441 protein-coding genes, 2 pseudogenes and 1 riboswitch (2 of these 444 running past the window's edge) are annotated in these 461,373 nt (G+C 47.6%); of the genes and pseudogenes, 258 read left to right on the top strand and 185 right to left on the bottom strand.

What is annotated here, in order from left to right:
- Together GCE9029_RS16745 and GCE9029_RS16740 are read left to right on the top strand one after the other, a co-directional pair.
- Positions 1 to 4,475: the final stretch of a hypothetical protein gene (locus GCE9029_RS16745; protein ID WP_231870136.1), read on the top strand. It extends 9,943 nt beyond the left edge of the window; 4,475 of the gene's 14,418 nt are visible here — the last part of the coding sequence; its start codon lies off the left edge, out of view; it ends in the stop codon at positions 4,473 to 4,475.
- Entirely contained in the window at positions 4,476 to 4,922 is a 447-nt protein-coding gene (locus GCE9029_RS16740; protein WP_062664932.1) for an SMI1/KNR4 family protein, read from the top strand.
- 221 nt (positions 4,923 to 5,143) lie between these two features.
- Here the strand turns inward: GCE9029_RS16740 and GCE9029_RS16735 are convergent.
- Positions 5,144 to 5,620, bottom strand: a pseudogene (locus GCE9029_RS16735) (alpha-amylase family glycosyl hydrolase); the annotation flags it as partial.
- A gap of 460 nt (positions 5,621 to 6,080) precedes the next feature.
- On the opposite strand from GCE9029_RS16735, the gene GCE9029_RS16730 reads away from it, so the two are divergent.
- The 29 genes and pseudogenes from GCE9029_RS16730 to GCE9029_RS27125 form a co-directional block, all read left to right on the top strand.
- Positions 6,081 to 6,608 carry a tetratricopeptide repeat protein gene (locus GCE9029_RS16730; protein ID WP_062664929.1) on the top strand — a complete coding sequence of 176 codons (528 nt, stop codon included), beginning with the start codon at positions 6,081 to 6,083 and terminating at the stop codon, positions 6,606 to 6,608.
- Between the two features lie 12 nt (positions 6,609 to 6,620).
- Positions 6,621 to 7,757: a tetratricopeptide repeat protein gene (locus tag GCE9029_RS16725; RefSeq protein WP_062664927.1), complete on the top strand. Its 1,137-nt coding sequence runs from the start codon at positions 6,621 to 6,623 to the stop codon at positions 7,755 to 7,757.
- On the top strand, positions 7,750 to 8,013 hold the full coding sequence (locus tag GCE9029_RS16720; protein WP_046302783.1) for a flagellar biosynthetic protein FliQ: 264 nt from the start codon (positions 7,750 to 7,752) through the stop codon (positions 8,011 to 8,013). Before GCE9029_RS16725 ends, GCE9029_RS16720 begins: the two co-directional genes overlap by 8 nt.
- Positions 8,010 to 8,792, top strand: a complete 783-nt coding sequence (locus tag GCE9029_RS16715; protein WP_231870135.1) for a flagellar biosynthetic protein FliR — start codon at positions 8,010 to 8,012, stop codon at positions 8,790 to 8,792. The genes GCE9029_RS16720 and GCE9029_RS16715 overlap by 4 nt, the downstream gene beginning before the upstream one ends.
- A gap of 25 nt (positions 8,793 to 8,817) precedes the next feature.
- Positions 8,818 to 9,876 (top strand): EscU/YscU/HrcU family type III secretion system export apparatus switch protein, encoded by a 1,059-nt coding sequence (locus GCE9029_RS16710; protein WP_062664924.1) that lies wholly within the window; start codon positions 8,818 to 8,820, stop codon positions 9,874 to 9,876.
- Positions 9,877 to 9,890: 14 nt separating this feature from the next.
- Positions 9,891 to 11,912 carry a flagellar biosynthesis protein FlhA gene (locus tag GCE9029_RS16705; RefSeq protein WP_062664921.1) on the top strand — a complete coding sequence of 674 codons (2,022 nt, stop codon included), beginning with the start codon at positions 9,891 to 9,893 and terminating at the stop codon, positions 11,910 to 11,912.
- A complete protein-coding gene (locus tag GCE9029_RS16700; protein ID WP_062664919.1) occupies positions 11,912 to 12,586 on the top strand; it encodes a flagellar hook-basal body complex protein in 675 nt (224 codons plus the stop codon). Before GCE9029_RS16705 ends, GCE9029_RS16700 begins: the two co-directional genes overlap by 1 nt.
- A 1-nt stretch (position 12,587) precedes the next feature.
- Complete coding sequence (locus GCE9029_RS16695; protein ID WP_062664917.1) at positions 12,588 to 13,349, top strand: flagellar hook-basal body protein; 762 nt, start codon at positions 12,588 to 12,590, stop codon at positions 13,347 to 13,349.
- Positions 13,350 to 14,036 carry a flagellar basal body P-ring formation chaperone FlgA gene (gene flgA / locus GCE9029_RS16690; protein ID WP_062664915.1) on the top strand — a complete coding sequence of 229 codons (687 nt, stop codon included), beginning with the start codon at positions 13,350 to 13,352 and terminating at the stop codon, positions 14,034 to 14,036.
- A 2-nt stretch (positions 14,037 to 14,038) separates the two neighbouring features.
- On the top strand, positions 14,039 to 14,602 hold the full coding sequence (locus tag GCE9029_RS16685; protein ID WP_062664913.1) for a flagellar basal body L-ring protein FlgH: 564 nt from the start codon (positions 14,039 to 14,041) through the stop codon (positions 14,600 to 14,602).
- Positions 14,603 to 14,605: 3 nt separating this feature from the next.
- The gene (gene flgI / locus GCE9029_RS16680; RefSeq protein ID WP_062664911.1) at positions 14,606 to 15,730 is read left to right on the top strand and encodes a flagellar basal body P-ring protein FlgI; all 1,125 of its coding nucleotides are present in this window, start codon (positions 14,606 to 14,608) and stop codon (positions 15,728 to 15,730) included.
- A 12-nt stretch (positions 15,731 to 15,742) separates the two neighbouring features.
- Positions 15,743 to 16,060, top strand: coding sequence for a hypothetical protein (locus GCE9029_RS16675; RefSeq protein ID WP_046302792.1), 318 nt, complete (start codon positions 15,743 to 15,745; stop codon positions 16,058 to 16,060).
- Positions 16,060 to 16,473 (top strand): flagellar basal body rod protein FlgC, encoded by a 414-nt coding sequence (locus GCE9029_RS16670; protein ID WP_046302793.1) that lies wholly within the window; start codon positions 16,060 to 16,062, stop codon positions 16,471 to 16,473. The genes GCE9029_RS16675 and GCE9029_RS16670 overlap by 1 nt, the downstream gene beginning before the upstream one ends.
- On the top strand, positions 16,473 to 16,739 hold the full coding sequence (gene fliE / locus GCE9029_RS16665) for a flagellar hook-basal body complex protein FliE (RefSeq protein ID WP_046302794.1): 267 nt from the start codon (positions 16,473 to 16,475) through the stop codon (positions 16,737 to 16,739). Before GCE9029_RS16670 ends, fliE begins: the two co-directional genes overlap by 1 nt.
- A gap of 2 nt (positions 16,740 to 16,741) precedes the next feature.
- Complete coding sequence (gene fliF / locus GCE9029_RS16660) at positions 16,742 to 18,115, top strand: flagellar basal-body MS-ring/collar protein FliF (RefSeq protein WP_062664909.1); 1,374 nt, start codon at positions 16,742 to 16,744, stop codon at positions 18,113 to 18,115.
- Positions 18,093 to 18,473 carry a hypothetical protein gene (locus tag GCE9029_RS16655; protein ID WP_062664907.1) on the top strand — a complete coding sequence of 127 codons (381 nt, stop codon included), beginning with the start codon at positions 18,093 to 18,095 and terminating at the stop codon, positions 18,471 to 18,473. The genes fliF and GCE9029_RS16655 overlap by 23 nt, the downstream gene beginning before the upstream one ends.
- Complete coding sequence (locus tag GCE9029_RS16650; protein WP_062664905.1) at positions 18,466 to 19,134, top strand: hypothetical protein; 669 nt, start codon at positions 18,466 to 18,468, stop codon at positions 19,132 to 19,134. The genes GCE9029_RS16655 and GCE9029_RS16650 overlap by 8 nt, the downstream gene beginning before the upstream one ends.
- Entirely contained in the window at positions 19,124 to 20,443 is a 1,320-nt protein-coding gene (locus GCE9029_RS16645; protein ID WP_062664902.1) for a FliI/YscN family ATPase, read from the top strand. The genes GCE9029_RS16650 and GCE9029_RS16645 overlap by 11 nt, the downstream gene beginning before the upstream one ends.
- Positions 20,444 to 20,477: 34 nt before the next feature.
- A complete protein-coding gene (locus GCE9029_RS16640; RefSeq protein ID WP_197475374.1) occupies positions 20,478 to 20,849 on the top strand; it encodes a hypothetical protein in 372 nt (123 codons plus the stop codon).
- Positions 20,836 to 21,576 carry a hypothetical protein gene (locus GCE9029_RS16635; protein WP_062664898.1) on the top strand — a complete coding sequence of 247 codons (741 nt, stop codon included), beginning with the start codon at positions 20,836 to 20,838 and terminating at the stop codon, positions 21,574 to 21,576. The genes GCE9029_RS16640 and GCE9029_RS16635 overlap by 14 nt, the downstream gene beginning before the upstream one ends.
- Positions 21,554 to 21,982, top strand: a complete 429-nt coding sequence (locus tag GCE9029_RS16630; RefSeq protein ID WP_062664896.1) for a flagellar hook assembly protein FlgD — start codon at positions 21,554 to 21,556, stop codon at positions 21,980 to 21,982. The genes GCE9029_RS16635 and GCE9029_RS16630 overlap by 23 nt, the downstream gene beginning before the upstream one ends.
- Before the next feature lie 9 nt (positions 21,983 to 21,991).
- Positions 21,992 to 23,134: a flagellar hook-basal body complex protein gene (locus GCE9029_RS16625; protein ID WP_062664894.1), complete on the top strand. Its 1,143-nt coding sequence runs from the start codon at positions 21,992 to 21,994 to the stop codon at positions 23,132 to 23,134.
- On the top strand, positions 23,134 to 23,856 hold the full coding sequence (locus GCE9029_RS16620; protein ID WP_062664891.1) for a hypothetical protein: 723 nt from the start codon (positions 23,134 to 23,136) through the stop codon (positions 23,854 to 23,856). The genes GCE9029_RS16625 and GCE9029_RS16620 overlap by 1 nt, the downstream gene beginning before the upstream one ends.
- A complete protein-coding gene (locus tag GCE9029_RS16615) occupies positions 23,834 to 24,082 on the top strand; it encodes a FliM/FliN family flagellar motor switch protein (RefSeq protein WP_062664890.1) in 249 nt (82 codons plus the stop codon). Before GCE9029_RS16620 ends, GCE9029_RS16615 begins: the two co-directional genes overlap by 23 nt.
- Positions 24,082 to 24,375 carry a hypothetical protein gene (locus tag GCE9029_RS16610; protein WP_062664887.1) on the top strand — a complete coding sequence of 98 codons (294 nt, stop codon included), beginning with the start codon at positions 24,082 to 24,084 and terminating at the stop codon, positions 24,373 to 24,375. The genes GCE9029_RS16615 and GCE9029_RS16610 overlap by 1 nt, the downstream gene beginning before the upstream one ends.
- Positions 24,376 to 24,387: 12 nt before the next feature.
- The gene (locus tag GCE9029_RS16605) at positions 24,388 to 25,032 is read left to right on the top strand and encodes a flagellar type III secretion system pore protein FliP (RefSeq protein ID WP_231870134.1); all 645 of its coding nucleotides are present in this window, start codon (positions 24,388 to 24,390) and stop codon (positions 25,030 to 25,032) included.
- A gap of 14 nt (positions 25,033 to 25,046) precedes the next feature.
- Positions 25,047 to 25,622 (top strand): sigma-70 family RNA polymerase sigma factor, encoded by a 576-nt coding sequence (locus GCE9029_RS16600; RefSeq protein ID WP_157487823.1) that lies wholly within the window; start codon positions 25,047 to 25,049, stop codon positions 25,620 to 25,622.
- Complete coding sequence (locus GCE9029_RS16595) at positions 25,615 to 26,223, top strand: tetratricopeptide repeat protein (RefSeq protein ID WP_062664883.1); 609 nt, start codon at positions 25,615 to 25,617, stop codon at positions 26,221 to 26,223. The genes GCE9029_RS16600 and GCE9029_RS16595 overlap by 8 nt, the downstream gene beginning before the upstream one ends.
- 159 nt (positions 26,224 to 26,382) lie before the next feature.
- Positions 26,383 to 26,655, top strand: a pseudogene (locus GCE9029_RS27125) (DUF6531 domain-containing protein); the annotation flags it as partial.
- 387 nt (positions 26,656 to 27,042) lie between these two features.
- Here the strand turns inward: GCE9029_RS27125 and GCE9029_RS26795 are convergent.
- From GCE9029_RS26795 to GCE9029_RS26775, 5 genes are all read right to left on the bottom strand, one after another.
- Positions 27,043 to 27,309, bottom strand: coding sequence for a hypothetical protein (locus tag GCE9029_RS26795; RefSeq protein WP_231870133.1), 267 nt, complete (start codon positions 27,307 to 27,309; stop codon positions 27,043 to 27,045).
- Between the two features lie 390 nt (positions 27,310 to 27,699).
- Complete coding sequence (locus GCE9029_RS26790) at positions 27,700 to 28,008, bottom strand: hypothetical protein (protein WP_231870132.1); 309 nt, start codon at positions 28,006 to 28,008, stop codon at positions 27,700 to 27,702.
- 321 nt (positions 28,009 to 28,329) lie between these two features.
- Positions 28,330 to 29,280 (bottom strand): hypothetical protein, encoded by a 951-nt coding sequence (locus GCE9029_RS27050; RefSeq protein ID WP_231870131.1) that lies wholly within the window; start codon positions 29,278 to 29,280, stop codon positions 28,330 to 28,332.
- Between the two features lie 24 nt (positions 29,281 to 29,304).
- On the bottom strand, positions 29,305 to 29,985 hold the full coding sequence (locus GCE9029_RS27045) for a hypothetical protein (protein ID WP_231870130.1): 681 nt from the start codon (positions 29,983 to 29,985) through the stop codon (positions 29,305 to 29,307).
- 183 nt (positions 29,986 to 30,168) lie between these two features.
- Complete coding sequence (locus tag GCE9029_RS26775; protein ID WP_231870129.1) at positions 30,169 to 30,630, bottom strand: hypothetical protein; 462 nt, start codon at positions 30,628 to 30,630, stop codon at positions 30,169 to 30,171.
- Here GCE9029_RS26775 and GCE9029_RS16590 point away from each other — a divergent pair.
- A complete protein-coding gene (locus tag GCE9029_RS16590) occupies positions 30,625 to 41,274 on the top strand; it encodes a hypothetical protein (RefSeq protein ID WP_231870128.1) in 10,650 nt (3,549 codons plus the stop codon). The two genes, GCE9029_RS26775 and GCE9029_RS16590, sit on opposite strands and share 6 nt — an antisense overlap.
- A 4-nt stretch (positions 41,275 to 41,278) precedes the next feature.
- Positions 41,279 to 41,695 carry an immunity 70 family protein gene (locus GCE9029_RS16585; RefSeq protein WP_062664878.1) on the top strand — a complete coding sequence of 139 codons (417 nt, stop codon included), beginning with the start codon at positions 41,279 to 41,281 and terminating at the stop codon, positions 41,693 to 41,695.
- A gap of 654 nt (positions 41,696 to 42,349) precedes the next feature.
- Here the strand turns inward: GCE9029_RS16585 and GCE9029_RS16580 are convergent.
- Complete coding sequence (locus tag GCE9029_RS16580) at positions 42,350 to 42,838, bottom strand: luciferase domain-containing protein (protein WP_062664876.1); 489 nt, start codon at positions 42,836 to 42,838, stop codon at positions 42,350 to 42,352.
- 86 nt (positions 42,839 to 42,924) lie between these two features.
- On the opposite strand from GCE9029_RS16580, the gene GCE9029_RS16575 reads away from it, so the two are divergent.
- From GCE9029_RS16575 to GCE9029_RS16545, 7 genes are all read left to right on the top strand, one after another.
- Positions 42,925 to 43,800: a LysR family transcriptional regulator gene (locus GCE9029_RS16575; protein ID WP_062664874.1), complete on the top strand. Its 876-nt coding sequence runs from the start codon at positions 42,925 to 42,927 to the stop codon at positions 43,798 to 43,800.
- A 355-nt stretch (positions 43,801 to 44,155) separates the two neighbouring features.
- Positions 44,156 to 45,790, top strand: coding sequence for an ABC transporter substrate-binding protein (locus GCE9029_RS16570; protein WP_062664872.1), 1,635 nt, complete (start codon positions 44,156 to 44,158; stop codon positions 45,788 to 45,790).
- Positions 45,791 to 45,825: 35 nt separating this feature from the next.
- Positions 45,826 to 46,800 (top strand): ABC transporter permease, encoded by a 975-nt coding sequence (locus GCE9029_RS16565; RefSeq protein ID WP_062664869.1) that lies wholly within the window; start codon positions 45,826 to 45,828, stop codon positions 46,798 to 46,800.
- A gap of 23 nt (positions 46,801 to 46,823) precedes the next feature.
- On the top strand, positions 46,824 to 47,783 hold the full coding sequence (locus GCE9029_RS16560; RefSeq protein ID WP_438356875.1) for an ABC transporter permease: 960 nt from the start codon (positions 46,824 to 46,826) through the stop codon (positions 47,781 to 47,783).
- Complete coding sequence (locus GCE9029_RS16555) at positions 47,783 to 48,736, top strand: ABC transporter ATP-binding protein (protein WP_062664865.1); 954 nt, start codon at positions 47,783 to 47,785, stop codon at positions 48,734 to 48,736. Before GCE9029_RS16560 ends, GCE9029_RS16555 begins: the two co-directional genes overlap by 1 nt.
- A gap of 13 nt (positions 48,737 to 48,749) precedes the next feature.
- A complete protein-coding gene (locus GCE9029_RS16550; RefSeq protein ID WP_062664863.1) occupies positions 48,750 to 49,718 on the top strand; it encodes an ABC transporter ATP-binding protein in 969 nt (322 codons plus the stop codon).
- A 117-nt stretch (positions 49,719 to 49,835) separates the two neighbouring features.
- Positions 49,836 to 53,294: a 1,3-beta-D-glucan phosphorylase, GH149 family gene (locus tag GCE9029_RS16545; protein WP_062664862.1), complete on the top strand. Its 3,459-nt coding sequence runs from the start codon at positions 49,836 to 49,838 to the stop codon at positions 53,292 to 53,294.
- 63 nt (positions 53,295 to 53,357) lie between these two features.
- On the opposite strand, the gene GCE9029_RS16540 is transcribed toward GCE9029_RS16545, so the two are convergent.
- On the bottom strand, positions 53,358 to 54,380 hold the full coding sequence (locus GCE9029_RS16540; RefSeq protein ID WP_062664860.1) for a LacI family DNA-binding transcriptional regulator: 1,023 nt from the start codon (positions 54,378 to 54,380) through the stop codon (positions 53,358 to 53,360).
- Positions 54,381 to 54,669: 289 nt separating this feature from the next.
- Entirely contained in the window at positions 54,670 to 55,152 is a 483-nt protein-coding gene (locus tag GCE9029_RS16535; RefSeq protein ID WP_197475373.1) for a 2-thiouracil desulfurase family protein, read from the bottom strand.
- A gap of 197 nt (positions 55,153 to 55,349) precedes the next feature.
- Between GCE9029_RS16535 and GCE9029_RS16530 the strand changes: the two genes are divergently transcribed.
- A complete protein-coding gene (locus tag GCE9029_RS16530) occupies positions 55,350 to 56,237 on the top strand; it encodes an alpha/beta fold hydrolase (protein ID WP_062664858.1) in 888 nt (295 codons plus the stop codon).
- Positions 56,238 to 56,257: 20 nt separating this feature from the next.
- Here GCE9029_RS16530 and speB read toward each other — a convergent pair whose 3' ends face one another.
- A complete protein-coding gene (gene speB, locus GCE9029_RS16525) occupies positions 56,258 to 57,172 on the bottom strand; it encodes an agmatinase (RefSeq protein WP_062665752.1) in 915 nt (304 codons plus the stop codon).
- Positions 57,173 to 57,421: 249 nt separating this feature from the next.
- Here speB and GCE9029_RS16520 point away from each other — a divergent pair, with 249 nt between their 5' ends.
- From GCE9029_RS16520 to GCE9029_RS16505, 4 genes are all read left to right on the top strand, one after another.
- Complete coding sequence (locus tag GCE9029_RS16520; RefSeq protein ID WP_062664856.1) at positions 57,422 to 58,549, top strand: patatin-like phospholipase family protein; 1,128 nt, start codon at positions 57,422 to 57,424, stop codon at positions 58,547 to 58,549.
- 132 nt (positions 58,550 to 58,681) lie between these two features.
- Complete coding sequence (locus GCE9029_RS16515) at positions 58,682 to 59,092, top strand: DUF1330 domain-containing protein (protein ID WP_062664854.1); 411 nt, start codon at positions 58,682 to 58,684, stop codon at positions 59,090 to 59,092.
- A 15-nt stretch (positions 59,093 to 59,107) separates the two neighbouring features.
- Positions 59,108 to 59,623 (top strand): GNAT family N-acetyltransferase, encoded by a 516-nt coding sequence (locus tag GCE9029_RS16510; protein ID WP_062664852.1) that lies wholly within the window; start codon positions 59,108 to 59,110, stop codon positions 59,621 to 59,623.
- A gap of 15 nt (positions 59,624 to 59,638) precedes the next feature.
- Positions 59,639 to 60,235, top strand: a complete 597-nt coding sequence (locus GCE9029_RS16505) for an HAD-IB family hydrolase (protein ID WP_231870127.1) — start codon at positions 59,639 to 59,641, stop codon at positions 60,233 to 60,235.
- A 5-nt stretch (positions 60,236 to 60,240) separates the two neighbouring features.
- Here the strand turns inward: GCE9029_RS16505 and GCE9029_RS16500 are convergent, their stop codons facing one another.
- Together GCE9029_RS16500 and GCE9029_RS16495 are read right to left on the bottom strand one after the other, a co-directional pair.
- Entirely contained in the window at positions 60,241 to 62,220 is a 1,980-nt protein-coding gene (locus GCE9029_RS16500; RefSeq protein WP_231870162.1) for an EAL domain-containing protein, read from the bottom strand.
- A 261-nt stretch (positions 62,221 to 62,481) separates the two neighbouring features.
- A complete protein-coding gene (locus GCE9029_RS16495) occupies positions 62,482 to 64,116 on the bottom strand; it encodes a methyl-accepting chemotaxis protein (RefSeq protein WP_062664848.1) in 1,635 nt (544 codons plus the stop codon).
- Between the two features lie 481 nt (positions 64,117 to 64,597).
- Here GCE9029_RS16495 and GCE9029_RS16490 point away from each other — a divergent pair, with 481 nt between their 5' ends.
- From GCE9029_RS16490 to GCE9029_RS16470, 5 genes are all read left to right on the top strand, one after another.
- On the top strand, positions 64,598 to 64,933 hold the full coding sequence (locus tag GCE9029_RS16490; protein WP_062664846.1) for a zinc ribbon domain-containing protein YjdM: 336 nt from the start codon (positions 64,598 to 64,600) through the stop codon (positions 64,931 to 64,933).
- A gap of 211 nt (positions 64,934 to 65,144) precedes the next feature.
- A complete protein-coding gene (locus GCE9029_RS16485; protein ID WP_062664844.1) occupies positions 65,145 to 66,497 on the top strand; it encodes an ABC1 kinase family protein in 1,353 nt (450 codons plus the stop codon).
- A gap of 100 nt (positions 66,498 to 66,597) precedes the next feature.
- Positions 66,598 to 67,233, top strand: a complete 636-nt coding sequence (locus GCE9029_RS16480; protein WP_062664842.1) for a YdcF family protein — start codon at positions 66,598 to 66,600, stop codon at positions 67,231 to 67,233.
- 146 nt (positions 67,234 to 67,379) lie between these two features.
- Positions 67,380 to 68,159, top strand: a complete 780-nt coding sequence (locus GCE9029_RS16475; protein WP_062664840.1) for a DUF1266 domain-containing protein — start codon at positions 67,380 to 67,382, stop codon at positions 68,157 to 68,159.
- Positions 68,156 to 70,939, top strand: a complete 2,784-nt coding sequence (locus GCE9029_RS16470; protein ID WP_062664838.1) for a J domain-containing protein — start codon at positions 68,156 to 68,158, stop codon at positions 70,937 to 70,939. The genes GCE9029_RS16475 and GCE9029_RS16470 overlap by 4 nt, the downstream gene beginning before the upstream one ends.
- A gap of 59 nt (positions 70,940 to 70,998) precedes the next feature.
- On the opposite strand, the gene gepA is transcribed toward GCE9029_RS16470, so the two are convergent.
- The 3 genes from gepA to GCE9029_RS16455 form a co-directional block, all read right to left on the bottom strand.
- The gene (gepA, locus tag GCE9029_RS16465; RefSeq protein WP_062664835.1) at positions 70,999 to 73,533 is read right to left on the bottom strand and encodes a phosphodiesterase GepA; all 2,535 of its coding nucleotides are present in this window, start codon (positions 73,531 to 73,533) and stop codon (positions 70,999 to 71,001) included.
- A 333-nt stretch (positions 73,534 to 73,866) separates the two neighbouring features.
- Positions 73,867 to 75,546 carry an Hsp70 family protein gene (locus GCE9029_RS16460; RefSeq protein ID WP_062664833.1) on the bottom strand — a complete coding sequence of 560 codons (1,680 nt, stop codon included), beginning with the start codon at positions 75,544 to 75,546 and terminating at the stop codon, positions 73,867 to 73,869.
- Positions 75,547 to 75,640: 94 nt separating this feature from the next.
- Positions 75,641 to 78,619: a methyl-accepting chemotaxis protein gene (locus tag GCE9029_RS16455; protein WP_231870126.1), complete on the bottom strand. Its 2,979-nt coding sequence runs from the start codon at positions 78,617 to 78,619 to the stop codon at positions 75,641 to 75,643.
- A 164-nt stretch (positions 78,620 to 78,783) separates the two neighbouring features.
- Here GCE9029_RS16455 and GCE9029_RS16450 point away from each other — a divergent pair, with 164 nt between their 5' ends.
- The 6 genes from GCE9029_RS16450 (at position 78,784) to GCE9029_RS16425 (ending at position 88,877) form a co-directional block, all read left to right on the top strand.
- Complete coding sequence (locus tag GCE9029_RS16450; protein WP_231870125.1) at positions 78,784 to 79,194, top strand: hypothetical protein; 411 nt, start codon at positions 78,784 to 78,786, stop codon at positions 79,192 to 79,194.
- Between the two features lie 452 nt (positions 79,195 to 79,646).
- A complete protein-coding gene (locus tag GCE9029_RS16445; RefSeq protein ID WP_062664829.1) occupies positions 79,647 to 81,104 on the top strand; it encodes a circularly permuted type 2 ATP-grasp protein in 1,458 nt (485 codons plus the stop codon).
- On the top strand, positions 81,104 to 82,048 hold the full coding sequence (locus GCE9029_RS16440) for an alpha-E domain-containing protein (RefSeq protein ID WP_062664827.1): 945 nt from the start codon (positions 81,104 to 81,106) through the stop codon (positions 82,046 to 82,048). Before GCE9029_RS16445 ends, GCE9029_RS16440 begins: the two co-directional genes overlap by 1 nt.
- Positions 82,045 to 85,362, top strand: coding sequence for a transglutaminase family protein (locus GCE9029_RS16435; protein ID WP_062664826.1), 3,318 nt, complete (start codon positions 82,045 to 82,047; stop codon positions 85,360 to 85,362). The genes GCE9029_RS16440 and GCE9029_RS16435 overlap by 4 nt, the downstream gene beginning before the upstream one ends.
- 69 nt (positions 85,363 to 85,431) lie before the next feature.
- Positions 85,432 to 87,999 (top strand): circularly permuted type 2 ATP-grasp protein, encoded by a 2,568-nt coding sequence (locus GCE9029_RS16430; RefSeq protein ID WP_082804366.1) that lies wholly within the window; start codon positions 85,432 to 85,434, stop codon positions 87,997 to 87,999.
- A complete protein-coding gene (locus GCE9029_RS16425; RefSeq protein WP_062664824.1) occupies positions 87,996 to 88,877 on the top strand; it encodes a transglutaminase family protein in 882 nt (293 codons plus the stop codon). The genes GCE9029_RS16430 and GCE9029_RS16425 overlap by 4 nt, the downstream gene beginning before the upstream one ends.
- Positions 88,878 to 88,888: 11 nt before the next feature.
- On the opposite strand, the gene GCE9029_RS16420 is transcribed toward GCE9029_RS16425, so the two are convergent.
- The 12 genes from GCE9029_RS16420 to GCE9029_RS16365 form a co-directional block, all read right to left on the bottom strand.
- Complete coding sequence (locus tag GCE9029_RS16420) at positions 88,889 to 89,395, bottom strand: DUF2199 domain-containing protein (protein WP_062664822.1); 507 nt, start codon at positions 89,393 to 89,395, stop codon at positions 88,889 to 88,891.
- 198 nt (positions 89,396 to 89,593) lie between these two features.
- Positions 89,594 to 90,625, bottom strand: coding sequence for a YeiH family protein (locus GCE9029_RS16415; RefSeq protein ID WP_062664820.1), 1,032 nt, complete (start codon positions 90,623 to 90,625; stop codon positions 89,594 to 89,596).
- 14 nt (positions 90,626 to 90,639) lie between these two features.
- Positions 90,640 to 91,653, bottom strand: a complete 1,014-nt coding sequence (locus GCE9029_RS16410) for an Ldh family oxidoreductase (protein WP_062664818.1) — start codon at positions 91,651 to 91,653, stop codon at positions 90,640 to 90,642.
- Between the two features lie 96 nt (positions 91,654 to 91,749).
- Positions 91,750 to 92,919, bottom strand: a complete 1,170-nt coding sequence (locus GCE9029_RS16405) for a UxaA family hydrolase (RefSeq protein WP_002541226.1) — start codon at positions 92,917 to 92,919, stop codon at positions 91,750 to 91,752.
- Between the two features lie 2 nt (positions 92,920 to 92,921).
- On the bottom strand, positions 92,922 to 93,209 hold the full coding sequence (locus GCE9029_RS16400) for a UxaA family hydrolase (RefSeq protein WP_062664816.1): 288 nt from the start codon (positions 93,207 to 93,209) through the stop codon (positions 92,922 to 92,924).
- A gap of 107 nt (positions 93,210 to 93,316) precedes the next feature.
- A complete protein-coding gene (locus GCE9029_RS16395; RefSeq protein WP_062664812.1) occupies positions 93,317 to 94,324 on the bottom strand; it encodes an alcohol dehydrogenase catalytic domain-containing protein in 1,008 nt (335 codons plus the stop codon).
- A gap of 23 nt (positions 94,325 to 94,347) precedes the next feature.
- The gene (locus GCE9029_RS16390) at positions 94,348 to 95,124 is read right to left on the bottom strand and encodes an SDR family NAD(P)-dependent oxidoreductase (protein ID WP_046304665.1); all 777 of its coding nucleotides are present in this window, start codon (positions 95,122 to 95,124) and stop codon (positions 94,348 to 94,350) included.
- Positions 95,125 to 95,145: 21 nt separating this feature from the next.
- Entirely contained in the window at positions 95,146 to 96,450 is a 1,305-nt protein-coding gene (gene hisD, locus GCE9029_RS16385; protein WP_062664810.1) for a histidinol dehydrogenase, read from the bottom strand.
- Between the two features lie 86 nt (positions 96,451 to 96,536).
- Positions 96,537 to 97,847 carry a TRAP transporter large permease gene (locus GCE9029_RS16380; protein ID WP_062664808.1) on the bottom strand — a complete coding sequence of 437 codons (1,311 nt, stop codon included), beginning with the start codon at positions 97,845 to 97,847 and terminating at the stop codon, positions 96,537 to 96,539.
- Positions 97,848 to 97,855: 8 nt separating this feature from the next.
- A complete protein-coding gene (locus tag GCE9029_RS16375) occupies positions 97,856 to 98,368 on the bottom strand; it encodes a TRAP transporter small permease (protein WP_062664806.1) in 513 nt (170 codons plus the stop codon).
- A 90-nt stretch (positions 98,369 to 98,458) separates the two neighbouring features.
- Positions 98,459 to 99,613, bottom strand: a complete 1,155-nt coding sequence (locus GCE9029_RS16370) for a TRAP transporter substrate-binding protein (protein ID WP_062664804.1) — start codon at positions 99,611 to 99,613, stop codon at positions 98,459 to 98,461.
- Positions 99,614 to 99,635: 22 nt separating this feature from the next.
- Entirely contained in the window at positions 99,636 to 99,905 is a 270-nt protein-coding gene (locus GCE9029_RS16365) for a hypothetical protein (protein ID WP_231870124.1), read from the bottom strand.
- A 181-nt stretch (positions 99,906 to 100,086) separates the two neighbouring features.
- Here GCE9029_RS16365 and GCE9029_RS16360 point away from each other — a divergent pair, with 181 nt between their 5' ends.
- Positions 100,087 to 101,151, top strand: coding sequence for a LacI family DNA-binding transcriptional regulator (locus GCE9029_RS16360; protein WP_062664800.1), 1,065 nt, complete (start codon positions 100,087 to 100,089; stop codon positions 101,149 to 101,151).
- A gap of 33 nt (positions 101,152 to 101,184) precedes the next feature.
- On the opposite strand, the gene GCE9029_RS16355 is transcribed toward GCE9029_RS16360, so the two are convergent.
- The 4 genes from GCE9029_RS16355 to GCE9029_RS16340 form a co-directional block, all read right to left on the bottom strand.
- Positions 101,185 to 101,721 carry a hypothetical protein gene (locus GCE9029_RS16355; RefSeq protein ID WP_062664798.1) on the bottom strand — a complete coding sequence of 179 codons (537 nt, stop codon included), beginning with the start codon at positions 101,719 to 101,721 and terminating at the stop codon, positions 101,185 to 101,187.
- A gap of 5 nt (positions 101,722 to 101,726) precedes the next feature.
- Entirely contained in the window at positions 101,727 to 103,841 is a 2,115-nt protein-coding gene (locus GCE9029_RS16350) for an LruC domain-containing protein (protein ID WP_062665744.1), read from the bottom strand.
- A 215-nt stretch (positions 103,842 to 104,056) separates the two neighbouring features.
- A complete protein-coding gene (locus GCE9029_RS16345) occupies positions 104,057 to 104,359 on the bottom strand; it encodes a DUF1330 domain-containing protein (protein ID WP_062664796.1) in 303 nt (100 codons plus the stop codon).
- 159 nt (positions 104,360 to 104,518) lie between these two features.
- Positions 104,519 to 105,418 (bottom strand): LysR family transcriptional regulator, encoded by a 900-nt coding sequence (locus tag GCE9029_RS16340; RefSeq protein WP_062665742.1) that lies wholly within the window; start codon positions 105,416 to 105,418, stop codon positions 104,519 to 104,521.
- Positions 105,419 to 105,634: 216 nt separating this feature from the next.
- Here GCE9029_RS16340 and GCE9029_RS16335 point away from each other — a divergent pair, with 216 nt between their 5' ends.
- Entirely contained in the window at positions 105,635 to 106,432 is a 798-nt protein-coding gene (locus tag GCE9029_RS16335) for an SDR family NAD(P)-dependent oxidoreductase (protein ID WP_062664794.1), read from the top strand.
- 58 nt (positions 106,433 to 106,490) lie between these two features.
- Here the strand turns inward: GCE9029_RS16335 and GCE9029_RS16330 are convergent, their stop codons facing one another.
- From GCE9029_RS16330 to GCE9029_RS16315, 4 genes are read right to left on the bottom strand one after another with little or no spacing between them, the layout of a single operon-like run.
- Positions 106,491 to 107,597, bottom strand: coding sequence for an ABC transporter permease (locus GCE9029_RS16330; protein WP_062664792.1), 1,107 nt, complete (start codon positions 107,595 to 107,597; stop codon positions 106,491 to 106,493).
- Entirely contained in the window at positions 107,594 to 108,763 is a 1,170-nt protein-coding gene (locus tag GCE9029_RS16325; RefSeq protein WP_062664791.1) for an ABC transporter permease, read from the bottom strand. Before GCE9029_RS16325 ends, GCE9029_RS16330 begins: the two co-directional genes overlap by 4 nt.
- 5 nt (positions 108,764 to 108,768) lie before the next feature.
- Positions 108,769 to 109,758 (bottom strand): HlyD family secretion protein, encoded by a 990-nt coding sequence (locus GCE9029_RS16320; protein WP_062664790.1) that lies wholly within the window; start codon positions 109,756 to 109,758, stop codon positions 108,769 to 108,771.
- 6 nt (positions 109,759 to 109,764) lie between these two features.
- Positions 109,765 to 111,198, bottom strand: coding sequence for a TolC family protein (locus GCE9029_RS16315; protein WP_062664789.1), 1,434 nt, complete (start codon positions 111,196 to 111,198; stop codon positions 109,765 to 109,767).
- 823 nt (positions 111,199 to 112,021) lie between these two features.
- Between GCE9029_RS16315 and GCE9029_RS16310 the strand changes: the two genes are divergently transcribed.
- Entirely contained in the window at positions 112,022 to 113,389 is a 1,368-nt protein-coding gene (locus GCE9029_RS16310) for a diguanylate cyclase domain-containing protein (protein WP_197475371.1), read from the top strand.
- A 54-nt stretch (positions 113,390 to 113,443) separates the two neighbouring features.
- On the opposite strand, the gene GCE9029_RS16305 is transcribed toward GCE9029_RS16310, so the two are convergent.
- The 3 genes from GCE9029_RS16305 to GCE9029_RS16295 form a co-directional block, all read right to left on the bottom strand.
- Positions 113,444 to 115,360 carry a BCCT family transporter gene (locus GCE9029_RS16305; RefSeq protein WP_062664787.1) on the bottom strand — a complete coding sequence of 639 codons (1,917 nt, stop codon included), beginning with the start codon at positions 115,358 to 115,360 and terminating at the stop codon, positions 113,444 to 113,446.
- 290 nt (positions 115,361 to 115,650) lie between these two features.
- Positions 115,651 to 116,307 carry a 3,4-dihydroxy-2-butanone-4-phosphate synthase gene (ribB, locus tag GCE9029_RS16300; RefSeq protein ID WP_062664785.1) on the bottom strand — a complete coding sequence of 219 codons (657 nt, stop codon included), beginning with the start codon at positions 116,305 to 116,307 and terminating at the stop codon, positions 115,651 to 115,653.
- A 164-nt stretch (positions 116,308 to 116,471) separates the two neighbouring features.
- A riboswitch (FMN riboswitch) is annotated at positions 116,472 to 116,633 on the bottom strand.
- 82 nt (positions 116,634 to 116,715) lie between these two features.
- Entirely contained in the window at positions 116,716 to 117,714 is a 999-nt protein-coding gene (locus GCE9029_RS16295) for an AraC family transcriptional regulator (RefSeq protein WP_062664783.1), read from the bottom strand.
- A 128-nt stretch (positions 117,715 to 117,842) separates the two neighbouring features.
- Between GCE9029_RS16295 and GCE9029_RS16290 the strand changes: the two genes are divergently transcribed.
- From GCE9029_RS16290 to GCE9029_RS16280, 3 genes are all read left to right on the top strand, one after another.
- The gene (locus tag GCE9029_RS16290) at positions 117,843 to 118,202 is read left to right on the top strand and encodes an MFS transporter (protein ID WP_062664781.1); all 360 of its coding nucleotides are present in this window, start codon (positions 117,843 to 117,845) and stop codon (positions 118,200 to 118,202) included.
- Positions 118,195 to 119,418, top strand: coding sequence for an HlyD family secretion protein (locus GCE9029_RS16285; protein WP_062664779.1), 1,224 nt, complete (start codon positions 118,195 to 118,197; stop codon positions 119,416 to 119,418). The genes GCE9029_RS16290 and GCE9029_RS16285 overlap by 8 nt, the downstream gene beginning before the upstream one ends.
- Before the next feature lie 294 nt (positions 119,419 to 119,712).
- Positions 119,713 to 120,078, top strand: coding sequence for a DUF4870 family protein (locus GCE9029_RS16280; protein WP_062664777.1), 366 nt, complete (start codon positions 119,713 to 119,715; stop codon positions 120,076 to 120,078).
- Positions 120,079 to 120,125: 47 nt separating this feature from the next.
- Here GCE9029_RS16280 and clcA read toward each other — a convergent pair whose 3' ends face one another.
- On the bottom strand, positions 120,126 to 121,535 hold the full coding sequence (gene clcA / locus GCE9029_RS16275) for a H(+)/Cl(-) exchange transporter ClcA (RefSeq protein ID WP_062664775.1): 1,410 nt from the start codon (positions 121,533 to 121,535) through the stop codon (positions 120,126 to 120,128).
- Between the two features lie 253 nt (positions 121,536 to 121,788).
- On the opposite strand from clcA, the gene GCE9029_RS16270 reads away from it, so the two are divergent.
- From GCE9029_RS16270 to GCE9029_RS16215, 12 genes are all read left to right on the top strand, one after another.
- A complete protein-coding gene (locus tag GCE9029_RS16270) occupies positions 121,789 to 123,000 on the top strand; it encodes a cation:proton antiporter (RefSeq protein WP_062664773.1) in 1,212 nt (403 codons plus the stop codon).
- A gap of 329 nt (positions 123,001 to 123,329) precedes the next feature.
- Positions 123,330 to 123,941, top strand: coding sequence for a transcriptional regulator BetI (gene betI, locus GCE9029_RS16265; RefSeq protein WP_062664771.1), 612 nt, complete (start codon positions 123,330 to 123,332; stop codon positions 123,939 to 123,941).
- Positions 123,942 to 125,402: a betaine-aldehyde dehydrogenase gene (gene betB, locus GCE9029_RS16260; protein ID WP_062664769.1), complete on the top strand. Its 1,461-nt coding sequence runs from the start codon at positions 123,942 to 123,944 to the stop codon at positions 125,400 to 125,402.
- A 25-nt stretch (positions 125,403 to 125,427) separates the two neighbouring features.
- On the top strand, positions 125,428 to 127,110 hold the full coding sequence (betA, locus tag GCE9029_RS16255; protein WP_062665739.1) for a choline dehydrogenase: 1,683 nt from the start codon (positions 125,428 to 125,430) through the stop codon (positions 127,108 to 127,110).
- Between the two features lie 120 nt (positions 127,111 to 127,230).
- The gene (locus GCE9029_RS16250; protein WP_062665737.1) at positions 127,231 to 128,181 is read left to right on the top strand and encodes a choline ABC transporter substrate-binding protein; all 951 of its coding nucleotides are present in this window, start codon (positions 127,231 to 127,233) and stop codon (positions 128,179 to 128,181) included.
- A gap of 89 nt (positions 128,182 to 128,270) precedes the next feature.
- Positions 128,271 to 129,119, top strand: a complete 849-nt coding sequence (choW, locus tag GCE9029_RS16245; protein ID WP_062664767.1) for a choline ABC transporter permease subunit — start codon at positions 128,271 to 128,273, stop codon at positions 129,117 to 129,119.
- 2 nt (positions 129,120 to 129,121) lie between these two features.
- A complete protein-coding gene (gene choV / locus GCE9029_RS16240; protein WP_062664765.1) occupies positions 129,122 to 130,312 on the top strand; it encodes a choline ABC transporter ATP-binding protein in 1,191 nt (396 codons plus the stop codon).
- Positions 130,313 to 130,639: 327 nt separating this feature from the next.
- On the top strand, positions 130,640 to 131,617 hold the full coding sequence (locus tag GCE9029_RS16235; RefSeq protein ID WP_062664763.1) for a hypothetical protein: 978 nt from the start codon (positions 130,640 to 130,642) through the stop codon (positions 131,615 to 131,617).
- A gap of 69 nt (positions 131,618 to 131,686) precedes the next feature.
- The gene (locus GCE9029_RS16230) at positions 131,687 to 133,459 is read left to right on the top strand and encodes a hypothetical protein (protein ID WP_062664761.1); all 1,773 of its coding nucleotides are present in this window, start codon (positions 131,687 to 131,689) and stop codon (positions 133,457 to 133,459) included.
- A 127-nt stretch (positions 133,460 to 133,586) separates the two neighbouring features.
- Entirely contained in the window at positions 133,587 to 134,771 is a 1,185-nt protein-coding gene (locus GCE9029_RS16225; RefSeq protein WP_062664759.1) for a MerR family transcriptional regulator, read from the top strand.
- 3 nt (positions 134,772 to 134,774) lie between these two features.
- Positions 134,775 to 135,311, top strand: a complete 537-nt coding sequence (locus GCE9029_RS16220; protein WP_062664757.1) for a GNAT family N-acetyltransferase — start codon at positions 134,775 to 134,777, stop codon at positions 135,309 to 135,311.
- A gap of 175 nt (positions 135,312 to 135,486) precedes the next feature.
- On the top strand, positions 135,487 to 137,085 hold the full coding sequence (locus GCE9029_RS16215; protein WP_062664755.1) for a methyl-accepting chemotaxis protein: 1,599 nt from the start codon (positions 135,487 to 135,489) through the stop codon (positions 137,083 to 137,085).
- 67 nt (positions 137,086 to 137,152) lie between these two features.
- On the opposite strand, the gene GCE9029_RS26545 is transcribed toward GCE9029_RS16215, so the two are convergent.
- Genes GCE9029_RS26545 through GCE9029_RS26360 form a run of 3 tightly spaced genes read right to left on the bottom strand, consistent with a single transcriptional unit; the run spans position 137,153 to position 140,004 of the window.
- Complete coding sequence (locus tag GCE9029_RS26545; RefSeq protein WP_062664753.1) at positions 137,153 to 137,854, bottom strand: beta/alpha barrel domain-containing protein; 702 nt, start codon at positions 137,852 to 137,854, stop codon at positions 137,153 to 137,155.
- Positions 137,844 to 138,872: a 4-hydroxythreonine-4-phosphate dehydrogenase PdxA gene (pdxA, locus tag GCE9029_RS26540; RefSeq protein WP_062664751.1), complete on the bottom strand. Its 1,029-nt coding sequence runs from the start codon at positions 138,870 to 138,872 to the stop codon at positions 137,844 to 137,846. The genes GCE9029_RS26545 and pdxA overlap by 11 nt, the downstream gene beginning before the upstream one ends.
- Positions 138,859 to 140,004, bottom strand: coding sequence for a four-carbon acid sugar kinase family protein (locus tag GCE9029_RS26360; RefSeq protein WP_063856912.1), 1,146 nt, complete (start codon positions 140,002 to 140,004; stop codon positions 138,859 to 138,861). Before GCE9029_RS26360 ends, pdxA begins: the two co-directional genes overlap by 14 nt.
- 146 nt (positions 140,005 to 140,150) lie before the next feature.
- Here GCE9029_RS26360 and GCE9029_RS16195 point away from each other — a divergent pair, with 146 nt between their 5' ends.
- From GCE9029_RS16195 to GCE9029_RS16165, 7 genes are all read left to right on the top strand, one after another.
- On the top strand, positions 140,151 to 141,029 hold the full coding sequence (locus GCE9029_RS16195; RefSeq protein WP_062664747.1) for a LysR substrate-binding domain-containing protein: 879 nt from the start codon (positions 140,151 to 140,153) through the stop codon (positions 141,027 to 141,029).
- Between the two features lie 142 nt (positions 141,030 to 141,171).
- A complete protein-coding gene (locus GCE9029_RS16190; protein WP_062664745.1) occupies positions 141,172 to 141,612 on the top strand; it encodes a hypothetical protein in 441 nt (146 codons plus the stop codon).
- Positions 141,613 to 142,155: 543 nt separating this feature from the next.
- Complete coding sequence (locus GCE9029_RS16185; protein ID WP_062665736.1) at positions 142,156 to 142,497, top strand: GFA family protein; 342 nt, start codon at positions 142,156 to 142,158, stop codon at positions 142,495 to 142,497.
- A gap of 314 nt (positions 142,498 to 142,811) precedes the next feature.
- Entirely contained in the window at positions 142,812 to 143,093 is a 282-nt protein-coding gene (gene bufA2 / locus GCE9029_RS16180; RefSeq protein ID WP_062664744.1) for a BufA2 family periplasmic bufferin-type metallophore, read from the top strand.
- Between the two features lie 22 nt (positions 143,094 to 143,115).
- A complete protein-coding gene (gene bufB / locus GCE9029_RS16175) occupies positions 143,116 to 143,943 on the top strand; it encodes an MNIO family bufferin maturase (protein WP_062664742.1) in 828 nt (275 codons plus the stop codon).
- A complete protein-coding gene (locus GCE9029_RS16170; RefSeq protein ID WP_062664741.1) occupies positions 143,940 to 144,704 on the top strand; it encodes an HvfC/BufC N-terminal domain-containing protein in 765 nt (254 codons plus the stop codon). The genes bufB and GCE9029_RS16170 overlap by 4 nt, the downstream gene beginning before the upstream one ends.
- Before the next feature lie 122 nt (positions 144,705 to 144,826).
- Positions 144,827 to 145,348 carry a GNAT family N-acetyltransferase gene (locus GCE9029_RS16165; RefSeq protein ID WP_082804365.1) on the top strand — a complete coding sequence of 174 codons (522 nt, stop codon included), beginning with the start codon at positions 144,827 to 144,829 and terminating at the stop codon, positions 145,346 to 145,348.
- 6 nt (positions 145,349 to 145,354) lie between these two features.
- Here the strand turns inward: GCE9029_RS16165 and GCE9029_RS16160 are convergent, their stop codons facing one another.
- Positions 145,355 to 145,810, bottom strand: coding sequence for an Lrp/AsnC family transcriptional regulator (locus tag GCE9029_RS16160; protein WP_002538050.1), 456 nt, complete (start codon positions 145,808 to 145,810; stop codon positions 145,355 to 145,357).
- Positions 145,811 to 145,956: 146 nt separating this feature from the next.
- On the opposite strand from GCE9029_RS16160, the gene GCE9029_RS16155 reads away from it, so the two are divergent.
- Complete coding sequence (locus tag GCE9029_RS16155) at positions 145,957 to 146,934, top strand: DMT family transporter (protein WP_062664739.1); 978 nt, start codon at positions 145,957 to 145,959, stop codon at positions 146,932 to 146,934.
- A gap of 8 nt (positions 146,935 to 146,942) precedes the next feature.
- Here the strand turns inward: GCE9029_RS16155 and GCE9029_RS16150 are convergent, their stop codons facing one another.
- The 9 genes from GCE9029_RS16150 to GCE9029_RS16115 form a co-directional block, all read right to left on the bottom strand.
- On the bottom strand, positions 146,943 to 147,305 hold the full coding sequence (locus GCE9029_RS16150; protein ID WP_062664736.1) for a hypothetical protein: 363 nt from the start codon (positions 147,303 to 147,305) through the stop codon (positions 146,943 to 146,945).
- Positions 147,302 to 147,817 (bottom strand): GNAT family N-acetyltransferase, encoded by a 516-nt coding sequence (locus GCE9029_RS16145; RefSeq protein WP_062664735.1) that lies wholly within the window; start codon positions 147,815 to 147,817, stop codon positions 147,302 to 147,304. The genes GCE9029_RS16150 and GCE9029_RS16145 overlap by 4 nt, the downstream gene beginning before the upstream one ends.
- Before the next feature lie 89 nt (positions 147,818 to 147,906).
- Positions 147,907 to 148,446 carry an outer membrane beta-barrel protein gene (locus tag GCE9029_RS16140; protein WP_062664732.1) on the bottom strand — a complete coding sequence of 180 codons (540 nt, stop codon included), beginning with the start codon at positions 148,444 to 148,446 and terminating at the stop codon, positions 147,907 to 147,909.
- 314 nt (positions 148,447 to 148,760) lie between these two features.
- Positions 148,761 to 150,146, bottom strand: coding sequence for an ABC transporter ATP-binding protein (locus tag GCE9029_RS16135; protein WP_062664730.1), 1,386 nt, complete (start codon positions 150,144 to 150,146; stop codon positions 148,761 to 148,763).
- Complete coding sequence (locus tag GCE9029_RS16130; protein WP_062664728.1) at positions 150,121 to 150,930, bottom strand: ABC transporter permease; 810 nt, start codon at positions 150,928 to 150,930, stop codon at positions 150,121 to 150,123. Before GCE9029_RS16130 ends, GCE9029_RS16135 begins: the two co-directional genes overlap by 26 nt.
- Entirely contained in the window at positions 150,927 to 151,862 is a 936-nt protein-coding gene (locus GCE9029_RS16125; RefSeq protein WP_062664726.1) for an ABC transporter permease, read from the bottom strand. Before GCE9029_RS16125 ends, GCE9029_RS16130 begins: the two co-directional genes overlap by 4 nt.
- A gap of 2 nt (positions 151,863 to 151,864) precedes the next feature.
- Positions 151,865 to 153,451 (bottom strand): ABC transporter substrate-binding protein, encoded by a 1,587-nt coding sequence (locus GCE9029_RS16120; RefSeq protein ID WP_062664724.1) that lies wholly within the window; start codon positions 153,449 to 153,451, stop codon positions 151,865 to 151,867.
- A 73-nt stretch (positions 153,452 to 153,524) separates the two neighbouring features.
- On the bottom strand, positions 153,525 to 153,833 hold the full coding sequence (locus GCE9029_RS26355; protein WP_157487822.1) for a DUF2607 family protein: 309 nt from the start codon (positions 153,831 to 153,833) through the stop codon (positions 153,525 to 153,527).
- Between the two features lie 230 nt (positions 153,834 to 154,063).
- Positions 154,064 to 154,873, bottom strand: coding sequence for a sulfite exporter TauE/SafE family protein (locus GCE9029_RS16115; protein WP_062664722.1), 810 nt, complete (start codon positions 154,871 to 154,873; stop codon positions 154,064 to 154,066).
- Between the two features lie 249 nt (positions 154,874 to 155,122).
- On the opposite strand from GCE9029_RS16115, the gene GCE9029_RS16110 reads away from it, so the two are divergent.
- The 4 genes from GCE9029_RS16110 (at position 155,123) to katG (ending at position 160,324) form a co-directional block, all read left to right on the top strand.
- A complete protein-coding gene (locus GCE9029_RS16110; RefSeq protein ID WP_046304760.1) occupies positions 155,123 to 156,097 on the top strand; it encodes a DUF1852 domain-containing protein in 975 nt (324 codons plus the stop codon).
- 45 nt (positions 156,098 to 156,142) lie between these two features.
- Positions 156,143 to 157,171, top strand: a complete 1,029-nt coding sequence (locus GCE9029_RS16105; RefSeq protein ID WP_062664720.1) for a methionine synthase — start codon at positions 156,143 to 156,145, stop codon at positions 157,169 to 157,171.
- A 319-nt stretch (positions 157,172 to 157,490) separates the two neighbouring features.
- A complete protein-coding gene (locus GCE9029_RS16100; RefSeq protein ID WP_062664717.1) occupies positions 157,491 to 157,823 on the top strand; it encodes a PepSY domain-containing protein in 333 nt (110 codons plus the stop codon).
- Between the two features lie 323 nt (positions 157,824 to 158,146).
- The gene (katG, locus tag GCE9029_RS16095; RefSeq protein ID WP_062664711.1) at positions 158,147 to 160,324 is read left to right on the top strand and encodes a catalase/peroxidase HPI; all 2,178 of its coding nucleotides are present in this window, start codon (positions 158,147 to 158,149) and stop codon (positions 160,322 to 160,324) included.
- A 93-nt stretch (positions 160,325 to 160,417) separates the two neighbouring features.
- On the opposite strand, the gene GCE9029_RS16090 is transcribed toward katG, so the two are convergent.
- On the bottom strand, positions 160,418 to 161,347 hold the full coding sequence (locus tag GCE9029_RS16090; protein ID WP_062664709.1) for a DMT family transporter: 930 nt from the start codon (positions 161,345 to 161,347) through the stop codon (positions 160,418 to 160,420).
- A gap of 149 nt (positions 161,348 to 161,496) precedes the next feature.
- Between GCE9029_RS16090 and GCE9029_RS16085 the strand changes: the two genes are divergently transcribed.
- Positions 161,497 to 162,402: a LysR family transcriptional regulator gene (locus tag GCE9029_RS16085; protein ID WP_062664707.1), complete on the top strand. Its 906-nt coding sequence runs from the start codon at positions 161,497 to 161,499 to the stop codon at positions 162,400 to 162,402.
- Positions 162,403 to 162,529: 127 nt separating this feature from the next.
- Here GCE9029_RS16085 and GCE9029_RS16080 read toward each other — a convergent pair whose 3' ends face one another.
- Positions 162,530 to 163,024 (bottom strand): ABZJ_00895 family protein, encoded by a 495-nt coding sequence (locus GCE9029_RS16080; protein WP_157487821.1) that lies wholly within the window; start codon positions 163,022 to 163,024, stop codon positions 162,530 to 162,532.
- A 275-nt stretch (positions 163,025 to 163,299) separates the two neighbouring features.
- Between GCE9029_RS16080 and GCE9029_RS16070 the strand changes: the two genes are divergently transcribed.
- Positions 163,300 to 164,052: a hypothetical protein gene (locus tag GCE9029_RS16070; protein WP_062664701.1), complete on the top strand. Its 753-nt coding sequence runs from the start codon at positions 163,300 to 163,302 to the stop codon at positions 164,050 to 164,052.
- A gap of 290 nt (positions 164,053 to 164,342) precedes the next feature.
- On the opposite strand, the gene GCE9029_RS16065 is transcribed toward GCE9029_RS16070, so the two are convergent.
- From GCE9029_RS16065 to GCE9029_RS16050, 4 genes are all read right to left on the bottom strand, one after another.
- On the bottom strand, positions 164,343 to 166,175 hold the full coding sequence (locus tag GCE9029_RS16065) for an ATP-dependent nuclease (protein ID WP_197475370.1): 1,833 nt from the start codon (positions 166,173 to 166,175) through the stop codon (positions 164,343 to 164,345).
- A gap of 480 nt (positions 166,176 to 166,655) precedes the next feature.
- Positions 166,656 to 167,186, bottom strand: a complete 531-nt coding sequence (locus GCE9029_RS16060; RefSeq protein ID WP_062664699.1) for a hypothetical protein — start codon at positions 167,184 to 167,186, stop codon at positions 166,656 to 166,658.
- A 117-nt stretch (positions 167,187 to 167,303) separates the two neighbouring features.
- Complete coding sequence (locus GCE9029_RS16055; RefSeq protein ID WP_157487820.1) at positions 167,304 to 167,645, bottom strand: hypothetical protein; 342 nt, start codon at positions 167,643 to 167,645, stop codon at positions 167,304 to 167,306.
- Positions 167,646 to 168,174: 529 nt separating this feature from the next.
- Positions 168,175 to 168,570 (bottom strand): hypothetical protein, encoded by a 396-nt coding sequence (locus GCE9029_RS16050; protein ID WP_062664695.1) that lies wholly within the window; start codon positions 168,568 to 168,570, stop codon positions 168,175 to 168,177.
- Between the two features lie 301 nt (positions 168,571 to 168,871).
- Here GCE9029_RS16050 and GCE9029_RS16045 point away from each other — a divergent pair, with 301 nt between their 5' ends.
- Positions 168,872 to 169,276, top strand: coding sequence for an MAPEG family protein (locus tag GCE9029_RS16045; protein ID WP_062664693.1), 405 nt, complete (start codon positions 168,872 to 168,874; stop codon positions 169,274 to 169,276).
- Entirely contained in the window at positions 169,267 to 169,830 is a 564-nt protein-coding gene (locus GCE9029_RS16040) for a hypothetical protein (RefSeq protein ID WP_062664691.1), read from the top strand. The genes GCE9029_RS16045 and GCE9029_RS16040 overlap by 10 nt, the downstream gene beginning before the upstream one ends.
- A gap of 461 nt (positions 169,831 to 170,291) precedes the next feature.
- Here the strand turns inward: GCE9029_RS16040 and GCE9029_RS16030 are convergent, their stop codons facing one another.
- Both GCE9029_RS16030 and GCE9029_RS16025 read right to left on the bottom strand, forming a co-directional pair.
- A complete protein-coding gene (locus GCE9029_RS16030) occupies positions 170,292 to 170,894 on the bottom strand; it encodes a hypothetical protein (RefSeq protein ID WP_062664687.1) in 603 nt (200 codons plus the stop codon).
- 283 nt (positions 170,895 to 171,177) lie between these two features.
- A complete protein-coding gene (locus GCE9029_RS16025; RefSeq protein WP_062664685.1) occupies positions 171,178 to 171,873 on the bottom strand; it encodes an NUDIX domain-containing protein in 696 nt (231 codons plus the stop codon).
- Between the two features lie 204 nt (positions 171,874 to 172,077).
- On the opposite strand from GCE9029_RS16025, the gene prs reads away from it, so the two are divergent.
- Both prs and GCE9029_RS16015 read left to right on the top strand, forming a co-directional pair.
- Complete coding sequence (gene prs, locus GCE9029_RS16020; RefSeq protein WP_062664683.1) at positions 172,078 to 172,932, top strand: ribose-phosphate diphosphokinase; 855 nt, start codon at positions 172,078 to 172,080, stop codon at positions 172,930 to 172,932.
- Positions 172,933 to 172,942: 10 nt separating this feature from the next.
- Positions 172,943 to 174,538 carry a nicotinate phosphoribosyltransferase gene (locus GCE9029_RS16015; protein ID WP_062664681.1) on the top strand — a complete coding sequence of 532 codons (1,596 nt, stop codon included), beginning with the start codon at positions 172,943 to 172,945 and terminating at the stop codon, positions 174,536 to 174,538.
- Between the two features lie 61 nt (positions 174,539 to 174,599).
- Here GCE9029_RS16015 and GCE9029_RS16010 read toward each other — a convergent pair whose 3' ends face one another.
- Positions 174,600 to 175,526, bottom strand: a complete 927-nt coding sequence (locus GCE9029_RS16010; RefSeq protein ID WP_062664679.1) for a LysR substrate-binding domain-containing protein — start codon at positions 175,524 to 175,526, stop codon at positions 174,600 to 174,602.
- Between the two features lie 142 nt (positions 175,527 to 175,668).
- Between GCE9029_RS16010 and GCE9029_RS16005 the strand changes: the two genes are divergently transcribed.
- Positions 175,669 to 176,562 (top strand): DMT family transporter, encoded by an 894-nt coding sequence (locus GCE9029_RS16005; protein WP_062664677.1) that lies wholly within the window; start codon positions 175,669 to 175,671, stop codon positions 176,560 to 176,562.
- Positions 176,563 to 176,653: 91 nt separating this feature from the next.
- Here the strand turns inward: GCE9029_RS16005 and GCE9029_RS16000 are convergent, their stop codons facing one another.
- Positions 176,654 to 178,060: an alkaline phosphatase D family protein gene (locus tag GCE9029_RS16000; protein WP_062664675.1), complete on the bottom strand. Its 1,407-nt coding sequence runs from the start codon at positions 178,058 to 178,060 to the stop codon at positions 176,654 to 176,656.
- A 325-nt stretch (positions 178,061 to 178,385) separates the two neighbouring features.
- Here GCE9029_RS16000 and GCE9029_RS15995 point away from each other — a divergent pair, with 325 nt between their 5' ends.
- Complete coding sequence (locus GCE9029_RS15995) at positions 178,386 to 179,825, top strand: glutathione synthase (protein ID WP_062664674.1); 1,440 nt, start codon at positions 178,386 to 178,388, stop codon at positions 179,823 to 179,825.
- A 73-nt stretch (positions 179,826 to 179,898) separates the two neighbouring features.
- Here GCE9029_RS15995 and GCE9029_RS26940 read toward each other — a convergent pair whose 3' ends face one another.
- The 6 genes from GCE9029_RS26940 to GCE9029_RS15965 form a co-directional block, all read right to left on the bottom strand.
- Complete coding sequence (locus GCE9029_RS26940) at positions 179,899 to 182,250, bottom strand: calcium-binding protein (RefSeq protein ID WP_062664672.1); 2,352 nt, start codon at positions 182,248 to 182,250, stop codon at positions 179,899 to 179,901.
- Positions 182,251 to 182,789: 539 nt separating this feature from the next.
- Complete coding sequence (locus GCE9029_RS15985) at positions 182,790 to 183,227, bottom strand: GNAT family N-acetyltransferase (RefSeq protein ID WP_062664670.1); 438 nt, start codon at positions 183,225 to 183,227, stop codon at positions 182,790 to 182,792.
- Between the two features lie 38 nt (positions 183,228 to 183,265).
- Positions 183,266 to 183,781 carry a GNAT family N-acetyltransferase gene (locus GCE9029_RS15980; protein WP_062664669.1) on the bottom strand — a complete coding sequence of 172 codons (516 nt, stop codon included), beginning with the start codon at positions 183,779 to 183,781 and terminating at the stop codon, positions 183,266 to 183,268.
- Between the two features lie 400 nt (positions 183,782 to 184,181).
- Positions 184,182 to 184,583 (bottom strand): phosphate-starvation-inducible protein PsiE, encoded by a 402-nt coding sequence (locus tag GCE9029_RS15975; RefSeq protein WP_062664667.1) that lies wholly within the window; start codon positions 184,581 to 184,583, stop codon positions 184,182 to 184,184.
- 127 nt (positions 184,584 to 184,710) lie between these two features.
- Positions 184,711 to 185,625: a M14 family metallopeptidase gene (locus GCE9029_RS15970; RefSeq protein WP_062664665.1), complete on the bottom strand. Its 915-nt coding sequence runs from the start codon at positions 185,623 to 185,625 to the stop codon at positions 184,711 to 184,713.
- Between the two features lie 95 nt (positions 185,626 to 185,720).
- Positions 185,721 to 186,605 (bottom strand): LysR family transcriptional regulator, encoded by an 885-nt coding sequence (locus tag GCE9029_RS15965; protein WP_062664664.1) that lies wholly within the window; start codon positions 186,603 to 186,605, stop codon positions 185,721 to 185,723.
- Between the two features lie 262 nt (positions 186,606 to 186,867).
- Here GCE9029_RS15965 and GCE9029_RS15960 point away from each other — a divergent pair, with 262 nt between their 5' ends.
- Complete coding sequence (locus GCE9029_RS15960; RefSeq protein ID WP_062665730.1) at positions 186,868 to 187,578, top strand: cation efflux transmembrane domain-containing protein; 711 nt, start codon at positions 186,868 to 186,870, stop codon at positions 187,576 to 187,578.
- 33 nt (positions 187,579 to 187,611) lie between these two features.
- Here the strand turns inward: GCE9029_RS15960 and GCE9029_RS15955 are convergent, their stop codons facing one another.
- Complete coding sequence (locus tag GCE9029_RS15955; RefSeq protein ID WP_062664662.1) at positions 187,612 to 189,030, bottom strand: sensor histidine kinase; 1,419 nt, start codon at positions 189,028 to 189,030, stop codon at positions 187,612 to 187,614.
- Complete coding sequence (locus GCE9029_RS15950) at positions 189,008 to 189,688, bottom strand: response regulator transcription factor (RefSeq protein ID WP_062665728.1); 681 nt, start codon at positions 189,686 to 189,688, stop codon at positions 189,008 to 189,010. The genes GCE9029_RS15955 and GCE9029_RS15950 overlap by 23 nt, the downstream gene beginning before the upstream one ends.
- A gap of 429 nt (positions 189,689 to 190,117) precedes the next feature.
- Between GCE9029_RS15950 and GCE9029_RS15945 the strand changes: the two genes are divergently transcribed.
- The 4 genes from GCE9029_RS15945 (at position 190,118) to GCE9029_RS15930 (ending at position 192,466) form a co-directional block, all read left to right on the top strand.
- Positions 190,118 to 190,603, top strand: a complete 486-nt coding sequence (locus GCE9029_RS15945; protein ID WP_062665726.1) for a GlcG/HbpS family heme-binding protein — start codon at positions 190,118 to 190,120, stop codon at positions 190,601 to 190,603.
- Between the two features lie 190 nt (positions 190,604 to 190,793).
- On the top strand, positions 190,794 to 191,660 hold the full coding sequence (locus GCE9029_RS15940; protein WP_062664660.1) for an AraC family transcriptional regulator: 867 nt from the start codon (positions 190,794 to 190,796) through the stop codon (positions 191,658 to 191,660).
- Positions 191,657 to 191,893 carry a hypothetical protein gene (locus tag GCE9029_RS15935; RefSeq protein ID WP_231870123.1) on the top strand — a complete coding sequence of 79 codons (237 nt, stop codon included), beginning with the start codon at positions 191,657 to 191,659 and terminating at the stop codon, positions 191,891 to 191,893. The genes GCE9029_RS15940 and GCE9029_RS15935 overlap by 4 nt, the downstream gene beginning before the upstream one ends.
- Before the next feature lie 111 nt (positions 191,894 to 192,004).
- Entirely contained in the window at positions 192,005 to 192,466 is a 462-nt protein-coding gene (locus GCE9029_RS15930) for a methyltransferase family protein (RefSeq protein WP_062664658.1), read from the top strand.
- 4 nt (positions 192,467 to 192,470) lie between these two features.
- On the opposite strand, the gene glcF is transcribed toward GCE9029_RS15930, so the two are convergent.
- The 4 genes from glcF to GCE9029_RS15910 form a co-directional block, all read right to left on the bottom strand.
- Positions 192,471 to 193,694 (bottom strand): glycolate oxidase subunit GlcF, encoded by a 1,224-nt coding sequence (gene glcF / locus GCE9029_RS15925; protein ID WP_062664656.1) that lies wholly within the window; start codon positions 193,692 to 193,694, stop codon positions 192,471 to 192,473.
- Entirely contained in the window at positions 193,694 to 194,788 is a 1,095-nt protein-coding gene (gene glcE, locus GCE9029_RS15920; protein WP_062664654.1) for a glycolate oxidase subunit GlcE, read from the bottom strand. Before glcE ends, glcF begins: the two co-directional genes overlap by 1 nt.
- Positions 194,781 to 196,223 carry an FAD-linked oxidase C-terminal domain-containing protein gene (locus tag GCE9029_RS15915; RefSeq protein ID WP_062665722.1) on the bottom strand — a complete coding sequence of 481 codons (1,443 nt, stop codon included), beginning with the start codon at positions 196,221 to 196,223 and terminating at the stop codon, positions 194,781 to 194,783. The genes glcE and GCE9029_RS15915 overlap by 8 nt, the downstream gene beginning before the upstream one ends.
- A gap of 123 nt (positions 196,224 to 196,346) precedes the next feature.
- A complete protein-coding gene (locus tag GCE9029_RS15910) occupies positions 196,347 to 197,249 on the bottom strand; it encodes a LysR family transcriptional regulator (RefSeq protein WP_231870122.1) in 903 nt (300 codons plus the stop codon).
- 81 nt (positions 197,250 to 197,330) lie between these two features.
- On the opposite strand from GCE9029_RS15910, the gene GCE9029_RS15905 reads away from it, so the two are divergent.
- The 3 genes from GCE9029_RS15905 (at position 197,331) to GCE9029_RS15895 (ending at position 199,561) form a co-directional block, all read left to right on the top strand.
- Positions 197,331 to 197,927, top strand: coding sequence for a glutathione S-transferase family protein (locus tag GCE9029_RS15905; RefSeq protein WP_062664652.1), 597 nt, complete (start codon positions 197,331 to 197,333; stop codon positions 197,925 to 197,927).
- The gene (locus tag GCE9029_RS15900) at positions 197,924 to 198,337 is read left to right on the top strand and encodes a VOC family protein (protein ID WP_306455700.1); all 414 of its coding nucleotides are present in this window, start codon (positions 197,924 to 197,926) and stop codon (positions 198,335 to 198,337) included. Before GCE9029_RS15905 ends, GCE9029_RS15900 begins: the two co-directional genes overlap by 4 nt.
- Before the next feature lie 63 nt (positions 198,338 to 198,400).
- On the top strand, positions 198,401 to 199,561 hold the full coding sequence (locus GCE9029_RS15895) for an AAA family ATPase (RefSeq protein WP_062664648.1): 1,161 nt from the start codon (positions 198,401 to 198,403) through the stop codon (positions 199,559 to 199,561).
- Between the two features lie 429 nt (positions 199,562 to 199,990).
- Here the strand turns inward: GCE9029_RS15895 and GCE9029_RS15890 are convergent, their stop codons facing one another.
- Positions 199,991 to 203,083: an efflux RND transporter permease subunit gene (locus tag GCE9029_RS15890; RefSeq protein ID WP_062664646.1), complete on the bottom strand. Its 3,093-nt coding sequence runs from the start codon at positions 203,081 to 203,083 to the stop codon at positions 199,991 to 199,993.
- Positions 203,084 to 203,089: 6 nt separating this feature from the next.
- A complete protein-coding gene (locus tag GCE9029_RS15885; RefSeq protein WP_062665717.1) occupies positions 203,090 to 204,181 on the bottom strand; it encodes an efflux RND transporter periplasmic adaptor subunit in 1,092 nt (363 codons plus the stop codon).
- A gap of 143 nt (positions 204,182 to 204,324) precedes the next feature.
- Between GCE9029_RS15885 and GCE9029_RS15880 the strand changes: the two genes are divergently transcribed.
- A complete protein-coding gene (locus GCE9029_RS15880) occupies positions 204,325 to 204,948 on the top strand; it encodes a TetR/AcrR family transcriptional regulator (protein ID WP_062664644.1) in 624 nt (207 codons plus the stop codon).
- Between the two features lie 35 nt (positions 204,949 to 204,983).
- Here GCE9029_RS15880 and dgt read toward each other — a convergent pair whose 3' ends face one another.
- Positions 204,984 to 206,444, bottom strand: coding sequence for a dGTPase (gene dgt / locus GCE9029_RS15875; protein ID WP_062664643.1), 1,461 nt, complete (start codon positions 206,442 to 206,444; stop codon positions 204,984 to 204,986).
- Between the two features lie 420 nt (positions 206,445 to 206,864).
- On the opposite strand from dgt, the gene gloA2 reads away from it, so the two are divergent.
- Both gloA2 and GCE9029_RS15865 read left to right on the top strand, forming a co-directional pair.
- Complete coding sequence (gene gloA2, locus GCE9029_RS15870; RefSeq protein WP_157487819.1) at positions 206,865 to 207,254, top strand: SMU1112c/YaeR family gloxylase I-like metalloprotein; 390 nt, start codon at positions 206,865 to 206,867, stop codon at positions 207,252 to 207,254.
- A 206-nt stretch (positions 207,255 to 207,460) separates the two neighbouring features.
- A complete protein-coding gene (locus tag GCE9029_RS15865; RefSeq protein ID WP_231870120.1) occupies positions 207,461 to 207,691 on the top strand; it encodes a hypothetical protein in 231 nt (76 codons plus the stop codon).
- 24 nt (positions 207,692 to 207,715) lie between these two features.
- Here the strand turns inward: GCE9029_RS15865 and GCE9029_RS15860 are convergent, their stop codons facing one another.
- A complete protein-coding gene (locus GCE9029_RS15860; RefSeq protein WP_082804390.1) occupies positions 207,716 to 208,213 on the bottom strand; it encodes a leucine-rich repeat domain-containing protein in 498 nt (165 codons plus the stop codon).
- A gap of 630 nt (positions 208,214 to 208,843) precedes the next feature.
- Here GCE9029_RS15860 and GCE9029_RS15855 point away from each other — a divergent pair.
- Positions 208,844 to 210,961 (top strand): EAL domain-containing protein, encoded by a 2,118-nt coding sequence (locus GCE9029_RS15855; RefSeq protein ID WP_062664639.1) that lies wholly within the window; start codon positions 208,844 to 208,846, stop codon positions 210,959 to 210,961.
- A 49-nt stretch (positions 210,962 to 211,010) separates the two neighbouring features.
- On the opposite strand, the gene dctP is transcribed toward GCE9029_RS15855, so the two are convergent.
- On the bottom strand, positions 211,011 to 212,036 hold the full coding sequence (dctP, locus tag GCE9029_RS15850) for a TRAP transporter substrate-binding protein DctP (RefSeq protein ID WP_157487818.1): 1,026 nt from the start codon (positions 212,034 to 212,036) through the stop codon (positions 211,011 to 211,013).
- Positions 212,037 to 212,392: 356 nt separating this feature from the next.
- On the opposite strand from dctP, the gene GCE9029_RS15845 reads away from it, so the two are divergent.
- The 17 genes from GCE9029_RS15845 to phnP all read left to right on the top strand — a co-directional run bounded on the left by GCE9029_RS15845 (position 212,393) and on the right by phnP (position 227,590).
- A complete protein-coding gene (locus GCE9029_RS15845) occupies positions 212,393 to 214,936 on the top strand; it encodes an Ig-like domain-containing protein (protein WP_062664637.1) in 2,544 nt (847 codons plus the stop codon).
- A 121-nt stretch (positions 214,937 to 215,057) separates the two neighbouring features.
- Entirely contained in the window at positions 215,058 to 215,627 is a 570-nt protein-coding gene (locus tag GCE9029_RS15840) for a hypothetical protein (protein WP_062664635.1), read from the top strand.
- 92 nt (positions 215,628 to 215,719) lie between these two features.
- Positions 215,720 to 216,031: a hypothetical protein gene (locus GCE9029_RS15835; RefSeq protein ID WP_062664633.1), complete on the top strand. Its 312-nt coding sequence runs from the start codon at positions 215,720 to 215,722 to the stop codon at positions 216,029 to 216,031.
- A gap of 231 nt (positions 216,032 to 216,262) precedes the next feature.
- Positions 216,263 to 217,096 (top strand): phosphonate ABC transporter ATP-binding protein, encoded by an 834-nt coding sequence (phnC, locus tag GCE9029_RS15830; protein ID WP_062664631.1) that lies wholly within the window; start codon positions 216,263 to 216,265, stop codon positions 217,094 to 217,096.
- Between the two features lie 27 nt (positions 217,097 to 217,123).
- Complete coding sequence (gene phnD, locus GCE9029_RS15825) at positions 217,124 to 218,119, top strand: phosphonate ABC transporter substrate-binding protein (RefSeq protein WP_062664629.1); 996 nt, start codon at positions 217,124 to 217,126, stop codon at positions 218,117 to 218,119.
- Between the two features lie 73 nt (positions 218,120 to 218,192).
- Complete coding sequence (phnE, locus tag GCE9029_RS15820) at positions 218,193 to 218,981, top strand: phosphonate ABC transporter, permease protein PhnE (RefSeq protein WP_002536190.1); 789 nt, start codon at positions 218,193 to 218,195, stop codon at positions 218,979 to 218,981.
- A 64-nt stretch (positions 218,982 to 219,045) separates the two neighbouring features.
- Positions 219,046 to 219,741, top strand: coding sequence for a phosphonate metabolism transcriptional regulator PhnF (phnF, locus tag GCE9029_RS15815; RefSeq protein WP_062664626.1), 696 nt, complete (start codon positions 219,046 to 219,048; stop codon positions 219,739 to 219,741).
- Positions 219,742 to 220,194, top strand: a complete 453-nt coding sequence (phnG, locus tag GCE9029_RS15810; RefSeq protein ID WP_062664624.1) for a phosphonate C-P lyase system protein PhnG — start codon at positions 219,742 to 219,744, stop codon at positions 220,192 to 220,194. It begins immediately after the preceding gene.
- Positions 220,191 to 220,799 (top strand): phosphonate C-P lyase system protein PhnH, encoded by a 609-nt coding sequence (gene phnH, locus GCE9029_RS15805; RefSeq protein WP_062664622.1) that lies wholly within the window; start codon positions 220,191 to 220,193, stop codon positions 220,797 to 220,799. Before phnG ends, phnH begins: the two co-directional genes overlap by 4 nt.
- The gene (locus GCE9029_RS15800; protein ID WP_062664620.1) at positions 220,790 to 221,890 is read left to right on the top strand and encodes a carbon-phosphorus lyase complex subunit; all 1,101 of its coding nucleotides are present in this window, start codon (positions 220,790 to 220,792) and stop codon (positions 221,888 to 221,890) included. The genes phnH and GCE9029_RS15800 overlap by 10 nt, the downstream gene beginning before the upstream one ends.
- Entirely contained in the window at positions 221,887 to 222,783 is an 897-nt protein-coding gene (locus GCE9029_RS15795) for an alpha-D-ribose 1-methylphosphonate 5-phosphate C-P-lyase PhnJ (RefSeq protein WP_062664618.1), read from the top strand. The genes GCE9029_RS15800 and GCE9029_RS15795 overlap by 4 nt, the downstream gene beginning before the upstream one ends.
- Before the next feature lie 17 nt (positions 222,784 to 222,800).
- A complete protein-coding gene (phnK, locus tag GCE9029_RS15790; protein WP_197475397.1) occupies positions 222,801 to 223,586 on the top strand; it encodes a phosphonate C-P lyase system protein PhnK in 786 nt (261 codons plus the stop codon).
- Between the two features lie 8 nt (positions 223,587 to 223,594).
- Complete coding sequence (gene phnL, locus GCE9029_RS15785; RefSeq protein ID WP_197475369.1) at positions 223,595 to 224,317, top strand: phosphonate C-P lyase system protein PhnL; 723 nt, start codon at positions 223,595 to 223,597, stop codon at positions 224,315 to 224,317.
- Between the two features lie 15 nt (positions 224,318 to 224,332).
- Positions 224,333 to 225,469, top strand: a complete 1,137-nt coding sequence (gene phnM, locus GCE9029_RS15780; protein WP_062664614.1) for an alpha-D-ribose 1-methylphosphonate 5-triphosphate diphosphatase — start codon at positions 224,333 to 224,335, stop codon at positions 225,467 to 225,469.
- 14 nt (positions 225,470 to 225,483) lie between these two features.
- A complete protein-coding gene (gene phnN, locus GCE9029_RS15775) occupies positions 225,484 to 226,059 on the top strand; it encodes a ribose 1,5-bisphosphokinase (RefSeq protein WP_062664612.1) in 576 nt (191 codons plus the stop codon).
- Positions 226,052 to 226,714, top strand: coding sequence for a DapH/DapD/GlmU-related protein (locus GCE9029_RS15770; RefSeq protein WP_062664609.1), 663 nt, complete (start codon positions 226,052 to 226,054; stop codon positions 226,712 to 226,714). Before phnN ends, GCE9029_RS15770 begins: the two co-directional genes overlap by 8 nt.
- Positions 226,715 to 226,831: 117 nt before the next feature.
- On the top strand, positions 226,832 to 227,590 hold the full coding sequence (gene phnP, locus GCE9029_RS15765; protein WP_062664607.1) for a phosphonate metabolism protein PhnP: 759 nt from the start codon (positions 226,832 to 226,834) through the stop codon (positions 227,588 to 227,590).
- Positions 227,591 to 227,621: 31 nt separating this feature from the next.
- On the opposite strand, the gene catB is transcribed toward phnP, so the two are convergent.
- Positions 227,622 to 228,251, bottom strand: a complete 630-nt coding sequence (catB, locus tag GCE9029_RS15760; protein WP_062664605.1) for a type B chloramphenicol O-acetyltransferase — start codon at positions 228,249 to 228,251, stop codon at positions 227,622 to 227,624.
- A gap of 133 nt (positions 228,252 to 228,384) precedes the next feature.
- Here catB and GCE9029_RS15755 point away from each other — a divergent pair, with 133 nt between their 5' ends.
- Positions 228,385 to 228,960, top strand: a complete 576-nt coding sequence (locus tag GCE9029_RS15755; RefSeq protein ID WP_062664603.1) for a redoxin domain-containing protein — start codon at positions 228,385 to 228,387, stop codon at positions 228,958 to 228,960.
- Between the two features lie 49 nt (positions 228,961 to 229,009).
- Here GCE9029_RS15755 and GCE9029_RS15750 read toward each other — a convergent pair whose 3' ends face one another.
- On the bottom strand, positions 229,010 to 229,831 hold the full coding sequence (locus GCE9029_RS15750; protein WP_062664601.1) for a c-type cytochrome: 822 nt from the start codon (positions 229,829 to 229,831) through the stop codon (positions 229,010 to 229,012).
- Positions 229,832 to 230,072: 241 nt separating this feature from the next.
- The gene (locus GCE9029_RS15745) at positions 230,073 to 231,038 is read right to left on the bottom strand and encodes a hypothetical protein (protein ID WP_062664599.1); all 966 of its coding nucleotides are present in this window, start codon (positions 231,036 to 231,038) and stop codon (positions 230,073 to 230,075) included.
- A 146-nt stretch (positions 231,039 to 231,184) separates the two neighbouring features.
- Between GCE9029_RS15745 and GCE9029_RS15740 the strand changes: the two genes are divergently transcribed.
- Together GCE9029_RS15740 and GCE9029_RS15735 are read left to right on the top strand one after the other, a co-directional pair.
- Entirely contained in the window at positions 231,185 to 231,658 is a 474-nt protein-coding gene (locus tag GCE9029_RS15740) for an Lrp/AsnC family transcriptional regulator (protein WP_062664597.1), read from the top strand.
- A 33-nt stretch (positions 231,659 to 231,691) separates the two neighbouring features.
- On the top strand, positions 231,692 to 232,591 hold the full coding sequence (locus GCE9029_RS15735) for a pyridoxal-phosphate dependent enzyme (protein WP_062664595.1): 900 nt from the start codon (positions 231,692 to 231,694) through the stop codon (positions 232,589 to 232,591).
- Between the two features lie 48 nt (positions 232,592 to 232,639).
- Here GCE9029_RS15735 and GCE9029_RS15730 read toward each other — a convergent pair whose 3' ends face one another.
- On the bottom strand, positions 232,640 to 233,293 hold the full coding sequence (locus GCE9029_RS15730) for a heme-binding beta-barrel domain-containing protein (RefSeq protein ID WP_062664593.1): 654 nt from the start codon (positions 233,291 to 233,293) through the stop codon (positions 232,640 to 232,642).
- Positions 233,294 to 233,722: 429 nt separating this feature from the next.
- On the opposite strand from GCE9029_RS15730, the gene GCE9029_RS15725 reads away from it, so the two are divergent.
- Positions 233,723 to 234,355, top strand: a complete 633-nt coding sequence (locus tag GCE9029_RS15725) for a flavin reductase family protein (RefSeq protein WP_062664591.1) — start codon at positions 233,723 to 233,725, stop codon at positions 234,353 to 234,355.
- 62 nt (positions 234,356 to 234,417) lie between these two features.
- Here GCE9029_RS15725 and GCE9029_RS15720 read toward each other — a convergent pair whose 3' ends face one another.
- Together GCE9029_RS15720 and GCE9029_RS15715 are read right to left on the bottom strand one after the other, a co-directional pair.
- A complete protein-coding gene (locus GCE9029_RS15720) occupies positions 234,418 to 235,758 on the bottom strand; it encodes a calcium-binding protein (protein WP_062664589.1) in 1,341 nt (446 codons plus the stop codon).
- Positions 235,759 to 236,193: 435 nt separating this feature from the next.
- Complete coding sequence (locus GCE9029_RS15715; RefSeq protein ID WP_062664587.1) at positions 236,194 to 236,499, bottom strand: hypothetical protein; 306 nt, start codon at positions 236,497 to 236,499, stop codon at positions 236,194 to 236,196.
- Positions 236,500 to 236,891: 392 nt separating this feature from the next.
- Here GCE9029_RS15715 and GCE9029_RS15710 point away from each other — a divergent pair, with 392 nt between their 5' ends.
- The 4 genes from GCE9029_RS15710 (at position 236,892) to GCE9029_RS15695 (ending at position 239,363) form a co-directional block, all read left to right on the top strand.
- Positions 236,892 to 237,482 (top strand): TetR/AcrR family transcriptional regulator, encoded by a 591-nt coding sequence (locus tag GCE9029_RS15710; RefSeq protein WP_062664585.1) that lies wholly within the window; start codon positions 236,892 to 236,894, stop codon positions 237,480 to 237,482.
- Positions 237,483 to 237,565: 83 nt separating this feature from the next.
- Positions 237,566 to 238,420 carry an alpha/beta hydrolase gene (locus tag GCE9029_RS15705; protein ID WP_062664583.1) on the top strand — a complete coding sequence of 285 codons (855 nt, stop codon included), beginning with the start codon at positions 237,566 to 237,568 and terminating at the stop codon, positions 238,418 to 238,420.
- A 24-nt stretch (positions 238,421 to 238,444) separates the two neighbouring features.
- The gene (locus GCE9029_RS15700) at positions 238,445 to 238,828 is read left to right on the top strand and encodes an MAPEG family protein (RefSeq protein WP_062664581.1); all 384 of its coding nucleotides are present in this window, start codon (positions 238,445 to 238,447) and stop codon (positions 238,826 to 238,828) included.
- Positions 238,829 to 238,889: 61 nt separating this feature from the next.
- The gene (locus tag GCE9029_RS15695) at positions 238,890 to 239,363 is read left to right on the top strand and encodes an NYN domain-containing protein (protein ID WP_062664579.1); all 474 of its coding nucleotides are present in this window, start codon (positions 238,890 to 238,892) and stop codon (positions 239,361 to 239,363) included.
- Here GCE9029_RS15695 and GCE9029_RS15690 read toward each other — a convergent pair.
- The 5 genes from GCE9029_RS15690 to GCE9029_RS15670 form a co-directional block, all read right to left on the bottom strand.
- Positions 239,358 to 239,861 (bottom strand): GNAT family N-acetyltransferase, encoded by a 504-nt coding sequence (locus GCE9029_RS15690; protein WP_062664577.1) that lies wholly within the window; start codon positions 239,859 to 239,861, stop codon positions 239,358 to 239,360. The genes GCE9029_RS15695 and GCE9029_RS15690 overlap by 6 nt on opposite strands.
- Positions 239,862 to 239,934: 73 nt before the next feature.
- On the bottom strand, positions 239,935 to 240,414 hold the full coding sequence (locus tag GCE9029_RS15685) for a hypothetical protein (RefSeq protein ID WP_062664571.1): 480 nt from the start codon (positions 240,412 to 240,414) through the stop codon (positions 239,935 to 239,937).
- A gap of 4 nt (positions 240,415 to 240,418) precedes the next feature.
- Entirely contained in the window at positions 240,419 to 242,104 is a 1,686-nt protein-coding gene (locus GCE9029_RS15680; RefSeq protein WP_062664570.1) for an LruC domain-containing protein, read from the bottom strand.
- A gap of 196 nt (positions 242,105 to 242,300) precedes the next feature.
- Complete coding sequence (locus GCE9029_RS15675) at positions 242,301 to 243,644, bottom strand: TldD/PmbA family protein (protein WP_062664569.1); 1,344 nt, start codon at positions 243,642 to 243,644, stop codon at positions 242,301 to 242,303.
- Positions 243,644 to 245,029: a TldD/PmbA family protein gene (locus GCE9029_RS15670; protein WP_062664568.1), complete on the bottom strand. Its 1,386-nt coding sequence runs from the start codon at positions 245,027 to 245,029 to the stop codon at positions 243,644 to 243,646. Before GCE9029_RS15670 ends, GCE9029_RS15675 begins: the two co-directional genes overlap by 1 nt.
- Positions 245,030 to 245,283: 254 nt before the next feature.
- On the opposite strand from GCE9029_RS15670, the gene GCE9029_RS15665 reads away from it, so the two are divergent.
- On the top strand, positions 245,284 to 246,270 hold the full coding sequence (locus GCE9029_RS15665; RefSeq protein WP_062664567.1) for a CobW family GTP-binding protein: 987 nt from the start codon (positions 245,284 to 245,286) through the stop codon (positions 246,268 to 246,270).
- Between the two features lie 52 nt (positions 246,271 to 246,322).
- Complete coding sequence (locus tag GCE9029_RS15660) at positions 246,323 to 246,727, top strand: DUF1801 domain-containing protein (RefSeq protein ID WP_231870117.1); 405 nt, start codon at positions 246,323 to 246,325, stop codon at positions 246,725 to 246,727.
- An 11-nt stretch (positions 246,728 to 246,738) separates the two neighbouring features.
- Here the strand turns inward: GCE9029_RS15660 and GCE9029_RS15655 are convergent, their stop codons facing one another.
- On the bottom strand, positions 246,739 to 247,020 hold the full coding sequence (locus GCE9029_RS15655; protein ID WP_062664566.1) for a hypothetical protein: 282 nt from the start codon (positions 247,018 to 247,020) through the stop codon (positions 246,739 to 246,741).
- Between the two features lie 555 nt (positions 247,021 to 247,575).
- On the opposite strand from GCE9029_RS15655, the gene GCE9029_RS15650 reads away from it, so the two are divergent.
- The 4 genes from GCE9029_RS15650 to GCE9029_RS15635 all read left to right on the top strand — a co-directional run bounded on the left by GCE9029_RS15650 (position 247,576) and on the right by GCE9029_RS15635 (position 251,619).
- Positions 247,576 to 248,916, top strand: coding sequence for a cytochrome ubiquinol oxidase subunit I (locus GCE9029_RS15650; RefSeq protein WP_062664564.1), 1,341 nt, complete (start codon positions 247,576 to 247,578; stop codon positions 248,914 to 248,916).
- Complete coding sequence (locus tag GCE9029_RS15645; RefSeq protein ID WP_062664562.1) at positions 248,913 to 249,905, top strand: cytochrome d ubiquinol oxidase subunit II; 993 nt, start codon at positions 248,913 to 248,915, stop codon at positions 249,903 to 249,905. Before GCE9029_RS15650 ends, GCE9029_RS15645 begins: the two co-directional genes overlap by 4 nt.
- Positions 249,906 to 250,013: 108 nt before the next feature.
- Entirely contained in the window at positions 250,014 to 250,439 is a 426-nt protein-coding gene (locus GCE9029_RS15640; RefSeq protein ID WP_062664559.1) for a GFA family protein, read from the top strand.
- 163 nt (positions 250,440 to 250,602) lie between these two features.
- Positions 250,603 to 251,619, top strand: a complete 1,017-nt coding sequence (locus GCE9029_RS15635; protein WP_062664558.1) for a serine protease — start codon at positions 250,603 to 250,605, stop codon at positions 251,617 to 251,619.
- A 59-nt stretch (positions 251,620 to 251,678) separates the two neighbouring features.
- Here the strand turns inward: GCE9029_RS15635 and GCE9029_RS15630 are convergent, their stop codons facing one another.
- The 4 genes from GCE9029_RS15630 to dgcN form a co-directional block, all read right to left on the bottom strand.
- A complete protein-coding gene (locus GCE9029_RS15630; RefSeq protein WP_062664556.1) occupies positions 251,679 to 252,143 on the bottom strand; it encodes a GNAT family N-acetyltransferase in 465 nt (154 codons plus the stop codon).
- A 234-nt stretch (positions 252,144 to 252,377) separates the two neighbouring features.
- Positions 252,378 to 253,511, bottom strand: a complete 1,134-nt coding sequence (locus GCE9029_RS15625) for an acyl-CoA desaturase (protein ID WP_062664554.1) — start codon at positions 253,509 to 253,511, stop codon at positions 252,378 to 252,380.
- A gap of 201 nt (positions 253,512 to 253,712) precedes the next feature.
- Positions 253,713 to 254,648 carry an N-acetyl-D-Glu racemase DgcA gene (dgcA, locus tag GCE9029_RS15620; RefSeq protein ID WP_062664552.1) on the bottom strand — a complete coding sequence of 312 codons (936 nt, stop codon included), beginning with the start codon at positions 254,646 to 254,648 and terminating at the stop codon, positions 253,713 to 253,715.
- Position 254,649: 1 nt separating this feature from the next.
- Complete coding sequence (dgcN, locus tag GCE9029_RS15615) at positions 254,650 to 255,663, bottom strand: N-acetyltransferase DgcN (RefSeq protein ID WP_062664550.1); 1,014 nt, start codon at positions 255,661 to 255,663, stop codon at positions 254,650 to 254,652.
- A gap of 217 nt (positions 255,664 to 255,880) precedes the next feature.
- On the opposite strand from dgcN, the gene GCE9029_RS15610 reads away from it, so the two are divergent.
- The 6 genes from GCE9029_RS15610 to GCE9029_RS15585 all read left to right on the top strand — a co-directional run bounded on the left by GCE9029_RS15610 (position 255,881) and on the right by GCE9029_RS15585 (position 263,009).
- On the top strand, positions 255,881 to 256,774 hold the full coding sequence (locus tag GCE9029_RS15610) for a LysR substrate-binding domain-containing protein (RefSeq protein ID WP_062665710.1): 894 nt from the start codon (positions 255,881 to 255,883) through the stop codon (positions 256,772 to 256,774).
- Positions 256,775 to 256,997: 223 nt separating this feature from the next.
- Positions 256,998 to 258,581, top strand: coding sequence for a hypothetical protein (locus GCE9029_RS15605; RefSeq protein ID WP_062664548.1), 1,584 nt, complete (start codon positions 256,998 to 257,000; stop codon positions 258,579 to 258,581).
- Between the two features lie 159 nt (positions 258,582 to 258,740).
- Entirely contained in the window at positions 258,741 to 260,570 is a 1,830-nt protein-coding gene (locus GCE9029_RS15600) for a hybrid-cluster NAD(P)-dependent oxidoreductase (protein WP_062664546.1), read from the top strand.
- A gap of 121 nt (positions 260,571 to 260,691) precedes the next feature.
- The gene (locus tag GCE9029_RS15595; RefSeq protein ID WP_063856896.1) at positions 260,692 to 261,366 is read left to right on the top strand and encodes a hypothetical protein; all 675 of its coding nucleotides are present in this window, start codon (positions 260,692 to 260,694) and stop codon (positions 261,364 to 261,366) included.
- A 204-nt stretch (positions 261,367 to 261,570) separates the two neighbouring features.
- Positions 261,571 to 262,578 carry a response regulator gene (locus GCE9029_RS15590; protein WP_062665708.1) on the top strand — a complete coding sequence of 336 codons (1,008 nt, stop codon included), beginning with the start codon at positions 261,571 to 261,573 and terminating at the stop codon, positions 262,576 to 262,578.
- A 2-nt stretch (positions 262,579 to 262,580) separates the two neighbouring features.
- Positions 262,581 to 263,009 carry a PAS domain-containing protein gene (locus tag GCE9029_RS15585; protein ID WP_002536101.1) on the top strand — a complete coding sequence of 143 codons (429 nt, stop codon included), beginning with the start codon at positions 262,581 to 262,583 and terminating at the stop codon, positions 263,007 to 263,009.
- Between the two features lie 73 nt (positions 263,010 to 263,082).
- Here GCE9029_RS15585 and GCE9029_RS15580 read toward each other — a convergent pair whose 3' ends face one another.
- Positions 263,083 to 263,892, bottom strand: coding sequence for a M48 family metallopeptidase (locus GCE9029_RS15580; protein ID WP_062664544.1), 810 nt, complete (start codon positions 263,890 to 263,892; stop codon positions 263,083 to 263,085).
- Positions 263,893 to 264,082: 190 nt separating this feature from the next.
- Between GCE9029_RS15580 and GCE9029_RS15575 the strand changes: the two genes are divergently transcribed.
- From GCE9029_RS15575 to GCE9029_RS15565, 3 genes are all read left to right on the top strand, one after another.
- Positions 264,083 to 264,511, top strand: coding sequence for a hotdog fold thioesterase (locus GCE9029_RS15575; protein WP_062664542.1), 429 nt, complete (start codon positions 264,083 to 264,085; stop codon positions 264,509 to 264,511).
- A gap of 2 nt (positions 264,512 to 264,513) precedes the next feature.
- Positions 264,514 to 264,744 (top strand): DUF3389 family protein, encoded by a 231-nt coding sequence (locus tag GCE9029_RS15570; RefSeq protein WP_062664540.1) that lies wholly within the window; start codon positions 264,514 to 264,516, stop codon positions 264,742 to 264,744.
- 133 nt (positions 264,745 to 264,877) lie between these two features.
- Positions 264,878 to 265,231, top strand: coding sequence for a hypothetical protein (locus GCE9029_RS15565; RefSeq protein ID WP_062664537.1), 354 nt, complete (start codon positions 264,878 to 264,880; stop codon positions 265,229 to 265,231).
- 48 nt (positions 265,232 to 265,279) lie between these two features.
- Here the strand turns inward: GCE9029_RS15565 and GCE9029_RS15560 are convergent, their stop codons facing one another.
- The 3 genes from GCE9029_RS15560 to GCE9029_RS15550 all read right to left on the bottom strand — a co-directional run bounded on the left by GCE9029_RS15560 (position 265,280) and on the right by GCE9029_RS15550 (position 267,442).
- Positions 265,280 to 266,095: a DUF2797 domain-containing protein gene (locus GCE9029_RS15560; protein WP_062664535.1), complete on the bottom strand. Its 816-nt coding sequence runs from the start codon at positions 266,093 to 266,095 to the stop codon at positions 265,280 to 265,282.
- A 97-nt stretch (positions 266,096 to 266,192) separates the two neighbouring features.
- Positions 266,193 to 266,495: a hypothetical protein gene (locus GCE9029_RS15555; protein WP_062664532.1), complete on the bottom strand. Its 303-nt coding sequence runs from the start codon at positions 266,493 to 266,495 to the stop codon at positions 266,193 to 266,195.
- Positions 266,496 to 266,620: 125 nt separating this feature from the next.
- Entirely contained in the window at positions 266,621 to 267,442 is an 822-nt protein-coding gene (locus tag GCE9029_RS15550) for an endonuclease/exonuclease/phosphatase family protein (RefSeq protein ID WP_062664530.1), read from the bottom strand.
- A 656-nt stretch (positions 267,443 to 268,098) separates the two neighbouring features.
- Between GCE9029_RS15550 and nrdD the strand changes: the two genes are divergently transcribed.
- The 4 genes from nrdD to GCE9029_RS15525 all read left to right on the top strand — a co-directional run bounded on the left by nrdD (position 268,099) and on the right by GCE9029_RS15525 (position 272,748).
- A complete protein-coding gene (gene nrdD / locus GCE9029_RS15540; protein WP_062664525.1) occupies positions 268,099 to 270,219 on the top strand; it encodes an anaerobic ribonucleoside-triphosphate reductase in 2,121 nt (706 codons plus the stop codon).
- A 10-nt stretch (positions 270,220 to 270,229) separates the two neighbouring features.
- Complete coding sequence (nrdG, locus tag GCE9029_RS15535) at positions 270,230 to 270,694, top strand: anaerobic ribonucleoside-triphosphate reductase-activating protein (protein WP_062664523.1); 465 nt, start codon at positions 270,230 to 270,232, stop codon at positions 270,692 to 270,694.
- A 200-nt stretch (positions 270,695 to 270,894) separates the two neighbouring features.
- Positions 270,895 to 271,428: an ATP-dependent zinc protease family protein gene (locus GCE9029_RS15530; RefSeq protein ID WP_062664520.1), complete on the top strand. Its 534-nt coding sequence runs from the start codon at positions 270,895 to 270,897 to the stop codon at positions 271,426 to 271,428.
- Positions 271,429 to 271,563: 135 nt separating this feature from the next.
- Positions 271,564 to 272,748: an amino acid aminotransferase gene (locus GCE9029_RS15525; protein ID WP_062664518.1), complete on the top strand. Its 1,185-nt coding sequence runs from the start codon at positions 271,564 to 271,566 to the stop codon at positions 272,746 to 272,748.
- A 74-nt stretch (positions 272,749 to 272,822) separates the two neighbouring features.
- Here GCE9029_RS15525 and GCE9029_RS15520 read toward each other — a convergent pair whose 3' ends face one another.
- Positions 272,823 to 273,404 (bottom strand): YceI family protein, encoded by a 582-nt coding sequence (locus GCE9029_RS15520; protein WP_062664516.1) that lies wholly within the window; start codon positions 273,402 to 273,404, stop codon positions 272,823 to 272,825.
- A 263-nt stretch (positions 273,405 to 273,667) separates the two neighbouring features.
- On the opposite strand from GCE9029_RS15520, the gene GCE9029_RS15515 reads away from it, so the two are divergent.
- Positions 273,668 to 274,030 carry a RidA family protein gene (locus GCE9029_RS15515; RefSeq protein WP_062664514.1) on the top strand — a complete coding sequence of 121 codons (363 nt, stop codon included), beginning with the start codon at positions 273,668 to 273,670 and terminating at the stop codon, positions 274,028 to 274,030.
- Positions 274,031 to 274,096: 66 nt separating this feature from the next.
- Here GCE9029_RS15515 and GCE9029_RS15510 read toward each other — a convergent pair whose 3' ends face one another.
- On the bottom strand, positions 274,097 to 276,019 hold the full coding sequence (locus GCE9029_RS15510) for a methyl-accepting chemotaxis protein (protein ID WP_062664512.1): 1,923 nt from the start codon (positions 276,017 to 276,019) through the stop codon (positions 274,097 to 274,099).
- A gap of 158 nt (positions 276,020 to 276,177) precedes the next feature.
- On the opposite strand from GCE9029_RS15510, the gene GCE9029_RS15505 reads away from it, so the two are divergent.
- A complete protein-coding gene (locus GCE9029_RS15505) occupies positions 276,178 to 276,651 on the top strand; it encodes an OsmC family protein (protein ID WP_082804362.1) in 474 nt (157 codons plus the stop codon).
- Here GCE9029_RS15505 and GCE9029_RS15500 read toward each other — a convergent pair.
- Entirely contained in the window at positions 276,648 to 277,589 is a 942-nt protein-coding gene (locus tag GCE9029_RS15500; RefSeq protein WP_062664510.1) for a Dyp-type peroxidase, read from the bottom strand. The genes GCE9029_RS15505 and GCE9029_RS15500 overlap by 4 nt on opposite strands.
- A 225-nt stretch (positions 277,590 to 277,814) precedes the next feature.
- Between GCE9029_RS15500 and GCE9029_RS15495 the strand changes: the two genes are divergently transcribed.
- The 4 genes from GCE9029_RS15495 (at position 277,815) to GCE9029_RS15480 (ending at position 280,300) form a co-directional block, all read left to right on the top strand.
- Entirely contained in the window at positions 277,815 to 278,255 is a 441-nt protein-coding gene (locus GCE9029_RS15495; RefSeq protein WP_062664509.1) for a hypothetical protein, read from the top strand.
- Positions 278,256 to 278,629: 374 nt separating this feature from the next.
- Positions 278,630 to 279,094: a DUF695 domain-containing protein gene (locus GCE9029_RS15490; RefSeq protein ID WP_062664507.1), complete on the top strand. Its 465-nt coding sequence runs from the start codon at positions 278,630 to 278,632 to the stop codon at positions 279,092 to 279,094.
- A gap of 241 nt (positions 279,095 to 279,335) precedes the next feature.
- Positions 279,336 to 279,674 carry a hypothetical protein gene (locus GCE9029_RS15485; RefSeq protein WP_231870116.1) on the top strand — a complete coding sequence of 113 codons (339 nt, stop codon included), beginning with the start codon at positions 279,336 to 279,338 and terminating at the stop codon, positions 279,672 to 279,674.
- Between the two features lie 134 nt (positions 279,675 to 279,808).
- Positions 279,809 to 280,300, top strand: a complete 492-nt coding sequence (locus tag GCE9029_RS15480; protein WP_062664502.1) for a hypothetical protein — start codon at positions 279,809 to 279,811, stop codon at positions 280,298 to 280,300.
- A gap of 588 nt (positions 280,301 to 280,888) precedes the next feature.
- Here GCE9029_RS15480 and ylqF read toward each other — a convergent pair.
- Together ylqF and GCE9029_RS15465 are read right to left on the bottom strand one after the other, a co-directional pair.
- Positions 280,889 to 281,833 carry a ribosome biogenesis GTPase YlqF gene (ylqF, locus tag GCE9029_RS15470; protein ID WP_062664498.1) on the bottom strand — a complete coding sequence of 315 codons (945 nt, stop codon included), beginning with the start codon at positions 281,831 to 281,833 and terminating at the stop codon, positions 280,889 to 280,891.
- A gap of 147 nt (positions 281,834 to 281,980) precedes the next feature.
- A complete protein-coding gene (locus tag GCE9029_RS15465; RefSeq protein WP_231870115.1) occupies positions 281,981 to 282,745 on the bottom strand; it encodes an EAL domain-containing protein in 765 nt (254 codons plus the stop codon).
- A gap of 431 nt (positions 282,746 to 283,176) precedes the next feature.
- On the opposite strand from GCE9029_RS15465, the gene phhA reads away from it, so the two are divergent.
- Complete coding sequence (gene phhA, locus GCE9029_RS15460; RefSeq protein ID WP_062664494.1) at positions 283,177 to 283,965, top strand: phenylalanine 4-monooxygenase; 789 nt, start codon at positions 283,177 to 283,179, stop codon at positions 283,963 to 283,965.
- A gap of 16 nt (positions 283,966 to 283,981) precedes the next feature.
- Positions 283,982 to 284,323 (top strand): 4a-hydroxytetrahydrobiopterin dehydratase, encoded by a 342-nt coding sequence (locus GCE9029_RS15455; protein ID WP_062664492.1) that lies wholly within the window; start codon positions 283,982 to 283,984, stop codon positions 284,321 to 284,323.
- A gap of 56 nt (positions 284,324 to 284,379) precedes the next feature.
- Here GCE9029_RS15455 and GCE9029_RS15450 read toward each other — a convergent pair whose 3' ends face one another.
- Positions 284,380 to 284,826: a DUF4174 domain-containing protein gene (locus tag GCE9029_RS15450; protein WP_062664490.1), complete on the bottom strand. Its 447-nt coding sequence runs from the start codon at positions 284,824 to 284,826 to the stop codon at positions 284,380 to 284,382.
- 324 nt (positions 284,827 to 285,150) lie between these two features.
- Between GCE9029_RS15450 and urtA the strand changes: the two genes are divergently transcribed.
- From urtA to ureG, 13 genes are all read left to right on the top strand, one after another.
- Positions 285,151 to 286,446 (top strand): urea ABC transporter substrate-binding protein, encoded by a 1,296-nt coding sequence (urtA, locus tag GCE9029_RS15445; protein ID WP_062664488.1) that lies wholly within the window; start codon positions 285,151 to 285,153, stop codon positions 286,444 to 286,446.
- Between the two features lie 157 nt (positions 286,447 to 286,603).
- Complete coding sequence (urtB, locus tag GCE9029_RS15440; RefSeq protein WP_062665702.1) at positions 286,604 to 288,247, top strand: urea ABC transporter permease subunit UrtB; 1,644 nt, start codon at positions 286,604 to 286,606, stop codon at positions 288,245 to 288,247.
- Positions 288,248 to 289,327 carry an urea ABC transporter permease subunit UrtC gene (gene urtC, locus GCE9029_RS15435; RefSeq protein ID WP_197475368.1) on the top strand — a complete coding sequence of 360 codons (1,080 nt, stop codon included), beginning with the start codon at positions 288,248 to 288,250 and terminating at the stop codon, positions 289,325 to 289,327. It begins immediately after the preceding gene.
- Positions 289,324 to 290,217, top strand: coding sequence for an urea ABC transporter ATP-binding protein UrtD (gene urtD, locus GCE9029_RS15430; protein ID WP_062664485.1), 894 nt, complete (start codon positions 289,324 to 289,326; stop codon positions 290,215 to 290,217). Before urtC ends, urtD begins: the two co-directional genes overlap by 4 nt.
- An 11-nt stretch (positions 290,218 to 290,228) precedes the next feature.
- Positions 290,229 to 290,924, top strand: a complete 696-nt coding sequence (gene urtE, locus GCE9029_RS15425; RefSeq protein WP_062664483.1) for an urea ABC transporter ATP-binding subunit UrtE — start codon at positions 290,229 to 290,231, stop codon at positions 290,922 to 290,924.
- 10 nt (positions 290,925 to 290,934) lie between these two features.
- Positions 290,935 to 291,810 (top strand): urease accessory protein UreD, encoded by an 876-nt coding sequence (locus tag GCE9029_RS15420; protein WP_062664481.1) that lies wholly within the window; start codon positions 290,935 to 290,937, stop codon positions 291,808 to 291,810.
- A gap of 42 nt (positions 291,811 to 291,852) precedes the next feature.
- Positions 291,853 to 292,155, top strand: coding sequence for an urease subunit gamma (gene ureA, locus GCE9029_RS15415; RefSeq protein WP_002536054.1), 303 nt, complete (start codon positions 291,853 to 291,855; stop codon positions 292,153 to 292,155).
- A 9-nt stretch (positions 292,156 to 292,164) separates the two neighbouring features.
- Entirely contained in the window at positions 292,165 to 292,521 is a 357-nt protein-coding gene (locus GCE9029_RS15410) for an urease subunit beta (RefSeq protein WP_062664479.1), read from the top strand.
- A 1-nt stretch (position 292,522) separates the two neighbouring features.
- Positions 292,523 to 294,229, top strand: coding sequence for an urease subunit alpha (gene ureC, locus GCE9029_RS15405; protein ID WP_062664477.1), 1,707 nt, complete (start codon positions 292,523 to 292,525; stop codon positions 294,227 to 294,229).
- Positions 294,230 to 294,237: 8 nt separating this feature from the next.
- Entirely contained in the window at positions 294,238 to 294,705 is a 468-nt protein-coding gene (gene ureE / locus GCE9029_RS15400; protein WP_062664474.1) for an urease accessory protein UreE, read from the top strand.
- Between the two features lie 37 nt (positions 294,706 to 294,742).
- Positions 294,743 to 294,934: a hypothetical protein gene (locus GCE9029_RS15395; protein ID WP_062664472.1), complete on the top strand. Its 192-nt coding sequence runs from the start codon at positions 294,743 to 294,745 to the stop codon at positions 294,932 to 294,934.
- A 2-nt stretch (positions 294,935 to 294,936) separates the two neighbouring features.
- Entirely contained in the window at positions 294,937 to 295,605 is a 669-nt protein-coding gene (locus GCE9029_RS15390; protein ID WP_062664470.1) for an urease accessory protein UreF, read from the top strand.
- 11 nt (positions 295,606 to 295,616) lie between these two features.
- Positions 295,617 to 296,237 (top strand): urease accessory protein UreG, encoded by a 621-nt coding sequence (ureG, locus tag GCE9029_RS15385; protein ID WP_062664468.1) that lies wholly within the window; start codon positions 295,617 to 295,619, stop codon positions 296,235 to 296,237.
- Between the two features lie 24 nt (positions 296,238 to 296,261).
- Here ureG and GCE9029_RS15380 read toward each other — a convergent pair whose 3' ends face one another.
- On the bottom strand, positions 296,262 to 296,789 hold the full coding sequence (locus GCE9029_RS15380; protein ID WP_062664466.1) for an NADPH-dependent FMN reductase: 528 nt from the start codon (positions 296,787 to 296,789) through the stop codon (positions 296,262 to 296,264).
- A 200-nt stretch (positions 296,790 to 296,989) separates the two neighbouring features.
- Between GCE9029_RS15380 and GCE9029_RS15375 the strand changes: the two genes are divergently transcribed.
- Positions 296,990 to 297,886 (top strand): LysR family transcriptional regulator, encoded by an 897-nt coding sequence (locus GCE9029_RS15375; RefSeq protein WP_062664464.1) that lies wholly within the window; start codon positions 296,990 to 296,992, stop codon positions 297,884 to 297,886.
- Positions 297,887 to 297,939: 53 nt separating this feature from the next.
- On the opposite strand, the gene GCE9029_RS15370 is transcribed toward GCE9029_RS15375, so the two are convergent.
- The 3 genes from GCE9029_RS15370 to GCE9029_RS26935 form a co-directional block, all read right to left on the bottom strand.
- The gene (locus tag GCE9029_RS15370) at positions 297,940 to 298,890 is read right to left on the bottom strand and encodes a TDT family transporter (protein ID WP_062664462.1); all 951 of its coding nucleotides are present in this window, start codon (positions 298,888 to 298,890) and stop codon (positions 297,940 to 297,942) included.
- Positions 298,891 to 299,470: 580 nt separating this feature from the next.
- Positions 299,471 to 299,902 carry an RNA-binding S4 domain-containing protein gene (locus GCE9029_RS15365; RefSeq protein WP_062664460.1) on the bottom strand — a complete coding sequence of 144 codons (432 nt, stop codon included), beginning with the start codon at positions 299,900 to 299,902 and terminating at the stop codon, positions 299,471 to 299,473.
- Between the two features lie 456 nt (positions 299,903 to 300,358).
- Positions 300,359 to 300,481 carry a hypothetical protein gene (locus tag GCE9029_RS26935; RefSeq protein ID WP_269449277.1) on the bottom strand — a complete coding sequence of 41 codons (123 nt, stop codon included), beginning with the start codon at positions 300,479 to 300,481 and terminating at the stop codon, positions 300,359 to 300,361.
- Positions 300,482 to 300,691: 210 nt separating this feature from the next.
- Between GCE9029_RS26935 and GCE9029_RS15360 the strand changes: the two genes are divergently transcribed.
- From GCE9029_RS15360 to GCE9029_RS15335, 6 genes are all read left to right on the top strand, one after another.
- The gene (locus GCE9029_RS15360) at positions 300,692 to 300,991 is read left to right on the top strand and encodes a DUF6916 family protein (protein WP_062664458.1); all 300 of its coding nucleotides are present in this window, start codon (positions 300,692 to 300,694) and stop codon (positions 300,989 to 300,991) included.
- A gap of 123 nt (positions 300,992 to 301,114) precedes the next feature.
- Complete coding sequence (modA, locus tag GCE9029_RS15355; protein ID WP_062664456.1) at positions 301,115 to 301,885, top strand: molybdate ABC transporter substrate-binding protein; 771 nt, start codon at positions 301,115 to 301,117, stop codon at positions 301,883 to 301,885.
- A gap of 6 nt (positions 301,886 to 301,891) precedes the next feature.
- Complete coding sequence (gene modB, locus GCE9029_RS15350) at positions 301,892 to 302,584, top strand: molybdate ABC transporter permease subunit (RefSeq protein WP_062664455.1); 693 nt, start codon at positions 301,892 to 301,894, stop codon at positions 302,582 to 302,584.
- Positions 302,581 to 303,687 carry a molybdenum ABC transporter ATP-binding protein ModC gene (gene modC / locus GCE9029_RS15345; RefSeq protein ID WP_062664454.1) on the top strand — a complete coding sequence of 369 codons (1,107 nt, stop codon included), beginning with the start codon at positions 302,581 to 302,583 and terminating at the stop codon, positions 303,685 to 303,687. Before modB ends, modC begins: the two co-directional genes overlap by 4 nt.
- Before the next feature lie 249 nt (positions 303,688 to 303,936).
- Positions 303,937 to 304,368: a hypothetical protein gene (locus tag GCE9029_RS15340; RefSeq protein ID WP_062664452.1), complete on the top strand. Its 432-nt coding sequence runs from the start codon at positions 303,937 to 303,939 to the stop codon at positions 304,366 to 304,368.
- Positions 304,369 to 304,675: 307 nt separating this feature from the next.
- On the top strand, positions 304,676 to 306,211 hold the full coding sequence (locus GCE9029_RS15335) for a BCCT family transporter (protein WP_062664450.1): 1,536 nt from the start codon (positions 304,676 to 304,678) through the stop codon (positions 306,209 to 306,211).
- 18 nt (positions 306,212 to 306,229) lie between these two features.
- Here the strand turns inward: GCE9029_RS15335 and GCE9029_RS15330 are convergent, their stop codons facing one another.
- The 4 genes from GCE9029_RS15330 to GCE9029_RS15315 are packed head-to-tail and all read right to left on the bottom strand — an operon-like array spanning position 306,230 to position 310,561.
- Positions 306,230 to 306,838, bottom strand: a complete 609-nt coding sequence (locus GCE9029_RS15330; RefSeq protein WP_062664448.1) for a nucleotidyltransferase family protein — start codon at positions 306,836 to 306,838, stop codon at positions 306,230 to 306,232.
- A 2-nt stretch (positions 306,839 to 306,840) separates the two neighbouring features.
- On the bottom strand, positions 306,841 to 307,863 hold the full coding sequence (locus tag GCE9029_RS15325; RefSeq protein ID WP_062664446.1) for an XdhC family protein: 1,023 nt from the start codon (positions 307,861 to 307,863) through the stop codon (positions 306,841 to 306,843).
- 24 nt (positions 307,864 to 307,887) lie between these two features.
- On the bottom strand, positions 307,888 to 310,092 hold the full coding sequence (locus tag GCE9029_RS15320; protein ID WP_062664444.1) for a xanthine dehydrogenase family protein molybdopterin-binding subunit: 2,205 nt from the start codon (positions 310,090 to 310,092) through the stop codon (positions 307,888 to 307,890).
- A gap of 4 nt (positions 310,093 to 310,096) precedes the next feature.
- Entirely contained in the window at positions 310,097 to 310,561 is a 465-nt protein-coding gene (locus tag GCE9029_RS15315; RefSeq protein ID WP_062664442.1) for a (2Fe-2S)-binding protein, read from the bottom strand.
- Between the two features lie 226 nt (positions 310,562 to 310,787).
- On the opposite strand from GCE9029_RS15315, the gene GCE9029_RS15310 reads away from it, so the two are divergent.
- Positions 310,788 to 311,675, top strand: coding sequence for an AraC family transcriptional regulator (locus GCE9029_RS15310; protein ID WP_062664440.1), 888 nt, complete (start codon positions 310,788 to 310,790; stop codon positions 311,673 to 311,675).
- A 44-nt stretch (positions 311,676 to 311,719) separates the two neighbouring features.
- On the opposite strand, the gene GCE9029_RS15305 is transcribed toward GCE9029_RS15310, so the two are convergent.
- Entirely contained in the window at positions 311,720 to 312,271 is a 552-nt protein-coding gene (locus GCE9029_RS15305) for a hypothetical protein (protein ID WP_062664439.1), read from the bottom strand.
- Between the two features lie 199 nt (positions 312,272 to 312,470).
- Here GCE9029_RS15305 and GCE9029_RS15300 point away from each other — a divergent pair, with 199 nt between their 5' ends.
- The 3 genes from GCE9029_RS15300 (at position 312,471) to GCE9029_RS15290 (ending at position 317,031) form a co-directional block, all read left to right on the top strand.
- Complete coding sequence (locus tag GCE9029_RS15300) at positions 312,471 to 313,940, top strand: cobyric acid synthase (protein WP_062665700.1); 1,470 nt, start codon at positions 312,471 to 312,473, stop codon at positions 313,938 to 313,940.
- Between the two features lie 173 nt (positions 313,941 to 314,113).
- Positions 314,114 to 315,178, top strand: a complete 1,065-nt coding sequence (aroG, locus tag GCE9029_RS15295) for a 3-deoxy-7-phosphoheptulonate synthase AroG (protein ID WP_062664438.1) — start codon at positions 314,114 to 314,116, stop codon at positions 315,176 to 315,178.
- 401 nt (positions 315,179 to 315,579) lie between these two features.
- A complete protein-coding gene (locus tag GCE9029_RS15290; RefSeq protein WP_062664437.1) occupies positions 315,580 to 317,031 on the top strand; it encodes an MFS transporter in 1,452 nt (483 codons plus the stop codon).
- 63 nt (positions 317,032 to 317,094) lie between these two features.
- On the opposite strand, the gene GCE9029_RS15285 is transcribed toward GCE9029_RS15290, so the two are convergent.
- The 5 genes from GCE9029_RS15285 to folM form a co-directional block, all read right to left on the bottom strand.
- A complete protein-coding gene (locus tag GCE9029_RS15285) occupies positions 317,095 to 318,243 on the bottom strand; it encodes an amidohydrolase (protein ID WP_062664436.1) in 1,149 nt (382 codons plus the stop codon).
- Positions 318,244 to 318,426: 183 nt separating this feature from the next.
- Positions 318,427 to 318,996 (bottom strand): YceI family protein, encoded by a 570-nt coding sequence (locus GCE9029_RS15280; RefSeq protein ID WP_062664434.1) that lies wholly within the window; start codon positions 318,994 to 318,996, stop codon positions 318,427 to 318,429.
- Positions 318,993 to 319,532 carry a cytochrome b gene (locus GCE9029_RS15275; RefSeq protein ID WP_062664432.1) on the bottom strand — a complete coding sequence of 180 codons (540 nt, stop codon included), beginning with the start codon at positions 319,530 to 319,532 and terminating at the stop codon, positions 318,993 to 318,995. Before GCE9029_RS15275 ends, GCE9029_RS15280 begins: the two co-directional genes overlap by 4 nt.
- Positions 319,533 to 319,655: 123 nt before the next feature.
- On the bottom strand, positions 319,656 to 320,018 hold the full coding sequence (folX, locus tag GCE9029_RS15270) for a dihydroneopterin triphosphate 2'-epimerase (protein WP_062664429.1): 363 nt from the start codon (positions 320,016 to 320,018) through the stop codon (positions 319,656 to 319,658).
- A 17-nt stretch (positions 320,019 to 320,035) separates the two neighbouring features.
- Positions 320,036 to 320,749: a dihydromonapterin reductase gene (folM, locus tag GCE9029_RS15265; protein ID WP_062664427.1), complete on the bottom strand. Its 714-nt coding sequence runs from the start codon at positions 320,747 to 320,749 to the stop codon at positions 320,036 to 320,038.
- A gap of 138 nt (positions 320,750 to 320,887) precedes the next feature.
- Here folM and GCE9029_RS15260 point away from each other — a divergent pair, with 138 nt between their 5' ends.
- On the top strand, positions 320,888 to 321,592 hold the full coding sequence (locus GCE9029_RS15260) for an SDR family NAD(P)-dependent oxidoreductase (protein ID WP_062664425.1): 705 nt from the start codon (positions 320,888 to 320,890) through the stop codon (positions 321,590 to 321,592).
- Here the strand turns inward: GCE9029_RS15260 and GCE9029_RS15255 are convergent, their stop codons facing one another.
- Both GCE9029_RS15255 and GCE9029_RS15250 read right to left on the bottom strand, forming a co-directional pair.
- The gene (locus GCE9029_RS15255) at positions 321,593 to 322,135 is read right to left on the bottom strand and encodes a C40 family peptidase (protein ID WP_231870114.1); all 543 of its coding nucleotides are present in this window, start codon (positions 322,133 to 322,135) and stop codon (positions 321,593 to 321,595) included. It abuts the gene before it with no gap.
- A gap of 148 nt (positions 322,136 to 322,283) precedes the next feature.
- Complete coding sequence (locus GCE9029_RS15250) at positions 322,284 to 323,150, bottom strand: LysR substrate-binding domain-containing protein (RefSeq protein ID WP_062664420.1); 867 nt, start codon at positions 323,148 to 323,150, stop codon at positions 322,284 to 322,286.
- 116 nt (positions 323,151 to 323,266) lie between these two features.
- Here GCE9029_RS15250 and GCE9029_RS15245 point away from each other — a divergent pair, with 116 nt between their 5' ends.
- Complete coding sequence (locus GCE9029_RS15245) at positions 323,267 to 323,512, top strand: DUF1127 domain-containing protein (RefSeq protein WP_062664418.1); 246 nt, start codon at positions 323,267 to 323,269, stop codon at positions 323,510 to 323,512.
- Between the two features lie 762 nt (positions 323,513 to 324,274).
- Here GCE9029_RS15245 and GCE9029_RS15240 read toward each other — a convergent pair.
- On the bottom strand, positions 324,275 to 326,272 hold the full coding sequence (locus tag GCE9029_RS15240) for an exoribonuclease II (RefSeq protein WP_062664416.1): 1,998 nt from the start codon (positions 326,270 to 326,272) through the stop codon (positions 324,275 to 324,277).
- A 237-nt stretch (positions 326,273 to 326,509) separates the two neighbouring features.
- Here GCE9029_RS15240 and GCE9029_RS15235 point away from each other — a divergent pair, with 237 nt between their 5' ends.
- From GCE9029_RS15235 to GCE9029_RS15215, 5 genes are all read left to right on the top strand, one after another.
- The gene (locus GCE9029_RS15235; RefSeq protein ID WP_062664414.1) at positions 326,510 to 328,174 is read left to right on the top strand and encodes a GGDEF domain-containing protein; all 1,665 of its coding nucleotides are present in this window, start codon (positions 326,510 to 326,512) and stop codon (positions 328,172 to 328,174) included.
- A 303-nt stretch (positions 328,175 to 328,477) separates the two neighbouring features.
- Positions 328,478 to 330,349, top strand: coding sequence for a DEAD/DEAH box helicase (locus tag GCE9029_RS15230; protein ID WP_062664412.1), 1,872 nt, complete (start codon positions 328,478 to 328,480; stop codon positions 330,347 to 330,349).
- A 363-nt stretch (positions 330,350 to 330,712) separates the two neighbouring features.
- Positions 330,713 to 331,378, top strand: a complete 666-nt coding sequence (locus GCE9029_RS15225) for a cupin domain-containing protein (RefSeq protein ID WP_062664410.1) — start codon at positions 330,713 to 330,715, stop codon at positions 331,376 to 331,378.
- Between the two features lie 209 nt (positions 331,379 to 331,587).
- Positions 331,588 to 333,174 carry a sensor domain-containing diguanylate cyclase gene (locus tag GCE9029_RS15220; protein WP_197475367.1) on the top strand — a complete coding sequence of 529 codons (1,587 nt, stop codon included), beginning with the start codon at positions 331,588 to 331,590 and terminating at the stop codon, positions 333,172 to 333,174.
- 250 nt (positions 333,175 to 333,424) lie between these two features.
- Entirely contained in the window at positions 333,425 to 334,093 is a 669-nt protein-coding gene (locus GCE9029_RS15215; RefSeq protein WP_062664405.1) for a methyltransferase domain-containing protein, read from the top strand.
- Positions 334,094 to 334,132: 39 nt separating this feature from the next.
- Here GCE9029_RS15215 and GCE9029_RS15210 read toward each other — a convergent pair whose 3' ends face one another.
- Complete coding sequence (locus GCE9029_RS15210) at positions 334,133 to 334,339, bottom strand: DUF3283 family protein (RefSeq protein ID WP_062664403.1); 207 nt, start codon at positions 334,337 to 334,339, stop codon at positions 334,133 to 334,135.
- A gap of 88 nt (positions 334,340 to 334,427) precedes the next feature.
- Here GCE9029_RS15210 and GCE9029_RS15205 point away from each other — a divergent pair, with 88 nt between their 5' ends.
- Positions 334,428 to 334,868, top strand: a complete 441-nt coding sequence (locus tag GCE9029_RS15205; protein ID WP_231870113.1) for an XRE family transcriptional regulator — start codon at positions 334,428 to 334,430, stop codon at positions 334,866 to 334,868.
- Between the two features lie 64 nt (positions 334,869 to 334,932).
- Here GCE9029_RS15205 and GCE9029_RS15200 read toward each other — a convergent pair whose 3' ends face one another.
- Genes GCE9029_RS15200 through pdsR form a run of 4 tightly spaced genes read right to left on the bottom strand, consistent with a single transcriptional unit; the run spans position 334,933 to position 339,168 of the window.
- Complete coding sequence (locus GCE9029_RS15200; RefSeq protein ID WP_062664399.1) at positions 334,933 to 335,601, bottom strand: glutathione S-transferase family protein; 669 nt, start codon at positions 335,599 to 335,601, stop codon at positions 334,933 to 334,935.
- A 14-nt stretch (positions 335,602 to 335,615) separates the two neighbouring features.
- Positions 335,616 to 336,239, bottom strand: coding sequence for a glutathione S-transferase family protein (locus GCE9029_RS15195; RefSeq protein WP_062664396.1), 624 nt, complete (start codon positions 336,237 to 336,239; stop codon positions 335,616 to 335,618).
- Positions 336,240 to 336,274: 35 nt separating this feature from the next.
- On the bottom strand, positions 336,275 to 338,476 hold the full coding sequence (gene pdsS / locus GCE9029_RS15190) for a proteobacterial dedicated sortase system histidine kinase (RefSeq protein ID WP_062664394.1): 2,202 nt from the start codon (positions 338,474 to 338,476) through the stop codon (positions 336,275 to 336,277).
- Positions 338,473 to 339,168: a proteobacterial dedicated sortase system response regulator gene (gene pdsR / locus GCE9029_RS15185; RefSeq protein ID WP_062664392.1), complete on the bottom strand. Its 696-nt coding sequence runs from the start codon at positions 339,166 to 339,168 to the stop codon at positions 338,473 to 338,475. The genes pdsS and pdsR overlap by 4 nt, the downstream gene beginning before the upstream one ends.
- A 224-nt stretch (positions 339,169 to 339,392) precedes the next feature.
- Here pdsR and pdsO point away from each other — a divergent pair, with 224 nt between their 5' ends.
- Together pdsO and GCE9029_RS15175 are read left to right on the top strand one after the other, a co-directional pair.
- On the top strand, positions 339,393 to 340,121 hold the full coding sequence (gene pdsO, locus GCE9029_RS15180; RefSeq protein WP_062664390.1) for a sortase-associated OmpA-like protein PdsO: 729 nt from the start codon (positions 339,393 to 339,395) through the stop codon (positions 340,119 to 340,121).
- A 12-nt stretch (positions 340,122 to 340,133) separates the two neighbouring features.
- A complete protein-coding gene (locus GCE9029_RS15175; RefSeq protein ID WP_062664388.1) occupies positions 340,134 to 340,583 on the top strand; it encodes a GNAT family N-acetyltransferase in 450 nt (149 codons plus the stop codon).
- A 1-nt stretch (position 340,584) separates the two neighbouring features.
- Here GCE9029_RS15175 and GCE9029_RS15170 read toward each other — a convergent pair whose 3' ends face one another.
- From GCE9029_RS15170 to GCE9029_RS15155, 4 genes are all read right to left on the bottom strand, one after another.
- Positions 340,585 to 341,067, bottom strand: coding sequence for a methylated-DNA--[protein]-cysteine S-methyltransferase (locus tag GCE9029_RS15170; protein ID WP_062664386.1), 483 nt, complete (start codon positions 341,065 to 341,067; stop codon positions 340,585 to 340,587).
- Positions 341,068 to 341,076: 9 nt separating this feature from the next.
- On the bottom strand, positions 341,077 to 342,363 hold the full coding sequence (locus GCE9029_RS15165) for a bifunctional transcriptional activator/DNA repair enzyme AdaA (protein WP_062664384.1): 1,287 nt from the start codon (positions 342,361 to 342,363) through the stop codon (positions 341,077 to 341,079).
- 151 nt (positions 342,364 to 342,514) lie between these two features.
- Positions 342,515 to 342,937, bottom strand: a complete 423-nt coding sequence (locus GCE9029_RS15160; RefSeq protein ID WP_062664382.1) for a DUF3010 family protein — start codon at positions 342,935 to 342,937, stop codon at positions 342,515 to 342,517.
- 104 nt (positions 342,938 to 343,041) lie between these two features.
- On the bottom strand, positions 343,042 to 344,196 hold the full coding sequence (locus GCE9029_RS15155) for an HD-GYP domain-containing protein (RefSeq protein ID WP_062664380.1): 1,155 nt from the start codon (positions 344,194 to 344,196) through the stop codon (positions 343,042 to 343,044).
- Positions 344,197 to 344,697: 501 nt separating this feature from the next.
- Here GCE9029_RS15155 and GCE9029_RS15150 point away from each other — a divergent pair.
- Positions 344,698 to 345,219: an NUDIX domain-containing protein gene (locus GCE9029_RS15150; RefSeq protein ID WP_062664372.1), complete on the top strand. Its 522-nt coding sequence runs from the start codon at positions 344,698 to 344,700 to the stop codon at positions 345,217 to 345,219.
- 55 nt (positions 345,220 to 345,274) lie between these two features.
- On the opposite strand, the gene GCE9029_RS15145 is transcribed toward GCE9029_RS15150, so the two are convergent.
- Positions 345,275 to 346,177 (bottom strand): lipid A deacylase LpxR family protein, encoded by a 903-nt coding sequence (locus GCE9029_RS15145; protein WP_062664370.1) that lies wholly within the window; start codon positions 346,175 to 346,177, stop codon positions 345,275 to 345,277.
- Positions 346,178 to 346,264: 87 nt separating this feature from the next.
- Between GCE9029_RS15145 and GCE9029_RS15140 the strand changes: the two genes are divergently transcribed.
- The 3 genes from GCE9029_RS15140 (at position 346,265) to viaA (ending at position 350,518) form a co-directional block, all read left to right on the top strand.
- The gene (locus GCE9029_RS15140; protein WP_062664368.1) at positions 346,265 to 347,113 is read left to right on the top strand and encodes a sulfurtransferase; all 849 of its coding nucleotides are present in this window, start codon (positions 346,265 to 346,267) and stop codon (positions 347,111 to 347,113) included.
- Positions 347,114 to 347,425: 312 nt separating this feature from the next.
- Positions 347,426 to 349,060 (top strand): AAA family ATPase, encoded by a 1,635-nt coding sequence (locus tag GCE9029_RS15135; protein ID WP_197475395.1) that lies wholly within the window; start codon positions 347,426 to 347,428, stop codon positions 349,058 to 349,060.
- A gap of 9 nt (positions 349,061 to 349,069) precedes the next feature.
- Complete coding sequence (gene viaA / locus GCE9029_RS15130) at positions 349,070 to 350,518, top strand: ATPase RavA stimulator ViaA (RefSeq protein ID WP_062664364.1); 1,449 nt, start codon at positions 349,070 to 349,072, stop codon at positions 350,516 to 350,518.
- A 73-nt stretch (positions 350,519 to 350,591) separates the two neighbouring features.
- On the opposite strand, the gene GCE9029_RS15125 is transcribed toward viaA, so the two are convergent.
- The 4 genes from GCE9029_RS15125 to GCE9029_RS15110 all read right to left on the bottom strand — a co-directional run bounded on the left by GCE9029_RS15125 (position 350,592) and on the right by GCE9029_RS15110 (position 354,067).
- The gene (locus tag GCE9029_RS15125) at positions 350,592 to 351,215 is read right to left on the bottom strand and encodes a LysE family translocator (RefSeq protein WP_231870112.1); all 624 of its coding nucleotides are present in this window, start codon (positions 351,213 to 351,215) and stop codon (positions 350,592 to 350,594) included.
- A 162-nt stretch (positions 351,216 to 351,377) separates the two neighbouring features.
- Complete coding sequence (locus tag GCE9029_RS15120) at positions 351,378 to 352,172, bottom strand: ABC transporter ATP-binding protein (RefSeq protein WP_062664363.1); 795 nt, start codon at positions 352,170 to 352,172, stop codon at positions 351,378 to 351,380.
- On the bottom strand, positions 352,169 to 353,080 hold the full coding sequence (locus GCE9029_RS15115; RefSeq protein WP_062664361.1) for an ABC transporter permease: 912 nt from the start codon (positions 353,078 to 353,080) through the stop codon (positions 352,169 to 352,171). The genes GCE9029_RS15120 and GCE9029_RS15115 overlap by 4 nt, the downstream gene beginning before the upstream one ends.
- An 18-nt stretch (positions 353,081 to 353,098) precedes the next feature.
- Positions 353,099 to 354,067 carry an ABC transporter substrate binding protein gene (locus GCE9029_RS15110; RefSeq protein WP_062664358.1) on the bottom strand — a complete coding sequence of 323 codons (969 nt, stop codon included), beginning with the start codon at positions 354,065 to 354,067 and terminating at the stop codon, positions 353,099 to 353,101.
- 751 nt (positions 354,068 to 354,818) lie between these two features.
- Here GCE9029_RS15110 and nhaD point away from each other — a divergent pair.
- The 3 genes from nhaD (at position 354,819) to GCE9029_RS15095 (ending at position 357,168) form a co-directional block, all read left to right on the top strand.
- Positions 354,819 to 356,246 (top strand): sodium:proton antiporter NhaD, encoded by a 1,428-nt coding sequence (nhaD, locus tag GCE9029_RS15105; protein ID WP_062664356.1) that lies wholly within the window; start codon positions 354,819 to 354,821, stop codon positions 356,244 to 356,246.
- 113 nt (positions 356,247 to 356,359) lie between these two features.
- Complete coding sequence (locus tag GCE9029_RS15100) at positions 356,360 to 356,818, top strand: dCMP deaminase family protein (protein ID WP_062664354.1); 459 nt, start codon at positions 356,360 to 356,362, stop codon at positions 356,816 to 356,818.
- 71 nt (positions 356,819 to 356,889) lie between these two features.
- Entirely contained in the window at positions 356,890 to 357,168 is a 279-nt protein-coding gene (locus GCE9029_RS15095) for a peptidylprolyl isomerase (RefSeq protein WP_046306610.1), read from the top strand.
- Between the two features lie 93 nt (positions 357,169 to 357,261).
- Here GCE9029_RS15095 and GCE9029_RS15090 read toward each other — a convergent pair whose 3' ends face one another.
- The 3 genes from GCE9029_RS15090 to GCE9029_RS15080 form a co-directional block, all read right to left on the bottom strand.
- Positions 357,262 to 359,115, bottom strand: coding sequence for a 5'-nucleotidase C-terminal domain-containing protein (locus GCE9029_RS15090; protein WP_062664352.1), 1,854 nt, complete (start codon positions 359,113 to 359,115; stop codon positions 357,262 to 357,264).
- 356 nt (positions 359,116 to 359,471) lie between these two features.
- Entirely contained in the window at positions 359,472 to 359,906 is a 435-nt protein-coding gene (locus GCE9029_RS15085; RefSeq protein WP_062664349.1) for a DUF3069 domain-containing protein, read from the bottom strand.
- 114 nt (positions 359,907 to 360,020) lie between these two features.
- Positions 360,021 to 360,431, bottom strand: a complete 411-nt coding sequence (locus tag GCE9029_RS15080; RefSeq protein WP_062664347.1) for a bactofilin family protein — start codon at positions 360,429 to 360,431, stop codon at positions 360,021 to 360,023.
- A 273-nt stretch (positions 360,432 to 360,704) separates the two neighbouring features.
- On the opposite strand from GCE9029_RS15080, the gene GCE9029_RS15075 reads away from it, so the two are divergent.
- From GCE9029_RS15075 to GCE9029_RS15065, 3 genes are read left to right on the top strand one after another with little or no spacing between them, the layout of a single operon-like run.
- On the top strand, positions 360,705 to 361,343 hold the full coding sequence (locus GCE9029_RS15075; protein ID WP_062664345.1) for a YceH family protein: 639 nt from the start codon (positions 360,705 to 360,707) through the stop codon (positions 361,341 to 361,343).
- A 14-nt stretch (positions 361,344 to 361,357) separates the two neighbouring features.
- Positions 361,358 to 361,669 carry a GIY-YIG nuclease family protein gene (locus GCE9029_RS15070; protein WP_062664343.1) on the top strand — a complete coding sequence of 104 codons (312 nt, stop codon included), beginning with the start codon at positions 361,358 to 361,360 and terminating at the stop codon, positions 361,667 to 361,669.
- 13 nt (positions 361,670 to 361,682) lie between these two features.
- Entirely contained in the window at positions 361,683 to 362,231 is a 549-nt protein-coding gene (locus tag GCE9029_RS15065) for a YaeQ family protein (protein ID WP_062664341.1), read from the top strand.
- Between the two features lie 35 nt (positions 362,232 to 362,266).
- Here GCE9029_RS15065 and GCE9029_RS15060 read toward each other — a convergent pair whose 3' ends face one another.
- Entirely contained in the window at positions 362,267 to 364,348 is a 2,082-nt protein-coding gene (locus GCE9029_RS15060) for a putative bifunctional diguanylate cyclase/phosphodiesterase (RefSeq protein ID WP_231870111.1), read from the bottom strand.
- A gap of 678 nt (positions 364,349 to 365,026) precedes the next feature.
- Between GCE9029_RS15060 and GCE9029_RS15055 the strand changes: the two genes are divergently transcribed.
- The 13 genes from GCE9029_RS15055 to GCE9029_RS14995 all read left to right on the top strand — a co-directional run bounded on the left by GCE9029_RS15055 (position 365,027) and on the right by GCE9029_RS14995 (position 377,319).
- Positions 365,027 to 366,550, top strand: coding sequence for an EAL domain-containing protein (locus tag GCE9029_RS15055; RefSeq protein WP_062664339.1), 1,524 nt, complete (start codon positions 365,027 to 365,029; stop codon positions 366,548 to 366,550).
- 281 nt (positions 366,551 to 366,831) lie between these two features.
- Positions 366,832 to 367,836 carry a peptide antibiotic transporter SbmA gene (gene sbmA / locus GCE9029_RS15050; RefSeq protein WP_062664338.1) on the top strand — a complete coding sequence of 335 codons (1,005 nt, stop codon included), beginning with the start codon at positions 366,832 to 366,834 and terminating at the stop codon, positions 367,834 to 367,836.
- 168 nt (positions 367,837 to 368,004) lie between these two features.
- On the top strand, positions 368,005 to 368,964 hold the full coding sequence (locus tag GCE9029_RS15045) for a YbgA family protein (protein WP_062664337.1): 960 nt from the start codon (positions 368,005 to 368,007) through the stop codon (positions 368,962 to 368,964).
- Complete coding sequence (locus GCE9029_RS15040; RefSeq protein WP_062664336.1) at positions 368,954 to 369,784, top strand: MerR family transcriptional regulator; 831 nt, start codon at positions 368,954 to 368,956, stop codon at positions 369,782 to 369,784. Before GCE9029_RS15045 ends, GCE9029_RS15040 begins: the two co-directional genes overlap by 11 nt.
- A 21-nt stretch (positions 369,785 to 369,805) precedes the next feature.
- Positions 369,806 to 371,257 carry a deoxyribodipyrimidine photo-lyase gene (gene phrB / locus GCE9029_RS15035; protein WP_062664335.1) on the top strand — a complete coding sequence of 484 codons (1,452 nt, stop codon included), beginning with the start codon at positions 369,806 to 369,808 and terminating at the stop codon, positions 371,255 to 371,257.
- Complete coding sequence (locus GCE9029_RS15030; protein WP_062664334.1) at positions 371,254 to 371,703, top strand: nuclear transport factor 2 family protein; 450 nt, start codon at positions 371,254 to 371,256, stop codon at positions 371,701 to 371,703. The genes phrB and GCE9029_RS15030 overlap by 4 nt, the downstream gene beginning before the upstream one ends.
- Positions 371,700 to 372,428 (top strand): SDR family NAD(P)-dependent oxidoreductase, encoded by a 729-nt coding sequence (locus GCE9029_RS15025; RefSeq protein WP_062664333.1) that lies wholly within the window; start codon positions 371,700 to 371,702, stop codon positions 372,426 to 372,428. Before GCE9029_RS15030 ends, GCE9029_RS15025 begins: the two co-directional genes overlap by 4 nt.
- Positions 372,428 to 373,720 (top strand): NAD(P)/FAD-dependent oxidoreductase, encoded by a 1,293-nt coding sequence (locus GCE9029_RS15020; protein WP_062664331.1) that lies wholly within the window; start codon positions 372,428 to 372,430, stop codon positions 373,718 to 373,720. Before GCE9029_RS15025 ends, GCE9029_RS15020 begins: the two co-directional genes overlap by 1 nt.
- Positions 373,717 to 374,454, top strand: a complete 738-nt coding sequence (locus GCE9029_RS15015) for a DUF1365 domain-containing protein (RefSeq protein WP_062664329.1) — start codon at positions 373,717 to 373,719, stop codon at positions 374,452 to 374,454. The genes GCE9029_RS15020 and GCE9029_RS15015 overlap by 4 nt, the downstream gene beginning before the upstream one ends.
- Positions 374,455 to 374,456: 2 nt before the next feature.
- The gene (locus tag GCE9029_RS15010) at positions 374,457 to 375,695 is read left to right on the top strand and encodes an SAM-dependent methyltransferase (protein ID WP_062664327.1); all 1,239 of its coding nucleotides are present in this window, start codon (positions 374,457 to 374,459) and stop codon (positions 375,693 to 375,695) included.
- 24 nt (positions 375,696 to 375,719) lie between these two features.
- The gene (locus tag GCE9029_RS15005) at positions 375,720 to 376,256 is read left to right on the top strand and encodes a DUF2878 domain-containing protein (RefSeq protein ID WP_062664325.1); all 537 of its coding nucleotides are present in this window, start codon (positions 375,720 to 375,722) and stop codon (positions 376,254 to 376,256) included.
- Positions 376,202 to 376,798: a hypothetical protein gene (locus tag GCE9029_RS15000; RefSeq protein WP_231870110.1), complete on the top strand. Its 597-nt coding sequence runs from the start codon at positions 376,202 to 376,204 to the stop codon at positions 376,796 to 376,798. The genes GCE9029_RS15005 and GCE9029_RS15000 overlap by 55 nt, the downstream gene beginning before the upstream one ends.
- 26 nt (positions 376,799 to 376,824) lie before the next feature.
- Positions 376,825 to 377,319, top strand: coding sequence for a DUF3833 domain-containing protein (locus tag GCE9029_RS14995; protein ID WP_062665692.1), 495 nt, complete (start codon positions 376,825 to 376,827; stop codon positions 377,317 to 377,319).
- Here the strand turns inward: GCE9029_RS14995 and GCE9029_RS14990 are convergent.
- The gene (locus tag GCE9029_RS14990) at positions 377,316 to 378,947 is read right to left on the bottom strand and encodes a DUF2813 domain-containing protein (protein WP_062664324.1); all 1,632 of its coding nucleotides are present in this window, start codon (positions 378,945 to 378,947) and stop codon (positions 377,316 to 377,318) included. The two genes, GCE9029_RS14995 and GCE9029_RS14990, sit on opposite strands and share 4 nt — an antisense overlap.
- Positions 378,948 to 379,229: 282 nt before the next feature.
- Here GCE9029_RS14990 and GCE9029_RS14985 point away from each other — a divergent pair, with 282 nt between their 5' ends.
- Together GCE9029_RS14985 and GCE9029_RS14980 are read left to right on the top strand one after the other, a co-directional pair.
- Positions 379,230 to 380,135 carry a LysR family transcriptional regulator gene (locus GCE9029_RS14985; RefSeq protein WP_062664322.1) on the top strand — a complete coding sequence of 302 codons (906 nt, stop codon included), beginning with the start codon at positions 379,230 to 379,232 and terminating at the stop codon, positions 380,133 to 380,135.
- Positions 380,136 to 380,200: 65 nt separating this feature from the next.
- On the top strand, positions 380,201 to 380,506 hold the full coding sequence (locus tag GCE9029_RS14980; RefSeq protein WP_062664320.1) for a Dabb family protein: 306 nt from the start codon (positions 380,201 to 380,203) through the stop codon (positions 380,504 to 380,506).
- Between the two features lie 73 nt (positions 380,507 to 380,579).
- Here GCE9029_RS14980 and GCE9029_RS14975 read toward each other — a convergent pair whose 3' ends face one another.
- Entirely contained in the window at positions 380,580 to 383,261 is a 2,682-nt protein-coding gene (locus GCE9029_RS14975) for a bifunctional acetate--CoA ligase family protein/GNAT family N-acetyltransferase (protein ID WP_062664318.1), read from the bottom strand.
- A 230-nt stretch (positions 383,262 to 383,491) separates the two neighbouring features.
- Here GCE9029_RS14975 and GCE9029_RS26350 point away from each other — a divergent pair, with 230 nt between their 5' ends.
- Both GCE9029_RS26350 and GCE9029_RS14965 read left to right on the top strand, forming a co-directional pair.
- Complete coding sequence (locus tag GCE9029_RS26350) at positions 383,492 to 384,043, top strand: SPOR domain-containing protein (protein WP_063856895.1); 552 nt, start codon at positions 383,492 to 383,494, stop codon at positions 384,041 to 384,043.
- A 296-nt stretch (positions 384,044 to 384,339) separates the two neighbouring features.
- Positions 384,340 to 385,341, top strand: coding sequence for a D-alanine--D-alanine ligase (locus GCE9029_RS14965; protein WP_062664316.1), 1,002 nt, complete (start codon positions 384,340 to 384,342; stop codon positions 385,339 to 385,341).
- 12 nt (positions 385,342 to 385,353) lie between these two features.
- On the opposite strand, the gene GCE9029_RS14960 is transcribed toward GCE9029_RS14965, so the two are convergent.
- Entirely contained in the window at positions 385,354 to 386,316 is a 963-nt protein-coding gene (locus tag GCE9029_RS14960) for a tyrosine-type recombinase/integrase (RefSeq protein ID WP_062664314.1), read from the bottom strand.
- A gap of 267 nt (positions 386,317 to 386,583) precedes the next feature.
- Between GCE9029_RS14960 and GCE9029_RS14955 the strand changes: the two genes are divergently transcribed.
- From GCE9029_RS14955 to yciH, 3 genes are all read left to right on the top strand, one after another.
- Positions 386,584 to 386,937, top strand: a complete 354-nt coding sequence (locus GCE9029_RS14955) for a DUF3319 domain-containing protein (RefSeq protein ID WP_062664312.1) — start codon at positions 386,584 to 386,586, stop codon at positions 386,935 to 386,937.
- Between the two features lie 194 nt (positions 386,938 to 387,131).
- Positions 387,132 to 387,470, top strand: a complete 339-nt coding sequence (locus GCE9029_RS14950) for a DUF3319 domain-containing protein (protein WP_063856893.1) — start codon at positions 387,132 to 387,134, stop codon at positions 387,468 to 387,470.
- 75 nt (positions 387,471 to 387,545) lie between these two features.
- Positions 387,546 to 387,872 (top strand): stress response translation initiation inhibitor YciH, encoded by a 327-nt coding sequence (gene yciH / locus GCE9029_RS14945; RefSeq protein WP_062664308.1) that lies wholly within the window; start codon positions 387,546 to 387,548, stop codon positions 387,870 to 387,872.
- A 76-nt stretch (positions 387,873 to 387,948) separates the two neighbouring features.
- Here the strand turns inward: yciH and GCE9029_RS14940 are convergent, their stop codons facing one another.
- Positions 387,949 to 389,460 (bottom strand): alanine/glycine:cation symporter family protein, encoded by a 1,512-nt coding sequence (locus GCE9029_RS14940; RefSeq protein ID WP_046303360.1) that lies wholly within the window; start codon positions 389,458 to 389,460, stop codon positions 387,949 to 387,951.
- A 677-nt stretch (positions 389,461 to 390,137) separates the two neighbouring features.
- Between GCE9029_RS14940 and GCE9029_RS14935 the strand changes: the two genes are divergently transcribed.
- Positions 390,138 to 390,680 carry a hypothetical protein gene (locus GCE9029_RS14935; protein WP_062664306.1) on the top strand — a complete coding sequence of 181 codons (543 nt, stop codon included), beginning with the start codon at positions 390,138 to 390,140 and terminating at the stop codon, positions 390,678 to 390,680.
- Positions 390,681 to 390,712: 32 nt separating this feature from the next.
- On the opposite strand, the gene GCE9029_RS14930 is transcribed toward GCE9029_RS14935, so the two are convergent.
- Positions 390,713 to 392,524, bottom strand: a complete 1,812-nt coding sequence (locus GCE9029_RS14930; protein ID WP_062664304.1) for a trans-sulfuration enzyme family protein — start codon at positions 392,522 to 392,524, stop codon at positions 390,713 to 390,715.
- Positions 392,525 to 392,683: 159 nt separating this feature from the next.
- On the opposite strand from GCE9029_RS14930, the gene GCE9029_RS14925 reads away from it, so the two are divergent.
- A complete protein-coding gene (locus tag GCE9029_RS14925; RefSeq protein WP_062664302.1) occupies positions 392,684 to 393,148 on the top strand; it encodes an Lrp/AsnC family transcriptional regulator in 465 nt (154 codons plus the stop codon).
- Here the strand turns inward: GCE9029_RS14925 and GCE9029_RS14920 are convergent.
- A complete protein-coding gene (locus GCE9029_RS14920) occupies positions 393,137 to 394,012 on the bottom strand; it encodes a LysR family transcriptional regulator (RefSeq protein WP_062664301.1) in 876 nt (291 codons plus the stop codon). The genes GCE9029_RS14925 and GCE9029_RS14920 overlap by 12 nt on opposite strands.
- Positions 394,013 to 394,464: 452 nt before the next feature.
- Here GCE9029_RS14920 and GCE9029_RS14915 point away from each other — a divergent pair, with 452 nt between their 5' ends.
- The 4 genes from GCE9029_RS14915 to GCE9029_RS14900 all read left to right on the top strand — a co-directional run bounded on the left by GCE9029_RS14915 (position 394,465) and on the right by GCE9029_RS14900 (position 397,618).
- Entirely contained in the window at positions 394,465 to 394,887 is a 423-nt protein-coding gene (locus GCE9029_RS14915; RefSeq protein ID WP_002535846.1) for an Xre family toxin-antitoxin system antitoxin, read from the top strand.
- Positions 394,887 to 395,348: an RES family NAD+ phosphorylase gene (locus GCE9029_RS14910; RefSeq protein ID WP_062664299.1), complete on the top strand. Its 462-nt coding sequence runs from the start codon at positions 394,887 to 394,889 to the stop codon at positions 395,346 to 395,348. Before GCE9029_RS14915 ends, GCE9029_RS14910 begins: the two co-directional genes overlap by 1 nt.
- A gap of 111 nt (positions 395,349 to 395,459) precedes the next feature.
- Positions 395,460 to 396,164 carry a hypothetical protein gene (locus GCE9029_RS14905; protein ID WP_062664297.1) on the top strand — a complete coding sequence of 235 codons (705 nt, stop codon included), beginning with the start codon at positions 395,460 to 395,462 and terminating at the stop codon, positions 396,162 to 396,164.
- Between the two features lie 632 nt (positions 396,165 to 396,796).
- Entirely contained in the window at positions 396,797 to 397,618 is an 822-nt protein-coding gene (locus GCE9029_RS14900; RefSeq protein WP_438356874.1) for a delta-class carbonic anhydrase, read from the top strand.
- A gap of 102 nt (positions 397,619 to 397,720) precedes the next feature.
- Here GCE9029_RS14900 and GCE9029_RS14895 read toward each other — a convergent pair whose 3' ends face one another.
- Entirely contained in the window at positions 397,721 to 398,107 is a 387-nt protein-coding gene (locus tag GCE9029_RS14895) for a VOC family protein (protein WP_082804359.1), read from the bottom strand.
- A gap of 37 nt (positions 398,108 to 398,144) precedes the next feature.
- Positions 398,145 to 398,363 carry a DUF6500 family protein gene (locus GCE9029_RS14890; protein WP_062664293.1) on the bottom strand — a complete coding sequence of 73 codons (219 nt, stop codon included), beginning with the start codon at positions 398,361 to 398,363 and terminating at the stop codon, positions 398,145 to 398,147.
- Between the two features lie 162 nt (positions 398,364 to 398,525).
- On the opposite strand from GCE9029_RS14890, the gene GCE9029_RS14885 reads away from it, so the two are divergent.
- Positions 398,526 to 398,921, top strand: a complete 396-nt coding sequence (locus GCE9029_RS14885; protein ID WP_062664291.1) for an ACT domain-containing protein — start codon at positions 398,526 to 398,528, stop codon at positions 398,919 to 398,921.
- Positions 398,922 to 398,961: 40 nt separating this feature from the next.
- On the opposite strand, the gene GCE9029_RS14880 is transcribed toward GCE9029_RS14885, so the two are convergent.
- The 3 genes from GCE9029_RS14880 to GCE9029_RS14870 form a co-directional block, all read right to left on the bottom strand.
- On the bottom strand, positions 398,962 to 399,783 hold the full coding sequence (locus GCE9029_RS14880; RefSeq protein WP_062664289.1) for a hypothetical protein: 822 nt from the start codon (positions 399,781 to 399,783) through the stop codon (positions 398,962 to 398,964).
- Positions 399,784 to 399,949: 166 nt separating this feature from the next.
- Entirely contained in the window at positions 399,950 to 400,261 is a 312-nt protein-coding gene (locus GCE9029_RS14875) for a hypothetical protein (protein WP_062664287.1), read from the bottom strand.
- A 175-nt stretch (positions 400,262 to 400,436) separates the two neighbouring features.
- A complete protein-coding gene (locus tag GCE9029_RS14870) occupies positions 400,437 to 400,925 on the bottom strand; it encodes a hypothetical protein (protein WP_062664286.1) in 489 nt (162 codons plus the stop codon).
- Between the two features lie 306 nt (positions 400,926 to 401,231).
- Here GCE9029_RS14870 and GCE9029_RS14865 point away from each other — a divergent pair, with 306 nt between their 5' ends.
- Positions 401,232 to 401,486, top strand: a complete 255-nt coding sequence (locus GCE9029_RS14865) for a hypothetical protein (RefSeq protein WP_062664284.1) — start codon at positions 401,232 to 401,234, stop codon at positions 401,484 to 401,486.
- A 41-nt stretch (positions 401,487 to 401,527) separates the two neighbouring features.
- Here GCE9029_RS14865 and GCE9029_RS14860 read toward each other — a convergent pair whose 3' ends face one another.
- From GCE9029_RS14860 to GCE9029_RS26020, 3 genes are all read right to left on the bottom strand, one after another.
- Positions 401,528 to 401,734, bottom strand: a complete 207-nt coding sequence (locus GCE9029_RS14860) for a hypothetical protein (protein WP_062664282.1) — start codon at positions 401,732 to 401,734, stop codon at positions 401,528 to 401,530.
- A 211-nt stretch (positions 401,735 to 401,945) separates the two neighbouring features.
- Positions 401,946 to 402,572 carry a YiaD family glycine zipper/OmpA-like lipoprotein gene (locus GCE9029_RS14855; protein ID WP_062664280.1) on the bottom strand — a complete coding sequence of 209 codons (627 nt, stop codon included), beginning with the start codon at positions 402,570 to 402,572 and terminating at the stop codon, positions 401,946 to 401,948.
- A 373-nt stretch (positions 402,573 to 402,945) separates the two neighbouring features.
- Positions 402,946 to 403,167, bottom strand: coding sequence for a hypothetical protein (locus GCE9029_RS26020; RefSeq protein ID WP_082804358.1), 222 nt, complete (start codon positions 403,165 to 403,167; stop codon positions 402,946 to 402,948).
- Positions 403,168 to 403,401: 234 nt separating this feature from the next.
- Here GCE9029_RS26020 and GCE9029_RS14850 point away from each other — a divergent pair, with 234 nt between their 5' ends.
- Positions 403,402 to 403,740 (top strand): cupin domain-containing protein, encoded by a 339-nt coding sequence (locus GCE9029_RS14850; protein WP_062665686.1) that lies wholly within the window; start codon positions 403,402 to 403,404, stop codon positions 403,738 to 403,740.
- Here the strand turns inward: GCE9029_RS14850 and GCE9029_RS14845 are convergent, their stop codons facing one another.
- Positions 403,741 to 403,965, bottom strand: coding sequence for a GDCCVxC domain-containing (seleno)protein (locus GCE9029_RS14845; protein ID WP_062664278.1), 225 nt, complete (start codon positions 403,963 to 403,965; stop codon positions 403,741 to 403,743). It abuts the gene before it with no gap.
- A gap of 282 nt (positions 403,966 to 404,247) precedes the next feature.
- Between GCE9029_RS14845 and GCE9029_RS14840 the strand changes: the two genes are divergently transcribed.
- Complete coding sequence (locus tag GCE9029_RS14840; RefSeq protein WP_062664276.1) at positions 404,248 to 405,642, top strand: glycoside hydrolase family 1 protein; 1,395 nt, start codon at positions 404,248 to 404,250, stop codon at positions 405,640 to 405,642.
- A gap of 69 nt (positions 405,643 to 405,711) precedes the next feature.
- Here GCE9029_RS14840 and GCE9029_RS14835 read toward each other — a convergent pair whose 3' ends face one another.
- The 5 genes from GCE9029_RS14835 to hutW form a co-directional block, all read right to left on the bottom strand.
- Complete coding sequence (locus GCE9029_RS14835; protein ID WP_438356866.1) at positions 405,712 to 407,535, bottom strand: ABC transporter ATP-binding protein; 1,824 nt, start codon at positions 407,533 to 407,535, stop codon at positions 405,712 to 405,714.
- Between the two features lie 95 nt (positions 407,536 to 407,630).
- A complete protein-coding gene (locus GCE9029_RS14830) occupies positions 407,631 to 409,823 on the bottom strand; it encodes a TonB-dependent hemoglobin/transferrin/lactoferrin family receptor (protein ID WP_062664272.1) in 2,193 nt (730 codons plus the stop codon).
- Positions 409,824 to 409,965: 142 nt separating this feature from the next.
- Entirely contained in the window at positions 409,966 to 410,499 is a 534-nt protein-coding gene (gene hutZ, locus GCE9029_RS14825) for a heme utilization protein HutZ (protein ID WP_062664270.1), read from the bottom strand.
- Positions 410,496 to 411,020, bottom strand: a complete 525-nt coding sequence (gene hutX / locus GCE9029_RS14820; RefSeq protein WP_062664268.1) for a heme utilization cystosolic carrier protein HutX — start codon at positions 411,018 to 411,020, stop codon at positions 410,496 to 410,498. The genes hutZ and hutX overlap by 4 nt, the downstream gene beginning before the upstream one ends.
- Positions 411,021 to 411,033: 13 nt before the next feature.
- Positions 411,034 to 412,425, bottom strand: coding sequence for a heme anaerobic degradation radical SAM methyltransferase ChuW/HutW (hutW, locus tag GCE9029_RS14815; protein ID WP_062664266.1), 1,392 nt, complete (start codon positions 412,423 to 412,425; stop codon positions 411,034 to 411,036).
- A 165-nt stretch (positions 412,426 to 412,590) separates the two neighbouring features.
- Between hutW and GCE9029_RS14810 the strand changes: the two genes are divergently transcribed.
- From GCE9029_RS14810 to GCE9029_RS14780, 7 genes are all read left to right on the top strand, one after another.
- Positions 412,591 to 413,358, top strand: a complete 768-nt coding sequence (locus tag GCE9029_RS14810) for an energy transducer TonB (RefSeq protein ID WP_062664264.1) — start codon at positions 412,591 to 412,593, stop codon at positions 413,356 to 413,358.
- Positions 413,359 to 413,360: 2 nt separating this feature from the next.
- Positions 413,361 to 414,077: a MotA/TolQ/ExbB proton channel family protein gene (locus tag GCE9029_RS14805; protein WP_002535873.1), complete on the top strand. Its 717-nt coding sequence runs from the start codon at positions 413,361 to 413,363 to the stop codon at positions 414,075 to 414,077.
- On the top strand, positions 414,074 to 414,490 hold the full coding sequence (locus GCE9029_RS14800) for an ExbD/TolR family protein (RefSeq protein WP_062664262.1): 417 nt from the start codon (positions 414,074 to 414,076) through the stop codon (positions 414,488 to 414,490). The genes GCE9029_RS14805 and GCE9029_RS14800 overlap by 4 nt, the downstream gene beginning before the upstream one ends.
- Positions 414,487 to 415,341: a heme/hemin ABC transporter substrate-binding protein gene (locus GCE9029_RS14795; RefSeq protein ID WP_062664260.1), complete on the top strand. Its 855-nt coding sequence runs from the start codon at positions 414,487 to 414,489 to the stop codon at positions 415,339 to 415,341. The genes GCE9029_RS14800 and GCE9029_RS14795 overlap by 4 nt, the downstream gene beginning before the upstream one ends.
- A 9-nt stretch (positions 415,342 to 415,350) precedes the next feature.
- Positions 415,351 to 416,394: a FecCD family ABC transporter permease gene (locus GCE9029_RS14790; protein ID WP_062664258.1), complete on the top strand. Its 1,044-nt coding sequence runs from the start codon at positions 415,351 to 415,353 to the stop codon at positions 416,392 to 416,394.
- Complete coding sequence (locus tag GCE9029_RS14785; protein WP_062664256.1) at positions 416,394 to 417,158, top strand: heme ABC transporter ATP-binding protein; 765 nt, start codon at positions 416,394 to 416,396, stop codon at positions 417,156 to 417,158. Before GCE9029_RS14790 ends, GCE9029_RS14785 begins: the two co-directional genes overlap by 1 nt.
- A gap of 106 nt (positions 417,159 to 417,264) precedes the next feature.
- Entirely contained in the window at positions 417,265 to 418,293 is a 1,029-nt protein-coding gene (locus GCE9029_RS14780; RefSeq protein WP_062664254.1) for a Gfo/Idh/MocA family oxidoreductase, read from the top strand.
- Positions 418,294 to 418,525: 232 nt separating this feature from the next.
- On the opposite strand, the gene chrA is transcribed toward GCE9029_RS14780, so the two are convergent.
- The gene (gene chrA / locus GCE9029_RS14775) at positions 418,526 to 419,674 is read right to left on the bottom strand and encodes a chromate efflux transporter (RefSeq protein ID WP_062664252.1); all 1,149 of its coding nucleotides are present in this window, start codon (positions 419,672 to 419,674) and stop codon (positions 418,526 to 418,528) included.
- A gap of 638 nt (positions 419,675 to 420,312) precedes the next feature.
- On the opposite strand from chrA, the gene GCE9029_RS14770 reads away from it, so the two are divergent.
- Positions 420,313 to 421,209 carry a LysR family transcriptional regulator gene (locus GCE9029_RS14770; protein ID WP_062664251.1) on the top strand — a complete coding sequence of 299 codons (897 nt, stop codon included), beginning with the start codon at positions 420,313 to 420,315 and terminating at the stop codon, positions 421,207 to 421,209.
- A 60-nt stretch (positions 421,210 to 421,269) separates the two neighbouring features.
- On the opposite strand, the gene GCE9029_RS14765 is transcribed toward GCE9029_RS14770, so the two are convergent.
- Positions 421,270 to 422,382 (bottom strand): 1-acyl-sn-glycerol-3-phosphate acyltransferase, encoded by a 1,113-nt coding sequence (locus GCE9029_RS14765; RefSeq protein WP_062664249.1) that lies wholly within the window; start codon positions 422,380 to 422,382, stop codon positions 421,270 to 421,272.
- Positions 422,383 to 422,614: 232 nt separating this feature from the next.
- On the opposite strand from GCE9029_RS14765, the gene GCE9029_RS14760 reads away from it, so the two are divergent.
- Positions 422,615 to 423,274, top strand: a complete 660-nt coding sequence (locus GCE9029_RS14760) for a hypothetical protein (protein ID WP_062664247.1) — start codon at positions 422,615 to 422,617, stop codon at positions 423,272 to 423,274.
- Here GCE9029_RS14760 and GCE9029_RS14755 read toward each other — a convergent pair.
- Both GCE9029_RS14755 and GCE9029_RS14750 read right to left on the bottom strand, forming a co-directional pair.
- A complete protein-coding gene (locus tag GCE9029_RS14755; protein WP_062664245.1) occupies positions 423,267 to 423,731 on the bottom strand; it encodes a hypothetical protein in 465 nt (154 codons plus the stop codon). The two genes, GCE9029_RS14760 and GCE9029_RS14755, sit on opposite strands and share 8 nt — an antisense overlap.
- 109 nt (positions 423,732 to 423,840) lie before the next feature.
- Positions 423,841 to 424,371 carry a nicotinate-nicotinamide nucleotide adenylyltransferase gene (locus tag GCE9029_RS14750; RefSeq protein ID WP_062664243.1) on the bottom strand — a complete coding sequence of 177 codons (531 nt, stop codon included), beginning with the start codon at positions 424,369 to 424,371 and terminating at the stop codon, positions 423,841 to 423,843.
- Positions 424,372 to 424,637: 266 nt separating this feature from the next.
- Between GCE9029_RS14750 and nadE the strand changes: the two genes are divergently transcribed.
- Positions 424,638 to 425,474, top strand: a complete 837-nt coding sequence (nadE, locus tag GCE9029_RS14745) for an NAD(+) synthase (RefSeq protein WP_062664241.1) — start codon at positions 424,638 to 424,640, stop codon at positions 425,472 to 425,474.
- A 78-nt stretch (positions 425,475 to 425,552) separates the two neighbouring features.
- On the opposite strand, the gene GCE9029_RS14740 is transcribed toward nadE, so the two are convergent.
- From GCE9029_RS14740 to GCE9029_RS14700, 10 genes are all read right to left on the bottom strand, one after another.
- The gene (locus GCE9029_RS14740) at positions 425,553 to 426,077 is read right to left on the bottom strand and encodes a nucleotidyltransferase family protein (protein WP_062664239.1); all 525 of its coding nucleotides are present in this window, start codon (positions 426,075 to 426,077) and stop codon (positions 425,553 to 425,555) included.
- Positions 426,078 to 426,189: 112 nt separating this feature from the next.
- Entirely contained in the window at positions 426,190 to 426,342 is a 153-nt protein-coding gene (locus GCE9029_RS26015; protein ID WP_002535891.1) for a YoaH family protein, read from the bottom strand.
- 54 nt (positions 426,343 to 426,396) lie between these two features.
- Complete coding sequence (traF, locus tag GCE9029_RS14735; RefSeq protein WP_062664238.1) at positions 426,397 to 427,572, bottom strand: conjugal transfer protein TraF; 1,176 nt, start codon at positions 427,570 to 427,572, stop codon at positions 426,397 to 426,399.
- A gap of 199 nt (positions 427,573 to 427,771) precedes the next feature.
- Positions 427,772 to 428,656: a DUF2861 family protein gene (locus GCE9029_RS14730; RefSeq protein ID WP_062664237.1), complete on the bottom strand. Its 885-nt coding sequence runs from the start codon at positions 428,654 to 428,656 to the stop codon at positions 427,772 to 427,774.
- Positions 428,656 to 429,330, bottom strand: coding sequence for a response regulator transcription factor (locus GCE9029_RS14725; protein WP_062664235.1), 675 nt, complete (start codon positions 429,328 to 429,330; stop codon positions 428,656 to 428,658). Before GCE9029_RS14725 ends, GCE9029_RS14730 begins: the two co-directional genes overlap by 1 nt.
- Positions 429,299 to 430,741 (bottom strand): ATP-binding protein, encoded by a 1,443-nt coding sequence (locus tag GCE9029_RS14720; protein ID WP_062664232.1) that lies wholly within the window; start codon positions 430,739 to 430,741, stop codon positions 429,299 to 429,301. The genes GCE9029_RS14725 and GCE9029_RS14720 overlap by 32 nt, the downstream gene beginning before the upstream one ends.
- A gap of 135 nt (positions 430,742 to 430,876) precedes the next feature.
- Positions 430,877 to 432,262 carry a Re/Si-specific NAD(P)(+) transhydrogenase subunit beta gene (gene pntB / locus GCE9029_RS14715; protein WP_062664230.1) on the bottom strand — a complete coding sequence of 462 codons (1,386 nt, stop codon included), beginning with the start codon at positions 432,260 to 432,262 and terminating at the stop codon, positions 430,877 to 430,879.
- A gap of 15 nt (positions 432,263 to 432,277) precedes the next feature.
- A complete protein-coding gene (gene pntA, locus GCE9029_RS14710; RefSeq protein WP_062664228.1) occupies positions 432,278 to 433,831 on the bottom strand; it encodes a Re/Si-specific NAD(P)(+) transhydrogenase subunit alpha in 1,554 nt (517 codons plus the stop codon).
- Between the two features lie 363 nt (positions 433,832 to 434,194).
- A complete protein-coding gene (locus GCE9029_RS14705; RefSeq protein WP_062664226.1) occupies positions 434,195 to 434,467 on the bottom strand; it encodes an HlyU family transcriptional regulator in 273 nt (90 codons plus the stop codon).
- Between the two features lie 186 nt (positions 434,468 to 434,653).
- Positions 434,654 to 434,845 (bottom strand): hypothetical protein, encoded by a 192-nt coding sequence (locus GCE9029_RS14700; RefSeq protein WP_062664224.1) that lies wholly within the window; start codon positions 434,843 to 434,845, stop codon positions 434,654 to 434,656.
- Positions 434,846 to 435,106: 261 nt separating this feature from the next.
- Here GCE9029_RS14700 and GCE9029_RS14695 point away from each other — a divergent pair, with 261 nt between their 5' ends.
- Positions 435,107 to 436,033 carry a hypothetical protein gene (locus GCE9029_RS14695; protein WP_231870107.1) on the top strand — a complete coding sequence of 309 codons (927 nt, stop codon included), beginning with the start codon at positions 435,107 to 435,109 and terminating at the stop codon, positions 436,031 to 436,033.
- A 436-nt stretch (positions 436,034 to 436,469) separates the two neighbouring features.
- Here GCE9029_RS14695 and GCE9029_RS14690 read toward each other — a convergent pair whose 3' ends face one another.
- The 3 genes from GCE9029_RS14690 to GCE9029_RS14680 form a co-directional block, all read right to left on the bottom strand.
- Positions 436,470 to 438,203: a bifunctional metallophosphatase/5'-nucleotidase gene (locus tag GCE9029_RS14690; protein WP_062664222.1), complete on the bottom strand. Its 1,734-nt coding sequence runs from the start codon at positions 438,201 to 438,203 to the stop codon at positions 436,470 to 436,472.
- 86 nt (positions 438,204 to 438,289) lie between these two features.
- Positions 438,290 to 438,520 carry a hypothetical protein gene (locus tag GCE9029_RS14685; RefSeq protein ID WP_231870160.1) on the bottom strand — a complete coding sequence of 77 codons (231 nt, stop codon included), beginning with the start codon at positions 438,518 to 438,520 and terminating at the stop codon, positions 438,290 to 438,292.
- Between the two features lie 157 nt (positions 438,521 to 438,677).
- Positions 438,678 to 439,517, bottom strand: a complete 840-nt coding sequence (locus GCE9029_RS14680; RefSeq protein WP_062664218.1) for a pirin family protein — start codon at positions 439,515 to 439,517, stop codon at positions 438,678 to 438,680.
- Positions 439,518 to 439,715: 198 nt separating this feature from the next.
- Between GCE9029_RS14680 and GCE9029_RS14675 the strand changes: the two genes are divergently transcribed.
- The 6 genes from GCE9029_RS14675 (at position 439,716) to GCE9029_RS14650 (ending at position 443,556) form a co-directional block, all read left to right on the top strand.
- The gene (locus tag GCE9029_RS14675; protein ID WP_062664216.1) at positions 439,716 to 440,408 is read left to right on the top strand and encodes a DUF4336 domain-containing protein; all 693 of its coding nucleotides are present in this window, start codon (positions 439,716 to 439,718) and stop codon (positions 440,406 to 440,408) included.
- Between the two features lie 61 nt (positions 440,409 to 440,469).
- A complete protein-coding gene (locus tag GCE9029_RS14670) occupies positions 440,470 to 441,393 on the top strand; it encodes a polyprenyl-phosphate transporter (RefSeq protein ID WP_062664213.1) in 924 nt (307 codons plus the stop codon).
- A 161-nt stretch (positions 441,394 to 441,554) separates the two neighbouring features.
- Entirely contained in the window at positions 441,555 to 442,010 is a 456-nt protein-coding gene (locus GCE9029_RS14665; RefSeq protein WP_063856892.1) for a hypothetical protein, read from the top strand.
- A complete protein-coding gene (locus GCE9029_RS14660; protein ID WP_062664209.1) occupies positions 442,007 to 442,591 on the top strand; it encodes an SCO family protein in 585 nt (194 codons plus the stop codon). The genes GCE9029_RS14665 and GCE9029_RS14660 overlap by 4 nt, the downstream gene beginning before the upstream one ends.
- 62 nt (positions 442,592 to 442,653) lie before the next feature.
- On the top strand, positions 442,654 to 443,106 hold the full coding sequence (locus GCE9029_RS14655; protein WP_062664207.1) for a copper chaperone PCu(A)C: 453 nt from the start codon (positions 442,654 to 442,656) through the stop codon (positions 443,104 to 443,106).
- 204 nt (positions 443,107 to 443,310) lie between these two features.
- Entirely contained in the window at positions 443,311 to 443,556 is a 246-nt protein-coding gene (locus tag GCE9029_RS14650) for an LPP leucine zipper domain-containing protein (RefSeq protein WP_062664204.1), read from the top strand.
- Positions 443,557 to 443,575: 19 nt separating this feature from the next.
- Here GCE9029_RS14650 and GCE9029_RS14645 read toward each other — a convergent pair whose 3' ends face one another.
- Together GCE9029_RS14645 and GCE9029_RS14640 are read right to left on the bottom strand one after the other, a co-directional pair.
- Positions 443,576 to 444,535 carry a L,D-transpeptidase family protein gene (locus GCE9029_RS14645; RefSeq protein WP_062664201.1) on the bottom strand — a complete coding sequence of 320 codons (960 nt, stop codon included), beginning with the start codon at positions 444,533 to 444,535 and terminating at the stop codon, positions 443,576 to 443,578.
- Positions 444,536 to 444,726: 191 nt separating this feature from the next.
- Positions 444,727 to 445,137 (bottom strand): hypothetical protein, encoded by a 411-nt coding sequence (locus GCE9029_RS14640; RefSeq protein ID WP_062664199.1) that lies wholly within the window; start codon positions 445,135 to 445,137, stop codon positions 444,727 to 444,729.
- Between the two features lie 227 nt (positions 445,138 to 445,364).
- On the opposite strand from GCE9029_RS14640, the gene msrP reads away from it, so the two are divergent.
- The 5 genes from msrP to GCE9029_RS14615 all read left to right on the top strand — a co-directional run bounded on the left by msrP (position 445,365) and on the right by GCE9029_RS14615 (position 450,043).
- Positions 445,365 to 446,387, top strand: a complete 1,023-nt coding sequence (gene msrP, locus GCE9029_RS14635; RefSeq protein ID WP_062664197.1) for a protein-methionine-sulfoxide reductase catalytic subunit MsrP — start codon at positions 445,365 to 445,367, stop codon at positions 446,385 to 446,387.
- Complete coding sequence (gene msrQ / locus GCE9029_RS14630; protein ID WP_062664195.1) at positions 446,387 to 447,004, top strand: protein-methionine-sulfoxide reductase heme-binding subunit MsrQ; 618 nt, start codon at positions 446,387 to 446,389, stop codon at positions 447,002 to 447,004. The genes msrP and msrQ overlap by 1 nt, the downstream gene beginning before the upstream one ends.
- 126 nt (positions 447,005 to 447,130) lie before the next feature.
- Positions 447,131 to 447,760, top strand: a complete 630-nt coding sequence (locus GCE9029_RS14625) for a hypothetical protein (protein ID WP_062664194.1) — start codon at positions 447,131 to 447,133, stop codon at positions 447,758 to 447,760.
- Positions 447,761 to 447,784: 24 nt separating this feature from the next.
- On the top strand, positions 447,785 to 449,152 hold the full coding sequence (locus GCE9029_RS14620; protein WP_062664192.1) for an MATE family efflux transporter: 1,368 nt from the start codon (positions 447,785 to 447,787) through the stop codon (positions 449,150 to 449,152).
- Positions 449,153 to 449,161: 9 nt separating this feature from the next.
- A complete protein-coding gene (locus tag GCE9029_RS14615; RefSeq protein WP_062664190.1) occupies positions 449,162 to 450,043 on the top strand; it encodes an AEC family transporter in 882 nt (293 codons plus the stop codon).
- Between the two features lie 4 nt (positions 450,044 to 450,047).
- Here the strand turns inward: GCE9029_RS14615 and GCE9029_RS14610 are convergent, their stop codons facing one another.
- Entirely contained in the window at positions 450,048 to 451,766 is a 1,719-nt protein-coding gene (locus GCE9029_RS14610) for an SgrR family transcriptional regulator (protein WP_062664188.1), read from the bottom strand.
- 241 nt (positions 451,767 to 452,007) lie between these two features.
- Here GCE9029_RS14610 and GCE9029_RS14605 point away from each other — a divergent pair, with 241 nt between their 5' ends.
- On the top strand, positions 452,008 to 452,517 hold the full coding sequence (locus tag GCE9029_RS14605) for a hypothetical protein (RefSeq protein WP_062664185.1): 510 nt from the start codon (positions 452,008 to 452,010) through the stop codon (positions 452,515 to 452,517).
- Between the two features lie 518 nt (positions 452,518 to 453,035).
- On the opposite strand, the gene GCE9029_RS14595 is transcribed toward GCE9029_RS14605, so the two are convergent.
- The 5 genes from GCE9029_RS14595 to puuE all read right to left on the bottom strand — a co-directional run bounded on the left by GCE9029_RS14595 (position 453,036) and on the right by puuE (position 457,611).
- Positions 453,036 to 454,259 carry a urate hydroxylase PuuD gene (locus GCE9029_RS14595; RefSeq protein WP_062664181.1) on the bottom strand — a complete coding sequence of 408 codons (1,224 nt, stop codon included), beginning with the start codon at positions 454,257 to 454,259 and terminating at the stop codon, positions 453,036 to 453,038.
- A gap of 134 nt (positions 454,260 to 454,393) precedes the next feature.
- Positions 454,394 to 454,888, bottom strand: coding sequence for an ureidoglycolate lyase (locus GCE9029_RS14590; RefSeq protein WP_062665682.1), 495 nt, complete (start codon positions 454,886 to 454,888; stop codon positions 454,394 to 454,396).
- Between the two features lie 63 nt (positions 454,889 to 454,951).
- Positions 454,952 to 455,944, bottom strand: coding sequence for an allantoicase (gene alc, locus GCE9029_RS14585; RefSeq protein WP_062664179.1), 993 nt, complete (start codon positions 455,942 to 455,944; stop codon positions 454,952 to 454,954).
- 201 nt (positions 455,945 to 456,145) lie between these two features.
- Complete coding sequence (gene uraD, locus GCE9029_RS14580) at positions 456,146 to 456,661, bottom strand: 2-oxo-4-hydroxy-4-carboxy-5-ureidoimidazoline decarboxylase (protein ID WP_062664178.1); 516 nt, start codon at positions 456,659 to 456,661, stop codon at positions 456,146 to 456,148.
- 14 nt (positions 456,662 to 456,675) lie between these two features.
- The gene (gene puuE / locus GCE9029_RS14575; RefSeq protein ID WP_062664176.1) at positions 456,676 to 457,611 is read right to left on the bottom strand and encodes an allantoinase PuuE; all 936 of its coding nucleotides are present in this window, start codon (positions 457,609 to 457,611) and stop codon (positions 456,676 to 456,678) included.
- Positions 457,612 to 458,062: 451 nt separating this feature from the next.
- On the opposite strand from puuE, the gene uraH reads away from it, so the two are divergent.
- The 3 genes from uraH to GCE9029_RS14560 form a co-directional block, all read left to right on the top strand.
- Entirely contained in the window at positions 458,063 to 458,416 is a 354-nt protein-coding gene (uraH, locus tag GCE9029_RS14570; RefSeq protein WP_062664174.1) for a hydroxyisourate hydrolase, read from the top strand.
- Between the two features lie 86 nt (positions 458,417 to 458,502).
- On the top strand, positions 458,503 to 459,843 hold the full coding sequence (locus GCE9029_RS14565; protein WP_062664172.1) for an NCS2 family permease: 1,341 nt from the start codon (positions 458,503 to 458,505) through the stop codon (positions 459,841 to 459,843).
- A 136-nt stretch (positions 459,844 to 459,979) separates the two neighbouring features.
- Positions 459,980 to 461,373 carry the 5' portion of a nucleobase:cation symporter-2 family protein gene (locus GCE9029_RS14560; protein ID WP_062664170.1) on the top strand. It continues 31 nt past the right edge of the window, so only the first 1,394 of its 1,425 coding nucleotides appear in the window; its start codon is at positions 459,980 to 459,982; its stop codon lies off the right edge, out of view.

Here is a 461,373-nt window from a genome sequence, read left to right as displayed (position 1 = left end):
TGACTTATCACTACGACGCCACCGGACGCCAGCAGGGCACCACGGTCTCGGTCAACAACGCGGATGACATCATCGAAACCGTCATCTACAACGCCTATGGTGAAGTGACCGAAAAACACCACAACGGCACGGTACAGGAAAGCTATGACTATGACGGCCTGGGCCGTGTTACCCAGAATACTGTCAAAGGCGTGACCACCGGCTACCGCTACAACTGGCTGGACAAGGTCACTGCAGAAACCGTGGAAGGCACCCGCACCACTACCCGTGATTACGACCAACTTGGCAATGTTACCCGGGAAACCGGTCCGGCGCAGGATGTGAATGCTGCGACTCCGTTACGCTCAGTGGTGACCCTCACCCATGACCGTTGGGGCAATGTGCTGACCCAGACCGTGAACGGTCATAGTCACTCCTTCACTTACAACCATGCCAATCAGGTTGTCAAGCAGGTGGGCCCGGCGGTGGAGGTTATCCGTGCCGACGGCTCAAGCGTCACGAAACGCCCGGTGACTCTGATGTACTACGACCATCAGGGCAACCGGCTGGCGGTGCAGGACGCGAATGGTCAGTGGCAGAAGAGTTACTACGACCTGACCGGCCAGAAACTGATGGACGTGAACGGGGCCGACGGGGTCACTCACTACTACCACAATGCCTACGGGGACGAGATAGCACGGGTCAATGCCGCCGGTCAGGGGGAAGTGTTCACCTATGACAACAACGGTCAGTTGCTGACCCGGGCCAGAGTGAGCCAGAGCAAGGGTTACCTAGAAGTCTACGCCAAGTACGCCTATGACCAGGCGGGACAGCGCTACCACGAACAGTGGCAGGGGGCGTCAGGCTATGAAGTCTTCACCCGTTATGACGCGGCAGGCCGGGTACTGGAAACCCAGGGCGGTGGTCAGCACAAGCGCTACACCTACGACAGCTTCGGTAACCGCAAGACCGAATCCTGGCTGCAGGCCGGGGCAGTCAAGGCCACCAAAACCTCGTACTACGATGCCCACGGCAGGCTGACCACCCAGACACTGTATGATGGCACGTCCGTGAACTATGGCTATGACGCCTTCGGGCAGCTCAAGACCAAAACCGGGGCCATCAGCCAGAGCTACGACTACTGGGACAATGGCCTGCTCAAACGCCAGACGACGGGCAGCAAGAGTGAGTCGTACACCTACGATGCCAATGGGCGGGAGAGGTCGCGCACCCTGACGGACACGGGACATAAACTGGTGACGGTCACTGACTGGGATGCACAGGGACGGATTCAGCGTGTCACAGCCAGTGAGGTACAGCAGACCGAGGCCATTGATGAGTACGAGCGTGTATGGACAACCCATTACGATGAGGACGGTGACTCTTACCGAACCTGGGAGGACGTAAAGAAACCGGATGTGGTACATACGCTGGCCAACTCGTCAGTGCAGTACTACTACGATGCAGTGGGCAACCGCCGCAAGGTGGTGACCACAGGTGAGCAATCCGGTACCCGCTGGTATCACTATGACGGTGACAACCGAATGGTGGGGTCACACACCCGCAGTACCGATGTGGCGCTAAACAGCATTCAGGGACGCGCAGGTGACCGACGTATCACCTACAACGCGCTGGGCCAGAAGGTGACCGAGCAGAGCTGGGAGCAACTTACCCGGGATAATGCATCGGTTCTGGTACAGACAGAGACCCATCTGGGTTATGACAAACACGGTCACCTTGACCGTCTCGAGGCCTTTGAGGTGGTGGGGGCCACGAGTCACCAGACCCGCCTGATGAGCCAGACCAACAGCCGCCGGGGGGAGGCTCTCTCGCAGTCTGATACCGTCAACACATTCCACTATGTGAACGGGCAGATAGTAGAGAAAACCAGCGCGAAGACCACCGACACGGTGTATGGCTATCAGGAAGGGCGTCTTATCTGGCAAACGGTGGATGAGAACGACAAAGCGACCGTGAGCCTGCATTTTGATTACCACTTCACCGGGCAGGTGGCGACGCAGCGCACCTTGCAAGTGCAGGACAACGAAACGGATGCCATCGCTTACACCTACACCGGAAGGGAGCACTTCCAGAAGACAACCGCGACAGCCCGCACGACCCGTCGGGCCTATGGGCAGAACTTCACAGAAGGCACGTCCACCTTCCACTACAACAGTGCAGGCCACCTTGAAAAAGTGACCAGCACCAAAGCTGACAGCGAACGTCAGGTACTGACAGACTTCAATGGGAAAATTGCCCTGCAGGTCGCTGGCGGCAAACTTACAGCGGAGCTTTCTACCGGGGGTAACCCGCTTGCGCATATCGGGACTGGCAGTGTCGATGCCGACCTTCTGAGTGACAGCGGCAGTAGCGCAGGCCAACAGCCGGGCACCTACACCGTGGGTGCCAATGACACCCTGCAGCGTATCGCACAAATGGTGTACGGTGATAGTCGCTACTGGTACCTGATTGCGGATGCCAACGGCCTGTCGCCGACTGAACCACTGACTGAAGGCAAATTGTTGGTCATTCCGAACCAACATACCCAGACCTTTAATGGCGCAGAGAGCTTCAAGCCTTACAACGAAAGTGAGGTTCTGGGCAATGTAAACCCAGACCCGATTGCGCCGCCGCCGCCGAAGAAGAGCTGTAATCCGATTGCAATGATTGTGATGGTGGTTGTGGCGGTTGTGGTGACCATTTATACGGCAGGGGCGGCTGCTCCTTACGTTGCGGGTATGACAGGAGGAACAGTTGGTACTGCAGCAACTGTCGGTGGAATAGGAATGGCTGCAGTTGCGGGCGGAACAGCCACAGGTATGAGCCTAGGAGTAGCCGTAGGTGCTGCAGCGATAGGCGGAGCAGCAGGGGCTGCAGCATCACAGCTTGTAGGCATGGCTATGGGCGTCGTTGATGATTTCTCCTGGGAACAGGTTGCGCTGGGTGGTTTGGCTGCAGGTGCTACCGCTGGTATGGGGGCTTCACTCGGCACTAATGGACTTTTCAATGCTGCTCCCGGAGCTGATTTAAGCTGGGGGCATGTTGGTAATGCGTCTTTTAATTCGGCGACGAGTTATGGCGTTAACTATCTGGGGTCTAAAGCGCTGGGTGAAGATGTTTCCTTTAGTTGGAAGAATCTCGCAGCCTCAGTGGTTGGTTCTGTTGTCAGTATGGGTGCAGCGCGCGCTACGAAAGGTGGCATTGTTGGCGACACCTTGAGTGGTTTTGCAGGAGCCGCCTCATCATCAGCAATAAGAGGTGACTCATTCCGGGATAATGCTGGCATGCTATTAACCGATGCCTTTGGGAATGCGTTGGCGAATGTCGCGACTAGGGGGGCGAGAGTTGAATACCAAAAAAGCGTTGGTGTTAAATCGCTTGCGGAAAGATATGGATTAGACCTTTCATCTGATGGCGTCAATGAAACGCTACAAAACGTTTACGGCATTTTAAACAGTCAAAGCTCATCTACTGAACAGCGGATGAAAACAACTAAACAACTTGTTCAACTGCTGGGTGCTTCTAAAACTGAAGCAAACGAAATTATGCGGTTATATGAGGAGACTGTATTTAGCCGTGACCCTGATGTTGCTGCGGCGAAGTATGCCCCTGAAATCGAAGAGTACAGGAGAAACAACCCAGGGGAAGCATTAACAGACAATCCACGCAGCAGTTTTCTTACTATTACGATAACAGAGGGGAGAACTGCGGCGGCTTTTCATAGCCCTGAAGTTGATGATCTCCTAATTGGTGCGGGAGAGTTCTCTTCATATGTCGCTCAAAATATTGATGATAATCCCTACCTAAAATATGGGCTTATGGCTTTGGATGTAGCCTCAGGCCCTGCCGCATTTGTTATTAGAGAGGCAATGATGGCATCTCCTGTTGGAGAGCTTGTTGTTACTGCTCAGGAGGCGGCGTTGAACTCGGCTGAGGGACAGTTTAGCCGCAACGGGTATAGCGATGCAGATTCAATACATGGTGCTGGTGGCGTTGTATCTGTTGCTGGTATTGCCGTTTTGGGTGCAACAAAACTAGTTAAGGGGCTAAATGATATAGGTCTACCGGAAAGGTCCAATGCTTCTATATTTAGGCAATATGTACGTGAAGTGGAGACATTTTCTAACTTTAAGCTTGGTACGGAACAGCGAAATTTGCTAAAAGATTATTTGAGAAATAATAATGAGCTGGTGAAACTGAGCACCAAAGAGGCAAATGCTCATCGATGGAGTACTTCTGGTAGGGATTCTTTGATAAAACAGTGGGAAGAACATACAGGTCAACAGTGGCCGAGATACGCAGAAGATAAAATGTCGAAAAATGGAAATGTATACATTAGGGCAGGAGAGTACTTCGATGCCCATGAAATAATACCAAATCAGTACAACGCTCCTCATGAATGGTGGAATATTGTACCTGCTGAAAGGCCTAATGCACACCAAGGCGGCATACATGCGAAAGACAGTGGATATAGAGAAATTATAAAGAGGTTTTAGATGTCAATTTATAATGATTTAAAAAAATATATTGGATTGAAAACTGGCCCGATAAGACTATTTCCTATTGATGAAAAGGAAATATCTAATGCGGAAAAACGGTTGGGTTTTAAGTTTCCCTCAAGTCTAAGAACATTCTATCAACAGGTTGGATATGGATGGTTAAGCAGTGATGACTGTCAGGAATTACGTAATCTAATTATTCACCCTCTTGATGTGGTGGATCTGTTTTTCAATGAATCCGAATTTCAACCTCCGGCGCCGTTTCTAGATGAGGATTTGCCAATATTTGATTGTGGGCAAGATTTGTTTTTGGTCATTAGGCCTCGCTCTGAGAACCCTGATTATATATATAGAAGCGATGGGCAATCTTTAATTTTAGCTCAAAATATGCAGGATTTGGCTGCTAAGCTCTCCGTTAGAGCTGATTTTTATTTTGATGTATAAAATAAAGGCAAAACAGGGGCAGGCACTCTACGAGAAAGGTGATGACTAGTGTGTTAGTAAATGGCTTTTTTATTGTTGAATTCTAAGGAAAAGTGCTCGGCACGAGTTTTTAGGAAGAGATTTCTTTAAATCTTGGTAACTTTGTAAGTTGTAGACAGATCAAAACCAGACGATGGCCTGTTAGCTGTATAAAATTGGGCGAAGTTGGTTGAGGGGAAGGTTTAGCTATCAGGCAATCTTAGGCCTGAAAGTCGCTTTCGATTTAGGTGAGGCAGTGAGGCTTTAATTGCTTGGCTGCTGCCGATTAATCTGCCTCTTTCTACTTGGGTGCAGGCGTTTAGCCAATCGGCTTTGTCAAACCCCAACCTTAAAAGAATGGGTGGTAAAGCACGGCTTATATAGCCGCGTTTGTCATCGCGTATCTGGCGCCCAGTCCAATCAACCAGCTCCAAATAATCCATCAGGCGAAAAGGGATCCCACCAGGCATCTCTTCGCGCGGGTTTCCGGCAAACGGGAACAAGTCAGGGGCCGTCATCTCATTATTTTTAATCGACTCAATCCTCGCTTTTACTGACGTATGGTCAGACTGTTCGGGCGTATCTGCCATTGCTGCTCGCAAGGTGTTTAAATCGACAAAGGCCATCGCAACCGCTAACGCTTTTTCGACCAGGAGTGTCTGGCTCTTAAATCGCCCTTCCTAGAAATACCCCTGCATCCCACCTCAAACTTGTTTGTCTTCGCTAAGCTCAAAAATTTCGATCACTGCCGTTAGCTATTGTTCCAACTGCAGGTCTAAAACAATCCCTGTTTAAAACATTGAAACTGACCAATAAGTGTACTAATACTTTAATACACAAACAAAACCTTACAGATCCTTAGGTCAATCGGCCTAGTTTGAGTGATCAAATTAGTACTAATCTGAAATGAGTATGTAACACTCCAACTTTTATCATCCTTTCTGAAACCTCTTCGCTACTTGGATAATATTTCTCATTGGTAATAATTGTGTTCGATCTGTAAAAAATTCAGACATGTCCGCTCTTTCCCCATTTTCTAACCCAGAAAATGCGTTATCGTTTGTACAACCAAATTACAAAAGTCCGATGAGTTGTTAGAGAATTCGGACACACAATAAAGCAGTCGGTTGGACAAAGACTATGCAGTATCTAGAACTATTCTCCACGGAAGAACTTTTGGCGCTTGCAGCGCTGGATCTTGAAAAAGAACAGTTAGACAGGGGTTTAGCAAAACTCAAATACCTTACTAAACAGAGCGTTGTTTCAGATGAACTTGATTCAATGCTTGGTAGTGTTTACGCAAAGCTACGTTTATTTAACCTGGCAGCAGATCACTACGCCCTCCTTTTGGAAAGAACGCCGTCGCGTTTGCATGAAAGATTCCAGCTAGGCATGGTTTATCGCGAGATGAATGAACTTGAGAAAGCCGCCGAATGTTGGGATGTCGTATTGAAAGAAGACGGTACTTATCCTCCAGTTTTATTCCACAAAGCCTTGTTGCATCTCACCATTGAAGATGTTTCCGAGTCGAAAACCCTATTGAACAAATTGGTTGCCACGGCTGATTCAGACAACTACTACGTCGAGCGTGCTCGCAACGTGTTGGAAGATATTAATTTGTCTGAAAGCGAGCCAAAACCATCAACAACAGCTGAGCAGGTTCACTAAAGGGTATTTCTGATGTCTGTAGAGCGTTTGCGGGAATATTTGGCGCTCGACCCTGAAAACAGCATCTTGGCATGCCAACTCGTCGAGTTACTGGCAAAAGAAGGTGATGTTAAAGGAGCGATGGCGGCAGTAGATACAGCGCTTTCTTATCACAGTGATGATGCACATTTACTGAGTTGGAAGGGGCACCTTTCTATTGCGACCAAGGCATATGAAGATGCTGTCTCTGCTTACAACACATTGTTTTATTTAGGCTACGAGCAATCAGGTCTAAAGATCAATTGTGCGCTGGCCAATTATCAGATGAAAGCGTTTTCTGATGCGACTGCATTATTGGAACAAGTTGATGAGTCTGAATTGGGTGTGCAGCATGGTTTGATGAAAGCCAGGTGCTTGGCGCACGCTGAACAAATACCAGAAGCCATCGCAGTGACGGAAAAGCTGCTAGCAAACAGCGATGTTGAAACACGAACTGAACTGCAGGGCGCATTGGGTTTGTTTTATCTTGACGATGCGCAGTATGAGCAGGCTGAGAAGTATCAGCGAATTGCGCTAGAGCACGATCCGAATCAGTTCGAGGCACTCATTACGCAAGGCAGTTTGGCGCTCTATCGCTTAGATATGATCAAAGCCAAGAAGATTGTCGACAGGTTGATAGGACAGTTACCTACCAATGGACGAGTACTGGCAATGAAAGCGCTCATTCATATGTACAAGCAGGAACTGCCAGCGGCGATTTCGACTTATGAGTTAGCGTGCAAAGAAATGCCTGATCATATTGGTAGTCGAGTCAACCTTGCGTGGTGTTTCTTCGCCATGGGGGATTTGGATACCGCTGAGAAGAATTTCAACCAGGCTGTTGAAATAGAGCATAATTTTGCTGAGTGTCATGGTGGTCTGGCGGTAGTGAAAGCATACCGTGAAGACTGGAATGCGTCGAAGCAGCTAGCTAAGAAAGCGCTAAAACTGGATTCGCAGTGTGCATCAGCGCTATTTGCCCGTTCGCTTTATCTCAAAGTGAAAGGTATGGATGAGCAAGCCGAAGCCATCATGAATGGTGTGATGTCATTCCAATCAGAACTTGCTGCACAGAATTTGAGTGACACGATTACGTTGAGTTTTCTGACGAAGAAAAAGCCAAATGGATAAAGATGCCGCCAGCTTTTTACTCAGTGAGATGATGAGTACAGCATTTCTAGTGTGTGGCCCGGTATTGTTAGTGGCGCTCGTGGTTGGTCTGGCGGTGAGTATTATTCAGGTGGTGACTCAAATTCAGGAAATGACATTAACCTTCGTGCCAAAGATGTTCGCAGTGGCATTGATTATTATGTTGATGTCGGGGTGGATGTTAGGGGTATTAACAGAATTTACGATTTCGCTTTTTGAATATGCTTCAAGTTTGTGATTGAAAATCAAATTGCCAATGAATGGCAAGACTATATCAGTGTTTTCTTTTTGATCCTTTGTAGGGTCACGCCTCCTCTTGTTTTCAGGAGTGTAAATCCGTTGTCGATGTTACCGCCTTATATAAAGGTGTTGGTGACATTGGTATTTTCTCTGGTGATATTTCTCAGAGTGACGGATGACAATATGATAATGCGCGTTGTACAACTCGATGGTACGGCAATGGCGGTAGCGTGCCTAATCGAATTCGGCATAGGATTAATACTTTGGTTCGCTTTGCTTGCTACCTATGGAGCGATATATACATTTCTACGGATATTAGATATGCAAGTGGGTTTCAATCCCATGGGTATATTTAATCCCTCTATGAGTGAATCGGACCCGATTTTAACGCGTGTTGTGCTGGTGTTTGTGTTTCTGCTGTTTTTTATTACAGACATGCACTATTTCATTCTGTTGGCACTGACTCAATCATTGAATCTGTTCCCTGTGTTAAGTGGTTTTGGTGAGCCAAGCTTGGAGTTGTTGATTGCCTTGTTCTCTTCCCAGTTCATGTTGTGCCTTATTTTGGTGTTGCCGATTATGGTCGCGGTGTTTTGGGTCGATTTGGTTTTGGGCATGTGTAGCAGGGTAATGCCGCAAGTGAATATCTATTTCGTTGGCTTACCTTTGAAAATTGCCGTGGCTTTTATCATTTTGGGCTTAGCATCGCGTCACATTACCAGTGTTTCAGAAGAACTGTTTGACAGCGTAGTAAGGTACTGGCAAGCGCTATATTGACGCCAGCTACCGTGAGGTGTTTTGGTTGGCGACTGAAGAAAAAACAGAGAAAGCAACGGAGTATAAGCTCCGAAAAGCCAAGGAAAAAGGCCAGGTATCCAAGAGCATGGATGTTACCTCCACGGCCAGTTTGTTGGTGACGCTTATCATGGTAATGGCGATGATCTCCCATGTTGGTGTCGTCGTGCTCACCACAACGTCTGATGTCTTCCTGCTGGCTGCAAATCTAGATATCACCAGTAGCCTTGATTGGTTATTGAACAAGTTATTCAATGCCTATGTAACAGCGCTAATGCCAGTTTTCCTCACTGCCATCGTTTTTGGTGTGTTGATTAATTTGGTGCAAACCAAAGGTGTATTCAGCTTTCATCCTTTAAAGCCAAATATCAGTAAGTTAAATCCGATTAAAGGATTGAAAAAGCTCTTTTCTATAAAATCTCTTTTTGAACTGGGGAAAAATATTCTCAGGCTAAGCTTTGTATCTGTGATGGCTTGGTATTTATTTTATGATGAAGTTTTCTACATTCCAGATAATGCTGGATTATCAGTTTGGCTGATTCTTGAAAGAACACAGGTTTTACTTGGTAAAACAGTGGCGCTTTTTATACTTACAATTCTTCCTTTTACATTGTTTGATTTTATTTTTCAGAGCTGGTCATTCGGAAAAGAAATGAGAATGACTAAAAAAGAACTCAAAGATCAGTATAAGAATCAGGAAGGCGATCAGGAAATAAAACAGAAGCGCCGACAATTGCAAAGGGAACTCCGTTCTAAGGTAGGTTCTCTGACGAATGTTTCCAATGCAGATGTAGTGATTACTAACCCAACACATATTGCCATTGCACTGAAATATGATGAAGAAAAGATGACGGCGCCGAAAGTGGTCTCAAAAGGCAAAGGGCCAATCGCTGAGGCTATCAAAGAAATCGCGCAAGAACATCGAATTAAAATGAGACCCAATATTCCACTTGCGCGCGCACTATACAAGAAAGTCCGAATAGGAAGGGAGATTCCCCCCGAGTTTTATGACGAGGTGTCGGAAATCTATAAGTGGTTATTGAAAAGTAGAAATGCCAATTCGTGAAGTAAGGTCGAGATTTGTTTAAGCAGTATTTTCTAAAAGATTGGCATAGTAATTTATTCATTATCGGCGTAGTGCTGATATTGATGGTGATTTTTCTGCCTATTCCGCCAGCATTGCTGGATTTTCTGCAGATCGTCAATTTCAGTGTAGCCCTGCTCATTCTTTTGTTGACGTTTAGCACAGATAAACCGCTGAGCTTTTCTACCTTTCCGTCGATCATATTGATATCAACCTTATTCAGGTTGGCACTCAACATCTCTGCGACACGCCTGATCCTGGGTGAAGGTGATGCGGGTGAGGTGATTGGCGCCATTGGCGAGTTTGTTGTTTCTGGCAATTACGTTATTGGCTTTATCGTTTTTATCATTCTTGTGGTTGTTCAGTACGTGGTTGTTACCAATGGTGCGCAGCGCGTGGCAGAGGTCGCAGCCAGATTTACGCTAGACAGTATGCCCGGCAAACAAATGGCCATTGATGCCGACATGAATATGGGCTTGATTGATGAAGAAGAAGCCCGGACCCGACGCTCAAACATTGAGAGAGAAGCCAGTTTCTACGGCGCGATGGATGGTGCGACGAAATTCGTCAAAGGTGATGCGATTGCGGGCATTATCATCATTCTTATCGACATTATCGGCGGTGTAACTGTTGGCGTGATGCAACACGGCCTCACGTGGGGAGAATCACTCGCGAAGTATTCTTTGCTGACCGTTGGCGATGGCATTGTGACGCAAATACCATCGCTCATCATTGCGGTTGCAACAGGCATTATTATTACCCGTGCCGCGACAGATTCTGAGCTAAGCCGAGAGATCGGACGCCAAATTGCGTCACATCCCCGCACGCTTATTTTGGTGACGATGGCCTTGATTGGTGCGCTGTTTTTAGATGGTCTACCGACAGTGCCAATTCTCATTGTCGCTATCTTCTTTGCGGCTTGTGTTTGGTGGGCAATCCGGAGCAAAGAACACGAAACCGATATAGAAATCGAAAGCGCTGAAAAGGAAGACCTGGCTGACATCATCAAGGTCTATCCACTTGAAGTGAGACTTGGAGCCTCGCTGAAATCTTTAAGCGCCTCACACCAGTGGAACCTTGGCAAGCGCTTGGAAGCGCTAAAGAAGGTGATCGCCAAAGAGTTTGGTTTCATTTGCCCCGATATCAAGTTTACTGAAGATGAGCTTCTCGGTAGCGATGATTATGAGATTCACGTACATGGTTCCCGAATCGGCAAAGGCCGCCTAAAAACGGACAAAGTGCTCGCGATTGGCCACAGTGATGTGCTCTCTCAACTGGAAGGTGAAAAAACCAAAGAGCCGGCTTATGGATTGCCCGCTCTGTGGATTGATACTTCCGCGCGCAGCAAGGCACAAAGCCAGTCTTGCACGCTTGTTGAGCCTGAAATGGTCGTGTTCACCCACATTTCCGAAACCGTGAAGAACAACCTGCATGAAATTATTTCCCGTAAGGATATTGAGCAAATTCTCATCTCGCTGAGACAGGACAAGGTCACCATCGTTGATGAGATTGTTCCTAATTTACTCACAATTTCAGACATTCACCGGATCTGCCGAATGCTTCTGACTGAAAAAGTCAGTATTCGCTATATGGAGCTGATCCTTGAAACGCTGGCAGAGCATGTTGCTCAGGAAAACAAAGACATCGAAAAACTGGTGGAGAAGGTGCGTGAGCGGTTGGCATTACGCCTTTGTGAACGCTATCTCGATGAAAATGAGCAGTTGAACGTGATCACCATGTCTCCCCAACTTGAGGCCATGTTAAAGCGCACTTTACGTGGTGAAGCATCGAGTGGCTTCAATGTTGATAGTGTGCTGAAGCAACTCGTCTCTCATTGCGAAGAGATTATCTCGAAGGGTATGGAGCCCGTATTGCTTTGTTCGGGGGCTATCCGTTCACCGCTAAGGAAAATTACTGAAAGGGTCGTGCCTAAGCTCGCCGTTATCTCAGCGCAGGAAGTGCGTGGGGTGAAGTCAGTACAAACCATAGGGAAGTTGACGTATGAGGAGAATGCGTAGTGGAAAATGTCTCTGAAATTGTTGCCTCATCCATCACCCGGAATCTGGAAACACTGGAACGAATCAGTAGCAATACACAGAACGTGACAACTGTGGGTTTCAAGTCCCGTTTACACAGTGAGTCATCTTCCGAGAGCACTTCGATGGCTCAGGCGATTGATATGTCTCAGGGTGAGCTGCGTCAAACCCGCCGCTCACTTGATTTGGCCATCAAAGGGTCAGGTTGGTTTCTACTCAAACAAGACGACGGCCTTTACCTCACCAGAAATGGTCAATTTCGCCTGACAGGAAATGGACAAGTGATTGATGCCAAGGGGCGCATTTTACAGGGACAAAATGGGGACCTTTTGCTCGATTCTTCCAATGTTTCTGTCTCATCAAATGGTGAAATCTCAGATCTAAATGGCTCACTTGACCGCCTTCTTCTTGTGTCACCCACTGCCACAACGAAAGGCCAATATGTGGGTGGAGAGTGGCATGTGAGCCCATCAACAACCTTAGATATTGATTCATCCAGTCAGGTACTTCAGGGGTATTTGGAGCAATCCAATGTTGACCCTTCAACAGAAGTTCTCGAAATGATGTCAGCGAGACGGCATGTGGAAACCATGCAAAAAACACTCGTTGCCTATAACGAAACACTCGGTAAAGCGATCTCAGAGTTAGGTAAATAATATGATTGATGCACTAGCAAATGCTGAGCTTGCGTTAAGAACGCACCAAAAGCATATCGACATGATTTCGAACAACGTGTCGAACATTAATACCCCAGGCTATAAAGCCAGTACGCCAGTTTTCAATAGCCTTGTTTCTGATGGTTCCAGCCCGAATGCGACGACGGCTGCAGCGAGTGGAAGTGGTGTTGAGATCAGTGACGAAATTTACCGTTTTGATAACGGTGAATTCAAGTTCACGGGCTCATCACTTGATCTTGCTATTCAAGGCAACGGCTTGTTGGAAGTCGAGCTGGACAACGGTGATTACGCCTACACACGAGTGACCTCTCTGAGAAAATTGGAGGATGGCTCGCTGGCTACTGTCCATGGTCATAAGTTAGCGGCAGGTATTGTGGTGCCGCCAGACGTCTCAGAAATTCAGATTTCAAGTGATGGCATCGTGAATGGTGTGATTCAGGGAGAGCCGGAACCTCTAGAATTAGGACAGCTGGAGCTTGCCTTGTTTGATTCTTATGAATCACTTGAAGCCCGAGATGGTGGACTGTGGTACCGAACTGAAAACGCTGGCCAGATGCAGTATCTACTTCCCGGTGAGGAAGGGGCAGGAACGATTCTTCAGGGGTTCACAGAGATGTCCAATGTGAACATGATTGAAGAAATGGTTTCCTTAATGGCCGCACAGCGAGCGTATCAGCTGAACTCTCGCGTTATTCAAACCAGCGACCAAATCCTCGAAACCATCAATAACCTGACGCGCTAAATGCTTTCCATCAAAGGCACTGCTAATGGCGCTTGGTGTTTGGGGTTCATATTTCTTTTGACTGCCAACAGCGCTTTGGCTGACATCGAGAATAGTGATGCGACCCAATTCCTCTCGTCACATCTACTCTCCAAGGGCTTCGATGATTTGGTCATTGGAGAGGTGGGCAGCAAGGAAGCAGATAATCATCAGGAAGTTCGTTATATCAGCGTGGATTGCACTTACAAAATCAATCGCTGCAGAGTGATTGGTGAAGATCCTAAAGGAAATCGTGTCTCTTCTTGGTTTCGTGTATATAGCCAACAGCTTGGCTGGCAGGCCAAAAAATCCATTCGTAAACATGAACGTATTCTGCCGTCGGACTTTGAATGGGTAATGACAGATAGCTTTGTCTGCGCTAACCAGCGGGTGGGCAAAGAAGGTCTTCAGTCTGAGGCTATTGCTGCAGAGCGGGTGAAGAAAGGTTCAACGCTTTGCGATTCACATATTCAGCAATCTGATGGTATTGCGGCTGGAGATATAGTCTCTCTCACCTCAACCACTGAAATGCTTCAACTGATGATTGAGGTAAAAGCACTGGATTCAGGCAACGTCGGAGACACCATCAGAGTAAGAATACCCAGCTCTGGCAACATTCTTGAAGGCAAAGTGGTGTCTTCTGAACTCGTCGAATCGGAGATCGAGTGAACATGATAAGGATATTTCTGGCTTTGGGAGCCTTACTATTTGTCAATGCATCTCATGCGATTGCGTTTGATATTGATGGCTACAAGTCCACGTGGGCCGATCAAAGAGCCTCTGCTGTTGGTGACATCGTCACTGTTCTGGTTCAAGAGAAAGCCAAAGCGGTTTCATCTGCTGGGATTGATGCGGACAACGCCCACAGTATTGGGATTTCAAGCAACTATAAAGGCAGCGCTTTCAATCTGGATGCAGGGTTGGATAGCCGCATGAACAACGATGCCAGCACCGCCAGAAACGGCAGCATTAGCGCTACCATCACCACCCGTGTGATTGATATTGATGACTACGGTCTTCTGAAAATTGAAGGCACGCAATTTGTCACCGTCAACGGTGAGGAGCAGAAGATTACGTTAAGCGGCTTTGTGCGCGAGAAAGATCTTTCTCCTGACAGTGCCGTTATCTCTTCCAGAATCGAGTCGGCTCGTATTGAATTGAGCGGGATCGGCGAAGTCAATGACAACAGAAAGCCAGGAATCATCCGGGCCTTGTTCAGATGGTTAGGGTTTTAAATCATGAAAACCAGGTTCTTACTTATCTTACTGGCATTGACAGTATCGCCACTGCTATCTGCTGCTGAATCATACGTTCGTCTGAAAGATGTAGCCCGCGTAGAAGGTGACAGAGAAAACGCCTTGATTGGTTACGGTTTGGTTGTTGGCCTAGCCGGTAGTGGTGATTCGCGCAGAAGTAAGTCTACGATCAGAAGTATTGCTAACACCCTTGAGCACTTTGGCTTGGTTGTGTCAGATAGTGATGTGAACAGCCGAAACGTAGCCGCAGTTATTGTGACCAGCACTGTGGGGAGTTTCTACGAGAAAGGTGACAAGGTTGACGTGACGGTGTCCGCACTTGGTGATGCCAGAAGCCTTGTAGGCGGCACCTTGTTGATGACTCCACTGGAAGCGGCTGACGGCAAAAATTACGCTATTGCTCAAGGCCAGATTTCGGTGGGCGGTTACAAGTTTGAGCAGTTTGGCAACACACAGCAAAAGAACCATCCCACCGTTGGTATTGTGCCTAAAGGCGGCACGATCGAGCGCAGCAATATGGGCAGTATGGTCAATGAAAATGGCCGGATCGGTATCATTCTCCGTGAACCGGATTTCAACTCCGCGGTTAACATTGCTGATGCCATAAAGGCAAATGGATATAAGGCAGAAGCGGTTCATTCCGGGAAGGTAGAGGTCATTGTCGGCTCTCAGAGTCCGGGCAACGTTATCCGAACAATCGCGCGTATCCAATCCATCGATGTACTGATTGATCAGAAAGCTGTCATTGTCGTGAACGAACGAACAGGAACCATTGTTTCTGGCGGTGATGTCAAAGTGAATTCAATGACCGTTGCTCACGGCAATTTGGAACTGAGCATAAAAACCCAATACAACGTTAGCCAACCGAATAATGCGATCATTGGTCGAAACAACACGACAAATGGTCGCACTGTTGTCGTGCCTGATGTGGATATAAAAGTAAACGACAACAAGAAAAATGTGGCCGTTAATTTTAGGAATGAAACGACGGTGTTCTCTTTAGTAAAAGAGCTGAGAAGGTTAGGACTTTCAACGCGGGATATTATTGTTGTGCTACAAGCCGCGGATAAAGCAGGCGCAATTAATGCTGAGCTAGTTCTTCAATAAAAGAGGTAATAAATGGAAGTTGAATTAATTCTTAACGAAGTATCAAAAGCGCTCGATAAAATATCTGTTGAGTCAAGAGTCAATGCTTATAATCTTCTGGCTCAAAGAGCGAACAAGCCCCAGTTTTCGGTTTCATTTGGCGAGAATTTTAATCTAGAAACGCTTTCTGCTTCTTCGTTGGAAAATCAAGTGTCTTTGAAAGAAGAAGATTATTCCATCGACGAATTGCTGCTAAATGCAATAGACCTATCAAGCCAGCAAGGAAAACTGATTTCTGTTACCAATGCCAGGTTACAACTGGAAAGAATGGTAATCAAAGGAAGTGCATAATGAATGATCTCAGTACGTACAACATCTTATCGACATCCTTGAGTGCGGAGGGAAATCGCCTCGAAGCGGTTGCCTTCAACTTGGCAATGATCAACGAGACATACGGCAGTCAGTCAGATGTGCCTGGGGCGAAATACATCAAAGTCAAAAACTTTCCCGATATCAAGGAAGCGGTATTAGGGGGAGCGACTGAGGCTCCCTCAGCTGAGATACGCAATAACTTTAACAGAGTAGACAGCGTGTTAGAGGTCAGTGGCTCAGAAACCATCACCAAGTTTAAAACTGCCATCAAGCTGGAAGAGCAGATGATGTTTTTAAATGAGGCAACACGCGCCTACGAAGCCAGTATTCGACTATTTAACCTCCAAAAAGAAATGAATGGAAGATTGCTTTCTTTGGGAGGAAACTCGTAATGAAAATAGAAGCTATCCAGTCTGAAGTCGTCAACCTATTGCAAGTCAATAATGAAGTATCAACAGCGAAGGTTGATGAAAAGAGTTTTTCAGAGATGTTGAACAGCATCGATACTCGTATTGAAAAAATGGCGAAAGGTGAGCATGTAGAATTACATTCTTTGCTCATTGATATCGAGAAAGCAAAGCTAAACATTGAATACACGGTCAAAATGAAAGATAGCATTATTGATGCATATAAAGAAGTGACAAGGATGCAGGTTTAGAAATGGAATTTAGTAAGAATGGAAAAATCTTACTGGCAGTAGGTTTTGTATTCATATTTAGTTTGGCTGCGTATCTAAGCTTTGTTTTTCTTAATAAAGATTATACGCGTGTATTTACTGATCAAAGTTCAGAGCAGCTAGCAAAAATTGTTGATAGCCTTGATCAGGCAGGGATCGCTTTTGAATATCCGGAAAGTGGTTCGGGTATTTTAGTTGAAAATTCATCGCTTTCTCAGGCACGTATTCAATTGTCTAAAGATGCTGTGTTTAGCAGTGACATTGTTGGGCTGGAGTTCTTTTCCGAATCGCAACATGCGATGTCTGACTTCTATCAGGTTGTTAACTATCAGCGTGCACTTCAAGGTGAACTAGAACGCTCCCTCATACTGATTGAAGGCGTAAATACGGCTCGCGTTCACCTTGCCATCCCAAGAGAAAAATCATTCTCGATTAAAAAAGCGGATATCAAGGCGGCCGTTACTCTCGAACTCACTCCAGCCGGAAGAGCAAACGAGGTCGAAATTGTCAGTTCAGTTGTCAAATTGGTGGCGAGTGCAGTCCCAGAATTAACAGAAGAAAAAGTGTCTGTGTTGGATAGCCAAGGAAGAGCACTTACCGGGGTTAGTGATGCAATGTCTATGGCTGGGGGAGCTCGCCAAAAAAACACCATTGAAACTACTGTTGAAGGCAAGATTAAAAGTTTGCTGGCTCCGTTCTATGGGAGTGAGGATGTGGGTGTATCTGCCTGGGTTGAAGTGAACAACGATAAAGTCTCAGAGCGCGCCGAAGGCTTGGATGCATCGAAAGAGCCAGCCGTTCTAAAACGCACCACCGAAACCACACAGGCATCTAAAAGTAAGGCGAAATCCACGGTTCTCAATGAAGAGTTCAGCTACCAAACGTTGACGCGTGAAGTTGAATATGAAAGTGGTTATATCAACCGTATGACAGTGAGCGTGTTGCTGCCAAAAGGCGATCACTTTACTGAAGCAGAGCTCATTGAGCTTATCCAAGCGGCCGTAGGGATTGACGAAAACCGCGGAGACAAACTAACGGTTTTGCAATATACGCCAGAACCACAAACAGTAACGACAGAGTTGACGCAACCTACGGCTATGTCTGAACAAACTGCCAAGGTTGAACAACTTCAAAAACAGGATGTGGTTACACCGCTGAGCACGGGCAATGATGCCATCGACTGGCTTTCTTCGAACGCGCTTTATTTGGTGTTTGGTTTACTGACGTTATTGGCTTTTGCTTTTGTCGCTTTCTTTTCATTTAGGCAACGCGCAACAGAGCTAGAAGTTAAGCAAATCACGACAGATCTGAAAACATGGATTGAGGAACGAAAAGTTGAGCAAAACCTTAATCTATAGTTTCTTGCTGATGAAATCTTCAGCAAAAGTTCGGGCAAAAGTGCTCTCTCGTTTAAATTCGGAAGAGAAAGCACTCGTACTCAAAGAGCTCGAGAATACGCCGTATTATTCAGCAGAGCTGTTGAGGTCGATGAAAGGCTCGATTGTAGAAGAGAGTAATAAGCCTTTGCTTATCAACAATTCACAAGAAGCACAGCCCAAGACGGAACAGAAGTATAGCCCAGAACTACTTGATTGGATTGTAAAATGTCACTTTCTCAGCATTAGCGAGAAAGAAGCGGCTGCTCAGTATCTGGATGGCCTCGATCATTTGGCTTTGAATGCCCTTGTTGAATATGCAGAGCAAGACCATGGATAAAGCATCTATGAATCAGTTCAACGCGCATGACAGCGAAAGTGACAACATTAAAAAGTTTATTGAGAAAAACTATGCCACTGCGCTAGAGAGAGCATTCAATGAGCAAAAAGATAAAGCGTATGCCAAAGCCAAGGAAGAGCTTGAACTAGAGTTGCAGTCGCGGGAAGAAGAGCTAGCACTTCAACAGAAAGAGTGTGAGGAACTTTCCGAATCTTTGGCGCGCGAAAAAAATGCCCTAGAGAAAGAAAACCAAGCATTAAGTGAAGTACTGACGCAGTTTGAAGACTCTATATTGGCGCTAAACGACGCGATTTCTGATGTTCAAAAAGTGTGTGAGGCGGAAAAGCTGACTTTTGCTGCAACGTTAACCAAAGAGATATTTTCTCTATCCTCATTACCTTCGCTTTTCGAAAAGGAATTGTCGGCTTTATCGACGCAGAGCCACGAAGCAGCAGTCTTTCTTGAGCTTTCACCAGAGGACTACAGAAATCCGGCATTGACTCGTTACTTCGAAGCACAGAATTACTCAATCAAGGTTAACAATGAGCTTGGGGTAGGAGAGATGAAGCTTGTTACTCCGACAATTTGCTATCTGTTATCCGCGGATAAAAAGGTAGAAGTGCTCAAGGCGAATTTGCAAGGCTTGGTCGATGCACTTTGATCATTTGCTTTCAGAACTAACGAGTCATGTCAGCAATGCTTCGCTCTCAAATGCGTTCGGCAAGGTCATATCGATCAAAGGCGGATACATTCACGCCACACATCAACAGTGTGCGTTTGGTGAGTCAGTTGTTGTTGGTAAAGCGGACAAAAAAATTGAATGTGAAGTTATTTCTGTTGATGAAAAACACTGTCTGCTGGCGCCACTGACGAGCATTGAAGGTTTAGCGATAAATGACCCTGTATCTTTTGAAGGGGAAATGCCTCAACTGACACTCTGGGACAAGCCTTTTGGAAAAATACTCAATGGGTTTGGTGATGTGGTATCGGCAGAGGAGTCAACATCCGGAGAGAGTCAGACCTTATTTCAGGAACCTGTTTCACCGATTGATAAAGAGAGCCTTTCTGAGCAATTGAGAACGGGTTCGCCAATCATCGACAAAATTCTGCCTCTGTGTAAAGGCCAGAAAGTGGGTGTGTTTGCAGGGTCTGGTGTGGGCAAATCAACCCTGCTGAACAAGCTCTACACCAATGTCGATGCAGACGTAAAAATCTACGTGATGATTGGTGAGCGTAGCCGGGAAATCGTTGACTTCTATCAGTCTGAAATGGCGTCAAAAGATCAGAATAGAAAAACCATTTTGATCGCCTCAAGTACAGAGGACTCACCAGTACTTAAAAAGCGGGCTGTATATGTGGCGATGGCTTATGCCCGTCGTTTTTCAAAAGCGGGCAAGTCAGTCGCTGTGGTGATTGACTCGATAACACGCCTTGCTCATGCCATGCGCGAGATTGGTATTTCCCGTGGTGAGTTGCCGGTCGCGCGCGGTTATCCACCTTCTGTTTTCTCTGAGTTGTCTCGTTTGGTCGAGCTTGGCGGGAACTTCAAAAACCAAGGCAGCATCACCACTGTGATGTCTATTCTGGTTGATGGTGATGATGTTAACGAGCCTATCTCTGATTACTTGAGAGGTGTTCTGGATGGCCACTATGTTTTGGACAGAAAACTGGCAAATCTAGGGTACTACCCTTCCGTCGACATTTTAAAAAGCCGCTCCCGAACCATGGGGGATGTTTTTGATAGAGATGAACTCGCGTTTGAGCGAAAGGTGCGTGAGATATACGGTGAATACCACGAGGTTGAGGACATCGTAAAAACGGGGATCTATCAGAAAGGCTCGAATGCAGGAATAGATGAAGTAATCGATCTTAAGCGGTCACTTGATAACGAACTCTACACCTGGCCAGGAAGTATAAGCAAAGCGCTGAGAGAGCAAGTTCATGCCTTTACCCAGAATCATCAAGATTAAACGTTTACAGCAAGATGCTGAGATCCAGAAGCGGATGAAGTCTCAGCAATCGTTGGTAGAAAAGCGTTCGAATGTTGATGCTGAATTAAGCCATCTAAAACAGCACGTTCCCTTAATGAGCGACACCTCCTCAGAGTGCTATACCAACCCTAATCTTCACGAGCTTTCTTTAGAACAGATCGATGGGGCAATAACCACTATCAATACCCTTGAGGCGGAATCGAATGATCTGGAAAAACTGATAGAAAAGTCTCAAGAAAAACTGAGTCGGGAGAGGGCGATTAAAGAGTCTCTCAAAGAACTTGAAAGCAAAGTTGAGCAAAGCCAGCAGCCCTCTCAACCCAATGAGCAAGTCGATGATTTAGTGATTCAGCAAGCAGGACTGATTCAGTATGGAAATTCATAGCGATTTCGGCACATTGGTCGAGCCAGAAAGAAAAGATGTCGCAGTCAATAACAGCAGTCAGGACTCGTTTAAGCGTCATTTGGAACAAGAGGATACTTTGAGCCAGACTGAGCAGATAGATATCGCTGAAAGTGTATCTGATGACATCTACCTCTCGCTCATTTACCAAGATCTTTCGGTATCTTTGGATGAGAAAAATATCCAAATAAAAGAAGAAGTCGTCACGCTACTTAATCAAGCGTTTATCCAAAGTGCGCTAGCCATTGGACAGTATAAAACGGTTTCACACACCGAGTTTGACGCTGTTGTTTCTCCTTCACATTCAGCCGGGCAGCACCTTCAAACAACGGCTGTTGGTAGTAGCAATGTATCAACGCGAGAAAACTCAGTTTTTACCTCATTCAATGATGGTGTTCGGTCCAATTCGATATCAACGCATTCCAACGCTCACCGCAATATTAAGGGGTCTGATGCTCTTCGTACTGAAAATGGTAAGCAGCAGGTTTTGCTTCCTTTCAGGCCAATTGATGAGTACGCGAAGGTATTTATTAAAGTCGTCGAGCACGGCAAGAATCTAAAAATCATGTATCGGAACTATGAAGATTTGGATGGGGTTTCTCTAAAACAGTATCTATTCAATTCCGCGTCTCCAGCTTCACAAGTTCCACTTTCACTAACGATCAATGGCAAAACGGAGGTATTCAATGGATATCCCGCCAGTAGGTAGTACTGCAACCCAAACAAGCCAACTCAATAATGCGTTGGGGCAGGATGACTTTATTGAACTGTTTTTGACCCAGCTTAGGGCACAAGACCCGCTTGAGCCTGTGAACAATCAGGACTTTCTCGCTCAAATGGCGCAATTCTCGCTGTTAGAGTCGAACCGTGTGTCCAACGAAGAGCTAGCCAGCCTCAGAGCGCTTGTGGAAGCGAACCAGGGAATTGGCTTGATTGGTAAAGTGGCAGAAACACAATCAGGTGGTCAATTAGTTGTTGGTGAGGTGATTTCTGTGGGATTCGAAACCACGGGAACGGTTGTTTCGCTGAAGGTGACGGACGCAAGTGGTGAGGAGTTCTTCCTGAACGAATTGCCGGTCTCCCAACTTACCCGCGTGTACAACGACGAAAACTAAGGAGCGGTTATGTTTCAGTCTTTCTACAACGGCTTGTCTGGAATGAAAACAAGCTCAGAGGCGTTGGATATTGTCAGTGACAATGTAGCGAATATGCAAACGCCGGGCTTCAAGTCTAAAGAAGTTTTCTTTGCCAATGTCGAGTCAGGAGACAAAGGGTTAGGTTCTCGCGTAGCTTCAGAGTCGGTCAAATATACCGATGGTGAAGTATCTCAGACTGGTAACGTGACAGACCTGTATCTTGATGGACGCGCGATGTTTGTTCTAAAGGATGACACGAACCAGTACTACACCCGTGCGGGTACATTTACTTTGAATGAAGACAATGTGCTGGTGGATCGCCTCTCTGGATACGAAGTGGTTGGCGTCGATAACCGAGGCGCGAAAACAGACATCAAAATCGGAGATAAAGCATCAATTGCTGCAGTTCCAAGTACTGAAGCCACGTTGACGGGAGAAGTCACCACGAAAGATCCCAACGTATCATTGGAAGCAATTGGCTATTTCGATAGCGAAGGCGAATACAAAGAGCTTTCAACGTTTCTAGAGTACAACGCTGACGATGAATCTTGGGGAGTCAGCATCACCGACATTGACGGCAACGAAGTCGGCCAGGGAACGCTGGAATTCGATCTGGCTGGAACGTTGACTGTGGGAAGTAATGAAGTTGTTGTGACGCTTGAAGGCGGTCAGGTTATTACGGTGAGTTTTGGTGAACCAGGCTCTTTGACTGGATTGACGTTGCGTGAAGAAAACGAAACATCAACGCTTGAACTGACAGAGATAGATGGGTCAGCCGAATCGCCTTATACCGATATCCGCTTTGAAGATGACGGTAATGTTGTTTTGGTTTATGGCAATGGTGATGAAGCATCAATTGGCAGGGTTGCCGTTGCTAAAGTCGTAAACTTTGATGATTTCAGTGTGAAGGATGGCCATATCCTTATTGCTGATAAAGCACCGGAAATTACAGCGATAGGTCGAGGGGTTGATGCGACTATTATTTCTGGCTCTCTTGAACTATCAAATGTCGATTTAGCCGAAGAATTCGGTGACATGATGGTTATTCAAAGAACTTATCAAGCCAGCTCAAGGGTCATGACAGTCTCTAACCAGCTTCTGGAACAGCTCTACAACAGCACGGGTGGCTAATGTCTGAAGAAAACGTCATTCAACTAAAAAAGAAGCGATATATCTCATTTATTCTCGATGAATTGGTGAAGTGTTTTCCCTCTATATCTAACAATTTAATAACCATTAATGAATCGACAGGAATGGATTCATTAACGCTCGACAAAAACCATATTAAAGTCTCTGTGGGTAATAACCTAAGGTTTGAATTCGACGAAGTGATGGTTAAAGAATTGATGCGGCACTGTTATGGAAGTGAGTATCAGCGAAGTCACTTAGAACTTGAAGAGATTTTTATAAATAAAAAGATCAAGCATTGGATTGATGAGTTAGGGCTAAGCCTGAGCTTTTCCTCTGATGAAGAACCTATGTTACGAAAGGTATCCTTTTTAACTCGTGAAGGGGAACTTTCTGTCTTTCTGAGTGAACGCTTTATTAAAGTAATTAATGAGAAGCTTGGTTTAAAGATATCTAAAAGACTTTCAGTGAAAAACATCTATGAAAGAGTGAGTTCTCAGTCTGTAGAGATGAATCTTAAGATAAATAACATTAACTCTACGATAGGTGTTTTGAAAAGTATTGAGCCAGGAGTGCGAATAAAAACTCAGCAAAAAATAGAAGATGGACTGCTGATTATGCATGGAGATTCTGTCCTATCAAAAAACGCGTTTGTGACATTTGAGCAAGGACAGCCACAGGTAACGATAGGAAGTATAGAAAGTGACTACAGAAGTGGAAAGTAAGCGGTTAGATACATTCTCGGACATACAAGTCTCTCTAGAAGTAAAGATAGGGAATGTGACATGTACATTAGGAGAAATCATGAAGTTATCTCCTGGGAGTGTCATTCGCTCAAACGTAAAACTATCTGAAAATGTTGATCTCTTAATGGATGGTAAGCCCATCGCAAAAGGCATACTTGTTGAAGATGATGGTTTCTTCGCAGTGGAAATCTCGGACGTCATCTAATGCCTTTCAAACCAGAGCCAGACCTCTTCGGGATAGGCTATCTCATACTCTTGGTAGTGCTTATTGGGGCGCTTATTGTTGTTCTCTATTTTAAGAAGAAAAAATGGAATGATAGCAAAGGCGTGGAACTAAACTCCAAAGTCCAAGTAATAGACAAAATTTATCTCGACAACAAAACCAAGTTGTTCGTTATTAAATACCATGATGATGAGCTCTTTGTGGTCAGTAATTCAAATGCTGTCTCTATAAGTGAAAAAGTTGACAGTGCAGGGAAGAGTAAAAAGGACTACTAAGAAGCTTAATACATGATGGATCTGGATTTCACACACCCAATAATACAATCATTTCTTTTTGTTACTGCATCAGCATTTGTCCCTTTGTTGCTGGTATCTGTGACCAGTTTTACTCGATATGTGATTGTTCTGTCGTTACTAAGAACTGCTTTAGGATTACAACAAACGCCACCAAATATTGTTGTTATATCTTTGGCATTGTTTATGAGTGTATTTACGATGGCACCGGTATATATGGATATTAAAGGTGAAAGCTATGATAAATACCAAGACGGTATGGTTTCTCAGGAAGTAGCAATAGATAATGGTCTCTCAGCCTTTTCTGAATATTTAACAAGTCAAACAACAGAAAAAGATTACTACTTCGTGAAAGGGCTAAGTCAAGATGACAGTAATAGTGTAGATAGCATACTTCCCAACGACCTCGGTACATTAATACCTGCGTTTATGCTTACTGAGCTTAAAGCAGCTTTTCAGTTTGCATTTGTCATTTTTCTACCCTTTGTACTCATAGACTTGATCGTTGCAAGTGTACTAATGGCACTTGGTATGATTATGTTGCCACCTATTTCGATTTCTCTTCCTATCAAAATATTGGTCTTTGTGCTGATCGACGGTTGGACACTGTTGGTTGGTAGCTTAATCAGTGGGTTCTAGCCCCGTTTTTCGATATGAAAGACAGAACGTATTCATCTTTAGTGCTGGACATGCTCCCTTGGTGTGAGGTTATCGCTAAGGGTTTTGTCAGAAAGCACTATTACAACAAAGAGAATGAGTATGGTGACTACGTAAACAGCGCAGTAGTCGGACTATATGATGCCTACAGGAACTATGACGAAAAGAAAGGTCAGGTTCAGCCATATTGTTTTCGTTATATGTACCTGGAAATGAACCGTATCCTAATTCATTCCAACGCCTATCAATCTCGTAAACTTAGCATGGCACATTCAGGTTACGCCATGGATGAATACCTTTCCCTAAATTACCCTGACAGCTCCATATACAGCAGCATTGATGGGTCCGTTCAAAGGTCATATGAATTCTCTGATCTCATAGCAGCTCAAAACCTCATCGTTTCATTATGTGTCGATAGGAAAAAGGTCATGGTCGATCATTACTTCCGAGACATCAAAATTAAAGACATTGCTTCTTCAATGGGGAGAGATCCCTCAAGAATATCTCAGATACACCAGTTGGCGATTAGTGAGTTAAAAAATAAAGCGAGTGGTAAGGACAAAAATGGATAATGAACTCAACTACGAAGAGTTGTTACATCTCGCAGCATACTCTGTGAACAATAGTGATTTGGCGACTGCATTGAATCTCTGTAAGAAAGTAGATATCAATGCGGTACCGGATCAAAGGTTAAATCTTATACATGCAGCCATTCTTAACCAGTTAGGGTTACATCGAGAATCTATCGATCTTTATAAACTGGTTATAGAAAATGAGCCTGAAAATGAGTTGGCGAGATTTCAGTTAGGCGTTGCTTACTTTTTCAGTAACGATCTGGAAGGTGCGGAAACTTACTGGGATAAACTGGATTACTTTGCTCACTTCGCAGAAGGGTTGATCGCAGCGAAGGAAGGAAAGTTCGATGAAGCCATCAAACACCTTTCGTTGTTTATCGCGAATAATGATTTATACCCGGCGTTGAACAATGATGCTGGCAATTTGTTGAAAGCTTTTGAAGATAAACTAGAAAAAGACAAGGCGGTGGGTTCACAAGACAATGTTACTGAGATAACAACTAAAGAGCCTGAAGCATCTGAAAGTCTGCAAGAACCTGTCGATCAGAAACCAGCACCACCGGATGTTGCTGCTTTGCTTTCTATCTACAAGGAGTGACGCTTTTCCTTCTTTTTATTCCTTCTGAGATCTCTCAAAAGGCCACAAGTCGTGACTCATCTCACGCTTTGTGGCCTTTTTTCGTTTTCCCGCTCAGTTTTTTCCGCGTTTCTTTCCATGTAGGGGTGTCACCCATAAAAACACTCAAGGAAAGAACAGATGGCACTTATCATCGGCGGCGCAGGGCTGGGACAGTTTGACGTACAGGGACAGGCGACGGTCGGGGGCGCAGGCGGGATAGCCGTGAACGCGTTCACCGGCAATGTCGTGGCGGGGGGCGCCGACCAGCGTCTGATTACCCAGGGGCTGGACCTGTCACTGGCACGCACCTACAACAGCCAGGGTACCAGCGGGGAAGCGTGGCGCTTCTCGTTTGAGCGTTCAGTGCTGGCGGCCGGGGATGTGCTTGAGCGCGTGACCGGGGATGGCCATCGCAGTGTGTTCCGATTGCAAGCGGATGGGTCGTACCTGTCGACGTCCGGCAGCGGTGCCCATGATGTGCTGGTGCGTGACGGAGAGACCTGGGTGTACACCGAAGGGACGACGGGTCTTCGTGAAGTGTACCGTGTGGGTGACGGTCAGCTTCAGTACACCGAAGACAGCGACGGCAACCGCGTCACCTACGGGTATGAGAATGGCGTGCTGACTTCGCTGGTGGGCGCGGGCGGGGAGACCCTGAGTGTGGTCTATGATGACGCCGGCCGTGTCTCGCGTTTAGATACCTATGTGGCGGGGGCAGACGGTGACCTGACCCACAGCCACAGCAAAGTCCATTACGGGTATGACGACCTGGGGCGTCTGTCGTCGGTGACGGTGGACTTAACCCCGGCGGATAAATCTATCGAAGATGGCCATGTTTTTACCACCACCTACACCTATCACGGCACCTCCTCCCTGATAGACAGTGTCACCCAGAGTAACGGCAGTGTGGTGACCCTGTCGTATCAGGATGTGGAGGGGCAGACGCGCCTGAGCACTGTCAATGATAACGGTCAGGTGACGGCCTTTGACTGGGACATGACCCGGGCCAACGGGCACCAGCTGGCGGTGACCGATGCGGGTGGCGCGGTGCGCTACTACCAGCACGATGCACAAGGACGCCTGACGTCCGTGCTGTCACCGGACGTGGTGTATGGGGAAAGTGCCGGGGCAGAGGCTGCTGCGGTGCAAGGCCGTATGACCTATACCTATGACGACGCTGACAACCTCAAGACCGTCACCGACGCCAGCGGGGCGGTGGTACGTAACACCTATGACGATAACGGTAACCTGACAGAGGTGCACCGCAACGGGGTGCTGACCCTGTCCCATGCCTATGATGCCAACAACCAGCGTATCAGCAGCACCCGCTACCACGAAGACGGCACGGTTGAAGGTATCAGCCATGCGGTGTATGACGGACGCCTGCTGCGCTTTACTGTGTCCTCGGTGGGCAGTGTCACCGAGCACACCTACAATGGGGTGGGCGAGCGGGTCTCAACCCGGGTGTACACCGGGGCGCCGTTCGACACCGGGGCGGTGGTTGACCTGTCCGCTCTCGAGGGCTGGGCAGGCACACAGAACAAACAACAGAGTATCCTGACGGACTACACCTATGCCCGCGGGGAAGTGGCGACCCAGACCACCTACACCCAGCTGGACAGTGAAGGTCAGGGTATCGTGGTGGCCGACATCACGGTCTCCAGTTCGACACAGGCCAGTGGCCGCAGCGTGAGCGTGGGCACCACCCCGGTGGTGAGCGACCTGGGGACGGGCATTACCCTGACGGTGCTGGATGCACAGCACCGGGTGGTCTCCAGTACGACGGTAGACACCCAGACTGAAGCGGCCGGGGGCCGGTTGCTGACAGAGGCATTAGCCGCACTGGTGATGCCGGAAGAAGGGGGCAAGGTGGTGGTGACCGGCTCAGACGGCTGGGCCAACAACTTCAGCGGCAAGGCCGCGAATGCTCTGAAAGCCCTGGGGCTGGACCACCCGCTGTTTACCGGGACAATAGACGAGCGCCGCGCCTCAGACACCCTACTGGTGGCGGTGAGTGAAGTCAAAGACGGCCAGTGGTCACTGGTAGACCAGAGTGTGCGGGCGGCAGACGGGGCACTGACCCTGTCAGTGACCGGCACTGAACATGTGCAGATGACCTATGATGCGTTCGGCAACCTGCTGGGGACACAGACCCTGAGCGGGAACCTGGCGACGGGGGAAGTGCGGGTGCTGTCCCAGAGCAGCCAGGTGGTGGATGGCCTGAACCGGGTTATCAGCACCACGGACGCGGCCGGGAACACCGTCAGTACCCAGTACCTGGACGCCAGCCGGCAGGTGTTGGTGACCCAGGAAAGTGGCCTGGTGACCGAGCGCACCTTCAGTGCGCGCGGGGAGCTGGTGACCGAGACCCAGCGGGCGACAGGGGAAGCGAGCCGCACCCGTGGCTTTGTCTATGATGCCCGTGGCCAGCTTGTGGCCAGCACCTACCCGAACGGCAGCGTGAGCGTGCAGCAGTATGACAGTGCGGGACGTCTGTGGGTGAGTGTGTCCGTGACCGGTCAGGTGACCGAGTACCGCCGGGACAGTGAAGGGCGGGTGGTGCAGGAAATCCGCTACGACAGTGCGTTGGACATGACCGGCTGGTTGAGTGACGAGGATGGCCAGTCCACCCTCGCTGTTACGGCAGAGGATATCCTGTCCCAGGTCAGTGAGAAGGCGACCCACCGCATCATTACCACTGAGTACGATGCCCGTGGCCGCGTGCACCGTGTGATAGACGGGGAAGGGCGTGTGGCGGAGACGGTGTATGACCACCAGGACCGCCCGACCCAGACCCTGACTTACACAGAGGGTGACCGGGCGAATACCGTCAGTGTCACCCGCACTTACGATGAGGCGGGCCGTCTGGTGAGCCAGACTGATGCTGACGGCTTTATTACCCGCTATGCCTATGACGCGGCAGGGCGTCTGAGTGATACCCGTACCTACCATCAGGCCAATGCGGATGTCGACAATACCAAGGCGACAGACATTGACCGCATCCAGACCTTCTACGATGCCAGGGGACGCCAGCAATATGTGCTGGACGCCCAGGGCTTTTTAACCGGGACCCGCTATCTGGAGGGGGGGCGGGAAGTGGCCACTTACCGCTACCTGGGTGTGGTCAAAAACCGTGATGGCGGTATGGAGAGCATCCTGAGTCAGGCCGGCACCGCCCAGTTGCTGAGCCGCGTGAGCCATGACAGCGCGGGACGCCTTATCAGCAGCATCAACCAGTATGGCATAGAGACCCGCTACGCCTACGATGAGGTGACCGGGCTGTTGCGCCAGCAGACCCTGGCAGCCAACACGGACGACAGCCGCAGCGTGTACCAGACCTACACCGGCTTTCATGAACAAGAAGGCCAGGTGACCCTGGCGGGGAAACAGGACTGGCAATCGCTGGCCCTGACCGACCTGGTCACGCAGCAGGGCAGCCAGACCACCTACAACATCATGGGCTGGACAGAGAGCACTTCCCACCCGGCGACCGGCACCACCACCTATGCCTATGACCGGGCAGGGCGCCTGCTGTCGACGACCGACGCAGAGGGCAGCACCACCTCCACCACCTACAACGCCTTCGGGGAGACCCACACCCGGACAGCCGGGGGGGAACGCAAAGAGACCTTCACCTATGACAACGCCGGACGTCTGAGCCGCAAGGTGGACGGGGAAGGCATCACCACTGCGTATCACTACAACCATCAAGGCCATGTCAGCCATACGGTGCGCCAGCATGTGTCGGATGCCTATCAGGCGTTCAACACCACGGAAGGGGAGGCCCGGGGTGACCTGATTGCGCGCTATGTGACCCAGTATGGCTATGATGCGCGGGGGAATGTGATTGCCCAGTCGGTGGCGAAAGACACCCGTGAGGGGAGCAGCATCACTGGCGGTGATTCGCTGAATGACATTGCGCCGTCATCCAGGCTCAAATACGTGGCCCAGTGGACGCGCAAGTATGACCATGCGGGGCGCAGGGTGGAAGAGAGGGACGGTGCCGGGAGAATAACCACCCTGACCTATGCGGAGTGGGGGCGTAAGCGCATTACCCGCCTGAGCGGGGCCATGCAGGAGCGTATCGAGCTGGATGCATTCGGCCGTACCCTGAGCCAGAGTGATGGCAAGGGGCTGCTCACCCGTTACACCTATGACGACCACCTGAGCACCCTCACTATCCTGACCCCGGGCGGGGTGCGGACCTCGACGGAGAAGAATGCCCACGGGGAGACCCTGACGGTCACTGACGGGGAGGGCAACCAGCGCCACTTCCACTATGACCACCGGGGTCAGGTGACCCGCACCGAATTTACCGCCGCGGGCAGTGACACGGCCGAGACCCTGACCACCAACACCTACGATACTGACACTGGCCTGTTGCACTTCACGGTTGACAGTGAAGGGGGCAAAACCGAATACCGCTACAAAGACAACGGCCTGCAATGGCAGGTTATCCAGCATGTGGATGACATCACGCTCACCACGGAATACGGCTATGACAGCCAGAACCGCATTATCTGGCGTAACAGCGAAGGGCGGGTCACCACGGTCCGCTATGACAGCCATAACCGGGAGATACACACCGAATTAGGCGGTGTTGCCACCACCTACCGGTACGATGCCAACGGGAAGGTGCTCCGCAGCGTGGAAGGCGAGGTGATTGCGGCCACCGACACTGCGGCGGCGCGGGTACTGGAAGAGCGCGTGACCGAATATGGCTACGACGCCCAACAGAATCTCACCCACAAGGTGGTGAAATCCGGCGCCGACTGGGACCAGACCCAGAGTGTGCGCACCACGGAATACCGCTACAACGGGGCCGGCCAGGTGACCGAGAAAATCACCGGCAACGGTGCGGTGACCCGCTACACCTATGACGGCCGCGGCCGGGTGGTGCATGAGGTCAATGCCCTGAACTATGTCACCGAATACGACTATGACGTGAATGACCGGGTGACACAGACCACCCGCTATGCCCACGCTATTGAAGCGCCCCGCACCTGGACCGCTTTCCTGACCGGCAAAGAAGCCGAGAAGGTGGCCGACAGCACAAAAGACCGCGTCACGAAAACCCAGTACGACAAAGACGGGCGTATCACCTACGAAATCGACGGGGCCGGGTATGCCACCGGCTACACCTATAACGCCAACGGGCAGGTACTGACCACCACCCAATACCACAAGCCGACCACCGAAGCGGGCTGGAACCAGGCCTCCGCCGCCAACCGCACCACCCACAGCCTGTATGACGGCAAAGGACAGCTTCGCTTTACCGTGAGCCCGAACGGGCAGGTGAGTGAGCGCCGCTATGACGGGGAAGGCAGGGTCACCCAGACCCTGCGTTATGGCGAGACGGTGAGCCTGACCGCTGCACTCACGGACACCAACGCCCTCAGCGAGCACCTCAAGACGCAACTGGCGAACGAGACCGTGCGCAGTGAGATGACGGTCTATGACACCCTGGGCCGCAAGCGCTTTACCCTGGATGGTGACGGCTACCTGATTGAGTACCAATACAACCGCCACTCGGAAGTCGCGACCAAGAAAGAGTATGTCAACAACAGCGCCATCAAGAACGCCATCATCAGCGTGCGCAATGGCGACAGTGTGCTCAGTGATTATGGGGTGTTCCAGCAGGCGTTGGACACCCTGGGCGGGATTGAGGATGCGGCTGAGTATCTTCAGGAGAGACTCAATGAAGTCAATGAACAGCAGGCACGTATTGACAGCCTGAATGCCGACATTCTGGCCCTTGAGCAGGACATCGCAGCGACAGATGCAGAGAACCATACTCTGGGTATCGACATCAATGATGCGGCAAACCGCATCGACAGCCTGTACCTGGAAGTGCGGGAAGAGGCGGCCTATCAGGAAACCCTCAAGCAGGACATCCTGGCGCTTAGACAAGAAATCGCCGAGAAGGAAAACGCTCTTAGGGCGGAGTATAGCGAAGAGTTAGCTGCCGCCAGGGCTGCAGTTGGCGTTGCCAATAACGCGTATGAAGCGGCACTGAGCCATAAAGCCGTCACCGAAGCCGCCGTACAGGCGTTGGTGGGAGAGAGCGTCATCACCGAATTGTTGCCAGACATGACGGATGATTTTGCCTTGCCGTCAGGCGTTTTAGGCCAATCGACGACCTCTGATATGGCAGCGCAGGCAGCATTATCCCTGCTGAACACAGCAGAAAGTCAACTGGTGACCGCCATCAACGCGATTCGCTTTGAAGGGGTGACGGATGAGGCGGAGTTAGCCTCCCTTAATGCCCAGCTTGCTAATCTGCAAGCGGCCGTTGCGCGCGTGTTCCAGACAGAGCAGGCGATACGAAATGATATGGCTGCCCGGTATACCGTGACCTATACCCAGGCCAACCAAACCCAGACCCAGACGACGTTGGCAGATGTGCAAGCCCGGCAGGCCTACATGGAAGCCCAAATCGCTGAGCATGCATTTACCGCCCTCGGCGAGCCTGCGGATGTGCAAAAAGCGCCGCTGTCGGTCAGTCATGAAATCGCCGATGCCCGCACTGAAGCCGAGCTGCAGGCCGCCATTGAGCAGGCTCAGGTCGACTATGAGACGGCCATAGCGCTGGCGCAGGAGAAAAACCGGTCGGTAACAGGCTTTATTCAGGGGATGTATGGCTCAATCACCCAGAGCTTTAATGCGGCTACCGATGAGTTTTTGCCCAACTTGTATGTTCCTTATCAATACTACAGCGTCCCCTACTTGCACTCGGCACATGCTCTTTTTGATTGGGAGTTGGATCGCCATAGCAATCACTTCAATATTTATGGATATAGCGAGCACTTCGAGCAAGCGCTGAACGATGCGCTAAGCCCGGGAGGGCTCGAATCAGTCAAAGCCCAGCAAACAACCCTGCAGCATCACCTCGCTCATGTTCGGTATATATCCTATACCACCAGTTCTGTTGCAGGCATGTTGGATGTGCAGAAGAGCCTGACACAAACACTGACGCAACTGGATGCGCTTTTATCTGACCCATCTGAATGGTTCCTGACACAGGAAGAAGCCACGGCCTTGTGGGAGGCCCGTGAGCAAGAAGTCAATGCGCCGTCCGCTGAAAGCGCATACAACGCCGCGATGTATCAGGCTGAACGCGATGCCATCGTTTTTCGCACTTACATAAAAAGTGCCCTTTCTGACATGGCGATGTTGGCTGACAGGCTTACCACTTACTATGACGCCCTGCTTGACCGAGACGAAGCCAAGCAAACCCTCGAGACTTTGAAAAATACCCTGTCGACGCGCCAATCCGAATCGGTGACTACCGCGCTTCGTGAGGCGCTCCGCGCTACTGCTCTGGAACTGCAACAAAACGCCGCAGACATTGCCGTTCAGCAGGACTTGCTGACAATCGACCCGGACAACAGTGAGGCGCTGGCAAAGCTGGTGCAACTGGAAGCGAAAGAGACCGAACTTCTCACAACCCAGTCAGCGCTGATGGTTGAGCTGGACGCAACAGACAGTGTGCAGGATGTGGTGACCAGCATCGCGATAAACAGCCTCGACGATGCTGTCCGGGTGAAGGTTGACGCTGAAAAGGACATCCTGGCTAACAAGGCGAAGATAGCCACCCTGAAAGGCGAGGTGGCGACCCTTTCTGAGAAAATCGACGAGCAGTTGGTTGATTTGGCTGAGCGGCGCAGCGCCTATGACGCGCAGTTGCAGGCTGTTCAGGATGCAGATACTGCGCTGAAAAACACCCAATCCACTTTGGCCACCCAGCAGCAAGCCCTGGAGACACACATCCTGAATGTGGGCAACGCTCAAGCCGCGGTGGCGCAGCTCAGTGCCAATAAGCAATCGGCGTTGGATGACCAGTCCAGTGCGCAGCAAACCCTTCAACTGGAAACCCAGAAACTCGACAGTGCCAATGAATTGCTGTCCATACATGAGCCGGTGTTGACGCAGGAAGGCGTGTTGGATGAAGAGGCGAATGCGGAAGAGCTGAGTGAAGCCATCACAGACCTTGGTGCCGCCACAACTCAGGAGGGGAATGCCAGAACGGCACTGCGGAACTATCTGACATCCGGGGTGAAGGGCGCTTCTCAAACGTATCATGTGACTGATACCTATAAGGCATTAAACCTAAGCCCAAAAATGAATGATCGTCTGGCATCAGGGCAATTTGGGCATACTACTGAGAGAATGCATCAGTGGGTTGTTGGTTTAATAAGCCCTCAATTCCCTCAGATTACAAATATGCCGATCAAGATTATCGAAACGGGGTTTATAGTTGGGGATTTCATCAATAGCGTGGATTTGGCTCCAGCGTTTTCGGAAGTGAAAAAGTACAAAGATGTTTTAAATGGTTTAATCCAGTTATTCCAAAGCCTACCTGCGTACAATTACAGAAACTTGCCTACCACACTATACCCTATGGACTATTTTTCGGCTGTATATGGTGCAGTATTTAATGGCGGTTTTGCCTCGATACATTCGGGTTTTGCTGATCACATTGTGAATACCATAGCAATTGACTACTACAATTTTTATTTAGATATTCAAAATTGGGCCAATGAAGGTATCAAAGAGCTGAACCTGCTCGAGGGCTATCTGGTTGCCATCAACAACGCTGTTACCAATAAAAATACCCTGCAGGCGACGGTTAACCGCCTGACCGAGGTCGACGTCGCCTACGACAAAGTCACCGAAGCCAACGCGGCGAAAGAAGCGGCTAAAACGGCCATTGCCAATGCCAACGCGGCTATTTCTGATTCGCGCGCTGCTCTGCTTTTAATTGACCAGGACATTGCCGATGCCGAAGCCGCGCTGACGGCGGCCCGCTCAGCACGTGAGGCCGGGGAAGCGGCGGTCGCCAGTACCCGCGTGACCCTGGCGCAGGCAGAAGTGGACAAAGCCAATGCTGAGAAACTGCTGCTTCAGGCGCGCAGCCAGCTCAATGTGGCGGCGGATAACTACAACGAAGCCCAATCCGCCCTCTTGCTGGCCACCGATTCCTTAGACTCTGCCTATGACAATCTGGGTGTGGCGCTGGACCTACACCGTCAGGCAGACATGTACATCCGCCAGGCGGAGGTCTCAAAAGACGAAGCCAAAGCCACCCTGGCGGAAGCGCAGGAGCTTGTCAGCCTGGCGCACTTCTCGGTTTACCGTAAAGCCAATGCTGACATCGCCAGCCATGATACCTCTTATGAATACGATGACCGTGGCCAGCTCAAAACCGAGCTGTCTGCCTTGGTCAGCTTCGGTGAGCATACTGACGCGGGGGTTCAGCAATACATCGGTCGCCTGGCGATTGAACACACCTATGACAGCTTGGGCAATGTCAGGACCACCACCACTGCGGCCAATACCAATCAGGCGTCGACGAAGGCCTTTGAGTACGACGTGCAGGGCAACCAGACCCGCGCTGTTGGCTTGGGTGGCGGCTCGGTTATCTACAACAACCAGAACCTTGCAGCGGTTAACATCAATGCCCTCGGGCATCGCCGTGACCGGGTGTATGACGATGAAGGGCGCTTGCGCTATGAAGTCGATGAACTGGGTTTTGTCACCGAGCACCGCTACGACGGGCTCAACCAGAAAACCACGCAGCTGCGTTATGCCAACGCGTATACCGCAAGCCGCCCAGAGGGCGAGCCGCTGACACTGGCAGCGCTGGACGCTTTCATCTCAGAAGGAGAAGGTGGGGATTACCGCGCGCTGGATTACCGCTACAGCACCCGCGGTGAGCTTGAAACCACCACCACGTCGAGCTCGGTCGACAGCCAGACCCGTACCAACGGGGTGCACCACAATGCCTTTGGTGACAAGACGTCGACCTTTACCACCTATGTTGACGAACAGGGTGAGAGCCTGACCGTCACCAACCAACAGCACCTGTATAACGCGGCAGGCCAGCTGATGGCGAGCCAGGATGCAGAAGGGTATGTCACCGTGTATGCCTACAACGGCTACGGTGAGCTGTCGTCCCAACGTGAAATCAAGGCACGTTATGTGGACAGCAACAATAACCCGCTGGTGTGGGACAGGACATCGGTAGAAGCGTGGGCAGAGACCCAACAAGGCGCCGCCCGTGAGCGCCGCACCGACTTTGCCTATGACGCCCGGGGCAATCGCCAGCAGGTGACCCAGGTCGATGTAGAGTACGCTCAGCATGGCGGCACCACGGTCGAGCAGGTGCGCGGTGACCTTATCACCACCACCTACCACGACCATGCCGGCCGCCAGTTTATGACTGTGCAGGAAGCCGCCCCGTCTGACCCGGCAAGCCACCTGATAGCAGAGAACCGCACGTTGCAAAGCTACGATGCCCTGGGGCGTCTGGTGTCAAGCTGGAGCAAGCGCAAGGACTATGTGGTTTCCGGTCTGCAACTGAGCCTTGAAGGAGTTATCCCGGACCGCCTACAGAAACACCAGCTGACCAGTTACCGCTATGACGCACAGGGCAACCTGATGGCGACAGAAAGCGATGGCCGCACCACCTATCAGTACTACGATGCAGACGGCAAGCTGACCCGCCGCGTGGATGCAGAAGGGAACGTCACCCATGTTGAGATGGATGACATGAACCGCACCCAGGCAGAATGGCGCCATGTGAGTGCACCGGGGTACCAATACCAGCAGCGCACCGAATACAACTACGACGCGACCGGTCGCCAGACCGGGACCACGGTGGTGGTAAATGGCGGCGACAACATCAGAGAGGAAGCGCACTACAACGCCTTTGGCGAAGTGGAAGCCAAGACCCACAACGGCGTGGTGCAGGAAGCGTATGTCTATGACGGGCTGGGCCGCGTCGACACCAAAACAATGCATGGCAGTCAGCACAATGTCATCACCACTTACCAATACAACTGGCTGGATAAGGTCACCGTAGAGACCCTGGGCGGCAACCGTACCACCACCCGGGCATATGACCTCAAGGGCAACCTGACGGGCGAAAAAGGACCGTGGTTTGATGGCAAGCAGTCCGTCACCACCCAGACCTTCGACCGCTGGGGCAATGTGCTCAAGCAAACCATGAATGGCAACACCTACGACTTTGTCTATAACCATGCCAACCAGGTGATATTGCAGACCTCACCGCTGGAAAACAAAACCATTGTCGACGCCACTGGTCAGGTGGACACCGACGCCCGCCCTCAAACCCGGATGTTCTATGACCAACACGGTAACCGCATCGCCGTACAGGATGCTAACGGCCACTGGCAATGGAGCGGTTATGACCTGACGGGCCAGAAACTTTGGGATAAAAACGGTCAGGGGGGTATCACCCGTTACTATCACAACATCCACGGGGAGATGGTCGGGCGCATCAATACCGACGGTCAGGGGGAAGTTTACCGCTACAACAACAATGGCCAGTTGTTGACCCGCTCAAAAATCGACAACGCCAAAGAACTCATCGTGCTTGAAGAGGGTAACGATGTTTACTATCACGAAACCGATGACGGCTCACCGGGTTATCTGGAAGTCTATGCCCAGTATGCCTACGACCAGGCCGGCCAGCGTTACCACGAGCAATGGTTCGGTGGCTCTGGATACGAAATCTACACCCGGTTTGATGCTGCGGGTCGGGTGCTGGAAACCAAGGGCGCAGGTCAACACAAACGCTACACCTACGACAGTTTCGGTAACAAAGAAGCCGAAATCTGGCTCGATGGCGGTATAGAGCAAGCCCGGAAAACCTCCGCCTATGATGCGTTCGGCAAGCTCTCCACCGAGACTTTGTACGACGGCAGTGTGGTGACGCATCACTATGACCGATACGGCCAGCTGGATAAAAAGACCGGTGCCATCAGCATCGACTATGACTACTGGGAAAATGGCTTACTCAAATCCCAGACAACCGGGACGAAAACGGAGTCTTACCAGTACAACGTCGACGGCAAAGAGACGAGAAGGGTGCTAAGCGACGGTGCAACGGCCCTGGTGACCCATACCGAATGGGACAACCTGGGGCGGATTGAGCGCATCCGCAATGAGGCAGTCAGTGCCTTCGGCCAGTCACTCAACGCCTCAACCGTCGCCTACCGCTACGATGCAGTGGGGAACCGCAGAAAAATTACCACCACGGGCGAGCAGAATAGCACCCGCTGGTATCACTACGACAAAGACAACCGCATGGTGGGCTCACATACCCGTGCCCATGATGTTGGCACCAACAGCATCGGCAACCATGCCGGTGACCGCACCATCACCTACACCGCGACGGGCCAGAAAAAAGACGAGACCCGCTGGGAGAACAAAACCCGTGATGGGCACACGGCCCTGGTGGAAACCGTCGACGTGTTTGACTACGACAGCAACGGCCACCTGACGTGGGTGGAAAGTGCCGAAGTGGTTCAGGGACAGTCGTATGTGGTGCGCCGGGTGAGCATGGAAAACCACAAAACCGGCCATGCGGAGCTTCAGCGCGACACGGTATATACCTATGCATACGTCAATGGACAGGTATCGGGTAACGCGACAGAATCCAAGACCACGGTCATGGACTTTGCTTATCAGGATGGCCGCTTAAGCTGGCAAGAGGTCAAAGAGAACGGTGACCCAAGCACGACGACGCACTTTTACTATCACTTCAACGGCCAGCTGCGGGAGCAGAGAAACGTTATTTACGGTGAAGACCGGGGGGTAGATAAATACACCTATACGTATCGCGCGAAAGACTTACAAAAAGCGACCATCACGGCCGACAGTACCCGCAGAGGCAACGGCAGCGGGTTCAGGGCCGGCACGACCACCCACCACTACAACAATACCGGCCAGCTCACCGGCATCACCAGTACCCGGAATGAAAGCGAGCGTAAACACCTCACGGACTTCAACGGGCAAATCGCTCTGCAGCTGGATGTGGATAAAAACACGCTGCTCGCGAACCTCACGACCTCGGGTAACCCGCTGGCGACCATCACCAAAGGCAAGGTCGATGCGGACCTGCTTGATGACAGCGGCAGCAGCGCGGGCCAACAGCCTGGTACCTATACCGTGGGTGCCAATGATACCCTGCAGCGCATTGCGCAACTGGTATATGGCGACAGCCGCTACTGGTATCTGATTGCGGATGCCAACGGCCTGTCTCCGACTGAACCACTCACCGAAGGCAAACTGCTGGTCATTCCGAACCAGCATACCCAGACCTTTAATGGCGCAGAGAGCTTCAAGCCTTACAACGAAAGTGAAGTGCTGGGTAATGTCAACCCAGATCCGATTGCCCTACCACCACCGAAGAAGAGCTGTAACCCGATTGCAATGATTGTGATGGTGGTTGTGGCAGTGGTGGTGACCATCTATACGGCAGGAGCGGCGGCAACATTGTTTGCGGGCGGTGGCTTAACGGCAGGTGGTGTCGGCGCGGCGGGCGTCGGGGCGCTGGGTGGTGTTGCGGCAGGTGGTGCAGTAGTGACTACAGCAGCAGGCGTCACGACATCTTTAGGTGCTTTGGGTCTGGCTGGAGCCGCAGCTATTGGCGGCGCCGTTGGTTCAGCCGCTTCTCAATTGGTGGGTAAAGGATTAGGGGTCGTTGACGACTTTTCGTGGGAGCAAGTCGCGCTGGGTGGTTTAACAGCTGCGGCTGCATCCGGTATTGGCGGTGCACTAGGCGAGTATGGTGTGTTTAATGCTAACCCTGACGCGGCGAATCTGGCATGGCGTCAAGCGGGTAATGCCGCCGTTAGCAGTGCGACTAGCTACGGCGGGAACTATCTGGGTTCAAAATTGCTGGGTGAGGACTTTTCATTCAGCTGGACCAATCTCGCGGCCTCTGCTGTGGGCTCTGTAGTCAGTGTGGGTTCCGCGCAGCTGACGAAAGGCTTAAATGTTGTCGGTGATACGATCGATAATTTTGTGAGTTCAGCAACCGCATCCGCTTTACGTGGTGAGTCTTTCCGAAGAAATGCGGGGAATATCCTCACTGACGCGTTTGGTAATGCTTTGGCTACAGCAGCGACCAGCGGGGCGAGGGAGGCTTATGACATTGAAAGAAGTGCAGCTTTTGAAAGAGAGAAACTTAGAAAGTCAATAGATGAAAACAGTATCAGGCTTTTGAAAACGGTAGACTTTAAGCAAAGGGAAGAGCAGCCTGGAAGGATTCTTCTCGCAAACGTTAATACACCTGAAGCGCCAAAAGGCGTAGTGCCGTCTCCTGCTAGAGTTCAAGCTGATGCCCTTCTTTACACTGCAGAGCAGCAGAGAGCAGTTTGGGACGAGTTGGAGCATATGCTCGGTGACGAAGAGTTTGCGAACATAGGGGGGTACAAAGAGTTTGGTGACTACATTTATGATGACTTACTTACTAGCGCCCTGACCAAACAGACTCTCAGGGACCTACAAATAGCTGATATCACCGTAATACCCGATCATGGAGGTCTGGGTGACAGCTTGGGAGTCTTATATGACAGAGTGTATGATCTTGAAGGTAATCAGTATGCGGGAATAGATAACGATACTGCCAACGCCTTTACCGATGGGTTTATTCAAGCACAGGACACACATAATTTAAGAACAACAGGCTATCGAATGGCTGGTGTTGATTATGCGATTGGCGGTGTTGCTGGACGTTTACTCGGCATTGGCTTGACTGGGCTTGGTACTCTGGGTAAATATGGAGCTGCGAGGTTTAGCGGAGGTGTTTCAAGTAGTAATCTTCCTTCGCAAAGGCCATCTTGGCGTCAATCTGAAATTGATGTCACTGCACCATTGGAGCTGCAAGGATTTAGAACACAAGTATCCTTCAAAGATGGTGTAGAAGTTCCATATGGCACCAAAGGAAGTACGCGGCCTGAAGCTTACACAGAAGGTCTGAGTGTAGAGGTCAAAAACTACAATGTAGAAACCTCGCAAGGTCGTAGTAATCTTGTACGGAATGTTTCAAATCAAGCTCAACATCGAGCACAGAACTTACCCGCTAATACTACGCAACAAGTCAATATTGATGTCCGTGGTCAAAATGTATCGCGTACAGAATTGAATCAAATGATCGAGCGTATGGTAGAAAGATCAAACGGTGCTCTAAGAGCTGAAGATATCAATATTTTGCGGTGATGAAATGACAGTAGGTTTAAAACTAGGAAGTATTACAGACGAAATTGGAGGTCAAGATTTTTTCCATGCCTTCTTTTCAACTGTTAGTTATAGATTAGAAATAGATGGCTGGGGTTCACGTTTTCCTTGCTTGCTCAAAAAGCTTTATCAAGGAAAATTAGAGCAATATGATGCTAGGCAGGCATTGGAAGAACTCGATGTTATTGTCTCTGAGCTGAGTCAATTCTCTCCAGATAAAGTGGTTTGGGATATCGATAATTTAAGTGCCTCCCCACCTTGGGGCAACGATATCAGTAACGATATAACGGACTTATCAAATTATTTTGTTACGAGCACTGGCCGTGATTTGATCGATGTGTTGAAAGAATGCCTCGAAGAGCAGCGAGATCGCGGAGGTTCAATAGAGGTAGTGCCGATTTAAAAAGATGTCAAAAAGCCCAGTCATCGAACTTAAGGCCACTTGCTTAAGAGCGAGTGGCTTTTTTCTCTCTGGTTCTGGTCGGTTATTTTGCGGGAGCATTAAAAGGACAGTCGCAATTAGAGAAAGACGACCAGTAACTTATCGATGATCTGCTGTTTCAAAAATTGCTCTGTCAGAAAGTAGAAAGTAACTAAAAAGACAGTCACAATTAGAGAAAGACAGCAACTCGCTTGTAGATAATCTGCTGTTATAAAGATTGCTTTCTCAGAAAGGTACCCAAGCGAATCTGACCGCTAGATTTCGCATCAAATCTGATTAAATCTGGAAACGTAAGACAGCACAAAAACAGGCGATTGCCTGTGAGTGGATTACATCGGGCTTGAGGATAAGGTTTAGCTGATAGGCAGTCTAAGTCCTGAAATGCGTTTCCGGTTTAGTTGGGGTAATGCAGCTTTAATGGCAATGTCACTGCCTACTAGACTGCCGTACTCGATTTGGGTGCAAGCCTTAAACCAATCACCGGGTTCAAAGCCGGGCCTAGAAAAAATAGGCGAAAAAGCGTTGTTGATGTGGCCGCGTCTGTTGTCCCTGATTTGCTTTCCAGTTCATAAGTTCAGCTATAAACAAAGGAAGCCTGTAAGCTTCCTTCACTTTTTAAATTTGCAATGCGGATTGGCCTTTGTTCGCAAACAGATAAGATCGGCTAACTATCGTTTTGACAACCTCGAGTTCGTCATCATCCCGCGGTGAAAAAACCATGATGAGTCCCGGAGGATAATGGCCTAGCGTTACCAGGTAATGATCCTCTCCCCAACCTTTATCAACGACTTCCTTTGCTTCATCTGCTGGTAACTTAACATGCAAGCTACCGTTGTCTGGATGTGGGTGAATATGTGCAAATTCACGTCCAACCATAAATGCTTCCTGATTGCAGTCGCATGATTCATGCAAAACCATGGCTCGGGCACCGGGAACTGAAATACCACTGTGCTGATTGTCTACATGTGGCAGAGAAAATGCCCATTCATGCAGTTTGTCGATCACGTCATCCGGTCCATGTTGGGTTAGTTGAGAGTGTGGCAGCCTGCGGCTTGTTTCTGGCTTCTCGCCAGATCTTTTGGGTAGCGTTAGTGTTTTGCTCATAACAATCTCCTTCTTGCATCTTGTTAGGAAGATTAATATGGGTAATCCTTGAAAGGGAATTGACGATAATTGCAAAGGAACCTTGCATGAATGCACAGAGGTTGGATTGGAGCGATATTCCCTATGTACTCGCGGTCTGTGACTCGGGCAGCTTGTCCGGTGCTGCACGGGCGATGAAGGTTAACCACTCCACCGTTTTTCGAAGAATTGAAGGTGTTGAATCCAAGTTAGGTGTGCGTCTTTTTGAGCGCGTTCCACGTGGTTATGTGATGACAACAGCAGGGGAGCTCTTTTATGAAAAGGCGAAGCGTCTCAGAGAGGGCTTAATTGACATTGAGAGCCATCTTGGTGGCCAAGACTTAAGACTGGAAGGCGTTCTTTCCGTCACGACGACAGACTCCATCCTACATTGGCTAACACCGCTGATTCAGCAATTCCAAACTCAACATTCGGCTGTTGAGCTCAGGCTAATCACAGAAGTAAGAGCACTGGACTTAATGCAAAGAGATGCCGATATTGCACTCAGACCGACAAACAATCCTCCCGAGCATTGGGTTGGCAAAAACCTGATGACACTTTCCTACACCGCTTATGCGCATCGTGATTATTGGCAATCTGTAAAAGATAAGCCTGACAATCAGCGGTGGATCTGCCTTTCTGAGGAGCTAACTCAGTCCCCAATGAATAAACTGACCCGTAAATTAATGAGCGAGGGTGCGCCAACAACGGTTGCAAATTCAGTGATGGGGGTCTTTGAGCTTGTGAAGGGCCAGCTTGGTATTGGTGTTCTGCCTTGTTATTTGGGCCAACTCTCTGATGAGTTGGTGGAGGTCATTGAAAGTGATCCAATCCATGATGGACAATTATGGCTTCTGGCTCATCCAGATGTACGAAGAAGCGCACGGGTAAACGCATTCTTTGAGTTTGTATCCCAACATATCTCCGCTTTTAACAAGCAATAGCAGACGATATGGGTTAACTGGCAAAGGTGGCCACCTAACCTAAAATCCTGCAATCACCACCACATACTGTTCTGCAACGATGTAATGAGTCTCACTACTGATATTCATGATAATTAGACGAGTGAGTATTTGTGATCATTGTTACAAAAAGGTAAAAGTTGGGTTGTTGAGATGCCCTGATTTTCTAATATCTACCGCAAAGAAAGCGCTTTCTTTTATGTTTAAACGAGAGAGCGTACGGAAAGTAGTTGGCTACACTCTTAAAAAATATAGAGATATTTAAGTTTTCGCTGAAATAGAAGCAAGGGCTGTTTCAGGGGCCACACAAATAATAAAACGACAAAAGGACGGCAAGATGCACAACAAGAAAATGATCGCTTCTCTCGTTTGCAGTGCGTTACTGACTGCGGGTGTTCAGGCTGCTGACATCAAGCAGGGTGGAACGCTTAATGTGCCGATCATTACGACTGGTTTTGTCGAAAACTACAATCCGTATACGACTAAAGATATTTTCCACGGCATCATGTTTGAGCCTTTGATGGTGTTCAACAACATGACTGGCGAGACTGATTTCCGTCTTGCAGAATCAGCGAACTACTCAGACGACCTGAAAACTATCACAGTAAAAATGCGCGATGGCCTTAAGTGGTCAGACGGCTCTCCATTGAGCGCAGGAGATGTGGCATTCAGCTTTGTTCTGGCGAAAGACAACCCGGCATTTGATTCAAAAGGGATCTGGTCCGGGGGCAACCTTAAATCGGTAGAAGCGACAGACGACCGCACCGTGGTGTTTACACTGGCCAATCCAGATTCAACCTTTATCTGGAATCTGGAGAAATACCACATCCTGCCAGAGAAGGTTTGGTCCAAAGCGGAAAACGCCACCACTTTCACCAACCCGAATCCAATTGGTACGGGCCCAATGACGGAAGTGAAGTTCCTTAAATCACAACAAATGGAGCTTTGCCGTAACCCGAATTACTACCTGGAAGGGCGTCCTTATCTGGATTGTGTGAGTTTCCGTTCTTATAACGACAACTCACAGGTTCAGCCTGCTCTTATGAAAGGCGAAGTCGACTGGGGCTCTAACTTCATTGCTGACATTGAAACCACGTTCGTGAAGCGCGACCCAGACAATAATCATTTCTGGTACCCAGCGAATGATGCGATTCACCTTTACCTGAATACCAAGAAAGTCCCGTTCAACGACCTGAAAGTGCGTCAAGCGCTCTCTATGGCGTTGGATCGTGATTTGATTGTGGACATCGCAGCTTATGGTTACCCAACAGCTAACTTCAATGCAGGTGGTATTGGTGAGTTGTACGCGCAAAACATCAATAAAGACATCTCTGAGAAATATGCGTCTTTGACTACCTTCAACCAGGACAAAGCCAAAGCGCTGCTTGACGAAGCTGGAGTGAAAGACGTCGATGGGGATGGCTACCGTGACAACCCGGACGGCTCCAAACTGGAGTTTAATATCGAGGTGGTTAACGGCTGGACTGACTGGATTCAGGTCGTTCAGATGGTCACTGAGTTTTACGATGAAGTCGGTATTAAATCTAACGTGAAAACGGTGGATTGGGCGGTCTACGACAGCAACCTCAAGCAAAGTAACTATGACGTAGCGATCAACTGGTCAATGGTGGCGACCAACCCCATCATCGCGTATCAGGAATACTTCTCTACTTCACGTGTTGGCAACAGCTGGCACGCTGGTCACGGTGTCAATGACCCAGAAATTGATTCACTGATCGACAGTTTTGGTCAGACCGGCTCACCAGAAGAACAAAAAGCGATTTTGGACAAGCTACAGGTATTCACGGCTGAAAATCTGCCATTTATTCCGCTGTTCTCAAACCCGACTTGGTTCCAGTACAGCACCAAGAAAGTCGATGGCTGGCCGACCAAAGAAAACCCTTATGTTCAGCCAGTGTGGTATGACGGCGGTAAGCGAGTGATCATCCTTAACAACCTGCACCTGAAATAACAGTGTGAACTGAAGGATTAGGTGAGGGCGGATCGATGTCATTTTTACTGCGACGGTTCATTTTTTACTTCTGTGCGTTTCTTATCGCGATAACGTTCAACTTTATGTTGCCTCGCTTAATGCCCGGTGACCCGGTTGAAGCTTTGTTTGCTGCGGCGCAAGGAAAAATGGATCCAGCTCAAATGGATGCAGTGCGTGAAATGTACGGCTTCCTTGATGGCAACATCTTTGAGCAATATCTGGCGTACATAAAAAGTGTGTTCACGCTGGATCTGGGACCGTCAGTGTTGATGTTCCCCATCAGCGTATCGGAAGTGATTGGTAATGCGCTGCCTTGGACTTTGTTCCTTGCGCTTGGCTCACTGATCGTGGCGCTGACTATTGGTGTGTCGATTGGCACTTATGCCTCTTACCGCCGCACAGGATTTGTTGGGCAGGTTGTGCCCCCGGTATTGGCGTTTATCAGCAACTTCCCTTATGTGGTCACTGCTTTGTTCCTGTTCTATCTGTTCGGAATAAAGTGGGACATGTTGCCAATCGCTTACACCTACGACCCGTCGCTGGATCCGGGATTCACGCTCGAATTTATCGGCAGCGTGCTGAAACACGCAATCTTGCCAGTCGGCTCAATGGTGGTTGTTGGTATTGCTGCATGGGTATTCAACATGCGTAACGCCATGATTAATGTGCTTGGTGAAGACTACGTGACCATGGCGGAAGCCAAGGGCTTGAGCAGTACCCGTGTGATGTACCGTTACGCTGGTCGCAATGCGATATTGCCAGTGGCGACTGCTGTGGCGATGGCGATTGGTTTTTCCTTTGCTGGTTCGATCATGACAGAAGTGGTGTTCAACTATCAGGGGTTGGGCAACATTTTATTGAAAGGCATTGTGGCGCGGGATTATCCGCTCATTCAGGCCATCTTGCTGATACTGGTGACGGCTGTGCTCACCGCAAATTTCATCGCCGACTTGTTATATGTCTGGCTTGACCCGCGCATTGCGAATTAAGGAGCGGGCATATGGATAAGACGATGGAATCGAGCCAGAACAAGCCAGTGAAACTGCCAAAAAAAGGCGGGGCGATAAAGCGCGCTGGCAAAAGTATTTATGCCTTTTTCTATGGCAATCCGCCAGCGATTCTTGGCACCTTGCTGCTGACCATGGTGCTGGTCGGAGCGATATTTGCCAACGTGTTGGCGCCATATTCAGCAGAAAAACGTGTTGCGCGTCCGCATCAGCCGCCGAGTGAGAAACACTTGATGGGCACCACACGAAGCGGGCGTGATGTTTACAGCCAAGTACTTTATGGCGCACGTAAAACGCTGACCGTTTCGCTGTTTGCGGGTCTCATTGCGATGGGTATCGCAGTGGCAGTGGGTGTGTCCGCTGGCTACTTCGGCGGCAAGATTGATGAAAGACTGAATTTTTTAACCAATGTGTTCTTGGTGTTTCCACAGCTCCCCTTATTGATCGTCCTGGCGGCGTTTCTGGGGCAAGTGGGCTCATTGGTGATAACGATTTTACTTGGGGTGACCTCCTGGCCTTGGGGCGCACGCGTGATTCGCGCGCAAACCATGGCAATTCGCAACAAAGAATTCATTCTGGCTGCAGAAGTCATGGGTGAATCGAAACTGCGTATTATTTTGGTCGAGATTTTACCCAACCTTGTTTCCATTGTGTTCGGCGGATTCTTGGGTGCCGTCATCTACGCTATGGGCTCCGAAGCAGGGTTGGGTTTTTTAGGCCTGGGTGACGCGACAGAAGTGAGCTGGGGCTCGATGCTCTATTGGGCTCAAACGTCGTCGGCACTCTACACGGGCGCTTGGTGGGAAATGATGGTGCCAGCTTTGGCACTGGCTATCACCGGTGGCGCACTGGCGCTGATCAATATGTCGATTGATCAGGTCAGTAACCCGAAACTCAAAACCGGTCCACACATGAAGCTCTGGCGCAAACTGAAAAAAGCAGCAGACAAGAGAAGGGGGTTGTAATGGCAAACTTGCTTGAAATTAACAACCTCTGCGTGGACTACGTGACGCCCAATGGCGTGGCACGAGCCGTAAACAAAGTCAGTGTGAGCATCGCCGAAGGTGAAACACTGGGCATTGCCGGTGAGTCTGGCTGCGGAAAAAGCACACTGGCGTTTGCGATATCGCGTCTTCATAAAGCGCCTGCGCTGATCTCAGAGGGTGAAATCCTCTACAAAGGCGAAGACGTGCTGAAGATGAATGATAAACAGCTGCGCGCATTCCGTTGGAATGAAGTGTCAGTGGTTTTTCAAAGTGCGATGAACTCTCTCAACCCAGTGATCACCATTGGTGAGCAGCTGACAGATGTGATTCTGGCGCACAAAAAAGTGTCGTTGAAACAGGCGACAGAAAAAGCGGCAGAGCTGCTGCAAATTGTAGGGATTCACCCGGATCGTCTGTCTGCATTTCCGCACCAGTTGAGTGGCGGTATGCGACAGCGCGTGGTGATTGCAGTGGCACTGGCGTTGGAACCAAAGCTCATCATCATGGATGAGCCAACGACGGCATTGGATGTTGTCGTTGAAAGGGAAATTCTGAATGAGCTTTATGATCTTAAAGCAAAGTTCGGTTTTTCCATTCTGTTCATCAGCCATGACTTGAGTCTGATGGGCGAAATTGCTGACCGTATCGGCGTGATGTATGCAGGCAATATGATTGAATTGGGCGAAGCGCATACCGTTTTTGGTGCGCCGCAGCATCCTTACACACAAGGATTGCTGTCTTCGTTTCCAACCATTCATGGTCCGAAAGAGCGTTTGTACGGGATTCCTGGGAATCCGGTGAACCTGCTGAATACACCACAAGGGTGTAATTTTCAGGAGCGTTGCGGTAAGTGTTTTGCGCCCTGCACTGAGCAGGATCCGCAGTTGAAACTCATCGCGCCTGAGCATCAGGTTGCGTGTCATCTGGTTTAGGAAGGAGCTTAAAATGGAAAGCAAAGAGACCCTTCTTGAAATTAAAAACTTGGTGATGGATTTTCGCATCGGGCATTCCAAGTCCAATTTGATGCGTGCGGTAAACGACGTTTCCTTTGAACTGAAAAAAGGGGAAGCGTTAGCGATTGTGGGAGAGTCTGGCTCTGGGAAAAGTACTGGTGCAAGGATACTCACCCGTATTTATGAAAACACCGGCGGCTCGGTCACCTTTAAAGGCAAGCCGCTGGCGGAATACATCAGGGAAAACGGTGAACTGGAATATGCGCGACAAGTGCAGATGATTTTCCAGGACCCATTTGGCTCTTTGAATCCGGTGCATAATATTTATCACCACATTGCTCGCCCGCTCTTGATTCACAAGCGGGCTAACAAGCAAAATGTGGCAGATAAGGTGTACGAACTGCTTGAGTTGGTAGGGTTGTCGCCTGTGGTTGAAACCGCAGAGAAATTCCCTCATGAATTGAGCGGCGGCCAGCGACAGCGCGTGGCCATTGCGAGAGCCATTGCTGTCGACCCAGAAGTGATTCTGGCAGATGAACCGATTTCTATGCTGGACGTTTCAGTACGTCTGGGCATTCTAAACTTAATGGCCGATCTCAAAGAGCAACACGGGATCGCCTTTATGTATATAACGCATGATATCGCCACCGCGCGGTATTTTGCAGAAAAAACGGCCGTCATGTATGTCGGTCATATGGTGGAGTGGGGCGATAGCGACAGCGTGACGCAGACACCCCAGCACCCTTACTCGAAATTGCTGCTGTCAGCCGTGCCGGAAGTGGGACGAGCAGGACGCCGCGATCTATCGGTTAAAAAGGGCGAGATACCGCTGTGGAAACCCAGTAGTGTCGGATGTCCGTTCGCTTCGCGTTGCCCAATTGCGACGGAAGCGTGCACACAATCCATGCCTGAGGCGACGGAAGTCAAACCAGGACATTACGCGAGGTGTCACCACCTCTAAGGCTATAAGGCCCTAACAAAGCGTAACCTTTTATCGACCTCCCGGTGATGGTTGAAAAATCCACCGGGAAATTTTGAAGTCAAAAAGAAAGCGCTTTCTTTTTAGGAACCAAGAAATATGGAACATTGTTTTAAACTGGCAAGCGCTCCTGTAAAGGGGCAATTCGTAGACGAAAATGGCGAACGCTTTTATCGCATTGAAAATGTTGATCAAATGCCACCGTTCTTTATGAGTGTGGTGTCTGCCAATGATCACTGGTTGTTTGCATCGTCAACAGGCAGCTTGTCGGCTGGTCGGGGTAATCCAGAGAATGCTCTGTTCCCATACCGCTCTGTGGATATGATTCACGAGAACGCGGAGAACACAGGTCCGAAAACCTTTATCCGTCTTGAAGATGACGGTGGTGATGTGGTGACCTGGGAACCGTTCAATCCGCAGCATGACGGCAAATTCAACGTCACCCGTAACCTTTATAAAAACTTTACGGGCGACAAAGTGGTATTTGAAGAAACTAACCAGACCTTGCGTCTGACGTTCAAATACAGCTGGCAGAGCGGGAATACCTATGGTTTTGTGCGTCGCGCTGAACTGAGCGATTTCTCAGGTTATTCACGCAAAGTTGAAGTGCTGGATGGCGTTCAGAATATCTTGCCAAATGGTGCGCCTATGGTGGCGTTGCAAAAGAGCAGTGCATTGGTAGATGCGTACAAATGGAATGAGCGTGTTGATGGAACGACATTGGCGCTTTACACCATGTACGCCAAGCTGAGTGACCGTGCAGACCCAGCAGAAGCGCTGACTGCAAACACGGTATTCTGCATCGACAATGACGAATCAGAAATTCTGCTCAGCAGCCAACAGGTTCCAGCTTTCCGTCGTGGCGACATCATCGAGAATGAAACCCTGACGCGCGGTGTTCGTGGTGCTTACTTCATCCACAAAATGATCCAGTTAGGCTCTGGTGAGTCTAACGACTGGTTGTTTGTTATCGACATCGAAAAAGATCACGCCGGCGTGGCAGCGCTTCGCAAACAACAGAAAGACCTGAAAGCGCTGCGTGAAAAAGTTGAGCAGGATTGCGCACAGAACCACAAAGAGCTGGTTTCTCTTATCGCTGCGGTAGATGGTTGGCAGTTTTCAGAAGAAGAGGCGACCAGTAATCACCACTATGCAAACGTACTGTTTAACAGCATGCGTGGCGGCGTGTTCGAACAAGGCTATGCACTTCGCAAAGATGATGTGGTGCAAACTGCCGAGAACACCAACAAGAAAGTCGTACTGCGCAACAAAGCGTTCTACGACGCACTGCCAGAAACGTTCAGTCATGAAGAGCTGGTGAAACGTGCTGAGCAGGCAGACGACATTCAGTTGCTGCGTCTTTGCTATGAGTACCTGCCATTGACGTTTGGTCGTCGTCACGGTGACCCAAGCCGTCCTTGGAACCACTACGACATCAAAGTGAAAGACAAAGAAGGTAATCCGCTACTGGCCTATCAAGGCAACTGGCGTGATATTTTCCAGAACTGGGAAGCATTGGCGCTGAGCTATCCGGGCTACCTGCGCTCGTTCATCGCTAAGTTCGTGAATGCCTCAACGATTGATGGTTACAACCCATACCGCATTACCAAAGACGGTATCGACTGGGAAGTGTTGGAGCCAGAAGATCCATGGAGCAACATCGGTTACTGGGGTGATCACCAGATCATCTACCTGCTGAAGTTTCTGGAATGGTCTGAACGTTTTGAACCTGCGCAGCTGACAGCAAACCTGTCGCGTGAAATCTACAGCTATGCCAACGTGCCATACCGCATCGGAGACACGCGTACGCTGTTCTCGAACCCGAAAGACACAGTGACCTTTGATACCGAGTTGCACGAGAAGACAGAAAAGCTGAGCGAGATGATCGGTAGCGATGGTCGCCTGCTGTTGGATTCAGACAAAGAAGTGTACCTCGTAAACCTGTCTGAGAAGCTGCTGGTGCCGTTATTGTCGAAATTGGGTAACTGGGTAGTCGATGGAGGTATTTGGCTCAATACACAGCGCCCTGAGTGGAATGACGCCAATAACGCGATTGTAGGTAACGGTCTGTCAATGGTGACGCTGTACTACATGCGCCGTTATGTTGAGTTCATGCAAACCCTGTTTGTACAGTCACCGGAAAAGGTACGCATCTCTGATGAAGTGGCGACTTGGTTGAAAGAGACCAACGACATTCTGAGCAAGACGCTGCTTGATGTGAAGAAGAAAACCATCACCCGCCAGACCAAGCACAAGTTGCTGACTGAGCTGGTGGATGCGGCTAGCCGCTTCCGTCATCAGGTTTACCATCAGAATGGTTTCAGTGGTAAAACGCTGGTCGACAAGCATCAAATTGAATCTCTGCTGAGTACCAGTCTCGATCTTCTGCACAGCAGCACGCAACGTAACCAGCGTGAAGACGGTCTGTTTAATGCCTATAACGTGGTTCAGTACAACAGCGAATCTCTCGATTCCTTACCGCTGTACCCAATGCTCGAAGGTCAGGTTGCGGCATTGAGCTCTGGCGCGCTGAGCAGTGCTCAAGCTGTGTCACTGCTGGATAACCTGTTCAACAGCGAGATGTATCGTGAAGACCAGAAGTCTTTCATGCTCTATCCAGATCGCGAACTGGCAGGATTCAGCCGTCGAAACTGCATTGAAGCGGAAGCGGTGCGTAAGAACGATTTGCTGCGTGACATGAATAAGCGCGGTGACAAACGTGTGGTTTATGCAGACCTTGATGGTGTGTTCCACTTCAACGCTGAATTCGAAAATGCAGGGGCACTGAAAGCGACACTGGATTCAGTTCGTGCAGACTACCCGCAAATGTCGGACGAGCAATACGAAAACGTGCTGGCGCTTTATGAGTCAGTGTTTAACCACCGTGAGTTCACCGGTCGTTCCGGTACCATGTTTGGTTACGAAGGATTAGGTTGTATCTATTGGCACATGGTATCCAAGCTGCTGTTGGCGGTTCAGGAAGTTTACTTCGCGAGCTGGAAGGAAAATCCACACAGCGCGGACACCCGTAAACTGGCAGACTACTACTACCGAGTGCGTGAAGGCATTGGCTTCAACAAAACGCCAACGGAATATGGTGCTTTCCCGGTTGACCCATACTCGCATACGCCAAAACATGCCGGTGCCCAGCAGCCAGGTATGACGGGGCAGGTGAAAGAAGAAATCATCACACGCTTTGGTGAGCTTGGGATTCTGGTCGAAGGCGGCGCAATGACGATTTCACCATCATTACTGTTCGAGCGTGAGTTCTCTTCAAAAGAAGCTGAATTCCCATATGTCGACTTACAAGGCGAAGAAACAAGCATTGCGCTAAAAGCAGGTGAACTGGCCTTTACTTACTGTCAGGTGCCGTTTGTTTACCGCTTGGCGGAAAGTGGATCAACCACGATTGTTGTCTCTCTGAGTTCTGGTGATGTACTTTCTATCGAAGGTAATCAACTGCCAGAGTCGGTGTGTAAGAAGCTATTCAGCCGTACTGGTGAGATTGCGCAAATCGCGGTAGATGTTCCGCGTAGTGTTCTGAATCAAGCTGGATAACAGTAAGCACCAAAACGAAAACAGCCGCAATTTGCGGCTGTTTTTTTTGGAGTGGATGCGGGATTAAGCTGGAGTGACAGGTGCAGTCTCTAACGTTTTCACCGAACCGCGTTCCATGAGGGTTGGGAATAAGCGGGTGTTAATGTTGGCTAACGGTTTGCCTTCCAACATATTGAGTACCCCGCGCGCCGCTTCGCAAGCCATGTCTTCTAGGGGGAAGTGAATGGTTGTGAGGCTTGGCGTCATGTATTGGCTGTAGGTGTGGTTATCGAACCCGACAATTGAAATGTCTTCGCCGACTGTCATGCCGCGATCATGGCAAACACCATAGGCGGCCAGGGCGATGCTGTCATTGAGACAGAAAATCCCTGTGATGCCGCTGTCGCGATCCATCAACCGGCGCACGGCTTTATCGTTGCCATCGTGATCGAAACGGCCTTCAACAACCAGATTCTGATCGTACTCGATGCCGTACTTTTCGAGCGCATTCCGATACCCTTGAAGACGCTCTCGGCTATCAATTTTGCTTAGCTGACCAGTAACACAGCCAATGCGTGTATGCCCGTTTTTGATCAAGTACTCTGTCGCAATGTAGCCGCCCCATTCGTTGTCCATGCAAATACATTGGTCGGAGATTTCCGGAATGTATCGGTTCATCAGCATGGTTGCCGGCGTTTTTTCAACGATCTGCAGAATGTCAGCGTCACTCATCATGTCTGATGTCAGCACCAATCCATCAATCTTCTTCGCGTTGAGGAAATGAATGGATTCCTGCTCTTCATCATAGTTTTCGTGACCGCTGGTGATAATGAGGTGGTAGTTTTTCTGGCGAACCACTTTCTCAACATGGTGCATTAACGGCCCGAAGTAAGGGCCATCAAAGGTACCCACCAACATGCCAATGCTGTGAGATTTATTCGACGCCAGTGCTTGAGCAAAAGCGTTGGGTTGGTAGCCGAGTTTTTCGATGGCATCGAACACCTTCACGCGGTTTTTTTCCTTAACCGACTTGTGACCATTCAACGCCCGTGACACGGTCGACTGGGAAACGTTCGCCAGCTCCGCCACTTCTTTTATGGTAATCAACGAGATCTTCCTTAATTTACCTGATGTTGCACGCCGTGATTTTATTGCCTCTCATTGCAATGAAAGTGCTTTCTTTAGTAATGACTAATGGATGCAAAATTTCGCCTTAATCCGAAGTTGCAACCTTATTCATTTGGCGCAGCTATTTTTTCAAATAGCGTTAGTTTTGCCACGAAATGCGAAGCATTGCCAAATGGAAAGGCTTTACATCACTCACAAATGTTCAGTAATTAACACTTTTGATACCAAAGTACTCAATTATGAGTCACTAATTTCAGTGAAAGCGTTTTCATAATTCTAGCTCAGCCAAAGCATCTTCAACGGTGAACTGGCTGAACACCTTGATACCGTGCTGTCGAAGAAGGGCGGTGGTTACTCCATGACCGGGAATTTTTTCACCCGCAAACTCGCCGCTATAGATGAGAGAACTACCACAGGAAGGACTGGATTCGGTGAGCACTGCAATTTCAATGTTTTGTTGTTGGCAAAGATCGAGTGTTTTTTGAGCGCCTAATGCAAATTGCTGGGTAACATCGATTGCATCAACGGAAATCACTTTTCCTTTTCCAGCAATTACTAAATCACCATCAGCCACATTGATTTCTGCTGGTGGACGGGGCGTTGGCAATCCACCGGCTACTTCCGGGCAGAAGGTGACAATATCGGCTAACTGCGTTAAACGTTGAAATGCTTGGGATTCTTGAGGTAGGGCATTGCCGTCATAGCGAACTTTCTGCCCCATCAGGCAGGCGCTGACCAACACTTTTTTCATTGAAATTCACACTGATTCGAATAAGTGGGTTGTGATGTTATCGAATTTAAATGACAGGAAAACAGACTTTTTTTCATTCGAGAGTTGAGGAAATGTGAAATCCGTCAAATAATTAATCTTACCCGCTGTCAGAGAGAGGCCTTTGCATCATGGTGTATTCTGCGGATTTTCGGGGATCACGGAGGGAGAACCAAACCATGTCTGAAATGCTGCATCAGTACCCAATCATCAACGGACGCGAGATTCATGTTCGTGCATGGAACCCTGAAGGTGGGGAGACAGTGATCTGTTGGCATGGTTTGGCGCGAAACAGCATTGACTTTGTTGAGCTGGGCGATGAGCTTGCTTCAAGAGGCTACCGCGTACTCGCCCCTGACACGCTGGGCCGAGGACTCTCTCAGTGGGCAGAAAACCCGAAAACTGAATACAGCTACGCCAATTACATTGATATGGCTGTGAAGCTGATGGACTTTTATTGCTGCGATAAGGTGCATTGGGTTGGTACAAGCATGGGCGGTTTGATTGGCATGTTGATCGCGTCCAGCCCTGATTTCGGTGCTCGGATTTCCACATTGGTGCTTAACGATATTGGCCCGGAAGTGCCGCAAGATGCTTTAGAGCGTATTGTTAATTACGTGCAGAAACCCATCGCATTCCGTCGCTATAACGAAATTAACCAATATCTCCAAACGCTATATCAACCATTTGGTCCTCACACCTGCGAACAATGGCACACCATGATTTCGGCTTCTGTTCGCAGGCTGGAAAATGGGGACTACACCACGCACTACGACCCGGACATTCTCGCACAGTACGACCCTAACTCTCCGCCCATGAATCTATGGCGCCATTTCGGTAATTTGGATCTGCCACTTATGCTAATGCATGGCTTGCACTCAGATGTGTTGACGAAAGACATTGTAAAAAGAATGCGGGATGAGCAGCCGGATATGGCGGTGAACTACTATTTGGGATGCGGACATGCGCCGAATCTGTTCTACAAATCATATCGACACGACGTAGAGCACTTTATTGAGGCGCATCCGATCGAGAGAGTCGTCAGCCAAAAACGTAATGCTGGCTGACGAGACCCTTTACTCAAATATTATTTGGCAGCCCAGAGGTGCAACAGCTCGGTCGCGATGGTTGCGCCCGCCAATGCGGTAATTTCACTGTTGTCGAACGGCGGGCTGACTTCCACCACATCCATACCCACCAGATTAATGCCGCGTAATCCGCGTAGAATCCTCAGTGCTTTGTCCGACGTAATACCACCAATCACAGGTGTGCCGGTGCCGGGCGCAAACGCAGGATCCAGGCAGTCGATATCGAAGGTGACATAGGTTGGCTTGGCACCGACCAAGGCTTTGACATGATTGGCGATTTCATCTGGCGTCATGTCGTTGGCGGCTTCTGCACAAATCACGTTAAAAGCGTGATGATCTCTGTCGTAGTCGGTACGAATTCCAATCTGAACCGACACTTTGGGGTCTATCAAACCTTCCTTTGGTGCATGGTAAAACATGGTGCCATGATCATACTGACTGCCCTGGCTGTAAGTGTCGGTGTGAGCATCGAAGTGTATGAGCGCCATCTCGCCGTGTTTGGCGTAATGTGCCCGTAGGAGAGGAAGGGTAACGAAGTGGTCTCCGCCTATAGTCAGCAAAGCTTTGCCTGTTTCAAGGATCTCACTGGCCGCTTTGGTTGCTGTATTCAGAAAGTCCTCGCTGTCACCGCAGGTAAACACCAAGTCACCAGCATCAACAATATTGCAGCGCTCGCGTAAATCGAAAGGCCAAGGGTAGCGAAACCCTTCCCAGGCAAGATTGACTGAAGCGCGTCTCACTGCATCTGGGCCCAAACGTGTGCCTGAACGTCCGGTTGTCGCCATGTCATAAGGCATGCCGAGAATGACTACGTCCGCTGCGGTGTCTCTTGGATCTCTAACCATGGGCAAGCGAAGGAATGAATACGGATTGGAATACAGCGAGTCATCTTTTCTTGCAAATATGTCTTCCATATCAGCCTCTTTGACGATGGTTTGGGTATCACTATCAATCGGATTGTTCATTATTCCTATAAATTAGCAGCATGAGCGAAAATCTTTGTCTATTTTCTGCATCAGCGAACAATTCACTGAAAGGCATGTAAGTGAATAGGTCAAACTGTGATGGCCTCGCGTTTGTCCCGTTTTGAATAAGAAACTTAACCCGTTTGCCTAACTTGTTGGTCTATAAAGACTCCAGTTGATTGAAATGGAGACAGGGAAATGGCAACAACAAGACGCAACAAAAAACCTAAAGTTTGTCTGGTGCTGCAGGGTGGTGGTGCGCTAGGTGCTTATCACATCGGTGCCTACCAAGCGATGAAGGAAGCAGGTTTTGAACCGGACTGGTTTGCTGGTATCTCCATTGGCGCACTGAACTGTGCAGTGCTGGCTGGGAATACGCCAGAAGACCGATTAGGAAAATTGGAAACGTTCTGGGAAAGAATTTCCCGCCCAGACACTGATGCACACATTCCTAATTCTTTAGCGATGGCATTCAATACGATGAGTGCCTCATCGGCGCTAATGTTCGGACAACCAGATTTCTTCACGCCGCGTCCAGTCAACCCTTGGCTGGCCCCTCCAGGTGAAGCTGCGACCAGTTTTTATGATACGTCACCACTGTTTACCACCTTGGCAGAACTGGCTGATTTTGACCTTATCAATCAAAACAAAACACGCCTGACAGTTGGTGCGACTCGCGTAACTGACGGTGAGTTGGTGTTTTTTGATAGTAAAACCGACGAGATCGCCCCTGCACATGCTGTGGCGAGTGGTTCACTGCCACCTGGTTTCCCTGCAACTCAAATCGGCGAGGAATACTTCTGGGATGGTGGTGTTGTTTCCAATACGCCAGTTAATGGCATTCTCGATTTAGCGGGTGATGAAGAGCTGCTGATCTTTATGGTCGACCTTTGGAACGCCAATGGAGAGCTCCCCAAAACCATGAGTGAAGTGCTTTGGCGCGAAAAAGAAATTCAGTATGCCAGCCGCACCAGTGAGCATGTGGAAGCGCTCATCGCCAAACGCAACCTTGACCATGTGCTGAAAACGACACCGGGTCTCGTCGACAGTGCCCAAGTGCCGGATGTGACCACGCTGAAAGCAGGAAAGAAAATTGATATCGTGCATATCACTTTTGACCCCCTTGAAGGACATATTCCTTTGAGTGACGCAGAGTTTTCCCGCCGTTCAATTCGGTTACGTCGAGAGTGCGGTTATAACGACATGAAACAGGCACTGGAAGAGTCTCCATGGACACAACCAAACGAAGGTTTACCGTGTCATTTCCACCGCCGCAAGTTCGAAGGTTGCTGGATAGAAAACAAGAAGCTGGATAAAGCGTCTTAAATTAAAGCTGCCAGCTCTCTAAAATAAGGGGTGCTGGCAGCTCTTGGATTTTTTTACAAAATCCTTTCTCAATGATGACCTAATTTGTTAGCTTGTTCATAGAGTTAGCAAAAGACAGGAAATCATTGTTCAATGGAAGTCACCAACGCGCTGTATCCCACCGAAGCGCAGTACGAAACACTACATGCCTCCCCTGAAACAGGTGAAATTCAACTTCTGAACCTGTTTAAATTCCGTGAGAAAGCGCAGTACCCAGATGGCAGGGATTCCGACCTTTCGGGTAAAGAAGCCTACGATCTTTACGGTAAACCCATGCTGGAGGTTCTCACTGAATATGGTGCCGAAGTGGTTTACTTCGCTGAGCTGACCGAGATGGTGATTGGTCAGGTAGAGGACCTTTGGGATGCAGCTGTCATCGTCAAGTACCCTTCCCGCAAAGCGCTTCTGGAAATGACTTCTTCTGAGGAATTTAAAGCGTTGGCTATTCATCGAGAAGCGGGTTTAGAAGGGCAGTTAAACATTGAAATGAAAATCCCGAATTAACATCTGAGGTATCTGATGCACATCCAATATCTACCTGACGCTGAAATTACTGACTTCATCGATGAAAAGCTCAGGCTACTTCTGAGTGCCAGCTTCTTAAACAATCAGGACTCTGAACATTTTGCTTGTCACCGTTACTACAAAGAAATGCCTCAACACCGATATATGGTGTGGGAAGGAGATGAGCTCGCAGCGCATATTGCCGTTCACGAAAAGCAGGTATCTATTGATGGAAATGACTACTCCATTGCGGGTATCGCTGAAGTTTGCGTCAACCAAGCATTTCGTGGCCAGGGGCTGGTAAAGCGGTTACTGAACGAAGTTCACCAACATAGATTGGCCGCAGGGGATGACTTTGCATTGTTATTCGGGGAGGCAGAGATATACAGTTCCAGCGGCTATCAAACCACAACTAACTTGTTATTACACCATCCGGATAAAGGATGGTCGTTAGCAGGAAAAACCATGGTGAGAGAGCTCGATAAAGAGTGGCCATCAGGCGACGTAAAGCTGATTGGTTTGCCTTTTTAACCGATGAATTTAGCGTTGTTTGATTTTGATGGTACCGTCACCACGGAAGACACCTTTACTGCGTTTCTTTTCTACGCGACCCCAAAACGTAGGCTCGTGATAGGTTTTGCGTTGGTGTGGCCGTTTATTTTGCTGTACAAGCTTGGCCTTCTTCCTGCCAGAAAAACACGTCCAGTACTTGCATACGTTGCGTTTTGGCGTCGCCGCGAAGAAGAGGTCGATCTCATTGCAAAGCGCTTTGCTGCGGAGTATCTGGCAACCGTATTAAGGCCAGATGCGATGGAAACGCTCGCTGAGCATAAGGCGAATGGTGACGACGTTTATTTGGTGTCTGCAACGCTAAATATCTATCTCCGCCATTTTTGCCAACAGCACGGTATCAAACTGCTTAGCAGTACAATGGAAGTCAAAAATGGCAGGTTTACAGGTCGATATGTGAATGGTGATTGTAGTTGTGCAAACAAGGCCATCGCAGTGAAAGGTGCGGTAGAGCTTTCCAATTACAGCATGATTTTCGCGTACGGTGATACTGACGAAGATCTGCCCATGTTGGAATTAGCGGACAAGAAAGTGATGTGCGGCAAACCTTTGACTTCGATAAGCAGGAAATAGAGTCGTCAGCTATCCTGCATCTTGCTGCCTGCCATTACCTGTTCAATATCCTCCTTACTCAGTGCCTGATGATAATAATACCCTTGAGCGATATCGATATTGCATTCTGACACCAGGGAAATTTCCGTGTCGTTTTCCACGCCTTCAGCAATGACTGTGTAGTGCATTTCTTCCAGTGCCTGACTGATGTGGCGGTAAAGCACTTGCCCGGATTGGCTGGAAGTGTTTTCCAGGAATTGGCGATCCAACTTAACGAAATCGGCATTGAGGTTAGCCAGCATTGATAGACTGGAATAACCAGAACCAAAGTCGTCGATGGCTACGTTGAATCCTTCTTTTCTTAACCGGTTAATGACGTTCTGCGCCTTGTCTTGGTTCTGAATATAGCTGGACTCAGTCAGCTCAACCACGACGGGCAAGCCTTTCAAATGTGTGATGAATAAGTTGATATAGTCCCGGTCTAAAAGTGCATCTACTGTCATGTTCATGCTGACTTTGTGCGTCAATAAGCCTCTTTCCTGCCAGTCTTGTAAATCGTAACTGAGTTGATCAAGCACCCATCGATCGATAGGTAGATTTAATCCAGCATCGTTAAAGTCTTCCAAAAATGACGGCCCATAAAAACGGTCACCTTTTTTCAGTCGAAGTAAGGCTTCCATGCCGATCAATTGGCCCGTTTTCAGATTGTATTGAGGTTGATAGAACAAGACCAATTCCCCCTCGATCAGTTGTTTCATGTGGGCATTCACTTTATCGAGCTTTTTGTCAAAGTTGAGTTGTGCCTCGTTTAGCAGCACATCAGAAGATGAAAGAACGTTAGAGTTTAAGCGCAATTTTCGGATTAATGCGTCTCTCACTCCTTCATTACTTCTCTCTTCAAAATACTTGATAAAGGGGCGATAAATGGCGACACCAATTGTGATTAGGGCGATCTGTAGAAAAACAGCAATCACATCCCCACCTGTTATTAGCCAGGCATTCATGAATATGGGTGTTACCCAGGAAATGGGCTCACTGATGATTTCTACCGGTATAAACGAAAGAAAAGTGTAAGCCAGTACATGATTGACCAGAGGGACAAGCACGAAAGGAATGGCGAGGGCAGGGTTATAAATGACCGGCAAACCAAAAAGTAGAATCTCATTGATATTCAAGACTGCAAATGGAATGGAGATTTTTGCCACTGCACGACCATGCGAGCTTTTAGAAAATAGCAATAACGCCAGAATAAGCGACCATGTGCTGCCTGCGCCGCCATAGACCACAAACAAATCGAAAAAATTGGTGAAAGGGATATTGGAAACGTATAAATCCGACACGAACTGAGTATCGAAGAAGGTGTAATAGGCCGCTGCTCCGTGAATACCGGTAATCCAGAAAAGATGGATAAATATGGTGTAAGAGATCGCTTGCAATTGTAAGGGGAGGCTGGCAACCCACTCGACAAAGGGTGTAAAAGACACCAAGTGCAGTTTTGGTACCATGAATACAGCCACAATGTATATGATGATATATGGCAGGGTGGCATCGACATTCCGTGTCAGTGAGCGGTTTAAAATGCCTTTGGGATCAATGGTAATTCTCAGATACTTGTTCAGCAGCACATACATGACGCAGACAAAGATTGGAATTGCGATGGCCTGCGGTAAAACAAATTTGTCTGTCAGTTCTAACCCTGTTTCGCCCAATTGAACAAATCCAGAGAACTTAAAAAACAACAGGACAGTGAGAATAGTGGCGTGGACCCGCTCATAAGAAAAACCAAGCGCCAAATGTGAGGCTAAAGACATGGTCAGAAGGGGAGGGAAACTCAAGTCGAACATTTTCGACAGGGTGTCAGCGGTGTCTATATCCAATATCCCAACGTGTTGGTTGATGATATAGAAAACAATCCAGAGTGAACGAAGAAACATATAGGGAAGAAGGGCCAAAACCGCTTCACGAAAGCTCATTGCGAATATCTTCAACGCCGACATTCTTTGCATAGCGAGCACTGAATTGACTCCTGACAGATTATTATTCCCCGGACAACACCAAAAGATTACTAGGGCATATTGGATGGGGTTATTAAATTTGCTTCATGGTATCGCTAATGATTGTGTTGTTTATGTGTAGCTTTAGAGACTAAGAGAATGTTTTGTCCCCAAGCAACCTGAAGAAAAACGGATAAAGCCCCAAGAAGGGGCTTTATCCGTTCTCTTACCCGGCAGTGGAGGGCAGGGAGAATAAGGGTGTCGAATCAGGCTCTATAGCGCATTGGACACTTTGAATCTTCCGACTGAGCTTCTGAATTTACCCACCAGGTTATTAACCTCACGGGCAGAACCTTGAACGTCTTCTGCGGATTCATGGTTATTGGCAGCCATGTCTGCAATGCCTTGAATGCGGCGGGCCAGTTCCTGGTTGGCAATGGTTTGCTCGTGCAGTGAACGTGAAACTTCCTCAATGATGTTAATGAGGTCCATCGACTTTTGATGCATTTCTCGAACGGACTGCTCTGCGGTATGGGTTTGTGACATGTTGTCACTCACGACGGACACACTGTCTTCGATGTGGTTGACGGTGGCTTCAATACCAGTACGAAGCTCCTGAATCGTAGAAGCAATCTGCTTGGTGGAATCGGAAGTGCGAACTGCAAGATTACGTACTTCATCCGCCACAACCGCAAAGCCACGCCCTTGATCACCCGCGCGTGCTGCCTCAATCGCTGCATTCAGGGCGAGAAGGTTGGTTTGTTCCGCCACATCGTTAATCACGCTAATGATGCCTTCAATCTCTTTCGAATGCTGGTCGAGCTCAGCGACGGCAGAACTAGAGCGCTGTGACTTCTCAGACATCTGGTCCATATTGCTGATGGTTAACTGCATGGTGTTGGCACCTTCCTGCGCCTGAGCACCGTTTTCATTCGAGAGCGATTTCATCTTGTCAGCGTCATGAGAAATGGTATTGATGCTGGCTGCAAACTCTTCTACCAAAGCCGCGATACTCCCTGTATCTTCAGATTGCTGAGTAGAAGCACCGACAATGTGATTGGAAAGGGTCTCAAGCTTAGAAACTTCACTATTCAGTTGCGTTGCGCCTTGTGCAATCCCGGTCAACGTTTCTTCGAAAGCAGTCATCAGGTTATTAAATGCTCGGCCTAAGTCAGTGATTTCGTTTTTACCCTGAAGGCGTGAACGCACGGTCAGGTCGAGGTTTTTCTCGGCCGTTTGAAGTAAGTTCTGAAGTCGGCTCAAGGGTTGAGTAATACTGCGGGCAATCGTAAATGAAATACTGGCTAGAACCAGTGCTATCGCACCCACCAAAAGAAGCATCTTACGCACGTCTTCATAAAAAACGGCATCGACATCATCCACATACAGGCCCGTATTCAGCACCCAGCCCCACGGCTTGAAAGGCAGGGAGTAAGCAATTTTCGGATAGGGTGTTTCATCTGAACCGGCTTTTTTCCAGTGATAAGTGACGAATCCACCGCCGCTTCTGGCCTTTTTGACTTGCTCCGCGATGATGTAAACGCCGTTAACGTCCTGAAGGTCTGCGAGGTCTTTGCCAATCAGGTTACTGGCGATGGGGTGGTGCACCATGGTGGAATTCATATCATAAATCATGAAATAACCATCGGTGCCGTAACGCATGGCATCCATGGCGGTAATCGCACGTTGTTGTGCTTCCTGGACAGAAATTTCTCCCGTCTGCGATTGCTGGTATAAACGGGTAACCAGGCTCTCGGCTGTTTCAACCAGTACCTGAATCTGACTTTTTCTTTCTTCGAGCATATTGTCTCGCTTGATGATGAGCGAGATGGTGGTGACTGAAACCAAAGACAGCAGGGCAATCACAATGATCAACGATAAACGTTGCCGGATAGACAGCGCGTTCATGTTTCTCTCCCTAAGATCTAACTAATTAAAATAATGGGCTTTATCAAAAGTGAGCATAGCAATTGAATTCATAATTGCTTGCTGCCAAATTCGCTGGTTATGTTGCAAAAATGTCACAGAAAAAACATGCCATTCTGTCTGACTAGGTAGACAAGGGGCTGGGGGCTTTCTATTTGTAAATTCATAAGCCGAATGAATTTAATGTGACGAATCAACATTTTCCGAAAATGTGATCCGATGCATTCAAATGTAAGGAAACTGATCGTTCAGTGATGCGGATGTGGGCAAGCTTGTGACTCGATTTTCACCATATTGTTGCAGGTGAAGGGCTAAATAATCTTAAACCCGGAAAAAGTGTGTGCTTATCACGTTTCGCTATATGCGAAGCTAGGGGTTTGGTTTAGACTAGCGCCTCTTTGTACCAATCGGACTGACGATTTAGTCCAATTGGTATTCTCCATCCTTACCGAGGTGATCAATCATGTCTTTACCAAATTGCCCACAATGTAACTCTGAATACACTTACGAAGACGGTGCACTGTATGTATGCCCTGAGTGTGGTCACGAGTGGTCTCAGGATGCATCAGCTGATGCAGAAGAGACGAAGGTAATTAAAGACTCTAACGGCAATGTTCTTCAGGATGGCGACACAGTTACTGTGATCAAAGACCTGAAAGTGAAAGGATCGTCACTGGTTGTTAAAGTGGGTACCAAAGTGAAAAACATCCGTCTTGTAGACGGTGACCACGATATCGATTGTAAAATCGATGGCATCGGCGCAATGAAGCTGAAGTCTGAGTTCGTGAAGAAGGTTTAAGTCCTCACTTACCCTGAAAGAACCGCGCTTTTTAGCGCGGTTTTTTTGTATCTTAGATTTATACCCAAACAACCTGTAGATGCCCGAATTCAGAGGTCATCAATGCGTTGCTGAATCATGCATCTTCAGATTATTTGGGTATATGCCCAGTGAACGATTATCCGTTCTGTTCGTACTGGTTTATGGAAAAACAACAAAAAGGACACATATTGTGGCTGAGTACGACGACGGTAAAAAGGTTCCTACCAATCGAATGAGCAGGGTCGGTATGTTTGGCTCTGTGGTCACCAAAGTGGCGACCAACATGGCAGCGGAAGGTGCCAAACAATTGATTGCAGGCAAGCGCCCAAAAGCGAAAGACCTACTGCTGACGCCAAAGAACATTTCCAACATCACAGATCAGCTTGCCCAGCTTCGCGGTGCTGCAATGAAAGTCGGCCAGTTGCTGAGTATGGATGCGGGTGATGCCTTGCCAAAAGAACTCACAGATATTCTCGCCAGACTGCGCTCTGATGCAGCGCCAATGCCTGCCAAGCAACTCGCTGACGTGCTGGCAGGCGAGTGGGGCGGTGATTGGCAGAGGCACTTCCTTTCTTTCAAGTTCAAGCCAATGGCGGCGGCCTCTATTGGACAGGTGCATTTCGCCTACGATGATGACGGCTCTGAACTGGCAGTTAAAGTGCAGTACCCTGGTGTGAAGAAAAGTATCAGCAGCGATGTCGATAATGTGGTGACGCTGCTTCGCCTGACAGGGCTGGTACCAAAAGAAGTTGATTACAAAAGCTTGCTTGAAGAAGCCAAAAAACAGCTCCATGCAGAAGCGGATTACCTACTGGAGGCTGAACATGCAAAAGCCTTCCATGAATTGCTTAACGAAGACGACAGTTTTGTTGTTCCCAAAATCAAAGATGCGCTAACCACTTCGTCGATACTGACCATGAGTTATGAGCAAGGCGAACCGATCGAAGATCTGGATAATTTGCCCGACGCACAAAAAACGGAACTGGTGTCGAACCTTTTCACCTTGCTCTTCCGAGAGGTGTTTGATTTTCAAAGGATACAGACAGACCCCAATTTTGCTAACTACCTGTATCAGCGTGAAACAGGAAAAGTCGTCCTGTTGGATTTTGGAGCGACACGCCTTTACAACGACACTATCAGTGAGGGATATCAGAGGTTGTTAACCGCTGCGATGCATAGCGATACGGCGGGTGTGGCAGATGCCATGTCACAAATCGGCTTTTTCAGTGAACATATCTTCCCTGAGCAAAAAGAGGCCGTGGTGAATCTGGTGATGACGGCTTGTGAACCTCTGCGCCATGTCGGTCCTTATGATTTTGGCCGCAGCGATCTCGCCAAGCGCATACATGATGCCGGTATGGCTCTGAGCACCGAGCAAGGATATTGGCACACACCACCTGTCGATGCACTTTTCCTTCACCGAAAAATAGGCGGTTTGTATCTGCTTGCAGCGCGTCTTGGCGTAAGTGTCGATTTGCCTAAATTGTTTGCCCCGTTTGCTTGGGAACCAGAATCTGAACTTGCAAAAGTGGTGGCGAATTAACCATTCGCTGCCGAATTTCAGAAAATGCGTGTCATTGCTTTGAAATGAAAGGGCGTTAGGAGTATTGGTACTTATACAAAACCTATCGGGAATACTACACATGCCAGCACGTCTTTATAAACACATCGAAACCATCTGGAATTTCCACCTTATGGGGCATGAAGTTACGCCCGCAGACTGCCTGTTTGTATTGTGCAGTAACGATGTACGAGTCGCTGAATATGCGGCTGATCTTTACCGTAGAGGGTTGGCGCCGTATGTATTGGTATCTGGCGGAAAAGGCAGGTTCACCGAAGAAGTGTTCGAAAAGTCGGAAGCTGAGACGTTCGCTGAAATTCTGCTTGATGAAGGGGTTCCTGGCAGGGCAATACTGCTGGAGAAAGAAGCGACCAATACCGGTGAGAACGTGACGCTGTCACATGCTCTCCTTGAACAAAAGGGGCTGAGGTTCAACCGTTTCATTCTCGTGCAGAAACCTTTTATGGAACGCAGAGCTTACGCAACGTTCCTGCAGCAGTGGCCAGATGAAGTTCAAAGCGTTGTTTGCACCTCTCCTCCTATCCCGTTCTTGGAATATCCCAATACTGATCTGACGTTTGATCATGTTGTTAATGCAACGGTAAGTGATTTCGAGCGAATTAAAGATTATCCAGCACAAGGTTTCCAGATTGAGCAGCCGATACCGGATGAAGTGATGTCTGCTTATAACGAGATTAAGAAAGCGGGACTTTGGTGAGACATCAGCAGAATTTAGACGATGAAAGCGGCTTAAAGTCTAATAACCTGATCAATCTCTCTACACTTTGATACCTTAAACCGTCATCCTAATCTGATGAAATATTGCTCTAATTGCATGAAGTGATTCAGAAAAGCAGGTTCAGGATGACGGCGCAGACTCCCAAAAACTTTGATCCCTCCCTCCCACATTGCCAATGGTGGCTGGCGATAACCTCGCCACAAATCAGCTATAACCGTGGCGATTATGACTACGACTTACCCGCGCTAAAAAGAGACTTGGATGACCCCGTTGAGTGGGGCAAAAATTTTATTGACTGGTGGGGAATTGATACCAGACGCGAATGGCATGAAATGATCCATCGGCTTGCTATGGCGGAAGTTCACGGTGATGTGTGGGCCGGTGAATTTGGGCGTCGTGCCTGTATGAGTGCTAATGAATGGCAACAACGAGTTGATAGTGTCCCAAACCCCGTTGCCAAAGCAGAAATGCGTTATCTGGACGCCGCATATCGCCATGTTGGGTCAGCCGGTTTCAAGGGATGGGATTTTTGTCGGGGATCTTTCCTTACTCGGGCTGGATATGGTGCGGGGAAGGTGACACAGGAAGAGTTTGTCTTCTTGCTCAATTACTTCAGCCGACAAATTCAAAAGCACTTCTCAAGCTGGGAGCAATATACCCAAAGCTTCATATTTGGTCGTAATTACTGGGAGTATATGAACGATCAGGATGAAGACAGCGACAACATCAGATACTTACTGAACAACGGCTTCTATATTGGATTCAGCAGTTTCTATCAATGTTTGGAAGAAGATACAGATTGCCCAATCCCTGCACTTGATTGGAACGTGGAACTGCCTGATATACCCCAGCCAGAATCGCTTAGAGCCATTTTGAGTGATGATGAAGGGGAGGCGCAGTCATGAATATGTGGGAAGTACTCGACCTGGAGCAAACGACTGACGAGTCCGTTATCAAAAAAGCCTATCGCGTTAAGCTCCGTCAGCACCATCCGGAGGATGACCCTGAAGGCTTCAAGCGGGTTCGGGAAGCCTATGAAAATATCCTCCAATGGTTGAAAAGCGGCGGAGACGAGAGTACCGAACAAGCAGTAAGCGAAGAAGCCGAAGCGCCTTCTGAGGTGCATCCGCATTCTGAATCTTTCAATCAATTGCTTCAAAATCCCGTAAAACGTATGGATTTAGCGAGCTGGAAAGCTTGGACAGAAACCAGTCAGATGCTGCAAATCGATGAGCAGCAAAAGATCTCAGACGATGCAATTACCGTAGTGTTGGCAAACCGCTGGCTTCCTCCTTCTATTATTGATGTGCTCTGGAATGGGCTGAGTTGGAATTTGTTACTCAACGGCGAACAACAGCAGGTTGAGCTGGGTGAGTTTCTGGATGAATGGCGTCAATTGCCATTGTCCGTCAGTCTGGAAGAACTGGCTCAATTCAGCGCACCGGAGCAACGCGCACTTCTGAGCTTCCTTCGCCCACTCCATATTGCTCTTTCCAGAGGGCAGTTAGATGCATTGGAATACCATCTCCAGCAATCGCTGACTTTTGTTCCGCCAAACATTCTGAACGTAAAAATCAGCGTGCTTAAAGCGCTCGTGGCCTTGAAAACCAAGCCTTCAATGGTTGCTAATGCGTTGGTTCTTGAACTACTTCAACAACCCGCTGAGGCATTAACACTAGCTCAATGGGAAGTGGTGGCTGATACGGCTAAGTTAAGCGGCAATGCAGCGGCAATAGATGAGGTCACTGAAAAGTTTATGGCTCTTGGCGCATTCTCCGAAGCGGCAGAGCTCCAATATTCGGTTTCACTCGAGCACGATAAATTATTGGCAATGAGCCTTGCCTGTATGCGTCAGCGTTGGAGCCCGCTTCCTCCGGTTTTTTGGCGCAATGAGCGACAACTCTACCCAGAACCAGAAAGTGATCCTGAAAGATTAATGTTTAACTGGCTATACGGTCAGTTAGTCAGTCATAACAACGGTGCAATCAGCCACAGACTCGACTTTATCGGTGCAGAAGGGCGGACAGCGCTGATAGTGAAAGCGATTTGGGCGGCGCACTCTGGCAGTTGGGCGTGGATGTCTTCATTGAAGCATGACCTCACCAAAGAGTTCGAGATAGTTGAAACCCTCAGTGAACGCGTTGCCATCACCTTGGTCCTGAAATGCTTACAGGAAGTGATGGAAACCCAAGGCGGCTCAGAAACGCTCCAACAAAAACTCACGCACTATGAAACAGACGCCTTCCTTACACAGGAAGCGTTGACGATGGAAGAGCTGAGTTCGCTGTCGAAAGAAGGTTGGCTTGAATGTATTCGTCGTCATCCGCTGTTGCCAGACAGTTGGTACCGACAGCTGGAACAAGCAGAAGTACTGGTGATGGATGAAATCCGCGAAGGGTCTATTTATCCCTTCTATGTGGATTCACTCTGTTTCTACCGAAGTGCCAACCCGAATTATGAAATGAGCAGTGTCTGGCAAGGCAGTCCTTTCGACAGTGTGTTTGATTGGACATTGTTCTTTATGTCGCATCTTGGCTCAGGCGGTTTGTCTAAGCAGTCAATTGTCGAAGCTCTGCCAGCGTTACCCGACAGCCATCACGAAGGACCTATTTCACTTGTCCTGCCATTTGCTGCCCAATCGGATGAGTATTTGCCAGAAAGTGTCCAAGCGTTTTCCCGATACCCGGATCAGTTTGTTTACCGGCTGGTGGTCGACAATCAGGTATCACTGTTGGTTAACAATGAGAAGCCAGAAGCCCTGATGGAGAAAGCGAGAGCACTAGATCTCTGTGCCACCATGGCGCTTTCCCGTCTTCTAGAAAAAGACCATTTCGATGAGGCCGTCGTGTTCTGGAACTTGGTCGCGGCGAATGTAGATTCAAACCCGCAGTTCCATGTGGTTGTCGATTGGCAACAACAATCGCTGATGCGCCTGAAAGAAGAAAAGGGCTTGGTGAAAGAAACCTATCACTATGTGAAACCCGAGTTTCTGCATGCCATGATCACCACCAACCGGGAGTGGTTTGCGCCACCTGAAGAGTTTGAAGAACACTCACCAGAGGATGAAGCGAAAGATTTCCATTACCCCATGTGCATTCTTCTCACCCAACTGCATTTAGGCCTGGAAGGTGATGGATACAACATGGCTTCGCTCAAAGCTTTGGCAGACAGGCGTAAAAAGCAGACTGAACTTCAGCAGGAAACCACGGACGTAGCGGTTGAATATCTGGACGAAATGTATCGCCAGAAGCTGGAGAAAGACATTGCAGAGAAAGGCGAAAAGGCAGCAACCTACAGCAAAACCAAGTTGAAGTTTCTCTCGTTCGTCTTCTTTGCTGCCTGGGTCTTTGTTTTCCCAATGACCGTGATGGCAGGCTTTGACGTTTCTAAGGAAACGTTGGGAGGCATGGTCATCTTTCTGTTCATCACCCACAGCCTTTTAGCTTGGCAGGTTTCGCGTCCAATTATCACCAAAGGCAACAGGAAGAAATATTTGTTTTACAGCGTGTTCACCTTGTTGGCAGCCATGATATTCCGCTCAGTCTTCCTCGCTTTCATCAATGTTATTACCCACTACATGACCGCCAATGGGCTGAATGATCTCTACTCCCGAGGTGGCTGGGATAGAAAAGTGGTGGCAAGAAGGAAGATCAATATGAGGAAAGTGTTGGGGTTTAAGGATTAGTACACTGAAATAAGAAGCGAAGAACCGCAAGAAGGGCCCAATGACGCTAACTTTACTGATTAAACAGTAAGCGTCGCGGGCCATTTATCATAGGCGACAGCTTTACTGAACAAAAAGCCTTGCCCATAGGTTTCTCCGCTCAGCTCGCTAAGCATCTTGGCCTGTTCTCGGGTTTCCACGCCTTCGGCGACCAGCTCGATATTTAGGCTCTTCGTCATATTGATGATGACGGCGACGATCGAGGTACTTAGCGTTTCCTGCTCTAGCGTTTCTACAAAAGCACGGTCGATTTTCAGACAGTCAAATGGAAGCTTACTGAGGTAAGAAAGAGAGCTGTAACCGGTACCAAAATCATCGATCGCGATGTGAACGCCGAGATCAATAATTGCCTGCATGTTTGCCGTGGTAACAAGATCATTCTCAACGATTCTTGACTCCGTCAACTCAAGAGTGAGGTTGTTGGGATTCAAACCTGTTTTCGACAGGATTTTGCGGAGCGTGTCGGTGAAATCGGCGTGAACCAATTGATTGACAGACAGATTTACGTGGAGATGAAATTCTGGTCCCCATTTTCCTTCATTCATTCCCTTTACTGCATCCGCACAAGCTTGATAGAGGATTTGATCGCCTAGTTTTTCAATGAGTCCGCTTTCTTCAGCAAGCGCGATAAACTCCTTCGGCTCAATCACGCCAGACTCGGGAGATACCCAACGAGCAAGAGCTTCTGCACCAACCACTTTGCCGGTATTTAGGTCAACAATGGGTTGGTAAAATGGAACAAACTCTTTCTTTTCGATGCCATCTTTTATCTTCGCTAGCATTTTGGTGCGCTTGCGAGAATAGTCAGCCATTTCCGGCTTGTAGTAACTGATATTGGTTTTATCCCGTTTAGCCTTGCTAAGCGCAATGCTGCCGCTTCGAAGCCATAGCATCATATTTCGCTCGAGATGGTCGGCCACGATGCCGATAGAAGCGCTGACTAAAATTCGCTCTTTCTGAATGATGAAAGGAGAGGAGAAGAGTTGGACCAGTTTGTTGGCGTTCTTGTCGATAATGCGATCGCTTGGGTTATCGATAAGGTAAACGGCAAATTCATCACCACCCACTCTTGCAATGTAGCAATCTTCCTCGAAAAGCACTTTGAGCTCATCTGCGATGGCGACAAGTAATTGATCACCTGTAGATTGTCCAAGGCTATCGTTAATTTCCCGGAACTTGTTTAAACCAATAAACATTAAGCATCCATTGTATTCTCCCCGACGATCGCACACCTCTGTCAGGCCTTCCCGGCTATAAAGTTCAGTTAGTGAGTCGTAAAGTAACTGATGGCGTAGCGCGCGGAAAGAAGCTTTGATGTTATTGGTCATTTCTGTAAAAGCGAAGACCAGCATGGAGGTTTCATAGATACCCCCAGGCTTCGGCATTTTACTGTCCCATTCGCCTTTAGCTAGTTGTCGTGCTGCGGCCGCTGTGGACGTAATAGGCGCGACGATTTGGTTAAAAGAAATTAGCCCAACAATGATGCCAAGCGTGCACAGAATTAAACCGATAATCCAACTGTCCCGCTGGCTTCTGGGTAGTTTACCCAGTAGTGCGTGTTCTGAGGTGGCAACGCCGATATACCACTCGAGACCATACTCATCAGTGTATGGGGTGATCTGGTTGAAATAACGCTGCCCGGCCACGTCTGTTGTGAATCGGCTGACCGTTTTACGGATTGAGAGTTGATGTTCTTCGGCATACTCTGCGCTGGCAAGAATGATGGGATTGGTACTCTCTGTCGTCAGCAAGCGCTTTCCGGCCGGGCTGATAGATGTACCCTTAGAGATAATGCCGCTGGTGTCTGATTGAGCAATTAAACGTAGTTCACTGTCATAAAGATAAATCTCCGCATTGAACTCATTTTGCTTCTCGATAAGGAAGGCATTGAGGGTGTCTATTTTGACGTCGGTCACCACAACGCCAACGAGCTCCTCGAGATAGAAAACGGGTGCCTGTGCAGACAGCGTAATTTCCTGCCTTTCATCTGCGTTTGTGTATATCTCAGACCAGCCAGGTTTTCGACTTTCGGCAACTGGCGCATACCAGGGGCGGACACGTGGATCGTACTCTGTAAATACCGAGCGGATATTTTCGCTGACCTGGCTCCCTTGGTAGATGATTAGATTATCGTTGGTCCGCTTGTCTTGAACCATAAGGGTGTAGTCGTCTTCGTTTTCTTTTCGGTAGGCAACAAAGTCCCCACCTTCACCACCGAACCCAATGGCATCCAGCCGCGGAATATTGAGATAAATATCTTTGAAATTTGAGAGCAAATACTGCTCAACTTTTGAGGTGTCACCGACTTCATATAAGCGGTTGAAACTGATGCCATGGCTAAGAATAAGACTGGCATTGAAGGGAATGTTCAGAAACTGCTGAAGCTCCAACGTCACATTTGAAGTCAACGATGACAGCTGCTTGCGGCTGGTATCCTGAGCTATCTCTTCAAAACTATTGTTCTGAACGGCAAAGACAATACCGATTGTGAAGAGAAGAATGATAACAAACGGGAGCAAAATTGCTGTTCTAAGCCTAATTTGAGTCGGTGGCATATTGTTGTTTTTATCCCATTTACGTCTAGGTGTTCCATTAGTGACTAATTTTCGTGTATAGAAAAATTACCCTCAAAGCACCAAAATTTAGACGTAAATAATTAATAGATCAATTTAGGATTTGCGAAAAATATTCTAATTTTCTGATATACGAAAAGGTAGGATGGAATTTTATTTGGTAATTCATTACCTTGGCTAGGTGAAATGTCCGATTCTAGTCTGCAGGGTTCTTGGGAGGTAATCTTGTAGATGTTTAGGTGCACCAAGAAAAGTTTCGTAGTGCGCCTCGTGTTTCTGGTTCTTAGAGTTGAGTTCTATATGAGCAAGGCGTTATCAACTAAACCCCAGCACTTTCAACTGCTGATCAACCGACTCTCTCGCTTCACGAATAACACGTTCATCCTGGCTATCCAGTGCTTGTGTGAAGGCGACTATCAGCTCCTCGACTAATTGGCGTTCCTCGGCGAGCTTTTCCTCGTAGAGGCGGTTTAGTTTCTCTGACATAGCAATGTTAGGCAGCTTGTCGCGAGGGTGGACTTTGAGCTTTGCCAGTCGTTCGCGGCTGGCGGATTTGTCGTCTTCACTCATGCCTACTGGGGTTCGGTCGATGATTTTTTGGGTGGTTTTCTGCGTCGAAAGTACGGTTACATCCACTTCCAGCAAGCCGTTAATGTCATAGCTGAAGCGGACATCAATGGCTTCTTCACCGGCTTTTTTTTCGGGCACCGCGATTTCAAATTCGTTGATGAAGATATTCTCACGAACCCAGTAGCGTTCACCTTGGTAAACGGCGATTCTGACAACGTTTTGATTGTCTGTGGTGGTGTAGTAACGTTCAACACGGGAAGTAGGGATAACGGTATTTCGCTCGATGATGGGGCTAAATACATCCACCTGACCATTGCGGTTTGAAGCGATGCCTAGGCTGAAAGGAGATACATCCGTCAGCACAATCTCCTCGACGGCTTCATCGCGCAAACGGCAAGCAGCTTGAGTGGCTGCGCCCATCGCAACAACTAAGTCAGGGTCGATAGAGATCTTACCAAAACGTCCAATCAAACGGGTCGCGAGTTGCTGAACCTGACGCAATCTCGTCGCGCCGCCAACAAAAATCAGTTCATCAATATCTTCCGGTGTAATACGCGCATCGCTCAATGCCTGACGAAGTGGCTGGGAGAGTCGCAGCATGGTCTCTTTCCAGATCTCATCAAGCATGAATGGCGTGAGTGAAAATGATTTGGCGAAAGGCTCGGGCAGACTGATCACAACGTCTCCTTCGCCGATTTTCTTTGCGTTTTCACAAGCGCTGATGATCTTTGCCATGTCATTCAGGGCAATGTCGCCATCGTCAGTTTTGACTTTATCGACAACATAATCTGCAAGCTTACGCGTGAAGTCTTCACCGCCAAGTCGGTTATCACCGGCAGAAGCGCGCACATCAACAAACCCATCAGCGTGTTCTACGACGGTGACATCAAAGGTACCACCGCCAAGATCAAACACCAGAAAACGGCGTTCGTGAGATTCGTGAAGGCTGTAAGCAAGACAGGCAGCAGTCGGTTCGTTGATCAGGCGAACAGCAATCAGATCAGCCAATTCTGCAGCGAGGTGAACCTGTTTGCGTTGTTGGTCACTGAAGTAAGCGGGAACAGAAATCACTACTTCGCTAATGGCATGGCCCAGAAAAGCTTCCGCATCGGCTTTAAGTGAACGTAGGATGAGGGCACAAAGCTCAGTCGGAGTGTAACGCTGTTTACCCAGTTGATATTGCTTGTCAGAACCGAGGTAACGTTTAAAAGCAGCAGCGGTTTCCCGAGGACGAGTAACCAAACGAGAGTGAGCCGCTTCGCCAACCAACACTTGACCGCTGTCATCGATACTGACGACTGAAGGGGTGAGGTATTGACCAAGGGCATTGGGGATCAGTTCTGCGCTTCCATTCTGCCACACAGCGATAGCGCTGTTCGTTGTGCCTAAATCAATCCCGATTGCCAATTCGTTTGGAGCTGTCATCCTTTACATCCATGTCCATCTTTACTCTGCACAGGGTAACAGCAGAATTTTCCGGCTTAAATGATCGATATCGAGACTTGAGGTTCAACGGCTTTTAATAATTAAATCGACCAATCATACGGTTGAGGTTTTCTGCCTGCTCATTCACACCATCCATATTGTTGTTGATACGATTCAGAATACGCGCACATTGCTGAATATTGTCGCCCACATCCGTTACGCCATCAGAGGCTTCCCTGACGCGGTCAAATTGCGCTTTGATGGAAAGATTTACACGCTCGAAGTTGGCGCAAACTTCACTGTTCGACTGGGTGATTTTCGATAAAAGCTCACCAGACAGATTCACCTTTTCAGCTCCCAACGTTACACGAGTATCAGACTCTTTAATCAGCGAGGAAATCTCTTTCGCAGCGTCAGCGGAGCGTTGTGCTAGGTTTCTTACTTCACCGGCAACCACAGAGAAACCACGCCCTTGCTCTCCGGCACGTGCGGCTTCTACGCTGGCGTTAAGCGCCAGAAGATTGGTCTGGAAGGCAATGCCTTCAATAGTTTCGATGATGAGCTGCATTTTGCGGCTGGAGTCAGTGATTGACTTCATCGCGTCTTCGACTTCTTTCACCAGCACTTCGCTTTGATGTGCATGATCGAGTGCGGTCTGTGAAACGGAGACGGAGACTTTGGCGTGGTCAAGCGTTTCTTCTATGTTGCTCTTCATCGCAGCCATACGCAGTGTTACGTCTTTCAGGCCTTTGATTTGAGTGTCTAACTGGCTATTGAGGTTAGAGACTTCGGCGTTGGTCTCTTTTGAACTGTTGGTTGCAGTTGCTGCGGAGCCCTGAATTTCTTGCACCATGTATGCAAGGCTGATAATGGTGTCGTTAATGCCTGATTTGAGTTTCTGGTAATCGCCAGACACTTTATGGTCAAAGGTTTCAGTTAGGTCGCCTCTAGAAAGCTTCTCCAAAATTTCATGAGTGTGAGCGAGTGTTTCGTCGATGTTAGTTGCAGATTGGTTAACTGCATTAGCGAGATTGAGCAAGTCACCGGATACTTTGGTGGTCTGGCATCGTGCCGAGAAATCACCTTCAGAAACTTGTGCCATAACAGAAACAATATTCGCGATGACTTCGTTAATAGAAGTCGAAGCGCGATTCACGGCAATCTTCATTTCTTCTAATTTCCCGGCTGCTTCGATGGACGCCGTTTGTCCGAACTTACCTTGGCTAAGCGCTTCCATCACGTCACAGATATTGACGATAACGCCCTCAGTATTAGCAATAGATTGGTTGATGGAGTCTTTCAGAGAAGCAAGCTCTCCGGCGGCAGGTGTGGTGATACGTTTGTTATAGTCGCCGACTTCAAGCGCTGACATGACCAACTTGGCATCTTCGATGAAGGCAGCGGTGGCGCGCGCAGAACTGTTCACCTGAGCTTTCAGCACACCGAGTTGGCCTTTGGCATTAGTGGTGACCTGAGAGCTGAAATTGCCTTGTTCGATTTTCGCCATCACATCACCGATCCCTTTTACCGTGACTTCAATTTCGCTGGCGAACTCATTAATACTAAGTTTGAGCTTCTGTAAATCACCGGTCATTTCCGAGCTAACGCGTTGAGAAAAATCTCCTTCAGAAAGGCCTTCCATGGTGTTCGAAATACTACCCACTGCCGTATCGAGTGACGCGAGCATGGTATTTAGAGCTTCTGCCGCTTGTCCTGTTTCGTCTTTGCTATGGACGTTGGCACGGTCGGAGAATCGCCAGCTTTCACGTAAACTCAGAATAAAAGCAGAAAGCTCCTGAATGGGTTTAGCGATAAGTTGGCCAAAATGTTTAGCAGAGAAAAGGACCAAAGCGACAAGCACAAAGGCAACGACCAGATAAATAAGCTCTAAACCGGTAATAGCTTCTAATGCCTCACTGACATCCTGCTCGACGATAATCACCCAATCTGTGTTATTACCAATGGTGACTTTTCGAAATACGGTGAACACATCATGGTCACGGTAATTTAAACCGTGGATGGCCGTGTCAGGGATCGAGGATGTGCTATTGAAGGCAGCCTCGACCGCAATGGTGCTGATGGTTTTGTTCTCACGAAAAGCCGATTCAACGGTCATGTCTTCGCTGAGAAAGGTGTCTGAGCGGAGTTTGCGGTCGGGGCCGACGATATAGGATTCGCCCGTACGTCCGAGACCATAGCCCTTGCTCATGACTTTGCTGATTTGATCCAGTGGCAATTGGATGACCAATGCCGCTTTAGGTACGCCATTCACATACACAGGTGTGGCAGCGAAAGCCGCAGGCGTATCGTAAGAAGGGAGGTACTGGCCATAATCATTGAATACCGTTTCTACCTCTTCTCCATTTAAAAGTCGGGTTTTCAGATCACGATAAGTATCACCAAGGCCAGATGAGGCATAAGGGCCTTCATCTAAATTGGTAGCGAAGTCGATTTCTTTGAAAACAGAATACACCACGTCACCTGTGGACAAGCTGACCAGAAAAATATCGTAGAAGCCAAAATCATCGAGGTATTGGCGGAATGTGGAGTGGACGTTCTTATGCACTTCGTCATAAGCAGAACGTCCAGCCTGACGAAGTTGATCTTTCTGACCAACGGGATAATGATTTTTGACGATGTAGGCGTGCTGTAGCGAAATCATTTTCGCATTTGCACCTTGCATCAATTGTCCGGTCTCTAACGTAGAGTCAGTCTCGAATTGATAATTTGGGGCAAACGTCTCCTCATAAAACGCCGCCAGATCCTGCATTTTCTGTTGGATGTTTTCTTCCGGGTAATCCTTGAATGAAGAAAGAAGGGGAGAAATAGCATCAACGGTCAGAGGGTTTTGGGCAATGCTTTTCAACACTGACTTTGAGTTTTCAAAATAAAGCTCTAAGGCATCCGCTTTGAGTTGAGCGATGGCCTGCAAGGATTCGCTTTTCTGCTGCTCTATAGAATTGGAAGAACTGTAGAGGCCAATCAGTGCCGTGAGTACAGTAGGCACAAAACCGATTAGGCAGAGGATGACGGTCATTTTTTTGACCAACGCAAAATCCTCAAATTTTTGCATCCAATTCTCAAGCACAGTTGGCCCCTCTACATGAAGTCGTTGTCGCATTGTTAAGAGTGTAGGAAGAAAACTGGGTACTGTGTAATTAGTCAGGCACAATAGTTAATGAATTTTCAGTAACATGCGCGGTCTTATTGATAGATTCAAATTGAGAGTTTTAATAAGTGAGTGAAAAACCTTCTGACATGGACAAAAATCACGCGATTCTGAACAAGCCACTTTCCTTCGTCATCCTGATGTTGGGGATGACTTTTGGGGTGCTAAATCTGCAGTTGGTGCTGGGAGGAGAAGAACAAAGTCTATTGATGAATCTCTTGTACGGCTTTCTGGCGTTCGTTGCTATTTTTGTCTCTCTGTTCTGGGTATTCGATTCTAAAAATACCCGTGTTACGGATGAGTATGTCGAGAAGGGAAAAAGCCGAATTTACTGGCACGAAGTCACTCATGCTAAATCCAATGAATTTTCTATTGTGATTTCCGCCAGTAAGATACGCGTTGTGGTGAATTACTATGCGTACAGAAACCCTGAAGGCTTAATGAAAGAAATCCAGTCCCGTCTGCCTAACTCCAAATAAGGCAACACTGAAAAGTTAAGCATCAATACGTTGCATGAAATTGAACAAAAAACATACAGAAACGAAAATCAGTGTTAACGTCAGATTATTTGCACCTATATGGTGCGAACCCTCCAAGCTAAACCGTTTTCGGTGAACCAAAGTCCTAAATTGATTGAATTTATATGCGCAATATCGTGAGCGTAATCTGTCGTTTATTGCGAATTGGCAGGGCAATTATGTTGAGCTTCTAGAAAGTTCTACTTCCTTTCAGGTGTAGACCATAAATACTGCAGAAAGTGTCTCATTATTAACTCTTTTGTTTTTTAAGTAAGCGGCTCGTCCAAATGATAGAGCGATCGACTTGAAAAATATGCAAAAAATCAGAATAAAATCGCGAATTTCGTCAAGTTTTCACGCTCAGGAACGGCGTAGAGTCAGTTAGGTGGATCGCAAAAAAAGGAAGAACCGCCATGAGTGATTTGATGACGAAGTACGACAGTGGAGAGTTCTTCGACGAACTGGTGGACAGTAAAGGAAATTACCGCGTTTCCTCTGACCGATTGATTAGATACCTAGAAGATCTTTCAACGGATGAACTGGAGAAACGCAAGCAGGCGGCTGAGGCAACCATTGAGGACATGGGCATCAGCTTTACCGTATATACAGATGAAGGAAATATAGACCGGGCCTGGCCTTTCGATATCATTCCCCGAACCATAGATGCTGACGATTGGGCAATCGCAGAAAAAGGACTCAAGCAACGACTCACCGCACTTAACCGCTTTATCGACGACCTCTACCACGATCAAAACTGCATTAAAGACGGCATTATCCCTGCACATATCATCGAAGAATCCAAAAACTTCAGGCCAGAATGCGTCGGTGTTTCGCCCCCCTTTGGTGTTTGGGCGCACATTTGTGGCACCGATTTGGTTCGTGCGGGCGATGGCGAATTCTATGTGCTGGAAGACAACCTCCGCGTGCCATCCGGCGTTTCCTACATGCTGGAAAACCGCGCTATCACTAAACGTGTGTTGCCGGAGTTGTTCGAGAATGACGACATTCTTCCTATCGACGCTTACACGGCTGAACTATTCAAAACATTGAAAGCGCTCTCACCGCGCAAAGTGAAGCAGCCTGAAATCGTCGTGCTGACACCGGGTATCTATAACTCTGCGTATTTTGAGCATGCTTTCCTTGCCCAGCAAATGGGTGCTGAGCTGGTGGAAGGTAACGATCTTTTTGTCGATGACAACGACTGCGTGTACATGAAAACCATTCATGGTCCTGAGCGGGTTGACGTGATTTATCGCCGTATCGACGATGAATTCATCGACCCGGAAGTCTTCAACAAAGATTCCATGCTGGGTGTGCCGGGTTTGATGCGTGCATGGAAAGCCGGAAATGTGGCACTAGCCAACGCACCGGGGGCTGGTGTGGCTGATGACAAAGTGGTTTACGCTTACGTACCGGAGTTAATTCGCTACTACCTCAATGAAGAACCGATTCTACCGAATGTGGAAACCTTCCTGTGTGAAGACGAAGAGCAGCGTGAATATGTGTTGGCAAACCTCGACAAATTGGTGGTCAAGCCCGCCAATGAATCGGGCGGTTACGGCATGTTGGTGGGGCCACACTCCACCAAAAAAGATCAAGAACTGTTCGCCAAACTGATTCAGGAAAACCCGCGCAATTACATCGCACAACCCACCTTAAAACTCTCAACGGCACCGACGCTGGTGGGACGCGGAAAACTGGAACCGCGCCATCTCGATTTACGTCCGTTTATCCTGCAAAGCAAGAAAACCTATGTCACTACCGGTGGACTAACCCGCGTCGCTATGAAGAAAGGCTCGCTGGTGGTCAACTCGTCACAAGGTGGCGGCAGTAAAGACACATGGATTGTTAGAACAAAAGGAGCGAAGTGATGCTATCGAGAGTTGCAGAACGCCTGTTTTGGAGTGCGCGCTATCTGGAGCGCGTAGAGAACATCGCTCGTTTGGTGAGCGTTTACGATGAAGTGTTGTTTGACCTGCCACGCGACGTGAAAGTCTCTTGGTACAACCTGATTGAGATTAATGGCTGTGTTGAAGAGTTCGGCGCTATTTACAAAGATCAGGGTGAGAAAAACGTCATGCGCTTTCTGCTGGCGAAAGAAGACAACCCAGGTTCGCTGTTGTCTTCCTTGCTAATGGTGAAAGAAAACATCCGCACCACGCGTGATGTAGTACCGGAAGAAATGTGGGAGCTGATCAACGAACTTTGCCAATACGCAAAGAACAACATTCAGCAAGGTATCAACCGTTCAAATCGCCATGCTTATTTGAATGCGATCATTGAAAGTTGTCAGAAAATCAATGGATTGCTGGCTGACACCATGAGCCGCGATGAAAGCTGGAGCTTCAATGTGATGGGGCGCTATACCGAAAGGGCAGACATGTGTACGCGCATTCTGGATTCAGCGGTCATCATCTCCGTCAACGCCTTGCCCGAAGAGAAAGTGGTGCTAGACCAAGCCATTTGGTCGAAGGTACTGAAATCGCAAAGTGGGTATTTAACCTGTCAGCGCACCATGAAAACGGGCATTGATAGTGTGGTGGCGTGTCAGTTCCTGTTGGGCGACCAAAACTTCCCGCGTTCGCTGAGATTCTGTCTGCGCCAAATCAAAACTGCGTCGACTTACCTGCCACGCTATGAAGCGGTCGCTGAGTCTGCGGAAGCGCTGCGAGCCAAAACCTACGAGGTGGAAAGCGAGGACGATATCAACCTGTCGCTCAGTGAGTATCTCAATGATATCCAGTTGGCGCTGATCGATCTGCAATGCCAGATCCGCGAAACCTGGTTTGATTTCAAACACGGAGAGGCCGCATGACCATTCGCGTAGCGATCCAACATAAAACGTCGTATCAGTTTGATCGTGACGTGAACGTATCTCCGCACGTGCTGAGACTCAGGCCGGCGCCACATTCACGCACCCACATTCATGCTTATTCGCTGAAAGTGACACCGGAAGATCATTTCATCAACTGGCAGCAAGACCCGTTTGGTAACTATCAAGCGCGCTTGGTGTTCCCTGAGAAAACGCGCAAGTTGGAATTTGAAGTGGAAGTGATCGCCGACATGACGGTCATTAATCCCTTCGACTTCTTTATTGAGGAATACGCCGAGCATTTCCCGTTCAAATACGATGCGTTGTTGCTCGAAGAGCTCTCGCCGTATCTGAAAACATCGGAAGATTGCCCTGAGCTTGACCAGTGGATGGCGGCGATTGACCGAAGCGAAACGCCGATCGTTGACTTCCTTGTAGGGTTAAACAGCCAGTTGGCAAATGAAATTGGCTATGGGATTCGCCTGGAACCGGGTGTGCAGACGTGTCAGGAAACACTGACGCTGAAGAAAGGTTCCTGCCGCGATACCTCATGGCTGCTGGTGCAAATCCTTCGCCGATTAGGATTGGCGGCGCGTTTTGCTTCGGGCTACTTAGTTCAGCTTACTGCTGATGTAAAAGCCCTAGATGGCCCGTCTGGCCCAGAAGAAGATTTCACCGATCTCCATGCCTGGTGTGAAGTCTACTTGCCCGGTGCAGGCTGGGTAGGGTTGGATCCGACCAGTGGTTTGCTTGCGGGAGAAGGACACATTCCACTGGCTTGTACCGCAGACCCGATTTCCGCCGCACCAATCACAGGTGGCACAGACAAATGTGAAGTCACCTTTGATTACAGCAATACGGTCACGCGCATCCATGAAGACCCGCGTGTGACCAAACCCTACAGCGATGATGAATGGGAAAACATCAAAGCGCTGGGTAATGCAGTGGATGCTGAGCTGTCAGCGGGAGACGTGCGTCTGACCATGGGCGGCGAGCCGACGTTTGTCTCTGTCGATGATATGGACTCAGATCAGTGGAACACCAAAGCGCTGGGTGATGACAAATTGCGTCTCGCAAAGGACCTGCTGATTCGCTTGAAGGATGAATTCGCCACTCACGCCATGCTGCATTATGGGCAGGGCAAGTGGTATCCCGGTGAAGAACTTCCGCGCTGGGCGCTGGGTTGTTTCTGGCGTACGGATGGCGAAGCGCTGTGGCGTGACCCTGCATTGCTTGCCCGTGTTGATAAAGATTATGGGCATGACATTGAAGACGCAGAGCACTTCAGCAAAACACTGAGCCAATCCTTGGGGTTGTCCTCTGTGTTTGTCCAGCCAAGCTTTGAAGATTCACTCTATTATCTTTGGCTGGAGCGGGGTTTGCCGGATGGCGTGAACCCGAAGAAAGCCAAACTCTCCGATGACCTCGAAAGACGCCGTCTTGCCAACATACTCAGCAAAGGCTTAGACAGCGTGACGGGGTATATCCTGCCTATCGCCTATTCCGGTTCGGGTTGGTACAGCTCCAAATGGCCGATGCGCTCCGACGTGATCACCTTGGTGCCGGGCGATAGCCCAATGGGTTTCCGCCTACCGCTGGAATCTTTACCCGCCACGACGCCGGAAGAAATCATTCCAGAACGTGACCCGTTTGAACCGCGAGAAGAGCTGCCTGTTTACTCTCAGGAAAACATCTCACCGGAAGATGCGGATGCACCAAAGCGGTATGTCAGTGTGGTTCGCACCGCGATTTGTGTGGAACCAAGGCATGGCAGGCTGCATGTGTTTATGCCGCCGATGAACACGCTGGAAGAGTATGTTGAGCTCATTCATCACGTTGAAGAAACAGCGAAGAAACTGGAATTACCTGTGGTAATTGAAGGCTATGAGCCCCCGAAAGATCACCGCTTGCAGAAGTTCCTGATCACGCCAGACCCTGGTGTGATTGAAGTGAATATTCATCCATCCCGCAGCTGGAACGAGCTGGTTGAGAATACCGAAACCTTGTATCAGGCAGCTCATGAATGTCGCCTCGGCGCAGAGAAGTTCATGTTGGATGGCCGTCACACAGGAACCGGGGGCGGGAACCATATCACTTTAGGCGGCATCACACCTTCCGACAGCCCGTTCCTGCGCCGTCCGGATTTGCTGCGCAGCTTCGTGAACTACTGGCAGCATCATCCGGGGCTTTCATACCTTTTTTCTGGCATGTTTATCGGCCCAACCAGTCAGGCACCCCGTGCAGATGAAGGGCGTGACGAAGCTTTGTATGAGATGGAAATTGCGTTCCAGAACTTCCCTGATGGATTAGTCGACCAACCTTGGCTCGCAGACAGGTTGATGCGAAACCTGCTGGTGGACATTACCGGTAATACCCACCGCGCGGAGTTCTGTATCGACAAACTTTATGCGGCAGGCACTGCAAGTGGCCGGCAGGGTTTACTCGAATTCCGCGGGTTTGAAATGCCGCCTCATGCACGTATGTCGCTGGTACAAAACCTGCTGATTCGCTGTCTGGCTGCAAGGTTTTGGAAAGCGCCGTACCACAAGCCATTGGTGCGCTGGGGAACCTTGCTGCACGACAAATTCATGATGCCGCACTTTGTGTGGGAAGACATCAAAGAAGTGGTTGACGACCTGCAACAGCATGGTTTCCCGTTCAAGCTGGAATGGCTCGCGCCGTTTGAGGAATTCAGGTTCCCGCATTACGGTCGATTGCAACTGGATGATATGGAAATCGAAATCCGCTGGGCGATAGAACCTTGGCACGTATTGGGCGAAGAAGTGACTCAATCCGGAACCAGCAGGTATGTGGATTCGTCGGTGGAGCGCATCCAGGTCAAACTGAGTGGATTGACAGACTCGCGCTACATGCTGACCTGCAATGGCCGCCGTGTGCCGCTGCGCCCAACAGGCAGACAAGGCGAATTTGTTGCTGCGGTGCGTTATCGTGCTTGGTCACCACCATCAGCGCTTCACCCAACATTGGGTGTGGATGCGCCTTTGGTGTTTGATTTGGTGGATACCTGGAATGGTTTATCTGTTGGTGGTTGCACTTACCATGTCAGTCACCCGGGGGGACGAAACTACGATACCTTGCCGGTGAACAGCAACGAAGCGGAAGGACGGCGTATCACCCGTTTCAATGACGATGGCTTTACACAAGGGCCGCTAATGCCGCCTCCAGCCTTTGATGCGCTGCGCAGGTTCTACCCGAATGAAGAGGTTGCCAAGCCTATATCTCCTCAGAAGGAAGAGGTGAGTTTTGAGTATCCGAATACCTTAGATTTGAGAAAACGGAACACTAGAGTGAGCTGAATTCCCGACTGTTGGTTTGAATGAGGTATCCTTCGTTACGAAGAAAACAGGAAGGTTTCTAAAACAACAATGATGAATGACTCAGATACTGAGCTTGAAGGGGCGGTTTCGCCCCTCACTTATCTTCAGCAGGGCAACGGAGACGCCTTTGATGAAGTTTACGAAGAGAACAAAAAAGTCCGCGCACATTGGGAACCTATTCTCTCCCATTTTTCCGGGCTTCGAGCAGAAAGGCTGGATGCATTGCATCGCCGTGCTCAGCGGATCCTGCGTGATGATGGTGCGACGTACGACCTGAAAAATGATCCTTTGTCGCCGGATGTTTGGTCGCTGGATATTCTTCCCAATATTATCGATATTGCCTCATGGCAACATGTTGAAAGTGGGTTAAAGCAGCGGGCAGAGCTATTCAATCTGATCCTGAAGGACATATATGGCGAGCAGCGTCTGATTAAAGACGGCATCATTCCACCGGAAATTATTTTTAGCCACCCAGACTTTATCCGCGAGTGCTCGGGTATCAAAGTTCCCGGCGAAAAACAGCTAATCCTTCAAGCCACCGATCTAATTCGAGACAACTCGGGTCACTTCGTTGCCATTGGTGACCAGACTCAAGCGCCTGCGGGCATGGGTTATGCACTGGAAAACCGCTCGGTAATTTCCCGTGTTCATTCCAAAATCTTCCGACATAGCTATGTGAAACGCCATTCGAGTTTTTTCCAAACGCTGCGAAATACGCTGACTGATCTGGCGGCGCACAAAACGGATGACCCAAAGATTGTGATGCTTACACCAGGTTCATCCAGCAGCACCTATTACGAACATACTTACCTTGCAAACTACTTGGGCTACCCCTTGGTGCAGGGCGGCGATTTGACCGTTCGAAACGGTAAAGTCTGGTTAAAGTCGATCAATGGTCTTTCGCCGGTGGATATCATTCTTCGGCGAACTGACGATAAAGACTGTGATCAGGTCGAACTCAGCGCTTTTTCTATGTACGGGATCCCGGGGTTGTTGGAAGCAGTACGCAGCGGCAGTGTCATTCTGGCAAACCCACTGGGCAGCGCGGTGTTGGAATCACCAGCGCTGATGTCGTTCTTGCCAGCACTCTGCGAACATTTCTTCAAAGAACCGCTCAAGCTGGAAAATGTGGCGTCTTACTGGTGTGGCGATCCAGATTCGCTGGCGTATGTTGAAGCGAATCTGGACTCTCTGATCATCAAACCGGCTTATCGCCGCTCTCAAGGCATGTCGGTATATGGCCACAGCCTCGATGAAGAAGGAAAACAAGCCATTCTGGCTAAGATTCGCAGTAACCCTAGCAACTATGTCGCGCAAAGCTATGTGCCGGGTTCATTGATTCCAGTCTGGTGTGACGGGTCATTGGAAAGTCGTCCAAGCCTGCTCAAAGCTTTTACGGTTGCAGCAGGTAGTGAATATTCCGTTATGCCGGGTGGTTTGAGTCGGGTTGCGGATGCGCAGGATGACTATGTCGTCACACATCTTTCCGGCGCACGAAGCAAAGACTTCTGGGTAACCGCCGATCAGCCTGATCATACTCACCAGTCACTGCTTGAGCGTTCAGGCTTTGAACTGGTTCAGGAAGGCAATCTGCCAAGTCGCGTCGTCGATAACTTCTTCTGGTTTGGGCGCTATGCGGAACGTGCAGAAATGAGCATTCGCCTTATCCGGGTGGTGTTCAAGCAACTGAGTGGTTTGGAGCTTCTGGAAACTGAAAGTCGGGATACCCTACTCAAGGCTGTTTCCCTACAGACCCGCTGCTTGCCCGGTTTCACAGAAGGGGAAGAAGACCTTTTCGAAAATCCAGAAGGTGAACTGGCAGATTTGGTAACCAATGCCAACCGCGTGGGTTCTATCAAATCAAACTTGTTAGCAATGTTGGCTTGCGGCGAGCAGGTGAGGGAGCGTTTGTCGGCTGATACCCGCATCATCCTCAACCGTCTACGTGACAACCTCTACGAGATCGATCGCGCATTCATGAATGGTTTGCCTGAAGCACCAGAGGAATCGTTGGATGGACTGGTTACATCCTTGCTGGCGCTTTCCGGTTTAAGCAACGAAAGCATGTTGAGGGGCCACGATTGGTTGTTCCTGCAAATGGGTCAACGCACAGAGCGCGCGATCCAGACCGTTACTTTGTTGAAATCCACGTTGGTGGAGCAGTTGCCTAGCCTGCCTCAACAACAGGTGCTGGAGTCGGTATTACTGAGCGTGGAAGCGCTGATCTCTTTCCGTCGCCGATACCGCACTAAGGCCCGGGTGCCATTTGGTCTCGATCTGCTGATGATTGATCGCACCAATCCAAGAGCGTTGGTTTACCAAATCGAAAGGCTTCGTGAATTCCTAGATATGTTACCGAAGCATCAGTCTTACATTCCGGGTGGCTGGACACCGGAAAACCGCGTGATTCTGAAAACACTCAGTGACATTCAACAGGTCGACCTCAATGCGCTTTCAACGGCAAATGATGAGAATCGACGCGAGGCGCTTGAAGCGCAATTGAACAGCGTCAGTGCGAACCTCGAACAGTTCACATCACTCATCGCAGACAAGTACTTCGACCACACGGCTGGACCTCAACAGCTCATCAAACCTAAATGGAAATTGGACGTATGAAATTCCGGGTCCAACATAAAACAACTTACTCCTACAGTGCGCCTGTGACCCTTTGCTACAACATGGCGCACTTGGTGCCGCGTGATACTGACAATCAGCGCTGCTATAACCATTGGGTCAATGTGACGCCTTCACCTGTCTATCAAAACGAGGGTGTGGATTACTACGGCAATAAGACGTTTTACTTCTCTATTCAGGAACCCCACCAGACTCTGACGATTGATGTCGTCAGCTATCTGGATGTGCAACCTACGCCGTGGGGTGCAATGGTAGAAAGCCATGCACTGACCTGTGGTGAGTTGAGAGAGATACTGAAAAAAGCGGAAAATGAAGAAGCGAGAATGGCGAGTGAATTTGTGCTGGATTCAGCACAAATTCAGCGTTCAGACAACCTTGCTGCTTTCGTTGATGAGTTGTTTAAAGACGATCAACCCGTACTGAAAGCCACCATGGCGTTGACCAGCAAAATCTTCAATGAATTCACCTTCGATCCCGCTGCAACGGATGTCACCACGCCACCAGAGCAAGTGCTGGAGCAAAAGCGCGGCGTTTGTCAGGATTATGCCCAGCTCGCGATTGGTTGCCTGCGTTCGGTAGGCCTTGCTGCCCGTTATATGAGTGGTTATATCGAAACCTTGCCGCCTCCTGGACAGGAAAGGCTAGTGGGCGCTGATGCCTCTCACGCTTGGTTTGCGATTTTCGTCCCTGATGTCGGTTGGGTGGAGTTCGACCCGACGAACAACCTGATCGCCAGCGACCAACATATCGTGACAGGATGGGGCAGGGATTATGCTGATATCACACCGCTGCAAGGCGTAGTATTTGAAGGTGGTGACACCCACAGCCTGAGTGTGGCTGTGGATGTGGTGCGGATTTAGTTACAGACCACTCAACCATGCATGCAGATCTCAGCAATTTTCTGGGCTTTTTCGATGCTGATGCCATGAGTAAAGTCTTCATAAAGCTCATGTTTGGTTTCATGCAAAGTTAAGGTGGGTCGTTGTCCATCAGGCTGTGGTGTCACATCGGTGGCAAGAGAATGAGTGCTTTCATAATAAGGGAGACGATTGCAGAACCACCCAAAATAACCCATCCCATCTTCGGGCTCGTCCCAAGTGGCAATGTAGTGGTCGTAACTTTTTTCGCTAAGAGATACCCACACTCCCCACATAAAAGGGTCCGTCACGCCATGAATTGGGATTTCTAAAATGACCCGTGCGAAATAGTGGTAACCGTCGCCATCTTTGTAGTAACAGAGGTCATCACCCAGCTTACCCGCTTCTCTGACTTCGTCTGGCTGATCAAGCCATGGATCAGGCGCACGGTAAGCGAAACTTGGAGAGCCTTCATGTATTTCTTCGCAGCTTGAACACTTAAAACTGAATATACCTGCCATATCAAATTCCCATCCCAAGTATCTCCGGATTTACTTAGTAGTATCTAATATCAGATCTTAGCGGTAATAGGTTTTTAAAAAAGTCGCCAACGTCAAAATTGATTTCCTTCAACGTTTTCTGAACCGTACAGAAGACATTATGTGCAGATTACGTTGAAGGAAGTAACAGCAAGGTTGGGATTTAGATTTTATGGGCTGCTAGAAGAACCAATAAATCCCCACTAACACCCAAGCTGCAATTGCTACCGTCTCAATCACCACCATCAGAATCGGCTCGTAGCCGATGGTGAAGAGTTTCTTGACAGAAGTTTTAATCCCCAAGGCAGCAACTGCCGAAACCAGACACCAGGATGAGAGTCCTGACAGGGTATTGGTCACGCCAACAGGCAGGATATGGGCGCTGTTTATCGCAACACAAATACAGAAGCCGATAACGAAAAACGGAAGCAGTGGGATATCTGCTTTCTCGCTGTCTTTGTCGGGATGACTGCGGAAGTAAAGGGAAATCACCAGAATGACGGGAACCAGCAACGCCACGCGCAGTAGTTTTGTGATGGTGGCGAACTCGCCGGCTTGCGGGGAAATAGAATAGCCTGCACCAACAACCTGCGCGACGTCGTGAATGGTTCCGCCGATGAAAATGCCAGCCAGTCGGTCATCAAAGCCTAAAAGGTTAACGAAGATGGGGTAGATGACCATGGCAATGGTACTGAATGCGGTGACCGCGATAACCGTAAACAGCGTGTTACGCTCACTGAACGGGTGTTTGGGTAGAACTGCCGAAATCGCCAGCGCAGCAGATGCGCCACAGATAGCGACTGAGCCGCCCGTCAACACGCCGAACTGAATGCGGCGGCCGAGAATTTTCGCCACTAACATGCCGATAGTAATGGTGAGCGCTATGCCTAGTGCCACCCAAACCAGCACTTCCCAGCCGAGAGACGTCATCTCTTCCACGGTAATGCGGAGGCCGAGTAGAGCAACACCAAATCGGAGGACTTTTTTGGCAGCAAACTCCACGCCTGCCTGACACTTGGAATCATCAGCGAGAAAGTGAAACGCAATGCCCAATAGGAGGGCAAAGAGCATTTGCGGTGCACCATAATGTGCTGCTAGAAAGGTGGCTGCAGCAGCGACGGTGACGGAAAGTAACAGGCCGGGCGCAAGGGTACGGGCACTTTGGCTCAGTGATTGCCAATCAGGGAGACGTTGTCTTAGTTGTGATTGCATGAATAACTTCCATGTTATTGATTATTAGATAAGTCAGCTAATTCCTTCAGCTCTTTCATAGTGGCTTCGGTAAGGTGTAAGCCTTCTTTGAGAACACGTTCACGGCGGATAATGCGACGCTGTCCGGGCAAGCGAACACCCTCCTGCTCACACATGGTGTTGAGGAGTAATTCAAGACGTTCAGCAAATTGTGTTCCAGAAACAGTCGTATCGATGGCGATGACAGAATGTCCGATAGCAGGTGGCTCACCCTCAGTATCGAAAAAATTTGACGCCTCAAAGCCATAAAGGGCACTGGTTAGGCTTGCTGAGAGAATCTCGACCATGAGCGCGAGCGCAGCACCTTTGACATCGCCGATAGGGAGCATCGAGCCTTTTACCGCAGAATCAGGATCTGTGGTTGGCTCACCATTGGCATCGATCGCCCAGCCTTCAGGAATGGTTTCGCCGTTCTTTCTGGCGACCAATACCTTGCCGCGGGCCACTTTGCTCAGGCTCATGTCGATGACCAGTGGTGGAGCACCGTCACGGGGGCAGGCAAAAGCGATAGGGTTAGTGCCAAAGAGGGCTTTCTTTCCGCCCCAAGGCGCAATGGCGCTCGGGCTATTGGAAAATACCAATGCGATACAACCTTGCTTGGCAATACGTTCTGCGTGGAATCCTGCTTGTCCAAAATGGTGGGAACGGTTGACTGTGGCTAACGCAATTCCTTGGGCTTTTGCCATGGCGGGAAGCAGGGAAACAAGCTTGTCCATAGCAGGAAAGGCAAAGCCGAGTTCTGCATTGATATGACAAACCGCGGGTTTTCGGGTATCAACCTTTGGCGTCGCTTCACCCATCACTTTTCCGCACTTAACCTGCTCAATGTAGGCCGCAAGACGGGCGAGTCCGTGACCTGATTGACCGTCGATTTCCGCCTGAATTAGGGCGTTGGCGACAGATTTGGCATTGGTCGGCGACACGCCCGCGTTTTCCAGCGCTTGTGCGGTCAGGGATTTTGCTTCTGAAGGGTCGATAAACACAGGCATAACTGGCTCCTGCGAATGGTAAGGAAAAGGACGCTGGGTTTCCCCAGCGTCGGTCTTGCTGTATCAAATGATTGCCGCGCCGAATAAGCGAAATGCTTATGCGCTTCGATACAGTTTGGTCAGAACGAACTCGCGGTGACCCAGCGCTTCTGCTGCGGTTGCACGGCCGTTTGCGGTACGCAGCGTCATGTCGATCAGCGCATCACCCGCTGTGTCGAGATTCAGCTCACGGCGCAGAATGCCGGAAACGTCTACATCGATGTGCTCACCCATGGTACGCACGGTACGTGGGTTCGCAGTGATTTTGATAACCGGCACAATAGGGTTACCAATGACGTTGCCTTGCCCTGTTGGGAACAGGTGAACCGCGAAGCCTGCAGCTGCCTGCAGCGTCACACACTCTGCCGCCGCAGAAGAGGTATCCATGAAGTACAGACCTGGGCCTGCTTCTGGGCGCTCTGCTGGCGTCAGAACATCAACGAACTGCGTGGTTTTACCGATCTTCTGGTAGTTACCAAACGCTTTCTCTTCGATAGTGGTCAGGCCGCCTTCGATGTTGCCTTTGGTTGGTTGGCTGTCAGACAGGTCAGACGTTTTGTGTGGCTCGATAACTTCGTCCATGTATGCCTGCCAGGTGTCCAGGAACTTCTGGCCAACTTCCGGGCTCACTGCACGGGTCTTACAGATTTGCTCTGCACCGGTCAGCTCTGACGTTTCACCGAAACATAGGGTCGCGCCTTCCGCTGAGAACTTGTCACACAGGTTACCCACGGTTGGGTTCGCTGCCAGACCAGATGTGGTATCAGATTCGCCACACTTCATTGAAACCCACAGCTCGCTCACGTCGCATTCTTCGCGGGTCAGTTCGCTCGCGTAATGAACGTATTCTTTCGCTACGCGGGAAGCGGCAGCAATCGTGTTGATGTCACCGTTTTGCTCAATCGCAAAGCCTTGAACAGGCTTACCAGAAGCTTTGATGCCTTCAACCACACGGCTGGTCCAGCCCGGCTCGATACCGATAACTACAACCGCAGCCACGTTCGGGTTGCAACCTGTACCAATCAGGGTACGGAAGTGCAGTTCCAAATCTTCACCAAATTGCAGGCGGCCATACGGGTGTGGCAGTGCAAGTGTGCCTTTGATGTTGTTAGCTACGGCTTCACATGCTGCGTTAGACAGATCGTCCAATGGCAGGATGATGACGTGATTGCGCACACCGACACGGCCATTTTCGCGGCGGTAGCCCATAAATGTGTATTTGCTCATGGTTACCACCTCTTGGTTTTCACATTGTGTACGTGTACGTGACCGCCTTTCGCGATGTTTGCGACAGCTTTACCGATATCGTTGTCATACTTAAGAATGGTGTCGCCGTCTTTAATGTCGCTCAGCGCCACTTTGTGGCCGAGAGGGATTGCGTCCAGCGCGAGTACTTCGATGGTGGCATCTGTGTCCATCACCCATCCGGTTAGCGTTTGGCCTGCTTCGAGGCCCTCGACCACAATCACGCCGACAGTGTCAGACGAGTCATGGACGAGAAAGTCCGGTGCTTGCATTTTCATCTCCTTTTGAATCAAGGTTTAAAACTTACTTCCATATATCCTTGGCGTGGCTGGCATACAGCTTGGGCAATCTGCTTCACCAACCTTGCTTCGGTGTTTGTTTACCCTTCGGGGAGCAGCACCACTTTGGCAGCGGCGATACGTCCGTTAAGTAAATCGTCAAAAGCGTTCGCTCCATCACTAAGCGGGCGCTCCTGAATCCAGTCCAGTGCGCCAAGCGCACCGTTATGCATGGCTTCAAGCGTCGCTTTAAAGTCCTGCATGGTGTAGGTGTAACTGCCTGCGAAGGTCACTTCCTGAAGGGTGAACTTACGAACATCCAGCCCTTCGAAGCTGTCTTGCAGTCCCACATGAATGATCACGCCACCGGGTTTTACCGCCGCTGATGCACCCATTCGCGTATGTTTATTGCCCACGCAATCCACGACGAGATCCATGGTGTTCTCACCAACGACCTGATCGGTCAGGGGGTCGAAAACAGTGGCGACATTGGCCTTTTCCACGGTTTCACGGCGTAGGGCATTGGTTTCGGCCAGATAGATTTGCTTGCAGCCTTGTGCAGCAAGTGACAGCGCAGCTGCCAGACCCACTGCACCACCGCCATAAACTAATGTTTTGTTTTCCACCAAAGGACGTTTGCTGAGCTCTGCGCCTTTGGTGACGGCGTGCCAGCCTGTAGCAATCGGCTCAGCCAGTGATGCTGTGCTGAGTGACATACCCTCCGGTACTGGCACTAAGTTGCGTTTGGGAATAGCGACAAATTCTGCGAATGCACCTTCCCTTGGCGGCATTGAAATAATCTGGCGAGATTGGCATTGGTTCGCGAAGCCATTCAGGCAGTATTCGCATTCGCCACAGCTGACCAGTGGGTTGATGACGACGGCTTGTTGATCCCATTCGCCACCGTGGACGATACCCGCACCTTCGTGCCCGAGAATTAATGGGGCAGGGCGTCGCTCGTCGTGACCGAGGTAAGCGTGTAAATCAGACCCGCAAATCCCAACCGCCCGGATTTCGACCAACACTTCGTCTTCCCGCGGTGTTGGTACTTCCTCGTTGCGGTAGGTCATTTGATTTGGACCTGTGTAAACCAGCGCTTTCATATCCATTTCAATTAGTCCTTACTGCTTGCCTATTTCGCGGTATAGCCGCCATCAAGGGAAATCATCTGACCTGAGATGTAATCCGAGGCTTTGGAGGCCAAAAACACCGTCAGTCCATCAAAGTCGCTCAGCTCTCCATTGCGTCCAACCGCAGTCATTGACGCGTGGTGCTTGGAGAGTGAATCGTCACTGAACACTTTCTCGGTGAGTGGTGTTTGGAAGAACCCAGGTGCAATGGCATTGGTGGTAATGCCTTCCTTCGACCAGGCTTCTGCCATTGCTCTTGTCAGCTGCGCGACGCCGCCTTTTGATGCGCCATAAGGAATAGAATTGGCAAAGGCGCGATAGCTTTGCAGCGAGCCGATATTGATGATTTTTCCGTGGCCTTTTTCCCGCATGCCTGGCAAGCAGGCTTTGGCGAGAAAGAAGGGAACAGACAGGTTGAGGTTCAACGTCATGTCCCAACTTTCCAGCGTGATGTCATCGGCGGGTTGGCGCAGGTTGACGCCAGCGGCATTCACCAGAATGTCTGGCGCGCCAAAGTGCGATGACACTTTTTCAATGAATCGGGGCAGCGTTTCGCGCTTGTTAAGGTCAACGGTTTCGATAGCGGCGTCTCCGCCTTCCCCGGCAATAGCGACCGCCGTTTGTGCCAGTGTTTCTGCGTGGCGTCCGGAGAGCACCACTTTTGCACCCGCTTTGGCGAGGGCATAAGCCATACGTTGTCCGATACCGGAACCCGCTCCCGTCACCAATGCGACTTGACCTTCAAGGTTGAATAGTTGATTTATCATGCTGCCCGTCATCTCAGTCCCTCTTCGTTTTACTTACTCTGGCTGCAGGTTGAACTGCTCGTCAGGGAAGTATTTCGCGAGGCGTGCATCGCCCGTTTTCGCGTGTGCTTCCATGCCTTCAAGGCGGGAAATACGCGCAGTTACTTGCGCAACATCTTTGCTCGCTTCCTTGGTGGAGCGTTGATAGGTCACTACCTTGATGAACTTGCCCGCACTCAGGCCACCGGTGTACTTGGCAGCGCCTTTGGTTGGCAGGATGTGGTTTGGCCCTGAGGTTTTATCACCGAAGGCCACATTGGTTTCTTCGCCAAGAAAGAGAGAGCCGTAGTTGCGCAGGTTTTGCAGCCACCAATCCAGATCTTCAGCGTGTACTTCTAGGTGTTCAGAAGCGTACTCATCGCTGACTTTCACGGCTTCTTCTTTGGTGTCGACAAGAATGACTTCGCCGTAATCGCGCCAAGCAGCTTCCGCTGATTTGCTGTTGAGCTCTGGCAGATCAGCAATCAGTTCGGGCAGTCGTTTCATGACTTTCTCAGCCAACTCTTCTGAATCTGTCAGCAGCCAAGCCGGGGTGTTAGGGCCATGCTCCGCCTGACCGACCAAATCGACCGCGACCAGTTCTGGGTCTGCATCAGCGTCTGCAATCACCATCACTTCAGAAGGGCCAGCGAACATGTCGATACCCACACGGCCATAGAGCTGGCGTTTAGCTTCAGCTACGAATTGGTTACCCGGGCCAACAAGAATGTCTGCTGGGTGACCAGTGAATTGACCGAATGCCATGGCAGCGATACCTTGCACGCCACCTAAGTTCAGAATGGTGTCAGCGCCACACAGGCTTAGGGTGTAAAGAATCGCAGGGTGGATACCGCCTTCGCGGCCTGGAGGTGAACACGCAATAACATGGTCAACGCCTGCCACTTTTGCAGTGGTTACAGACATAATCGCGGATGCAATGTGTGAGTAGCGGCCACCCGGCACATAACAGCCTGCGGCTTGCATAGGGATCAAGCGCTGACCCGCGAACAAACCTGGGGACAGTTCGGTTTCAAATTCGCTCAGGCTATCTAACTGTGCCTGAGCAAAGTCGCGAACGCGTTCATAAGCAAACTGAATATCCTTTTTCAGTTGCTCTGGAACTTTCGCCGCTGCCGCGTCGATGTCTTCCTGAGAGACGACAATGTCGCCATGCCAGTTATCAAATTTTCGCGTGTAAGCGATGCAGGTTTCTTCACCGCCCTGCTCGATATCTTTGAGCATGTCCGCCACGATTGCGCGAACATCGTCTTCACCTGTTGCAGCAGTTTTTTCTGCTTTTTTCAGATACTTAACAGCCATGTCGATAATTTCCTCGTTAAATTTTGGGCGCAACTTCCCTGTCTGGCTTGTCGGCGACAAGCCAGGGGAGGGTTAAATACATTGGGTTAGTCGAGCGCCCAGAGCGACAATTCGGGGATAAATGCTAGGAGCAATACCACCGTTAACATGGATATGACGTAGGGCCCCGATCGCGCGGCAATCTTCAGAACCGAGGTCCCCGTTAATCCGGATACAACAAAGAGGTTCAGCCCAAGTGGCGGTGTGATGAAGCCGACACCCAGTGCGGTAACCATCATGATGCAGAACTGCACATCTTCCATGCCGATCTCGCGTGCCAGTGGCAGCAGGATTGGCGACAAAATCAGAATGTTTGGCGTGGTTTCCATAAAGCAGCCTGAGATGATCAAAATACCAATCATGATCAGAATCAGTGCCGTGCGACTATCAGTAAACGATGTCATGGTTTCCACGAATGCCTGTGGTACATCCAGCGCGGCCAGTGTCTGTGCCAACGGCAGGCTCAGCGCAATAATGGGCAGAATCACGCCGTTTACTTTGGCAGAGCTTTCCAGCATTTTCGGGAAATCACTGATTTTCAGCGTGCCTTGGAAAAGGCCGATAATAATGGTGATAACCACAGCCACCGCGGCAGCTTCTGTCGGAGTAAACACACCTGAGTAAATACCACCAAGAATGATGACAGGTACCAACAGGGCATAACGGGCATCGACCACGACTGAAAACCAGCGCTTGATAGAGAAGCCTTGTCCCGCGTTTTCATAACCGTAAATACGGTTCATGACGACGTTGGTTAACATGATGGCCATCATGACCATGACACCCGGTACCGCTGCTGCCAGGAACAGCGTTGATGCGGAAATACCCAGCACAAGACCAATAATGATGTAGGCAATTGATGGCGGGATCAGGATCCCGGTACAAGCACCTGCGGCGACCAGTGCACATGCGTAAGGTTTTGGATAACCCTGCGCCACCAAGCGGTCAATGGTCATTCGTCCTACTGCTGCTGCACCTGCTGCGTCAGAGCCAGAGATACAGGCGAAGAAACCACAGCCTAAAACGGTTGCACTACCAAAACCTGCTTTCGCACCGCCGACACTGGCTTCTGCCACATCAAGCAGTTTGTTCGAAAGACCGGTTCTCACCAGAACGTCACCTGTCAGGATAAAAAGTGGGACGGCAATCAGCGCGAATGCATCAATACCGTCGAACAGAGATTCACCAAACAAGGACAGAGGTAGTACTTCGGTGATAAACAAGAGGGCGATTGAGCCCAAGCCCAGCGATACCCATACCGGCACCGCGAGTGCGATGAGTACCAGCATGGCAATAACAGGGCCATAGAATTCCCAGCCAAGATCGACGGAGACCTGTTGCGAGTAATAATTCAGCATGAGACCTCCTAATCAAACAGCTTGTTGCCTTCAAACACAGGAGTATTCCGTGTGAGGCTTCGGATATCCCTGCGCATAGACTGCATAAGTCGGAATATCATCATGGAGAATCCCAGTGGAACAGCGGCGAGAAACCATGCCTGACTGATCCCCAGACCATGGGTCACAGACCCGAATTTCAGCGATATCTCAATAGGGTGGATTGACCAATAGAGCGCGAATAATGCGACAACCAATGTGGCGACATCCCCAAGTAAATAAATGGCTGCCTTGCCTCGGTTTGGCAGGTAGTGCAGCAAGACATCGATACGTATGTGCGCGCGCTCTTTTACGGCTGCGGATGCACCGACCCACGCCAGATAAATAAAGGCATACCTTGCAACTTCTTCGCCCCAGATGGAGGAATAGCTGAAGACAAAGCGTCTCAGTACTTCCATGGCGATGGTGATGACGATGGTGGTGTAGAAGAACAACAGCAACCAGCGCTCACCATTTTCGTCGATTTGTTTTAAGAAATTCATTGTGACCGTCCAACATCCGTTTCAGAGAGAGTGGGAGCCATTTGGGTGCGCTAGGAGAAACGTCCACCCAAATGGCGATTTACTCAGCTGTTAAACGTCGTGAACGAATGGACCTTTGTTTTCATTCGCCGCTGCAAGCAGTTTGTCAAACGCAGCTTTGGAGCCAGCAAGTTCGTTTTTGAATGAATCCCAAGCGGGTAGCTGATGGCCTGCTTTGTCGGCCCACAGCTTCATTTCATCATCGTTTGGTGCATAGAATTGCACCCCAGCGCGGCTCAGTTCAGCCATGGCGTAGGCACGTGCAGCAGGAACTTTCGCGAGGTTTTGCAACGAGGTCACTTCACTGGCGAATTCAATGCCTTCCTGAATGTGACCTGGCAGGCTGTTAAACCACTCTAAGTTACAAGAGAAGACTTGTGAGTCTGGCACTGAGCGGTTGAAAGTGACCCAAGAGAGCACATCTTTGAAGCCGAAGACATTCAGCGCTTCTACCGAAGGGTCGAGGGCATCTGCCACGCCTTGTTTGATCGCCGAAGGCGTTTCGCCCCAGGCAACTGGCGTTGGGTTTGCGCCCAGCAGGCGGTAGAACTGCTGAAGGATTTTCGAACCCGGTACACGGAATTTGATGCCTTCCATTTGATCTGGGGTTTTGATTGGACCTTCGAGACCATTACGAATTGCCACAACGCGAGGGTCGATCACCACATACCAAAGCGGTTTGAAGCCTTTCGCCTCTACTTTCGGGTGGATTTCGTTCTTCCAAGCGTCAGACGTTACCAGATTGACGAACTTCTGGTTCTCACCACACCAGTAAGGGATGTTGATGAGGTCGACAGCAGGTGCAAACGGTGCAAAGTTAGAGAGAGAGTGTTGCGCGGCCTGAATGGTACCTGCCTGTACTTTTTGCGCTAATGCGCCACCGGCACCCAGTTGACCACCCGGTGCCAGTTTTACGTAAACTTCACCGTTGGTCATGTTCTGGATGTTTTCTTTGAAATCCAGCTGCATGATAGGGTAGCTGCGGGATGCACCAATGATGTATGCCGTAGCAATCGTCATGGTGTATTTAGCTCGCTTCTGTCGTTCTTTTTCTTCATTAGCCGCAGCGTGTGCGGTGGTTGAGGTCAACAAGGCCCCCGAGGCACCTGCGACGACAGCTGCCGTAAAACCTGCTTTTTTTGCAATTTCCAGGAAACGGCGACGCTCTGCACTTTGTGGGGAGTCATCCTTATGGTGAACAGACATATATCTACTTCCTTTCTGCTTTTTATCGTAATTCTGTCGCACGGCTGTCAGCTTCCTTTTCGGCTGACAACGTGGCGACGACGAAAGTCAGTGAAGCGAGGAGAAGTAAAATGAACTCCCCAACATCACCGACGCGAACTATGGATGTGGACCCTGAAGCGATCTGAATCTTTGTGGCAATCACATTGAGGAAGTACAGCGAAAAAAGCACCGCGGGGGTGATGTAGCGTTTCTTTAACGTCATGTCGCATTGCCTCACAGTAGTCAGTCGTTGTTGGCTTGCAGTCGCCATTTGTAGTTATAGCACCTACCAATCTTGTAAAATGATTGTTAAATGTAAGCGCTTACATTGTGAAGATAGAAGAGGGGTTGAATGACTGTCAAGTTTTTGGCGGTGAAATTTTTGTATAACGCTATAATTAGGTAAGTTGCGGTTTATAAATCCCAAAAGTGAGTCAACGATATAACTTTCTATGACAAAAGAGACTCAATCAGCGCGTAAGCGCTTACAAAAACGACCGTCAGATGCACCAACGGCGGAAGATGTTGCGATTGCAGCAGGGGTGTCGACGGCGACAGTATCCCGCTATTTAGCGAATCCTACGTCTGTGAGTGAGAAGCGGGGCGCCTTGATTCGATCGGCGATTGAATCACTTGGCTACATTCCCCATGGTGCTGCTCAAGCGCTGGCCTCACAACGTTCACGAACCATCGGTGTTATCGTTCCCACATTAGACAACGCGATCTTTGCTGAAGGTATTCAGGCTTTTCAACGTAGGTTGCAGGAAAAGGGTTACACCCTGTTTATTGCCAGCTCGGATTATTCAACAGAAGAGGAGTTGGCTCAGGCCGAACGTTTGATCACCCGTGGCGTTGAAGGTTTGATGCTGGTGGGTGCCGAACACCAGCCTCAGCTTTTCGAGATTCTCGACAAGAAGCAACTACCCTATCTCTACACTTGGTCTTTTAAGCCTGAGTTACCTCATCCGTGTATTGGGTTTGATAACTACCGGGCTGCAACTCGCCTTACTCAGTTTTTGGTGGATCTTGGACACACAAGTTTCGCAGCCATTCCAGGTATCACTCGTCTTAATGACAGAACCAAAGACCGTCTCGCGGGTTGCTTAGATACGCTGAAGCTTAAAGACATCAAGCTCTCAAAAGAACGAATTATTGAATGTCGTTACGATCTGGCGGAAAGCCGACAGGCATTGCGAAAGCTGATGGACTTGAATCCAAGGCCCACGGCGATTGTTTGTGGTAACGATATCATTGCCATGGGTGCTTTGCTGGAAGCACAAACGCTAGGTATTCGAGTACCGAAAGATTTGTCGATTGTGGGATTTGATGACGTCGCTATGGCGTCTCATATTCACCCTGCGCTTACCACCATGCAGGTACCTTCCAGAGAAATGGGTGAGAAAGCGGCGGATTATCTTTTGGCGCGACTTGCCAGTGAGCCAATCAACGACACGCTGGAACTCGAAGCAAAGCTTGTGGTTCGGGAAACCACAGCAGCAATAAAAACAGGCGGGTAAGTCCCGCCTGTTTGTTTTGAATGGTATTGAAAGCTACCAAACCCAACTGGATTGCTCGTTGTTAATCCTTGTCTGTATCGGCGTTGTTCCATCGTAAAAGTAGACCTCGGCCAGCATGTAGTATTGGGAATCGGCTAAGGGGTAGGTTAGTGAAGCCAACCCGTTTTCTACATCGGCCGAGGTGATTCGGCTGTTGTAATCTGCGCTGTAAGTACCGTCATCGTTTTGGGTAAATCCACCATAAATGGAGATATATCCCTGACTTGTACTGTAGCCGCTGATATCGATGCTGACATTTTGTGAGTCGACAGGGTTGTAGCTAAATCCACTCGGTACCACCATTTCAGACATATTGGTTGCTGAACTCAATACTGTGGGTGGGATGGCAACATCAGCACCAGAGGTATCGGTCATCATTCCTAATGGCGTTGTACTCGTGGTGCCAGTATCAGATGATGATGCCGTTCCGCTATCTGTGCCTGTTGGGCCAGAGGAAGTGGCGTCACCGCCGCCTCCGCCACATGCAGTAAGTAATCCAGCCAGAGTCAGTGTGATAAATGGATATTTCATGTCAGTTACTCCTCTGGCACGTAGATTTTGTTTTCGGCTGCATTTTCTTCTGCATGCCAGGTGGTATTCGAGACACCCTCGCTTTCCGTGTAACCTGCGAACAGTGGGTATGCCTGGATTAGGTCAATATGTTCGCGAGGCCATTTCCACTCGTCCGTGATAAGCAGTACCCAAGGAAGGTGCGAGCTTGTTTTGTAGTAGCGGTTTTCTGCCGGCACACTATCATCGTCTTGCCAACCGTAAAGGAAGGTGTCGAACTGCTCAGTGGGCGCTTGGTCAGGCAGGTGGATTTCTAGACCACGGCCTGGGTTGTACCAGATACCATCCCGTACATAACTGCCTGGGGTCGAGAAGATAAATGGGTCGTAAGGCATATCCACTAAACCGTAGGTGTTGACGCCCTCGTTGGTGTAGATATCAATCTCAAACTCAAATGACAAGGCTTCCTGACAGTACTGGGCGGTACGGTAGAAGTTGCATTCGCCGGAAGGTATTTTGGTTTTCAAATCTTCATCAATGATGAAAATCGCTTCCGTGGAGTCTGTTTCCAACCCATTGTTTTCTTGCACCACACCATTGTGTTTGAGCGTGGTCGCAGCACTGTCGATATCAGATTGATTCAAGCCAGGTAGGCGGATGGCAAAACCATTGTGGTAGCCCGCACCATAAGCTGCGAGGTAGCCCGTAATGAGAATGCGTGTTGCGTGATTGTCCTCATCGAGTGTTTCTGTCATCCGGAAGCGGATTACCACATCGTTCATGTCGTAATCGCCTTCTTTCGGCCAGTTATCCTCGTAAGCGATAGTGGCGTAGCCCTGCTCGCTCGGGTAGTGGACGAGTGTGGTGCCGGATTTCATGACAGTGACAGGGTGGTCTTCTACCTCACCGGTTGTCGCACCGCCATAGAAATCAAGACCTGACTGCTCAGCGAAACGGAATCGACTGTAGGTTGAACCGACAGCCGCATCGACTGGCACAGAGATCGAAAGTGTGTTGGCACCAGCGGCCAGCAGGCTATCACTGATGATTTTCTCGCCGCTGTCTTTGAAGTCGCCATCGGCATTCCAGTCAATCCATGCTGACAGATAGCCTTGCGTAGACGCCTGAACAGAGACGATTGCGCTCGAACCTGCTTCCAGAGCGGTAACAAAGCCTACGCCGTCTTCATCGGCGAGACCTGCTTTGTTGTCATCTAATGGAGAAATCAGGCCGTCGCCTTCGCTGTCCGGTGCAACCGAACCGAGGTAATATGCCGTGCCCGTTTGGTGACGTGGACCGTTTGACGCTAACAAGGTCATATAGCTATCCGGGGCATCACCAAAATCGATTGTAGAGTCTTCGTCAATAACGGGAGCATTCGCACAACGCGCGCCGTCGTTTTGATTTGAATTGGGACCGTCTGCGAACTTCACTGCGGTAATGTCCCCATCTGCGCCGTAATCAGACAAATCAATGCGGAAGATGTCCCCGTCACTGTTACGTGAAACGTAGAAATAACCGTTGACATCAAAATAGCCTGCGCCGAATGTCCCGGTTATACCTGCATTACCAACCAAGGTGGTGCTGCCATCTGTGGTGTCGAACAAATAGAGGTTGCCGGTTTGGTTGTCGATGCCGTAAAGCCCGCCGTTACCGGGATGGAAAGCGAAGTCGGTCAATCTGACTGATGCGGTGTTTGTGATTTTCTCCATCACTAAAGTGGCATTCGGGTCACTGTCCAGTGGGCTCAGATCGATTTTGAATAGACCTTTGCCTTGGCGATACAGGTAGTAAGTGTGATCATAAACGTCACCAACAAAGAACGTGTGGTCAGTGGGAACGTCTGAAACGTTTAATACTTCTGCTTGGAAGTCTTGCCCTAAACGAACAATTTGCTTGTTGGTTGTGTCGTACCCATAGATATATCGGTCTTCGAAGTCGAAACCTACGCCGTTGATATTGGCGTTTAGTCCTGTGTCTGATTGTAGAAGCGTGGTAGAGCCAGTAACTAAGTTTACGCCATACACTTGCACAGGCGTTGATTGGAACAGGTAGGCTTTGCTCGGACACGTGTCAAAAGGCGCTGCAAATGCAGCGGGAGACATCAGCGCGAGCGCGATTGATATTGCACGGCGAGACATAGTCAGCTCCGGGTTTGAGAAATGTTGCTGAAACCATTTCAAGGAGCGTGCCATTTTTATCTTTATGAAATATATGGAATTTTCAATGTGAGAATCAGCCTGAGAAGGCGATTTTTCTCAGATTGATAGTCATAAGAAAAGGGACGGGATACTGATTTCTCAATATGAGAAAAACGATAAACCGCCGCAAGGTGGGCGGTTGATTGGCAGAGACTTTAAGCTAAGTCATCTTTTCCTTCTATGAGGAAATGATGACTGATTGAACCTTCAGTACGTGCTTTTAGATGAGGAACATATTCTGGATCGTTCATAAAGTTAATCGCAGCCTCTCGCGATGGCCACTCAATCACGATTCGCAGCGCAGCACCTTCACCTTGCCCCTCTAAACGTTCGTGGCTGTCGGTTCGAGCCAGATACTTGCCACCGTATTGAGCAACAAGTCGGTTGGCTGGGCCGATATAATCTGCCACCCAATCTTGAGTTGTGGGTGTCACTTCTAGTACTGAGTAGTAAGTCATTTTGTTTTACTCCATTTTGAAATTGGCTGACTTTGCCGCGTGTAAATATTGGTTTTGGCGGCAACAAACATAAGACTAACCATTAGTGAAAACATTGATAATTGGCTTGAATGTATATTGAGTTTCAACACTTCATTGAAAATTGGCTATCAAATTTTGTCAGCCACTTTCTCCCCAACAACGCATCTTTTCAAATCGTTGTGCAAAGTGATCAATAAATGCGCGAACCTTGGGTGCGAGTTGCCTCGAGCTTGGGTATACAGCCCAAATTGCAGTGTCTGATTCCAGCTGGTAGTTCTCCAGAATTCTCACGAGTTCCCCACGTTCCAATTGCTCGTGCACTGCCCAGTTAGAACAAACAGAAATACCGATCCCATCAATACAGGCGTCCCTAACGGCTTCACCGTTGTCGGTTCTCAACAAACTTTTCACTTTGATGCTTTCAATCCCTTTTGGGGTGCGGAAAGCCAATTGCTCCAAAGAAGGCAGCTGGACGAAGGTGTGGCTGCTGAGTTCATCCAGTGTCTCTGGTTTGCCGTTTTTGGCGATATAGGAAGGTGAAGCACAGAGCATTCGGTTGTCTGGTGCGAGCTTGCGTGCGATGAGGCTGGAATCCTTGAGCTCGGCATTTCGAATAGCGATATCAAAGCCGCCTTCAACCAGATCGACAATGGAATCAGACAAGCGCAGGTCTAGCGATAGATCAGGGTATTCCTCCAAAAAGCCTTTTAGCCCAGGAATAAGGTGCATTCGTCCAAAAGAAGCAGGGGCGGTTATTCGAAGTGTTCCCCGCGGAGAGGTCGTGCCTGCACCCACCGATGCACATGCCGCCTCAACGCTGGCCAACACATCTTCAGCATGAGGCAAGAAGGCAATGCCTTCTTCAGTCAGCGAAACTTTTCGTGTGGTTCTGTGCACCAGTCGCACGCCCATGGACTCTTCTAGCTTATTAATGTGGGCACTTGAGACGGCTGGCGAGAGGCCAAGCTCGGCGCCAGCGGCACTGATGTTGTTTGTCGAGGCGAGTCGGACGAAAAGTTTTAGGTGATCAATATTCATCATTATCAATAAAAATTAAAAAGTGATTCTTTATATTCTGTGATTACTAATAAAAGCATATTGAATATGATTACAGCATAACCAATGTAGTAGCAATCGCTAAAACAGAGACAAAATGATATCCCGTGTCATGGTAATGCTATTAAGCTCAGATGGTTGGAAACTACTGCTGCCATAGTGAAGGGTAGAGCGATAAAACAAGGAACAGGGTAAATAATGACAAAAACGATTCTAATTACGGGTGCAACAGACGGTATCGGGCTGGAAACCTCCAAATTACTGGCTTCTCAAGGTCACAATGTCTTGCTGCATGGGCGTAGCGCCGCCAAGCTGGAAAATGCGAAAGCCCAAGTTCAGGGGATTGCAGGTGTCGGTAATGTGGAAACTTATCTGGCAGATTTGTCGAACCTGAAGGATGTAGAAAAGTTTGCAGATGAAGTGGTTGCAAACCATACATCGTTGGATGTGCTTATTAACAACGCGGGTATCTTCCGCACTTCTTCGCCGATCACAGCAGATGGTTTCGACGTGCGATTTGTTGTAAACACAGTCGCGCCTTACCTGCTGACTAAGCGCTTGTTGCCATTGCTTGGTGGACAAGGGCGAGTTGTTAACCTGTCTTCTGCCGCTCAAGCACCCGTCAACATCGCCGCAATGAAAGGTGAAGTGAAAGTGGGTGATGAGTTCTCAGCTTATGCGCAGAGCAAGCTTGCTATCACCATGTGGACGCAAAAGCTGGCGCGCGATCTGGGTATTGATGGTCCGATGCTGGTGGCCGTTAACCCGGGTTCAATGCTCGGCAGTAAAATGGTGACGGAAGGTTTTGGTGTGGCAGGCGGTGATATTGGTATTGGCGCTGATATTCTCTCGCGCGCAGCGCTGAGCGACGAATTCACCAATGCATCTGGCAAGTATTACGACAATGATTCGCATCGCTTTGCCGCTCCCCATTCTGAAGCGGCGAATGGCGCTAAAGTTGACGCAGTTGTTGAAGCGATTGAGTCGCTAATTTAGGTGCTAAGTGCTATTTGAAAAAGAACCCCGCTTTTAGCGGGGTTCTTTTTTAATTGGGTTAGTTTGGTGTGTTCTTGGGTTTTGCCAACATGGCGATAGCGCCAAAAACCAAAGTTAGTAGCCATAGCTGGGAAAGGTGGCCTAGCTGGCTATGAAGTGTCGCGCCCATTTGATTGAGCTGAATAGTCGCCTGAATGGCAGGTGTGGAGGGTGCAAATTGCGCCAAAGTATTTAACCACACTGGCAGCTCACTGCTTGGCCAGACAAATCCTGATGTAAACAGCAGAGGCATCGAACTTAACAGCACTGTTAAGGTAATGATTTCTGACCTTGAAAGACATTTCCCAACCACCGTACCTAGGCCAATCGTCGCCAGTAAAAATGGCATCATAATGATGATGAGATTTACAGGCTCTGCCAAACGATTAACCCCGTTAACCTCTAGGCTAGCGCCCAGATAGTACATTGCCATTACACTGTAAATCGCCGTAAGAATGCAGGTTCGCGCGATCAGATTTTTCGCCCCGTTATGTGGGTTTGCGCTGGCCAGCATGCCTGAAGCGATCAGCAAAGTTTGCTGTAAGATCAAGATAAACACGCCGGGAACGACATAATTCCCGTAGCCAGTCGTCGGGTTATAAACTGGAACAAGATTCAGTGAAAACGGCGTTACCTGCTTGGTGGCTGCTTCCATTGACGTATCTTGCATCATAGCGCGGGTCGTTTTTACTGATGCGCCAAGTGTGTTGCCTGCATTGACGACGCCTTCTGCGATGGTGCTGTAGGTCAGGAAGAAAGAAGCGTCTCCCCCAACAGAAATTACTGGGCTTTTGCCCATCAATAGATCGCGGTAGAAGTGCTGTGGAATCACAACGACACCTTCAATATTACCATCGGCAATTTGAGCGCTGGATTCCGTCTCTGTGCCCAATCGCATTGCGACAGAAAGCTGTGGGGTTGCGTCCAACATTCTAACGAACGTGCGGCTTTCCTGACTGTTATCGTGATCGACAACCGCAACGCGAAGTTCGCGCGGGAGTTGATTTTCATAAGGCAGTGGGTAAAGCAGCGAATAGATAATGATGCCGCCAAACACGGTAAAAACGACAGCCGGATTGGTAAACAGTGTATTGAGTTCTTGCTTAAACAATGCAGTCCAAGTCATACGCCAGCCTCCTGAATTAGCATCGCTGAGCGGCAGAGTCGTTTGAGTTTAGCGGCGACAAATAGCCAAATCAGGCTAAAAGCCGCTAAAGCGAAAAGCATTGGCTGCATTTGTATCAGCGTGGCGCCATAGTTGAACTGGCCAATTTGCACCGTGATGTAATGACTCACTGGGAGTATTGCACGCCAACACTGCGCGAGAAATGGCATGTCACTGGCTGGAAAACTCACTCCCATAAAGGCAAAGGCTGGTGCGGTAAAACCTGCGACCAGACTCATTGCACGGGTAGCATCTCGTGTGCCTAAATACAGTAATGAACCAACCGCGAGACCTGCTGACACCATCAAGCCTTGTGATGCAAAAAGTAAGACCCAACTTCCGTTCATCGGCCAGCCCAAACCAAAGTGCATAGTGGTGGCGAAGACAACGCCCATCAGCCAAAGCGGAATAAGCAGGCCTACTACTTTAGCAACTAGCGCTGACAACAAACCTTGTTTGAAGTAATTTTCCAGCCCTATGCGTTTGTCGGTCAGTGCCATGGAAAGCATGCCGCTCGCGACAATCACGATTTGCCAAAGCGCGGGAATAATCGCTGAGACCAAAAACTGCGCGTAATTAGTGCCGTTATTAAATAGTGGCACTAACTGAAAACGGACTGGCACAGACTGTCCGGCTGCTTGTGAGAAAACCGTTGTGCCATGCAGCATTTTCCCTTTGGTTTCCACCATGGCCGAAAAGGTACTTTGGCTTTGGGTAATCGCTGCGTTCACCAGCTTACCAATCAGAATGTATTGGCTGTTGTAGAAGACCGTTACTTCCGGGGTCTCACCGCGCAGGGTGATTCTTTCAAAGTCTGAAGGAATGATGACGGTAGCGTAAGTCTCCGCACTGTTCAGTGAAGCGGTAGCCTCTTGAACACTGTTGAAACTTCGAGTTTCTAAAGTAGGACTGGCGTCGTAGTAGCGGGCGAGGCTCCGCGACATGGCACTATGGTTAAGATCAACGACGCCGATCGCCAAATCGCGACCTGTGCCAGAAGAGAAAATTGCCCATACCAACAGAAATAGCGCGAGGGGTAACCAGCTCAACAAGGCGGTTAGCCACCTGTCTGACGACGTGAGTCGCCACTCATCCATCAGCCTTGAGGCAAACGAAGGCTTTTTCATCGTGATCAACCCTGAGTTTGTTCAGAGACCAGAATACTCATGCCAGCGCGCAAACCCTCAATCGTTGTTACCGGGCGGGCCTCCACTTCAAAGGTGCGCATGTCATAGCCGTTCTGGCTGTTGGTGGCGCGCCAAGTGGCGAAATCCCCCAATGGGGCAATGTGTGTCACTTCAAACTCATAGGCCTGCTCTCCCAGAGAGGGAATGTTCGCATCAAATAGAGTGCCTTTGGCAAACTGACGCAGTTTGTCTTCGCGAATATTGAAAACTGCCCAGGCATCTTTCATATCGATAACAGTGACAACAGGGAAACCTTGCGGTGCCAGCTCTCCGGGGTGAAGGAGGATTTGGCTGACTTCACCTTGGTACCAGCTATGGATCTTGGTGTCTTTGGCATAGGCTTCCACTTCTGCAACCGCACCAGCAGCCATGCGAGCTTTTTCCTGCGCTGCCCGTTTGGTTTCTGAGCGCGCACCTGCTTTCGCCAGTTCATACATTTGGAGCGCAGCGTTTTCTGTGTATTTCGCCGCTTGCCACTGGGTGTAGGCTTCGTCGCGTTTTTGTTCAGCGGCAACACCTTCTTTGTAGAGCGCATCAACACGCTTAAAGGTTTTCTCCCCCAATTGCGCCGCAGCGCGGGCCTTTTGCCATTGATCGCGTGCTGCACTGATTTCCTGCTCACGTGCGCCGCTTTCAGCTTGTTCTGCCATGGCGTCTGCTGCTTGTTGTCCTGCTTTCGCTTGCTCCAGCTTTGCATCAAGCTCTGGGCTGTAAAGGGTGAAAATCAAATCGCCCTTATTCACGGTTTCGCCTTTGCGCACCAACACATCATCAATACGGCCGGCGACTTTCGAGGAAATACTGTATTGCTGGGCTTCAATCTGACCCTGAAAACGTTCAGGCACGGGCTGATACGCTTGGTAGAAGCTGTAACCAATCCAACCAATAACGGCAGCAGCAGGCAATGCCAGCGCGATAGACTTCAATTTGCTCATTGTGATTTATCCCTGTAATGGTTGGATTGATTGGAGTGATGCCGACTGAAATTCCGGGAAACGGTGCATTTCGCCACTGATGGCGAGCAGACGGGAAAGTGACAGCACGTATTGGTATGACGCTGCAAGCTGCTGGGTTTTGATGCTGGCGAGATAGAGTTCTGCATCGACGACATCGAGTGAAGTGGAAAGCCCCTGTGCAAAGGCTTTTTCACGCAGTCGCAGGTTTTCCTGTGCGAGGGAAATACTTGAAGCCAAGCCTTGATACTCTTCCAGTGCCTGTCCTGCTTCTCGCCAGGTTTTCTCAACCAGCAGTGAAAGGTCTTGTTCCGCTTGGGCGCGAAGGTACTGAACCTGAAGTGCGGTGCTGTGGGCAGCTTTGACTTTGTCTGAACGGCCACCATTGTCGATAAGGGGAATACTCACGCCTACGCCAACTGCCCAATCAGGTGCCAACTCAGCGGTCAGAGAATCACCTTCATAGAGGTTGTAGTTACCGTAAAGATAAACCTGCGGGTAGTATTTACCTTTCTCTAGGTTAACCAAGCCATCAGCTTGCTCACCTTTGGCGTCTAACACCTTTAGACCTGGATAATCCGCCAGCGTTTTTTCCATGAATGGCGCCATCGCAGGGGGATGTTTCTGAGTAAAGAGGGCGCTGGATGGCGTCACGGGTGCATCGCTTTTCACCAGTGTTTGCAGCGCAGCTTGGGCGATTTCCAGGTCGCGTTCGGCTTTGCGACGTTCAGTCCTGGCTTTGTCGAAAGAGACTTCTGCTTGTAGGCGTTCCACACGTGCAATTTGGCCTTGTTCCTCCATCTTTTTCGCATGGTCGAGGTGCTTAGCCAGACCTTGTTCCATTTCAATTCGCGTCTGCAGAACTTGTTCGGCCAGTACGGTTGCAAAGTAGACTTTCGCCAAATCTTCAAACTTGGCCTGCTGGGCCATTTGCATCAGGAACTTGGCTTCTTCGCGCTGTGCGTTGGCAATGTCTTCCGCAGCAAGAATGCGTCCGCCGGTAAAGATCGGCCAGATAGCTCGGATAGAGCTGGTGTAAATATCGCGGTCGGCCAAAGTGGTGGTCAGCAGGTTGTCGAGGTTCCCCATCAATGGACCCAATTGGGGGACAGAGCCAGCGATTTGACCCAGCGCATCGCCACCATTCATATGATGAGCTAACTGGGAGGGTTTGAGTTCGACATTCTGATCCAAGCGGGTGTAGTTACCGCTGAGTGAAACCGAAGGAAGATGGTGTGCTGAAGCTGCGTTTCGCATGTGCTCGGCGCGCTGAACATTAGCTCGTTCTGCGGCTATCGCATCATTTCGGGTCAGGACAGAATGCCATGCCTGTTCAAAGGTCATGGGCTCCGCAGTGGCCATACCCGGCAAAAGCGTCAATGCAAATATCAACCGGATAAGGAAAGATTTTCTGGCAAGCATATTGGTTTCCACATGAGGAAGTTGCGAACATATTAGAGTTAATGCTCTAAAATTGCCAGTCTTACAAAGTAGAGACTTTAAGGGCCACTAGTGATGTTGGGGTATATGCATTTATTTAGAACGTCCGGTATCGGCAATTTTAGGATGGCATCTGAGAGTTCAAACATTCAGCAAAGAAAGGTCTGCTTTATTAGGCTTTGTGTATTCATTTTAATGCAATTCATTGGTATGAAAGCAGTTTCTATAAATTCGTGAAATCCAACGCTATTCTGCATTTGAAGTTTGAAGGAAAGATTGTTTATAAAAACCTAATAAACTAAGACAAAAATTCTGACCAAAGATGAAAGCGTTTTCATACATTTATTGGGGTTTAACTTTATGATAATAAAGATTAATTTCTAATTTTCATGAGAGATATTCGCATCAATGGAATGCCAAATAGAAAAGTTTTCTAGAATATAGTTCTGAGTTGTCGAGTATTAAGTGGTGGTATTCACTGTATGAATAACTAAAGCTCAGTGTGATGATTTGGAGGCAATTTCATTTCTCATGATAATTCTACTAATGCAACTATTGTCTTATAAATGAAACGTAAATCAATGACGACACATGGCAGAATAAATTGGAAGTCTCGCGGTAATCGCGATGTGTTTTCTGGGGGAAAGCCATGGCCAATCTTTCACCATATTTTTCAAAATTATCACAGCGTTATAATCAATGCTTTGTTCTTTTTGCTTGTCTGTTGATGTTTTCTGAGTCTGTTCGTGCCAAGCAATTATCTGAACAACAGAAACTTTATCTCGATTCCCTGAAAGGGGTATCAATGTGTGTTGAGCCCAACTGGTTACCCTTCGAATACATCAATCAGGATGGTGAATATGTGGGTGTATTAGCGGACTACGCAACACTTATCAGCAATAAGCTGGGGATTCCTTTTCATCTCTATCCTACTGAAACTTATTCTCAAAGTCTGGCAGCAGTAAAAGCAGGGGAATGTGACATTATTGTCGCGGAGGTTGCCACCGACGAAAAGCGTCAGGACTTTATGTTTACGGTCCCATATTTCACTTCACACCGCGCACTTGCAACCAATATGGATACGCCGTTTGTTGATGATCTCAATAACCTCGCACAAGAAACGATAGGTGTTCTTCGTGATTCTCCAGCTTCGGAAATTATGCCAAAGCTCTATCCCCATTTAGACTTCAGATCCTTTGACTCAACGGAAGAAGGGTTAAAGAAGGTTGAGAGCAAAGAAGTCTATGGATTTGTGAGTGTATTGGGCTCGCTGGTCTACATCATTCAAGAGCACAATATCATTAATGTGAAAATTGGTGGGGTGCTACCTTCAAACGCAAAGCTCTCCATTCTGGTTAGCCGCGACCATCCTGAACTGGTGGAGTTGTTCAATTTCGCTATCAACGAAATCACACCCTTAGATAGGAAAGAAATTTTTGAACGCTGGTTCCCGGTGAAGTACGAAACCGGCTTTGAATGGGGTCTGTTCTGGTGGGTCGTTTCGGCTATCTTAGTGTGTTCCATCTTTACTGTGGGTATGTTCTACCACTGGAATTTGAGGCTAAAGCGAGAGATAAAGCGTCGCCGACGTGCGGAAAAGAAGGCGACAAAATTAGCCATGAGCGACCCACTGACCAAGCTGGCAAACCGCATTCGTTTCAATGACGATTTAAAAATGGCACTGGAACTCGCACAGGTTCAAGATCGCCATATCGCGCTTGCTATCCTTGATTTGGACGATTTTAAGCCCGTCAACGATGAGTACGGTCACCCCATTGGTGATGAGTGCCTCAAGATAGTGGCTGACCGATTGTTGAAGCAGTGTAGGGATCAAGACACGGTGGCCCGGTTGGGCGGTGACGAGTTTGCCATTGTCTATAGCGGCCCAGAAAGTCGTGAGTATTTGCCCGTGATGGCAGAAAGGCTGATTGAATCTGTTGGGCAACCTATTTTTGTAGACGGTATTGAGATTCAGGTTGGACTATCGATAGGTTATGCGTTCTATCCAGAGCATAGTGACAGCTGTGACTCGCTTATTCGCCATGCAGATGAAGCGCTATACGTGGCCAAAAAAATGGGTAAGAACAAATTCCGCATCTACGAGCCTGATGCCAAAAAAAAGTCTAGGGTTGCCGTTTCGGTAAAGAAAACGTCGATGACGACAACCAGCTAAACCGTAAAAAGAAAAGGGCACAAAATGTGCCCTTTATCGTGTCATATTGGTGGCTTACGCCATTTGTTCTTCTGCTTCTTGCTCTAAACGCTTCTTCTCACGCATCAGTTCATTGAACTCAATACGCGCTTGTTGCGCAGCTTCAGAGGCCTGAAGCTTATGCTCTTTGGCGGCCATAGCTTCGTCAGTTAGGCGTTGGATTTCATCCAGCTGCTCTTGAGGAGCATCGCCCAATTCCATGCCTGTTTCGCCTCGTGACAACGCTTCCGCGCGGATGTTCTTCTTGAGGTCCCAGATAGCATCCAGTTTCTCACGTTCTTCGTTTGCTGCGGTGATCGCTTCGTCTTTCAGTCGTTCAAACTTTGCCATCGCCATACCTTCACGAGACCAAGGATCAACCTCGGGGAACTCTTCGATGTTGATGGTTGGGTCTTCATAGCCTTCCTGATGTGAAAGGTCGAGCGTTGCCGCTTTCACACCTGAGATCATCAGCATGACAGCGATCACCAGAAGAGGTAAGCCGCCGACGATTGCTGCCGTTTGCAGCGTAGCCAAGCCACCCATAAACATCAGGATTGAAGGCATCACAGACAGGGTGAATGCCCAGAACAGACGGTTCCAGCGTAGCGGGTCTTCTGTCACGTTATTCTGTACTACGGAAGCTAGAATGAACGAAATAGAGTCGAACGTGGTCGCGGTGAAGATGATACAAAGAACCGTGAACACAGCGATAACCACAGTGCTCATAGGCAGTTGCTCAAGAATAGAGAAAATCGCAGTTGTCGCGCCTTTCTCATTCAAGATTGAAACAACATCCAACTGACCTGACAGTTGCAGTGACAGACCAAAGTTGCCCAGGATCATGAAGTACAGTGCACAACCCAGAGAGCCGAAGAAGATTGAGCCTGATACCATCTGTTTGATGGTACGGCCACGTGAAATACGCGCCACAAACAGACCCATACTCGGCGCAAATACCAGCCACCATGCCCAGTAGAAGATGGTCCAATCCTGCGGGAAGTGGGTGTCTTCAAACGTGCCATAGCCACCAAACGGTTCTGCCCAAGTCGCCATCACAAAGAAGTTGGACAGCATGCGACCGATGGAGTCCAGACCGGTTTCCAGCATGAACAGCGTTGGGCCAGCAAACAGTACAAATGCCAGCAGACCAAGTGCACCCCAAAAGTTAATGTTACTCAGAACCTTGATGCCCTCATCCATACCCTTGTAAGACGAGTAAGCGAACAGCGCGGTACAAAGCAGCAGAACACCGATTTGAGTCACTGTGGTAGAAGGAATGCCAAACAGGTAGCTGATACCTTCGTTGATCAATGGTGCCGCCAGACCCAATGTGGTTGCAGCACCACCCAGAAGACCAAAGATGAACAATACATCAATGAACTTGCCCAGTTTACCGTGGCTGCGTGCTTCACCAATTACAGGCATCAGCGCGGCAGACACTTTCAGGACAGGCTGCTTACGAACGTAGAAGAAGTAAGCAATTGGAATAGCTGGGATCAGGTATATAGACCACGCAATTGGGCCCCAGTGGAAAATACCGTAGGTCGCTGCCCAACGGACGGCTTCTTCACTACCAGCCTGAAGCTGGAAAGGAGGGTTTTGATAGTAATAAGCCCATTCGATAGTACCCCAGTAAAGGATACTGGCACCGATACCGCCACAGAAAAGCATCGCAGCCCAAGAGCCAGTCGCAAACTCTGGCTTTTCGTCTGCGTCACCAAGTTTGATTTGTCCGATATCGCTGAAAACGATGTAAGCCATAAAAAAGAAGGCAGCGATACCAAGAGCCAGGTACATAAAGCCCAGCTTGTCGGTCATAAAGGTTTTTGCAATCGCAATCCACTCTGCACCTTGGTCAGGCCAAACCAGCAATGGAACGATGACAGAAAACAGCAGCCCCAACGCGCCGAAGAAAGTCGGTTTGTCGATGAGCTCAAAGTGTTTTTTCATAAAATAAACTTCCAGTTCACAGTGTTGTATCTAGAAATTCTCATGATGAATGCAATCCATATCAATTCAGCTATTGGATGCTGAAGATAAAAAGGTTTGATGAAATTCACTGCGTGAATGGAATGCTGGGTGATTCTTGTGTTGGGTGAATTTTGCTTTCAGAAGGAGGCGGTGGGGTTAACAATTTGGTGATGGGTTGCACGATGAGAGGAATTAATCTTTTACAAAATAGAGACCGCTCATCAATTTAAAAGTGTGAGCGATCTCAAAATTGCTTATCGTCCGAAAGATTAAGCGATCTTCTCCGCTGACGTTAGGCGGTATTGAACCATGTCTTCAATGGTCAGTACCGGCATGTCATGCTTCTTGCCGAACTCAACGATCTCTGGCGCTTTTGCCATGGAACCATCTTCATTCTGCACTTCACACAAAACACCGGCAGGTGATAGACCAGCCATTTGCATTAAATCGATAGTGCCTTCGGTGTGACCACGACGAACGAGAACACCACCTTTTCGTGCGCGGAGTGGGAACACGTGGCCAGGACGCGCTAGGTCAGAAGGTTTCGCATCTGGGTTCGAGGCGGTCTTGATTGTAGTGACGCGGTCAGCTGCAGAAACGCCGGTTGTGACGCCCACTTTCGCCTCAATGGAAACGGTAAAAGCGGTCTGGTTGGCGCTGTTGTTATTGGCCACCATTGGCTGAAGTTCCAGCCTGTCGGCTTGTTCTTCAGGCAGGCACAGGCACACGATACCAGAGCATTCGCGGATCATGAGTGCCATTTGCTGAGTCGTTAGATGGTCTACGGAATAAATGATGTCACCTTCATTCTCTCGATCTTCGTCGTCGAGAAGCAAAACGCCTTTACCCGAGCGCAGTGCTTCAAGCGCCGCTTCAACGCGCTCAAATGGGGTGCCAGAAAGTAGAGATGTGTGAGTCTGATTCATGGTAACTCCTAAGTTTAAATACCAGAATCAGGGCGTATACCCAAACGTCCGGAAGATGCAGGATTCAGGTCGTTTGGGTATGGATGAGCGCAAACTGCGAACGCAGCCATACGCAATCCACCGATCTTCGGCTAAGCGAACGCCGCCGTGAATCGGTGCATTTTTATCATCCTCTTTCATCCGGACTATAACCGTCGGCCTTGGCCTCTCACCAAGTCTGCTGACCCCAAACATGTGCTTGGGCGCTCGCGGGCTCGCCAGTCTTACAATTTCTTGCTTGCTGACATACCGCCGGTGGGGAATTTCGCCCCGCCCTGAGAATAATGCTCAAAATGAGCAAATAAATATTACTGTGTTTTCAATCGAAAAGGGAAGGGCTGATCGGCTGCATGCTTATTGTTTGCGCGATCAGTGTTCCATACGTCGCATGTACTCTTTCGGCGTACACCCACGGACACGTTGGAAGGCTTTGGTGAAGCTTTGTGGGTTGCTGTAGCCAAGTAGACGGGCAACCTCATCCGGGGCATAGCCCTTTAGCATGTACCTTGCCGCAATGTTATTCAGCACATAACCCCGCATGGATGAGAAACTGAAACCCAGTCGATGTAATCGCCGCTGCAATTGCTGCGTGGAAAGGCCCAGTGTTGATGCGACCGTTTCCAAAGAAGGCATGCCGTAATGCCGGGAGAAATTCACCACTTCATAAAGCGCTTTGGTGGGGTCATCGCGTTGCGGCATGTTGACCAGTTCATCCAAATCAAACAAAGAAATCAGAGTCGCTTTGTTATGGTCGCGCGGCACGGCATGTTCCAAAAGCAGTAATTTGTTGTCGAACCAGACTTCCGTCATGGCACAACCTGTCTTCACTTCACATCCAAACCATTCGCTTGCAGCGTTGATATCGATATCCGTTCCTTTGAGTCTGACAGCCAGCGGCGCAAAACCGTCATGGGTGAAATGGCGAAGAACGGAGGTCATCATAATCGCGACGCGTAGTGAATCGATACCTGCCGCCGTTCCTGAGTATTCGTTGTCATAACACCACTTCAACAACTTTCCAGACTGCCTTCCCACGTAGTGAGCGCCTGAGTGAAAGCAGCTCAAACCATAGTTGATTCGCCTGAAGGTGACTGCCAAATCCGGTGCAGACATAAACCAGTTTGCTTTCACATCAATGGAGGAAATCGTCAGGGAAGCTGCAATGGCGAGAGGGTAAGACGGGTTGCCTGAGAGCTCGGCGATTTTTGTTAGCCATCCATTGACTATCGCATGGGGGACGAGTGCCATTTCATCACGATACAGCGAGGCCGGAATACCCAGTTGTTCCGGCGTTAAGTGATATTTCGAACATGCACCACTGATTAGCGGACGGATGTAAGCCATACGGATAAATGAGATGTCGAACATGAAATACGAATATGATTGGATAGTTTGAATCAATATATACCAACAAATAATGTAATCAATCCATATTCAGGTGTCGTTAATCTCTTCGTGTGAGCATTCATGCATTGAATGAATATCGGAGTATGTGAATGAGCCTGTTGGCAACCCCTTTTGTAGATACCACCACGGATACTGTCCTTCATGTGGTCGCGCTGGTTGTTCTTTTGGGATCGGTTGGTGCAATCGCGTTTGGCTTCTGGAAAGTCCATGAATTGCCTGTCAGCAAAGCCCGTAAAAAGCAGCATCACCAAATGGGATTGATATCCGCCCTGACGTGGATTGGTTTTATCTGGCATTGGGTGTGGGTGGTTGCCGTGATTCTCGCGTTTGTGGATGGAGAAAAGGCACTGAGAAAGATTCGGGACATCTGGCGTGAGTCGAGTGAGCCGGTCAATGAAACCGAAATCACCACAAACACAGTTAGCGAGAAGGAGGAAAATCATGCTTGAAGGTTTGGCCGTATGGGCACTCTTTATTTACCTGCTTCGCCTGGTTGGCATGCCATGGAACGTTTATAGCAAAGCGTTTGCTTACATTGGTGGTGGTTCATGGCTGATTTTTGTATGGATTGGCTTATTGAACTTCACGCCGATGGATCTAACTGGTGGGTCTGTCGTGCAGTCTCCGCATATTCAATTGCGCCCGGGGTCTAACCAAATTCGTGGTAATGTTGACCAAATTTACGTTAATCCAAACCAGCGCGTCGAAGAAGGCCAGCTTGTTTACACGCTTGATGCAGAACCCTATGAGATCGCTCTCAACCGTGCTGCTGTTGCTGAACACGCTGGAAACGTGGCACTTGAAGTGGCGATTCAGGATGTTTCTTTAAACGAGCAGCAATATGAAGCGACTAAAGCAGATCTGAACGTGCTGGAAAGCCAACTGGCAGCGGCAAAAGAAGACGCTAAATGGAAAGCGAACCAACTTAACCGCTACATCACTCAGAACAAGCGTGCGCCAAATACCGTGACGGAATCTGTGATGGACGAGCAACGCAATAAAGTCCAACTTGCTGAGGCGCAAATCGCTACGCTCGAAAAGCAAATACAAAAGGCGGAGATCGGGGTTGAACAAGCACGTTTGACCAAAGAGAAGTCAGTATTGGCGGTTGCAACTAAAGAAGCCGAGCTGGAAAGTGCGAAAGAGAATACGGCGCAGGCTGAATGGAATCTAGAGCAAACCCGAGTGCGTGCACCTTCAGATGGTTATGTCACCAACTTCATCATGCGTGAGGGGCAGTATGTCGGTATGGTTCCTCGCATTCACATGTACACCGACGAAAAATATGTGCTGATGCGGGTGAACCATCAGGCTATTCGTAATGTTGAAGTGGGGCAGTATGCTGAATTCGCGAGCCCGGTTTACCCAGGTAAGATCTTTAAAGCAGAAGTAGAGGGGATTGTTGAAGCAACAGGAGAATCTCAGGCCCGACTGATTGCCACTGACGACAATGTGCGCATGACTACAGGTTCAAACCTTGCTAACAAGCACCATTTTGTCAGGCTGAAACTGGAAGAACCGGAAGGCTATGACATTCCTGTCGGCGCAGTGGGATTGGCGTGGGTATCAGGTGAGAAACCTATCGGGTTTATGAGCTTCCTTGATGTGATTCGCGGCATCATCATCCGAATGAAAGCCCAGCTTTACTTCATCTACTCGATTTAATCGAATTTATTTCCGAAAGGGCTCGTGATGAGCCCTTTTTTTATCCCTGTTACTGCATCTCATCACGATAGTGCTCACGCTTAATGATACTTTGTTGTAAGTCCGGTGCTTTCTCGAAAACTAACATTTGGGGGGTGAATCTATCTCAGTTGTCCATTTCTGCTTGTTAAATGAACAAAAAAATGAGTTTGTAACGTGATTTATCTAAATGTTTATTGATGTGTTGATTTGAGTCAATTTAATGAATTAACATGCGCTTTTTTTCACGCTCACGTAAAAATAAGTACAAATATAATGACAACAGATACAAAGCCTTCAAAGTTTAAATCTTCTGCCATGATCGCATACATGCTGCTGCTTAGTGGCCTGCTGACCTTCGGTGTTTTCAGCATTGCTGGTGCTGCGTTTGCTTACTTTAAACGCAAAGAAGCGCAGGAAGCCGGGGAAGACATGTATGTTGACCATTTCCGCTGGATTATTCGCACCTTTTGGATTGCAGTGCCTCTGGCGTTGATGAATCTGCTGCTGATCCCATTTGGTATTGGTATGCTGACAGCGGGTGTCACTTACCTTTGGGTTTTCTACCGCGGTATGTATGGTGCGAAAGTGCTGACTGATTTAAAAAGCCCTTACAGCAACCGACAGGCACAGACTGCCTAAAATAAACAGACTCCCCCTTGAGAAAGCCGCTTTATGAAGCGGTTTTTTTATGTCGGCGTATTTTCATTTTCAGTGCTTACGGCTGCTTTTTGCTTACTCAGGGTGCGTTGCAAGAGCTGACTGTAGAGCGGTTTTCCGCCCATGGCCTGCGCCGTCATGGTTGCACCGAGAGACGTAATCAAAAGAGGTAGGATAAGCTCATAGTTATGGGTGAGTTCTATCACCAGAAGTATTCCGGTAATGGGCGCGCGAACGGTAGCAGCAAACAATGCGCCCATGCCTGCGACAGCAAACATTCCGATAGTGATGTCAAAGTCCGGAAATACCAACATACAAACGGCACCAAAACAGGTACCGAAGAGTGTTCCCAGTGCAAGCATGGGGGCGAAGACACCGCCGGGTGCGCCGGAACAGAAACAGGCGAGAGTGGTGACGGTTCGGGCCACGAAGAGCAGTAGAAGCATCGAAAGCGTAAACGACCCGCCAACGGCATCTGTGATCAGACTTTCACCTGCGCCAGTTAATCGAGGCAGAAAAATGATCATCACACCAAACATGGCGCCGAGCGCTGCGCCAATGCCGATAAACCGCTTAGTTTTATGTCGGTGCAGGCGCTCGAAACCGTCCATACTCCAAACCACCATTCGGTTGAACAGTACGCCAAAACCACCAAACATCAGCCCCAGAATCAGGAAAAGCCCCAAGGCTTCCAAAGGCACATCTGCATGTGCAGGTAAGGGGATCATCGCGCCTTGTCCCTGAAAATATCGGTAGGTAATGGTCGCGACAATCGCGGCAATCATGACGGACTTAATCGAAATCAGGTTATAGCGAAACTGAGGGCGCATCTCTTCAACGACAAACATAATTCCTGCGAGTGGTGCGTTAAAGGCTGCAGCTAAACCTGCGGCAGCCCCTGAAGCTACCAAGGTGTGGCGACTTTCATCATCATTGAGCCGAAATACATCAGTGATCATTCTGCCGACGCTGGAACCCATTTGCACGGAAGGCCCTTCACGTCCCAAAACCAGTCCAGCACCAATTGCGCCTATACCGCCAAAGAACTTTGCTGGAATTACCCGCCACCAACGAACGGGACGAAGCCCATCAAGTGCGCCTTCTATCTCAGGGATCCCAGAACCAGCAGCCTCTGGAGCAACTTTCTTTACCAACAGAAAACCGAATGCAGAGAGCAAAGCGCTACTGACGACAACAGCCACTATGGTCAGCAGCGACATTTCGCCATGGGCTTTTGACCATTCATTACGTTGCGTGATGACCCAATCAATGGCGATATCGAAGAAAGTACAGAGCAGCCCTGCTAATAGGCCAACGAATACCGCAAGGAAAAGAATAGGAAGCGAGCTTTGATGGCTGGCAAGGAAGCGACGCATCACATTGGACTGAGGGTTCCTTTGTAGGGATTCGTCTTGCGCCTCATTTGTTTGCTGTGCCATTGCCTTTCCCTTCGTTTTGACTCGCATTCAGCATAGAGCAGGAGATAGGAAGGTTACTTTTCGGAAATGATACATAAAGGGAAGTGAACTGTTTTTCATCGATTATCTACACAAAAAAGCTCAACGTTTGATGGATAGGGTAACTGGATATCCAATTTGTACACTTAGGGAATCAAACTGCTGCAAAAATCAACCACTAAAGGTCAACAGACCCTATGGTTAACTCAATCTTCTTCAAAAATTTTATAGCCTTATGACTGAATCTGTTCCCGCGCTAGTGACATACGCCGCGCTTGGCTGGGTCGCGCTGAATGTTATTTTCTATATATCCGAACGCTGGATGGTGTTTTCCGACATCATTTGGATTCTACTGGCTGGATTGCTTTATGGGTGGGTCGCTTCCTCCTCTAACGCGGGCCTACCGGAGTTGGTATTGAATCCGGAAATTGTCCTCTTTGTGTTTGTACCACTCCTTATCTTCGCTTCTACCAAGAAAATGTGCCTATTTCATTTCAGGCCGATTTTGCTGCCGGCGATGCTGGCGGGCACGCTGGGCATTATTATCAGTATGCTGGTGATCGGTGGTGCTCTTTATCTTCTGCTTGGCGTGGAATGGCTTCCGGCACTCTTGTTTGGCGTGATTATCTCAGCAACAGACCCGCTAGCAGTCAGTGCGCTGTTTAAAGGCAATGAAGCGGTGACGGAAAATCAGAAGCTGCTGATTGAGGGAGAGTCGATTCTAAATGACGGCTTCGTGGTGACAGTGGCAGGTATTCTCGCCTTATTAATATTTAGCGATGAAAGCTTCGATGCTCTGCAAACAGGGTTCAGTTTTGTCACCCACATTTTTGGCGCTCTGATATCTGGGGCTGTGCTGGGAAGGGTAGCAAGATGGGTATTGAAGCTAATGCACACATCGCATTATATCCTTACCACCAATATTACGCTGGCATTGGCCTATGGCAGCTTTGCGCTGGCTGAATTTCTTCACTTCTCGGGAATTTTGGCGGTATTTGCAGCAGCATTGGCATATGGCTATAAGCCGGATCACGACAGCAAGAACAGGGAATCAGAAGAAAAGGTTTGGGAATACCTGGATTACGCCGCCAATGCCTTGCTGTTCTTCCTGTTGGGCACTAGCTATTTCACGCTGACATCAGATTCAACATTACCTGTTCTCTATACAGTACTCGCATTGGCTTTATTGTTTGCGGCTCGTTTTATTGCTCTAGGGGCATTAAAACCAGTGATGCGGGTGGAGCGTGAACCCCTGACAATGAATGAATTTTGGCTGCTGAACTTTTCCGGTGCAAGGGGAGCGGTATCTGTAGCCTTGATACTGTTGCTGCCTTCCACTTTTGAGTATCAGTCGCTGTTCCTTGGCATGGCATTTTTGATGATTTTGGTCTCACTCATTGTTTATCCGCTCATCACGGTCAAGATCATTAAGCGGATGACGGAATAGCAACGATATCCGAATAGTCGAAAATTCGGGGATAGTGCTCTCGCCATGAGAGTACTATTGCTGGCTGTGCTACTGCTAAAAATGTTTAGAGTGCTAAATATTAAGCAATTGAACACTTCTGTTGTATGTCATGGTTTCTCTATAAATACCTGAAATATTAATATTAAATTCCTCATATTGATTTCTTTTCCACATTTACACTTAAAATATTATTTTGACAACAAATGTTTTATTTGTAACTCTGTTTTTAATTGAACGTTCAATCAAGAAACATTTCCGCTACATTTTTAACCGATGTATGGAATGTTTGAACACGCCCGGAGGAATGAATGCCAAAAGTAGGGATGCCAGCGATTCGCCGCCCACAGCTAGTCGCTGCAACCATGGCAGTGATCGATGAAGTCGGTCTGGCAGGTGCAAGTGTTTCGCTGATCAGCCGCAAAGCGGGGGTATCAGCAGGCATTATTAATCACTACTTTGGCGGGAAAGATGGTCTTCTGGAAGAAACCATGAGATCCGTACTTCGCGAGCTCTCCAATGGCGTACAAATCCGATTGAACATCACCTCCCGTGAAGATGCATATGGCCGGATTCTGGCAATCGTTGAAGGTAACTTCGACCCAAATCAGGTCAACAGCAAAGTCACCAAAACCTGGCTGGCGTTTTGGTCTCATGCCATGCACCAACCAGCGCTTTTCAGATTGCAGCGCGTTAATGAAAAACGCCTGCTATCTCACCTTCGCATTGAATTGAAAAAACTGATGCCGACAGACCGCGCAGACTTCGTTGCACAAGGCATCGCGGCGATGATCGATGGGATTTGGCTTCGTGGAGCACTGGCTCCCGAGGGCATTGATCCACACGCTGCTGTCGCGACAGTCGAAGACTATCTCAAGCTTCAGCTAAAAGAATTTGAATCCATATCAAAAGGCAAAAATTAAATGGATATTAAACAGTTATACATTCACGGAAAGTATGTTAACGCGACTTCCGGTGAAACCTTTACCACATTAAACCCTGCTACCGGTGCAGAGCTTGCTGAAGTCCAACAAGCAAGCCAAACGGATGTCGACATTGCTGTGACTTCTGCATGGGAAGGCTTCAAGGTTTGGTCTTCAATGAGTGCGGCAGAGCGTCGCAGCATTCTTAACAAAGCCGTCGCGATACTGCGTGAGCGCAATGACGAACTGGCCGCACTGGAAGTGTTGGATACCGGTAAGCCAATGCAGGAAGCCCAATATGTTGATGTAGTCACCGGTGCAGATGTTATCGAATATTACGCAGGTCTTGCTGTGGCTATTCAGGGCGAACAGCAAAGCTTGAGCGAAAATCAATTCTTCTATACACGCAAAGAACCCCTCGGCGTGTGTGCAGGTATTGGTGCCTGGAACTATCCGATTCAAATCGCGATGTGGAAAGCAGGCCCAGCATTAGCCGCGGGTAATGCTATGGTGTTTAAGCCTTCTGAAGAAACACCGTTGACCGCGCTGAAGCTTGCAGAAATCTTTACCGAAGCAGGCATGCCAGATGGTGTATTCAATGTAGTTCAGGGTGACTACCGTGTGGGTCAAATGCTGTCGCGCCATGACAACATCGTGAAAGTGTCTTTCACCGGAGAGTGCGGCACGGGCAAAAAAGTCATGGCAGATGCGGCAGGTACGCTCAAGCCAGTCACCATGGAACTTGGCGGTAAGTCTCCATTGATTGTTTTCGATGATGCCGATATTGATAACGCGGTATCCGGCGCGATGATTGCCAACTTCTACACCCAAGGTGAAGTCTGTACGCACGGCACCCGCGTTTTTGTTCATGATGATGTTTATGACAAGTTCCTTGCCCAACTGAAAGCTCGCACTGAAAAGCTGGTGGTGGGCGACCCGACCGACCCAGAAACCCAAATCGGCGCGTTGATTTCCAAAGAACATCTATCCAAAGTGCTCGGCTTTATTGAAAAAGGTAAGGCAAGTGGTGCAACCCTGTTATGTGGTGGCTACCAAGTGACAGAAGGTGAATTGGCGAAAGGAAACTTCGTTGCACCTACCGTGTTTGCGAACTGTACGGATGACATGTCACATGTTCAGAATGAAATTTTCGGCCCAGTGATGTCTGTGCTGCGATTTAGCGAAGAACAGGAAGTGATTTCCCGTGCAAATGACACCTCCTATGGCCTCGCAGCAGGTGTATTTACGACCAATTTCTCCCGCGCACATCGCGTGATTGCCAAGCTTCAGGCGGGAATTTGCTGGATTAATAACTGGGGCGCATCTCCGGCGGAAATGCCGGTTGGCGGTTATAAGCAATCCGGTATTGGTCGTGAGAACGGCATCCAGACCCTAAGCAGTTACACCCAAACCAAGAGTGTTTACGTCGAATTGGGCGATGTAGACAGTCCTTACGCATAAGAGATCGGGACTGATGGGGGCTGAAATGTCGAACAAAGAATTTGATTACATCATCGTTGGTGCTGGATCGGCGGGTTGTGTACTGGCAGATCGCCTGAGTGCGTCAGGTGAACATCATGTGCTGATCCTTGAAGCGGGTGGCACTGACCGAAGCATTTTCATTCAAATGCCGACTGCGCTTTCATACCCAATGAATACGGAAAAGTACGCATGGCAATTTGAAACCGAAGCTGAAGACGGGCTGGATGGCCGCAAACTGCATTGTCCACGTGGCAAGGTTTTAGGCGGCAGCTCATCGATTAACGGTATGGTTTACGTTCGTGGTCACGCTTGTGATTTTGACGAATGGGAAGCTAATGGCGCGGCTGGCTGGAACTACCAAAACTGTTTGCCGTATTTCAAACGTGCTGAAACCTGGGTTGGTGGTGAAGACGAATACCGTGGCGGTAACGGTCCGGTAGGAACCTGCAACGGTAACGATATGGCGCTTAATCCGCTGTATCGCGCGTTCATCGATGCAGGTGAGCAGGCTGGTTATCCGATCACAGAAGACTACAACGGGTATCAGCAGGAAGGTTTTGGCCCCATGCACATGACCGTGGATGGTGGTGTTCGAGCCTCTACGTCAAATGCCTATCTTCGACGTGCGTTAAAGCGCGACAACTTGACGCTAATCAAAGGCGTTACGGTCAAACAAATCCTGATTGAAAACAAAGCAGCCGTAGGTATTGCCTATGAAAAAGGCGGTCAGTCATTTGAAGTGAAAGCGCGTAAAGAAGTGATCAGTGCTGCAGGCTCTGTCGGTTCTCCGCAACTGTTGCAAGTATCTGGTGTCGGCCCGAAATCCGTGCTGGAAAATGCAAATGTGGAAGTGAAACATGACCTGCCAGGTGTGGGGGCAAACCTACAGGATCATTTGGAAGTTTATTTCCAATACTTCTGCAAACAACCCATCACATTGAACGGCAAGCTGGGACTGATCAGTAAAGGTCTGATCGGTACTCGCTGGATTTTATTCAAAGATGGCCTCGGAGCGACCAATCACTTTGAATCCTGTGCGTTTATCCGAAGCCGTGCGGGCATCAAATGGCCAAACATTCAATATCACTTCTTGCCGGCAGCAATCCGTTATGACGGAAAGTCTGCGGTGGAAGGGCATGGATTCCAGGTTCATGTTGGGCCAAACAAGCCGGAAAGCCGTGGCCATGTGCACATAAAAAGTGCCGACACCAATGACAAGCCGGAAATCATCTTCAATTACATCAGCACCGAACAGGACAAACAGGACTGGCGTGACTGCATCCGCCTGACCCGCGAGATTCTGGCGCAGGAAGCGATGTCGTCTTATCGCGATGGCGAAATCCAACCGGGTATGAAAGTTGAATCCGACGAAGAAATTGATGCATGGGTGAAGGCGAATGTGGAAAGCGCTTATCACCCATCCTGCACCTGCAAAATGGGGGCAGACAGCGATGACATGGCCGTGCTTGATAACGAACTTCGTGTTCGCGGTATTGCCAATCTGCGCGTGGTGGACTCGTCAGTATTCCCAACTATCCCGAACGGTAACCTGAATGGACCAACCATCATGGTTGCCGAACGTGCTGCAGACATGATTTTGGGTCAACCCCTGGAAGCGCCGACGGATGTGTCGGTGTGGATTGACCCGAACTGGGAAACTCAACAACGCCTGAATCCTTTGCAGTAAGCGACCTATGCAGTAAGCATGGTGAGGGCGACAAGCAACATCAGCAACACTCAAGTAAAAACGGAAGGGCGCAGCAAGTCGTTGCGCCCTCAGCCAAAAAGAAAGGAAGAGGAAGTAATCATGGATATTAAACAGACCAAGCGACTGGCAGGTTTGAGCATCACACTGGCGGCGGGTCTCACTGCGATGCCGGCAATGGCAAACCAGTGTGAAACAGTCCGCTTCTCTGATGTGGGCTGGACGGATATTACCGCGACGACGGCTGCGACCACGCTTGTACTGCAAGGTATGGGATACAACACTGACATCCAATTGTTGTCTGTCCCTGTTACCTATACCTCGCTGGCAAATGGCGACATCGACGTGTTCCTTGGTAACTGGATGCCAACCATGGAAGGTGATATCGCTAAATACCGCGAGGCTGGCACAGTAGAAACCATCGGTATGAACCTGGAAGGCGCAAAGTACACCCTCGCGGTGCCAAAGTATGCGTTTGAAGGTGGCGTGAAAAACTTTGCTGATATTGCAAAGTTTGAAGATAACTTCAAAGGCCGTATCTACGGTATCGAACCCGGTAATGACGGTAACCGTCTGATTCAGTACATGATTGATGCCAACGCTTTCGGACTGAAAGAGTTTGAATTGGTTGAATCAAGCGAAGCGGGCATGTTGTCTCAGGTTAAACGTGCCGTGCGCCGTGATCAGTGGATTGTGTTCCTGGGCTGGGCGCCACACCCAATGAACAGCAACTTTGAGCTGGAATACCTGGACGGTGGTGATGATTACTTCGGCCCTAATTATGGTGGCGCGAATGTTTACACTAACGTACGCCAAAACTACACCTCTGAGTGCCCGAACGTCGGCAAACTGCTGACCAACCTCAAGTTCACGCTGCCAATGGAAAACGAAATCATGAACGGCATTTTGAACGACGGTGAGAAACCGGAAGTGGCTGCGAAGGAATGGCTGCAAAGCAACCCTGAAGTGCTGACTGCATGGTTGGACGGCGTGAAAACACAAGACGGCAAAGATGCACTGCCAGCGGTGAAAGCTCACCTCAATATCCAGTAAACCCAACTGCATTTCGCAAGCAGTAAACGCGAAAGCAGGTGCTGGGCTGACCATCAGCCCAGCACATCAATATGGATTTTGGAGTACACATGAACTGGATTACAGATAATAAAATTCCACTCGGCAGCTACATGGAAAACGTTGTCGATTGGCTAACCTACAATGCAGCGGGCTTTTTCGACGCGCTTTCTATCTCGCTTGAATGGCTGATTCTTTCCCTCGTCGATGTGATGCAATGGTTCCCACCGTATGTGCCTATTGCGTTGACTGCGGGCATCGCCTGGCTGCTTCACCGACGCGTTTCGCTGGTGATTTTTGTTGTTGCAGCGCTTCTGCTGATTTTGAATCTGGGCTACTGGACGGAGATGATTGAAACCTTCGTACTGGTGCTCACTGCGACCATGTTGTCGGTATTACTGGGTGTGCCGCTGGGTATTCTCGCTGCACATCGACCTTGGCTGTATACCTTTATGCGCCCGGTTCTGGACTTAATGCAGACCATACCAACGTTCGTTTACCTGATCCCAACGCTAGTGTTGTTCGGTCTGGGTGTGGTGCCGGGGCTAATTTCTACGATTATCTTTGCCATTGCTGCACCTATCCGCCTGACTTATCTCGGTATCCGCAGTGTGCCAGAAGAGTTGATTGAAGCAGGCAAGGCTTTTGGTGCGACGCCGACCAAACTGCTGTTCAAAGTTGAACTCCCTGCCGCCATGCCAAACATCATGGCAGGCATTACCCAGTGCATCATGTTGTCACTTTCAATGGTGGTCATCGCGGCGCTGGTAGGTGCGGACGGTTTGGGCAAGCCTGTTATCCGCGCTCTGAATACAGTGAACATCTCGCAAGGTTTTGAGGCAGGACTCGCGATTGTATTGGTCGCCATTATTCTCGACCGTCTCTGCAAAGCGCCAGCTTCACAAGGTAAAGAGGGTTAATCATGAAAGCAGTATCGATTGAAAACCTCGACGTGATTTTTGGTCATGGGCTTGAACGAAGCATCACCATGCTGGACGAAGGTAAAACCCGCCAGGAAATTCAGGAAGAGACTGGCAACGTGGTCGGTGTCAGTAACGCCACCATTTCTGTCGACGAAGGCGAAATTTGTGTGTTGATGGGGCTGTCCGGCTCTGGTAAATCCAGTTTGCTGCGTGCTGTGAACGGCTTAAATCCAGTGACCCGCGGATCTCTGAAAGTACGTGATGGCGAAGAGATGGTGGAGCTTAACGGCATTGATGCCAACAAGCTTCGTGACCTACGCTCACACCGCGTTTCCATGGTGTTCCAGAAGTTCGCACTGATGCCTTGGCTCAGCGTGGTAGACAACGTCGCTTTTGGCCTGGAAATGCAAGGCATGGCTAAAACAGAGCGTCGCAAGCGCGCCATGGAAAAGCTGGATATGGTTGGCTTAAGTGAGTGGCATGACAAGCTGCCGCACGAGCTTTCTGGCGGCATGCAACAACGCGTAGGCTTGGCACGTGCTTTCTGTATGGATAGCGACATTTTGCTGATGGATGAGCCTTTTTCAGCCCTAGACCCACTCATCCGTAACCAGCTTCAAGATGAGTTGTTGGAGCTTCAACGTAAGCTGAACAAGACGATTCTTTTCGTGAGCCACGATTTGGATGAAGCGCTGAAAATAGGCAATAACATTGCCATCATGGAATCAGGCAAAATCATCCAGCATGGTAAACCGGAAGACATTGTGCTGCGCCCAGAGACTCAGTATGTCGAAGACTTTGTGGCGCACACCAATCCGCTGAATGTTCTACGTGGTCGTTCTTTAATGACTGCCATTGGCGATCTAGAGCATCGCGACAATATGGTTATGCTTAACGAGATGGAGCAGAGCAGACTTCAGTTTGATAGTCAGAGTGCATTGATCGCAGCGTATCGTGGTGAAACAACCTTGCCGATCCTGACGTGGGATGGCGAAAGTGATGCTTGCTCGTTGCCGAAAGATGTCATCGTGATGGCGAATGCGGATATTTCAATGCGCAATGCGCTTGAAATTCGATATCAGACAGGTTTACCTCTGTTATTAACGGAGAATGACCGAGTGATTGGTGTATTATCTGATAACGATTTTTATCATGCACTGCTAGGGAAGCATTTTTCCAATGCGGCATAATTAATAAATATAATTGTAATAAGCGGTCAGACAATGTCTGGCCGTTTTTTGTTTTACGCTTGTATAATATAAATTAGTTTAACTATAAACTTTGTGGTTATTAAAAAGAAGATGTCTTGTAAAATTAACCTTGGCTAAATAATGAATGTCTTAAAATAATACAAATACCATACCTACACTGTACTTAATTACTAGTACGAAACTATCAATTAACTCCCAAAGCCCCTGCCATACCCATTTTTTTCTTATAGGTGCATTACATTTTTTGTGCCTTGAATTTTTAAGGTAAAACCAAAAGTTAGATTTTAATAATATTAGGAAATTATGATGAATATTAGGAAGATAGGGGGACTGCTCTGTGCAGCAGTACTCTCGATTTCATCGTTTCAAACTCAGGCAGTGGGCCTCTATGCGGGGCAGGTACTTAATAAATCACATCGTGCAAATACTCATAACGTCGTGAAAAACTTCGTGGAAACACGTAAAGGTTTTGGTTATGTGGAGTTTACCGGGGGAAAAGTGATTGGTAATACCGACAATGAGTTCAAAGTGACTGTGGGTCCCCACAACACCACTTTGGGTTCTGTGCTTGGCGGTGTTGACCTGAACTTTAATCCTGAAGAACTGAATTGCGTCCGTGGTTTGCATCTTTCACTCAGTGTGGGCAGTGACGTTCCGTTATCACTCAGCCCAACGTGTGACGCGTTGTTACGTGCTGATATCAATCGCACAATCAGTCACACAGTGGCAGAAGCAGAAGTGCCTATTCCTGAGGTGCCTATCGATCCAGCCGGCGTGTTCCGTCTCGGAGTGAAAGTCGGTGCGGCGTTAAAAGTTGGGGCTGATTTTGCTGCAGGTCTTGAGGTCGGTGGCTTCGATAAGCCTAACAAGCCAATCGAAATCAATGGTCAGCGTCGTCCGGACTTTGTGTATGCCAGTGTTCGTCCCTTTATTTCTGGGGATGCGACAGCAAAAGGCTACGCCAGCTTAAATCTTCTATTTAAAACAGTTGAAAAAGGCGTTAAAGGTTCACTGACCTTAATTAATGCGGGCACAAAAGCTTACGCTGAAGCAGGTATTTCCTACGAGCCTGACTGTGAGTGTGATCAAACAAAGGATTACCAGTATTACACCAAGCTTAAATGGGATGCGAGCGCTAAAGGCGGTAATGGGAAAATTGGATTGTATTGCGACGTTAAACTATTTGGCCTTGCGCGAATATTTTATGCAGAAACTGATCTAATTAGTTGGTCGCCGATTTACGAGTTTAACCACACGATTTATGAAAAAACGGCTTACTTCTAATTATTAATATTTATGGGGGCACCAAAGGCCAATAGACTCTGGTGCCTCCTGTTTTTGAATGGATAAGTCATGAACAAAAATATCGTTTTAATTTCTCTGATTGCCTGCTCAGCGGTAGCCGCATCTTTTGTATGGTTTGATACAGAGTCAGAGTCAGAGTCAGAGTCAGAGTCAGGGTCAGAGAAAACATACGTCTCGTCAGAGGTGAATGCTACAAGTGACGTGGTCACTGGATTGATGGAGGTTTCTCCTGACGAAAATAACGCTTCATACTCCGCACAAAACAGCGAACAAGCCCCGACAGTTAGGGCATTTAAGGCGGTAGTGAAGTCCAAACTTTCAACACAGCAAGCCGTTTTGGCTGATTTTACCAATGTACTGAGTTTTGAACTCGACATGGAAGGGGGAGTGCCAAACAAAGGCGTTATGTTTGACGTGAAGTTTGAGTCAGAAGACCCCAATACTCAAATCCCGCCATATCTGGGGTTCACTTTCAAGTACCGTGATGGCGCATTCAAGGATGTTTCCATGCTCGGTTTAGAGCCAATGCATCCGCTGAATATGATGACAGCATTGCTTCAGCAGTTTTCTTACTACGAGGGTATTCAGAGCCTGCAACTGCCTGATGGCACTCACACTTATCTCTATCAGATTAATGGCGACGTGGTCACTCGTCAGAAAGCCGCGGACATTGGCAGTTCTGCAAGCTATCAAACATTGGCTGACAACGACAGTTGGCAATTAACGTTAGACAAATTTGCTTTTCCCTCAGAGCTCAAAAACATCACTGGAAAAACCATTGCGATGGATGGGAATGAGCTGAAATTAGAACAACAAATTCTCATTAAACCTATCGAACCGAAAGGAACCTTGTTTGCTTCGGCAAACTACAATGCAGGCGCGAACAGTCAGTACCGAGTGGCCCTGAATGACACCACGCCAGATGTGGAAGTGACCGATGAAAACTTTATGGAGGTCCTGGTAGCGTTCGACGCGAACCCGACGTTGGATACTGCGAAGGTACTTGGGGTCTACTTGGTGAATCAGGGATGGGGCTTTGTGCGGGATTTACTGACCTCAGAAGATATCACCGACAGCATGCGTTCCAGTCTGATCTTTGCCCTCGAACGCTCTGGAGAACAAGAGGCGGAATACGTGTTGTCCTCCATTATTGAAGATGACGCTTTAGCGGAAACGGATCGTCTTCGAGCGATAATGTCTATTTCTAAAATGGGGGAGATTAACAGCCAGGTTGCCCTCAGCACGCTTCAAAACATGCTCACCCATTCCAATAGTCTGTTGGCACAAACCGCCATGCTGAACATCGGTATATTGGGTAAACAGAACCCAAGGATGACCAATGAAGTCACAGGGTTTCTTGCCAACAAGCTGGCTTCAAGTGGTGCGGGTTACAGTGAACTGTTGGCTATCGCAAACCTGGGGAATGCAGAGCTCGACAACCGTGTGCTGCCATATCTGGAAAGTGAGTATGCTGATGAGAGGCAAGTAGCAGCCAAAATGCTGAGCCGGAATCCAGAAATGCAATCAAGGCTGCTGACTCAAATGCTAAATGACGGTCACCCTAGTGTGGTGAAGGCCATTACCTCAGGTATTGAAAACAACAGCCAGAATCTGAAGCTTTCAGAAAGCTACCAAGCGGAACTCAGGAGCAGGATTGATTCACCGAACATACTGGCACCCACCCGCGACCTTTTGTTCGCTTTTCTCGCAAACAATGCCCAACCAACAGCTTTGAACAAATCCATTGCAAGAAAAATTCTGGAAACACCAGATGTGTCGGCGTCTACACTCGCGCTGGCTCAGGATTTGATAAGCCGCTAAAACTCACATCATCGATTAGGCGCCGATTTCAATATCGGCGTTTTCTTTTTCTCCCAAAGAAATCTTATTGACCTGTCTACAGCTTTATAGTTTAAGGTGGCGACATTGATGGGCATAGGAGGCGAGCATGTACCGTATTTCCGAGCTGGCGGATTTGGTTGGATTATCCCGCACGGCGCTGCTTTATTACGAAAAGCAGGGACTGATTCAGGGTAAACGTCTGGAAAACAGTTACCGCGTTTACAGTGACAAAGATGTTCAACGCGTCCGCCTGATCCAGAAGCTTCAGGCTGGTGGTTTAACGCTAAAGGAATGCAAAGCATGCCTGAATGCCAAGGTCGATCGTGAGCTGCTGCAGAACCGTCTGCAACAGTTAGATGAAGAGATCGCGCACAAACAACAATCGCGACAATTGTTAGCAGCACTGCTGGGTGAAGGGGACTTAAAAGCCTGGCATGAGTCTGTCGACAAAATAGCGCCAGACGCGCATCTCGAGTGGTTAATAAAGCAGGGCTTCAGTGAAAAAGAGGCGCTGCACTTGAAATGGTTATCAAAAGACATGAATGAACATGATCGCTATATGGCCGACTTTATGCGTGTTTTCGAAACGTTGGATCGTTGGGGTCCGGGTTCGGAAGAGGAAACACTTCGCGCGCTCAGTAGTGTGAAGACTTCGCCGAAAACATTGCTTGAAATTGGCTGTGGCAAAGGCATTGCGACGACTGTGTTGGCAAAACATACCGACGCAGCGATTACAGCGCTGGACAATGAACCTTCTGCGCTCAACCGCTTGAATGAACGTGCAGCAGAGCTAGGTTTTTCAGATCGCATTACAACCGTTAACGCCAGCATGACCGAATTGCCTTTCTCTCCAGAAAGCTTCGAGCTGATTTGGGCGGAAGGTTGCGCCTACATCATGGGGGTAGAAAATGCGCTCAAACAGTGGCGCAAAGTACTCAAGAATGACGGTGTTTTGGTGTTAAGTGATTTGGTCTGGCTGACAGAAACACCAAGTGAAGAAACCGAAATATTCTGGCTACGGGAATACCCGGATATCGACACAATTGCCCAGCGTGAAGCCCAAGCAAAAGCAGGGGGTTACGAAGTATTGGAGAGTTTTACCCTTGCACCAGAAGCTTGGGAAAACTACTTCAAGCCATTGGAAGAAAGAGTAAATGCACTGAAAGCAGACATGCCGGAATCAGCGGCGCTTAAGGATATTCAGACTGAACTGAACATCTACAACCGATATTTGAACGAGTTTAGTTATCAGGTCTTTGTGCTTAAGAAGAAAGACCTTTTAGGAAAATGAAACATGAATTACACCACATACCAAAAGACCGATATCGAAGGGATTATCGAGTTGTTCCAAACGACATTTGCTAATTCTGAAGGTGAGGCAGAAGGAAAAGTGATTGGCGCATTTGCCCGCGAAATGATGGAAACCACGCCTAAGGAAGATTTACAGGTATTCATTGCCAAAGACGGAGAGAAAATTGTGGGTGGCGTGATGTTCTCAACGCTCTCGTTGGAAGACGACAAAACAGCCAAACTGCTTTCACCAATGGCCGTGAGTACAGAAGTGCAGGGGAAGGGTATTGGGCAGGGGCTGATCAACCATGCATTGGCAGTGCTGAAATCTGAAGGTGTTGATATTGCAGTGACCTACGGCGACCCTAACTTCTACAGCAAGGTAGGTTTTGCACAAATCAGCGAAAACATAATCAAAGCACCGCTTCCGTTAAGCTTCCCTGAAGGGTGGTTGGGGCAATCGTTGAATGACGAATCATTGGAAGCTATTCCGGGACAATCTGGCTGTGTTTCAGCACTGAATAACCCAGAACTTTGGTAACCAGAAAAGCGCCTGTGAGCGCTTTTCTTTCTATGCGATACATCTCCAAAGAGAAAATGTGATTCATATCGCATGGCAATCCGTAAATCTCACTAGTGATAATTTTGTAACCAATGTGAAATGTGGCGCTACTAGGCTTACCCACAAATGAAGTAGGTAGGTGATAGGAAACACTATGAGCGTACGTCAGCGATTGCTGGTTGCATTCACACTTTTTCTCGCGTCAACGATAGGACTTGGCAGTTTGGCGCTGTGGATTTCATCCCGTTCGACTGAGGCGTATTCGGAATACGTGAACGAACAGCTCCCTGAAGTATGGGCCCTCATGGCGCTGGAAAGGGATCATCGAGACCTCTCAACCCTTTCTCAAAAGATTAAAGCTCAGCTCCTGTTCTGGGGCGAAATCACACCGCAGTTTGAGAACTTCCAAGCAAATTACCAAGCGAGCTGGGAGCAGCTCTATCAGCATCCTTCTCTCAGTGAATGGGTTCACGCCAACGAGGAAAACAAAGAGAAAGTTGATGCTTATGTCACTAAGTTATCCCGCGCGATTAAAGACAAAAGCTTCTACGACGCTGGGCGAGTGGTCGACTTTGATTTGTATCCCGCTGTAGACCCAATGTTAGCCGCGATAAGTGAAAAGCTGGCGGAGCGGCGCGAATATGCAAATATATCTGCAGGTGGACTGATCGCCTTTTTACAGCAGCAGTCGATGTTCATCATGGCTGCAATCGGTATAGCGACCATTGTCGCCGTGATCCTGATGCTGTGGCTGCACCACACCGTCATCATTCGTATGAATAGGATTTCCACGGCGCTGACCAATATTGATACGGAATCTGATCTCACTGTACGTCTTGAAGACCATTACAAAGATGAAGTGTCAGCCATTGTCCGAGCATCCAATAATTTGCTGGAGAAGTTCAATCATTTCGTCACGCACATTCACACCAGAACCGGGGAGCTGGATGAGCAATCCGGTACGCTTGACGGCCAAAGTCATAGAGTCTCGGATATTAACAAAGATACTCAGTCACAAATCAATGAAGTGGCTCAGTCTTTGACAGTTATGGAAACGGCGACCTCAGACATCGTGTCGGCAGTTAACAACACGCGTGAATGTATCGGCAAAATGGCCAAAGACAATGGTGATCTTCAGGCGCAGATGACCGCGACAGAGAAGTCGATTACCTACAGTGTTGATTCTGTTGGCAAAGTGGCAATCACGATGGAAACTCTGAGAGCCACCAGCGAAAAAATCTCTGGGGTAACTGATGTGATTGAGTCCATTGCTGAACAAACCAACCTGTTGGCGCTCAATGCGGCTATTGAAGCCGCACGTGCTGGCGAGCAGGGCAGAGGGTTTGCTGTTGTCGCAGACGAAGTTCGTAGTTTGTCGAAACGTACGTCTGAATCGACGGGTGATATTCGGAACTGGATTAACGATCTGATTTCACAGGTTGAAGCTGCAAGCTCACTACTGAGTGAGACGAAGGTGGCGAGTGAAAACAACCAGCAGGCGAGTGTGCAGCTTCAACAATATCTCAGTGAAATGCACCGCACGTTTGAAGGCTTGGAACAACTCAGTGCAGAAGCCGGCGTGGCGCTGACTTCCCAGCACCGCGAGATAGAGCAACTGACAGAGCGAAGAAGGGAGTTGAAACGCGGAAGCCAGTCATTGACTGATGCCATCAACACCACCAGTCATGTCAGTGGTCAGTTAAGTAGTCAGTCGAGCGAGCTGTCTAAGCTTACAATGCAGTTTAAGACCTAAACCAGTCAATAAAGCTGACAAGCCTGCATCAAGCAGGCTTGTTAGTATCAATAATTTTCCCCTGTCGCTATCCAGTCGGTCTAGGGGATTGCTGAACTTCCAGACATGCCTTGGAGATGGCGCTGACCTGACCCTGCAAGCCCGGCTTCTCTGATCGAAATGCACCAGCAAAGGCCGCCGTACCCACTGTGAAGCCTGAGGCACCTGATTGGTATACCGCCTCAATTCGTTCTTGGTTACCAATACTCCCCGCCATGATGACCGGCTTTGATGATGCTTCACATACTCTGCGCATTAACTCGGGTACATCTCCTGAAAAACGGTATGCGAGCAAATCTAGTCCGTCGACCCCATCGATCGCTGAAATCTCTTCTGCATGCTGGGCAATGCTATCGACACTGCCGCTTAGGATACTTGGATGTCCTTGTATTTCTCCTGCAAAAGGGTAGTACTTAAGGGGGTGGTTTCTCACCAATGGAGCGACCAGTTCCGGCCTGGTTCCACCAAGCAGATAATCGACATTCAAGGTCATCGCCGCTTTCGCTGATCGGATTTCACTTTCCTGATCCAAACTCACCACTTCCAGATAGACAAACGCTCCTGCCTGACGAATGTCCTCAGCCAGCAACTGCAGCTCTTCAAGAGGCAAACCGACATCTTTGAAGCCAATATGTATCGCCCCGCCATCAATCACCTCTTTAACTCTCTCACGAGCGTCAGAGATGGTTTTGTCGTTCTCTGTCAGCATAAAGATAAAATCAAAACTCATGATGGCTCTCCTCTAGTTGGTTCAGTGTATCTCTGTTTTGTGATAGTTGATGGGCGCATCGGATAGATGCCAATAGGCTGGAGGGGGAGGCGATACCTTTACCTGCAATGTCGAACCCTGTTCCGTGGTCTGGGCTGGTGCGGATAAAGGGTAATCCGAGCGTGACGTTCACGCCTTCATCTAGCCCCATGTACTTCACCGGTATGAGTCCCTGATCGTGATATTGGGCGACGACGATATCGAATCTTCCTTCTCTGGCCTGCATAAACACAGTGTCTCCGGGCCAAGGACCAGAGACATTGATGCCTTTGCCCTTTGCGTATTCGATAGCGGGAGTGATGATATTCTTCTCCTCATCACCGAAAAGCCCGTTTTCTCCCGCGTGCGGGTTTAGACCTGCGACCGCAATGCGAGGAGCCGGAATACCAAACTGAATACAGGCGTTATGAGCCAGTTCAATCGCACGGCATTGCGCGTTGAAATCAGCCTGCTCGATGGCATTTCGCAAGGAACAATGCACAGTAACGAGCACGGTTTTGATGCTCTCATTTAACAGCATCATGGCCACATCATCTGCTCCGCCATAATCTGCAAAGATCTCGGTATGACCGGGGTAAGGCACCTTGGCAAGATTCAACGATTCTTTGTTGATGGGCGCTGTTACCACAGCAGCAACTTCGCCATTTTTTGCTAACTCGATGGCTTTCAAAATGGCTTTAAAGGCTACTTTTCCGCTGTCGCCTTGTACCTGGCCTACGCGCGGGTGTTTGTCGAGTTGACTACTGACCAGCAGGTTCACAATGCCTTGTTGATGTCGAACCTCACGAGGGTGAGCGACTACATTTAGCTTCATTTGAGGCTGGTAAATGGCCAATGCCGACTCGATGACGGTCAGGTCTCCGATCACCACGCAACTAGGCAATGGTTCAGCGCTGTTCAGGGCTTTCAGAATGATTTCTGGCCCGATGCCGGAAGGATCGCCCATGGTAATAGCAATCGGTTTTTCATTCGCTAACATGACGTTCTCCTGTGTGCTTGAATCCGAATTGATGAATGGCATTTTTCAGGGAATCTGGCTTGCCAAATCCCCCTGCTTTTATGCCAATAAGAAAAGGTGTTTCTGAATGGGGTAGAACAGCGTGGCAAACCGGAAAGCCTTTCTCCAACTGGTGACACAGCGTCATAGCGGTCACGCCAATGCGATCCAAAATCGCACGGGAAGTCTCACCACCCGTTGCAATTAGCCCGTCATAGCATGCGATAGAAATAAGACGAGCCGCTTTGTTTGCTAGTGTGTGTAACACCTGATTTGGATCCGCGTTTCTTGTTGATGGTGTGGCGAGCATAGCGAGATCATGTGTGTGGAAATTCTGTTCTTCTAAGCCAATGGATGTGCATTCAAGCTGTGCCTTTTGCTGGTGGCTAACTTCGTTTGCACTGCCTATCACTACTAACAACTTGGAAGCCTTAAGGGGAAACGAACTCTCAGAGGGTTGACTCTCAAACCTTACGGCCAGCGCTTGAGCCAAGCCTGGCGAGCCGACCCAAAGCATCTTTTCTGGGTTAGGGAAACGGCTGACCAACAAATCCAGTGCAGATTGAGAGTTGGCATCCAGAATGAGCACCTTGTTGTTCGTCAATGCCTCATTAACGGCCTCAGAAGATGCGTCACCCGCCAATACCGCGATATTGCCAATATCTGCGGAAACGAGTTCAACAATCGACGACGTAAGCGCTGGGTGAAGTAGATCTAGCCCGTAATTGGATTCAGCAACAGGAATGCCATTAACGTACTGAACGCCAGCTCTGGTTACGCGCCCAGCGTCCGGAAAGGCGGGGGCAATAACAAGATGCTGTTTTCTACTGGCATCAAAAGCGGCGTGGATCTCCGCTTTGATATGTCCACGCAAAGTGGAATCGATAGTTTTGATGACCAGTTCATTTTCTCGCGCCGTGCCAGCTGCCTGTTTGGTTATCTCATAAGCCAACTGTTCGGTCAGGCTACGAGAGTTTGTGTCGATAGAGACGACTTCTGCATTTGAATTATGGTGATAATTAAGCACCACTTCGCAATGCTTTCCCTTTTCATAGAAAGGGAGAGCTGCATCTGCAGCGCTTGTTAAGTCATCAGCAATGATGCGTATCTTCATTTACTTCTTACCTCTGCTATAACCATGGTCAAATGCTAAGGCAATGCGGCAGAGACGAATATCGACAATAACTGACAAGTATTGGTGATTTATAATCACCAATATTGCTAAAGTGAAAAAGAGATCCCGAAGCGTTAAGGAATGACATGAAACGGAGAGATATCCCGTCTTTGGACGACTTACGAGCTTTTGAGGCAGTGGGCAGATTGGGTTCTGTCAGGGCCGCGGCAGACGATTTGGCCCTCACTCATGGTGCGGTCAGTCGCCGCGTCAGCAAGCTTTCAGAAGACATCCGAGTGAGTTTGTTGGAGCCTGTGGGAAGAGGCGTAAAGCTAACTTCTGAAGGGGAAAAACTGTTTGGATTGATGCAAGGGTTCTTTGAAGACCTGGCCGACACACTAGAAGAAATCAGAACACCAACCCCTTCACCACCTGTGTTGCTATCTTGTGAGCGCTCGGTCGCGATGCATTGGCTTATCCCTCATCTCAGTCAGTTTCAGGATTCTAGGCCAGATATTGAAATCAATCTTTCCGTTGGCGGAGGGCATTTTGACTTTAAGCGGGATGGCATCACGTTAGCGCTTCGAAGGATGGATTTCAGTGTTGACCCGCGTTGGAAGGTCGAGCCGTTGTTTGAGGAAGAAATGGGTCCCGTGATGACGGAAAAACAGCGTGAGTTATTTGAAAAAGGTGATTACGTTGCCTTGTCCAGTAAAACCCGTCCAGACGCATGGCGAGACTGGTTGGCTCTCTGCCCGGACGCGAAACCTCCTCGTGAATACCGTTTTCTTGATCACCATTTTCTGATGGTTGAATCGGCCGTGAATGGTTTGGGTGTGGCGATATGTCCAAAAGTATTAGCGATCAATGAGCTTAAAAAACAGCGATTGGTTAGCCCTTTGGGTTTTTTCAAAGACGGTTCTTACTACGGGCTGTTGTATGAGAGCAATAAGCCATTAAGCAGCGAAGCGACCGAGGTTAAACGCTGGCTTAAATCCTTAGGGAAGTCTTTAAACGACGATTAATGCATGCCAAACCCTGGTACGGGTAAGAAATGTAAACAGGACATATAAACGAGAGCTGGCGTGTATTTTGGTTTTCAACAGTAGGAGGTTGTTGAAAACTTCGTCACTATTGTCTGAATTGATGCAAACAAGGACGATTAAGATGCTCAAGAAAATTGCGATAGCAGCAGTGAGTGCAATGATGATGTTGGCAATGCCAGCTAAAGCCAATGTTGATGCGTTTGCGACTTGCATGGTGGATTCGTTGAATGGCAAAGAGCGCAAGCAGCTCGCACAGTGGGTGTACTTCGCGATTGCGGCGCACCCAGAAATGGCACCTTTCGCAAAGGTGACAGATAAAGACCGTGACGTTTCTGACAAAGTGATGGCTGATTTGGTCAACCGGCTGTTGATTGAAGATTGCTCTGAAGAATTAGTTGTTGCCTTTAACCAAAATCCTTTGGCGGTGAACCAGGCATTCGAGTTTGTCGGGAAAGTTGCCATGCAGGAATTGATGACCAATCCAGAAGTCATGGCAACCATTTCCAACTATGCGGAGCATCTGGATCAAGAGAAACTAAACGGATTGTTGAGCGGGCAATAATCTCATCGAACATGCTCCGGAATTTTCCAAACGCGAAAAGCTGCAGCGACTACTTTTGATTGGTTGTGGCGGCTTTTTGTTGTTTCTGACTGCGCAATTTTGGCTGTTTCCGATGATAGACAACTTCGCTGAACGCCCACATTGCTATTCGATTTTTGGCATCCAACTTGTTAACTACTTTTGGTATCTCGTTTTTGTCGGAATACCTTTATCGATACCCATTCCCACGATGTTATTTATCCCGTCTGGAGTGAGAGGGTGGAAGCAGGGTCAATTCCCGCCAATAGGTACAAAGGTCTTCCGTCGCACACGTATTAGAATTGGTGTTCAGGGGAAGCTTTTCTCAGTGTTCCAAATATTGCCTTCCGTGGTGGTGTTGGCGCTGTCAATTTGGGGCTATTTTCAGGCCTCAGCATTATCTCCAATAGATTTGAGTCAATTTGACCTGTCCTTATGTGAAAAATGAGCACCTGCTTCCGCGCTAAAACCTCTGACGGCGCTAACCTATAAGCTTGCATGGGATTAGAGTTGGAAGAACTTATGATGGAAGTCCAATGCCATTGTGGCAATGTATCAGTGACTGCAGATTACCCACCCACAGAAGTCACCCAATGCAATTGTTCAACCTGCCGACGCTACGCAGCTGCATGGTCTTACTATGCGCCTGATGAAGTTAGCGTTTCGGTAAGAGAGACACCTACCCAAACCTACTGCTGGGGCGATGAGGATATCGAATTCCATCACTGCCCGGTTTGTGGTTGCATCACTCACTATGTCACCACGCCTAAATGTGCCGCCAAAATCGTTGCTATCAATATGCGTATGGCTGACAACGGCATACTGGAAAAACTTCCCGTTCGATACGTCAATGGTGCCAGTTTCTAGGGCCTGTTGACCACCAAAGGTCAACAGACCCTAACTTTGCCATTGTCTCAAATATTCTCTCTTTTTAGTCATTTTATTAAGAAATTAATGTATGAATTGATATTCATAATGAAATTTTTTCAAACTTTTTAATTTATATAAAACAGTGAGATATCGCTATATTTGGCGCAAAATTTATTCATCCGCGAAATATTCACGAAAATGCTTGGGTCTGTTTGAGGGAGTTAGACATGCGTCTTAACCTCAAGGTAACCGAACACCCGTGAATGGACAATTTGTCGGTTACCCAACCTACAAAAACTGGAGTACAGACAATGAATAAGATTGAAAAGAGCGCCACTTTTGCATCAGTAGCACTGGCAGTAGCAATGAGCGCAAGCGCGTTTGCAGCAGAATCACCAGCAGGTAGCACTGGTGCTGCAATCGGTGCTGGTGACAAAGTTCACTGCTACGGCATCCACTCTTGTAAAGGCCAATCAGACTGTAAAACTGCAGAGCACCAGTGCAAAGGTCAAAACGCATGTGGCGGCCACGGTTTTAAAGCGATGCAAGCGAAAGAATGTCTGGATAAAGGCGGCGTAATCTCTGACGTCTAATTGATTGACTGGAGTGAATGAAATGACTTCGAGCTTTGGACTGGGTTTACGCACTCAGCATTACAACGATTTTCTGAATGCACGACAACCTGTCGATTGGCTGGAAGTAATTTCTGACAACTTTATGGTCAATGGCGGTAAGCCATTGGCCATTCTCGACCGCATCCGCGCTGATTACCCGATGACTATGCATGGCGTTTCCATGTCGATTGGTTCGGTTAATGGCCTGGATGAAGACTATCTAAAACGCCTCAAAGCGCTCGAGCAACGAATCGAACCCATGTGGGTTTCAGATCACCTATGTTGGGGCGGCGTCCATGGACGCAAACTTCACGATTTAATGCCATTGCCATTCACGCAGGAAGCGCTGGATGTGGTGGCTAGAAATATTCACCACGCTCAGGATGTTTTGAAGCGTCCTTTGGTGGTAGAAAACGTCTCAAGCTATGTTGAATTCAAAGATTCAGAGATGACTGAGTGGGAATTTCTGAGCGAGATTTGTAATGCGACTGGCTGTCAGCTTCTGCTCGATATCAACAACATCTATGTCAGTGCCTTCAACCACGGATTCTCTGCGTTTGAATTTATTGACGGCGTACCCAAGGATCACATTTGCCAGTTCCATCTCGCCGGCCACCAAAACAACGGCGACCACCTGATTGATACCCATGACCACCCGGTTTGTGCAGGTGTGTGGGATTTGTATGAATACGCGCTAACCCGCTACGGCAATGTACCGACCATGATTGAACGTGACGATAATGTCCCACCTTTGGGTGAGCTTTTGGATGAGTTGGATGTCGCACGCAAGATTGCAGCAAGCGCTTTGAAAACGGAGGGTGCAGCATGAGTCTTCAATCCCTTCAGGACAGCTTTCAAACCATCGTGCTTAGCCAGCAATGCACTGAGGCTGACTGGGTAAACGAGAGGGCAGGCAGTCTACCATCAAAAGATCGCTTGGCGATTTACTACAATGCTTACCGTATCCGACTTATCGATGTTTTGCGCGACAACTTTGAACACACAGCGGTCTACTTAGGCGATGATTGGTTTAACCAATTGGCTGCGGACTACGTACAAACTCACCCTTCGACTTACAACAACATTGGCTATTACGGTCACTTGTTTGCCGCGTTTATTGCAAACCAGCTTCCTGATGATCTGGAAGTGGCAGAGCTGGCGGAACTGGATTGGACGCTGAGAAGAGCGTTCGACGGTGAAGACAGTGATGTGCTGACAATGGAAACACTTCAGGTAAAGGCAACCACCGATCCAGAAAATATCCAACTGTTTGCTGTACCGACACTGACCTTAACCACACATACCTGCAATACTCTCGATATCTGGCATGCCATCGACAAAGAAGAAACACCACCAACCGTTGCGCCATTACCTCAAGCTGTCGATGTACTGGTTTGGCGAAAAGGGCACTCTCCACATTTCCGAAGTGTTTCGCCATTAGAATCTGCCGCTATTTCCATGATTCAGAAAGGTGTGAATCTCAATGATCTCGGCGCACATCTACAGGCGCAGTTCCCTGATGTCGATGTGTCCGTTGAGTTTGGGCAAATGCTGCATCGTTGGATTGGGGATGAGGTTCTCATCGCATAGGTTTTTTCTCAATAACTATTGAATTTGCAAACCACATCATGAAGCTTCTACTGTGTATTTTCTAACTGAATTGATTCATACCAAAACAGTTAAAAGATACCGATACATAGCAGGAGTTTGTGTTGTTGCCCCAACCTCAATTAGAAACCAAAAGACTCGTCCTTCGTCCTTTCACCCTGAGCGATAGCGAAATCGTTGCTAAGTTAGCGGGCGACAAACGCATTACGGATATGACCGCCAATATTCCCCATCCTTACGAATTGAACATGGCAAAGACTTGGATAGCGACTCACCAAGCCCAATGGGAGTCTGGAAAGGGTGTCGTCTATGCGGTCACGTTGAAAAGCGATCAACAGCTTATCGGTACCGTCAGTTTTCCTAGTATTGAAGAGGGCGTAGGCGTTTTAGGGTACTGGATTGGCGTACCTTACTGGGGAAATGGCTATGCTTTTGAAGCGTCTCGTACGCTGGTAGATTTTGCGAAAGAACACCTCGGCATGAAGTACTTGGAAGTCATGCACCTTGAAGAGAATCAGCAGTCCCAGTCTGTTATTCGCAAACTGGGTGTGGAGTATACTGACACGCGAACCAATCGCATGCAGGGCAAAGACCGCCGAGTGAAATACTATCGATCTGCGCTTTAGTCATCGCTAGACGTAAATCGGCAATGCCCCACGGTCTTTCACTTTACGAATCGCGAGCTGTGTATGAATGTCTTTTACGTTTTGTAGGCATTGCAGTTTTCGGGTGAATTGCTCATAGCCGCTAAGATCTTTGGCAACCACTTCCAGTAGGTAATCATAAGCGCCAGAAACGACATGGCAGCTGACGACTTCCTGCATATCACCAATCGCTTGTTCAAAATCATCAACCGATGTCACTTGGTGATTGTTCAGGCTGACTTCCACAAACATTGTCATAGCGATACCGACTTTATCCCGCGTTAACGAAGCGTGATAACCCGCGACAATCTTTTCTTTCTCCAGCCTTTTAATACGTCTTGCGCAAGGGGAGGGGGAAAGACCAACTAAATCTGCAAGTTCTGCTGTTGTCAGTCTCGCGTCCTTTTGCATCAGCTCCAGAAGCTGTTTATCAATACGATCCATGCATTCGCGCTTTTATTAATCAAGAATGATGTGAATATTAGCGGAAACCATCAATCTTTGTGTAATTGATATAAAAAGTTGCCAACTAACGCTAATCGCTGTGCCAGATAATAGCCATTCAACATCAAGGACAGAGATGAACAGTGATGGCTTCGAACGCAGAAAACGGAACGACACAGAGTAAGACGACAGGTTATTTGTCGATGATGGCAACGCTATTGGTTTGGGCAGGTTTTTTTCTCTCTCTAAAAGGTGGCGCGAACTCCGATTTGCTGCCAGCTGATCTGGCACTCATGCGCTTCCTTGTTCCTGCACTGTTACTGACTCCTTTTGTCTATAGGGCACGAGAGCAAATCGTAGCTATTCCGGCCAAATATATGCTGGGTATGTTTGTCGGCAGCGGACTGCCTTATCTTCTGGTGGCAAGTAACGCGATGCAATATGTCCCAGTCTCTCACGGCAGTGCGCTCGTGCCGGGTACCTTGCCTTTGTTTGTCACCGCCATTGCTGTGCTCTTTTACCAGCAACCACTAAGCTCACACCGCAAACTGGGACTTGCTGCGATCTCGATAGGCACGGCTCTGTTTCTCGTAAGCAATATAAGCAGTTCGGAAGGTACCTATGACTGGGCGCAGTCCAAAGGGCATTTGTTATTTCTATTAGGTAGCTTGATGTGGGCCATTTTCACGATCAGTGCGCGGGTAGCGAACCTTAATGCACTCGCTTGCTCTGGGGTATTAGCCATCATGTCGTGTTTGGTTCTGTTTGTGGCCGTCAGTATTGGTTGGTTGCCGAGTACGCTGCATCAAACCCCGCTATCAAGTTGGCCATGGCAGCAAGTGTTTACCCATACCTTGTTGCAAGGTGTCGGGGCAGGGATAGTGTCGTCGTGTACTTATCTGTATGCCGTTAAACAACTCGGGGCAGAGCGAAGTGCAGCATTCGGCAGTGCGACACCGGTGATCGCGACTTTGCTGGCTATTCCCATCTTCAACGAAGTGCCGGATGCAATGACTATGTCTGCGCTGGGGTTTGTCTGCGTCGGGAGTTTGGTGGCGAGTAATATCTTTATGAAGAATGATGCGTCTTTGAATTATCAGCCACCAGTCCATCAGGGCAGGTAGGCAGCTCCCTAACTTGGTTCGGTAGTGCTCGCCAATTCGTTTTTCCTTCGCCTGAAGAACACAAAAACATAACAGCTTGAAAGAATCAGCAGGGGCGACGAAGTGAGAAATAAAAAGAGCACTCTTTGTGATGCAAAACAATAAGGCGTGATGGCGAGCAACGAGAATAATAAGCCCACGACGGCGTGCTTTCTGTAAGCACAGAACCATGTATAGACCCAAAGAGAAATCAGGGCGGTGAAAACAATCAAAGCGACGACATACCAATGTGGGTTTCTAAAAGTCAGAGGCGTTTCCAAAGCCAGCCAGACTGCCATAAACGTGTAGCTGAAGAGAAAATAGGAAATGACCAATTTGGCAAGCAACTTCATATGGCGTAATTCCTTGCATGAGGAACGACTTCTGTGAATAGCGTCAACACATGGCATGTTTGATTGGCTCTAAATCCAAGCTTTCTGAAAAGCCTTTGAGACCTGACATTGTGCTGGTGGATATCTGCTCTCAACTGCTGGATACCTATTGATTTGGCATACTCAAACAGCAAGGGGTGTGCTTCTAACATAAAGCCTTTGTTCCAATAAGCGCGATGTAACAAACAACCGACTTCGCATTCAGAACGGACTTGGTTAAAGCTATGCAACCCGCAGGTCCCAATGACTTTGTTTGAAGCTTTCTCAACAATCGCCCACTCAAAAGACTCCTCTGCGGCTTCCAATCGAGCAACGCTGGTGAGCATTTGATGAACCATTTCGATAGAGGTGAACACAGGATCAGAGGCAAATTCCATGACTTGCTCGTCACCATAAACCTCAAACAAATCGTCGGCATCAGAGTGAACGATAGGGCGCAATGCGAGGCGATGGCTGGATAAAACAGTATTCATTAAATCTCGAAGTGCACTTGATAGGTGTATACAAAAAGCAAGTCAGACTCGGTCAAGACTGACCGAATCTGACTCTAAGACAATTCGTTTCAGAAGTTATAACGCGCAGTCAGCAATACGCCTTGAATAGTTAGGTCGACGTCATTGAAATCGCCGGTTTGATAGCGGTAACCGATGCCTACATCCAATTGGTCGAACATATAACCCAGCTCGAAGCCAGCTTGATAAGCCAACTCGGTTTGTGAGCGGGAAACGCCGTAAATGTCGGTTTGAGCTTTAATACCGCCGACGCCCAGGATCAATGCACTGTAGAGATTGTTTCCTGGTTCAACCCACTTTGGTCTTAGGTTGAAATAGTAGGCTTCACCATCCATGAAAACGTCTTGTGCGAAGTCCGCTTTACCGAAGTGCTGATATTCCACTTCCAACCCAAGTTCCATGCCTGTTGAAATTTCCAGCCCATACCCAACAAAACCACTCAGGCCGAATGCGTTGTTTTCATCCACCTTTAGATCGTTGTATTGCAGTTCTGTATCGTCATAAACAGAGAGGCTGGAGCCTGCATAGAAGTAGTTGTCAGCAAAGGAATGGCAGCTAAAAAGGAGTAAAGCAACAAAGAGTCTTTTCATCGGTAAACCACATGTCATTTTGGAAGAGTGGGAGAGTTCGATGTTATCCAACGGCTAAAAGCGAGTTGCTGAAGTCTCCCGGACTTCATAGAGAATCAGTCGGTGAATTTAACATTAGGTGCAAAGATGCATATTCGAAGCAGGTCTCAATTGTGGATGAATCGAGAATTTTTCATGAATTAAATCATGGGATTGGAACTTACAACGCACAAAGACAGTGGATACCTGTTCAATCGCGAGCAAAGCTTGTAGAGAAAAAAACGGGGCGATTAAGTGACGCCCCGTTTGGTTGAAAGAGTCGGAGGTTTGAGTGACTAGCTCATCTTAATCACCGAATCGCAGCGCTTTTCGACAAGGTGTTTATCATGACTCACAAGCAGAAGCGCACACCCTTGCTCCTTCGCCAAAGTGATCAGTACATCGGTGACCTCCTTAGCAGTGATAGGGTCGAGTCGCGATGTCGGCTCGTCAGCAAACAAAAACACAGGCTCAAGCAACAACGCGCGCATGATGGAAAAACGCTGCAACTCGCCGCCTGAAACTGAAAGACTGTTCCTTTCGAGTAGTTCTGGTGCGAGGTTTAGCTTATCCATTAACGGCGGGATTTTGGTGCGATCGAGATTGTGCAACGAAACCAAATCTTCCAGCAAAGTACCCAGGGTGACGCTCGAAGTGACTGCAGAAGGCGGGTCCTGAAACAGTTTTTGCCACTGATAAGGTGCCGTGTTTGGTTTCGGTTTGGAGATACTGCCTTTCACGGCAGGCAGCAAACCCAGCAAGGTATCGCCCAAGGTGCTTTTGCCGCACCCACTGTCACCTACAACCCCCATCACTTCTCCAGCATGGAGTGTGAAAGACAAATCCTCCGCCAGTGCTTTGCCGCCCCGCCCAATGGATAGCGATTCAGCGCTAATCACAGTATCAGTGAATGGATTGGCATCGGTATGTTTATCCCAATGTAACGGGTCAGCGGCTATCAGCGCTTTGGTGTACTCATGCTGAGGGTTCTCAAGTACCTGAGAGGCCGTGCCTTTTTCCAGTAGCTCACCGTTTCTCATGACCATGATGTCTCCCTGTAACTGGCGGGCAACTTCAATATCATGGGTAATGGTCAGCAGACCTCCACCTTGAGCACTTTCTTTAAGCAAGCTAGTGATATCGTCACGGCGGCTGGCATCGAGACCTTTGGTGGGCTCATCAGCCAGAATGAGTTTTGCGCCGCCTGCTTTCGCAGCGACAACGGCTAAGCGCTGAGCCATACCGCCTGAAAGTTCGCCGGGTCTTTTCATCGCACTTTCTTTCAATCCGACTGCATCGAGATCTTCAATGGCCATGTTGAAAGCGGCTTCAGGACTATTACCGTGCACACATTCATACACTTCTGAAACCTGTTGATAGCCGCGCATCAGCGGGTCCAGTGACCGCCAAGGCTCTTGCGGCAGCATAATGATTTCCTTTCCCCACAGTGCTTTCAGCGCATCCCCTTCAAGCTGTTGGTCCAGAATTTCCACGTCGCCGTGCTGAGAGAGTGTCTCGGGTAAAGTTCCAATAATGGCCTGTGCTAACAGACTTTTTCCTGAACCTGTTTCACCGAGAATCGTTAACGGCCTGTCCTGATACAAGGTTAACGAAACGGGTTGGATCAATAGGGTGTCTCCAACCGTTATTGAAAGATCATTCAGTTGAATCAGCGGTTTCACGACCTGCTCCCGTAAGTAGATGAAAACCCAATACCAGCAGTGCAACGGCAACCAATGGCTGCGCAAGTGCCCAAGGGGAATTGACGGAATAAGGGAACAGCTCGACGCTCATTAAGCCAAGTTCAGCAAGGGGCGGTTGAATACCGACAGCAACGAAGCCGAGCGATGCCATCATAAGAACCGCGTTAGCGCCGCCAAATGCTGCCATGGTCGTCACTGAAGGAAGAATGGCTGGCAGGATATGGCGTTTAAACTGATACCACTTCCCAAACCCCATCATGGAGGAAAGTTGTCTTTCAGGGCTGCCCACTTGTGCGCGGGTAATGGCTCGGGTGACCCGGTAATACTCAACCCACTGAACCAGCGAAATAGCGAGGTACAGCATCACGAAAGAGCCCGGAGCGATAGCAGCCAGCAGCAATACCAGAACCAATCCCGGCAAGGCCAACAGCGTATTGACGACGATATCCAACACTTGCTCCACTTTGCCGCCAGCCCAGGCGGAAAGCACACCAAGACTGACGCCCAGCACGGAAGCAGTAATGACACACAACACGCTCAGTGAGAAAGACAAACCAATCGCACTGGCTAATCGGGTCGCTATGTCGCGGCCAAAATGGTCAGTGCCGAGCCAGTGCTCACTACTGGGTGCCATCAAGGTTGCCGAGAGATTCTGCTGGTCAATCGAATAGGGCGAGACTAACCCGGTCAACAGTGAAAAGCCGAACAGGAACAACAAGATCGAAATACCTGCTTTTTGGCTGACAGATAATGTTTTCATCATTGTTCTTGTCGCCCCCTTGGATCAATCAAATAGCAGGCGATATCAATCAGGCCATTCAACACCACAAACAAAACTCCCATGGTTAGCGCACAGCCCTGAATCACAGGAATATCGCGGGCAAAAATAGCGTGTGCTAAACCGTGCCCGACGCCCGGCCAAGAGAAAAGTGACTCGATCATCACTATCCCTTCAATCACAGCGACTAACTGAATACCGATAAACGCCACCACGGGCACCGCCATATTGCGAACGCCATGGCGCAAAAATGTCTGCGATTCGGTTAAACCTTTAATGCGTGAAAATTGATAGAGGGAAGAACGAAACACCTTGAGTGCGCTGACATGCACGACACGGTTCGATACCGCTGCCAAGCTGATAGCGAGCGTGAGGGCAGGCAAGACCAAATGCTGCCAGGTCCCAAAACCTGCGACAGGCAGCACCGTGAAGTTCATGGCGAAGACCAAAATCAGCACCAAACCCAACACAAAAACAGGCAACGCTTTGGTGAAAGTCGAAAGCCAGACAAGCGTGGTATTGACGGCTCCACCTTTTTTGGCAGACCAGATGCCGAGGGGAATGGCAATCAGCACAGACAGCGAAATGCCTGCTACTGCCAGCAGCAAAGAATGCCCCAATTGATGCGCGACTTCACCGCTCACAGGTAAACCACTCACCAGAGAGTTCCCAAGATTGAACTGGAGCAAGTCAGTCAGCCAACTGACGTAACTGCTAAACCAGCCTTGGTCGAGGTTAAGTTCACTACGCACTAACTCTGCCGCGTTGGAATCCACGTTATCCTGGCCATAACGACTGGCGGCAATGCGATACGCCATGTCACCCGGAAGGCTCCTCATCATAATGAACGTGAGGGTGCCAACCCCCCACGCCACAAGAACAAGCTGGATCAGCCGCTTTTTTATCAGCGAAATCATGATCACTTAATGTCCATTTGATTGATGAAGTAGTCACGCTCGAACGGGTCGAAACTGAAGTTGGCAACACGACTGTTGACCGATGTGTGTTGGCTGTAGCTCGCAATCGGCAGCACAGGGTAATCGTCATGAATAGCCTTCGCGACTTTTTGACTGAGCATCAGACTCTTTTCTGCATCCTGCGTTTGCACCAGCTCCGCAATCGCGGCGTCAACGTCGGCGTTTTGCCAGTTCATTGTGCCCCAATCACCGCCACCATTAGAAAAATCGGTGCTGATGATAGGCAGAGGATCTGCGATAAAACCAAAGTTACGTGCAATCAACGCCACTTCCAGAGAGCCATCCGTGTGACCAGCAGGGATCATACTTGAGTTGGTAATATCTACTTTTAAATCCACACCAAGCTCAGCCCATTGCGCCTGAATGGCAGTTGCGACGGTAGCAAGCTCAGGGCGGTCAGCATAAGTGATCAGTGTCAATCTGAAGGGTTTGCCATCGCGCTCCAGCACGCCAGCTTCGTTTAACTCCCAACCAAGACCTGAAAGTAACGCTTTTGCCTCGCTCAAGTCATATTCTTGATTGGTTACACCATCGAGATACCACTTGGACATCGAGCTAGGAAGGAGTTGCGCGGTTTCAGAACCTTCTGCATACAGCACATTCTTTGCAATGCCACTGCGGTCAATCGCCATGCTAAGGGCTTTACGTGCTTCGGTTTCTTTCAAGAATGGATGCCCATTGTTGAGCTTCACAAACAGCGTTCGAGGGATCAGGTTGCTATGAACGTTAACCTGATCCGCGCCATCAAGTTGCGGCAGCATAGATGGGTCGAGTGTGAAAACAATGTCTGCTTCACCGGATTTCGCTTGCAGGATCCGGCTTTCTGCGCGGTGACCCGTTAGGTAAGAAGCAAAGGGGATGTTGGCATTATCGCCCCAGTACCCATCAAACTTCTTCACTAATAGCTTGTGCGGTGGTTGGAAGTTAGCCATTTCATAAGGGCCTGTGCCATACAGGGTTTCAACCTGACCATCTTCCTTGAAAGAAGTGGGTGCCACGATCGCTGTTGAATAGTTGGTCAGCAAAGCAGGGAAGGCAACATAAGGTTCATTCAGTTGGAACACAACCTGATTATTACCCTGCGCGCCGATGCTTTTGACAGAGGCTTTACCCAGGGTACCGTGCTTAGCCAAAGACTGGTTTAAGCTGTTAACCACAGCCTTGATATCCATTGGCGTACCATCATGAAATGTCACGCCATCTTTAATGGTGAGCGTCCAATCCAAGCCGTTGTCGCTAACTGCCCATTCTGAAGCCAGTCCCGGCGTGATGTTACCGTTTTGGTCAACGTTTAATAACGTCTCAATCACCTGCATACGGGTGAGAATGTAGCCTTGTTTAGAAGGGTCCAAGCTGGTTATCTCCCATGGACCACTGATGGACAAGGTGTTGGATTTATCTTGTGTCAGTTCCGTTGTTTTTTGCCCTGAAAACCAGAACGCGGCACCCGCAATAACAACTGCGGCGAGCACGCCCAGTCGAACCATTTTCTTCTTCTTTGCCACATTGGCGTACGAAATTTCAGTCATAACAGTCCCTAACGTATTCCTTAACGTCATAAAAAATTGAGTAATGTATTAGATGTATTAAAAGGAGAGTGCGTTAGGACTCGGGTGGAGAGCGGGTTCTCGGGTGAACACATGCCGTTCTCAAAGTGGTTTTGTCTTCGAATGATCCAACTGGTTGAGGTTCCGGCAAAATCAACACGTCCGTGTCAGCGTGCAAAACAGCATGATTAATCGACTCATAGATCGTGCATTGATGTCCTGCGTGAACGTCTTCATGGTGTTCCAACGCATGGAGCACAGAAACCGAGCTCAATCCAAAAGTCAGGGCGAGAAGAAAAAACACCCAAAACTGTTTCCCTTTAACACTCTGAAAAGAAAGCACTATGCCGAATTCTGCTGACATAAATTGTTATAATATAACAATTTCAAGAGGTGTACTGAACCAATTGAGAGGTTATTTATTGATTGAATTATTAAAAATACAAATTAATGCAAATGAGACGCAATCGCAAATAAAAGAGAGGAGAAACTTAGGGAAGAGACCCAGTAAAGGAAGCTAAGAAAAGAAGCAAAGGGCAGGTGAAGAGAAAAACAAAGGGAAAGATACCGACGATCCTTCCCCTTTAGTTTCGTTTAACGTAAAGCCATGTTTGCCGCCATCGCCAGCAAAAGTAGCGCGAAGACTTTCTTTATCGTGGCAACAGGCAAGGTTTGGGTCGCCTTCGCGCCTAAAGGCGCAGTGAACCAAGACGTACAGACGATACCCAGCAGCGCAGGTAAATAAACAAAGCCAGCGAAACCGTCGCTCAATGCAAAGTGGGCACTGCCAGATGTGATGTAACCTACCGAACCAAACAAAGCGATAACAATGCCACAAGCAGAAGCACAACCAATTGCTTTCTTCATGTCGATAGAAAAGAAGCTCAACATAGGTACCAGAAGGGCGCCGCCGCCGATACCAATCATGGCTGATAAGCCACCGACAATCGTGGTGAAGAAAGTCAGCAGGGGTTTGTTTGGCAGTTTACGCTCGGCGTCATCATCGCTCTTGCCGCTGAAAATCATCTTCAATGCAATGAGTACCACACTCACCGCAAACACAATGCGAACGATTTGCTCAGGTAACAAAGCTGCCAGAAAGCCGCTGATAAGTGCGCCAAGCGCCACGCCAGTCATGATCCAAGGGGCCAAATCCCAAGGGACATTACCGTTTTTATGATGAGCGATAGCCGAAGAAGTAGAAGTAAAGAGTATCGAGGCTAATGAAGTGGCGATGGCTGCAACCACGACCTGCTGAGCGGGCAATACTTCAAAGTGAAGTAAAATCACGCTGAGAATTGGCACAATCACCAATCCGCCGCCAATACCTAACAATCCCGCCAGAAAACCTACGCCACTGCCGAGCAGCGCACAATATATAAACAATAAAAGCAAATCACTCATCCATTTCATCTCTGCTTATTTTCAAGAGGCTGAAATCCTACACGAACAAATAAAAATAGATCATGAAGATTTCTCATGATGAAGGTGAAGGAAAAGAGTTTTCATTAAATCCATGAGGCACGTATAAATCTCACTATGCAAGTGTCACTGAAAAACAGTGAATACGACTTACTGGGAAAGTGATAATCAAAAATAAAGCCCAGGAAGAGTAAGGAATTATGTCAGCTTTAGATCAGGAACCCGATCACCATGAATAAGAATTTTACGTTCGCAATTAACAGCATTAGTTTTGATGAAAACTATCAGCCAAAAGACAACACCCGAATTACCACTAACTTCGCCAATTTGGCGCGAGGTGATAGCCGTCAGAGCAACCTGCGCAATGCACTGCGAATGATTGATAATAGTTTTAACTCTCTCGCAAATTGGGACAACCCAAAAGGCGATCGTTATTCTTTGGAGTTGGAAATTATCTCTGTTGATATGGATATCGAAGGCAGTGGTGAGGCATTCCCGTCGATTGAAATTCTGAAAACCAATATTCTTGATCGCCAAACCAACGAGCGCATTGAAGGTATTGTGGGTAACAACTTCTCATCTTACGTGCGTGATTATGATTTCAGTGTTCTGCTTCTTGACCACAACAAGGACCAGCCTAAGTTCAGTATCCCTGAGAACTTTGGTGAGCTACATGGCAAGCTGTTCAAACACTTCGTTAACTCAGAGGCTTACAAGCAAAACTTCAAGAAGCCGCCAGTCATCTGTTTGAGCGTGTCAGACAACAAAGTTTACAGCCAGACAGAAAACCAACATCCGGTGCTGGGTGTGGAATACCAGCCAAATGAGTCTTCACTCACCGAGCAATACTTCAAGAAAATGGGCCTTCAGGTTCGCTACTTTATGCCGCCAAACAGCGTTGCACCTTTAGCTTTCTATTTCTTTGGTGATTTGCTGAATGATTACACCAACCTTGAGTTAATCAGCACAATTAGCACCATGGAAACATTCCAGAAGATCTACCGCCCTGAAATTTACAATGCCAATGCAGTAGCCGGAAAACGTTACCAGCCAAACTTGAAAAATGCTGACCACTCTTTAACGCAAATTGTATATGACCGTGAAGAGCGCAGCCGATTAGCGATTGAACAAGGTAAGTTTGCAGAAGAAAACTTCATCAAGCCTTACCAAAATGTTCTTGAGCAATGGTCTGCGAATTACGCCTAATCACGATCTATAAATAACGAATAAAGAGCAAAGACAGTATTTATTATGAAAACACTATTACCGACTTCAACAGCAGGAAGCTTACCGAAACCTTCATGGTTGGCAGAACCAGAAAAATTATGGTCACCATGGAAATTAGAAGGTGATGCATTAATTGATGGCAAACATGACGCACTTCGTGTGGCATTGCAGGAACAACAAGTCGCAGGCGTAGATATTGTCAGCGATGGCGAACAAACACGACAACACTTCGTGACGACGTTTATTGAACATTTAAATGGCGTTGATTTTGAAAAGCGCGAAACCGTGACAATCCGAAACCGCTATGAAGCGAGCGTGCCTTCGGTGGTTGGCCCTGTTTCCCGTCCAAAGTCCGTGTTTGTAGAAGATGCGAAGTTCCTTCGAAAGCAAACCGACAAGCCAATCAAATGGGCGCTTCCAGGTCCTATGACCATGATTGATACCCTTTACGATGGCTACTACCAAGATCGCGAAAAGCTGGCTTGGGAATTTGCGAAAATCCTCAACCAGGAAGCGAAAGAACTGGAAGCGGCCGGCGTAGATATCATTCAGTTCGATGAGCCTGCATTTAACGTCTTCTTTGATGAAGTGAACGAGTGGGGCATTGCCACGCTGGAACGCGCCATCGAAGGGCTGAAATGTGAAACCGCTGTTCACATCTGTTATGGCTACGGCATTAAAGCCAACACCGATTGGAAAAAGACGCTCGGTTCAGAGTGGCGACAGTACGAAGAAGTCTTCCCTAAGCTGCAGCAATCCAACATCGATATTATCTCGCTGGAATGTCATAACTCCCGCGTACCAATCGAGCTGTTATCGCTTATCCGCGGTAAAAAAGTCATGGTAGGTGCCATTGATGTGGCGACGAATACCATCGAAACACCGGAAGAAGTGGCCGATACTCTGCGCGAAGCGCTGAAATATGTTGATGCCGACAAACTTTACCCATGCACTAACTGTGGTATGGCACCGCTTTCCCGCGAAGTGGCAACAGCCAAGCTAAACGCACTGAGTGCAGGTGCGGAAATCATCCGAAAAGAACTCTCTGCTTAACCAAATTACTGGTAGAGAAATTTAAGACAGACACAGCAAGCCAATACGTGTTGTGCCCAATTCACAACATTTTATGTGTCTGTCTTTTCCCATTATTTTTATTCTCTTCAATAGTTTAATTGCCTTCATTCCCCCTACATACACGCTGTGGAAAAATGTGAAAAAGCGCTTTCACATTTTTTTCACACCACGTCATTTAGTCTGCCATTGTTGATACGAGGCATTGTCCATTTTTGCTGAAGGCGCTCTCAGGAACTCAAACCTTCAACATCTCATGAGGCAAGGCACTTTGACTAAAATGGAATTAAGGACAGACAAAATGAAAAAACTGATCTTAGGTAGTGCACTTCTGGCTTCTGTGGGCGCATTCAGCGTTTCTAGCTACGCAGCAGACGCAAAAATTATCTCTGAAGAAGCTGCTATCAAAGCCGCACTGGCACAAGTCGGTGTTGAAGTACTGGGTATCCGCTTCGACGAGCCAGACACCCAGTGGGACGTATTTGTCAGATCTGGCGAGCAAGCTTACGAAGTGGAAGTTGATGCAGTAAGTGGCAAGATCGTAGCGGCTGAAAAAGAAAGCCTGGCAGAAATCAAAGCTGAGCTTTCTGGCGACCTTTCACATGAAGGCGTGGTTGGCGACGTAGATAAGTAAGTTTCAAAAGCCGCCTCACTCTCCATGGGTGGGGCGTTAACTCCTCTCTAAACATCCTTCCTCTTTTTTAGAAAACCCTTCGAATGTATCAAGGCATAAAACTGGACCGTTAAGCGCGTGCTGCAACTTGATGCTATTTGTAGCGAAATTGCGCTTAAATTCGGCAATGTCACCCTGAAAATTAACATAGATCAAGCTTATTGCAGATATAGGTAAAAGCAATTGTTCTCATTATCAGCAAGGCAGTATTTTATTCGTCATTGCAGAGTAAGCCTGCATCTAAAACTGTATTGCTTAGAGAATAAAAAATAAAAGGCTTGATTATGGATAATAAAAACAATGCATCGGGCAAGTGCCCAGTAGTACATGGCGCAATGACCAGCACAGGCAACTCTAACGTCGCTTGGTGGCCGAAGGCGCTCAACCTCGATATCCTCCATCAACACGACAACAAATCTAACCCTCTCGGCGAAGATTTCGATTACCGTGAGTCACTCAAATCCCTCGACGTTGAAGCACTGAAAAAAGACCTGAAAGCGTTGATGACAGACAGCCAGGAATGGTGGCCAGCAGACTGGGGTCACTACGGCGGCTTGATGATCCGCATGGCATGGCACTCTGCAGGTTCTTACCGTATCGGCGATGGCCGTGGTGGTGCAAGTACCGGCAACATGCGTTTTGCGCCATTGAACTCATGGCCAGACAACGCCAACCTGGATAAAGCACGTCGTCTGCTGTGGCCAATCAAACAAAAATACGGCAACAAAATCAGCTGGGCCGATCTAATGATTCTGGCAGGTAACATGGCGTATGAATCCATGGGTCTGAAAACCTTCGGTTTCGCGTTCGGCCGTGAAGATATCTGGCATCCAGAAAAAGACATCTACTGGGGCTCAGAGCAAGAGTGGTTGGCACCAAGTGGTGGTGAGAACGGTCGCTACGCAGCAGAAGGCGAACGCGATCTGGAAAACCCACTGGCAGCCGTGATGATGGGTCTGATCTACGTTAACCCAGAAGGTGTAGACGGTAACCCAGATCCACTGAAAACCGCACAGGACATGCGTGTGACCTTCGCTCGTATGGGCATGAACGATGAAGAGACCGTGGCATTGACGGCGGGCGGCCACACTGTGGGTAAAGCGCACGGCAATGGCGATGCAGCAAATCTGGGTCCAGCCCCAGAAGGCGCAGATATTCATGAACAAGGTTTCGGCTGGCAGAACCACACCACCCGCAGCGTGGGTCGCGATACTGTGACCAGTGGTATTGAAGGCGCGTGGACCACTAACCCAACGCAATGGGACAACGGCTTCTTCGACATGCTGCTAAACCATGAGTGGGAACTGACCAAGAGCCCAGCAGGCGCATGGCAGTGGGAACCGGTCGACATCAAAGAAGAAAACAAACCAGCAGACGTGGAAGATCCAAGCATTCGTCACAACCCAATGATGACTGATGCAGACATGGCACTGAAAATCGACCCGGATTACCGCGAGATTTCAGTGAAGTTCTACAACGATCCTGCGTATTTCTCAGATGTATTCGCACGCGCTTGGTTCAAGCTGACGCACCGCGATTTGGGTCCTAAATCCCGCTATGTCGGCCCAGACGTACCGGCAGAAGAACTGATTTGGCAAGACCCAATTCCAGCAGGTAAAGCGGATTACGACGTTGCTGCTGTGAAAGCGAAAATCGCACAAAGCGGCCTGTCTATCAGCGAAATGGTTTCAACTGCATGGGACAGCGCACGCACTTTCCGTGGCTCTGATAACCGTGGCGGTGCAAACGGTGCACGTATCCGTTTAGCGCCTCAGAAAGACTGGCAGGGCAACGAGCCTGAGCGCCTGGCAAAAGTACTGTCTGTGCTTGAGCCTATCGCGACCGAGTTCGGTATCAGCGTGGCAGACGTAATTGTTCTGGCAGGTAACCTGGGTATCGAGCAGGCAGCAAAAGCCGCCGGCTTCGAGCTGGAAGTACCATTCGTAGCAGGCCGTGGTGATGCAACAACAGAACAAACAGATGTTGAGTCATTCGCTGTGCTGGAACCGCTGGCAGATGGTTTCCGTAACTGGCAGAAACAGCATTACGCGGTAGCACCAGAAGAAATGCTGCTGGATCGCGCCCAACTGCTGGGCCTAACCGCACCAGAGATGACCGTACTGTTGGGTGGTATGCGTGTTCTGGGTACGAACTACGGCGACTCTGCACATGGCGTATTCACTGACCGTGTTGGCACCTTGAGCAACGATTTCTTCGTGACGCTGACCGACATGAACTATGCGTGGAAACCGACAGGCCGTAACTCTTACGACATCGTTTCACGTAAAAGCGGCGAAGTGAAATACACTGCAAGCCGTGTTGACCTAGTGTTCGGTTCAAACTCTATCCTGCGTGCGTATGCGGAAATCTACGCGCAAAACGACAGTAAAGAGAAATTCGTGAAAGACTTCGTTGCTGTATGGACCAAAGTGATGAACGCAGACCGTTTCGACATCGCTTAATAACCACCGCGAGTTAGAACGACAACAGACTATACCGCTCCCAGTGAGCGGTATTTTTTTATCTGAAATCAGCAGAACTTAGATGCGCAAACATCAGCTTGAGTGATTCTCTGAGCCTCGTGGGATAAAAACGGCACTGTCTTTTTTGCTGCGTTCATCCCTATTATCACCATCCCTTGGCGTTGGCATCCCTTCATAGCGAATCAATCCCGCCAGTAAAATCAGGGTTGCAGCCATCATATCGTTCAGGCTCACTGCATCTCCCAGAAAAACCCAAGCCAAACCCAAGGCAAACACCACTTCACAGCTGCTAATCATGGTGGTCTGCTCCATATCGGCCAACTGCGCCCCTTTGGAAAACAAGTATTGGGGTAGGGCAGCGGAAAGCACGCCGAGAGCCAGAATCAGCCCAAGTTCGTCAAACGAGGAAGGGACAGAAAACGTTTCCTGACTGACGAATGCGACAGGCACAAGAATCGCCATATGACCCAACAAAGCGGCAAACATTCGGGCTGAGGCGTCGTGATTTTTTTCAGGCAGGGAGAACATGTTGATCACCACGGCGAACGACACAGGCGCAGCGAGACAAACCAGCAAATCTTGCCAAGACGCTCCAAAGCCTTTTGATTCCTGCATAATGCAGACAGCGATAGCAATCAGCATGGCAGCGATCATCCGGTTGCGGCTCATGGTTTTGTTAAAACAAAGCCAGCCAATCAGAATCGCGAACATGGGGTAGGCGTAATAAGTCAGAATAACCGTGTTTGGCTCAAGCTTGGAGAGGCTCGACATAAAAGCCAACATGCCCAAGGCTGATAAACCGCCCACTGCGATAAAACGCAGAAATTCGCCATCCAACACCGGACGCTTTTTCAGCAACAACAGCATAATGAAAGTTGGAATAGCAAAGCGGTACAGGGTAACAGTATCTGGCGAGAACCCCTGACTCAGCAGCAACTGCGCCAGTAAAGGGTTCGAGCTAAAACCCAACGCAGCGGCCAATACCATCCAAATGCCCATCATCTGTTTCCCTCCTGCTTTTAAGGAACCACTTTGTTAAGAAGCCATGTTGTTAAAAACTCATGCTTTCTAACAACGACAAGAGAATGCTAGTGGTTTTTATGTAGAATGATTAATGAATAACTCTATAAATACATAAAAATGGTGCATGTATGAGGTTGGAGATCCGCCACTGGCAGTTACTTGATGCGATTGGAAAATACGGCAGTTTAGGTGCCGCCGCAGACGCCATTGGCGTCACACAGCCTGCCATGAGCCATCGCCTTGCAGAAGCGGAGCGAAGACTGGGCAGTGCGATATTTGAGCGCGAAGGACGAAGACTCAAACCAACTCCCGCCGGACAAGCATTGATCCAGACAGCATCATCCATCCTGCCGGAGCTATCACGGGCAGAAGACGAATTCGAGCGCACCGCTGCCAATGCCAGCCACCTAGTGCGAATAGGGATTGCAGAATACTCTGCCTATCATTGGGTACCGGGGTTTCTGAAATCGCTCGCGTTCAGCAGAGAAAAGCTGCAAATCGATTTTGTGGCGGCAGCAACCCGAGAAGCCGAAGCGACCCTGATAACCGGAAAAACGGACATCATCATTTCTCCTGCGCGTTCAGAAAACCCAGCGCTGGATTGTAAAACCTTGATGGAAGACGAGCTGGTACTGGTGACTCACCCCAATCACCCATTAACCGCCAAACCTTGGATTGAAGCGCAGGATTTAGTGGATGTAGATTACCTGACCTACAGTCTGGACGCGCTTCCTGGTTTTGAATACGAACGCTTTATCCGTCCATCCGGTATTCGTCTTCCTCACATGCAGGTCGTAGAAATGACCGATGCCATCGTAGAAATGATCGCCGTCGATTTGGGCGTGAGCATTCTTTCCCGCTGGGCGCTGAAACGCTCGATAAGACAAGCGCTGGTGGCACCTGTTTCCGTAACTAAACAAGGGCTGCCTCTCACCTGGTTTATTATCAGCCGCAAATCAGACCGCAAAAATGAAGCCATTAAAGTCACCGCTGAAGCCTTACAACAATGGTTTTCGTTGAATGAATCGAGCTAGTTAAGTTGGATTAACTAATTGCGCAACGCTTTGGGGTAAAGCGTAGATAGAGAAATTGTGGTTATGTTCGAGGGGAAAGCAGGCACCTAAATGCTGATACCTGCTTGAAAAGAAAAAGGAGAGAGGGCTATTCGGATTTCTGTTGCTTCGCCAACTGTTTTTCACGGGCTTTCACGGCGTTCTTAATCCCCATTTTCTCGCCCCACTTGAACACGAAATAGCTAATGATAAGAGTCAGCGGCATCAAGATGGCCACAATCCACCAGAACACCGCACCAAACTCCGCAGTAAATTCAGCCAACGTTAAGCCGAAGAAGTAGCGCATGATGCCCGCAACAACAATGAGCTCAACGGCCCCCCACAAAAGAATTGACAGCAAGCGGGTTTGACGAGACATCAAACGTTCCGTTTTCTGCCCGAAATACATGCCTGCGACAACGCAGGGAAGGGCAGTAGAAATAAAAGAAGAGCTCGACTCTGTAGGGCCGAAATAAGATTCCAGCGCGTAAAAAATCACCTCGACGAGAATCGTCAAAAGGCTTAGTAAAAGGGCAACATGCCAAATCTTCGGCTCTTTGACATCAGCGAGAGGAACATCGGTTTGCTGTTCAGTGGTCATCATTCATCCTTGTTTAAGTAAAAAATCCGTTTTTTCAGAAACATGGCTATTAAATCATCTTTGATGATTAGCGGGACAAGTAAAGATGGAATGAATAGGGACATTGATTCGCTTTGCGAGAGGCGTCGATATTGTGGAGAGCCCCAAAACCCCAAATGTTCAGTCTTATCTATGCAAAAAGCGTTGGAATACATGGGTGTATCAATTGTACGTAAGCGTACTCCGTGAAAACCTAAGAGACTGTTTACCTGAATAAGTACAACAAGCAGGACGTTTTTATGAAGCTTGCCAAGTACGGCCCTCTTACCTTGCTGGCCCTGTTCCTGACAGGGTGTGAAGAGATAGACCGCAGTGTGAGCTCCTCTCTTTGCTTTAACGAAGAGCTAGACAAAGAGGGAGCAGAATACACGGTGGACTACATCTACCGATTGAAAGACTCACACAACTATTACTATGGCGCGGGTGAGAAAGTGGTAACAGGGGGGGAAGTATCCGTCCCCGGAATGACAGGCGTGAAAGCGACCCAATTCTTCACCTACAAACGCAAAAAACACAAAGATGGGCACTTCTATACCCTAGACCCAGATAAGCCAGAAGAAATCTCTTTCTCCACTCACAATGTGTTTTACGGGGCGATTGAAGGAAATGAAGAATGGTATTACTTCCCTTCGGGAGTTCAAGGCAAAGATGAGTTGTTTAAAGGGGAAAAATACGAATCAGAGAACATCTTCAAGCGCTTTATTGATGGCGTAGAGCAACCAGAAGTAGAGATAGAAACGACGGTGACGTTCTTGGGTGTTGAAGAGCTGGATTTCAATGGCCACATCTTTCCAGCGTGCAAAAGAATAATGAGGATGGAAGGCTCTTTGGAAAACGGAAGAGAGTTCGATTTTTCTCTCTTCTTCTATGTCGGCGTTGGCAATGGTATCCCGATTGATCTAGACGTAGAAGAGGGCTGGGAAGTGGTATCTTTTGAAATCACGATTAATGGTGAGAAGATTTTTCCGTTGAGTGAGGGGGAAGGGGAGTAGCAGCCATTGGTATGGCTGCTTGGTTGTTTTGGAGTGGCTGATAGAGCCCCTGTTCTACCACTTTCTTAAGCCACTTTTGGACAGAAGCTGGTTAGAGTCGGTGCTCTACGCCGTTAGATTCGAATAACTAAGACTATGGCGGCGCTCGCCTATCATTCCTCGATGGGCGTCCCGCCTTCCTGTAGGCATCCGAGCAATCTACTTAATAAAGGACGGGCTTGTTCAAAACCCAAATAAAGTGTCGGCTGCGCGACACTTATCATTATTATTTTTATGATTTCTAAATTATTTTACTGATTGCGATATCTATCCAGGGTGTCCACCAAACTTCTCATGTCATTTGGGATTTCAATACCATTAAACTCATCAATAATCTTGATATCTGTTAATGTTACAGACCACTTATCACTGATATAGCTTCTCAAATCTTTCAAAACTTTTTTTCCACAGACAATCTCCATTCTTAATGAGATGTCGGACCACTTTTTATCGAATATATCAATTGCATTTGAAGTTAATGTGGAAATATCTTCTGGGCTACCTTTTTTTTGATGAAACTGCGTATATCTACCAATGTACTGACCTTGTAGATCATTCTTATACTTGGTAGACAATTCATCCAAGATACAAATAACCTCTTCATCAACTTGTAAGTCAAACCCCTTCCGTGAATTTCTTTCTTTCACCAACTTTACCAATAGCCGTTGTAAAACAGAAGGGACAAGCAAATAGTTCTCAATCTCTTTCCTTTGGTGAATATGAGCAAAGGAAAGATTACTATTTAGGTCGTTAAGAGTTTCTTCTACCTCCTCTTCACACCAGTAGTCATGATCATAAACAGCGGCAATTTTAATGTCAGCACCAAGTGTGTTCTTTATGCCCCATGCTAATGAGCGAACCCGCTCCCATGAGGAATAACCACCGGACTCGAAAGGAGTGATGTCTGAGCCAGAAGCAAGTTCAATGAAGCCCATTTTTCTAGCAAACCTACGGATAACTTTGTAGTCACCCATACCTTCAACAAATAGAACTTTCTTTGTTCTAGCTAATTGAGTTAAAGTAATGTTTTGAATTGAGCCTATCGAGTCTAAAGCTTGCTGCACACCTTCAACATCTCGAAGCCTTCTCGCTGCCTGCAACCTTTTATCAACGAGAAGAATTTCACTAGGGTCAGCTTCGCCTAGTATTTCTGTTGAGTGTGTGGCAAGTAATACATCAACATCTATCTCACGTAAGATCCCCAGTAATTGTCGTTGAACGTCAGGGTGTAAATAAACTTCAGGCTCATCAATTACTGTTAGGCTATATTCATTCGATCTAGAGATATGCGTTAAAAGCTGACACCAAATTTGAAATCCGAAACCAGCCCAATATACCTCTCTATCTTGCCGGCTCTCGGAACAAAACATAACCAACCGTTGTTCAAGTGCCGTCGTTAATTCAGGCGGTTGAATAGACATGCCGGGCCATGTCTCTTCGAGCATATATTTAAAATCATCAAATCCTTCAGGATTTTTATACCAATAATTCCTAAAGTGCCTACTAGCTCTTGGTGTCCCAACACTCTTCTTTACTGTGGCATCAGTAACAATCTTCTCTTCTTGTTCGATAGGACCTAATACAGGAACAACTTGGACCTTGAAAGGAAACGCCTTTTTGAACGCTGAGGGTGTTCTTGCTGATTTTCCATCAGTATCTATATTAAGAACACATCCACCATCGCATGGAAAGAATAGAACTAACTTATTTCGATTACTAAACCGAAAGGTAATAGTAGTGTTTACATCTGAATAGTCTGTGTGAACATTTTCTAATGATACAGGGAGATTATCCTCAGGTATCCGGTGACCGAGACTGTACCCACCAGAGTAGTATGGGACATTTACCGCGCTTTTGGAGTTAGCTATTTTTAACGCAGATTCGAGGATTCTCAGTGCACTAATAACAGTAGACTTTCCAGCGTTGTTAGGGCCAACAAGAATGTTCATCGCATTAAAGCTTAGCGAGAAATTCTTTAATGCTTTGTAGTTCAAAAATCGAATTGATGTCAAAGTAACATCTTTCATTAAAAACCCTTCTCTCTTATCGAAAAATATGGCAATCAGCTCTTTCCGCTTAACCATTTATTAAACCCCAAAACACAGGGTATTAGACATCCCACTCTGGGATCTTTTATCAACACAATCTAAATTAGCATAAGTATGTGTTTTAAAAAAACTTATCATACCTAATAACACATAAACTAGAAATGTCACAAATGGGCAATTCCACACCACACGATTAGCATTAGAAAATCTATCGAATACTCTCGATGTGAGACTGATAAAATTAGTTTTCGCCAACAAGCAATGGGGCACAAGCGACTTACGCTACCGCCCTTCGCTTCTCGGCACGCAACACGCCATCACTGTCTAAAACTTTTGGCGGGAATGTACCACAAAGTGCATAAAAGGAGGCTTGATTTTGGTCGCATGGAGAATCGAGTGGAGTGATTTTATTCAAAGAAATGAGGTAGTTGCAAGGTGAGAGGATTGGCCGCGCAGGGGCAGCCAAGAGAATGCTATTGCCTATTGACCTTAGTAGGGCTCATATGTATTCGCAGTCTATTTCGCCTTATTCAAAGTAACTTCTTGATCTAGACTACTGAAATCCCAGTAGGTGAAATTCTCCCTTAACGAGAATCCGCCCAAACTCTCTTCCCAAATGAAATCAGTACTACTGTCATTCCATTTCACTAGGAAATGAAGAGCATCACCTTCCTCATTGCATTTCAACACTTTAGGCAGTCCATCAGAGTAAAGTTCTGAAGTTTCAATTTCTTTGTTTGGACTGCAAGGAGTAACAAACTTTGCCATAGCACTGAGGCTATAATCGTCATTTTTGTAAGCATAGATTACATATTTATTCTGCAAGTTGACCTTTCTAAGAATACTTCTTCCTTCTACAAACTCACTGATTTGTATCCGCTCATATTCATCGTACCAACTCCATTTTTGCTGAGAAGCATAATTTAACTCTTTTTCGTCTTGCTTTTTTTGTTGACTTAGATCGTAGAAATAGTAGCCAGTCCCTATAAAAACAAAGACAAAAAACAGTCCAAGAACTCCCTTCAAAATTACTTTTATAACTTTCACAATATTCCTATCTTTTGATTGCCTGCTAACACAGTGTTCCGGGCAAACCGAAGCCTAGCGTAGTTTTTCTCCTATCAGGGCTTTGTTAGCCTTTAGCGGGGTTTGTCTTTCTTCGTTTCAATCAATTCTGTCCAAGATGCTCGCAGAAACACCGGCTCTAATGTACGCCTCGCAAGCAAAGCGAAACTGGGTGAGATAACTTTCACCAGAAAATAACTGATAATTGGCTATGGTGTTACAGCTTTCGGATGGGTACATCACGGTTAGGTTATCGACTTGGTTACAGTATATAACTTCACCTTTTAACTCATTTGTTCCCTGATAAACGGTGCAGGACATGTAATCAATCCTCAATCCGGAAACATTGCCTTTATCCAAGCCCTCTTTATTCAGTTCAACGCCGTCATAGGCAAGTAACGGGAATGAAAGGATTGTGGTGAGAAAAATGGCCTTTTTCACTTTTAGTTGCCGCATATGTATTCGTTCCGAAGCTTTTTGGGGGTAATAAACGTTTTATGACAGCGATACTAGGTAAAATCCGGCGTAAGGTACCGCCTTTCGATGCTTTGCACGCTAAACACAATCACTGTCTAAGTCATCTGGCTGGAATCTACCACAAAGTGCATAAAGCAAGATTTGACCGTGATCGCATGAAAAACTGATTGGTTATTGTTAAGTCGGCCATCAATAAGCAATATTCTCACGATGAATGAGTGAGGGGTAAAAGATTAGTTTTGGTAAGGGAAAAGTTGTGTTCTGCGAGATAAGTGAAGAGCATCCCTAAATGGAAAAGGGGCATGATCTATCCAAGCTAACGCCCTTTACTTCTCGGCACGTAATACGCCATCTACTGTCTGTAATTTCCGGCATGAATATACCATTGAGCACCAATATGCATACATGATTTCACTCGCACTCCAGCTCGGTTGCTGAGATCTTCGTCAATAAAAATGTAAGGTTTTATTTTGAGATTAATGTGGGGTTTCAGTTAACCCGTCTTTAACTCTTTAATCACCATCACCTGCTTTTCCAACACTAATCGGTCAGCCTCTTTATTGGTCTTTTTCACATTCACCCATTGCACACCAGTGGTGTCGGCATGGTTGATTTCTAATTGCAGGGAATACTTGGCGCGTTTGAAGATGGAAAATGCACCTAAGCCAGTTAAAACCAGCGCAAGACCGAGAACACCTTTGTTCTGAAACTGGGAGTAGGCAAGCCAGACGCCGCCGGAGAAGATCCAAATCCAGAAGAAGATATAGAGCAGGTTATCCAGAAGCGAGAGCTCTTTGACTCTGGCATCTTTGATTTTCCAGAGCGCATATTGGTCTTTGCGGAAGTGGAAGAATTCGTGGTCGATTTTAAAATCTTCGTCTTTCAGCATCTTGGGTCAATCCTTTAACCGATTTAGCGGTGATTATCCAACGTGTTGATCGTTTTGAAAAAGGAAGGTCTTTTCAGGTGAGAATGCCTTCAAAGATTCACAATATTGTGTGCGTGTGACATCAAGAAAATGGAGGGGGAGTTGCTTGGTGTGAGAAGCACGAAGGTGTGGAAACCTTCGGAGATTTCCATCAATTTTAGTGATGTGAGCACTAATATCGGTAAGCCTACCTATTAAACCCTGTAAGAGTACTTAGACTGAAAATCTGAATATTAAACAGTTAGATGCAGGGGTAGAGATAATGGGTTTTGTTCAACCTTATAGCGATACCGTTTTGGTACTGGGGCTTACCGGTTTTATCTTTTTCATTCAGTGGATGGTTGCCGACGTGGTAAGGCTTAAAGCGAAATGTGTACCGGGCTACCCGATAGAGCCAAGCCATTCGAGCATTTTGTTCCGGGCGACCCGCGCTATTGAAAACAGTAACGAAAGCGCCGCAATTCTGATCCTTTTCTCTCTGTTTGCCATTCTTTCTTCTGCCGACCCTGAGTGGGTAAACACCAGTGCGTTTATCTATTTCGGCGGACGTGTACTCCACATGCTCTGCTACTACCTGAACTTAAAACTCGGCCGCAGCGTAGCCTTTGTTATCAGCTTGGTAGGATTGCTGGGCATGTTCATTGCGGGGATTAAAGGTTGGGGCTGATTATTGTTTCACTGGTGGTTGGCGTTATCGTCAGCTACCTGATGTTCAGTGTGCCGAAAGACAAACGAAGTCCTTTATGGTTTGGGGCATCGATTGTGTTGGTGATAGGTATCGCCATCTGTTCTTACCCACTCGCGACGCCGCATATTCTTGTTTCTGACTACTTGCCGATTGAGCAGTGCGAAACCACAGACTATGAACTACGAGATTACCGCACCCCAAAAAACACAGATGTTTTGGATTTAGCGAAAAGCCAGCAAACCTTTTCTATGACCATTGACGGCAGCTTGGGCTATTGGGCTGGTGATAGAAATCAGCTGAAAGCCAGAAAAGGGCAGACCGTTTTCATTACACTATGTCCGTATTTCGGCTATCCGCATCTGTCGAACATGGTCGCGCAAATCGCGTTAGCGGATACTGTGATTTATCAATACCGCACTCAAACAGAATTTGAAGAACAGGCCGACACTGGCAAGATGTTTGGCTTTATCGGTTTCCCGTTGTTTTTGCTGCTGTTGATTGTGCTGAATATTTATCTGCGCCGAGATGATTGAGGAAAGTAGGAAAGGAACTTCAGTGAAAGCCCGATGCCCTGAGTGTAAAACGGATACAGACACATTACCCCACACAGGGGTTTGTTCTGCATGCCATCAATTCTCAAATGATTGGCTCATCGATGACTGGGCGCAATTCGTGAAAATGAAGAAATTCTTGATGTGGTGTGACGTAGGAATGTTATTAATGGCGTCGTTGTCTCTAGGGTTTTGCCTTTTCCTGTCCTCGGATTCTCTGGTTTTGTGGCTGGTCAGCGTCGCCATTATTCCTGCGTCTCTCAGTTTTCACTCTAACTATCGCGCTATTAACAGACCAGATGATTATCAAGGGCATACGAGTAAGGATATAAGTTCGTGGATCCCACTGTTCTGATGAAATTTAAAACGCTGCCCGTTATAAAAGCTGATGGGCAGCGCTTGGGGTTCAGAGTGGTTAACTCTTGTTGGATAGTGCTCGGCGACTAGAGTACGCGAAGACTCTTAATCCAGATGTTGCTGGTTTCACCGGTTTCAAAGTTCAGTCTCGGTGAGAGATAAATGTCTTGAACGTTGTCCAGGTTGAGTGCAATTTTCTTTGTGCTTTCCGGCGCCCAGCTAGGTTGCTTGAATTCGTCGGCGTTTAATTTCACGGTGATCCACTGCTTTGACGCTGGGATGACGGTTTGATAATGCGCGTAGGAGCCATCGCCACTTGAACCAAAGTCTGACTGAGAGAACTTCACGGAAACGTCTGATTCAGAGCGGTAAGTAATTTCTACCACCGACACGCCAGACAGCGCTGTATCCGTATCACAAATTATTTCGACAAACGGCCAGTTTTTCCCTTCCTGCTTGGCGGATAAAGTGAACTCGACCTGAATCTCACCATCTTGAATTAATGGGTCTGCCGCACGGAAGCTGGAGCCAAAACTGTCCGTCGCCGCTTTCCAATTCGCAACATGAAGCAGATTCTTTCCTTTGATGCCATCGGCCGCCTGTGCGAGCGGAGATACCAATACCGCAAAGAGCATAGTGGTAAGAAGCATAGCGCCATGTAAAAGGCGCTTGTTGTTGATGAGATTCATAATAAAAAACCTATATTGTGTGTGGTTTCGCCAATATGGGTTTTGCTGAAAAAAGAATCACTTACTAACGAGTTAAACTACGAGCCGCATCATCTTGCGGCTTGTTGAGTGAACATATTTGCGAAGCTTCAGGCTTCCTTCATCTCAAACCACTCCCTGAACCATTTAGCGGAGCCCCTGACGAATTGCGGCGACAAACGCAATCGAACATTGAGTAATAGAAAAAACGTCACCGCTTGGGTGACGTTTCTCAGTAAAGCGCTATAGATATTTAGCATTGAGGCTAAACGCTAAAATTGCGCTCGAAATGCGCGATATCAACGCCGCTTTTCACCTTGTACAACTGTGCCAGACGGCCACCCGAACGTACTTTTTCCTCAATACCTTCAAACATTTCAGAAGCTTCGATGCGGCGAATCAGACTTTTACGCTGAATCGGCTTTTCAATAATGGTTTCAATCACACTCTTTAACTGGCCGATTGTAAACCTCTCAGGCAGGCAATAGACAGGCACCATAGAGTAGAGGGCTTTCTGTTGCAGGCGTTGGCGGGCTGTCTGAATAAGTGCGAAGTGGTCGAAAGCAAGCGTCATTTCAGCCAGTGAGTTCACATCAAACCAAGCTACATCGTCAACCGTGCTGATGTGCGTAGAGACCTTTTGTTCTGTGACAAGGGCGTAGTAAACCAAAGTGATGCTGTAGCCTCGCGGGTCACGCTTGTCACCGGAGAAAACTTGTAATTGCTCTAAGTACTGAGGCTCAACACTGGTCTTCTCTTTTAGTTTTCGCTTTGCCGTATCGTCTGTATTCAGATCCAAATCTTGGTCTATGAAGCCTCCAGGCAAACCCCACAATCCCTCAAAAGGCTGATTAGCACGTTTGACCAGTAACACCTTGAGTGTTCCGTCTGCGACGGTAAATAGAACGCTGTCTACCGTAAATTGCGGATTCGTATGGCTATTTTGGTTTCCGTTTGGCATTTCGTGTCTTTGCCTATCTTTCTGTCCCACAGACACATTAGGGAAATTTCCTTATACGGTCAAACCCATATGATTAAATTTCATATAAATCAGATACATAAAAATTAATTGTGTCATAAGGACACAAAGTGCTTGATCGGCTAAACTCTATCCGCTAGTTTAAATAGTGTCGAAGGGACACAATGTGAGATTAAAGGAGCAGCCATGAAAATTTCAGCGATTGATCAAGTGGGAAATATCAGAAGTGTAAACACCACAGCATTTACTTTTTCAGGTGGTGAAGAGCAAGTGAGAGTAGACGTGGAGCAACTGGAAAATGCGGCGCGCATTCTGATTAAAGCTCGCATTCAAAGCTCATCAGATCTTATGAAGCTTCTAATGACCACTGACGCGATTAAGCGCGCAACGTTTGATGCTGTTCCGATTGAGCTTACTTTGCCTTATTTCCCTTATGCCCGTCAGGACAGAGTATGTGTAGAAGGGGAGGCTCTGGGTGCTGCTGTTATGGCATCTGTGATCAATCAGCAGGGCTTCGCGAAAGTGACGCTTTGGGATGTTCACAGTGATGTTTCTACCGCGCTAGTGGAGCGTGTGAACAACGTATCACAGGCGGAAATCTTCACTAGATGTGAAGCGTTAGTTGAGCTCATGAACAGCGACGAAGTGATTTTGGTTTCCCCTGATGCAGGAGCGAGCAAAAAGACGCAAAAGCTGGCTGAAGTTTTTGATGGTCGTCCATCTGTGATTCAGGCGCAGAAAGTTCGGGATCTGAAAACGGGTGAGATTGTTAAAACCGTCATTGAAGGAAACGTTGAAGGTAAATCTGTCCTTATTGCTGATGATATTTGCGATGGAGGAAGAACCTTTATTGAGCTGGCCAAAGTTCTTAAGTCAGCAGGTGCAGAGAAGGTATCTCTGTTTGTTACACACGGTATTTTTTCGAATGGCATGGCAGTGTTTGACGGCATCATTGACGAGATTTACACCACGGACTCGTTCAAAGCAAAAGAAGAATACGACACAGCGGCCAACGTAACACTCAACGTCATTAGCTTATAAGGAGATCGCCATGACTATTATTGCCCCAAGCATGCAAAAAGATGTTTATAAAGAGTTCCATGCGCGAGCTTATCACCCAGACGTCTCAGAAGTTTATGCAAACTACACGTCACGCAGCGGGAAGCTCAGTAACGTTGCTGAAAATGACAAAGTTGCGTTTGTTGGTCTGCAATATTTCATTAAAAGCTATTTGATGGAAGAGTGGGATGCTTTTTTCAGTGCAGATAAAGAAACGGCAGTGGCAAACCACAAGCGAGTGATGAGCGCCATGCTGGGATATCCGGTTGATGTGAGCTATTTGGAAGAGCTACACGACTTAGGTTATCTACCCCTTAAAATTAAAGCATTGCCAGAAGGAACTCTGGTGCCTTATCAAGTGCCACCAATGACGGTGGTAAATACCAAAGAAGGTTTTCAGTGGCTAACCAACATGATTGAAACGGTGTTGAGTGCAGAGAACTGGCCGATTCAAACCAGTGCAACAACCTCAGTAGCTTACTTGAAAGTCTTTAAAGAATTTGCGGCTAAAACCGGCTTGGCGAAGGAGTTTGTTCCTTTCCAAGGGCACGATTTCAGTTTCAGAGGGATGTTCGGTAAGCAAGCAGCAGCAATGAGTGGTTTTGGCCACTTAGCATCTGGCCTTGTTGGTACCGACACGATTCCGGCAGTGTTGTTTGCTGAGAAATATTACGGAGCAAATGTAGATCAGGAACTGGTAGGTTGCTCTGTCGATGCGACTGAACACTCAGTAACCTGTTCATGGTTGCTTGAAGGTGAGATTGAGTTCTTCCGCTACCTGATGAGAGAGCAATCACCGAAGGGAATTCTGAGTGTCGTTTCGGATACCTGGGATTTCTGGACGCTGGTAACAGAGTATCTTCCCCAGTTAAAAGATGAGATTTTGGCAAGAGAAGGCACTTTGGTTATCCGCCCGGACTCAGGAGATCCGGTTAAAATCCTGACAGGTTACAAAGCGTCTCCCGTATCTGAGTACTCTGAGCTTGCAAACTCTCAAAGTGAGGCGGAGCAAGAGGCACTTGCAAGTGGCTATGAAGCCTATCGCTGGAATGGTCAGTTTTATGGGGTCTTTGAAGGCCAGACCATTGAGTTGATGGACTGCGAAGTAAAAGGACTTATCGAGTGCTTGTGGGATATTTTCGGAGGCACGATAACAGATAAGGGGTTCAAACTTCTCGATGAACACATCGGTGCTATTTATGGCGATGCCATTACGCTGCCGCGTCAGCGTGAGATCTTACAAAGACTGATGGATAAAGGGTTTGCCTCAAAAGTCGTATTGGGCATTGGTTCATACAGCTATCAGTACGTCACCCGAGATACCCATGGTTCGGCAGTGAAAGCGACAAGTGTTGTGAAAAGCGGTGAACGAGTTGCTATTTTCAAGGACCCAAAAACGGATACCAAAAAGAAATCAGCGAAGGGATTGCTCAAAGTTGAGGATGTGGGAGGCGAGTTAGTGCTGTTTGATAACGTCTCAGAAGCCGAAGAAGCGCAAGGGTTGCTGGAGGTGGTATTTGAAGATGGCAAACTGGTCAAAGAAACTTCACTGGCAGAAATCCGCTCAGTGATTGATAGTCAAATCTAGCTAAGTAAACCCTCAAACTTGTATACCGCTATTTCCCAGAGAAGTAGCGGTATTTTCATGTTTAGGCTTCCTTCATCTCAAACCATTCTCTGAACCATTTGGCAAACTCGCGCGCGGGTGGTTTTAACGGTACATCTTTTCTTGAAACCAAGTAGTAGCTTGATGCCGAAGGCATGGAGTGTTCGCCGATTCTTATCAGCTCTCCGCTAGCTATGGCGGACTCTGCTAACACGCTGCGGGCGAACAACACGCCGTATCCTTCAATGGCTGTCTTTTGAGCGTATTGGTATTCGTTGAATCTCAGGCTTTTGCAGCCTTCCACATCGAAGTCTTCGAATTTACTGAGCCATTGCTGCCAACCGGGTTGGACGTTCACCAGTTGCGGGCTGGAATCGATAATCATGGCGGAATGGTCGAGCAGTGTTTTTAAATCGTCGCTTTGTACACGCTCCAACAACTCAGGACTGACGCAGGGGAAAATCTCTTCGTCGGCGATTTTTTCGAAGACCAAGCCTTCATCGTAAGGCTGATAGGTATAACGAATGGCAAGGTCGAGAGATTGAGCGCGGAAGTCGACTTTGCTGTTGTTGGCATCCAGCGTCAGGCTGAGGTCTGGGCTGGCGGCGTAAAAGTCGGGCAGGGCTTCCATCAACCGTAAATAGGCGAAAGATGAAATAGCACTCACGGTAATTTCACTGCTGGCAGCGGCAGAACGAATTTGATGGGTGGTGGCGAGCAACTGGTCAAAGGCGGTGGTGCTGGATGCTGCAAGTTGGCGGCCGATGTCTGTCAGTTCCAGTTTGCCTCCGTTGCGATGAAACAATGGCGCACGAAACCAGGATTCGAGCTGTTTGATGCGCTGGCTGACAGCCGAAGAAGTGAGGTTAAGCATCTGCGCCGCGCCAGCGATGGTGCCGCTTTTTATCACTGCATCAAACGACACCATGGCGTTCATCGGTGGAATATCTTGAAACTTGTTCTCGTCCATTTTTCTTCCTCGTCATCCTTCGCGAACGATGGTGTTTAGCTGCGCTTAATGCCCGTTAACTATGATAAATATCGCGAAAGGCACATTGCCGTTAACGTCTTCAGATGCTCGCACACAGGTGAAGCGAGCACAAGGAGACGAAATGATGCAGCCAAATACTATCGGTAAAGTGGAAATGATTCTGGCGATGATGCTTTCGAGCACCATCGGCGTGTTTGTGTATGAGTCGGGGCAGTCAGCGCTCAATGCGGTGTTTTATCGCTGTCTGTTTGGGTTCATGTTTCTCGGTTTTTACGCTTGGGTACGCGGTTATCTGGATGCTTCGAAGGTCACGGGGAAAGAGTGGCTGTTGATGCTGGCAGGTGGCGTCACTCTGGTACTGAATTGGTGTTTTCTGTTTACCTCGTTCAGCTTCGCCCCGATTGGCATCACTACAGTGGCATATCACACGCAACCCATTTTTGTGTTATCTATTGCAGCGCTGTTTTTGCGCGAGCGGTTTGAGGCGCACAACTGGCTCTGGGTGTTGGTGGCATTTTCCGGCGTGCTGATGATTGTGGATCCGTTCTCCAGCGGTTGGAGCGAAAACCTGCTCTGGGGGATTGGTAGCGCGATGTTAGCAGCAGTGCTGTATGCGATAACCACTTTGATCACCCGTCGGCTAAGTCATATCAAACCGCATTTAATCGCAACGGTACATTTAGCGCTCGGTACGCTAATGATGGCGACTTTCTCGCCCGTTCAGGAAGTGCCGGCAGCAGGCGATCATTGGTATTGGTTGCTGGCGTTAGGATTCTTGCAGACGGCAGTGATGTACATTTTGCTTTATGGCGCATTCCAGAAGCTGGAAACTCCTATGATTGCAGTGCTGGCCTATGTGTATCCCGTCGCGACCGTGATTGTTGATTATCTGGTTTATGGCAATGCCATCACGCCATTGATGACGCTCGGCATGGTAGCCATTCTCTTCGCGGGCTTTGCAATGAACCGAAATATTCGCCCTTTCCAGTGGTGGCGGAAAGCGCAGACCTGCTGATTGGCTTCGGACGTTTGCTTAATAACCACAAGGGACAATATTATCCCTTGTGGTTAATCAGAGTGATTCGAGCCAAGCGTTTTAGTAGCAATTAGAAATCAAATTCCATCGTGCTTTCCAATTCGCCTTTTCGCTCGTAAACCCGAATTTGGATGCGCTCCTGAGTCACGCTCACTCTGGTGAAGTTATCGCCCGAGTAAACATCAGAAACGGCACCTAACAGATAGGCGTTTTCATCAGTGGTAGAAGCAACGGAGCCTTTGAGTTTGAACTTGCTACGTTTCATGTGCGGATATGGCCAGTAGAAGGCCGAAGAAATAATGGAGTAGATGTTTAATGGTGGCTCACCGGGCTGGGCGATATTGAGCTCAGCAGACATGGAGCAGTGGACATCACCCGCGAGAAAAACGACTTTCTGCACATTGTTGTCGCGAATGCAGTTGATGATTTGGTCGCGTTGCTGTCTGTAGGCGCTCCACTTGTCGTCGTTTTCTTTCTTTAAATCTGGGAAGAAAGGGACAGAGGTTGCGACGAATTTTACGCGACCAGAGTCATCCGCTAACCAAGCCAGAAGTGCGTCCATTTGCGCTTCACTGATCATCTCTTCATCTTCTGGATCCCGCTCAGTGCGTGTGTCTGTCACGAAGAAATCACAGCAGCCATCTTGGAAGGCATAGTAATAACGCTCTGTTGAGCCAGAGAGCTTTCCATCGTTGTTAATGGAGAGCAGCGGACTGTGGCTCATCTGATAAATCTGATAGGAGTGGATGGCAGCAGGGTATTTGGTCGTCATGTCTTTTGAAGTGGCTTTGCTCGGCCAGTTGTCTTCAATTTCATGATCATCCAGCGTCATGTATGTCGGGACTGAGCTCATCAGTTTTCGAATGTGCTCTTGGCTGAAGGCATCTCGATAGCGTGCCAGGTACTGGTCGACACATTCATCGGGGCTGATAAAGTTCAGGTCATCGGCATAGATTTGGTCGCCGACCATCAAAAATCTGTCGACCGATTCCCCATCTTCCATCTGCTTTAAAATCGATCGGAATGTTTTGTCACCACGATTATCAAACCAACTTCCACCAAAGAGGCGCAATAGGTAACGGCATGAGCCGAAGACAAATTGTTTTGGCGCATGGATATCGTTGCTGGCGGTTTGGAATTCGCCTTGGTCTGCATCTTTCCAATCCCACTTTGTGGATGCTTTGAATTCATCGAGTTCTTTATCAGAGAAGATCCAGCCAACTTGATAGATGTATTTGGTGTCAGGCTCTAAGTCCTGAAAGACGGCTATCCCCGTCATATCGAAGTTTGGGTTCATTTTGAAGATGGAAGGGGAGCGAAAACTACTGCCAGCTTTGCGTATTCGCGCTACACCAAAAGCTCGCCTTGGCTGTCCGTTATCAAGTTTCTGGTGGTCTGCACGGCCAAATATCCGGGCCGTGTTTTCGTCTACGTGACCGACAATGGGGCCGACCGAAAGCTTGTTGATTGACGTCATTGCTTATCTCCAGTGGTTGATATTGTTCTTATTAAGTAGTGATGCCTCTGGCTAATTGGGGGTGTATACGAAGTTTGTGTTGAGCGCCCAAGAAGGCATATACACGACTATAACGTGCCACATAAGGGATAAAGTGGTGACAGATCGACTATGGAAAAACGCAAAGGAAAAGATAAAGCGACTTGCGAGTATGAAACACTTGCCTAGATTTCATGCACTTGAACAGGGAGCGAAATCTGAGGCCTTGAATTATGCGTTGGTGGCACAAATAACGGGGTAATAGCCGCCAGTTCTGCGCGGCGGATTGATAAGCCGAGGCGAAATCATGGCATACCGAAATACTGAAAAAGCGAAGAATGAAGCGGTCGAGTGGGCGTTAACACACGGCATGGCGCTTAAGCAAACCTCAGACTCTGCAAGGCATCCTGCATTTACTCTGACTCCTACCGCGATAGAAAAACAACGCTTTGAGCACCTGACTTCTTCTGTACATTTGCTGGGTAAATTAGTCCATGCGGTGTCTGAAGATGCGCACTTCATTCACCATGCGATTTCGCCGATTACCACAGGCAACATCTTCTTCCGTGCGTTGTTAAAAATGCACCAGCAAATCCACAGCGGTGATGAACCTGCGCGCCGGGTTCCGCTGTTAATGATGCGCAGTGATTTTATGGATGACGCCGAGCTGGGTCCTAAGCTGGTGGAGTTTAACGGCATTGCCGCGGGTATGGGGCCATTTGGTCAGCGAGTCCATGAATTGCATGATTACCTCACCGTTCAGTGGCCATCTCCTTACGCTGAGTGGGCGGGAGAAAACCATGGTGATTTGGTTGAGAACAAAGCGCTTGAAGGCTTGGCAGAGGGCGTAGCAACGGCGACCAAATCTGTCAAAGATCACTTTGGTGACGAAGGCCGACCAACGTTTCTGATGGTGGTGCAGGATCGTGAAGACAATGTCTATGACCAGCATTTGCTCGAGCATGCGCTTCAGGCCCGCGGTATCCGCACGGTTCGCCGCACTTTCCGTGAATTGTATGACGGGCTTTCAACCGGTGAGAACCATCGTTTATTGCTGGATGGTATTGGGCCAATTGATTGTGTTTACCTACGAGCAGGCTATCAGTTCAGCGATTATGTGGCGCACGACATTATTGATGTAGCGTGTTGCGAAGCGCTTTCCCAAACACGGGTAATGATTGAAAAACACCATGTGGCGGTGAACGCGACAGTTAGCCAGCAATTGGCCACCAGCAAGCGTGTTCAAATGTTACTATCTTCAGCTTCCGCTGAGTATTTGATGCAATTCGGATTGAACGAAGAAGAAGCGCAAACCGTGAAGCATTTCCTTGGTGAGATGATTGCGGTAGATGAAAGCAGCGCTCAGAAAATGGCGGAAGACAACGTAGAAAACTGGGTGTTGAAAAATCAGGGTGAGGGTGGTGGTCACTGTGTATTTGGAGAAGACATCATCACCAAACTCAATAAGCTTGAGCTTCACGAATATCAGGCCTGGGCGCTGATGCGTCGGTTGCATCCAAAACCAAGAACCCAGCCTGCGCATTTGGTTCGTAAAGGCGAAATCTATGTGGTGGAAGATTTAATCAGTGAAATTGGACTGTTCACCGTGCACCTGAATGGCGAGCCAGTTGTCGATAATGACGGCTATGCGGGATACCTCATCCGAAGCAAATCCGCCAAGGTGACAGAAGGTGGCGTTCACAGTGGAATGGGCGCATTGGATTCGTTGGTGTTTAAGGGCGATTGAAACTGCGCTCCATAAAAAATCCCACGCGATTGCGTGGGATCTTCCTAAGTGACGTCAAAGTGAGGCTCACGGATTAACCGAATATAAAGTGATCTGCTGTGAGGTACGTAGCGTCAGTGTTATTCAATGTGATGGTAAATGGCTCTTCATTCGAAGCGTTATCTACCGTTGCTTCGATGACCGTGTTGGTACCTTGCTGGGAAATTTGCAGCTGACTGTAATCCAGTGTTGCTTCATGAAGCTTGAATGCAATGAAGTCTTCATTCACGTCAAAATCTGTAATGGTGTCGTGTCCGAAGTCGTTCTTGATGAACTCTTCCCTGTAATGACGGTTATGATGGAACATGAAGGTGTCACTGCCTTCTCCCCCGGTCAGCAAATCATTGAACCTACTTCCTTGCAGCGTGTCATTGCCTTTCCCGCCCTCTAACGCACTTCCGTCTCCAGAGTGACCTTCTATATGATCATTGAAGTCAGTACCAACAACGTTACGGGCTTTCAGGATGAACTCAGTATTCTCAGAGGTTAACTCCGAGATATCTGTATTCAGTAGTGTCACAGATTGACCTTCGGCGATATCGATGACAGTGTCAGAACCAGATTGAGCGAATTGCAATGAGGACAGATCAATGTCTTGGGTATTGTACATGCGGTGAGAAATCACCAAAGCGTCTTCACTGGTGAAATCTCGGATTTTGTGGTCATAGTCGCTCGAAACCAGTTTATCGGTAATGACAAACTCTGTATTTCCAATCCCTGTGGTGTAACCAAGCCAACCACCGATGTAGAAAGTATCTGCACCCTGACCGCCAGTTAAGGTATCACTACCCAAGCCAGCGAAAAGCTGATCATCACCGTTGCCGCCAATCAATATGTCGTTGTTGTAACCACTTGAGCTATCTTCTCCCGCGACAAGAATGTCGTTCCCATCTTCTCCTTTCAGGACATCGCCATTTTCGCCACCAATGAGTATATCATCACCTTTTCCGCCACTGAGCTTGTTGTTACCGGAATGGTCATATAGCGTGTCATCACCATCTCCTCCCACAAGGACATTGTGTGCATTGCTTAATGAACGTATGTTGAATGACATATCATTTTCGATAGAGAAAGCTGAAGCATCTACACCCATAAGGATATACGTTTGCCCATTGACCGATAAAATTGCGTTATCGCCATCTTGAGTCACGTCGATATCATATGCCGAGGCGTCAACATTCAAATTCTGTGTATTCGAGAAGGCAGTAAAGCGAAGACTGTCGATACCGACTTGAAAGTCTGTGATATGTATCGGCGAGGTATTATTGTTGTCTTCGTATACGTAAAAAACAAAAGTGTCTTCACCTGATCCTCCCGTAGTAACTCTTGAACCAGAAAATGTATCATTACCGTCACCTGCATCTGTATAACGAAATTCTCTGGGGCCTCTAATCCCTGACTGAGTCTCGACGAATTGATTGTCGGTTGAGCGAAACGCTAAGAACCTATCAATGGCATTTTGTGAATAGCTCACCATACCACTGTGATCGATGGCGTCATTAAACGAAAAGTGTGCAGAAGTCAGAGAAGTCGCATCAGTGTTATTTAAGGTGATTGTTGAATCTTCAGAAAGCGTGATGACAGTAGTCATACCTACCTGGTCGATCTGCAGTTCGCTAAAATCCGAGGCAATTTGATTATCGATACTGATCACGTCTTTATCGAGTTCGAAATCAACAATTCGATCGTGGCCTGAGCTTATCGAAATATCGGTACCTTTTTCTAAGGCAAAGTACAAATCTCTATTTAAGACGTTAGCTCCAAAGAAGAAAGTATCGCTGCCTGAACCACCGAAGAGCATTTGGTCGTTGAAGTTACCAGCCAGTAAGTCATTACCATCACCGCCCCAAAGGCGGGTGCCCTGACCGAGGCTACCGACAACAAGTAACGCATCGTCTCCCGTGCCACCTAATGCTTTGTCCTGGTTCCCTAGGCTGATCAGAACGTCGTTATCTGAGCCACCGCGGAGCGTGTCGTTTCCATAACCTTCAATCCAATCTCTGCCAGCGCCGCCTATCAAAGTGTAGCTAGCGTCGACATTGCCGATTAACATGTCGTTGCCCTTACCGCCGACAGCCTTTTCGCTATTTGTGATTTGGTCATTTCCTTCGCCGCCATAAGCTTGGTCATTTCCTGACCCACCACGGATGCTATCGTTGCCTGCTCCACCATCAATGAAGTCATCTCCAGCATTACCAGATAGTAAATCGGAGCCACCGAGTCCATATAAGAAATCGTTACCATCGGTGCCTTCGATGGCATCGACACCTTCAGTACCGGACTGAGAGAGTGGGGTATCCGCTGAATAGAGAAATTGTGGTTGCGCTGAAGTCTCATCACTGGTTTTCGATGAGTTATCTGTAGAACCCAACATAGTTGAAGACATATTTTCTTCCTGATTATTATTGTCCTAATGTAGAGGGTTTAAATTAACAATCGAAGTGAAAAAATCTTGTTTTTAATTTGAGAACGAGGTTTAAACTCATCGGTGTTTCACTAATAAAGCATTGGGTTGTAAATTATGGTTTTTAAACTTTTAAAGGTGGAAAATTATTCTAATTGACGGTGATAACTTATTTTAATCAAAGGGGGCTTATACTTGATTGTCTATATAAGCAGTTGAATTAAATGGTTTCATGACTCATTGATGCTCGGATTCTTGTCGCCATAGAGTCTATCTAGAGATAATGTCCTGTAGTAGTTGGCTTTTCCTTCCGCTAGTTCAGTTAAGTTTTTGCCTACTATTCCATACAGTAAATGAGGGGCATCACTTTGATTGGGTGAATAATTTGGTGGATATTTTTGAGGTGGAAGTCAAGTGTATAAAAGAATTATAAGCTTAAATTCAGAAGGCGCTTCAAATTCGAGTTGGTTAGTTTGTGTGGCTAGGTAAATAAAAGGCGCTAATAAAGAATTAAGCACGAATTATGGCTTACATATCATTATGAATTCTTGTTCAAGTTCATCAGCACGAATAAAGCCAAGCTTTGAGTAGAGTTGTTGTGCTGGATTGCTTTTGATAACACTCAATTGGACAGTCGCATTGGTTTCTTTAACAACACCCAACAGGTTTTTAATTATACGTTCCCCAATACCTCTGCCTTGATAGTCAGGGTGAATCTGAATTTGAACCAGTTTCCAAATATTCTCCTCGGGGGAATAAGTCGCTTTCAGCAATCCTATCCGCTTGCCTGAAAACTCGATGATTTGTGCGCAGTCGAACTGGTAGCGAATCCGTGCTTCGTAATTCTCTCTGGACGTTGGCATACCGACTTGTTCGAGGTACTTTCGCATCGTCAAGTCTCTGAGTTCGAAAAGAAAATCCATGTCAGATTCAGTGGCTTTGCGGAGGTTAATTTGCATTACATTTCCTTTTGGCTCAGGGCTTTGCAACGAATTTCTCAAGAGATATCTAGCCGTTTGACCATTTCTAAATCATTCAGTGTGATATTCCCGCTGCGTTCCTTGTTGGATTTCCCTGTCGCTTCAAAACCAAGCTTGTTGTAAAAGTTGATTGCTCGATGGTTTGTATCCAATACCCATAGTGAAACCGACTCAGCTTGAAGATGCTGAAGCCTTTTCTCGCACTCACTATAGAGCGCTTTTCCTACGCCCCGGCCTGTGGCCTGTGGCAATAAATAGATGCTTGTTAATTCGTAGCTATTTGGCGTTGGTGAATCAACATCTTGTCCAAAACTCGCGAAACCAATCAAGCTGTGGTTTTGCTCGGCGACGAGGACATGTGCGAGATTTTTGCTGATGATTTTACGCCATAAGGCTTCACGCTTTTCGAGTGTTTGGGCTTTTATGTAGTCTTCAGGAATGAGTCCTTCATAAGTCTGTATCCATGCGTCAACATGGATTTGGGCAATGTTACTGACATCCTGGAGCGATGCATTCCTTACCAAAACATTCATCAATGATTTTTCTTTTATTTAGCCTTGTTGAGTGGATAGGGGCTGTTGACTTTTGGTGGTTAAATTTTGTTCTAGCCATAAGCGTTTTAGGCGCGGCGAGGTGTGTGCCGCCTAGTTATTCTAAGCAAATACACCTCAACAAAGCATAAAACGCTTAGGGCAGAACCCTTCGGGCAGCGTTTGTGGTGAATTTCTGCTGCGTTATCGGCTTCTCATGTAGGCTAGCTACACATCGAAGCCTCTGCCGTGCATAAAATCCCCACAAACTGCTGCAAAAATCATCACCAAAGGTCAACAGCCCCTAGCGTGGATTAAGAAAAATCAGTTATGCATAGCCACATAAAGGTTTCAATACGGCCTAGTGGCTATGCGAGCGAACTCGATCAGAAAAGGCGTTTTTCTACTCCTCACCACCCGGTACTTTGGGGTAGGGGAATTTGATATGGCCGATTCGGATGACAAACACGGTGATCGCGAGGATAAGACCTGCAATTGTGATGGAGAGGATCCGCCAATCATCCATGTTTTTCATGTCGAGGATAAGGTAACGCGCCAGTGCAACTATCCCGATATAGAGGGGCATGCGGACGGGTACTTTCCCTGATTCGAAGAAGCTATGCACCATGGCAAGCACTTCGAGGTAGATGAACATCAGCAGAAGATCGCCGACTGATACGGTGCGGTTAACGATGACTAAATGGATTTCCTCGCCAATGGCATAGATTGTGGCGATCACAATCAGTACCAGCACGCAGTTTTCCATAAAGTGAATGATTTTAGACGTATTTTTGTTCTTGGGCATTTTCACCACCATCCTTGGGTAAAATGGCAGTGTAGCGAGAAGATTTATAGCTGTGCCGTCTCATTGGCAAGAGCACACCCCTTCAATATTGAAGGAGTGCGATTATGAAGTGCGTTAGAAGTGTCTGTTATTGAACAGAAAGCAGGTAGTTCAATGCGCCGCGAACAGCAGCAACCTGCGCGTCGTTACATTCTTCGTCGGTCACTTTCGGGCTGTCTGGGTACACTTCTGTGGTCGTACCGTATTGGCAATTGGTGAAGCCACTACACAAGCCCAATTTCTTAGTTGGGTAATTAATTACGCCTTCCTGCTCAACCGGTGTTCCAATGATGTTGCCGTTTTCGTCGGCTGGCGCAATGTGAGTGACTTTGCGCACTTCATTAATGATTGCGGTCTGGAATTCAGTGTTGGGCATGTCAGTATCACCAACAGTGTAGAAACCGTCTGGCACCGTATCTGGCTCGTATTCTTTGCCGTCGCGAGCTGCCAGTGCAGGGCGGAATTCAGATTCGTCGGTGTCGGTGGTTTCGTGCAGGTCAATATGGGTGAAGATTTCAACACCCAGGCCTTTTACCCAAGCCATCACATTGGCCGCTTCTTCTGAAGGGCTGTTTTCATAGAATGAGCGGTTAGGGTCGACGGTTTGGGGGTTCCATCGGTTGATGGTTTCGTAACCCCAAGGGCTGACACAAGGAGCTACTACCAGGTTGAAATGCTCTGTGTAGTTTAGCGCTTCTGTATCAAGAAACTTCAGTGCACCATGAACACCGCTGGTTTCGTAACCATGAACGCCACCTGTGATCAGAATGGTTGGTTTGGAAGCATCGAAATTGCGGCTACGAATACCGAACTGCGGGTAACGTGCTGCGTTGTATGAAAGTGCGCCATATTGCTCGACATCAAAACGGTCTTTCAGCGCGTTGATTTTGCTCAGCACTTCTTCCTGATAGCTGCGTTTAATGCTGACGGTGTGCAGCCACTGAGTTCTTTCTTCTTTGCCCCAAGGTTGACCTGGTGTTCCGATCGGGTATGCGTTTGACATGCTTGGTACTGTCCTCCTGTTTAATTGGTTGATATTAGCTGCGATACCTTATCGGGCAACTAAAATCGCGAGTGATTCGCGCGTTTGTTGATTATTTACTCAGCGTCAGCGACAAGGAAGTTTTCCAGTCTATCTGAAAGCCATGCTGTGAGTGCGCCACCACGTGCATCCATGGCGGTGATTTCACCATAAGGTTGCCATTGCATCGCGTTGGAGTGGCGCATGACCTGCAAGGTGCCACTACGAAGATACTTCCTCAACAGCATAGATGGCACATTTGACCAACCTGAACCGTCCAAAACTGCATCGCGGAGGTGCTCGTAAAAAGGCAACGCGATGTAGTGGGGTGAGATTGGATCAAGCGCTTTCAGGCCTTCATCATCCACGTAAGCAAGGGTGATTTCGGTGTAGCGTTCGAGATCTGCACGTTGAATACGTTTCATAGACGCCAGTGGATGATCTTTTCGTACCACAGACATCATGCGGACCTGACCGAGCTTTTTTGAATTGATTCGACCGAACGCGCGGGTTTCAGGCAAGAGGCCAAAGGCGACATCCACCATGTTTTCATCGACCATTTCGTAAAGCTCTGGCGGCGGAGCTACGTAAATTGAAACGCTGGAATCAGGGAATTGCTGCTGGATTTCGCGCATGGTGGAGCGCCAAAAAGATTCAGGCAGAGCGTCGTCACGACCAATGCGAAGTGCAGATTCAATACCGCTTTCGAATTGTCGACATTTGGCCTCGATATCCACGGCGGCTTGCAACATGCGTTCACAATCGTCATGTACCATGCGGCCCACATCTGTGAGTTTCACGCTGTTGCCAGATCTGGAAAGCAATTCCACGCCTAAGCTGTCTTCCAATGCGCTGATCGCTGCACTCACTGTGGTACGGCTTTTATCGAGTTCACGGGCAGCGCCGGCAATCGAGCCTTCTTCTACCGCTGTCAGAAACATTTCTATTTGGCTACTACGCATATCTGCATACCGTTTCATCAATCCTGTGGAAATTGATTCTACGCCTAAATATTTCAGTGAAAAGACCTGGTGACGAAAAAGTTGTCGCTCAGCAACTCTTTGATTTTGTCCAAAGCGGTTATTGTGTTTCCAGAGCGTTAAGGAATACCCAAATTACCTCATATAAACGGCTGTTTTAGGCCAATAAGAACTGCGCTAAATGGTAAGAGGTGGTTTGGTTATTCTCGCTACTGTCAAAATTTTTGTCACTTTGTGGGGATTTATGTCTTGTGAATATACGAAAGAACGTAACTTATTGAAGTTTTCTACCCTTGCTTGTTTAGGTTTTGCGGCGATGGGTATCGGCCTGGGCGTCTGGGCGGGATCTATGGTTATTGTGTTCGACGGCGCTTACTCTCTTGTCAGTCTGGCTCTTTCTCTGATGGCGCTTGCAGCAACCATGTACATTCGTAAGCCTGTGAAGAAATCAGGTAAAAATGAGCAGCCAGTTTCTGCACGCAAGGCCGCAGTGATTGAATCGCTGGTGGTTCTGATTAAAGGTCTTGTGGTGGGTATTGTTTGTCTGGTGTCATTCGCTTCAGCAATGCAGGCCATGTTCGACGGTGGCCGTGAAGTGAACGCAGGTTTCGCGCTGGTGTTTGGTGTGATCAACGTGGTGGGTTGTCTGGCAACCTACATGGCGGTTCGTAAACAATCCGGTAAACGTCCTTCAGCGATTCTGAAAGCAGAATCAAGCCAATGGCTGATGGATACAGTGATCAGTGCTGCCGTGTTGTTGGGTTTCTTGGTGGCCGCCGGTTTGATGATGAGCGGTCTGGAAGAATATGCGGTGTATGCCGACCCAATGATGGTGATTCTGGCTTCGGTTTATTTTGCTACCGTACCAGTGAAAATGATCAGCGAGTCTTCGAAGAAACTGATGGCTATCCATCAGGAGTCAATGAACGAAAAGGGTGAGGGTGTCCTTGCTTGACTCACGAAAGAGTAGTTTGAAGAAAAGAGCAGCTTAGGCTGCTCTTTTTTGTGGAAAGCTGAGCGTGAAAATACTGCCTTTCCCCAATTCTGAGGAAACACTCAGATCTCCCTGAATCGTCGTTGTGATTGCTTTAGCCAATGACAGCCCGAGTCCATAACCTTCAGTCGAACGGCTTTGTTCTGTTCTGAACAGACGTGAGAAAATCAGTGACTGATGTTCCTCTGCGATCCCCATTCCTGTATCACTTACCGTAATACGAGTAGATTCGTCGTCTTTTCCATATGCCAGCACGACGTTTCCTCCTTCCGGCGTGAACTTGATGGCATTGTCGATAAGGTTTACGAGAACCTGAATCAATTTGCTTTCGTCACTCACCAGCTGTTGACCCTGTTTGCATTCAACACTGAGCGTGACTGATTTTTCCTCCGCCGCTTCTTCGTACCACTCAGCCACTTTTTCTAAGGTTCTTTTAACGTCGATGTGGTGAAATGTCGGTAAACTTCTACCTGCGGCTTCATCATTGATTTTCATTAGCGTGGTCAGCATTTGGCTGGCAATTTCTGAGGATTCAAGACAGTCTGCCAATGCCGATTTTAATGCTTCTTCAGTTTCCGTTTTGGGCTTGACACTGATAAGCGTACTTTCTGCGGAGAGTCGAATACGAGAGAGAGGCGTTCTCAGGTCATGTGCTATCGCATGAAGTGTGTTTTCCATACTTTCAATAACCATACTTAGCCGGGTCAGCAGTTTGTTAATGCTTTGGCTCATCGCTGATAACTGACCTGACTGGTTACCGGCTGACACATTAAAGGCAATGTATAAAGTGTCCAGTGAGGCTGTACTGGCTTCATCTAATTGATTAGCCAGGGTGAAAAGCGGCGCGAGGGTTAAGTGGATCAACTTCCAGACAAAACCCGCGCAGATGACGGCCAAGAGAGCGAGCGCCATGCCAATTCTTGTCCATTCACTCAACACCGTTGGGAAATGGACCAATGTTGGCTGCACCATCCAATAGGTTCCTGTGTTTGCCTGCATGGGTAGGGAGATAAATGGCGTGCTGGTGATTTGGGCTATCCAGCTTCGTTCGTTGGCTAAGAACGTGTCCAAGGGCGCGAGCGGTGATTCCAGATTAAAACCACCAATTCTTTTTGCTTCTTGCTGGTTCTCGGGTTGCCAGAAAATGGCGATTTGGTTTTCTTCCAGTCGCTGAGGATTGGAGGTGATGACATGGAGAAATTTATCATCATCATTGAAGGTGATAATTCGCTGATACTCGGCCTGCATCGAACTGAGTAGTTTTACGTCGTTGCGGTGAGAGCCGTAAACTAACATCACTGCAATAGTGATTTGCACCACGACCAAACATAGCGCAAGCACCAGAACAAAACGCATGAACAGATGGCGCTGCGTTTTGGAGAGTGATTGGCTAACACTCTTTTCTGAGGACATAACCGACTCCCCGTATGGTATGTATCAGCGAATGGGAAAATGACTTGTCCACTTTATTTCGCAGTCGGCAAACAAGCACATCTACCACGTTAGTCTGGGGATCAAACTGGTAACCCCACACTTGTTCAAGAATGGCAGTTTTCGACATCACTTTTTCCGGGTTTCTGAGAAAAAGCTCTGCGAGTGCAAATTCCCTTTTATTGAGGGATATACGTTCATCACCCCTGACCAGTTCGCGTCGAATTAAATCAAGGCTGAGTTCATCAAAGCTCAATGATGTGGAGGAGGTGGGTTCTCGGGCTCCCCGGCGCGAAATAGACTGGCATCGCGCCATAAGCTCAGTAAATGCGAAGGGTTTGACGAGATAGTCATCAGCTCCGCATTGCAGTCCAGTTACACGTTCCTGAACCGAGTGTTTAGCACTGAGAATGATCACGGGTACGTGGTGGCCTTGCCCGCGAAGTTGGCGAAGCAATGTCATGCCATCCATTTCAGGCAGCATCAAATCCAAAATCACCACGTCGTAGTGATCTTGAGTGGCGTAGTGAAGACCTTCTACACCCGTTTTTGCCAGCGTGGTTGAGCATCCTTCCTGTTCAAATCCTTGCTGGAGAAACTGCTGTATATGTGCGTCATCTTCGACGATTAATAAATTCAATCCATGACCCCGTTTTTGTCTTTGTTTTAATTTATCAGAGCGTGTCGGTGAATTGGCTTTCATTACAAGTATGTAATGGTTTGGAAAGTTTTGGGTAATTGGGTTCTGGGTACCTTGTTTATACCCAAACAACCTGAAAATGCGTGATTCAGCGAGATTGACTGGCGTTGTGATCGCGGCGTTCCTTTGCTGGTGTAGCCACCTCCATCAAAAAGGAACAACAAAGAGCACGGGGTCAGTCAACTCGCCCGAAGGGAGGGCCTCAATGCGCCCACTTCTTCGTTAAATTCCACGGAAATAGAATGACTATTCCTCGCGAAATTTGCCTCGAATTGAACGCATTGATGACCTCTGAATGCGAGCATCTTCAGGTCGTTTGGGTATATCACATTAGGACGAACAGAAAGGAAAATGCTCATGAAACTATCAATGAAACATTTAGCACTTGTTGTTGGCGCCACCTGTTTTACTTCCTTTGGCACAATGGCAAAAGACATCAGCATTCAGAAATCGGAACTTTCTTCTTCCGTTGCTTTTAACCTTGCAGTGGAAGCGATGAGCCAGTGCAAGAAAGACGGCTACGCGGTGACGGCAACTGTTGTTGATCCTGCAGGAAGAGTGTTAGCTCAGGTTCGTGATAACAATGCAGGAACGCATACATTGGAGAGCTCTCGCCAGAAAGCGTTCACATCCGTCAGCATGAAACGCCCAACTGCGGATCTGATGAAAACTATCAATGACAAACCGATTCTGCAGCCACTTCAATATATGGATGAGAATCTTCTGCTTTTGGCTGGTGGTATTCCGCTGAAAGAGAAAGATATGATCATTGGAGGGATCGGTGTTGGCGGTGCACCTGGCGGTCATCTTGATGTTGCCTGTGCAGAAGCAGCCATTGAGAAACATCTGAAATAGTGCGACAAGAGCAGGGGAGACTCTGCTCTTTCTATTTCCGGCCCTTGATAAAGCCCAGTTTGGATCGAAGCTCAGCAATTTTGGTCATGTTTTATTTTCGGTTTCAGGATAATTTGGTCTGACTGAATTGCCGTGCAAATGGCAGACTCAGAATGACACTGAACATGGACGAAACGGCAAACATAACAAGATGCATCACTTAGCAGAAAAACTGGAAAGAGCACGCGAATTCATTGAACTCAACCTTGATAGCGACATTGATTTAGATGCACTCTCCGGCGTTGCATGCTTATCCAAGTTCCATTTCCACCGTCAGTTTTCCATCCGCTATGGCGTCAATGTTGCCACTTACGTCAGGTTGCTTCGCCTGAAAAAAGCCTCCTATCAGTTGGTCTATCGCCCTGATATCTCTGTGACTGATATTGCTCTCGATTGTAACTACGAAAACAGCGAATCTTTCTCCCGCGCGTTCAGGAAAGTGTTTGGTGTTTCCCCTTCAGCTTTCAGGCAGGATCCAGACTGGGCGTCGTGGGAGACTCACTTTGATGCCATTGTTCGGGTACGGAATGAGGTGTATATGAATGGTGCTGACTTTGATGTAGAGATTGTGGAATTTCAGAGTATCAGCATCGCTACGATGGAACACCGTGAGCGTCCCAACCAATTAGGAGGAACGGTGGGGGAGCTGATTGAATGGCGACGCGCCAATCAGTTACCACCATCCAAGTATCGCACGTTCAACTTAATATACGATGATCCGGATGAAGTGGTTGATCCGTCTTTTCGGTTCGACATTGGTTGTGAGTTTCGCGGTAATACGGATTTATCTGACCCGCGCATCAAAGTGAAAACTATTGAAGGCGGCCGATGCGCAAAGCTTCGGTTTATTGGCAGCACTGATGCCATCGGTGTTGCTGTTCGTTACCTTTATTCCCCGTGGCTGGAAAAGTCCGGTGAGAAGCTGCGTGATTTTCCAGTGTTCTTTGAGCGGGTCAACTTGTTCCCAGAAGTGCCCGAGCGCGAAATGATCACTGATATCTACCTGCCAATACTATGAATGTGATGGGGGTGGAGAAGCTTCTGTGTTGCGCCCGTCTGGGTGTGGCGAGTTTTATCAAAACCTATCTTGCCGCATTGCTTGTTGTCACGGTAAAAGGAGAGATGTTCGTATTGTCATTGCGGATATGGTCTAAAGAGCCGTTGACGTTCTGGGGAAACGGACTTTGGCAGGTGAACTTCATTCTGGCGCTTTTCTTCACTCTTTTTTATTATGTGAATCCAAACACTTGAGTTACCTCGCGTCAGCAGATTTATTTCAGCAGGTTAATGTCTGGTAGGAGCGCGATGGGCGACACAAAGCGTTAGTATGAGCTGATGAAATTAGCCCACGGATAAGATGTCATGAATAGCCTTAAACTCAAAATCCCCCCTGTCATTGTTGTCGCACTGGTACTCGCATTAATGAAGGTCATTTCCCTGTTTACCCCTGCCAGCGAGTGGCTAGTTTCCCTTCCTTCTGGTTTGCCGTTGTTATTTGTCGCTATTGGTGCGTTTGTCGCTGTGAGCGGTGTGGTCGAGTTTCGTCGCCATAAAACGACGGTGAACCCGATGCTGACGACTGAAGCGACCGCCCTTGTTTCTGGCGGTATTTACAAGATTACCCGAAACCCTATGTATCTTGGTATGTTGCTGGCGTTAGTTGGGGGCATTTTTTATTGGGCGAATCTGTTCACTGCGTTGGGCTGTCTTGCGTTTGTGTTATACATGAACCGTTTTCAGATAGAGCCGGAAGAGGAATACCTGACGGGTCAATTCCCGGATGCTTTTACTGAATACATGACCAAGGTAAGACGCTGGATTTAGGCGCTTATCCTTCCAATCGTTCCGCAATCAACTCAATCCAATGTTTCACTGGCACTTGGGCTTTCGAGCCTAAGTGCAATTGACAACCAATATTGGCTGTCACAATCCCTTCAGGACTCCCTTCACTGAGCGCTTCGACTTTGCGCTTTAACAATTGCTGACTGAGCTCTGGTTGGAACAGGGAGTATGTGCCAGCCGAACCACAACAAAGGTGATCTTCTGACGTACTGGCTTGGACGACATTCAGGCGCTTCAACACTTCGTAATACACTTCTTTGTTTTTCATGCCGTGCTGGAGGGTGCAGGGGCAGTGAACGGCAATTTGCTCATCGCTGGGTTTGAGAGGCAACTGACTGAGATCTTCCGCAAGCAGGATTTCACTAAGATCTTTGGCTATTTCTGCGATGGCTAAAGCCCGTTCGCGATAGTAGGGGGACTCGACTAAAAGCTTTGGATATTCTTTGATGGTGACACCACAACCTGACGCAGACATCACAATGGCTTCCGCGCCGTGTTCGAGATAACGCCACCATGCATCGATGTTTCGCTTGGCTTGTTGAACAGCGCGTTCATGCTCGGAAAGGTGGAGATTGATTGCACCACAGCAGCCTTCTTGATTCACCTCAACGAGCTCAATCCCTAAATGACTTAACACCGCTTTGGCAGCTTTGACAGTATTGGGCGTAGCGGTTTGCTGCACACAGCCTCTGAATGCAATCATGGTGCGCGTGTTTTGGTTTTTCTGTGGGTAGGATTTTGACCTTTGCTCTGGCGGAATCTGCTCACGGAAGGTGTCTGGCATCAGAAACGTAAATTGTCGTGCCAGCCTGAACATCACCTTGTTCCATGAAGCATTGGGTAGGATTCGTGTGACGCCGTAACGCAGTATTCTGTCAGGTAATGAGCGCGGTACATGTTTCTCGATGTGTTGCCTGCCAATATCCAAAAGCTGGCTGTATTCAACACCTGATGGACAAGTCGTTTCGCAGCTTCGACAAGTCAGACAGCGGTCGAGATGTTTACGGGTTTTCTCGGTCGCTTCACCGTTTTCCAGCATTTGTTTAATCAGGTAAATCCGCCCGCGAGGCCCATCCCGTTCATCGCTGAGTTCTTGGTAGGTTGGGCAGGTGGCATTGCAGAACCCACAGTGAACACATCGGCGCAGGATTTCTTCGGCCTTTTTGCCATCCAGCGTGCTCAAAAATTCATCTTTCAATGATGTTTTCATTAGCTATTGCCTCCCTGAGTCTCATCTCGTCCTAACCAGGAATACATGCGCCCGGAATTAAAAAGACAGTGTGGGTCAAAAGCCGTTTTGAGGTTCTGGTGAATGCATTTGGCCGCAGCTGGCTGTGGATGAAAACACTCTTCGATGCGGTCAATGGGTCGATAGCAAGTCGCGTGTCCTCCTTGCAAGGCAGCAAGATTGGCGAGGGTGGAGAGTGGTTGGTCCGAATAGACCCACCTAATGCCACCTGCCCAGTCGATCAAGGTCTCTTCACCCAAGCTTTCAAAATGTGGAGCTGCTGGAGATACAGAGAGGCGATAGAGGGGTTGTGCGGTGTTAGCAAAAAACGGATGGCGGAAGTTCCTTATTGATCGCCAGAATAAATCCTGATTCTCCAAACGTTCTCCACCCAATGTATCTTCACTGTTTTTGACTGCAGACTGACTACCAGATAGCCGAACAAACAATTGGCCTGAACACCAAGCGCATGCAGAGATAGGGTGGGCGGAAACAGAGAGATGACGCATTTCTTTTATGGCATCTGACGCATCTAACTCAAACACTAACGTAGCCGTGCTTTCTGACTTTGGACGAACACGAAGACTGACTTCTGTGATGATGCCAAAAGCCCCAAAGGCGCCGGACTGAAGTCTGGAAACATCGTAACCTGCGACGTTTTTCATCACTTGGCCACCGAATTGAAGAAGCTCGCCATATCCATTGATGAGCTTTACTCCCAATATTGCATCGCGTAGCGAACCCCAAAATGGGCGTGATGCGCCGCTGATGCCCGCAGCAACAGAACCTCCCAGCGTGGCTTTCCCGTTGAAGGCAGGTGGTTCGCCGACCAGAGTCTGGTTGTTATTCGCCAGCAGTGCTTGAATTTCAGCGATGGTCGTACCCGCACGGGCAGTGATTACCAGCTCAGTCGGGCGATAAGAAATAATGCCGGTATGCCCTTTTAGGGAAACTGCCTGACCGACAGGTTGGCGGCCGATGAAGTGTTTGGTATTGCCACCAATCAAATTCAGGGCCGATTTATCAGCAATGGCATCGTGGACTTGTTCGATCAAGTTGGAGGTGATATCAGCCATTTGAGCTCCCCTCCGTTTTGTGAGAGTGGATAAGCGTTTTGTGTTCCTGACAATGCTTCGGCTCGGGAATCCCTTTTCCGGGATTGAGCAATCCTTCCGAGTCCCAGGCTGATTTTACGCGATGGAACTGCGCCAGTTCAGCATCATTGAATTGGTGGTGCATCTGGTTGATTTTTTCGACGCCCACACCATGCTCACCAGTAATGCACCCTCCTGCCTCGACGCAGATTTTGAGAATTTCCGCGCCGAACTCTTCGGTCTTTTCCAGTTCACCTTGTACGTTTGCATCAAACAAAATAAGAGGGTGAAGGTTACCGTCTCCTGCATGGAAAACGTTAGCAACACGCAGGCCGTAGAATCTTGAAAGCTGGTGAATTTGATTGAGTACGATGGCAAGTTCACTTCTTGGAATGGTGCCATCCATACAGTAATAATCCGGTGATATTCGTCCGACGGCGGGGAAAGCAGATTTGCGACCTTTCCACATTCTCGCCCGTTCATCTTCGCTTTCCGAAACCTTGAGAGTTGTTGCACCTGCCTGCTGCAATATTTGCTGAGTTTGTAAAAGCTGATGATTAACATCTTGTTCACTGCCATCAAGCTCACAAAGCAGCAGGGCATCAGCCTCTTTAGGATAACCCGCTTTGGCAAAGTCCTCCGCGGCAGCAATGGCATAGGCATCCATCATTTCGAGGCCAGCGGGAATGATGCCGTTGGCGATGATATCGTTCACTGCATTTGCTGCGTTCTCTACGGAATCAAATCCGGCAAGAATCACTCGCGCCACTTCCGGAATAGGAAGCAAGCGAACAGTGATTTCAGTGATGATGCCCAGCATGCCTTCTGAGCCAGTCATCAATGCCAGAAGGTCAAACCCCGGCAAATCATAAGCTGCTCCGCCTAAGATCAATTTCTCTCCTTCGGCGGTGACGACCACGGCTGACACGACATTATGGACAGTGAGACCATATTTCAGGCAATGCACACCGCCTGCGTTTTCAGCGACGTTACCGCCAATTGAGCAAGCGATCTGGGAAGAAGGATCAGGCGCGTAATACAAGCCTTCACGACTCGCTTGTTCTGTGATCGCGAGATTGCGGACACCGGGTTGAACCACAGCTAGCGCGGTCTCTTTGTCGATATCCAATATACGGTTGAGTCTGGCAAGGGAAAGGAGTAAGCCATTATTTAACGGCAAAGCGCCGGCAGAAAGGCCTGTTCCTGCTCCCCGGGCAACGACGCTTATGTTTTTCTGATGACAAAGTGACATGACTGCCGTGACTTCTTCTGTCGATGCAGGAAGCACGACACACGCTGGCATTTCGGTGTAGACCGAGAGGCCATCACATTCATAGGGACGCATGGTTTCTTCATCAGCAATCACATGTTCGTTGCCGACAATATCTTCGAGCGCTTTGAGTATTTCCCTTTTCATGTTTTCCATCCCTGAAAACAATCCATGTCTGTTAACAATAGGTGAGGACTTGTCTCAACCTCCTATCCATTGAGCCTAGTGTGAGGGCCGCCGTCCAGTTTGAACAAAGAATGAGAGGGCAATTCACTTTTGCCAGGAAATATCGGTGGGAGGTAAAGGCAAAGCTTGATTGTCAGACCAATGACTTTTGAGGTGATTAGTAAATGCTTTTACCAGACCGTTGTTGATTTGAGAGCGGTGATAAACCAACCACAAGTCCCAATTGGGTAGCGTTTGTTCTACTTCAATGGTTTCAAGGTAGGGATCGTTTTCCACCACAAAATCCGGCAATAAGCCAATACCTGTCCCTGTGCGAATCAACTCTGCGGCGCTCATATAGCTGTCGACTTTGATTTGGCTTTGACTCTCTGATTTTTGCTCGCCCAGCCAGCGTTCAGCAGGAAGGTGGGAAAAAGCATCATTCAGGCAAATCCAGTTTGCATGAGGAGGAGAGCTAGCCCCTGCACATTTCGCCAACTGAAACTGAAAATGGCTGAGTTTGACGCCAACAAGAGACTCATCGGGGGAGGTCGTTGCACGAATGGCAAGATCTGTGCTGGCAAGTCGTAAATCTGCATTCATGGCGCTGACTTTAATATCGAACTGAATGCCAGGGTTGGAGACGGAAAGGTCTCCTACAATTCGTGACAGGCTTTGTAACGCGATATCGCAGCAACTGAGTGATAGGACGCCAGCGAGGTCGTCTTTCTTTTGCTTAATCCAAAACATGATGTCATTGGCGCGATCGTCCATTTCCCTGACAAAACCACCAAGTTGCTCGCCATCTTTGGTGAATGCGATGCCATTTGAGCGTCGGCGGATTAATGGGACCCCGACAATATCCTCAAGACGCGAAATTCTCCTACACACTGTGGAATGACTGATACTTAGGCGTCGGGATGCTCCCGATAATGATCCCTCACAGACGACGGCGTTATAAATCTTTAGGTCATTCCATAATGGGTCCGCATTCTTGCAATCCTGCATTGCACTAACCTCCATGTTCGAAGGCATATTTTCGACTTACAGTGATGAAACCTCAATCATCCATTGGAAGGAGCTTTGGATATGAAACTCTATGATCTTGAACTTTCCGGCAACTGCTACAAAGTACGTTTGTTTTGCGCTTTAAATGATATTCCATTATCTATCTACGCCGTTGATTACATGGCAGGTGAACACAAAACGGATGCGTTTTGGGAGATAAACCCTTTAGGGCAAATTCCAGTGCTGAACGACGATGGTTTTATCGTCCGTGATTCTCAGGCAATTCTTATTTATCTCGCGCAAAAATATCAGCTTTTATCGTGGTGGCCTCAGAATGCCAAAAGTCAGGGAGATGTGATGCAGTGGTTATCATATGCTGCCAACGAAATCGCAAGGGGTCCAAATGATGCCAGATTGCATGACCTTTTTGGCATTAATTTGGAAGTGGACAGCGCGAGAATTAAGGCGCTTCAGTGTGCTGAGATATTAGATGATCATCTATCAGATAAAGATTGGCTGGTGGGTGACTCGCCGACCATTGCAGATATCGCATGCTTTCCTTATATAGCTTTGATGCATCAAGGGGGCGTGAGTGGAGAGCAATTTGAGCACGTAAACCGTTGGATGAATGCTATCAAAGGGCTCGATCGCTTTATCAGCATGCCAGGCATTGAATGATGACGGCGGAGCTGAAAATCAGGGCTTTAGAACATGTAGGGATTCGGGTTTGTAATGCTCAAAGATCGATGTCTTTTTACAAAATGCTTGGGTTTACCAAAGTGTTGATGTTGCCTGAGCACAACGCTTGTGAGATGAAAAACAGCGAGGGTCAGCGTATTAATCTGATATTCAGTGGCGATACCTCATTGCTGCATGGGCATAATGTTTTGCAGGATGCGGACACGAAGTTTCCAGGCATTACCCATATTGCTTATGTGATTGACTCAATGTCTGCGTTTCTCTCTTTCTGCAAGCGAAGAGATATCAAGGTGACGGAAGGGCCGATACGTATTGGGGAAAGACGTGTGGCCTGCTTTATCCGCGACCCTGATGGCACTGTGCTTGAGTTTAATGAGCTGGAAAAATGAAGAGTGACAGGCGATTGATAACATTGATATGTTACGTCGTCTGGACACTATTCAGGACCCATCATGCTTACCACGCTTTCCATTGCTAACTACCGTTCCATTCAGTCTCTCACTATCCCCCTTGGGCCGTTAAATCTGATTACCGGGCCCAACGGTAGTGGCAAATCGAACTTGTACAAGGCGCTTCGGTTGCTGGCTAAAACCGCATCCGGCGGAGTGATTAATTCACTTGCTGAGGAAGGTGGACTGCAATCCACTTTTTGGGCGGGGCCGGAAGAGATATCTGAGGCGATGCGTCGTGGTGATGTGGAAGTGCAGGGAGGCCCCCGTAAGGATGTAGTCAGGCTGAAGCTGGGCTTTGCCAGCGAGACCTTTGGTTACACGATTTCACTGGGCCTGCCTGAGCCGCAGCAAAGCGCATTCTGTTTTGATCCCGAAATCAAGCGTGAGTGCATTTTTAATGGGCCTTATTACCGTCCTGCGAGCTGTTTAGTGGAGCGTAAAGGGAGTATGGTCAGAATCCGTAGTGGTCGCAGTTGGGAGGTCGCCTCTCAGCATGTGCCCAGTTATGACAGCATGTTTGATGCACATTCAGACCCAAGTTCTGCTGCCGAAGTTTTTCACACGCGAGAGATGATTCGAAGCTGGCGCTTTTACGATCATTTCCGCACGGATGCAGACGCACCTGCCAGAAAACCGCAGTTGGGAACAAGAACCACCGTTTTGCATCATGACGGAAGAGACGTTGCAGCCGCGCTTCAAACTATCATCGAAATCGGTGACAAGGAGGCGTTGGATCGCGCTATTGAAGATGCATTTCCGGGTTGTAAGCTGCGTGTCGTGACTAAAGATGATGGTCGTTTCTCGCTTGAGTTTTACCAAAAAGGTTTGTTGCGCCCATTGAGTGGCGCTGAACTTTCAGACGGCACATTGCGTTTCGTGCTTTGGGTAGCAGCTTTGCTTACGCCACGTCCGCCTGCTCTTATGGTACTGAACGAACCAGAAACCAGCCTTCACCCCGATCTTTTACCCGCATTAGCGCGTTTAATCACTCATGCTTCGCAGCATTCTCAGGTCTGGGTGATTTCCCATGCCAACCGATTGATTAACGCACTGAATCAGCATTCTGATTGCCATGCTATTGAATTGGAGAAAGTTCTCGGTCAAACGGAAGTGCAAGGTCAAGGGATGCTGGATACGCCGAACTGGTACTGGCCTGACTAATAGTCATTAGGAGTCTGTTTGCGTATGTTGTCTGCTATAAAAGCGTGATGAATCGCAAAAATAATTTAAGAAAATATTCCTTAAATTTCATATAGAACAGGCTTTCTTCAAACTTTTTGCCCAAAAAGGTATGCAGTGCTGTATGTCTTGTTAAAACTTTGTGTCTATAATTAACGGGCTTTGCTGCTGTTGGCTTGGCGGAGTACAGGAAGCGTTGGAGAGTCGCCTTCTGTTAAAGCCGTACTATTAGAAAAGGAATGTGATAATGCGGATTCCGTTCATCATTAAGATCATGTTTCCAATTTTGCTGCTGATGGGCTTGATGGCTAGCCCTGTTCTTTCTGCGTTTTAGCTTTTGCGGATACGATTTAACCATTGAAGAAAAACAGCCACCGAAAGGTGGCTGTTTTTTTATGCCTGTTATTGGACTTATGCTTCTGCCGCTTCCAAAGAATTTGGCTTATCCAAAGGACTAAACGCAACAGCAACCCTGAATGCTGCGGGCACGAAGTAGAAAGACAGCAGTGTGGTTAGTAGGGTACCGCCAGCAATGGCAATCGCAAACGGAGGCCAGAATCCACCACCCGCCAGAATCAATGGCAGGAAGCCGCCAATCGTCGTAATGGTCGTTGAAGTAATATGTCGGCCACAACTGCTAACCGCTTCAACAATGGCCTCTTTGTCTCCCGCTTTAGCTTCAGGGCTGGATTTAAGCTCCGCCAGAATGACAATCGAGGCGTTGATAGCTAGACCCACCAAACCCAGAAGACCGATGATCACGGTAAAGCCGAAAGGATAGCCAAACACCCAAACAGAGAGCAGACCTAAACCGGCGGCTTGGATGCCGACAAGAAAGATGATGGCGCTTAAACGGAATGAGTTGAATGAAACCACGACGACCGCGATCAGTAGGGTGATAACGATGGTCAAGTTAGCGAGAAGTTGGTTCACTGAATCATTACGCTCAGCAGACTCACCACCAAACTCGATGCGATAACCTGGTGGTAAACGTAAGTCTGCTTGTTCCAATTTGGCATTAAAAGCATTCAGCGCGGTTTGTGGGAGTACGCCAGCTGTGATGTAGCCTTCAATCACGTTGACACGCTCTCCATCTCGATGCGGAATGGCTCCTCGGCTAGGCTCGATTTGTAGGTCTGCAATGGCTGAGATAGGAAGATCAGCCTGACCTTCACTTCCTGCCAGTGGCAGTCTCAGCTTGTTCAGCTCGTTAATACTGGTTCGCGAATCATCAGACACTCGTACTCTAACCGGAACCGATTCTGTTTCTTCCACTACGCTTCCCTGAACAATACCCGACATAGAGGCATTGAGCAGCATGGCGATATCACTGAGTGACATGCCAGTTAGCTGACTGGCTTCTTCATTAACCTTGACGGCTATTTTCGGTGTGCCTGGCTGCAGCGTTTCGCGGGTATTGATGACATCCGGTGTTGACGCCATCAACAGGCGAATGCCTTCGCTGATATCGCGCAAGCGATCGAGATTAGGACCATAAACGCGCACTTCCAGCGGTGCGTTAAACGGAGGACCTTGCTCCAGTTTTCTCACCAGGATTTGCGCATGAGGAAATTGCTCAGAAAGCTGCCCTTGCAGCAGTGGAATCATTTCATTGGCCGCACGGAAGTCTTCGGCTTTGACCATGGCCTGTGCAAAGTTAGGTGCGCCACGTTGGCGTCCCATCATGTTGTAATAGAAGGAAGGGAAGTTCTCGCCAATCACCCAGCCGACTTGCTCAACTCCCTCTGTTTCTTCCAGTACCGCTTCAATGTGACGGGTCGTCTCCAACGTAGCGTGAATACTCGCCTGCGGCGACAGGAACACCTGCACCTCAAACATGTCCCGATCTGATGGTGGAAAGAACTGTTCGGTCAATTGCCCGGCAGCCCAGAATCCAGAGAAGGGCACCATAAACACAATAGGAATGGCGAGCCATGGGAACCGGATGGCAGCACGGATAGAAGCGCGGAAAGCCCCACTTAACCATGGAATGGTCAAACCCGATTGATACCAGCGCTGGTGACTTTCTCCTGATGGTAACCAGCGTGCAGCAAAACCTGAAACCAGAAAATGAGAGACGATATATGAGCCAATTAGCGAGAAGCTTACTGTGATTGCGATGGCTCCAACGAACTCGCCCGCAGGCCCCGGCATCAGGAATATTGGCGCAAAGGCAAGGATTGTCGTTAGGGTTGAACCCAGCAGTGGAAGCCACAAATGTTTGATGGCATTGACTGCCGCTTCCAAACGTTTAACACCTTGCTGGCGATAATGCTGGATGGTATCCACCATCACAATGGCATTATCCACCATGATACCGAGCGAAACGATTAGACCCGTCACTGACATCTGGTTGATTGGTAAACCGGTAAAACTCATCAAAGCCAAGGTAAATGCTGAAGCAATAGGCAGAGATAGGGCAACCAGAATGGCAGAGCGGAAACCGAGTGTGACGAACAGAACGATCAGTACCAGTCCGAAGCCGAGTAGCAGGCTGTCGACCAACTCTGAAAGGCGGGTTTCCGTATATCTTGCCTGTTTGAAAATGGGTTCAATGCTGATATTTGATGGCAGGTCAGCACGAAACGCTTCAATCAGTGCATCGGCAGATGTCGTCCAGTTATCCACTCGGATAGTGTCTTGCATACGGGCAGAAACTAGCACTGCCGGTTTGCCGTCAATCAATGCGATTTGGCTTTGTGGCATAGCCTGAGCCCGCTCAACAGACGCCACGTCTTCTAACCGTACAAGGAAGCCATTTTCGTCAATAGCCACTGGCACACGTTTTACGCGGTCAACGGAATCCAGTTCTCCGGCTACTTCAAGTTGGAACCGGTTGAGATCGTTATGAAGCTCTCCCGCTGCGTTTTTTGCGTCTGCGGCAGAAATTGAGTTTGAGATAGAAAGCGCGGATTGGCCCAAGACACTCGCAGTCGCAATATCCAATGTGACCAGTATTTCTTCGTCTGGCGCACCATGGGTTTCAACAAACTCCGTGCCACCCAAGTTTCGCCAACGTTTCGCGAGTTCCTTGGCATATCGGCCAAGTATTAGTGGGTCGACCTGACTTTCGTCATTCCATTGCAGGGCGGTGATATAGGTGAAAGCGTTGGAATGGTCGTTGTCGAAGGCAGGGTCTAGTGCGCCAGAAGGAAGGCTTGGTGAAGCGTCCCCCAGCTTGTCGCGAACTTTTGACCAAACTGGCTCGGTCTCTGTCAGCTCGTCATGAAGCTCTATGGTAATGACGGAAATTCCCGGACGGGATTGGGATTCAATCAGTTTGATCTCATCAAGTGATCGAAGCTCATTCTCCAGCTCTTCTGTTACTAGGGCTTCAACACGTTCAGCACTGGCGCCCGGGTAAGGCGTGGTGATGGTTGCCCAGCGGTTGGTCAGGGCTGGGTCTTCAGCACGGGGTAGTGTAGAGAGTGCCGAAAGCCCGGACACCAACAGCAAAACGGTAAACAGCACCAACAAGCGGGTGTTTTTCAGTAACTTTCTCATACTAAGTTACTCCGCAGCCAGATTCACAGACTGACCGGATACCACTCGGTGAACGCCATCAACCAGCACTTTGTCGCCATTTTGAACGGCACCGGACACAAAAGCTTTTTGTTCGTCGGCGTGCAGTACTTGAACCGAACGACGTGATATAAGCTGATTTCCGGATTCACCAGGCACCACAGCGTAAACATTCCATGTTCCGCGCAATCCATCGGTTAGTCCTGATAGTGGCATCCAGAACCCTTCTTTGGGCGTTTCAAAAGCGAATTCCAAATAGGCAAGCTGTCCATCAAGCGCATTGGCATTTTCAGGAAGCAAATAACGCAAGGTGACGGTGCGGGAACGCATGTCGAGTGCTGCTCCTGGGTTGAGCAAAGTTGCCTCATAGACATTTTCACCAACGCGGACATTGGCAGACGGATTAGATGAGAGTGCTTCAAGGTATTTGATAGGCACACCGATACGTGCTTCTTTAAGATCATCAGCGAGTAGCGTCAGGGTAGGAGCACCGACATTGACGACATCACCTTGAGAAACAAAGCGCTGACTGATCTTGCCGTTGTAAGGCGCGTAGATGGTGGATTTTTCCTGACGAAGTTGATTCGAAGACAGTGAGGCTTGTAGCTGGCGGACATTGGCCAGCAATGCGTCACGTTGACTGATCAAAGAGTCGATTTCTGCATCTGCACTGAAGCCTTTTTTCTTTAACTGGCGTTGGCGCTGCAGGTTAGTCCGGGTTAAATCTAACTGGGCATCAAGCTGTTCCAACTGTGCTTTCAGTTGCTGCGCTTCTGTGTCTAGCAATTGCGTATCGAGTTTAATCAGTGGCTGACCTTTGGCGACAGTATCGCCTTCATCAACCAAAAGACTATTTACTTTGCCCCCTAATTCAAAGCCGAGATTGGCGCTTTGACCCGCTTGCACGGTGCCGACATATTCGCGTTCAACGGAATAACCCGGTGCGAGTTCGACAGTAAGGGCGTTAACTGTGGGCAGGCTATGTTCTGGCTGTGCAGCCACTTCTTCTGTCTGCGAGTTGCAGGCAGTGAGTAAAGTGATGGTCGCCGCGATAGCGATTGAAGGGATGCACTTTTGCATGGCAAATTTCTCGTCTTCCATTACGATTAGTTTTTAGTGGACTAGACTGTCCAGTCCAATTAGATTAAAAATAAAGCAACCAAACTAGACTGTCCAGTTTGATTAGACGCTTTTTTGTACATATTTTCAGTTAAGGAACACTGATGACTACGCACGTTTCGCAGAGAAAAGAGCAAAAACGCCAACAAATCCTTTCGGCGGCTGTTGAGTTGTTTTCTAAGCAAGGCTATGGCATCTCTATGGATGCGATTGCAGTGCACGCAAATGTCAGTAAACAAACGGTTTACGCGCACTTCAGTAGTAAAGATCAGTTGTTCGAAACCTGCATCATTGAGAAATGTATCTCTGCGGGTTTGGATCTGGATCTGGAACACGAATCACGTGCTGCACATATAGTTCTTCGAGAATTTGGTTGGTTGTTTCAAACCATGCTGCTTGGTGAGGAAGCACGCAATACATTTCAGAACACGATTCGCCAGTCTGGCACGCATCCAGAAATTGCCCGCATCTTCTTGGAGCAGGGGCCTATCCGGAACATCAACCGTATCAGCAACTACTTGAGTCTTTTGGTTGAACGGGGTGACTTGCCGCTTTGCGATAACACCGACTCTGCAGCCATGCAGCTTTTGCTTATGCTGCATGGGCGGGCGGTATACTGGGCGCTTTTAGGGTTCGATTCCGGCGAGGATGAAACGACACGTCGTGATTATGTAAATTCATGCGTGGATCTGTTCTTACGTGGGTACGGTTATACCCAAGCTCACTAAATCCGCCATCTTCAGGTTGTTCGGGTGTACTAATATTAGTCGCTGACCAAAAGTGTTTTGTACTCGTCGAACGCGAACTGATCTGTCATACCGCTGATGTAATCCTGTAGTAAACGACATCTCAAATAAAATTCCCACAGCGTTGGATTGGTGACTGGCGCCTCTTCCTTCAAAGCGATTTCATATGCAGCCACATGTTTTCTTGAAAGTTTGTTAAACAGCCTTCTTTCCACTGGTAATTTACGGCCTTCTCCGCGAACGATTTTCTGGAACGTGTCTGTGTCTAGGTCGAGGAGTGGTCGGTATTCTTCCAACAACCCACCAATGATTTTGTAGCCTTGAAGTTCCAGATTCTCGACTTCCGGATCGTTAAACACATGATTGATCGCCACTTGTTTGAAGGTTTTTGCCAAAGCGTGGAATTGGCTGTTGTCTTCAATCAAGGCGCGGTTTAAGTCGCCATTGAAAACCGCTTCCAGATTATTGGTGAATTGCTCAGACGCGTGATTAACCAGCGGATGGACCATTTCAACGCGTAGTTTTATGAAGAACTTATGGGTCGGGCTGATTTCATCGTTTTGAGCATCTTGATAAACGTTATCGAGCAAACGATCGAAGCAATGCTTGCCTTTGATTGGACGGTTATCGGGCTCCAGTTCAGCAAAGGTGCGTTTGAGGTGTTCAGTCAGGGTTTCCAGAGAAAGAATACGTTTCTCAACAGCATCTTCTAAATCTGCCAAACAATAGGAAATATCATCTGCTGCTTCCATGATATAGCTGAGTGGATGACGACAGTATTTAGCCATCTCAAGCTCATCCATCAACGAGTTGACATAGCTGTTCTCTGTAATGTAATAGCCGACTTTCTTGGTGAGATAATTCTTATCAGTGGGTACTTGGTCAGCACGCTCGGTTGCTGGACGAGTATATTTCAATACTGCAGCGGCCTGACTGTATGTGAGATTAAAGCGGTGAAGTGATTGCACCAGGCGTATTGCTTGCGCGTTGCCATCGAAATGACAAAGCTCATGGATGATTGGGTCTGTTGTCTCCGAAGACAGTTCCTGAAGCAATTGTTGCATCGGAGCGAGTTCTTTCAAGTGCTTGGTGAACCATCGGTTGATCGCATCTTCACCACAATGCCCGAATGGCGGGTTACCCATATCGTGCATCAAGCAGGCGATTTCCACCAATGATTCCACCGCACGTTCAAGAGATGAAAGCCCGTAAGCGTCTTTTTCATTCTCAGAAAGGCGGTCATAAATTGAATGAACAATAAAACGCCCGACTTGCTGCACTTCCATAGAATGGGTGAGCCGGCTTCGTACTGCTGAATTTCGCTCCAGTGGGAAAACCTGTGTCTTTTGTTGAAGGCGACGAATTGGGGCAGAGTTGATGATCCTCCCACGGTCACTTTCAAGTGCCCGTTGAAGATTGCTGCCATAAGGTCTTGGGCGTGCGAGACTGATTTTCTTCCTGAAATCGATGTGCGGCATTTATCTTCCTAACGTCTAAGCGACATGTTTTCATAACCTTAGCGCCGTCTGGTTATCTTGTCGACAGACTTGTTAGAGAGAGAAAAGCCAATGGCTGACGCATGATACGTCAGCCTTCTTGGAATTTACCGAGATGAAAGGAGTATGGTTAGAACAACGCTCAAAAAGCTGAGACGAGAAGGGCAACGCCGACTGAAAAGCCAAACATAAATACCGAAAAACCTGCTTTATACTGATTCCTACGTTTTGTAGATAGCGTCATAATCACATCCATATTGTTGCTTGTTGTGAATACACAGCAAATCGGATGCCAACTCATGAGTATTTAATTTCAATGAGTTAGGCTTGGTTTGTATAGAGCGTAGTGTTCAGGTTGGTAATATTTGCCAATAGTTGGCGAGAAATTTGGAGTAAAAAATAGTGATTCAAGGAATTCATCACGTCGCATTGATTGCCAGTGACATTGAGGTTTCCAAGCGGTTTTATCGCGATATTCTGGGGTTCAAGATCATTGCAGAGCACTATCGCGAAGAGCGGGATTCATGGAAAGTAGATGTGTTACTTCCTGACGGCCGACAGCTTGAAATGTTCTCATTCCCGGGAAGTCCAACACGCCCTTCATTTCCTGAAGCGCAAGGGCTCCGTCATCTTGCTTTTCAAACCCTGGATATTGATTTCGTCATCGCTCATCTACAAAAACATGGAGTCGACTGTGAAGCGGTACGCACAGATCCTTACACTCAATCGCGTTTCACTTTCTTTCAGGACCCAGATGGCCTGCCATTGGAACTCTATGAAATGACTCAATAATGAGATGTCTCGTAAGCTAAATTTAAGTTGTTTCTAAAATAAGACGAAATTTTTTCGCCCTCGTCCGTACTATATCCGAGTAAATAAGTCAGGTTAGACCAGTTTGGAGTAGTAGGGCGATGGGTGAAGTACGCCGTTGGCAAAGATATAAGTGTCAGTCTAGGGTGAAAGGAACCCTGTACTGGGCACACAAAATTTTCCCTAAGGTGAGTATTCAAATTACGGATATTTCTGAGCGGGGAATGGGTTTCATTTCAGAATGGAAGCTGGAAGAGGGCATTGGAGAGTTGAAAGTGAACTCTATGCCAAAGCTTCGGGTGGAAATTCGTCATAAAGGCGAAGTGAAAATTGGTGGCCGTGTTCGCTATCGATACGGTTTGGCGCTGCGCCGCAAACTGCATTCGGTTCAATTGTCCCAAATCAAACGTGCCGCTTGAGCGTAAGTTCAATAGAATTTTGACTCAGCGGTATATTCTCCCACCTACACGAACCGTCTCCGGCACTGTTTCTACCTGTGTTCCCCTGATATACAAGTTGCCATCAACCCTCAAATCGGGTGGCAGCGTTTTTACCTTGGTGTTTCCAAGATAAAGGTTTCCTTTCACGTTTAGTCGCCTTGGAAGCGCAGCGATTGGGGTGTCGACCAAACTCAAGTCTCCGTTCACCTTAAGCCCTGTGGGCAATACCGTAACTTTCGACCCAGTCAGGTTGATATAACCGCCTACTTCTATCTTCGGAAACCTCGTTAATACGGTGTTGGCAGCATTTACATAACCATTAACCGTGAGTCCATCTGGCAGTCGTTTTATCTGACTCCCTTCTATGTCTAGAAAACCTTTCACTTCAAAGGGTTCAGGCAGCTCTGTCAGGGGCGAATTATTTAATCTGACGTTGCCATAGTTATCAATGTATCCATGAAGTTTCAGAGTATCGACGAAATGGGGCTTTTTCTTGCCCATTGCGTGAACGGGTTGAAACGAAAAAGCGAGCGTGGTGATAAGCAGTAACGTTCGAATAACTAAGCAGGAGTTAAGTTTTGATTTTTCGGGCATATCTGCTCACTGAAAAACGGATAATGGCTTACAAACTATATACGAAAAATGGTTTGCCTTTTGGCAAAATTAAAGATTTCTTTCAATACGATATAACAAATTTGTACTGAATAATTGACGTTTACTGGAGGTTACAAATTTAACGATTTAAAAATTATCGAGCCAAATAACACTATTGATAGTGTTGTTACTTAATTTTTTATTATTGGACTCAAGATCTCGTTTTCTGTCTTTAGTACTTATGCTTCATAGGGTTGGTGCCGACAACATGAATAGATTTTCAATGTAAACGATTAGCAATGAGAGGTTGGACGGATGAAATCTGATATTGCATTCATTTTGTGAATGTTAATGGCTAGTAAAAGTCGATTTTATTTATGGGAGATGTTGATTTAGGTTTTCTAGACACTACAATACCCGGCAAATTATCGCGGAAATAGCATATTTACTCGCTCAGTATTTTTCATCGCGACCCCGATATTTTTTTGTCGCGATAAAGGTCAATGGCATTTTATTGATCCTCATTCAGTGAATTAAATGAAGCAATTATCAAACAACAAGTCTTTCTTACATTGGCTCAATCCGTATCGGTTTGAGGCGGTGACGCGATCGCTCCGCGCGATGCGCGATGGGATGTTGTGGCTAGTCCCATGTCTAATAGTGTCAAGCATCCTGGGGTTCATGGCGAGCATGCTCGAGTTCCTCAATGTGGATGCACCCATTTTTATACATGAACTCAATCTGTTGAGATTGTCACTGACCTCCCTTTATCCTTACCTTTTTGCCGCATCCATCAGTATGATGCTGGCGATTCAGTGGCGATTGCCCCGTCCTCCAATAGCGGTGCTTTGTATCTCTTATGTGGCTGTTGCCGAGAAGGTATTGGGTTACGAATATCAAGCAAGCTCAATCTTACTGACCTTTGTGGGTCTAACGCTTCCTATCTACGCTGTGCCTTTGTTATCCAAACTGAAGAAGCAAAGATGGGCACGTATTGTTGAGAATGAAGTAGCAGGTAAGCTTGTTAAAGACTCAATGAATCTCATCATTCCTGGTGTGATAACGACAGGCGTGGTGGTCGTGATGACCAAACTGCTGACCCTGACCAGTCTTTACTTTGATTCTGCTGCTTTCCTGAAAGCGTTCGATCCGGTCAATGAACCGTATACCGTTGGCGCGTTGTTCTCGACCCTGAACTCTCTACTCTGGTTCCTCGGCATTCATGGCTACTATGCATTGACACCTTTGGTTCAGCCGTTGATTGATGTGCTTGATATTAACCGCGTTCTCTACAGCGCGGGTGCCATGCCTTCAAATGCCATGAACATTTCTACGCTATCGTCGTTTGTTTTTATAGGTGGTTCTGGAGCAACACTCGGTCTGGCATTGGCTATTCTGGCATTCTCTAAAGACAAAGTGATGCGGGTGATTGCGCTTTCGAGCATCCCGCTAGGCTTTTTCAACATCAACGAAATATTGATGTTCGGCCTGCCAATTATTTTCAACTTGCGCCTCTTCATTCCTTTCGTGATAGCACCATTGGTGAACATGGGGATTGCCCTTACAGTGCTTTCTGCAGGTCTTGTTGCCATTCCGGTGGTGATGGCACCCATCACCAGTCCACTGATTCTCAATGCCTTTATTTCGACGGGTGGTGACTACAATGCAGTGATTTTGCAAGTGGCGTTGGTGATAGTCAGCACGCTGATTTACACCCCGTTTGTTCGCTTGTTGGATGCACACGCAAAGACCCGTGATTTGTACATTCCTTCACTGGACACTACTTTCACCCGACGTGAAGAAGAAGCCTATGTGCTGGCCGTTGATCCTGTGACTGAATCGCTGCACAAAGTCCGTGAGATTCAAGGGGTACAGTTACAGTTGGAAGCCTTTGCAACGCGCGAGTTCTATTTGGAATATCAACCACAAATTTCGAGCCACACTGGTCAGGTCACTGCGGTAGAAGCCCTTATTCGTCTTCGCGACAGCATGGGGAATGTTGAAGCGCCGGGTAAGTTCTTGTCTGTGTTTGAGAAAGCAAACCTGATGACAGATATCGATTTGTGGGTGGTTCGACAGTCAGTGGCTCAGAGCAAGATATGGATGGAACAGAAGTTCTACATGCCAATCAGTGTGAATATCACCAGTCATACCCTGACCAACAAAGGGGCGATGGAAGATATCCTTGCTTTGATCGCACAGGTGCCAGGCTTGATTCACTTTGAGATCACCGAAGAATCACTGATTGATAATCCAGCGTTGGTGGAAGACGCCATTTCTCGGCTACACATGGCAGGTTCAACGGTTCATATTGATGACTTTGGTACGGGATATAGCTCCTTGAGTTACCTCAACCGATTCGATATCGATGCGATGAAAATTGACCGCAGCTTTGTTCTGGCGCTTAACAGCGAGCGTGGCAAGCAGGTGTTCTACAGTCTGACCGGTATCGCAAAACAACTGGGTATGAACATCATTGTGGAAGGTGTCGAGACCAAAGAGCAGCTTGATATCGTTTCCCGGGAATCAGACGTTGTGATTCAGGGGTGGTATTACAGCAAAGCGATTTCGGCATCTGAAGTGCGAAATTACGCGCTGCAGAGACAGGCAATCAGCAAGGTTCCTCAAGCGAGAGCGAATCGAGAAATTGCTTAACCTGATGTTTGATTTCCCCGCATAAAATAAGAGAGCGTAATTCGCTCTCTTATTTTTTATTCCCAAACGCTTCATCCAGCGCTTTTAACAACCTTTCTCCCGGCTGACCTGCCAACTCGATATATCTCTCCCTGATCGGTACCGAAAACTTTCTGAACGCATTTTGTTGCGCGCGGGTCAGAGTGATGAAGGTCATGCTTGGCTTAAACTCCTTAATCTTGGTGAGTTGGGCTTTATTCAACGCTTGCTGCTTTTCAAAGATGAAGTCGCTCATTTCTTCAAAGGTATCTCGAAGCAGCGTTTTGTGTTCAGCAGATAGAGACAAATACCAGGCCTGATTGGCAATCACTGATGTGGTGAACTTCTGTTTCCCGGACCAAATCATGTATTCAGTCACTTCGTAAAACTTCATCTCTTCGATGGAGAAAACCGGATTACTCTGACCATCAACAATGTTGGCTTGCAATGCACCGTAAACTTGTGAGTAGGGTAGAGGGATGGTATCCGCGCCATAAACACGAAATGATTCAATCACCAAAGGCGAGTTCATCACTCGCATTCTGAAGTCTTTAAAATCGTCAGGTTTGACGATTTCTGTATTGGTTGACCACACCATGTCACCCTCAAGATAGAAAGTCATCAGGCGTAACTCTTGATCAATGAGCGCATTACCGACAACTTCATACAGCGTGGCGTTATTGGTCAGAACCGATTGGTTGAGTTTGTCGTGTTGGGAGAAGATATAAGGGATATTGAAAACCTGCATTTCAGGTACCAGGCTGCCAATGATACCGACGGAAGCATGAGTCATTTGCAATGTCCCCAGTGAAGTCAGCGCGGTAAGATCTTCAGATTCCCCCAATGTGCCATATGAATAAATGTCTACGGTCACTTGTCCCGCTGATTTTTCTTCAATGCGCCGTTTGAACTCTTTCGCGTAGATGTCTTGTACGGAACCATCAATTTCTTCTAGGCCAAAGCGCCACACCAACCGTTCTTCTTCACTTGTGGCCAAAACGGGTAATGACAGTAAAAAGGTGAGTGTCACCGTAAACAGTCTCAGCAGATAGCGCATTTTCACCTCTTTACTTCCGTGCCAATAATGATTTGCTTCTAGTTAATTGTTAATGCAAATAGATATGTTTCATCAGTTTAGTCCTTGAGATTCAGGGAGAAAAAGTGATGCCTTGGGAACTTCCTTTATGAAATAAAAAAGTTGCGGACTGTGTTTGTGCAATGGGCACCAATGTGAGCGTAAAAAGCCGTATTGTCATGGAGTTAGCTGGCTGATTCACCCATGATGGAAATGGGATAATTCTCGATAAGAATAAAGTCGACAGATCCCAAACCACGCCACGAAGTCTTTTTGCGGTAGTCCCGTGAGCGGGACAGAAAATGGTGGTGACTTATTATCGAATAAGGAAATTCATCATGCACAAACCAATGATGCTCTCGGCCATTGCGCTGAGTGTAGCAACAGCACTGCCAGCTTGGGCAGTTGACTGTACCTCCTTGCCAACGTGGGAAAATACTGCTGTATATAACGGCGGTGATCAGGTGGCACATACTGGCGAAGCTTACAAAGCCAAATGGTGGACGACAGGCAAGAACCCTGCTGAAAACTCAGGCCCATGGCAAGAGTGGGAAGCACTTGGTCAATGCTCTACCGGCGGTAATCAGCCACCTGTCATCGACCTGACTTCTCCTTTGAATAACTCCAACTTTGTTACTGGCGATGTGATTACTCTTTCTGCGACTGCCTCAGACTCTGATGGCTCGGTCTCGGATGTTGAATTCTTCGTCGGCACAAACAGTGTTGGTGTTGTCACCACGCCTCCTTTCTCTTTGGATTGGGTGGCGGAGCAGGGGCAGGCTGCTGTTCGTGCGGTGGTGACAGACAATGAGGGCGCTATGTCTGAGCAAAGCGCGAATATAAAGGTAGAGGATCCTGTCTTTGGTATTCCACCTACCGCGCAGCTGACTAACCCGACAGTGAACTCGCAGCTGAAAGCAGGTGAAACCGTTGCTCTGACAGCAACCGCAGAAGACTCCGATGGCGCAGTCATGCTTGTAGAATTCTATGTTGACAACAAACTTGTCGGTTCAGATGACGTAGCACCGTTTGAAACTCCTTGGCTCGCTATGGAAGGCAACCACAGTTTCAATGCCAAAGCAACGGACAACGATGGCTTGCAAGCTTGGGCTGGTGAGGTCTCTGTCAATGTCGCAGGCAATGCCGTGGGTGGTGGCTGTGCTGGCGTACCAACATACAGTGCCGGCACCAGCTATGCGGTTGGCGATATTGTTCAAAACGGTAACTACAAATACCAATGTGATGTCGCTGGGTGGTGTTCATCGGATGCGGCTTGGGCTTATGAACCTAATACTGGTGCTCATTGGCAAGATGCTTGGACCGAGCTGGGTATTTGCGCCATTGTACCTACCGTGACTTTCACTTCTCCGTCGGATAATGCCACCTTGCTGGCTGGAGAGACGGTCTCCATTGCAGTCGACGCAGTAGATTCTGATGGCAGCGTAACTGGCGTCGAGTTCTTCGTGGCAGGTCAAAGCATTGCCGTTGATAATTCCGCGCCTTATGCCATTGATTGGGCTGTAACAGGCTTAGGCGAAGTGAGCATCAGCGCAGTTGCTACTGACAACGAAGGCAATACAGGCAATGCTGGTGTTCTTGTGAACGTTAGTGATCAGCCATTGGTGGCAAGTTTGACTTCTCCAGCCGCGGGCAGCTCTGTCGGTCTGGGCAAGGTTGTCTTGTTGGAAGCCGAGGCAAGCGCGCTTAACGGCACTGTAACCAAGGTTGATTTCGTTGTGGATGGGGCGATTGTTGCCACTGATTCAACCGCTCCATACAGCGCAAGCTGGACGCCAGGGGCGGTAGGCAGTTACGCCGTTTCTGCTCTGGCGACTGACAGCAATGGCCTGACTGCATCAACCGCAGCAGTCACGCTGAAAGTGTTCGAGCAACCAGCGAAAAAACATCAGCTGATTGGTTACTGGCACAACTTCGTTAACGGTGCTGGCTGTCCACTGAATCTGAGTGAAATGTCAGATGCGTGGGATATCATTGATATCGCCTTCGCAGAGAACGATCGCAACAGTGACGGCACGGTTCACTTCAACCTGTATAACGGCGACATTCGCAGCACCTGTCCTCCGCTCGATCCGATGAAGTTCAAGCAAGATATGGCGGCGTTACAGGCGAAAGGTAAAATTTTCGTCCTGTCACTTGGTGGCGCGGAAGGGACTATCACACTGAACACCGATGCAGATGAAGCTAACTTCGTTTCTAGCCTCACAGCTATCGTGAAAGAGTGGGGCTTCGATGGTTTGGATATCGATCTGGAAAGTGGCTCTAACCTTGTTCACGGTTCGCAAATTCAGGCTCGTTTACCACGTGCTTTGAAGCAAATCGAAGCGAACATGGGTGGTGATATGTATCTGACCATGGCGCCTGAACACCCATATGTTCATGGTGGTATGGTGGCATACAGCGGCATTTGGGGAGCTTACATTCCATTGATTGACGAGCTGCGTGATACGCTGGATCTTCTTCATGTGCAGCTTTACAACAATGGTGGCCTGCCTAATCCGTACCTTTCAGGCGCTGCACCTGAAGGTTCAGTGGACATGATGGTGGCGCAATCAAAAATGCTGATTGAAGGTTTTGAATTGGCAAACGGCACCACGTTTGCGCCACTTCGCGATGATCAAGTCGCTATCGGCTTGCCATCAGGTCCAAGCTCAGCGAATTCTGGCCAAGCACCTACTCAGAACATTCTGGATGCTCTGGATTGTGTGACCAAAGGTACGGCTTGTGGAACAGTGAAACCTGCTTTCAACTACCCGAATTTTGGTGGTGTCATGACTTGGTCAATCAACTGGGACAAGCATGACGGCTTTAACTTCTCCGGCCCGGTCGGTGACAAGTTAAGTGCCATGAATGCAGGGCAATAGCGCAAAATTGAGAAGCGGGAACATAGTTTCCCGCTTTTTTTATAAATTCTTCATTTTTGAAACAACTTGGTGTGACATCCCTTCATAGACTTGCTTAACTTTCATTAGCAGTCATGGTGTTATGCACGCTCAAATTCCTAACAAAACGCTTCGCGGTCTTTCCTTCCTCTTTGCTCGATTACCCTCAGCGGAAAAATGGCTCCACTTTACAACTTTGAGTTGGGTGCTCTTTCAGTTGGTATCGGCAGCAGGTATGCATGTCAGTAAAGATGCAACGGTTTACCACCTCACGTTGATTGATCACATCCATATGTACAGCGGAGTGGGACTGCTACTTTTCTCAATGGTATTTTTTGTCACTGTGATTAACCGTCGGCCATTGACCGACATGTACCCATGGTTGTCTGGTAACTTCAAAGTGATGAAAGCTGACCTTCGCATTCTTAAAACCGGTCGATTACCATCACCTAAACCGGCTGGTCTAGCAGCAACGATCGAAGGACTGGGATTATTAGCGTTGATACTGGCGACAGTCACTGGCGCTTTGTGGGCGATCGCGATGCTCAATGAAAACGCGAGTAGCCCCGACTTTCTTACCATCCATAAAACAGCGGTTACCGCGATCGAAGCTTATGTTTGGGGACATGGTATTTTTGCTCTACTTCACTTAATCATCTGGTGGCGTCGTTAAAAGCGCCTCAGATCATACTTGTCTTATAAATGAAACAAATGGCTTCGCCTCTATCTATAATTTCGAAAAGCTAAAACGAAGAGGCATCCAAGATGAATACATGGAGAGAACAAGAAGTTGCCGAATTTTATGTTGAAGTGTCGTCCAAGAGAACGGTCGGCGAAGTCGGCGCGGAGTATGAAAAAACAGGCCGTGGTAAAGATTGGCAACAATGCATGAAGCTGTCATTTGAGGGTTTCAATAATTCCCGTATTTTGTCGCTGGATGATATTTGGCGTGACCTAATTGAGAACAAGAAAACCAAATTTAACGGTGAGGTTCTGGCATTGGAAACCATAGTGAAATTTGGTGACACCATGCAGTTAGAAACGCCATATAAAGTCCAGATTAAAGTGACCCACTAATTCCACTGGCGATGTCACTGGATAAGTATGAATCTTTAATGACGGGGTTATCTAGACAAGTCGATTAACTTATCTAGATAACCCCTCCAGCCCCTGCATACAAACGCTTCCACGCAATTTATACCTCTATCTCACCCAATTATCCGTCAACTTCCCTGACACCATTCCGTTATAAAAACGACACAAACAGACCACACGATAGGGGCACCACATAACGAGGTTCCCTGAAACATGGATAGCATCATCGAAGTGAATGGTCTGACGAAGACGTTTGGAAAAAACAAGGCGCTTGACCAGATCAACCTCAAGATCCAACACAAAGAAATGACCGCACTTCTTGGACCTTCTGGTTCAGGAAAGTCAACGCTACTTCGCCATCTTAGCGGCTTGGTCTTCTCTGATAAAACGCAAGACGGACAGATTCAGGTGCTTGGTAAAACTGTTCAGAGTCAGGGCCGAGCTTCAGGTCAGGTTCGTCACTGTCGCGCCCAAGCTGGTTATATCTTCCAGCAGTTCAATCTAGTGAACCGCCTGTCAGTGATGACCAACGTGCTGATTGGAGCGCTCAACTACACGCCGTTCTGGCGCACGCTTACCGGTAACTTCACCAAGCAGCAAAAGGCAGAAGCGATGGCCGCATTGGAACGTGTTGGCATGCAAGATTTCGCTCATCAGCGTGTTTCTACTCTGTCAGGCGGACAGCAACAGCGTGTGGCCATTGCGCGTGCACTCATGCAAAAAGCCCGCATCATTTTCGCCGACGAGCCTATTGCTTCTTTGGATCCTGAATCTTCCCGCATCGTGATGGAGCTGCTTAGCGACATCAACCAGCGTGAGGGTATCCCTGTGATCGTGACGCTTCACCAGGTCGATCACGCCCTCAAATACTGTCAGCACGTTGTGGCATTGCGCGACGGAAAAATCTTCTATCAAGGCGAAAGTGCGGCGATCGACAAGCTGGCCCTTGCCGAACTCTATGGCAGTAAATCAGAAATGAATTTGGAAGTCGGTATGGAAGAACAACCGGCTTCTTTGGAAAGAGCGCCACTTTCTCTCATCAGTTAAACCGTTAACACACAAAGGACGACGACGATGTTACGAGTACTACGCACAATCACCTGTGGACTTAGCATGCTGGCTGCTGCAGTTGCTGCGCCAGTTTCTGCAGATGAAAAAATGGATACCCTGAACTTCGGTATTATTTCTACGGAATCTCAGCAAAACCTCAAATCCGTTTGGGACCCGTTCCTGGACGACATGAGCAAAAAGCTGGGTATGGAAGTGAAAGCCTACTTTGCTCCTGACTATGCGGGCATCATTCAGGGCATGCGTTTCGACAAAGTTGACGTTGCATGGTTTGGTAACAAATCAGCGATGGAAGCGGTCGACCGTTCTGGCGGTGAAATCTTCGCGCAAACTGTCGATTCAGAGGGTAATCCAGGCTACTGGAGCCTTTTGGTGGTTCACAAAGATAGCCCAATCAACAGTGTTGAAGACATGATTGCGAACCGAAGCAAGCTGGCGTTTGGTAACGGAGATCCTAACTCTACTTCTGGCTTCTTGGTGCCTTCTTACTATGTGTTCGCTAAGAACAACATTCAGCCTAGTGACTTCAAACGCACACTGAACTCAAGCCACGAAGTGAACCTGTTCGCGGTTGCTAACAAGCAGGTTGATGTGGCGACTAACAACACCGAAAACATGCGTCGCTTCGAGCGTACCAATCCTGAAAAATTCAAAAACATTAAAGTGATTTGGCAATCGCCACTCATCCCTTCTGACCCGATTGTATGGCGTAAGAACCTGCCAGATAACGTGAAAGAAAACATCTACAGCTTCTTCATGAACTACGGCACAACGGGCGATGCACAGGAAGTGGCGATTCTGAAAGGTCTGGACTGGGCACCGTTCAAACCATCTAGCGATCTGCAACTGCTGCCTATTCGTCAATTGGCGCTTTACAAGCAACTCAATGGCCTGAGCAACCAAGACAAGCTTTCTGATGAACAAGCCGCAGATCTGGCGAACATCAAGAGCTCTCTGGCTGCCCTGAATCGCCAAATGAGTGCGCTCGAGGCCATGGAGTAAAGATCCACAGAGCCGGAATTCTTTCCGGCTCTTCTTTTTAACTCGGTTATTTGTAGCTTGATGGAATTTTAGAATGAGTAGTAATACCGCCGTTTTAACCGCACCACAAACTTCTCACTGGAAACGCTTTGTTGGCATGTTGATTGTGGCTCTCGTGCTTGCCTGGTCATGGCAAGGTTCTGAGATGAATCCAGCACAACTCATCAAAGATGCTGGAAACATGGCAGAGCTGGGGTCTGACTTCTTCCCGCCGGATTTCACGCATTGGAAGCTATATGTCGACGAAACCCTGATCACCATTCAAATCGCTATTTGGGGCACCGTACTTTCTGTACTCCTTTCGATTCCCTTCGGGCTTCTATGTGCAGAAAACATCGTGCCTTGGTGGGTTTATCAGCCAATGCGCCGTTTGATGGATGCCGCGCGTGCTATTAACGAAATGGTTTTCGCGATGTTGTTCGTTGTCGCTGTTGGCCTAGGTCCATTCGCAGGTGTGTTAGCACTGTTTGTTCACACTACGGGCGTACTCGCCAAGCTGTTTTCTGAAGCGGTCGAAGCAATCGATATCGGGCCAGTCGAAGGGGTTCGGGCGACCGGAGCCAACAAGATTGAAGAAGTGATGTACGGGGTGTTACCTCAAGTATTGCCACTATGGATTTCGTTCACCTTGTACCGGTTCGAATCGAATGTCCGCTCAGCCACAGTAGTCGGCATGGTTGGTGCGGGTGGTATTGGTGTATTGCTTTGGGAAGCCATTCGCGGATTCCAGTTCCAACAGACCGCCGCGATTATGTTGATAGTCATTGTGACCGTCAGTTTGATCGACTTCGCGTCCCAGTACATCCGCAAGATGTTTATTTAAAAACCCGATTTTTATTTCACCCAACTTGTCTAGATAAGTGCAGTGGAATGCGGAGGGATAAAAGATGCGAGTTTATTTAGATATCGCCAGACATCTTGAACAGGAAGTTCGCAGCCATTTTCAGCCGGGGGATTACCTGCCGCCTGAATCCAAGCTGGCGAAGAAGTATGACGTTAACCGCCACACAGTGAGACGTGCGATTGACGAACTGGTTTTTACCGGCCTCATCGAGCGTCAACAGGGGCGCGGCAACATGGTGGTCAACCAACCGTATGACTACCCACTTCACGCCGGAGCGCACTTTACGGACAACTTGATGGAACAGGGCAGTTTGCCCACCAGTCAGGTGATCAATAGGGGACTGGTGGCTGCGAACGAGAAAGTAGCAGGCATGTTTGGTGTCGAGATGGAATCGCAAGTGATCAAACTTCGCACCCTTAGAAAGATTAATGGCATGCCGGCGAGCGTGATTGATCACTACCTTGCTGACATTGAATGGTGGCCGGTAGTGAAGCATTTCGAAGTGGGTTCTCTGCACGCTTTTCTAAAAGACAAGTTGGACGTTCACCTTACCCGTAAAAGCACTCGGCTAAGAGCCATGATGCCGAAAAAAACCGATTGCCGATTGCTTCAGCTATCTGGCAAGACTCCCATCATGGTGTTTAAAACCACCAACGTGATCACAGGAACCGACCGGATTGTGGAGTTTTCATCGTCCCACACACGTTCTGATCTGGTCGAGATTGTTTTGGAGCATTGAATGGAACAGGAAAAGCAAACACCGCGCCAGCGTTGGATGTCAGTCCTCGCAAGAACGGATGCCAATGCGCTGATAACGCACTGGGACAAACTCGCACTCGACCCACAATACCAGTTGGTTCGCGCACCTGAACTGGGGTTAGCTCAGGTACGCGCTCGAATGGGCGGTACAGGCAACGCTTTCAATATGGGCGATGTCACCATCACCCGTGCTGTGGTTCGACTGGGTAGTGGCGAGCTGGGATACAGTTATGTCACTGGAAGAAACAAGCGGCATGCAGAACTCGCTGCTGTGGTGGATGCAATGATGCAAACCTCTGCACATGATGCGCTGCAGCAAGCCCTGATATCGCCGCTCGCCGCAGAAAAAGCAGAACAGGAGCAGTTGCGTGCAAGGGAAGTGGCTACCAGTAAAGTCGACTTTTTCACCATGGTGAGAGGAGAGGACGAATGAGCAAGATAACAGCGGGTTTTGAGTCACCCGTGCATGATGCACAGCAGGTCTTCCGAGAGTTAATGGAGGCGATGTCCCGCCCCGGGAAACAGGTTTCATTGGACTACACCGCTCAGTTTGGAACAACTAGCCGCGCAGCGACCCAGGTGTTACTGACGTTGTCCGACAACGCAACCAGCCTGTGGCTATCAGAACGCTTCAATTCAGATGAAGCCTTGGTTGAGAACATCCGTTTTCACTGTGCCGCTCCGCTCACGGGTCAAAAGTGCGAGTCCGCTTTCGCGCTTGCCAGAGGCAGTGAACTGGAAGACTTTGAAGGTTTTAATGTTGGTAGCGAACACTACCCGGACAGAAGCACCACCTTGATTATTGAGGTAGATAGCCTTAGAGAAGGCGATGTGCTGTTGCTGGCTGGCCCCGGTATTCAGTCGACAACGAAAATGAAAGTGAAGGGTTTGAACCCGCTGCTTCTTCTGGCTTTGGTAACAAAACGCAGCCATTTCCCCCATGGCGTGGATATTCTGTTTACGTCTGGCTCCGACGTTATTGCATTGCCTCGTTCGACCGAAGTGACCCTGGAAGTTGAGGAGGCCACATGTATGTAGCTGTAAAAGGCGGTGAGAAAGCGATCGCTGCTGCTCATAAATTGCAGGACAAAAAGCGCCGGGGCTCTTTTTCGCAAGCCGCTCTGAATGTCGAACAAATCGCTGAACAGCTCGCTGGCGCGACAGATCGTGTGATGACCGAGGGCGGCATCTATGACAAAGAACTTGCGGCGTTGGCTATCAAACAAGCTGGCGGTGACTTGGTGGAAGCTATCTTCCTGCTTCGCGCCTATCGCACTACGTTGCCTCGGCTGGCGGTGACGGAACCTGCCAATACCGAAAGGATGAAAATCGAGCGCCGTATCTCTGCAACTTATAAAGATTTGCCGGGTGGGCAGGTACTCGGGCCAACTTATGACTACACCCATCGATTGCTTGATTTTGCATTGTTGGCAGAAGGTGGAGAACGTAGCGAACCCGCCAAACTGAGTGATATCGATGAGATGGCACATTGCCCAAGGGTGATGAGTATTCTGGAAAACCTCGACCTGACGGTGACTGAGGAAGATAACGGTGCAGCGCCTGATGATATCACCATGGAGCCACCCACATTCCCGGCAAACCGAAGTGCAAGGTTGCAGCAACTCGCGCGCAGTGATGAGGGGTTCTTGCTGGCATTGGGCTATTCCACCCAACGTGGTTACGGGCGCAATCACCCGTTTGCCAGTGAAATCCGCTCTGGCAACGTCACGCTTGAAGTCGTTCCTGAAGAGTTAGGCTTTGCCATTGAAATTGGTGATATCGAAATGACCGAATGCCAGATGATCAATGGTTTCACTGGCAGTAAAAACCACAAAGCGAAGTTTACCAGAGGTTACGGCGTCACGTTTGGGTTTTCTGAGCGTAAAGCGATGTCGATGGCTTTGGTAGATAGAGCCTTGCAATGTGGCGAATATGACGAAGTGCCACAAGGCCCTGCTCAGGATGAAGAGTTTGTGTTAGCGCACGGCGACAACGTTGAAGCCGCGGGTTTTGTCAGCCACCTGAAGTTGCCGCACTACGTGGACTTTCAGGCTGAGCTCGAACTCATCCGCAAGCTTCAAAAAGAATTTGATGCCCGCGACGCATCGGGCGAAGGAGAAGCGCTATGACTCCGCAAGCCGTTCAAAGTGGTTATAACTTCGGTTACCTCGATGAACAAACCAAACGCATGATTCGACGCGCCCTGCTAAAAGCTATTGCGATTCCCGGTTATCAGGTGCCGTTTGGTGGCCGCGAAATGCCCATGCCTTATGGCTGGGGCACAGGCGGTATTCAAATCACCGCTGCCATTATCGGTGAGCCTGATGTGCTTAAAGTGATTGACCAAGGGGCTGACGACACCACAAACGCGGTTTCCATCCGCCACTTCTTTGAAAAGGTTGCCGGCGTTGAAACTACTGAGCGCACAGAGCAGGCTGCGTTGATTCAAACCCGCCACCGCATTCCAGAAAAAACACTGACTGAAGGTCAGATACTGGTGTACCAAGTGCCGATCCCTGAGCCATTACGCTTTATTGAACCGCGTGAGACGGAAACACGCAAAATGCATGGCCTGGAAGAATATGGCGTGATGCATGTGAAGCTCTACGAGGATATCGCGCGTTATGGCCATATCTCGACCGCATACGCCTACCCAGTGCGGGTCAATGGTCGCTACATCATGGACCCTTCGCCCATTCCGAAATTCGATAACCCCAAGATGGATCAAATGCCCGCACTGCAACTCTTTGGTGCTGGGCGTGAGAAGCGTATTTACGCCATTCCCCCTTATACGGATGTGAAGAGTCTGGATTTCGACGATCACCCCTTTGAAATTCAGCAATGGGGTGAGCCTTGCTGCATCTGTGGTTCAACAACCAGCTTTCTGGATGAGGTAGTAACGGATGATAAAGGCAACCGAATTTTCGTGTGTTCTGATACCGATTATTGCAATGACCAGCAGTCAAAAAATGCTCTGACAAAGGAGCAAGAGGAGAAGCGCGCGTGTCAGTCACAGAGTTAGGTCGCGAGCACGCGACGATGCGAGTAACGAACTTGCAGCCACTATTGGAAGTAGAAAGCCTTACCAAGCTTTATCAGCCAGGTAAGGGGTGTCAGGACATCTCTTTTGCTTTATGGCCAGGCGAAGTGCTGGGTATTGTGGGTGAGTCAGGCTCTGGAAAAAGCACCTTGTTACGTGTGCTTTCAGGTCGTGAAACGCCAGATTGTGGCGCAGTGAATTACCAGTTTGAGGGTGGCTCACAAGCGAGCCTCTACGCGCTTTCTGAAAGTGAACGCCGTCGATTACTGCGCACCGATTGGGGAGTAGTTCACCAACATCCGATGGATGGATTACGCCCGAGGGTTTCCGCTGGCGGCAACATCGGCGAGCGACTGATGGCGGTAGGAAACCGACATTACGGCGATATCCGTGATCAAGCGCTGGAATGGCTTTCTCAGGTGGAGATTCCTACAGACCGAATAGATGACATGCCAATCACTTTCTCTGGCGGTATGCAGCAGAGGCTTCAAATTGCCCGGAATCTGGTGACGCATCCAAGACTCATCTTTATGGATGAACCGACAGGTGGGCTTGATGTTTCTGTGCAGGCAAGGCTGCTGGATTTGATTCGAAATCTCGTTACGGACTTAGGGCTGTCTGTGGTCATTGTGACCCATGATTTAGCTGTCGCGAGATTACTGGCTCACCGATTGGTGGTGATGAAAGAGAGTCGAATTGTCGAAACCGGGCTGACCGATCAGGTGCTCGACGATCCACAACATCCTTACACGCAGTTGCTCGTATCATCCGTGTTGCAGGGGTAGGAAAAACCATGACAAACACAACCATGTTAAGCGTGTCGAATGTCAGTAAGACCTTTGTTCTTCACAATCAAGGGAGCGCAAAGCTCTCCGTACTGGCTGACTCCAGCTTCTCTGTCGACAAAGGAGAGTGTGTCGTGCTGCTGGGGCGTTCAGGTGCAGGCAAGAGTACCTTGCTCCGTGCGCTCTATGCGAACTACCTTGTCGATAACGGCGAAATCAATGTACGGCACCAAAATACAACGCAAGGCGAGCATTGGGTGGATATTGCCAGTGCGCTGCCCCGCGACGTTCTGGATGTTCGCAAAAACACCTTAGGTTGGGTGAGCCAGTTTCTGCGTGTTATTCCCCGCATCAGTGCACTGGATGTCGTCGCGCAACCTTTGGTGGAACAAGGGGAATGCAAAGAAACGTCACAGCAAAAGGCTGGGGCTTTGTTGAAGCGACTCAACGTGCCGGAACACCTATGGCATTTGGCGCCCGCGACGTTTTCTGGTGGTGAGCAGCAGCGTGTGAACATCGCTCGCGGATTTATCGTTGAATCACCGATTCTTTTGCTGGATGAACCGACGGCATCACTGGATGAGAAGAATCGTGATGTCGTGATTGAACTCATTCTGGAAGCCAAGCAACGGGGTGCTGCAATTGTTGGCATATTTCACGACGAATACGTCCGCCAGCAAGTAGCAGATAAGTTCTACGACATTTCAACCGCCACATTGAAACTGGCTTAAGGGAAGGAAGCGACAATGATCATTACCAATGTTCAACTGGTGTTGGAAGACGAAGTCGTTAATGGCTCGTTAGAAGTTGAGAACGGCATTATTCGCGCCATGTCTGATTCGTCCAGCTATCAGCCAGGAGCGGTAGATGGCAATCAGGGATGGTTGATGCCGGGGCTAATTGAACAGCATACCGACAATCTGGAAAAGTACTTCACGCCGCGACCAAAGGTCAGCTGGCCAGCATTCTCGGCCATGGCAGCGCATGATGCGCAACTTATCGGAGCCGGTATCACAACGGTTCTGGATGCGATTGCAGTCGGTGATGTGCGCGATGGTGGTCATCGTCAGGATAACCTCGACAAGATGATCAATACCATTGTCCAAAGTGGCGAAAGAGGTCTGAATCGCGCTGAGCATTTTGTTCATATCCGTTGTGAGTTGCCCCACGAGACGACGGTTGATTTAGCTAAGCTTTATCTCGACTTGGATCAGACTCATATGGTGTCCCTGATGGACCACTCTCCGGGTCAGCGCCAGTTCGTGAATCTCACCAAGTATTACGAGTACTATCAGGGTAAATACAACCTCAATGACGAGGAGATGGCTGCATTCGAACAGGACCAGCGTGAAAAGTCCGCGATATGGTCAGACCTAAACCGACGAGCGATTGCGAGCCTTTGCCATGAGAGAAATATCCCTCTTGCAAGCCATGACGATGCGACCCGTGCCCATGTTGAAGAATCCCGTGCGTTGGGACTGGTGTTGGCGGAATTCCCTACCACAGTTGAAGCGGCACAACGCTCCCACGAACTTGGTCTGAAAGTCATGATGGGGGCACCCAACGTCGTTCGCGGTGGCTCGCACTCAGGCAATGTGGCGGCTCATGAGTTGGCGTCGTTGGGTGTGTTAGATGCACTGTCGTCTGATTATTTCCCTGGCAGTTTGTTGGATGCGGTTTTCCGTCTTGCAGATGATGAGCGCAATGCGCTGGATCTAGCCTCGGCGACTTGCCTGGCGACACGTAACCCAGCGTCCGCGCTTAGTTTTTCAGATCGCGGCATCATCAAGGAGGGCATGCGGGCAGATTTGTTGCTGGTGGAGCGTCATTACGAGCAGCCTTATGTGCAGCAAGTGTGGCGTCAGGGGCATCGCGTGTTCTAAAACAGGAAATGAAAATGGCAAAGCTGTTTTATGTGCTTGGTGCTTCTGGGGCGGGGAAAGATTCGCTGATCAATGCCACCAGAGAGCGCTTCTGCGACAAATTGATGGTGGCGCATCGTTACATTACACGACCCGCTTCGGCTGGCAGTGAAAACCACGTTGCCTTGTCAGGCGACGAATTTGATCTTCGTATCAAGCAAGAACTGTTTTCCATGCACTGGCGAGCGAACGGACTTCGCTATGGGGTGGGGCGTGAAGTGGAAACATGGTTGGCGTCGGGCATGGATGTGATGGTGAACGGTTCTCGTGCGTATCTACCCTTTGCCAGAGGGGTATTTGGGGAACAGCTGGAAGTCGTGTGGATCTCAGTCAACCCTGATGTACTCAGAGAACGTCTCGAAGCCCGGGGCAGAGAAAACGCAGAAGAAATTGCCCAGCGATTAGAACGCGCCATTCACTATGATGCAGTGCGCCCGGCCGATGCGATTCATCTCAACAACAGCGGGAAACTTGAAGACACCGTCGCTCAGTTTGCTTGTGAATTAGATATCGCACTCTGCAAGGAAAACGGAGGCAATCACTATGGATAAGCATCACATTGACGCAAATCTCACTTTGCATGAAGAGGCAACAATTTGTCGCGATGCTGTGGTAACTGACTCGGTGCTCGGGCGATGGACTGAAGTCGGCGAACGCACACTATTGGAACATGTTGCACTGCAAGACTTCAGCTATATTGGTCCCGACAGTGAAGTGGCGAATACTGAAATTGGTAAGTTCACCTCGATTGCATCAAAGGTTCGGATTAATCCCGGCAACCACCCTTGGTGGCGTCCGACTTTACATCACTTTACCTATCGACCCGGAAAATATGGAATGGAAGATCTCCAACAGGGCGGCTCAGACAAGGATGCAGAGGTATTTAACTGGCGGGCGGAAAACCGGGTGACTATTGGGAATGATGTCTGGATTGGGCATGGTGTCATAATCCTCCCCGGCGTCAGCGTCGGAGATGGTGCGATCATCGGCGCAGGCAGTGTGGTCACCAAAAATGTGGAAAGCTATACCATTGTGGTTGGTAATCCAGCGAAGACGTTGCGACCAAGGTTTGAAAATATAGAAACCGCGAAAAAGCTTGAACGCCTATGCTGGTGGGATTGGCCGGAAGAGAAAATCAGGCAGTATTTTCCTTACTTTCAGCAAAGTGCCGAAGCCTTTATTGAAGCAGTAGAGAAGCGCCACTGACTGTCAAAATTTAAAGGGCTTAGATTCTATACCCAAACAACCTGAATGCGAGCATCTTGTGGTTGTTTGGGTATCAAGTTGGGTAATTTCCCAACTTTTTTGTGCATGGAAGAACCAATGTTACGAGTGACCTTGCTAGGAACAGGGGCGGCAGGGGGGGTTCCCCTTTATGGATGTGAATGTGCCGCATGTCAAAGAGCCAGAGAACACACTGCATTTGAACGAAAACCCTGCTCTGCCATGGTGGAATGGGGAAAAGGAAGCGCCCGGGAGAGATTGTTAATAGATGCGGGCCTGATGGATTTACATGAACGCTTTCCCGCGGGTACTTACTATGGCTTTTTGCTGACCCATTTCCACGTTGATCATGTACAAGGGCTTTTTCATTTGAGATGGGGCAATCCTTCTCCTATTCCTGTGTGGTGTCCGGATGACGAACAAGGCTGCGCGGATCTTCTTAAGCACTCTGGTTGCCTCAGGTTTCTGCCAGAGATGAATCATGGTGATGTAGTCAATATCAATGGGCTTCGCGTCACTCCGCTTCATCTTAAACACTCAAGGCCGACAGTTGGTTACCTGCTGGAGTATGGGCCAAAGAGTATCGTGTATCTAACTGATACCGATGGGTTACCAGCCCAGACTCTTGATTTTCTTGCCTCGCTAACTCAACTGGACGCGTTGATTCTTGATTGTTCGTTTCCACCTGAGCATGAGGGATCAAACCATGGGAACGTTGAAGTAGCCCGGCAGGTTTATGAAAAGCTGCAACCGAAGGAACTCATCATCACTCATATCGGCCATGAGCTTGATTGTTGGTTAATGGATAACGATATCCCTGATTGGATGGAAATAGGTAGGGAAGGGATGGAGATATAAGGGCGACTTGTCGCCCTAACGCATTAAAAGCCTACTCGGAAACTTGTGTCTTCCAATATTTGTAAAACCCCTCAATGTCTGAAGAGCACATTAAATCCATACAACCCTTCAGTTGTTCATCGCTCCAGTTCCACCACTGCATTTCTAGTAGCATTTGAATTTCAGCCTCATTGAATCGGAATTTGATGTGTTTAGCGGGGTTGGAACCAACCACTTCGTAAGGGGCGACATCTTTCGTCACAAGGGCACGACTGGCAATGATGGCGCCGTCTCCAATCTTCACGCCTGCCATGATCATGGCTTCTGAACCAATCCAGACATCATTGCCAACCACAGTATCACCGGCGCGTGTGAAGCCGTCTTTGGCACCGGCAAAATTCTCATTGTCCTGATAGAAAAATGGAAAGGTACTGACCCAATCCAATCTGTGGCCTTGGTTGCCCGCCATCATAAATACTGCGCCGGAGCCAATGGAACAGAAGCTGCCAATGATGATCTTGTCGACGTCATCGCGATTAGGCATCAAATAGCGAGCGCAATCGTCAAAGCTGTGCCCATGGTAATAACCCGAGTAGTAACTGTGTCTGCCAACAAGGATGTTGGGATTGGTGATTTGCTCGGAGATAGGTTTGCCGACGAAGGGAGATTCGAAATAGTTCATGGTCTTTTTCACTGAAGTTGCTGCGCGAAAATGATACTCCTGAGATATCGGACAACCAAAGGAAAATTGACATGAGTATCTGTAGAAAGGTATATTGATTTCGAGTCGAAACTATAATTGGTGAGAGGAAGATATGTCGAGTGTATTATCCGGTCGGACTTTCAAGCTGACCGCTAGTGAATGGTTGAATACGGAGCGACCCATCGAACTTAATGAATATCTGGGGAAAGTCGTTGTCATCTATGTATTTCAAATGCTGTGCCCTGGTTGTATTTCCCATGGTTTACCACTGGCAAAGAACATTCAGAGCACATTCTCAGACTCAGGCGTTCAGGTCATTGGTCTGCATTCTGTTTTTGAGCATCACGATGTGATGACACCTGATGCACTGCGAGCGTTTATCCATGAATATCGTATTAAGTTTCCCGTAGCGATTGATCAACCGAGTGAGCACAACCCAATCCCAAAAACCATGGACCGTTATCAGTTTGGTGGAACGCCGACGCTTCTCATTCTGGATCAGCATGGAAAACTCAGGCTAAACCATTTTGGTATGCTGAGCGATATGCAGGTGGGTGCGCTCATTGGCTCATTGCTGGAAGAGAAAGCATACGCAGAGGCAGCAAGCCAGACTGTGAGCACTCGTCGCCAGGGCGGTAAGGCTGTCGATGGTCACAATGGGTGTGACGAGTATGGTTGCAAGGTGTAAGTCAAACTACCTGAAGTTAAGAGCCGACACGTGGTCGGCTCTTTTGGTTTTACTCGTTAATCTTATCCAGCATTTTCAATGAACCCATATACGCCATATATTCGATAAGCTCATTCAACTGCTGATCGGAAAGATGTTCAAACGTCAGCATCCGTGATTTGGCTCGATATGAGTTCGGATTCTTAATGAAAGCCTTTAAGTATTCGATATCTCTATATTCAGTAATATTTTTGGGGATATTTAATTCCGGGCCAATGTCGCCACCTTCCAGATTAATAGAATGGCAAGAAATACATGTGGATTTGAATGCATTGTATCCGGCCATAATAACGGGTTTGTCTTCCGCTCCCGAAGGGTAATAATCCGGTTTTGGCGCTTGATAATTAAGCTCTATCTTATAAACCTGAAACGGCCATATCCAATTGTTATATTCTTTAGGATCCGTCGTCATGACATAAAATGGCCCTGGATTGAGCGTCTCTTTGCCTTCACCAATGTCGGTGAATTTCCCTCCAGTACCTTGCTCGCCAGTCACCACGATCAACGGGCTTTTCGTTGTGCCTTTAGACCAAGTTGCGACAAAGCCATCCAACGCGACAAACTTGATTTCTTCTACTTTGCTGAAGTCAACGCCGGCCTGGCTTGCAACATCTTTGAAGGACAGACCTTCGTAAGCCATTGGCTTGTTGTAAACGGGAGACTGAAACGACAGTGAGCGCTGAGCCGCCGACGCTTGCATCTGATCAATGCCTACTGTTTTCTCAAAGAGTACCTGCGGTCCATCTTTGAGAATGAATTCTAACTTTCGGTCATCTGCTGAACTCTGGAACGAAATAAAACCTAGCAATATTGCAAAAACGAACCTGAACATATTGTCACCTTTTTATTGAACATCCTGTTTGGTTTCATTTTGATAGTAGTCTTAGAGTTTGATTGCATTGATATTTATTTGGCTACTTTGAAACTGATCAAGTTAATTTTTCGGAGTGTTATGAGTGAAGGCGAATATTGTAAAGATTATATGGTCTTTATTTATAAAAAAGACAAAAAGGGTAGGCATTAATTGGGTGAGGTAAGATGTAAGGGGGAAAAATCCCCCCTATTTGAGTAGACTAAGCAGTCGCAACGGAGCGGTAAAAAAGACGCTCACAGCGTTTGCCATCGATCAGTCGCATTAGTCTGGATACAACACCCACTAAAACCAATGCAAAGACCAATCTTCCCCAGAAGATGGCAGTAAAGTCAGCACCAATCACCAGCATCAAGAGAGTATCTTCGATCAGGCTGTGCAGTAGCCCGAGCAAAGTAATGGCTGTAAATATATCCCGAGGCGGTATATGTCCCTTCTTGGCCTCATTGATAAGCAGGCCACCTCCATATGAAAGACCCAAAGTTATACCAATCAGCGTCAGATTCGTGGCCTCTTTGCTGATGCCAAGCAAACGAAGGAAAGGACTTAGTGCCTTGGCGATAAGTTTTTCAATACCTATTACCTTGAGAATATTTAGCACGAATATCAAGGCGACAATAATCACGAAGACCAAAATCAAATTCTGAAGCTGACTAATTCCCCAGACAGCGAGCGACGTGTCTGTTTCCATGGAGGGTTGCCAGATGATTTGTGCCTGTTCTTGCAGCGATCCCGTTGCGCTGTATGTCAAATGTAAGAGCCAGCCAAGAAGCAATGCACCGCCAACACGGGTAAGAATGCTCCACCAGACAGAAACACCGGATTTCTTGGCGAGCCCGACTTCAATTGGCATTGAGTGCGCAAGCAAGATCATGCAGCTTAGAATGGAAGCTTGGGCTACTGACATGGTGACATCAGTATTTATAAGAACGACAAGGGCAGAGTATATATTCACAAAGATAGCGGTCGCCCAGACCAAGCCCATTTCACTGGGAAGGCCAACTGCATTCATTAGAGGTGCAATGAAATTGGAAAACCAGACCACGCCGCCGAACTCCTCGAAGATCTTTACCACGATGATGGTAGGGATCATCACTTTGTATAGCGTCATTGCTACATTGACACTGTCGACGATTGTCCGCCTGAAAAACTCGACTACCTTTTGCATACCTACCTCCTTGTCTAACTGATAGCTCCCATATTAAACCGATTTGTATTAATATTATTTCTAATTGGCGGCCATAAAGAGTTGTATGTTTCTTTTATACGGTAGTATAAGAAATATTAAGGTATAAAAATGGTAGGTTAAGAAATATGGAAATTGACCGTATCGACGAGCGAATTTTGATGGCACTTCAAACAGACAATCGCATCGCCAATGTCGCGTTGGCAGAGAAGGTTGGGCTATCTGCACCTGCGTGTCTGAAACGCGTTAAACGACTGCGTGATGAGGGTGTGATTGCGAAAGATGTGTCGATTCTCAACCCAGAGTTAGCAGGCGTGAAGATGACAATGATTGTCTCGGTAGAAATGGAACGGGACCGTCGGGAGATTTATCAGGTTTTCCGGTCTTCAATCCTGAAAGCGCCTGAGGTGACTCAGTGTTACCAGACTTCTGGCAGCTATGATTTCGTGTTGATCGTCAATGTGCCTGATATCAAAGCTTATGAAGCTTTTGTAGAGCGTGTTCTTCACACTGACTTGAATATCCGAAAATTCCACACGTCTGTGGCCATGCGTCAGGTGAAGTTTGAAACGGCGATTGGGTTGGGAAGTGAAGTCAGATAAAATCAACCAATTAGCCAGATTTTATTGATGTAAATGAAACTCTCCCAAACCCCGGTCACCCAACATACCTTTGGCGGTTCATCCTTCTTTTTGAAACGCGACGACCAGCTTCACCCGCATTTCTCTGGCAACAAGGCGCGGAAGCTAATGGCTTTGTTGGAAATAGAAGACAAGAACATCACCCATCTGATTGGTTACGGCTCCCCACAGGCAAACTCGCTGCTGTCGCTTGCAGCGTTAGCCAAGATTAAAGGTTGGCAATTGGAGTTCTATGTTGATCGAATCCCTGATTGGTTGAAAGACAATCCCATCGGAAATTATCGGATAGCGTTGGAACTGGGCGCGGAAGTGATTGCAGTTTCGAAGCTGACGGATGAACCTATCCATCCTCACGATTACATTCAAGCTAAAAAGCTTGGTGAAGGATATTTGTATGTACCGGAAGGAGGGCGCTCCCCCATCGCAGAGCAGGGTGTCGCGAAGCTGGCGGAGGAGATTCTGGATTGGGTGCAATCTATGCAGGTAGAGAATGTTTGTGTGGCATTGCCGTCAGGAACAGGGACTACCGCGCTGTTTTTACACAAGCACCTTAAAGCGCATGGCATTGAAGTACTGACATGCCCGTGTGTAGGTGGGAAAGATTATTTAGTTCAGCAGTTTGAAGAACTCGGTGAGTCGTGCTTTCCAACGGTTTTAGAAGCTCCGTCAAAGCACCATTTTGGAAAGTTGTACCTTCATGATTACCAAACGTGGAAAGCGCTGCTGGAACAGACCGGGGTTGAGTTTGATTTATTGTACGACCCTTTGATGTGGCGATGTCTGAGCGAGTGGTTACCGGAGAACAAAGACAAATCGCTGCTCTATGTTCATCAAGGTGGCATTATTGGTAATGAGAGCATGGTGCCGAGATACCAACGAAAGTATGGTGAGTGACAACGCTGAGAGACAGAGAAATGCCCTCCGAATCGGAGGGCATTTCTGTTAGTTGCTGATACGGATCAGAGTATCGCTATCAGTGTGCGAGAAAGGCTTACCGTAAATATCAAGTTTCACTGTTTCTGTGTAAGTTAGCTTGTCACCATCAATTTTAATGTTCATGGTGAAATCTTCGGTGCTGGCATTGTCGGTCATAAAGTTAGATTGTGCGATCCCCTCACCAGACGCCACTAGGGTCATGTCATTTCCCGCTTTCCCTTCTGCAACGACACATGTTGCGCGAGGCACGCAAAACGAGTTGTAAACGGTCTGATTTTTGTGGTCGTAAATCAGATAACCGCGTTGGTCATGAAACTTGGTGTCGTCAGCTTTGCGGAATACTTCCTGTTTGTAGTAAATCGCTGCTAGGTACTGTTCGCTCGCATTGGTGGCATCCGCTGCGACTTCAAATGTCATCACTTCGTAGAGAGGGGTCGCAGCCGGCGCGCCTTCGCCATTTTCTGTACCTGACTGGGCAGGTGCTACATCAATGCCGCCTTGTTCCGCGCTTTTCCAAGTGCCAACTAACTGCGCCAAAGGGCCGAAGTTAATACCATTTATGACTTCATCTTGATTGGTTGCTTTGTCCTCAGCATGAGATACAGCGCTGGCTGAAACAGCCAACGACAGCAGCGCGATTTTGATTGCAGTTTTGCTCATTATTGTCTTCCTTTTTTTGTTAAGCCCAAGCTTTCCGTTGGGGACTTTCTTCACTCAACGCCTGCGTAGCTTGTGAGCGCTTAAATGCGTAGATCGTTGAGTTGTGCGAGTTGGAACAGGCGGATAGATACTAAGGAAGTGATGACAAAGAATGTAGTCAGAGATAGGCCAATGCCATCAGTTTATTTTTGATGATACAAAGCCGGAAAATCAATAATAATCAGTAAATTTCAGAATGTTTTGTTGTTATTGAGAACTTTCACTGAGTGGTCGGTGAAAGTGAGAGATTGTGTCCATAAATCCAGTGTTTACATAATTATGAGCTAACATTGGGCTAATAAGGGGAGGCTCCATTCTGGAGACGAAATAATTGATCGAAATGGGCGTTATTCTGGTATTGGAAAGCAACTATGACAAAAAGAGGTCATCATGCATTTCAACAATGAAGAGTTAGGGAAGCTTGAAGACAGGTATCGAGCCAAACTGATTAACAGTCTCTCTGGATTCAAGAGTGCAAATCTTATCGGCACAACCGATGGAAAGGGCAATCACAATCTCGCGATAGTCAGTTCGGTTTTTCACATTGGGGCTAATCCGCCTTTGGTAGGCATGATCATGCGCCCTCATACCGTTACCCGTGACACACTGGAAAACATACTTGAGCTCGGTGAGTACACGATCAATCAGGTCAATGCTGATATCTGGAAAGAGTCCCATCAAACATCTGCCCGTTACGAACAATTAGTTTCTGAATTTGCGGAAGCTGGGCTGACGCCTGAATGGTTAGATGGAGTGAAAGCTCCCTTTGTCGCAGAGAGTCGACTCAAATATTCTTTACTATTGCGACAATCGCAGACACTGGAAATCAATGGCACAGTGCTGGTGATAGGTGAAATCAATAACGTGCTGGTAGAAGACGATGTGATAGCGAACGATGGCTATATCGACATTGAAGCGTTAGAAACAGTTGCTGTGTCAGGGCTTGATAGCTACCACGTTACCAATAGGTTAGGGCGACTGAGCTACGCAAAACCAGACAAGAAACCAGATGTTATCGACTGAGAAAGCGTCTAGCAGTAAAAAAGAAAAGCGGAGGGGAAACCTCCGCTTTTGGGTTTTCAGCCTTATACGAAATCAAACATAGACGCATCCAGATCGGTTGCGCTGAACTTATCCAGCACGATCTTGGTTGGCGCTTTATCAAATGTCATGATCACGTCTTCACCAGATTGGCGAATGTTGATGTCTGACATGCGTGTCGCCAGCGTCTTCTGAATCGCAATGGTGTCCAGGTTGCCATTGAAGTCAAGAATGATGTCGTTTTCACTGCTGTTATTGAAGAAGAAGGTGTCACGGCCAGCGCCACCAGTCAGGATGTCACGACCCATGCCGCCATCCAGATAGTCGTCACCGCCACCGCCATTCAGGCGATCCAGTCCGTCGTGGCCGTAAAGCTTGTCGTTACCTGCTTCACCGAACAGTTTGTCGTTACCCAGTCCACCTCGGATAGTGTCATTACCAGACCAGCCGTAAAGCAGGTCATCTTCAGTGTGACCATCGATGAAATCGTTGCCAAGGCCACCATAAATGGTGTCGTTACCTTCAAGGCCAATCAAAGTGTCATCGCCTTCTTCACCGAGAATGGTGTCGTTGCCGGAGCCACCGTTCACAAAGTCGTTGCCAAGGCCACCACTGACATAATCGTCGCCCGCACCGCCAAAGACCTGATCGTCGTCACCACGACCATACAGTTCGTCGTTGCCAAGACCGCCATGAAGCTCGTCGTCACCGTAGCCGCCATTCAGCATGTCATCGCCATTGCCGCCGTCCAGGTAATCTTTGCCGCGACCACCATAGATTTCGTCTTTGCCGTCTCCGCCTTCTAGAAGATCATCGCCGTCAAAGCCGGAAAGCAGGTCATTATCTTCGCCACCGAAGAGCTTGTCGTTACCTAGGCCACCATCCAGCTTATCAGCGCCTTCATTGCCCCAAAGTACGTCATCACCTTCATCACCTTCGATAACATCGTTGCCGGTGTTGCCAAAGAGAACGTCATTGCCAAAACCACCGCTAACGAAGTCATCGCCTTCGTTGCCGCGTGCACGGTCATTACCATCGCCGCCGTAGACTTTGTCATTGCCTTTGCCACCATACAAGGTGTCATTCCCGGTACCGCCGTACAGGTTGTCATCGCCGTCGAAGCCTTCAACACGGTCGTCGCCAGAATCGCCAAATAGGTTGTCATTCAGCAGACCGCCACGTACCCAGTCATTACCTGCATCACCGTGAACTTCGTCTGTGCCAGCACCACCGATAACAGTGTCATCGCCGTCACCGCCGTAGATGTAGTCTGTACCATCCCAACCTTCGATATAGTCATTGCCGCCATGACCATAGATAAAATCAACACCGTCCGTGCCGTCAATAATGTCGTCGTTCTCGGTTCCATGAATGATATTTGCCATAGTTGCCTTTTCCTTATTCTTTTGTTGATTGAAGCGTTTAACGTGATGAAACCGCTTTCACGTGGGGCGAGATAATGCCAGTTCTGATGAGTCGTGATGTCTCAGGGATGAGATGAAATAGAGGGTTAGAACGAATTTGTCATGATAAATAGATTTCAGAGGGTAGAAATAATTCATCTACGATTAGTGTGGAAATTAGATTCGACTTATGGCTGACATGACCATTTTGATGGAATTCTGGACAATATTTGAGATTAAGATCCAAGGAACACAGATCTTGATTAGATACTTCTAAAATTTAACAGAAATACATTGAAATATGTTTTTAGCAATTCAATGCGTTTGATGGAAAAAGAATGGAAGTGGGAACTGGTACTTTGTTAGTCATGATTTAGTAGTCGCCCACAGCAGATTTATTACTGTGGGCGTATTTGGCTATTCTCTGCGCTCTATCGTGCGAGTTTGACTGACTTTGTGCCCGTCTGTGTCCGTCACACTAAATTCAACGCGCTGGGTGATTTGGGGTGAAGCGGAGAAGAATGCACGTCCCTGATCGTCTGTTACTTTGGCACCGAAAATCTCTGGTTTTGTCACCACCTCTGTGCCTTCAAGTGGTTGGCCATCTTGAGTCACTGTGACAAAAGCGCCTCCGGGAACGGGAACCACAGTAATGTCAGTGTTTGCTGCGAAAACAGGTGAAGCAGCGAGCATGAGTAGAGCCGTAGCGAGAGTCTTTTTCATTTGTCTTTTCCTCATGAATGCGTTGACGCCGAATCACGTTAGCAGTGAAATTTTCTGCGGGAAAGTGTTAATCGTGTCACGTTCAGTAAGGGTTAAGTCTTGGTAAATAGTCTGAATGTCAGCTTAATCAACTTTATGATTTTGTTAGTATTAAGAGAAAGAATGACTTTCCAAACAGGCATGAATGAGGCTAGCGAAAATGTTTGAACTGATGACGCCAAGACTAAAGCTTCGGGATGTTGTGGCAGAAGAACTTACTCTTCCAAGAAGAGGTTTTTGGCGATAGAGCTGCCAAGAGCGAGGTCTCATAAGACTACTCTGACCAGTCTGATCTGGAATTGATAAATCGAACGTTCGTGCTATTTTAAATTGAGAAGTTTGAGAATTGTAGAATGAGCAAGAAAAAGCAGACGCGGGAGCAGATACTGAGTACTGCCTTTGAAATGGCGAGTCAGGAAGGGTTGGAAAGCCTCACTATTGGCGAACTTGCTAAACGGGTGGGTATGTCGAAAAGCGGGCTGTTTGCTCATTTTAACTCGCGCAGTAATTTGCAGGCTGCCGTAGTGATGTTTGCGGGGGAACGTTTCACTGCTCGTATCATTGTGCCCTGCAGAGAAGCCTCGCATCCGAGTATTGAAGCGAAGATCCGCCATATGTTGGACAATTGGCTGACCTGGAACAGTTCATTCCAAGGAAGCTGTATGTTTCTGGATGCGTGGCGTGAAAGTCATGATGATGCAGATCCTATGCAGCAGGCATTGGAAGGGACGATTAAAAAGTGGCTGAACTACCTGCACATTCAGTTCGAGAAAGGCATCGAATCTGGCGAGTTTCGTGAAGATTTGGATTGCTGGCAAACCGTATATGAACTTTATGGTTTGTACCTGAGTAGCCACTTGTTCAGAACTCTGAAGCTGGAATCAGAAGGGGCGCAGAAGTTTTGGACAGGTATTGATGGCCTGTTCAATAAAGTTAGAAAATAACCAGTGGAAAGCAGACAAATACTGAGTCTGCTTTTTCTTGGAATGAAAATAGCACGACCGTTCGAAAACTAAGAGGGACATCCATGAGTAGCAAAATCTACTTTGGTAATAACAACCGGTTCAGCTTTAAACGTGGCGCATTGAGCGTTGCGAGTCGGCTTCATCACAAAATTGCGCCTAAGCATGCGCTTAAAACGGCGCGTCGTTTGTTTCTTACACCTGCAAAAGGACGGGAAACTAATCCAGTGCCAGAGGGAATGGTCATTAAAGCTGTTCCTACGAAGCAGGGTAGCATGATGACCTATAAGTTGGGTTCTGGGCCAACTTGGGTACTCACGCATGGCTGGTCAGGCTCTTCAAACCAGTTCTTTCCTTTGATGGAACACATCGCAGAAGCGGGTTTTACCGCATTGGCTTATGACCATCCGGGACATGGTAAGAGTGAAGGCAAAGAGGGGAGCATTCCTGCTTTCCTTAACGCTTTGGATGGCATTCTCAACCAGCAGGCGAAAATAGAAGGTGTGGTGGCGCACTCAATGGGTGGTGCAACCTTGCTGGAAAGCGAGCACCCATCGCTTCATGGCAAACCGATTATTCTTGTGGCGCCGGTACTCAAATACTGGGACAACCTTTTTGGCACCATTGAAGCCTCTGGTTACTCTATGAAGCTCTTTAAAGAAGTGATCGCTTCTGTTGGGCAGGAATACAATGTCCGCATTGAAGATATCGACCCCTTCGTTAAGCTGGGTAAACGCCAATCTCCGGTTGTGATTGTTCACGACAAAGGTGATCGTTTCGCGCCATTTGGCGTGTCAAAAGAAGCGACAATGTATGACCATGTCACTTTGGTGGAAACGGAAGGGTTGGGGCATGGTCGTGTTTTGAAAAGCGACCCACTGAAAGAAGCATTCTCTAGAGTGGCAGGGCCGCTAATTTAAACTAGTCATTGGGAAGGGAAACTCATGATCACACCTATCTACGCTGCACTGCTTTGTTTGGTGTTTATTTACTTGGCAATAAGGGTCATTAAATTCCGTCGAGGATATAAAGTGGCCTTGGGTGATGGCGATGAAAAGTTATTGAACAAAGCGATTCGTGCCCATGGTAACTTTGCAGAATACGTTCCGTTCGCTTTGTTGCTGATGTTGATGGTGGAACTACAGTTAGAGCAACAAAGCCCGTATCTTCATGTGCTCGGTTTCGCCTTACTTGTTGGTCGACTGCTCCACGCTTATGCGGTGAGCCAACCCAGTGAGCCTCTGAAATTTCGTGTTTACGGTATGTTGTTGACTTTCTCAGTGTTGATAGCTTCAGCACTATGGGCGCTATATCTAGGTATCTTCTGATTTTTTCACATCCGGTGTGTTATTCTCTTCCCGTCCCTCAATAAGCACACCGGAACTTCCTTTGAAGAAAATTGCTGTATTCGCAGATGTACAAAATATCTATTACACCACCCGCCAGGCCTATGGCCGCCAGTTTAACTATCGAAAACTTTGGCAGCAGCTGCAGTACATGGGAGACGTGGTGGTGGCTAACGCCTATGCGATCCGTCGCGACGACGATCAGCAAATAAAGTTTCAGGATGCTCTCCGCCATATCGGCTTTGAAGTGAAGCTGAAACCCTACATTCAACGTAGTGATGGCAGTACCAAAGGAGATTGGGACGTCGGCATTGCAATAGATGTGATGGAAATGGCACCAGAGGTAGATACCATTATCCTGCTTTCCGGCGATGGCGACTTTGACTTGCTGATGAATAAAGTGCGTGAGCGCTACAGTAAAGAAGCGATTGTGTTTGGTGTGCCGATGCTGACTGCTAATTCATTGATAAACAGCGTTGACCAGTTTATCCGCATTGAAGAAGATCTGTTGCTATAACTTCAATTTCAAAAGCATGACTTCGGGTTCAGGATGCGCAGCTTTCGCTTTTTGGAATCCGAGGTTCTTGAGTAGTTTCAAACAACTTTTGTTAGTTTCAAGTGTGATGGCTACCACTTCTGTCAAAGCCAGTGAATCTTTCGCCATGTCTAATACAGCCATTGCTGCTTCTTTTGCATACCCTTGTCCGTGATATTCTGGGAAAAATCCAAAACCCAAATCGATTCCGTCAAGGTTGTCTCTGTCAATCAATCCGCATACGCCAATAGGTTCATGGTTTTTGAGCTGCACGGCTAATAGGCCCATTAGGGGAACATTGTGCATAGGCAGCAGCGTCGAACGAAGGTAAACAGCAGCGTCTATGGGACTGCGAATATTTTTGTCTCCAATAAACTGAAGAAAACCATCAGTGTTATAGAGTCGGTTGATAAAGCCTGCATCTTTCTCGTTAAGGTTTCTGAGCGTTAATCGAGATGTGCTTAGTATGGGTTGTTGCATCGATATTCCCTAAAAAAGAGCCCTTAAAGTAAGGGCTCTTATGATTATAGCTGCTTGAGATAAAACGATTTAGTTAGAATGAGATGACATAAGCACCGCTTGCTTGATTGAGGGTGACAACAAAGGTCTGTTCTGGCTCTGAGCTGCTCATTGGTACCCATCTGGCGTATATTTGTTCCCAATTACCATTAATTTCGATATCGACGCTTGTAGTAAGGTCGGGATAAATCGTCGTCAATCGGGATAATGGGTCAACATCTACATCGCCGTTGGTGTGAACGTAATCTGCGTGGGAGTATACATGCAGAGCCCCTGATGTTGAGCCACTGTAATTCACACTTAATTGGATGGCGTCACCAATACAAAATTTGAAAGCGCGAGGGGCAACGATATCTTCAGTATTGACTAACGAAGTTGTCGGTGAAGAACTTGAGATATCAGTGCTGCCTGATCCGCCACTGCCACCGGAAGTATCTCCGCCTCCACCTCCTCCGCAGGCGATCAGAAACACTGGCAGGGTAAATAGCGTAAGACTTTTGATTATCGTATTCATCTCATTACTCCTCATCCGCCAATGGAGCGATGACTTTTCCGGAAGTCGCCGCTGAATACCAGCTTTTGTCCGATTCGCCGCTGCTTGTCACCCAATCTGCAAATGTGGTGAAAGCGTGGCTGATGTCGGTATTCTCTGTTGGATGACTCCATTCGTCCCTGATATTGATGGCCCACGGCATATTGTTACTGGTCAGGAATGATTCTGCGCCACCGGAGTTGTCGTCGTTTGTGTTGAAAAAGGCGTTGTTCATATCGCTGGTGCCGGAAAATTGTTTGAGATGCAGCTGCCAACTGATTCCGGGTGGCGTGTCGGTAAAGTCACCGTGATAAATACCGTCGGTGGCAAATATAAATGGATCGTAAGGTGGGTAGCCGACGACAGCACGTGCTACAGGCGTCGTGAGTTCGACGTTAAGTTGGTAGTCCAGTTCGCTCGTTTGCGAATCTAAACACGCGGTTTGAGTCCGGTAGAACGGACAACTTTCAGAAAGTGCACCGAGATTCTCCACATCCTCTCTGACATTCTCCGAAATGATAAGAACCGTTTCGCCTGGGTTAGCTTGTTGCACTGTGTGGGAAACGGCTTGTCCATTACGCGTCAACGATACTGAAGCAATATTCGAAGGATCGACGTTAGGTAAATGCAGGGCAAAACCATTTGCATAGCCTGCTCCCATTGCTTGTAGGGTGTAATCCGCGGAGAAGCTCTTCAATTCGCGTTGCCCGTTCATCGTTTCAGTGATTCTGTAACGCATAACGACATCATTGAAGTCATAATCCCCTTTAAACGGCCAGTTATCTTCGAAAGCGATGGTGGCGTAGCCATTCGAGCTCGGATAGACCGAGGTAACTGTGATGTCAGGGTTGTTGTTTTGTGTTAGAACTTCATATTTTGAATCGGTTGAACCATCTGGGTTAACCCCATCGATTGCCTGGAATGGTGTTATTTCGACTGTAAAAATGAGGTCGTTGAAATCATTGTCGCCTTGAGGACGCTTAATATCTTCAAACGCCAACACGAGGAAGTCATTTTGCGTGTCGATAAAGGCAACGTTATGTCTGCGCCAATCAGATGTTGTTTCAGGGTTCAGGTCTGGGTAGCTGTAAAACGGTGTTCCCCATTTGCCTAGATAAGGAACACTGTTGTAACCCCAGCCCCAACCCCAGGCATTGGATAGAATAAAGAATCCCAGAGTTTGACCCGCGTTAAGTTGTACGCTCAGATCGATAGTATCGCCTTCCAATAGTTCACCCTGATTGGGTTTAGAGGCGTTTGGAAAGATAATCATATGTGTGTCGACATCATCTATCGAAGCTGGAGGGTTTGCGGTGTCGTAGACAAAATAGCCAAGCACATTCCGGTAACCGGCGCCTTCATTAAGAAAAGTGACCCGCGCCGTAGCGTATGCAGCTCCACCCAACTCATCATCGATATCGATACTGGAATATTTACCGCTGTCAATAAAATTAGGATTAACGACAGTACCTTCAGGGAGCATGGAATACACGTTATCTAATGTATCTTGCGGAAGTTGGTCAGCTATCGAGTAAACATCATTTGGCTTACCCAGTGCAGAGTAGTTGCTTGAATCGGCACCTGATTCAAAAACCAAATCTTCTGCGGTTAATGCATACGTGCAAGTGCTGAATATGCACCCTCCAGTCATGAGCATTTTTCTCAACAACATACCTAGCCTCCAAAGTGAAATCTTAAGAGGACTGAGCAAAAACGATGCCTGAATTAATTTCTAACTATATCAATGAATTAGGTTTTGATGCTTGAGGTGCGAGAAAGAGTGCATCAATTTGAGAATAATGATGATTGTCGATATGAGAAAAATGCCCCGATAAACGGGGCATTTTCAATCTAACTAATTGAGAGTATTACTTACCGGCAATATTCAGTCGCGCGAAGCGAATCAATGGAGAGTAGAACTGTCCGGCATAATTCGGCACCACGGTATTACCAACCGCTTCCACTTCTTTAATCATGTTATAGAAGTTACCTGCGACAGTGATACCACGCACTGGCTGGATTCGCTTACCATCTCGGCAGAAGAACCCGCTTGCACCAAACGAGAAGTCTCCACTGATAGCGTCAGCGCCAGAGTGAACACCTTGCAAATCAACTAACTCAAGGTATTCGCCAGCTGTTACTTCAGCTTCACTGCTGTTGCCTGCACCTATGACGTCATGACGTGAGCTTACACTTAACGTCCCTTTTGATGAACGGCCTGCATTGGCTGTGTGTGCGACACCAAAATGTGCAGCAGTCGCTGAGTTGTGCAGCAAGCCAACCAGCTCACCATTTTCGATAAGCGGCGTGTCGCCTGTTGCGAAGCCTTCACCATCGAATGACTTGATGGCATGGCCGCCAGGCATGTAAGCGACGTCCCTGAAAGTCAGCAATGGACTAGCAACTTGTTGCCCAATCTTATCGCGCCAAGGGTTAATACCACGTTTTGCCGATTCACCGGAGAACACGCTGCCAAAAGCACCCAGTACTTCATTCAGGCTGTCTTGCTCGAAAATGACCGAGTATTGGCCAGTCGCAATCGGTGTGCCTTCCAGAAGGGCTTCTGCCATGTCGTAGGCATCATTGATGACTTTTTCTGGCGTCAGGCCATCGAAGGTTCGTGCAACAGACGCAGCAACATGCATCGCTTGCTTGTCATTGTGGTCAATCAACGCAGCGGTGTAACAGCTGAGTGAGCGTGATTGATGGAAACAGCGGGTGCCGAGGGTGTTGCCCAGCAGTGTGATGCCGCTGCTTTCACTGTAACCATTGTAAGGCGCGCCTTTTGCCAATGGTTTTTCACGAGTCTTTCCTTCAAGTGACAAAGCCAGCTCAATTTTTTGCTCAGGCGTTGCATCGTCTTGTTGGTAGATTTCCGGGTATTCTGTGCTGATGTTAAGACCTTCTGCACGAATTCTCTGGAGCGGATCTTTCTTGGTGAAGCTGGCATTGGTCAGTGCCTGATCGACCATTTGCGCCAGGTTTTCTGGCTCAAGGGATTCTGAATAGCTAATGGCAACGTGGTCATCTTTAATCACGCGAACACCGATGACTTGGCTTGCCGTCACTTTATATTCAGACAATTCACCTTGGTCGGCCTTCAGGCTAAAGCTCTCGTTGCTTGATGCAATGACATCGGCCTGTGCACCGCTTTTCTGGGCCAGTTCAAGCACCTGCTCGATGGCGTTCTCTAATGTTTTTTGCTCGCTCATTAGTTACCGCCTCCTACCAGAATGTTGTCGACTTTAAGCGCGGGTTGTCCAACCGTAGTGGGGACGGAGCCGCTTACAGAACCACACATGCCGGCAGCAAGTGCAAAGTCTTTACCTACCATGCTGATTTCTTTCAGTACTTTAGGGCCGGTACTTATCAGGGTTGCGGATTTCAGCGGCTTGGTTACTTTGCCGTCTTCAATCAGATAGGCTTCCTGAACCGCAAAGTTAAACTCACCGGTACCAGGTTGAACGGAGCCGCCACCCATTTTCTTCGCATAGATACCGCGTTCTACGCCACTGATCATGTCATCAAATGACGCATCACCCGGTTCAATAAAGGTGTTACGCATACGGGAAGTAGGGGCATATTTGTAGGATTCACGACGACCAGAGCCCGTGCGTTCAAACCCGGTTTTCAGGCTACCCATGTGGTCGACCATAAAGCTCGTCAGTTTGCCGTCTTTAATCAGTTGAGTGTGTTGGGTCTCCATGCCTTCATCATCAATGTTGATAGAGCCCCATTCATTTTTCATCAAACCATCATCGACGGCGCTAACCGCCGGGTGAGCGATCATCTCGCCCATTTTGTCGTGGAAAACTGACGCTTTCTTAGCGACAGATGTTGTTTCCAACAGGTGGCCACAAGCTTCATGGAAAATCACGCCGCCAAAACCGTTACCAATCACGACCGGCATTTCACCAGAAGGACAGGCGTCCGCGCCAAGTTTAATCAGCGCCTGTTTGGCAGCCATTTCACCTAACTCTTCTGGGTTAATTTGAGAATTAAATTCCCAGCCAGAGAGCATTCCCGGTGCTTCATATCCGGTAGATTGTTCGTTGCCATGAGTCGCAACGACCGAAGATGCGATTCGGGTGTAGTGGCGGGTGTCCTGAACGTGCAGTCCAGTGGAGTTGAAGATTTCGATCTGCTGTTCACGTTGGGCGATACGACCAATGATCTGAGAGATCTTGTCGCTCTGCGCTCGGGCTTTCGCATCAACACGTTTGAGGAATGCAATTTTCTCTTCGACATGATTGTTTGCGGAGAAAGGCATGCTCACAGGGTGGCGGTCATCACGCTGTGTGAAATTCAATGCGCCAGCTTGCGCGATCTGGTCTCGCTTATCCTTGGCACAGAGAAGTGAAGTGACTTGTTTGAGTTTCTCTTCATCTTGGCTGTTGGTATAGCCATAAAGTACTTTGTGACCAAAGAAAAGGCGGATACCGATACCAAAATCGATACCTGAATTCACTTTATCCACTTCGCCTGAAAGTAACTCTACGCTCCCCGAATGGTGTCGTTCTACGAACAACTCCGCAAAATCCGCACCCAAGAATAGGGCGTGGTCAATCACTGCTTTTGCAGTGCTGGTATTTAACATTCCTTCCTCCTAAATAGAGTCAGTTTTCTCGTCTATTACTTTGAGATTAACAGCTAGCAACCAGAGCACCAATCGTGTGTGCCTTTTAGTGATATAGGTGCCGTCTGTTCGGTTAAAATTCATTCAAAACATTTACATAATGTAAGTGAATACACTGTATTCATGGCAGTAATAAGGAATTTGTACTTTCGTATCTCTGCTGGATTGATACACTGCTCAGCCTGACAATGATCAGCGTACTGATAGGAATCTCCATGGCCGACAAGCTAACCAAAAAAGTCCCGACCAACATCATCACCGGTTTCCTCGGTGTAGGTAAGACAACTGCCATTCTCAATCTGCTCAAACAAAAGCCAGAAAATGAAAACTGGGCTGTGCTAGTGAATGAGTTTGGTGAAGTGGGCGTTGATGGTGCTTTCCTTAGTGAGCAGGGCGCGATGGTGAAAGAAGTTCCAGGCGGTTGCATGTGCTGTGTGGCGGGTTTACCTATGGCTATTGGCATCAATGCGTTGCTCGCTCAAAATCCAGATCGTTTGCTCATTGAACCGACCGGTTTGGGACACCCGAAAGACATTATCGGTAAGTTACTTTCAGAGCATTACGAAAACTATATCGAACTCAATGCGACGATTACGTTAGTTGATCCTCGTAACTTCTCAGATGTTCGTTACACCGAGAACCAGAACTTTCGCGATCAGTTGGCACTGGCTGATGTTGTGGTGGCAAACAAAGCCGACCTCAGTTCACCTGAAGATCTCGAAGCTTTCGACAATTACGTGCAGAGTGCTGAAATCGCTAAGCTGGCTTCCGGTTATGTTGAACAAGGACAACTTAACCCTGAATGGCTAGCCTTGCCGCGAATCGACCGTAATGCGCAGTTTGGGCACCATCACTCACACGACGATGACGAAATGCCTCCGTTTGAGCTGGAGCCAGGTGAAAAATACCGTCGCAAAGAAAACAAAGGGCAGGGCTATGTCAGCTGCGGCTGGGTGTTCGAGCCAAACACGGTTTTTCCTTTCGATTCACTCTATGGCCTGTTTGCGAACTTGAATGCGGAGCGAGTAAAAGCCGTGATGAATACAGATGACGGTATGTTTGCGTTCAACGTGGTAAACCAAATGGTGACAGTGAGTCCAATTAGTTTGCAAGGCGTTGAGTCCCGTGTCGAAGTCATCGACAAAGAGCCCTTACCTTGGGATGAGCTTGAAGGCATCCTGCTGTCGTTCATCGCAGAATAATTGTCACGCCCGGCTAAATGCCGGGCGTTTTCATTGGAAAAAGGATTTCAGCATGATGAAGGAAGAGATAAAGACAAAGTTTGAAAGTTACCCAGAGCCAGCACAATCAATATTGCTGCAGCTTCGGGAACTGATTTTCGCCGTAGCGGCACAAAGTGGTGTCAGTGTTGATGAAAGCCTGAAATGGGGTGAACCCAGTTATGCTGTAAAAGGTGGAACGCCACTGCGGTTCGATTGGAAGACCAAATCGCCAGAATCGGTCTCCATTTACTTTCATTGTCAGAGTTTAATGGTCGATACGCTGCGAGAAGTGATGCCTGAGGCGTTCAGTTATTCTGGAAACCGCGAACTCTCGTTCCCATTAAATCAGCCTCTTCCGGATAAAGCTTTGAGGGTTTGCATTAAAGCGGCGTTTACTTATCAATCGAGAAGAAAATTGCCGCTCCTAGGCCTATAGCTTTTAAGGTTTCATGCTGCAATGATGTTGTTACGGACCAAACCGCGGCGGACGCTGGTACACATTTTTCCAAAACGGCGAATTTCGTCGAATTGCGGTGTGATGCCTCGAGACATTGCTGATTCCCAATAACTCAGTTCTGAGTCCACCATTTCCAACAGTTTCTTCGGACAACCAATACAGTTACCTTCGGGACCGCAAACAAAGGTATCGGATTCGTAGAGAGGAAGCTCCTGCTTTACCTGCTCAATAATCTGTTTCATTGCATCCATGCGAGTCGGTTTTTTTGCCATTTTTAAGACTCGCTTGGGCCTGTTGACCTTTGGTGGTTAAATTTTGTTCTCGCTATAAGCGTTTTAGGCGCGGCGAGGTGTGTGCCGCCTAGTCATTCTAAGCAAATACACCTTAACAAAGCATAAAACGCTTAGAGCAGAACCCTTCGGGCAGCGTTTGTGGGGAGTTTCTGCTGCGTTATCGGCTTCTTATGTAGGCTAGCTACACGTCGAAGCCTCTGCCTTGCATAAAATCCCCACAAACTGCTGCAAAAATCATCACCAAAGGTCAACAGGCCCTAATAAAGGGAGCGAAATCTTACGCCTCCCTGAAACCGCTGTCCAGCAGCACGTAAATCACGGGTATGTAATTAGCTTGTTGTGCTGGTGTTAACCCTTAATATTTCTAAACAATTCGACGTAGATCCTCACTGAATCCTTCTTTCGTACCCTAAATAAAAATTGATATAGATCAATTATCAAGGCCTTTAGGCATCACACCAAACATCTCACTTCTTCTGTTTGAACGTGTTTTCAAAACCCATTTTTTGAGTTGTTTATGATTGAGGTACAACGATGTTAGAAACCCTTATGCTCTCGCGAATACAATTCGCTGCGAACATCAGTTTTCATATTCTCTTCCCGACCATCACCATTGCACTTGGCTGGATGTTGGTGTTCTTTAAACTTCGCTTTAATCGGACTCAGGATTCGGCTTGGCTGGATCTTTATTACTTTTGGGTAAAAGTGTTCGCTTTGACTTTCGCACTCGGCGTGGTTTCCGGCATCACAATGAGCTTTCAGTTCGGGACAAACTGGCCGGGTTTTATGGAGCAAGTCGGTAATGTGGCAGGGCCGTTACTCGGGTATGAGGTAATGACTGCCTTCTTTATGGAAGCGACTTTCCTAGGTGTAATGTTGTTTGGACGTCACCGCGTTGCCGAATGGGTGCATACTCTGGCGACTTTCCTTGTGGCCATCGGTACAACATTGTCGGCCTTCTGGATTCTGGTACTCAACAGTTGGATGCACACTCCTGCGGGCTACGAGTTGATTGACGGTGTCGTTCACGTTACCAGCTGGAAGGAGGTGATTTTCAATCCGTCTATGCCATACCGACTGGCGCATACGTTGTTGGCATCTGGTTTGACGGCAAGCTTTTTGATTGCCGGTATCAGCGCTTATCAATACCTGAAAAAACCGGATCACATACCTGCCCAAAACGGCTTAAAAGTTGCCGTATTGGCAGCCGCAGGGCTTATCCCAATTCAGATTTTTGTGGGCGATTTGCATGGGCTAAATACACTTGAGCACCAGCCAGAAAAAATAGCCGCGATGGAAGGGGTTTGGGAAACGCAGAACGGTGCGCCTTTACTTTTGTTTGCTGTGCCCAATGAAGAAACCCGGTCCAACGATTTAGAAGTTGGCGTTCCGAAGTTGGCAAGCCTGATTTTGACACATGACCTGAATGGTGAATTGGTAGGCTTGAATGATTTTGAGGACCATCCGCCGGTATCTCCGTTGTTTTATGGTTTCAGAATCATGGTTGGCGTCGGTGTGATGATGCTAATGGTGGCGGGTTATGGCGCATTCAGAATACTGAAGAAACGCGAACTTCCGAAACCCTACCTCTATGTATTGGTCGCAATGACTTTCTCAGGTTGGGTTGCCACCTTAGCAGGTTGGTATGTGACTGAGATTGGACGCCAACCTTGGCTGGTTAATGGTGTACTTCGCACTTCGGATGCCGTTACAACGGTTTCTAGCAGTAATGTCATGTTATCACTGGTGATGTATCTGATTGTTTATACCGTCTTACTCGTTGCTTACATTCGCACACTTTTCTATCTCGCAAGGAAAGGGTTAATCACTGAAGCAACAGAATCAAAAGAAGTACTGAAGGAGGCGCGCGCATGATGGACTATCTACCGGAAATTTTTCTTCTACTCCTTGGCTTCTCAGCATTCATGTACGCTATTTTAGATGGCTATGATCTTGGTGTGGGGATGCTGCTGCCTTCCAACAATGAAGCGCACCGTGACCGTATGATTGCATCCATTGGCCCTTTTTGGGATGCAAACGAAACCTGGCTGGTTTTGGCGGTTGGCATTTTGCTGATTGCTTTCCCAACTGCTCACAGTCTGATTCTGACCGAGCTCTACTTGCCCACAGCGTTTATGCTGATTGCGCTGATCATGCGTGGGGTGGCGTTTGACTTCCGCGCCAAGGCTAAGGCTGATAGAAAAGACAACTGGGATATTTGCTTTAAAGCGGGCTCACTGATCGCTTCGCTTTCCCAAGGCTACATGATGGGTCGCTACATCATGGGCTTTGAGGATTCAGCCTCAGCTTATGGATTTGCGGTATTAAGTTCGCTCTGTGTGACTGCTGCATATGTGTATATCGGCGGTGCTTGGCTGGTCTTAAAAACCGAAGGCGAATTGCAAGTCAGAGCTGCCAAATGGTCACGACGTGCAGGTTGGTTAGCGGCATTGGGTATTGCAGCGGTCAGTATCGTCAATCCGCTAGTCAATGAACAAGTTGCCGAGCGCTGGTTCAGCTTCCCTGAAATGCTATTACTAGCGCCGGTACCGTTGGTGGTGATGTCTATTATTTTCCTCGTTGACCGTTACTTGCGTCAGGTGCCAGTGAAAGATGACTTGGGAGCAAGATGGCCTTTCTTCGGCGTGAGCCTAATTTTTGCGCTGAGCTTTCTCGGATTGGCTTACAGCTTCTTCCCGGATGTTGTGCCAGGAATCATGACTGCGAGTGAGGCCGCTAGTGCCCCTGCAACCCTTATGATCGTGGGAGTAGGGGCGGCTATCGTGATGCCAATGATACTGCTCTATACCTTTATGATTTATCGCATCTTTAAAGGGAAAGTGACAGAGCTAAGTTATCTATAAGAATTTAATTACAAAAGCAAAATGGGCACCTGATGAGGTGCCCATTTTCATTGTCAATTCAGTTGGGGCTGGGGTAGGGTGATAATTCACCAGTAAAAGGAGTTTACGATGTCAAAACCTTCCAGCTACAAAGGCCGATGCCTTTGTGGCCAAATCCAGTACGAAGTCGACCATATCGAGCCTCAAATGGGGCATTGCCATTGTTCAATGTGTCGAAAATTTCATGGTGCAGCGTTCGCCACTTTCGGTGAAGCCAAAGCGGAGAATTTCAGGCTCACCAAAGGTGAGGACAAACTGAAAGTCTATGTAGCGGAAAATGGTACAAAGAGAACCTTCTGCGAAAACTGCGGATCCAGCTTGTTGTTTGAGCCTTCTACTAGTGATGGCAGTTTGGTCGAATTTACTCTTGGCACTTTGGAAAGTGATATTCCACTCAAACCGGATGTACATATTTTCAAAAAGTACAAAGCACAATGGTATGACATTACAGATGAGTTGCCGCAGTTTGATGAGGGAAGACTAAGCAACCCTTAGCCGTCAATTTAGTGTGTGAGTACAATATATTGGTGGTTAGTGAGTGTAAAAATAGACATTTAATGAGAGTTGAGCCGAGAAGTGACTGAGTAAATAAAGCCATTAGTATGATCGCAGGATATCGTCAACCCGTTGATTAAATGGATTCTTTTGAGGTGTTGCGATGAAAGGTCAAATCGTTAAAGCGTTACTTCTTACTGCGACTGGAATGTCATTTGCTGGTTCAGCAAGCGCTGATGAACCCCAACTATCACCTGCGATCGTTTCTGGGTCATATGTACAAATCTCAAATGTACCTTGGCAAGTCGCTTTGACTTTTAATGGATACCAGAATTGTGGGGGCATTATTATAGGGAAGAAGCATGTCTTGACTGCTGCTCACTGCGTTGAAAACGTAAACCCTTATCTATTAAAAGTAGTGGCTGGTGTCGAGGACATGGCTGATGTTACGAGTGAAAACTCAATATCAGTGACACGAATTGATTCACACCCAGATTATGATGACCACTCTCTTAGGTCAGATATCGCCTTACTTCATTTAGCGTCAGAGATTCCTGATTCAGCCTCCCCAATTGCGATTCTGCCACCGACAAAACAACATGAGCTAGATGCTCAATTTGCAGTTGCTGAAACCAGAAACCTCTTCGTTTCTGGCTGGGGTCAAACAGGAACGAATTCTTATGCAAGCCGATTTTTACAATTCACGGTAATGAACGGTGTTGATGACTTTACTTGTTTCGGCAACGACCACAATGGCGTTTATTCGTCATTCATCTGCGCTAACAGCTCGGAACCAACGGGTATATGTTATGGAGACTCAGGCGGTCCACTGATTTGGCAAGATCCTTTAGCAACTTCTGATAGTGATCAGGGATATTTTGCGGTAGGCGTGGTGAGCTTCACTTCTTGGGAAGGTTGCGCCACCGTCAACAATGAAGACGGTTTTACTCAGATATCCAGTTACTACAACTGGATATCTGAGAAAATGGGTGGCTATCAAAAACCAGATGTTACCTTCGAGATGGACTTGTTCAATCTAAGAACCGACTATGAGCCTGATACAACACTTCCGCTGGTCGAAAGCACCAGCGGTGGTGGTGGCTCCCTACCAATTTGGTTCCTGACATTGATGCTGCCAGCGGCTTTGATAAGAGCGTCACTCAGAATCACAGCGCGCTAAGGGCAAAGAAATGAAAAAGCCGGAGGATGAAAATCACTCCGGCTACTTTTTTTTGAGGTTTATAGTTTCAGATTCATGGTGTGAGACAGCGTTTCGAATCCCATGTGCTCATAGAATCCGACAGCGTCTTCATTGAATGACATCACTTCTAAACGCACTTCTACGGCTCCACTTTCAAAGGCCCAACTTTTACAAGCTTCAATCAGCGCTCTACCCATTCCTTTGGCTTGTACAGTCTGATCAACAACTATGGTGTTTAAACGGCAAATCAATGTCTTGGCCAAAAATGGCACGGTTTCATTTCTGTCCAACCTTGCCATGGCATATCCGACTATCTGGCCCTTTGATTCCGCAACGGCAAACCACCAGGCATCATCTTGGATTTTGGAAAGTAGAAAACTTTTGTCTTCTTGTGAGGGAGGGTTAAAGGCATTCGGTGCGTTATCGAAGTGTTTTTGGGCAATTTGTTGATAGATGTCGAATATCTCTTCGATATCGAATGGTGTTGCTTGTCGGATTTCCAAGTTCAGTTTCCTTTCGTCTCAGCGCGTTCCATCTGAAAGTTTGTCATAACAGCACTGTGGATGTTTGCCTGTTTTGCTTTCAACAAGGTGAATACCATGTGCTTGCAAAATGGATGAGCAAGGATACTGGCATGTAATTGATATTATGCATCTATTTGGTGTGAAGACTTTATCGTTTTAGAAATGAAAAGGGCAGATTTCTCTGCCCTTTGCGCTTTTAGTCTCAATCAATATTCATGCGTAAGAAGCGGTAAGCGTCATCCAATTACGCTTCTGCTTCTGAAAGTCTGCTTTCAGGATCTGCAATTGCTGCAGCAGAATGGCTCGCTCGTACTTCTTCAGCAGGTTCTGCTTTTTCAGGTCAAGCAATCGCTTCTTGGCTTCATAGTATTCACTCATGCGAGATACCAATGCCTCATATTCTTGCTCAACAATCTGCAAGCGATGTGTCGCGTTTGGCGTGAGGCTCAAACGCGCTTGAATATTTTTCAGCATCATTCTTGCCTTGGCTTTCTCGATGCGATCTGGTGGCGTGATACGAAGTTTTTTCGTCAACCCAAGCCAGCTGCTTGATTTAATCAGCCACTTTGTTGGATCAAACTGCCACCAGTAGATGCCATTGCGGTAGTCATTTTCAAAGATGTGGTGGAAATTATGGTAGCCCTCACCGAAAGTCAGGAATGCCAGAATACCGTTGTCACGCGCCGTGTTTTTCTCTGTGTAAGGTTGTTTACCCCAGATGTGCGCTAGAGAATTAATAAAGAAAGTACAGTGATGGTTCAGCACCAAACGGGTGAAACCAATCAGGATGATAGCACCCCACAAATCACCGTGAATCAGACCAAAGGCAATAGGAATACCGAAGTTGGTGGCAATGACCAATGGGAGGTAATACTTGTGCTGCCACATGACGATCTTGTCTTTCTGCAGGTCACGGCAGTTGCTGTAATCGGAGTAGCGGTGTTTTTGATATTCACGGAGCATCCATCCGATGTGTGAATACCAGAAGCCGCGCTTTGCGGAGTATGGGTCGGTGTCGTTGTCATCGACATGACGGTGGTGCACGCGGTGGTCGGAAGACCAGTGAAGGATGCTGTTTTGAACAGCATAAGCGCCGCCAAGAGCAAAAATGAATTTCAGAATAGGGTGGGCTTCGTAGGTTTTATGAGACCAGAGTCTGTGGTAACCCGCTGTGATTGACATACCGCTAAAGGTAAAGGCGACGAGGAGCATCGCGATTTGGGCCCAATCGAAGCCATGATAGTAAGCCCAAAGTGGCGTACCAATTATCGCTACCGCAAAAGTGACGACAAACACCGAGACATTCAGCCAAATGATCGGTGGTTTATTTGTGTTATTTGATTCCATGTTAAATACCGCAAAATTCCAGCGTACACATGTACGCTAGAATAGTGGTCGGTATGTAGGTGGTCAAGATGGCTGTTAACAATTTGTCGCAATTTAGGTGTCTATTTTTGTGACCCGCTCCAAAGCAACAAAAAAGGATGAAACGCCATGAAAGCATTTCATCCTCTTTGTGAGCTAAAGATATGAAATAGTTAACACCCCCTAGAGAATGATATTACCGTTTTGGTAGTTTAAGCCGCCCTGAACATCATCACTGATCAGGAACGCACCATCGAGATCAACCAATACCGCAGTGGCTGCGACTGGTAGAGCTGCGCGCATGGCGACAGAACTTCCAAGCATACAACCGACCATCACTTGCATTCCTTTAGCACGCGCTGCTTGTTCCAATTCGAACGCTGCCGTCAAACCGCCAGTTTTGTCTAATTTGATATTCACCATCTGGTATTTGCCTATCAAACTGTCGACATCATCTGCGGTATGACAGCTTTCATCGGCACAAAGTGGAATTGGGCTGGAAACATGGCGCAACGCTTCGTCTTCAGCGGCAGGTAAGGGCTGTTCAACCATGGCAATGTTTAGTGGTGCGATTTGTTGAATCGTCGCTTCGATATCCAGATCCCCCCAAGCTTCATTGGCATCGACAATCAATGTGGTATCCGGAGCAGCAGCTCTAACCGCTGAAAGTCGCTCAAATACATCATCACCGTTTAATTTTACCTTGATCAGCGTTGCGCCTTGCTCCACATAGCGTTTAGCCTCTTCGCCCATTTCTTGCGGTGAAGCAATCGAAACGGTCATTGCTGTTTGAATAAACTCTGGCAGCGAAAAGCCATCAGGGAAGTTGTCTGATTCCAGATCCCAGAGCGCACAATCTAAGGCATTGCGGGCAGCACCTGCAGGCAAAAGCGCTTTTAATTGTGTACGGTCAAAGGCTTTTCCTCTCACCGAATCAATCTGTGCTAAGACGCTTTCAAAGGATTCCCCATAACGTCCAGTTGGCGAACATTCCCCCGTCCCTTTTTTGCCGTCTTTCTCGATGGTCACTTGAATCACTTCCGCTAGCGTTCGGCTTCCACGAGAAATCGTAAAGGGGCGCTTTAGGTTGTATGTGGCTATCTGCGCGTTTATCTGCATCTTAACCCTCGTAACTGGTGACCAGATGATTGACGATGTTTTCTACACCGAATCGAACCGGATCGGTGGCTGGCAATCCATGCTTTTCTTCCATCTCTTTAAGATAGACCTTGGCTTCTTCTTCGCTAAGTGCAGAGGTGTTAATTGCCATGCCAACAAAGCGAGGGTTTGGATTGGTGAGTTTTGCTAAGCTCAAGCCAAGCTCCATAATGTCTTCGACTGCTGGCATTGGCATATGAGGCATATGGCGGGTGTGCGGGCGATTGGCTTCGTGACAAAGGACCAATGCATCAGGCTGGGAACCATGCAGTAGACCCATAGTGACACCGGAAAACGCAGGGTTGAGCAAAGAGCCCTGACCTTCAATCAGTTGCCACTCATCGGCGTCGCATGCTGGCGACAACGCTTCCGTTGCACCTGCGATAAAGTCTGAGATCACTGCATCTACTGCAATACCTTTACCTTCCACCAAAATGCCTGTTTGCCCTGTCGCGCAGAAGGTGGCTTTCATGTCACGTGCTTTCATCGCTTTTTCAAGCGCCAAGGTGGTGAACATTTTGCCCACAGAACAATCAGTGCCTATGGTCAAAAGACGTCGACCAGAACGTTTCTTGCCATTTCCCACATCCAGCTTTTCAGCATGGTGGCGCAAATCAAACAGTTGAACGCCCGCCTTTTCTGCTGCATCCGCAATGGCTGGCACGTCTGCCAAACGCTGGTGCAAGCCCGAAGCGACATGCATACCCATTTCAATCGCTTCAACAATCATTGGGATCCAGTGTTCTGCCAACACACCACCGGCGTTTGCTGTACCCAGAACAAAGGTTTTGGCGCCTTGCGCGTATGCAATATTTGCATCCATTTCTGGAAGGCCAAGTGAAGGTACACCATCGTTCAAACGTAATTGGCCTAGACATTTCTCTGGTCGCCAGTAGTGGATACCACGGGCAGTTTTGATCGCGAGTGGGTCGTGGCTGTCGCCGAGCATAAGAAGGTATGGGGCTGGGATGTTCATCGTTTTCCTTTTCTCCGGCACGCCTTGCGTGCTGCATGATGTCCTAAGGTGATGTTTTAACTATATGAGGGTTAGTCGTCGTGGAAAAATGCCGTTTGTGATTCACCTATGCCGATTGGTTATCAAAAACTAAGAATTATGTGATTTATATCGACTTAAACTTCGTCTATGAAATTAGAATGTCGATAGGAATAGAAACAAAGCATGGGAAGTGGGCTTGAATATCGAAAGTAAGTGGCTGGAAGATTTTCTGGCTTTGGCAGAAACACGGAATTTTTCGACGGCAGCAGGGCTTAGAAATATTACCCAACCTGCTTTTTCACGCCGTATTCGCATGTTAGAACAGTCTGTCGGCGCTGAACTGATTGATCGCACCCAAACCCCCGTTGCATTAACAGCCAGTGGTCGAATCTTCCGGGTTACCGCGAGAACATTGGTTCATCAGATGGAAGAGGGGATCAGCCAGATCTCGGCGCTCAACTATTCTGATGGCAGCCTGGTGCGCATCGCTTCTGCTCATTCATTGGCGTTAGATATGACGCTCTCGATTCAGCAAGCCTTTAGGCCCAAAACACAGCCAATGCTGAGTGTCGACGCCATGAACGTAGATGAAGCCGTAGATGCACTTCAACAAGGCGAGTGTGATTTGTTATTGGCATTTGAAAACGAACACCTGAAATTACCGCCGTTTGACTACATTAAGGTGGGTCATGCTGATTTGCTACCCGTTACAGCACCCAACGAAAAAGGGTTGCCAAAGTTTTCCCTCGAATCTGAAGAAGCAACACCATGGCTGGCCTACAATCCGGCTTCATACATGGGACGACAAACTGACTCCCTTCGTAGTGAACTCAATCTAAAAACTGTCTTTCTTTCTTCCATGGTCGACATGCTAAAGCTACAGGCAGTGAAAGGTCAGGGAGTCGCATGGCTGCCGGACTTTTCGATACGTGATGAAATCAGAGATGGTCGTTTGATTGTTATTGGCGATAAGAAGCATATTCGGCAGGTCTCTTACTACGCTTACAGGTACCAGTCCCGATTGCATCCCTCGGGCGAAAGAGTTTGGTCAGCTCTGAAAAAAATTGCTACCGGTAACTCTCTCAACTGACAATGGAAATTCAGGAAACGAGCTTGTTTTCCGAAGATCTTGTGCCCTAACTGCTATATTTTTCTAACGCGCTGCCGATAACAAAAACATAAGAAGTCCAAACAGCCTGCCTTTTCTCAAAGCATGTGGTGATACGATCAAATAGCCTCTCGCGAGCGCTGTTTGGATAGACGACTCTCTCGCTAAATGGGGTGTAGCGAAAGAGATTGACGCTGGGGGTGATATGCCGTTGAAAGAACCTATCCCGAATTTCGTCAAAGCCATGGGGCACCGCGTTGTCAGTTACATTTTGAACGTTTCTGAAGCAGACGCGAGGTTGGTGCTGCAACATCAGGCGCGTTTGAATGCCAAGCAAAAAGATACACTGTCTTCCTACATTCAACTGTGCCGACAAATGCGTGCAGTCGCGGTTTCTCAAGGCGATATCGAACAGTCATTTTTCCATCGTTTGCCGCATGTGCTGCAAAACGGTCAGCATATGTTTTCTGTGTGGCGCCGCCAAAACGGAGGCACAACGCCAGTAGTCAATGCGACTGATCCCCTTGCGCGAAGCTTGGCCAACGTAGCAGCAGAACTCTACCCACTTTTTCTGGTAAAAGCGGGGGCACGTCCTCATTTGTTTTATCGCGCCTCGGGTCATTTGAGTGCCGCGATCATGCACCTGCCTGGCCACAAAACTCTGTATCGACACTTCATCGAAGATCATTCGTTTGAGCGTGTGTTCGAAACCATTGGTAATGAGCCGAGTGAGACCTTCGGCCATTATGCAGATTCCAAAGGCAAACGTGGCGTTATCACGCTTTCCTCACTTCCTGCTGCTCTTCTCATTAACAGCTATGACTTGATGCGTGTGCGTGGGCCTATTTCTGCAGATATTTTCGTCGAAACCGTATTGGAAATGCTCGAGATAGCACGCAGCGTGGCTGACGGTGAAGTGGCGCAGATTCCATTGTTTGTTGGCTTTCGCAATGCCTCTCTGATTGATTTTGATGCGTTGGATACAAAGTGGGGAACCATTCGTCGATACACACCAGCGATCGCTGAATATGTTCTTCAATTGCCAAGTCAGATGGCAAAGCGCAAAGACAGTGGCTTTATGTTGGAATCCGGCTTTGCTTACGCCATCAATGCGGGAGATTTGTTGGATGACGATGAATGGCCTGATGATGTGATGGATGCAGAGAACGACAAAGTCGCGACCGAACTAAACATAACTTTATGCATGGCGATGTGTTTTCTCGAACAAACGCCGCCGTTTGTTGCGCCTGAATGGGCTTGGCATATCGACCCTTTTTCCCTGGAAGGGGCAAAGCAGGTTGTCGACACAGTAAAAGAAGCAGAAGAGCCAGTGTCAGTGACCAACAGTGTGTTGGACGATTTGGAAAACTGGAGTTTGCTGCTGGAAGATACCGATTCAACGGGTATTCGACTCGCTTTTGGCAGACTGTTCAGTGCGGCGAGGCAGCCAGAAAGGTTGGATGGCTTGCTGGATGCGATTCTCGCTTTGCGCAATATATTTGGTGCAGGTTCTCAAGCCGAGAACGTTGCTCAGGCAGTTAGCGTGTTGATCAAAGGTGATGCACAAGAGGCCGTTGAAGTCGCTCAAATGCTGACCCGTGATTGGAACCTCATCCTGTCCGGCGAAGCGTGGTGGGATGCAGAGGAGATCCGTGAGAAAACTAATGATTGTATATCTCTATGTCTGACCTGTTTACATCATTTGTATCTTAAGTATCCGACGTTAGTGAGTGAGCCTGATCGACTAGCGCAAATCATCGCTTCTGAAGGGAAAAGCATTGCCTGTTAGTTCAGTAAGATATCAGTGAAGCATTTCTCTTACTGAACAGTTTGTTGGAGCAATAAAACGCCGATTCTGTACAATACAGAATCGGCGTTTACATATATACCCAAACGACCTGAATCCAGCATCTTCAGGTTGTTTGGGTACAAATAGAAAGGAGTCAGCGTGAGCACAAAAGTCAGCCAGATAAATGTATTTCCCGTTAAATCGGCAGGAGGCATCTCGCTCTCCAACGCTTGGGTAGAAAAAATTGGCCTGAGTTTCGATCGCCGCTTTATGGTGACGGATAGCACGGGGAAAATGGTCACCGGACGCACCGAGCCAAAGCTGACTGAAGTGTCTGTGGCTATTCAGTCCAACGGTATTACGTTGACCCATCCAACCATGTCTCCTTTGGTGTTGAAGTACTCTCAATTCTCTATGAGTGAAGTGCAGACAGGCGTCTGGAAAGACGAGTTCGCAGGATACTCCACAACATCTACCGCCAATGCATGGTTCAGCCATTTGCTAGGTGGCAATAAGCAGTTGTTGTTTACGGGTGAAGAATCTTCCCCACGTTTTTCCCAAAGCGCTCAAACCAAAGTCAGCTTTGCAGATGGGTATCCGCTTTTGGTCATTTCAGAAGCCTCTTTGGAAGCGTTGAACGAACGCTCCCCAGATAAACACATCATGGACCAGTTCCGTACTAACATTGTGGCGACCGGCTGTGATGCATTCGAAGAAGACCGCTGGGAAAAAATACGCATTGGTGGCGTGACGTTTCAGGTCGACCGTCCGTGCAGCCGATGTGTGTTTACCACGCTTGATTTAGAAAGTGGTCGATTCCGTGTGAACGGTGAGCCTATCACCACGCTGAGCCAATTCCGCACCGACAAAGAAGGGAACGTGAATTTCGGTATGAATCTGGTTGCCCTGAATGAAGGATTGATTTCCGCAGATGATGAAATCAAAGTTCTGGAATACCGTGAACCGGAAGTCTACGAAGACAACACCACGCCAAAACTAAATCTCAAATGCAGCGAAGTCGAAGACGTTGCCCGTGATTTCAAAACCTTCTGGTTTACCAGCCAGCAAGGCACCTTACCTACTTACAAAGCAGGACAACACCTTCCCATTGAATTGGATATCAATGGTGAACGTATCCAGCGTCGTTATACGCTTTCTTCTTCCCCAACTCGTCCGGATAAGCTATCGATTTCGGTCAAGCGTGTTGATGGTGGATTAGTGTCTAACTGGCTGCACGACAATCTGGAAGCTGGTGGCAAAATCAAAGCGCAGCAACCAGATGGTCAGTTCCACTTGAGCGATGATTCTGGTAAGCGACAGACACTGCTGCTGCTTTCAGGCGGTAGTGGTGTCACGCCCATGATGTCGATGCTTCGTGCTATGGCGGATAACAACGAAGTCAATGACGTGGTTTTCCTGCACCAATGCAGTACGGAAGCAGATATCCCATTCGCAGAAGAACTTAAATCTCTTGAAGCTGCCCATGCTGGCTTGAACGTTATGACATTGTTGAGTCAGCCCTCAGATGATTGGCAGGGAATGTCTGGTCGCTTGAGCCAAGAGCATCTCGCATTAGTGCCTAAACTCACTCAACGTGAAGTCTTTGTTTGTGGTCCGGAAGGGTTTATGGAGTCCGCCATGAATCTACTTGGAGCCTTGGGCGTTCCCGAGAACCAACGCCATCAGGAGTTCTTCACACCACCAACAGTGGGTGTTGATGCGCCAGCGATGGAAGTGAACATCAATATCGAAGGCGAGTTCATCCGCGGTGAAAACCAGCGTCCAATTTTGGTTCAAGCGGAAGAGGCAGGCATCTATGTGGATTACAGCTGCCGCGCAGGAGTATGTGGATGCTGCAAGCTTCGTTTGGTCGAAGGTGAAGTAGAACAACCAGATATGCCGGCTCTGTTCCCGGGTGAGAAAGAAGATGGTCTTGTACTCGCATGTTGTTGTATTCCAAAGGGTGATGTGACCTTGGTTAAACCTTGACCAAGTAAAAGAAATATAAAGAAAATTTTCCTTCAGCTAACATTAATAACTGCCACCATGCGCTATCATGGTGGCAGTTATTTTTTTGGGGTTAGGCAGTGACAGCTGCAAGGAACAAACAATGACAAGCACAAATAAAAAAGGTGCATTGCTGTTTGCGGGTGGTTTGCTTTTAGGTGGGCTAGTGGCCTGGAACCATTGGTCTTCCATTGAAAACGGTACGAAGTTGCAGTTGGAGGAGGCAAACGCTGCGTTGTCCGATGCGCAACTGGCGTTGGCAGATACTCAGAAACAACTGGCTAAATTGGGTAGTCAAGGCGATGAAGCGATTGAACATGCTGAATCACTCACAAAACAGATTGAAGAGAAAGATGCTGAAATTGCGGCGCTTAAAGCGACGTTAGGACAGAAGGCAAAAGCTTACGCAGGTAAAACCGGACAGTTGGAAAAGACGATGGAATCCCAATCCATCGCGATAGCACAACTGAAAAAGCGGGTGACGGATACTGATGTTTTGTATGCAGAACGTTACCGTTTAACACAAGCGGTTGGTGAGCTGAACGAGAAAATCCTCAAAGGTGCACACCAATTGGAGCTAAACCAAAAAGCCTGTGCCGAGTACAAGAAAGGGAACTCATGGAACAAGGTATCCCAAAGCGATTGCGACAATTTTAATTCGCAGAAAGCAGAGAACACCGCGATGATAGAGCAGTTTGACCATCTGAGCTCAGATCTCGACAAAGTGAAAAGGGAACTTTCAGCATTTGGTAACGTGCCACTTCCTGATCACCCATAGTGACCAAATGGGGGAGCCGAAGTTTGATCAATCCGTCTCCCCATCACATTAAATTACTTCCACCGAGACCAATAGGCCTGTTTAACAACTATGCTTATGGGAGTAAGGTCATATTTCCTTGAAAATTGCGTTATATTTCGTAGCCTTGCTTACAACAACAATTCCAATCAATAGAATACGCAGCCGGATTTAGGGGTGGAGATTTTGACAACCCGAGTATTAATCACCGACGACTCTGCATTAGCACGGAAGCAACTTGCTCGGTCGCTGCCAGCATTCGTTAATGCAGAAGTGACTTTCGCCGAAAATGGCAAAGTCGCCATCGAGCAACTTCAGTCTTCCAGTTTCGACGTTATGTTCCTCGATTTGACCATGCCAGAAATGGATGGTTTTGAAACACTGGAAGTGATGCGAGCCAACAGTATCAATGTTCCCGTCTTTGTCGTATCAGGCGACATACAACCAAAAGCGCAAGAGAGAGTCCTCTCTCTGGGCGCAAAAGCATTCGTACAGAAGCCTGTCAGTCAGGAGAAATTGACCGAGCTTTTACAACCCTTTAAAAACAGCGAGCCTTCTTCCTCACCAAAACCAGCTCAACCACCAGCGGACATGAAAATTGGCCGCCGCGAGATGTATATGGAAGTCGTGAACGTGGCAATGGGTCGCGCGGCAGACTCGCTGGCACGCTACTTTGACGTATTTGTTCATATGCCTCTCCCACACGTTAATGTACTTGAGGTGAGTGAGCTCACCATGACCATCAAGCACCTTGCCAACAACGACAACATGAACGGTATTTGTCAGGGGTTTAGCGGTGAGGGTCTAGCCGGTGAAGCCTTGATGCTGATCTCTGATTCTTCCATGAAAGACCTACTTGGCATTCTGGATTATCCGGATGACGGTAGTGTAGATAATGACCTCGAAGTGCTTGTTGATGTCAGCAACGTGCTGATCAGTGCTTTCCTTTCAGGTATTGGTGAGCAAGCCGGTTTAGTGTTTGCCCAAAGCTATCCAGCCATTATTGGCCAACACCAATCGGTCGATAAGCTGGCAGAGAATATGCGTGGAACGTGGAAACGGACTGTGACAATCGAAGTGAGTTACGCCATTGATGGCACCAACATCAAGTGTGACTTGTTGTTGCTGTTAGTCGATGAGTCCTTGCCACTTCTAGACGCGAAACTGGCTTACCTGATGGATGACGAGGAGTAACCATGATTGACTCACCAGAATTTGAACAATTCAACTGGATGGTCGATATGGTTCAGAATATCGACATGGGTTTGATTGTCGTTGACCGTGATTTCAACATCCATATGTGGAATGGGTTTATGGTTCACCACACTGGCAAACACCCAAATAAAGTGAAAGGGCAGTCACTGTTTGATGTATTCCCTGAGATCCCGGAAAGTTGGTTCCGTGCTAAATGCCGACCAGTGTTTGAATTAAAATGCCGAAGCTTTGTGGTGTGGAAGCAGCGCCCATATCTATTCCATTGCCGGAATGTTCGTCCGATAACGGGCCAAGCCAGCTTCATGTACCAGAATGTAACGCTAAACCCCATGGTGAACCTGCGCGGTGAAGCGCAGCACATGTTTATATCGGTGGCAGATGTAACGGGTGAAGCTTTGGCTTCTCAATAGCTATCACCAGACAGAAAAATGCCAGCGTCCTCGCTGGCATTTTTGTTTCCGACGTTCAGTTAATCAAACGGCGTTAGCCGAATAGATTTGGGCTGCCGCAGTTAGGCGCTTTACGGGTCGGTGGTGGCAATTCGTTGATAGCCGTTTGTAAGTCAGAAATTCGTGTGTCGTGTGATGGGTGAGTGGAGAGAATCTCCGGTGGAGCGCCATCAGAAGCTTTCGCCATGTTTCGCCACAGTGCAACGCTCTGGTTAGGATCAAAGCCCGCTTCGTTCATCAATTGCACACCAATCAAGTCTGACTCAGACTCGTGGGTACGGCTAAATGGCAGTAAAACACCGACATTCACGCCGAGACCTAATCCCGCCATAATAAGGTCAGCATCCGCTGTCCCTGATGCACCCAAAGCGATACTTGTTATTTGTAACGCGCTATTTGCAGCTAGTGAGCTGGAAACGCGCTCGCTACCGTGATTCGCCATTACATGACCGATTTCGTGGCCGATAACTGATGCGAGTTGATCTTGTGTTCTCGCGACTTTCAGCAAACCGGTATATACACCAATTTTCCCACCAGGGAGCGCGAATGCATTGATCTGATCACTATCAAAAACCACCACTTCCCATTCATCAAAGTCCGGCTGCGGAGGCGTTACTTCTAGAATGGCATCTGTCACGCACTGAACATATTGGTTGGTCTTTTTGTCTGTGTTGACTTTTTCATTCTTCTTGAGTTCAGAAAAAGACTGCGCTCCCAGAGTTGCCATCTCTGAACCTGAAACGAGAATAAACTGGCTGCGACCGGTTGGTGATGTTGTACAACCAGCAATCAACGCACTCAACAGCGCCGCAGCGACTGTGTATTTGATTTTGTTGATCTTCATAAAGCTATTCCTTAAGCCCTTAATAATCCTGCCTATATAGTAAAGGATCCATAGGTCTGAATTAAACAAGTAAGACTGACGGAAGACTTTAAATGTCACTGATTGCGACAAAAGCCAGTAGCGTAGAAAAGTGACAACAAAGATAATACCAAAACAACTCAAAACCAAAAAATCATCGAAGGGGACTGTTTTGTCTATCTGGAAGAAACCCATTTCGCTTGAAGGCTTGAATGCCACCTCGAAAAACACCTTGGTTGAACATCTCGGTATTGTTTATACCGAGTTCAGTGATGACTGCCTGACGGGAACTATGCCTGTAGATTCCCGAACCCACCAGCCGTTAGGTATGTTACATGGCGGTGCGTCAGTGGTTCTTGCTGAAACCCTAGGCTCGCTGGCAGCCAACATGGCAGTGGAAGAAAATAAGTATTGCGTCGGTCTGGATATTAACGCCAATCACATTCGCGCAATGCGCTCTGGGTATGTCACTGGCAAAGCCCAAGCGATTCACATGGGTGCGACGACACAAGTCTGGCAGATTGAAATCACTGATGAGCGCGGACGGTTAGTGTGCACCAGTCGCTTGACGATGGCTGTACTTCAGCACAAAGGGAAATAAACATGGTGATTACGATTCCCGGCGGCCGCGTTATTGCGACCATGCATGAAGTGATGGTGAAGTTTCAGGAAAATCAGATGACACTTCAGGCTCAGACCGACGACATCAGTTTGCTGGGCGCCCCCTGTATGCTGATTGCCAATGGCGGTACAGTGAACTGGAGCTTGTCACTTGGCTCAGAAGACAACTTAAATGCAGTGTCAGAAGCGACAGGGATTGCCATTAAACGCTAGGGCTGTTTACCTTTGTTGAGGTGTATTTGCTTAGAATGACTCGGCGAAACACACCTCGCCGCGCCTAAAACGCTTACAGCTAGAACAAAATTTAACCACCAAAGGTCAACAGCCCCTAAAGAGGGAAAGAAAAATGAAAAGACTGATCGCAGCAAGTTTGATGCTCTTCGCTGGAATTGCTTGGGCTGGAAAAGCCGATGTGGTAAATGCAACAGCGACCAAGAGTGGTGAGTCTTACCGTTTTTCTGCCACAGTCGAACACGCTGATGAAGGTTGGGAGCACTATGCCGATGCTTGGCGTGTTGTCACCGCTGAAGGCGAAGTGTTGGGTACGCGTGTGTTACATCATCCCCATGTTAACGAGCAGCCTTTTACACGCAGCCTTTCTGGTGTAGAGATTCCAGTAGATATTAAGGAAGTTTATGTAGAAGCTCATGACAACGTGCATGGCTGGGGTGGAAAGCAGTTTAAAGTAACATTGAAGTAGTTTTGAAAGTTCCCCCTTCCTGATGGAAGGGGGAATGTTTGGGCATACTCAATATTCCGCAGTCACTTCATAGCTGGTGAACTTGCGGATATTAATCACACCGGTATCGAAAATCAGATACTGGCCTTTAATTCCTTTCAACACACCTGAAACCACAGGATCTTTATCAAAGTTCAGTGACGTAATCTTGGTTGGGTGTTCCGTCACAGGAAAACTGATGTCGATGATGTCGTTCTGAATCGGCTCAACGGCGTCAAAACCATATTGCAGTCGCAGGCTGTAAATCTTGGCATCAATTTGAGGCAACAGTCGACGCGCTTCTTCATGCAAATCCAACTCAACATTGTCGCCTTTCAGCATTGCACGCCAGTTGGTTTTATCTGCCAGGAACTCAGCAATCGCAATTTCCACCAGACCTGATAGATGACGGCTTTTCACCTTTAGAATCGGCAGTGCCTGCGTTGCACCTTGATCCACCCAACGGGTCGGAATCTGATTGGCACGGGTAATACCGACCTTCAAACCCGAAGTATTCGAAAGGTAAACGATGTGGTCGGTCATACAGAACTGTTCTGCCCACTCAGGCTCACGACAAGTGCCTTCGGCAAAGTGGCAGGTTTCTGGTTTCAGAATACACATGTCACAGCGCGCAAGCTTTTTGGTGCAAGGGAAACAGTGACCCTGGCTGAAGCTTTTGTTGGTTTTGGCGCCACATGCGTCACAGTAGATATTGCCGGTGTATGTCAGTTTGAGTGATTTGCCAATCAGGGAATTGAGAGAAATATCGGTATCACCGACTGGAAGGGAGTAGTTGACGCCGTTATCCAGCGTGCTTTTCATTTTGCTCAGAGTGCCAGTAATCATTGTAATTTTATTGTTGTCCTTCACGTGCCGAGATTCTACAACGAATGCTAGTGAAGAAAAACCGCGGCACATGAAGAGATGACTGACAGCGTCGATCTTAATTAGCTTTCACCAATCCATCATTCAGGTCGTTATAAAGAGAGACATCCAATACCAACATATTTTGGTCGATATCTTCACTGATCTCGTCAATCACGAACAGATCAGCATCTTTGTCCGTCAGATTGTTTTCTGCGAGATTGACAATGTTGTCGTTGATGTCGCCATGAATGGTTACCTCTTCCACTTTTTCATAGTGCCCGTAATCGAGCATGGTGGCAGGAACCAATTCCGGTGCAGCAAGGGTAGGCAGGGATAGGAGTAGGGCAGCAGCAAGCAAAGGTGCTTTGTAAACTTTCATTTTGGTGTTCCATCTTTCTTGTTTTACCGCATTGTAAAAGCGGGCGTTGCGAGTTTTGTCAGTAATAGGTCAGAGCGACTTAAAAGCGCCGCAAAAAGAGGGCATTGTGGGGAAGTTCAGGAAACTTACAAGTCGACAATCACAGGACAGTGATCTGAAAGGCGATATGTCGCGACTGCGTGATAAGAGTATTGATATTGGCGCGCTTTTGGCGTCGAAGATTCAGGTAACGCACCCGGGCTGGCGACAATGTGGTCAATGAGTTTTCGGTAGACAACATGTTCCCAGCGTTTGGTTCGATAGTTGTATTTTCGCGCCTTACATTTGGCGTCTGTGTATTGGGTGAGCTTCACCATATTCTCTTCACCGACTTCGTCCACAAGCTGATCCCAGACCCACTCATTTTTTTCATTCATGTAGTGGTTAAAATCGCCGGCGATAACGAATTCCTGTCCGAGTTTGAGGCGGGCATTAATCCAAATACCCAGAGCTTCGATTTGTCTGGCGAGCTTTTTACAGCTGTTGTTGCGTCGAACTGGCGTTTCAAAGCAGCCCGATTTGAGGTGAATGGAAAGCAGATGCAGCGAGGGCTGGTTGTCGCGTACCACTTCGATATACGCACCATAACGCAAGTCACCCCTAGATAAGAAAGTGGGTAAACCGAGCGGCTGATAATCCATGTGATCAAAGACCTTGATACCTTTTTTTACCGCCCAGCCAGTGAACTGATGGCTACCACGGCTTTTCTTGAAGTACTTGGCGCGATCTGAGAAATAAAAATCGTAGTCGGCAGGGTTAAGCACTTTCTCAAGCGATGCTTCGCTATCGACCTCCTGAAACGCAACCAGATCAGCATCAATGACTGAAGATACGGTTTGCATCATCAAATAATCGTCTTCCGTTCGCTTACTCTGAATGATGTCGTTTTTGTCACTCAACCATTCCATGTTCCACGTCGCTATAGACAAGGTTGCGTAAGCGCTCGAAACCTTGAGTAAAAATAGCAAAGGCACAATAACAGCTAGCCATGAACATAGTGTCCGCTGGAATAAAATAGGGTGTCGTGATGTTTTTGCTGAATTCATTAAATAGTTGCTAAGTGTTTGTTCTTAAAATGGGAGCGTTGTGGGTCAGAAAATACAAGGCCTTCAAGCGCATAGTAGTTCATACGGTATCCCACAGTTTTTACAACATAAAGAATTTGGGGTGCCTGTAGCAAATTTTGACAGGCTTTTTTCATTTCTTGAAGTTTGTCCACACTAATCGAATAGATAAAAATCGCATCCCCTCGGGCCATGATCTAAATCAAAGTATCGTATTCAGCTCGACGGTCTAATACACCACATATTGTAGTCCTAGCTTTGAATTCGCCCATATTTGGTATTTATTGACGCCATTCACATTTGCGTGTAGGTCGATTGGATCTTGCCGGATCCTTGTTCGATTTCGCTCAACTAACGCGAAATGGCGTGCTTTTTCACGGATATGGCTGGCTACTTCCAAAACCTAACGACGACTTACTGAGGTCAACAGACCCTAAAGTGGTCGACCTGATTTTCTTTCCCTTGCAGTTAAAGAGGGCCGATTTGTTGAGGAGCTATTTGTGAAACCTGTTGTCATCAAACGCGATGGAGGCCGCGTACCGTTCGAGCGCCAACGTATTCAGGATGCAGTACTGAGCGCGGCGTTTGCAGTAGAAGACATGGATCAAGCCTATGCAGCAGCAGTAGCAGATGGCGTACTCGCGCAATTCATGCGCAGCGATGAAGTGGATATCAATCAAATTCAGGATGCCGTGGAAAACCACCTGATGGCAGGGCCATACAAGGCGGTTGCCCGTGCATACATTGAATACCGTCATGATCGCGACAGCATTCGAGAGAAGAAAAGCCGGCTGAACCATGAAATTCGCGGTCTGGTTGAGCAAACCAACTCTGACATCCTCAACGAAAATGCGAACAAAGACAGCAAAGTCATCCCAACTCAGCGCGACTTGCTGGCGGGCATTGTAGCGAAGCACTACGCCAAGCAGTACATGCTGCCAAAAGCGGTTGTACGTGCTCACGAGCAGGGTGATATTCACTATCACGATCTGGACTACGCGCCATTCTTCCCAATGTTCAACTGCATGTTGGTTGATCTGGAGAACATGCTGACGCATGGCTTCAAAATGGGTAATGCGGAAATCGACACACCGAAATCTATCCAGACCGCAACAGCAGTGACGGCACAAATCATCGCACAAGTCGCTAGCCACATATACGGCGGTACAACGATCAACCGCATTGACGAAACTCTGGCTCCTTACGTTGAAATCAGCTACGAAAAACACCTGATGGTGGCACGAGAGTGGGATATTCCAGACGCAGAAAGTTATGCCCGTGCGCGTACTGAGAAAGAATGTTACGACGCTTTCCAATCTCTGGAATATGAAGTGAACACTCTGCACACTGCGAATGGTCAAACGCCGTTTGTTACCTTCGGTTTTGGTTTGGGTGAATCTTGGGCAGCGCGTCTTATTCAACAATCCATTTTGCGTAACCGCATTGCAGGTTTGGGTAAGAACCGTAAAACCGCAGTTTTCCCGAAACTGGTTTTCAGTCTGAAATCTGGCCTGAACCTGAAAGACGGTGAGCCAAACTACGACATTAAAAAGCTGGCGCTGGAATGTGCGTCAAAACGTATGTACCCAGACATCCTGAACTTTGACAAAGTGGTTGAAGTGACGGGTTCGTTCAAAACGCCGATGGGTTGTCGAAGCTTCTTGTCTGCGTATGAAGAAAATGGCGAACTGATTCATGAAGGCCGCAATAACATCGGTGTTGTATCGATTAACCTGCCGCGTATTGCGATTCGTGCTAATGGTTGTGAAGAAGCCTTCTACAAACTGTTGGATGAAGTGTTAGCGGTCGCCCGTGAAGGCCTAGACACCCGTATTGCTCGTCTTCAAGGCGTGAAAGCCCGTGTTGCACCAATCCTATACATGGAAGGGGCGTGTGGTGTTCGCCTGAACCCAGATGATGATGTCAGCGAAATCTTCAAGAATGGCCGTGCTTCTATTTCTCTGGGCTACATCGGTATTCACGAAACCATGAATTCGCTGTATGGCGTAGAAGAGCACGTTTACGATTCAGAAGCGCTGCGCGAAAAAGCGCTGAACATCGTTAAACACTTGAAAGCGGCAACAGACAGCTGGAAAGATGAAACTGGTTACGGTTTTAGCTTATACAGTACGCCAAGTGAAAACTTGTGCAGCCGCTTCTGTAAGATCGACACCAAAGAGTTCGGTGTAGTCAATGGCGTTACAGACAAAGGTTACTACACCAACAGTTTCCACTTGGATGTTGAAAAGAAAGTGAACCCATATGACAAGATTGATTTCGAGATGGCTTATCCAGCTATCGCTAACGGTGGTTTCATTTGCTACGGTGAATATCCGAACATTCAGCACAACGTAGAAGCACTGGAAGACGTTTGGGACTACAGTTACGAACGTGTTCCATACTACGGCACGAATACACCCATTGATGAATGTTACGAATGTGGATTCACTGGCGAGTTTGACTGTTCAAGTAAAGGCTTTGTATGCCCAAGCTGTGGCAACCATGACTCGACCAAAGTGTCAGTGACCCGCCGCGTTTGTGGCTACCTGGGAAGCCCGGATGCACGCCCATTCAATGACGGTAAACAGGAAGAAGTTAAACGTCGCGTTAAGCACATGTAAGCGAGCGAGAATGAACTTCCACCAGTATTATCCGGTAGATGTAGTTAACGGCGAAGGTACGCGTTGCACTCTGTTTGTGTCTGGCTGCGAACATCAATGCCGAGGCTGTTATAACCAAAGTACCTGGTCACCATCGTCTGGCGAGTTTTTCGATCAGGCAATGGAAGATCGCATCATTGCGGATTTGAATGACACCCGCATCAAGCGTCGTGGATTATCGATCAGCGGTGGTGACCCACTGCTTCCAGTGAACCTGCAAAGCGTGTTGAAGCTTGTTCAGCGCGTGAAAGACGAATGCGAGGCCAAAGACATTTGGATGTGGACCGGATATTCGCTTGATGACCTGACCGAAGCGCAGCGCGAAGTGGTGAGTTATGTGGATGTGCTGGTGGACGGTAAGTTTGAAAAAGCGTTAGCAGATCCTTCGCTACCTTGGCGAGGTAGCTCGAATCAGGTTGTGCACCGTTTGACGTGACGTTAACACAGCACGAGCTACAGTTTGTTAGTGTTCCTTCAACGCCGCTTAATTGCGGCGTTGTTATTTGCCAAACCGTGAATTTCTCGCCATATTAAGCTGAAATTCAGAAACTTAGTGTAGTTTTAAAGCCGTTACGAACTTTCGACAACACGCATTGTCCATTCCAATGAATTTGCTGTTACCACAAGGACATCGCAATGAACCAACGTATTGCCGCCTTCTTTTTACTTATCGTATTAAGCCCGTTCAGCTTTGCAAATACTGCGAACACTGCTGAAAGTTATGAACACCTGCCAGATGGAAAACTGATGATGGGTGAGAAAGAGTGGGTGAGGGTTGATGACATCAACGTGATCGCGAAAGCCCGAGTCGACACTGGGGCGACGACCTCTTCAATCAGCGCTATCGACATCAAAGCGTTTGAGCGCAATGGCGAAGAATGGGTGAGTTTCAGGTTGGCCCATGATGAAAAAGAAAGTGATTTAATGGAACTGCCAGTCGTCCGAACGGTTCGCATTATCCAATCAAGCGCTGAAGGCTATGATCGCCGCTATGTAGTGGAAATGCCGATCACCATCGGTGATGTCACGGAGTCCACTGAATTTACTCTGCGCGACAGGCATCATCTCAACTTTCCCGTACTGTTGGGGCGCACCTATCTGAAAGACACCGCGGTTGTGGATGTCAGCCGTCAATATGTGCAGCCAAAACCTGGGAAACTGGATCAGTAAATCTCACTTGACGAATTTACAGCCAAAAGCGCATTTCAATCTGATTGAGATGCGCTTTTTTAGTTGCGCCTTCAGCAACATTTAGTAATGTAAAAGCCAGTAAGACGAATTGCCGTTAAATAAGGAAGTTATCGAATGTTAGATCTGCTATCTCCGGCGCAACAAGATCCTATCTTGTCTCTCTCCATTGCTTTTCGCGAAGACAACCGGGCAGAAAAAATGGACCTCGGGATTGGCGTTTATAAAGACAGTCAGGGCAACACCCCAATCATGCAGGCGGTGAAAGCGGCGCAACAACAGTTGGCAGACTCCCAAACCACAAAAAGCTATGTCGGATTGGCAGGCAGTGAAGCCTATAACCAAGCGATGACGAACCTACTGCTAAAAGGCACAGACGGATTCTCACGCAGTGCAGCGGTGCAAACCCCTGGCGCAAGTGGCGCGCTGCGCATGTTGGCTGACTTGATGTATCTGGCGAAGCCGATCACTACGGTATGGATCAGTGACCCAAGCTATGTGAATCACAAGCCAGTGATGGAAGCAGCAGGTTTGACGGTGAAGTTTTACCCGTACTTCAACGCTACGACCAAGCAAGTTGATGCAGATGCAATGCTGGATGCGCTGGCGAGTGCAGGCCCTGATGATGTGGTTCTGCTGCACGGCTGTTGTCACAACCCAACAGGTGCTGATATCCGTCCAGAACACTGGCAAGCGATTAACGAACTGGCGCAAAAAAATGGCTTCACGCCATTTGTCGATATTGCATACCAAGGTTTCGGTGAAGGGCTGGAAGAAGACGCGAACGGTTTGCGCCTGCTTGCGGATTCAGTAGAAGAGATGTTGATTGCGACGTCTTGTTCAAAGAACTTCGGTTTGTACCGTGAGCGCACAGGAGCAGCGATTGTTATCGGCAAGAGCGCGAAAGAAGCAGGTAATGCAAAAGGACGCATTCTGCAGTTAGCTCGTGCAACTTACACTATGCCGCCTGATCACGGTGCAGCGATCGTCGAAACCATCCTGACGAGTGATGAGCTGACCAAACAATGGAAAGATGAGCTGGATGCGATGCGCGGACGAATCATCACACTGCGTGAGGGTTTGAGTTCTGCGTTAGCAGCACGTACCGGCGACAACCGCTTTGACTTCATCAAAGAGCACAAAGGTATGTTCTCCATGCTGGGTCTGACGCAAGAACAAGTAGCAAAGCTGCATGATGACTTCGGTATCTATGCGGTCGGCGACAGTCGCATTAATGTCGCGGGTTTAACGGAAACTCGAATTGACTATCTGGCAGATGCATTGATCGCTGTCGCGAAATAATCAGTTTCACTTTAAATTAAATAAAGCCAGCAGTTGCTGGCTTTATTATTTTGGATTAAAGATTATTTAGATGACTACTTTTCTTTAAATACCAGACTGACATTGACAGGCACAGTGCTGGAAATATCAATATTTCCGACTGTCGCTGAAACTGCTTTTAGGTTTTCTTCAGGAATAGCAAATTTTGCACCACTGATAATGACTGGTTTGGTGGTAAATGCGAAGATATTGTCGCCGGATTTAATAATATTCATATTCAGCGTCACATCTTTAGTGTTACCGAACAGAGTGACCTTAGCAGGAATAGCCTGCTGAAGTTGTGCGCCAGATTCATCCAAGCTTTCGATTGAAACCTGACCTTCTACCTTCAACATCGGAAACTTCTTGGAGTCAAAGAAAAGGTCGTTAAGGCGCTGATTACGAATAGGAATGCCAGTTGCAATTGAAGAGAGTGGGGCAGTGATGCTGAAACTACCAGAAGCGTCGACACTGCCTTCTAATCCGCTCAGGTTGGCAGGTTCAACGACGTAAGTTTTCTTAATGGTTGCAAAACTAATGGAAGAGGCTTCACTGTCAACCGCGTAATCGTTTGAGGCAAAAGCAAGAGAAGGTGATAAAGACAAAGCTAATATAATTGCCGACGACATACGTTTCATTTTTTATTCCTTTTTTATTGGTTGGTTTTTATATCCTTGTTGACAGTAGACAGTTTGTACATCGTTTTATTTCGATTCATATTTTCTAAATTTTCGATTGATTCCTATCTGTTTCAAGTGAGTCAAAAATAAAACAGGGTGTGGTTAAGTTATTTATACCCATCAATAAAATGTTAACTGGTGATAATTCAAACTGACCGGGATGACGAGCAGTACATTCAAATGTTAGTATGTGCCGTCAAACCTAATCTGGTAGTAACCCAATGAAAATACATCGAATTAACCCTACAAAGCGTTGGTCAGACGTTACCGTGTTCAATGGCATTGCAAACTTCGTTGAAGTGCCAGAAAGCGACCTGAGTGCAGACATCAAAGGCCAAACGCAACAAATTTTCGCGCAGGCAGAAGAAATGCTGGCAACGGTAGGTGCAGACAAAACTCGCATCCTGTCTGTGACTATCTACATCACTGACTTTGCAAACCTGGAAGCACTGAATGAAGTGTGGGATAACTGGTTTGAAGAAGGTACTGCGCCAAGCCGTGCTTGCGTAAAGGCCGAGCTGGCAGACCCAGATTACCTGGTTGAGATGGCATTTGTAGCCGCTGCTGGCGAAGAGTTTCATTAAGTTAAATTAGCCATGAATTAAAAACGCCCTGCAAAAATGCAGGGCGTTTTGTATTTCTACCTGAAACTACACACGATAAGTCGAAAGCAGTTCATTCATCTGTGTTGAGAGCAATCGCAGGTATTCACTGGCTTGTTGGGTTTCCTCAATATACTGCGCATTTTCCTTACTGATAGAACCAATTTGGCCGATATTGTGGTGAATCTCTCCAGCCACCACGTGTTGTTCGTTAGCCACGCTATTGATAGAAATATTCGCTTGAGTCAGCATTTTTACGGCCGACAAAATGTGTTCTAAAACTTCCCCAGCAGCTTTCGCTTCCTCGACATTAGAAACAGAAATTTCCCGATTCTTTTCCATTAGCGACAACATTTCGTTAGTGCCATTTTGAAGCCTTTCGATCATCACACGGATTTCTCCAGTCGAATCTTGTGTTCTGCTGGCAAGAGAGCGTACCTCATCGGCAACAACGGCAAATCCGCGACCTTGTTCTCCTGCCCGCGCGGCCTCAATGGCAGCATTCAGTGCTAGCAGATTTGTTTGCTCCGCAATCTGGAGTATCACATCAAGAATACCGCTGATATCACCTGTCGCACTGGCCAGTTCATTTACAACGTTGGCAGATTTCGCCATAGATTCATCTTGGCTCTCTAAGCTCACAATGACGTTCTGAACCACAGAATTACCGCGCACGACTTCCTGATCTACCTTATTGATCGCATCTGAAGCGGCGCTCGCGCTATCTGTGACAGATTGAGCGGATTCATTCAGTTGTCGAATTGAGTACTCTGCACGTTCTACTTCCTCATTTTGCTTACTCATCGCTGTTGAAGAGTGGGCAGCGATACTGGCCAATACTTCAGATTCCGAAGAGAGTTTACCCGAAGATTCAATGACCTCTTTGATGGTGGTTTGAATACGCTCCAGCACTTTGTCGAAGTGCCTTGCCATGATACCGAACTCGTCGGAAGCATCAGAGTTAAAGCGTTTAGTGAGGTCACCTTCACCTTCTGCAATATCCTTGATAGCTGCAATAAAGGCGTTCAAAGGTTTGCCTACAATTTGTTTCATCACTAAAAAGTTAATCACCATAAACGCAACCACAAAGCAGACAACGACGGCAAAAGCTTTTAGCGCGGATTGTAAGATCAATGCCGAAACATCCTCATTCGGATAGGCGATGACAATTTCGTAGTTCCATTTGTCATAGGGGAATCGGGCAACAGACCAAGCTTCAGGGGTAACATTCAGTGCCAGTTCAACCGTTGCGGCATCAACCGAGTCTGAATGCATTCTGACGCGCTTTTTATTATCCAAAAGCGCGACAAAACCGCTATTCAACACCTTTGACTTGCCGATGGCAGAGGAGAGTTGTTTTAAATCTGCTGAATACCCGACATACCAGATGCCGATCACTGTGTTTTGCTTGTCGAAAATGGGCTCATAGGCCGTGAGGTAAGGGTCGCCGAGAATATCAATCTTTCCGTAGAAGGCTTCTCCCGCCTTTATTTTCTTATCGACGGCGCCGCCCGGGAGCAATATCGTACCTGTCGCACGTTTTCCGTTCTTCTTAACGTTAGTAGCGACCCGCACAAATTCAGAACCATCTTTAGCGAAAAGGGTTGCGGTTCCCCCCATGGTGCTGGTTATCCTATCGACAAGTTCAAAATTGTTGGCTTGTGGATTATCGCCAAGGTAGAGATTCAAAGCTTCACGGTCGTTGACTGTGACACGTTCTCCAAGCCGAGGGGAGCCCAGTTCTTGCCCCTCTTTTTTTAGCAACGCCATACTAGCGCCAACACGTTCCATTATCAGGCTGTGTGTTGTGTCCATTAAGCCAAGTAAGTCATGACTTAGGTTCTCTTTTTGGACATAAACACTCTCTTTGATGTGGTTGGTTTCGTTGATATTGGTCAGTACAAATGCAATAGCACTGGCAATTACCCCGAGTGTCGCGATGGCAGCGAGGAATTTACGTTGAAGAGACATTTTTGAGCTCCTTGTGGATCCACTTAATCAAAAAAGCGCATCAATAGAATGAGTTGCATATCAGATGTTTCTAAATGTTTCCTTCTGAATGAATTCTAGATTCGGGTGTCAAGAAAGTTGGTAAATACCGAACAAATATCGGTAAAAGTGTATTGAAGATGAGAATTTTGACGTCAAAACATAAAGTTTTAATCAATTGGTGGCATAGAAATGCAGAAGGTGAGCGTGAAAATCCAACCAGTTTTGTTCATGAATGGATATTTGATGGAGGCATCAAAGTCGATGCATCACCATCTCCCTTTGTGATGCCTTTGCAGGCAAAAGAAGAAGCCATCGATCCGGAAGAAGCGTTTATCGCCGCCATTGCCAGTTGCCATATGATGACCTTTCTGACAGTGGCTGAGAAACAGCGTTTTAGTGTTGAAAGCTATGCCGACGAGGCCATCGGCACGCTGGGAAAGCTGGAAAACGGGAGAACGGCTGTCACTGACGTGGTGCTGAAACCCAAGATTGTTTTCAGCGGGGGGAATCAGCCTACACCTGAGCTGCTAGCTAAAATGCACAAACTGGCACACAAGCACTGCTTCATAGCTAACTCAGTCACCACTAATATCACGGTGGAAAGTGACTAATCATCAAATCGCTCGTCGATAAATCGCTGCGAGGGCACAAAGTAGTTAGTGCCAGTCTTTGCCTCAACATAGTCCAGCAGTTTGTCGTAATCTCCGTTTTCGTCCGCGGTGATCATCTGCGTCAACGACGTTTCCACCACAGACGACGAAGCTGCAAACCCAACAAACATGGTGCCGTGCTCTATGGCATTGCCGTAAGGACGGTTCTGGCGGTACATTTTGATTTCCTCGCCATTCACTTCCACCTTACTTTTCTCATTGTGCGCCCAAGCAGGTTTTTCATCGTCACTGAGTTCGATGTCATCCATCTTAGTACGGCCCACGACTTGTTCTTGCTGTTCGGTCGGCAGAGCATCCCAATCCTGATGACGGTCGATATAACGCTGAACCGTGAGATAACTGCCGCCCACCACATTATCACTGCCTTCCTGTACCAAAACTGCTTCCGCGCGCTCTTCATCTAAAGGATTTTCAGTACCGTCGACAAAATCGATCATGTCGCGGTTATCCAGATACTTAAAACCCTGAATATCTTCAGTGAGCTCTGCCACATCGCCTAGAGCTCGCGCTGCGTATTTAGCGACCTGAAAATTCAGGTCTTTGCGCTCTGATTTCACCATCAAAAAGATATCGCCCGATGTGGAAGGAAAAAGGCGAGAGCCATCAGCCAGTGCAGGGAAGTCATGGAGTTCAGAAGGCTTCGGTATATCAGGGAACAAGATGGGCCAACTGTTGGAAGAAAAACCTATGGTGACAGATAAGCCGGCAGAGGTATCTTTCTGTCGAATCGACTTTTCAATGCCCGGCAGTTGGGAAAGTGCCTCGTTAATTTGATCCATATTCAGCCACTGATCTTTCAGAGTGAAGGTCAGGAATTCAGCGTGAGTAGTAGGGTTAGACAATACGCCTGGCTGCGCCAGTGACACGAGCTCGTTCATACATCTTCCTGTTGATAGAAGTTTGAAATCACGTTGAGGATAGAACAGCCCCGAGTGTCAGGGTGAGGTAGGAATGAGACGCCACGCAAGAACAGATACAACCCCACAACAAGCTTGTTGATGTCCCGTTTTACATACATAAAAGATTCATATCATTAGACTTTTTAGGCAAGCCTAACTAGGATAAATTTTCTTTAAATCGATTCAGTTGCATATAGGGAAAGCATGCTCTGGCACAAGGTTCAAAATCAGCTCAAACTCCATGACATCAGCCTCGTCGTTGGTCCTAACCGTTCAGACAAAACCAAGTTTCTGGTCGAGCAATATGGCGATACACCATTCACCATTGATGTTTCCAAAGCCAAGCTCGCCTACTGCGGCGGCGATACCACCATCACCGACGCTGAATGGCATCAAATCATGGAACGTGATTGCCCATTTATCACCGTTGATGACGCCCACTTGCTTAAAATGCCTGACCTGCTCAAGTTGATTGAAGTCGCGGTAGAAACCAAAAAGCGCCTTTATATGTCATGCAATGAAACCATTGTTTTTGACCTGCCTGCATTGCTGACTCATGCCAGAAAGCATTGCCTTTCAGTGGTTAAACTGGAAAGGCTGACCGCGAATGATGTTTGCGCGTGGGTGTTGGGGGAGTTTGGGTAACCTCTTGTTCCTTCTCCTTGCTAAGGGGAAGGTTAGGGCGAGGTTTTGGTTAGTTTTGCCCCTTCTCAAGACTGAATCCCTTCCTGCGTGTCATTGCTAAGTCTGTCTTTACGATACTTTTTATATTCCGAACGTTACTTTTCCACTGTTGAAACACACAGTAGATGCAAAGGTGTCGCATAATACCGAAGTAGCCCCATTTTGGCGTATTTTCACAAGGTCGTTTTGGGCTCTCTCAGAAAAAGCATTAAAAAACAAAAAATAAGTTAAATTTAAAGTACGACGACTTGTTATTAGTGGACAAAATGGGGTGTTTAAATACACCGCTTTGGTGTCCAATACACTGTTATGCATAAGATAGAGTTTCTTGGACTATGGCTGATTGGGATTTCTATCAGGCGAATGTAAATGAAAAAATAGCGTCTATATACCTCGATTTAGATGCTCAATCAGATTTAGATCCAGGCACGTATTCTATGCTCTGTTGGCTCTTCATACGACTAAAGGTAGAAAGAGCAGATGGGCTAAGTCATGAAGATGAGTTCGATGTACTTTGTGACTATGAAGATAGGCTTGATGAGCATCTTAAAAATGAAAAAATAGAAATGGTTGGCAGAGTTACCACTGACGGTATGAGGCAGTTTTACTTTTATTCAGCTCCAAACTTTGCTTTTGAAAGCAGCGTTAAAAAATTTGTATCCACATATAGCTCGTATCAGTATCAATTTGGTTGCATACCTGATCCAGATTGGAGTCAATACGAAAACGTATTATATCCAGGAGAGCATGGACTAGATCAGATAAATGAGCGCAGAGAAAATGCTGGAAGAAAACCTTGATGAATATATCGAAAATTTCGGGTCTTACATTCGGCCTAGCGAGCAATGCATAACAAGCGAATGAACGAGGGACGTTTACTCGTGGCGCATTTTTTCGTAGAAACGCTGTGATTCAGGCATTTCAATCAGTTTGGGCTAGTAAACGCCCGTTATTCGAACGTTATTTTCAAGGTAAAAAATGAGGAGAAAAAGGCTCAATCATTACGTTGATGTAATTCCCAAGATATTCGCTGGATGGAGAATGGGCGATGATCTTGAAGCACTTTCTGAGCTACCAAATGGTGTTATCGACATTGACGTCCTAAAAGGTTCTGCGACTCACTCATTGGTTGGGAACATTGAGCTATGGATTGCTGTAGAGATTTGTCAGTGGCTAAAAGAAAGCGCAGCCAGAGACAACATAGATTTGTCACATTTGACCGAAGCCTACCTCACTGTAAACATCGACACTGACAAAGTAAAAACTCATAAAGATAAAGTGGTAATGTTCCATTTTGATTTGTCATCGAGAATAGTGACGAGCAGCAAAGCATATGCAAGTACCGTTACAGAAATGACTAGGTGGCATAGTAGGCATTGAACATAACAAGAGGCTATGAACGGGGCGATCTGTCACTGCGGTAGCTTTTGAAAATGGTTTGAATACAAAGAATTAAAGAAGTTGGAAGGTTAGGTAAGCGCCCGTTATTGCAACTTTATACTCCCATGTGAAATATGAATAAGATTGAGCAAAAGCTTAAAGAAAATCGAAATCGGAGAGCCAGAGAAACGCTACTGTCTCAGCTCCCCGAGTCAATGGCTATATTTTTAGAGCAAGCCGATTTCTCGAGTGATAGAGAATGCTTGCTCTATGCAGCTTTTACAACTTGGGATCAAGAGACCGATACCCTGACAACTACAAGAGGTTTTGTCGAAAATTGGATAAACCTTACCTTCCCGCGCTGGAGTGATCTTTTCGGTAGTTTAAGAGAACTTCCCTCACTAGAATATGAAGGTTGGTTATTCTTCGATACTGACGGACCATATTTTCAGGTGAAACTTTCCGAGCTACTTCTCTTCTTGGGTGATCTAGAGTCATTCACAAGTGAGAACGAAAGATATGACTTCGGCTGGGTTGGTGCAGATATAGACTGTGGCGTAATTGCAGAGTTTAATCACACTTCATTTTGTAGAAATGATTTTGAGTTAAGTGTTTGGGGAATATAACAAGAAACTATAGCGTCAATAGCTATGAACGGGGTGCTTTGCCATTGGGACTGCTTTTAAAAGTGTCATGAATACATCGAATTAAGCGGCTTTTTGACTTCGTGGTAAGCTTCCGTTATCGCAACGTTATATTATTTAGGACTTTCAGCGATGGATTGGGAAGATATCTTAGTATCAATATTCGGTGGGTTGTTAAAACTCATCAAGTTAATCCTGATAGATTTTATCGTGTTTGGGATAATCTATTGGTACGGCTATGTGATCTTGATGACTCTCTCGTTTGGAAGATATCCCCGAGGCTCGAAAAGAACCGATGACGAAAACCTTATCAGTTTTTTTGGCATTTTTTGCTTTTCAATGACGGTCATAATCTTTCTTGGTATAGATGCTGCCGCCCCACAAGAACCCTCCGCGTTAGAATGACCTAGCTTCAAATTTGAACGACCCTTAGCCTGATTTGTGTTCACAGCATTCCTCCGCTGTTCTAAAGAGTGGAAGAACCAAAAGCCAAACAGCCAAAACAAAAAAGCCCCGCATTTGCGAGGCTCTTCTATCTTAACTCTCGAAACTCTTATCTCAAATCTCGCCTTAGCGCTTATTTTTCAAATAACGCTTACGACGCTCTTCTTTATGTTTAGCTTTTTCTTCTGCTTTCTGTGCTGCGGCTTCTTCTACTTCAACCAGCTCTTGGCTAATCATGTCTGGGTGTTCCAGCGTGATGAGACCAAGTGCACCGTTGCGAAGGTCGTTGATCAGAATCTCTGAGGCTTTGTGCAGGTCGATACGGCCACCAGCGCGCAAACAACCACGCTTCTCGCCAATCGCTTCCATCAGTTCCACTTCAGTTTGTGGCAACTCTTCGATGTTGTAGCGCTTTTTCAGCAGTTCCGGGTAAGCGCTTGCAAGATATTCCACGGTGTAGAACGCCACTTCGTCATATTCCATGGCCGTGTCTTTTACCGCGCCAGTTGCTGCAAGGCGGAAACCACTGTGCGGGTTTTCTACTTTCGGCCACAGAATCCCTGGGGTGTCAGAGAGCACTACACCGTTTTGCAGGTTAATGCGCTGCTGTTGGCGGGTTACTGCTGGTTGGTTACCGGTTTTTGCAACGACGCGGCCAGCCAGAGTGTTGATGATGGTGGATTTACCCACGTTCGGAATGCCCATGATCATGGTACGAATGTTCTTGCCCATTTCTTCACGGTGAGGGGCAAGCTTGCGGCAAAGATCCATGATTTTGTTCACTTCGCTGATTTGCTCAGTGGTGATGGCCATTGCTTTAACGCCTTGTTCTTTCTCAAGGTGTTCCAGCCAAAGAGCAGTCATTTCCGGGTCAGCCAGATCGCGCTTGTTCAACACTTTGATCACTGGCTTGTCTTTGCGGATGCGGCGAATCATCGGGTTTTCGCTACTGAAAGGAATGCGCGCATCCAGTACCTCGATGATCACATCGATTTTCGGTACCACTTCTTCGATTTCTTTGCGCGCTTTGTGCATGTGGCCCGGAAACCACTGGATGGAATTGTTAATCATGCGAATGATTGCCTTTGTAATTCTGTATAAACGCCGGTCAGTCGACACTGAGGCGAAAAGTTGTCGGGGATTTTAGCACTTAAAGAAGGCTTGATAAAAAATAACTGGAGGAACAGGGGGAGAGTGGTGAGAGATTAGTCGATTTGTTTATTCGACTTTCTGAGTGGGTCCACGTTTAGCGGGGTTGGCGGCGAAGAAGTCTTCGAGTCGTTGTGGCATACCCAAATAGAAACCCTGGAAGTAATTGATATGCAGGGCGCGCATGGCTTCATATTCTTCCTGATTCTCAATACCTTCCACCAGTATTTCCGCGTTCACTTCATTAGCGAGAGCGATTGCGCGCAGCAAGGTGTCCACTTCACCTTCTACATATCGTTGTACTAAAGAGCGATCAAGTTTAATCAGGCTTGGGCGAATCATTCGTACACGCTTTTCTTCTGAACCTTCTACGCCGTAGTCATCAACCGCGATTTGGAAACCGTTATTGATAGACTGGGTAGTGGCTACTGAAAGTGAAGCTGTGTCTGAATGCAGGTGCTCAACTACTTCAAGTACGACATGGTGACGAGGAATACCCAACTCGGCGAGGCGTTTTAGCATCAAGTTCTGATTGGAAAATGTTTGGATTGAAGCAATTGCTGAAGAAGGCAAAACGTTAAGGAAAATGGAATGGTTGCCCGCATAGGGAGAGAAGTTTCGAAGATGGATAACGCGGGCAAGCTTATCGAGACTGACCTGATCGCCAAAGCCCGGATCGTCGCGTTCCAGATTCCTAAAAATGTAGGCAGGACAAACTGGGTCACCGTCAACGCTTCTGGCCCTAACCAGTGCTTCAAAACCCAAGACAGTGCCATTTGCCCGGAAGATAGGTTGGAATACGCTCCGAAGCTCCAATCCATTGAAGATAGCCATAACGTCCCCGTTATCGTCGGCGCACAGGCATTCTTCAAATTCAGATTGTGTCCTCAAGTGCTTTACCACGACTACCTTACCTCTCAATCAGACTCAATCGATGTTACGACAAAGCGCACTATCGGCAAATCAATCATTAGTTCGCACAGTGAATTAATGTGATCTTCTCCGAGGTCGTGCGCATTTTGAGCAATGAAAATGGTCTGACAAACCCGGTTTTATTGGGGGCTCTTATACATGTTATGAGTGTTCCATTTACGAGTGTAGATTCGATCTGGCTCACAGTGAAATGTCGTTGATGAATCTCTTCGTAAAAGCGATATGTAAATATATTGTTACGCACCACTGTTCCGTAAAACCCGTTTAGATGTTTTCCTCTAGATGCCGAACCGCTATCGTTTTTTGTAGAGACGAAACAGGGAGACGTAGCGATGAAACAGCATCAATACGAATCTAAGCCGTTGGATTCTAAAGGTCAGATTAATTGGTCCGATGATGAACATGAGGTATGGACCCAGCTTGTCGCCAGGCAATTGGACTGCATCAAAGGCAAGGCATGTCGCGAGTATTTTGAAGGACTTGAACTGCTCGATTTGCCCAAAAATCGTGCGCCACAAATTCCTTCCATCAACCGAGTTCTAGCTGAAACCACGGGCTGGCGGCTTGAACCAGTGCCTGCTTTGATAGATTTCGACCATTTCTTCGCACTGTTGGCGTCTAAACGCTTTCCCGTTGCGACTTTTCTGCGTACTCAGAAAGATTTCGACTACTTGAAGGAGCCTGATTTTTTCCACGAGATTTTTGGTCATTGTGCCATGCTGACCCATCCTGCTTTTGCATCCTTTACCCAACATTATGGAAAGCTGGGAGTGAACGCATCGAAGGCTGATCGCGTATATCTGGCTAGGTTGTATTGGTTTACTGTCGAGTTTGGGTTGATCCAAAACGACGACGGCTTATCGATTTACGGCGGAGGTATTTTGTCTTCACCTGCCGAAACCGAATACGCATATGGCAGTGTTGAGCCAACCAGGAAAAAACTGGATGTGATTGACGTAATGAGAACGCCTTATCGCATCGACATTCTGCAACCTATCTACTTTTATTTAAGTACGCTAGACGAATTGTATGAACTCGAAAAGCTGGATTTGCTTCAATGCGTGAACAGAGCGAAAACGCTTGGACTGCATGCACCACTTTACCCTCAGAAAATCGCGTAAAAATAGGGAGAACGAAATGGAACAACTGTCTGAACTGCAATGTGAAGCCTGCCGCGCAGATGCTCCAATGGTGAGCGGTGATGAAGCAGCAAATTTGATGACGACATTGCCTGAGTGGCAACTGCTGGATGTAGATGGCATTAACCAATTGCACCGTGTTTACAAGTTTCGAAACTTCAAACTGGCCTGGGCTTTTGCAGATAAAGTGGCTGAGCTTGCTGAAGCGGAAGGGCATCACCCTGCGATTCTGCTTGAGTGGGGCAGCTGTTCGGTGACTTGGTGGACGCACAAGATCAAAGGGCTGCACAAAAATGATTTTATCTGTGCAGCCAAGACGGACTTGTTGTTAGATGAGTAGTCCTATCGCGAATCTAAAAAGGGGCTGATTGCCCCTTTTTTGTCATCATGCTGACCTTATATACTGCACCTCAACCCTCGTTCCCTTATCTCCGCCTGCCGCATGGGCATCTCATCAATAATCTGCACCATCTCATTGATATCGAAGCCCTGACGCCAGCGCGCTTTTTCGGTGCCATCTTTACCGATTAAAACGGCGGTATGCTCGCTGTTTTTTATGCGGTATTTATTCATTAGTTTGATGATTTCCTGCGAAGAGAAAAGGCCGCTGGAATCAGAAAGGTCGTTCATGTCCAGAATGAGGGTATGGAGGTCTCTGTCATCAATCTGGCAGCGGTAAACTAACAGCTGGCGTTCAAAAGTCGCGACATCATCGTCGAATCCCTTTGAAAAATAGATCAGTGTCCGATGGGGTTCAATCAGCCCGTAAATCGGATAGGCTGCAGCAGTTGTGCTAAACATCAGCCCAGTAGCGACCAGCCAGAAGCAAGTTAGATGTTTCATTATACACGCCCTTCCTGCAAGAACATGTGTACCACTACGTAAGCATAGTTTGTCCGGATTGATCTCTCCTTCTTTAACCGCACGATGCTCCATATAAGTGCATGAACAACGCCCTTACTAAGAAATGACTAATATGGTGCGATAGCCGGGTTTCCATGCACCAAACTTACGCAACCGGATTTTTTCCTCTTGGTTTATAGCGTCTATTGCTCCGTAAAAAATCCCATTTAATTCATTAGATTGCATTTTTATTGCGAGTGATACCTCCCTTGTGGCAAGGCTTTTGCTCAAAGCTTTTCCAGATACTCAAAAGGAGCTTTTGCAATGAAAGGGAAGAAGTTTGCATTAAATTGGGTAAGCGCAGTTGCACTCGCAGGCGCTGGAATGTCGTTCCAAGTGCTTGCTGAGGAAGACACCATCAAAGTCGGTGTGCTTCACTCACTGTCCGGGACGATGGCGATCAGTGAAACCACATTGAAAGATACTGTGTTGATGATGGTGGACGAGCAAAACAAGAAAGGCGGCTTGCTTGGCAAGAAGCTGGAAGCTGTTGTGGTTGACCCAGCTTCAAACTGGCCGCTGTTTGCAGAGAAAGCACGCGAACTGATCGAAAAAGAGGAAGTAGACGTGGTGTTCGGCTGCTGGACATCGGTCTCACGTAAGTCAGTGTTGCCAGTGTTTGAGGAGCTTAACAGCCTGCTGTTTTATCCGGTTCAGTATGAAGGTGAAGAGTCTTCAAAAAATGTGTTCTACACCGGCGCTGCGCCTAACCAACAGGCAATTCCTGCAGTTGACTACCTGAAAAAAGACCTTGGCGTTGAGCGCTGGGTATTGGCAGGTACTGACTATGTTTACCCACGTACGACCAACAAGATCCTCGAAGCCTATTTGATCGATAGTGGTGTCGCTAAAGAAGACATCATGATCAATTACACCCCATTTGGTCACTCTGATTGGCAGTCCATCGTTGCTGACATCAAGAAATTTGGCGCTGCCGGTAAGAAAACCGCAGTGGTTTCTACCATTAACGGTGACGCCAACGTGCCTTTCTACAAAGAGCTTGCTGCTCAGGGCGTAGAAGCGGAAGACATTCCTGTCGTGGCGTTCTCAGTCGGTGAAGAAGAGCTGTCTGGTATGGATACTTCTGCGCTGGTAGGCCACCTGGCCGCATGGAACTACTTCATGAGTGTTGAAACTGACACCAACGACGAGTTCGTTGAGAAGTGGCATGCCTACATCAAAGACGACAAGCGCGTGACTAACGACCCAATGGAAGCCACTTACCTTGGCTTTAACATGTGGGCGAAAGCCGTTGAGAAAGCAGGCACTACAGAATCTGAAGCCGTTCAGGAATCGATCATTGGTGTGACTGTACCGAACCTGACTGGCGGTTTCGCGACCATGATGCCTAACCACCACATCACTAAACCTGTATTGATTGGTGAGATTCAGGACGACGGCCAGTTCGTGACAGTGTGGGAAACCCCAGATGTCGTCGCGGGTGATGCTTGGTCTGATTACCTGACTGGTTCAAAAGATCTGTTTGCAAGCTGGCTGAAGCCAATGTCTTGCGGCAGCTTCAATGTCACCACGGGCCAATGCTCAGGTGTTGCTGAATAAGTTTTAACCTCATCAATCAGGGTAGGGAGTCCGGAGAGACTCCCGCCCGCAAGATTACTTCCAGTTTACCTGCCCTTGCGGTGCCGTCTCCTTGCATCTGAACCGCACTGGCAGGACTTTTTCGAAGGATCGATTCATGTTTCGTTTGACAGCAATAATGAATCGTCTGCTGTGGTTAAGCCGTGTCCTTGTTTTAATGAGTGGGGCGCTGATAACAGCACAGGCGAATGCCGACATTTCGGAGATGTCAGAAGCCGCAAGCGCACTTGCAGGCAAATCATTCAAAGATAAAGAAGCAGCGATCGCATTTATTGCATCCGCTGACCTGTCAGAGTCATCTGATATTTCAAATACGCAACTTCTCGAAGGCTTGCTGAACAAGCAGGTGGTTTACGACAAGAAAGCCAAATCCATTTGGTATCTTGCCGAGCCGCCATTGGCGAAAGGCAGCGAGCTGACCAATATCCTCTCTGGCGACATTGTAACGGTGGAAAAGAAGCGCCAGTACCGTGCGGTGACCATCAATAACAAAATCCGCAGTCAGATAAAGACCGCCATGGCGACAGCCGCGCTATCCAGTGCCGATGCAGAAACCCGACAAACCGCGGCTAGGCGCATGATTGGAGAGCTTGATGCCTCTTTACTGCCTGCCATCGTTTCGATACGTGATGATGAGAGTGACACTGTCACTAAAAAATATCTCTCGACGGCGGTTTCTGTTTACGCAGTGACAGAAGGCAGCGAGCCAAAGCAGGCCATGGAAGCCATTGCATTCCTGTCTGGCGTTGGTTTGCCTGAAGCTTTTGATGCGCTGCAAGCAGCAAGGACGAAAGTGAAGAGTGATGATGTTGAAACCATCGCGGCACTGGATAAGGCAATCGCTGAATACGAACAAAGTCAGCGTGTAGTGAACGCCGCCCAAACCCTGTATTTCGGTTTAAGCCTGGGTTCAGTATTAGTGCTCGCCGGGATTGGCCTTGCCATCACGTTTGGTGTGATGGGTGTGATTAACATGGCACACGGCGAGCTGATCATGATAGGCGCATACACCACCTATGTGCTGCAACAACTTTTCCCTGCGCAAACCGGCATGGCGCTGCTGCTTTCTATTCCGTGCGCCTTTGTGGTTTCCGGTTTGGTAGGCATGGCGATTGAACGTTCGGTGATTCGACATCTTTACGGTCGACCATTGGAAACCCTGCTGGCGACATTCGGTATCAGCCTGATTCTGCAACAAGCCGTGCGTAGTATCTTCTCGCCGCTCAACCGTTCCGTCAGTACGCCTGATTTTATGAGCGGCATGATTGAAGTCACGCCAATGCTAGAGCTGACGGCCAGTCGTATGTACATCATGGTGTTCTGTCTGATTGTCTTCTTTGCGCTCCTGTTCATTTTGAAACGCACGCCGCTGGGCTTGCAGGTTCGCGCCGTGTCGCAAAACCGTGCAATGGCGCGCGCGATGGGTGTGCGTTCAGAATGGGTAGACATGGCGACATTTGGTTTGGGCTCTGGTATCGCCGGTGTGGCGGGCGTGGCGCTTTCTCAGCTCACCAATGTGGGGCCGAACATGGGTCAGGCTTACATCATCGATTCTTTCATGGTGGTGGTCTTCGGTGGTGTTGGAAACCTATGGGGAACGCTCGCTGCAGGCTTGAGCCTCGGCGTGTTCAACAAAGTCTTGGAACCTTGGGCGGGCGCAGTATTGGCGAAGATCCTCGTTCTTGTGTTCATCATCCTCTTTATTCAGAAACGTCCTAAAGGTTTGTTCCCGCAACGTGGACGCATGGCGGAGGACAACTAAATGGTTACTAAATCTCTTTTCGACCGCTCAACGGTCATGATGATTGTGGTGCTGCTGGGCATTGGTTTTCTGGTGCCTATCCTGAACCTAGTGGTACCAGCGGGCAGCATTTTTCACCTCGAAACCTATACCGTTTCTCTACTCGGAAAATATCTCTGCTTTGCCATTCTCGCGCTTTCCGTGGATTTGGTCTGGGGCTATCTCGGTATTTTGAGTCTGGGCCACGGTGCGTTCTTCGCACTCGGCGGTTACGCCATGGGTATGTACCTGATGCGCCAGATTGGTGATCGTGGCGTTTACGGTAACCCAGAACTGCCTGACTTTATGGTGTTCCTAAACTGGCAGGAATTACCGTGGTTCTGGTTCGGTTTCGACCAATTCTGGTTTGCCTGTTTGATGGCTGTTGCTGTGCCCGGTCTGTTGGCCTTTGTGTTCGGCTGGCTGGCGTTTCGCTCCCGCGTATCCGGTGTTTATCTCTCCATCATGACGCAAGCCATGACGTTTGCTTTGATGCTGGCTTTCTTCCGCAATGAAATGGGGTTTGGCGGCAACAATGGTCTGACGGATTTCAAAGACATTCTCGGCTTTAGTCTCCAAAGCGATGCCACCCGAATTGGTCTGTTTACTGCGACCGTGGTCGCGCTAATGCTGGCTTACTTACTTTGCCGCGCGGTGGTTGTGAGCCGATTAGGTGCGCTGACGATAGCGATTCGTGATGCGGAATCCCGAGCCCGCTTTGTTGGGTATCGTGTTGAGAATAGCAAGCTCTGGTTGTTTGTCCTCTCTGCTGCCATCGCTGGTGTTGCCGGTGCTCTGTATGTACCTCAGGTAGGCATTATCAACCCGGGTGAATTTGCACCTTTAATCTCTATTGAAATTGTGGTCTGGGTGGCACTGGGTGGTCGTGCAACCCTTTACGGTGCTGTCATTGGTGCCGTGTTGGTGAACTATGCGAAAAGCTGGTTCACGGTTGAATTTCCAGAAGTCTGGCTGTTTGCTTTGGGTGCGCTGTTTGTCCTCGCCACCTTGTATCTGCCAAAAGGCGTAAGTGGACTGTTTCGCAAGGAGGCAAACGCATGATGTCGAGAACGCTGGTGGCAGAAGGCATGAACCACCAAAAAGAACAACTGCCTGAAACCAATCCTACGGCGGAGCTGCTGAATGAAATCACCCGACGTGATCAGGTATTCAGCTTCCTAAAGCCTCAATACAACCCAAAAGTTGACGTAAAAAACGGCATGTTGCTTTACGTCGAAGGGGTGTCGGTGTCTTTCGATGGCTTCAAAGCGATTAACGATTTGAACCTGTATATCAAAGAGGGCGAACTGCGCTGCATTATCGGTCCAAATGGAGCGGGTAAAACCACCATGATGGACATCATCACAGGGAAGACGAGACCGGATGTGGGCGATGTTTGGCTCGGTCAGCAATTGAACCTGCTCAAGATGGATGAAGCGGAAATTGCCAATGCGGGCATTGGCCGTAAATTCCAGAAACCTACCGTATTTGAAGCGCTGTCAGTTTGGGAAAACCTTGAGCTCGCCATGGCGGGTGAGAAGTCCACCTGGCACCTGTTCCGCGCCGTTTTGTCCGGTGAGCAGAAATGCGACATAGAAAGAGTGCTCGAACTAATAGGCTTAGAAACACAGTCCAGAATGTTGGCGGGCAAGCTTTCTCATGGCCAGAAACAGTGGCTGGAAATCGGCATGTTGCTGATGCAGAAACCCAAGCTGTTGCTGGTGGATGAACCTGTAGCGGGCATGACGCATCAGGAGATGGATCGTACCGCTGAATTGCTGCTTTCACTGGCTGGCGAGCATTCGATCATGGTGGTTGAACACGACATGGATTTTGTTCGCAGTATAGCGTCGACAGTGACCGTGCTTCACCAAGGACATGTGCTGGCAGAAGGGTCGATGAAATCGATTCAGGACGACCAGCGTGTTCGCGAAGTCTACTTGGGCCAATAGGAGAGAGCTTAATGCTGACAGTAAATGGATTAAATCAGCGTTACGGAGAGAGTCAGACACTCTGGGATCTTTCTATTGAAGCGCCAAAAGGACAATGCACCGTGGTGATGGGACGCAATGGTGTAGGAAAAACCACCTTGCTGCAAAGCATCATGGGGCTGTTGAAAGTTGATACCGGCCAAATCCTGATGGAAGGTAGTGACCTTGCCCCGCGCCGCGCGGAAGACAGACCGCGGGCGGGTGTGGGTTATGTACCGCAGGGTCGTCAGGTCTTCCCACGACTAACCGTCGAGGAAAATCTGGAAATCGGCCTGCCAATTCGCCCGAAGAACGACAGGAAAATCCCGGATTACATCTATGAGTTGTTCCCTGTTCTGGCGGAAATGAAGCGTCGCTTTGGCGGGGATCTATCCGGTGGTCAGCAACAGCAATTGGCAATTGCCCGCGCTTTGGTGATCGACCCCAAACTGTTGCTGTTGGATGAGCCAACAGAAGGGATTCAGCCAAACATCGTGCAGGAAATTGGCGACATCATCTGCAAGCTCAATCAGGAGATGGGCCTCACTGTCATTCTTGTTGAGCAGAAGCTGCCATTTGCGCGAAAAGTCGGCGATAGATTCTGTTTGCTTGATCGCGGAAGAAGCGTTGCCAGCGGTGAAATGGATGAGCTTTCTGACGATCTGATTCGACAGTATCTGACGGTGTAGGAGTGATTGCATGGCACAAACGCTCTCTGATGTTTATGAAAGCAATGTCCTGAACACCCAGTCTCACGGCCGATGGGAAGCGGAGCTTCGCCTCGGTTATCAGCACAACGGTACCCGAACGGTATTGCGTGATTGCCTGCACCGTGGCCCTTTGGCGGTGCAGCGCGCTTTGTATCCGGAAGGCGGCGTTTGCCATAGCCATTTGTTGCATCCGCCGGGTGGTGTGGTGGGTGGCGATAGCCTGAATGTGTTTGTCGAGGCCAAAGACGGCGCAGAAGCATTAATTACCACCCCCGGCGCAACCCGTTTTTATCGCTCTGATGGTCGTGTCGCGACGTTAAACCAATCGCTGAAAGTGGGTGAAGACAGCCGTCTTGAGTGGCTGCCGCTGGAAAACATTGCGTTTCCGAATGCCCATCTTGTCACCCGTACTGATATTCAAATTTCCTCTCATGCGCGCTTTGCTGGCTGGGAAATTTGGACTCTGGGACAGCCTGTTTCCAACCAAGCCTTCGATAAAGGCATGATTGATGGAATGACCACGATTTCCATCGACGACAAGCTCGTTCTCTGCGAGCGCCTGCGCGTCAATCCAGCCACGTTACAACACTCTGCCGCGGCGCTTCGTGGCTATCCCGTTGTCGGTTCGATGTTCGTGCATGGGGACGCAGAGGCTTTGCCTGAGTTGCTTAAAAGCTGGTGGGCTGAACAGGACAAACCGACAGAGCTGGAGCTTGGCATTACCTATATCGACGGCTTGCTGGCTGTGCGGGCATTGGCATCAAACACAGAAACCCTGTTCCACATTCTGACGGAATGCTGGCTAAGAATTCGAAAACACTGGACCGGCACAACCCCTGATGTTCCCAGAATCTGGCGTACTTGATTTATAGCGGTATTGACCGCGAAAACTGCGAGGAGTCAACACATGGAGTTAACCCCGAGAGAAAAGGACAAGCTGCTGCTATTTACCGCTGCGTTACTTGCCGAGCGACGCAAAGAACGTGGCTTGAAGCTGAACTATCCCGAATCTGTCGCCTTGATCAGTGCCGCCATTATGGAAGGTGCGCGAGACGGTCGAACCGTGGCGGAGTTGATGGATTACGGGCGCACTATCCTGACCGTCAATGACGTGATGGAAGGGGTGCCAGAGATGATCCACGACGTGCAGGTGGAAGCGACTTTCCCTGATGGCACCAAGCTCGTTACTGTTCACGATCCGATTGTGTAGGAGGCCAAAATGAAACTAAAAACAGGTTCCTTTACGCCGGGTGAAATTCGCGCAGCAGACGGGGAGATCGAACTCAATGCAGGTCGTCCAACCGTTTCCGTTGATGTAGCAAACACAGGCGACAGGCCAGTTCAGGTCGGCTCTCACTATCACTTTTTCGAAGTGAATGACGCGCTGGTTTTTGATCGCAACATAACAAAAGGATTTCGCCTCAACATTCCTTCAGGCACGGCGGTACGTTTCGAACCAGGTCAAAGTCGCTCTGTAGAACTTGTGGCTTACGCGGGTTCTCGCGAGGTGTATGGCTTTCAAGGGCGCTGTATGGGTCCGATAGATGGTACTTCAAACAGCGATAAGGATGATTGAGATGAGTAAGAAAATATCCCGAAGCGCTTATGCAGAAATGTTCGGTCCAACCACAGGCGACTGTGTGCGTTTGGCCGACACCGAACTTTGGCTGGAAGTGGAAAAAGACTTCACGGTTTACGGCGACGAAGTGAAATTCGGCGGCGGTAAAACCATCCGCGACGGAATGGGACAAAGTCAGCGCCCGAGCAGCGAAACGCCGGACATGGTGATCACCAATGTTGTGGTACTCGATTACTGGGGCATCGTAAAAGCGGATGTGGCGGTAAAAGGTGGTCGCATTGCGGGTATAGGCAAAGCTGGTAACCCGGACATTCAGGACAATGTCGATATCATCATTGGCCCAGGTACTGAAGTGGTGGCGGGTGAAGGCCAAATCCTGACAGCGGGCGGCATTGATTCTCATATCCACTTTATCTGCCCGCAGCAAATCGATGAAGCGCTCACCTCGGGCGTGACTACCATGATCGGTGGCGGCACTGGCCCAGCGACAGGCACCAATGCGACAACTTGTACTCCGGGACCCTGGAACATTCACCGCATGCTCGAATCGTTGGATGCGTTCCCGATGAACTTCGGTTTGTTGGGTAAAGGTAACGCGAGCTTACCAGATGCGCTGGACGAGCAAATTGCGGCAGGTGCCTGTGGTTTGAAACTGCACGAAGACTGGGGCTCGACGCCAGCAGCGATTGATTGCTGTTTAAGCGTGGCGGAAGTGACCGATACTCAGGTTGCGATTCATACCGATACGCTCAACGAGTGTGGCTTTGTGGAATCGACGCTGAATGCCATTGGCGATCGCGTCATACATACCTATCACACCGAAGGGGCGGGCGGTGGTCACGCGCCGGATATCATCAAAGCGGCAGGACTCGCTAACGTGTTGCCGTCTTCAACCAACCCTACACGCCCTTACACGGTTAACACGGTGGATGAGCACCTAGACATGCTGATGGTGTGTCACCACCTTTCACCTTCAATCGCCGAAGACATCGCGTTTGCGGAATCCCGTATTCGCCGCGAAACCATTGCAGCGGAAGACATGCTCCATGACATGGGCGCTTTTTCGATGATTTCCTCAGACTCGCAAGCCATGGGACGAGTCGGTGAAGTCATCCTTCGTACCTGGCAAACCGCGCACAAGATGAAAGTACAGTTTGGTGCGTTGGAAGGCGACAGCAGTTATAGCGATAACGCGCGAATCAAACGTTATGTGGCGAAATACACCATTAACCCGGCGATTACCCATGGTGTTGCCCATGAAGTGGGCTCAATTGAAAAGGGCAAGTTGGCGGATTTGGTACTTTGGAAGCCAGCTTTCTTTGGTGTGAAACCGTCGTTGGTGATCAAAGGTGGTTTAATTGCTACCGCGCCAATGGGCGACCCAAATGGCTCTATTCCAACGCCTCAGCCTGTTCATTACCGCCCGATGTTTGGTTCTTTTGGTGCTGGCCCAGCGCAGAGTTCGCTGTTGTTTATGTCTCAGATGTCGATTGATAACGGTGTACCGGAAATGCTGGATCTGAAGAGTGGTGCAGTGGCGGTGAAAAACTGCAGAAACATCCGTAAGAAAGACATGAAGCTTAACGATTGGCAACCGACGATCGAAGTTGATCCTCAAACCTATGAGGTGCGCGCTGACGGTCAATTACTGGTTTGTCAGCCCGCTGATGTGTTGCCGATGGCGCAACGTTACTTCCTGTTCTGAGGTGAAAAATGATCGAGTTTACAGAAATCATCAAAGCATCGGATGTCAGGGACAGTGATATCACCGAGTTGGCGACCATTCACCTGGGCATTGATTCAAGAATAAAAAGCCGTATCCGTGTCACGTTGGATAACGGCAGTGAGGCTGGGTTGTTTCTTCCTCGTGGGCAAACGCTTCGCGGTGGTGATGTGTTGGTATCAACCTGCGGCCACCAAGTTCGTGTTATCGCGGCAGAGGAAAAAGTATCAACCGTACATGCTGAAGATGGCGTTTTATTGGCAAGACTCGCTTATCACTTGGGTAACCGCCATGTGCCGCTGCAAGTGGGTGATTGGTGGGTACGTTATCAGCATGACCACGTTTTAGACGAAATGGTGGGATTACTCGGAGGCCGTGTGGTGGTCGAAATGGCCCCTTTTGAGCCAGAAGCGGGCGCTTATGGCGGCCACTCATCCGGTCATCACCATCATCATTGATTTTAGATTTAATACATTCAGTCAAGGAGACAGGACTATGAAGAAATTACTTATCGCTGTGTTGGCATTGCCATTTCCCGCGTTTGCACACATCACTGGCGAACCACACGCTGAGACGCCGCATCATATTTTGGCCACCGCGCAGGCACACCCATTTGAAACTGTATTAATGCTGGTGGCTGCGGCGGGGATTGGCTACATGATTCACCGCATGTTCAACGGCCGCTAGTCATGCAATCCGATTATCGTCTGTTTCAACTTATTAGTCCTTCTTTGCCAGTGGGGGCGTTTAGCTACTCACAAGGATTGGAGTGGGCGATAGAAACAGGCTGGGTCGACAGTGAATCTGCATTGAAGGACTGGCTGGTGAGCTTGGCGACAGACAGTTTGCAACAGCTTGAATTGCCCGTGCTTCGCCGTGTTTTCGCTGCACTGAAGTCAGATGATGTTGTGACGGCAAATCATTGGTGTGACTGGCTGTATGCCAGCCGCGAAACGATGGAACTACGAACGGAAGAGCTTCAGCGCGGACGCACCATGGTGAAGCTGTTGCAGCAGCTTGAACTGGTTGAAGCCGAAAGCCAGTTGGATGTGGTGCTGGCGAAAAGTCAGGTCGCTGGCTTTGCGTATGCCGGAATGAAATGGGGCATAGAAGAAGAAGCCCTTTGCCACGGTTATGCATGGAGCTGGTTGGAAAACTGCGTCGTAGCGGGCGTGAAAATGGTGCCGTTAGGACAAACAGCGGGACAACGTGTGTTGATGGATGTGTCTGATGCTTTGCAGGAAGTCGTCGAGGCGTCGCGTTTTATCGCTGATGAACAAGTCGGCTCTTTTGCACCTGCGCAGGCCATTGCTTCGAGCTGCCATGAAACGCAATACACGCGGCTATTCCGCTCATAAGGAGAATTAAGATGGATTATAAACAACCGCTAAGAGTCGGTGTAGGTGGCCCTGTGGGATCAGGGAAAACGGCACTTTTAGAAGTGCTATGTAAAGCCATGCGTGATTCCTATTCGGTGGCTGTCGTCACCAATGATATTTATACCCGTGAAGATCAGCGCATTCTTACCGAGGCCGAGGCTTTGCCTGCAGAGCGTATTGTTGGTGTAGAGACGGGCGGTTGTCCGCACACTGCGATTCGTGAAGATGCGTCAATGAACCTTGAGGCTGTTGAGGGATTGGCAAAGCTTCATAAAGATCTGGATTTGGTGTTTATCGAAAGCGGTGGCGATAACCTGAGTGCCACGTTTAGCCCTGAACTCGCTGATCTGACAATCTACGTGATTGATGTGGCAGAAGGCGAGAAGATCCCACGCAAAGGTGGACCGGGTATTACCCGTTCTGACTTACTGGTGATCAACAAAATCGACTTGGCACCCTACGTTGGCGCGAACCTCGATGTGATGGATTCGGACACCAAAAGAATGCGTCCGGTGAAACCTTATGTCTTTTCCAACCTGAAAGAAGGCGTGGGGCTGGCGGAAGTGATTCATTTCCTCGAGACGGAAGGAATGTTGAAAAAAGCGGGTTGATAACCCGCTTTTTCTTTATGCCGATTATGCCTTCAGGGCGCTAACGGTGGTTTTCAACGCTTCTAAAAGTTCAGGGTTACGCAGTTCCTGTTTCTCCATGTCGAAGTTATCGAAGAAGCTAGGAATAGACAGCGTGCCTTTCAAATCCACGCCGAAGAATGGCGCGGTGTTCTTCGCGAAATCCAACACAAATGCCGCGCCGCGTGGTCCAGGAGAAGTCGCTAGATACACTACAGGCTTATCCTGATACACCTTCATATCAATGCGCGATGCCCAGTCAAAAATGTTCTTATATGCAGAACTGTAAGTACCATTGTGCTCAGCCAGAGACACGATAATTGCATCTGCTTCGCCAATCTTGTTGTAGAAAGCTTTCGCTTGTTCTGGAATACCGTCGTTCGTTTCACGATCTGAGCTGTAGATGGGCATTTCGAAATCATTCAGATCCAATGTTTCTACTTCAGCGCCTTCCAGAAAGCCCGCTGCGTAAAGTGCCAGTTGTTTGTTGATAGATTGGATGCTGCTTGATGCGGCAAATGCGAGAACTTTCATAGTGACCCCTTAATAAAACCTGATTGTTCGTTAACGCCTTATCCGTAATGGGAATTCCCGCTAACGAAGAGTTCGTTTTGATGGGTTAACTTTACGTCCTTTCCGTTCGTTGATTAATGGGGTGAACGGATAAGCATTGTTTCCATATGACCTTTAATCAATTATGGTGGTAAAGATTAAGGCCAATTTGGAAACACGAAATGAACACACAACTTCTTGATGGCATGGTGGTGTTTAACGAAGTCGTTAAGTGCGGGAGTTTCACTAAAGCCGCAGACAAAATCGGGCATTCGACCTCTTACATCAGTAAGGAAATTAATAAGCTGGAAGAAAGGTTAGGTGTCCGGCTTTTACACCGTACCACGAGAACGCTCAATCTAACGGCAGAAGGCGAGATCTATCACGCACAGTGCAGACAGATAGTTGAAGATGCCGAAACGCTAGAGAGTGCGATGCTAGGACATCAAACGATTCCTAAAGGTAACCTTAAGATAAGCTGTCCGACCAATTTTGGTTTAAACACCTTGACGCCTCTGCTTATGAAGTTTTCAGAGAAGTACCCAGATGTCACCTTTGATGTTGATCTCAATGACAGGAAAGTCGATTTGGTGGCTGAAGGAATTGATGTTGCTATTCGTGCCTCTCAGTTCATGAACGATTCAAGCCTGATTAGCCGCAAGATAAAGACTTTTCAAGGCGTCACCATCGCTTCACCAGATTATTTAGCGAAGAACGGCACCCCGACGCATCCTCACGAGCTAAAAAACCATAAAGTACTCTGCTACAGCAACCTGACCAACTACGATGTTTGGCGTTACATCGAACAAGATGGCAATGTGGTCGAGGTGGAGTTGGATAGTTTCGTCACAACCAACAGTTCGCAACTGGAAGTGGCGCTATGTGTCGCGGGGCTTGGGATTACAAGAATGCCGCTGTTTAACCTGAACGGGGAATTAGAATCCGGTGAGTTGGTGGAGTTGTTTACTCATTACCAGCGAGTGAATGTAGAAATGAATTTGGTTTATCCAAGTCGAAAACACATGTCTTCTAAAGTGCGTAGCTTTATTGATTTCGTCCTCGAGGAGATTGGCGAATAGAACTAACCCTTCGCATAGGGAGGGTTAGTCGTCGTTTTCATGAGGGACTTAAACTACTTACCAAAGCCATAGTGGCGGAAGTAACAGAAGCTGACCCAACTCACCAGTAATGTTGCGACCGTTAATTCAACCAGTCCCAAACGTTCTAACCAGGTCCAATGGGGAAAGTCCTTTCCGAGCCAAAGAATCAATCTTTCCATGGCGACAGCGCTGATTACGGAAGGAAACGTCAGTGCTGCAAGCGTGGGTTGAAAAGGCTCTTTTAACAGGTCGATATAGCAGAGATAGACGAACAGCGTCATCATTATCCCCACACCCGCCAGCGCGCCAGCCAAAACCGGATCAGGCGTTGGCATGTTCACTAGATAAGCCGTAAGCGCAAGATTCACAGGTGCCGCCATGATCGCCAATACAGGACGTGAATTCCTGGGTAGGCTTTCCAAAAAGCAAAGCCGGTAAAGCACAAAAGGCAACATACAGAAATAGGCGCCGATACAAATGTGGGCGAGAAGGGCAGATTCGTTATCAAACCCCAGCTTTGGCCCTGCGAGCGTGCTACTGATTAAGCCGACGGGATAGAGAAACCAACTTGGGTAAATGTTGCACTTCTCAAACGCTTTGATCTGATGGAAAAAGAAATAGCACATCATAAAAATGTGCATTGCCATCGCGGGATACCAAACCACGGCTGCTACCCCAACATTCACTTCAGCCAGAAAATCTGCCATTAGCAAAAGCGACATAGTCATAGGCGCCATCAGGCTGCCATATAGTGGATCTCGGAGATCTTGGAAGAAACGCTTTGGCTCGAAGATGTATTTCAGCCAGACCGGTGCAATCAGCAAAATGCCGATGGTGGAGAGAATCGGTCTGGTTAAGTGTCCGGTAATGGGATGATAAAGAGACCATGCGACACCTAGCCCAAAAAATGCCATCGCCAAGGACGACTGAGCGGTAGGTATAAATCGAAATGGGGAGTGAAAAGCAGTCAATCTAACATCCATGCGCTTGTTGCAGAGTGGGCATTATACGCCTGCTGATTTCTGGTTGTGAGTGGGTATGCGAAATTTCTTTAATAATTTCAGATAATAGAACCTGAGGATTCGTATAGTTTTTCCTCAAGCCTTTTATAGCAAGGGTTTGAAGCATAATTCCTGCCGAAAAATCACCCCAAAAGACTGATATTGCCGAAAGCGGAAACCTGATCACAATCACAGAATTGCAATATAGAACCTTTTGAATGCTTACCTATACTCAAATTGCACCCAGAAATTTAGACGAATGAGGATGAGCTTTGAGCTCGAGTTCGCCGGGCAAAAGAGCGCTGGCGACGAGTTTGGGTCGCATAACAATTTGGAATGTTACACCTGTGTAGAAATACACTAAAACTGAATAAGTCCTTACAAACCGAACAGCCCATGGTTGCAAATGCACGAGGCTAGGTAGCTCAACGTAGTGAGCAAGGTAAGGCACGCTATATCTACGACAACACCACAGTATTCGATTTTCAACCTTTAGAGATAAGCAAAAAGCCACCGTTTAGGTGGCTTTTTTTCGTGTGGGGTTTCTTTGTGAAGTCGGGATTCAGAAAGAAATGCTTCTTCTGCCGTTTTCCGCACGCTCTTCGCTCTTAGGCTTCGTTTTTCCTTTTGCTGATTTTGTCGGCTTTGCTGTCGGCTTTTCGGCGGCTTGCTTATGTGCTTTTGGCTTTTTAATTGCTTGTTGTGGTTGTTGGTCTTTTGGCTTTTTCTGCTTTGGTTCAACCGGTGCAGGTGGCTTATCACAAAGCACCACGTAGAATTCTTCGTTAAACGCAATCACATCACCATCATAGATTTTGCAACGTTTACGTGTTTCTACTTCGCCATTCACGAAGACATAGCCTTCAGCGATCGCCATTTTGGCTTCACCACCGCCGCTAACGGCGTTGGCGATCTTTAATACTTTATAAAGTTCTACTGGTTGGGAAGAGACTTCGATACCCAGCGCTTCTACTTCAATTTCTTCGTGCGACATGTTCGCTACTCATTTCTTTGTGAATTGCTCGTCGGGAGTTTAGCGTAAGATTCGATACCTGTGCACTCTGAAACGCACGAATGACGTGGTATTGATAGAATTAATGATACTTTATTCAGGTGAGCTGTTGTGGTGCAGAACTGTGACCTGCGCGTCATGCACACGTTCGGAATCTCTTGAAACTTGAAAAGGGATGTAATAAAAATACTTTCGTTGTGACAAGTTCTGGAATTTTTTTCAATTTCCACTGTCATATCATTAGCTTCATCCTGCATCTACGGATGAATCTTTCATTCTTAAGAAGTGTGCTCCTTGAGGTAAACGAAAAAGGGGAGACAGCCAATAAGTTGGCAACTGCGGATGAAGTGTATTTTAAACACTCAGGAATGTAATGCGTGCGCACCTTCAATCAAGAAGGTCGGCTCATTTTAACCTGATTAAAAAAAGAGGTGTTCTCTATGAGTAATAAAGCAAGACGCCTGTGGTTTTACCATCAAAGTAAAACGCAAAAGACGCGTCCTTCAAAACTGCGTTAATCGCAAAGATACCAGAAACGCCATTCGGCGTTTCTGGTTCCAAAATCTCCTCCAAATTTCTCTCTATCCCGATTAAATCCTCGCTTTATTGATACTTGCACAGAAAAAGTGGGGCAACTGTCAGAAAATTCTATTTAAAATCAGTATCCCAACCCGTTGCTGGCTACACTTTAACCATGCCTGTTGATACACAAAAATAACGATTCAATCAGGACGCAACACAACAACTAACACGGATGTCGGGAGAGAAAAAATGAATGTATTGTCTTGGGAGAATATCTCCAAGTTAACCGGACAAACCGTTCAACTGATCGATGGTGCAGAAAACGAATACGATGTGTTGGTTGAAGCGGTGAATGAAGGCGAGAGTAACGGTACGACAAAAGATGACCGCCTTGTTGAACACTACACCATGGTTTTGCTAGGGCCGGAAGAAGCAGAATTTCCGCAGGGCAACTACCTCATTTCGCATCCATCGATGGGACAACAAATCCTTTATATGATGCAAGCCAAAGACAACCGCTACACCATTACGATTAACACTGAGGCGTAACGTTTTACGCCTCTTTTGTTCGTATACTCGCCAAGCAAGTCTTTACGTATCGCTTTGATTTCCCGTCTTGATAGATTCGTTGTTATGATATTGCCTTTCTGTCTTATGTCAGTCAGAGGTTGCATGCAACGCATTCTTCTCACTTTTTTCTCTTTCATGCTCGTATTTTCCTCACCTGCATTAGCGCGTGATGATGTTTTGGTGTTCGCGGCATCTTCAATGACGACAGCATTGAATGAAATCGTGAGTGCTTACGAAGTACAGAGCGGAAAGAAAGTGACCGTCTCTTACGCTTCTTCATCTGCATTAGCGAGGCAGCTTGCTTATGGCGCGCCTACGGATATCTATATTTCCGCTAACGAAAAGTGGATGGATTACGCGGTAGAGCAGGGCGTTGTTAGTGAAAGTGCCGTAATGCCTTGGGTTGAAAACCAGTTGGTTTTGGTTTCAGCGCAAGATGGTGCTGCGCTCCCCTCCTTAGATAGCGCAAGCCTAAACAAGATAATTGGAAATAGCAGATTGGCGATTTCCGACCCTGGCCATGTGCCAGCGGGCATCTATGCAAAAGAATCTCTGGAAACACTAGGTCTCTGGGATAGCCTGAAAAATAGACTGGCTCTTTCTAACAGTGTTAGAGCCACCTTAGCTTTGGTTGAGCGCGGTGAGGCACCTCTTGGCATTGTTTACTTTTCCGATGCCAAAGCGTCTTCTCAGGTGAGGATCATCGCTGAAATCCCTGAAAATGCTCATGCACCCATCATTTTTCCTAAAGCGCTGACCAAGGAGGCGGATGAGAATGCTGAATCGTTTTTCCGTTTTCTGGAGTCAGACGTCGCTGCAAACATTGTCGCAAACAATGGGTTTGTGGTGATGCAAACAACACAAGAGCAATAAGCACTGATGTTACTTACACCTGTTGAATGGGAAGCGCTGACGCTCAGCCTGAAAATCTCTCTTGTGGCTGTAGCTGCTAGCTTGCCACTTGGCATTGCAACTGCTTGGCTACTCGCAAGAAAGGAGTTTGCTGGTAAATCGCTGCTTGATGGCTTTATTCACCTTCCTTTGGTACTTCCGCCCGTCGTGATTGGTTATCTCTTACTGGTGGTGATGGGCCGTCGTGGTGCTGTCGGCAGCTGGCTTTATGATACCTTCGGCGTGTCGTTTTCATTCAGTTGGAAAGGGGCTGCGTTAGCATCTGCCGTCGTGGCATTTCCCCTGCTGGTTAGGGCTGTGAGGTTATCTATTGAGCTTGTCGATAAAAAGCTCGAGCAGGCTGCCCGCACATTAGGTGCATCTCCATGGCGCGTGTTTTTCACCATAACCTTGCCTTTAATCGCACCAGGTATTTTGTCTGGATTGGTTTTAGCTTTTGCCCGTAGCTTGGGTGAATTTGGCGCAACTATTACATTCGTTTCGAACATTCCCGGTGAAACCCAGACCATTCCTCTTGCGATGTTTGCCTTCCTTGAAACACCAGGAGCGGAAGAGAGTGTTGCACGTCTTTGCATTATTTCGGTCGTGATTGCGTTGATCTCATTGTTTGGCTCGGAATGGTTGAGCCGTCGGATGAAAAGGAAGATGGGGCTGTCATGATTACGCTGACGCTTAACGTTGACCATAAGCCTTTTCAACTCAGTGTGGATGAGAGTATTCCTTCATCGGGTATTACTGCCGTTTTTGGCCGTTCGGGCGCGGGTAAAACCTCTCTAATTAATGCGGTAAGTGGTTTGGTGAGGCCGCAATCGGGACGCATAGCTCTGGGTGACAAAGTGCTGTTCGATAGCGATGCCAAAATAGATCTTGCTCCTGAACACCGTCGGATTGGCTATGTGTTTCAGGAAGCCCGTTTGTTTCCTCACATGTCTGTGGAAAAGAACCTCAAATATGGCCAGCCGAAGGAAGATAAAGCTAAGTTTGGGGAAGTGATTCAGTTGCTCGGTATCGAGCATCTATTGAAGCGTCATCCTTCAGCCTTATCTGGTGGTGAGAAGCAACGCGTGGCGATAGGGCGTGCATTACTCTCTGAACCTGAGCTCCTAATCATGGATGAACCTACCGCATCGCTCGATGGCCCCCGAAGACAAGAGTTAATTCAATACCTGCTTCGTCTGGCAACGTCACTGAAAATCCCGGTGCTTTATGTCAGCCATAGTCTTGATGAGATCCTTCAGATTGCTGACAACATGCTGATCCTGAATGAAGGGCAGGTTGTGGCTAATGGCCCTTTGCATGACGTTTGGGGCTCTGCACCGATGCGACCTTGGTTATCTGCCAAAGAGCAAAGTGCGTTGGTAACAGCAAAACTGATAGGACATCACCCAACTTACGGCATGGCGCAATTGGATTTGGAAGGGGAAACAATCTGGGTAACTAAGGTAGATGATGCGGAAGGTTCTATGCTTCGACTCCGTATTTTCGCTAATGATATATCCATTGTGAAATCCCGCCCGGCTGATACCAGTATCCGGAATATTCTGCCTGCGGTTGTAGAAGAAGTTTGTCGATCTGAATGTGAGGAAAATGCATCGGGCTATTGCCAGGTCGTGTTACGAATTGGTAACCAAAGATTACTGGCGAATATAACCCAGTGGGCTGTTGATGATCTCCATTTATTGCAAGGAGATACAGTGTTTGCGCAGCTTAAGGGGGTAAGCATTACCAAGGGCGATTTGGCCCAAGAGCACAAGAATTTTTAATAATTTCTCTGCCGTTTCTGTCGCAATTTGAAGTAGAATCCCGAGTGTTTGCCGTACATCGTATTTGTCCACTGGCGCTAAATCGTTTCCGTTTGGGCAAAGTGATGTACGAGTGAAACGCTCTGGGATTGACTCTTGTATGATGAGTCGCAAAATTTCCCTTTAGATACAAGCAACAGCATAATTTTCACGAGCAGATTAGATACTCTCGTTGAGTAGATGGCTCGTGATGAGTAGTAGGAGAGATAAATGTTTGCATGGCTAACCGGCTTGTTTAAGAAAGAAAAGCTCAAGTCGACGGATTGGGTAAAAAAGCTCATGCAAGCGAATCGCACTGGCAGTTATGGAAAGTATCGTGATTACTACGACAAACACGTGACCCGAATCCACCAGTCGTACAACAAGGATTTCCAGCGATTCGAACGATTCGCCGTTCAAAACTACAAGAAGAACGATCAGAGAGCATTCATTGCTATAAAAACGGCGATGTACGCTAACAAACTTAATCAGATTAAAGTGGCCGCATGTCTGACTGCTTCTGTGATCAACTACAACAAGACCTTGGTGGAAGGGAAGCAATTGCAAATTCACCCTAGACTGCTTCGCGCTGCGACTTCGCTTCACAAACAGATTGTTGAAGCCCATGCGAGCTCTAAGACACGACCAAAAGAAAAAGCCTGAGAAATCAGGTTTTTTTATACCTATTCACCCCTATCAATCTCATCACTCCGCACCATTGTTTCATTACTCTTTTTGGGTTTCCTCCCTGATTCAACCTATTACTGATTCTCATGCATGTTTAGTACTGATAACGATTAATTGCGGTATCTTTGACGTGTAAATGAATAAAAACAGATGCTTACTGAATTTTAAGACGATACGAGTACCAGAAAATGTAACGCCAAATATTAGAGTTCAAATAAAAGTGATGGATATCACACTATGGTTTTGCTAAGGTGCCGCCCCTCACACACAATGTGAGAGCACAATGACTTTTACTTCTCTATTTAAAGCTGAAAAGCTGGTATCGACTTTAACCATTAGCTTTTTTGCCCTGTTCCTTTTAGCGGCGATGATAGACATGTCGCTTTTCTCTCAGACTATCAATGAGATGTTTGGATTCGCAGCTGAAGAGTTCGGCGCATTCTGGCAATGGTTGATGGTAGCGAATCTCGCATTGGCGCTCGTCATTGCTTTTTCCCCTTACGGAAAGATGAAGCTCGGTCATCAAAGTAAGCCGGATATCAGCGCGTTTCGCTGGATCTCGATGATCATGTGTACCTTACTGGCAGGCGGTGGTGTATTTTGGTCGGCAGCTGAACCTGTGTATCACTTCCTTTCACCTTCTCCTTCCTATTCTGGTATTGAACAGCACACCGAAGCTGCAGCGACGGCAGCCCTGAGTCAGAGCTTTCTTCATTGGGGATTTCTCGCTTGGGCGGTTTTAGGTACTTTGGCGACAATCGTTCTCATGCATGCACACTACGAAAAGGGACTGAAGCTAAGGCCCCGAGCATTGCTGTATCCCTTGTTTGGCGAGCGTTTCGAAAAGCATTGGTTCGGTGCGGTAGTAGACGCATGTTCTATTGTCGGTGTGGCTGCAGGAACCATTGGTCCAATTGGATTTCTGGCTAGCCAATTGGGTTTCAGCATTGAAGCTTTATTTGGCATTGAAAACACCATGAGTACGCAAGTGATGATTCTCATGGCGGTTGTGGCCATTTACTCGCTGTCTGCCTTTACGGGAATGGATAGGGGACTTCAGTGGCTTTCTAAACTCAATGTACTTGGCGCGTTGGCTTTGCTTCTATTTGTATTGGCATTGGGGCCGACATCTTTCATCTTCGGTTCGTTTGTCACCGCATTTGGTAGTTATCTAGAGCACTTTTCATCGATGAGTCTGGATACCGAAAAAGCAGCTTGGATGACCAACTGGACGTGGTTTTTTTGGGGATGGTTCATTGGCTTCGCGCCTATGATGGCGATTTTCATTGCGAAGATCTCTCGTGGCAGGAGTATTCGCGTGTTGATTCTGGCGGTCGCTGTTGGATCTCCGATCGTGACCAACTTCTGGTTTACTGCACTGGGCGGGACGGGCATCTTCTTTGAGTTGACCAATCCGGGCGCGATATCCGGCCCAATGGAAGGCGCGGGTTTACCCGGTGTATTGATTGCGACGCTTCAGCAGCTGCCACTGCAATATATATTGGTGCCAGCATTCCTTATTCTCACCACTACCTTTGTGGCGACAACGGGTGATTCCATGGCATATTCCATTGCTGTCGTCACGTCCGAAGATGCGGCACCATCAAAGTATCAGCGACTGTTTTGGGCGGTGATGTTGGGTGTGGTTGCAGCAGTATTGCTAACAGCTGGAAACGGTGGCTTGGCAGCATTACAGTCATTTATAGTGATTACAGCAGTGCCAGTTTCGTTGTTGATAGCCACGACACTGATTTCTGCGCCAGTGGCGTTGAAGGGCATGTCAGCCGCTAAAGTCACGCATCAGGAAGCGATAGTTTAAGAATTCCATGTGGCGTCGTTACCAAAGCGACGCCATATGATTCAGGTAGTGAACGTAGTTTTCCAGGTCTTCCTGAGTGTCGATATCTATGTTGCACTGATCAATAGCAACCACATTCACCACATGTTTGCCATTGTTAAGCAGGTGCTTAGCGCCTGCATCTCCTTTCAACGTTTTAAGCTCTTCAAACATGGTTTTCGATGCAATTGCTGGCACGCCCACTGTATCGTGATACTGGCAACAAACTGCATCGTTAATGTGTTCGATAAAAACTTTCCAAAGTAGTTCGACGTTGTCACTGCTTACTGCAGGTTGATCGGCAAGCATAAATAAAATGGCATCATAGTCGTTCTCAAGCTTCTCTGTCACCGAAGATATAACGCTGCCAATTCCTTCTTTCCAGCAGTCGATATATAAGATTTCTGCTGGCCAATCGTTGTCTTTGCAGGCAGCTTCGAGTTCCTTATGCCAGAACCCTGTTGTGATGAATATGTCCTGAGTTACAGGAACCGCTGCGTTGATAGGGAAGCTGATGAGCGGAGAGCCATTGATTTCAGCCAGCGCTTTGCATTCGCGAAAACGTGAAGCGCGGCCGGCAGCGAGTATCACTGCGGCAAGTTTTATCATTCTTATACTATTCCACTGAAAGATTTGGCGTTTGAATCATTAAGTGCCGCCATACATTCTGACAGAATAGAAAGTCCAATCCCTTCTGGCAATGCTGCACCCAGTTGCAACCCTGCTGGTCCTGCAAGTTTGCACGGTAATTGTGATTCCTGTAACTCTGCGGTTTGCAGAACATCTTCTTTTCTATGTGTTGGGCCAAGTAGGGCAAGATAACGTAAACGCGTATCCGTGAGCGATTTCAATACGGAGGCGTCGAGAGAAACACTGTGCGTCATTACTACTGCAGCATCGACATGCTTTTCGTTGCAGAAATAACCCAAGGTCTCTGCCTGTTCTCGCAGGATGTAATGCGCGGTTTGAAAGTAATCGCGTCTTGCATTTGCTGGGCGGGGGTCCCAAAGCGTGACGCGCCAACCTAATTGATGAGCAAGGGAAACTATCGGCCTAGCATCAAACCCTCCTCCACAAACGAGAAGGTGAGTAGGGGGTTGAATGAAGGTTTTCAGCCAGCGCTGATCGCCTTCATCAAGTCGTTCACCAATGGTGTTTCTATCAGCCTCTAGCTGGTGAGTCTTCTCTGAGGGGATATAGTTCGCCTCTATTTCAGCACTTTTCGTGACGATGCGCTGATAGTAGAAGCCGGATCTTCTTTGTTCCAACTGGGCATGAATAACATCGAGGCTTAAGTAGCCGTTATCCGCATGGATTGGCTGCAGCATGATATGAACGGTGCCGCCACAGCCAATACCAAGTTGGAAAGACAAATCGTCTTCATCCTGGCTGTCATAAGTCAACGTGCAGGCCTCACCTGTCATCATCACCTTTTTTGCATGGCGTTGGATGTCTGATTCCAGACAACCACCGCTAAGCATACCGAGTTGTTGACCCAAACTACTGAAAAGCATCATTGCACCGGCTTTTCGGTAACAAGGTCCCTCCGTTTCATAAACAGTACCGAGTACCCACTCGGCATTGTCTCTTTCCGGATACCACTCGTTTAGCAAATAGTGTAGGTGGTTTGCCATTATCCTTCCTTGATGACGTTGAGGTTAAGACAGCTTCATTGGTAGATCGTGTAATCGCTGGCCAGTTGCAGCAAACACGGCGTTTGCGACAGCGGGGGCGATAGGTGGTGTACCAGGTTCACCAACACCGGTTGGTGATTCTGCAGACGGCACAATGTGCACCTCAATCTCTGGCATCTGCATTTCTCTCAGTACCAGATAGTCATGGAAGTTTGACTGCACTGTTGCGCCATCCTGGAGTGTTATTTCGCTGACAAGCGCAGGTGACAGACCAAAACCAATACCGCCTTGCATCTGGGTTTTAATGATGTCCGGGTTGATAGCAACACCACAATCAACGGCACAAACGACCTTGTCGACAGTGATTTGGCCATTTTCGACGGTGACTTCGACAACCTGAGCAACAAAGGTGCGGAACGACTCATGAACCGCAATGCCGCGGCCTTTACCTTTCGGTAGTGGTTTGCCCCAGTCTGACTTTTCAACGGCCAGATTCAGAACACCAAGATGTCGTGGATGGTTTTTTAGCAGACCTCGTCGCATTTCAACGGGGTCTTTACCAGCTTTGTGGGCCAGTTCATCAAGGAAGGCTTCCGTTGAAAACGCGGTGTGGGTGTGACCCACTGAGCGCCACCACAAAACAGGAACAGGTTGCTGAACGGTATGCAGTTCAACGGCTAAGTTGGGAATAGCATAAGGCAGGGTAGAGGCACCTTCGACCGAAGATGAGTCAACTCCATCTTTCACCATGAAGTCCTCAAATGCGGTACCTGCAGCGATCGATTGCCCAACAATACGTTGTTCCCATGCAGTGATGTTGCCTTCATCGTCGACGGCACCACGGATTTTGTGAATGTACATTGGGCGGTAATAACCCGCGCGCATGTCATCTTCACGCGTCCATACCAATTTTACTGGCACACCCGGCTGCGTTTTGGCAATCATTGTCGCTTCAACAACGTAATCTGCTTGTGGGTTGGCTCGACGTCCGAAGCTACCCCCAGCAAACAAGGTGTTGATGGTCACATTCTCCGGCTTGATACCAAGGACGGTAGCTACGGCAAACTGATCGATGGTTTGAATCTGGGCGCCATACCAAAGTTCAGCTTTACCATCGCCGGCCAGAACCACACAGTTCATAGGTTCCATTGGTGAATGGGAAAGATAAGGGAAATAGTAAGTCGCCTCGACAACGTTTTCGGCGATTTCGAGAACTTTACCTGCTTCGCCATCGTTGCGGGCGGCAAGGCCGGGTGTTTGGGCAAGTGCCGTGTATTCAGTTTTCAGCTGTTCAGTGTTCTTTGTGAACTCAGAGCGATCCCATTCTATCGACAATTTGTCGCGTCCCGTTTTGGCGCTCCAGAAGTCTTTCGCTACAACCGCAATACCCGTCGGGATCTGGACAACATCGACAACACCCGGTGACTGCTTGGCAGCAGTGGCATCAAACGAAACGACTTTTGCACCAAACGCTGGTGGATGAGCCACTAACGCGGTCAGCATACCGTCAAGTTGTACGTCCTGTGTGAAGGTCGCGGTGCCGTTGCTTTTGCCTTTATCTTTGCGTGCTGTTCCCGTTCTACCGATGATGGTGAACTGTTCTGGCGTTTTTAATACAACTTGATCATCTGCAGGCACTGATTGAAGTGCGGCGAGCTCAGCCATCTCACCGTAGCTGGCTGACTTTGCAGTACCGGAATGGGAGAGGGTGCTGTTGCTCGCTGTGATTTCTGCCGCAGGGACTTCCCACACTTTGGCGGCAGCGTTCACCAGCATTGTCTTGGCTTTTGCGCCCGCCATGCGAAGCTGCATAAAGGAGTTTGCGATAGCGGTACTACCGCCTGTACCTTGTACGGGGCCAAATAGCAGGTTGTTATATTCGTTGGCGTTTGCAGGAGCAGCCTCTGTGGTGACTTTGCTCCAATCTGCATCGAGTTCGTCAGCGGCAATGGTTGCCAAGCCCGTCGTCACGCCTTGGCCCATGTCCAAGTGTTTAATCATGATAGTGACTGAGTCATCTGAACCGACACGCACAAAAGCGTTGGGTTCAAAAGGCTTACCCGCTGTTTCGCTGGCACCGGCTGCAACAGAAGGAAGATGAACACCTAAGGTTAATCCAGCACCGGCTGTCGACATGAGCTTAATGAAGTTACGGCGGCTGGTTCCCACCTGTTTAGTATTTTTGAGGAAAGCCTCTTCAGGCACATAACCGTTCAGAAAATCGCGCATGGTTCTATCCCTGTCTCAGTTCAGTGGCTGCTTGCTTGATTGCTTCACGAATACGGACATAGGTTGCACAGCGGCAGATGTTTCCGTTCATGGCTGCATCAATGTCTGCGTCGGAAGGGGATGGATTGCTGGCAAGTAGTGCGCTGGCAGCCATGATCTGGCCTGATTGGCAGTACCCACATTGCGGTACTTGAATCTCTTCCCATGCAGCTTGAATGGCTTTAGAAGCCTTTGACTCAATACCTTCAATAGTAGTGATTTTCTGCCCTGCAACAGCAGACACTGGTGTGACACAAGAACGAATGGGTTGACCACCCATGTGAACAGTACACGCGCCACATTGTGCAAGGCCGCACCCGAACTTAGTGCCTGTTAAGTTGAGGTTGTCACGAATAGCCCAAAGTAAAGGGGTGTCCGCGGGTACATCGAGCTCAAAGTCCTGTCCGTTAATATTCACGGATACGCTCATGGTAGTCTCCTTTCGTACATAGAACGGCAGCGTATTTGGCTTCAACACACGCAACTGTGGTCATTAGCCTTTATTTACTATGTATTCAATTTATGGCTAATGTTATCGAGATGTTCCAGAACTCTTGCCTATTACTCCGGAATTCATGAGGTGTATCATTCTAACTGCTTATTTAGTGTCATAATCCTACGGTCATGTAGACAATGTTTAGCAAAAGGTTAATAAAATGGAATTTGTCTCAGCACTTGCAAAGCAAGTGTTTGAAAAAGTGAAGGGTGAGTGTGGTCAACCGTCTGAAATAGAGGGTTTAAAGCTTTATGCGAGCTTAGAGAAGGTTGATCTGATGCCAATAGTGCTCCAGCCTTCAATTTGCTTTGTGTTGCAAGCAGAAAAGCACGTCTCCACAGGAAAGCAAACCTTTGTCTACAGCGAAGATACCTACCTAATTAATTCTGTTACACGGCCCGTAGAAGCAAGCCTTTTAGATGTTAGCCAAGAGAGGCCTTATGTGGGTTTCAGTCTGGCGATAGACCAGCAAATGGTCGGCCAGTTGATGATGGAAATGTCGCCTTGGCAGCAGGAAGCCTCTTCACATCCTCAGCGAGATTTTACTCAATCAACAAAAATGACCCCAGCGATCGAGAATGTTGTGACAAGGCTGTTGGGCTTGCTGGATAACCCAATGGATCGCGACATTCTGGCACCCTCAATATTCAGGGAACTCTACTATGAGGTACTGAAAGGACCTGGTGGTGGATTGTTGAGAAACTGTGTGAGTAACCATGCGGGGGCAAATCGAATTGCACCGGTTGTTCACTACATTGAGCAAAACTTTGAGCGAAATTTGGCGATTGAAGAGATTGCGAACGTTGCGGGAATGAGTGCTTCGACGCTTCATGAGCATTTTAAGCAAGTTACGACAGTTTCACCTATGCAGTATGTGAAATCACTTAGGCTGCATAAAGCGAGATCGATGCTTTCTTCAGGGTATCAAGTGGCGGAGGTTTGCTATGAGGTGGGATATAGCAGTCCGTCTCAGTTCAGCCGCGAGTTTAAGCGCTATTTTGGTTTTACTCCAAGCGAAGCACGTTCTTTAGTTTCAACCATCGAATAAAAAAGCGGACACTCTGCCCGCTTTGATTTGACGTAAATTTAAGATTAAAAATTAAAAAGTACGTCGAAATAGAATTGCTCTTTGTAGAGGCCATTAGCCCGATACGTCGCGCCGACAGAAAGGATATCTGTTGAGTGAAAGCGGCCCCCTAGCTCGACGACAGAGCGTGTATCGTCTGAGTCAAAAGCAATCTGACCGACAAGAATGTTAGCTTCGATCTGAGGTAGGACCCATGCTTTCGCGCCAACATTGACGCCGTAAGCTAATTCGCCCCAATCGTGCTTATCATCCTCTGGGAATTTCACGGAATAGACGCGTGCGTCACCGTGAATATCGACAAAACCGTTAACAGGGGCATGGAAACCAGCGCCACCTGAAACAATCCAATCCCCTTCAAACTGACTGCTACCGTTAACAATAAAGTGCGCACCGTCCATAAAGGCCAGTCGGCCTGTCGCGCCGAGTCCAGAAGGGTTACCAGTAAATCCGACTTCTAAATTGGTGTAGCTAAAATTGGTCGCCATAGCGGCTGATGAAGTCAGAGTAAGGGCGGTAACAATCGTCTTGATAGCACATGATTTTTTTAAATTTTTCACAGCGTTCCTTGCAGCAAGCGTTATTTGCAACATAGCTTTGAGTGTATGGCTACCTGTGCGAAAACTTTAGTGACGATGCAAATAACTTTGACCGCGATTACAAAGAATTTGCTGCTGAACGATGGCGCTAGCATTTTTTTGCAATGACTATGATATCTTTGCCTTTCATATCACAGTTTCATACCGTTCGGATTCATCCATGCTATCTACCTCTAAAGCCCTTATGGTTCAGGGCACAACATCTGACGCAGGTAAAAGCGTTATTGTTGCTGGTCTCTGCCGCGTTCTCTCTCGCCAGGGTGTAAAAGTGGCTCCATTTAAACCCCAGAACATGGCACTTAACAGCGCTGTGACTCAGGATGGCGGCGAGATTGGCCGCGCTCAGGCCTTTCAAGCGTTCGCCTGTGGAATCGAACCGACAGTGCACATGAATCCTATTTTGCTAAAACCAAGCGCGGACAGCGCTGCTCAGGTGATTGTGCAAGGAAAAGCGGTCGATGCCATGAATACCATTGGCTTCCAATCCTATAAAGCGTTTGCCATGACGCCAGTGTTGGAGTCTTTTGAGAAACTGACCACTGAATACGACTGTGTACTCATCGAAGGGGCGGGGAGTCCTGCAGAGGTTAATCTGCGCGAGAATGACATTGCCAATATGGGGTTTGCGGAAGAGGCGGACGTTCCGGTGATCATAGTTGCAGATATAGACCGGGGCGGTGTATTTGCTCATTTGGTTGGCACCTTGGATTGCCTTTCACAATCAGAACGGGATCGTGTCGTCGGCTTTGTCATTAACCGTTTTCGAGGCGATGTCAGTCTTCTCGAGCCTGGCCTTGATTGGCTTGAAGAGAAAACAGGCAAGCCCGTGCTTGGCGTCGTCCCTTATCTTCAAGGGCTGATGCTTGATGCGGAGGACGCTATCGACACTAAACAGGAAAACATTGATTTAGGTAAAACTGTCCTGAATGTTGCTGTTCCCGTTCTGCCGCGCATTAGCAATCACACTGACTTCGATGCATTAAGAGCTCATCCACAGGTTAACTTGCAATATGTGGCGCCAGGAAAACCAATTCCTTCTTGTGATTTGATTGTCGTGCCGGGCAGTAAAAGTGTGATTTCAGACTTAACCAGCCTCAGAGAGTTTGGCTGGGATAAACAAATTCAAAAGCACCTGAGATATGGCGGCAAAGTCGTCGGTATTTGTGGTGGTTACCAGATGTTAGGAAAGCACATTTCAGACCCATCGGGGCTGGAAGGCCCCCAGTTGGAAGTAGAAGGACTTGGTTATCTTGATGCAGTGACTGTGATTGAGAAAGAAAAGGTACTTACCCAAAAGTTGGGAGAACTTCACCTCAATGGAAAGGTGAGTCAGGTCACGGGCTATGAGATCCATATGGGAGTGACCGCATCAAAAGGTGTGACCCCAGTCATCTGTGAAGAGGGTGATGATGGTTTGATCAACTCGGATAACAATATCTTTGGGACATATTGGCATGGGTTGTTCGATCAACCAGAGGCACTCAAACTTATTCTTGAATGGGCTGGGCTGTATGACGCTAAAGGTATTGATTTATTGAAAGAAAAACAACGCAGTCTAGACGTGCTGGCGGACACGCTTGAAGAGTATTTGGATTTGGATCTCCTGTTCCCAAACCCTGCTGAAAACTAGTTGCTAGCACGTATGTGTTGATAGTCAATATTTAAGTGGCATAAAAAGTTTATCAAAAGCGTAAAAATAGGTTTGCACTCTTATTGGATTGGCGATAAGTTAACTAAAAATAAGTAGGGAATACGCACTCCATCAAAGATGGTGGGTGTGAAGAATGTAGCAAGGGTGAATGAATGAGCTTCCATCAAACAGACGATGTCCGAATCAGTAAAATCAAAGAACTTCTGCCGCCAGTAGCGGTACTGGAAAAATTTCCTGCGACTGAAAATGCGTCTGAAACAGTATTTAACGCTCGTCAGGCAATCCATAAAATTCTGAACGACAAGGATGATCGTCTTCTCGTTATCATCGGCCCTTGTTCGATTCATGATCCAGAAGCAGCCGTTGAGTACGGTAAGAAGCTAAAGGTTATTCGTGACCAACTGAGCGATAGATTGGAAATCGTTATGCGCGTTTATTTCGAGAAGCCGCGTACAACAGTCGGCTGGAAAGGTCTTATCAATGACCCGTACTTGGACAACAGCTTTAAGTTGAACGATGGTCTGCGTATCGGACGTAAGTTGCTGTTGGATATTACTGACATGGGTCTTCCAACTGCAGGTGAGTTTCTCGATATGATCACGCCACAGTACATGGGCGACCTTATTAGCTGGGGTGCCATTGGTGCACGTACCACTGAATCTCAGGTTCACCGTGAGCTGGCATCTGGTCTGTCTTGCCCGGTAGGCTTCAAAAACGGCACCGATGGGAACATAAAGATTGCGACTGATGCCATTCGTTCAGCAGAATCTCCTCACCACTTCCTGTCTGTGACTAAATTTGGTCACTCAGCGATTGTGGAGACCGCAGGGAACGAAGATTGCCATATTATTCTCCGTGGTGGCAAAGAACCAAACTACTCTGCCGAACACGTTGCAGCAATCACTGAACAACTGGATTCCGCTAAGTTGCGCAACAAGCTGATGATCGACTTCAGCCATGCGAATAGCAGCAAGCAATACAAGCGACAGCTAGTTGTTGGTGAAGACGTAGCAAGCCAAGTCGCTGGTGGTAACGATGCGATCTTTGGCGTGATGATTGAAAGCCACCTTGTAGCAGGACGTCAGGATCTGGTTGATGGCCAAGCACCTACTTATGGCCAAAGCATCACTGATGCATGTATAGGCTGGGACGACACCGAGAAAGTGTTAAATATTCTGGCAGATGCTGTTCAAGAGCGTAGAGCTGCCAAGAAGTAAGCTTAGCTAACTTCATCAAACCTTGAACCGCCGAAGTCTTGTGACTTCGGCGGTTTTTTATTTGTCTTTTTGTTTACTCTATTCAAGTGACTTCAAAGCCTGGTGAGGCTATCTTTGGTCTTTATTGTGAGACCTGTTACTTGGTTTTACATAAAAAATCGCTTGCTAACGACGGAACAGAAAAATAGCGCGATGAGCCATAAATTCAGCACATAATCGTGCAATCAAACTGTAATTAAACGCCTTTCCAACAGCATTTCTCACTGCCACTATTTGCAACCAAAGAAAGCGCTTTCAAAATGTGGTTTTAGAGATATATATCGTATGCGAGCGATTTGCTGAGTTTTAGCTTAGCTAGGTAGTATTCGAGAACGGCATTTACATACGGTTAACATTTCGACATGTCACAACAAATAGAAAACACAGCAGGTGAACTTCACGACGCAAGGGAGAGCGTTCCAGTCCTTCAGAAAGGAGCTTATGGCGCAGGTACACTGACGCTTAACCTTCTTCCGGGGGCGTTAGGGGTATTCTCTTTCTTCCTTATTACCGCCTTCGGCATGGACCCTTTTCTGGCAGGTTTGCTAGGTGGTCTTCCACGATTGTTTGATGCGATCACTGACCCCATCATGGGCTTTATCACTGATAACACTAAATCACGCTGGGGTAGACGACGTCCTTACATTGTCGTTGGTGCGATCTTGAGTGGCGTGTTCTTTGCCATGCTTTGGCAGCTGGACCCTGAAGCATCACAAGAGTACAACTTCTGGTATTTCCTCATTTTCTCTTTGATCTTCACTATCGGTAACACCATGTTTGCAACACCGTTTGTTGGTCTGGGTTATGAAATGACCTCTGATTACAACGAACGTACGCGTTTGATGGCATTTGCAAATACCATGGGTCAGGTGGCTTGGATGATCGTACCTTGGTTCTGGGTACTTATCGCCGACCCTGATTTGTTCAGTAGCCAGGCAGAAGGCGTGCAGCAATTGTCGCTGTTTGTCGCAGGTGCTTGTATCACTCTGGGTATTCTTCCTGGTCTGTTCTGTAAAGGTATTGATGCTTCAGACATGGGTAACCGCGCTGAAATCTCGTTCAAGACGATTTTCTCTAACTTGAAGGAAGTCTTTAAAGGCATTAAGCAAGTTTTCAAAAACAAACCTTTCGTCCGTCTTTGTGGTGCAACTTTCTTGGTCTTTAATGGCTTTCAGCTTGTTGCGTCATTCAGCTTCTTCATCATCGTGTTCCACATGTTTGGTGGTGATTATGGTGCAACAGGTACGTGGCCTGCATGGTTCTCTACGGTCAGCGCGATTGTTACCGCGTTTGTTGTAATCCCTGTAATTACCTGGATGGCAAACAAATGGGGTAAGCGCAACGCATTTATTATCTCCACTGCTATTTCAATTGTTGGCTATGGCCTGAAATGGTGGGGCTTCGACCCAAGCAATCCTTGGATGATCTTTATGCCAATCCCACTGATGTCTTTCGGTATCGGCGGTCTGTTTACTCTGATGATGAGCATGACAGCTGACGTCTGTGATATGGATGAGTTGGACAACGGTATGCCACGTAAAGAGGGCACATTTGGAGCGATTTATTGGCTTATGGTGAAAATTGGCCAAGCGCTGGCGCTCATCCTTGGTGGTTTAGTGCTTAAAGTGGTTGGTTTTGATCCAGGTGCTGGTGCACAGTCTGTTGAAACCATCACGAACCTTCGTTTGGCAGATATCATCATCCCTGCGTCTACTGCGCTCTTGGCCATTCTTGTCATGTGGAAATATGACCTGAGTGAAGAGAAAGCGCGTGCAATCAAGCAAAAACTGATTGAGTTGCGTGGCGAGCTATAAACACAAAAGTACTGATTGAAAAAGCGAGGCTCCGGCCTCGCTTTTTTGTTATGAATCTACCGATCAAATCGCTTGGATAAAGTCCTGCGCTTTCAGTCCGTTCATATCTCGGATGATTTGTTCGAAGATTTTGCTGGAAACGTCAATCAACGCATCCGGGAAGTCATAGTGAGGGTCGTGCAGAGGAGGATGCTCCACACCACTACCGAGCCCAAAGAACGCCGATGGCCAGGTTCGGGAATATTCAGAAAAGTCTTCAGACCAGCGCATGGGTTTATCGAGGACATTGTAATCAAACCCTAGCTCCTTACTGGCTTGCTTCAACAGCATATTTGCTTCACTGTGATTAATGGTGGCATTGAACTTATCAAACCACTCGATAGTTATATCTAGCCGATCTCTTTCTGCATAGCGTCCCGCAATGTTTTCCACCTCACAACACAGGGCTTCAAAGCACTTGTTGCTATCACTTCTCAGTGTGGCCATTAAAGTCGCTTCTGCTGGGGTTGTACCAAAAGCAGGCTGTCCCAAACTCACATGAACGATGGTAGCTAGTGAAAAACTGCCGGACGCTTTTTGGGGTAATTGTTCAATGTCGAGCATCAGTTCTCTTAGCGCCTGAGTGGGGTTCAATGCGGTTTCAGGATAAGCTGCGTGAGCCGTTTTCCCTGTCAGCGTGATTGAGACACCGGCAGAAGCACAGGCAAATGTGTTTTCACGATATAGTATTTGCCCAAGTGGGTGCCCCGGCACATTGTGATAACCAAATGCGTAATCGATTTTGCCTTTGGACCAACTCTGATCATCTAACATTGCTCGAGCACCCTGACCATTTTCCTCTGATGGTTGGAAAATCAGGGTAACTTTTCCCCGCTGGAGAGAGGACATCGATAAACGGTAGGCCAACGCCATTAGACTTGCGGAGTGACCATCGTGCCCACAGGCGTGCATGATGCCTTGAGTACAAGAACAATGAGTATGAGAAGCGGCTTCATCAATAGGAAGTGCATCGGTATCAGCTCGAAATAACAGGTGAGGACCAGCTACGCCACTCTCAATCGTAAGTACTATCCCATAACCACCGATATTCACCTGGGGATCGTAGCCAAAACTTCGCAAAGTATCGGCAATTAGCTTTGCGGTATTTTCTTCGAAACCAGAGAGCTCAGGTGCTTTATGTAGTTGGTGTCTAAACAGGATAGGGTTGAACATGATTCCCCCAAACAACCGGAAATAAGCTCCACACTCTACGCGTTGAAGCACGCTATTTATGTGATCAAAGTCAGATCTGTAAGGGGATGGTGATCAGAGTTGTTATTCGTTCTGTTTGTGCTTAATGGGCAAAAAAATGGCAGGTAAAAACCTGCCATTTTCAGTAGGTAATGTTGCCTGAAATTACTTGCGGATACCTTCCACATGCAGCTCAAGATCAACATAGCTTGAAGGACCCATCACAGCGATGTCGTAGTCTTTAAGCTCCAAACGTGTAGTACCTTCGAAACCTGCACGGTAACCGCCCCATGGGTCACTGCCTGCGCCAATAAAGTTTGCAGCGATAGAGATAGGGTTGGTTTTACCATGCAGAGTTAGATCACCATTAATTGTGATTGAACCTTCGCCATTGTCTTCTACAGATGTACTCTTAAATGTCGCGGTAGAAAACTTTGAAGCATTGATGAAATCACCAGAACGAAGGTGTTTGTCGCGCTCAGCATGGTTTGAATCCAGGCTAGTCGTGTCAATGTTTACAACGACGGTTGATGCAGCAAGGTTTGCTGGGTCGTAAGAGAATTCACCGTCAAAGTTGTTGAATCGGCCTTTGATGAAGCTGTATCCAAGGTGCGGAACTTTGAAGTTAATAGACGCGTGAGCACCACTGGTGTCGATCACGTAATCGTCCGCAGTAGCCATTGTTGGCAGCATGGTTGCCGCAGCGAATCCTAGAGCAACAAGTGTCTTTTTCATAGCGATTTGTCTCCAATCATTTTCCGTAATGTATTGTCTTTATCTATAAAGTGGTGCTTTAACGCCGCCGCCGCATGAAGAATAGCAAGGCCTATCAATGTGAAGGCTGCGTAGTAGTGAATCGCGCCTGCAATATCCGACTGGTTAGGGAATAGTTCGCCAAGGGCGGGTACTTCAAACCAATCAAATACTTCGATAGGCCGACCATCAGACGTGGAGATCAGATAGCCAGACGCGAAAATGACGAACAGCAAAACGTAGATAAAATGGTGAGCCGCATGAGCCGCAGTGCGTTCTAAGCGATTTCCCTCAATGTCCGGCGTACCTTTTACAGTTCGCCAAACCAATCTGAATACAGTCAATGAAGCGAGAAGAACACCGATTGACTTGTGCCAGTAGGGGGCGGTTTTGTACCAACTGCTGTAGTAGGTCAGATCAACCATCCATAGGCCAACCGCAAACAGGCCAATAACGACCAAAGCTGTCAGCCAATGGATAGCGCGTAGAATCGCATTGTATTGCGTGGGTTGTTCCATCTTCCGTTTGTGTCCAATGTAGTAAGTTAATGAGAATTATAATCATCATTAAATGTAGGTGAACCGGATACAACTGAACGACTTATTCGAAAATCTTGATGGAACTCTTAAAATTAGGGTGAATTACTCTTCTTGCTGCCAACTCAAGCTTAGTGAGACTGAATCGGCAAAACGCAGAGCGTGAGGCTTGTCGATGGTCACATTGGCATAGGTCACCCAGTGGTGAGAACGTGAAATATCCAATACGCTGGAAACCAATTTTTCTAACAACAGGAATCGACCGTTTTCGACATGATCAATGATCGACTTGGTGATCACTTTGTAATTCAAAGCCTCTTCAACATTGTCGTTCATGCATGCCTTGTCGCCCGGGTAGTGTATTTCAATGTTAAGGACGACATCCTGCTTCTTCTGTTGTTCTTCGGGGTTGAATCCGATGTAAGTACGCAGGCGAAGATTTGTAATTTTGATAATGGCATTTTGCATAGCGCAGCCTCCGTTATTTATTTGAGTGCCCGACCGCCATCCAAATTGATGCTTTGGCCGGTCATATAATTGCTGTTCATGATGAATTCCACGGCGTTGACGACTTCTTGCTCGCCGGGAGCTATAGCCATAAGTGACTTGGACAGCGCTTTCTTTTTGTAAGCCTCGTCATCCCCTTCATTAAACATGATAAGTGCTGGTGCAATGCTGTTGACTTTAACGCCAGGGGCCAACTTCTGGGCAAACGAGAGAGTCATGTTGTCCAATGCGGCTTTACTGGCTGAGTAAGCAATATGCTTCTCGCTGCCTTTTCGTACCACATAGTCAGTGAAGTGGATAATGTCTGAACCTGCCGGTGAATCAGATGTCATGAATGGCGAAAGAGCTAGATTGAGCAGGTAGGGTGTTTTTACATGTATTTGCAGCATGTCATTTAACAACGCCGCATAGTCATCAGTCTTGCTTTCCGCATTCCAATCAGACGCGTTGTGGATCAGCGCCCGTATCTCAACATTCAGCTCAGCGATCTCCCGGGCAAACTGATGGATTGCACCATCAGAAGAGAAGTCAGCTTGGATACAGGTTATACCCAACTCTCTTAACGCGGTGACCCCTGGCTTCTCTGAGCGATAAGACGTGATCACACGATAACCTTTTGAGCGAAAGTGGCTAGCAAGCGCGAATCCAATTCTTTGCCCTGCACCAGTGATCACAATTGTTTCTTCAGTCATATATTTCTAGCTCTAGGGCTTGTTAACGTTTGATGTGCGGTTCCCAATACGGACACGGTTCAAAAAAGATCAGAATTGGGAAATGATAATTTTAAAATCAGTGAGTTAGATTCTAGCAGAACAGTGAGAGAGGGAAGGATGCAAAAGAGCGTATTGGTGGCTGGCTCACATGGAACGATTGGGAAAGCCGTTTGTGAACGATTGAAACTGGCAGGATACGATACGCTGACAATCAGTCGCGCTCAGGAAACGTCACTCAGTCACCTCAACATTGCCATGACAGAGCCAGAAAGTGTTGCAGCGATGTCGAATTGGTTAAGTGAGCGAATGGAAAATCTTGTTGGTGTGATTCATTGCGCAGGCTTCCTTCATGAGGGTGACAAAGGACCAGAGAAGAACCTTAAGCAACTCAATGCTGACTGGTTACATCAATCAATACAAGTGAACACAATAAGTCATGTCCATCTGGCTCAGGCTTTGGATAGTTTAATTCGACGACGTTCTGAGTTGCGTTGGTTGTCGCTTAGCGCCAAGGTGGGCAGCATTGAAGATAACGGTTTAGGTGGGTGGTATAGCTACCGAATGTCTAAAGCGGCATTGAACATGTTTATAAAAAACTTATCTATTGAATGGGGAAGACGCGCATCAGGCACTTCTGTGATCGCCATGCACCCTGGAACGACACCAAGTGCACTCTCAGAGCCTTTCACCCGGAACTGGCCGAAAGACAAGCTCTACAGTCCGCAATTAACGGCAGAGCGAATTGTTTCTGTATTTGAAAGTATGTCTGCTGAAGGCACTGGAAAACTCTATCATCACGATGGAAGCGTTATTCCCTGGTAGTTATTGCAAAGGGTAGCGGCGAACATCAATAACTCTTTTTGACCAGTAAGGATTGTCGACGCTGGAAATAGTGACTCCTTTAGACGATGATGCATGCATGAATTCTTTCTCACCGATATAAATGCCAACATGGTATCGACTGGAACCGGTTTTAAAGAAAATCAGGTCACCGTGTCCTGCATTGGCGAGTGTGATTTTGTCTCCCACCTTAATTTGTTGTCTCGTCGTTCTGGGAAGTGAATGTTCATATACAGCTAAAAATGCTTGTTGGGTAAATGCTGAGCAATCAATACCGCGTTTAGAGGCACCGCCGTAGCGGTATGGTGTGCCTTTCCATTCTTCAAAGTAAGCAAATAGCGCATGGATCTTTGACGACTCAAATGAAGAACCGGAAGGAGCGAGCGTTCCAGGGCGGTTTGTTTCGTAATGCGATGAAAAATTGGAGTCGTCACTATCATGTGTCGGCGATTCACAACCAATCAATAAAAGGCTGGAAAAAAGGCCAGTAATGAGAATCCAATTTCTCGGCATTGTCACTTCCATCGATTTGTGGGTTCTGAACCAAACAGAGTATCTGTGTAATTTTCATTACTACTCGATGATGCATGATATCTAATGAGTTTATTGACAGAAAAATAACCGCGCAATGACGAAAGGCCTGCGGTGTCACAGAATTCTCAAGTCTGGAACTTTATGCAGCGGTTTGGTTCCTGCGTACATACCACTCGGTAATGTAATCCGCTAACGCAAGCACTGCAGGTTCGTTGGCTCCGGGCTTGATGGCCAAACCATTCGCAATGGCGGTTTCGAGAGAATTGCAGTTTATCCGTTCGAGTAAATCCATTTTGTCTGTGACTGAACATGCAGCGATAAGGGAAACAGCCATACCAGATTCAATGGCTGCATTCAGACCGTGGAAGTCAGCGGCAGTGAGCACAACTTGGTGCGAGACATTTGCGCGGTTTAGTAGCTCTAGCGCCAAGCGTCCCCAACGACAATCACTCTCAATCGCAACGGGAAGAGGCTTGTCTTTGCAGTAGCTGACATGACGGGATTTTGCCCACACGAGTCGTTCAGTTGAAAGCTGTGTGACAGGGTAACTTTCATCGTGAATATTGACTAAAGCCATATCCAGTCGACCATCCTGGACTTGCTTTAAAAGTCGCTGACTACTGTTGCTTTGCACAGACAATTGAAGGTTGGGATAACGCTCTGTAAAGCCGTTCAGCACGCGGCGGAAAATGAGATTAACGTAATCATCGCAAACCCCAAATTTAACCATGCCATTCATATCTGGACTGTGAAAATGAGAAATGGCCTGATCGTTCAGATTGAGCATTTGCCTAGCGTAGCTAACCAAGGTTAAACCGTGAGAGGTTAAGACATGTCGTCTTCCTTGCTTCTGGAATATCGCGACTCCAGCCAATTCTTCCAATTTCTTCATTTGCATGCTGACGGCTGATTGCGTTCTGTGAACGCTATCAGCAGCAGCGGCGAAGTTTCCGCAATCAGCAATCGCGACTAAAGTGCGGAGTTGGTCGATGTCGAAGTTTGTCATTACTTCAGCTCCCTTGAAGTATTAAGCAAAAAATATTGGCTTTTCTTAATAATTAAATTGATTAAATATTGAGCTGTCAAGAAGGAAAACAAAAACGACGTCAGGGGAGAGTAGGTATGGTAGTTAAAACGAGCGACAACGATTTAATCAATGAAGACAGGCAAGGTTTAAGCAAAGTTGCGTATAGAGGTGGTTTGTTAGCCAAGTTGGTACATGCTGTGTGGCACTTCAACCGAAAGTACTATTTGATTCAAGATTTATCCAAAAACTTAGATGATCAGCGTTTTCTACAAGATGTTGGTTTGACGAGAGCGCAGGTAGAAAAAGAAATTAAAAAGCTTCGCCGCAGTAAACCTTTTTAAGAATCGAGTCCTTGGATACTTCCGCATATCCAGCCGCACGCCAATCTGGTGCTGCGGTATTTTTTTATCTAAACCTTGGATGATTGGAAGACTCCGTCAACTGGATGTTGGGTAATGAGTCGGCCTCTTTTTATTTGCACCGTTAATACAAATGCAAAAATCACATGCTGAAATTTGCATCGTAAAACGTGACTGCATAGCAAAAAAGCAGACAAAAAACTGTCCTGAAAATTTGGCATGCCTGAATGGCACTTACTACACTTGTAGTAACCCAATGAATGTGAAATGGTTTTTGCCTTGACCGTCGATGTGGTTTTTGACAAATGCTTTACAAGTGCGACTCGGATATGTGATTATAGTCACCATTGAGGTCGAGTTTGCCCGACTGTTTGGGTTGGAATTGCGACGCGATACAAATTAATGAGCGATAGAACACTAAGCATTATCTTTGTCGTTCAGTTGCGTTTAAGCATCACTTGGTAGAATTTTTCTCATAACAATAAGGTTTGCTGAAGAGCAAGCTATTGGACACAAACAGTCATCGGGAATTGGTTTGGCCGCCGACAACCCAATGATTGGTCCAACTTTGGCGTTACTGCATAGCTGGACTTTACATTCGCTTGCTGCGTGAAAAGTCAAAAAGTAACCTATACCCGGCTTCCATGGACCGGGTTTTTTATTGCCTGACGCAAAAGCAAGAGATCCAAATTAGACATAAAAAAAGCCAGACATCAGTCTGGCTTTTTCACTGAGCGTAGCGACTTACTCGCTTTTCTCTACCGCTTCTTCCGTTTTCTCTGCAATCACTGCAAACTCGCGGGTTGGCTTACCAACAATTGAGCGTGTAGGCTCTTTGACTTCAGCAAGAACGACTTCGATGGTATCGCCCAACTGGAACTCTTTGACGCCATCAACAGAGATAGTGCCCATATCACCATTACATTCAATGCGCTTCTTGTTATCGACAATTAGCGGTGCAGGAATAAATGCCATCGCACCGTTTTCCAACAAACGTACACGCATACCTGCACGGTTGATGTCGAAGATTTCTGCTGTAAAGGTGGATTTCTCAGCGACGCTATCTTTCAACAGTCGAACATATAACCAGTCAGCCACATCACGTTCAGCCATACGATGATGTCGACGATGAAGAGCTAGCTCCTCACCAATCATCTCGTCAGGCGTAGTCGCAGCATTTTCACCACGGATAATCGCTTTCAACAGACGGTGGTTTACCATGTCGCCATATTTACGGATTGGTGATGTCCAGGTCGCGTAAACATCAAGACCCATTGCGAAGTGAGGCGCAGGGGCATTACCAATCTCGCTATAAGATTGGTACTTGCGAATACGGTTATCCAGATAAGTTGTTTCCTGCTCGTTCAACCAACGACGCAGAGCACTGAAACCTTCGATAGTTTCAAGCTGGTCAGCTGAAACGTTGCCACCGTTGCTGTTGATGAGTTCAACCGCATCAGCCATCTTCTCTGGAGAGAAACCCGCGTGGGTGTTGAATACACCAAAGCCAAAGTGTTCGCGAAGCGCACGACCAGCACAAATGTTTGCGGTGATCATCGCTTCTTCAACCATGCGATTTGCGATACGGCGAGGGTCAACATGGATGGCAACAACATCGTTGTCTTCGCTCAGTTCAAAGCGGTAGTCTGGGCGATCAGGAAAGGTCACTGCATTGGTTTCACGCCAGGTCATACGGGCTTTTGCGAGTGCATGTAGCGCATTAACCTGTTCTGAAATGATGTCAGTTGGCTGCCATTTGTCACATGATCCCGTTTCCAGCAAATCGGACACATTATCGTAAGCCAGACGGCCCTGAGACTTGATGGTTGCGGAGAAGAATTGTGCATCTTCAACGATAGTGCCGTCAGCCAATACCGTTACGCGGCAACACAGCGCTGGACGAACTTCTTCTTCACGCAGTGAACACAGATCGTCACTCAGTTGGCGCGGCAACATTGGAATGTTTCGACCCGGTAGGTAGATAGTAAAACCGCGTTCACGGGCTTCTTTATCTAGATCGGTGCCTTGTGCTACATAAGCTGTTGGGTCAGCAATGGCGATAGTCAGAGTAAAGGTGCCGTCTTCGTTCGCTACTGTGTGCAACGCGTCATCCATGTCTTTTGTGGATTCGCTGTCGATAGTAATAAACGGAAGGTGAGTCAGGTCTTCTCGAACCAATGACTCGTCCAGCATTTCCCAGTTATCTTGTGGCGCTGGCTCTTGATTTGGCAAGTTATGCTTTGCCAGCGTTACCCACCAAGGAGCAATCTTGTCATCTGACTCAGTGATTTTTTCACTGATTTCACAGAAGAAGTTGTTGTCGCCTTTCAAAGGGTGTTGGATAAGGGTAGCTACAACCCAATCGCCTTCAGACAATGCATCACGGCTAAGGCCTTTCTTCGTCTTCGCGCGGATTGCATCTTTGAGTTGAGGGCTGTCCGGTACGACATTCAGCTTGTCGCGAATCATTTTCACCCGGCCAATGAAGCGTTCAACCGATTGTTCAATCAGTTCGTCTGGCTCTGCCACTTCTTTTTCTTTTTCAGTGCGGATAAGCGCGACGACTTTGTCACCGTGCATGACTTTTTTCATGTAAGCAGGTGGGATGAAATAGCTGGTTTTGTTGTCTACTTCGAGAAAACCGAAACCTCGTTCGGTTGCTTTGATAGAGCCTTCCTTCTTTGGAATGGTCTCTTTAATTTGCTGCTTTAGCTGTGCAAGTAATGGATTGTCTTGAAACATTAGCCTGGTCTCAGATTGTGAACCGCCACACTATACGGATTCACTAGCTCAAAACCAAGTCATCACTCATTAAACCTGTGTGACGATATCTTCTGCGACGCATCGCAAACTGAGAGCTAAGTCAGCGAAATGAAATAACAAACTCAATTTCACTCGCAAACTTGATGTAACGGAGAGGCCAAATTCGACATTGATGACAAAATAATCGTTCGTTAAAAGGGAGTTACGGTTTGGCGTATGGAAAGTGCTGAAGTTCAGGTGAGAGGCACAGCCGAAGATGTCTGCAGCGCACTGGATAAATGGTGTGAGGACATCTTCAGTCGGTTGGTTTGTCGTAATGGGATTAGTAATATCGCGCTTTTTGTATGGGTTGATGATGACCTAAGGCTTGCAGCCAGCCAGACACAGGACGTATTCAACTTCTATCCTGCTTTTAAACCCTGTGAAGAATACAGTGGTTACTACATTGATTGGGAATCTCTCGCTAACAAGCATAGGCATCAGTTCTCATTTATTTCCGAGTTGCCTTTTAATGGTGGCTGGCAGCAAGACGATCAACTTTGGGAGCATGCTGTCATTCCTCTATATAAAAGAGAGGAGAGATTGGGCTATTTGCTGGTGGAGTCTGTCACTCAAACCCGCGAACGAGCGTTTTCACCGGTTGATTTCACTTGGCTACTGGAAAACGCTGACACACATCTTAAGTGCAAGATCCTTGCTCACAGGCTAAACCAACAGAATGTCTATCGTCGCAAGAGTGAATTAGACCTCGCTCTGGATAATCACACACTCGCATCCCAACTCACTTACTTAAAGAATCTTCACGAGATTTCACTTCGATTTACTAAAGCGACAACCATCCACTCGCTATGTCGGATAGCGGTTGAACTCGGAAGAGACAAGCTTCAGGTAGATAGGATGGGCATTTTCCTGTGCGACATGGAATCTCACAAAATGTGGGGGACTTGGGGTACTGACCCACAAGGCAATGTTGTTGACCGTTCTGAATTTTGTCAGGAAATGCCAAAAACCCTTTTTATGGAAGAGGCGTTCACTAAGAAGAATGAGCTCATCGTGAAAGAAAACGTCCCTCTATATTTCGGCAAAGAGCAGGTGGGCATTGGCTGGAATATCATGATGGCGATGTGGAATGGTGATGAATGCATCGGCTGGTTGGCTGGTGACAACCTTCTCTATGGTACACCACTTGATGAACCTAAAAAGGAAGCACTAAAACTGCTTGCTGCTTCGGTTTGCCAAAAGATTGTCAAAGTGAGAGAGACAGAAGCATCTAACGTGCGGTTTGATGAACTCATATCAGTGAACAGTAAAAGGGAATCGGAATTAAAAGCGTTAAAACATAAACTCTTTGCTAAGAAGCGGAACGAACGTTGGATGAACCTTTGTGATGCTGATACGGGCTTGCCAAATGAGCAGGCTTTGCAAATGGCATTGCCCGGCCTCTTTAAGCAGGCGAGAAAAGAGAAACAGCGCGTTGCTGCAATTTCCATCGACATAGATTGTTTCGACGGGTATAGAAAGTTCTATGGTGAATCGGCAGCGACAAACTTGGTAAAAAAGGTGGCTGACGTTCTTGAAAGGCAAGCCGGAACATTGCTTCCTGGCATCCTTAGCTACCAATCATCAGGTACGTTTTCTCTTCTTCTATTACATGACGATGATTTGATGCTGCGGGAAGTGGCTGAAAATATGGTGCATGCCGTTTACCATCTCAATATTCCTAACAAGAATTCGTCAGGTTACCAGCGAGTAACATTGAGTCTGGGAATGACGCTAACGTCTATTTCACTATTTACTCAGAAACTGAAAATTATGAAACAGGCAGAAAAGCTGAAGACGACGGCGGTAAAACTAGGTCAAAACCGCGTTTGCCTCGACTAAGAAATCATACGCCTAGGGAAATGGTTGTCTGAAATAACAGCAAATTGCTACGGAAATAAGCTTTTGCAGTCAAAAAGCCATCAGTCGTAGAAAGAATTGTGAACTTGTTCAATTTTTTCTGGCTTTTTTTGGTCTAGTGGCGCAGAATGCACGCCTTATTTGTCGAGGCCCGTAGCGTTAGATACTGTTACAGAGAGTAGGTTGTCACCGTGTTTTGTTTGAGTGACCCTGTATCAGTGAAAAATAACAGTGCGAAACCGCTAGCAGGGGCCCCGTTACTTTTGTCTATATATTGGGATCCCAATGCAAGATACTGTTACTGAATTTCGCCAGTTAGATCTGGCTGAAAACATTCTTTCTGCTCTTGACGCAATCGGCTTTGTAGCGCCGACTCCTATCCAGGCAGCTTCGATTCCTCTTCTGCTTACCGGTGTTGATGCACTGGGTAAAGCACAAACCGGTACTGGTAAAACAGCAGCATTTTCTCTGCCACTGTTGAACAAACTGGATCTGAAACAACACAAACCACAAGCTATCGTTATGGCTCCAACTCGCGAGCTGGCTATCCAGGTTGCAGCTGAAGTTAAGCAACTGGGTCAAAATATCAATGGCCTGAAAGTGCTTGAGATCTACGGTGGTGCTTCAATCGTTGATCAAATGCGCGCGCTGCGCAGTGGTGCTCATATTGTTGTTGGTACCCCTGGCCGTGTTAAAGACCTGATTAATCGTGAACGTCTGCAACTGGACGAAGTTCATACCTTCGTTCTGGACGAAGCTGACGAAATGCTAAAAATGGGCTTCGTTGACGACGTAACCTGGATCATGGAACAAGCGCCAGCATCAGCGCAACGCGTGCTATTCTCTGCAACCATGCCTCCAATGGTTAAAGAAATCGTTGACCGCTTCCTGCGCGAACCAGCTCGTATCGACGTAGCTGGCAGCAACCGTACTGTTGAGAAAGTTGAACAGCAGTTCTGGGTTGTTAAAGGTGTTGAGAAAGACGAAGCAATGTCTCGTCTGCTTGAAACTGAAGAAACTGATGCGTCTATCGTATTCGTTCGCACCCGTCAGGACACCGAGCGTCTGGCTGATTGGCTGAGCGCGCGTGGTTTTAAAGCTGCAGCACTGCACGGTGATATTCCACAGTCGCTTCGTGAGCGTACTGTTGACCATATCAAACGTGGTGTTATCGACATTCTGGTAGCGACTGACGTAGTTGCTCGTGGTCTTGATGTGCCACGCATTACTCACGTATTTAACTACGACATTCCGTTCGATGTTGAGTCATACATCCACCGTATCGGTCGTACCGGTCGTGCGGGACGTGCGGGTAAAGCAATCCTGCTGGTTCGCACTAACCAAATTCGTATGCTGCGCACTATCGAGCGCGTGACTTCTACTCGCATGGAAGAAGTTCAACTTCCACTGCGCGATAAAGTTGCTGAGGCACGTTTGACTCGTCTGGCTGCTGATCTGGCAGAGCAGAAAGAGTCTGATAGCCTGGAAGCATTTGTTGGCCTGATCGAGAAACTGCAAGAGCAAATCGAAGTTGATACTGCAACGTTGGCAGCTATGCTGCTTCAGCGTCAGCAAGGCAAACGTCCATTGTTCTACAACGGTCCAGATCCAATGATCGCCGCTATGGAACGAGACAGCCGCCGCCGTGAATCACGTCGTGATGACCGTGGCCCACGTGATCGTTCAGATCGTGGCGAGCGTCGCAGCTACAATGCAGCAGACTGGGACACTTACCAGCTACAAGTTGGTCGTGATCAGGGTGTTCAGGTGAAAGACATCGTTGGCGCTATCGCAAACGAGCTGGGTCTTGAGAAGCAATTCATCGGTTCAATCAAGCTGGCTACAGGCCATACTTACGTTCAGCTGCCGAAGAAGATGCCTAAAGAAATCCTGGGTCAACTGAAGCAACTGCGTATCCGCCAGAAAGCGACTGACGCTCAACTGGTTGAAGGTCACGTAGACATGTCTCCACCACGTCGTCGCAATGGCGGTGACCGCAACGGTGGTGATCGTGGTCAACGTCGCTTTGATGACCGTGGTCCTCGCGGTGGTAACCGTGGCGAAGGTCGTGGTGACAAAGGCGGTCGTCGTTTCGACCGTGACCGTGGCGGCGACAAGCGTTCGTTCCGTGGTGAGCGTCGTCACGCAGACGCATAATTAATCCGCGTCACTGTAAAAATCCAAAAGCCCGCTTAAAGCGGGCTTTTTTGCGTTTATAGTTTCCGAGACATCTAGCGTCATTTCAGGCTTATGGGTGTGAAGAATCGATTACATATGTATTTGCTAAAGTAATGGACGATGTTCCAATGATTGGGACTAGGCTGTTTATTTTGCGCTGCTATATTCTTGAAACAGCAAGCCGAAACTGGGCGTTATTCGTATTACCCATACAGTCGATTTTGTTTAGATTGGGTGGGGATATACCCAAGTCGCCTCAAATTGCTCTGACGAGCAATATCCTTCGTCGACAAGGATGAGGTTGTTTGGGTATATGTTGTTTCCCTGTTTGAGGACTGTTTTATGCTGAACATGCAGTTTGATGAGCGGGTGATTATTAACACCAGCGATATGGATTGGCAATCTTCCCCGGTAGAGGGCGTTTATCGCAAGCCTCTCTCTCGGGAAGAAGCCGAGCGAGGTCACGCCACCAGCATTGTAAAGTACTCTCCCAAATCTTCCTTTCGCCATCATGAACATCCTCTAGGTGAAGAGATCCTCGTGCTTGATGGCGTGTTGTCTGACGAAACCGGTGATTACCCAGCAGGTACTTATCTAAGAAACCCTCCCGGTTTCTCACACACCCCTTATAGTGACGTTGGTTGCACTTTGTTAGTCAAGCTTCATCAATTCTCTGCGAATGATCATCACAAAGTGTGTATCAACACCTTGGATGAAGAAGGCTGGATTGAGGGGCAGGGGCGGCTGCTGATGAGGCCTCTGCACGAATTCAATGGTGAGCAGGTAGCCATGATCAAATGGCCAGCGGGACAACACTTCTTCAGTATTTCGCATTTCTGCGGTGAAGAGGTGTATGTCATCCAAGGGGAATATCGGGATGAATATGGAAAATATGGGCCCGGAACCTGGATTAGAAATCCACACATGTTCGAGTACAACCCTTATGCAGAAGAAGACACCCTTCTTTGGGTGAAAGTTGGGCATCTTCCATACCCAGGGCTGGGCTAGAAAAGCGGATGTACAGATTATCCAACTACCGATGAGAGGATTGCATATTTTATTGATTCGAGCGTAAAAGTGAGACAAATGTCAATCCACTTTATCGCTAGTATGTTGGTTGAGTGTAAGGCTCGAATGTTCGAGCTTTTTCTTGAAAATGCCTCAGTGGCGACAGGACATGACGAACCCGGATGTTTCAGACTCACAGCCCTCCTCAGATGCAGTTTTTTGAACTTGCACCTGTACCCATGGTTCTATTGAATGAGCTCGGCGAGATCATTCAAAGCAACCGTGAGTGTCAACAGCTGTTCCACGTTCAGCCCGATGAGACGAACATCGATGGCTATTTGACTGCGAGCGCCTGGAATGAAGCAGTACGATATTTCCAGGTTGTTTCTAACTCCTCCCAGTACGAACCGTTTACGAAATTAGTTCGGCTCGCGCGCAGCAAAGACATTTACGTGCTGAAAGTGAATTTGGTTAACACTGTTCCTACGAACACCTTTATTGCTGCACTGACTCTTTACCAGCAGGACGATGAGTTAAATGAAGCCCTGCAGGAAAGGCTACCAATGGGTATGGTGCGTGTCGATACAGAAGGGCGGTTTATCAGCGTCAATCCCGCGTATCAGACATTGCTTGGATATAACGATGATGACTTGTTGCAGCTCACTGAGTTTGATTTAACTTACCACTCTGATGCAAATAGCGAGAAGCCGCTGCGCGAAAACATCACCTTAGGCTCTGGCAACCAGTATCGAGTCGACAAACGCTACATCCACAAAAATGGTCACCAAATTTGGGTTCGTACATTTGTCTCCTCCATTGTGTGTAAGTACACCAACCAACAACAATTCTTGATTGCGGTATTGGATATTCATGAAGAGAAACAGCTTCAGGACACCATCGCCACGTCAGAAAGGCGTTTTCGGGCCATCGCCGAGAACGTTAGTTCGGTTGTTTGGATCTCCGCAGCTGATCCTTTGCGTTTGTTTTACGTGAACAAATGCTACGACACCATTTGGGAAGAAAAAGTGGAAACGCTCTACAGCGACCCACACGCTTTTCTCGCTAGAATCCACCCGGCAGAACGCGAAGTAGCGGAAAATACGCGTTTTTCATCATCCACTAATTCTTGGAATATCAACTATCGATTGCTTTTCGAAGATGGAAGAGTGAAGCACATTCGCGATAGCGGTAATTGTGTTTTCGATGGTAACGGTGAGCTGATTTATCGTGTAGGCACGCTGACCGACATCACTGCTGAAATCGATCAACGCGATACAGTGGTTGTGATGGCAAAGAAACTTCGTGAGCTTGTGGAGTATGACTCTCTTACGGGGATTAAATCACGACATGCGATCATGACTGACATTCAGGAAGCCTATCAGGAATATGATCGGATAAGTGATCCCTCGGTGCTGGTATACATAGATGCGGACGGGTTTAAAAACATCAATGACTCTTACGGCCATGACGTAGGTGACGAAGTATTGAAAGCCATTGCTGGCCATCTTACTTCTAATATTCGCGATTCTGATGTTGCGGGCCGTATCGGCGGCGATGAATTTGTTGTGCTGTTAAGGCATACCGCAAAGGCTGAGATTCCGCATATCCTCGAGCGCTTGAAATGCGATATTGAATGTGAAGGCTTGCCGGAAGGTATCAATGTCTCTATCAGTCTTGGTGCTATTGAACTGTCAGAGAACGTTGTTTCGGCAGAACAATGGCTTAGCGAAGCAGATAAAACGATGTACCAACACAAGCGTGCTCGCAAGAAAAATCGTCTCAGTCGAAAGCATTAGATAACGCTGTTATGCGTTTATTCCCCGGTTTTCCTGTGTAAATTGGTGAATGTCGCTCAACATCTCTCAATTCTAGCCACCTAACGTACTGAAACTCAGTGTTCATATCTGTCCTAATCTCAGCGTGACGCAACGACAAACTTCATTCTTCTCAGACTTTTTTCTGATACCTAGCGACTGTTTTATAAATGAGACAAATGAGTGTAACGCTTCCAAGTATTCTCTTAGTTGAATAACAGGGGGAATGGCCATGCAGAGTGTTGTAGAGGTATTTGGTACCGCGCTAGCCAGCTATTACAACGGCAATAAATCAGGGAAACTCATTGTTAGGGAAAACAATGGCACATCTGTGATCCCAACATCTGACTTCTTCCGTCGTCCGGAAGATGTTGCCACTGACAGAATAGCTCTTTCGTATTGTCGTCGCAGCGTATTGAACGTTGGCGCGGGGAGTGGAGAGCATTCTCTCTACCTTATTGCGAAAGGTATTAAAGTGACGTCGATTGATAGTTCACCGATTGCTTGTGCAATCATGCATCAGCGCGGTGTTCCATCAGTAATTTGTGGTCATCTGTTTGACCAGCACCCAATGTTTGATCGCACCTTTACCTGGTTAGCACTTCGCGGAGTGATAGGGCAGTTGGGTAATATTCGTAACTTCTTTCATTTTCTCAATCTGGCGCATCGGAATTTGTATCCAGGCGGCAGATTGATCTTGAGTTCAGAAAACCTTCGTTATGAGGGCTATCGCACGCGTCATTTGACGTTTGAATTTGACGGGAGAGTGAGTGAAGAAGTGCCGTGGTTTGATATCGGCATGTCTACGCTCCGAAGAGTGGCTGACAGTCATCACTTTAACTGTCGCATCGTTTACTGTGATGACAGCAACAAGTACGTGGCTTTGCTAACAAAAAGGTAAACGAGAATTTTCCTAAATGAGTTAGGAAAAAATGGGGCTTCAAAGCCCCATTATTTTTGAATACTTATCAACGCAATCAACAAAATGCACACGTTCATTTTCATCTGAAATGTCTTTTGCCTGCTGCGCGAGTGTACTTCTTTCTGCCAATGCATTTTTAACCTGCCACACCGAATAAGCTGCTTGCTTATCGAGTTCAATTTCTTGTTTTTTATCTGGTGGTAGCAATGCAAGGTTGTGGCTCATAGTAAGTCTCTCTTTGTCATGATATGCCCAGAATGAAATGAACGACCAGGCAGGGCGATAACATAGCGAAGAGCACCAGTTTCGACAAGTGTTTACGCCGCACTTACGCCTCGCTGACATTGATAAAACGCTTCACCGTTATGATTTTCTTTATGGAGAGGTAGGTAACAAGCGGGGATTTATGGAATTTACCTATCATGACAGGCAAACACTTTATGACGCGTGGATGTCTTACAAAGCGAAATTGCGAATCACCCAAATCGAAATGGCCAAACGCCTTGGGGTGAGTCAGTTGGACTTCTCAAAGACCATGCGCGGTGATGTTCCGATGGATCGAAACTTCGTTTTCCGTTTCTGTAAAGAGATGGGGCTGGATCCTGGTAGCTCATTACCCAGTCTAAAGGACAACAAAAACATCATGAACAACGGACCCATCGTGGTAAGAACCTCTTTAACTGTTGATGGCACCATTGCCAAGGTCGAACATTCAGGCGACCAAGTGTTTATCGAATACATCAAAGAAATATAAAAAGTCTGCTATGACTGACAAAGCCGCCCATCGGGACGGCTTTGTCGTTTTTCGGAGCAGCGTTTTACTTCGTTACCATCTTAGAGATTTGTTTTGCTTTCTCTTCGTCTGACAGATTAGACGGAGGGGGAACCAGAATGCCTTTTTGACAAGCAGGCCTTTCTGCCAATTCGTCTACCCAACGTTGGAGATGCTCCAGGCCGGAGATATCAACGCCGCTCCATTCATGGATTCTCACCCAAGGCCAGGTCGAGATATCTGCAATTGTGTATTCGTCACCAGCCAGATAACGGTTGTTAGCCAATTGACTATTCATGACTTCGAACAGGCGACGTCCTTCGTTTTGGTAGCGCTCTATGGCCGCTGGGATTTTCTCAGGGAAGTAACGATAGAAGACGTTAGCCTGACCCATCATTGGCCCAACACCACCCATCTGGAACATCAACCATTGCAGCACTTGGCTTTTCTTCTTTGGATCGGTAGGAAGGAATTTTCCCGTTTTCTCTGCGAGATAAATAAGAATTGCGCCTGACTCGAAAACTGCGAAGTCATCGTTGTCTTTATCAACAATCGCTGGAATACGTCCGTTGGGGTTAATCGCCAGATATTCGGGTTTCTTCTGATCTGCGGCCATCAAATCAAGCGCGTGGTACTCGTAAGGCAGCCCCATTTCTTCAAGGGCAATCGATATTTTGTAGCCATTCGGCGTGCCTGCGGTGTATAGCTCAATCATTTGTTCAATCCTTTTTATTTCGACTGTGCTTCGATGAATGCTTCTCGTTGAGTGATTTGTTCATACCAGCGTTGAATAGAAGGCATGCTGTCATCAATATGAATATCAATGTTCTTTATAAAATCCACCATGATATAAGCGGAAATATCTGCGACGGAAAAGTGTTCCCCAGCCAAATAGGTTGATTGAGAAAGCCTTTCTTCCAATACCGGCAAAAATTCGATATTTCTTAGCTTACTTTCTTCGCCCCAGGCCTTGATACAGCGCTCACGGTCACTGTATATACCCGTCAGGTTCCGGAAAGCTTGGAAGGCAGTGAAGAGACCTTGAAGTTCGACAATTCGGTTCCACATTTCTACTTGTCCGATCTCGGTTGGCGTAGAGCCGAATAAATTGTGATCTGTTGGGAAAGCAGCATCCAAGTAACGGCATATTGCAATAGACTCGCAGATCGTTGTCCCATCATCTAATTCTAAGAAAGGGATGCGTCCATTCGGACTCATAGCTTTGAATTTGTCTGTTAGGTTTTCGCCTCCACGAATATCAACATGCACTGAGGGTATATCAATTTTCTTTTCAGCAAGGAAAAGTCTAACGCGCCGTGCGTTAGGAACAGGTGCAAACTCATGTAGTTTCATGGAGATTCCTTTTGTTGTTTTCCCTAATTGTATACTCAGCTCGTTTGGGTCGATGCGAGTGGTAGCCAAACCGTGACATTCACGCCTTTGCCATCTGGTCGATTGGTTATCGAGAGCCGCCCTTGGTGGAACTCCGCCACCAATCTGGCCACATACAACCCTAAGCCGAGGTGTGGCTTGTCTGATTTATGCTTTTCTTCCCGAACAGAGACCATGGAACCGAGTAATTGATTTCCCATATTTTCAGGCAATTGAGGTCCAATGTTAGAGACTGTGATGCGTGCCAAATTGTCATGAATGAGCATGTATATCTCGACATTAGTGTCTTGCTGGTGGAACTCAACCGCGTTGGCAACCAACTTATCTAAAAGCTGTGCAATGTACTCAGGCACGCCGGACATCTGATAGTTGCCGTCTTTGATATGAAGGGTGAAACCCTGCTCTGGGTAGGCATATTCATAGCCTTGCACACAGCCGGATACGACTTTGTCGAGCGGAAACTCAGTGTGTTCGGCATGTTCAAAACTCTGCTCAAGACGGGTTGCTTCCGTCATACTCGACAGAATAGTTGCCAATCTTGTGACGCCTTCCTGAGCTCGCTCAATGTAACGAAGCTGATCGTCTTCCTTGGTGACAAATGCCAGGTTCTCCAGCGAAGACCTGACAACGGCGACAGGTGTTCGCAGTTCGTGGGATAAGCTAGAAGACATCTTCTCCAGGTAGGCATTGTAGTCAGATAGGCGTGTTACCATTGTCGACAGTGTACGGGACAAATCCCCAATCTCGTCTTTGCTGGTAGCAGGCTCCAATTGACGTAACACGCGCCCTTGCGGGTCGATGGCACTCTCAGCATCGTCGCGCAGTTTTCTCACGCGACGTGATATATGTGATCCGAAAAGTAGCAGCACGACCACACCGGTACAAATGACAGCAAGCAGGACATTAAATAATTGCTCAAGCGCCTTATTGCGTAATGTTTTGATCCCTTTTGTTGTTTCTTCAACCACAACAGCGCCAACCACATTCGAACCCACTCTCACCGGATAGGCCGCTGAGAGGATTGTAGTGCTTTCATCCGGTGTTAGACGCCAATTAGCATAAGGACGCCCTATAAGTGCCTGCTGAACTTCCACGCCACGGAAAACGGCGGCATTGTGCATGGCATCGATAATTTTCTCAGGTGGACGCTCCAGTAAACGGTAATAGAAGGGGTTCAGAATGTTGTTTTGAATCCAGCCCATTACGCCAGTCGGTTCTTCGTGGTATTTAATGGTGGTTTCCCAAACTCCGTTTGCCGATTGGAGATCTCCGGCTTTTGCCAACACACGCCCATGTTGATCGACAACCCAAACCCTAGAACTTCCATCGTTCATTCTTTGTAGCACTCTCTCGATATCAGGAGATGGAACGAGAAGGGTACCCAGAGTCTCGGCACTGCGTGGATTTGAAGTGGCGAGAATAGTCTCAACATCACGATTGTAGGGATTAGTCACATCGTAATAGGCGAAACTGAGCTTTTCACCAACAAGCCAATCTGGAATAGCCAGTTCAATGACGTAGCCTTGTGCAGTTTCCTGCCACCAGCCCCGAATCGCTTCTGAAGGAAAATTATGTTCTATATCTTCTATCGTATTTTCAATAAGGTAGATGTCGGCATTTCCACTTTTTGTAGTGGTGACGCCGTAACGTTTAAGTTCGCCTTGTTGGGTTGTTAAAGTGACCACCAAGTGGTCATTTCGGTCGATCCGCGCAGTATTTTCACGACGAAGGATTGGTGATTTGTCGATGACATCAATCAGTGCATATAAATCATCACCGTCGCTCGCCATGATCAAATCAAAGTTCAGTTCATTTGATTGATAAGGGGAGCGGCTGAAAATCACGTGGGCATCGGCATAGTTGACTCTGTGTTTTTTATAACGCTCCCAATCCAGCGTAGAGCCATCAATATCGATGGGGGATTCCAGCGCCACAGCATAGAGATCTTTTCCTTCTTCCAGCCTCGGCTTAGTCTTTTGCTGGCGCTCAAACAATTCAGGCTGTTGATTCAGTGCCATTGAGAAAGCACGGGCAGAACCCATCAGGGTTTGTTCCTGACCTTGTCTGAGCACATTTTCAAGTTCCCAGACATAGTTGTAACCAATAAAGGGTAGCAAGAGTAAAAGCCCGCTCAGCAATACCACTTTTGTTCGGATGCCTGATATCCAGCGCCACACCTTTTCGGTTACTGCCTTCATTTTGTGCTGTCCCAGCGATAACCCATGCCATAGACAGTGTCGATATGGTCAAACGTGCTATCCAGAGCGATGAATTTTTTGCGTATGCGTTTGATATGGGAAGTAATTGTGCTGTCATCAACCACCACGTGCGCTTCTTGCATCAAATCCTGGCGGCTTCTCACATGCCCAGGGCGCTTTGCTAGGGCATGGACCATCCAAAACTCCGTCACGGTCAGATCCACCGTTTGATCTTTCCATTTCACCTGCATGCGGTTGAGGTCAAGCGTCAGGTTTTCGCGCTCTAATAAAGATTCAGTCTGAGTCGATGCCAGACTGAGCAATTCGCTTCGTCGGAAAAGAGCGGCGATGCGCGCCATTAGGTGAGGAAGACTAATGTCTTTCGTTAGATAGTCATCAGCGCCCATTCGCAGACCAACAACCGTGTCTATATCGCTGTCCCTGGCGGTCAGGAAAATGATCGGAATGGTTGCAGACATAGCACGCAACGATTGGCAAAGCTGAAACCCACCATCAATTTCATCCTGAAGACCGATATCGATGATCGCCAAATCCGGAAGGCGTTGCTTAAAACCTTCTTCAGCATCAGGGCGGTTGGCATAGGTAGATACGGAATAACCCTGTTTTCGCAATACATCTGCATAGTTTTCGCGAATGGCCGGCTCGTCTTCAACAATAGCGATACGTTTCATTTTTACTCAAGTAATCAAACAGAAGATGGTTTGACTATACCGTAAATTGCGCCTTTAAAAAGGGGATCTCACCGATTCAGGGCAAAAGCCATTTTTTTGCCACAATTGCCCCGAGCATTGCCTTTTTTGTTCCCAGTCGGTGCCATTTTGCCTTGTTTTAATGACCTCATCGAAACAACGAACGGGTTCTCCCTTCACAACCTGAAATGGATGAGGAAATAACAATGAACAAGATGAATAAAACACTGGCAGCAATCTCTCTGGTCATCCCTATGACTGTTTCTACGGTTTTTGCAGCAAACCAAACGCTGCAAGCTGAACGTGACCAAACGACAGAAATGATTGGCTTCGGTGGTGGCGCTGCGTTAGGTGCTGTCATCGGCGGACCTGTTGGTGCGGTAGCTGGTGCCATTGTGGGTGGGCTGATCGGTCAGGTAGCCAGTATCGATGAACAAAGCGAACAGCAAGCGATGGTGATTGCAGACATCAGCGAGCAAAACGCGCAACTGGAAACCTTCCGCTCGCTGTATGCGGAAAACGAAATTGAGTTAGCGAAATTGAAAGCCGAAATGAACGAAAAAGAAATCGCGCTCGAATTGGCGATGGATATTCAATTCCGAACCAATTCTTCGGAAATTGAGCCGCATTTCCAACTGCAGCTTGATGAAGTGGCCGCGCTGATGCGTCAGCAGCCAAATGTGCAATGGGACTTGGAAGGCCATGCGGATGTGCGAGGCAATGAAGAGTACAATCTGAAACTGTCACACCAGCGTGTACAAGCAGTTTATGACTATCTGGTTGAGCAAGGTGTTGATCCTTCGCAGTTAGCTCAAACGGCATTTGGCAATCAACTGGCGCTTGAAAAAGAAGGTGACCGTGAAGGCTACTTCTTTGACCGTCGAGTAAGCCTGCGCGCGATATCAGATGCGATGCCTACGGCAAACAATCAGTAATAGGAGCTGGATATGATTATTCGTCCGGCAACGTTGGAAGACGCAGAGCGCATTAATGCGCTCTGCCACACACTGGGTTACCCGTCCGAATTGGAAGATACTGAGCTTCGCTTGGAAAAAATCATGAAGCAGTCACGGGACGCGCTGTTTGTTGCAGAGCTTTGTGACATGGTAGTGGGCTATATCGCCTTGCATACCGTCGATGTGGTTCACGATGACATGCCTTGGGGAAGAATCTCATCAATGGTTATTGATGAAAACTTCCGCGACATGAGCATTGGTAAGCAGCTGCTAGAGCATGCTGAAACCTACCTTAAAAAACAAAACTGTCACCGTATTGAAGTAACCAGTCATATTAGCCGCGAAGAGGCGCATGGGTTTTATCTTCACTTGGGTTACCGCATTACGCCTCTACGATTTATCAAATTGCTGGCTCAACGTGTTTTGGTGGCTGCGGGTTGACCTATTTCGCCATGGCCTGCTCATGCTTAAGCAACCAGGCCTTGGCTTCCAGCCCCCCAGCGTAACCTGTCAGCTTTCCATTCTTTCCAATGACCCGATGGCAGGGAACAATGATTGCGATGGGGTTCTGGCCATTTGCAGCACCAACAGCACGAGACGCTTTTGGCCTGCCGACATGATTGGCGAGCTCTCCATAGCTGCGCGTTTCACCGGGTGGAATTGATTTAAGTGCTTCCCAGACTTCACATTGGAACGCGGTACCTAAAAGATCCAATGGCACATCAAATTCCACCGCCTCACCGGCAAAATATCTATCCAATTGTGAAACGATGGACTCGAAAGGTTTGCGGTCGATGACTTCCTCGTCAGATACCGGAATGTCGTACTTGTATTCAGGTAATGAAAGGGAAGTCAGCCCTTGATCGGAGGCAGTTAGCGTAATCGTGCCGAGAGGAGATTCGTATTCATAACGGTACTGTTTCATAGGATATCCTTATTCATTTCCCGCATTGAAAGCGGTTTGAACTGATGCGTTCTTTTCGGTGAGAGCGAGAGCTTGATAGCTTCTCCAGGGTTTGGCCGAAGTTGTAAGCGCTTCGTCAAGCATTTCAACGTCTGAAATGTCAGGAAGGCTTAACCCCCTAAGACGTGCATATGCATATTGTGCTTGGCTCAGATATGTTGATGGCGAAGATTCTGGCCAAGGTTCGTGTTTAAAGTGTTCACAAATGTCAGCCCAATGTTTTTGAAAACCTGTTTGGTCTGAATTCGTGACGTCGGATAACGGATTTGCTTGCTCACCAAGTACAGGGCATGAAACTAAACTTTCACCTAAATAGGCTCGTAAGCCTGCTTCTTCCATATCCCAGCAGCCAGGAATGCGCACACCCAAAGAACTATCCTTAGGCGCAGTTTTACGTAATGCATCGTCAATGACATCTGGGTTGGCATCCAAATCCAGCAGGTGGCGAATGCGGTTGACGACTTGGTAAAGAAACTTTGGATCTTCGAGTTCAATTTCTACCTGAAACGTATTTTTCCCTTCTTGCAACGTCGCGGTAAAACTACCTTGTTTTCCCTGATGGATGAAGCGTCTTCCATAACTGTTATCAGTGAGCCACTCAAGACCTGCAATAATGCGAGGTGCAATAAAACGCTTGAAGGCGTCCCAATGGTAAGGAGGGCGAAAGCTCATGCTAAGCGTCATTCCTTCATGACTTTTTAAATGCTTACGGCGCACTTGAGTGGGTGAAAGAGAAAGCTGTTGTTGAAAGCAGTCATTAAAGCGCCGCACACTGTTAAAGCCTGATGCAAAGGCAATATCAGAGACAGATAATTGACTTTCGTGTAGCAGCTTTTTTGCAAAAAGGATTTGTTGGTATTGGGCATATTGCTTTGGTGAACAGCCGAGCGATTCAGTAAAGAGCTTACGAAGGTACCTGTCGCTCACACCGAGTCTGTCAGCTAATTCAGGAATGTTATGTTCATGTAGATAGCCTTCCTGAATCAAATTCAAAGCACGTCTAAACGTGGTTTCTTTTCCCATCCAGGCTGGAGAGCCAGGCGCACTGTCTGGGCGACAACGCAGGCAAGGTCGAAACCCCTGTGCTGCTGCTTCGATTGCAGAGGAATAGTAGCGAACGTTCTCTTCTTTCGGAGAAGGTGCGGGGCAAATAGGCCGACAGTAGATGCCTGTCGATATCACGGCAGTAAAAAACAGTCCATCAAAGCGGGCGTCGCGAGAAAGCCTGGCTTGTTGATAGGTGGTAGTGTCCAACATGATTTCTGAGCCTTGATGAGAATTTCTATTAACATATCATCATGAATGAAAGACATTAGCCAGAAACGGAACTGAATAGACGATCAAGCGAGAATTCAAAGAAAGAAAAAGGGCCGCGAAAGCAGCCCTTAATGTTCATTAATCCGAAGGATTATTTGTTTAGGTATGCACAGGCCGTCAAGAACGCTTGCTCTTGAAATTGCTTAAGACCTACCTCTTTCAGCGAAACCTGAATAGGGTTGCGCTTCAGTGAAGCTTTCATTTCAGAAGAGCTGAATACTTCTGCTTCAATACCATCAATAAGCTGCAGTGCAGCTTCCATTTTGAAGCCTAACGCGCTGCCCGCGAATTTACCTTTAGTAGGGCGCTCACGAATAACAATCTTTTCAATTTTGTAGTCTTCGATCAGCTTGGCGAATTGCTTTTGGAAGTTGCGGATCTGCTCGGCACTTGCCGCGTCAGTCATCGTAAACTTTCGCGCGCGACACTCAGGTACTTCGAATAGACCTTGGTTAGATTCCAGCAGGCAAATGTTCGCTTCGTTGCTTTTTAGATCGACAGCACAAATACGCATTGTTTCAGTTCCACAAGTAAATGAGCCGACAAGTATAAGAAAATCTGTCGGCTAGGTCATGAAATAAAAAAGAGAAGTGGTGCGATTGGTGAAGAATGGAACGATTAGCGGAACTCGGCGAAATCTGTTTTCAGTTTAGCTTCTGTCAAACCGCGTATGATTTTGAGATCTGGCCTTTTCTTGAGGTCGATATATTCCACTTCGCGGAAAGACTCTGTTCTTGCTGAGTAGAAGAGTTTGACGGTTGGCGTCATCAAATCATCAGGGTTCTCTTCACAAACCAAGCCGACTCGACCATTGCTTAGCTCAACAACAGAACCAATCGGATAGAAGCCGACGCAACGGATAAACTTTTTCAGCAGATCAGAGTCGAGATGGAAAGGAGTGAGGCCAATCATGATCTTAAATGCTTCAGAAGGTGAAAGGGCGGGCTTGTAACATCGTTCTGCGGTCAATGCGTCATAGATATCAACAATGCATGACATACGGCCAATGAGCGTCAGTTCGTCGCCTTTCAAACCGTTCGGATAGCCATTCCCGTCTATTTTTTCGTGGTGCATGACGCTGACATCTTTACTCAGTTTAGGTAGGTCGATCATGCTGTCCAAAACAGGTTGTGACAATGTTTGGTGTTCCTTCATGTGAAGGAATTCTTCATCGGTCAGTTTTCCTGGTTTGTTGAGCACTTCATCACGCACCAAAATTTTACCGATGTCGTGAACAAGTCCACCGATCGCTAACTCTTCCAAGGTTTGGCGGTCAAGTTCAAGATAACGGCCAAAGTTCACTAAGTGGAACGCTACATTCATCGAGTGTTCAAGCAGATAGGCACTTTTTTCGCGGATACCGCTGATCCAAAGCACAGCGTCACGTCGCTCGAAGATGTTTTCTACAATGTCTGAACTGACTTGCTTGACGGGTTCGATATCGACGGGCTTGTTTTCGTAGACATCATTGAGAAGCTTACTCAGCTGTTTCTTTGACTTATCTACGAGTTCTTTTGCCGCGCCGAATTCATCGTTGCCTTTGATGGAGGAGTGTTTTCCTACCTTGGTCTCGCGGTACTGAATGTCTTCGTCTGATGTAATCTGGTCGGCGTCGATGTAAACGAAGAGCACACCTTTCTCACGCAGGTTATCAATGGTTTCCTGTCGTCTGATGAAGCCCGGCTTCTTCATCTTTGTGCGGGCGCGTTGAGACTCGATCTGTTCGACATACATGCCGATCTCAACATTATCAATGGCGACTTTCTGCAGCATTGATGCTTGCTCCGTTAAAAATCATTCGTAATAGGTTCTCGCTTTTTAAACCACGCCGTGCTGTAAAAGTAATTGGGGGAACTACGTTATTGATGAATATAATTATATACAAAATGCGACTTTACGGTTCGAAAATGACACTCATTTGTCGATAAACTTTACGTTTTATCGAATGTAATCCTGTTTATCCACTAATCTGTAGAGACATGCTCTGCTGTAGGTCAATGAATCTTATAGATTAATTCTATGAAATGCCGCTCGAAGTATTGGTGCGGGGAATGTTTATATTCAGTTTGCAACCACAACAAAAACCTTTCGGGCTACTCTAATTCGGCATGGTTTTAAGGTTGCATGTATTCTAAGACCCTAATCGCTAAATGCAACAATTGTCATGTATCTCAATAACTCAAAGCATTAGGTGACTCGCATTTTATATTTGCCCTGTATGGTTCTTCTCGCTAGAGTGCGTCTCTTCGCGTTTTTGGCAACTCGAGTTATTCCATGCAAATTCTAAAAACCAGCTTTCACCCAGATGTTCTTCCACTTGAGGGGAAGTCCACGTTCCATCGACGTGCCGCCCGTGCAATCGTTGTTAAAGAAGACATGATCCTGCTTCTGTTTACCGAGCGCTATCATGACTACTCATTGCCAGGTGGTGGCATTGACGAGCATGAAGATGAAGTGCAGGGTTTGGTTCGTGAATTGGGCGAAGAGACTGGTGCGCAGAATATTCGAAACATTCGCGAATTCGGCGCTTATGAAGAATACCGACCATGGCACAAGCCGGATTTCGACGTGGTACACATGCTGTCTTATTGCTTCTGGTGCGATATTGATGAAGAACTTGGCGAAGTGTCACTCGAAGATTACGAAGTAAAAAATGGAATGCGGCCGCTATGGGTTAACATTCATGAAGCTATTGCACACAACAAAGAAACGATTTCCAGTAGCGATAAGCAAGGCCTTTCGATTAAGCGGGAAACGTATCTGTTGGAGCTGATCGTCGAAGAATTAGGCTTGTAAGCATCCGATCAGAAAGGGCTGGATAACCAGCCCTTTGTTGTTTGTTCAGAATTAACTAGTAGCGGTAGAAAAGCGTAAAGTTAGCGTAAGCACTGAAATCGCGATCTGACTCTTCAAATTGCTTGGATTGACCGGTAACAGAGGCGACAGCCCCCCAATGGCGTGAGTACCATGACACGCCACCTGAAACGGCAGCCTGCGTGTTCTCCACATGAATATCATCGTTTTCGGCAGGCTTGTCACCTTCAATGGTAATGTCGTCAAAGCGGTATCTTGCTTCTACTGATGTGAAGAAAAACATGCCATTGTCACTGTGGCTTAGCAACCCGACATCAACCGCATTGCCTGGTAGTACCGAGGTCGAACCAAAGGTGTTTGCTAGGTCAAAACCAATTCGATATGTACCGCCAATGGCGACTTCGCTTTGGAAATTTCCTCCCTGCCCACGTCCAAACACACTGAACTCACCAATTGGGCTTCGTGTGATGAGTTGATGCGCCTCAAGCCCCGCTTGATACACAAACTCGTTGTCAATTTGGTATTCCCAGCCTTTCGGGTCGGGAGAGCCTACAATTTCGTGGACGACAGACTGAGCGCTATCGGAATTTGAATCAGGGCCGACCATACCAAGCATCAGGCTTCCTTTAAATGCGTTGATATCGGTTTGGTGATAAACGCGGCCCATACCATAAACCAGACCAGCATAAGGCCGCTCATTAGGTTGTGGCGTGGTGAGCTCAATATCTGAAGGCGTCCACATTTGTGAGCCAATTTCCAGACTATACCCAATCACGCCTGGGTCAGATGACCAACGAAGGAAAAGACCACTGGTGTAATCCCGGTCTGTACCTAATGCACCATCATTATCGATAGAGAATGAAACAGTGGCAGCTTGGGTTGTGGCGCTCAACAGAGGTAAAGCGAAAATCGCTGCGCCAATTAATCTGCGTGACAACATAACGTCCTTTGTATTATTTAATAGCGACTTGGCTCATGCTATACCATTCGCTAGGGTCTTACGACGGCGAACTATAAGGAGAGTGATTTGCTACAGATAAATGAAGTAATAGTCAGTGCTGAATGGTTAAGAGATAACCTAGGTTCGCCAAAGCTGAAGTTGGTGGATGCCAGTTGGTTTATGCCGGGCACTGATAGAAATGCTAAATCAGAATGGATGACAAAACGTATCCCCGGCGCGGTGTATTTTGATTTTGATGGCGAGATTTACGACAAAGCTTCTCCACTCCCACATATGTTGCCAACAGAAAACCACTTTGAAACCGCCGTTGCGGGTTTGGGGATCAATAACGATGACCATATCGTTGTTTATGACACGGCTGGTATCTTCTCTTCTCCGCGAGTGTGGTGGATGTTTAAAGTCATGGGTCATGAAAACGTGGCATTGCTGGATGGGGGCATGTCTGCTTGGGAGGCTATTGGAGGTAAGGTGGATTCAGATGAGCCTGAATCCACGACTTTAGGCTCATACAAAGCGCACATTGATAAAGAAGGTGTGATTGATGCACAAGCCTTATTGGCTGGAATCGAATCAGACTCGCTAAACGTTATTGATGTACGACCTTCAGAACGTTTTTCTGGCAGTGTCGCTGAGCCAAGGCCTGGTGTGAGAAGTGGGCATATGCCCAATGCGAAGAACTTACCTTTCCCCGTTTTGACTGAAAATGGCAAGTTCAAGACGAGAGAAGACCTTACAGCGTTGTTATCACCAGTGCTCTCTGAGAACAAACCTAATGTTTCCTCCTGCGGATCTGGTGTTACAGCATGTACGTTTGCGTTAGCAGCAAAATGGGCATTGAATGCCAAAGTCGCGGTTTACGATGGCTCCTGGAGTGAGTGGGGGAGTAACGAAGAGCTACCTGTCGTGAAAGACTAATTAACACAGCGAGATATTCTGACGTTCGAATCAGCCCTCGCTCAGACGGGGGCTTTTTTATGTCTGCTGATCAAAGAAAATCTGGGATGTTGTCAGTGTGTGAATGAAACGATGTAAAACTCGACATGTATTGCGTAATTTCCATGCAACAAAAATGAAAACTAAGATTGAAAGGTGGAAGGGATCAAAGTTGAAATGGTATACAAGATGTAAGCGGATATTAATGGTTACAAAGTGTTAACAATATGATAAGAGTGGAGTCATGTTGTTGATTAATCTACACGGAGCAGCAACGTGACGAATCAAATCGCTATGACTACAAATAACGTTTTACTCCCGGAGCGCATTCAGAAACTTGTACACGCCCTTTCTAATGGTGTGTATGAGAGGGAGAACACTATTCGTCTTTGTCTGCTTGCAGCACTCAGTGGTGAAAGTGTTTTTCTATTGGGACCTCCCGGTATCGCCAAAAGCTACATCGCTAAACGCCTGATTGAAGCCTTTGATGACAGCCGTTTTTTTGAATACCTGATGACCCGCTTTTCAACGCCTGAAGAGGTGTTTGGCCCACTTTCCATTCAGGAACTCAAAGATAACGGTAAGTACGTACGGCTAACCGATGGCTATTTGCCAACTGCAGACGTCGTTTTTCTTGATGAAATCTGGAAAGCCGGTCCCGCGATTCTAAATACCTTACTGACCGTCGTTAACGAACGTGTTTTTCGAAACGGAAGCGAGGTGCTGCCGGTTCCGATGCGTCTTCTGGTGACAGCATCTAACGAGCTTCCTGAACCCGATAGCGGTTTGGACGCGCTTTATGACCGCATGCTGGTAAGAATCTTCGTAAACCGTATTCAGGAAAAAAGCAATTTCAAACGCTTGCTGACCGGTGATAGCGGTGAGGCTGAGATTTCCATCGGCAGTGATATTTCTATCAAAGCTCATGAATACGAACAGTGGCAGCGTCAAATCGACAACGTTTCGCTGTCTGATGATGTGTTCGAGAAAATCTACGCGTTGAAAATGCTTCTCGAGAGAGAAGCTCAAGAAGAAGGGAACAACTTCCCATCAGAAGAGCTTTACATTTCAGATCGTCGTTGGAAGAAGGCAGTTCGTCTTCTCAAAGCAAGTGCATTCTTTAACGGTAGAAACGACGTCAATCCTGTTGATCTTTTGCTACTTCAGGAATGTTTATGGCATAGCCCTGAGTCGCGCAATGTGGTGACTGATGTCATGCGTCGGTTTGCTCAGGAAATCTGTTTCAATCAGCAAGAGGCATTGGCCATTGCGAATGAAGCGAACGAAGACAGTCGAGAGCTTGCTGAAGAAATCAAAGATGTGTTGGGCCACACTGCAGACACTGAGCTTTCAATGCGCAAAGAAAAGAACCGCATTGATTTAAGCGGTGCGCGTCGCTATTCGCTCAATATGGCGAACAACCTTGTGAAGTTCGTGATGTTGGACTCCAACCCTTCGGTGTCAGAGAAAGAAAAGGGTGACAGCCGTTGGGTATATGTCGATGCCAATGAGTTTGAAAAGAAAATCAAAAACGGCGCATGTGAAGTCTATGGCTATGTGAACAAGAACCCGAATCTATGCATGTTGAAATTTGATGTCGATGGCGAGCATCGTCTGGTAATCAAAGACATTGCGAATCGACCTGTTCCTGTTGCAATCGCGGGTATTGATGATAACGATCCAAATACCTTTTCTGAGTGGCAAGCGCGTAATGAAGCATCCATTGCTAAAATTGATGATGCGAAGCATCTAATTCGCGTTGCCCGAACGCAAATCAATGCTGCCTTGCCTCATCACTTTGCAAATTCAGAATTGCTGGAACTGTTAGCAAATAGCATTACCGATGCTGAAGAGACGTTGCAGCGTCAGACGACCAAGTTTGAAAAAGGCGCATTCAGAACACGAATGTTAACCGAATATTTTGAGTAAGGAGGAGCTATGGTAAGTCCAGAAAGCCTCCATCTAGGTATGATGTTGGCGGAAACCGGCATGCTGGAACATGCTGTCACAGAAGTAATGGCTAAACCTCAGCTTCTCGTTATGACGGAGGCCAGTCCTTCTGCCAAATCTGCTGTGCGCCAGCATATCCGCAAATGGCGCCACTCTGTTAAGCGGCGCCTCAGCACAGATTGCATAACCAGTGACTTAAAACAAGAGATACTGCTATATCAAGATGCTGTCGCTCTTCCGCAGCATGATTTTGCCAATCAGGCAAAGTTGATCTTCAGAAAGTTAGAGGGTAAGTCAGCTTTCTACCTTGAAGCGCGAAGAATGCTCGAGAAGAACATTGCAAAAGAGACCCCTATGTTTCAGGCGTATTTTTGCAATAAGTGGTATGAGCATCTAGCCAGTGCGATCCAGCAAGCCCAACAAAAAGAGCTAGAGGCTCATAAAGATAAATTACTGAAAGAACTCTACCAACGTATAGAAACTTACAAGACGCTCGAAAATGTTCAGGAGCACGGAACCATCGAAAAGGTCGGCCGCTTGTGGGACTTGGCTTCTTCGAAAGTGACACAAACTGACGTCGAGCTACTGAAGCGTTTTGTGGCGTTTTTGAAAGAAAACAAAGATCTGCAAGATATCGCTGAGAAGCTTGGGCGTATGGCGAATGAAGTGGATGATCCATCACTGCATCGTTCTCCTGCTGAGGAATTGAAGTTAGTTGAAGAGCCTGACGACAATGTCGCTGATGATATTGTCGGTGTTCACCAAAGCAACAACCTTGAGCGAATCGTCCCGAATGAAACGATTTTCCTCGCTGAGCCTGCCTTGGAGATCCTTTTCTATAAACACTTTGCCGATAAGCGGTTGTTGACATATCGCATGCAGGGTATGCAACGCACGTTACGTAAAGTGAAGTCCTTCAAACCAGCCAGTAAACAGGTAGAGATAGAAAAAGGGCCTTTCCTGATTTGTGTGGATGCTTCCGGTTCAATGAGTGGCTTTCCAGAGCAGTGCGCAAAGGCAATGGCTTACGCCCTGATGCAAATCGCTGTAAAGGAAGATCGTGATTGCTCTGTGATGATTTTCTCAACTGACCACATCACCTATGAGTTAACCGGTGAAGATGGTTTGAAAGAAGCGTTAAACTTCCTGTCTTATTCTTTCCATGGCGGAACAGACTTAGAACCCGTCCTGAACCATTCCATTGATTTGATGGGAACAGACAAGTACCGCAACGCTGACCTGGTTGTTATTTCCGATTTCATTGCTCCGGTTCAACCAAAAGAAGTTCAGGACAAAGTGGATATGTTGAAGCAGCAACACAACCGCTTCCATGCCATCAATCTATCTAAATATGGAAACCCTAAGTTGATGGAAATGTTCGATCATACATGGGACTACCATCCGTCGTTAATGGGTCGGTTGCTTAAACGTTTCTAGTCTCCTTCTCGCGCAATAGTACATAAAGAAAGCCCTGAATTTCCGGGGCTTTCTCTTTTAATCCTTCAAAACATCAATTGGTTCGCTCAGAAAACGCAAGTTTTAAACCCAAGGCGGCAAAGCTGCCAGCGAATACTCTTTGCAACGCTACCGTTAAACGTTCTGAATTGATGATGTAATCTCGTACTGACGCCGCAAGTGCACCATAAACCAGAAAGACCACAAACGTCATCGCCATAAAGATACTTCCTAACACCAACATGTTGGTTGTGGGAGAAGCCACTTGAGCAGGAACAAATTGAGGTAGGAACGCCATAAAGAAAATCGTTAGTTTAGGATTAAGCACATTCATCAAACAGCCTTTAACGGCTACGCCTGTCATACTCATAGGTTCTTTTTCTTCACTCAGTGACAAAGCAGTGCTTGAACGCCACATTGTCCATGCTAGGTAAAGCAGATAAGCCACACCGACGTATTTCACGACCTGAAAAGCTAACGCACTGGTATGCAGAATAATGGCGAGACCTGTAATGCTGGCAAGCATGGAAGGAACAATACCCACTGTGCAGCCTAAAGAGGCCCAAATCGTTGCTCTAGAGCCGAGAAACAATCCCGTTGAAACGGTATAAAGCACACCGGTTCCGGGGATCAGCACAACGACCAGAGAAGTCATTAGGAACTCAAAACTAACCATCATTTCTTTCCTCTCTATCAAAGGTTAACAAACCCCAGTCTTTTAACTATGTCACCGATCGACTTGATTTACTTGTCGTAGGTTTGAAAACCTGACAAATACTTCCATATGAAAACAAAAGGGCAGTCGAAACTGCCCAGTTTGGAAAGACCCGGTATCAATTGATTAGCTCAGAAGTAAACTATCGTCTGCCAGTTCTTCACCACGGACTTTGCTGAACATTTCCAGTAACTGCGGAACACCCATGTTGGCGCGCTCTTCACCTTCGACATCCAGAACAATTTCACCTTGGTGAAGCATCACTGTCCGATCGCCACATGCCAGTGCATCTTTCATAGAATGAGTCACCATCAGCGCCGTCAAACCAAACTCTGTGATGACTTTCTTGGTAAGATCGATAACGAAAGCAGCCATACGGGGGTCTAGCGCTGCAGTATGCTCATCCAACAAGAGCAGCTTACTGTCGGAGAGCGTCGCCATGACTAAGCTAACTGCCTGACGTTGACCACCGGAAAGCAAGCCAATGCTGTCGCCAAGACGGTCTTCCAGACCCAATCCCAAAATGGAGATACGTTCTTTGAAGACTTCTCGGCGCTTTCCTGACAAAGCAAGGCTCCAACCACGCATACTTCCGCGCTTATATGCCAATGCGAGGTTTTCTTCGATGGTCAAAGAGGCACATGTACCTGCGAGTGGATCTTGAAAAACACGAGCGGCGAGGGCAGCGCGCTGTTGGACCTGCTGTTTAGTCACATCAGTGCCATCAATAATCACGCGGCCGCCAACCATTGGCGTTTCACCGGAAACTGCGCCAAGCAGGGTGGATTTACCTGCACCGTTAGAGCCAATAATCGTTAGAAACTGGTTTTCAGGAACAGTAAGGGAAACACTGCGAAGGGCTCGGTTTTCAAGCACTGTACCGGGGTTGAAGGTAACTTGAATGTCTTTAAGTTCGATCATTTCACCGCCCCCGCTTCTTTCATCTTTTTGTTCTTCTGGTACTGCTGTTTCGCTTTCGGCGCGACCAACGCCAGCGCTACCAGCACCGCGGTCACAAGGTTCAGGTCGGAAGCCTCCAAACCAAACATGCCTGAGCTAAGCGCGAAAGCCACGGCCAAGCGGTACAAGACGGAACCAAGAATAACGGCGACGACGGCTACCCAGACTTTGCGTCCTGGCAGCAAGGTTTGCCCAAGGATGACGGCTGCGAGGCCAACAACAATAGTACCTACACCTGAGGTTACGTCAGCAAAGCTGTTGGTTTGGGCAAAAAGAGCGCCCGAGAAACCAACAAAGCCATTTGATAATGCGAGGCCAAAGTAGGTGTAAAAGGCAGTGCTTGCGCCTTGTGCTTTAACCATGCGGGCATTGACACCAGTCGCTCTCAGACCCAAACCAAAGTCACTGCTTAGTAGGCGAATAACAAACAGCGCACTTAGTACAACCAGAACGAAAACCACCAGCGGGCGGGCGTAAACAGGGTCGATACCCATGTTTTCAAATGGAGTAAGAATCGTATCCACGCCTAATAAGGCGATGTTTGGGCGTCCCATGATGCGGATATTGATAGAAAACGCGGCAATCATCGTCAGGATACTGGCCAGCAGGTTCAAGATGCCGCATTTCACCGTAAGAAATGCAGTAATCAAACCCGTCATGGAACTGGCAATGATAGCGGCAAAAGTGGAAATCCAAGGATCAACGCCTGAAACGATAAGCGTGGCTGCAACAGCAGCTCCCATTGGGAAGCTGCCGTCGACAGTCAGATCCGGAAAGTCCAAAACCCGGAAAGTCAGATATACGCCTAGAGCTACCAGGCCATAAACCAGACCTACTTCCAGCGTGCCAAAAAAGGCAATTGAGGTCATGTACTGCTCCTGACGTTATTATTTTTCTACAGTTGTTGCACGATCCAGCAATGCTTGAGGCACTTCCAGACCCAGTTTTTGAGCGGCTTTCATGTTAATCGCCAAATCAGAGCCCACTGCGACTTTCGCAGGCAGCGCAGACACTGCTTCACCATTTAATAGGGCAGCGACGTAGTCAGCGGTTTGAACACCGATTTGGTAGTAATCAAAGCCCAATGCAGCCACTGCTCCATTTGGAATGTAAGAGGTAGCGCCACCGATGACAGGTTTCTTCGCTTGGTTTGCTGCGCCAACAAGTCCATCAATCGCACTGGCTACAGTGTTGTCAGTTGGTGCGTAAATGGCGTCTGCTTGAGATGCCACGATTTGCGCAGCAGACTGAACGTCAGCACTCTTCAATGCAGTACCTTCAACCACTTTAAGGCCTTGGGCATCGGCAGCTTCACGCAGAAGTTCAACCAGAGCGACCGCATTAGCTTCACCTGGGTTGTACACAACACCGATAGACTTCATGTTTGGCAGAAGTTCTTTAGCCAGCGCTACGTGTTGAGCTACCGGAGAAAGATCTGAAAGACCAGTCACATTAGCGCTTGGCTTTTCCATGTCTTTGATGAGTTTTGCGCCTACAGGGTCAGTAACAGCAGTAAACACAACAGGAATAGATTTTGTGGCGGCAACGAGGGCTTGTGCAGAAGGGGTTGCAATGCCAACCAAGACATCGGGTTTCTCACCAACGAATTGTCGTGCAATCTGAACCGCGATTGCAGGATTACCCTGTGCGGTTTGGTAAGCAAATTCTAAATTCTTGCCTTCTTCATAGCCTTTAGCTTTGAGACCATCCAGAAGACCCTGGCGGGTTGCGTCAAGTGCTGGGTGCTCAACGATCTGTGAAACGGCTACCTTTGCCGTATCGGCCATTGCTGCGAAGGGGGTAGTTATCATTGTTGCGGCACAGCATGCCGAAAGAAGTAATTTGGACACTTTCATATCATTCTCCGTGATGAAATGGCGACTGAGCTTTACACTCAATCTTTCCGCCAGTGTTAATCCATTGTTATATCCAAAATCTGATGCTAAATCAGGCACTAAAGTTGCGGGCTAAGACGACTGTTTACATGATTGCAGAGGTCTTATTTGCATATTTGTTGTTAACCCTATGAATAAAAGAGTTTTTTTAATCACAAGTAAACGTTGCTTAAAGTTTGTTCACACCAATCTAATGACTACAGTCTCCTGATTAAAATAGCGACAGATTTCTTGATTAAGTTATAAAGCAGTGAAAGATATGTCACAATCACTTTACAGTGGGTGTCCGTGCTTTTTGTAAAAAAGTTTGATCTGAGTAGATCCTCGCGTTGATTTTTACAATGTAAATCGAAATGACATGGTGAAGCCGCAGAATTCTGTGACACGGCGCTTTAGCACTTTTCGGTTTTGAAATGACAGATCATCCTCTCATTTACCAACAGTGAAACGTCAATTTTCTTGCTAAAAATCAGGTTTGTGGGTGATGCCTGAAAAGTAAACAATTTACTCTGCATTATTCTGTAACAAGATCTATCATTGTGGCGCGACAATTAGGCTTCCGGCCCTTCATTAACTGTAGGGTAACAATAAATCTATATATATCAGGGAGTCATGATTTAGGGGCGTTGCGTCTGTGAGTGTATTGAACGAGCTCATGTAGCCCGGCAGTGCCCCTCGCGAAATTCATTTAAATTCGCTTGGAGGCACAAGGATGAAGTGTTTATTAGCGTTTGTGTTGCTGTTTTCCAGTAATGCATTCGCCGCTGCTACAGGTAGTGGTAATCCCATAGATCTAACTCAATCAGCTGTCGGCTATATTTCTCTCATTATTTTCGCGGCAGCCTACACCCTCGTCATGCTCGAAGAGCAACTTCACTTAAGAAAATCCAAACCAGTATTGCTGGCAGCAGGCCTAATTTGGTTAATGCTAGGTTTCGTTTATTCAAACGCTGGTGAAATTGAAGTAGCACAGAGTGCCATTGAACATAACTTGTTGGAATATGCCGAGTTAATGTTGTTCCTGCTTGTGGCCATGACGTATATCTCTGCAATGGAAGAGAGACGCTTGTTTGATGGTCTGAAAGCTTGGATCGTCGGCAAAGGCTATGATCTTCGCCAGCTTTTCTGGATTACCGGCATCCTTTCTTTCTTTATCTCCCCGATCGCTGACAACCTGACCACTGCGCTATTGATGTGTACTGTGGTGCTGAAGATTGGTGGTGATAACCCAAGATTTATCAATCTTGCGTGTATTAATATCGTAGTCGCAGCCAACGCGGGTGGAGCATTCAGTCCATTTGGTGACATCACAACACTGATGGTTTGGCAGGCGGGATTGGTTAGCTTCTCGGAGTTTGGAGCGCTGTTTGTTCCTTCGGTGATCAACTACGTTGTACCTGCATTTATCATGTCTTTGTTTATTCCTAAAGATAAGCCTGACGTCGTGAATGAGTTTGTTGAAATTAAACGTGGTGCTAAACGTATCGTCGTTCTTTTCCTGTTTACCATCGTCACAGCGGTAGGTTTCCACGGCCTTGTTCACTTCCCACCCGTTATCGGCATGATGATGGGGCTGGCTTACCTGCAGTTCTTCGGCTTCTATCTGCGTAAGACGTTGCCACGTTCATTGGCGAGAAAACGTGCTGTTGCACAGGCTAAGCAAGACGAAGCGGCCTTGAAACGATTGGGGTCAGTCATTCCATTTGACGTTTTCCGCCGGGTTTCACATGCAGAGTGGGACACCTTACTGTTCTTCTATGGTGTTGTAATGTGTGTGGGCGGCCTCAGTTTAATTGGTTATCTCACCACCATTTCCAACGTCATGTACCTGCAATGGGATCCGATTTGGGCCAACATCATCGTCGGGTTGCTGTCAGCGCTTGTAGATAACATCCCAGTCATGTTTGCGGTACTGACGATGCAGCCAGAAATGTCTATGGGTAACTGGCTTTTGGTCACCCTGACAGCAGGGGTTGGTGGTAGTCTATTGTCACTCGGCTCTGCGGCAGGTGTTGCCTTGATGGGGCAAGCGCGCGGGAAATACACCTTCTTTGGGCATTTAAAGTGGAGCCCGGTGATCATGTTGGGTTACGTCGCAGCAATCATGTGCCATTTGGTGATTAATGAGTCACTATTTTAGTTAATTTCGGCATTTCACTATGAAAGCGGCCCAAAGGCCGCTTTTTTGTTGAGCTGAGCTTATGGATTAAGCAAAATAGTCACATTGTGAATGTGTAACTTATTGGAAAGGCGATGATCTCGAAGTGGGCGGTACGTTTCTATCAGATGGCTGAGCTTGTAGGCTCTTGGAGTAAAGATCCATCAACACAGGTTGGCGCGGTTATTACCAAGGGGAACCGCATTGTCTCTGTTGGTTTTAATGGCTATCCACATGGCATTTCAGACAGCGCAGATACAGATGATCGCGCGATGAAGTTACTTAAGACGCTTCATGCCGAGGAGAACGCAATCCTTTTTGCTAAACGCGATCTGGCAGACTGTGAAATCTGGGTAACGCATTTCCCATGTCCGAATTGTGCAGCGAAGATTATCCAAACAGGGATAACGCAGGTTCACTGCCCAGAACAAGCGGAAGATTTCCTTTCCCGTTGGGGCGAAAAAATTAAAGTCAGCGCAGATATGTTTGAACAAGCTGGCGTGAAAGTCACTTGGTTGCCGCTGGAGGCACTGAAAAATACCACAGCGAACTAAATGTGGAATGGTAGCGGTCTCGGAGATATAATCCGCGGCCAATGAAAGAACGGCAGTAAAAGGGCACATGCATGGCCAGCACAGCACACGCACTCCACATTTTGGTGAAGCACCAAAACCAGGCAGAAGATATTGTTAGCCAATTAAAGAAAGGCGCAAAGTTTCAAACGTTGGCAAAGAAATATTCTACCTGCCCGTCTGGTAAGAAGGGTGGAGATCTAGGCGAATTTAAACGCGGTCAAATGGTGCCTCAGTTCGACAAAGTGTGTTTTAACGCTGAAGTGCTGACGCCGCATATTGTGAAAACCCGCTTCGGCTGGCATGTGGTAAAAGTGCTTTACCGGACCTAAAAAGAGCGATTTGCTTTTAAAGTTTCAGTTTTTAGAACATAAAAAGAGGCCAAGTGATTCACTTGGCCTCTTTTAGTTTTGGTTGCTAAGTCATTAACGTTTTGGTGTAAACGTCTGGGTGCTGCGATCTTCTTCAGAAACTGGCTGAATTTTCTGACCACTTTCCGTCAAGCCACGAACGTAATCGATGAAGGTTTCCGTATAGAGCTTCAACGTATCTTCATACTTGGATTTATCACCAGAAATTTCACCGAAGGTCAGGTAGCCGTCTTTACCACCTGCAATGTAGTTGTTGGTAACGACAACAAGCTCACGGTCGTCAGCTAGCTTGGACCAAGTACCATCGCCTTTTGCCTTCACTTCGAAGTTGTGAACACGCTGACCAGCAGGTTTGTTGAAATCAACATCGTAACGGATACCGGCAGAGTATGGGTAAGCGCCGTCTGAACCTTCAGCACTGTTGTCTACATATTCCAGGTAAGCTTTATCAACAGCTTCGTTGATAACTTTTTTCACCTGAGCACCCGTCATGGTCAGGTTAACCATGGTGTTGTTGAACGGAAGTACTTTGGTCGCGCCTGCCACTGTGAATGCACCTTGCGTGATATTTGCACGCGCACCACCACCGTTTTGGATAGCAACGTCAGCGCGTTTTGTTTCTGCAAGAAATGCTTGTGCAACGAGATCGGCGACTTGAGAGCCGTGCAGATTGGTTTGGGTATCACAGCCATCTGCACCCTTGTGTTTTTGTTGTCCTGGAACACGGTCATAACACAGGAGCTCGGAAGACTGAGCAATTTCCGAATCTTTTAGCACGTTCAGTTTTTGGCTAAATACAGAAAGTGTTTCTGCTGTTGCTTCATCCGGTTTAACCTGTACGAGGTTAGGTTGGGCTTTAACATCTGCAATCACTTCCGCAAGTTCAGCGCCAACCAGGACCTGCTTCTTGCCATTTTCATCTTTACGTTTGAACTCCTGACCAATCAGAAGGTGTGGCGTGCCGTTACATGAGGCCACTTTGCCGTTTCCATCAAACGATACTGAAAGTTCGCCAAGAATTTGAGTGTATTGCCAAGCTTGAGCAACACAAACAGTGTCGCCGTCTTTGTTTTTCATCAGCGTTGGATATTGCCCATCGCTTTTTAAGCCTACATCCGCGAAATCACCAAGCAGGGTGTGTGAGTCGCCACCGATGATAACGTCGACATCTGTTAATGCTTCAGCAAGTTGAAGGTCGTTTGAGTACTGGTAGTGGGTTAACAAAACGATGTTGTTAATGCCTTTAGAAACCAACTCATCAATGTATTTCTGAGCCGTCTCGACTTCGTCTAGGAACTGAGTCGATTCATCTGGGTTCGAAGAATTCATCGTTTTGTTGGCGATATCGATACCGACAATACCGATTTTTTGGCCACCGTACTGCTTAACAGTGTAAGGCTTGAAGTAGTCGTTTGCGGAATTCTGGGCGAGAGCAGAAACACCTTGCTCAGGAATCACGTTTGCAGCCAATACTTCAGTGTTACAGTTACCTTCGTTTAACCAATCAAGGAACTGTGCCAGACCGGCATCTCCGTCATCAAATTCGTGGTTTCCTAATGCAAAGGCATCAAAACACGCGTGATTCATCATGGCTGCGTCTGCTTCACCTTTGAAGAGCGCGTAGTAAAGCGTTCCTGAGATCGCATCACCAGCGTGAAGCTTCAATACGTTGTCATTTGCGTTGGTACGCTGATCCAGTGCCGAAACCAATGCTGGATAACCGCCTACTTCAGCATACGTAGATTTGCCTGCCAGTTTCAGCTTTTGAGAAGAGGACTCTAAATGAGAGTGGTGATCGTTAATGTGTAGGATAGTGAGATCGAACGGAGCATTGTTCGAATTGTCGACAGCACATCCTGTTGCGACTGCTGCTGTCAAGAAAGCTAATGCTAGTGGGCTTTTCTTCATTTTTCGTCCCTGTAGTTCTGTAGATTTTTAGGCTGGCTTTCGCACAGCCTACAACTATAGGTTCTAAATGAAATCGGATGGCGACTTACACGCGATTAATGAGAATTAGGTCGTAAAAAGTGGCTCTTTTGTGACAAAGTTGTGAATCGATTCCGCTTGTTACAGTTTGTATTAATTTGTCTGGGATATATTCAGGGGGAGAATTGAGAGGTAGGACGCAGGTTTCTGGTAACAGGCTTTAAGCGCAAATTGCTCGTGCCTAGTTGCGTGTCGAACTTTCATTTCTTGCAATATCCTGCAGTTACAAAAAAGAGGTGACAACGTCACCTCTTTTTTCTTGCTCGCTTGCGCCCAAATTACTTAGTGAAGATTTCGCGGAATTCGCGCTTCATAGCGGGTTTTAGGCGAGCTTGCTTCAATTGCTTGACCAGATCTTTCACACAGTTGTGCAGCAGTTTATCCAACAAAACAGCTTTGTATTCTGCAGTTTGCTCGTCGTCCATGTCATCGAACTTCATGTCTTGAGTTTCTTGCATGAAATCCAAGCCTGCGTAGCTTTGGCTAAGGCTAACCAGGGCATGGAACTGCTCGAAGTTATCCAGAATGTTCTGTGCACTTGCTGGCATTGCATCCCAAGCTTCACGAACAACACTCTCAGACGCTTCATGAATAGAAGCTAGCATGGTGAACAGTTCAGCTGGTACTTGTTCGTATTTAATCACTTGCTGCAGTTCAGCAGACAGATCTTCCAGCTTTACAGTTTCTTGTGCTTGGTTTGCTTGTTCAGACATCTTCGTACTTCCGAAATTACATAATTTCGCGGATCGTATAATGTTGGGGAGTGAAGTCAACAGTTGAAAGCGGATAGGGCAGTCAACTGTTGATCATTGCATCAGATTGGCAAGTTATGCGGATGCAGAAGCTGCTTTATCAGATGTGCCTTTATCTTCGTTCACCACTTTGAGTGATGGCTCATCTTTCAGCTTGTTTTCACCCATCAGGCAACCACCTTTGGCGATGGTGAGTTGTTCACTTTGAATTTGGCCTTTCATTTTGCCTGAGCTCAGGATGTTCACTTCGCGGGCAACGCATGTGCCTTCAACATAGCCGTTGATGGTGACATGTTCTGCGCGAATGTCGCCTTTAAAATGGCCGGTAGAAGAAATAACGACATTACGGGCATTGACAATGCTGCCTTCACCTTGGCCATCGAACTGAATATCACCTTCCAGATCAAACTCACCAACAACGCGGCATTCTTTTGCGATAAGTGACAGACAAGTGTTCGATGCAGCCTTCTTTCCGAACATACCCATGGCTTTCTCCTGATACTCCAAAACGACACAAAGTCATGCCGAAAAATAACAATTCGACGGATCTTATATGAAAACTGATAAATCACGTGACAGAAATTTTTCTTCATTGAGCCAAAATCACACCTATAAGACGGAATTGCAGTCCGACATTCCATAAATTGACCAAAGTTCCGGCAGTTACCACGCTGATTTGGCAAATAGTCATATGTGCAGTTGCCGTGATAGCGGTTGATTGCTATAACCCGCTGCATAGGATTAAACTGAGGTATTCTCATGGCGATTGAACTCAACCCTTATGAAGCGCGAGTGATTGGATGTTTATTGGAAAAAGAAGTCACTACGCCGGATCTCTATCCACTGACCCTCAACAGCCTGACCACCGCAGCCAACCAAAAAAGTAATCGTGACCCTGTTTATGCGCTAAGCGAAGCAGAAGTGTTGGACGCAGTGGAATCGCTAAAATCCAAACGACTGATTAGTGACCTAGAAGGTTTTGGTAGTCGTGTGACGAAATACCAACACAGATTCTGTAACACCGAATTCGGTTCATTGCAGTTTTCCGAGCAGGAAAAGGGCATTGTTTGCGTCATGCTTCTTCGCGGTCCTCAAACTCCGGGTGAGCTACGTACCCGTACAAACCGCCTTTGCGAGTTCAGCGACATGAGTCAGGTCGAAGCTGCGCTGAGCGGTCTTATTGAAAAAGGCTATGTTGCTCAGCTTCCAAGAGAGCCAGGTAAGCGTGAAAGCCGTTATGCACATCTATTCGGCACTGAAGCGCCAGCAGAAACAGTCACACCTTCATTCTCTGCAGAACCTCAAGAAAGCGGATTGGCTGAGCGTGTCGAAGCCCTAGAAGCTGAAGTGGCTGAATTGAAGGCCTTGGTTAATCAACTACTGGATAATCAGGACTAACACATCTTTACGTCATGACTTTGACTCCTTCCAACGACGTGCCGCTTTGGCACGTCTATCTCATTCGTGCGCGCGATAACTCTTTGTATTGTGGTGTTACCACTGATGTCATGCGTCGATTTGATGAGCACCAGCAAAACGGCACGAAAACTGCAAAGTACTTAAGAGGCAAACAGCCTCTTACACTAGCCTGGTCGTATGAGGTGGGAACGAAACAACAGGCGATGTCGCTGGAGTGGTATATCAAGCGGCTGACAAAAAGAGAAAAAGAACAACTTTGCAAAGACCCGGGCCGTATACAGGTCTTATTGAACGACAAATTTTAGAGTGGGTATAACCATGGCACTTAAAGCAACGGTGTATAAAGCCTCCATCAATGTGGCTGACATGTCGAGAAGCGTTTATCTCGACCATTCAGTAACGCTGGCGCAGCACCCGTCAGAAACTGAACAGCGCATGATGCTTCGTCTGCTTGCATGGACCATGTACGCCGATGAGCGTCTGCAATTTACAAAAGGACTGTGCGAAGATACAGAGCCAGAGCTCTGGATCAAAAACTACAGCGATGAAATTGAACTTTGGGTAGAGCTTGGCTTACCAGATGAAAAACGCTTGAAGAAAGCCTGTACTCAGGCGAAAGAAGTGGTGTTGTTTACCTATGATGACAATGCCGCGAGCGCCTGGAAGGCAAGCATGCTTAACAAACTGTTTCCGTTCAAGAACCTGACTGTGATTAACGTTATTGATGAAGTACTGGATGCAGCAGCGGCAGCAAGTAGCCGCACTATGGCGATTCAAGCGACTATCGAAGACGGACAAATTTGGTTCTCAGTAGGGGACTCGGTCATCGCGATTCAACCAGATGTCTGGAAAACTGCAGCCGCATAACCAGAATGCTTTGCAATTTGCGATAATCATGTCAATTAAGAAGCCGGGTATAAACGCCCGGCTCTTTGTTTCTTAAGCTCCATCATCAACTGCTCCGCAGTCATCGGCGCATAGTAATAATGGCCTTGTGCGAAGTTACATCCGATGTTTCGCAGTAATTCTTGTTGATCAATCGTTTCCACGCCTTCCGCAACCACTTTTAGCTGCAACAGGTTTGCCATGCTGACGACGGCCTGACATATCACCAAGTCATCTTTCGACTGTGGAAGATCTTTGATGAAACCGCGATCAATTTTAACTGTATTGACCGGGAAGTGTTTAAGATAAGCAAGCGATGAATAGCCTGTGCCAAAGTCATCGATCGCCAAGCTGATACCGGAGGTCGTTAGTCTGTTCAGTATGTGTTGGTTACGCTCAAGATTCTCAATGAAGACTTGCTCTGTCAGCTCAATCTGAACGCGCGAAGGCGGAATGTCGTAACGGGTAACGGAGCGAATGACATAGTCTGCCAGATAACCGTCCTGGAACTCATGGCCAGACACATTGATAGCTATACATTTGGGCGCGCAACGCTCGTCCAACATGTGTGAGTAGTGTTTGAGGGCGGTATCCACCACCCAATGGCCCAGTCGCTGCATTAAACCGGTTTCTTCTGCCGTTTTGATAATGATATCTGTACTTATAGCGGCACCACTTTTCGCTTCCCATCTAACCAGTGCTTCAACGCCAACAATCTGTCGCGTGCGCAAATCGACCTGAGGCTGAAAATAGAGCTCCAATTCGTCGTTGTTTATTGCTTTGCGAATGGCGCGTTCGAGTTCTTTCTTGTGATTAAGCTGATCCTGCATGGTTTGGTTGTAGGCCACGACTTTCCGGTTACCCAGCGCTCGGGCTTTATTGGCGGCAGTATCAGCATGGCGAACCATATTTTCTGCGCGAAGGTCATTACTGTAGCGGTAGGCAATACCAATAGCACAACTGGTAAGAATGTCGTTGTCTTCAATGTAGAACTCTTCTTCCAGGCACATGCGCAGCTGGTTGGCCTGCATTTCTGCTTCTAACTGAGACATACCCGCGCAAGCGACCATAAATTGATCATGGCTCGTTCTGGCAAGAATAGCGTGCGGTGGCAGGACGGTTTTGAAACGTTTAGCCGCCTCGAACACCAACTGGTCCGCAACCACATGGCCATACATATCATTAATCTCACGCAGCTTATCCAAAGATAGACACATGAGCACGATGTCCTGTTCCGAGCATAGGGCACGGTCGAGATAGGTTTGTAGCGCAAAACGGTTAGGTAAATGGGTTTGAGGATCATGGTTAGCCGTGAATTGAAGCTGAGCTTCCACTTCACGACGTTGAATGATCTCTTTCTTCAATTTGTAGACTGTTTTCGACTCTGCGCGACGACCAATAATATTGACTTCAAGGAGATAAAGCGAAATAGCAACAAGTATCGTCACCACGAGTCCTGCAAGGAAAATCAGCATGGGTAGAGAGAAGTACACCTGATCAGACTCAGGCCGCTGCCAAACCGTCAGTTGCCATTGCCCATTGAGTGAAGAGAGTTCCACAGTGTTCAACATGGCACCGCTGAAGTCGGGTAACTCTCCAATAAATGGAGAGACGCCATCGCTTAGCACCAGTTGTTGTTCAGGGCGGAGAAACTCGACCGAAATGGCCTCAATCATTTGTTTGATGTTATAGCTGGCACCCAAATAACCAGCGACCCGACCATCGAAGAAAACAGGGTGAAGCATTTCGATAGAAATAGCGCCATTGGGTGCGACTCTTACATCTGAAGTAGAGAGTTTGGAAAGCACAGGGATGCTGGTAAATCTAACGGATGGAGCAATTTGCCATGCGCTTTCCATAGGTTTAGGAACAAAGTATGCCGGCGTGGTGTACAGAACCTTCTGGTCTTGGTCTTGCCAATAGACGCCTGAGAAAAATGGAAAGGTCCGCTCGATCCCTGTTGTCGCTGTTTGCCAGGTGTTTTCGTTTATCTCGCCTTTGTTCTGAAGGTTATTGGCAAGCCAAACAAGAAAATAGGCTTCTTTTTGCAAGTTAACTTCAATCGCTCTCTGAACGCGGTTTACTTCCACACTTAACATTTGGTTTTGGAGATCTATCTGTCGGGATAGGGCACTTTTATAAAGTGTAAAAGTCGAAATCAGGATAACCACGCACACCACGACGATGCCCAACAGTGATAAAAATCTTGGGGCATTGGAATCGGCGGTGGTGATGTTCTCAGAAAGAGGCGGTATTGACGGCAAATTCAAACCTTATATATGAGTCATGTGTCTCTTAAAAAAGTCTATGACATATGCGCCAGATCGCAACGCTGATTGGAACAAAAATCCCAGAAATTCAAAACCTCGGCGTCGTTTCAAATACTTTGAAAAATGAAATTTTTTACGTCTCAAAAATGAAAAATGTTGTCGACATTAAAACGCGAGATCTCGCCTAGTCAATGCGAGTCATGTCTTTAGCTTTGTGAAAGTGTCGAAGAATGGAGAAAAAGTAAGGTTACTGGGGGATTTCTGCTGAAGACGGTTGATATGGAGAATTCCACCACAATCATCTAAACAGTGGAATTAAACGCCATGAAACCGCTTTATTTCTGAAAAATAGGGATTAATTCATAGTTTGTCTAACAAAACGATGCATCGTAGGCGCTATTCAAGGGGATGAGATTAATTTTGAATTAGTCTCGTATTTTTACAAAGATCGCATTGCTATTTGTCCTATCCTTAGAAGCAATGATTTGGGATTCAACAGGAGCCGCGGTGGATTGGCTCAGAAAACACATTAAAGCGCTATCAATTATTTTTGTTTCTGTTCTTTTTGCTTACTTTTCTCAGTTTGCCGTTTCTAACTGGCTGGTTAAGAAAAAGATAAAGGAAGACGTTTCAGTGCTCTCACAGCTCTACTCTGAACTCTATCGCCAGAGTTTTGAGCAGATGCGCGTACTCGAAGCAAACCTGCTTTATCAGTGTGACATTGATGATGTTGAGTTGATGAGTGAGGTAAAAAACGAAAACCTTTTCATTGAATACGTCGACCTTCATCTACCTAGCGGTCGATCTTGCTCGATTTACAATAGTGATAAGGCCGGTCGCGAAATGGTCACTTTTGCACCGGAAGACGAAATTGTGTTCAACAAAGTCTCGTTGATTCTGAGTGACCACCAGTTTGAAGAGATGCGCCTTCGCAATGAGCAAGGCTTGCTCCGCTTCATATTTCAACAGCCGCGCAATTTCCTTTCCAACTGCGAGCAGTGCCTTTACATGGTGGTGAAGGTGAATGGGAAGGAAATATCCCTTTACCAGCGAAATGATTTGCCATATCGCCAGGTTCATAGCGGAGAGCTTGATGGTGACATCAATGTCAGCTTGTACATTAATGAGGACGGGGTTGAGTACCTTGTCGGGGATCTAGTCATTTTGTTTTCAGCTTTAGTGACGTTATTCGGCGTATTAGTCGCGGTTGGGGTAGAGCTCAACCAATCAGAGCGTAAAGGTCTCACTGGCTTATTAAATGAAGCTATTGAATCCAACGCGCTTAAACCGTTTTATCAACCCATCGTTATGCCAGACGGAAGTGGCTATAAAATTGTGGGAGCGGAAGTGTTGGTTCGTTGGCAGGCGAGTCACGGAGAATATATTCCGCCGGACACCTTCATCCCGCTCGCCGAGCAAAATGGCTCCATTGACCGGATTACTGATCAGCTGATAGATAACGTTTTAGCGCATATGAACGATATCAGTGTCCCGCAGGGATTCTTCGTCAGCGTGAATGTCTCTCCAAGTTATCTCGAAAAATTTGATACTGCAGACAAAATCTTAACCAAGATGGAGGAGGCAGGCTTAGATCCGCACTTGTTGTCCCTTGAAATCACAGAGCGCACTAAATTTGGTGACTTGAACAAAGCGGCCGTATGTATCGAAGCGCTAACGGATAGAGGTATCTCTATCAAGCTCGACGACTGCGGGACTGGATACGGCGCTTTTTCTTATCTTCATGTCCTGAATATCGACACCATTAAGATTGACCGTATGTTCGTTGACGGGATCGGTTTGGAAGACTTTAAAAACACCATTCTTGATTCAATCCTCGCTTTTGCACGTGAGTCAAAACTTCATGTGGTGGCGGAAGGCATCGAAACCAAAGTGCAAGCAGACTATCTCATCAAGTCGGGCGTTGAGATGTTGCAAGGTTCCTATTTCGGAGATCCAGTACCTTTTGAGGTGTTCCGCAAGCTTGTTGATAGCGATGACCTTATTGACACTCAGAACGTGGCGCTTCAATAACCTCTTCTGATTGCGGTCTGAACGGCCGCAATTTGTTCACTTAGATCACACAATTTGGCAAGGTGTGAACTCAATCAATAAATTTCCTTTGAAGTGATAGAATAATCAATTAGATCAATTTCTTATCTTTTCGTAAATCAGCCGACTAATGACTAGACTTGAAATATTCTGCTTGGAAAGACGTTCATTTTATTGACCTCTGACAGATTAGGTCGAGGGGAGAGAAACTCTTTAGTGTTTAGGCACTCAAAGAGTCACACAGAGTTTTAGGAAGTGTTTTTATGTTTAAATCTTTTTTTCTGGATAGACGCTGGTTTCACTGGTCGATTTTAGGCTCCGCACTCATTCTCTACGTGACCTGGTACAAAGTGGAACTGGATGTTCAGATTAATGAATGGTTCGGCTCGTTTTACAACTTGATCCAAAAAGCGCTCGCAGAGCCAAATACGGTTGAGTTCAATGAATTCCTTGCTTCCTGCCTCGATTTCCTGACTATCGCAACCATCTATATTGTGGTTGCCGTAATCTTGGAATTCTTTATCCGCCACTACGTGTTTAGGTGGCGGACCGCGATGAACGATTACTATGTCTCTCACTGGAGCAAAATTCGCCATATCGAAGGTGCATCTCAGCGTATCCAGGAAGATACCATGCGCTTTGCGCGCATTGTTGAGTCGCTGGGTGTCAGTTTTATGCGCTCCATTATGACACTTTTTGCGTTCCTCCCTATCCTTTGGGTGCTTAGTGAAAACATCACAGAATTACCTTGGATTGGTGAAGTTTCACGCTCACTGGTTTATATCGCAATTCTGTCGGCGTTGTTTGGCACTGTGCTGCTGGCAATTGTGGGGATAAAACTGCCGGGATTGGAGTTTAAGAACCAAAAAGTCGAAGCGGCTTACCGCAAAGAATTGGTATACGGTGAAGACCATGAAGACCGTGCTGAACCAGAAACGCTAAAAGAGCTCTTCTTTAATGTTAGACGTAACTACTTCAACTTATACCGCCACTACTTGTACTTTGATATCGCCAAGTGGTCGTATCTGCAGGGAACAGTCATCGTGCCATACATTGCATTGGGACCTACCATCGTCTCAGGTGCTGTCACTCTGGGTGTGCTTCAGCAAATCATCCGTGCATTTGGCAAGGTTGAGGATTCTTTCCAGTTTCTTGTGAATTCTTGGTCAACAATTGTTGAGTTGATGTCCATCTACAAGCGTTTAAAAGGCTTCGAAGAACAAATTGATTTGGCAATTGAAGCAGAGCAGTCCGCTGCTGCTGATTAACCGCTGAAAGCCACGTTTATAAGCGCCTCTTCTAGCTTGGAAGGGGCGTTTTTTTATGCACTGCGCAAATTTATCACCTTGTACATAAAAAAATATTTGTACAAGAGTGATCCTTTCATATGCTTAAGTTGTACAAATAATAAAACCTGTACAACAAGGAGCAGCATCATGACTATCAAACTTGGCGTTAGCGCATGTGTAATTGGCGATAAAGTTCGCTTTGACAGTGGACATAAGCGCAGCCACTTCGTGGCGACAGAGCTTGAGCCTTTCGTAGAGTTTGTACCCGTTTGCCCGGAAGTGAGCATCGGATTGCCTGTTCCACGTCCTACCATCCGTCTGCTTGACCGTGGAGAGCCAATTGGGGTGCGTTTGGTAGAGACCAAAGATGCTGACGCAGACCATACAGCGAAGATGGTCGAGTTCAGCAAGAAGAAAGCGGAACACTTAGCTGGTATGGAACTGTGCGGTTATGTTGTTTGTGCTAAGTCTCCAACCTGCGGTATGGAACGAGTGAAGGTATACCGTGAAAACGGATATGTGGCTTCGGAGAAGATTGGCGTTGGTCTCTACACACAGCAGCTGATGGAACGCATGCCTTGGCTGCCAATAGAAGAAGATGGTCGACTCAATGATCCCGTGCTCAAAGAAAACTTTGTCTTTCGTATATTTGCATTGCGTGACTTCTACGATTCAATGGCAGAGGGAATCAGCCGACGCGCTATCGTAGAATTCCACTCACGCTACAAGCTTGTTTTGATGGCACATTGTCCAACCGAGTATAAGGAGCTTGGAAAGTTTGTTGCCGACATTGCAAATCACGATATCGACGAGTTCTTCGCTGAGTACCGTACCCGTTTTATGCAGGCCATTGCCAAACGCGCCACCCGCAAAAATAACACGAATGTGTTAATGCATCTCCAAGGCTACTTCAAGCGCGCACTCGATAAGCAACAGAAAGCCGAGCTTGCTGACTTAATCCATGCTTACCGCAAAGGCACGATGCCGCTTCTGGCACCGTTAACGCTTATCAATCATCACCTTAACCAAAATCCGGATGCTTATCTGCAACAACAATGCTACCTGCATCCTTATCCGGATAGTCTGAGATTACGTTATGGACTCTAAAGAAAAATTGCTATCCATAGGCGAAGTGTCAGAACGCACCGGGGTGAATTCCGTCACCCTACGTGCCTGGCAACGTCGCTATGGCTTAATCACTCCCCAGAGGACACCTAAAGGGCATCGACTCTACTCGGAACAAGATGTTTTACACATTCAGGAAATCCTTTCCTGGCTTGATAAAGGCGTTCCTGTAAGCCAAGTCAAAGAGTTACTGGGAACAAGCTCAGGGCATGTTGAGAATGTCCAGAATCTACCCGAATGGGAAAATTTAAAGGCCCTTGTGATGAGTTTCGACGTGAAGGCATTAGAAGCGCGCCTTTATGAACTCACCAAAAATTATCCTATTCATGTACTCGAATCAAAATTGTTTGAGCCGTTAACCGATTGGTTCGATAAACAAAGCTCAGAAGCTGGAGTCTTGTGCGCGCAAATTTGGCGCGCGGAGTTAAACAACGTGCTGGTGCATTGCTTGCACATGAACAAGAAAGCAAAAGGTAAAGACAAATGCTGGATAGTCAGCGTCAGCCGAGATCAAAGCTATCGCTTTTACCTTAAAGCACTGTTGTTACAGTCTGAAGGTTACGCTGTCACAACATTGGGTGGTGTAGGGTCAGGCTTATCTATCCTGTGCAGCAGCCTGGTAGACAAAGGTGTGAAGCGATTTGTGATTCACTCTGACCAGGCTTTCACACTGGCTTTGAGACGAGAAATCGCTGAGCTGATGGTTTCAGCTCCGATTGAGATAGAGATATCCGGTGAATCAACGAAGATTCACCCAGAACTTGCTTTGGCAAGCGTCAGCGCTGCCAACAGAACGCAATAAAACATGTAAGGGAGCATGAGGATGAAGCTGGTTTGGTTCAGGAGAGACCTCAGGATTAAAGACAATATCGCTTTGACGGAAGCCTGTCGAAGTGGTGAACCTGTGATGGCTATTTATTACGAAACGCCGGTTCAGTGGCGTTCACATAGAATGGCACCCATTCAGGCTGATCTCATTCGCCGTCGCCTTGTTGTGCTTCAACAAGAGCTGGAGGCGCTGAACATTCCCTTGTTGGTTCGTTCGGTTGACACGTTCAGAGACGTCAACCAGTCTCTGGCACAGCTTTGCCAGCAATACCAGATCGCCGATATCTACTGCACAAGGGATTACGAGTCTGATGAAGTAAACCGCGATAACTCTATCGCTGGCATGCTCAGTTTAACGGGGACGCTACTTCATCGATTCGACTACAAGTGTATCTTTGCACCTGGAGCCATCACTAATGGTGCTGGAAATACATATCGGGTTTTCACGCCTTTCAAAAAGGCTTGGATTGCTCGCGCAACGCAAGAAAACTTATCTCCTCTAAGTGCGCCTGAACCCGTGCAAACCAATACCATCACTTCATCTCTTTTACGTCAGCCATTCAGTATTTCTCTGCGGTACCCGCAAAGAGACTCGGTGGGGTGGCCAATCGACGACAGTGCCATCATTCAGAGACTGCGTGATTTCTGCAGATATCGCGTTGATCAGTATGAATCGACACGTGATTTTCCGGCGATTCCAGCAACCAGCCAACTGTCCCCTTATCTCGCTATTGGTGCAGTGTCGCCGCGTCAGTGTCTGGCTCGTTTGTTGGTTGAAGAGCCTAACTGCTTTGATAAAAGCTCAGGCGGTGCCAACGTTTGGCTTTCTGAATTGGTGTGGCGTGAGTTCTACCAACATATCGTTGCTGCGTACGTTGATATCAGCAAGGGCAAGGCGTTCCTTGAATGGACAGACTCCATTGAATGGAACCGCGACGAGATCTTGTTTGAACGTTGGAAACAGGGGCGAACTGGCTATCCAATCGTAGATGCCGCCATGCGTCAGTTGAATGATACCGGCTGGATGCACAACCGCCTTCGTATGATAGTCGCCAGCTTCTTGGTGAAAGACCTTCACATCGATTGGCGGTGGGGCGAGCAGTATTTTATGTGCAAGCTGATTGATGGTGATTTTGCAGCAAATAATGGCGGATGGCAGTGGTCTGCATCTGTAGGCACTGATGCCCAACCTTATTTTCGTGTGTTTAATCCCACTGCGCAGAGTAAGAAATTTGATCCTAACGTGCGTTTCATTCGTAGATGGTTGAAAGAATTAGAGTCTGTTCCGGACAAGTCACTTCACGAACCCCATGTTTGGGCAGAGAAAAACGGAATAGAGCTCTCCTATCCCAAACCGGTTGTTGACCACAAAACGGCGAGGGAAAAAGCCATCCAAATGTTCGAGATGGCAAAGAGCTATCAGAACACGCATAGGGCCGAATCATGATGCAAACAGCAGCCACATCTCAAAATGACGCATTGGACCGTTTCATTACCGTCTACACGTCGCTGCGCAAGGACAACTTGAACACGCTGGATGAAATATACAGCGAAGATGTCGTGTTTGAAGACCCAGCTCATCGCATCGAGGGGTATGACAATCTCTCTCGTTACTTCGAATCCATGTACACCAACGTTACTGATTGTCGCTTCAACATTCATGACCATGCGGTGAATGGAGACGTCGCTTTTATTAGTTGGACGATGACGCTGTCCCATCCAAAGCTAGAAGGCGGTGCAGAAAGGGCGGTCAACGGTTGCACGCGTCTCGTGCTCAAAGAAGGGCGCGTGGTTCTTCATCGCGACTATTTTGACCTTGGCGAAATGCTTTATGAAGCGCTTCCCGTATTGGGCTCAGCCGTTCGAATGATTAAAAAGAGGTTGGGTCAATGAAGCGGGTACTCATTACAGGTGCAACATCAGGTATCGGTCTGCAACTGGCGAAGGATTATTCTGCTGAAGGCTGGCACGTCACAGCCTGTGGTCGCAATGTGCTGACCTTACAATCCTGGGCGGAAGGCCGTGACAACGTCACAGTGTTAAGTTTCGACGCCACAGATACTGAGGCGACGAAAGCGGCATTAGTGCAAGAAGATATGGCCTACGACTTAGTTATTCTGAACGCTGGCACCTGTGAGTATATTGACCACGGCGAGATTGATGTCTCCCTGTTCAAACGCGTTTTCGACATCAACCTGTTTGGTGTTTTGAACTGTATTGAAGCTCTCCAAGGTGGGTTTCAGCATGGAACACACTTGGCTCTAATGGGCTCTACTGCTGCTTACTTGGGCTTGCCAAGGGCAGAAGCTTATGGCGCTTCAAAGGCGGCAATCTCGTACCTGGCACGTTCACTTTCGGTTGATTTAGAAAGTAAAGGGGTGACCGTGTCACTTATTTCTCCGGGCTTTGTCAAAACGCCACTCACTGATAAAAATGATTTCGCTATGCCGATGCTGGTGACGCCAGAAGAGGCGTCTTCAGCAATTCGACAGGGCTTAGATAAAAAGAAAGTGGAAGTGCACTTCCCCAAGAGGTTCAGTTACTTCCTCAAGTTCCTATCCTCACTGCCTATGGCAATGCAACTCGCGCTGGTAAGAAAAATAACAAGGAAAGCATAATGAAAATTGCAATTATCGGCTCAGGTATTTCAGGCCTGACATGTGCGCACTATCTGCATAAAGAGCATGACATCACGTTGTTTGAATACAACGACTACATCGGTGGTCATACTGCCACGGTGGATGTTGAAGTTGCCAGTGGTCAGTATGCTATCGATACAGGATTCATCGTTTTCAATGACCGCACGTACCCGAACTTTCAGCGTCTGATGGCTGACATCGGCATTGGCGCGCAAGAAACTGAAATGAGTTTCAGTGTTCACAACGACGATAATGGCTTGGAATACAACGGCCACAGTGTTGCTTCTTTGTTTGCACAGAAGCGAAACCTGCTTAACCCAAAGTTCTACAAGTTCATCTCGGAAATTCTTCGATTCAACAAAGAAGCACGTGAGGCTTATGCCGTTTCAACCCATGGTGATCCGCTTATCGAGCAGACATTGGGTGATTTCCTCACGCGTCGCAAGTTCAGCGATTATTTTTGCCAGAACTACATCCTGCCAATGGGCGCTGCAATCTGGTCTTCTACGCTGTCAGACATGCGTGCATTCCCGTTGAAGTTTTTCCTTCGCTTTTTTGCCAACCACGGCTTGCTTGAAGTGGCAAACCGTCCGCAATGGTATGTCATTCCGGGCGGCTCTCGCCAGTACGTCCGTAAGATGGTGCCAGCATTTGAAGATTGCATTCGTCTTAACGCCCGAGTTAAACAGGTTCTTCGTTACCACGACCGCGTTGTGGTGGAGTCTGAGAAGGGCGAAGAGTATTTCGATAAGGTGATTTTTGCTTGCCACAGTGACCAAGCGCTTTCGCTGTTGGCTGACCCCTCTAAACACGAAACTGAGGTGCTGGGAGATATCGATTACCAAGACAACGATGTTGTTTTGCATACGGATGAGAAAATGCTGCCAGAGCGCAAGGCCGCTTGGGCGAGCTGGAACTACCATCTGGGCAAAAACGATGGCCGAGAATCTCGACCAGCAGCGCTGACTTACAACATGAACATTCTTCAGGGCATCAAGTCGCCTGAAACGTTCTGCGTAACACTCAATCAAACAGACAGCATCGACGAGTCCAAGGTACTGAGAAAATTCGTTTATGCACACCCAGTGTTCGACCAAAAATGTATCGCTGCACAGAAGAAGCGTGAACTGGTATCGGGCATCAATAATACCTGGTTCTGCGGTGCATACTGGTACAACGGTTTCCACGAAGACGGTGTTCGTAGCGCGCTTGACGTTGTCGCGGGTATCAACAGCAACGTTGAGCCAATGCCACTTCGGAGCGCGTCATGAACGGCGACTCACTCAGTGGCCTATTTGTCGGCAGTGTCCGTCACCGCCGCTTCACGCCCGTAGAACATGTGTTTTCTTATCCTATGTTTATGCCATTGATTGACTTGGATGAAGTCGATGAACTCACCAAATCTGTCAGAGGTTTCACTACCAAAAAGTGGGGAATGGCTTCGTTCCACAGACCTGACTATATGGAAGGTCGCGAAGACACCAAGCAAGCGGTACAGGATAAGATTTTTGCACTGACGGGGAAACGTTATAACGGAAAGGTACTGGCGCTTTGTCACCTGCGTTACTTTGGTCTGTATTTCAGTCCCGTGAATTTCTATTACCTCTACGACGATGAAGGCAATTGGACTTACATGCTTGCAGAGGTCAGCAATACGCCTTGGAATCAACGGCATTATTATGCCGTTCCAGCTGGTAAACATTGGGAAAACAACAAAGCATTCCATGTTTCTCCCTTTAATCCAATCGATCAAAAGTACGTTTGGAAGCTGCGTCCTGTCGACAAGACGGCTTTTGTCCATCTCGAAACACATCGGGAAGGCAGAGAGTTCGATGCAACGCTTGCTATGAAGAAGAACCCGTTTACTTCCTCTGAGCTCACCAAACTTATCGTAAAAACGCCCGTGATGACGGTAAAGGTCGTGTTTTCGATCTACTGGCAATCGCTAAAACTCTGGATAAAAGGCGCGCCATTTTACGGTCATCCTGAACAGGCAAAGGAGTAATTATGTATTCAAGCAATATCGAATCATCAGCCTGGCCAGTCACGAAGAAGGATACCTTCGCGAGAAGCATGTTGGTTTCCACGTTTGACTACCTTGAAGGCGCTTCGTTGACCTTGGTCGATTTCGACGGGCAGACTCAAAAGCTGGGTGATCCTAACGCTGATCTTCATGCAGAAGTGATTATCCGCCACCCAGGATTTTACCGTCGTGTGCTGACAGGCGGCAGTATTGGCGCAGCTGAGGCGTATATCGATGGTTGGTGGGACTCTCCGGACCTAACCGCAGTCATTCGCGCAGTTTGCCGAAACCTGCCAGCGCTTGATCGTTTGGAAAGTAAAGTGGGCTGGCTTGCCAACATTGCTACCAAGATTGGTCACTGGAAAAACCGAAACACAAAAGAAAACTCGCGTTCTAACATTTCCGCGCACTATGACCTTGGAAACGATCTTTATGAACGGTTCCTTGATCAGGAGATGCTCTATTCGAGTGGTATCTATGAAAGTGATACCGACACCCTAGAGCGTGCGCAGTTTCTTAAGATGGACCGTCTGTGTAGACAGCTGAAGCTTAGCCCATCCGATCACCTGATTGAGATCGGCACGGGTTGGGGCGGTATGGCGATTCATGCTGCAAAGCATTATGGCTGTCGTGTGACGACAACGACAATCTCCAACGAACAGTATGAGTGGGCAAAAAGCCGTGTAGAGCAGGAAGGGCTGACCGATAAAATTACCTTGTTGAAGGAAGATTATCGTGATCTCCAAGGGCAGTACGACAAGCTTGTTTCGATCGAAATGATTGAAGCGGTAGGTAAACAATTTCTGACCACGTATATCAAGAAATGCGAATCGCTTTTAAAACCAAATGGTTTGATGGCGATTCAGGCGATAACTATTGCTGACCAGCGCTACGAGCACTACAGCAGTAACGTCGACTTTATTCAAAAGCACATTTTCCCAGGCGGTTTTTTACCCTCAGTCAGCGTGCTTCTGGACCAGTTCACCCTCAAGAGTGACTTGGTAGTGAGAGATCTGAAAGACATCGGTCTTGATTACGCCAAAACGCTCGAAGAATGGCATCAACGTTTTAACGACAACCTCACTGAGCTTGCGGATCTGGGGTATGACGAGCGTTTCGCACGACTCTGGCGTTACTACTTTTGCTACTGCGAAGGTGGCTTTCGCGAACGCACCATCAGCACGGTTCAGTTAGTGCTAAGCCGTCCAGATTGGCGCGAATAATCCCAATATGAGTAAGGAGGAAGTATGCGGATTGTCTTGATATCACTGGCGTTCAATGCTTACTGGTTTGCTGCTGTGCTGGGTCAAAACAGCATGCTTCCTTTCCTGGTGCTTGCCCTTATCGGTGCTGTGTTGCTCGATAGAGGTGTGTTGTTTGCAACGCCACTTTTTACGCTGATCGGTGTAGCAGGGGACAGCGTATTAACTCATCTACAAGTGCTGAATTTCGATACTTCTTATATGCCTTTATGGCTTGGGGTCCTTTGGGCTGGGTTTGCGACGTACATCTGGCTGGTTCGTGATTGGCTGATGGAAAAGCCGCTCTGGCTACTAGCCATTGTTGGTGCTGTCGGCGGTGCAGGGAGCTACTTAGGAGGAGAGCGACTTGGCGCGGTTGAGTTCACTATGACGCTTGTCAACACTGCACTTGTCCTTGCTGCTGCTTGGTTTATCTACAGTGTCGTTTTCTTGGTCATCTTAAAGCGTCTTTCAAGGAAGGGGGAGACATGTCCAAAACCACATCTTTCTATGACAGAAAAGTCGCTGGCCGAAAAAGAATAGCGGCCCTTTTCTCTTCATTAGTCATCGCGTTCACGCTGTCCGCACCAATCACAGCCAGCCCCACAAGTGCGCAAACCCAAGACGATTGGGTTTGGTGGAAACCTGTTGGCGCCGCATCTCTCACTTGGGGGTTCTGGAAGATCTATGACAGTGAACTAAGAACTCCCTCAGGTAAGTTTGAACCTGCTTCCGGCGACCCATTAGCTCTGGTCATCACATACAGCCGTGACATTGATGCAGACGATTTACTCGATGCAACCGTAGACCAATGGCTGCATCTTGGGTTTAGCGAACAACAAACTCAGGAGTGGCTTCCTCAGATGCAAAACGCATGGCCTGATGTGAAAGAAGGGGACCGACTTATTTATGTTTTGTCGGCAGACCAAGGGCAGTTCTTCTATCAGCCAAATCAGGGGAAGGCATCGCCTTACGGGAAACTGATAAACGCGGATATTGCTAATGCGTTCTCCGCAATCTGGCTTTCGCCTGCAACCGCCTACCCATCACTTCGTCTAGCTCTAATTGGAGGAAACCCTGAGTGAAAAAACTTATCGCTGCTTTTGCATTGATGACCGCATTAGTCGGGTGTTCAGCTTCGCTGGAAGACTATAAAGCGACAAGCCCCAATTTTAATCTGTTTGAATATTTTGAAGGGGAAACCTTGGCTTGGGGAATGGTTCAGGATTATACCGGTAAGCAAACCAGGCGTTTCGAAGTCAGTATAATTGGCACCGTGGATGGCGATCAGATCACCTTAGACGAAGACTTTATCTTCGATGACGGTGAGAAGCAAAAACGCATTTGGACGATAACGCGCCTTGAAGACGGAAGTTATGAGGGAACAGCAGGCGACGTTGTCGGCACAGCGAAGGGAAGTGAGTCAGGCAATGCTCTTAACTGGATTTACGACCTCAGCGTAGAAGTGGGCGACAGTACTTATGTGCTGACACTTGATGACTGGCTTTACCGTCAGGATGAAAAACGCGCTTTCAATCTGACCTCAATGAAAAAATTCGGCGTGGAGGTCGGTAAAATATCAATCTTCTTTGAAAAACAGGATTAACCTGCTCCTCTAGCCATACTCACTACCCGCTGCACGATCCACCGCAGTAGCAGTGGGATATCATCTTCCAAATGCCGCTCTGTATATTCAATGATAGCCAAGGCAGCATCTGGCTTCGCATATTTTTTTAGTGCGCGCGCAATGATTTTCTTGGGGGCAATGTAGGTATTACCTTCAATGTGCGCCATTTCCCGGAACAGTGGTTCGTATCCGTGGTTAAACAGGTAATGTTCTATGTCTCTGTCTGGAAGCACAGTAAGGCGGTGCTTCTCTTTCTCTCCATCAAGCTTACTGCGAGCCGTATGGGCGTATTTCTGGCCTGCCATATCGCCATCTGCAATAACATGCCATTCAATACCCAACGCAATCGCCAGCTTAATAAGGGGTTTAAGTCCGCTTTGTGCAAATTCGATCAGTTGAACACCTTCTGCAGCGAGATCATAACCCTGAATACGCGCCATTTCGTTAAACAGCCAAACTTCTGTTTCACCTTCCACTAGCAGCCAACAACGGGCGAATAGGGCGCTTGGACGATGGAATCTGACATGGAATGACACCCGGCGTTCTTCGTCTTTGCTAAGGCGGTTTGGCGGCACTTGATGCGAATCGGTTTGCGTGGCACCACGCTCTAATCGCCGAATGCTGTTGAGGGGAACGGCAGAAAGCAAATCACCACTGTTGGTGGTCAGAATTTTCTGCATAGGCATTAAACTGATGAGTCGCCAAGCTTGGTTGAGCAAGGTTGGATGCAGCCTACTTTCCGGATCTTCGAAGATCACAATAGGTCGGGCGTTAGCTTTGAGTTGCTTAGGTCCGCGAGCCCGAACAAACGTACTCAGCAAGCCCATCAGCAGCAGGCGACTATGATTCGACGTATTGTTAGCGACTATCTCTAACGGATGCACGTAATTAGCGCGCATGTTCAGGTGCCTTGATGGCTCTATCTCTGCGGGTGAACGGTTGTGACTATCAAAAGCAAAATAGTGGTCGAGAAGCGTACGCATCGCTTTTACACCACTGCGCACCTCGCCTTTATTCACATGACCGGGTTTTTGTTGAAGTCGCTTGACCGTATTCTCCAACCGTTTTTCCAACCGTGTTTTATTGCCGTTCAAATCCATTTCGCTGTCACGTAAGCGACGTGCATCCTGAATACGAATGATTGGGTGCAGAAGGATGAGCTTGAGCGCCAGACTTTCACTGTTCGGTGTTTCGATGATGGCACCGTCTTTATCAAGGAAATCACGCGTTACCGCAATTTTTCCATCGACATGAAGCGCGTTGATATGAAAATCGAGTCGACGCAAACCTTTGTCATCACTGCCATTCCAAACTTCATTGAACGGACGATATCGCCTAGCTCTGTGTTCACCAGAGAAGGTCTCGACCCAACGGAAGATGATCTGGATTTGGTTGGTTTGGGCGTTGCCCAAGGTATAGTCGATATGGAAATCGGAGCGGACAAAATCGTAATGTTCGCCGGAAGATGGCAAGCAAAGTGAAAGGGCGTCTAGCAGTGAACTTTTACCCCAAGCATTTTCACCGATGAGTACGGTGAGCTCATCAAGACTAAGAGAAAGGCGTCGAATGCCTCTGAAACCGGAAATCTCAATACGGTCTAACTTCATAATCACCTCTTTCTTAAGCCTAGGGTCTGTTGACCCATAGTGGTTAAATTTTTGTTCTAGCCATAAGCGTTTTAGGCGCGGCGAGGTGTGTACATCACGGTTTTATTGAACTTATAGATTTTTCTGTTTTCTATCAGTTGATTGTGACACATTTGCAACAGTCATATTTTTTGGTGCATCCCGAAACGAATATAAAACGTCTCTAATCGGGTCATATACTTACCTAAGCCCGAAACAACATCAAAAATGGCTTTGGAATAAGAACAAGGAACGATAAAACCCATGCTATCTTTCGAAGCTCTTCAGGTGCTGGACGCCATTGACCGCAAAGGAAGCTTTGCCGCCGCGGCAGATTCTTTAAACCGAGCCCCTTCATCATTAAGCTATCAAGTTCAAAAGCTTGAGCAGGATTTGGATCTGGTGATTTTTGATCGCTCAGGCCACAAAGCTATTTTTACAGACGCTGGAAAACTGCTGCTGGAAAGGGGACGTGTTCTGATAAACGCCGGCGACGAGCTGGTGGCAGATGCAAAATCGCTGGCCCACGGTTGGGAGTTAGACATTACCATCGCGTTTGATGGGTTGTTGACCGCCCGCCATTTCTTTCCGCTGGTGGACAAGCTGGGCAGAGAAGCCAGCACGCGCGTTCGTCTTCAAGAGGAGATTCTGGCCGGTGCGTGGGAATCACTAGAAGAAGATCGCACAGATATCTTGATTAGTCCCAAGCCGCCTGCAGCGCCTCCAGGTATTAAAATGCAGGAAATTGGTTTCTCTGATGGCTATTGGGTTGCAGCTGCGAACCATCCCATCCATCGCCATGCTAATCCTTATGATGCTGATGTACGCCGTTTATACCGCAGTATTTCTGTGGCGGACTCAGCACGGAATGCGAAGACATATACTTTCAATATCCTTGATGAACAACCCCGTTTGACCGTTTCCTCTATGACAGAGAAATACCATGCAATTCTTGATGGCTATGGTATCGGGACCATGCCGGATTGGTGGGTGAGCAAAGATATCGAAGAAGGTCGTTTAAAAATCATTGAGGGTAGCGAGGCTTACAAACTTTATTGGGTGATGGCGTGGAAACGCAATCGTATGGGGAATGCGAAAAGTTGGATGATTCGTGAAATTCCGCGATTACTAAAAGTGATTCAGCCGATTCCTCAAGAGAAAGTAGGATAAAGACATTGGTCCGGTAATGTGGCGGATCATTTTACATTCACCTTAAGCGCTGCACGGAGCAAGCAATGATCAGACACGTACTGCTGGTAAAATTCAAACCGACGTCCAATGAAGCGGATTTTGAAGAAATTCGCGAAGAATTTATGTCGATGACTGACCGTGTCGAAGGGGTTGTCTCTGTAGAGTGGGGCGAAAATGACAGCCCAGAAGGCAAAAATGAAGGCTACACCCATATTGTCTTTATGACCTTTGCTAATGAAGAGGGACGCCAGAGCTATTTATTCCACCCAGAGCATGATGCGTTGAAGGAAGTGTTTGTACCGCATATTGAAGACATCATTGTGGTGGATTACACCTTACCTGCTGCTTGATTCGACAGGCATTGAACAGCAAAAAGCCGCATACAGCGGCTTTTTTGATCGCATTTTAGTGGTGCGCTTTAGGTTAGAGCGTCATGTCCATTTCAACGATGCCGTCCTGTAACTGCACATCGATAGCGAACCCGACTTTTTGTGCCAGAGCAATCATCCCTGAGTTTGAAGGCATGGTCATGCCATTAAAGCGCTTAAGACCACTTACTCGACCATAGCTGATGATTTTCTCCATCAGAATTCTGCCAAGTCCCATACCTTTAAGATCCGAACGAACTAACACCGCAAACTCTGCATCTGTGTGCTGTGGGTTGGCAAGGGCTCGCACAACGCCGAGTATTTCATCAGAACCGTCTTCCAATCGATGAACAGCCACAAAAGCCATCTCGCGGTCGTAATCAATCTGGGTTAGATTCGCCAATGCTTCATGGTTTAACTCACCAACATCTGAGAAGAAGCGCTTATAGAGGTCTTCTACCGATACATGCTCGATGAATGATTTATGGTTAGGCTCGTCTTCAGGCAGGATTGGGCGCAGTAAAATCGCTCTACCATCTTTCAATTCAGCGCGCTCTTCCATCTCTTTAGGATAAGGACGAATCGCCAATCGGGTATTAGCATCACCTTCAAACGGGCTGAGTTGAATAGATGCATCCAGCACTGTGAAGCTGTCGCCCGTTACCAGCAAAGGGTGAATATCCAGCTCAGTGATTTCAGGAAAATCAATTAAAATCTGTGACAGTGTCACAAGGAAATGGCATAGCGCGTTCACATCCAAATTGTAGGGATGGCCGCGTTGGCGAAGCTTTCCACTTTTGATCGCACCAATCACCAAGTAACGTGCAAGGGCCATGTTGAGGGGCGGAATGGCAACGGCAGCATCACGGTTCACATCCCATTCTGAACCGCCTTCTCCCAGCAAAATGACAGGGCCAAAAACAGGGTCGTGACGCACACAAACCCGAAGTTCCTGCGACCCTGCTCGGTTTGCCATGCTTTGGATTTGCAGTCCTTCGATACGTGCTGTGGGGTAGGTCATGCTGACTCGGTTCAACATCAGCTGCGCTGCATTCGCTACTTCGGTGGCGTTGTTTAAATCCAGCATCACACCGTTAACGTCAGACTTATGAGCGATGTCGGGCGAGCGGAGTTTAACGGCAACGGGGTAGCCAACCTGCTCCGTGATCTGCGCGGCTTCAGAGGCATCAGACGCTAACCATGTCGCCATCACATTAATGCCGTATTTCGAAAGAAATGGTCGTGCCTCATGGGTGGTCAGCGTGCCCAGATTTTCTTCCAAAGCCTGTTGGATTAACGCTTTACCGCCTTCTACATCGTAATCAATTTGACCGATAGAAGTCGGCGTTTCCATCAGTTGCTTCTGGTTTCGCCGGTACTCAACCAAGTGCATGAATGCGGTAACGGCACTTTCCGGTGTTCGATATGCAGGAAAGCCAGCATGAGCGAAAGCAAGTCGAGCTACGGTGGCATCGTCACTTTCACCTTGCCAATTGGTCAGAATATTAAAGCGCTTGGCACGCTGTGAGTTTTTCAGCATATCCGCTAGTGCTTTTGCGGTTTTTAAGCCAGGAGCAGTCACAGAAGGAGAGTGAAGGATTAGCAGTGCATCGGCTTCGTCGCTCTCAAGTAGAATTTCTGTCACTTTCTTGTAGCGCTCAGTGTCTGCATCACCCACGATATCGACAGGATTTGATTGCGACCAGCTGGTAGGGAGAATAGCATCAAGCTTCGCTTTGGTTTCTTCGCTGAGTACGGCCAGTTTGCCGCCCATTTCCAACAAGGTATCAACCGCCATGACTGCAGGGCCGCCTCCATTGGAAATTATCGCGAGTCGCTCACCACGAAGTGGTACGGAGTGAGACAGCGTTTCTACGGCTGCAAATAGCTCGTGCGTTGTACGTACTCGCAGCATACCGGAGCGCCGAATAGCCGCGTCATAAGCGCCATCTAGCCCAATTTCATTTTCCTGCAAATGAGGAAGGATAGAAGCGCCTTCGGGTGTACGTCCGCTTTTCAGAACCAGAACGCGACGGTTACGGGATGCCGCTCTGGCTGCGGAAATGAATGCGCGGGCATCCTGAATATTGTCGATATAAAGCAGGATGGCATCTGTTTTACTCTCCCGGCTCAAGTAGTCCAGCAGTTCAGGGAAATCAATATCGCTGGCTTCGCCCAGAGAGATAAAGGTGGAAAACCCAATTCGGCGGTTACGTGCCCAATCAAGAATAGTGGTACACACCGCCGCGGACTGAGAAACGAATGCAATGTTCCCTCGATTTGCCGGAATAGGAGAGAAAGAGGCATTCAGATTCAACCAAGGCAAGATCAAGCCAAGACTATTCGGACCAATCACCCGCATCGCATATTGTGAGGCGATGCCTCTCATCACTTCAAATTCACTGCAACCATCTTCGGCTTTGGTTTTCTTCATGCCAGCCGCCAGAATAATCGCCACCTTCACACCTTTTTCGCCTAATTGACGAATCAGTTCGCTATTGCGTGAGGCTTGTGTGCAGAGAATCGCGAGATCAGGAATGAGAGGTAAAGCTTCAATGGTCGGATAAGCGAGGATCCCGGCAACGGCCTGGTATTTGGGCGTGACAGGCATGATGGGACCTTGGAAACCGCCTGACTGTAAGTTGCGAATAATCACGTTACCCGCACGTCCTTGTGTATCAGAAGCGCCGATAACGGCAATTGATTTTGGTTTAAACAGCGTATCCAGGCTGGTCATTTCGCTCTCCGACTTGGTAACCCACAGACAGTTTACTGTTTTTCACCCCACGATGTTTCAATCAGTTAGCTTGGCTGTGATCCGTAGCTAAAAGCACGGTCAGATTGCCAGAAACCAGTAAATGATGTGTGACATGTGGCAGATACTTATCAGAGTGGTCTTGGTTTAAGTTGAATGAATGGCGGGGTAGGTACAGAATAAGGGCAGTGGCTCCTAAAAGTAGAATATTCATGAAGAAAATCCTTTCGATCGCTTTCACTCTTGCGCTTGCCGGTTGTGCCGGGGGTACGAGCACCACTCAAATTTTGACCCAATCTTCTGAAGAAGAAGTGATGCCTGTGACTGAATCTATGGCACCTGTGTCAAAACCAGAGATGACCAAGCCGATGCCTAAGCCTGTTGCGGCAGAAAAACCAAAAACACCAGCGCCTAAACCAGTTATGACTGCGCAGAAGAAACCGAAGCCGGCACCTAAGCCAGCCAAGAAGCCGTCTGCGACTTCATCTTCAACTTACACCATTCAGGTCATCGCACTGAGTCACAACAAAGGCTTCAGTGAATACATGAACAAATTGCCGTCAGATAAGCCGGTTTGGTCAAACAAGAAAATGGTTGATGGCTTACCATGGTACACCTTGCTCTATGGTGAGTTTAAGTCGAAAGCAGATGCACAAAATGCACTCAAAGCTTTACCCAACGACATCAAACAATACGGTCCGTTTATCCGGTCATTTGCCTCTATAAAATCGTCTTCGACACCAGAAGTTAAACGATTGAACTAAGCAGGTTTATCTAAGGAAAAGAGAGCTAAGGCTCTCTTTTTTCTTGCTTGTTGTATCGATTCTTCAGGCAAGCGGTGGCTTCTAAAGCAAGTAACGACGGGTTTTTGCGCGATCACGCAAAATTTGCCAGTTATTTGCGTTCGATTAAGTGAAAGCGCCAATGTGTTTGTTTACTATACCCAAGCGACCTGATTGCGAGCATTTTCAGGTTGTTTGGGTATTGTAGGTGCCTCACGGATTGTGCAATTGGATTTTGTTATCCCTGAGCGTTTTATCAGGGCGAAGTAGGAATGGTCATGAACCCAACTCAAGTATTGTTGCTGTGTGGTGGCGGTAGCGCTGAACATGAAGTATCGATGGTGTCAGCGAACTATCTGGAATCTGAACTGAAGAAACTGCCATCCGTTTCAGTTATTCGCGTTGAAATGACAAAAAGCGATGGCTGGAAAGACAGCAATGGGCAAGATTGCCGCCTCAATTTGGATAAGACACTTAAAGTCGGTGACGACATTATCGATATTGATTTTGCCGTGCCATGTATTCACGGATTTCCGGGGGAAACCGGCGACATCCAATCTTTGTTTGAGTTGGCGGGTGTCCCTTACATGGGTTGTGATTCTTCAGCCAGTAATGTGTGCTTCAACAAAATCACATCAAAACTCTGGTTTGACGCCATTGGTATTCCCAATACGCCTTACGTTTTCCTGACAGACAACAACGAAGACAGCATTCAAAAAGCAGAAGAGGCTTTCGAGCGCTGGGGTGCGATTTTTGTGAAAGCAGCGTGCCAGGGCTCATCCGTTGGCTGCTATAAAGTGACGGATAAAGAATCCGTGCGCGAATCCGTTGAAGATGCGTTTGGCTATTCAAACCAAGTGTTGGTTGAGAAAGCTGTTCGCCCACGTGAACTGGAAATTGCTGCGTACCATTACGATGGTCAGGTAGTTGTCACTCGACCTGGAGAGATTGCTTGTCCTGAAGACACTTTCTATACCTATGACGAGAAATACAGCGCAGGTAGTCACAGTCAAACGACCGTTGAACCAGAGAACCTGACGGAAGAGCAGGTAGAAAAAATGCGCGAGTATGCAGAGAAAGCGTTTGTTCACCTTAAGCTGAAAGATCTGTCACGCATCGATTTCTTCCTAACACCTGAAGGTGAAGTCCTGTTGAACGAAATCAACACCTTCCCAGGTATGACGCCGATTTCAATGTTCCCCAAACTCGTTGAGCACAATGGTCATACGTTCTCTGAGTATTTGGCGAGCTGCATTCGCTCAGGGGTTAACGTCGGCTAGAGCCAAAAGTTCCTAATCCTTATCCAGCTTACGTTTGAACTTATCCATAGCCTCGTCTCTTGCCTGTTTATTTCCCACATACTGGGCTGGCATAGCGGGGCTTTTCCATCTTCCTTGTTGCTGAATTTCTTTTATTGTCAAACCAGAGTCTGACAAATCCTGACTGGCACCTACACGCGGCGATTGGCCAGAGAAAGTCAGGGTGCCCTGAACGCCCAACTCCTCTGCAGCACGACGAAATACGCGATAAATTGAAGAATGATCCATAGGTGCTTCACCAAGCTGTTGGTGTTTATTGATACGACGTAGCAACGGGCCTTCCGACATGGCAGTCATTTCAAACCATTGTTCAACCAAAGCTGAGGCTTCCGAAGAAAGCTCCATGACGTTATCCGCAATGTGAAGAGTGAAACTATCTTCCATTTGGGCTAGGTCTTCAAATTGGATAGTTGCCAACTCACTGCGCTTTAGCATGCATTCGAAACAGAGCGTCCAGATCAACAAATCTCTGATGTCTTTCAAGCGGTCACTGGTGCAGAGTTTGGTGTGAAGTGACTGAAGATGATGATAGTGGAATGCATTTGCCTGACCTGCTTCATCTGCTTTCTCCTGATATAGCTTGTTAAGCGTAAAGCGAACTTCTCTGTGACGTGTAGGGTCGGATTGGCTGTGTATTCGATGCATCATAGATACAGTGATGATATAGCGCTTAATACTAGAGGCTTTCCGGGTTGTGGCTTTAGCTTCCACAAATCGACGAACTGCTGTCACGGCAGCAGGTAGGGGAGACACGTTGACTTCCCGACAGTAATCGACGAAAACCTGCCAATCATTTTGGAAACTCAACAAGGAATTTTTGCTGTAAAGCCCTTGGGTGAGCGCATGCCATTCATCAAGAGATACATCCCCTTGTTTAAACAGCGTAATACTACGTTTTATAGCGTTTGGGTCAGTGATAGGTTCAATTTTTTTCATTTATTTAATGCACTATAACTATAGTTTCTGCTTGTTATTATCACATCCAATCCTAGGTGTTGGAAGCAACGTCGATCACATAACCTATTCATATATCGCCTACTTTTACGGTCTCAAAAATGCCGGAGATTTGGCTAAGACTGTTAAATTGGTCTAATTTACATAGTGATACGTAGTTTGTTTTATATCATTCTTTAATTTGTATCCAAGACGGGTTCTACAAAGAGGTAGCAAGCGCTTGGATTTTGCTCCAAGAGGAGAGAGTCGATGAGAAAGCGCTTATATCATCGTGGATACAATATCGAGCTGGCTGATGAAAAGACACAAGAATACAGCGCACGCTTAGGTGGAAAGCGTGTTACTGGCACTTTACTTGGCATCAAACAGTCAATCGATTGGTGGTGCGAAACCAATGTTGTCTGCATGCCGGACGAGTTCGACAAACAGGAATTCAATGCGCCTAAAGAAAAGAAGACAGAAGAATACAAAGGCATTCAAATCATGAATGACAGCCCTGAAGATGAAAAGGGCTGGTACATGATGGTAAGAGGAAGGCTATTGAAAGGTTCTCTGCCAGCGTTGAAAAACTTCATCGACAAAAAGCTCGTTACCAAATCTTAGTGCGCTTGTTACCCCGCGTTTATCGAATCGTATCTACAAAGATAAATGTTGGGCAGAAGCCACGTTAATTGTCGAATTATCCTTTCTTTTTCATTAAAATCGCCTCGATAACAACTCTATACTCAAATTGCTTGTAACTGCCTGATACTTGGCGGTTAAGTTAATGGGTAAGCAATCCACAGAACAGGTAGCGAATGAAAAAGCGATATTCTCATCGTGGTCATACTATTGAATGTAAGGACGATGTTTATACGTCAATTGTCGCAGGGAGAACGGTATCCGGCACGATGCTGGGCGTAAAGCAGTGTATTGATTGGTGGAGCGATACCCGTATTTTCCGTCGGCCGGCGGAATTTGAGCGTCAATCCTTTCGAACGGCACAGGGGCCTTCCTCTGAAATCTATAAAGGTATTCAGATTATGTCTGACGACAAACAACCAGGGCTTTGGTATATCCTGGTTCGTGGACAACTTCTGAAAGGTCCTTTACCAAAGATTAAGCAGTTTATCGACCAAAACGCGCTTTCTCGCTAATTCCGTCGTTAACGTATTCTGATAGCGCCAGTTTTGATAGCATTGGTGCTATCGACAAGCGTCAAAGAGTGAAATATGAGAGACGATAACAGCCGCCTAGTGTATTCAACCGATTCCGGGCGTATCAAGGAAGAAAAGCAGACGCCAGTTCGTGAAAAAGGCGATGGAATCGTTCGGATTCAGCGTCAAACCAAGGGCCGTAAAGGCAAAGGGGTTTGTCTGGTGACAGGGTTGGACATTGATGATACCGCACTGAAACTGGTCGCCGCCGAGCTAAAGAAAGTCTGCGGTTGTGGCGGTGCTGTAAAAGACGGTGTGATTGAAATCCAAGGTGATAAGCGCGACCAAATTAAAGCATATCTCGAGAAGAAGGGTCACACAGTCAAACTGGCCGGTGGTTAATTTTTCTTTCAGAAAGACATAAAAAAAGAGATGCCAAATGGCATCTCTTTTTTGTTATGCAAGAAGGGTTGTTCGATTAGCCTTTGTAGCGTTGGATTGCACCGCTTTCCAGACGCGCCAGGTAATCGTTCATGTCCGCTTTGATTTCTGGAACCAGACGGTACAGACCGACGATGTTAACCAGAGCCATTGCGAAGATCATTGCATCAGAGAAGTCGATAACTGGACCCAGGTTCATCGATGCACCGATAACAACGAAGCAGCAGAACATGATTTTGAAAATCATCTCAGCACGCTTGCTCTCACCGAACAGATAAGTCCAAGCTTTCAGGCCGTAGTAAGACCAAGAAATCATGGTTGAGAACGCGAACAGTACAACAGCAACTGCAAGAACCAGAGGGAACCAAGACAGTGATGCTTCAAATGCTGCTGATGTCAATGCAACACCGCTCAGCTCCTGACCTTCGTACAACTGGCCGGTAATGATGATAACCAGAGCAGTCATGGTACAGATAACAACGGTATCGATGAATGGTTCCAGCAGAGATACGAAACCTTCAGACATGTGTTCTTTGGTTTTTACTGCTGAGTGAGCGATTGCCGCAGAACCAACACCCGCTTCATTCGAGAACGCGGCTCGTTTGAAGCCCTGGATCATGGCACCGATAACACCACCCGCGACACCTTCACCAGTGAATGCACCGTTGAAAATTGCGCCGAATGCTGCACCTACTTGGTCGATGTGCATCAGGATGATAATCAGAGCTGCACCAACGTAAACAATTGCCATGAATGGAACGACTTTCTCAGTCACTTTCGCGATTGACTTGATACCACCGATGATAACTACACCAACGATAACCGCCATGATAAGACCAAACAACCAGCCTTTATCTGCGAAGAAAGACATGTCGCCACCAGTAACGCCAACCACTTGTTTGAACGCTTGGTTAGCCTGGAACATGTTACCGCCACCCAAAGCACCGCCGACCGCACAAACTGAGAATAAAACGGCGAGGGTACGACCAAATGCTGGGTTACCTTTGTTAGCCAGACCTTTGCTCAGGTAGTACATTGGACCACCGGAAACAGAACCATCTGGGTTAGTGTTACGGTATTTAACACCAAGGGCACACTCTACAAACTTGGTAGACATACCAAGCAGACCCGCAAGGATCATCCAGAAGGTTGCACCTGCACCCCCGATAGAGATCGCCACAGCAACACCTGCGATGTTACCCAGACCAACCGTACCGGAAAGTGCGGTCGCAAGCGCCTGGAAGTGCGAAACCTCACCTGGCTCTTTTGGATCGGTGTAGTCACCTTTAACAAGACGGATTGCGTGAGTGAATCCACGAACGTTAATAAAGCCCAGATACAGCGTAAAGATGACAGCGGCAACAACGAGCCACATGACGATCCATGGCGCTTCAGCATCTAGAAAGGGGAGTGGAACAGAGGAGAAGATCATACCCACGAATGGGTTTACAATTGGCGCGACTATTTCATTGATTGCTTCATCGATCCCTGCCGCAGAGGCTGAGCTCGCAAACAACGAAAGTCCAGCAGTCGTCATTATACGTTTCATTACCGAGTCCTTTTCTTTTTTATATAGCTTTCATACTTACCGCAATATGCTGTGTTACATGATTGTTAACAACCATTGCGCTGCGGATTATTTCACGTATAAACATATTTGCAATATATTTCGACCCCGTAATTTTGCATTTTTTATAACAAGATAAAGCGCTCACACTTTTCTAAAGAAATCTCCCTTTCATAATTTATTTCGCGAATTTACCCTGGCGAAAAAATAACTCGGCAATAAATGTATAAGTAATTGTGCAAATATAATTTTCGCTTTCTCTAATTCAATCATATGGCTGCAAGCGCTTTCTGCTGGGGCATGAATTGCACCACTGTAAAGCAGGCTGATATAGGGTTGTGTTAACAGATGAATTTAAATAACTATTTCTATAAGAGCAAAATAGAGAAAGTGAATTGAAATTAAGACAGGGTTAAATTAGCAAGAAAATAGCACTCGAATTAGAAAAGTATTAGGATGTAAATAAGTTAGTCATTCTTAAAATTGATACAAACTTCATGCATAGCAAATGATTGACCGAAGTAAACTATGCGCCTTGTATTAGGCAACTTTTCGCCAACTATTCCCTTTATTTGGTGACTTATGTCACGTTAAGAATTTATATCCAATTAATTTCGGTTATTAAGCATATTTAGTCACTTCTTATTAGAAATTCAGTCATGCAGTGGTTAGCAAAGTTTACCGCTTCGCCAACGCTGATCTTCACTGCGGTCGCCGTAGCAACGATCGCGTCAGATGTAGCGATGCAGAAGCAATCAGAATCCAGTCGGGTGCTTTTAACAAAGTACTTGGAAGTGCTGCCTTCAATTTCTTTAGAGATGGTTAAGGCGCAAAGTGCTTTGGAAGCTTCAGACAAAACTGTGCTTGTTCCGCAGCAGGTTGATATGCTTGAAGAAACGCTCGCCAAATTACTCTCCAGTCAATATTCCAGCTTTGAAAAGCGTCGCTTGGCAATGAAGATTGAAATTTTGCGGACCAACGAAGAAGTGGAAAATACAGACTACGATAGGGAGTTACACCGCTTTGGCGATAAGGGCTGCGAACCGAATGTTCAGTTGGTTAATCAAATAGAACAATTGGAACCACTTAGTGTGAGACCTCAATACCAAGTGACCCTTTGTTATCTGAACCGCGATGGTACAACAATGATGTCCAGCGCTTCCTCCTTAGACTTGAGTCCAAGTGAAGCGCTGGATCCTTAACAGCCTGTAGTACTTGGCTATGTTGCCAGTTCTTATTGAATCAATGTGGCGTAGTTTGGAAGGTGTTCAACAAAGCGCTGCTGCACATCCAAATACGTTTTTCTGTAGATATCATCAATCTTGTCTGCGCTCGGGAAAAGATCCGAGAAACCAGGGTGTTTGACATCAATGGTCATTTCAGCTGCACGCTGCATATGAGCAATGAAAGCCCTCGGGTCTTCCAAGCCTACCGCTATGCGTAGTGTTGTCGGTTTGATACCTGCATCGGCTAAAGCAGCACTTGATAGCTCCGAATGTGTTGTCATAGCAGGACACAGCGCAACTGTGTTGGTTTGCCCAAGACTAACCTGCATACCAATTGCAGGCTCCAACATGTCGAAGAACTGTTTAAATGACGACTGATCAATAGGTTGGCGGTCCGCTTTCCCTTCCATATCAATGGTGAATAAAGAAGCCGGTAAGCCAAGGCGCATTTGAGACTGCATCAAAGGGTAGTTAGGGCTCTCAGGCAGAGCAGGGCAGGACACGTTGATATCAGGGTGAAGCGAGAATATACGCGCCAGAGAGAGTGTGTTGATGGCTTTTTGCAGTACACGTAATTCAAAGGTCTTCATGCCATTCAAGACTTCAAACGCTTTGTCGGCATCAAGAAAAGCGCCTTTAATGTAATAGACGTTCCAGAACAAGGTGTTATTCCAGCTTACTTCACGTTGCTTTCCACTTGGTGTCTTACAGGTTACGCTGTCACCTTTCGGAATGAACATGTCTTCATTCCGCCCAATTACTACACCAGCTGTTGTGCTTCCTGAACCTGCCAATTCTTTAGTGTACGAATGAATAACAAAGTCGGGGCGCTCCATATGATCACTTCTTTTTAACACAGGATGAAGAAAAGGAGTGCCAACCGTAGTGTCTACCATGATACTCCAATCTCGCTCATGGGCGGCTCTGCTGATTCCGGCGACATCCAAAACGAAACCATGGGGATTACAGGGGCTCTCAAGATATATGTAAATCTTGCGGCCAGCTTTGATTCTGTCTGCGTATTTATCTGCCGTTGCATCCATGGCTTTTGCAAAAGTTGCTGCGTCGTAGCCATCCACCCATTCTATTGCAACATCCAGATTAGAGGATTTGCGATACCAATCTTGTAGTAACTGGTAGCTGCCACCGTAGATGTTGCGTGAGGCCAAGACAATATCTTCACGGCCTAACAAATGACTTAGCAAGCCATCAATCGCTGCCATTCCGGAGTTGAAGTTCCAAGCGAGGTATTGATCCGCCATGTCTCCCGCTTCGATATCGACAATATGGTTAGCCAACGCGATAGACGTTGGGTTCAGCAGACGGGAATAGATTTCGTGCAGCGGTTCCCGTCCATTAAAGGCATCTTCTACCCATTCTGTGCAGGCAAATAGGTAGGTAGCAGTACGCGTTATCACCGGCGCTGCTGAGAATATCGCAGCCACATTATCAAATATTGGGTAAGCCCCTTTTGCTGCGAAGTGTCCGTTTTTGGTTGCTATGGACTTATAAGTTGCGCGCATCGGGTTCTGTAGATTGTCGAGAATTTTCGCTAACTGAAAAGATAGGAACCGTTTAGCGTTGAACCAAGCTATGCGGTCATTTCTGTCCAAGTCGTTAAGGCCATCTAAGGTAATAGCCCAAAGGTCATGCGTGTGATGATTAGCGGTATATAAGGTGGTTGCTAGGGAGACCAATGCTTGGCCAAAGTCTGAATCAGTGTCGATGCCGAAGTGCTTTGCCTGCTCCGTTGCTAGAGACGCTGCATCTTCCATCTTTGTCGTATTGCGTAGTGGGCTGAGTTGAGTGGCTCTGTTCATCGTTATTTCCCTTCACTAAATCACGTAGTAGGTATAACGATAAATTAGCCGACCTAACGATAAGGATGATTGCGAATTTCACCCTATAGTTGTTACTAAATGGCAGTATCTGCCAATATTTAATTATCTGGCGCTACTAATGTGAGGATAGAGCAGGGTATGGAGCATAATCTTGATAGCATTGATAAGAAGATTCTCGACGAGCTGCAAAAAGAGGGACGCCTAACCAATCAGGAACTGTCAGATCGCGTATCACTATCCCCTTCGCCTTGTTTGCGCCGGGTGAGAGCGCTGGAGAAAAAGGGAATAATTACTGGTTATCACGCTCACATTGATCAGGAAAAATGTGGTTTGCCTATCAACGTCTTTGTTTTGGTTAAACTCGAAAAGCCCACGGAAGAGAACATGGTGAAGTTTGAGTCGTTAATCGACCAAATGGATGAAGTGCTTGAGTGCTTTCTCATGACAGGCACCCACGACTACCTACTTCATGTTGTGAGTGAATCACTCAAAACATATGAGCGGTTTATTCGTAGAGAGTTGACCCGTCTTCCCAATATTGCAGCCATCGAATCCAGCTTTGCATTTGGACAGGTGAAAAAGCGATCTCGCTTACCCATATAGTTTTTGTTGCTCGCTTAGCTCCAGTTTGAACAGCTCTAGAAGCGCTTTGGCGCCCTGAGTCATACGCCGCCCTGGCCAACTGGCAAAGATGTAAATATCAGGCATAACAACATGGTCTATCTTTTCCAGCCTTCCTTTTTCCAGGTAAGGCTTAGTTGGTAAACCGGTAAACAGTGCAGCTCCCAATCCGTCATAAGCCATTTGTTGTGCGGCAGTGGCGTTGTCTGAAGCGGCGACAGTCTTTAACTTGAGCGTGGCATCCGTACTTTTAAGCTTCATTTCTTTACTTTCAGGTAGGCGCAACAAACGAATAAAAGGCGCACCTTCAGGGTATAAGCCTTCACGGATGTTCTGAATGATTTCTGGAGAAGCAGCCAGGAAAGGGCGGGTTTTCATGATCACCTCTTCCTCGGTTGTCGCTTTGCCTCTTAGCTTGCCTACGCGAATAGCTAAATCAATATCGGCCTCAGACATATCCATGACCTGATCGGAAGCAAACAGTTTCACTTCCACGTTCGGGTATTGCTTATTAAAGCTTGATATAACGCTCGGCATCAGGTGAGTGCCAATATCAACTGGCGTGGTAATAGATAAGACCGAAGGAATGGCGTCAGGATCGATATCCTCACTCACAGTGTCGAGCAAGGTGTAAACCAAGTGGTGGTATCGCTCATAAGCTCGTTGGCCAGCATTCGTCAGTTTCATTTGACGGCCTTCACGGCGAAATAACTGAACATTCCAAATCTCTTCTAAATATTTGAGAGATTCACTAATCCTTGACGGCGCAATTCCCAGCGCTTCTCCAGCATGCGTGACAGATTGGTTCGACACAACCGCTAAAAAGTGGGAGATGGGCTTTATCATTGACAGAGATTTCTTAAAAGACGTCATGCTCTACCTAACTTTCCAGAATCCGTAATGATTTATACAAATATCACTGTTTACGATATCAACGTGAGTGAGCACACTATAAGCGCAATTTGAATATGCCTTGTATTAATTGTGGTTATTATATATTCCCGCAGCAATGTTAAGGTTAGTTCAAAGCAACTGCGTAACTCCACTACAGAGCAATCCCTCTTGCTCTTGTAGCTAACCAAAAATAAGTACCTTTTTTGCCAACTTGCGGCTTAATTTATTTAAGCCGCACTCTTTTTTAGCAAGCGCTTGCACAGAAAAATATACTAATTTTCAGATACCTTAGACTATAGCTTCTTTTTATTCAGTCCGTGCTACAACTTTCCTTTACGACAAGTGGCGCTTTACAATACGACAAATGACGCACATAATTTAGTCAAAGCTCATTGGAGGTTGGTATGTACGCAGAACAGCTAATGTCACTTGGCATCGTGAAAGAAGGCCAGGTCATCAATCAAGACATGGAACTGGATATCATCCGCCATGGATTGAAAGTCAAACACGCGCGTAAAGTCATGAAAGAAATGGCGATGAGCAGTGGTGAATGGGTGACCTTGATTGGCCTAAGTCCAAGAAGTTTACAACGTAAAAGCGACTCTGATCTTTTGACGCCTTCCCAGTCTGAAAAGACACTGGCCATTCGCCGCGTTGTCGATTTAGCGGTCGAATACTATGAAGACCGCGCCACTGCATTGGACTGGCTGAAAACGCCACAGGTAGCTTTTGGTGGAAAGGCCGCTGTCGACTATTTGGATACTAATACAGGTATTCAATATGTAGAAAACGTGCTTAACCGCCTGATGCATGGCATGACCGCCTAATGGAGGTGTTTCGACTTTCTGTTAAGCGGTTTGCTGATCTCAGTGGGATGGGGGGCATGTTTGGGTCTGGGCGCTGGCATCAGAAAGGACAACCCATTCTATACACTGCAGGCTCCCGTTCTTTGGCTGCACTTGAACGCTTTGTTCATGAAAGCCCGGTTCAAATGCCTCCTTTGGTGATGATGACCATCTACATACCCGACGATCTGCCAATCAAACGTGTCTCAGAGCAAGAACTCCCAAATGGTTGGGACGCTGTGCCAGATGCCGATACTTCGCGTAACTATGGTACCGCTTGGCTTCGAGAAATGACGACACCAGTCATTCAGTTACCATCAGCGATCATCGCCAGCGAATACAACTTCCTGATTAATCCCACGCATCCTGACAGCCATAAAGTCAAAATCATCGACCAACGCGACTTCTATTACGACAGTCGTCTGAAGCGGATGATGCGTTAGGGGAAATATGCATAGTTTGGTGGTCAGTGTGTCGCAAATAAAACGCCACCAATTTGGCATTTCATCCACTCCATATAGGCTTGTAACCGCCTAATATAAATGGAGTAAATAATGAAAAGGAACTCTGTACTTACATCAATCGCGGCTGCAATGCTCTTAGCTGGTTGTGGAGGCGGTGATTCAACAGCTACTGATTCTCAATCGGGCACGAGTAATGATGGGATTTATCTAGATCCAACGATGCTAAGCGTCATGCTGGTCGATACTACTCGAGATAAATACCCGGTTATTCTCGCTAACTATGACACTAGTGCGATTCTGGTAGCCGATAGTGCGATTTCATCATCAAACAGCTTGACCACCAAAGGTATAACTGCGGTAGAGGGAGCGAACGGTACATTTGTATATGACGAGAATATTGGAACAACAATTAATTTTGCTAATAATTCAGCGTCACTAGATATCGACATTCCGGGTTACTCAACGACAGTAACAATGGAGAAGACGGCTGATTCTCTTCAACTTGCTGATATCGTTGGAACACATACCAACATGAATGATGGTTCAACTTGGACTGTTTATGAAGACGGTTCATTTGACGTCAATGGACAATGTACGATTGGCGGCCGACTTGAAAGAAAGAGCAGCTACTTCAATATCACTTGGGCAGATGCAACTCAATGTTGGAATAGTGGCTTTGATGGTACTTACGAATACGGCGCAATTATGACAGTAACAAAGGATGGCCAATCATACATTGCTGGTGTTATTGGCCGCAGTGACAGCATGATTTGGGGCAGCGCACCGATCAACTAACGCTCCCGAGCAAAGATAATTATCTGAGTAAGAAGAAGCTGCCACAGAACGTGTTTTGTGGCAGCTTCTTAGTAATATGGTAATTATCTATTTTATGGTAAATAGATAATTACGTTCAATAGACTGAAATCTTTGAAGAAAGTGGGTAATGACAGACGTAGGAGAGTCAGATTTGGCGTAGCTGTATATCATATTTAACATAAGATAGATAATGCGCACTTGAGCATGGCTAATTAACAGCTAGATTTAGGCTGAGTTTACACGAATTGGTCTTTGAAGTTTGGATACTCTGAGTCTGAGTTAATAAATACAACCAAAACAAATCTATACTCGCGCACTCAACCAAACATGACACCTTCCACAGATGCATAGCAGTTTGATACATCCAATTGCTTCAGTTCAGAGAATTACTCATAAAGATTTGAGACTGGTCAGCTTCCACTATGAACATCTGAGCTGACTTTCGTTACTCTCGTTATGTGTTCTCAGTAAACGGAAAACTGCCTTCAGGACATGTGAAACTATCAGGTTGTTTTTTCACAATGAATTCCATGAGAACACCTATCGAACTATTTCAATTAATAAGGGATAAACCAATGAAAGCAAGCAACCTTTGCATCATTACATTGGCTATGACAACGTCGTTCGGTGTGTTGGCAAAAGACGCAAATACGCCAGTATCAGACGCTGTTATTTTAGAGCAACGTCAAGAGCTGGCTGAAAACACAGAAGATGAAGGATTTGGTCCTCAATCACCGCGTGATATTGATTCTAAAGCAGGCAATAACACCACGTTGTTCAGCACTGCACCGTCTTACACAGAAATGAACCTGTGTAACATCCACTTCCACAAAAATGCTGAACACAAAGGTGGCGAATTTACTGTTTATGCCGGTAATGGTGACGGTGAAGGCTACCACACGGGTTACCGTTACTCCGGCAAACTGTCAGATGCTGAACTAGCGCCGGTTATGAATGAAGTTTGTCCAAGCAAGCATGGTGATCTGAAACCTGGTGATACCATCGAGGTTCACTATGTTCACTCAACTGCGCAGGTTGAACCCGGCCCGACGCTTGGCGCATGTTTGAGTGATGCCAACAAAAACCCGCAGCTTCGTGTAGAAACTCAGGTTTACGTGCTGGTGAACGACAAAAATGCTTACGACTTTGAAGAACTGACAGAGCATGAAGTTCAAGATGGTGTGCATCAGGCGGTCGCGATTCCTACTAACACGGGTAAGCCAATTCAATATATGGGTTCAACCACTGGCCCTGGCTACAACGAGAAAGGCTCACCATTCCAGGTGACTTGGAGCGTTCGTCCGAAAGTTGCAAAAGTAAATATCGAAACCGTTGGCGAGTGGTGTGAAGGCAATGCCTTTGATGAAGACCACGCACACGGCGTACGTAACCTTGTGGTGAACAAAGATCTGTTGTCTGAGATTGTGAACTAAGGTTCTCTGAACAAGGGCGTAAACAGTGTTATGCGCCCTATTCTTCTTACAGTTTGTTTGTCTTAGTAAGACAAAAAGAAATGGCGCGAAAGCGCCATTGTTCTATTCGTAACAAACCGCTTGGAGCTTATTTCCGTCTGGATCTCTAACGTAAGCAGCGTAGTAATTCGGCCCATAGTGCTCCCTTAAACCTGGAGCCCCTTCGTCAGCGCCACCATTGGCTAATGCTTCAACGTAAAACTCATCGACCGCTTCACGGCTTTCCGCTTTAAAGGCGACGTGTGTACCGTTGCCCCAGGTTGCAGGCCTGCCATCAAACGGCTTGTATAGATACAGGAACGGCATTTGATCGTCTTTGGCATAAAGCGGTGGTTTGCCGGGTGGCTTGGGTACGCGTGTCATACCCAAAGGTTTCAATACCGCATCATAGAATATTGATGCCCTTTCGTAGTCATTGGTACCCAGAGTAATGTGGCTGATGATAGACATGTCTGTTCCTCGTTTATTTTGCTCGGTACCGCAGAGCCTATCTGTCGTTTTCAACTAAGGTGATAACATCCCGGGCTTTCACGAAATGGTCGAGTTCATGAGTTTTGATCCACCAGGTAGCGGCTTCCATTAGCAGCTCTGGATCGTCATTTTTGTTCGCAAAGAAGGCATAGAAGGAAACATTGACGTTATCTCCCTTAGCAAGGATTTTCTTTCTACAGACTTCGATGACTTTCGCGCGCAGTGAATCTCTCATGTTTTCCCTAAATATGGATCGCTAATAAGCAACACTGTATATAAATACAGTTTTCAATAAAAGTGGTACGTGTGAGAGTTTGAACCACCCTACACTTCTTTTGACTAAACAGAAGCGATACATTGAGTAACGGATGGTTACGCTACTAACAGGGAGAGAAATATGGCGGGAATCGTTGAATTAGAGGCTCTTTTGTCATCGATGGAACCAGCTTTGATTGACGGGGAGTTTGTGTTTTGTGCCGTATCAGGTGCGCTGTCGGATTACGTGGAGCTTGAACCGTTGGCCATTTTCCGGGAAGCCGAAGGGTTAACCTTGCTGCTGGAGAAATCAGCGGCTGAATCAGCAAACATTGTGTTCGAAGGGGTCTATCGTCAAATTACTTTGACAGTTCATTCCAGCCTGGATGCTGTAGGTTTAACGGCTGCGGTTGCTACCAAGTTGGCAGAGAAAGATATCAGTGCGAATGTGCTCGCCGCCTACTACCACGATCATATCTTTGTGCAGGCGGAAAAAGCAGAAGCAGCGCTGAGAGCACTGCAGGAATTTTCAGGCTGATTATGCACCAAGTGGGAATGATTACTGTAAGAGTCTGATGTCAGCTTAGCGGGCTCGTTTCACAATAACCCCGCAGTTCTTCACTCAAATTCTGTTTGAAGCTTTGTGCCAAGTGGAAGTGCACTAACATCAACAGATCACTGGCGAAGTATCTCTCAAAATCATCTGCTTCATTCTCAATGCATATTGCTTCACAACGCTCTGCGTGTGTTCGCGCGTCTTGATATTGACCAGCTTTTATTAAACTCATCGCTAATCGATATTCAGCGCGCTCTTCTTGTATCCAACCACCTGCAACTCGCCAATACTGTAAAGCCAATTGTGCTGCTTTGATCATTTGCTGGTCTTGCTCTGGGGTACGATATTTCAAATCTTCAAACCGACAGGCTAAGTTATTGCCAGTGATAGCAATAGCCCGCGCTAGAGGTTTTGATACAGATCTTTCGCTAACCCCTTCCGTGGCCATCGTTAACCATTGTGACGCTTGAGCCGTGTTTTCTAATGCAGTGTACTCGTTGGCAATCTGAGTGAAAACTCTGTGCTGCTCATCAGTTGTTAAATGGCTCATGTCGCATAGAACATTGGTAGAAAAGTAATCTGCCACGACTTGCGCACGAAGGCTGGAAGGAAGATTTGATTGGTTAGAGTTCAATGATGCAAGTAGGTGTAATAGCTTTTCAGGAGCGCTCAGATGCCCTATTGCTGTATGGAGCAATAAGGTCATCGCAGATTCGGTTTGTTCTGGATCCAAGCTATCTAACATAGAGGCCATCGAATCAAAAACACTATCAGGTTCTGACTCGTGCTGTTGCCAGCCTTGGTTTAGCGTGGAAGTGAAGTTTTGCTCTTTGCTGTTCGACATGCCGACTATCCTTGTCCCAATTATGCTCTTCATTATGGGAATATTAAGGGCATAGTCGACCGCGAGAACGAGGCTCTGGAACCACTTCACTATTTTTGGCTATCGCTAAAAAGTGTTAATAAGCAAATATATAGCTATAGCTATAGCTATCAAGAAAGGTATTAATTTACTGAACCATGATAGGCTTACCACCGGAGAGCACCACAAAATACTCCCCGCGCATGAACACGCCCAAGACTTTATGGCTGCCGATATCTTCCCATGTCGCGCCATCATCAGAATGTGAAAACGCGTCAATGAACATCAGTTTGACGTACTGTTCATAGGTCAATACTTCGCGCCTGACGAAGCCGCCAAATGGGTAGTAAATCAAGCTACCATCTTTCAAATAAGCAGGGATCATCTGCCCTTTTCGGTGCTCGTCAGAGCCGCTCATCACAACGGCTTTGTAATTGTGTCGGTATCGGATCGCAGGCATAACAATGAATACTGTTTATATATACAGTATAATTCTACTCTGTTTATGGAGAACGGCAAGCAGCTTTGTTTGGACTGTTAACGGTAACGGTCTCAAATTCAGCATCTGCTTATATTGGTTTGTATTGAAGACTGGAGAGAAAGGCGGATAGTCACCCGCCTTGGTATGAAACTTTTTATTTGTGATTCAGCAGCATGATGATGTCATCTAACATCTCTTTCTCACCCAGCTTGTTCATTGGGTAATCCATGTCGACTTCCAGCTCTTTGGCAAACTTCTGGAAATACTTGGGTACATGGGAAAGGATGTAATCCGAACATTCACGCTGTTTGTTGTGGATGAAGTTGCGGATGATGTGCTCATACTCCACGTCCACATCACTACCCGAAACTTTGTCCAGGTAGAACTCTTTCTTGTTGTCTTCCAGAAAACGGATATAGCGATTTTCTGTGAGATATTTGTCCAACAGCGCTTGTCGGATACAGGCCAAAACAATACGAGAAGCACGCTTTGGTTTAGTCTCACCAGACTCTTTAAGGGATTCAAGAATCCTCTCTTCGAGATATGGTGCGTATTTCTTTTTATCAAAGAAGTCTTCTTCTACTCGGGTGAAGAACTTCTCAAACTTCTTCTTGCGAATCCAATTCGTCAGAATCCATTTCATAAGCTTTTAAGTCTTGGGTCTATCAACGACGCTAACCTACCACTCTTCCGTTCGTTTTGGTTAGGTCTATCAAAATTTTTTGCGCTTTAAGCGCCACTTTTTTAATGAATGAGCACGTCGAGTATAAATAATTGTTCTCAAATTGATGTGATCTGAAACATACCTGTCTAAGAAGCATACACATCAATATGCTACTGGTTGGTTTATTTTGCGATGTCGATTCAAATAACAACAGCTTTGATGAGGTTTAATGGTCTTTGAAACGTACTTGTCACAGTTATAAGAATAAAGGTGTCAGGAGGCATCATGACGACATTTGCGCTGGGCCGAAAAACCATTATTAATGAATGCTCTGTAGAGTATGACTGGATAAGAAGACAAGTCGAAGATGGCACCGAAAAAGATGAGATCATCAATTCGATTCTTTGTTGTTTCGGAGGCGATGAAGAGATCGCTGAACTCTTCTACTCTATTGCTGTTGGTGAAAGTTCACCAGGCGTTTTGCTGACTCATTTGAGCTTGTCGGATTGGTCTCCCACTCAAGGCGAAGAGCAACATTAGAACCAAAAAGAGGATGGGTCCGCCATCCTCTTTCGAATCAATTACTGCTTGAAAACATCCATGACCAGCGGTACCACTTTGTACCAAACTGCCGCACCGATACCTATCCAAACCAGTAACCAAAACAGACGTGAAAGCCAGGTATTACGCGAGTGATAACGGGCTGGATCCGGCTCTCCGCATCCAGGACAAGACAGCGCGCGTTTGGAAACCTGCTTTTCACAAACCGGGCAAGCAACTAATGGCATGTAGACCTCTTATTCCTTTCTGAATCTTATAATGATCGCCAAAACAAAATGGCGTTAGCGTACATATTATTACGAGTCGCTTCACCTAACTAGGTGGATCAGAAAGAAATCACAGAAACGATCAAGTTCCTGAGAAAATTCATGAAAAATACATACTTTCTAACGGAAATGGCGTGAAGGAGAAGCTGGGCAGCTTCTCCTTGAAAAGGGATCACGCTTGATTTGGTACGATTTGAACCTCTACACGACGATTCTCGGCGCGGCCTGATGAGGTTTCATTAGAGGCGATAGGTTGCGTTTCACCATAGCCAGTCACATACAAACGTTGTGCATTGACCGCCGAGCGAAGCAGATACCCTTTCACACTCTCAGCACGTTTTTCAGACAAGGTCATGTTATATGCAGCATCGCCTGTGCTGTCCGTGTGCCCTTCTATGCTCAGGAAAGTTTTGTCATATTCGTTCATTACCCGCGCTACAGCGTCGAGAGATTGATAAAAACCTGGTGAGATACCACTTTGGTTTGAGCTGAACGTAATATTTGAAGGCATAACCAAGCGGATGTTGTCACCTTCACGCACGACTTCAATACCCGAGCCCGCCAACTCTTCACGTAATGCAGCCTCTTGCTGATCCATATATTGGCCAACAGCAGCGCCTGCCAATGCGCCAATCGCTGCTCCAATAAAAATACGTTTGTCTTTGTGATTGCCGGTGGCTTTACCCAGTACAGCACCAGTAGCGGCACCAATGGCAGCGCCAGTGCCTGTGTTGGTAGCGCAGCCTCCAAGGACCAGTGAGGCTGCAAGTAATGTCATAACAGGAATAGACTTACGCATAAATTTTCTCCTTCTTTCTTCCCCTCACACTTCGAGGGTGTTGTCCTGACGCATTGCGCCACAGATATGCGTATTGATAAGGCGACCAATCTTAGGCTGCTGTAAAACACTGATTGTCAGCGGTTTGTAAAGTTAATCCATCAATTGAACGCTGTTTTATATTCATAAGCATTATGACCGCGAATGACAAATATCATTCCCTAGGATTTGAAGAAATTTGTTAATTAGATAAGCAACAATAGTATGAAGACGAGCTAAAACTGTTTAAACATAACCACTTAGTTGATTTTAAAGCTATGAATAGGAAGTTATAGTGCACTAAGACTTCATTAAAAAGGAGCAGTATATGTCCTGCTCCTCCACCAGCGACGATTTAATCACCAAAGTCATGCACAGCCAACTGGAAGATATCTACGGGATCGACCCACTCTACCGTTCCACAAACTGTGCAAGTGCACTCAGTGTAGTCTTTATAGTTATCACCCGTTGGGGGTGCAGTTAGCGCGCGAACAGCTGGATCATGGTGAGCCTGCTCACGTACTTCATGTCCAGTTTCTTTTTTGCAGTTAGCACAATACCAAGTGTGTACACTCATCGTTATCTCCTTGCCAAAAACCTTGCTCCGTCGCGGTGAGTGTAATTTCATATAACTCTCAATTTGTGATGCAATATTGAGACGAAGAGCAATTTGTCGGAAATAGACTTTTTCCGGATGATTTTCGACATAGAAAACAGTATTGCGTAGCGATTTTTAGGCACCTTATTATGCAAGAGTGAATTATGTTTACTCTTTATGTTCAACAGGTTGCTTCAGGTGGAGTCAGAAAAGATGTTCAAACAAGGAAACCTCTTCAAAACCCTGCCAAACGCCAGAAATCATGAAGTATTTGAAGATTTAATCAAACACCCGTTTGTCAGAATAGAGAGAATAGTGTCGCGAGGCCAAACGTCACCTGAAACAGGTTGGTATGATCAGGAAGAAAGCGAATGGGTAGTTGTATTGCAAGGCAACGCAGAGCTTACATTTGAAAACGGTGAATCTGTATCTTTGGAGGCGGGTGACCATCTTAACATCCCGGCCCATACCAAGCATAAAGTCAGTTGGACTGATCCGGAGCGAGAAACTGTTTGGCTGGCGGTGTTCTACCCTTCTGGAGAGATCGAATAATCAATGGAGCTTGTCGGTGCATCGCCCAACACCTTTCACCTGCGCTTGAGGACAAGGAGCATCACCATAAGCACAGAACACACAGCACATGCCTTCCTGCACGATCATTATCTCGCCACACCCTTCGCATTCATAATGCTGCAAAGGCTTGTCTATTGGCATGAGTTCTGACTTTATGTGACCGCATTTCGGGCAGGTTATGTTGGATTTCAGCAGCACTTTCATTAGCGACAGTAACCCTTCTATAAAGATATCTATTAATAAGGGTGGAACACTCTTGGCACTCTTGCCAGCACATCTCTGTATTTGCCGTGGGAAATGTTGTCATTCCTACTTGTCTTGCCTTCCCCTTTTTGTCCTCTTGAACGCAAAACACCTAATTTCTGAGGCAGCCTCAAGTAAATGAGGAAGCGCTTTTCATGCGAAAACTCTCTTTTTCTTCCATTGATAGTTATCAATACTGTTACCTGTTGCCAGCATACTGAAAACGTGAATTCAGAGGTTCACATGAAGCTATTTCCAAACAATTTTCTTTGGGGCGGTGCGATTGCCGCTAACCAGGTAGAGGGCTCTTACAATCACGATGGTAAGGGGCTTTCAACCTCAGACATGCTCCCTTCAGGTATTCTAAGTTCGCATCAAACCCGCGAAGAACGAACGCCAGGCATTAAAGATGTGGCCATAGATTTCTATAACAGATACCCAGAGGACATTGCCCTTTTCAATGAAATGGGTTTCAACTGCCTGCGCCTTTCCATCGCTTGGACCCGCATCTTCCCCAACGGTGATGAAGAATCGCCAAATGAAGCAGGCCTCGCTTATTACGACCGTATTTTCGATGAATTGGCCACACACAATATCCAACCATTTGTAACCCTGTCCCATTACGAAATGCCCTACTCACTGGTAGAAAACTATGGGGGCTGGGCGGACCGACAACTGATCGGCTTCTTCGAGCACTATGTCAGCACCGTTTTCGAACGCTATAAGGACAAAGTTAAGCTATGGCTGACATTCAATGAAATCAATATGTCGCTACATGCGCCTTTTACCGGCGTTGGGCTTCAGGAAGATGCCAGCGAGCAGGAAATCTATCAGGCAATTCACCACCAACTGGTCGCCAATGCAAAAGCGGTGAAGCTCTGCCATCAAATTATTCCAGACGCCAAGATCGGTAACATGCTGCTGGGGGCAATCAATTATCCATTTACTTGCAACCCAGACGACGTCATCGCTGCTATGCATGAGAACAACAAATGGCTGTTCTTTGGTGATGTACAGACACGAGGAAAATACCCGGGCTATATGCTTCGTTACTTCAGAGAAAATGGTATCGAAATCGCAATGGAAGATGACGATCTGGACGTAATTGCGAGTGCTTCAGTCGATTTTATCTCGTTCAGTTATTACGCCAGCGGCTGTGCGAGTGCTGATCCTAAACAAAAAGAAGTCGGCAATATCGTCGCCAGCGTGCCAAACCCTTATCTGAAGAAGAGCCAATGGGGTTGGCTCATCGACCCGAAAGGCCTACGTATTCTGCTGAATTTCCTCTATGACCGTTACCAGAAGCCTCTATTTATTGTGGAAAATGGACTGGGCGCAATCGACGAACTGGATGAAAACGGTGAGATTCACGATGACTACCGCATTGCTTACCTTAATGATCATTTAGTTCAGGCACGTGAAGCCATGTTAGACGGCGTGGAGTTAATGGGATTCACAACGTGGGGACCGATTGACCTTGTCGCCAATTCCACCGCGGAAATGCGCAAACGTTATGGTTTCATTTATGTGGACCGACACGACGACTTCAGTGGCTCTCTCAAACGAAAACGTAAGAAGAGCTTCTTCTGGTATCAAGACGTGATAAAAACCCAAGGTGCTTCGCTGACAGTAAAGTAATCCGTACCGCTCCAGAAAGCTAAAAAGCCCTGCTAATGCAGGGCTTTTGTTTTAAGGCGTTGTTTGTAATCAACCGACTTGAAGATTACCGTATAGGGTTTGATAAACCCCTTCTTCCTGCACCAGTTCGCTGTGGTTACCGCTTTGCGCAACCTTGCCATCTTCCAGTACATAAATCAGGTCAGCTTGTTTCACCGCAGACAAACGGTGCGCCACAATCAGTGTGGTTCGGCCTTGAAGAAAGTTATTCAGTGCTTCATGCAATGCTGCTTCTGTTGCAGTATCCAGCGCTGAGGTGGCTTCGTCCAATATCACCAGCTTCGGATTGGTCAGAATCATACGCGCAATTGCTAAGCGCTGACGCTGTCCTCCAGAAAGCTTGAGGCCTTGTCGACCCAACTGGGATTCCAATCCGTTATCCAGCTTATCGACAACATCACTTAGCTGAGCAATTTCCAGAGATTGCCACAGCTGATCGTCAGAGAAGTCGGTTCGCCCTAATGTCAGGTTTTCACGCAATGTATCGTTGAAGATCATCGGTTGTTGCAAGACCACGGCCGTATGCTGGCGCAGGGTTTCGTAACCAATCTCTTCGACAGGTTTACCATCAATCAGGATTTCACCATCAGACTTGCGATAAAGCCCCAGCAGCAGCTGAATCAGTGTGGATTTACCACCGCCTGATGCACCAACCAGTGCCACGCGCTTGCCTTGAGGAATGTTCAGAGAAAGGCCGTTCAACACCGATTTCTCACTGTCGTAACTGAAGGTCAGGTCGCGACATTCCACCCCAAAGGTTTCTTTGCTTTCCAGCGGATCTTTCTCGGATGCGTTACGTGGCTCTTCATCCAATGCAAGCAGACCGTTCAAACGTTTCATTGCTGCAGAAGCACTGAACCAGGCGTATTGAATACCCAGCAGCTCTTGAATCGGGCTGAGCATAAACCAAAGATAACCAAACACCGCGAAGATCTGGCCAATCGTCAGGTCGCTGAACAGCACCATCAGCATCGCCGCCGCACGGAACAGTTCAAAACCGATCAGGAACATCAAGAAGGAAACACGTCCCGCCGCCTCTGACTGCCAAGCGTACTTATCAGCATCGTGGCGAATCGCTTCGGCGTCTGTCTTCAGAACATCAAGGTAAGCACGTTCACGGTTAGCAGCACGGAGCTGATAGATGCCATCCAGCGTTTCTACCAGACGTTGTTGGAACCGCTCAAAAGATTGGTTTTCGGCCTTTTTCAGGTGCTTAACGCGTTGACCCATTTTGCGTGAGAGGTAGATGACCAGCGGGTTAACCAGCAATATGAATAAGCCAAGCGCCCAGTCAAGCCATAGTAAGATAATTGCCGTGCCAAAAACCGTCAGTACGCCCACTACAAAGCGACTCAAACTGTTGCCGAGGAATGAGTCGATAGTCTCGATGTCCGTCACCAGATGAGAACTCACGCCCCCGCTGCCACGCTCTTCGTATTCTTTCATACTGATGCGGCCAAGCTTATCGAGGAGTTGCTGGCGAATATTGCAAGTGATGGATTTGGACACCAGCGTGAACTGACGGCTTTGCCATATATTCAGCGCCTGGCTGACAATCCTCATCACAATCACCAGTATCAGCACCATGACGATATAACTGGCTGGTTGCTGCAGTGACTCAGGCAAAATCTGGTTGAAGAAATTCACCCCACCGGCAGGTTTGTTTAGCAGTACCTCGTCGACCATTAGCGGCATAAACAGAGGAATTGGCACGCTGATTAGCGTCGCACAGATAGCGATAAGGTTGGCGGTAATCAGGCGTTTCTTGTGCTTTTTCGCCTGCTCAATCAACCAACGTGTCGAAATGGTTGTTAGCGTACTGCTAGTCACTGTATCTCCGGAATTCTTTGTCATTTTTATTATCATGTACCTTCTGAGCATAACTCAGGCTAGAACCGAAAACACCCCAGAGAAATCCGGGGTGTTTATCTTCAGAGGTTATTCTGCGTTTAGAACACGTATTCGGCTTCTATACCCCAGTTACGTCCTGGTTGCGTGCGACGATCAAGTCCTTCTGTGGTTGATTCAGCACCAATCAGGTCGTTGTAGTCCCAATATTTCTTATCAAAGGCGTTAAACAGACCGGCACGCAGCGTCAGATCAGTCAATGGACGGTAGAATGCAGTCAAATCTGTTACAGCGTAACCTGGTGCACCTACGTTTTCAGTTCCGTTTGAGTTACTCCAATCGGAACCGGATTTACCCGCAACAGCTTTCACTGACAACTTGCCACCGTAAGTGTTTTCAACGTCGGCATAGCCCAGCGCAAAGTAACCAGAAAGTGGAGCGACAGTATCCAGCGCTTCACCGTTTTCTTTGTCTTCACCTTGGGTGTAAGCCACACTCATGTCACTGTAAAGACCCGTTGGTGCGCCAAACAGCACATCCAATGCCAGATGTGTTTTTAGCTCAGCACCATAGATTTCTGCTTTGCTGATGTTCTCTTTGGTCCAAAGTTCTTTACCTTGGCCGTTGTCATCAGCCAATTTGTGCGTTTCGATAAAGTTCTTGTAGTCGTTGTAATAAACCGAGAACTCAATACGACCGAAGTCCTGAGTGAAGCGCAGACCAGTTTCGTAACCAATGCTCTCTTCCGGCTTCAGGTTAGGGTTTGCCTCGAATACCGCACCACTTGCAGCGTCAGTTTCGTAGAAGTAGTAAAGGTCTTGAAGTGTTGGTGCTTTGTAACCTTGGCTGATATTACCGTAACTGCTCAGGCTTTCCGTCCAGTGATAAACCGCACCCAGTTTCGCCGTTAACGCGTCACTTTTGGACTTTGGATTATCTTCTGAAGCTTGTTTTGGCTCTGCGGTAAACTTGTCATAGCGAAGACCCGCATTCACTACCAGTCGTTCTTCCAGGAAGAAAGCTTGATCCTGTACAAAGATGCCCCATTTCACTGACTCTGCATTTGGCACTTCACCGGTTTTATCTACTGACGTACCCGCTTTGTAACCCTCTAGGTAGTAATCGCGGTAATCCAGGTCAAACTCGTTAGTGATGTAATTCACGCCATAGCTAATTTCGTGGAAACTGTTCTCCAGTTCAATAGCCTTGTCGAACTGGGCATCAAACTGTGCGCTCTTGTCTACACCGTTACGCATACGCTGACGATAACCATGACCAAATGACGTTGGCGGCTCTGGCGTTTCATCAAAGGTGTTGTGATTACTTTCACTTTCCAGCGCTGTCACTTGCCACTTCAGGTGGTCGAACGCGACGGTGTTCGCTTGCCATTCATGCTCGAAGGTGACGCGCTTGCGCTTGTCTTCATCACTGGCGCTGTTACGCGTATATACGAAGCCTGGCATGATTTCATAGCCTTCGTTAGACAGCACCAGGCCATCTGCTTCTCGATTATATATCTCACCCGTCAAGCCAATTCGATGCGCATCATTCAACTGATAGAAAGCTTTCAGCAGAAGGTTGTCTGAGTTGATATCAAATGGGTCAGCCTGTCCACGTTCGCGGCCTTCAATATCTGCACCACTGCCGTGGGTCGCTGTTTCGTGACCATCGCGATGTGTGAAAATTAACAAGGTTTCCAGATCGCCAGTACGGTTTGCCAGAGTTGCAGTCGCTTTGTAGCTCTCATCAGCACTGTAGTAACCGCCTTTAACGCTGGCATAGGTGTCATCACCCTCAGCTACCAAAAGGTCGCCCGGGTTCTTGGTCCGGATGATCACAGCACCTGCCAGTGCATCGCTGCCGTATAGGCTGGAGGCTGGGCCTTTGCTTATCTCTACACGCTGCAAGGTGTCGGTCTCAACGTTGTTGTTGTATTTGCGCATCACATCTGCGCCTGGGTTGAATGATGAAGGTTGTTCAACACCATCCACCATGGTTTTTACGTAGTTATCGCTCAAACCACGAATATTAAAGCCTGAGTTACCGAAACGACCCGTACCCGGCATCGACACGCCCGGCTCATTCGCAATCGCCTGCTCAAGATCCTGAGCAAGGTTTTCCTCGATCGTTTCGCTGTTCACTACGTCAACAGAAGCGGCTACATCACTGATGTTTTGCTCACTTCGGGTTGCAGAGACAACCACTTCGTCAAAGGTATAAACGTCTTGGGCTGAAGCTGTGCCCGCACAGAGAAGGCCGACCAAAATCGCCAGTTTGTTTTTCTTGATAGTCATAATTTCCACTCTTTAAACCGCCTGAGAAATCCCAATCAGTTTTCTTCAGGCAAAAGAAACCTACTCACACTGGTTTCCGTGCGATTTTTATAGTTATGGGAGGTGATATCAGGCCCTCAGAATTAGGGCCTGATAAAAGAGATTAAGCGTTCTCTTCTTTCATCTTCTTCACGTGACCTTCATTCAGGTGGATCACGGAAAGCATGTCTTCGCCCGACACATCAAATGCCTGACCGAAGCCTTTCACGTAGCGGCCGATGACTGGATTCAAACGGTAGAGATTGAAATCGCCGAGTTGGCTGAGGTTGTCGATCATCTCGCCCAAACGATCGCGCATCACTTGAATTGCTGTGGTCCAGTGCTCTGAATCACGCTCAATCAGTTCGGCATTGGTGTCAAATGACAGGCGGCGACGCGCAAAGATCGAGCGCGCCTCGCTTTCGTCTTCGATCATCATGATAGAGACGGCTTTGCAGTACTTGAGGTTTTGACCATGGGTAGCAAGATCCGACACCAGAATGTAGTAACCCATTTCGGAAAAAGCGAAAGGCGCATAGCTGGTATGTGGCTTACCTTCTTTGTCTACAGAGCCCAATTGAAGCGTGTTGCGAGAATCACGAAACTCCTGGATTTCTGGGCCTAGACGGTTTTGTAGACGTTCTGCTTTGTCACTCATTTTGCCAACTCCTGCTTCATGGCGTTAAACAGTTCAATTTGTTCTGGGAATAGCTGACGCTTTTTGTCACGGCCAAGGTAAATCTTAAACACACAGTGGCCAGTGTTGTCGAAGAAACCAATGCAGTGGCTCTCAGTGCCGCGGAATGGCTTGCTGACAAACGCAATGTCAGAGACCAAATCCAGACGAAGGTGACCGTGTAACTGGCCTTCGCGTCCCATTAGGTTGTAGTAACCGTGAGCAACTTTGCCTTTTGGAAAGGCCGCTTTAAATTCAAAAACAGAGCCACCAGAATGTACGATGGTGGTGACCTTACCCCATGCTGGCATTGCTTCCAGAATGGTCTGCGCAAGTTCACCCTTCACGTGGGAAATCATACTTTCTGGGAGTGCCAGCGTAATTTCACCTTCCGTCAGTTTCAGTGAGTCCACCATGTTTGATACTGGTGTGTGCTCATCCTGAGCCAGATATTCAGCCACGCGCTGTTTGGTTTCTTCCGTCACGATGATCGCTTGTTGCATCGTTTAACTACTCCTAAGCTGCGACATTTGCCGCTTTTCTTTGCACTTTCTGCGCTGTTTGGTTTTGTAATACTTCAATCAGGTTTTGGGCCAATGTAACCGCCCAGAACTGTCCGGCGAGAGTCAGCGTGAGATAACTTCTGCCATTTCCATTCTTTTCAAGATAGACCAGCCCGTTTTCCTGCCACGCTTCGAACAAGGGATACAGCGCTTCAAAAGAGCCTTGTCCAGCCACTGAATCCAACTTGTGTTGAGCCAGAACACCCGCATCAAATCCGCTTTTCACTTCAGCAGACACACCTCTATTGGCAGGTGCTAGTGTCATCATAGTGACAGGGTAACGTAAATCATTTATCGCTGAGATGTAGGTATCCATATCGCGGGTTTGCATCATCTGGCATCCGTTGACATTGCCACCAGCCCCGGCTCCTAAAGGCATGATCTCCGCAGTTGTTTTCGCTAACGAGTTGTAAATACTGCGTTCGCGGTTGTCTGAAGACCAATGGTTAACACTGAGACGTTTCTGATGGTGCTTCGCCATGAAGTTCACGCCCATCTCAAACATACTGGCCTTCATTTGTGTATCTGCCGGATACGGCAATTTGCCCTGCTCAACCAACTTTGCCATTGGCAAGCCCAGCATTTCGATAAGCTGATATAGGTCGACACCATGAGCACCGGACTCGAGATAGTCATTCAAGTCCTGCTGCCAGATATCCAGAGTTTGGTGAGGCAAACCATAAAGTAAATCCAGAACGATAGGAGCCGCGTTGTATTTGGCCAATTGCTGGATTTTGTCCAACACAACTTCCCGGTCATCGAGCCGCTTCGCACTGCGACGAACCTGAGTGTTGAAGCTTTGAACGCCGAATGAGAAGCGGTTAACGCCCCCTTCAAGCGCCGCTTCAAATTTGTCTAATCCAAAACGGTTGATACGACCTTCTAGTGTGATTTCGCAGTCAGGTGTCAGCGGAAATTGGCTGCGGATATCAGAGACGATCATTCGGATTTGTTCGCCGCTAAGATCGGTTGGGGTTCCTCCGCCAATGTATACCGCTTGGAACGGCGCTGATTGGCTCCAGATTTGCGACGCTTTCCATCGAATTTCTGCGCGCAGTGCTTCAACGTAGCCTTCAATTAATGACTTGCTGGATGCGTATTGGAAGAAGTTGCAGTAGGTACAACGCACGCGACAGAACGGAATGTGGATGTACAAACAGCGTGGTGCATGCGCCGATGACGCTGGGATTGCATGTGCTTTTTCAAGCTCGGTTTGGATATCTTCAGAGTTAACTGAACGCATCATGCCACCGGCATGAGCACTCTTCTTGCGTTGAAAAGCAAAACGAAGTGGATCGGGTGTTCTTAGCCCGACCAATTCCGGATTGTGAAGATCAACATTCATCTCATTTTGCAACCTTTAACATTAACAGCGTCAAACTGCGAGCTGTTTCCTAGTGATTTCAATCATATTCATAAAAGATAATAATGCAACTGATAATTGATCTCATTAGCGTTTCATGCATAATGCACCTAATCACTTATTAAAATCAGTTCTTCAGGAGTACGTGTGAACACTCGACGGTACGTAGTTTGTGGTGTCGTTTCAGTTGCACTGCACAGTTTGGCGATTTGGGCTCAACCGCCCTCGCCTCAATTCACAATTAACGATGCCAATGCGGGAAATCGTGTGGCTATCCAGCTCATTGCGTCGACGAAACAGGTACCAAAAGAGCCAGAACCCGCTCCTGTTGAAGACCCACCACAGCAAGAAACGACAAAGCCAGAACCTAAACCGGTTAAATCTCCTTCAGTAAAAAAAGAGTCACCTAAGAAGGCAGAAGTCGAAACTCAGAAAAAGGTGAAGCCTGAGGTTAACCCGCCAAAAGAAACCAGGAAAAAGCCACTTGAGAAGGTGACGAAGAAGGAAAGCAAAGAAGAGAAAACAAAGCCTCTTCCGCCGAAAAAACCAATAGAAAAACCTGAGGAAAAACCGAAAGAGACAGCTGAGGAGATGAGCAAAGAAAACCAGATGACTCAGGCGAAATCATCTTCTCCCATGTTGGTCGAAAGGCCCACATTTAAAGTCCGCCCTTCCCAACCTAAGTACCCGAGAATGGCAAAACGTAAAGGGATGGAAGGCACAGTGCTTATAGAAGTCTGGCTGGACGAAGAAGGCAATCAAACCAATCGCTCCTTACTGAAGAGTTCAGGGTTTGAATTGCTTGATGGCGCTGCAATGGATGCGGTGAAAAAGTGGCGCTTCAACGGCCACGAAGAAAACGGTGTCGCCCTGGCGCACAGAGTAAGAATTCCTGTTCGTTTTAATTTGGATTAATCATGTTCGACTTACAATTTTTCACGTCAATCCACGCTCAACTCGGCATCATGACCTGGCCTTTGACGCTGCTTTCCGCACTCATGTTGATGCTCATCTTTGAGCGTATCGTTTTTGTTGTCATGAACACCAAAACGGGCAGTAAACCTTTGCAAAAAGAGATCTACTCACTTTCGCTGACCAATGACAAACAGCTAGAAACGTATGTAGAACGTCATCAGCAGGATAAAAGCACCCTATCCCAAGGGATCTGCATGCTGATCAATCATCGTCATTTCACTAAATCTTTGCGTGAAGAAGCTGTTTCTATCTGGCTGCAAAAGAAACGCCGTCAATTCACTGCAGGTCTCAAATTGCTGAACATTATTGGCGTGCTGAGTCCTTTGATTGGTCTGCTGGGAACCGTTGTCGGCCTGATAGAAATGTTTAAAGGACTTTCAGCCACACAAGGTGGTATTTCACCTGCAGAATTGGCCGATGGCTTGGGATTGGCGATGTCTACGACGGCAGCGGGTTTGCTGATTGCCCTACCAGCTATTGCTTCATCACAAGTTTTTGCGCTGTGGGCAGATCGCACACTGGCAAAAATTGAATACGTGCTGAACCACTTTAACCTGCATCTCGCCGGAGTGTCATTCGATGAAAGCGCGGATTGTCCGAAGCATTGCAAACCTTGTGCTGGTTCTAGCTCAGAGTCTCCTAGGGAAAGCGCCGCATGATCCGCTCTCAACCAGAAAGTGAATCAACATCATTCACTCCGGATCTCACGCCGTTGCTGGACATTATTTTTATCGTAATGGTGTTTTTGCTGCTTACGGCAAACATCCAAATTAAAACCATGGATATCGCGATTCCCCAAACCAATGATTCAGAAGTTCTGGAATCTCCAAACCGTGAAGTTATCGCCATCAACGTGTTGCGCGGTTCACCTTCGTGGGCACTTCAAGGTGAACCTCTTCACGACTGGGAAACCTTTACGACACAGCTTCTGGAAGCTATTCAGCAAGCCCCTGATAAACCGGTGGTGATCGCTGCGGACAAACAAGCCAATGTGGAAAGCATGCTTAAAGTCCTCGCCTTCATGCAAAACAACAATATCAACGCCACCAATATTGTGATGGAAGAACAATGAAAAAGAATTTCAAACTTGGCGCTGCTGCGCTGCTTTTTACTGGCTTATTTACTTCATCGGCGTTCGCGCAGGATGCAAGAATCATCAGCGCTGGCTCAACCGTCACTGAACTTTTGTTTGCACTAGGCGCCGAAAAAGAAGTGGTTGCAGTAGATTTAACCAGCCGCCATTACCTTGATGGCAGAGAGATTCCCGTACTGGGCTATCATCGCCAATTATCAGCCGAAGGCCTACTAGCACTAAGCCCTACCCATCTCGTGGGCTCGCCAGAGATGGGGCCGGAAAGCACGTTGAAGCTATTGAAATCGGCAAATGTCGATGTTCAAAAGCTGCCAACAGGGACCTCCATTGAAGACTTTAATCAGCGCGTGGATTCAGTCGCGTCGATTACTGGTACTGAAGACAAAGGTGCTGAAATTAAGAAGGATGTTGCTGAGAAAATAGGAAAGTTGAACGCCTCAGCGCCAGAAAAACGCCCTTCAGTGATGTTCATGATGATGTCTGATGGCCGCCCATTGACCGTCGCGGGTGATGAAACCACGGTGAACGCAGTGATCGAGTTGGCTGGCGGAGTTAACCCTGCGGCAAAAGAAACCACCAGCTACAAGCCGCTGTCTACCGAGTCGATCGTAGAGATGCAGCCTGAATACATTCTGGTATCAGAACGCACCCTTTCGCAGGTTGGCGGTATTGAAGGTATGGTGAAGCAACAGCCTTTATTGAGGGCAACACCTGCATTCAAGAACGACAACATAATCCCTATTTCTGGCTACGCAATTCTTGGTGGCTTTGGGTTGGCGAGCCTAGATCTCGCTACCGACCTTAACAAACGCATTGTGGCTGGTGAGTAGTACATTTCCATGAATGATTTGCTGACTCGCCGCGTCTCAGCGCGGTGGATGATGATCGTCTCTTCGATCTTGTTGTACATCACTGTCGTGAGCTCAATTACTTTGGGGCCGATGAATATCGGTTTCTTCGACAGTTTGAAAGCACTACTTCCCGTTCAATCGGACCTTCCTGACTATGTCTCTGTGATCATTCAGGAAGTCCGCTTACCACGCACACTTCTGGCCATTGCTGTCGGTGGTATCCTTGCGATGTGCGGGACCGTCATGCAGGGGCTTTTCAGAAACCCACTGGCAGATCCCGGTATTATCGGGGTGTCTGCCGGTGCTTCTCTTGGAGCAGCCATTGCGATAGTTCTATTTGGTGGCGTGATTACCCATACCGCATTTCTGGTGCTGGGCACGGTACCGGTATTTGCTTTTTTGGGTGGTGCGGTTACAACCTTCGCAATCTATTACATGGGCACCAGTAGTAATGGCACTTCAGTGACAATTATGTTACTCGCAGGCGTTGCGCTTGGCGCGATTGCCGGTGCTGGCATGGGGCTTCTAAACTATTTTGCTGACGATCAGGAGCTTCGCGATCTTTCTCTTTGGACGATGGGCTCTTTAGCAGGCGCCTCATGGGATGCGATTGTGTTGGCTTTTGTTTCGTTAATCGTATTGGGTTTCCTATTCCACCGCTACGCAAAACCTTTAAATGCCTTGCTGCTGGGTGAAGCTGAAGCTCGTCATCTTGGCATCAACGTCCAATCACTCAAGCGCAATCTCATCCTTCTCACTGCTGCAGGCGTCGGCGTGACAGTTGCCCTTTCAGGCATGATTGGTTTTATTGGCCTTGTTGTTCCCCATATCGGACGCATGCTGACAGGCCCAGATCATCGTACCCTCATTCCGGTTTCAGCGATTTTAGGTGGTTTGGTGCTGCTAGCTTCCGACATGATTGCTCGCACCATTGTTGCGCCACTTGAAATCCCGGTAGGCATTATCACAGCGGCTCTAGGGGCGCCTTTCTTCCTTGCATTGCTGCTTAAACAAAAAGGTCGTTTGGCATAATGGGTATTGATATTCGACATGCGTCGCTCACGCTGGGTAACAAGGTTCTACTCGATAACTTCAGCACGTCTTTCAAATTGGGTGAGCTAACTATTATTCTTGGACCAAACGGAACCGGTAAAAGTAGCCTGCTTAAACTGATTAGCCGCGAATGGCCATGTTATGGCGAACTTCGCTTCTATGATAAATCTGCGAAAGATTGGAAACCTGAACACCTCGCAGCATCGATGGGGATTCTACCGCAGTCCAGTAGTCTGACATTTGCCTTCACCGCTCGGGAAGTGGTTGAACTTGGCGGGCTGGCGTTGAGTGCATCCCAAGCAGAACTCACTGAGATCGCATCTGAAAACATGGCAAAGACCGATGTACTTCATCTTGCTGACAGGCTTTACCCAAGCCTTTCCGGGGGCGAGAAGCAGCGCGTACACCTCGCTCGCGTGCTAACACAAATAGCAAAATCTCCAAGAGACACCATATTGATGCTGGATGAACCAACGAGTGCGCTGGATATTGGCCACCAACATAAGACATTAAGCTTGGCGAAAGAGATGGCACAAGCCGGATCGGCGGTGATCGCCGTGATCCATGATCTCAACCTCGCTGCACAGTATGCAGACCGTATCTTAATATTAAATAAAGGAAAAATAGCGGCAGATGGCATCCCAACAGATGTGCTGACCCCTGAAATTATCGAGGAAGTCTACGGCTGGCCTGTTTCCGTTATGCCTCATCCAAAGGGTAATTACCCAGTTGTACTGGCCTAAGTTTCACAAACTCCGTAAGTGGCCCTCTGATGAGGGCTTTTTTATATCTGCTCACGTATACTAGAAAAACTAAAACGCTAAACGAACACAAAACAAGGAACGACAAATGATTCGTACTGGCATCGTAGGATTTGGCTTTGCTGCCCAGACTTTCCATCTTCCTTTTCTCTCTATTCATCCAGATTTCGAACCCGTCGCGGTTGTTTCTTCAAACCATGATTTAGTGGCTGAGAAACTCCCCTCTGCGGCGTACTACTCAAACATTGAAGAAATGCTTCGTGATGCAGAGTTGGATTTGGTCATTATCACCACGCCAAACCACACGCATTTCGATCTTGCAAAACAATCACTGGAAGCGGATTGCCACGTGTTGCTCGAAAAACCTTTCGTGGTAAACAGTGGACAAGGCTTAGAGCTAATTAAAATCGCGAACCAGCGCGGTAAAATTCTTTGTCCATACCAGAATCGACGCTGGGATGGGGATTTCCTTACAGTAAAAGCGTTGATTGAATCTGATGAACTAGGACAGGTTCGTGTTTTCGAATCGAACTTCGACCGTTTTCGTCCTGAGGTTCGCCAACGCTGGCGTGAACAGGCAGGAGAAGGATCGGGCATTCTTTATGACCTGGGTTCACATCTAGTAGACCAGGCGCTTCACTTGTTTGGCTCACCTTTAGCGGTCACCGCTCATTGCAAAGCGATGCGACCACAATCTCAAGCTACCGACTACTTCAAGATGACGCTGCATTACGCTGACAAAGAAGTAGTGTTGAATTCCAGCCCATACCGTTCAGGCAAAGGCTCTCGCTTTGTCGTACAAGGAGATAAAGCCACTTTCTCATGCGCCGGTTTGGATATTCAGGAACAACAACTACGTGACGGCGTCACGGTAACAAATTCAGAATTTGGCCGCCAGCAACATATTGGCAAGCTCGAAATCGGTGACAACGTCACTGAAAAAGATATCGAGTTGGAGCACGGTTGCTACTCTGAGCTCTTTGCCAGCCTGGCATCAGCTATTTTGAACGGTACCACACCGCCTATCGACCCTTATGACGCAGTAAAAGGTATTTACACCTTAGAACTTGCCCAACACGCTTCAGAGGCAGGCAAGACTGAGCGATGGGAGTTTTAAGCTTCTACGAAAGCGCCGAGAAATTTCGGCGCTTTTATATCTTTGCCGAGAATAGTTCTGTCTTTGTTCCCACCCAAGAAAATCCACGAAAATTCATCAAGTAACGTCATTCCTATACCGTCAATCAACACGCAAAAGCAATTAGTTATAGTGCGTTAAGATGGATTGATTACTCCCAAATAAACAAAAAAGCCCGCATTTGCGGGCTCAATAATGAATGACCAATTTAGTGTTACATCATGCTCTTAGCAATGGCGTAAACCAGCATACCTGCAAGCAGCCAGAATACTGACAAATTAAACTTACGCAGAACCGCAAAGCCAACAATGACTGCCACGACATCAGAAACACCATGAACGGCTGACATCCAAACTGGTTGGTAAAATGCTGCAACCAGAAGACCTACCACAGCCGCATTAATCAGTACCACAGAACCTGCAAACTTATGGTGGTTCATCACAGCCTGCCAAACAGGAATGGCAGCAAACAATAGCAATGCCCCTGGAAGGAATATTGCTATGGTGGCCACTGCACTACCCAGGATTGGATTGATCCCTTCCATTGAAGCACCAATGTAGCTAGCAATGGTAAACATAGGACCCGGAACCAATTGTGCCGCTGCATAACCTTCAACCAAAGCATCGCCAGAAACCGAGTCGCCAATCAAAGGTTGCAACAGAGGAAGTACAACGTGACCACCACCAAATACAAAGCTACCTGCTTGATAGAAGTGATTAAACAAGCTGATAACCGGTGCGCTACTCAGAGCGGGAAGTACTAATAGCGCAGCAAACACGCCGAAAAGAATGGCTGTTTGCTTAATACCTGTTGGCTCTTTGGCTTCAGTCGCTACTTCTGGCTTACGAATAAACAACCAACCAAGAATGCCGGCGATAAGTATTGGCATCAGTTGAGCTACGAGGCCAGACTGCCAAAGGATCCAACTAGCAGAAGCCACACAAACAACAAGTGTGACTGCGTCACTGATGAACTTTCGTGCCATCGTCCAAATGGCATCAGCTACTACTACGACTGCTAGCAGCTTTGCAGCAGAGATAAGTAATGCCAACGCTGAAGACTCCCCCAGGCTCGCGCTGTACATAGCCGCTGCCGTTAATAAGGCAAAAGATGGAAAGGTAAAGCCAATAAAAGCGGCAATTGCCCCAATGTAGCCCGCTCGATGATAACCAATAAACATCCCGAGCTGACTGCTTGCAGGGCCAGGAAGGAACTGACACAAGCTCAGCGCTGTTGAGAATTTATCCTCTTCAATCCACTTACGCTTTTCAACAAACTCTCTTTGAAAATAGCCAATATGAGCGACAGGACCACCAAAGCTCATACATCCCAGCACAAAGAAACGAAACAGTACTTCTAACATCCGAAAACAAACCTCCTTAATGAACCAGGCCATTGATGACTTTCACATCAAATACCTGAATTTCTGCCGCAATTTTAAATCTCATACCCCATGAATAGAAACAATTCTTATCAATCCTTTATATCGATTTGATTAATTCTCTATTTAGTCATGTTCACGATCTATTCAAAGTAACGACAAAAGATCCTCTAGATCTGTAGGTTTACAACAAATGTATGTTAGTACTTACTTACATGACATTACATTGTTTCCAACTGAAAACAAAACACGTAACACATTGTTATAAAATGCCTTATTAAAATCAAAACCACGAATTTGGCTATCGACTCATTTAGTAAATCCCTTTCAGAACGCGATCTGGAATCTGATTTGGGCAGATTGAGCACTAGAGTGCGGATCATTGAACACAATCTTTACGCAGTTTCTTCTAGCTTATTGGTTGAATGAATTTTTGATGACAACAGCGTAGAGAAACGTTTTTCATGCACCTGCTCTCTCCCGATTGAAGGAATGTTGGCAGAGACCTACTAACTTCAAATTTAAATAAAGGAGTTTTCCTATTTGTGACAACGTCACCCAATGAATTAAGAAGAGATGTGATACGCTATACTCCTCTCGATAATTAACGAAAATTCCATATGTTAGATAACCTTCAGCAAATGGTGGTCCTGGCGACTGTGGCGCATGAACAACACTTCACCCGTGCTGCCGAGTACCTTGGGATTTCAAAGTCTCAAGTCAGTAAGCAAATTCGCTATCTCGAAGAACGATTAGGTGTTCAGCTGGTTCAAAGAAATACCCGCTCTGTTGCCCTAACCGAAGCCGGCGAACAATATGCAGCCTTTGGGCGCCAGATTGTCGAAACCATGCAAGACGCTGAAGCCATGGTTGCAGGTTTTAGGAATGAGGTTTCTGGAAGATTAAAGGTTGGTGTTGCTCAGTCATTTGGTAATGCCCAGATCACAAAGTTACTTTCTACATTTCAAGCACAGTTTCCTGCCCTCGAGTTGGAAGTACACTTGTTCGATCACCGCCCGAACTTGGTAGAGGATGGATTTGATTGTTGGTTAGCGATTCATGAAGCACCGCCGGAAGGCATGGTTGCAAGGAAACTTGGTGATTGCCAATTTAAGCTCGTTGCCTCTCCCTCTTATCTCGAAGCACATGGTTCACCAAAGCATCCCTCTGATCTTCGCGAGCACAATTGCATCACTTACCAAAGCGTTCAACGCACCTATGATCAGTGGCCATTTCAACGAGACGGGAGCGAGCAATCGGTGACTGTCAGAGGATCTTACCGTATCAACAATGCACCAGCGGTTTTGGAAGCGACTAAATCAGGTGTAGGTATCGCATATATCGCTACTTATCTATTAGATAGTGAAATTGAAAACGGTGACTTAAAGGTATTAATGAAGGATTGGAAGCCGACAATGAAGCTACCTGTTTACGCGGTCTATCCACGCCGAGAATACCTAGCTCCCAAGGTTAGACACTTCGTAGACTTCCTTTCGGAAAATATTCGGGTCGTTTAAGCAGATAAAGAAAAGAGGATGTGACATTGTCACATCCTCTTTTATATCGATAAATCAATATTATGCGTCAGCTTTTTTGTCGGTTGGCATGGCGTACATTGCCTTGACGATCTGAGCAACCCCTTCTGGCAATGAAGAAAGCTTGCTATCAAACTGGGCGCGGTCACTATCGGTGATTGAGCTGTGCTCTTTCCCTGCAGCAATGTAATTTGCCGGGAACAAGTGGTAATTCTGATAAATCTGGCGATCAATTTCAGCAGCCAGCATTTCAGGTGAATCGAACTCGTTACCAATCACGTCGCCAAACGAAACATGGATTCTACGTTTCTGGCCAACAATACCTTGGACGATACTTTCGATATCTTCAAACTCACCTTTTTCGTATCCACCTTCTTGCTGCTTACGGTAAAGCTCGTTTGCTTTTGCTGCATCACATGGATCGTTTTCGTAAGAGATAGTTACCGGAACAATACGCAGCGAAGCGACATAATCAGCGAATTCAATTTTCTGGCGACGCCCTTCCATGAAGAACATTTTCAGAATCGCAGGATCAGTTTTATCATTGCCGTCTTTCGCACGGCCTTCTCTCTGAGCAATCCAGATAGACTGCTTCTCATCCAAAGAGGCTTTGATGTAAGCAGATAACTGACCCAACGCCTTCATCATCTCTCGTGGGCCTTTCGCAGAGCGCTTAACGATAAAACTCTTATTCAGTTTCATCAGCTCAGTTGCACACGGCTTTTTCAGCAGATTATCACCAATGGCAATACGAACCGTATCAAACTCATTTGCATGCAAGCACCAGTTCACCATCGCTGGATCCATCGCAATATCGCGGTGATTCGAAACAAAAAGATAGCTGCTACTAGGATCCAATTTGTCCAAACCACTTGTCGTCAAACCTTCTGAAGTACTTTTGATCATTGAATCCATGTATGTCGCAACATGAAGCTGTACGTCTCGAACGGTTTTGATTTTATTCCATTTGGAATGCAGGTAACGCTTCAAAATCGGCTTAAGAAGCCAGCCTGCTATGCCAGAAAACTGCGGGAAGCGGTACTTTAAAATAGCTGAGATGAATTCTTCATCTTCAATGAGACGATCAATCGCACCAGGCACTTCATCGTCATTGTAAGGACGAATTTCTAAGAAAGGATCGTTATTTTGTTGCACGTGATTCTACTTGCTCCGATAAAAACCGCGCCATTTTACGCGGATATAGGATTTCGAACATTGTTTTAATCGCCATTATACAGAGGTTGGAGGTCTTACCTCACTTTAGTTACTAACGATTGTAACAACGCGGTGTATTTTTAGACAACAAACCATACATCACGCTTCACCGCGCTTGATCTCCCCTTGAAAACCAAAGACTATGTGCGCCTCGCAATGAGAGAGGGTTAACATGAAACAAGCCATAGAATTTTTGCACCAAAAAGCTGACCATCTGATCGTCGGTCCTCGAAGAAAACAGCCTCACTCTTCTTACATACTGGTCCATGAAGGATTGGCTCTGATCCGTCTTGGAAAGTTGGAACTACCTGTTTGTAAAGGTCAAGGGTTCTGGCTACCTACTGGCTGCTTGAGCGCCGTTACTATTCTACAAGGCTCCGTCGTTTCAACGCTTGATTTCTCAGTACGTTCAACTGTCGTGCTACCAAATTCCGCTGGTTACGCTTTACCATCTCTACTGATCCAAGGTATCGCACAGCAACTGAATCTGGAACCTAATGGAAGTTGGTTTGGCGCTCATGGTCGCCTTTTAAGATGTGCCCGAGATTATCTTTCGACGGTGTCACCAAACGACAGGTACGATGCAAACACCTTACAATTGGCTGAAGCCATTGCGAAGCTTGAAAACTTGGATGATAAGAAAAAGCAAAAGGACCAAAACATTTTTCAACTGACAGGCTTTTCTGAAGAACAAATTGCACTCCAGCTCAGTATTAGGGATTGTGTGAAAAAACTGAAGTCAGGCCAGAAGTTGGCGAAAATCGCACAGCAAGCATCAATGCCTGAACAGGAATTGATGCTACTGATTGAGAAAACGGTTGGAGCTATTTAATAGGCACCTGCATTTGAAGCAAGAACTCGGTATTGGTTTCTTCATGCCAGCGCATATCAAATCGGTACCGGGTATCACTGCTGTTTGATTCCGTGGTAAAGCTGAAATTCAGACCATGGTTCAGTAACCAGTCTTCCATCCCCACCTCAGTAAAGCTTTGCTGCTGATACTCTTCCGGCTTCCATACTCCAAATCCGTAGTACGAAGCGCCAGTTTGCGTGGAGAGGAAATGCGGAATATCCCAGTCATGTTTCCAACTGTCCCAAATAGTCGGAAGAACCTGGTCTTCTACTTGCCACTCAATCACACTGCGATCTTGCGATTGTGAAAAATTAATAGAGTTGGCGACATCTACATCGTCAATGGCAGTGCCTGTTTCAATAAATGCGGCCGTAGAAAGTGACGGCGTAATAAAGAATGTCGCCGCAATGAGTCTGGGTATTATTATAGAAATCACGATTATGCATCTTCCCTTGCTTTATCAAACGCCTCCAAAGTGCCTTTACGCGTCGGGATTACGCCAAAGGCTCTATCAAAATACTGCGCTGATAAAGTCGTTGTTTCTTTTATTGGCTGAAGTCGTCAGACGTCAATTTGTTAGCCAGTGCTGGCGTGGTTAGGTCATCGATAGATTCCCCTGCCAGTAAACGCTCCCTGATCGCCGTACTTCTGACGGGTAAAGTTTCAGGGCAAGCAAGTACGTTCCATCTTTGCAAAATCTCTGCCGATTTGTGGAACTTTGAAAAGTTTAAAAGATTATCAGGACCAAGTACGAAGGTGAGATCAGAATTGGGATGTTGCTGCTGAATATGATTAAGCAGAGCCCATGTGGTCACCGACTCTTCCTCATAAAGGGCTTCCTCTTCACGATAAAGCGCTAAGTTTTCACACTTTGCTTCGCGAATAAATTCACTGACCCACTCACAACGCTGAGCAAAATCCGCCATCTGCTTACCCCATGCATGGGCATAGCTTGGTACCAATAGCACTTGATCGAAATGGTGGAGACGTTGCACAACACTCAGGTGCCCCAAGCTCGGCGGATTAAATGCGCTGCCAAAGATGGCAATGTTTTGCCGTAATTCCGTTTTACTCATTTTTTCTTATGTATTTTTGCATCCATCATCTATTGATAACCGATTCACTCTATCACCTTCAATCAATTTGCTGTGAAAGCGGGATTAGATGAACAAGAAACCATCTACCAAGTCTGTTATTGCATCAATTTGGTGAGAAAATGCCATGACTTGCGCGCTAAAAGAGTGAAATCTTCACCAAGTGCAACTTGAGACAAGAATGATCATGATTTTGCGCCTAGGATGTTGCAGAATAAACGAAACATGTCATAAGGGTCTGTCTTGAAATGGAACAAGCTATCCGCGAAGAAATGCGAGTATTGCCAACAATCGATGCTGAATTTGAAGTCCAACGTCGTATCACCTTCATCAAAAACCGGTTGAAAGCCTCTGGTACAAAATCTTTGATTTTGGGCATTAGTGGCGGCGTCGACTCGTCTACCTGTGGTCGTCTAGCTCAATTAGCCATTGAACAACTGAATGAAGAAACAGGTTCATCTGATTACCAATTCATTGCGGTACGGTTGCCTTATGGCGTTCAGAAAGATGAAGATGAAGCCCAGTTGGCGCTTAGCTTTGTCCAACCTTCTCACTCTGTCAGTGTGAATATTAAAGATGGTGTAGATGGCTTGCATGCTTCAACACTGACAGCACTGCATGGCACCGGGTTGATTCCAACAGACAATGCCAAGATCGATTTCGTTAAGGGTAATGTTAAAGCACGTGCTCGTATGGTCGCGCAATACGAAATCGCAGGTATGGTTGGTGGTTTGGTGCTAGGTACCGACCATTCTGCCGAAAACATCACCGGCTTCTACACAAAGTTTGGTGACGGTGCATGCGATTTGGCGCCACTGTTTGGTTTGAGCAAGCGTCAGGTCCGCCAACTTGCTGCGTACATGGGTGCACCTGAACTTCTTGTCGTGAAAACCCCTACAGCTGACCTCGAAGAGCTGTCACCACAGAAAGCGGATGAAGATGCCCTTCAACTGACTTATGACGAGATTGATGATTTTCTGGAAGGCAAAGCCGTTGAAGATCGTGTTAAGGATCGACTGGTGGCTATCTACAACGCCACTCAGCATAAGCGCCAACCCATTCCGACCATCTATGACGATGAGTAGATTTGGAGATTCGTGAAAGAAAAGCGCTCTAGATGAGCGCTTTTTTGTTTATGTTGCAGGGCTTGATTACTTCCAACCTTAGTATCGGGCTATCTTGTCACCGACTTCAATCAACATATCCAGCTCCCACCAGATCATCTCACACAAGCCATAACGATAAGCTGCTTTGCGGAATTCTGGGTGTTCGCCTTGATACATGGCGAATTTTTCAGGATGGAAAAGTCGGCAGGCTTTGACGTTGGACAGTCGATCGCAAGCTTTGACGATTAAGGCCAGCCTCGCTGCTTCATCTGATTCATCAAGCTGAAGAAATCTTTGGTTAAGCTGCCGCTTCTTCTCACTTCTGTTCCCCCCGACAGGATCGGTGAGGTAACTGACTGACAGCGCAATTTTATCGCCAAAGTCATGTACTAATTCGTCCACACTTGTTGTTGTGTCTTCAAGCACATCGTGCAGTTGCGCCACAATCATTGCGTTGATACCAAAAGGTTGCGCCAGTTTCTCCACATCATCCAGATGAACATAATAGGGAAACTCTCCATATCGCTGCCCTTCATGACGGGCACGAGCGAATGTTTTTGCCAGAATTAGCCGATCGTTCAACGTCGCCCCTTTAATCTAATAATCCCCCTGCACAATACAGGGTTAAATATACAGCCCTTAGGATAACGTTAGGAAATAAAAAGAAAACGGCCAAATATTGGCCGCTTTCACATTAATCATCTTTTTTGGACGCTTCGCGTTCGCGAATCTCGTTGGCCACTAGCATAATGGCTTCTCCGCTACTCATGCCCTGAGCCATCAATGCATGAATTCGCTCTGCTGCTTCTTGTTGCTCAGCATGGCTCAACGTTGGCATACCGTTCATTTACGACCTCAAAATCAACCTGTTCAGAAGCCGCATATTCTACTGCCAATTGCCTTAGAAGGTAAATGCCAGTTGAGCAGAACCACCGTAGCTGTTGCTATCTATGAGTTGGGCTGCAAGGTCGAAGTGAACCGTATTGAACGGCGATAGGCCAAGACCTAACGTCACAGTGCCATCCAGCGTATCTTCAAGATCGTTGATATAACCTGCTCTCAATTGCGCCCAACCAAAAGCATTAAACTCAGCGCCCAGACGCACTAGCTGAGTATTGTCGACAATAGCTGGACCACTTGGCGCTGAGAAGCGTTTTTGTTCATTCAGATCCACATCAATCGCTGCAACAAAAAGATCCGTCACAAACGCTCCACCAACGGTATAAAGCGGCTCAATATGGTAAGTATATTCACGCGTTCGGTTAACCGTTTTGATTTCCTGTGAAATCAAATTTTTGGCGGCGAAGCCAACACGGAATGGACCAGTCTGCCATGCTGCGCCCAGGTCAACGTTGAATGCGCTCTCTTCCGTGCGGTTCGCGTCAGAATCCCAGTCGTCTCCTTCGAAACTATTAATATCTACTTCGTAATGATAGGTATAGTACTGTTGAGATTTGGGTGTCACACCAACGGCAATACGTTGGCCCGCAAGTTCTAGGTTACCCGCAAGCGCCAGACCTACGTCTACAACACCAAATGCTAGAACTCGGCCTTTAGAAGTTAGTGTAGATGGAACATCACCCGGCCCGGTTGTACCACTAATTGCGTCGACGTCAGCCTGAGAGACTTCTGGCATTACGACCGCCTCAGTATAACCTTTTACGAAAAAGCTTCCGGAAATCGTATTAGTTGGTATCGAAATAGCACCGCCTATGCCCCCGCTCACGTAAGCGAGTTTGTTGTTTAGATTGCTCAATGCATTTGCAGCATCATCACGGTTTTCTGAGTTTGTCGGATCATTGGTGAACGTGTCATAAACATCACCAAAGTCTTCCATAGCATCGATAAGCTCGTCTGGGTCACGTACTTGTATGCCTATCACCGGAAACAGCACACCAAAAGAGCTGTCTGGATCCATGGCGACTAACGCAGGGTTATGGAAACCGGCAGATAGGAAATCTGCGGCGGCCGTTCCCGCGCCGCCCATAGCATCAATTCGGGTATCAATACTGTAATTAGCAGCCAGTGCTGGCATAGAAGTCAGCGCAATACTGAATGCGAGTAAACTCTTTTTCATGGCAAGAATTCCATCTCAGTGGTTCAAAAGGCGGGAGACACTGCGAGCTTTGTACTAGAAAACGGCATTGTGTCTACTTTCTCTACAGAGGGTAGTAGAAGCCTTTTAGCAATAAAGAGACAATTCTTGAAGGTGTGACATCACTCAAACCAATGAGTAGCGTTATTGATAGAAGATCAAAGAAATTATGTTAACAAGGTTATTCTTGGCCAGGTTTAAGTGAAAGCTCCCTCAGGTCCACATCAGGCAAATCAATGAATCTGGCGATTCGTTGAACATCTTCAAACAATATGGCGCCTTGCCAACGCCTTTCGATAAGCGCTACAGAAAACCAATATTGTCCGTTTGGTACGTCAATAACTGGCAGCGATGTTGGCAAATTCTTGTCTTTTTCCTCAGACCAGATTGGCGCATCCTCACCCACATCGGTTTGATAAAGGTTCATAGACAAAAAAGGCCTAGGGCACGTGCTTTTCAAATCAGTGGGTGGCGCGATACGCCAGCTTCGACTGTCTTTCCAACTGATCTTCTGGATTGGCTCTGGCTGAGAAACCAACACCCAGGATGACCAGTTCTCACCTTCAGTCGACGTCACATCAAGCTTATAGAGACCGGCATGAACGGCGCCTGAGAGGCCACCGATATCCAGCTTGAAACTGTTGGCATTTTCAGCTGTTAGATTCGCATTCAGGAGTTTCTTTTCAGGCCACTCAGAAAAAGTAACATTGGAAATGCCCGCGTCAGACGAACCATAAATGGAGAACTGGTAATACACCCGGTTCGGGGTTTGTACTGTTTCACGGCGAATAACCATCGCTTGAAGCCAGTTTGGAAGAGAAAGTGTACTTAAACTTCTCCCACAATCTTCACTAATTGCCAGCGAAAGCAGTTCAGTCAGGTGACGTTGCTCTGTGTCTGTTTTGTCCTGTTGCCATGCTTCAACCATGGCATCAAAACTATGGGCGGTATTCCCTTCCAGTAAACGCTGGTGAGCAGATGTTAGTGCGTCTGATCCGCTGAACCATGCTGCTGCGCTTCCAAATGGAGCGATGGAAGCTATAAAAAGGAATACCGCGGGCTTCATCAGTGCATTTTCATCCGATAACCAACACCACGAAGTGTTTCGATTTCACACTCAGGTAATTTTTGGCGAAGCTGCAATACGTGGGTATCAACCGTTCGTGTTGTTGGGTAGTGGTTATAGCCCCAAACCTGGTCAAGTAGCTCATCACGGGTGAATACGCGGCCAGCATTCTTAGCCAGAAATGCCAACAAATCAAACTCGGTACGTGTGAGAATCACTTCACTCTCAGAGCAAATTACGGAGCGCGTAGACAGATTGATGCGGAGCTTACCAACGACGATGTCATCAACGGCGGTAGTTTCGCCTTCAGTCACGGGACGGCGCAGATGAACACGGATGCGTGCCAGAAGTTCAGCTTCCGCGAACGGTTTGGTCATGTAGTCTGTTGCACCGGAATCAAGGCCTCCTACTCGGTCGCGCACAGAGACCATCGCAGTGAGCATAATGACGGGAACTTCTTTAATTTTTCTCCAGGCAGGAAGCCATTCCATAGAATCGCCTTCCGGAAGCTGACGGTCGAGAACGACTAAATCAGCTTGCGCCCAAAGCGCCTCTACTTTGCCCGCGCAATCGGCGTAAAGGCATTTATAACCGTTCTGTTCCAAACTGGCGAGAAGACCATCTGCCAGGTTTGCATCATCCTCAACCAGCAACAGAGTCGTTTGTTGGGTCACAAGGTATCTCCAAAGTAAATGTGGTAGGCGGTCCAGACAATGTCAGTCTGCCCCCCATCCTTTCTATCATTGCTTCAACAATTGTCAGTCCAAGCCCCAGGCCTTTTTCGCTGACAAAAGGTTTTCGAATCGTTTTCCAATCTTTGGCAGTCAGTCTTCCCTGATCCTGAACACGAATCGATAACGTGTCGTCGTTTATTTCGGCGTACACCATCACAGGTGTTACACCGTACTTTTTGGCATTGCTTATAAGGTTGTCGAGTGAGGTCGTCAACCAATAAATATTGACCGCAACCGGTCCGTCTTCTTTCACCTGCAATTTTACCTGACGCTCTTCGCACAGGTAACCAAGCCAATCTTTCAGAGAAGGAATGTCTTCCCTTACCAGTTGTTGCTGGTTGGACTGCAGGTAGTCTTTGCTCGCCTCGGCAAGTTGCTTTAATCGCATGGAATCTTCACAAAGGCGACGAAACTCATCATAAAGGGGCTCTGGCAAGCTGTCGAATTTACGGCGAAAACCTTCTACCGTCATCCCTAAACTGGCTATAGGAGTGCGAAGCTCGTGGGTCAGGATCTGCAAGACCAGCATGCGCTCCTGCATCAAGCGACGCTTTACCGTCCATCGGTTAAACACCCATCCAGCAATCCATAGAATGTTGATCACGGCCAGCGCGATAACAAGCTGAGACCAATAAGATGGTGCCTGCTTCTGATTCCAACAGACATTACCTATGCGTGAAAGACAAAAACCATTTTCATCAATCGGCGAAGCCATAAGATTTTGCTTTTCAAGAAGCGGTGACCAGGCGTCAGTGCTATAAACCTTGTATTGGCTACCTTCGCGAATCCAAAGATCATCCCCTGACACGATCGATTCCGCACCACCGTTCAATGCATTGATGCCATTTTCAGGCATACGTTGCAGGCGACCGAGCAAGGTATCCGGTGGTGAAAGCAACCTTTCTTTTATATGGAAGAAGCGGAGTAGCTCATCGCGGCGATCGGGAAATTTCTCTACGTACTTTGCCGCATAGCTCCCTCCACCTGGGTGGATGAGATTAGAGCGAGAAAACCACACAGAGGGCAGTTGTGTGTTGAAGCACATCGCACGGGTAAATACCAAAGGATCTGTCACCAAAGGACTCACAGGCCATGGCCCTTTGCATTTTTCTGATGACTGATAGAGACGCTTAAGATCTTTCAGCGGGTAGTTAGAAGATTGCGGTAAAAGACTGTCAGGCACTAACAGCGCTTTTGGGTACTCGCTGTGAATGGCATTAAGAGCATAAGTAGCGATTGGTCGTTCAGCCAATAGCGATAGCCTGAACGCACTCAGCTGTTCAGGAAACGACGCGTTTGCCCAGACATGCGAGCTGAACAATGTAAAACAAACAATCAGAAACTTTTGCATGGCGTGAGATTACCATCAAAATATTTCACAATGTCAGTAGTTTGTAAGAGTCTCTGCAAGAAAAGTCGCTATCTGCTGCTTTCTCGCACAAAAAAGGCCAGCAACTTGCTGGCCTGATTCATTCGTTTTGCTGGATTAGATAGCTTTCGAGATCGCGTCAACACTCTCTTTCGCATCACCGAACAACATTGCCGTATTGTCTTTAAAGAACAGTGGGTTTTGAACGCCAGCATAACCAGTGTTCATAGAGCGCTTGAATACGATAACGTTCTTCGCATTCCACACTTCCAGAACTGGCATGCCTGCGATTGGGCTGTTTGGATCTTCCATCGCCGCCGGGTTAACTGTGTCGTTCGCACCGATAACCAGAACGGTATCTGTTTCAGGAAAGTCATCATTGATCTCGTCCATTTCCAGAACGATGTCATACGGTACTTTTGCTTCAGCAAGCAGTACGTTCATGTGGCCCGGCAGACGACCCGCAACAGGGTGAATACCAAAGCGAACATCAACGCCTTTCGCACGCAGCTTTTCAGTGATTTCGTGCACTGGGTACTGTGCTTGAGCAACCGCCATACCGTATCCAGGAGTAATGATCACAGAGCGAGAATCTTTCAGCATTTCCGCAACTTCATCTGCAGACACTTCACGGTGTTCGCCGTACTCAACATCTGAAGACACAGAAACTTCCTGCCCGAAACCACCAGCAATAACACTGATGAATGAGCGGTTCATGGCTTTACACATGATGTAAGACAGAATCGCACCAGATGAACCTACCAGTGCACCGGTAACGATCAACAGATCGTTTGCCAGCATGAAACCTGCCGCTGCTGCTGCCCAACCTGAGTATGAGTTCAGCATCGAAACAACAACCGGCATATCCGCACCACCGATTGAAGCCACGAGGTGATAACCGAAAGCAAAAGCAATCAGTGTCATCACAAGCAGTGCAAACATGCTGCCGTCCGCCTTCACGAAGTAAACCATCAGCAAAGTTGAAATAACAACTGCTGCCAGGTTCATCTTGTGTTTGTGTGGCAAGTTCAAAGGAGAAGACGAAATGATACCGCGCAGCTTACCAAACGCGACAATCGAACCAGTGAAAGTCACAGCACCAATGAACACACCCAAGAACACTTCCACCATGTGAATAACGTGTTCAGTTTGTGCAAACTCGCCAGCGTATACTGGTGGCTCTAAGTAGCTGTTGTAACCCACCAATACGGCTGCCATACCTACAAAGCTGTGTAGGATCGCAACCAGTTCTGGCATTTCAGTCATTTCTACGCGTTTGGCGTAGTAGATACCGATAGCAGCACCAATGACCATAGCGATAAAGATCCAAGAAAGACCTTCTGCATATGGGCCAAAGATGGTCGCGATGAGCGCGATGCTCATACCAGCGATACCAAAGTAGTTACCTGATCGTGCTGACGTTTGCTTTGATAGGCCAGCAAGGCTCAGGATGAAAAACAATGCAGCAACGATATAAGCTGCTTGTGCTAGTCCTGCAGACATTCTTTGCTACTCCTATTAATCTTTACGGAACATTTCAAGCATGCGTTTAGTAACAGTAAAGCCACCAAAGATATTTATGCTTGCAATGAGAACGGCAATAAAGGCGAGGAAAGACACCACACCATTGCCTTGACCAATTTGAAGTAGCGCGCCCACAACGATAATGCCTGAAATGGCATTGGTTACTGACATCAGCGGCGTGTGCAGAGCATGTGTCACGTTCCAAACGACGTAGTAACCAACAACACAAGCCAGTACGAATACCGTAAAGTGCGAGAGGAACGCTGGTGGTGCAACAGAGGCCACCCAACCAAATGCCCCAAGACCCACAGCCAGTGCAGCAATTTTCTTCACTGGTGATGTTGGCTCTTCTACTTTCTCTTCTTTAGGAGCAATCGGTTCTGCTTTTGCTTGTGGCTGCGCAGACACTTGAATCGGTGGTGCAGGCCAAGTGATTTCACCGTCTTTAACAACAGTGACACCACGCAGAACCACGTCTTCAAAATCGATATCGATGTTGCCGTCTTTTTCTTTGCAAAGCAGCTTCATCAGGTTTACCAGATTGGTACCGTAAAGCTGTGAAGATTGTGTTGGCAGACGACCAACCATATCGGTGTAACCAATAACTTTAACGCCGTTATCTGTTACAACCACTTTGTCAGCTTCTGTATATTCGCAGTTACCGCCATTCGCTGCAGCGAGGTCAACGATTACGCTGCCCGCTTTCATCGAATCTACCATCTCTTTGGTCACCAGTTTTGGTGCCGGACGGCCCGGAATCAATGCGGTCGTAATGATGATATCAACGTCTTTGGCTTGATCAGCATAGAGCTCAGCGGCTTTCTTATTGAAGTCATCAGACATTTCTTTTGCATAACCATCGCCACTGCCCGCTTGTTCCTGAAAATCAACCTGCAGGAACTCAGCGCCCATACTTTCTACCTGCTCTTTTACTTCAGGACGAACGTCGAACGCGCGAACAATTGCACCAAGGCTACCTGCAGCACCGATGGCTGCCAGACCAGCAACACCAGCACCAGCCACAAATACTTTTGCTGGTGGTACTTTACCCGCTGCAGTGATTTGGCCTGTGAAAAAGCGACCAAACTCGTGTGCGGCTTCAACCACTGCACGATAACCAGCAATGTTTGCCATAGAGCTCAATGCGTCCAGCGCTTGTGCACGAGAAATGCGCGGCACAGAATCCATCGCTAGAACATTGATTTTTTTGGTGGTGAGATCTTGCATCAAAGCTTCATTCTGGGCTGGCCAGATAAAACTAATGAGCGTTGCGCCCTCTTTGATACGATCGATTTCGTCAATACCTTCCGCTTCATCTTTGTGCGGCGCATTGACCTTGAAGATAATGTCGGATTGCCAAACAGCGTCGGCATCAACAACTTTCGCTCCGGCCTGCTCGAAAGCAGCGTTATCAAAACTTGCCAGTTGCCCAGCATCCTTTTCGACAACAACTTCGAAGCCCATCTTTAATAGCTGCTCAACCGTTTTCGGTGTGGCAGCAACTCGCGTTTCGTGCGCAAGTATTTCTTTTGGAACACCAATTTGCATAGTTAGTCCCTGACTATTGGCAGTGTAAGTAAATTGTTTGTAGCGAACTGAAAAAGCTTAATCAACACTTTTGTAGGAAAAATACCAAAATAATTCATTATCAAGCCCATAACGAGGCAATTTTAATGACTTTTGGTAATAAAATAACGCCATTTGTTTAAGGCCGGAGGTCAGACCTGATATGACGTGCTACTACTAACGCACTGATTTTAATCTTGTTAACTTTTAATTAGCTCACATGTCTGCGACGTTCCGTTTCCTTACGAACCGTTGGTGTACTTTTTGACCTAAATCCTTACTTTTTGCTTTGATCTCGGTCATTTCCGACGAATCCATCTGCACTGAACATAAGGAGCCGATCAATCAAAACATTCTTTCGCCCATTTGATCGATAAATAGTTGAGACTTCTTCAGCATCAACTCATTGGCACTATCTTCAGAAGGCAATAGGTCTGAACGGATGAAACTGTGGGTTTTAAGTTCCCCATCCAATTCTTTACAAATACGCCCATTAATTCGGAATTGACCGCCCTCTGATTTCGCTTCTGCGTAAATCAGAAAACCTTTGTATTCGGTCGGCTCTGTTTCTTTAGTCGGTTTTTCTTTACTACTGAATAACCAATCAAAAAGTCCCACGTTAAGTCACTCTCAATATTTGAACTAGTTCGGTAGTTCATAGTGACGAAACGCCCAGTTTTTGTCCAGAGAATCGAGGGGGAAAGTTGAAGTTAGATTGGGATAAATTCTTTGTGTACGCCAAAATTAAAAAGCGTTGACGCTAACGCCAACGCTTTTTGTCTATTAGCAAATCTAGATGTGCTTTTAGCGGATCAGCCCGATATCGCGCTTGATGTGCTCTGGAAGTTCATTCGTCGAACGAATCGCTTTATTCAGATCACGTTTGCGCACTACGTCCATCGCATGGGCAATCAATCCTTTGAAAGAAACCGCATAGTTTTTCTGCACTTTTTCTACAGAAGCAACTGCTGGAGCGAAGTTAACTGCCTGTGTCATAACGGCCTCACTATGTGATTGTCTTTACTGAGCAAATTGTATGCATTCGGTGTATGCTAATAAAATGACTTAATTTGTTTTTCAGGATTAGTTTTACTAATCCGAAAGAAAAATCATACTGTCTGCAAAGAGCCATTAAAAAGCGGCAGTATTCGCTACTTCCCGGAAATCATCATATTGAAACTCATTATTAATATTTATTTATCAAAACAATTTCAGTTTGTTAACATCTGATTTTAACGACCTACGCCTGAGGCTCCCTTGCTTTCATTTTTAAGTAGACATTCCTCCATCCTGCTCATAGCAGCTGGTTTTGCAGGATTTGCTTTCCCAGACCTTTCAGCATCTGCTCTGCCCTTTCTCCCCTATGTACTCTTTACTTTGATGCTCTTTACGTTGATAGGCATTGACCAACGAGCGTTGGTTAAAGCGATTATTGATCCGGGCGCGTGGGTATACGCTTTAGTTCACTGTGGTGTGACGACAATTGTTGTCTCAATTTTCGGTATCGCTTTTGGTGCCAGTACAGAGTTATTAATGGCTGCTACCGCCGTATGCGCTACAGGCACACTTTTCGCTACGCCCGCTATTGTGCGCTCTGTTGGTTTTGCGCCACTAAAAGCCATGGCATTTACGATAACCAGTACACTGATGATGCCAGTGGCGCTATACGTCAACCTGGTCATGTTAAGCACTGATGAGTTCACACTGGATCTTCAGGACTATTGCCTAAGGCTATTCATCTTTATCTTCGGCCCCATGCTTTTTTCTTACACTATCCATAAGTTGGTGCCAGAACATCGCCTGTCTCGCATTCATGGAAAGCTGGCGCAATTTACCATTATTCTGGTATTCAGTTTTCCTTTTGGATTAACAGGGCAGTATCGATGGCTTTGGGATAGCGACCGCTCTTTTGCTATCACAATGCTATTTATCGCATTTGCAATTTGCGTTTTATTTTTCGTCATCGGATTGGCGCTTTATTGGAATAAGGGTCGGTCAGAGGCGTATGTCGCGGCAATCACATCAGGGAACAGGAATGTCCTACTCACCTACTCTGTTGCTGGAGCATTTTTAGGACCTTTGTATCTGCCTTTAATTGGCGCTCTTCAGTTGCCAATATATATGCAGCCGGTGCTGGTAAAATTCTTTTTGAAAAGAGATGGGAAGAGAACGGCTAAAGCATAGATGCTTTAGTCGCAGCATGAGTCTACATATAAACGCCTGAATGGGCCCTGATTCAGGCAGTTTGTTTAAATTTTGTTGTCTTTCTTTCGCTCAAAGGCCTGCAGCAGGCACAAAGTAAACCAGCGATGCCCAAGCGGCAATCCAGAAAGCGATAAGTCCGAAATCCAGCCAATCACGCTTTTCCACCATGATTTCCCCCTTTAAACAACTTCGTTGTTTATATATCGGTCAACGGATAAAGAAATTTAGTTTTTTCTTAGCTGTTTTCATAGACGGCAAATTTCCGCCATATATCCGTGGTGATGCAAATATTGGGCACATATTTTGGGGAAATGTGAATTAAGCCTTTAATTGGAGTGACAACTATAAAAATAGGCGGCAAATTTACCGCCTAACTGTCAGATTTGTCGCAACTAATACTTCTAACTAAACGCCTTCAAGTCAGACTGAAATAGTTTTGCAGCGATTGCTCAGGCGCCAATAAAATATCTTTAGTTCGGGCAAACTCGATAAAACTGTCTGCGAGCGTGACGTAAATCGAATATGGGCACTCGCTCATGTTCTTAAGCGAGTCATAACCTTCTTTGCCCTGGGAAGTGTATGCAGAAGACACCGCGACGTAATGCTTATCCAGCTCGATTGCATGCCATGAGCCGTCAAGCGTCTGATATTCTAGCTGCGTAATGCGGCTTCCCTTTGGTTTGTTGCCTTCATAGGTATATCTCAAACCAGATGTATACGGGAAACTACCATCTCCTGTTCCTTCTACGCTGTTATTGGTCGCGTTGTTAATGGCACCTTCCAGTGCCTGCATCACCTGAAGGCCTGTTGGTTTATATAGCATCAGGTCAATGGCAAACGGCAACAACCTGCCAGCAACTTCAGCTGCTGTCAGCTTGCCTTGCTCTAGACTTACCCTTACCCCGCCTGCATTGTGAATCGCAAAGTCAACAGCATGGCCACGTGTTCTAGCTGAATACATCATTGCGTCGCAGACTAAAGGGGCTATTTCACTTCCGCCTTTGTCATCCGGCACTCGAATATGGCGTAGTCTGGCTGGCAAGTTAGTGACAACGTCACTCTTGAGTTTTTCAACAGCTGGACGGTACCGTGCTGCAATGACATCTTTGACGGCATCATCACCACGGCAATGAATAACGTTGGGTTGCTCTAACAGATATGCCTTTGCCGTCTGAAAGACCTTATCCGGAAGGCTTTGATCCCAAGATGCATCCATCGCAAGGCTTCGACCAAGCATAAGGAAGTTACCGCCATTGTGAGAAGTAACGCGCCCTTTTTCATCAAGCGACACCGTCAACTTCCCGAGCGCCAAGGAGTGACAGCCTGCTTGAACCACCAGCGTGTTATTAATCTGACGCCCATATGGCCCCATGTCACCTAATCCGAGATTACTAAAGTCACCCTGTAACACATGGCTATGGCCGCCAACAATCACCGACAAGCCTTCTACCTCTTCCGCCATTTTAAGGTCCTGGTCATACCCCAAATGACTAAGCAGGATGATGTGAGGAGTGCCAATTTCCTCATGAATGTATTTCACCGTGTTGATGATCGTTTCTTTCGAATTCACAAATGGGGTGTCAGGGTCCGGCATCGCGATATCGGCCATCTTATCCAGCGCCACACTAAAGATAGCCACTTTCTTACCGCCAAATTCTTTCGTTAACACACTGGCAATTTTTAGCTCTGAATCGTAAGGCAGCAAAGGCGCTTTGCCTTTTACCGGAAATTCTTTGTTTGGCAATTCCCTACTGACATCCCAGTTTCCGGCCAAGAATGGAAATGTAATTTGATCGAGGAATTTCGAAACTGCCGCATTCCCTAGATCTAGTTCATGATTCCCCAATGCCATCGCATCGAGGTTCAACATATTAAGGAGGGTGGCGTTAGCCTCACCTTTAAACAGGCTGTAATAAAGGGTGCCTTGAAAACAGTCGCCCGCATGAAGAAAGAGGAATCCATCCGTGTCGTTTTCTGCTTCTTGTTTGAATGATTTAACGACAGATGAGATACGTGCGAAACCGCCAACATTGGCGTATATGCGATCTTCCAAGCCTTTTACAGCGAGCGAAATGGGGGTCGGTTCGAAGTGAGAGTGTGTATCGTTGATGTGCGCAATTGATAGCGTGATTGGTGTGACGTTGGGCATGATTTCCTTTTATGCGCTACACAAAATCGAAGTGTATCAGAGTTTAATCTTAGTTCACACACATCACATTTTTATTGCAAGGTTTGTTAAGTAAAAAGAACCATGGTGAGAACTCTGACAATACCGCCCAGTATCAAGCTGAACATTGCGATATACCACCACTTCATTTCTTCCCTGGAAAGACTCTGCACGTGGAACAAAACAACATTGAGCTGATGCCAGTTTTCTGTTCGGGATGCGTATTGAAAAGCGCAGCGAATAAGCGCTACAACACCTGTCACAAGCAAGACAGTTTCAATCGCATGTGCAATAACCACTAACAAGGGGAAACTCCATTTGTTTTGTTATCTAGAAATAAAACAAAAGAGTTAAAGCTATTCAACATTTTGTTTACTTTGGCGCGTGTAATCGTGAAGCATCATATACTCACGTAAAAAAGGGAGCGCTAAGCTCCCTTCTATCCGTCGACTTAAATCAATCAGTCAACACACCATTTTGGTAGTCCGTTATAGCCTGATTAATCTCATCCATTGAATTCATGACAAACGGACCATAGTGTACGACTGGTTCATCTATCGGCAAACCTGAAAGAATCAATAAGCCTGTTTCTTCATTTGCCCTCATTGATAGGCTTTCACCACCTGAAAGTTGAACAAAATGGCTTTGCTTGACCAACTCCCCGGCAATCTCTACTTCTCCTTTATAGACGTAAAGATTTGCCTGATAGTTGCTTGGAAGTTTGATTTCACGTGACTGCCCTGCCTCTGCACGCCAATCTGCAACAAACACTTCAATACTGGTTTGTTGTAATGGGCCTTCAACAGGCACGCCGTTACTGACTGCATGACCACCTATCACCCGCAGTAAGTTTTCAGTTTCACCATACTCATTAATTTCAGGTGACTGAAAATCGTGGTACTGCGCAGGGCGCATTTTCTTGGCTGCCGGCATGTTTATCCAGATTTGAAACCCATGAAGTTCACCATCATTCATGATAGGCATTTCACTGTGAATGACCCCCTTCCCAGCAGACATCCATTGCGCCCCGCCAGATTTAAGTTCACCCACATTACCCATATGATCACGATGTTGAAAGTGTCCCTTCAACATATACGTCAGCGTCTCAATACCTCGGTGCGGGTGCGGAGGAAAGCCACCAATGTAATCATCCGGATTTTCACTTTTCAGCTCATCAATCATTAAAAATGGACTGAACTTAGGGTCATTGAATCCATGCGCTCGACTGATTTTCACACCGTCGCCGTCTTGCGAAGCGTGAGAGCGAATAACACGATGTACAGTTCGAATAGTCATACTTAACTCCTTAGTTGAAGTCAGTTTATGTAACTAACATGAGAGTTAACACCATTCAAAAACTAACAAGTCATTCGATTTTTTCGAACAATCAAAAGCATCCGTAACTTCATGTATATAGTGAGTAAAAGAAATACTTTCCGAAACCTGTTGCTTCTGATATTGATCTTGTTAATCGACATTCACGGATGAATTTCAATGATCGAATGGCATGCAAATACGCTTTGGCACCACACCGACTCTTGCCGTCGATTTGGCGTTGAAATTGGCAATAGAATGACCGTATTCCGACTGAAAGACGGCACGCTATTGGTTCATAACCCTTCAGAGCTAACAACAGACATTCGGGAATACCTGTGTAAGCTTGGCACTGTTAGTTGCATTACTACTGCTAACCAGCAATTGCATCAATCTTTGTCAGATTGGTGGTTATCTTTTCCTGAAGCGTTTTTCTTTTCAGCACCAGGGCTGGCAGTTAAACGCACTGATCTGGGATTTGATGGAGTATTAAATTCAACGACATCACCACTCTGGCGCGGTCAACTTTATCAAACGGTGTTGCGCGGTAATGACGCTCTTGAAGAAGTCGTTTTCTGCGATCCTATCAGTCGAACTTTGATCTTGGGGGAAAGCCTTTGGTTGTTGAGCGACGGAAACCTAACGAAGCGTCTAGCCGGGCAGTTGCTAGGTTGTGCTAAGGATGCGAATGTCCCATTGGTTTATCAATTACAAGTGAAGGAGCCAAAGCTACTTAGGCAGTCACTACAGGAAATTCTGACTTGGCCATTTGACCATATCCTACCCGTTCATGGTGATCCGATACTTTTCGATGGAAAGAAAAAACTCGCCGCAGCTTATCTTTGGGCGTTTCACAGCGATAACAATTCATAGCCCTTTCAGATTGAATCGCTATAATGGCGGCACTCTATAAGTTATGGCTAGTTTTCACGCAATGAAGCAAAATATTCTCACCTTTTTCAAAGGAATGGCGATGGGTGCGGCAGACGTCGTTCCAGGTGTTTCCGGTGGTACCATCGCATTCATCACCGGCATTTATGACACGCTTCTCGAGAGCATTCGTCGGGTAAACCCATCTATTTTCTCGCTGTGGCGCCGTGAAGGCTTTGCAGCAGTATGGCAACATGTAAACGGTACTTTTCTCGCATCCTTACTTACAGGCATTCTGACCGCGATTCTGACCTTGGCTAAAGCGGTTTCTTACACCCTCGAAAACCACCCTATTGTTATTTGGTCGTTTTTCTTTGGCTTGATCATCGCTTCTGCTATTCACATGATTAAGCAGGTAGAAAAGTGGTCTGTGGTTGAAATCATTCTGGCAGTTGCAGGCGCCATCTTTGCCTATGGCATCACCGTAGCCAACCCTATCAGCATGGAATTCAATATGCTGACAGTGTTTATAGCTGGCTCAATCGCTATCTGTGCCATGATTCTCCCCGGTATTTCGGGCAGCTTTATTCTGCTTTTACTTGGCATGTATGCCCCGGTATTGGACGCCGTGAAAAGCCTAAACATCCCTGTTCTCGCGTTGTTCGCTGTAGGCTGTCTTGCAGGGATCCTGTCATTCTCTCACGTGCTTTCCTGGCTATTGAACAAATACCGCAGCTTCACCATTGCTTTCCTGACCGGTCTGTTAATTGGCGCATTAGGTAAGGTATGGCCTTGGAAAGAAGCCATCAGCTTCCGCGTAAACTCTTCAGGTGAGCAAGTGCCATTGGTCGAGAAAGTTTTGTCACCTGGCGCTTTTGAAGCTGCAACCGGACAACCTGCTCTTCTGGGTACTGCAATCGTCATGATGATTGTTGGTTTTGCCCTGGTGATTGGTCTCGAAAAAGTATCAGAAAAACTCGCTGACTAACTTCTCTTCTTCCTGATCAATAAGGCCTCTTCATGAGGCCTTATTTCGTTATTTATCCTAGCAATATGAGCTCGATTGCTTTCATTTCAAGAGGTTTCTCACAACCTCAAGATACGTGAAATGATAAGCTGCTCACTCTTTGTTTTGGCTGTAGCTCTTTTATGAACTTAACTGGCACAGGACGCCGACGCGGCGTTGAATTGATGGGTTTAGCGCTTGTAGTTGCCTTTGGCTACTTCTTTGCAGATAAAACCCTGTTTGATGAAGCAACACCTGCCATGCCTTCACTCACATCAAATTGCACCATCGGTACTACACCTTGTTCGTTTGACAACGCAACGGTCTCGATGGCATCAGCCACGGCTGCTCCTCTTATTCCGACTGAAATCCGTGTGGAAGTCTCTAAATCAAATATCGATCACCTGATGGTAGAGCTTCAAGGCGTTGAAATGAATATGGGGATTTACAAACTCAAGCTCTCTTCAGCAGGTAACAACGTATTTAAAGGAGACTTGATGCTTCCCATCTGCATGGAAGATGAAATGACTTGGCGAGGCGTGATCAAAAGCCCAGATAACGTTCTCACTTTACCCATTAACGTAAGGATGGCTCGATGAAAGTAAAAGTTCTGGTTGTTGTCGCTGCTCTTTTAGCTGGTTTTGGTGCACGGTACCTCGTTGACCAAAACGATAAACCTGCTGCTGCCCCATCAGAAATAGGTCTACTTCAAAGCGGAACAGAAACCATCGATTTGTTTGATGATAACGACGGCCGAGTGCGGGTGGTTTATTTTGGCTACACCCATTGCCCGGATGTATGCCCAACCTCTCTTGCAATTATGTCAGCAGCATTGAAATCCTTGCCGGAAGAAAAGTTGGAGGACATAAGGCCTGTCTTCATAACGCTGGATCCAGAACGCGACGATGGCGAGGCGGCACAGCAATATGCGGGATACTTCCATCCAAGTATTGAAGGAGCCAGCACCTCCAAAGCGAAAACAGACGCGTTAGCACGAAAATATGGTGTGCTTTACCAAATTACTCAAATGGAAGATTCGGCGATGGAATATGCTGTCGACCACAGTTCTTACTTTTACTTCCTCAACCCAAATGGCGAACTTCTTGAGAAAGTCCCGCATACCTTGAATCCCAACATGGTGTCTGACGCAATCCTTCGTCTAACCACACAAACCCAATAAATACTACAAGCAATAAAGCGCTCGGTGGAGACCGATCGCTTTCAAATTAACAGGAGTTTTCGATGAACTTTCGCACCTCATTAATTGCCGCTGCATTTAGCGCCGTTTCTTTCTCTTCTTTTGCAGCCATTGATGTCTCAGAGCCCTATGCACGTGCAACGCCACCCCATGCCCCTAACAGTGCCGCTTTTATGACCCTGAAAAATAGCGGAGACGAATTGGTTTCTCTTGTTCAGGCAGCAACCCCGGTTGCAGGAACAGTTGAACTGCACACGCACGCAATGCATGACGGCATGATGAAAATGAGACAGGTAGAAACCATTGATGTGCCTGCTAAAGGAATGACCGAATTAAAGCCGGGTGGTTTACACGTTATGCTGTTTGATTTGCAGAAACCGCTCAAAGAGGGTGAATCTCTGCCTCTTACCCTAACCTTTTCAGATGGTTCAGAAATCACCAAAGAGGTACCGGTCAAAAAGGTCATGGCTGGCTCACATATGAAACACAAGCACTGAATTGGTCGTAAAATTGCCAAAGTTCTAATCTATTATGCTGATGACATGCTTAGTTTTTTAAGCTGTATCAACATTGAGGCGAATAAGCTGACGCCCAAGCGGCAGAATAGTAAAACCCAGTCTATGGTTATACTGCAGCCAGTTGTTTAAACAGGTAAATATAAAGCAGTAAGGCAACCCAACAAAAACGAAGAGGTTTTTACTATGAAAATTCGTCTCCTAGCAGTAGCAGCAATCGCTTCCAGCGCATTACTCGCTGGTTGTTCAAGCAAATCAGGTCTTGAGCAAAGCGTTGCTGATCTGTCGTCTAAAGTAGACTCTCTGTCTAATCAAGTTTCAGCTCTACAAGGCGACGTAGCAGACGTAGCAGCGGCATCAGCGCTTTCTTATGATGAAGCGGCTCGTGCGAATGAGCGCATTGACAACATGGCGCAGTCTTACAGCAAGTAAGAACTACACCATATTCCCCCTATAATTCTGCGGCTCCTTCGGGAGCCGCAGCGTTTTGTGCGAAAGCGTTTCCTACCTCAATTGGTACACCTGATTGCACAGCCAGCGCTGCGCGATAACGACTAAAGTTCATTTGGTTTGATTTCAGCCAATGCGTGATACGCGGATCGGGTTGCGTTAAAACTCGTTTACCCACTTCTGTTTCATCGATTGAAAGCGGTCTATGCGCTTCAACAAATACAGCGCCATCTGGTTCATAACTGGTTTTTACTGGCTCATTGATAATTCGAACCTTTTCACCCAATGCGACTTTCTCAAATAACCAAACAATATCGCTCGGTCTCATCCGAATGCAGCCAGCACTGACACGAAGCCCGATACCAAAGTCCTTATTTGTGCCATGAATGAGGTAAGAGCCGGTACCATATGCCAATCTCAGCGCATGAGTACCAAGAGGGTTTTCTGGGCCTGCAGGTACCACATCTGGCAGCACGATATTGCGCTCTTCCAAATACTCTTTTCTCAGACTTGCAGGTGGTGTCCAGGTCGGATTTTCGCGCTTCTGGCTAATTTTGGTTGTCATAATTGGCGTTTCACGACCAACGCTACCAATACCAATCGGGAATATATGAACCTTTTGGTTTTCCGTATCAAAATAGTAGAGGCGCAATTCCGCCAGATTGATAACAATCCCTTCGTAATCAACTTCAGGAAGAATCAGTTGCTGTGGAATAGTGACAAAAGTCCCCGGTTTTGGCAGATAAGGATCAACGCCCGGGTTTGCAGAAAGCAAAGCCAAAAAACCTACGTTGTAGTCTTTGGCAATCAATTCGAGGTGCTCACCAGGCTCAACAATATGGACAGGGTTGTCCCCTATCAGCCGTGTTTCGGCTTCAGGCCAGGCATACTCATTCGCCATCGATAACGTCGGTAGAAGGCCTGCAAACAAGACAGGTATAAGTTTACGCGCGAATTTCATCTCGCTTTTTTCTCTCGCATTTTTGAGTTTTTAGAATCTACTTAAAAGATAACACGAGATATGACCTTTGCTCTCTGCTATGCCTTTCAATACCCGTGATTATTCGCTCTTGTTTCTCATGGCCGACACACAAAGATAAAGAGCGCTTTTCAGCGCTCTTGTAACGAAATTGCACTTTGCTCAAAACATGCTCAGAAGAACATACGCAGGCCGAATGAACCTTCAAACTTAAAGGCTGCATCTTCCTGCCAATACCAGGTTGAGCCTGCTTCACCGTACACTTCAATGTTTCCATGTCCCATCGGGACAGCGATACCCAAGCCCGCTCTCGGTCCCCACTCGTGGTGTTTGTCATCTACCCACTGCGCACCTGTATACGCGTACATTGGAGAAAACTCAGGACGGGCTAACCAATCTCCGAGGTTCCACAATCCATCCACAGCAACACCTGTTTCTTCAATACCGAGAGAAACACGCAGATTGTTTTGACCAATAGATACTCCCGACATAGGAGTGCCAAAAAATACGCCCGCCGAAAGGCCTTGTGCAGAAGCTGGCAGTGCAGTTGCAGCAAGTGCGAACATCAAAATAAAACGTTTCATTAGAAATTCCATTCCCGAAGTGCTTTTTGGAAACTGGCGGCTAATTAACCACTTAATTATTAACTGACCATTGAGGCTCACTCTACCCATCATCAATGACAACTACCATACTGTAATGAACGTTTTTCATAAAAACCTAATCTATTGAAAGAACTTTGACGTTATATAGGTCTGATAAGTAAGTGAAGTAACGTGCCTTTGCACAGATTGAAAAACGGAGTAACCCGATGCTGATCCGAGTGCCAAAGAAATCAGAAATAAAAGAAAACGAACTCACCCCGGAAAGTGTTTACAAATCCCGTCGTGAAATTCTGAAAAAACTCGGAATCGTGACAGCTAGCCTCCCCTTCGCCGCCCAAGCCCAGGCCAATATTTTTGGTATTTTTGGTGGTGACGATGACAAAGCAGCCGATGGCACAACCTTTGTCAGATCCCCGCTGGTCGCAGAGAAAACACCTTATGGCAAAGGGCTCGAAACAACGCCTGAGTCAAAAGTACTGACCTACAACAACTTCTATGAATTCGGCACTGGTAAAGGTGATCCTGTCGAAAACAGCCAAAATTTCGTGGTTAATCCATGGACACTCGAAGTCGATGGCTTAGTGAACAAACCCATGAAGCTAAGTTACGACGATCTGCTCAAAAAGTTTCCTCTCGAAGACCGCTTCTACCGCATGCGCTGTGTTGAAGCCTGGTCCATGAATATTCCTTGGGTAGGTTTCTCCCTCGCTGCACTGTTGAAAGAAGCGGACCCAATGGGAAGCGCAAAGTACGTGGCATTCGAAACCCTTCATGATCCCAAACAAATGCCAGGACAACGTTCCCAGTTTGTTGGTGGTGGTATTGATTACCCTTATGTAGAAGGCTTGAGACTGGATGAAGCCATGAATCCACTGACTTTGCTTAGCGTCGGACTGTTTGGTCAAACTCTTGCACCGCAGAATGGCGCACCAGTGCGTTTGGTTGTGCCTTGGAAATATGGTTTCAAGAGCATCAAATCCATTGTGAAGATTCACCTTCTGGAAGCGCAACCAGCAACGACTTGGAATTTGTTAGCACCACATGAATACGGGTTTTATGCCAACGTCAATCCGCAAGTTGACCACCCTCGTTGGAGCCAAGCTTCAGAGCGCTTTATTGGAGAAGGTTCTATTTTCAGCTCGCGTCGTCAGCCAACCGCGATGTTTAATGGCTATCAGGAAGAAGTCGCTCACTTGTATACGGACATGAACCTGAAGGCGAATTATTAATGCGTTTAACGCCCACGCACATCACACTGATTAAAACGATTGTTCATCTTGTTAGTCTTGGCTTTGCAGTCAACTTGGTGAACTTGGTTTTATCGGGTCGATTTGGTGCAGATCCGGTCGATGGTATCACTCACTACACAGGCGTCGCTGCGCTGAATACATTGGTAGTGACTATGTTGATCAGCCCAATCGCCCGTTTTACCAAAAACGGTTTGCTGGTTCGTTGTCGTCGTGTTGTCGGTCTTTATGCGTTCTTTTGGGCAACATTGCATATGCTGACCTATTTTGCGTTGGATCTGACTTTCAATTTCTCACTGCTAGGGACAGAAATCCTGTCACGACCTTATCTGACATTCGGTGCATTAGGCTGGCTGATTCTGTTTGCACTGACAATTACGTCGACTGCAAAAATCCAACGCCGTATGGGCGCGAAATGGCAGAAGTTACACAACCTAGTTTATCTGGCACTTATTCTTGCTCCGGTTCATTTCTACTGGTCGTCAAAATCAGAACTTATCGAACCGACAATTTACATACTTTTAGCGCTGACGCTGCTAGCGATTCGTTGGAAAACCCTAAAAAGAATCGTTGTGAGACCAGTATTTAGGAGGACATAGCCTCACTTTTGAACAGCTCTGCACAATTAGTGCATCCAGATATAGCAAATTTCAAATTTTTGCCATACTTTAAGGAACCTTGACGCAACCCTATGTTGTAGTGTTGATTTTTTGGAGTAGGCGTTTTTGCTGGACGAACTCATTTCGCAGAGCTTGAGAGATTTCCAATCTGATTGTGTCAGCTTCTGCGAACACCATTATCCGACGATCCACAACCGTGGAATGAAAGAGAGCCATTTAGGCAAAGCCTTGGCGCGTCGTTTAATCCACTCCTACAACAATCTCAATATCGATGCGGAATACACGCAGCTTGATGAAACAGCCACACTCAAACATCCTGCATTTCGCATTGAGAGCCCTGAACATCAAATCTACATTGTCGCGCATCGCTTAATCAGTGCGAATGTTGCCTGCCGAAAAGGTCTTGTAAAAGACACGCAATGGACGTTAGAGCATCTAGATACGGCAAGTGATAAAGAGAAACGGCTCATCATTGTTGCCGATCACTGGGTCGACCGCTCCAGCGCGAGTAAATCCGTACCGAGTTGGTGGCTCGGTCACCAACCCATCCACAAAGAAGAGTATGCCGCACAAGGGATCCGATTAGTCGACGCAGATCGCAGCCTTTCGGAAGATATTGCGCAAGAATGCAATTTGAGTGACGGTCGACACCGGATTTTTCATCCTCTTTTCCGTCATCGCGATGGATTGCCACTGTTCAAATACATGCTACTCACCGCTGCCTACACGCTGTAACTGATCCACCCTGAACGGAATCTCATGACCACAGAAGTTCACGCTAACGACGCGATGCTGCGCGACGCGCCATTGTTACGCCTTTTCCTTCGCTATTCACTACCTACAATCGCTGCCATGCTGGTGACCGGTATTTACGTTGCAGTCGATGGCATGTTTATCGGCCATTTCGTGGGCCAAGAAGGCCTAGCGGCAATTATGCTCGCCTATCCCATTGGGTCGGTGCTTTATGCTCTCGGCAACCTGATTGGCATGGGCGCCGCATCTCTTGTTTCTATCAATCTTGGACAAGGAAAGCCAAACGTCGCGCAACATATTGTTGGGAACGCACTGTCTTTATCTCAAATTGTCAGCCTTCTTATCTCAACCGTCGGAGTGGCGTTTTGCGAAGATGTCATTCTCGCACTCGGTGCAGAAGGTAGGGTTGCAGAAATGGCAGTCACTTACCTTCGGTGGTATTTCGGGATGGGCATATTTGCGCTGGTATCCATGGCATTCTCTATTTTATTGAGAAATGATGGGGAACCAAACCGCGTTACTTTCATCATGATCTTTGGCGGCGTACTGAATATCTTTCTAGATTGGGTATTTATCGTTCTGATCCCATGGGAGCTGAAAGGCGCGGCGATTGCTACGATGCTATCGCAGGCCGCGACTGCATTGCTTTGTTTACGCCACTTCTTCAAACCAACCACCCGGTTACGTTTTACGCTAAATTCCATCGCCATTAGGGCCAAAACGATCACAGACATTCTTCAACTCGGCATTCCGGGTTTTCTGATGTACCTGTATCTGTCTGTTGTGCTCACTTTTCACAATATGGCGTTTCTCGCCTCTGGTGCTCCTATCAATGTCGCTGCCTATGCAATAGTCAGTTATACAGAAGCCTTTTTTTATTTAGCTTTTGAAGGTATCGCCTTGGGCATGCAGCCGATCACCAGCTTTAACCTGGGTGCAGGCCAGATTCAGCGTGTTAAAACCAGCCGGAATATCGCCTTTGGTGCGACCATGATTGTTACCGCTTTTGGCTTGTTTATCGTATACGGATTTCCTGAAGCCATTATTTATGCCTTTGCCGGTGATAATCCTGAGTTGGCGGCAGTGACCCGAGAAGGCATGTACCTCTACTTCTGGGGCTTGCCAATGGAAGGTTTGCTCCTGGTCGGTGCGATATATTTTCAGTCTATCAATCAGGCGAGCATTGCCAATTGGCTGACTGGCGGTAAACTGGTCATTATTGCCGCAATGCTGTATTTCATGACGAAACTACTTGGCACAACAGGCACTTGGATTTCTCTAGCCTGTACAAGCACTCTACTCACTGCATGGATGCTGTGGAAGCTATATCAAACACAACCCGTTACGTTGTCACACGACAACCAACCACTATAAGGGGCACGGATGCTCGAAAAAGTCATTAGCATACTGTTTCCGGTATTTGCCGTCGTCGCTGCTGGCTTTTTTGTAGGCAAGGCATTCAAACCTGATATGCGCCATATCAATCGAATTAATATTGATTTAATGGTGCCATGTCTGGTGTTCACTACTCTTTCTGTGATGCCTATGGGCGGCCAACAAAATTCGCTCATCGCCGCTGCGGTTCTCGCTGTTTTACTCCCGGGTGTTTTAATGTTCGGCATCGGAAAAGTGATGTCACTGCCTTTTAAAACCTGGGGACCTCCGCAAATGTTCCGTAATAGCGGGAACCTTGCTATTCCTCTTTTTGGCTACGCATTTGGGGTGAGCGCAGAGGCACCTGCCGTCTTGCTATTTGTGGTTTCCGTCATTCTCCACATCACCGTGGGTATGGCTTTGCTAAGCAACAGCGAATATCGCTTCAACAACGTCCTTAGAATGCCATTGTTATGGGCGGCCATGCTTGCGCTGATTTTCAATTTCAATGGCTGGACGGTTTGGAGCCCACTTAATGAAGGTATGACGCTTGTTGGAAATGCAGCGGTTCCCGTTATGCTGATTTCACTTGGCGTTCAGCTTACCGCCATTAAGTGGTCTGGGATTCGCGTTGGGGTGTTGAGCACGGTATTGAGCTTGGTGACAGGCGCAATCAGTTTTACTCTGATCTACTTTTTTATCCCCCTTCCGTCAGAGCACATGCGAATGATGCTTTTGTTCGCCATGTTGCCACCAGCCGTGATGAATTTTTTGTACGCCGAGCGCTTTAAAGTGGGCGCAGATGAGGTGGCGTCAATGGTGCTGTTCGGAAATGGCTTTACCGTATTGACGCTACCTTTGTTGCTTATCGCGGCTTTTGCATGGTTATGAGGCGTTAAAGAGACGGTTTCTTCCACACAGATTTGAAGTCGAACCAGCCGACGCGGTTTGAGGCAACATCTTCCAGTTCCTGCCCGTCTACAACGCCCTGCCAGATATGGAAAAGTGGGACAATCTGTGAGGATTCAACCAGCAGACGCCCTAATGACTCTGCATTGAAGGTTTCGTTTTTCTGGGCGCGCCACGCCGCCATTTTCTCAATCAATGCCTCAAACTCACCCTCTGGCATAGCTGATGAAACATGATCAAAATTCATCAACCAAGGCAGAATGGCATCATGCTTCTTGCTACCCAAACTCATTCCACAAAGCCAAATATCCACTTTTTTCGGGTTGGTAGGCTGCATCATTTCTTCGTATGGCACAGTGTGAATTTCCAGCCCGACACCGTCCTCTTCCAACATGTCTTTTAATGCCGCTGCGAGAAGTGGAAAAAGAGGATTATCGGCCTGATGAGCCAGCCTCAGTTTTGATTTTGCAGGAGGCAATACATCTTGTCTCGCCGTTTTGGTATGTATCCATCCTGGAACTAAACCATAGGCATTAGTCAGACGGTATTCACCGATTCCTCTTTCCGCTAAGTGAGGCAGCAAGAAAAGCGATGAAACACGCTGACAAAGGTAATCCGCCCAGCGCTTGTCCTTCGCAATACCCGTTTTTCTATTCAACAAAAGGTAATCACAACCTTCGTCTATCTCCAGCCGCTCGTTCGCTGCGCTTTGAAGTGCACCTTGTCGAGAATCCAACGCGGTAGGATCAAGTGACGCTGTGGGCTGCAGATAACACATTGCTGCGCTATCCAGCACCCATATTTCAATTTCATCAGTCAGCGCACGAAACCCAAAATACTGGTCGTGTGCTTTTAGCACCAAGTGGCGTCTGTTGTTTTCAACGATTCGATAAGGGCCCGTCCCTACAGGAAAAGCGTCGGCATCTTTACTTTTTGCTGCCTTGTGGGACTGAATAGACGCCATGGGAACAGCCAAGGTTTCTGCAAACCTCACATCGGGTCGGCTCAAAAAGAAATCCACGACATTCTCTGCTGGTGCTTCAATATGCTGAATATGAGAAAAGTAAGGACTGTCGGACATGGCATTGATTGACCAAATCACATCTTCTGCACTCAGCAGCGTGCCATCATGAAATTTCACTGCAGGGCGCAAATAGAATCGCCAATGGGTATCTGTGATGGATTCCCAGTGATGTGCTAAATCTGCCTCGACTTTCTCATTAGTTTCATTAAGTCGCGTCAATCCATTGAATATTTGAGAGACCAAGTGCTGCTCGGAACGGCGTAAAGGTTTGGCTGGGTTTAACGTAGGGAAGGAGCGGTAATAAGGAAGGCGGATGATCTGCTTACCTTCCTGTGTAGAAACACCTAACTGTTCCTGAATCAGCCTTGCAAGTTTAGCGGCGTCATTGTCCAGCTCCTCAAGTGCAGCATCCAGCTTGCCTTCCTGAACCCACTTTCTAACGCGGCGCATTTGAAGATCGGAATCACTGCGGTGAAACGTCAGGCGACTCTGCTTTCCTCGGCCGACTGCGGGCTCCCAGCTCAACCACCCCTGCTCCGCCATCTTATTGAGCACCATTCTTGCGTTGCGACGGGTACAACAAAAGATGTCCGCCATGGTCTCGAGATTAGTATCAGCGTCTTTTCCGTCGAAACGGTTATAAATCATTGAAAACTGGGTTTGAAGGCGTTGTCCGGACATAAAAAGGGGAACCTGAGAAGTCAGCGATTATCGAATCCATTTCCTATTTTATACCTAAAATCATGATTCTCCAGCAATGGTTAACTGGTCAACTTATCGCCACTCGGCTTTAGTATTTCCTCATTTTGTTGGTGGGCCATTGTTATTTCATTGAACAGCGCTATTATCGAAGCACGATTGAAGATTGCCTTCACGCTGCCGAGAGATTGAGTTCTCGGACATTCTAGATTCCGGAGTTCTTATGAGCGAATCCACCGTTCTTTCCCACTTCCACAAAAAACAGGCTTGGATGGCAAGCCACGTAGAAAGTGCACAATTCCCAACGGCTGAAAGCAAAGAAGGTTTACGTTTGTACAAGGCAGCGGAGGCAGAACCCGCTTCAACGGAAACATCGTCCGGTGGCGCAACAGAAGGCTTTACATTTTATGAGGTAGATTGTCACCCACTGATGGTTCGCTACGCGAAAACGCTGGCACAAAAATGGCCAGAATCAGAACGCGAAACCATCATGGAGTTCTTATCTCAACTTTCACTCACAGATTTGCCGACGCCAGACGGCATGCATGTCGGACTGTATGTCGCAATGCAAGAAGGCACCCCAGTGGCAACAGGAATGTTATTTAGCTCGGAAGAGTCTGATGGAAAAGTTATCGGAATTTACGATGTATACGGACTAACGACTGACGCTTCAAACGCTATCAAGCAACACCTTATTTCACTGGCAGATGATGGAAACGTTGTAAGCGAATAGCGTGGCGTATGCCCAGAAACACAAAAGCAGAGCTCGGGCTCTGCTTTTTGTTTTTTTCCGCTTTAGCGTTTTTATTTTAGTTGTCGACTGGAAAATGGGCTTTCAAAAAAGAATCAAACAGTCGTCACTGGGCACTTATGAACGGCAAGCACGCTCTTTTTTCACGATAAAGAATGCTGCAACGATAAATGCGACGACCAGAATAGTTTCCACGTTTCTCTCCTAAAAAGTTTTGCTCTGCGTTTCGTAGCACCGCCAAAACTACTGCCACGTCTTGCTTTTGCGAATTGATGATTTTTTGTTCGGCGCGAATTATAACCAAAACCCGTTAGCAAATCTCGTGATTTGTTAACTTTTAAGGCAAAAAATTCACACACTCAATAGAATCCGTGAATTGGCTCCATAACTACTCATTCAGGGTAAATACACATCAGTGTTATTTCGTTGATTTAAAGCAATAAAAATAAAGCCACCCCATAGTGGAGTGGCTAGTCATTCACATCATAAATATGAATTTTTTATTGGATTTGAGCGCCACCTTCCGCCCACTTACCAATCAATTCGCGCTCTTCCTGTGTCATTTGCGTCAGATTGCCAAGAGGCATGATATTGGTGGACACTGTCTGTGCCACGATCCGGGACACTTCCAGCTTCATTTGCTCCGGCGTATCCAACATCACACCGGCAGGAGCGGTTGCAAAAGCTGGGTGTGTCGGCGCTTGAGAATGACAAACCGTGCAACGCTCCAAAATGATGCCTTTTACAGATTCAAACATCGTTCCTTCACTACCAGCGGGCGCTGCCATTGCCATATCATGAGAATGAGCGGCTGAGGCCGTCGGTGCATTTGATTGAGGCGCAGAGACAAATGCCAGACAAACCAAACCTAACGCTGCTGTCGGAATGGTCCACGCATACTTTTGGCTTCCATGACGCGTATTGAAGTAATGGCGAACCAATACGCTAATCACTGAAAGACCCGCCAGTATCGCCCAGTTGTATTCGTTGCCATAAGTGCTGGGGAAATGATTGCTTATCATAATGAACAGCACAGGCAGCGTGAGATAATTATTATGACGGGAACGCAAAAGTCCTTTAGCTGGGAGCTCAGGATCCGGCTCTGTGCCCTCTTCAATCGCTTTCACCAATCCACGCTGCGCAGGCATGATGATACGGAACACATTACCTACCATGATGGTACCGATAATGGCACCGACATGAATGTAAGCACCACGGCCACTAAAGACCAAACTCAGTGCCCAGGCAGCAAAGACTAAGAAAGCGAATAACACTAATCCAAGTAACATGGGCTTTTTGCCCAGCGGGGAATCACATAGAAAGTCGTAAACAAACCAGCCAGCTATCAAAGACCCAACACCGATCGCTACCGCTGTCATTGGCTCAATACCCGACCCTGGTTTAACGAGGTAAATGTCTGCATTGGAGTAAAAAACAATGGTGAGCAGTGCAACACCCGTGATCCAGGTGAAGTAAGCCTCCCACTTAAACCAATGAAGTGTTTCAGGCATTTTAGGTGGCGCAAGTTTGTATTTCTCGAGGTGATAGATACCACCACCGTGTATCGCCCATAAATCGCCGGACAATCCTTCTTTAGGATTCGATCGGTTTAAGTTGTTTTCCAGCCATACGAAGTAGAAAGACGCACCAATCCAGGCAACACCTGTAATCATATGAACCCAGCGCACTGCCAGATTGAGCCATTCCGTGATATACGGATCCATAACAACCTCCTGTACGGACGCCGTCGCTAAATTTGTCTACTACAAAAAAGCTTACGTCGTCCCTTCCTGTTTTTCTCAGATATCGGCCTTTTCGTTTACCAAAGCAACAAATCGCTTTTGTTAAAATGATGACATTAAAAATTGAGCGCCAATATCACACGTATCTGTTCTGAAAAGAAAAACTCGTCACAGTTATTACCTGCACCTTCTCTGTCGACAACCAGAAACTGGTCATTCGGTGTCAATGCAAGAACTGGATGATGCCAAACGCCTTGATGGTAGTTCACCCCCTGACTACCTTTTGCATGGAAGGCGCGGATCGAAGCTGGATCCGGCGCTTCTCCCGGCGGCGCGACCACTACCAGATAGTCATTGCCGAGCAAAGGCATAAAAGCCTGTGAGCCCTTGGGATGGCGTTCCAACATCATGATGTGCAAAGGATAGGAAAGAGGCGTCGCCTGAAAGATATTGATGATAACGCCACTGCCCTCATCGACCTGCGTCGTTGCAAGCTTGTGGTAGCGACGCGTCGAGCCGTTATTAATCATGAAGTAGTCACGATTTTCGGCTTCAATCACATCGCCAAACGGCGTAAACCCTTCTTTCGTCAGCGGTTCCGGCTTTAACATCAATTCCGTGACTGGCACTCTTCCTTCTCCTTTGTCTTTTTCTCACTGCAACGGGTTATCAGCTCAGCCAGATTTCCTGCCAAATAGGCGTACACGACTTATGCCGCCATCTGGGAAAATGTTGACCCTGACGTGGGAGATCGAACCCAAATTGCACACCTGTTCTGCAAACTCATGGATCGCATCTGCAGATAGCTTCTGACTTGGCAAAAGCTCACGCCAGAAGAGGCTTTGCGTAGCAATTTGCTCGTCCGTCCCGCCTTCGACAAAAGCAGCTTGGATCGAGACGCTATCTGGGAAATTTCCTTTGAAATGGGCTGTATCAATAACAATCCGCTCTACCAATCCCGCATGCCCCATAGAAAGGAGCACCCAGTCATTCCCTGGCACACGACGACGCGCTGTTTCCCAACCGTCTCCCATATTGACACCACGGCCTGGCATGATCAGATTGCTCATATGACCGAAGTGTTGGTCATTACACGCCAGAGCGCGTCCGCCGTTTTCTACAGCGACTAAGTCGAGTTCGCTTTCCGGGTTAACGCGTTCCCAATCAATTTCAGGGTGACCATAAACACGTAGCCTTGCTACCCCACCGTCTGGGTAGATATGAAAGCGGACATGGGTGAAGGGTTTGTCTGAATAAATATCCGCAAAGTGGTGACTGTCTCCCTGAAGATTCATTGAAGGCAGCAGTTCTTCCCATTGGTGTTCGTCGGTTGGATTACCATCAGGGCAGTAACAGCCTTCCAGTGATGCTGAAGGAGGATAGTTTCCAGTGAAGTGAGAGGTGTCAATATCTACGCCGATGATCTTACCCGGCAAACCAAGGCGAACAACACAGTAGTCGTGACCTTCTTCACGCTTGCGGCGCGATTCCCAGCCATCCATCCACTTCCCGTTCTCATCGTAAACGCCTTCTTTCCATTCCGGAGGCGCATCATCAACAAGGCGTTGTTTGTCAGCGAAGAAGTCATCTGTCGCGTAGATCGCTTCCGTGCCGAGCCGGCTGCTGGCGAGATTAACGAGCTTGACGAAATCAGGACGATTATCCATTTCAATTGCTTCCTTTATCACATATATCTGAGACACCGGATGAAGTTAAAGCTGTGGTGTCGGTGGATACAAAAGGTCGCGTCTTTTCCCCTTTCACTGTAGCTGGAAGCATCGAGTGTGCTTCCGGCGAGCTTCAATTTGCGAGACGCTGAATTCGTCGACAAGTTCTAAAATTGGATTGCTATGTCGACGGCCAGAGAGCTACAAATCACGTAGCCTGAACAGTGCGATTTTGTTGATTTCAGTAATCGCAGTGTTGAATTCAGTTATTACATCGTTTTCTAAACGTTTTTCGAACGCTTCAAGGATCAAGTGTCTGTTTGCCCCTTTTACTGCCATGATGAAGGGAAACTGGAACTTTTCTTTGTAACGGTCGTTTAAATCGGTGAAACGGGCAAACTCTTCTGAGGTACACTGATCAATGCCTGCACTTGTCTGCTCAGAAGTAGACTCTGCCGTTAATTCACCAGCCTGAGCCGCTCGACCTGCAAGGTCGGGGTGAGCCAGAATGACCTGCATTTTTGAAGACTCTTCCGCATTGTTGAGCACATCTGCCATGCGGGAATGAAGCGTCTCCTGTTCATCAAACGCTGCATCAAGCCCAGCACCATAAGCCTGTTCTGCTACCCAAGGACTGTGCTCGTAAACCCCGCCAAACGTATCGACAAACTCTTCTTTCGTTTGCTCGCTGGGGCGACAGGTTGAAAATCGTGCCATTACTATGCCTTTCCTTAGACCTGTTTAGTCATACTTGGATGTGGGTGATGATTGTGCCAGTGTTTGGCTATATCAATACGACGGGTGATCCATACCCTGTCATGTTGCTTCACGTATTCTATAAACCGCTTAAGCGCGGCCAGTCTTCCCGGTCTGCCAATCAAGCGGCAATGCAAACCGATAGAAAGCATTTTCGGTGCGTCCTGTCCTTCTTCATAAAGCACATCAAAACTGTCTTTGAGATACTGAAAAAATTGCTCGCCGGAATTGAAGCCCTGAACAGTAGAAAAGCGCATATCGTTTGTATCTAAGGCATACGGAACAACGAGCTGAGGCTTACCCGGCTTAGTTCCATCTTCATGCCAGTACGGAAGATCATCGTCATAAGCATCAGAGTCATAAAGAAAGCCGCCTTCTTCAGCGACCAGCCTACGTGTGTTTGGGCTGGTTCTGCCCGTGTACCATCCTAATGGCCGCTCTCCTGTGACCGCTTTAATCGCCGCGATAGCTTTTTGCATGTCTTCCCGTTCGTCTTCTTCACGAACATATTGATAGTCAATCCAACGGTATCCGTGACTGCAGATTTCATGACCTTCGTCTGCCATCGCTTGAATGGCTTCGGGATACCTTTCAGCGGCCATCCCGACGGCAAATACCGTCAAGGGAATCTCATGTTGTCGAAAAAGTTTTAATGTCCGCCAAAGTCCAGCACGCGTGCCATATTCGTAGATTGACTCCATGCTGATGTGCCTGACACCTGCCAAAGGTTGTGCGGAAGGAATTTCAGATAAAAATGCTTCTGACTCCCTGTCCCCATGCAATACACAGCGTTCGCCGCCCTCTTCAAAATTCAGTACAAACGAAACCGCAATCCGAGCCTCCCCCGGCCATCTTGGATGAGGGGGATGAGCACCATAGCCTTTCAAATCCCGAGGATAGTCACTACTCATCGCGCCATTCCTATTATTAAACCTTGCATCAAAAACCTTGAGGCTTACCGTTTCTCTTTATCAGTTTATTAGAAGCAATCAGAGTAGGATCTTCCCCCTGACTGGTAAGCACATTTTTAGTATTACATTTTGTATACAATTTACAAGAACAAGTTAACGAAATGTTGTCACCTTCATATTTCTAGAAATCCATCTCATGAGAGTTTTGCATCAAAATTCTGCGTTAAGCCCTTTAGATAACGGCTTTCTTCTGTGATTCCCACTATTGATACTGCGCATTTTTCTACCTTTACAAGAATTAAGTATTGTGTACATTTTAAGTTCGTAGATGTGCACACAGAATGAAATGTATCGGATCACACACATGCTATCCGCTCTCGAAATCACGTGGATCCTCAATAGATACAAAGAAGCACGAAGGAATAAATCTTAAAGAAAAGGACAGAGGTAAATGGGAAAGCTCACAACGCATGTGCTCGACACGGCCAAAGGTAAGCCGGGGGCGGAGATTGAAGTGTCGTTATTCCGTTTAGACGGAAATACCCTTCAACACGTCATCACCATGACGACCAATCATGACGGGCGAACCAATGAGCCATTGCTGGAAGAAACAGATTTCCAACGAGGAAAATACCAACTGCAGTTCAATACTGCCGAATACTTCATTAAAAGCGGTGTAGCACTCAGCGATATCCCTTTTCTTGACGATGTCGTTATCCGGTTTGGCATCGATGACGAGAAAGCGCATTACCACGTCCCTCTACTGGTTTCTCCCTATAGCTTTTCAACATACAGAGGTAGCTAGCTGACTGGCCTACGAATGCTCATTTAAATAAACAGAATCAATGCGAAAAGGAAAAACTCGCAGTAACTCCTAGAAGGAATATGTCAATGGATAAGCAAAGCACTGCTGAACAACCCATAGGAAAGAGTGGCTTTCTCGAACGCTACTTTAAATTGAGCCAACACGGCACATCGGTTAAGAACGAGCTCATAGGTGGGGTCACCACTTTTGCCACTATGGCGTATATCATTTTCGTGAACCCCAATATTATGTCTGCGTCCGGTATGGATCCTGGCGCGCTGTTTGTTGCTACCTGTATTGGTGCCGCAATCGGCACCCTGATGATGGGGCTGTTTGCAAATTGGCCGGTGGGGCTTGCTCCGGGCATGGGCTTGAACGCTTTCTTCGCATTTACCGTGGTCGGTGAAATGGGATACAGCTGGCAAGTTGCTCTTGGTGCGGTGTTTATTTCCGGGGTCATTTTTGTCGGCTTAAGTGTCTCTCGGGTTCGCGAATGGATCATCAACAGCATCCCTTCTTCACTGCGCTATGCCATGACAGCGGGCGTGGGTCTATTCCTCGGTATTATCGGCTTAAAAAGCGCTGGGATTGTGGTTGGCAGCCCCGCTACTTTAGTAACACTTGGCGACTTTACTCAACCACCTGCCATTCTCGCTGCCGTGTGCTTCTTCATCATTTCTGTATTGGCCGTTAAACAAGTCTTCGGTGCCGTTCTAATCGGCATTTTCGGTACCACACTGATTGGTTTAGGTCTTGGCCTTTTCGAATATGGCGGGATCTTTTCAGCGCCACCAAGCATTGCTCCAACCTTTATGGCCATGGACATTGCAGGCGCTCTGAATGTCGGCATGATCAGTATCATTCTTGCTTTCCTGTTTGTGAACATGTTCGATACCGCGGGCACACTCATGGGTGTGGCCGAACGTGCCAATCTCATTAACAAAGAAACGGGCAAGATTGATGGCCTGCCAAAAGCACTGAAAGCGGACAGTATGTCTAGCGTTATTGGTGCATGTTTCGGCTGCCCACCAGTGACCAGTTACGTCGAGAGTGCTTCGGGTGTGTCCGCGGGAGCAAGAACCGGACTGTCAGCGATCGTCGTGGGAGTGTTGTTTCTGGCAGCCATTTTCCTTTCACCTTTGGCAGGAATGATCCCGGCTTACGCCACTGCAGGTGCACTCATTTATGTTGCTTTTCTCATGATGAGCAGCATCCGCCACGTGAACTGGGATGACTTTACTGACTCAGTGCCAGCCGCTGTCACCGCATTGATGATGCCGCTGACCTTCTCCATCTCAAACGGTATCGCACTTGGCTTTATCACCTACACCGTGCTCAAAGCGGGTACTGGAAAGTTCTCGGATATTTCCATCGCTATGTATGCATTGAGCATTCTATTTGTGTTCAAACTGATCATTCTCGGATAACCAATAAAGGGGCCCAAAGAGGCCCCTATTTTTCGCTTTAATTTTCAGGACCAACGACGTCCCAAGGGGTAATTCAACATTCACCACTAGCGCTGCCGAATAAAAAAGGAACGCCGGCAGCTTAAAGGAAGAAGTCATGAAACTGCTCTATGAATTAAACGACAAACCGCCTGCAGGCTCGACAGTCCTGCTTGGTATTCAACATATGCTTGCCTCAATCGGCGGTATTATCGCCGTACCACTCATTGTCGGCACTGCCATTGGCCTACCAACAGGTGACGTTGTCACATTAATCAACGCTGCCCTGTTTATTTCTGGTGCCTTCACCATCATTCAATGTATTGGCTTTGGGCCTGTTGGAATCAGGCTCCCCGTTGTCATGGGTTCCAGCTTTGCATTTCTCGGCATCGCGATAGGCATAGGGAAAGCTGATGGCGTTTCTGGGATTATGGGAGCGGCACTGGTAGGTGCATGTATGGTGATTGTCTCCGCCTTTTTTATGGAGCAAATCCGTAAGCTTTTCCCGCCAGTTGTCAGTGGTGTTGTCGTCACGCTGATTGGTTTAACCATTCTTCCGGTCGCCATGAACTGGGTAGGTGATGCGCCGGCAGGCAGCGAACACTTTGCAACGCTGCCTAAACTTTTCCTTGCGGCTATTTCACTGCTGGTTGTTTTGCTGGTTGCCACTTATGCGAAAGGTTCAGTCGCCGCATCAGCCATTGTCATCGGCTTAGCAGGCGGCTATCTGGTTGCTCTCAGCATGGGCATGGTGGATATGAAGCAAATCGGTGAAGCAAGTTGGTTTGCTGCACCTGAGCCACTGAAGTTTGGACTCAGCTTTTCCTGGCCTGCCATCGTGAGCATGTGTCTTGCCTACGTTGTGGTTATTGCTGAAGCAACGGGTGATTTCCTCGCGCTTGCCAGCAACTGTCACCGCACTATTTCTGGTAAAGATCTTAAACGTGGCCTTCTCGGTGATGGTATCGGTAGTGCTGTGGGTTCATTCTTTGGTGCCATGCCTTTGGCCTCTTTCAGTCAGAACGTGGGTATTGTCGGTATCACTGGCGTAGCAAGTCGCTATGTTGTTGGTACCACAGGCGCTCTGTTGATCCTTGCCGGCTTGTTCCCGAAATTTGGTGCATTGGCTGTTACAGTACCTAAGCCTGTGCTTGGCGGCGTTGGTTTCATCATGTTCGGTATGATTGCCTATGCGGGCATTCGAATGTTGGTTAAAGCAGCAGACACACGTCGTAATGCGCTGGTGATATGTGTTTCTCTGGCGGCTGGCCTTGCTGTCACCATCAAACCTTCCCTGTTACAGCATCTTCATCACGATATCGCTCAGCTTCTTCATTCAGGTATTACCACAGGTACGATTGTCGCTGTTGTCCTGAACCTTGTGCTTCCTAAATCGAAAGAAGATGTCCACGCTGAAAAGCAGGCAGAAGAGGAAGAAATGAATAGCGAGCATACGATCCCGCTCAGTGAAGATACGGCAGAGCCTGCTATGGCTAGCACTTCTTCTCAGTC

Origin of the sequence: Grimontia celer (assembly GCF_900055185.1) — a bacterium.
Taxonomy (GTDB): domain Bacteria; phylum Pseudomonadota; class Gammaproteobacteria; order Enterobacterales; family Vibrionaceae; genus Enterovibrio; species Enterovibrio celer.
The sequence above is the reverse complement of the archived record's forward strand: the minus strand, read 5'-3'. Positions and strand labels throughout refer to the sequence as shown.

Excerpts from the sequence above, each read along its gene's own strand:
- GCE9029_RS16740 (WP_062664932.1), top strand. The coding sequence starts at position 4,476 with ATGTCAATTTATAATGATTTAAAAAAATATATTGGATTGAAAACTGGC.
- GCE9029_RS16730 (WP_062664929.1), top strand. The coding sequence starts at position 6,081 with ATGCAGTATCTAGAACTATTCTCCACGGAAGAACTTTTGGCGCTTGCA.
- GCE9029_RS16725 (WP_062664927.1), top strand. The coding sequence starts at position 6,621 with ATGTCTGTAGAGCGTTTGCGGGAATATTTGGCGCTCGACCCTGAAAAC.
- GCE9029_RS16720 (WP_046302783.1), top strand. The coding sequence starts at position 7,750 with ATGGATAAAGATGCCGCCAGCTTTTTACTCAGTGAGATGATGAGTACA.
- GCE9029_RS16695 (WP_062664917.1), top strand. The coding sequence starts at position 12,588 with ATGATTGATGCACTAGCAAATGCTGAGCTTGCGTTAAGAACGCACCAA.
- flgA (WP_062664915.1), top strand. The coding sequence starts at position 13,350 with ATGCTTTCCATCAAAGGCACTGCTAATGGCGCTTGGTGTTTGGGGTTC.
- GCE9029_RS16685 (WP_062664913.1), top strand. The coding sequence starts at position 14,039 with ATGATAAGGATATTTCTGGCTTTGGGAGCCTTACTATTTGTCAATGCA.
- flgI (WP_062664911.1), top strand. The coding sequence starts at position 14,606 with ATGAAAACCAGGTTCTTACTTATCTTACTGGCATTGACAGTATCGCCA.
- GCE9029_RS16675 (WP_046302792.1), top strand. The coding sequence starts at position 15,743 with ATGGAAGTTGAATTAATTCTTAACGAAGTATCAAAAGCGCTCGATAAA.
- GCE9029_RS16670 (WP_046302793.1), top strand. The coding sequence starts at position 16,060 with ATGAATGATCTCAGTACGTACAACATCTTATCGACATCCTTGAGTGCG.
- fliE (WP_046302794.1), top strand. The coding sequence starts at position 16,473 with ATGAAAATAGAAGCTATCCAGTCTGAAGTCGTCAACCTATTGCAAGTC.
- fliF (WP_062664909.1), top strand. The coding sequence starts at position 16,742 with ATGGAATTTAGTAAGAATGGAAAAATCTTACTGGCAGTAGGTTTTGTA.
- GCE9029_RS16650 (WP_062664905.1), top strand. The coding sequence starts at position 18,466 with ATGGATAAAGCATCTATGAATCAGTTCAACGCGCATGACAGCGAAAGT.
- GCE9029_RS16645 (WP_062664902.1), top strand. The coding sequence starts at position 19,124 with ATGCACTTTGATCATTTGCTTTCAGAACTAACGAGTCATGTCAGCAAT.
- GCE9029_RS16640 (WP_197475374.1), top strand. The coding sequence starts at position 20,478 with ATGAAGTCTCAGCAATCGTTGGTAGAAAAGCGTTCGAATGTTGATGCT.
- GCE9029_RS16635 (WP_062664898.1), top strand. The coding sequence starts at position 20,836 with ATGGAAATTCATAGCGATTTCGGCACATTGGTCGAGCCAGAAAGAAAA.
- GCE9029_RS16630 (WP_062664896.1), top strand. The coding sequence starts at position 21,554 with ATGGATATCCCGCCAGTAGGTAGTACTGCAACCCAAACAAGCCAACTC.
- GCE9029_RS16625 (WP_062664894.1), top strand. The coding sequence starts at position 21,992 with ATGTTTCAGTCTTTCTACAACGGCTTGTCTGGAATGAAAACAAGCTCA.
- GCE9029_RS16620 (WP_062664891.1), top strand. The coding sequence starts at position 23,134 with ATGTCTGAAGAAAACGTCATTCAACTAAAAAAGAAGCGATATATCTCA.
- GCE9029_RS16610 (WP_062664887.1), top strand. The coding sequence starts at position 24,082 with ATGCCTTTCAAACCAGAGCCAGACCTCTTCGGGATAGGCTATCTCATA.
- GCE9029_RS16605 (WP_231870134.1), top strand. The coding sequence starts at position 24,388 with ATGATGGATCTGGATTTCACACACCCAATAATACAATCATTTCTTTTT.
- GCE9029_RS16600 (WP_157487823.1), top strand. The coding sequence starts at position 25,047 with ATGAAAGACAGAACGTATTCATCTTTAGTGCTGGACATGCTCCCTTGG.
- GCE9029_RS16595 (WP_062664883.1), top strand. The coding sequence starts at position 25,615 with ATGGATAATGAACTCAACTACGAAGAGTTGTTACATCTCGCAGCATAC.
- GCE9029_RS27045 (WP_231870130.1), bottom strand. The coding sequence starts at position 29,985 with ATGCTGGCGCACCGTATGGCTGACATGGCCTTGATGGTTGTAGTGATA.
- GCE9029_RS16585 (WP_062664878.1), top strand. The coding sequence starts at position 41,279 with ATGACAGTAGGTTTAAAACTAGGAAGTATTACAGACGAAATTGGAGGT.
- GCE9029_RS16580 (WP_062664876.1), bottom strand. The coding sequence starts at position 42,838 with ATGAGCAAAACACTAACGCTACCCAAAAGATCTGGCGAGAAGCCAGAA.
- GCE9029_RS16575 (WP_062664874.1), top strand. The coding sequence starts at position 42,925 with ATGAATGCACAGAGGTTGGATTGGAGCGATATTCCCTATGTACTCGCG.
- GCE9029_RS16570 (WP_062664872.1), top strand. The coding sequence starts at position 44,156 with ATGCACAACAAGAAAATGATCGCTTCTCTCGTTTGCAGTGCGTTACTG.
- GCE9029_RS16565 (WP_062664869.1), top strand. The coding sequence starts at position 45,826 with ATGTCATTTTTACTGCGACGGTTCATTTTTTACTTCTGTGCGTTTCTT.
- GCE9029_RS16560 (WP_438356875.1), top strand. The coding sequence starts at position 46,824 with ATGGAATCGAGCCAGAACAAGCCAGTGAAACTGCCAAAAAAAGGCGGG.
- GCE9029_RS16555 (WP_062664865.1), top strand. The coding sequence starts at position 47,783 with ATGGCAAACTTGCTTGAAATTAACAACCTCTGCGTGGACTACGTGACG.
- GCE9029_RS16550 (WP_062664863.1), top strand. The coding sequence starts at position 48,750 with ATGGAAAGCAAAGAGACCCTTCTTGAAATTAAAAACTTGGTGATGGAT.
- GCE9029_RS16545 (WP_062664862.1), top strand. The coding sequence starts at position 49,836 with ATGGAACATTGTTTTAAACTGGCAAGCGCTCCTGTAAAGGGGCAATTC.
- GCE9029_RS16535 (WP_197475373.1), bottom strand. The coding sequence starts at position 55,152 with ATGAAAAAAGTGTTGGTCAGCGCCTGCCTGATGGGGCAGAAAGTTCGC.
- GCE9029_RS16530 (WP_062664858.1), top strand. The coding sequence starts at position 55,350 with ATGTCTGAAATGCTGCATCAGTACCCAATCATCAACGGACGCGAGATT.
- speB (WP_062665752.1), bottom strand. The coding sequence starts at position 57,172 with ATGGAAGACATATTTGCAAGAAAAGATGACTCGCTGTATTCCAATCCG.
- GCE9029_RS16520 (WP_062664856.1), top strand. The coding sequence starts at position 57,422 with ATGGCAACAACAAGACGCAACAAAAAACCTAAAGTTTGTCTGGTGCTG.
- GCE9029_RS16515 (WP_062664854.1), top strand. The coding sequence starts at position 58,682 with ATGGAAGTCACCAACGCGCTGTATCCCACCGAAGCGCAGTACGAAACA.
- GCE9029_RS16510 (WP_062664852.1), top strand. The coding sequence starts at position 59,108 with ATGCACATCCAATATCTACCTGACGCTGAAATTACTGACTTCATCGAT.
- GCE9029_RS16500 (WP_231870162.1), bottom strand. The coding sequence starts at position 62,220 with ATGCAAAGAATGTCGGCGTTGAAGATATTCGCAATGAGCTTTCGTGAA.
- GCE9029_RS16495 (WP_062664848.1), bottom strand. The coding sequence starts at position 64,116 with ATGAACGCGCTGTCTATCCGGCAACGTTTATCGTTGATCATTGTGATT.
- GCE9029_RS16490 (WP_062664846.1), top strand. The coding sequence starts at position 64,598 with ATGTCTTTACCAAATTGCCCACAATGTAACTCTGAATACACTTACGAA.
- GCE9029_RS16480 (WP_062664842.1), top strand. The coding sequence starts at position 66,598 with ATGCCAGCACGTCTTTATAAACACATCGAAACCATCTGGAATTTCCAC.
- GCE9029_RS16475 (WP_062664840.1), top strand. The coding sequence starts at position 67,380 with ATGACGGCGCAGACTCCCAAAAACTTTGATCCCTCCCTCCCACATTGC.
- GCE9029_RS16470 (WP_062664838.1), top strand. The coding sequence starts at position 68,156 with ATGAATATGTGGGAAGTACTCGACCTGGAGCAAACGACTGACGAGTCC.
- gepA (WP_062664835.1), bottom strand. The coding sequence starts at position 73,533 with ATGCCACCGACTCAAATTAGGCTTAGAACAGCAATTTTGCTCCCGTTT.
- GCE9029_RS16460 (WP_062664833.1), bottom strand. The coding sequence starts at position 75,546 with ATGACAGCTCCAAACGAATTGGCAATCGGGATTGATTTAGGCACAACG.
- GCE9029_RS16455 (WP_231870126.1), bottom strand. The coding sequence starts at position 78,619 with ATGCAAAAATTTGAGGATTTTGCGTTGGTCAAAAAAATGACCGTCATC.
- GCE9029_RS16445 (WP_062664829.1), top strand. The coding sequence starts at position 79,647 with ATGAGTGATTTGATGACGAAGTACGACAGTGGAGAGTTCTTCGACGAA.
- GCE9029_RS16440 (WP_062664827.1), top strand. The coding sequence starts at position 81,104 with ATGCTATCGAGAGTTGCAGAACGCCTGTTTTGGAGTGCGCGCTATCTG.
- GCE9029_RS16435 (WP_062664826.1), top strand. The coding sequence starts at position 82,045 with ATGACCATTCGCGTAGCGATCCAACATAAAACGTCGTATCAGTTTGAT.
- GCE9029_RS16430 (WP_082804366.1), top strand. The coding sequence starts at position 85,432 with ATGATGAATGACTCAGATACTGAGCTTGAAGGGGCGGTTTCGCCCCTC.
- GCE9029_RS16425 (WP_062664824.1), top strand. The coding sequence starts at position 87,996 with ATGAAATTCCGGGTCCAACATAAAACAACTTACTCCTACAGTGCGCCT.
- GCE9029_RS16420 (WP_062664822.1), bottom strand. The coding sequence starts at position 89,395 with ATGGCAGGTATATTCAGTTTTAAGTGTTCAAGCTGCGAAGAAATACAT.
- GCE9029_RS16415 (WP_062664820.1), bottom strand. The coding sequence starts at position 90,625 with ATGCAATCACAACTAAGACAACGTCTCCCTGATTGGCAATCACTGAGC.
- GCE9029_RS16410 (WP_062664818.1), bottom strand. The coding sequence starts at position 91,653 with ATGCCTGTGTTTATCGACCCTTCAGAAGCAAAATCCCTGACCGCACAA.
- GCE9029_RS16405 (WP_002541226.1), bottom strand. The coding sequence starts at position 92,919 with ATGAGCAAATACACATTTATGGGCTACCGCCGCGAAAATGGCCGTGTC.
- GCE9029_RS16400 (WP_062664816.1), bottom strand. The coding sequence starts at position 93,209 with ATGCAAGCACCGGACTTTCTCGTCCATGACTCGTCTGACACTGTCGGC.
- GCE9029_RS16395 (WP_062664812.1), bottom strand. The coding sequence starts at position 94,324 with ATGGATATGAAAGCGCTGGTTTACACAGGTCCAAATCAAATGACCTAC.
- GCE9029_RS16390 (WP_046304665.1), bottom strand. The coding sequence starts at position 95,124 with ATGACGGGCAGCATGATAAATCAACTATTCAACCTTGAAGGTCAAGTC.
- hisD (WP_062664810.1), bottom strand. The coding sequence starts at position 96,450 with ATGGCTGTTAAGTATCTGAAAAAAGCAGAAAAAACTGCTGCAACAGGT.
- GCE9029_RS16380 (WP_062664808.1), bottom strand. The coding sequence starts at position 97,847 with ATGCTGAATTATTACTCGCAACAGGTCTCCGTCGATCTTGGCTGGGAA.
- GCE9029_RS16375 (WP_062664806.1), bottom strand. The coding sequence starts at position 98,368 with ATGAATTTCTTAAAACAAATCGACGAAAATGGTGAGCGCTGGTTGCTG.
- GCE9029_RS16370 (WP_062664804.1), bottom strand. The coding sequence starts at position 99,613 with ATGTCTGTTCACCATAAGGATGACTCCCCACAAAGTGCAGAGCGTCGC.
- GCE9029_RS16365 (WP_231870124.1), bottom strand. The coding sequence starts at position 99,905 with ATGGCGACTGCAAGCCAACAACGACTGACTACTGTGAGGCAATGCGAC.
- GCE9029_RS16360 (WP_062664800.1), top strand. The coding sequence starts at position 100,087 with ATGACAAAAGAGACTCAATCAGCGCGTAAGCGCTTACAAAAACGACCG.
- GCE9029_RS16355 (WP_062664798.1), bottom strand. The coding sequence starts at position 101,721 with ATGAAATATCCATTTATCACACTGACTCTGGCTGGATTACTTACTGCA.
- GCE9029_RS16350 (WP_062665744.1), bottom strand. The coding sequence starts at position 103,841 with ATGTCTCGCCGTGCAATATCAATCGCGCTCGCGCTGATGTCTCCCGCT.
- GCE9029_RS16345 (WP_062664796.1), bottom strand. The coding sequence starts at position 104,359 with ATGACTTACTACTCAGTACTAGAAGTGACACCCACAACTCAAGATTGG.
- GCE9029_RS16340 (WP_062665742.1), bottom strand. The coding sequence starts at position 105,418 with ATGAATATTGATCACCTAAAACTTTTCGTCCGACTCGCCTCGACAAAC.
- GCE9029_RS16335 (WP_062664794.1), top strand. The coding sequence starts at position 105,635 with ATGACAAAAACGATTCTAATTACGGGTGCAACAGACGGTATCGGGCTG.
- GCE9029_RS16330 (WP_062664792.1), bottom strand. The coding sequence starts at position 107,597 with ATGACTTGGACTGCATTGTTTAAGCAAGAACTCAATACACTGTTTACC.
- GCE9029_RS16325 (WP_062664791.1), bottom strand. The coding sequence starts at position 108,763 with ATGAAAAAGCCTTCGTTTGCCTCAAGGCTGATGGATGAGTGGCGACTC.
- GCE9029_RS16320 (WP_062664790.1), bottom strand. The coding sequence starts at position 109,758 with ATGAGCAAATTGAAGTCTATCGCGCTGGCATTGCCTGCTGCTGCCGTT.
- GCE9029_RS16315 (WP_062664789.1), bottom strand. The coding sequence starts at position 111,198 with ATGCTTGCCAGAAAATCTTTCCTTATCCGGTTGATATTTGCATTGACG.
- GCE9029_RS16310 (WP_197475371.1), top strand. The coding sequence starts at position 112,022 with ATGTGTGTTGAGCCCAACTGGTTACCCTTCGAATACATCAATCAGGAT.
- GCE9029_RS16305 (WP_062664787.1), bottom strand. The coding sequence starts at position 115,360 with ATGAAAAAACACTTTGAGCTCATCGACAAACCGACTTTCTTCGGCGCG.
- ribB (WP_062664785.1), bottom strand. The coding sequence starts at position 116,307 with ATGAATCAGACTCACACATCTCTACTTTCTGGCACCCCATTTGAGCGC.
- GCE9029_RS16295 (WP_062664783.1), bottom strand. The coding sequence starts at position 117,714 with ATGTTCGACATCTCATTTATCCGTATGGCTTACATCCGTCCGCTAATC.
- GCE9029_RS16290 (WP_062664781.1), top strand. The coding sequence starts at position 117,843 with ATGAGCCTGTTGGCAACCCCTTTTGTAGATACCACCACGGATACTGTC.
- GCE9029_RS16285 (WP_062664779.1), top strand. The coding sequence starts at position 118,195 with ATGCTTGAAGGTTTGGCCGTATGGGCACTCTTTATTTACCTGCTTCGC.
- GCE9029_RS16280 (WP_062664777.1), top strand. The coding sequence starts at position 119,713 with ATGACAACAGATACAAAGCCTTCAAAGTTTAAATCTTCTGCCATGATC.
- clcA (WP_062664775.1), bottom strand. The coding sequence starts at position 121,535 with ATGGCACAGCAAACAAATGAGGCGCAAGACGAATCCCTACAAAGGAAC.
- GCE9029_RS16270 (WP_062664773.1), top strand. The coding sequence starts at position 121,789 with ATGACTGAATCTGTTCCCGCGCTAGTGACATACGCCGCGCTTGGCTGG.
- betI (WP_062664771.1), top strand. The coding sequence starts at position 123,330 with ATGCCAAAAGTAGGGATGCCAGCGATTCGCCGCCCACAGCTAGTCGCT.
- betB (WP_062664769.1), top strand. The coding sequence starts at position 123,942 with ATGGATATTAAACAGTTATACATTCACGGAAAGTATGTTAACGCGACT.
- betA (WP_062665739.1), top strand. The coding sequence starts at position 125,428 with ATGTCGAACAAAGAATTTGATTACATCATCGTTGGTGCTGGATCGGCG.
- GCE9029_RS16250 (WP_062665737.1), top strand. The coding sequence starts at position 127,231 with ATGGATATTAAACAGACCAAGCGACTGGCAGGTTTGAGCATCACACTG.
- choW (WP_062664767.1), top strand. The coding sequence starts at position 128,271 with ATGAACTGGATTACAGATAATAAAATTCCACTCGGCAGCTACATGGAA.
- choV (WP_062664765.1), top strand. The coding sequence starts at position 129,122 with ATGAAAGCAGTATCGATTGAAAACCTCGACGTGATTTTTGGTCATGGG.
- GCE9029_RS16235 (WP_062664763.1), top strand. The coding sequence starts at position 130,640 with ATGAATATTAGGAAGATAGGGGGACTGCTCTGTGCAGCAGTACTCTCG.
- GCE9029_RS16230 (WP_062664761.1), top strand. The coding sequence starts at position 131,687 with ATGAACAAAAATATCGTTTTAATTTCTCTGATTGCCTGCTCAGCGGTA.
- GCE9029_RS16225 (WP_062664759.1), top strand. The coding sequence starts at position 133,587 with ATGTACCGTATTTCCGAGCTGGCGGATTTGGTTGGATTATCCCGCACG.
- GCE9029_RS16220 (WP_062664757.1), top strand. The coding sequence starts at position 134,775 with ATGAATTACACCACATACCAAAAGACCGATATCGAAGGGATTATCGAG.
- GCE9029_RS16215 (WP_062664755.1), top strand. The coding sequence starts at position 135,487 with ATGAGCGTACGTCAGCGATTGCTGGTTGCATTCACACTTTTTCTCGCG.
- GCE9029_RS26545 (WP_062664753.1), bottom strand. The coding sequence starts at position 137,854 with ATGAGTTTTGATTTTATCTTTATGCTGACAGAGAACGACAAAACCATC.
- pdxA (WP_062664751.1), bottom strand. The coding sequence starts at position 138,872 with ATGTTAGCGAATGAAAAACCGATTGCTATTACCATGGGCGATCCTTCC.
- GCE9029_RS26360 (WP_063856912.1), bottom strand. The coding sequence starts at position 140,004 with ATGAAGATACGCATCATTGCTGATGACTTAACAAGCGCTGCAGATGCA.
- GCE9029_RS16195 (WP_062664747.1), top strand. The coding sequence starts at position 140,151 with ATGAAACGGAGAGATATCCCGTCTTTGGACGACTTACGAGCTTTTGAG.
- GCE9029_RS16190 (WP_062664745.1), top strand. The coding sequence starts at position 141,172 with ATGCTCAAGAAAATTGCGATAGCAGCAGTGAGTGCAATGATGATGTTG.
- GCE9029_RS16185 (WP_062665736.1), top strand. The coding sequence starts at position 142,156 with ATGGAAGTCCAATGCCATTGTGGCAATGTATCAGTGACTGCAGATTAC.
- bufA2 (WP_062664744.1), top strand. The coding sequence starts at position 142,812 with ATGAATAAGATTGAAAAGAGCGCCACTTTTGCATCAGTAGCACTGGCA.
- bufB (WP_062664742.1), top strand. The coding sequence starts at position 143,116 with ATGACTTCGAGCTTTGGACTGGGTTTACGCACTCAGCATTACAACGAT.
- GCE9029_RS16170 (WP_062664741.1), top strand. The coding sequence starts at position 143,940 with ATGAGTCTTCAATCCCTTCAGGACAGCTTTCAAACCATCGTGCTTAGC.
- GCE9029_RS16160 (WP_002538050.1), bottom strand. The coding sequence starts at position 145,810 with ATGGATCGTATTGATAAACAGCTTCTGGAGCTGATGCAAAAGGACGCG.
- GCE9029_RS16155 (WP_062664739.1), top strand. The coding sequence starts at position 145,957 with ATGGCTTCGAACGCAGAAAACGGAACGACACAGAGTAAGACGACAGGT.
- GCE9029_RS16150 (WP_062664736.1), bottom strand. The coding sequence starts at position 147,305 with ATGAAGTTGCTTGCCAAATTGGTCATTTCCTATTTTCTCTTCAGCTAC.
- GCE9029_RS16145 (WP_062664735.1), bottom strand. The coding sequence starts at position 147,817 with ATGAATACTGTTTTATCCAGCCATCGCCTCGCATTGCGCCCTATCGTT.
- GCE9029_RS16140 (WP_062664732.1), bottom strand. The coding sequence starts at position 148,446 with ATGAAAAGACTCTTTGTTGCTTTACTCCTTTTTAGCTGCCATTCCTTT.
- GCE9029_RS16130 (WP_062664728.1), bottom strand. The coding sequence starts at position 150,930 with ATGATGAAAACATTATCTGTCAGCCAAAAAGCAGGTATTTCGATCTTG.
- GCE9029_RS16125 (WP_062664726.1), bottom strand. The coding sequence starts at position 151,862 with ATGATTTCGCTGATAAAAAAGCGGCTGATCCAGCTTGTTCTTGTGGCG.
- GCE9029_RS16120 (WP_062664724.1), bottom strand. The coding sequence starts at position 153,451 with ATGACTGAAATTTCGTACGCCAATGTGGCAAAGAAGAAGAAAATGGTT.
- GCE9029_RS26355 (WP_157487822.1), bottom strand. The coding sequence starts at position 153,833 with ATGTCAGCAGAATTCGGCATAGTGCTTTCTTTTCAGAGTGTTAAAGGG.
- GCE9029_RS16115 (WP_062664722.1), bottom strand. The coding sequence starts at position 154,873 with ATGAGTGATTTGCTTTTATTGTTTATATATTGTGCGCTGCTCGGCAGT.
- GCE9029_RS16110 (WP_046304760.1), top strand. The coding sequence starts at position 155,123 with ATGAATAAGAATTTTACGTTCGCAATTAACAGCATTAGTTTTGATGAA.
- GCE9029_RS16105 (WP_062664720.1), top strand. The coding sequence starts at position 156,143 with ATGAAAACACTATTACCGACTTCAACAGCAGGAAGCTTACCGAAACCT.
- GCE9029_RS16100 (WP_062664717.1), top strand. The coding sequence starts at position 157,491 with ATGAAAAAACTGATCTTAGGTAGTGCACTTCTGGCTTCTGTGGGCGCA.
- katG (WP_062664711.1), top strand. The coding sequence starts at position 158,147 with ATGGATAATAAAAACAATGCATCGGGCAAGTGCCCAGTAGTACATGGC.
- GCE9029_RS16090 (WP_062664709.1), bottom strand. The coding sequence starts at position 161,347 with ATGATGGGCATTTGGATGGTATTGGCCGCTGCGTTGGGTTTTAGCTCG.
- GCE9029_RS16085 (WP_062664707.1), top strand. The coding sequence starts at position 161,497 with ATGAGGTTGGAGATCCGCCACTGGCAGTTACTTGATGCGATTGGAAAA.
- GCE9029_RS16080 (WP_157487821.1), bottom strand. The coding sequence starts at position 163,024 with ATGATGACCACTGAACAGCAAACCGATGTTCCTCTCGCTGATGTCAAA.
- GCE9029_RS16070 (WP_062664701.1), top strand. The coding sequence starts at position 163,300 with ATGAAGCTTGCCAAGTACGGCCCTCTTACCTTGCTGGCCCTGTTCCTG.
- GCE9029_RS16065 (WP_197475370.1), bottom strand. The coding sequence starts at position 166,175 with ATGGTTAAGCGGAAAGAGCTGATTGCCATATTTTTCGATAAGAGAGAA.
- GCE9029_RS16050 (WP_062664695.1), bottom strand. The coding sequence starts at position 168,570 with ATGCTGAAAGACGAAGATTTTAAAATCGACCACGAATTCTTCCACTTC.
- GCE9029_RS16045 (WP_062664693.1), top strand. The coding sequence starts at position 168,872 with ATGGGTTTTGTTCAACCTTATAGCGATACCGTTTTGGTACTGGGGCTT.
- GCE9029_RS16030 (WP_062664687.1), bottom strand. The coding sequence starts at position 170,894 with ATGAATCTCATCAACAACAAGCGCCTTTTACATGGCGCTATGCTTCTT.
- GCE9029_RS16025 (WP_062664685.1), bottom strand. The coding sequence starts at position 171,873 with ATGCCAAACGGAAACCAAAATAGCCATACGAATCCGCAATTTACGGTA.
- prs (WP_062664683.1), top strand. The coding sequence starts at position 172,078 with ATGAAAATTTCAGCGATTGATCAAGTGGGAAATATCAGAAGTGTAAAC.
- GCE9029_RS16015 (WP_062664681.1), top strand. The coding sequence starts at position 172,943 with ATGACTATTATTGCCCCAAGCATGCAAAAAGATGTTTATAAAGAGTTC.
- GCE9029_RS16010 (WP_062664679.1), bottom strand. The coding sequence starts at position 175,526 with ATGGACGAGAACAAGTTTCAAGATATTCCACCGATGAACGCCATGGTG.
- GCE9029_RS16005 (WP_062664677.1), top strand. The coding sequence starts at position 175,669 with ATGATGCAGCCAAATACTATCGGTAAAGTGGAAATGATTCTGGCGATG.
- GCE9029_RS16000 (WP_062664675.1), bottom strand. The coding sequence starts at position 178,060 with ATGACGTCAATCAACAAGCTTTCGGTCGGCCCCATTGTCGGTCACGTA.
- GCE9029_RS15995 (WP_062664674.1), top strand. The coding sequence starts at position 178,386 with ATGGCATACCGAAATACTGAAAAAGCGAAGAATGAAGCGGTCGAGTGG.
- GCE9029_RS26940 (WP_062664672.1), bottom strand. The coding sequence starts at position 182,250 with ATGTCTTCAACTATGTTGGGTTCTACAGATAACTCATCGAAAACCAGT.
- GCE9029_RS15985 (WP_062664670.1), bottom strand. The coding sequence starts at position 183,227 with ATGCAAATTAACCTCCGCAAAGCCACTGAATCTGACATGGATTTTCTT.
- GCE9029_RS15980 (WP_062664669.1), bottom strand. The coding sequence starts at position 183,781 with ATGAATGTTTTGGTAAGGAATGCATCGCTCCAGGATGTCAGTAACATT.
- GCE9029_RS15975 (WP_062664667.1), bottom strand. The coding sequence starts at position 184,583 with ATGCCCAAGAACAAAAATACGTCTAAAATCATTCACTTTATGGAAAAC.
- GCE9029_RS15970 (WP_062664665.1), bottom strand. The coding sequence starts at position 185,625 with ATGTCAAACGCATACCCGATCGGAACACCAGGTCAACCTTGGGGCAAA.
- GCE9029_RS15965 (WP_062664664.1), bottom strand. The coding sequence starts at position 186,605 with ATGCGTAGTAGCCAAATAGAAATGTTTCTGACAGCGGTAGAAGAAGGC.
- GCE9029_RS15960 (WP_062665730.1), top strand. The coding sequence starts at position 186,868 with ATGTCTTGTGAATATACGAAAGAACGTAACTTATTGAAGTTTTCTACC.
- GCE9029_RS15955 (WP_062664662.1), bottom strand. The coding sequence starts at position 189,030 with ATGTCCTCAGAAAAGAGTGTTAGCCAATCACTCTCCAAAACGCAGCGC.
- GCE9029_RS15945 (WP_062665726.1), top strand. The coding sequence starts at position 190,118 with ATGAAACATTTAGCACTTGTTGTTGGCGCCACCTGTTTTACTTCCTTT.
- GCE9029_RS15940 (WP_062664660.1), top strand. The coding sequence starts at position 190,794 with ATGCATCACTTAGCAGAAAAACTGGAAAGAGCACGCGAATTCATTGAA.
- GCE9029_RS15935 (WP_231870123.1), top strand. The coding sequence starts at position 191,657 with ATGAATGTGATGGGGGTGGAGAAGCTTCTGTGTTGCGCCCGTCTGGGT.
- GCE9029_RS15930 (WP_062664658.1), top strand. The coding sequence starts at position 192,005 with ATGAATAGCCTTAAACTCAAAATCCCCCCTGTCATTGTTGTCGCACTG.
- glcF (WP_062664656.1), bottom strand. The coding sequence starts at position 193,694 with ATGAAAACATCATTGAAAGATGAATTTTTGAGCACGCTGGATGGCAAA.
- glcE (WP_062664654.1), bottom strand. The coding sequence starts at position 194,788 with ATGGCTGATATCACCTCCAACTTGATCGAACAAGTCCACGATGCCATT.
- GCE9029_RS15915 (WP_062665722.1), bottom strand. The coding sequence starts at position 196,223 with ATGAAAAGGGAAATACTCAAAGCGCTCGAAGATATTGTCGGCAACGAA.
- GCE9029_RS15910 (WP_231870122.1), bottom strand. The coding sequence starts at position 197,249 with ATGCAGGATTGCAAGAATGCGGACCCATTATGGAATGACCTAAAGATT.
- GCE9029_RS15905 (WP_062664652.1), top strand. The coding sequence starts at position 197,331 with ATGAAACTCTATGATCTTGAACTTTCCGGCAACTGCTACAAAGTACGT.
- GCE9029_RS15900 (WP_306455700.1), top strand. The coding sequence starts at position 197,924 with ATGATGACGGCGGAGCTGAAAATCAGGGCTTTAGAACATGTAGGGATT.
- GCE9029_RS15895 (WP_062664648.1), top strand. The coding sequence starts at position 198,401 with ATGCTTACCACGCTTTCCATTGCTAACTACCGTTCCATTCAGTCTCTC.
- GCE9029_RS15890 (WP_062664646.1), bottom strand. The coding sequence starts at position 203,083 with ATGAGAAAGTTACTGAAAAACACCCGCTTGTTGGTGCTGTTTACCGTT.
- GCE9029_RS15885 (WP_062665717.1), bottom strand. The coding sequence starts at position 204,181 with ATGCAAAAGTGCATCCCTTCAATCGCTATCGCGGCGACCATCACTTTA.
- GCE9029_RS15880 (WP_062664644.1), top strand. The coding sequence starts at position 204,325 with ATGACTACGCACGTTTCGCAGAGAAAAGAGCAAAAACGCCAACAAATC.
- dgt (WP_062664643.1), bottom strand. The coding sequence starts at position 206,444 with ATGCCGCACATCGATTTCAGGAAGAAAATCAGTCTCGCACGCCCAAGA.
- GCE9029_RS15860 (WP_082804390.1), bottom strand. The coding sequence starts at position 208,213 with ATGGGCAAGAAAAAGCCCCATTTCGTCGATACTCTGAAACTTCATGGA.
- GCE9029_RS15855 (WP_062664639.1), top strand. The coding sequence starts at position 208,844 with ATGAAGCAATTATCAAACAACAAGTCTTTCTTACATTGGCTCAATCCG.
- dctP (WP_157487818.1), bottom strand. The coding sequence starts at position 212,036 with ATGCGCTATCTGCTGAGACTGTTTACGGTGACACTCACCTTTTTACTG.
- GCE9029_RS15845 (WP_062664637.1), top strand. The coding sequence starts at position 212,393 with ATGCACAAACCAATGATGCTCTCGGCCATTGCGCTGAGTGTAGCAACA.
- GCE9029_RS15840 (WP_062664635.1), top strand. The coding sequence starts at position 215,058 with ATGCACGCTCAAATTCCTAACAAAACGCTTCGCGGTCTTTCCTTCCTC.
- GCE9029_RS15835 (WP_062664633.1), top strand. The coding sequence starts at position 215,720 with ATGAATACATGGAGAGAACAAGAAGTTGCCGAATTTTATGTTGAAGTG.
- phnC (WP_062664631.1), top strand. The coding sequence starts at position 216,263 with ATGGATAGCATCATCGAAGTGAATGGTCTGACGAAGACGTTTGGAAAA.
- phnD (WP_062664629.1), top strand. The coding sequence starts at position 217,124 with ATGTTACGAGTACTACGCACAATCACCTGTGGACTTAGCATGCTGGCT.
- phnE (WP_002536190.1), top strand. The coding sequence starts at position 218,193 with ATGAGTAGTAATACCGCCGTTTTAACCGCACCACAAACTTCTCACTGG.
- phnF (WP_062664626.1), top strand. The coding sequence starts at position 219,046 with ATGCGAGTTTATTTAGATATCGCCAGACATCTTGAACAGGAAGTTCGC.
- phnG (WP_062664624.1), top strand. The coding sequence starts at position 219,742 with ATGGAACAGGAAAAGCAAACACCGCGCCAGCGTTGGATGTCAGTCCTC.
- phnH (WP_062664622.1), top strand. The coding sequence starts at position 220,191 with ATGAGCAAGATAACAGCGGGTTTTGAGTCACCCGTGCATGATGCACAG.
- GCE9029_RS15800 (WP_062664620.1), top strand. The coding sequence starts at position 220,790 with ATGTATGTAGCTGTAAAAGGCGGTGAGAAAGCGATCGCTGCTGCTCAT.
- GCE9029_RS15795 (WP_062664618.1), top strand. The coding sequence starts at position 221,887 with ATGACTCCGCAAGCCGTTCAAAGTGGTTATAACTTCGGTTACCTCGAT.
- phnK (WP_197475397.1), top strand. The coding sequence starts at position 222,801 with ATGCGAGTAACGAACTTGCAGCCACTATTGGAAGTAGAAAGCCTTACC.
- phnL (WP_197475369.1), top strand. The coding sequence starts at position 223,595 with ATGACAAACACAACCATGTTAAGCGTGTCGAATGTCAGTAAGACCTTT.
- phnM (WP_062664614.1), top strand. The coding sequence starts at position 224,333 with ATGATCATTACCAATGTTCAACTGGTGTTGGAAGACGAAGTCGTTAAT.
- phnN (WP_062664612.1), top strand. The coding sequence starts at position 225,484 with ATGGCAAAGCTGTTTTATGTGCTTGGTGCTTCTGGGGCGGGGAAAGAT.
- GCE9029_RS15770 (WP_062664609.1), top strand. The coding sequence starts at position 226,052 with ATGGATAAGCATCACATTGACGCAAATCTCACTTTGCATGAAGAGGCA.
- phnP (WP_062664607.1), top strand. The coding sequence starts at position 226,832 with ATGTTACGAGTGACCTTGCTAGGAACAGGGGCGGCAGGGGGGGTTCCC.
- catB (WP_062664605.1), bottom strand. The coding sequence starts at position 228,251 with ATGAACTATTTCGAATCTCCCTTCGTCGGCAAACCTATCTCCGAGCAA.
- GCE9029_RS15755 (WP_062664603.1), top strand. The coding sequence starts at position 228,385 with ATGTCGAGTGTATTATCCGGTCGGACTTTCAAGCTGACCGCTAGTGAA.
- GCE9029_RS15750 (WP_062664601.1), bottom strand. The coding sequence starts at position 229,831 with ATGTTCAGGTTCGTTTTTGCAATATTGCTAGGTTTTATTTCGTTCCAG.
- GCE9029_RS15745 (WP_062664599.1), bottom strand. The coding sequence starts at position 231,038 with ATGCAAAAGGTAGTCGAGTTTTTCAGGCGGACAATCGTCGACAGTGTC.
- GCE9029_RS15740 (WP_062664597.1), top strand. The coding sequence starts at position 231,185 with ATGGAAATTGACCGTATCGACGAGCGAATTTTGATGGCACTTCAAACA.
- GCE9029_RS15735 (WP_062664595.1), top strand. The coding sequence starts at position 231,692 with ATGAAACTCTCCCAAACCCCGGTCACCCAACATACCTTTGGCGGTTCA.
- GCE9029_RS15730 (WP_062664593.1), bottom strand. The coding sequence starts at position 233,293 with ATGAGCAAAACTGCAATCAAAATCGCGCTGCTGTCGTTGGCTGTTTCA.
- GCE9029_RS15725 (WP_062664591.1), top strand. The coding sequence starts at position 233,723 with ATGCATTTCAACAATGAAGAGTTAGGGAAGCTTGAAGACAGGTATCGA.
- GCE9029_RS15720 (WP_062664589.1), bottom strand. The coding sequence starts at position 235,758 with ATGGCAAATATCATTCATGGAACCGAGAACGACGACATTATTGACGGC.
- GCE9029_RS15715 (WP_062664587.1), bottom strand. The coding sequence starts at position 236,499 with ATGAAAAAGACTCTCGCTACGGCTCTACTCATGCTCGCTGCTTCACCT.
- GCE9029_RS15710 (WP_062664585.1), top strand. The coding sequence starts at position 236,892 with ATGAGCAAGAAAAAGCAGACGCGGGAGCAGATACTGAGTACTGCCTTT.
- GCE9029_RS15705 (WP_062664583.1), top strand. The coding sequence starts at position 237,566 with ATGAGTAGCAAAATCTACTTTGGTAATAACAACCGGTTCAGCTTTAAA.
- GCE9029_RS15700 (WP_062664581.1), top strand. The coding sequence starts at position 238,445 with ATGATCACACCTATCTACGCTGCACTGCTTTGTTTGGTGTTTATTTAC.
- GCE9029_RS15690 (WP_062664577.1), bottom strand. The coding sequence starts at position 239,861 with ATGCAACAACCCATACTAAGCACATCTCGATTAACGCTCAGAAACCTT.
- GCE9029_RS15685 (WP_062664571.1), bottom strand. The coding sequence starts at position 240,414 with ATGAATACGATAATCAAAAGTCTTACGCTATTTACCCTGCCAGTGTTT.
- GCE9029_RS15680 (WP_062664570.1), bottom strand. The coding sequence starts at position 242,104 with ATGTTGTTGAGAAAAATGCTCATGACTGGAGGGTGCATATTCAGCACT.
- GCE9029_RS15675 (WP_062664569.1), bottom strand. The coding sequence starts at position 243,644 with ATGAGCGAGCAAAAAACATTAGAGAACGCCATCGAGCAGGTGCTTGAA.
- GCE9029_RS15670 (WP_062664568.1), bottom strand. The coding sequence starts at position 245,029 with ATGTTAAATACCAGCACTGCAAAAGCAGTGATTGACCACGCCCTATTC.
- GCE9029_RS15665 (WP_062664567.1), top strand. The coding sequence starts at position 245,284 with ATGGCCGACAAGCTAACCAAAAAAGTCCCGACCAACATCATCACCGGT.
- GCE9029_RS15660 (WP_231870117.1), top strand. The coding sequence starts at position 246,323 with ATGATGAAGGAAGAGATAAAGACAAAGTTTGAAAGTTACCCAGAGCCA.
- GCE9029_RS15655 (WP_062664566.1), bottom strand. The coding sequence starts at position 247,020 with ATGGCAAAAAAACCGACTCGCATGGATGCAATGAAACAGATTATTGAG.
- GCE9029_RS15650 (WP_062664564.1), top strand. The coding sequence starts at position 247,576 with ATGTTAGAAACCCTTATGCTCTCGCGAATACAATTCGCTGCGAACATC.
- GCE9029_RS15645 (WP_062664562.1), top strand. The coding sequence starts at position 248,913 with ATGATGGACTATCTACCGGAAATTTTTCTTCTACTCCTTGGCTTCTCA.
- GCE9029_RS15640 (WP_062664559.1), top strand. The coding sequence starts at position 250,014 with ATGTCAAAACCTTCCAGCTACAAAGGCCGATGCCTTTGTGGCCAAATC.
- GCE9029_RS15635 (WP_062664558.1), top strand. The coding sequence starts at position 250,603 with ATGAAAGGTCAAATCGTTAAAGCGTTACTTCTTACTGCGACTGGAATG.
- GCE9029_RS15625 (WP_062664554.1), bottom strand. The coding sequence starts at position 253,511 with ATGGAATCAAATAACACAAATAAACCACCGATCATTTGGCTGAATGTC.
- dgcA (WP_062664552.1), bottom strand. The coding sequence starts at position 254,648 with ATGCAGATAAACGCGCAGATAGCCACATACAACCTAAAGCGCCCCTTT.
- dgcN (WP_062664550.1), bottom strand. The coding sequence starts at position 255,663 with ATGAACATCCCAGCCCCATACCTTCTTATGCTCGGCGACAGCCACGAC.
- GCE9029_RS15605 (WP_062664548.1), top strand. The coding sequence starts at position 256,998 with ATGCCGTTGAAAGAACCTATCCCGAATTTCGTCAAAGCCATGGGGCAC.
- GCE9029_RS15595 (WP_063856896.1), top strand. The coding sequence starts at position 260,692 with ATGACAAGCACAAATAAAAAAGGTGCATTGCTGTTTGCGGGTGGTTTG.
- GCE9029_RS15585 (WP_002536101.1), top strand. The coding sequence starts at position 262,581 with ATGATTGACTCACCAGAATTTGAACAATTCAACTGGATGGTCGATATG.
- GCE9029_RS15580 (WP_062664544.1), bottom strand. The coding sequence starts at position 263,892 with ATGAAGATCAACAAAATCAAATACACAGTCGCTGCGGCGCTGTTGAGT.
- GCE9029_RS15570 (WP_062664540.1), top strand. The coding sequence starts at position 264,514 with ATGGTGATTACGATTCCCGGCGGCCGCGTTATTGCGACCATGCATGAA.
- GCE9029_RS15565 (WP_062664537.1), top strand. The coding sequence starts at position 264,878 with ATGAAAAGACTGATCGCAGCAAGTTTGATGCTCTTCGCTGGAATTGCT.
- GCE9029_RS15560 (WP_062664535.1), bottom strand. The coding sequence starts at position 266,095 with ATGATTACTGGCACTCTGAGCAAAATGAAAAGCACGCTGGATAACGGC.
- GCE9029_RS15555 (WP_062664532.1), bottom strand. The coding sequence starts at position 266,495 with ATGAAAGTTTACAAAGCACCTTTGCTTGCTGCTGCCCTACTCCTATCC.
- GCE9029_RS15550 (WP_062664530.1), bottom strand. The coding sequence starts at position 267,442 with ATGGAATGGTTGAGTGACAAAAACGACATCATTCAGAGTAAGCGAACG.
- nrdG (WP_062664523.1), top strand. The coding sequence starts at position 270,230 with ATGAACTTCCACCAGTATTATCCGGTAGATGTAGTTAACGGCGAAGGT.
- GCE9029_RS15530 (WP_062664520.1), top strand. The coding sequence starts at position 270,895 with ATGAACCAACGTATTGCCGCCTTCTTTTTACTTATCGTATTAAGCCCG.
- GCE9029_RS15525 (WP_062664518.1), top strand. The coding sequence starts at position 271,564 with ATGTTAGATCTGCTATCTCCGGCGCAACAAGATCCTATCTTGTCTCTC.
- GCE9029_RS15520 (WP_062664516.1), bottom strand. The coding sequence starts at position 273,404 with ATGAAACGTATGTCGTCGGCAATTATATTAGCTTTGTCTTTATCACCT.
- GCE9029_RS15515 (WP_062664514.1), top strand. The coding sequence starts at position 273,668 with ATGAAAATACATCGAATTAACCCTACAAAGCGTTGGTCAGACGTTACC.
- GCE9029_RS15510 (WP_062664512.1), bottom strand. The coding sequence starts at position 276,019 with ATGTCTCTTCAACGTAAATTCCTCGCTGCCATCGCGACACTCGGGGTA.
- GCE9029_RS15505 (WP_082804362.1), top strand. The coding sequence starts at position 276,178 with ATGAGAATTTTGACGTCAAAACATAAAGTTTTAATCAATTGGTGGCAT.
- GCE9029_RS15500 (WP_062664510.1), bottom strand. The coding sequence starts at position 277,589 with ATGAACGAGCTCGTGTCACTGGCGCAGCCAGGCGTATTGTCTAACCCT.
- GCE9029_RS15495 (WP_062664509.1), top strand. The coding sequence starts at position 277,815 with ATGCTCTGGCACAAGGTTCAAAATCAGCTCAAACTCCATGACATCAGC.
- GCE9029_RS15490 (WP_062664507.1), top strand. The coding sequence starts at position 278,630 with ATGGCTGATTGGGATTTCTATCAGGCGAATGTAAATGAAAAAATAGCG.
- GCE9029_RS15485 (WP_231870116.1), top strand. The coding sequence starts at position 279,336 with ATGGGCGATGATCTTGAAGCACTTTCTGAGCTACCAAATGGTGTTATC.
- GCE9029_RS15480 (WP_062664502.1), top strand. The coding sequence starts at position 279,809 with ATGAATAAGATTGAGCAAAAGCTTAAAGAAAATCGAAATCGGAGAGCC.
- ylqF (WP_062664498.1), bottom strand. The coding sequence starts at position 281,833 with ATGATTAACAATTCCATCCAGTGGTTTCCGGGCCACATGCACAAAGCG.
- GCE9029_RS15465 (WP_231870115.1), bottom strand. The coding sequence starts at position 282,745 with ATGGCTATCTTCAATGGATTGGAGCTTCGGAGCGTATTCCAACCTATC.
- phhA (WP_062664494.1), top strand. The coding sequence starts at position 283,177 with ATGAAACAGCATCAATACGAATCTAAGCCGTTGGATTCTAAAGGTCAG.
- GCE9029_RS15455 (WP_062664492.1), top strand. The coding sequence starts at position 283,982 with ATGGAACAACTGTCTGAACTGCAATGTGAAGCCTGCCGCGCAGATGCT.
- GCE9029_RS15450 (WP_062664490.1), bottom strand. The coding sequence starts at position 284,826 with ATGAAACATCTAACTTGCTTCTGGCTGGTCGCTACTGGGCTGATGTTT.
- urtA (WP_062664488.1), top strand. The coding sequence starts at position 285,151 with ATGAAAGGGAAGAAGTTTGCATTAAATTGGGTAAGCGCAGTTGCACTC.
- urtB (WP_062665702.1), top strand. The coding sequence starts at position 286,604 with ATGAATCGTCTGCTGTGGTTAAGCCGTGTCCTTGTTTTAATGAGTGGG.
- urtC (WP_197475368.1), top strand. The coding sequence starts at position 288,248 with ATGGTTACTAAATCTCTTTTCGACCGCTCAACGGTCATGATGATTGTG.
- urtD (WP_062664485.1), top strand. The coding sequence starts at position 289,324 with ATGATGTCGAGAACGCTGGTGGCAGAAGGCATGAACCACCAAAAAGAA.
- urtE (WP_062664483.1), top strand. The coding sequence starts at position 290,229 with ATGCTGACAGTAAATGGATTAAATCAGCGTTACGGAGAGAGTCAGACA.
- GCE9029_RS15420 (WP_062664481.1), top strand. The coding sequence starts at position 290,935 with ATGGCACAAACGCTCTCTGATGTTTATGAAAGCAATGTCCTGAACACC.
- ureA (WP_002536054.1), top strand. The coding sequence starts at position 291,853 with ATGGAGTTAACCCCGAGAGAAAAGGACAAGCTGCTGCTATTTACCGCT.
- GCE9029_RS15410 (WP_062664479.1), top strand. The coding sequence starts at position 292,165 with ATGAAACTAAAAACAGGTTCCTTTACGCCGGGTGAAATTCGCGCAGCA.
- ureC (WP_062664477.1), top strand. The coding sequence starts at position 292,523 with ATGAGTAAGAAAATATCCCGAAGCGCTTATGCAGAAATGTTCGGTCCA.
- ureE (WP_062664474.1), top strand. The coding sequence starts at position 294,238 with ATGATCGAGTTTACAGAAATCATCAAAGCATCGGATGTCAGGGACAGT.
- GCE9029_RS15395 (WP_062664472.1), top strand. The coding sequence starts at position 294,743 with ATGAAGAAATTACTTATCGCTGTGTTGGCATTGCCATTTCCCGCGTTT.
- GCE9029_RS15390 (WP_062664470.1), top strand. The coding sequence starts at position 294,937 with ATGCAATCCGATTATCGTCTGTTTCAACTTATTAGTCCTTCTTTGCCA.
- ureG (WP_062664468.1), top strand. The coding sequence starts at position 295,617 with ATGGATTATAAACAACCGCTAAGAGTCGGTGTAGGTGGCCCTGTGGGA.
- GCE9029_RS15380 (WP_062664466.1), bottom strand. The coding sequence starts at position 296,789 with ATGAAAGTTCTCGCATTTGCCGCATCAAGCAGCATCCAATCTATCAAC.
- GCE9029_RS15375 (WP_062664464.1), top strand. The coding sequence starts at position 296,990 with ATGAACACACAACTTCTTGATGGCATGGTGGTGTTTAACGAAGTCGTT.
- GCE9029_RS15370 (WP_062664462.1), bottom strand. The coding sequence starts at position 298,890 with ATGGATGTTAGATTGACTGCTTTTCACTCCCCATTTCGATTTATACCT.
- GCE9029_RS15365 (WP_062664460.1), bottom strand. The coding sequence starts at position 299,902 with ATGTCGCACGAAGAAATTGAAGTAGAAGCGCTGGGTATCGAAGTCTCT.
- GCE9029_RS15360 (WP_062664458.1), top strand. The coding sequence starts at position 300,692 with ATGAATGTATTGTCTTGGGAGAATATCTCCAAGTTAACCGGACAAACC.
- modA (WP_062664456.1), top strand. The coding sequence starts at position 301,115 with ATGCAACGCATTCTTCTCACTTTTTTCTCTTTCATGCTCGTATTTTCC.
- modB (WP_062664455.1), top strand. The coding sequence starts at position 301,892 with ATGTTACTTACACCTGTTGAATGGGAAGCGCTGACGCTCAGCCTGAAA.
- modC (WP_062664454.1), top strand. The coding sequence starts at position 302,581 with ATGATTACGCTGACGCTTAACGTTGACCATAAGCCTTTTCAACTCAGT.
- GCE9029_RS15340 (WP_062664452.1), top strand. The coding sequence starts at position 303,937 with ATGTTTGCATGGCTAACCGGCTTGTTTAAGAAAGAAAAGCTCAAGTCG.
- GCE9029_RS15335 (WP_062664450.1), top strand. The coding sequence starts at position 304,676 with ATGACTTTTACTTCTCTATTTAAAGCTGAAAAGCTGGTATCGACTTTA.
- GCE9029_RS15330 (WP_062664448.1), bottom strand. The coding sequence starts at position 306,838 with ATGATAAAACTTGCCGCAGTGATACTCGCTGCCGGCCGCGCTTCACGT.
- GCE9029_RS15325 (WP_062664446.1), bottom strand. The coding sequence starts at position 307,863 with ATGGCAAACCACCTACACTATTTGCTAAACGAGTGGTATCCGGAAAGA.
- GCE9029_RS15320 (WP_062664444.1), bottom strand. The coding sequence starts at position 310,092 with ATGCGCGATTTTCTGAACGGTTATGTGCCTGAAGAGGCTTTCCTCAAA.
- GCE9029_RS15315 (WP_062664442.1), bottom strand. The coding sequence starts at position 310,561 with ATGAGCGTATCCGTGAATATTAACGGACAGGACTTTGAGCTCGATGTA.
- GCE9029_RS15310 (WP_062664440.1), top strand. The coding sequence starts at position 310,788 with ATGGAATTTGTCTCAGCACTTGCAAAGCAAGTGTTTGAAAAAGTGAAG.
- GCE9029_RS15300 (WP_062665700.1), top strand. The coding sequence starts at position 312,471 with ATGCTATCTACCTCTAAAGCCCTTATGGTTCAGGGCACAACATCTGAC.
- aroG (WP_062664438.1), top strand. The coding sequence starts at position 314,114 with ATGAGCTTCCATCAAACAGACGATGTCCGAATCAGTAAAATCAAAGAA.
- GCE9029_RS15290 (WP_062664437.1), top strand. The coding sequence starts at position 315,580 with ATGTCACAACAAATAGAAAACACAGCAGGTGAACTTCACGACGCAAGG.
- GCE9029_RS15285 (WP_062664436.1), bottom strand. The coding sequence starts at position 318,243 with ATGTTCAACCCTATCCTGTTTAGACACCAACTACATAAAGCACCTGAG.
- GCE9029_RS15280 (WP_062664434.1), bottom strand. The coding sequence starts at position 318,996 with ATGAAAAAGACACTTGTTGCTCTAGGATTCGCTGCGGCAACCATGCTG.
- GCE9029_RS15275 (WP_062664432.1), bottom strand. The coding sequence starts at position 319,532 with ATGGAACAACCCACGCAATACAATGCGATTCTACGCGCTATCCATTGG.
- folX (WP_062664429.1), bottom strand. The coding sequence starts at position 320,018 with ATGCAAAATGCCATTATCAAAATTACAAATCTTCGCCTGCGTACTTAC.
- folM (WP_062664427.1), bottom strand. The coding sequence starts at position 320,749 with ATGACTGAAGAAACAATTGTGATCACTGGTGCAGGGCAAAGAATTGGA.
- GCE9029_RS15260 (WP_062664425.1), top strand. The coding sequence starts at position 320,888 with ATGCAAAAGAGCGTATTGGTGGCTGGCTCACATGGAACGATTGGGAAA.
- GCE9029_RS15255 (WP_231870114.1), bottom strand. The coding sequence starts at position 322,135 with ATGGAAGTGACAATGCCGAGAAATTGGATTCTCATTACTGGCCTTTTT.
- GCE9029_RS15250 (WP_062664420.1), bottom strand. The coding sequence starts at position 323,150 with ATGACAAACTTCGACATCGACCAACTCCGCACTTTAGTCGCGATTGCT.
- GCE9029_RS15245 (WP_062664418.1), top strand. The coding sequence starts at position 323,267 with ATGGTAGTTAAAACGAGCGACAACGATTTAATCAATGAAGACAGGCAA.
- GCE9029_RS15240 (WP_062664416.1), bottom strand. The coding sequence starts at position 326,272 with ATGTTTCAAGACAATCCATTACTTGCACAGCTAAAGCAGCAAATTAAA.
- GCE9029_RS15235 (WP_062664414.1), top strand. The coding sequence starts at position 326,510 with ATGGAAAGTGCTGAAGTTCAGGTGAGAGGCACAGCCGAAGATGTCTGC.
- GCE9029_RS15230 (WP_062664412.1), top strand. The coding sequence starts at position 328,478 with ATGCAAGATACTGTTACTGAATTTCGCCAGTTAGATCTGGCTGAAAAC.
- GCE9029_RS15225 (WP_062664410.1), top strand. The coding sequence starts at position 330,713 with ATGCTGAACATGCAGTTTGATGAGCGGGTGATTATTAACACCAGCGAT.
- GCE9029_RS15220 (WP_197475367.1), top strand. The coding sequence starts at position 331,588 with ATGCAGTTTTTTGAACTTGCACCTGTACCCATGGTTCTATTGAATGAG.
- GCE9029_RS15215 (WP_062664405.1), top strand. The coding sequence starts at position 333,425 with ATGCAGAGTGTTGTAGAGGTATTTGGTACCGCGCTAGCCAGCTATTAC.
- GCE9029_RS15210 (WP_062664403.1), bottom strand. The coding sequence starts at position 334,339 with ATGAGCCACAACCTTGCATTGCTACCACCAGATAAAAAACAAGAAATT.
- GCE9029_RS15200 (WP_062664399.1), bottom strand. The coding sequence starts at position 335,601 with ATGATTGAGCTATACACCGCAGGCACGCCGAATGGCTACAAAATATCG.
- GCE9029_RS15195 (WP_062664396.1), bottom strand. The coding sequence starts at position 336,239 with ATGAAACTACATGAGTTTGCACCTGTTCCTAACGCACGGCGCGTTAGA.
- pdsS (WP_062664394.1), bottom strand. The coding sequence starts at position 338,476 with ATGAAGGCAGTAACCGAAAAGGTGTGGCGCTGGATATCAGGCATCCGA.
- pdsR (WP_062664392.1), bottom strand. The coding sequence starts at position 339,168 with ATGAAACGTATCGCTATTGTTGAAGACGAGCCGGCCATTCGCGAAAAC.
- pdsO (WP_062664390.1), top strand. The coding sequence starts at position 339,393 with ATGAACAAGATGAATAAAACACTGGCAGCAATCTCTCTGGTCATCCCT.
- GCE9029_RS15175 (WP_062664388.1), top strand. The coding sequence starts at position 340,134 with ATGATTATTCGTCCGGCAACGTTGGAAGACGCAGAGCGCATTAATGCG.
- GCE9029_RS15170 (WP_062664386.1), bottom strand. The coding sequence starts at position 341,067 with ATGAAACAGTACCGTTATGAATACGAATCTCCTCTCGGCACGATTACG.
- GCE9029_RS15165 (WP_062664384.1), bottom strand. The coding sequence starts at position 342,363 with ATGTTGGACACTACCACCTATCAACAAGCCAGGCTTTCTCGCGACGCC.
- GCE9029_RS15160 (WP_062664382.1), bottom strand. The coding sequence starts at position 342,937 with ATGCGTATTTGTGCTGTCGATCTAAAAAGCAACGAAGCGAACATTTGC.
- GCE9029_RS15155 (WP_062664380.1), bottom strand. The coding sequence starts at position 344,196 with ATGCTGCAGAAAGTCGCCATTGATAATGTTGAGATCGGCATGTATGTC.
- GCE9029_RS15150 (WP_062664372.1), top strand. The coding sequence starts at position 344,698 with ATGCAAATTCTAAAAACCAGCTTTCACCCAGATGTTCTTCCACTTGAG.
- GCE9029_RS15145 (WP_062664370.1), bottom strand. The coding sequence starts at position 346,177 with ATGTTGTCACGCAGATTAATTGGCGCAGCGATTTTCGCTTTACCTCTG.
- GCE9029_RS15135 (WP_197475395.1), top strand. The coding sequence starts at position 347,426 with ATGACTACAAATAACGTTTTACTCCCGGAGCGCATTCAGAAACTTGTA.
- viaA (WP_062664364.1), top strand. The coding sequence starts at position 349,070 with ATGGTAAGTCCAGAAAGCCTCCATCTAGGTATGATGTTGGCGGAAACC.
- GCE9029_RS15125 (WP_231870112.1), bottom strand. The coding sequence starts at position 351,215 with ATGATGGTTAGTTTTGAGTTCCTAATGACTTCTCTGGTCGTTGTGCTG.
- GCE9029_RS15120 (WP_062664363.1), bottom strand. The coding sequence starts at position 352,172 with ATGATCGAACTTAAAGACATTCAAGTTACCTTCAACCCCGGTACAGTG.
- GCE9029_RS15115 (WP_062664361.1), bottom strand. The coding sequence starts at position 353,080 with ATGACCTCAATTGCCTTTTTTGGCACGCTGGAAGTAGGTCTGGTTTAT.
- GCE9029_RS15110 (WP_062664358.1), bottom strand. The coding sequence starts at position 354,067 with ATGAAAGTGTCCAAATTACTTCTTTCGGCATGCTGTGCCGCAACAATG.
- nhaD (WP_062664356.1), top strand. The coding sequence starts at position 354,819 with ATGAAGTGTTTATTAGCGTTTGTGTTGCTGTTTTCCAGTAATGCATTC.
- GCE9029_RS15100 (WP_062664354.1), top strand. The coding sequence starts at position 356,360 with ATGATCTCGAAGTGGGCGGTACGTTTCTATCAGATGGCTGAGCTTGTA.
- GCE9029_RS15095 (WP_046306610.1), top strand. The coding sequence starts at position 356,890 with ATGGCCAGCACAGCACACGCACTCCACATTTTGGTGAAGCACCAAAAC.
- GCE9029_RS15090 (WP_062664352.1), bottom strand. The coding sequence starts at position 359,115 with ATGAAGAAAAGCCCACTAGCATTAGCTTTCTTGACAGCAGCAGTCGCA.
- GCE9029_RS15085 (WP_062664349.1), bottom strand. The coding sequence starts at position 359,906 with ATGTCTGAACAAGCAAACCAAGCACAAGAAACTGTAAAGCTGGAAGAT.
- GCE9029_RS15080 (WP_062664347.1), bottom strand. The coding sequence starts at position 360,431 with ATGGGTATGTTCGGAAAGAAGGCTGCATCGAACACTTGTCTGTCACTT.
- GCE9029_RS15075 (WP_062664345.1), top strand. The coding sequence starts at position 360,705 with ATGGCGATTGAACTCAACCCTTATGAAGCGCGAGTGATTGGATGTTTA.
- GCE9029_RS15070 (WP_062664343.1), top strand. The coding sequence starts at position 361,358 with ATGACTTTGACTCCTTCCAACGACGTGCCGCTTTGGCACGTCTATCTC.
- GCE9029_RS15065 (WP_062664341.1), top strand. The coding sequence starts at position 361,683 with ATGGCACTTAAAGCAACGGTGTATAAAGCCTCCATCAATGTGGCTGAC.
- GCE9029_RS15060 (WP_231870111.1), bottom strand. The coding sequence starts at position 364,348 with ATGTTAAGTGTGGAAGTAAACCGCGTTCAGAGAGCGATTGAAGTTAAC.
- sbmA (WP_062664338.1), top strand. The coding sequence starts at position 366,832 with ATGTTTAAATCTTTTTTTCTGGATAGACGCTGGTTTCACTGGTCGATT.
- GCE9029_RS15045 (WP_062664337.1), top strand. The coding sequence starts at position 368,005 with ATGACTATCAAACTTGGCGTTAGCGCATGTGTAATTGGCGATAAAGTT.
- GCE9029_RS15040 (WP_062664336.1), top strand. The coding sequence starts at position 368,954 with ATGGACTCTAAAGAAAAATTGCTATCCATAGGCGAAGTGTCAGAACGC.
- phrB (WP_062664335.1), top strand. The coding sequence starts at position 369,806 with ATGAAGCTGGTTTGGTTCAGGAGAGACCTCAGGATTAAAGACAATATC.
- GCE9029_RS15030 (WP_062664334.1), top strand. The coding sequence starts at position 371,254 with ATGATGCAAACAGCAGCCACATCTCAAAATGACGCATTGGACCGTTTC.
- GCE9029_RS15025 (WP_062664333.1), top strand. The coding sequence starts at position 371,700 with ATGAAGCGGGTACTCATTACAGGTGCAACATCAGGTATCGGTCTGCAA.
- GCE9029_RS15020 (WP_062664331.1), top strand. The coding sequence starts at position 372,428 with ATGAAAATTGCAATTATCGGCTCAGGTATTTCAGGCCTGACATGTGCG.
- GCE9029_RS15015 (WP_062664329.1), top strand. The coding sequence starts at position 373,717 with ATGAACGGCGACTCACTCAGTGGCCTATTTGTCGGCAGTGTCCGTCAC.
- GCE9029_RS15010 (WP_062664327.1), top strand. The coding sequence starts at position 374,457 with ATGTATTCAAGCAATATCGAATCATCAGCCTGGCCAGTCACGAAGAAG.
- GCE9029_RS15005 (WP_062664325.1), top strand. The coding sequence starts at position 375,720 with ATGCGGATTGTCTTGATATCACTGGCGTTCAATGCTTACTGGTTTGCT.
- GCE9029_RS15000 (WP_231870110.1), top strand. The coding sequence starts at position 376,202 with ATGTCCAAAACCACATCTTTCTATGACAGAAAAGTCGCTGGCCGAAAA.
- GCE9029_RS14995 (WP_062665692.1), top strand. The coding sequence starts at position 376,825 with ATGACCGCATTAGTCGGGTGTTCAGCTTCGCTGGAAGACTATAAAGCG.
- GCE9029_RS14990 (WP_062664324.1), bottom strand. The coding sequence starts at position 378,947 with ATGAAGTTAGACCGTATTGAGATTTCCGGTTTCAGAGGCATTCGACGC.
- GCE9029_RS14985 (WP_062664322.1), top strand. The coding sequence starts at position 379,230 with ATGCTATCTTTCGAAGCTCTTCAGGTGCTGGACGCCATTGACCGCAAA.
- GCE9029_RS14980 (WP_062664320.1), top strand. The coding sequence starts at position 380,201 with ATGATCAGACACGTACTGCTGGTAAAATTCAAACCGACGTCCAATGAA.
- GCE9029_RS14975 (WP_062664318.1), bottom strand. The coding sequence starts at position 383,261 with ATGACCAGCCTGGATACGCTGTTTAAACCAAAATCAATTGCCGTTATC.
- GCE9029_RS26350 (WP_063856895.1), top strand. The coding sequence starts at position 383,492 with ATGAAGAAAATCCTTTCGATCGCTTTCACTCTTGCGCTTGCCGGTTGT.
- GCE9029_RS14965 (WP_062664316.1), top strand. The coding sequence starts at position 384,340 with ATGAACCCAACTCAAGTATTGTTGCTGTGTGGTGGCGGTAGCGCTGAA.
- GCE9029_RS14960 (WP_062664314.1), bottom strand. The coding sequence starts at position 386,316 with ATGAAAAAAATTGAACCTATCACTGACCCAAACGCTATAAAACGTAGT.
- GCE9029_RS14955 (WP_062664312.1), top strand. The coding sequence starts at position 386,584 with ATGAGAAAGCGCTTATATCATCGTGGATACAATATCGAGCTGGCTGAT.
- GCE9029_RS14950 (WP_063856893.1), top strand. The coding sequence starts at position 387,132 with ATGAAAAAGCGATATTCTCATCGTGGTCATACTATTGAATGTAAGGAC.
- yciH (WP_062664308.1), top strand. The coding sequence starts at position 387,546 with ATGAGAGACGATAACAGCCGCCTAGTGTATTCAACCGATTCCGGGCGT.
- GCE9029_RS14940 (WP_046303360.1), bottom strand. The coding sequence starts at position 389,460 with ATGAAACGTATAATGACGACTGCTGGACTTTCGTTGTTTGCGAGCTCA.
- GCE9029_RS14935 (WP_062664306.1), top strand. The coding sequence starts at position 390,138 with ATGCAGTGGTTAGCAAAGTTTACCGCTTCGCCAACGCTGATCTTCACT.
- GCE9029_RS14930 (WP_062664304.1), bottom strand. The coding sequence starts at position 392,524 with ATGAACAGAGCCACTCAACTCAGCCCACTACGCAATACGACAAAGATG.
- GCE9029_RS14925 (WP_062664302.1), top strand. The coding sequence starts at position 392,684 with ATGGAGCATAATCTTGATAGCATTGATAAGAAGATTCTCGACGAGCTG.
- GCE9029_RS14920 (WP_062664301.1), bottom strand. The coding sequence starts at position 394,012 with ATGATAAAGCCCATCTCCCACTTTTTAGCGGTTGTGTCGAACCAATCT.
- GCE9029_RS14915 (WP_002535846.1), top strand. The coding sequence starts at position 394,465 with ATGTACGCAGAACAGCTAATGTCACTTGGCATCGTGAAAGAAGGCCAG.
- GCE9029_RS14910 (WP_062664299.1), top strand. The coding sequence starts at position 394,887 with ATGGAGGTGTTTCGACTTTCTGTTAAGCGGTTTGCTGATCTCAGTGGG.
- GCE9029_RS14905 (WP_062664297.1), top strand. The coding sequence starts at position 395,460 with ATGAAAAGGAACTCTGTACTTACATCAATCGCGGCTGCAATGCTCTTA.
- GCE9029_RS14900 (WP_438356874.1), top strand. The coding sequence starts at position 396,797 with ATGACAACGTCGTTCGGTGTGTTGGCAAAAGACGCAAATACGCCAGTA.
- GCE9029_RS14895 (WP_082804359.1), bottom strand. The coding sequence starts at position 398,107 with ATGTCTATCATCAGCCACATTACTCTGGGTACCAATGACTACGAAAGG.
- GCE9029_RS14890 (WP_062664293.1), bottom strand. The coding sequence starts at position 398,363 with ATGAGAGATTCACTGCGCGCGAAAGTCATCGAAGTCTGTAGAAAGAAA.
- GCE9029_RS14885 (WP_062664291.1), top strand. The coding sequence starts at position 398,526 with ATGGCGGGAATCGTTGAATTAGAGGCTCTTTTGTCATCGATGGAACCA.
- GCE9029_RS14880 (WP_062664289.1), bottom strand. The coding sequence starts at position 399,783 with ATGTCGAACAGCAAAGAGCAAAACTTCACTTCCACGCTAAACCAAGGC.
- GCE9029_RS14875 (WP_062664287.1), bottom strand. The coding sequence starts at position 400,261 with ATGCCTGCGATCCGATACCGACACAATTACAAAGCCGTTGTGATGAGC.
- GCE9029_RS14870 (WP_062664286.1), bottom strand. The coding sequence starts at position 400,925 with ATGAAATGGATTCTGACGAATTGGATTCGCAAGAAGAAGTTTGAGAAG.
- GCE9029_RS14865 (WP_062664284.1), top strand. The coding sequence starts at position 401,232 with ATGACGACATTTGCGCTGGGCCGAAAAACCATTATTAATGAATGCTCT.
- GCE9029_RS14860 (WP_062664282.1), bottom strand. The coding sequence starts at position 401,734 with ATGCCATTAGTTGCTTGCCCGGTTTGTGAAAAGCAGGTTTCCAAACGC.
- GCE9029_RS14855 (WP_062664280.1), bottom strand. The coding sequence starts at position 402,572 with ATGCGTAAGTCTATTCCTGTTATGACATTACTTGCAGCCTCACTGGTC.
- GCE9029_RS26020 (WP_082804358.1), bottom strand. The coding sequence starts at position 403,167 with ATGAGTGTACACACTTGGTATTGTGCTAACTGCAAAAAAGAAACTGGA.
- GCE9029_RS14850 (WP_062665686.1), top strand. The coding sequence starts at position 403,402 with ATGTTCAAACAAGGAAACCTCTTCAAAACCCTGCCAAACGCCAGAAAT.
- GCE9029_RS14845 (WP_062664278.1), bottom strand. The coding sequence starts at position 403,965 with ATGAAAGTGCTGCTGAAATCCAACATAACCTGCCCGAAATGCGGTCAC.
- GCE9029_RS14840 (WP_062664276.1), top strand. The coding sequence starts at position 404,248 with ATGAAGCTATTTCCAAACAATTTTCTTTGGGGCGGTGCGATTGCCGCT.
- GCE9029_RS14835 (WP_438356866.1), bottom strand. The coding sequence starts at position 407,535 with ATGACAAAGAATTCCGGAGATACAGTGACTAGCAGTACGCTAACAACC.
- GCE9029_RS14830 (WP_062664272.1), bottom strand. The coding sequence starts at position 409,823 with ATGACTATCAAGAAAAACAAACTGGCGATTTTGGTCGGCCTTCTCTGT.
- hutZ (WP_062664270.1), bottom strand. The coding sequence starts at position 410,499 with ATGAGTGACAAAGCAGAACGTCTACAAAACCGTCTAGGCCCAGAAATC.
- hutX (WP_062664268.1), bottom strand. The coding sequence starts at position 411,020 with ATGCAACAAGCGATCATCGTGACGGAAGAAACCAAACAGCGCGTGGCT.
- hutW (WP_062664266.1), bottom strand. The coding sequence starts at position 412,425 with ATGAATGTTGATCTTCACAATCCGGAATTGGTCGGGCTAAGAACACCC.
- GCE9029_RS14805 (WP_002535873.1), top strand. The coding sequence starts at position 413,361 with ATGTTCGACTTACAATTTTTCACGTCAATCCACGCTCAACTCGGCATC.
- GCE9029_RS14800 (WP_062664262.1), top strand. The coding sequence starts at position 414,074 with ATGATCCGCTCTCAACCAGAAAGTGAATCAACATCATTCACTCCGGAT.
- GCE9029_RS14795 (WP_062664260.1), top strand. The coding sequence starts at position 414,487 with ATGAAAAAGAATTTCAAACTTGGCGCTGCTGCGCTGCTTTTTACTGGC.
- GCE9029_RS14790 (WP_062664258.1), top strand. The coding sequence starts at position 415,351 with ATGAATGATTTGCTGACTCGCCGCGTCTCAGCGCGGTGGATGATGATC.
- GCE9029_RS14785 (WP_062664256.1), top strand. The coding sequence starts at position 416,394 with ATGGGTATTGATATTCGACATGCGTCGCTCACGCTGGGTAACAAGGTT.
- GCE9029_RS14780 (WP_062664254.1), top strand. The coding sequence starts at position 417,265 with ATGATTCGTACTGGCATCGTAGGATTTGGCTTTGCTGCCCAGACTTTC.
- chrA (WP_062664252.1), bottom strand. The coding sequence starts at position 419,674 with ATGTTAGAAGTACTGTTTCGTTTCTTTGTGCTGGGATGTATGAGCTTT.
- GCE9029_RS14770 (WP_062664251.1), top strand. The coding sequence starts at position 420,313 with ATGTTAGATAACCTTCAGCAAATGGTGGTCCTGGCGACTGTGGCGCAT.
- GCE9029_RS14760 (WP_062664247.1), top strand. The coding sequence starts at position 422,615 with ATGAAACAAGCCATAGAATTTTTGCACCAAAAAGCTGACCATCTGATC.
- GCE9029_RS14750 (WP_062664243.1), bottom strand. The coding sequence starts at position 424,371 with ATGAGTAAAACGGAATTACGGCAAAACATTGCCATCTTTGGCAGCGCA.
- nadE (WP_062664241.1), top strand. The coding sequence starts at position 424,638 with ATGGAACAAGCTATCCGCGAAGAAATGCGAGTATTGCCAACAATCGAT.
- GCE9029_RS26015 (WP_002535891.1), bottom strand. The coding sequence starts at position 426,342 with ATGAACGGTATGCCAACGTTGAGCCATGCTGAGCAACAAGAAGCAGCA.
- traF (WP_062664238.1), bottom strand. The coding sequence starts at position 427,572 with ATGAAAAAGAGTTTACTCGCATTCAGTATTGCGCTGACTTCTATGCCA.
- GCE9029_RS14730 (WP_062664237.1), bottom strand. The coding sequence starts at position 428,656 with ATGAAGCCCGCGGTATTCCTTTTTATAGCTTCCATCGCTCCATTTGGA.
- GCE9029_RS14720 (WP_062664232.1), bottom strand. The coding sequence starts at position 430,741 with ATGCAAAAGTTTCTGATTGTTTGTTTTACATTGTTCAGCTCGCATGTC.
- pntB (WP_062664230.1), bottom strand. The coding sequence starts at position 432,262 with ATGTCTGCAGGACTAGCACAAGCAGCTTATATCGTTGCTGCATTGTTT.
- pntA (WP_062664228.1), bottom strand. The coding sequence starts at position 433,831 with ATGCAAATTGGTGTTCCAAAAGAAATACTTGCGCACGAAACGCGAGTT.
- GCE9029_RS14700 (WP_062664224.1), bottom strand. The coding sequence starts at position 434,845 with ATGACACAGGCAGTTAACTTCGCTCCAGCAGTTGCTTCTGTAGAAAAA.
- GCE9029_RS14690 (WP_062664222.1), bottom strand. The coding sequence starts at position 438,203 with ATGCCCAACGTCACACCAATCACGCTATCAATTGCGCACATCAACGAT.
- GCE9029_RS14680 (WP_062664218.1), bottom strand. The coding sequence starts at position 439,517 with ATGACTATTCGAACTGTACATCGTGTTATTCGCTCTCACGCTTCGCAA.
- GCE9029_RS14675 (WP_062664216.1), top strand. The coding sequence starts at position 439,716 with ATGATCGAATGGCATGCAAATACGCTTTGGCACCACACCGACTCTTGC.
- GCE9029_RS14670 (WP_062664213.1), top strand. The coding sequence starts at position 440,470 with ATGAAGCAAAATATTCTCACCTTTTTCAAAGGAATGGCGATGGGTGCG.
- GCE9029_RS14665 (WP_063856892.1), top strand. The coding sequence starts at position 441,555 with ATGAACTTAACTGGCACAGGACGCCGACGCGGCGTTGAATTGATGGGT.
- GCE9029_RS14660 (WP_062664209.1), top strand. The coding sequence starts at position 442,007 with ATGAAAGTAAAAGTTCTGGTTGTTGTCGCTGCTCTTTTAGCTGGTTTT.
- GCE9029_RS14655 (WP_062664207.1), top strand. The coding sequence starts at position 442,654 with ATGAACTTTCGCACCTCATTAATTGCCGCTGCATTTAGCGCCGTTTCT.
- GCE9029_RS14650 (WP_062664204.1), top strand. The coding sequence starts at position 443,311 with ATGAAAATTCGTCTCCTAGCAGTAGCAGCAATCGCTTCCAGCGCATTA.
- GCE9029_RS14645 (WP_062664201.1), bottom strand. The coding sequence starts at position 444,535 with ATGAAATTCGCGCGTAAACTTATACCTGTCTTGTTTGCAGGCCTTCTA.
- GCE9029_RS14640 (WP_062664199.1), bottom strand. The coding sequence starts at position 445,137 with ATGAAACGTTTTATTTTGATGTTCGCACTTGCTGCAACTGCACTGCCA.
- msrP (WP_062664197.1), top strand. The coding sequence starts at position 445,365 with ATGCTGATCCGAGTGCCAAAGAAATCAGAAATAAAAGAAAACGAACTC.
- msrQ (WP_062664195.1), top strand. The coding sequence starts at position 446,387 with ATGCGTTTAACGCCCACGCACATCACACTGATTAAAACGATTGTTCAT.
- GCE9029_RS14620 (WP_062664192.1), top strand. The coding sequence starts at position 447,785 with ATGACCACAGAAGTTCACGCTAACGACGCGATGCTGCGCGACGCGCCA.
- GCE9029_RS14615 (WP_062664190.1), top strand. The coding sequence starts at position 449,162 with ATGCTCGAAAAAGTCATTAGCATACTGTTTCCGGTATTTGCCGTCGTC.
- GCE9029_RS14610 (WP_062664188.1), bottom strand. The coding sequence starts at position 451,766 with ATGTCCGGACAACGCCTTCAAACCCAGTTTTCAATGATTTATAACCGT.
- GCE9029_RS14605 (WP_062664185.1), top strand. The coding sequence starts at position 452,008 with ATGAGCGAATCCACCGTTCTTTCCCACTTCCACAAAAAACAGGCTTGG.
- GCE9029_RS14595 (WP_062664181.1), bottom strand. The coding sequence starts at position 454,259 with ATGGATCCGTATATCACGGAATGGCTCAATCTGGCAGTGCGCTGGGTT.
- GCE9029_RS14590 (WP_062665682.1), bottom strand. The coding sequence starts at position 454,888 with ATGTTAAAGCCGGAACCGCTGACGAAAGAAGGGTTTACGCCGTTTGGC.
- alc (WP_062664179.1), bottom strand. The coding sequence starts at position 455,944 with ATGGATAATCGTCCTGATTTCGTCAAGCTCGTTAATCTCGCCAGCAGC.
- uraD (WP_062664178.1), bottom strand. The coding sequence starts at position 456,661 with ATGGCACGATTTTCAACCTGTCGCCCCAGCGAGCAAACGAAAGAAGAG.
- puuE (WP_062664176.1), bottom strand. The coding sequence starts at position 457,611 with ATGAGTAGTGACTATCCTCGGGATTTGAAAGGCTATGGTGCTCATCCC.
- uraH (WP_062664174.1), top strand. The coding sequence starts at position 458,063 with ATGGGAAAGCTCACAACGCATGTGCTCGACACGGCCAAAGGTAAGCCG.
- GCE9029_RS14565 (WP_062664172.1), top strand. The coding sequence starts at position 458,503 with ATGGATAAGCAAAGCACTGCTGAACAACCCATAGGAAAGAGTGGCTTT.